Raw genomic sequence first — 461,373 nt, 5'->3', positions numbered from 1 at the left:
TGTAACGCCGGTATCAGCAAAGTCCGCTATGACGGGCAGCTCAGCCATTTTGACCGTCTGTTTAATAATCCGCCGCTGAATGGTGTAACTTACACGTTAGGTGGTGACGACATTCCGATGGAACCGGATGCCAAAGACCCGCGTCGTGAAGTCCTGAAACGCGCTTTCCGGGTAGATAATACCGGTTTGTGGCAACTATTTGTTATCACAAATCGTAAAAACAAATCCAAAGCTATCGAAAACAAGACAGAAAAACTTCGTGGCCTGTTATTTGTTCGTCTGCTGGCGGATGTGCACAACCTGACAGTAACACAACTGGATGCCCTGTTGCGGATGTCCCCTTACAGCTCAATGGACGTTTACAATTTAGATGGCAAAACACGCCAGAAAATGCTCTCTTTTCTGTCCCGGATCACCCAATGGCTGAATACACAAAATATCACTGTTGAACAGCTGATGCTGCTGCTGAGTAAAGAATCTCCGGCGGTACCGACCAAAGAGATGCAGGTCCTGCTGGATCTCCTGCGTAACGGTGGTATTGATAAAACCGATACAGAACTGTATACCACCATGGCACCGGTGATTACTGCGGCTATGCAACTGGACGTCACGGAATCAGGGGAAGCACTGCTGCGCTGGCTGGATAAAAATCATCCCGCAGAGATACCCGCTACCACCGAAGCCCGGGCGCTTATTATCAAAAAAGATCAGACGGCCGGCGACAAGAAAAAACTGGCGGCCTGGTGTCAGGCACTGGCACAGCGTGCATTGGTAATTCACACCTTTGCACTCAGTAATGCCGAACTTCAGACATTGTCACAAGGTGCACCGGCCGGCATCATTACTGACCTGTATAACATCTGTGATTTCCATAACCTGATTAACCGCTGCGGTGAACAGGCCGGTACGGTACTGGATGCACTGCAAAGCAAGACACTGACAGTTAAAATTCTGGCACAGGCACTGAATCTGTCAGAAGATGTGATTACTCAGGCACTGACACAGGCCGGACAAAAACCGGAACTGACCACATGGCCACAGCTGGCGACATTGCCGCCACGGCTGGATTTGGCAGATACCCTGCATATCACCCCGAAAGATATCACCACTCTGCTGACAGTGTCTGAGAATGTGAAAGCTTCTTATGCAGATCTCTCCGCACTGACAGGATTGTTACAGGCCGGTCTGAACGAACAACAGACCAAACAACTGCAAAATCAGTCTGAACCGCGCCGCAGTGAAGCCCTCAGCGGAGAGTACCGCTCTCTGATCATGAATAATCCGGTGGCAAACCGTGATGATATCTGGCGTAATCTGCTGGTGGACGGAAAAGTCAGTGCTGAAATCACCACCACCCTGCTGGCGGATGCCATCGCCGGTATTCAGCTCTATATTAACCGCACCATTGCCGGTGATGAGCCGGGTGCAAACAGTGACGCTCTTGAGCGTCAGTTCTTTAAAGACTGGGATGCCTGTAATAAACGCTACAGTACCTGGGCGGGTGTGTCTCAGTTAGTCTATTACCCTGAAAACTTCGTTGACCCGACCCTCCGTATCGGTCAGACCGGGATGATGAACACCATGCTGGAGCAGCTTTCACAAAGTGAACTCAGCAAAGATACCCTGGAAAACGGCTTCCGCCAGTACCTGACCGCCTTTGAGCAGGTCGCTAACCTGAAAGTGGTCAGCGGTTATCATGATACTGTTAATATTAATCAGGGTAACACCTGGTTTATCGGTACCAGCCAGACTGAGCCGAAAAAATATTACTGGCGTAAAGCGGATCACAGTAAATGTCAGAACGGCCGTTTTGCCGCCAATGCCTGGAGTGACTGGAAAGAAATTACCTGTGCGGTGAATCCGTACGGGGATATGGTGCGTCCGGTGATTTTTCATTCACGTCTTTATCTGTTATGGATTGAAAAACAAGTACAGAAAGATAACACCGGTAAAGATACGGCATCTTTTACTCTGAAGCTGACACATATTAAATATGACGGCAGTTGGGCTTCGCCGTTCAGTTATCATGTGACTGATGACTTCATAACCGGCGGAGAAAAAAATGGTCTGTACTGTGCCGCCAACCAGGAAGATAACTCACTGCTTATTGCCTGCTATAAAAAAATAACAAAAAATAACACAGTCCCGGACGGAACCTTCGGATTCAATATTCTTCCGGATATGAGCCAAGAAAAAGAAAAAGAAGAAGATATAAAAAATATATTAAATAAAGTTTTCTATCAATTAGATACAGAAACTACCGTCAGGGTAAATACCCTTCTGAATAGTAAGTTCGCTTACGAATTTACCCTGGGATCACGAGACGGAAATCCGGCACTGAATCTTATCCTATCCCCTGGTAACTATTTCATCAGGAATGATGATAATAAAAAAACACTGATACTGAATCCTGATGCTTATATTACCATCGATTCCAGGAAAACATTTGATTATATTCCCGAACCTTTGCGGAGAAGATATATTAGTAGACTCATAATTACTGGCGCTACAATTTATAAACCGGAATCAATGGAAATAAAGCCTAACGGTGATAAGATGTCCGGCTCTATTAACAAGCTTGCCGTAGCTGGTATCAAGCCAAAAGAATCGGCAAGTGAGATAGCTCTTTCCATCTGTAATCTTACGCCGGAAGTTAATAGCATTATTCTGACAAGTAACACAACAAAACGGAGTTTCACTCTGGGTCTAAACGAAAAATCAGGGTCATGTTTTATATTTAATAGTACGCTTGAAGAAGAATTAGCGACAAATAGTGAAAACTATGCTATTTATACTGACGCAGCAAATACAGGTACACTCCTCTTGGGCGCCATGAAAGCTCAAGCCAAACCTATCCATGAAAATAATATCGAAATTACGTTTAAACTCAAGGAGAGTGAACTAAAAAAAATAAACGGTCATGACGCCGGGCTCACCCCTCCGACTTACCCGCTTAATTCAGAAAAAATACTGAAATTTCCGTTTGGGGAACAGAAAATAGCTCTTCCCGACAATACAGATATTAATAATCTGGAGATCACAGTAACAGTTAGTTTCAAAAATACAGATGTTCTTGCAGCTACTGCCACTTATAAGTTGGTTATAAAGAATGCTGTTTTAGATCCAAGATCCATATCCCTGTACACCACGCCGGATGGCGCTCAATATATGGAATGGGATGGTTACCGTACCCGGTTAAACACTCTCTTCACCCGCCAGTTAATTGAACGTGCCAATAACGGCATTGACGCAATATTATCCCCTGAAACCCAGTATCTGCCTGAACCGAAACCGGGACAGGGCACCTATGTCACACTGACACTGAACCCGTATAACCCGGATATTCATGGCACTGACCGGGCATTTACGATTTATTACAGCAATGTTGCCACGAACGACGGCAAATTTTCTGTTTACAGCGGCTCACTCAGTATTACCGATACGACAGAAGTAAAATTATTTATTCCGCTGATTAAAAACGCCGCGAGTCAGTCTGCTGATACGAAGTCGGATACTTTATATATTAATGCGAAATACCAGACAGGAACAACAAACCAGATCTGTCTTTACCGCACCGAGGCTGATAAAAATAATCCTGAAGGCTGGACATTGGATAAAAGCGTTAACAAGGGCACCTTCGCCGGCCTGGCAGAAGACGGGGTCTCCGGTTTATTACAATCCGGTGAACCGATGGATTTCAGTGGTGCCAATGCACTCTATTTCTGGGAATTGTTCTATTACACCCCGATGATGGCAGCAACGCGCCTGTTGCAGGAGCAGAACTTTACCGACGCTGACCGCTGGTTAAGCTATATCTGGCGCCCTGATGCAAATGGAGCCGGTGATTGGCGGGTACGTCCGCTGAAAGAAGACACGTCCTGGAATGCCGACCCGCTGGATTCGGTTGATCCCGATGCGGTCGCCCAGAATGATCCGATGCATTACAAAGTCAGCACCCTGATGAAATTACTGGATTTGCTGATTGCCCGTGGTGACAAAGCTTACCGCATACCGGAACGCGATACCCTCAATGAAGCGAAAATGTGGTATATGCAGGCTCTGGGGCTGCTCGGGGATAAACCTGTCAGCATTCTCAACAATGGTTGGGAAAATCCGTCACTAAGTAATGCGGCAGATAAAACTCAGGCAAAACAGTTCCATGACGAAATCAGCCGTATCCGCAGCGGCGGCCTGCTGCCGGATGTCCGCACTGCCAATACCCTGACCGGATTGTTCCGGCCGCAGCAAAACGAAAAACTGCTCGGCTACTGGCAAACGCTGGAAATGCGCCTGTTTAATCTGCGCAATAATCTCTCCATTGATGGTCAGCCATTATCTTTGCCAATCTTTGCCGCACCGGCAGACCCCGCCGCACTGCTCAGTGCCGCCGCCGCAGCATCCGGAGGCAGCAAATCTTTACCGTCTGCTGACATCCCGGCAATGCGCTTCCCGCAGGCGCTGGAAAGTGCCCGCTCGCTGACCGGGCAGCTGATGCAGTTCGGTTCCACCCTCCAGGGGCTGATTGAGCGCCGGGATGCGGAAGCGATGAGTGAACTGCTGCAAAACCAGGCCGGTGAACTGATACTCTCTTCCCTGCGAATGCAGGAACAGGCTCTCACCGAACTGGATGCCGAGAAGAAAACACTGGAACAGAGCCGGGCCGGGGCACAATCCCGCGTTGACAGCTACCGCGTCCTGTATGATGAAAATGTCAGTGCGGAAGAAAAACGGACCATGGATCTGTATTTATCTTCTTCTGTACTGAGTACATCCGTTGACGCACTGAATATGGCTGCCACCGTTGCCGATATGGCTCCGAACATCTTCGGCGTAGCCACGGGGGGCAGCCGCTGGGGCGGTGTCCCGAACGCAATTGGTTCAGGTATGAGCCTGGCGGCGTCTGCCACCAAAACTACTGCCGATAACATCAGCCAGTCTGAAGCATGGCGCCGCCGCCGTCAGGAATGGGAAATCCAGAAAAATAATGCCGAATCTGAAGTAAAACAGATTGATGCACAACTGGAAGCCCTGGCTGTCCGCCGTACCGCAACAGAAATGCAGTACAAACATCTGGAACTCCAGCAGGCACAGACTCAGACACAACTGGAGTTAATGCAGCGTCAATTCAGCAATAAAGCACTTTATAGCTGGCTGCACGGCCGTCTGGCATCCATCTATTACCGCTTCTACGACCTGACAGCAACCCGCTGTATGATGGCGGAAAAAGCTTACGCATGGCAAACCAACGATACTGCAACCCGCTATATCAAGCCGGGTGCATGGCAGAGCAGTAATGCCGGGCTGATGGCCGGGGAATCTTTGTTGCTGAACCTGGCAGAGATGGAGCAGGCATGGCTGAAACGGGATAGTCGCTCACTGGAGGTCACCCGTACTGTTTCTCTGGCAGAAGTGTACCGTACTGACAATGTCATTCTGGCAGTGAAAATTGCTGACCTCCTGAAAGGTAGTGGCAGCGGGAATACACCAGCATCAACCGGGCTTTCAATGACGGAGGATAAACAACTGCATGCCGCGTTCAACCTGCAAAAACTGGGTATTGAGGCAGACTATCCTGCCAGCCTGGGCAATACACGCCGTATCAAACAAATCAGTGTAACCTTACCGGCGCTGGTTGGTCCGTATCAGGATATGCGTGCTATATTCAGTTACGGCGGCAACTCGTTGCCGGCCGGCTGCAAAGCCATCGCACTATCCCACGGTATCAATGATAACGGCCAGTTCCGGCTTGATTTCAATGACGGCTACTGGCTGCCGTTTGAAGGTATTCCGGTGGATGATAATAACAGCCTGACCCTGAGCTTCCCGGATGCAATCGGTGAGAAGCAGAAACCACTGCTGCTCAGTCTGACCGATATCATCATCCATATCCGTTACACCATTTGTTAATTTTTATCCTGGCGACAAGTTGCGGGCATCAGATTGTCATCAATAAAAACAACCCGCAGTGATAAATAACAGCCGGTCATTCAGGCTGTTATTTTTTTATTCGTACTACAGACGGGTGGCTTTCCTGCATGGTGTCCTGCGGGTAAAATCACAAGACATTCTCGCGGTAAAAAAATGCCGGTCAAATCATGACCGGCATACTTTATAACGGGGGAGCTGAATAAATCAGGATTCACACATATCAACACTAAGCGCTGACGGCGGCAGGCCGATTTGCAGGATGACCGGCTCATAATCCTCAGAGCCGCTCCAGTGGCGGGCAATTTTACGCGCCAGCAGGAACCCGGCTGCACCGCCGAGAATCCCCCCGGCGAGAACCGCAGACTGGCTTTCCGCCAGTGCCTGCACCAGACCCGCACCGGCAAATAATCCCAGAAGCGGCGTCAGATATACCAGCATCGCTGAACGCAGCAGACTGCCTTCCGGTATCCCGACCTCCACTTTCTGACCGGTTACCAATGGTTCGCTGACCGGAATTTCGAGCTGGTGCTCTGCTTCCGGTCCCAGTTTATTCAGCAGATAAGAGCCGCATGCTGCCCGGGCTTTACAACTTCCGCATCCGGCAGATGAACCGTAACGCAGCACCGCGCGCCCGTTCTGCCAGCGCACCACGGTTGCCCACTCTTTGACCATATTAACCTCCGCTGAATGTCACACCATCTGCTATCTGCCGGGCCGTTGCCGGCGGCAGTTCGCCGAAGACGGTGATCTCATTATCACCTTTACGTATGGTGTACAGCGTACGCGAACCCTGACGCATTGTCTGTTGATTTTCTGGTGTCTTCACCGCTTTGGCGACATTCACTGAAAAAGAGAACAGGCCGTCGCTGAACATGACGGTTTCAACCCATTCCTGTTCACCCACCTGGCGGCGGTTACGGGTCATCTCTTTAAACCCGTTCGGGAGACGCATCACATCCCAGTCAAATTTGACCTTTTCCGGCTGAGGGATAGCCAGTACCGGCGGCATCGTGACGGACTGTACGGCTTTCAGCGCCTCAGTCACACTACCGTTATCCACGGAAGCGGACACCACACGGAACTGCTCAAGTGAGACATTGTTCTGATCCAGCAGATCCACCTGCAATGGCAGGCCGGTTTCTTCATCCGCGACCACAATATAATTGTAACGTGAATTATCTTTCGAGGTGATACGCACCACCCGGCCCGGGTGATCACCGATATGAATCCGTCCGACATCAATAAAATTATAATAGGCTTTCAGGGCATTGAAGTCCGCGAAAATAATCGACGGCAGATAATCAACAATGTGATTACCGCTCAGGCTGAATGAGTCCAGCCCCGGCTCATAATAGCTGATTTCCTGCCCGCGCTGGACGATTTCCCGCCGGGAGCTGTCCATCTGCATAATCTGGGCGACCGGCTGACCATCCATAACCGCATAGCGGTAACGGACAGGAGTGATACCTTTCGGGGAAATGGTAATAAAAGAGAGTTCATAACTGAGAGTGCGGGAAGCGTTACCCATATTCTGCAGCAACGCCTCAGCACTTTGTTGTGCTGAGGCGGGTGCTGCGAGTAACAGGCTGCCCGTCAGAAAAGCAACGGATAACCAGATTCGTTTCATTACTACTGCTGTGGTTGTGAAGACACGCGACCCTGTTCCGGGGTGGCTGTCTGTTTAACTTCAGGCTGACCATCCGTGTGTACACGGCGATCCAGTTCATACTGCTGGAAAATCGCATTCAGGCGCGCACCGCGTTCCTGATCAAAGCGGGTCTGCGGGGCAAGACCGGCACCATTTTTCAGATCCAGACTGACAGGAGATGCACTGCCCATAAAAGGTACGGTATTAAATGCGGAAGCATCACCGTTTACAACACTCTCTGTGCCGTCCGTATTATAGTGCTGAACACCGACAATCACGGCCAGTGATACACAGGCTGCCATACCGACCTGCGTCAGCTGACTTGCCCACGGTCGCAGTTTTGCCACAAATCCGTAATCACGCCATGTTTTCGGTTCAGGCTGGGACTCAGGGACCGCCTGAGGTGCGATATAAACCGGCTCCTGCGCCAGTGCTTCAGCTACCCGTGACGCAATATCAAAATGCATGACGTCCGGCAGGTCGCCGCGCATCGTATCACGGATAAGATGATAACCGGCCCACTCTGCCTGCAGATCTGCATCCTGTGTCAGTGCGGTAACCAGTTCACTGTCAAGAGTTTCTCCGTCCATCAGTGCGGAAAGTGTCTCTTTTTGCATGCCTACGTTCCCTTCAGTGTGATTTAAGTGCTCACTGATTTTGTATCAGTGGCTGAACTTTATTATCGATGGCTTCACGTGCGCGGAAGATACGGGAACGAACCGTGCCGACCGGGCAGTCCATAATCTCAGCTATTTCTTCATAGCTCAGACCATCGAGCTCACGCAATGTAATCGCCGTTTTCAAATCCTCGGGTAAGGAATCGATCGTGCGGAAAACCACCGCTCTTAATTCTTCAGACAACATTAAGTTCTCAGGGTTCGAAATTTCTTTTAACGCCCCTGAGGATTCAAAATTCTCAGCATCCCCGGCATCCACATCACTGGATGGCGGACGGCGCCCCTGAGCAACCAGGTAATTCTTCGCTGTATTGACCGCAATACGGTACAGCCAGGTATAAAATGCACTGTCACCGCGAAACGACCCGACTGCGCGGTAAGCCTTGATAAAGGATTCCTGCGCCACATCCGGAACATCACTCTGCGGAACATAGCGGGATACCAGACTCGCCACTTTGTGCTGATAACGAACCACCAGCATATTAAAGGCTTTCTGATCCCCTTTCTGTACCCGATCAACCAGCATTTGATCCGTTAACTGCTCGCTCATTCGCAGTGTTATCTCCCGAAGCTCAGCTTCACCATTCTCTTTCCTGTTTCGCTTCACTTCATGATGAGCAAGCGATACTTTGAGTCAGCTAAAATAGCGAAGTTCATTTTTCTTTTAAAAAAATTACAAAAAAGGATCCTTTTTGTGATCCTTATTACACATTTTGCGGATAATTCCTGCGTAATTACCCGCAGACCATTTTTCCGGCGATTAACGTTACAGATTACCACGTTTTTACCGGCAATCCCTCTGATAATCACGTAAAATTGCCTCAGGACAGTGTAAAAATCCTGTAAAATCTGCTTTTGACTGAAAAAACACCGTCATAACCATAACCATGACCATGGCACGATTCAGTATTTCAGATAAAAACCGGTAATAAATGATTTAAAATCAGCACTGTAATTTCCCTCTTCCGTTTTAATACTCATTGCTCTGTGCTGCGCACTGCACGGACGGCGGGATAACGCGATTAATATCCGGTGAAAAGGGGTATCCGGCTTATCTGATACCGCAATCTGTGTATGCAGAAACCAGTTCTGCTCACCGGCGGCAACGATAAAATCCTGCCCGGTGGTGTACGGCAGCACCACACAAAGCAAACCATCCGGCGTGATAAGCTGCGCCGCATGTTGCAGCAACTGAGGGTGATCCAGTGACGTGGTATAGCGGGCGGTTTCCCGGGCACTGTCACGGCAGGCAACCGCCGGGGCGAAATACGGCGGATTGCTGACAATAAGATCATAACGCACCTCCGGGGCGGTACGGATAAACTCACCGATATCCTGATGAAACACGCGCATCCGCGCTTCCCACGGTGATGCCAGAAAGTTCTCTGCGGCCTGAGCTGCGGCGTCAGCATCAATATCCACCGCATCAATCCGCGTATCCGGCTGCGAACGCTGTGCCAGCATCAGCGCCACCAGCCCGCTGCCGGTACCGATATCCAGAATATGGCGGGCGTTTTCGCACGGTGCCCAGCCGCCGAGCAGCACCCCGTCGGTTCCGACTTTCATGGCGCAGCGGTCGTGGGCCACAAAAAATTGTTTGCAGGCAAAACCACGGCGGCGCGCCGGCTGTTTTTCGTCTGTCATCATCACTGAACTGTTTGTCTGTTAAAATAAATAAATCCCGGCGACAGGATACGGACTTCTGCCCGCAGAAGAAAGTCCCGCACACCGGCAACTATTTTTGATGAAGATCCTGTCCAAGCCGTTTATAATCAGCGGTCCAAACAGAGGTATATAATGACTGCAACTACTTTTTCTGAACTCGAACTGAACGATGAACTGCTCCGTGCACTGGATGCCAAGGGCTATGAGCGCCCGACCGTCATCCAGGAAGCCACTATTCCGGCCGCGCTGGATAATCGTGATATTCTGGGTTCAGCCCCGACCGGCACCGGCAAAACTGCCGCTTATCTGCTGCCGGCCATTCAGCACCTGTCCGACTTCCCGCGTAAAAAATCCGGGCCGCCGCGCGTGCTTATCCTGACCCCGACCCGCGAACTGGCCATGCAGGTGGCTGATCAGGCCAGAGAATTCTGTCAGTTCACCCATCACGATGTTGCCACTATCACCGGCGGTGTGGCCTATATGAACCACGCCGAAGTGTTCAGTGAGAACCAGGACATCGTTGTCGCCACCACAGGGCGTCTGCTGCAATATATAAAAGAAGAAAATTTTGACTGCCGTGCGGTTGAGATCCTGATCCTCGACGAAGCTGACCGCATGCTGGACATGGGCTTTGCCAACGATATCGAAACCATCGCTGGTGAAACCCGCTGGCGGACGCAAACCATGCTGTTCTCCGCCACCCTCGAAGGACAGGCTATCCGCGATTTCGCCAAACGTATCCTGAACGAACCGGTTGAGATCGAAGCCGATCCGTCACGCCGTGAACGGAAGAAAATCCAGCAATTCTATCTGCGTGCCGATGACCTGGAGCACAAAAAAGCGCTGCTGGCGCATCTGCTGAAACAGCCTGATGTCACCAAAACCGTGGTATTTGTCCGTAAACGTGAGCGCGTGCGCGAACTGTCTGACTGGCTGCGCACACAGGATATCGTTTCCTGCTATCTCGAAGGCGAAATGGTACAGGCGAAACGCAATGAAGCCATCAGCCGTATGACCGACGGCCGTGCCACTGTGCTTATCGCAACCGATGTGGCCTCCCGCGGGATCGACATCGAAGATATCAGCCATGTCTTTAACTTTGATCTGCCGCGCACTGCGGATGTCTACCTGCACCGTATCGGACGTACCGCCCGTGCCGGACGCAAAGGGGTGGCCATTTCACTTGTCGAATCCCATGACCAGCCGCTGCTCGGCAAAATTATCCGCTATATTGAAGAACCGATCAAAATGCGGGTAATCGATGAGTTACGGCCGAAAACCCGTGCGCCATCGGAGAAAGCGACGCACAAGCCGTCGAAAAAAGTACTCGCCAAGCGCAAAGAGCAAAAAGCCGCTGAGACTGAGAAGAAGAAAAAAACCAAAATCCGCCACCGCGTCAGTAAAAATATCGGAAAACGACGCAAGCCAGGCGCAGAACACGCGGAACAGACTCCTGCGGCCGGCGAACCACAGGAATAAACGGAACTCCTTCTCTCTGATAAAAGAAAACGGACTGTCACAGTCCGTTTTTTTATGCTTACTCCCGGGTCTCATCCATCTGTTCCATCGCAGTAACCACCTGCGACAGGGTGTGTGCTTTCACACCGAGAACCAGCTTCTGCAATGCGGAATGTGCATGCTGCGGCGGATAATAATCCAGCGCTATCCGCTGCCCGAGCGCCTGCGGAAGATCAAGCCCGTCCTGAATATGAGTGAGCCAGTCATGCTCCAGCACATAATGGCGGATAAGTTCATCCCCGCGCTCCCGCGCGGTCAGCAAAGACACCCCCTCTTCCGCCAGCGTATTCTCCGCCAGTCCCGCCGCATTAAAGATAACCGCCGGCTGCTGAAGCACCACCGCACAAAATGAGGCCAGCCCGCCCCCGAGAGAGTGCCCGACAAATAACCACGGACACACCGACTGCGACAAGAGATGTGCTGCCAGTGATACCGCCTCCTGATACTGTCTTGCCGGTAATCCGCGGCCCTGGCGGATGTTGGTCATCATATCTGGCATATCATTACTGCCCGCAAACGCCAGAATACCGGTATTGCGGTAATGATAAATCATACTTTGCAGACCGGACGGGCTGCTTAACTGATCTTCCGTCAGCGAGAGAGAGGCCAGTGTCTGAGTATCAGAACGGCAGACTTCACCGATATCACGCTGACCGGGCCGGTAACTGTCAGAGCACAGCCGCGCCAGTGTTATATCATCGGGGAAACCATCCTGCCGGTGTCCGGCGGATGCAGACAGCAATAAATCCGCTGCGGTGACCTGCTGCCGCTGCAAAAGCGCCTGACAATGCGGCGTGGATGAGAAAGCCAGTAACTGCGAAAAATAGTGTTCGATCAACATAAGTACGCCTCCGTGGACACTGAAGGCTTCACTTAACGCTATTCTCTGACCAGCAACAATATCATTTTTTATCAGTAAGTTACCGGGATTCTTATCCGTCAGACATAAAAAAACCACGCCGGAGCGTGGTTTTCGGAACAAGGACTGTTGCCGGAACGATTACAGGCTGGCAGTAAAAGTACGGGCAATAACGTCGCGCTGCTGTTCAGGAGTCAGTGAGTTGAAACGCACTGCATAACCGGAAACACGGATAGTTAACTGCGGATATTTTTCCGGATGGTTAACAGCATCTTCCAGAGTTTCACGACGCAGAACGTTCACGTTCAGGTGCTGACCACCTTCAACACGGACGGTAGGCTGAACCTGTAAATTCACTTCACGGTACTCGAAAGGACCTAATGCGGAACGGGAAACAACATCACCGTCTGCATATTGTTCTTTTGCACAGATGCAGCGTACTTCGTCTTTGCTGTCATCCAGCAGCCAGAAAGAGTTAACCAGTGCAGCGTTGTCGGATTTAGTAATTTGAATACCAGTAACCATGATGACCTCCGGGTGATTCGTTATCAATTTATTGATTGCCATTTAACTTGGAATATTGGTCTAACCAATGTCTCTGTATCTTATATACCAAGAATACAGGGCCGATTCTTTGATATATATCAATAAAAATCATATCAATTTTTAGCCATCATGATAAAAGGCTGTTTTAAATCAAAATTTCATTTTTGCTGTTTTCAGGTTTTTTTGTAAAAAATCAGTCATTTTCTCCCTGCTGCCGCCGTTATCAGAACCCGGCCCGCAAAAAAATTCCTTCCTGTTTCCTAACAGCGGATAAGTCAGGTAAGCTGACGGCAACTCTTGTAATAAATGAAGGATAACGACACGATGTCTGCATCTCTGACCTGGCATGATGTCATCGGCCATGAAAAAACCCAGCCCTATTTTATTGAAACTCTTCGTGCTGTTGCCCACGAACGAGAAATTGGTAAGACCATTTACCCACCACAGAAAGATGTCTTCAATGCATTCCGCTATACTGAGCTGTCTGATGTGCGGGTGGTGATTCTGGGACAGGACCCGTACCACGGACCAAATCAGGCACACGGCCTCTCTTTTTCTGTTCTGCCGGGCATTCAGCCGCCGCCGTCGCTCGTCAATATGTATAAGGAACTGGAAGCAGACATACCCGGATTTACGCGGCCGGATCACGGCTGTCTCGTCAGCTGGGCGCAACAGGGGGTATTACTGCTGAATACCGTGTTGACTGTTGAGCGCGGCCAGGCGCATTCCCACGCCAAACTTGGCTGGGAAACTTTTACCGATAATGTGATTGCCGCCGTGAATACCCACTGCGACGGTGTCATTTTCCTGCTCTGGGGCGCACATGCCCAGCGGAAAGGTCAGTACATTGATCAGCAAAAGCATGTGATACTGAAAGCACCGCATCCGTCCCCGCTGTCTGCACACCGCGGATTCCTGGGCTGCCGCCACTTTTCAAAAACCAATGCGATACTGACAGAGCGCGGCCAGTCTCCTGTCGACTGGCAGCCGGTGATCCCGGCAGAACTTCAGCCCGGCGCATAATACGGAACAAAATACAGGTACAAAAATGCCGCCCTTGCGGCGGCATGTGATTACTGACAAAACAGGATAAAAATCCTTATTTGGAGACCATCACCATTGCCGGACGTAACAGACGGCCGTTTAAGGTGTAGCCTTTCTGCATCACAGTCACCACATGATTGGATTCATGATCAGCAGCATCCACCATACTGATGGCCTGGTGCACATCCGGATTGAATGGCACTTTCGTCTCTTCAACCACTTCAATACCAAATTTTTTCACCGCATCCAGGAAGGATTTCAGTGTCAGTTCCAGCCCTTCCAGCATATTTTTCTGTGCTTCATCTTCCGGATTCACCGCACTCAGCGCGCGCTCCAGGTTATCAATCACAGGTAATAATTCATTAGAAAAACGTTCTAATGCAAACTTATGGGCTTTTTCAACATCCTGTTCCATACGGCGGCGGTTGTTCTCAATCTCCGCTTTGGCGCGCAGCATGGCTTCACGTTCCGTTTTACGGGACTCTTCCAGTTCATGCTCCAGCTCCGCGATACGGATCTGCGCCGCTGCGGCGGCATCCGCCTGCTCCGCTTCCGGCTGTTCCGCCGCTGTGTTCAGGGTCTCCGCTGCATCTGCAACAGGCTCTTCGTGCGTTTTTTGTTCGTGACTACTCATAAAATCTCCGCGTATTTCGCAATAATCCTGATTCTTGTTTATTATGGGGATCAAACTCAGAGATTCAAGGGATTGGCGATTAAGTGAGGCTAAAACGCACATGCTGACGGACAATACCGTAAAAAATAAATCGTTCCGCTGTATCGGAATTGTCGGCCATCCGCGCCATCCTGAAGCGCTGGCAACACACGAACAACTTTATCACTGGCTGCTGAAGAAAGGCCTGCGCGTAATTGTGGAAAGTGATGTTGCCGCTGAAATGCGGCTGACCGATGCGGTCACCGGCACTCTGCCGGATATCGGGCAGCAGGCCGACCTGGTCATTGTAATCGGCGGCGACGGCAATATGCTGGGGGCCGCCCGTGTCCTCTCCCGCTATGGTGCGGATGTGATAGGCGTGAACCGGGGTAATCTCGGTTTCCTGACTGATCTCGCACCGGACAATGCGCTTCAGCAGCTTGATCGCGTGCTCACCGGGGAATATCACGTCGAAAAACGGTTTCTGCTGGATGCCGGAGTGCTCAGCCCCAACGGCAAACTGCGCCGCAGCACCGCGCTCAACGAAGTGGTACTGCACCCGGGAAAAGTCGCCCATATGATAGATTTTGAAGTCTATATTGATGAGCGCTTTGCATTCTCCCAGCGTTCCGACGGCCTGATCATCACTACACCGACCGGCTCCACCGCCTACTCACTTTCCGCAGGCGGACCGATTCTGACGCCGAATCTGGATGCTATCGCCCTTGTGCCGATGTTCCCGCACACCCTCTCCTCACGGCCGCTGGTGATCAGCAGCCACAGTACCATTACCCTGAAATTCCCGCAGACCAATATTGATTATGAGGTCAGCTGTGACAGTCAGATAGCCTTGCCGATACAGGAAGGGGATGTGGTCAGGATCAAACGCAGCAGTAAAACGCTCGATCTCATACACCCGGTTGACTATAACTATTTCAATACGTTAAGCACAAAACTCGGCTGGTCTAAAAAAATGTTCTGATTTTTTTCATTCCGCCTCTTTACCGGATGCAAATCCTGATTATACTGTATGTAAAAACAGGTATGTGTATATCCACAGGAGAGGCGGCATGTTAACCCAGCTCACCATCAGTCAGTTTGCCATTGTCCGCGAGTTAGAAATCGACTTCCGCGCCGGTATGTCTGCTATTACCGGCGAAACCGGTGCCGGTAAATCCATTGCGATTGATGCACTGGGCTTATGTCTCGGTAACCGTGCCGATGCCAATATGGTGCGCCCCGGCGCCAACCGCGCTGATATCTGCGCCCGCTTCTCCCTGAAAGATACTCCGGCTGCCCGCCTCTGGCTGGAAGAGCATCAGCTGGACGATAATCAGGAGTGCCTGTTACGCCGCACCATCAACAGCGACGGCCGCTCACGGGGTTTTATCAACGGTACTGCCGTACCGCTGTCGCAACTGCGTGAACTCGGTACACGGCTGATCCAGATCCACGGGCAGCATGCCCATCAGCATCTGCTGGACAGCAGCCACCAGAAAATTCTGCTGGATACCTATGCCAATCAGGGCTTACTGCTCGGTGAAATGAAAAAAGCCTGGCAGCAGTGGCATAACGCCTGTCAGGCACTGGCGCTCTGTCAGCAACAGGCGCTGGAACGGGAAGCCCGTCAGCAGCTGGTTGAATACCATCTGAAAGAACTCGGTGAATTTGAACCCCGTGAAGGAGAGTATCCGGAAATTGATACTGAATATAAGCGCCTTGCAAACTCAGGTCAGTTTCTGAGCCTGAGCCAGAGTACATTAAACATTCTCAGTGAAAATGATGAGAACAACATCATCAGTATGCTCAATCATGCCCGCCATGAACTCAGCGAACTGATTTCACTGGATGAAAGCCTGTCTCCGTTACTGACCATGCTGGAAGACGCCGCTATTCAGGTCGACGAAGCCAGTAATGAACTGCGTCACTACAGTAACCGTGTGGATCTGGATCCGAACCGGCTCTATGAACTGGAACAACGCATCTCCCGTTACATCAGTCTCAGCCGCAAACATCACACCACACCGGAAGAGTTATATGTCCTGTATGCTCAGTTGCAGGAAGAGCAGCAAATGCAGCAGGAAAGTGAACAGCACAGTGAAGAACTGAGCCGCGAAGCGGAACAATATTATCAGCAGGCACTGACGATCGCACAGCAACTGCACATGGTCAGGGAACACTATGCCGCAGAACTGAGTGAACTTATCACACAGAGCATGCACCATTTATCTATGCCGCACGGCCGTTTTACCGCAGATGTCATTTTTACCCCGGAACAGCTGAGTATGGACGGTGCCAGCAAAGTTGAATTTAATGTCACCACCAACCCGGGACAGCCTCATCAGGCACTGGCGAAAGTGGCCTCCGGCGGGGAATTATCCCGTATTGCACTGGCAATTCAGGTGATCACCGCGAAAAAAACCGATACACCGGCGCTGATTTTCGATGAAGTAGACGTGGGGATCAGCGGCCCGACTGCCGCCATCGTAGGAAAACTGCTGCGTGAACTGGGTGAATCCACTCAGGTTATGTGTGTGACTCACCTGCCACAGGTTGCGGGCTGCGGACATCAGCACTATTTTGTCAGCAAACACACCAACGGCACGGAAACCGAAACCGCCATGCAACTGCTGGATAAAAAAGCGCGGGTACAGGAACTGGCCCGGTTACTTGCCGGTACTTCAGTCACCAAAAATACCCTCGCCAGCGCAAAAGAATTGCTGGCAGCATGACAAACAAGCTGATTTCATCTAACTTTTATGCGATCCTGCGGTCATAGAAAAATGTAAAGGTTTTCAATTTGATTATTGTCGATTATCATCGTCACAAAGAATCCTAAAGGAATGAAATCACCATGCGTTGTAAATTGCTGATTGCCGCAACGACATCTTTGTTGCTGTTAACTGCCGGATGTTCCACCCTGGAGCGTGTTGTTTACCGCCCGGATATCAACCAGGGTAACTACCTGACACCGGCAGACGTGGCGAAGATCCAGAAAGGGATGACCCAACAGCAAGTCGCCTACACACTCGGTACCCCGATGTTGCGTGACCCGTTCGGAACACAGACCTGGTACTATGTCTTCCGCCGTGAACCTGGCCATGAGCCGGTTAAACAGGAAACACTGACGCTGGTCTTTGACTCCGCCGGCACACTGAGCCAAATCACGAACACCAATTACAAACCGGACGGCGGTGACGAAACAGCAAGTGAAATCGCCAGCGAGACTGTCACTGACTGATTGTCAGCAGTCACGCTGAAACAACGTGTGGTAAGTAACAAAAAACCCGCCGGGACACATCGTGGATCTGCGGGTTTTGTTTATTTCAGCTATCCCGGTTTACTGTTGTATCGTCCCCTGCGGCACATAATCCATTCATTGAATTTATAACGAATAATTATTCATAACCATGATTTATCACTCTCCGCAATTATCCGTATCCGGCCCTGATAATTATAATGATACTCAAGCATTACTTTGCTTATATTTCCGTAAATTAGCGGGAAACAGCGTGCTATTTATGATAGCCACATTAAAAAAATGGATATAAATCATTAGTATAATTAACTTTTCAGAAATATCTCACTGACCGATAGTATCGTGCTAGTATTCACGATTATTTCATTTTCACGCATGTTTAATAAGTAAGGTTAATGGCATGTCTAATCGCTTAAAGCTACAGGACGGAAAAACGCTGACTCTTGCGTCTTTGGGTGGTGCGCTGGAATTTTACGACTTTATCGTATTTCTCACCTTCGCTCCCTTTTTGCAGACACTTTTCTTTCCGAGTGACTCACCGCTGCTTTCGAGCATCATGACCTATCTGACCTACGCGGTCGCTTATTTTGTCCGCCCGCTCAGCGGCGTGGTAATGGCTCACTTCGGCGACCTGATCGGCCGCAAGAAAATGTTTATGCTCTCCCTGTTTCTGATGGCTATCCCGACTCTGCTGATCGGCCTGCTGCCGACCTATGAGCAAATTGGCTATGCCGCACCGGTATTACTGCTGATTATGCGTCTGTTACAGGGGATCGCATTAGGCGGGGAAGTTCCCAGCGCTCATGTCTTTGTCACCGAGCATGTCCCGCAAAATCGTCTCGGCCTGGCAAACAGTATGATTGCCAGCGGTCTGACATTCGGCGTGGTGATCGGCCACTTCGCGGCCTACCTGATTTACACCAACTTCAGCCATGATCAGATCTTAAGTTTTGCATGGCGTTATCCGTTTATCTGCGGTGGTGTTTTAGGTCTGATTGCCGTGTATTTACGCCGCTACCTGCGCGAAACGCCGGTATTTCTGGAAATGAAAAAGCGTAAAGAACTGATTGATATGCCAATCAAAGAGGTGCTGAAAAGCTATAAACCCGCAACCATGATCTCCATTCTTGCCACGTGGCTGCTGACCACCGGTGTGGTTCTGGTCGTTCTGGCGCCGAACCTGATGAAATCCGATATCTTTAAAATCGACCCGGAATTTGTCAGTAAAATCGCCATCCTCGCTACCGTGATGAATATGGTCGGCAGTATTATTGCAGGGATTGTGTCCGACAAACTCGGTATCCGCAAAACCGTGGTGATATACAGCATCCTGCTCGCCGCCACCAGCTACGCCTTCTTTAATTCCCTGAGCAGTGGTGACCACACCACTATCGGCTTCTTATATTCCCTGGCCGCCCTGTTCCTGGGTCTGGTTGCCTGTGTACCGATTATTATTATCAAGCTGTTCCCGGCCAATATCCGCTTAAGCGGCATCGGGTTCTCTTATAACATCGGTAACGCCCTATTCGCCGGGCTGACCACATTTACCGTACCGGTTATCGCCGAACACGTTAACCCGATGTTTATCGCTTACTATATTCTGTTCCTCTGCGCTCTCGGATTGTTTATCAGTTTCTGCCTCGGCAGAAAATCCATGAAGTTTTATGTCTGACAGCTATATCTGATAATAAAGCGCAACAATAAAAAAAACGGGGAAAGTTCCCCGTTTTTTTATATCTCTGCATATCGTTTTACCGTCAAATTCTGAAATATAACGATATACCCATCCCCTGTAGTACCACTTTTCACCTTAATTATTCTCTCAGATATAGTGTCTTGCCTTTCCCCAAAAAGAATGGAACCATCACTGTAAGTTAATATTCTCTCTGATTAAGGATAAACAGTGACACAATCACCGGCTGTTGCAGAAAATACCGCAGCGCTAATCGCATCCTGCTTATTAAAATATCGTCTTAAATCGGCAGTGGTGAATTATTCAGAAGGATCGATGTTTACACTCTTTCGGCTTGCACCTTCCCCCGGGATACGCAGTTCACAAATTTCCGCCCTCATTCCTGAATTATGCCGCTCTCTGAATGTAACCGAAATCCGGTTGATTGATTTTATTCCCGGAACACCTTATATAGGATTGCTTGTAAAAAATGAGTTCCGGAAAATCATCTCCTTCAGCCACTGTTTCAATAAGTGGACAAAAAATATATCGCTGCCTCAACTTTCGGTGATGACGGGAGAAAATATAACCGGAGAGCCTGTCAGTCTGGATTTAACACAATTACCGCACCTGTTGATCGCCGGAACAACCGGTTCAGGCAAATCCATGCTGATGCATTCCCTGATACTGAGTCTGCTGTACCGGACATCTCCTGCGAATGTCCGGCTGGTGCTGTGTGATGCTCACCACCCTGAACTCAGCCTTTACCGTGATACGCCGCATTTACTTTTTCCTGTTCTGTCTGACAGCACTAAAATAACCGAAGCTCTGCATTTTCTGACCACAGAAGCAGAAATACGACGCAAACACTTCTCTGCAATAAATGCCCCTGACCTCCGGCGTTATAATGAAAAAGTCGCACTGGCAGAATCATTCGGAAGACCCATTCCGGATCCATTTGCGCGGCCGGAAGACTATACGACTGAACATCCCTGTTTGGGCCATAAACCCGCCATTGTGATTTGTATCGAAAATGCCGTTCAGTTGATTAATGATCACAGCAATATTGAAGATTTAATATTGCCTCTGCTGCAACAGGGAGCAATGACCGGTATTCATTTATTGCTCACAACACGCAGTCCGCTGCCGACAAAAATAAACCAGCAACTTAAATTTTATATCCCTGCCCGCATTGCAATGACGGTGACTTCCAAAGCGGACTCTCATTTTATTATCGGGCAACATGGCGCTGAAATATTATCCGGAAATGGTGATATGTTGCTTATCACCGCTGACTCCGCAGAGCCTAAGCGCATTCAGGGAGCGTATATCAGCAACAGCGATATACATAATGCCGTTGATTACTGCAAGAAATGGGGGAATGTCAGTTATATTAATACCGGAAAAACAGTTGTACAGGACACCTGTGATTTGGATCCTCTGTTTGACCTGGCTGTTCAGTTTGTCGCAAAAAAACAACAGGTTTCGATATCTGCCATTCAGCGGGAATTCCGCATTGGTTACAATCGCGCAGCCAAAATTGTTGAGGAAATGGAAGAGTCGGGAATCATCAGCGAACCATTTTCAGACGGAAGGCGGGCGATTTTAGTTCCGGGGATTTTGTGATTATATCATTTGTCAAACAGGATAATGTGAGCTTGTGACATGAATAAAAATCTTTATCGCTTGATTGTTGAGTTTCAAAATAATGTCCGGGCTGCTTTAAAGCTCATGTATCGGTCCGGCATTAAAATGCCGTCAAGCCGCTGTGAATGGATTCAATATAGTATACCCGATTCTGGTGAGTTAGATGGTGGCATTAAATATTATAAACATGGCACCGGATGCCTCGTGAAACTAAATTCAGGGTATATAGATTTTGATTTTGGGGAGCGGGGAGAAGCAGGCGGTTTTAATTCCTGGTGGTTAACCTGCTTTGCGGGAAAAAATATAGCAGCTTACGGTTTCAGAAATTATGATGATATTGCTGAGCATCTGAACAAAGCGTTAAGTGACGGAGAACTGATTTGCCCGGATCATGATCTTTGCTATATTGCTAACGTTCCATATACCTACGCTACAGACATAGACTGCAGAGAGCCGGGGGATATGCTTCCATGCCGTAATCACGATCTCATACTCACACTTCAGGTTCATTACTTCGAAACAGCTGAACTCATGTTTAAAAATTACAATAAGCTCAATCAGAAAATGAAAAAAAATGGCCATCTGAGCCTGCGTGAAAAATCTGATACAAGAATTTATCTTTCTGCATGGTTAGGTTTTTTAGGTGTGGTCTGCGAGGGATTTCGAAAATTAAATATACGAGTCTTACTTGATAAAGATCGCCCTGCCAACTTTAAAGACTTATTACCAATTTCGGATAGCATCGGAAAGTTGATGAAAGAAAACTCGGATCCACTTCGTATATTCAGAAATAATATTTTTCATCTCAGGGAAGATACTAAATTTGCTTACCATTTTTTTGATCCGGAAGTTGAACGTCTTTCATGGGCATGTGAGTTACATTTTCTGCTTACAAAGTTTTTCTCTCAGTACAGAGTCTGTTGTGAAGTACATTATGTATTTAATGGGCGAAAAGGTGAGAGCGATTTGATAAAGAAAAAAGCAATACGCCGTAAAAAAAACACCTCTGAATATTGACGGCTTATACCAATGAATTACACTATTTACTTTACCTTAAAACCATATTCCCCTTTCGTTTGAATCCAAATTTCATTATATGTACACGTATTATAGTATTTTTTCTCCGGCAATAAATGACTGTTCAGTGATAGCTGTTTTACTAAGTACCTGTCAGATACCATTTTTGGTGTATCTTCTAAAGCCAGATAGCGATAAGATAAATAAAAATTATGGTATCGTAAGGTTATAACGTGATGTGGACAGTATATATATCAGATAAGCCTCATTCGAAAATTAATTTTCCGATTGGTATGAATCAAGGTGTTTGGGGAGTAAAGGAGGCAAAGAAAGGTACTGTTCAGAATATAAAAAAAGATGATCTGGTTGCCTTTGTCTACTCTATTTCCTGGCTAAAAGCAGAGGGAGCCGCCCCTTCAGGCTTCTCCCGTGTGGGTAAAGAACAGCTGCAAAATTTCCGCGGATTGGTGAAAAAAATTATAATTGGTCAGGTAACAAGAGCCTATTATACTGCTTTTACGAAAGTTTGGCCTGATGAAGAGATTTATCCGCATCGCTTCGACTTCAAAATTATTCAGGATTATGGTGAAGATATCTACTTTGGTACAGAGTTTTTCAATGAAGCATTCGTTGAAGCTGTACGTTATTCTGCCTGTACACAGGGTTCGGTTACTCAGGCTGACACGATAACACTATTGGCAGACATTAACCGTGATGTGGATGAGCAAGCTGATGAAACGTCACCTGCTGTCGTCTCCGGTTATGAAGGTAAGCCCATCATGAGGTTACACCAGTCCCGGGAAAGAGATCCCAAAATCATTAAGCAGAAGAAAGAACAGGTACTTAAGGAAACAGGTAAACTTGAGTGTGAAATCTGCTCAATGGATTTTGAAGAAACATACGGAATACTCGGCCACGGTTTTGCTGAATGTCATCACAAAAGCCCCCTGGCTCTTCGGGACAAAAACGAAGAAACAGATCTTTGTGATCTGGCAATTGTCTGTCCGAATTGCCATCGGATGCTTCACAGAAAACGCCCGTGGCTGACACTTGATGATCTGAAGGCAATTTATGAAAATCAAAAGTCTTGAAGACCTGCAAAAGAGACTGGCTGACTTTGCAGGAGCCAGAAACTGGGATCAATTCCATTCACCAAAGAATCTTTCAATAGCTTTATCTGTTGAAGCCAGCGAATTACTCGAAATATTCCAGTGGCTGACTGAGGAAGAGAGTAAGAATCTCAACTCTGAACAGTTAACAGAGACCGAACAAGAAGTAGCTGATGTTTTGTTATACCTCCTGCAACTTTCAGATAAGTTAAATATCAACATCCTCGAAGCTGCTTATAAAAAACTCGACGCTAACGATAAAAAATACCCTGTTGAAGCCTGTTTTGGTTCTGCAAAGAAGTACACTAAACTTTAGCACCTGAAACCGGGCTTCTGTATAACGCAACTGAGGTGCTGGCTGGTATTGAATATTCTGCTGAAAGTGCCGGGGACGATTCTCCTGACAAAAATCGCTTAGCGATGATAATTTTTAAAGTACATCTGTATTTTGACACAACCCCCCCCGATAACCGGTTATCCGGCTATCGGGAGTCACTTCATTCACGGCGTTTTTTAATTGGAAGCGGAGCTGAATTGCTCCGCTCTGCAGCCTTTAACTAAAATCAAAATGCAGGCGTAATTTTTTACAATGCAAACAGCGGAATAAATATCCCTGAGCATCGCTATCCTTATGTAACAGGCCGGATAGCTCCTCAACAGAAAAACCATATTCCTGAATATCATCTTCCAGAGAAACAAATTCATCCAGCCGGTCTTTTATATCATCCCAGCAAACATACCCGATAAATTCGCAGGGTTCATTACAGTGTGCCAACCACACTTCCTGCTGCCATCCGCGGTAACCGGGTGTACGCTTAACCAATTCATCCAGCATTTCATCCGGATACGGGTTGATGGTATGTGAAAATTCACCATCGTCATCATATTCACAGTCAATTCCTTCCACGCTGGCGCTATCCTGGAATTCACCCTCAAATTTCAGGCTGGCAGAACCATCCGCAATGCACCACGGACACAAAGCATCAATATCAGCGACAGAATAAAACGGGCTTTCATAATAAATATCAGTAGGTTGCTGACAGCAATCACACTTGACTGCCTTATCTGCTGAAAAAGCACCGGTTCCAAGTGGTTCGGGATGGTATTTAAAAACAGGTAATTTTCGGTTGTTTGGTGTCATGAGGAGCCCAGTTCAGGAAGAAATGAAACCATTGTAATCATTCCGGAGGCCATCCGCCATTGTCCACTTCCCCTTATCTGAAACAGCCCTGCTCAGAACCAACACAGCAGGCTAAAGGATAAAGTGACCAAATAATATGCAGTGGACGATAAGTGGACATCAGAAAAGACAAAGGGGCTACGCTTTCGCGTAACGCTGACGGAGTCTGAATTCGTCGCTTAACTAAATGATTTTATAGTGCTAATGTTCAGTTCAACTTTTCAAAAGTGCCTAATAAGGTGCCTAAAAATATTTTGATTGATTTTTAGCCATCGGGGTAAATGGGGCACTTCCTCACTATTGCTTGGTATTTTATCATTTAGCAAAAAAATTGCTACTTTTCTTCCGCAGATTATGTCTTGGCAGTAAAATAAATAGAATAAAATTCTTATATTTTCTTATCTAATAAGGCTTCTGAAAGAAGTCTTTGCTCTAGAGATGAGGTTGATGTAACGTTATGAATTAATGTTGATTTTAATCTGGAGTGTAATTTATGCCTGACCCGTCTATAGCAATATCTGAAGCAAGTGTTGGAATTGACTGGTTTAAGTATCTCTCGCCCTTAGTGAGCATATTGGTATCTTCTATTGTGACTTGGCTCTTTTTCAGAAAGAAAAGAAGTGATGAATACCTAAGTTATCTTGACAAACAACTGGATGATATTCTTAAAATATCAGTAAAATACCCTCACCTTGAGCACGCTGTATTTTGTGACTCATGGGAACGAAGTAAAGCATTAGGTGATGGAGAGCAAGCTACAAAATATATCCAATATGGGATTTATACGACCCTTGTATTTAATTATACTTCCCGCCTTTGTGCTCATTTTAATTATAATGAGAAAAAAATATTAGCTCATACCGATATCAAAGACTGGTTAAGACTCCATAAAAAAGTATGGAAACAACCTCCTAACCATGATAATGAAAATATTGACGGCTATGATCAAAAAGCTGTCGATATGATTAATAAAATGATTGGATAATACAATATAATGAAAAGAAAAGCTCTGATAATTGCTAATGCAGATGGTCTTCCTGGCGTTGATGTTGATGTAACAAACATCAGAACATTCCTTACTTCTATCTCTGGAGGCGGCTGGTTTGACGATGAAATTGAAATACTTAGATCTCCACTTAAATCTAATCTTATAAGTAAGTTATCTGGAGTCCGAGGTTGCTATGATTTTACCATAGTATTCTTTGCTGGTCATGGTGGTAATAATAGAGGTAGAAATTTGTTATTTCTGAATTCTTATAATGAATATATTACTGATAGCGATATTAGCAATCTTTCTGAGCGTCAGATAAATATTATCGATTGCTGCCGTTCTCCAGTTGCTGATTACGAACTTGTCAAATTAAGTGAAAGTTGTGTGGCGGGACTTGAAAGCTACTCTGACGAATATCTTAGTTTAGACGAAGCTAGAGCTAAGTATGAGGAGAGAGTTAAAAAATCCCCTACTCAACAAGTAACATTATATGCTTGTTCAGAAGGTGAATATTCCTCAGATACAAAGAACGGTGGACTTTATACTTCTGCTTTTCTTGAAAAGGCTGCTAATTGCAATAAAAAACAGGCATTTCAGACTGCTTTAGCATGCCATACTGCAATTTCTTCTCAGGTAACTATGCAAGCGCAGAAATTTGGTAATAATCAACACCCTGATTTTTCAGCTCTACGCGTGGTGGAGGATAAGCAGTTGATTATCAGTATTAATCCGATTAGTTTGGTTCATTTATTTTCGTAATAAGTAAAGTGACAGCGTCATTAAATGACGCTGTCACTTTACCACAATAAAAAAGAATACTTATTTATTAAAATATTTTAGCTGTAGTGTTAGTAGTATTGAAGTCCTGTTAGTATTTTTTAAAATTTTTGGCTGTTTTTTTAAAACGTTCGTATTCGCCTATCCACTTCCTCTAAAACATCGCTCCACAAAACCCGTCTGGTATTTCTTTTGCCATATTCCTTTCATTCGGGGTAAATTCCCCACCTGATTTCCCATCAATGTAGATTTGAAATTTTGTCGCTTTCCCTAACTCAGTCATCAAGTTATTCCAAGCATTTGCTGCAAATCGGTACTTAGTGCCATCTGGAACGAAGAAAGACGAACCATCGATCAGAAACTCAATATTGCCTTCAATAGGCTTATCATTTTTATAAACATGAAAACCATGGTCGATAGCCTCTGCATAGTCATCTGGCTCAACAAACGAATTGCAAGCAATGATAATGCTATAACCATTATTGTTCGTTATGCCGTATTCAGTAAAACCTTGGGCAAAGGAAGAAGACCAAACATTTGGTATAGCGTGTGCCCCTGCCGATAAAAATAAAAGTACAAATAATGCAGCTAGCTTTTGCATATCATCACATTCCTTAATAAAAAAAGAAGAAGATGGATACCTTGCCTGTTATCAGCAAGGTATTTGATTTAATTGTTGAACAGTATAATAGGTTAAATTACCACTTACGCTCAAAAGCGGAGGGATCATACTTAGGCCCTGTAATGCTGGGATCTAACTGATACGTTCCTTGCCCATAAGTCTTAGGCTTCCACCTAGGTTTATTTTTACCTGAATACTCTTTTTGCGCTGACCAATACCCTATCGGGAAATGCATAACGATGTTACCACCGACGACTATATCAACTGAAGAATACTGACCATTGTTAATCGTCCCTTTCTGGGTATAGGCATTCGGGCTGCATGTTCCGGTGTCCTTTTGCTGCCATACCTGATCTGTGATCGCCACGATATAAAAATCCCCGAAAGCACAACCGGATGTGGATTTGTTATTCAATACCGCAGCATAGTGCTTAGTTTGCCCGACAATCCGGCAGGTATTATTTTGTCCGCCGCAGACTTGCGATAACGTTTTACCGCTGTCGCCATTGATCTCCCATATCGCTCCTGCTTCTGGATTAGCGGCAACAGCCTGATGAGCCAAACCCAGCCATGGTAGCAATAGGGTGGCAATAATTACTTTCTTCATTTAAATACTCCATAAGCCATTATTGATAACGCCAGTGACTGGCGTGAAGTCAGCCTGCAATGACAGGCTGTATTGCCCTGGTGAGGCACATATTTTTTGCTTTAGTGATTTCTTATCAATGCGTTTTATTAAGCTTCTGCGTTAATACCGGAATAATTTTTTTATACATCCCAATACCCAGTGCAATCCCAATAACGACAGACACGAAGACCAGCAAAGCGCCTACAGAGGCATCGTTGTCATAAAACATCCACAGCAGGTTATTCAGTACCAGGCTGGCGGCACTCAGCCCTGAAAGCAGTGAGATAAGAAAGGCGAGCGGTTTTGGGTTAACTGTTAATTGGAAAGGAATGCCTTTAAAGCCGTAAATAATCCACAGCAATAACTGAGCTAATGACATCGGAATGATAACGGCCAGTGTATATAGCAACAGATATATCAGCGTCATCGGTAGCGCCACTCGTGAGTATCCTAAGATGTTAAAGTACTTGAACAGCAGTATCGTAATACTAAAAATTAATAACATACTGATAATAAAGAAAATACGCTCAATACCCTGCCGTGTGTTGTTGATGGTGTTCATGCTTATCCTGTTTAGCGATGTTGAAATTTAGCGTTTGGAATGTGGGGCATCCCACTCATAGCCGCAGTCACGACACATCCAGCCTTTTCCCCATGGAATGATGTCTTCGGAAGCGCCACAATGAGGACAGAATTGATGGACGCTGTGAGCGGGCAGGCAAATGAAATTGATGATCATAGGTGGCTCCTTTGTGGGGATTGACTTAATGGCACAGCTAACTGTCGTAACAGCCGAAAATGCGGTAATGCAGCAATAAAACTGTTTTGATGGGAGAGATGGAAAATCTCGTCGCGGGGCTTAAAGGTGGCGGACAGCAACTGAACCTGATGGATCTCATCAAGTAAAATGACCTGTATCTGTTGATGGCACTCTGCTATCAGATACCATTGACCTTCACGGTAAATAAACTGATACGGCAGCAGCGGGCTGAAGCGTTGCTCTGGAGTTAACACGACCACTTGCTGGTGGCAGGTGATGGCATAGATAAGCTGATAGAAATTATCGGAGTGTTCAGCAGATGTCCGGTGGGCATGGTGCCAGATAATACAGGGGGCATTTTGCCGCTGTGATAACAGCAATCCAAGCAGGCGGCTGTCCAGTCCCGGAAAGATACGGGTCATTCCGGTCTGCCGGACAAAGGTCAGCACATCCTTATCGCGGTAGGCTTTCAACGTATCAGGATGCAGCCGATAAACACCGTTCTGATACTCAATATCCAGATAGGCCAGCCGTTCCCGAAGGTCCCTTCGCAGGGTACGGTAAGAAACCTCAAATTCCTCAGCCAATGCAGATAACGCCAGACTTTCGCCAGCCATCAACCGGGAAATCAATGACGACAGCCTGACTGCCATCCGGTCATATTTTCGGTGTGCCTGAAGCATAGTGATGCTTTCCTGATCTCAAGAGATAATACAATAAAAGATACGCAGAGTTTAACTTAGGGGGGTGACAGGTTATGTCCGTTGGTAAAAATTTTCTTTTGTAATCAAATAATAAGATCACTAGCGTAACGTATTGATAAACGATAAGATAAAGCTATCCGTCGAAATCAACCAGTGAAAAGCGCTGACACAACCTGTCAAAGGACTGAAATTAATTGGGTTGGCGGGGAGCCAGCTGGGTAAAAAGGGTCTCTGCCATCACCCATAAGGCTTTATTTAACTTGATGTCTCCATCGATGCCATTGACGGCGCGGGTATGCGTGCGCTTACCTCTGGCATTACGACCGGATAGCCCGCCTTTGATCAGGTTTTCCTGCAAACGCTGATACACCGTCCACAAATCGGCAGGTTTATCTTCCCATCGGCGTGGCTGCAATATTTGCTCCCGTGTTACCGGCTGATGCTCTTCACCAAAGCGGTAAGTTAACGCGGCCTGTGCAAAGGCTTGCTGGGCAGGCGGCGGTAACAATAATGACTGCATACTTTCACGTTTTTCAGTCACTAACTCAAAGGTATCCAGAACCTCATAAGCGCCTTCAATCACTTTACCCACCACATCTCCTTTATGAGGAACCCGCACTTCCCCCAATACATCACCGCACACCAAACCGTTCTCACAAACGGCTCTAAAGAGTCCCGGCAACATTTGATAGCTACTTGAGCCATCATGGCTGTTGAGCAAAATAATTTCTGGCACCTGTATGCCTGTAATTTGGTCATAGCGTCGAAGACGCAACATGTGCTTGGTGTGCTCTCGACGACTCACATCACGCACACGGGTCTGGCAAGCAAAGAATGGATAGAAACCTTCCTGTTGAAGGCTGCTCAGCAGCGTGATGGTCGGGATGTAGGTGTAACGGCTGCTTCTGGAGTCGTGTTTCTCTTCTGAGAATACACTGGGGACAGTACGGAGTAATTCTTCAATCGTTAATGGACGATCACGACGAATGCTGTGGGCAGAACCAAAGCGGGAAGCTAATAAGCTCATGATAGACTCCTTGTATCTTAATAATTGGTTAAAATAACTACGATTAGATTTGGCACAGCGTATGCAGCCTGATGACTCCTGGGGTTATAAGCCCGTTAATCAGCGATTGGCGCATACGCTGAGCCACTCATCTGAAACCCGAACAGTTGTCCGTACTCCATAACGCATATGCAAGGATGGGTAATAATGAGTCTGCCAAGTTCACTCTGTGTAGGTATAGATGTTTCCAAAGCAACGCTGGACATTGCCGCCAGCAGCACTATTGAGCAATTTTCTGTTGCCAATGATACTGACGGCTTTGATTTCATCATCGCTGAATTGAGGCAGTACGACGTTGCCCTTGTGCTGATGGCAGCGACTGGAGGGCTTGAAGCTGCCGTAGCCTGTGCGCTTCAGGCCGAAGGTTTTGAGATCGCAGTGGTTAACCCCAGGCAGGCTCGTGACTTTGCCCGCGCGATGGGATATCTGGCGAAGACTGACCGCATTGATGCACGAGTACTTACCCAGATGGCTGAAGTTATTAACCGCCATCCGGAACGGGAGCGCTTTATTCGGGCTTTGCCAGATGTTGAGCGTCAGGTTCTCGCCGCAATGGTAGTACGCAGACGGCAGTTGATCTCTATGCTGGTCGCTGAACGTAACCGGCTGTATCTTGCTCATCCTCAAAGCAGAAAAAGCATTAATATCATCATGAAAGCGTTGGAAGATGAACTTGCGCGGATCGATGAAGATATGAATAACCACATCCAGAACCACTTCAAAGAACTCTCTGAACGGCTGAGTAGAGTTAAAGGTGTTGGCGCTATGACAGTTGCGGCGCTGCTGGCAGAGGTTCCTGAATTGGGGAACCTCTCCAGGCGTGAAATCAGTGCGCTTGTTGGTGTGGCCCCGGTAAACCGGGACTCGGGCACCATGCGAGGACGACGAATCATATTTGGCGGCAGGACTGGCGTACGAACTGCACTGTACATGGCTACGCTTGTGGCAACCCGTTTTAACCCGGTGATAAAGGCGTTTTATACGCGTTTGGTTGCCGCAGGTAAGCCCAAAAAAGTAGCCCTGGTTGCCTGCATGCGCAAACTGCTGACCATCCTGAATGCGATGCTCAGAAAGAACGAAGAATGGAATGAGTTGTACCATCACGTTGCTCCATAATTTTATCGTTCAAGACAGTTGCTGATTAGTCAATTAAATGGAAAATGGCGGCAGATTCAGCATGCTGGAAGACATACTCACGCAACTGATAAAAACGGTCACACATCAGTTCACTCTCAGTCTGAAATGACCAGATGCTGTATAAAATCAGGCTCACTACAATCCCGGCTGCTTCACAGCTGACTTCAGCCTCATTGCCGTTATGCATGTTGAACAGCGTCAGAGTCTCTTCCGAAATATCCGGATAGATAAAGGCACCACCATTGGAGAGCGTGCAATACTCCCACCAGCCGCCGTTATAAGCTTCACAAAACTGTCCCATAGTGGTGAATGTCACCACTTCGAAAGTGGTCCATCCCTTGATTTGCCCGAAGTGATTTAACCAAAAATCAGATCGTTGCTCGTCAGGTACCAAGGTCATGGCGATGGCATGTTCAGTGTTAGTATTCATAGGGTAGATCTCCGAAAATATAGAAAACAAAAAAGCGCCAACCCAATAAAAGGCTGACGCTTAGAGTGATAAGCAAGGGGGATTAATGCACTAAATTAAAAGAAGAAACTCCACAGCGATTTAGCGACAGAAATGAGGGTGTTTTTGACCGTACTGAGTGTATTTTTTACAGCTGTTGGTAAAGGGATAATCTCAATCAGTGAATCGACAATATCACTGACACACTGCCCGAAATCATTACTCGCAGTGGTTTCAACCGATGCAGTTCGGTAAGACGTATTCAGTTGCCTGGCAACACCGCTGCTGGCTTGCACCGGCAACGCCATAATCAGCTGCTCTGCTAACAGGGATAACTGATAATGTTCGGTTGAAGAGACTGTGGTAACTGGATTAGCGGGCTTAAAAATGTTCACGACAGCGACCTGCTTTTGCCGCAAGTTAGCCGCTTGCTTGGGGGATGGATGGTGGTATTTAACATTCCATTCACGGCAGGGTTCTATCTTATCGGCCTGATTCAGCACAAACAGGAAACGTGAGAACTTGTAGCCACATTGCTCGGTGAGAAAGCGGTAACACTGCTCATCCGCAGACCATGCACGATCATCCGCTTTAAGCACCCAGATGATGAGATCTAACTCAGGCAAAATATCACGGTAAAGCTGGTGGTATTCGCGATCCCGTTCAAGGCTTTCACCCACTCCGGGTAAATCAATGAAAGTAATAGCCTGCTTACCCATCGCCATAGTGAAACGCTGGGCTTTTCGGGTACAACCTGACACATCGCTGACTGGAGAGAGTGGTGATTGAAACAACGCGTTAATCAAGCTGGATTTTCCAGCTCCGGTTTTACCCATCAGGCCGATGGTGGGGGAGTAGTTAACAAGTGCGTTAAATCGAAATAAAAAATGTTCTCTTATCCTTTCAGGCAGAAAGGATAAATGAGATACTAATGTCTTCATCATTGTGCCTTAGTTGAGTTAGCTCACAATGATGATATATATCTGAAAAATATTTGTTTTTATTAAAATATCATCAATGATACACACTTGATTCTTTCCTATAAAGGGGCATATTTTATAGTTGATATATTCATTGAGCCAAAGAAAAACCTTTAGCTACCTCATTTCTATAAAACCAGAGAGGAATATACTGATTTTTAACAAAAAAACATCATTACATTTTCTTGGTTTTTCATTTGTTACCCCAATATAAATCTTAAAGGGAATGCATACTTATTCATTTTAATGATGCTATTAGATATACGAGGAAATAATGAGCTTAGAAGACAGATTATCAGCTTGGAAAGGACCATCTAGTGATACAGAGCAAGAAAAACAAGAACGAACGGAGAGAATGATTCGTTACGCTATTCAAGACCATGAACCATTAAATGACTGTGATTTAACAATTTTTACAAAAGGTTCATACGCCAATAATACCAATATTCGATCAGATAGTGATGTTGACATTGCTGTTGAATGTACAGAGTGTATATATTGGGAAGAAGAAAAAAATGGGGTTCGACCATCGAATAGCTCCCCTTATTTAGGGAAGTGGACACCTGAAAAATTACGAATAGAAATCATTAATGCTCTAAAAAGTAAGTTTCCGGGAGGTGTCGATACTACTGGTACTACAGCAATACAAGTAAATTATAGTTCTTCTCGTGTTGATGCGGATGTAGTGCCTTGTTTTAGTTATAAATATTACTTCTCCAATGGTGACTTTAGAAAAGGTACAAAGATATTCAAAAATGGGGGGGGTAGTATTGTTAACTATCCTCGACAACAGCTAGAGTATGGAGTAAATAAAAATAACCGAACTAATTATGCTTATAAGAAAGTTGTTCGAATTTTAAAACGAGTACAAAATTTGATGGCATCCACTGCAACTTTTCGAGACTTACCTTCGTATTTTATTGAAAGTTTAGTTTTCAATTGTCCAGACGAATTGTTTCAATATTTGACATGGACTGAACGAGTAAAGCAGGTCCTTATACATATATGGAAAGAGCTCCAAGGTGACGATGAGCCAAACAGTGGGCGATGGGTTGAAGCAAATGACAGCTTTTATCTTTTTCATTCTAGTCAAAAATGGAACCGAAAAGATGGCAGAGAATTTGCCCACGCTGCATGGAATTATCTGGATTTAACTTAATGAAAAATATAACAATAAAAAGTTTTATTTATGTTCTTGTGGGAATATCAGCTGTTGCATGGATTACACTTGCGTATTTGGGAGGGCTTGATCTATCAAAAATAAAGGATTTTTTAGGTCTAATACCTAAAATAGTTACTATCGATCTATTCTTAATTGGGATATTTGTGAGGTGGGGATGGAAATTAAGATGTTTCAGAGGGTGGTTAGTCCCATTCCCAAATCTTAATGGTACATGGGCTGGCTCTATATACTCTCATTGGAAACATCCAAAAACAGGTGAGCGTCCTGCCCCTATTCCAGTTATGCTTACCATAAATCAGTCTTTTTTTCATATAAGCTGTGTAATGCATACAGGTGAAATGAAGAGTTACTCATATTCAGAAGGTTTTATGATTGACTCAGATAGGCAGATGAAACAACTTGCTTATTCATACTCTAGTAAACCGCGACTGAGTGTGAGTGAAAGAAGTATTCCTCATGACGGAACTGGTGTATTTCAGATCATAGAAAAGCCAAACCTTAAACTAGTGGGACGCTATTGGACAGAAAGGCTTACAACTGGAGAAATTGTACTAAATTTCTATTCTAAGGATATTCTTGATGAAATACCTAATTCACTTGGTGAACATCCTATAACCGAACCTGAAAATAGACGGTAATAATTAACAATTTGAAACGTTTAAGTTATAGAACTACATTATAATGATCAGATGTAGTTCTATATAGAACTGAGCCGGTAACTATCCTTTCTTTATTTTTCTTGCATCATCATAAGGCAAAAATTATTTAATCAATAAGATAGCTCAAATTCATCTCTGGGTGAACCTCAAAGTGTTCTGTGCATAGATGAATGACACCTACGTCCTTAGGATGAGCCTCTATATAGTCAATCTTTCTATTAATCCGAGCACACTGTTCCGCACTAATGTAGAAACGATGTTTATCCAACCAATTTCGGGAGTCATGGTAATTATCTATTGTGGATGCTTCAAACGTTGCAAGATATTTCTCAATTTTTGAGCGAGAAACTAATTTCCTGAGTTGAGGTATAATATCAATAGTTTTATCATCTGAAACTACGATAGCGAGCCTCTTAGGACCATTGGATTGCACGTATCGAATCCCTGAGTTATATCTAGAACCTCTTGAGGGAGTACATTGTTCCGTTGCTTCACCATCCAGAATAATACCTACTGCATGACAGTATCCATCAGGGCTTAGCAATATAGTACCATCAATACAACTAACGCTCTTAAGAAGAGCCTCCGAAAGGGGGACGGGTTTAATTCTAGTACCTTGCTTACTTAATCTGAGAGCTTCATCTTCTGCATCTTCTGCAACCACAATCATACTACCATAGCCTTGATTTATCTGAATAAGCATGAGATTCCATAAGTTTACCCCATCTTTTTTTGTAGATAGAGGAAAAAGTCTTGTATAATTCGCTAGAAATGTGGTCTTATCAAATGGTTCTTGAGGCAATTTTGGTTCAGAATAGTGACTACGAAGCATAGCTTGTTCACCACATCTTAATTCCCAGAGACAATGGTCAATAAATTCAATTATAAATACATCTTGCATACTAGGATCATGTGATTCTTTCAAACGCCCTAATCCGTATATATATTGGCTATTTGCAATAATCCCAATACCAGTGCTCGCCATCTGTAAAACTTTCCGAACCCAACGAGGTTCACGAAAAGAAATTGATTCTTCAAATTTTATCAGAAACTCTATTGCATCATTATCTGGATTGACAAGAATTAATTGACCAACCCCTTTATTTCCTTCATACATAAGAGAAGAAATTAAATTTAATGAAGTAAAGAGATCATTAAACATATATCCTTTTTCAATAGCTCCCCCTGGGGTATACATAAAATTCCGAGCTGCAATCCGTATAATTTCCTCTGGTTTTCTCATGCTGTAAAAGCTATTTCTTCCTGGATCAGGATGTTGTAGTTCTTCTGTAGCTTCATGGAGAACTGCATGTATTGCAGCATGTATGAGACTGCGATGTCCATTTATTTTTGCTCCTTGTTTAAAAGGTAAAGGGGGGTGTTTCTGAAATGTAGTATTGGGGATTTGTATAACAGTGGAAATATAATAACCATCAAGGTTTCTGACTTCTCCACAAAAAGATGTAACATCATTTTTCTTGTCATAAGCATCAAGGGATTTTTGAACGGATTTTCGAACAGAATCACGGCGTATCCATTCAGGCTTATCACGCATACTAGCGTCATCGCCATAAAATAAATTATGTGCATCGTGATCTCGATAAGTAGATTCTACGGAGTCTAGCAATCCTTCAAATAAGGAAAGTCCCCATATCCCATCTTCTGGCTCTATGCATACAGGATTATGATTATTATTGTCAGGGCTTCTAGCACCAACAATAAATACTTCAGCATCTTCTGGCGCACCTAAAATTGCAAGGACACTCCGAACCAATATTTGGATATGAATCCTGTAACTATCTTGATAGCTCCACATAAAAAGATACATACCTTTTCCTGGCATCTTGATCTCCTCTAGCCAAAAAAACAACATCACAAATCATTTTATTGTCTGCTATTCTAACACTTAATGAATTATATTGAGTTAATATGTTGGTATTTGATTGGTTACTTTGAATGAGTGTTACTTGCGGTAGTAGTAACATCCGAAAGGTCTAGTTGTTGGGGGTTTTAACACCCCCATAATGTAAATAATATCAGTATTGGCTAGATCCAAAAGAGCGATATCTTGAGCTGTACTGCTTTGAGTACTCTTTAGCCAAATAGTCAGCACGAGCGATTAGTGAATCATAGTCTGCTTTAAAGGTATATGCGTGCTTGTTTATGCAATACCGGGCATTCTTCGGGTAATGTACTAATGTACCCGTATCGATAACAGGGTCTAATTCGAGCTGTAATGCGCTATACCAGGCGGTTGTTATCATGGTCCGTAGACAGGGCTCTACTAAGTTATAATCTCCTAGGTGGTAGTAAGCGTCTTTATTGAAGATAAGTAAGAGATGGTAGTGGGCATTGTCTGCATCTGCTAATTCGCGTACCCAGATGTACCTGAGTTGGTTAGCGTATACACGCTTACCCTGACTTCTTTTTTTGGCTTCATCATGCTCAAGCTTCGCTTTCAGGGAGGCAAGAAAGCGTGATATTGCTTTGGTCGTATTTGTAAAGCATGTTGGCATGTCACCATAATCAGGGGTAGCAGGGAAATGTAGATCAACACGTATTGCTACAATACGAGAATATTCCTCCAATGCGTAATTTAGTGTTTCCCTAATTCTAGTTTGATATGAATAATTATACTCACGGTTATTTTTAGACATAATAGTTCCTTAGTGGTAATCACGGATTACCACCTTTAAATTAATATTTATGGCCAGAATATTATATTGAGTTACCATATAGTCTATGCAGACAATGATACTTTGCTTAGCTATTTAATAAAGATATTATATATTACCTTTCCAACATATAATTTTTTATTAAAGCATGAGTGCAACAGGCTTGTTGGTTTTAAAGTCACTCTTGAGTTAGTTGTTTATTCAATGATAATTTTATTCCAATAACGTTTAACAGTTGAAATACTAATATCAAGTATTTCGGCCACTTCCTTTTGCTTATATCCCTGTGATTTCAGTTTTTGAATTAAATTGTTATATTTACTTCCATTAGGTCTACCTAGTAAATTACCGTTCCGTATAGCTATGTGACATCTTTTTATTTTCTTTCTGTTATTGAATGATTCATCAATTTTAGACAACATCACTATTGTCTCATGCAAATTTAACTTTATATCAAATATATTTCTATTTGATGATGAAGTAAAAACTACGGGTATCATTAACTCATGACAACGACTAAGGATATCTGCAATTTGGCAGGTACTATTTCCCAGATCTTCTAACTCATCGATCATCAGTAGATCATTTGGTGTTAAAATATAATCAATCAAGTTCATAAGACCTTTGGGATGGTGTATAATTTCCGTTGGTGATTGATACTCAATTATTATATTCTCTTTACTAATTGAGTGATTACATATCATTTCCTGTTGGTAATCTTCAACCCAGCCAGGACTGATCTGGTACGCTTTCCTCACTCGATGGTATGCATAACAGGTCATTTGGCTTACTCCTGTGTCCAGAAAAAAATTTAATGATACTACTATAGTGGATTTATGATGATTATATCGGGACTATGTGTGTTTTTTGGTCTGGTTTTAGTTGTATCTAAAACAGGGATCAGTATGACCTTTTCATTAGTTTTATAAATGGGAATATGAGAGATGTATTCATATTGGAAAAAAATATTTTCCTTATTGATAGCACCTTGCAGTCCAAAAAAAACAACATTATTTATATACAGTGAAAATATCGCGTTAAAGTCAAAATAATACCCATCATACTCGGTATTATTAATTAATAGAGTGTTTGAATAGCCACCTGCTTTTTTACCTTGATAGTCTACTAACCTATCAGTATAAATAAATATTGCTTTTTTTGCTTGAGACCATTCCAGATGGTATTTTAAATTTTCTTGAATGTCATCAATTTCGCCTTTCCCCATCTTGGCATTCTTCAATAAATGTTGATATCTATTCTCACCTGACAAGTTTTTATATAAAATATTTTCTTTCCAAATTAAATAAATGTATTCAGCTAATGGAACAGAAGAGTCATTTGATTGAGGCACTTCGCTATGGTTAAGATGTGAATTAAATAATATTTTTTCTAATTCATTTGCAATACGAGTATGTTGACTAATATTTTCTAATAATGGTGCTATGCCCGTTATTATCTTTGATATTACTGACGACCTAGAACATTGATGAAAATTACAGTATTCATCAACCGTTTCTAGTGCACTAATATTTTTTAAAATAATAGTAATTCGCTTTGACATTTTTATTTTCCTTTCTTTTAAAAAACACTACATTTATCAACTAAATTAATTTAATAAGTTAAGAATATTTAAATATGATTATACGTAATATTAAAAATATACATATTTCATTCATTATTTCTAAGGTGTTATATGCATCTAGGTTAGTTAGTTATTTTATTCAGCAACCATTCATTTAATTCGGACTCAACCCAACCAACAGTCTGTAGTCCTAGCTTTCGTTGTTTGGGAAAACTTGGGTCGTAACGAGGAGACTTGGGATTTCTCCAGTCATAAAGGGTCGACTTTGCTATACCAATTCGTTGTAGCACATCGGGTAAGCGTAGTATTTTGATGCTGCATTGGTTCATTTCTATATGTCTCCATTAGTCACAAAGCTATTTCTTAACTATGATTAGTCTAACGAAGGTCAAAGAGGGGTAATATACAGGAAGCAAAATTATTTTTTTTTGACTAAAAAATAACATTAATGAGGCTTTAAGTGAGTGATTTAGAAGCGTTATTTATTCATGTGCTAGATGCTGTTACTTTGAAACAAGCACAAGTTTATGACACAATTTATATAAAAGGCTGGAATGGCTTGAAGGCCAAATCTACGCGAAATGTACTAAATATGTTAAATATGAAAGATTCTCAAGTTGATAAAAAGGCTAATGAGCTATATGAAAAAATATCAAAAAGAAAGGATCCATTAAGTAGTCATCGTAATTTGCTTTCTTATGATAATTCAGAAGCAATTGATATGAGCAAAGGAGTTAACGCTCATTTTTTAGACAAAGTATTTTGGTCCAGTGTTAACTATCAATTAGCAATTAAGCTTAATGAGAAAAATGATTTGATAGTATCTAAAATTATGGCTATTAAATCATTGTGTAAAAGTCTTGAAATACTAAGTGAAGGATTTGGGCTAGGCGTTTATAGTCATTACTATGACGAATTAAAGTCTTTTAGTAAACAACGTGTTGATGCTGGAAGAAAAGGAGGTACACCTAGTAAGGTGTGTAGTTTTCGAATACGAAAATATGCATGCGAATTACTGTATGAAAATAAGCCCAGAGATGAAAAGTGGAAAAATAAGAGTGTTGCAGCTAGGGGAATAATGGAGGATTTACAGGATTTTATTGAGAAATTAGAGCGTGAAGGTAATAAGATTGGATTGAGATATAATGACTTAGAGAGAACTATAATGACATGGTCTAGAGAAGATAGCGATTTTAAGCATGCAATGGAAGTCACGACGAATGTTAGAAAAACAAGATAATAGTCAAATTTAATTAAAATTATTATTAGCTTTATATTTTTAAATTTATGTTTATAATCATTAGGTTATGCGATATTTAAAAAGGATGCAGACATAAAAATAGATTTAAAATTAGTCTAACATTCGTGCTTAGATAAATATATTTAATTTAATGCGGCCGTGATTTCACAGCGTTATTTATAGAACTAATGAAATCACAGGCTCAACTATTAGGCTAACAGCCTAATACTATTATTTTTTATTGTATAAAAGGCCCCTCTATCAGCCCCCTCAATAAAATCAGCCCACCATTGCATCATAGGGCGTCTTTGCTCTAAATAATCACTGCGGTTATAGGCACGCCTAACTTCGTTCTTATCAACGTGGGCGAGAGCGGCTTCAATCACATCAGGAGGGAAACCTTGCTCATTTAGGGCGGTACTAGCAATTGAGCGTAGGCCGTGAGAAACCAATACACCACCGAATCCAGCGCGTTTTAACGCTGCATTGACGGTTTGGCTGTTCATGGGTTGGGTGGGCTTAATACGGCTAGGAAAGATAAACTCACGATTACCACTGAGTGGTTTCATTAGCTCTAGAATAGCTAAAACAGCATCAGATAATGGAACAGTGTGTTCACGGTTCATCTTCATTCTAGCTGCTGGTATTTTCCATTCTTTGGTTTCAAAGTTGATTTCGTCCCAACGGGCTTCAGCGGCTTCGGCAGGGCGAGATATGGTAAGTAGCTGCAACATAAACAAGCATCGAGTAGATAGGCTAATACTCGCTGTACGCATTGTCTGCATGAGCTTTGGTAACTGATCTGGAGGAATACTTGGCATATTTTTTTTCTTGGGCTTTTCAAACGCTTTACCAATGTTGATGCTTGGAACGGCATCAATTAAGCCAGTATTTTGAGCATAGATCATCACTTCGTTAATGCGCTGGCAAAGGCGGCGAACGGTTTCTAGCGCGCCTCTGGCTTGTACCGGTTGTATTGCTTGAACCAATATATGCGCTTTGATATCAGTAACACTGATGTCACCAATAGCGGGAAATATATCTCGTTCAAGTGAACGCCAAATATCGTTACCGTAGTCTTCTGTTACAGTGGACTTCTTCACTTCCCACCAACGTTCAGCGACAAGTTGAAAGGTATTTGCCTTCGCTTCTAAGCTGTTACGGACTTGCTCTTTATGGTGATCTTGTGGGTCTATTTGTTTAGCGAGGAGTGTTCTTGCTTCAAGGCGATAACTACGAGCATCAGCAAGGCTGACGGCAGGGTAAGAACCAAGGCTCTTTTTAGCTCGCTTTTTAGTGAGAGGGCGAATGTAGCGAAATGACCACAGCTTACTGCCATTGGATTTAACCAATAGTTCTAATCCATCGCCATCATAGAGGACATAATCACTCTGTTTTGGCTTTGCTGCGTCGATCTCTTTTGCGGATAAGGGTTTGGTTTGTCTTGCCATTTTGATGTTCCATTGTTTTTAGGCACCTCAAAAACTATAAAGGTTAACGAGGTGCCTATCAAGGTGCCTAAGATGATTGGATTTAATTAGGTGACATCAGACTGCGCAGGACATAAAAAAGCCCGCAACTCATTGAGTTAGCGGGCTTTTCAGTCTTCTTTGGACGTCCTTAGAAGATAATTTGGTGGAGCTGGCGGGAGTTGAACCCGCGTCCGAAATTTCTACACCTTCGGTACTACATGCTTAGTCTGGTCTTTACATTCGCTTGCCAGCTGCGGACAGACACGTCACTAACAAACTAGCCCGATTCGTTTTAATGCTTTCTCCCCGGGCAGGAAGTCCACACGATCTCTTTTGGGTTTGACCTCTCTTGATCCCCGTCCTAAGAGCGGAGGCTAGGGAGAGAGGGCTCTGAGCAGGTTATTAAGCTGCTAAAGCGTAGTTTTCGTCGTTTGCGACTATTTTTTTGCGGCTTTTATCGTGGCCAACCGCCCCACGGCATGCACCTTGGGTTTCGCAAATCCCGTCGAATCCAGAATCAGCCCCAAGTTGTGAAGCACAGTATATCAGAAAATCAGTACGGAATACCAGTACTTAACGCCCTGCGTGCTTCATAATTCTTGCTTTGTCTAATTTCCACTCACGTTCGCGGATATCATCGCGTTTGTCGTGTTCTTTCTTACCTTTGGCAATACCGATTTTGACTTTGCACCAGGCGTTTTTCCAGTACAGTGACAGCGCGACCACGGTGTGTCCGTCACGGTTAATTTTGCCGTACAGACTGTCCAGTTCACGCTGGTTGAGCAGCAGCTTGCGTGTCCGGGTCGGGTCGCAGACAACGTGGGATGATGCCACGCTGAGCGGTGTGAAGTTGGCACCAAACAGGAAAGCTTCACCGTCACGGAGGATGACGTAGCTGTCCCCCAGGTTGGCTTTACCTGCGCGTAATGATTTGACTTCCCAGCCCTGCAGCGCCAGACCTGCCTCTATCTCTTCTTCGATAAAGTAGTCGTGGCGGGCGCGTTTGTTCAGCGCGATGGTGGCAGAGCCTGGTTTGTGAGCTTTTTTCTTTGTCATAATGTTCACTATTATACGTTATGCACACCCGAAATAAATTGCTTATTTATCCGTCGCACAGTAAATGCTGATATTTTAAGCGCCGTTACGGGTTTTCTGTCCCTGTACGCTGTTTTTAACATGTCAGCGGGATTTGGCAAGTGCTTTTTGTGACAAACATCTTTGTTGTCATTAAGATACATTCTGTCATCAGCACACACCGTATTGTGCATTTATCTCCGCGCCGGAGCACAGTATAATAGGATTTGACAGGCGGCGATAATTTCCGCCGTTTCGTGATTTTTGACCGCAGGATATGTTATGCCGCAAATTAGCCGCTCCGCACTGGTTCCGTTCAGTGTGGAACAGATGTACAACCTTGTGAATGATGTCCGTGCGTATCCGGAGTTTTTACCCGGTTGCGTGGGAAGCCGTATTATCAGCCACGATCAGGATGAAATGACCGCGTCCGTGGATGTGTCCAAAGCCGGTATCAGTAAAACCTTTGTGACCCGTAATCAGCTGACCAGTAATGAGCATATCCGTATGCAGTTAGTGGAAGGCCCGTTCCGTAAACTGATGGGCGGCTGGTCGTTTATTCCGCTGAGCCGGGATGCATGCAAAGTTGAGCTGAATCTGGATTTTGAATTTACCAATAAGCTGGTTGAACTGGCTTTCGGCCGTATATTTAAAGAGCTGGCCGGTAATATGGTGATGGCATTTACCAAACGGGCGAAAGAGGTTTACCGTGTCTGATATTTCCGCTGAAGTCTGTTATGCCCTGCCGGATAAACAGTTTCTGATCCCGGTAAAAATACGTGAAGGTGCCACCGTGGAGGCCGTTATTCTTGCCTCCGGTATTTTGTCGTTACGGGATGATGTGGATTTAACAAAGAATAAAGTCGGGATTTTCAGCCGCCCGGCGAAACTGACCGATATTGTCAGTGATGGTGATCGCGTGGAAATATACCGTCCGCTGATCGCTGACCCGAAAGAAATGCGCCGCAAACGGGCAGAAGACGCCAGCCGCAAAAAGAAAGAAGGCTGATTGCATACCTCCTGGGTAAATCACGCCGGGAGGCAATACAAATACCCGCTGCCACTATATCAGTCAAAGCGGATAATATATTCCGCTGTTCCCGAGAACGCTCCCGGTTCAACCTGACTTTTCAGTTTATAAATGTAGGCGGTTACAGACGCACTTAACTGTTTTTGCATATCGCCGATATACGTCTTATTCTTCGCGGTAATCTGTTCATTATCATGATAAAGCACAAACCCGATAGACGGATTCGTTGAGGCGATAACCGCTTTATCTGCATGCGCGAAACGGGTTGCTCCGCTCAGTGTGATCGAAACGCTTTTGGTGGTTTGAGCATTCGTGCAGCTGACTGAAAGCACATTCGTGGCGTGAATTGTTGTTTTACCCGTTTCTTCGGGAAAATCAGCAAGCTCCAGATTACCGAAATTATAAACTATCTGAGGGGCATCAATGGTACAGGTTTCAACAGTATCAATATTGGCTGATAATTTAAGCCTTGCGACTGTTTCGTACCGGTCATTCTTTATCAACCCGACCTGTGATGAGGATAATCTCAGCGGCTCCGGATTATCTTTTGCCGCATAAACGGAAATAGTGACACGGGGAATGTACATCACGCCATTCCGGTTTTCCGCAGAGAACGGAATACCCTTTGATGAAGAAGGCTGTACGCCGTCCAGACGGACAGAATAAGCATAATCCTTGTTAAGGTAATAGGCAGGCGCCCCGTTTATCATCCTGAAAAAATCAGGGGATGCATCACTGTTCCGCTGCGTCGCTACCAGTAATAACTCCTCATACACACTGTTACTACAGGCGGAAATATCATCAACCTGTAATATATCCGTCGCCATCAACGTACCGGCGCTGATTTTACCCTCAACACGTGCCAGAAGATGTGATTCTGCTGTTTTCAGCACTGCTGTACTTTTACCGCAATCCGCTGCTGCCGCCGGTATTGAAAACATGAGTAATGTCAGCATCAGCCATTTATTTTGACTCTTCAGTATCATGATAACCCCACTAAATGCTAATTACCGGCTGCCTCCGCCGATAGGGTAATATGCCGGTCAGTGACAAGCTGCATCGAAAAGATAAAATCCGTTTACTTTCCGTTTTCCGTCAATGTCGTAAGAAAAACTGCACTGATATTGATTTTCGTCTCCCCAGGTGATCCTGACAGTATCTTTATCTTTTGCCCCGGTGAGATAAAGCCGCCCGTGATTACTGACATACACACGTTCCTGTTCACCGTCACCGCCGGTTTCCGCATACGCACCAAACGGGATCAGCTGGCCATCTTTTCCGCGCAGTGTAACCAGAATTTTTGTTCCGATCGTTGTGGCGTAATCTATTAACACAATGGCACCGCGGGTCGGGTATATTTCTTTTATCGTGGCGCCAATTTCCGCATTTTCCGGAAGCGTCAGGTCATTAATCCGGACACTGTTATTACGGTAAGGAATAAGATTAGACACGATGGCCAGGCCGGAACCGTCCGTTGCCACACCGGGACTATTAAGAATATGGATACCTTCAGCGCCCGGTGTGTATATCAGTCCGTTAGTATTACCGAGCGGTCGTGCCAGTGTAACGCCGTAACCGCTGGCAACCAGGGAACCGTTCAGGCCATAAGAAAGCTGATGATTATCTTTCTTATAAGAATACCCGGCATTCACATCGCCGTACTGCCCTTTATATTTACCGTATGCGCTACCGTAGTAGCCATTTCCCTTGTTGCCATATCCCTGCTGAACGTTCCACGTGAGATTTTTTTCATCCAGAAGGAGGCCGCCGACCCCGGCGTAATTATCAAAGTTACCGTCCTTATTATAAGAGGCCCCGTAGGTTACCCACTGGTCTTTAAAGCGACCCTGTAAGGGAATACTGATATTCAGGGAAATAACATGGTCATTATTACGGTCTGTATCAAAAAGTTCAGATGAATTATTTTTCCGGTTGAGTGAATTTTTATAATAAGCATAGTTGACACTCATCGTTGCCCCGTAAAATACATTGCTATAGCCGATATTATAGGATTCAGTACTTTTTTCTTCATTATTATAATAGGTGTTGTACATCTGACGGGATACCGACGCATTTAATATCCCCAGTCCATCCGGTAAACTCTGGGTCATTGATAAATCAAGCTGACCTTTACGCATCAGATAAGCCGATGTATCCGCCCGTCCGCTGTAATAATCAAACATATCGGTCATGGTGAGATAATCACCACTCATATAGCGATACCCGGCAAAGCTGATACTCGTACCCGTCTCTTCCAGTGACTTGGAGTAGCGGAGACGAAATGCCCTGCCATTCATATCATTAAAAGAATCCGGTTGCGCCCGGGTGAACATAATATCCGTTGCTATCGCACCAACAACCGGAATATTGATACCGATACCGGCGTCATAGGCCTGATAGCGGGATGCAACCTGAACACCACCGAAGATAGTGGTATTACCGGTTAATCCGTAAAATGTATCTGCCTGAACAAATTTTGTTTTATTACCGGTATTCTCTGAAGATCCGTAATCATTCATTCTGTATTGACCAGCTGTAATACTGTATTTATAGCGATCCTTGCGCTGCATGAAATTAAGAGATGAAAAAGGAACAACAGAACGGAACTCACTGCCATCAATGCCTTTACGGACAACGTATAAATTTTCCCCGCTGTTCAGCGGAATAACATCGGTTAATTCATAAGGCCCGGCGGGGACATTAGTCCGGTAAATAACATAACCGTTCTGATATATCTCAATAGTGGAGTCTGTTGTGGCCACGCCACTGATAACAGGAGCATATAAACTGGCATATTGCGGATACATCTGATCATCTGACCATAGTTTTATTCCGCGAAATGCGACGTTATCAAAAATATCAGAATCAGAAAAATTATCGCCAACTAAAAAGTTACTTTTAATTGACCGCAGAGGACGTTCAATATAATTCAGCTGACTTTCCCATTTTTGCTGACCATCCGAACTTCTGTTCCAGGTACTGTTGTTACGGTAACGCCAGCTGCCGAGATTCACACCGGAACGCAGATTCAGATAAAAGGAATCGTCGGTATGATTATTTTTGCTGTCAACAAGATGCAGGCCTGAAAAACTATAATCAGTAAAAACAGAAGGAATACCGTCATCCCACAGTAACTCCTGCCGCGCATCCAGCGCTTTCTGATCAAACGTCACCTGCGGCATACTGAGATATAACCGGTTCTGATTCCCTTTAAATTCAGCATCAGCCCCCTGAATTCCGCTTAAATTGACGCAATTCCCGGATTTATCTAATAATGAATAATATTCCGGTTTTATACCGTAGTCCGCTAACTCTGTATCTGTAAAGCAAGGCCGCAATTTATGGGTATTTTTGTCCGTGTAGAACAAAATTTCCTGTGTATTGACATACTTATCATTCAGATAGACATCAACCCGGTAAGTCCCGGGTATAAAAGATGATTTTTCAAATGCGGTTAAATCGATATTAAGCGCTTTACCAGACGGGCTGGTAAGAAAATCAGGATCAAAATAGTCATCAGCACCTGCCGTGCTGATACCTGATAATGCAGCTATCAGAATTGAACTGTAACACAATGTTCTTTCTGATGATTTCATAATAATATCTCCATGAAAATCCCTATCATGAAAAGAAAATTTTATTTAAAAATCACAAATCAGCCTTAAATAGATTCAGCTTCCCTAAATCATCAATAAATGCATAGTTTACCGTGGATGGTTTTTTATTATTCTTTAACAAAATAAATTCCGATGATTCAGGTTTTATATAGCTTGGTGATTTCAAAACATCATCATTCACCTTAACCTCACTAATATTAATGAAATATTTTGTCGGGTTTTTAAACTCTATTTTTCCGTCAACATACCGGATGCTTACTTTTTTAAAAATATCCACAGGATCTGTAAAAGATAACGATTTTGGTCTGTAAATTATTTTAATTCTGTTGTTAACCGCAAAAGTAAGCTTGTTTATTTTCAGATTTTTATCCGTTGACGGAATAAATTTTACATTCAGCCAATACAGAGATTCGCGATCCGCAGGTGGTTCGCCGACCATCACCACCCGGATGCTGCTCGATGTATTACCCTCAAGCTTGAATAACGGGGGGGTTATTACAATATCATTGGTTTCCTGATCATTTTCATCCAGTACCCAGCTTTGGATAAGATAATTTAACTTATCCTTATTATGTATACTTGTACTACCTTCATTTTTATCGTCACTGATAACAACCCGGGTTGCTCCCAGGTATGTCTCGGCAACACTATGACTTATAAAAATACATGAAAATATAAATATAATTATCTTAATAAATTTAATCATGACCCCACCTGACAATAATTAACAGGGCAGACGAACCTGCCCTGTTATACATATATTTATTAGTTATACGTAATGGTATAATCTACTGCCGCATTAATTGTACCAGGTTGTAACGGATCTGCAGTTCTGAGCAGACGTGGTACATATTTAAATGTTGTTTCACCACCGGTAATCCGTTGTGTTGAGATTTCCGTACCATCTACCTTACGAACCTGATTTGATGACTTGTCATTTAAAACAATAACCAGGCCAGTGGCAGAAGTTGGTGTTACTTTTAAGCCAATCTGGTCTTCAGCACCGGCAACAAGATTCTGAGCCAGTAATGATACGTTTGCATTCTTACCGGTACATTCTGTCAGTTTCAGTTCGAATTCCGGCCCTATACTTGAGTCGCCGGCATTCGCAAATTCACTTGCATCGTGAGTACCCATATTAACATAAATATTTCTGGCACCATTATTCACTTTACAGGTCGATGCATTAATCTTTCCTTTAAAGAAAATGGTACCTGTATTGTCAGCGAATGATGCAGCACTGAATAATAAAGCAAGCGCAGTTGGTAAAACAGCATGTTTCAGTTTCATAATACTTCCTTTTATAGAAATTAACAGTAGTAATTTACAACTCCATTTTTAATTCCGGCTAACCGCCGCAAACTAATCATTAGCTATGCGCATAGGAATATTAACATCAGGCATATATTACCTGATAACATCAAATAACCATTTTTTATATTTATTCAAATTTTATTTTACGTTGTTGATTCTTTCACTCCGGATACAACCCTATTATAAAAGCACTGACCACCTGAGAAAAATGAACACTATCATCTATTTTCCGTTTCAGTCCAGAATAATTTCAGCGGTAATATCAAATCAGTATTCATACTTTGCCATTTAACCAATGTTAAATTAATTTAATGTGGGACACATATAACAAGACAGAATGCTGTTTATTATTAATACATGAGTTTTTATTAAATAAGATACAATTAAACACACTTACCAGGCAGAAATAAACGCGATAATGCCGTGATTAATAAAGCAAAATGCATTACACCATTAGATTTATGACGATAAACAACCCGTAAATCGAACGTGATAATAATTAAAAATCACATAAAAAATTGAAATGAACATTAATAGCCATAAAATAGGAATGGGCTTAATTCATTACATTTAATTTCATCTTGTCCGGATAATAATCGCCGGGATATTCTCTGTATCAGACAGTTTCGTGAACACATTGTAAAATACAGAAAAACCACATCCATTATTAAGATTTATCTCACCCAAAGAAAAATCATCATTAAGTCGTCAGTTCATAATAAATACGTAATTTTTCATCGTAATATCTCCATCTCCGGACCGGTTCTTTTAGCCCTCTTATCTGACAGAAAAAAACAACCTTCATTAATATTTACGGGAAGGCAGGAAAGTGAACCGCAAGACTCAGGAATAATAATCTTTCAGATTGTTCAGCCCCTGTTTTTCCTGAGAAAATGTAATACTGATATCCTGTTCCTCTCTGGTAATTGTCAGAACCCACAGGCTGTCAAAATCATCACGGGCCCAGACAGGCATGTCTGAATAATCTCCGCCGGTTTGCTTCAGAATATCCCTTACCACCTTCACCAGATTGTCATGTTCCCAGACCACAAATACCGTATGCCGGTGATGTGCTTTATCCAGCAATGCATCGCGCAGTGCTTTGGTCTCTTTGGCGTGAAATTCCAGATGAACCGGCAGAGATAAGCGGATAGCCACCGGTGTGATGGTCTGAAGAGAACGCAGAGAGTTACCAAGCTTACTTTGTTTCGGTGCCGCGGCGTACAGCGCATCCGCCCTGCCGTAACGGGAAATAAGAAGATCCGCCAGAGCCAGCGCGCGGTTTAATCCTTTGCCGGTTAACTGGCCGCTGTCATTATCCGGTTTTTCGCCGTGGCGCAGAAAAACCAGTGTCTGTACTGAATGAGTCATCCGGCTGATACCTGATTTACGGAACACGGATTTAAGAAACCGATTGTCCATGACAATCCCTTTTGTTTCCGGAAAGATTCAGTGTAATCGCCCGCCGGCGGTTAGCCTACTTTTTTGCGTAAATTTTTATTTTTCAGAGAAACCGTACTTTCCGTCTTATGTCAGTATGTTACCCCGCCTGTTTTACCGCCGTCTTTCATTCTCAGTCAGTTTGATCCGTGAAAAAGAAAATAACAGGGAAAAACACGGTGACTTCATTTTCGCTTTCCCGCTCAGGCTTTTTATCACGTTGACGGATACACTGTATCGGTGCCATTAATAAGGAAATATAATCGTATTACACAAGGGATATTATTTATGCGTCAAATCACCATCCGTTTAGCCGAGCCGTCGGATGCCGCAGTACTGTTTGATATGCATCAGGATTTTACAGCGTATGCCAATACCTTACAGATGCCGTATACCTCACGGAAGTTCTGGGAACAACGAATGAGTCAGAGTGATCAGTCCGCGACCCGTTTGGTGGCGGTTATCGACAGTGCCGTAGCCGGGTTGCTGGTCATTAATCAGAATAGTAATCCCCGCCGCCGCCATGTGGTGAGTTTTGGTATTACGGTAGATAAAAGCTACCGGCGCCAGGGGGTCGGCAGTGCATTAATGCAGGCGATGATTGATTATTGCGATAACTGGCTGGGTATCCGCCGTATTGAATTAGAGGTATTTGCCAATAATCCTGACGGTCTGTCTTTATATGAAAAATTCGGTTTTCAGCGCGAAGGCATTGCCCGTGATTATGCATTCCGCGACGGACGTTATGTGGATGCGGTCCTGATGAGCAGGATAAACAATCAGCCCAAATAACCGGGTAACCCGGAAAGATTAAAACGGAAATACGTTATGGAACAAAAATGGGTTTGTATTCAGTGCGGGGAAAAAGAGATACCGCAGTACGCGGAATATTGTGATGAGTGCGCGGAAAAACGGATGTCGCGGATCGGCGGCTGGCTGTGGCTGCCGTTAATCACCCTATTTTTATCACTGGGTGCAGGTGGTTACTCGCTGAGTGAGTGGTATGATTTATATCAGCAAAATGCGGGGTTTATTCCTGACCGCGTATTGCAGGTCATGTATATTAATATTGCTTTTACCATACTGACCATGCTGCTGATACTGACAACGCTGTATTATTTCTTCAGGCTCTCCCGTTATCTGCCGAAACTGTTTATTGCCTTTATTCTTTTTGCTATCGCCTCGGAAGCCATTCAGGAAATAGTGCTGGTTAATCTGCTGGATGTTAATGTGGACTTCACTCTCTATTATCCGCTGATAAGATTGGTCATTTACGCTATCATCTGGATCTCGTATTTCCTGGTATCTGAGCGGGTCAAAAGAACCTTTATTCATTAAATTAAAGGAAACAGCATGAATAAGTTTATTTTTCCGGCCATATTATGTGCCGCCACGCTGGTTACACTGCCTGCCAATGCAGGCAAATTGCCGGATAATCCTTATTTATCGACTGCGGTACTCAGTAGTGCGGGCAGTGTCTACAGTTCGGTGATGATAAGCGGTGCAATTTTATCACCGATCATTTTACCGGCTCAGCTGAGTGCGGAGTCTGTGGAAAATAATAAGAAAGAAAAAGTCACGACTATCACCGGTAAAACTGATAAAAATGAAGATGTCGCCCTGCTGGTCGCCACCGAAAAACTGGAGAAAAATCCGGTGAATCCGGGTGATAAGCTGACTCTGGAACCGGCGGAAAAAGGCCCGGGGACTTATCTGAAAAAGGACGGGAAGATTATTTCCCATATGGTGACACAGGACGATCGTGAATTAACCCATCAGGAGAAGATGCCTTAATATGCGACTGCTGAAAACCGTTTTTGCAGCTGCCCTGCTTACTGCGTCCGGCCTTGCATACAGCGGCAGTCAGAACTGTGCGGATAAATCCCCGCCCACCCCGCAGGAAGCCGCACAACGTACCGCGCAAGCCAAAGTACTGAATGACTGGCTGGAGAAACAGGGCGACCGGGTCGTCCTGCTGGTTCGTCAGGGTCAGGCGCTGAGTGACTACGGGCTGAGTTTTTCCCATGCCGGTTATGCCGTACGGGAAAGAAACGGTACCTGGCGGGTGTATCATAATCTCAACACCTGTGGTACCGCACAGTCTGAACTGTGGATCCAGGGGCTTTATCAGTTTATTGATGATGATCTCGCCGGAAATACCATCGCCACCCTGCACTTTCCGCCTGCATTGCAATCCCAGTTGCTGAAAGTTCTGCGTGATCCGGAACTGCGCAAAGCCCTGCATAATCCGGATTACAATATGGTGGCACATCCGTTTGCAACCAACAGCCAGAACTCCAACGGCTGGGTGCTGATGGTGTTTGCCGCCGCCCGCTCTCCGGGCGTGAATTCGGTTTCTGCCGGGGTGAACTGGCTGAAATCAGAATTCTATATCGGCTCTTCCGCCGAGGCCGGCCTGGTCAAACGGGCTCTGGCGGACAGTCTGATGCCGCACATGTCCACTGACGGGCAGCCGGTGACCGGGATTGTCACGTTTAACTCCGGCGACAGCCTGCTCGGGTTTCTCAGCCGTTACGGAAAATTCCGTGTCGAGTGCAGTCACGGCAGCTTCGGCAGTGCCGTTTGTATGGTGCCGCTGCCGGAATAATTACCACACCGCTTATTTTATATCCTGCTGTCATCACTTCCGGTGACAGCATTTTTCGTCGTTTTTTTGTTCACCCTCCCGTTTATATGATTTTCTTCCCCGTTTTTGCCGTCAACCTGTCCGTTATATTAAAATTTCTTTTCCTTTTATTTTCATTAATTTAGTTGCCAATAATTACTTTATCAGGCTAATAATAAATCATAACAAGAGCATGGCCTTTTATTTTAATAATACATTCAGCGGCAACTGCCAACACCACGCAAGACAGGGGAAATACCATGAGCAAACACGAAACGTCATCCGCGCCACCGGCGCATGACCATGATTTTATGTTTACGCCCATACCGATGACACACCGCCGCGAGACCTGGAAACAGGTACTTGTCTGGATAGGCTTCGGTTATGTGGCAACAGGATTATTTATCGGCGGCGCACTGGCCGGTGCCAACGGCGGGCCGGGGATGTCATTCCCGATGGCACTGCTGGCTATCGCCATTGGTATGGGATTGCTGTTTATTCTCACCTCGCTGCTCGGTATCATGGCGCAGCGCACGGGGCTGAGCCTGGCGCTGATCAGCCGGTTTTCTTATGGCCGATTCGGTGCGAACCTGCCGATGATAGCGATGGGACTGCTGACGCTCGGCTGGTTTGCCGCGATCACCGGCATGGTCGGGGATATCTGGGGAACGTTCCTGGGAAATCCCAGCGGGATCATCGTGTTTAACCCGGCAGAACACGGCTATAACGGCGTGCCGATCACCCTGGAAGTCTTTCTTTCCTGTGTCGTCGCCGGTCTGCTGTTTACTTACACCTCATTGCACGGCATGAAAGGGCTGGAAATTATCGCCATTCCGGTTTCCCCGATTATTATGATCATCGCCGTTATCACCGGCTATGCCATGTTACAGGAGGGCGGCGGGTTATCTGTTTTTATCGAAAACTCTAACCGTAATGAGGGGCTGATGTTGTCCACGGCCATCACCATGGTCGTCGGCAGCTGGATTGCCGGGGCGGTGATGGGCGTGGATCTGTTCCGCTTTAATAAAAGTATCTCTGCGGTATTCTGGGGATCGGCCGCCTGTTTTATCTTTACCAATCCGCTGCTCAACGTGGTCGGTTATATCGGCACCATGACGGTCGGAATGCCGAACTATATTACCTGGATGATTGAGAAAAGTTTCCTGCTGGCCCTGCTCGGCGTGATCACCTGGACACTGTCACTGTGGACCACCAATGATGCGGAACTCTACTGTAACTCACTCTATACCGGACCGGTGCTGGATTCCGCGGGTATAAAAGTCAACAAAAACGTCCTTATTCTGACTACCGGGATTATCGGTACTATTCTCGGCGCTATCGGTTTCTATCAGATCTTCTTTGCTGATTTTATTAACTATCTCGGCATTATGGCGCCACCGCTGGCCGGGCCGTTACTGGCGGATTACTACATCACCCGCAGATGCCGCTACGATATCACGCAGATCAACCACCAGCCGAAATACAACTATGCCGGGGTGATCAGTGCGCTGGCCGGGATGGCGTCCGGTCTGATCATGGCACTGAATAATATTCTGTCTGACTGGCCGACCGGTCTGCTGGCATTAGTTCTTACCGTTATTATTTATCTGATATTGCATCCGCTGCTGGCGGCAAAAGCCACCTCACCGGCAACAGGGAGATCATAATGAAAAAAGTCTATCTGAATGAATTCACCACCGAAGAGCTGAAAAATCTGTTTGATAAGGGCGGGATTGACAGCGCCATTACGATTTTCGGCAGCTGCGAGAGCCACGGACCACACCTGCCGCTCGGGCCGGATCTGTTTGTGCCGGAAGCCGTTGCCCGCCGGGCGGCACAGCGGCTGTCCCGCACTATTGTGGTGCCGGGTGTGCCGTTCGGCACCTCTGCACACTATAACGGCACGCCGATGGCGATTAATATCCGCTTTGAAACGGTGATTGCCATTGCGGAAGATATGTTTGAAAGTCTGATTCAGTACGGCATCAAACATATTTTTGTCTTCAATGGTCATGACGGAAACATTCCGTCACTGGATATCGCGCAGCGGAATGTCAAAGCGCGTCATAAAGATGTGGTCTTTGCATTCCTGCCGGCCTGGTGGTCAGTGCTCGGCAGCCGTCTCGGGGAGAATTTCTTCCGTGAATGGAACGGCCTGGGACACGGTGGTGAGGGCGAATCCTCGATTACCGCCGCCGTGTGTCCTGACCTGTGTGACCTGAGCAAAGCCGTGCGCCAGATGCCGGAAGACAGTATCCGCCACGGTGATAACGTGCAGATTATGTGGGATATTACAGAGGTTTCTGTCACCGGTGCCACCGGCGACCCGACTTACGCCAGTATTGAGAAAGGTGAAAAAATGCTGAATGCACTGACCGACCTGGTCGTGGAAAGTATTGAAGCACTGGAAAAAACTAACTGGAATTACGATTTACGCGCTAAGTAAACAGTAAAAAGCCCCGCAATGCGGGGCGTTTTTCAGAGTCCGGCAAATTCAGGGATCGGCGGGCGTCCGTGTGATTCCAGGAAATCCAGCACCCGGCGCGGTGTGACATTCAGGATACGCGCTTCCGGAAACTCTATTTCCCGCAGCATAGTCACTACCCGCTCAAAGTTACCCAGATATCCGGCGTAATGGGAGTCCGATCCCAGCGAAATCCGGCCGCCGTGGTCACGCACCTCTTCGGCAATCGCCCGGCAATTTTTCTCACTGCCCGCCCGTGAGTGCAGAAACGAGGAGTTATTCATCTCCAGTGCCACATTACACTCTTTCGCTGCCTGCACTACTGCCTGAATATCCAGCGGGTATTTCGGGTTTCCGGGGTGGGTGATAATCTGCACTTTTCCGCTGCGGATAGTGGCGATCATGGCTTCAGTATTGGCCGCCTGTCCCTGCGGCGGCAAGACCGGTTCGTGAAAACCGGCGAGAATAATATCCAGCTGCTGCGCCATTTTATCTGAGCAGTCAGTCTCTCCGGCCTGATTTTTAATATTAGCCTCAATGCCGTACAGCAGCCCCGCGCCGTTTATCATACGCGGCAGAACCGGCATATTGGAAAAATGCCACGGATGCGGCCCGTCAGCCATGTCAGGGCCGTGATCGGTAATCGCAAACAGGGTTATGCCTTTTTCCGCGGCTTCCGTAAAATATTCACGCACGGTACTGTAAGCATGAGTACTGGCAACTGTATGGGCATGTAAATCAACCGGATATATCACTCTGCTCTCCTTTTCTGCGGCTAAACGCCTCTTAACCCTATCAGATTCTGAAACGGATCTTCAACCTGACACATCCGTAATCCGCTCTCAATGCTTATCGGCCCCCGGTATAAGCGGGCACCAAGGGATTCAAAATGCGACAGCGCCTGTGTGAGGGAGTCTGTCTGCCAGTACAGTACCGAGCCCCTCTTCCCGTTACTGACTTTGTCATCTGCCTGTACAATTTCGAGGTTAAAACCGGGCAGGCATAACAGGGTGAAATCAAATTCCGGCAGGTAGCGAACCTCTGCCTGAGGAAAAGCCAGCTGATACCAGGCCAGCCCTGCGGCCACATCCGGAACGTGGATTAACACGCTGGCGGGCATCAGGGTTATCATCCGTTATTATCGTTCTGAAGCAGTTGTCCGATCAGTCCGGACAGCGCCGGATGATCTTCATGCCAGACGGTGATCCCGTTTGCCTCAAACAGTGCGGTTGCCACACCGTTACCGGATTTCAGTGAGCCGTCAAATGCACCACTGTAGATTCGGCCGCTGCCGCAGGACGGGCTGTCAGCTTTCAGAATCACATGCGTGATATTCCGCTGTTTCAGATACTCAAGCGCCCGCAGTGCGCCCTGCTTAAAGGCATCAGTGACATCTTCGCCGTCTCTGCCGGTGACCCGGGCGGTACCCGCCCAGACATCACAACCCTCACCGCCGGTGATTTCCGCCGGAGCGCGGGGTACCGGCAGGCCGCCGAGGATTTCCGGGCATACCGGAACGGCCATGCCGCTGTTCTGCAGGGCTTTCAGCGGGGCATATAATTTATGGCTGCCGTCGTAACGGACGGCTTCACCTGCCAGGCAGGCACTGATTGCAATCATCGTGCTCTCTCAGAGGTTACCGGTATAATTCAGATAGTGATAATCAATCACCTGATAGTAAATAATTTATGAAAACGGAACAAGCCGGGCAGATATCTCCTTTTGCCTGAAAAAATGCTAAACTCTGCACGATCACCTATTTAACCGGAGTATACCCCGTTATGCACGCACCATCCCCGTCAGAAAAACCGGTCTTATCCGTTTTTGATTTTGACGGCACACTGACCCGCCGGGACAGCTTTGTTCCCTTCCTGCGTTTTGCGTTCGGGAAACGTGTGTTTTCCCTGCGGATGCTGCGTCTGGTACTGCCGGCGCTGCGTTGCTTTTCACGCAAACTGACCCGTGATGAACTGAAAGAAGTGCTGATCACCACCTTTCTGACCGGTACTGATGCCCGCTGGGTGGAAAAGAAAGCACAGGAATTTTGTGAGCGTTACTGGCATAAGATGATGCGTCCGGAAGGTTTGCAGGCGGTGGCGGCAGAGATTGCATCGGGTGCGGAAGTCACTCTTTGTTCCGCATCACCTGAGCTGGTGCTGCGGCCGTTTACTGAGCGGCTGGGGATCAAACTTATCGGTACTCAGCTGGAAGAGAAAGACGGTATTCTGACCGGGAAAATCAACGGCAATAACTGCCGTTGCGGACAGAAAATTGCCCGGCTGCAACAGGTTTACGGTGATTTATCTGCCTACCATATGCGCGCCTGGGGGGATTCACGCGGGGATTATGAATTGCTGTATGCCGCCGGAGAGCCTCACTGGCGTCATTTTCACCGCAATCCGGCGAAATATGAAAAACGCCGCAAACAGTTTTCATCCCGCTGAAAGCAAAAACGGGCTGTATTATACAGCCCGTCAAAAATAACAGCGGCTGTTATTTTGCCATTTGCTGTTCCATCATTGTCTTAGCCTGCGCTAACGCATCAAGACCCTGCTTACAGGCTGTATCCTGAGCATCCGCAGGTAATTGCATAAACTGTTTTTTAGAATCAGCATACTGCTGTTTCATGGTATCAATCTGGCCTTTCATTGCATCATTTTTGGATAACAGGTCAACATACTCATCAACCTGTTTAAAGTAATCTTCACAGGCGGAAGATAACTGAGCAGAAAATGCAACTGAAGAAAGTGATAATAACCCGGCAGCCATAATTAACTTTTTCATTAAAAATCCCTTTAATCCATTGTTATTGAGCCTGTAATGTAATCATTAACAATTTTGCGGACTATCAGTTTTCTCTTAATTAGCATTACCATAAAGAGGATAATATATACGGTGAAATAGTTTACACATCAATAATAATTAATATCATTGATGATTAGTCATTTTCTCTGTTCAGCCTGAGGAAATAAAATAATTCCGGATCATCGTCATCGAGGTTATCCACCTGACCGCTGAGCACAAACCCCTGACGCAACAACAGCGCCTGCATACCGGTATTCGAGGCATTCACCGAGGTAAACAGTTTTTCTGTCCGGCACTGCTGCTGCAATGCCGCCAGTAATGAGCTGCCGATCCCCAGCCCGCGCAGTGCGGGAGCGACCATCAGTAACTCAATAAATCCGCAGCCGAAAAAGTGATAATGCAGCACGCCATAACCGGCAATTTTCCCTTCATACCGTGTCACAAAACAAACGCTCTGTTCAATCCAGCCGCCGATCGCCTCACGACGCTGCGGCTCCTGTGCCGCAACGGTATCAAGGGCGATCAGCTGCGCAAGATCCTGTTCTGTTGCCGGGACGACAGCCCCGGCCGTTCTGTTATGTGTCATGATGATTTTCAGCTGTTCTCCGCTGCGGTATCTGTTTTTGCCGGTTCCTGCTTTTGTGAAGCCAGCAGTTCCAGCAGCGCATACTGTTTTACTGTCCGCTGTTCTGCTTTTTCTGCCAGAATGGCAGCTCTCGCAGGGTCACTGCTGTTCAGCCGGTTAAACCGCTGCTCCTGATTCATCACTTCCGCCAGTGATTGTGACGGCGGACGGGAATCCAGTACCAGCGGTGCTTTGCCGGTTCCTTCCCTGCGCGGGTCAAACCGGTACAGCGGCCAGAATCCGCTGGCAGTCAGGGCTTTCATCTGATCATAGCTGAATGCAAGGTCATAACCATGCTCCTCACACGGGCTGTAGGCAATAATCAGGGACGGACCGGGATAGGATTCTGCCTCCTGAATCGCTTTTACCGTCTGGTTCATCTGCGCACCAATCGCTATTTGTGCCACATACACGTTACCGTACATCATCATGGATACGCCCAGATCCTTGCGGGATTTGCCTTTACCCTCCTCACCGAATTTGGTGACCGCCCCCATCGGCGTGGCTTTTGACTGCTGGCCGCCGGTGTTGGAGTAGCATTGGGTATCGAGTACCAGTACATTCACATTCTCACCGCTGCTCAGTACATGATCCAGCCCGCCGAAGCCGATATCATAAGCCCAGCCGTCACCGCCAATCAGCCAGACGGATTTCGGCAGCAGATAATGTGCGTCGTCAGACAGCTCACGCGCACGCGGGTCAGGATTATCCGCCAGTAACGTCCGCAGTTCAGTGATGGCCGCGCGTTTCTCATCCGCGGACAGCGCCTCATCCGCCAGCCGTTGCTGTAATTCATCCGGCAACTGAGTGGCAAACGTCATCAGCAGCCGCTGTACCCGTTTTTTATGCTGATCTGCTGTCAGGCGGAATCCCAGACCGAATTCAGCATTATCCTCGAACAGCGAGTTAGCCCAGGCCGGGCCGCGTCCCTCTTTGGTGGTGGTGTACGGCGTGGTCGGCAGGTTACCGCCGTATATAGAAGAACAGCCGGTGGCATTGGCGATCAGTAACTGCTCGCCGTACAGCTGGGTCAGCAGTTTGATATACGGTGTTTCACCGCAGCCCGCACAGGCGCCGGAGAATTCAAACAGCGGAGTGATAAGTTGTGATGTCCGGATATCAATGCGCTCAAGCTGCGATGCCGGGAGATCCGGCAGTTGCAGGAAGAAATCAAAGTTGGCTTTTTCCTCTGCCAGATGTGCCAGCCGCGGCTGCATATTTATCGCGCGGACAGCCGGGTCTTCCCGGTCTTTCGCCGGACAGACCTCATAACAGAGATTACAGCCGGTACAATCCTCCGGGGCGACCTGAAGGACATAATCCATCCCTTTCATATCGCGGGCTTTGACCGGCAGGCGCTGCAATGTGTCCGGCGCGCCGCTGAAATCGGCGGGATCAGCCACTTTGGCACGGATAGCCGCGTGAGGACAGGCCGCGACACAGTAGTTGCACTGGGTACAGAGGGACGGTTTCCAGACGGGGATCATCTCCGCGATATTGCGTTTTTCCCAGCGGGTGGTGCCGGAAGGCCAGGTACCGTCCGGCGGGAATGCCGATACCGGCAGAGCATCGCCGCGTCCGGCCAGCATCATGGCAGTGACAGTTTTGACAAAGTCCGGCGCGTTATCCGGCACGACCGGCGGACGCGGCAGGCTTTGCGGATCGACTGCCTGCAACGGCACGCGATGCAGGGCTTCCGGGGTACGGGCTATCGCCATCAGGTTATCCTGAACGACACTTTCCCCTTTTTTACTGTAGCTGCGGATAATCGCCTGCTGTAAATAAGACTGAATTTCAGCCGCCGGCAGCAGTGCCGTCAGATGGAAAAAGGCCATCTGCATCACCGTGTTAATCCGCGCACCGAGGCGGCATTCACGGGCAATACGGTACGCGTTGATGACATACAACTGAGCCTGTTTCTCTGCCAGAATCGCCTGAACATCCTGCGGAATATGGTGCCAGACCTCATCCGCCGGATACGGACTGTTCAGCAGGAAAATCCCGCCCGGCGCCAGTTTTTCCGCCATTTCATATTTATCGAGGAACTGCCACTGATGACAGGCAATAAAATCCGCCTGCCTGATCAGATACGTGGCGCGGATCGGCTGTTCACTGATGCGCAGATGAGAAACGGTCAGGCCGCCCGCTTTTTTCGAGTCATAAACAAAAAAGCCCTGAGCATAGTTATCCGTATGACTGCCGAGGATCTGAATAGCATTTTTGGCCGCCGAAACGGTACCGTCGCTGCCCAGCCCGTAAAACAGTGCAGTGAGGCGATGTGTGACCGGCAGTTCCGCCGGAACCGGTGTCAGGGAAAGCCCGGTAACATCGTCAATAATCCCGGCAGTAAAGCGCCGTTTCGGCGATGTTAGTGTCAGTTCACGGAAAACCGCCATCACGCAATCCGGATCGAATTCTTTGGATGACAGCCCGTAGCGTCCGCCGATAATGCGCGGCAGTTGTGCCCGCTCACCGTTCTGATACGCTTCGGCAAAGGCAGTCATCACGTCCAGATACAGCGGCTCCGCCTGCGCACCCGCTTCTTTGGTGCGGTCAAGCACAGCAATGTGCTGCACGCTTTCCGGAATAGCATCAAGGAAATGCTGTGCGGAGAACGGCCGGTAGAGATGCACTTCCAGCACGCCGACTTTTTCGCCCTGCGCCATCAGTTTGTCCGCCACTTCCTCTGCCGGGCCAGCGGCCGATCCCATCAGGATAATCAGGCGCTCTGCCTGCGGATGTCCGTAATACGTAAACGGCTGATAATAACGGCCGGTAACATCACCAAACGCCGCCATGGCATCAGTGACATGCTGATAAACCGCGTCATACCACGGATTCGTGGCTTCGCGGGACTGGAAATAGGTGTCCGGATTTGCGGATGTACCGCGTATCACCGGATGTTCCGGCGACAGTGCTCTGTCACGGTGAGCGCGGATCGCCTCCGCAGGGATCAGTTTACTCAGTTCGGCACGGCTGACCGAGATGATCTTGTTCATCTCATGGGAAGTACGGAAACCATCAAAGAAATGAATAAACGGCACGCGGCTGTTCAGCGTGGCTATCTGTGAAATCACAGCAAAGTCCTGAGCCTGCTGGACGCTGTTGGCGCACAGCAGTGCACAGCCGGTCTGACGCACCGCCATCACATCCGAGTGATCACCGAAAATAGAGAGCGCGTGGGTCGCGACTGTCCGCGCCGCCACATGCAGGACAAACGGGATCAGCTGTCCGGCGATTTTATACAGCGACGGGATCATCAGCAGCAATCCCTGGGACGATGTGAACGTGGTCGACAGTGCGCCGGTCTGAAGTGCACCGTGGACAGTGGCGATGGCCCCGCCCTCCGACTGCATTTCCATCATGCGCGGCACGTCGCCCCACAAATTCGGTTCCCCGGTTGCAGACCAGTGATCGGCATATTCAGCCATGCCGGAGCTCGGGGTAATAGGATAGATGGCGATCACTTCATTCAGCTGATACGCCATCCGGGCCACCGCCTGATTCGCATCAGTGGTGATCATGCTATGTATTTTTTTGCTCACAATAAGACCCTGCATTTTTTATTATTTTTTACAACATAGCAGAATAAAAAATGCCGGATTATCGTGATTGTGGTTTGTTATACGTGTGTAAGGCGCGTTTACCGCGCCGCTGTCAGCACATAGTCTTCCGCCTCACAGCGGTATATTTCACTGACCTGCGGACATCCCCGCAGTACCGGAAGCCGGTCATCACTGACACTGAGCCGTATCCCCAGACCACAGGCTTTACCGAGTGACGGCGGGATATCCGTCACCGTAAAAGGCTGCCCGGCTGCCGTGAGATGTTTGCGCATCGCCACCACACCGAGCATATTTTCAAATAAAATCAGATAGTCATTCATGAACGGAGATCCCTGCCGGTACCGCTGCCTGTTTTTGCAACTGACGTATCCCGTAAATGGCCGCGCCGATAGCACCGGCAAATTGTCCGTCCGGATGCGTGATCACCTCAGTCCCCAGATGCTGCGACAACCGCTCACAGAATACCTGACTGCGGCTGACTCCGCCGCTGAACAGCACTGACGGTACAGTGCTCAGCCGCTTGGCAAAACCGGCAGTACGTTGTGCCATTGAATTTACTATTCCCGACAGAATAGACTCCGGCTCCACCCCGGCGGAACGCAGGCTGATCACTTCAGATTCGGCAAAGACCGTACACATGCTGGAGATAGCATGCGGCTCAATCCCGCGGATGGTGTTATCCACCGCGGTGATGTCGGTACCGAGTGTCCGGCTGATCACATCCAGAAAGCGACCGGTCCCGGCGGCACATTTGTCATTCATCAGAAAATCCGTGAGATGCCCCTGCTCATCGAGCCGGATCACTTTACTGTCCTGGCCGCCGATATCAATAACTGTGCGGGTCTGCGGATGCAGCCAGCGCGCCCCGATACCGTGACAGGAGATTTCCGTGACCTGTTTGTCAGCAAAATCCGCCAGTTTGCGGCCATAACCGGTGAGGGTCAGATACGGTTTGGTGTCACATTCACCGCAGAGGGTTTCCCAGGCTTCCAGAATCGCCGATTGCGGCCGGAACGGTGTCGGGATCAGAAAGCGGCGCAGGATCACGCCGCCGTCTTCATCACTGAATAAAACCCCTTTGGTGGCAGTCGAGCCGGAGTCAATACCAATACTCAGCATGACGCCTCCTTATAACATCTCAATAAAGGCGGCAATGCGGGTCGCAAGCTGACCGGTATCAGAAGTGGAATAATCTGTCTCAATAGCCATATACGGAATATCATGTTTTTCGCGGATATGCCGGTTTATCAGCAGCGATTCCACCGCATAGGTGTGACAGGCCTGGAGGATCACATCAATCACCCCGTCCACCTGATAGTCCTGCACCATCTCACTGAGCATATTCAGGCGCTGTGTGTTCGGTGAAATACAGGAACAGCCGATAGCAAGGTATTTTTCGGTCAGGGCGTCATAAACATCGGCCTGCGGATTTTCATCCACACACTGCTCGGTCGCTTTCGCACCGGTGCAGTTTTCATAACCGACAACCCAGCCGCCGTTTTCTTCGATAATCCGCACCACTTTTTCCGCCGCACCGCCAATCGGACAGCCGGTGATCAAAATACGCGGACGCGGGTCAAGCCGTTTACCGGCGGCATATTCCGCCCGTACTTTGGCGGTCAGCGTTTCCAGTTCGCCAATCAGCGCGCGTTTATCAAATTTGAAGGTAGCGCCATACACCACGCTCAGAATTTCACGGCCGGTCATCGCAGGCGGATTGAGCTGCCCGAGGCGGTAGAATTCCGTCAATGCACGGCGTTCGCGGTTACGCAGATCGATAGCATCGCGTATCCCCTGCTCCGTGATTTCACAACCGAACTGTTCTTCCAGCCGTTTCTGAAAACGGATAATTTCCGAACGCCAGAGTGCGACAGATTCCGCACTTTCACTGTTATTCGGTAACTGCATCACATGGACAGGTTTGAATTCCGCCATGTATTCATACATTTTCTTTTTGCCGTCGCAGGTGGTTTCACCGACCACGATGTCAGAAAAATAGAAGTAGGGGCATTTATCGGTTTTACCGAATCCGTAGCTGCTTTTGATCAGGGGACATAAGTTGCGGGGTAAGGTTTTTTCCGCTTCTTCAATCGTTTCATCACTGGTTGAACAGAGAGAGACAACCGCGGCACCGGCGGCCATGGCAATTTCCTGCGGCATAAAGGTGCAATAGGTTCCCACCAGCGGGATACCCTGCTCTTTCAGTTCCATAACAGTGAGAAAGCCCTGTTGGCGGGCATCGGAGAAATCAGAAAAGATCGACGGAAGTTCTGTGACTAATGACATAAGTAGACCTACCATTATCATTATTAAAGTGTGGCGCCAGAGTAGACCTATTAATAATAAGGATAATTGAGGTAAATCATATTCAGGGTGAATATCCCTGACGGAACTAAATTAACGTGATCTTAAATCACAACGCCCGGCAACGGAATTATCTGGCACCCTACGTTGTCAGTCAGTAAGCTTCAGGGTAATCATAAACCTGACTGATATTTTACCCTGAGAGCTTCCCGATGATGATAACCGCCCACCGTACAACCACCGATACGGCTTCCTTTCACCTGACTCTGACGTGCTGTTTATAACTGCCGGATGCTGACGGAGGATATATGTTAACAGGAATGAATCATCTGACCCTGGCGGTCACCGATTTGGATCGCAGCCTGCATTTTTACCATAACATTCTGAAAATGACGCTGCATACCCGCTGGAAATACGGGGCTTACCTGACCTGCGGGGAACTGTGGATCTGTTTATCGGCAGACCCGGAAATCATTCACCGGCCTATTCATCAGGGTTATACCCACTACGCTTTTACCCTTCCTTCCGAACGGTTCCCGGCCTTTCGCGCACTTTTGGCTTCTCATCAGATAACGCTCTGGAAACATAACCGCAGTGAGGGGGATTCCGTCTATTTTCTCGACCCGGACGGTCATCAGCTGGAGGCGCATTCCGGCGGGATAACGCAGCGGCTGAATGCCTGCCGCGAGGCTCCGTATGAAGAGATGATATTTCCGCCACACGGGCAGATAAATGTGTAAGATGGGGAAAACCTTATCTTACGGAGATACTGCTATGTCTGATTATCCTGCCGTTCCCGGTGTGCTGTTTGTCGCCGGTTTTGGTCCGGTGACCCGCGAGCCCGCCCGCAGCAAACACTTTTTTGCAGATACTGTCGGCCTGCCGCTCACTGAATCTGAAGGCGCGCCCGATTACCTGACAGCGGATCACAGTCTGCACGGTGTGAAGCACTTCGCACTCTGGCCGCTCAGCCAGGCAGCTGTCTCCTGTTTCGGGCAGGACACCTGGCCGTCATCACATCCGGTGCCGCAGGCCTGGGTCGAATTTGAAGTGAACGACCTGGCAGCGGCCACGGAATTTTTACAGTCACGGGGCTATCCGCTGCTGGTGGCAAACAGAACCGAGCCGTGGGGGCAGTCCGTCACCCGTCTGCTCAGCCCGGAGGGTTTACTTGTCGGGCTGACTATCACGCCATGGCTGCGGGATAACACCGGCGAATAACCGCCGGTGCCGGGGTTGCCGTTATCCGCTACTGACGCAGACTGACAGCAACCCGGTTAAACGCATTCATCAGGCCGGCAGCGATAGTCAGGTCACTCATTTCCTCATCGGAAAAATGTGCCTTCACACGCTGCCAGACAGCATCATCCGTATTTTGTGCAGATAATAACGTGACGGACTCTGTCCATTCCAGCGCCGCCCGTTCACGATCGCTGAAGCGCTCACTCACACGCCAGCCTGCCAGTGCGTCGAGTTTTTCCTGAGCCGTTCCCCGCTTACGCAGCGCTGCCGAGTGCATTTCCAGACAAAATGCACAGCCGTTAATCTGTGATGTTCTCAGATAAACCAGCTCAACCAGTTCAGATGATAATGAACTGGTTTCCAATGCATTTTTACAGGCAATCAGTCCCGCATACGCCGCCGGACTGAGTTTCGGATAAGATAAACGAAGTAATGACATAACGGACCTGCCTTTGTCAAAAGTGAAAACGTGTCTCCCGGACACCGGGAATAATACCTGGTGATATAACCAGTCATGCCGTTATGTTATGGATAAATTTACAGTATCGTTATCGACATTGTGTGATGCCGGTTAAAACGGTCCCTTAAAAATAAAGAACGCACCGGCAGCAATAAACCCGAAACCGATAAGGTGATTCAGCGTGATACTCTCACCGAGGTAAGCCACTGAGAACACCATAAAAACACACAGAGTGATCACTTCCTGCATCGTTTTCAGTTCAGCCGCACTGTAATACTGATGTCCCAGCCGGTTAGCCGGTACCGCCAGACAATATTCCGCCAGGGCAATCAGCCAGCTGAAAAAAATAACCGCAACAAGCGGTTTACCGGTAAATTTCAGGTGTCCGTACCAGGCAAACATCATAAAAAAATTCGAGATAACAAGCAGAAAAATCGGGAGAAACTTCGCCAGCATGGGGTGTCCGTCAGTAAGAAAATGATATCGGCCGCTATTTTACGCCTGTATCAGATAAACGGATATATGATCCGGATAATAGTTTCAGAAACTGAATTTCTCGTCATCTGCTTATAAAATTTGAATTTTACGCGTATTCAGCCCTTTATTCTTTCCGCTGATTTCCGGAAGATTGAACTGAACTGATTGTGCGGATAACTGCATCCGTTTACACTTAATATTTGTAGAAACCATTATCGTGTTTATGCGTTTATTAACTTTCTTATTATCATCATCGTTCTGCTTATCCGGCTATGCCGCCGGAGGAGCACTGAACGGTTATTACAATTGCGATATTCCATCCGCCAGTTATCAGCGAAAACAGGGCGCGATGCGTGATTTTTACTTTCCGGATAAACAGCGCAAGGCTGTCGTTTTGTTTCACGATGACCGTTTTACGGTGCTTGATACGAAACCAACCCCTTACCACTCTCCGGTGCTGACACCGATTACGCAGTTTGCCACCATGTCAAAGCAGGATTTGCAGGAGATCGGCGAAGATACGCTGGTTTATGCCGGGATCAGTAACGGGCTGGCCTATTTCACCCCGTCAAAACAGCGCTTTGTCTTCGGACTGAACAAACGCGGCGGCGGCAATAACGGCTCTTTTCTGCTGGAACTGCAAAACTGCCGCCGGACAGCACACTGAGCCGCCCGTCAGTCACACACCTGCATTACCGCTTCCCGCAGCCAGCCTAATGCCGGGTCACCCTCACTGCGCTGGTGCCATAACATCTGAAAACTGAGCGGTGCGATAGTCAGCGGCGGTTCAAACACCTGTAATGACGGGCTGAGTATTTCCGGCAGTGCCCGTTGTGCCACTGTCAGGATCAGGTCAGTTCCTTCCGGCAGCTGTGAGGCTATCTGCCAGTAAGGCACAGAAACCGCAATACGCCGCCGGTAATTCAGCAACTGTAACTGCCGGTCAATCTCGTTGGCTTCATACGGTTTCATACTCGCCAGAATATGCGGGTGTGAGAGCCAGTCCGCCATCGGCATCGTGCCGTTGGTGCAGTACTGTTTATCCGCAACACTGACCATGGTATCCGTAAATACGGTCTTCGTCCGCAGAGTGTAATCCGTGGCATTAAACACCCCGAACGCCAGGTCAAGACTGCCTTCCTGTAATTTTCCCTGCATCTCTTCACGGCTGCCCTGCCAGATTTGCAGATCAACCTGCGGAGCCGCATTGCGCAGATAACGGATTAATTTTGCACTGAAAATAGCCGCTCCGTAATCGGACATCGCAATATTAAAACGCCGGTTGCAGTTTTCCGGACGGAAATCCTGTTGTGCTATCAGGTCATCAAGCTGGCCCAGCGCCTGTGTCAGCGGTGCATACAGCGCTTCCGCTTTGCCGGACAGGTGATAGCGCCCCTGCCTGCGGATAAGCAGCGGATCCTGAAATAAATCCCGCAACTGATTCAGCGTATGGCTGACCGCGGGCTGACTGCGGTGCAGCGCCGTCGCCGCCCGGCTGACATGGCGTTCACGCAGCAACGCATGCAGAGTAACCAGCTGATTTAAATCCAGTTTCTTTATATTATTCATCATACGAATAGTGCTCTATAAAATTGTTCATTTCCTGTTCTTCCGGAAATCACCTATGATTGATGTTAATAAAACGTTAACCGGGGAGGTCACTATGTCAACCTTATCATTATCTGCTATTGCATTGATTGTTTGTGCTTTTTTTGCCGGTGCTATTGTACCGGTACAGGCGGTCAGTAATGCGGTATTAGCACGCCATCTGGGTCATCCGTTATGGGCCAGTCTTGTATCATTATTAATCAGTATTATTGTTTTAGCACCGTTATTATTTATTTTTAAAGTTCCTAAGCCGGTACTGAGTGCTGATTTGCTTCATCAGCCGTTCTGGATTTGGCTCGGCGGTATTGCCGGGATGCTGTACCTGACGTCTGCCCTGATCCTGGTACCGAAAATCGGCAGTATTACTTTTTTCGTTATGGTGATTGCCGGTCAGCTGGTCATTTCCGCACTGATTGAACACTTCGGTCTGTTCGGAATGCCAAAGCAGCCGGTTCAGATAGCAAAACTCGCCGGTATCGGTCTGGTGGTGGCAGGTGTCCTGGTGATGCAGTTTGCGGGTGAAAAAAAGCCCCGCGACAGTGACGGCGGGGCAGGAAATGCAACTCAAATCGAACAGACAATAAAAAGATAGGTTTGGTATCCCGGAATATTACTGCACAGCGTCAGCTTCCTTCTCCGCTTCCGGGCGGCGCGAAGGTCGCTGTAATAAGAATACTCCGCTCATAATCAGCACCATCGACAGAATCTCTGTCACGCCAAGCTGCTCATTGGCCGCGAGGAATCCGACAATCAGAGCCACTACCGGCGGAATATAGGTTACAGAGGATGCCACCACTGCCCCCAGGTTCAGGATCAGGTAGTAATATGTCAGATAGGCCACCCCGGTGCCGAGCAATCCCAGCCCGATGATCAGTCCGAGACTGGCAGTGCTGTCCTGCGCAATCGCGGTAATCCCGGTAAACGGCGTGATACAGGCCAGGATCAGCAGCGCAAGACCAATCTGATAAGTCGTCAGTGCCAGCGGGGCTATCTGTTTGCCGGCCAGGAATTTTTTGGCATACACAAATGAAATCCCCACACTCAGTGACCCCATGATCATATAACCCACCCCGGCGAGGCTGATACTCTCTCCGCTGACCTGCCAGGGTTTGGCGATCAGAATCACACCGGCAAAACCGAGCATCAGTCCGCACAGACGCACCAGCGTAATTTTTTCCTGCCGCAGAAAAATTGCCGCAACAATAAACGAGAACAGCGGAATCGCGCCGCTGAGCACACCGGACACGCCGGAGAGCAGCAGTGAAGTGCCGGAGGCAAATGCCCAGTAATAAATCACCGTTGCCAGCAGCGCCATGACCAGAAAATGCCCGGTATATTTCAGGTGTTCGCGGCGCACGGCTTTCTGCATCCACGCCATCACCGCGATCGGTACAAAACCGCATAACACCCGCAAAAAGACAATCTGCACCGGTGAGATCCACTCACTCGCCTGGCGCATAAAAATAAAGTTGGTGCCCCAGATAATCCCGAGGAACGCAAACGCTGCTGCCGTTTTACTGTTCATACTATTGATACCCATTTTTTCTGATGGGGCTATTGTTCTGAATCCGGGGCTGTGCTACAACCGATTTAAATTACCTTATGAAAGAGAAAAACTATTTCATGGATCGTTATCCGCCGATGAAAGCCCTTCTGGCCTTTGAAGCCAGTGTCCGGCTGGGGAGCTTTATCAAAGCCGCAGAGTCTCTGCATGTCACGCCGGGAGCGGTCAGTCAGCAGATAAAAAAGCTGGAGGAGGAATTGGGGGTGATGCTGTTTTTGCGGGAGATCCGCAAACTGATGGTGACAGAGACAGGACAGAAATACTATCGCTTAATTCAGCCTGCGCTGGCACAAATCCGGGCTGCCGGTGAGGCGATCCGCTATGCGGCACATCATACGCTGACCCTTTCCATGCCGCCCGGGCTGGCGTCCAAATGGTTTTCCCCCAGGATGAGTGACTTTGTCCGCACCTTTCCGGGGCTGGATCTCCACCTGAATGCCACGGCGGCACTGATCTCGCTGGAAAAAGATAATGTGGATCTGGCCGTCCGCTATACGGATTTGTCCCGTGCGCAACCGTCCCGGGTACTGTTATCCGATGCTCCCTGCCGTCTGTTCTGTCACCCCGCTTATGCTGAGCAGCAGTCACTTCACCACCCAGCGGATCTGAAAAACGCCGTGCTGCTGCATACCACGCTCTATCCATACTGGGATGCCTGGCTGGAACAGTATGCGGGGATAGCGCCCGGCAGCACACTGCCCGCCGCCGGGTTGCATTTTGATCAGTTTTTACTGGCGATTGATGCGGCGGTACATCAGCAGGGTATTCTGATTGCCAATGATTTTCTGCTGGAACACGAACTGACACAGCAGACGCTTATTCCGCTGTTCCCGGCACTGACACTGCATTCGGGGAAAGGGTTTTATCTGCTGCATAACCGCCACAGCGCTGATCAGGCGATGATCAGCGCCGTCAGTGACTGGTTTTGTCATGCATTTGCTCACACTGCGGAGAATAAATAGTGAGATACCTCACCGGATAACACCGCGCCGCAGTTGTTACACCGGACGCCCGGGTTTACTGAAACCGAACGGGTGATCTTTTATTGTCAGCCACTGCTGCCGGAAAAATAACCTCCGGCAGCCGCAGATTAAACAGCCATTACTGCGGTATTTTCCGGCCCTGCTCCGCGATCCGCTCCATCATCTCCGCCTGACGTTCTGCCAGACCACGGATTTGTTCCTCATAGCATGCGGTAAAGTCCGCAGGCAGCCGGGTAATTTCACCTTCCGCCACCTCAACCAGGGTGCCTGATTTATCCAGACCCCAGATAATATTGCCGTCACCGGCCACTTTCATCAGCGGCAGCACACCGGTGACTTCGTAATCCGCCAGCCGCTCACAGGCCGCCGTGACGGATGCCCACTCCGGCAGATCGGGGGTATCAAATCCGAGCAACACCACACCGCGCCAGAACGTCCATGCAGGCCCCACAGAATAGAGTTCCGCTTCCGGCCAGAACTCTTCCCGTGCCATCACGCACAGACCGTTGGTACGCTGGCAGAATGCAGAGTAATACTCCGGTACCGGCACACCGGTCAGTGCCTCTGCTGCTGCGATAGCCTGCGGTTCCGGTGCCGGGGCGGCAACCACCTGAAAATAGTCGCTGTTGAGATCTTCCAGAATTTCCCATATACGCTGATGAAACTGTTCTGCTGTCATTGTCCTTCTCCCTGCTGATGGCGGATAACGCAGGCATACACACGCTGGTGCCCGCTGTCATCCTGTTCAATATACGCCCCCTGCAATTCCGGCGCGAAGCCCGGAAAGCGATCAGCGGTCTCTTCCAGCGCGAGAAAATAGCGCTGAACCGGGGCTTCCCAGACTTCACCCGGTACCACACACAATACGCCCGGCGGATACGGCAGTGCCCCTTCCGCCGCGATACGTCCGGCAATCTCCGACACCGCGACCCGTTCCGTATTGCCGCGGACAAATTCGGTATGTGCCGCTTTCGGTGACATCCGCACCTCTGGGAAACAGCGGCGGCGGAACATCTCTTTCTGGCGCTGTTTGACGTTGTGTTTCACAAACAGGTCATGCATTTCCTGACACAGCTGCCGCAGTGTATATCCCGCATAACGTGCCGGATACGTACGGCACAGTGACGGTAAAACGGTTTCCAGTGCTGCGTCGCTGTCCAGCAGTTGCTCAAACCGGGCAATCTGCCGGATCAGCCGCTGCATTTTTTCCGGGGTTTCTGCCGGTGTCAGCAAAAACAAGATAGAGTTCAGGTCACATTTTTCCGCGACAATCCGGTTTTCGCGCAGGTAATACGCCAGGATCGTCGCCGGAACGCCGAAATCTTCATATTCCCCGCTGCTGACATCCACCCCCGGTGTGGTCAGCAATAATTTGCAGGGATCGACAAAATACTGATCGTCCGCATAGCCCTCAAAACCGTGCCAGCGCTCTCCCGGCACAAAGTTGAAAAAGCGCCGATCTGAGGCGATCACCTCCGTTTCCGCTTCTGTCCACGGACGGCCGTCCACGGTATCAGGGATAAAGGGCCGGATATGCTGACAGGTTTTCAGCAGCAGTTTACGGGCATCAATCCCGGTTTTGACACATTCCGCCCACAGACGCCTCCCGGATTCACCCTCATGCATTTTTGCATTCACATCCAGAGCGGCAAACAGCGGGTAAAACGGGCTGGTGGACGCATGCATCATAAAAGCATTATTCATCTGCCGGAAGGAAACATAGCGATCCTGCCCTTTGATATGTTTATCTTTTTTGTGGACCTGAGAGGCCTGAGAGAAACCGGCCATCTGTTTGTGAACTGACTGCGTCACCAGAATGCCGGGATCGTTTTCATTCAGTTCAAGCAGCATCGGCGAGCACATCTGCATCACCGGAATAAACTGCTCGTAGCCGACCCAGGCGGAATCAAACAAAATGTAATCACACAGCGGACCGATACTGTCCACCACCTGGCGGGCGTTATACACCGTACCGTCATACGTTCCCAGCTGGATCACCGCCAGCCGGAACGGGCGTTTATCCCCTGCTTTCTCCGGTGCGGCTTCTGCCGCCAGTGCCCGCAGATAGCCCTCATCAAAACAGTGTGCATCAATACCACCGATAAACCCGGACGGGTTACGTGCCGCTTCCAGATAAACCGGCGTGGCACCGGCCTGGATCAGTGCGCCGTGGTGGTTGGATTTGTGATTATTGCGATCGAATAACACCAGATCTCCCGGTGTCAGCAGTGCATTCAGTACCACTTTGTTGGATGAGGATGTGCCGTTGAGAACAAACCAGGTTTTGTCGGCATGAAAAACGTTTGCCGCGTGCTGCTGTGCGGCCAGTGCGGCTCCCTCGTGGATCAGGAGATCCCCCAGTGCGGTGTCCGCATTACAAAGGTCAGCCCGGAACAGAGCATCACCGAAATAATCCGTAAACTGCTGTCCGGCCGGATGACGGCGGAAAAACTCACCGCCCTGGTGCCCGGGACAGGCGAAGGAGATGTTCTGCTGTTCAGTATACTGTTTTAAGCGCCCGAAAAACGGCGGCAGCAGGCTCTCTTCATAGGCCTGCACTGCGCGCAGAAGTGTGTCACAGACTGTGCGGCTGTCATCACGGCTGAGATCGATAACCCCGCTGATACCGTCAGGCAGCGCCGCAGTTTCACCGTCGCGGGTCACCATAAAAACCGGCTGACCGAACCCCTGCTGCCGGATCCGTGCCAGCTGTCCGTTGCCGGCATCCTCCGGTGTCACCAGACACACAGACACCGCAGCGAAATCACATTCACTGAGAAGAACTGTTTCGAACGGGAGATCAGTCATACCGCAGAGCGGCGCGCTGACAGCACATTTTTTCTTGTTCATGACAACCCTGCAAAGTCAGTCCCCGCAGACAATTGCTGTCAGCAGAGTACAGTACGGAGACCGGCGGACAGACCGCCGGAAAAGCGGTCATCATAACATGCAGGGAGTCAGGCGCTACAACAGATTTTCCGGCATAATCCGGCGGATAAGAAAGTCGTTAAACTGCTGATATTCTTCCGGATTAATAACCTGCGGATAACTCAGGATCACCAGTTCGTGCGGCGGGAATTCCGGGCGGTAAGCCGGATGATGGTGAACGTAATCATTAACGGCAAAACCGCAGTGCTGATAAAAACGCAGACGGCGGCGGGCCACCTCATCTGTCAGCGGGTCGATTTCCAGAACAACCCGCTGTTTTTCCTGACAAAAAAGTGACAGCGCACGCTGCCCGACGCCACTGCCGCGCATTTCCGGCGCAATGGCAATGTGCTCAATATAAAACAGCGTGCCAATCTGCCAGCACCCGGTAAATCCGGCAAAGCGGTCATTATCCCTTATCTGATACAGATGATATCCGGGCTGTGAAAACAGTTTATCCCGCCCTGCCCGCGTGCGTTGTTCATGCAGCGGGAAAGCGGATTCATACAGCGGACGAATATCATCAAGAACCGGGTCAGCCGGTGAGGTAACCGGAAGTAATTGCAGCATAAAAAGGTATCCAGCCTGAAAAATAAGAGTTACCTCACACTATCAGCAAAACCGGGGGACAGCAATCATCCCGGCACACCGCTGCTCCTATGGCGTAATGTTCTGATTTGACCGGCTGTTTTCCGCATGCGGAAACCGGGTATCGGCCAGCTGAAAGCGGAAGTCATCGCGATCAATCATGCCGGTGATACTGTCAGCGTCATACAGCGCAAGCGCGAATTCCGCCATTTCCTCACTGGTGTGATAACGCGCAAAAGCACGATCATAATCATAAGAATCCGTATTATTCGCCACCTGACCAAATTCGGTTTGTGTGGCCGCCGGTGCCAGCACTTTTGCCCGCAATTTTGCCCCGCTGCGGATAAGCTCACGCGCCAGTCCTTCCGTATAGGCACTGACAAAAAACTTCGTCGCGCAGTAAGTCACCGCCGAGGGAACAATCGTATATCCGCCCGCCGAACTGATGTTGATCAGCTGCGCGCCTTCCGTATGCTGATACTCCTGCACATACAGGGCGGATAACACCATCAGGGCATTCACATTCAGAGCCAGCATTTTCTCCGCTTCCGCCACCGGCTGATCTGCCACCGGACCGTAATAGCCAAAACCGGCATTATTAATCCATGCAATAATATTCAGTGCGGACAACGAGTGATACAGTGCCGCCGCATTGCCGGGCACTGACAAATCACACACACGGATTTCTGCGGTGATATCCGGGTTCAGTTGCATCAGCTCCGCTTTCAGCGCCAGTAATACCGTTTCACGCCTGGCCACCAGCACCACATTGTTACCCCGGCGCACAAAAGCAGCCGCAATAGCCCGTCCTATTCCGGAACTGGCCCCGGTGATCACCACATAATTCTGACTGTTCATACAAACCTCCTTTGACATTAGTCTGCGGAGCGTAAAAGATAGAGTTCACTCGAGGTCAAGAGGTTTCTTGTATGCATTATTCCATCAGTGCGTTTTCTGCCTTAACCGGTTTCAGTATCCATACCCTGCGGTTTTATGAAAAAGAAGGTATTCTGATCCCGCAGCGCCGGGCAAATAATCACCGCAGTTACTCCGACCGCGATGCAGAGTGGGTCACCTTTATCACACGACTGAAAGAAACCGGGATGCCGCTGAAATCGATTAAACATTATGCGGATTTACGGGCTCAGGGAGAGGAAACGGCGCAGGCACGTATGGATTTACTGCTGGCGCACAGCGGGGTATTACAGCAGCAAATAGCGGTGCTGAACGATCATTTTCAGCACCTGGAGAAAAAAATAGATTACTACCGTGATTTACTCACCACGGCAGTCATCTGAGTGATATCAGTCTGCGGCACTCAGCCGGAATTTTTGTACTGAGCGTTGCAGTCCCTGTGTCTGCAACTCCAGTCCGGCGGCGGTTTCAGAAACACTGCTGACCAGCGAGGCATTCTGCTGGGTAACCGTATCCATCTGAGTAATCGCCGTACCGACCTGTAAGATACCTTTGGTCTGCTCTTCTGACGCGATGGCAATTTCTTTCATGATAGCGGTCACTTCACCGGAAGCGCGGACAATCTCCTCCATCGTTTCCCCGCCGCCGGCCACCTGTTTAATGCCCTGATCGACGCGGGAGACCGCATTGGCTATCAGCCGTTCAATCTCTTTGGCCGCATCCGCACTGTTGCTGGCCAGTGTCCGTACCTCACCGGCCACCACCATAAAGCCGCGTCCGTGAACTCCGGCCCGTGCCGCTTCAATCGACGCATTCAGCGCCAGAATATTGGTCTGGAATGCAATGCTGTTGATCACATTGGTGATCTCCGCGATTTTCCGTGAACTATCAGAAATTTCGTCCATTGTGCGGATAACAGAGGCGATCATCTCATGCCCCTGATGTGCGGTTGAGGAAGTCACTTCCGCCAGTTCGCTGGCATGATGCGCATGATCCGCATTCAGTTTCACCGTCGCGGTGATCTCTTCCATACTGGCGGCGGTTTCTTCCAGCGCGGCAGCCTGCTGCTCAGTACGGGAAGAGAGATCCGTATTACCGCGTGCAATCTCCGAGGCACTTGCGCGCAGGGTATCACTGCCTTCGCGGATGGAACTGACCGCATCCCGCAGGCTGCCCTGCATTTCACTGAGTAACGGGAATAATTTACCGACACAGTTACGTCCGGCAGCATCATTTTCCACCGGCTGACTCAGATCACCTCCGGCAATACGGCGGAAATGCTGACGAACATTGTTCAGCGGACGCTGCATCATGGTGACCAGATAACGATCCGCAAAAATCAGGATCAGCAGACCAAACAGTGCGCCGCTGATAATCACGATCCGTGTGGTCGTCATCAGGCCGTCCACCAGCATGCGGGTCTGTTCAATCTGCGCTTCCGCCACCTGCGTGAACGCCAGACTGACAGTACCGAACTCTTTGCTCAGCTGCGGCGTGACATCGTGGGACTGTTTACGGTAACCCGCCTGATCCCCCTGCTCTGCCAGCTGCATCTGAATTTTGACTCCCTCATCATAGAGCGTCTGCCAGCGGGCGATCACCCTTTCTGACATCTGCACATCCATCGGTCCCGGGGAAATACGTTTCATCTCTGCCAGATGCAGCCCCATGTTCTCCATCGCTTCCGCAGACGGTTTGAAATCCGGTACTTCACCTTCCGCTTTTTTCTGCATCTCACGGTTCAGCCGGGAGATAAAACGAAAATACTGGTCATTTCCCTGATTCAGTACTGTCAGCTGCCGGACTAACTGACGATCGGTCGTATTGCCGTCAGATACTCTCGACAGTGACCAGTCACTGTAAAAACTGACACATCCGAGTGTCAGACACAAAATACCGAGTATCGACAGCATGACGAACCGGATGGATAAGTTTCGAAGTAACTGCATACAGTTTCCTTTAAGGGGCGACAAATGGTATGACGAAGCCATACGAATACAGTTATCGGCAAAAAAACCAAAAGTTATAATTTTTTGTTATTTTTTAAAATTTTGTTGTTTTTCAGATTAATAGCTACGCGATTTTTGCCGTTTCAAGATATTTTTCTGTTTGTATGTCTCAAAATCACATAAAAAAAGACAATTACTGATAAAAAAATACAAACCACCGCACGAAACATACAGATATTTACACTCCTTGCGGATATAAAAGGTAAATTCATTTAATATTATGAAGTTAACTTTTGTATCGCCCGATAACTGAGCGATATCACTCCTGACCGGTAATAAGAAGAATGAACATAGACGGGCTTCGCGGAAGCATTATCCAGAGTCTGGTTTTGTGGATTGAGCAAAATCTGGAATCTGATTTATCGCTGGATATCATTGCTGCACGGGCGGGTTATTCCAAATGGCATTTACAGCGTTTATTTAAAGAGCATACCGGGGTGGTTATCGGCAAATATATCCGTGCCCGCCGCTTATCCTGTGCGGCGAAAGCATTGCGGATCACCAGCAGCAGTATTCTTGATATTTCCGTGAAATACCGTTTTGACTCACAACAAACATTCTGCCGCGCCTTTAAATCACAGTTTAATACCACGCCATCCGCCTACCGCAAAAAAACGGGCTGGGACAGCAACGGGTTTTGTTTCCCGTTACAGGCTGAGAACCGGATTGCTTTTCAGGCTGAACTGACCGAATTACCGGAAATACAATTAGCAGGCTCACACCATTATCACCGGAAAAACCTGTCAGACTGGCAGACAGAAAACCGGCAGTTCCGGCGGGAATTCTGGACGCTGTTTTTTAAGGAAGTGGATATTATCCCGGCAGATTTATATGCTGTACATGCCCCGTATGAATCCACCGCAGACGATATCAGTTATGCCTATACGACCGCAGTTATTCCGTCAGTATTATCACCTGAAGGGCTCCGCAGGGCTTCACTGATCCCGGTGACCTTACCGGGCGGGTCTTATCTGCGAATCACCATTGACCCGGCCACACTGAAAGAGCTGCCCGGTGATTACCACAACATCATTCATGCCGCCTATTCCGGCACACTGGCCGAAATGAACCTGCTCCGCAGACGCGGCCCGGATATTGAGCACTATAAACTGCTGTCCGCAGACCGCCATGACGATTTTATTGCCAATGGCATGCAGTATGTGGAAGAGATTAATTACTACATCCCGGTCATGTTATAACAATGCGTTATGTACGGCTTCCCCGAATACGGAAGCCGGCTGCGGCCCGGAAATACGGGCAAATTCCTGACCATCCTTAAAGATCAGAACAACCGGTAATCCCCATACCGCGTATTTGGCTGCCAGTACCGGAGCCTGCATTACATTGATTTTTCCGGCCCGGACTGCAGCGGGAAAATGTGTTGCAGCCTCATCAAACTGATTCTCACTCCGGCGGCACGGTTCACACCACGGTGCATGAAAACGGATCACCGCAACACCGCTGCCGTGTTCAATACCGGCAAAATTGCTTTCTGTATAGTCCGGTATCATGCATTTTTCCCCTGTCAGAATGAAAATGATGGCTCTCATCAGAGCCTGTTTTTATAACGCAGCCACCGAAAAAACTAAAGTCTTCCGGATAACAGCCGATAATAACCTCTATCTCCATTACATCACATCAGACAACGCCATGATTAACATCATATTTTTATGTATGGCAATATATTCTGTCTTTTTTATCGGATAAATTATTATTCAGCCTAAATTTACTCACAATATGTGTTATTTTGCATTTACACTTTAAACTTGTGAACAGGCATATTGTGGCAATAATTTGTAATATTTCAGTCTCTTCGCATTTAAATCATTATAACACAATGAAGTATAATGATTTTTTTAATTTTACATTATGAAATACATGTTTTTATTGTGTTTATTTTATGTTTACAAACGCACGCAAACCTATAGTTTTAACCATTACAACTCATTTTTTATGTAAACACTTCATTTTTGTTAAAATACCAACCATTAAAATAGAATTTAAATCTATATATTTACAATATATTGGTTTATTAGTTTTAAATAATCATCGTTTGCGTTATTTTTTTACAATGAGACATTTTTGATTAAATATTGAATTGATTTTTTAATCATTAAGTATCAACATGTTACATGTAATTTAATGATAAATAGATAGTATTGCAGAATACAACGTGGTAACTTATACTTATTAAACAAGTAAAAGTAACAAATGAATTTAATATCCTTAATTATCAATGAATTAAAAACAACCTCAAAAATAAAGATATATGTTTTTAAATATTATAAAAATTGTTAATATTTTAAAAAGATTACAACGATCAAAAAATCGTTATTGATAGTCTTTGCCTTTCAATAACCGACCTTTGATCGTTATAACTAACTTTACTTAAAATCTGTAAGCGCTAATACTTAATCGCGAAATGCAACCACACCTTTCTGCCATATTTTATAACGACAGAATCTGTGTCTGTATTATCTGATTAGTTATTCAGAATACCTTGCATATTATTCCCATAAGAAACCCGGTAATTTTTGAGTACGACTCATGATGAATATAAATAAAATTGTTGGAGAACAAATCAGAGCACGCAGAAAAGAACAGGGATTATCCGGTTCAGAATTAGGTGATAAATTAAAATTAAGTCAGCAACAGGTTTCGCGCTATGAGCGCGGGGAATGCAACATTCCGCTTGATATGCTGTTTACTATTTCACTGGTTCTGGAAGTTCCTTTTGTAAAGCTATTCGGTGATCTGGATAAAAACCGGGATTACATATATTAATTTTTATTATTTTTTCATTTTTTCTTTTTTTCATTTCTGATACACACAACACTTAAATTGTGTCTGAAGGTTACATTCTTCAGATGTAGTGGTTTACTATTCTTTTAAGATAGTAAAATTTGAAGATGGCGTTTATTTTTTAGGAATTCAGTATTATGAAATTAAATATCATTGGTGCATCTGTTGTATCCGCTTTATTATTCTCCGCTGCTGCTTCTGCTGCAGATCCGGTTATTGTAAACGGCGGTAATGTTCATTTTACCGGGGAACTGGTTAACGCAGCATGTGCAGTCAGCACCGAAAGCAGCAATCAGACTGTGGAATTAGGTCAGTACCGTACGGCTAAATTAGCCGCTTCAGGCGACATGACTACTCCGGTTCCGTTCAAAATCAAACTGGTTGACTGTGACCCGGCTGTATCTGCAACTGCAGCTGTTGCCTTCGCCGGCCAGAGCATGGATGGTGATGCAACCTTATTAGCAGTAAGTTCAGGTACAAACGCACCGGCTGCACAGAACGTCGGTATTCAGATTTCTGACAGCACCTCTGCGATTTTATCACCAAACGGCAGCAAATTCTCAGCAGCTAAAACACTGAATGAAGGTACTAACGTATTAGATTTCTCTGCCCGTTATGTTGCCAAAGGTGCAACCACTCCGGGTCAGGCAAATGCTGATGCCACTTTCGTTGTTAAATACGAATAATCAATTACTGAACGTAATTAATTAAATAAATAAAAACTTTCTCTGTACAGAATTATTTTCTCTTAATTCTGACGATGGATTGTGCCTGTAACAGGGAGCAGAGAAAGTTTTATATATCACTACCTGTATTATAAGCCACCCCGGAAAATGAAATACCATACTCTATGCGTTATTTCTGACAGAGAATATTAAGAGGTACTTTTGTGATTTCTGATTATTTTAAAAATAGTGCATTGATATTGTTTTTCACACTGATGTCAGGGTTTGCTTATTCAGCATCAAATCAAAACTCAGGAATTGCTCTGGGTGCCACCCGGATTATTTATCCTCAGGATGCCAAACAAACCTCACTGTCTGTGATTAACCACAGCCCGAAAGAACGTTTTCTTATCAACTCATGGGTTGATAATGAAAATGGCAAAGAGAAAGATTTTGTTATCACACCACCGTTATTTGTAATGGAGCCTGCCAGCGAAAATATTCTGCGGATTGTTAACCTGGCTCAGGATTTACCGAAAGACAGAGAATCCATTTTCTGGCTGAACGTAAAAGCCATTCCGTCTGTGGATAAAAACTCGCTGGAAGGAAAAAACGTTCTCCAGCTGGCGATCCTTTCGCGGATTAAATTATTTGTCAGACCGGTGAATTTACCGATCCAGACAGAAGATGCGGCCGAAAAAATTATCATCACGCAGAAAAACGGCGCGATTACGATTGATAACCCGACACCGTATTACACCACTTTCGTCAATCTCATTTTAGACGGGCGTCCGCTTGATAATGTCATGGTTGCACCATTCAGTACCCATCAGATTGCCGGTAAAAGCGGCCGTAAACTGACCTATCAGACAATTAATGATTACGGCGGACTGCGCAAACAGCGCGAAGTGAATCTGAATTAAGGCATTCATTATTTTATTGTTGTCATGCAGGGAACAGGGTGAAATGAGTAACATCAAAAAGGTTTTCACACATACGCCGGTTTATTTTGCTGTGCTTGCGGCCGTGACGTGTTTTTTGCCTGCGGGAACCGCCGGTGCGAAACCTTCCTTTAACGCCGCGTTTTTAACCGACGACCTGTCTGATGCGGATGTCTCTGATTTATCCCGCTTTGAATCGGGTGGTTATCAGCCACCCGGTAATTACCTGGTTGAACTGTCCGTTAATAATGATTTTGTCTCCTCTTCTGAAATCACCTTTACCGAACTGAAAAATAAAGAGGGTGAGCCTTATTTATTCCCCTGCTTAAGTGCGGAGACCATTATGGGTTTCGGAGTGAATATCGCCCGGCCTGAAGAATTAACCGCGCAGGATAAACAGTGCTTCCCGTTTACCGAAAAAATTCCCGGTTCCGAATATCACTTTGATTTTCAGAAACAGCGGCTGATGCTCAGCTTCCCTCAGGCCAGCCTTTCCGGGCAGGCCCGCGGTTATATTCCGCCGGACAGATGGGAATCCGGTATCCCGGCGCTGTTTATGAACTATTTCGCGTCAGGGAATAATAACTCGGATAATACCAGCAGCTACTACGTGAGCATGAACTCAGGGTTTAACCTCGGTGCATGGCAGTTCCGTCAGTCCAGCTCCTGGAATTACAACAAAAGTAAAAATTCCAGCAACAGCCAGTGGCGCAGCCTGATGAACTATGTTCAGCGGCCGATCATTGCCCTGAAAAGTCAGCTGGTTATCGGTGACGGCAACTCGGACGGCAGCGTGTTTGACTCTGCCGGGTTCCGTGGTGTGCGGCTGTTTTCTGTCGATAATATGTATCCGGACAGCCAGCAGGGCTATGCCCCGACCGTACGCGGTATGGCGAAAACAGATGCCAAAGTGGTTATCCGCCAGAACGGTTATGTCATTTATCAGGTATATGTCCCGCCGGGCCCGTTTGTCATTAATGACTTAAACCCGGCCACTTCCAGTGGTGACTTACAGGTTACCATCGAGGAGAAAGACGGCACTCAGCAGCAGTATGTTGTGCCCTACTCCACACTGCCGGTACTCCAGCGTGAGGGCCGCGTGAAATATGATGTGATGGCCGGTGAATTCCGCAGCGGTAACAGTAACCAGGATAAACCGAAGTTTGTCCAGGCGACGCTGCTCGCCGGTCTGACACGGGATATCTCTGTTTATACCGGGACTCAGCTGGCGGACAAATATAAATCTGTACTGGTGGGTGTCGGTCAGAATATCGGCCGTTTTGGTGCGTTCTCCTTCGATATCACCCATGCAAACAGTGAACTGGCGGACGGTTCAAACCACAGCGGGCAGTCATTCCGTTTCCTGTATGCGAAATCCCTGAACACCACCGGAACCACGTTCCAGTTATTAGGTTACCGTTACTCAACCAAAGGCTTCTATACCTTAAATGATGTCGCCTACAAGCAGATGTCCGGGTATGAATATGCCCCGGACGGTGAAGATGGTGATAGCAGCAAACCGATCATTATTAATTACCACAATCTGCTCTATAACAAAAAAGGCCGTTTCCAGGTCAATATTTCGCAGTCATTTGATCAGTACGGTTCGCTCTATTTATCCGGTAACCAGCAATCTTACTGGAACCGCAGCGGTAAGGATGAATGGTATCAGGCCGGATATTCCAACAGCCGGAACGGGATAAACTATTCCGTTTCCCTGAGTACCACCAAGGCTCTGGAACTCAAAGAGCGCGATAACATGCTGTCGGTGAATGTGTCCGTGCCGTTCTCATCATTCTCGTCGCGTAACGCGCGCAGTAATGATGCCTTTAATAACGCGTATGCCACGTTCTCCGCCACCAGTAACTCCGGCGGCCGGGATGCTTACCGCGTTGGTGTGAACGGCACATTGCTGGAAGACAGAAACCTGAGCTATTCCGTATCACAGGGTCATGTCAGCCAGCAGGGCTATAACGGCTCTGCGGGGCTGGATTATCAGGGGACTTACGGTGATTTCGGGATCAGTTATAACTACGATCCGGATCAGAATCAGCTGAACTACCGGGCTTCCGGGGCGGTGCTGCTGCATGAAAACGGATTTACATTCGGCCAGTCAATCAATGACACCACCGTGCTGGTCAAAGCACCGGGTGCCGCTGGTGTGGCGGTGGAAAACTATACCGGTGTGAAAACGGACTGGCGCGGTTACGCCATTATTCCTTATGCCTCCGCCTACCGGAACAACCGTATCGCACTGAATCCGGACTCATTTAATGACAATACGGAAATAAAAAATAACGTACAGAACGTAGTGCCGATCAGCGGTGCGGTCGCCCGTGCCACGTTTGATACCAGTATCGGTATCCGGGCGCTGCTCACCCTGACACACAACGGTAAACCGATCCGCTTCGGCAGTATGGTGCAGGAAACCGGCTCGCAGATCAGCAGCATCGCTGATGATGACGGGCGTGTATATTTAACCGGCCTGCCGCTGACCGGAAAATTACTGGTGCAGTGGGGAAATCAGCCGGGTGACCAGTGTACAACCGACTACGATTTTACCCGTCAGGAAATCAAAGGACCGTTACTGCGGACCGCGCTTGAATGTAAATAGAGAGTTAATGATGAAAAAGAGATATGCAATCCCGTTATTAATGGCATTTTTACCTCTTCCGGCGCTGGCAGTGGTGTGCAGTAATGCCTCCGGCGGGGTCAGTGAAGTGTATTATGATCTGACGGACAGCTTTACATCCGCCAATAACCAGGTGGGTCAGGTAAAAGTATTAACCAAAAACTTCAGTGAACGGGTTGAAGGGATCTGCCCTGTCCACTCCGGTAATAACCGGACAATGCGAAGCTATGTCGCCAATATGCCGGTGGTGGAAACGGAAGGAGCTTATAAATACCTCCAGCTGAATGATTACCTGCGCGGAGCGATGAGTATTATTGACAGCTCCGCCGGTACTTTTTATCCGCCTCAGGACTATGTTCTGATGGGAACACACCCTAACGTTACCAAGGGCAAGCCGTTCGGCATCATGGACAGTAATTTTACGTTCCGTCTGAAAGTTACCCGGCGTTTTGTTGACCAGGTGGTGATCCCGAAAAAAACACTGTTTACCGTATATGTCACCACGGCGAATAACGACCCGTTAAGTACACCGGTTTATACCATCAGCTACAGCGGCGTGATTAATGTGCCGCAGCAATGCAAAGTCGGCGTTAATGATATTGTGGTCATTAACTTCGGTAAAATCGGCTCACAGTTATTCAGCCAGGCCGGTGCCGGAAATAAACCTGCCACGGTGAATAAAAAGCTCGAAAATATCGCAATACAGTGTACCAACGTAGAAGCCAAGGCTTATCTGACACTGCGTATCGAAGCCGAAAAAGTCAGCGGCAATATGATTGTCTCTGATAACCCGGATGTCGGTTTTATGGTTGGTGATAAAGACGGCAACGCATTAACGCCGAATAATATCGGCAGTGTTATTCCGTTCCAGCTTGATGGCGCCGGGTCGGCGCGTACTGCAATTACCGCCTGGCCTGTCAGTGTGACAGGAAATAAACCGAAAGAAGGTGTTTTCCAATCCCGCGGATATTTACGCGTAGACTACGAATAACAGGCACGGCAATGAAAAAAAGAATATCACAGGCTCTGTTTCCCCTGCTGTCCGGCTGGCTGCTGATCCATTCCGCCGCCGCCTATGAACTTGGCCGGGTGAATATTGAGCTGTCCGGTGAAATTGTGGCTTACAGCTGCGGGGTTGAAGTCTCTCAGGCAAATAAAAAAGTGGAGCTGGGACGCTGGGCACTGAAGAATTTCCGTGCCGCCGGAGATAAAACACAATCAATGCCGTTCAGTTTTCAGTTGCAGAACTGCCCGCCCTCTTCTGCTGTCACTTTTGTTTTCAGCGGTAAGAAAGATAAAACGGACAGCTCATTGCTGGCCATAAATGAAGGTGCGAGTGCGGCGGGATCTGTGGCGGTCGAAATTCTAGACAGTCAGAAAAAGCGGATTCCCATGGAGATCAAAAGCCCGAAAATCGCCATGGATATTAACGGTAACGGTCAGGCACAATTTTATGCCAATTATATCGCCACCGCTGACCGCCCGACACCCGGCATTGCCGATGCGGACGCCACTTTTATGATTACCTACGACTAATCAGAATATATTCCCCGGGGTTCCGTCTCTGCAAAACAACCGCAGAGACGGACAACGGATTAAAAATGATACCGGATACCGGCGTACAGCAAATGTAATTTCACATCTGTATTGGTATACCCTGTTGCGGTATTAAGACCGTTATGTGCCGTAATTCTGTTTTCCGCCGAGCCGGCATCCGTATAGGAATAACCGGTATCCAGTGAAATATTGTCATTAATATTCCACGAAATTCCCGCCCCCGCAGACCAGGCCAGATTAGTCACACTTTTTGATGCCCCGGCACTGAGTGCCTGCCCTGCCACATTAGTATCCCAGGAAACCTCATTGCGGATAAATGCCGCACCGGCACCGGCCATCAGATAAGCACTGATCTCATTATTGACCGGAATGTCATAATACACATTCACCATCAGCGTATCCGCTTTCGTTTTCATATACAGCGAAGACTTTGACGGCAGCGGAAAGGTATTATTTTTCTGATTATGCCAGTATCCGGAAACGGAAGGTGAAAAAGACATATTATCATCCTGCTTCCCGTAATGCTGAAATGCGAGTTCAACACGGACAGGCTGATAAGTATCACCGGTGAACTGATACCCGACCGCGATCCCCGGAGAAAAAACTGTCTCCGTTATATTTTTCAGATTTTCTTTTTCAATATTATAGGACAGAGCCCCCGCCGTCATGCCGGAACCCTGTAATGAATTATCCGTTGTTTTTAATAGCCCGGCCCCGGCTTTGGCTGAAATATAAAAACCCGGTTGTGATGCGGAAAATGCGTGTGCGGAAGCCAGAACCAGCAGACCGCCTGTCAGTAATTTACTCTTTATCATTTATAGTGTTCCTGAAAATTAAATATCAGAGATATTCCAGCGTAAAGGTTGCCTGAGAATTTGCAGTGCCCGCACCGACCGGGTTACCGGTGGCAACATATTGTGCATAAAATTCCAGCGGAATATTTGTTGCATCCGGATAAAGCGGATACACGATGGTTTCTGTATTGGGTTTTACAGTATTCTTATTTCTGTCAAGAATAGAAATCCCGAGATTTGTGGCTGTACTGCCGGCATCAAGTTTAAACAGCGTATTATTTACAGAATCCGCCGTACCTGAAAACGTCACTTTTACCCCTGCTGCCAAAGGCCCGCAATCAATCAGGTTTATCGTAAACCGCTTTGGCGGCACGCCCCGCGGCGTTTCCTGAAATTGCTTTACTGCCCACGTTCCCAGGTCAACTGTCTGATTCATTGTGCCCGGCGTAATGGTACAGGCATTGGAAACCAGATTGGCTTTCATAATTAAGTTAATACTGCCGATATCCGAAACAGCAGCAGGACTGAATATGGCCGCCAGTAAAACAGCCAGAATTCCTTTTCTGCGCCCGGCTCCGGAAAATTTATAATTTGTACTTTTCATCATCAGTATCCTCCGGAGAATTACGGGAAATCAATCCGCAAATAAGCCTGCGATGTTACCGGGCCTTCATCAGGCCTGACACCTGTAACACTGGCCGGATACACCCGGATGCGTGCATTCGCCCGTGTATTTCCGTCAAGATAAAAGGGAATAAAACTCGACAGATTATTTGGTGTCAGTTCTTTATCACTGCTGTCAGTAACAATAAACCCGACATCACTGTTGTTGGAAATCACAATATTTCCGGCGACGTTATTCGCCTGCAAACGCATATTCAGGTTTGTTCCGGCAGCAATATTATCGCAGGTCACCGATAACGTGCTTTCCTTCGGATTCACGCCCTGAGCCCTTGCACCCGCCGCTTTAAATGCACCGGTTGACACATTACCAAAATCCACCATTACGGTTTGTCCGGCATTAATTGAGCATGTCTGCGGAACGGTAATATTCAGAGATAAATAAATATTCTGCACTACCTGGGGTGAAGCACAGTTATCCGGCTGGCAAAAACCGAACTGACCAATCAGAATATTTTTTGAATAGGTACCACTGACAATTTTCCTGTCAATGCGGATTCGGCTCTGCCAATCACGGGCAAATATAGTAATGTTCCCGCCATTATTATAATCTACCGGCGTACAGTTTCCGTTACCGTAAACCCGTTCATTAAAAGGCACATAGATTTTCCCGGTGCTTCCGATACAGGGAGAATCCCGCCCCAGTGCCACAGAAATATAATCATCAACCCGTTTGAATTGCCAGTTAGTTGCATGAGACTGCGGTGACGGAATTGTATCACCATTAAATTTCGCCCATTGCATAAGATAACCATTATGTGTTGCCTTCATGTGAACATCAGGCGATGTTATTGTGTTACTGTTAATCTGTGCACCGGTATTATTTTCATTTGATGCCAGATTTTGTTCTATTTTAAGATAGACATCATTACATCCTGAAGTACAGGTTACCGCATAGCTGTTTGCACAAAACAGAAGTAAACCTGATAACATTATTTTACGCATAATTAAAACTCACTTTACCAGATTAATGTTATAAACAGCGGGCACTGATATTGCTGATCGGGGTATTACTTCCGGCCGTTAAATGATATTCAGCCGTGCATTGTGAATCTGCACTATTTCCCCAGACAATATTCAGTTTTCCTGTTTCCGGCAGACCTGACATAAATGCGACACCATCGTCACCGACAATATTGGCTTTACCGGTATGCTCATCAGTAACAATCGCCCCGAACGGCACAGCTTTTCCGTTTTTCTGCAACAGCGTCACCATGGCTTTCAGACCAATACGGGATTTGAAATTCGCTTTCACAATAGCGCCCTGAACCGGAACCACATAATCAACAGCATTATCCAGTTCTGCATTATCCGGCAATGTGGTGATATCCAGCGCAACACGGTTATTCCGGTAAGCGGTGGCATTCGGAATAACGGCATAGCCGCGCCAGTCGGTGAAAACACCGGTTTCATTTTCAACAGACGTATCCTTAACACCCGGCGCTTCAACTAATATATTGGTCTGTCCGAGCGGCTGACTTAAGGTAATACCATTCTGATGTGCCAGAACACCACCACGAACGGTATAAGTCACCTGCTGCCAGTTCTTTCCGTAGTTATAACCGGCTCCCGCCTCACCATAGCCGCCCTGATAATTCACAGACGCACTGCCGGATGCGCTCTCACCTTTATTCGCATATCCCTGCTGAATATTATAATTAAGATTATTGTCCTCAAGTAATGTGCCTGAAATACCCAGCTGCTGAGAGACTTTGTTGTTATCATCTCTTGTCAGCGTATAGGTGGAATAGATATTATTCCGGGATCCGGTAATATCTGCGGCATCCCCGCTGCCAAACCAGCGGCTTAATGGCACTGAAACATTAAATGCTATCCGTTTATCTTTATCCGATAACCCGGCAGATTTATTTTGTGACCAGTTCACACCATAGGTTATATCTTCCCAGTTACCGTTATAACCAAACTGAAGTGACTGATCAGTTTCATTTGTTCCCCAGTATGTCTGGTGGCTGCCGGTAATATAAACTGATCCGTAACCGTCAAACTGCTGACTGATATTAACCTGATACTGCCCCTGTTTGGTATAATAGAGATTATGATAATCAATAATCTCAGCATCTTTATATTCAGCGCCATCCTGGGTTCTGATATTATACCCGCTCATCTGCCTGTAGCTGGTTTCACTTAATGTATAATAACCTTTGGTAGAATAACGGTATCCCATCAGCTGAAAGTTTGTTCCCAGTTCGTTCAGCGATTTGGCATATAAAAAGCGGACGGACTGTCCCTGTTTATGCTCACCATTCGGTAACCGGCTGTTTGCCTGGGTAATATCTGCTGAAATTGCCCCCCATTCCCCCAGGTTTTTCCCGGCCCCCGCAGAGAAAGCCCGGTAATTATCAGATAACTGTGTTCCGCCATAAACGGTCACACCTTCGGATAAACCGTGGCTGATCGTTCCCTGCCAGAAATCCGGACTGTTTTGCATTGATGAACCGGAACGGAATTCCCCGGCTGTTACTTCATATTTTGTCCGGCCTTCACGCTGTAACATCGGTACAGCAGAATACGGCACGGTAAACTGCGTGATTGTGCCGTTATTTTCTTTAACTGTGACATCTAAATTACCGCTGCTGGACGTTGCATACAGATCTTTTATTTCGAACGCACCGGGTGAAACATATGACTGGTATATAACATAGCCATTCTGACGGATCGTGACCTGTGCATTACTGTTGGCAACGCCTCTGACTGTCGGTGCAAAACCCCGCATGCTGTCCGGCAGCATATTATCGTCAGACGCCAGTTTTACCCCTCTGAAACCCACACTGTCGAAAATATCATTTTCCGTAAAGCTGTCACCGATTGTCAGCTGACTTTTCAGCGGAATGATTGCTTTCTGCACATAAGTACGGATGTTATTCCACTGACTGTTATCTGTGCGCCGGTCAGATGTGTAGTTCCAGGTACTGGCGTTTCTCAGTTGCCAGGAGCCAAGGTTAACGCCGCTGTCCAGATTTAAAAAATAGTTATTATATCTCTCATCATTTTTTGTATCTTTACTGTGGCTGCCGGTAAAACCATAGTTCAGTAACAGAGCATTAATACCGTTCTGCCATTCTGACGGCGGAATATATCCGCGGATATTATTGATAAACGACGCCTGCGGGATTTCTATATACAGTTTCTGATCTTCAAAATCAAAACGGGCCTGTGATTTATCATATGTTGATTGAAAATCCACACAACTGTCATTCAGTAATATGGCATTACTGATATCAATATTGTATTTTTTAAACCAGTCAGTGGTTAAACAGGGTATTAAGCCGGTATCATCACTGCCCGGTTTTATTTTTCCGTCTTTTTCAGTACCGACAAATAAGATATCCTGCGTTGCCACATACTCACCGTTGAGAAAAACCTCAACCCGGTAGTCACCCGCAGCCTGTCCCAGACCTTTATCAAAACGGCTCAGATCAGCAACCTCATTACCATTATCAGACAAGAATGCAGGGTTAAAAAACTCACCGGCATAGCTGTTTTTAATAATGGCTATATTGCCTGTTATCATTGCACATGAAAGCATTAACATTATCTTGTTAAATTTAAAGCATGGCAATCCTTTCAGCAGAGTTAACTTCTGCATAAAATGCGCTCCGTATAAAATAAGATAATAATGGTTAATATGAATTAACGCTGATTACCGGTGTATTAGCACCATAGTCATTAATGGTCTGATACGATATCCCGCCGGCAACCGGTTTTTCTGTGTTAATTATTTTTTCAGCGAATGGTGCGATCATAAAACTCTCTATTTTTTGATCAGCCGCTTTCATATTTACCACCGTCAGATAATAGGGTGACGGGTTAGTGACATTTATACCCCCGCTGACCTTATTAAACTTAAGCATTTTATATGCATCACCCACCTTTACCGGCAGACCTTCAGGGCGGACAAACATTTTTATCCTGGCCAGAACGGCTATCTGAAGTACGTTTTTATCTGCTATCTGTTCGCGATCAACGGACGGGATCGCTTTACTGTTCAGCCAGAATAAACTCTCTCTGTCTTTGGGTAAATTTGCGCCTGTATTAATAATTTTTATCGTATTTTCACTTTTTGGTTTACTGACAAATAAAGGAGGTGTAACCGTAAATTCCTTTGTTTTTTGATCAGAGGCATCATCTATCCAGGACTGAATCAAAAACCGGTTTTTATCATCGGTATTCGTGACAGCCAGAGACACCTGTTTTGCCTCCATCGGATAAATAATCCGGGTTGCACCCAGTGCAATTCCGCCTGCCGATGCCACCGCCGGAAAAAGTAATGCGATGATAAAAGAAAACAATATTTTTCTCATATTAAATGCTGGCCTGTACATTATTTAAATCCCCGCAGAGAGTATTTAATTATTATTTATATGTTAAATGAAACCATACTGATGCATTGGCTTTCCCGCCGGTTACCTGCATATCGGTTGATCTGTATCTGGCATTAAAATGTAATACATTTTCACCTTCGTGAAAGTTGATCCATTTTGATGGCATATTGTCTGGAATGATAATATCTCCGTCACTATCCAGAATAGCTATCCCCACACCTTTGGCCGTTTCATCACTATCTTCAAGTTTAATTATTTGCGGATCTTGTTCGTTAATATAACCAAAAACAGAAAGTCCCACTTTGCTGCTTACCGCAGTGCTGCAATTGGTTATTATCAGTTTAAACGGAATATTGCCTGAATAACTGCCGGTTCCCTTAAACTGATTGGTTCTGAATTCACCCATATCAATAACATCATTTTCGCTGTTTGTTGAAAGGGTACATCCGGCTTCCACTAACCCGCCTCTTAAATGCACCATTCCCCCGTCAATAATGGTATGGGTATTATTTCCGGCATAAGCGCCGGCAGAAAAACCGCACAATAAAAATACCGTGCTGATTAATTTATGCATTTATCTCACTCCAATCGGCAAACAGTGACCCGGTCACCCGGGCCACTGATAACGCGCTAACGGGTTCGGCAATAAAAGGCGGTTTTATTGGTACTGCATTGTGAAGGTCGCATCCGCATCCGCGCCGCCCGGTGTTACTGAGGCCTGCGTTGAAATATAGTTTGCGGAGAAATTCAGGACATTGACACCATCAACTAAATTTTGCGCCGTTGAGAAAACAGAACCGTCCGGTTTCAGCACCTGTCCCAGATGGTCTGCGATCTGAATACCAACACCTTTGGCGGCACCGGCTGAACCTCCGCCGATATTACTGGTCTGCAATGCCGTCGGATCATCTGCGGAAGATAATCCGGAAAATGAAACAGATGCCTTGGTTGATACGCTGGTATCACAGTCTTCTAATTTAATAGAAAACGGCACATTACCGGATTTTTTCCCCTTGGCATCAAAAAATGCAGTGCGGTACTGCCCCATATTGACCGTCTGATCAGTAGAGTCAGCGCTGACAGCACATGCCGCGTTCACAATTCGTCCGGTAAAGTGAACAGTGCCGCCGGTAACCGTTGTCGCCGCCATGCTTAACTGACTTGCTGATAATACGGTGAGAGCAACCACAGACATAACTAAACGTTGTTTATTCAACATACGCTTTATTCCTCATTGTTAATTTTATTTACTATTAAAATATTATTATTGACGACAGGCAGGTGACTTAGCCTGCAAAAGAATTATTTGCTCCATATTGTTATATTACCGGCCTTCCTCCTTTGTTTTTAATCGGTGGTATTTACTCATATTCAAATCAGAGTAAAACAATCCCAGTTCATTAAATATCCTGACAACTTCTTCCGGACTCATTTTTAGTGAAGAAAAAAATCGAAAAAGGATAACGATGTTAAAGTTTGTTAATCCGTTCTCATAACGTGATATTTGCTGTTGACTGATATTGAGTGTTGCGGATAATTCCTGTCCGCTTATGCCTAATTCTTTCCTTCTCAGTCGTAACAAAGCCCCCAAATACCGGTTGGCGTCATATTCGACAAAAAATCGCACAGTGTCTAATGATTGCATAAAAATACCTTGTGCTTTAGATAATATAAATTCTGTAAATACTCATGTTAGTAAATGCGATGATGCATTTGTTTATTTACCTGAGACTAATAATACTGAGATTCAAACATTTTAATCCAATAGTTATTTACGCCTTTAACGTTCATTAATGATAGATTTTGCCTATTGAATTGTATTAATCCAATAACTAATAATTATTTAAAATCAATAAAGACATAATTAATCACTACATATCATATAGTTACAAAAACACCCCGCATACAAATTGAAACATTTAGTTACAAGTGTTAAAACTATAAATTTAAGAGATAACAGATTTTACATCCTGAAAAACAGCAATTAACAATTAATTATTTCAATATTGTTTGATCTTGATTTAAATTAGATAAATAAAACCATGCGATAACCGATACGCAACATAAAATATTATTCACACTGATATTTTTCTATCTATTTATTCATAATATGTAATTATATCCTTTATTGTTGTTATTTTGTCCGGGTGAGATTAGATATTGAGTAATATATCTGTTTTTGCGTAAAATATAATCGCGCTTTAATTAAGAATAAGTCTCATCACGCAGATTTATACTTTTTTCTTTTTCACTCAATAGCATCACAATAATTAACCAATATGATTCATATTGTTTTAATAATTAATAATGCTAATACAACGTAAAATTTATCTGCACCGCTAATATGTATTATTCCCATGCCACCATTCCGGGGCCGGGATGTAAACGCACGAATAACCATGTAATAAACATGTGTAATTAACAGGTATGGTATTACGGCACGGTATTGGCAGGTATGGCATTGGCGGACATGACATTGGCTGACATAGTATTCGCTGACATAGTATTCGCTGACATAGTATTCACTGACATAGTTCCCTGCCGGATTTTTTATCGCCAACGGGTAATTTGTGCTTTTTATCAAAGTTGCATCTAAAATACCTTTTAAAATTTGAAAAATATTTTAAGATTATATCTTAATCATTTGTTTGGTTTCAGGAGAGCACAGATGGATCGCATCATTATCCCGACAAACTACATCCATGTCCGGAGCACCCCGCTCTGGACCAAAGAAACAGCACCGAAGTCTATCTGGCAAAGGCATCTCGATAAAGGAACACGTCAGGGCGTTTACCCTAAACTCTCTGTTATGCAGGGCACGATTATTTACTATTCCTATGCGGATGAAACCAGCCCTGAGCCGACCGATACCCTGGTGATCGAAGCCGGACAGTTCGGTGTCTTTCCGCCGGAAACCTGGCACCGGATAGAAGCGGCTACTGACGATACTGTGTTTAATGTCGATTTTTATGTCGCCCCAGAGATTCTGACCGAGGAGTAACACAATCATGAACGACGAAAACAAAGGTTTTTTATTAACACTGAGCAACGAACGTAATCATCTGACAGCGGAAAAACGCTTTCTTAATCCGAAAAAATTATATATTCCTGAGATTGCAGCAGAAGAAATTGCATTGCTGGTCAGTGAATTAGACGGTAAAGAAAAGATTAATGATGCGGCACTGATGGTCACCATGACCAATAGCAATAATGGCGTTTCAGTGGATAAAGACGTGGATTCCGCCGCGGCGCTGGCTGACCCGGAAAATGCAGCGCAAATCGTCAAAGATCTGATTAATATCATCCGCGGCTATGATATGGATGAAGAAACCAATATCTGCGGATGGTAAGCGTTTATCCGCTCTGTGAGGGGAAAGCGGTTTCCCCTCACGAAGAGCGTATTACCCGGCGTGGCGGATATCGTCATACTCTCTGGTTTTATCAAACACACTTTTGGCAAACGGACAAAGCGGAATAATTTTCCGGTTTTCACGGCGCATTTTCTCAACCACTGCCGCGACCAGTTTATTACCGACTTTCTGCCCGCGCAGACTGTCATCGACCATGGTATGGTCAATAATCGCCAGATTATCTCCGGTATACACAAAGGTAATTTCCGCTATCCGGCGTTTACCGTCCTCAGAAAGAATATAAAAACTGGTTTCATCTTCACGAATATCCATCACTTATCTCCTCCGGCTTAAAATAATACTATATGCAAAACCGAGCGGATGAGAATACCGATCAATGCTGCCGGGATCACATAACGAAATAAGCGGACAAACCGCGAACTGATACCGAGAAAAATCCCGATACCCGGTAAATCAAATGTCTGGATCAGTAATCCGGCAGAGGCATTAATCTGACCGGCCGTCACAGCCCCCTGTTGCACCAGGTCAGAAATCACCCCGAAATACGCAGTTCCCCCGGCCACACATTTCACCAGGGCAGGCAGGACAAAGCTGTCCGGAATATGCAGAATATTGAGCACCGGCATCAGAATATGATGCAGCCATTCAATAATCCCGGCGGCCTGCATTAATCCGACAATAGATAATGACAGGATCAGCATCGGAATGGCACCGAGTGCCAGACGGATAGCATCCGCTCCCGCGCTGTTGATCACTGCCAGAATCCCCTGATTATTCTGCTCCGCATCCGGCAGCGGTTCTGAACCGGCAGTCTCTGCCGCTGATAAACGCCGCCCGGTGACATACCAGGTAAACGCTGCCGCACACAATCCTCCGGCAATCGAAATAATAATAGAGGTTGTCCAGTGCAGACCGAACGGCATCAGCGGATAAAACACATTCCCCTGCCCCATGGCAAAACACATCGCCAGCGTTGCGGTCATATGGCGATCAGATACACCCCGTTTATCCATAATCGCGAGTGTCGCCAGCGGCGCGGCAAAACTGACAAAATTTATCTGGATCAGTGCAAATGCACTCATCCCGGTTAAGCCGAAGGGTTTAAGCAGCGGTGCCAGCCAGCGGACAATCACATCCAGTACGCCCCTGACAGAGAGATATTTCATTATGATCAGCATGACGACCATAATCGGTAATAAGGTATAAAGCGCGACATCAACGGATGCTTTACCCGCTGAAATGATAATACTGATAACATCCATGAAATGAATACAGAAAATAACGGAATAGGTTTTCCGGATTATAACCCTGATACTTCAGAAGTAATTCAATTTCTCGGATTATCTCAAATAAAGCAGATAAATATATCCAATCCTGTATTTTCGGATATTTTTTTCAGCCGGACGTCATCCTGCGGGATGAATGACCAAATAATAACCCCGCATGATAGTATGCGGTTACCCGCTGTTCCGATCCGGCTGATTTATCACATTATTCAGAAATATGACCAGAGCAGCGACATTGGCATCACCAATACCAGTGCCGGAAGCAGATTAATCACCGCAAACAGTTTAATACCGCAGATCCGAAGCCCGGTCGCAATTAATAATACTCCGCCCGCCGCAGTGAAATCCGCCATCATTGCCGGTGTGGTAAACGGCATTAATAATACGCCCCCGCCCGCCAGCATAAGCTGAATAATCAGCATCGGCGCAGCAATAACCGACACCGCAATGCCCAGTGAACAGGCAAATATCATCGCTGTGAAAAAGTCCATAAAGGCTTTGGTCAGCAACACGGTCGGGTCACCGGTCATTCCTTCATGCATCGCCCCGAAAATTCCGGTACCGCTGACACAGAACAGAAAAATCAGCACCACATAGTTTTCAATAAAACTTTCCTGCGCTCCGCCCCGCGCCGGAAGCCACATTTTTACTTTACCGGCGACGGTATTGATTTTATTTTCCAGGCAACACAGTTCACCGATAACCGCCCCGAGCAGCACCGACAACACCATCACCGGCATATTGGCACATTTGATAATCAGTAAAACCCCAATCCCGAGTGATGCCAGCCCGAATACTGACGGCATCGATGTCCGGATACGTTCCGGCAGCCGGTGGCTTAACCCCGCGCCGGCAATTCCGCCAATCAGTACCGCGGCGGCATTAATAAAAGGTCCGGTAACCAAAACTGACTCCTGCTGTTTTTATTTGAATCTCATTATTATACGGAACCGGTACAATACTGTACGTGTACCTGCCGGCAAAACAGGCGCAACAAAACAAAAAAATCGTGTATTGACTCTCACGTTACATAAGGCCGCAGCCTGTAAGCCGGACCGGTGCCGGTTACGCCTTCATAGCACGCAGGAAAATCCGGATGACACCGGAGACCGGATAATTTCCGCTTAACGCTATTCCGGCTGAATAACAGAAACAAATATATGGTTTTCTCAAAAGCTATCTGCTGAACCTGGTGGCTTATAACATCATTTGTTCAGGTTTATTTAATTAATCCTGCATATAGTAAAATATACCAATATATTATTTTATATATCGTATTTTTATCTTATCACTATTACTACGTATTGCTACGTGGTTCATTATAAGAACATTCCAGTATTTGGTATTTATAATGTGAGATACCTTATCGCAGATTAAATTTTACATTTTGATATTACAGGGATATTTGTAAATGTACGCAGTAAAAATAAAAGATGTTAATAAAAGTTATTACCTGGGAAAAATTCGTGAAACTGCCCTCAGAGATATTAACATTAATATATCACCACAATGTTTTACTGTTTTGTCCGGAAAATCAGGCAGCGGAAAAACCACATTGCTGAATCTTATCGGCGGGCTGGATACACCGGATAACGGAGAAATTATCATCTCCGGACAAAAAATGAATAATATGAATGATAATCAGAGAAGTACATTCAGACAGCAAAATCTGGGGTTTATTTTTCAGAATTTTAACCTGATCCCTGTATTAACAGCGTATGAAAATATTGAAATTCCGTTGATCCTCCGCCGTATGCCACCGGCACAACGCCGCCGTGAAGTAACACATATGCTGGAATGTATCGGAATGGACAGTAAATTAAATTCATTGCCCAACCAGCTTTCCGGCGGTCAGCGCCAGCGCGTGGCAATTGCGCGGGCACTGATTCATCAGCCGAAACTGGTTCTTGCCGATGAACCGACAGCAAACCTGGACAGTAAAACAAGCGAGTCAGTTTTGCAGTTACTGAGAACATTACAGACAGAATATAAAACATCCGTTGTTTTTTCCTCTCATGACCCGATGGTCATTGAGCAGGCCGATGATATTTTTCTGATCAGTGACGGAATAGTCACCTGCAAGCCGGGAGTCAGCGGCTGATGCAAACATTCAAACTTGCTTTGCGTAATCTTCTCCGTAACCGGCGGCGAACCTGTTCCACATTGTGTGCCATTATTATTGGTGCAATCAGTATTCTGTTATTCGGGGGCTATAATCATTCTATTGAATATAGCCTGAGAACGACCTTTGTCCGTGATATCGGTCATCTTCAGATTCAGCACAGAGATTATTTCAGTGAGGGAATGGCGAATCCTCAAAAATACAGTATTCATAATTACCAGGAAATTATTGATGCCATTTCCGCTGATCCTGAGTTAAGCAAAATGATTAACATCAGTGCGCCCATTCTTCTGATAAATGGTATTGCCAGTAATTATTCTGCCGGAACATCAAGACCGGTTTTAATATACGGAACAGAGTCTGACAGCCAGAAAATATTAGGTCAGTGGGATGAGTACCAATTAGGTAAAGGTATCAATATCCGTAATATTCCGGATAAATCAGTGCCGGATGCAGGATTAACAGGAAAGGGACTAAGCCGCCTGCTGAAACTGAATGAACCGGAAGATACCGTATCCGCAGATAACAGCCGGGAGAATAACGAAGCGGAATCACTGCCGGATGACCTCGCTCAGCTGGTACAGGATACCCGGTCAGAACGTAAACCGGATTCCGGAAAATATATCGAGTTACTGGCGGCATCCGCAGGCGGAGCCCCGAATATCGTGAGGATGAAAGTCACCGGTATTCAGCCGCAGGCAGCCCGTGAACTGGACGATAATTATGTGAATGTGCATTTAAATCAGGCACAGCAGCTTTTATACGGTAACGGCGACCACGGTGTGACAGCCATTGTTCTGCAACTGAACCATTCTGATCAGATGGATGAAGCCAGGGAACGATTACAGCAATTACCGGCACTCACATCTGCGGATGTACCGCTGGCCATACTCGACTTCATGCAGTTACAGCCGCTGTATAACCAGATTCTGGCTATGTTCGGAAAGTTATTCAATTTTCTGCTCGTCATTATTCTCTGTATTACGTTATTTACTATCGGAAATACCATGAGTATGGCGGTACTCGAAAGAACAACTGAAATCGGCACTCTGAGAGCCGTCGGGTTAAAACAGCGTGATATCCGGAATCTTTTTCTTAATGAAGGAATATTGCTGGGGGTTATCGGCTCAGTGGCGGGTGTGGCTTCTGCACTGCTCGTGGCTGCTGTTATCAATATTTCCGGCCTGACATGGCAGCCGCCGGGGGTTATAGCGCCTATTCCTGTCCGGATAAAAATATGGGGAGAATTCGTCATGATAGCCAGTGTGGTGGGAACACTGATGGTGGCCGCCGTCGTATCTTCCTGGTGGCCGTCACGGAGAGCCGCCAATGTCTCAATTGTTGAGGCATTACGATACATATAACCGCCATCATAAATCAGCTAACAGGACGTAACTAAAAATGACAGTTAAAAAAACATGGTTAATATCGCTGTGTGCGTTATGCATATTATCAGTGACAGCCCCGGCAATGGCTGAAATAAATGCTCAGGATATTTTGAAAAAAAGTGACGATGTCCGGAATCCGCCCCGCGCGTTCAGTCTGGTGACGACGCTGATCAGTTATAAAAACGGCCAGCAGCATGAAAAAAGTGAGCTGAAACTGTATTCACGTCCGGATGAAAACGGCGGACAGTATCACAGCTTATTACGTTTTATCAGCCCTCAGCGTGATGCCGGAAAATTAACATTAAAAAGCGGGCGTGACCTGTGGATGTATGATCCTAACAGTAAGGCCAGTGTTCCTATTTCCCCGCAGCAGAGATTATTAGGTCAGGCCTCTAACGGTGATGTGGTGACGGCAAACTGGGCTGCGGATTATAGTGCGTCTCTGGTTGCGGAGGAAACCATCAAAGATGGTGATAAACAGGATCGTGACTGCTATCGTCTTCATTTAACGGCAACAAACCCTGACGCCGCTTATCCTGCCATGGAATTATGGGTAGATAAAACCAGCTTTAAAAGCCATAAAGCCGAATTTTACGCCTTAAACGGAAGTCTGCTGAAAACCACGTATTATCGCCGTTATGATGCGGTATTAGACGGGGAAAGACCGACAGAAGCGGTGATTATTGATGGTATTAATTCACAGCTGGTGACCGTGATCCGCAACCAGCAATTTGAATGGAGTGATGTTCCTGCATCCTGGTTCCAGCGTGATTTTTTACCTCATATCCGGGATAACTGATTCATGCTGAACCGCTCTGCTTGCAGAATTGCCGGTATATTCTGCCTGGCCGGATATAGTCTGTTACGGACCAGTCCGGCCGCCGCCATGGAAGACTCCGTCCTTCAGGCACTGGAAATCGCTGACAATACGGTATTTGAGGAAGTCAAAAGCCATACACTGTCCATGGCGGCTGAAATAGCCGGAACCATCAATGAAGCAGGTAAAAATATTCAGCGCCTGTCACTGGATATGCGTCTGGATACCCCGGTCTTTTCAGATAAGGCCAGGGTTGTCGTATCCAACCGGACTGATGCCCGCTTTTATGGTGCACTGGGCCATAGCGGTAATGTAAATACGCTTCGTGAAGCCTATATCAGCTACAAAGCAGCCTCAGATACCATTGTGGAAACCGGTCGTATCAATACCCGCTACGGGGTTGCTCTGGGGTATAACCCGACTGATTTTCTGGGCAAAAATACCGTACGTTCTGTCGTTTCCGCTGATCCTGAAAGTCTGCGGACAAACAGACTGGGTAACGTCATGATACGCCTCCAGCAAGGCTGGGATAAAGCATCTGTCACCGCTATCATCGCCCCGAAACTGGGAGATAAGCCAAATAATGCCGCTTTCAGCCCGGACTGGGCCGCCGGTAACCCGCGGGATCGCTTGCTGTTATCCGCAAGCTACAAATTCGGGGAAAATTTTAATCCGCAGATTTTATATTTTCAGGAATCCGGACGCTCACCACAGTTCGGCCTGAATATTTCCCGCGTCCTCAGCCGCTCAACACTGGTATACGCCGAGTGGGCCGGCGGGCGGCAGCCGCTGACATGGCAAAATGCATTACCGGACGGTCAGCAGGAAGATAAATGGCGTAATCGCACAGCCGCCGGTATAACCTGGAGTTCTGACAGTAATCTGACACTGCGCTTGGAAGGACATTATGACGGCAGCGCAGATAATGAAAAGGCATCTCAAAAGCTCTCCCGCCTGCCTCCGGCTGCGATCGCACAATCCGGCCTGAGCAGTAATATGCAGGATGTGATGGCATCAAAACGATCGGTATTATTTCAGGCTTACCATAAAGATATTATTGACCAATATGATCTTAATCTGATCCTGCAACGGGATTTGCAGAAAAGTAAAAATATAGGTTTCGCTGAAGTCCGCCATCATATGGGACCGGCAGATGTCGCTTTGCAGTGGCAGAAAACCTATTCACTGAATGAAAAAAAAGGGTATGAAATCACGCCGGAACAGCGCTGGCAGTTATCACTCAACTATTATTTTTAACCCCCGGAACGGGTTCCGGGGCTTTAATCTGATAAGTCTTCATAAATCATCAATATTTTATCGCGGAAATTACAGAGATTCAGAAAGATGACAGCAGACTTCGGCAGAAGGATATTTTGCTGTAAGGCTTGATTTATCAGGGATTAAAAGACTCAGGGGGGATTACATAAAGTGAAGATGGCGGAGGAGGAGAGATTCGAACTCTCGGACGGTTTCCCGTCGGCGGTTTTCAAGACCGCTGCCTTAAGCCGCTCGGCCACCCCTCCGCAATGACGAGCACTATAGTCTCCTCCCGGCGCCTTGTAAAGTCCCGGATAGTCCGAATGACGGAAATTTAGTCATTTCTCAATGTGTTAGCTGATTTTATCATCACAACCGCCGGTTTCTTTCTTCTGATGCTTGGGATACCCGCAGATTTTTGCTACATTTTCATTCTCATTTTCAGCAGGTTCAGATTATGTTTGTGTTTGAAGGGCGTGAAATCGCCACTGATCCCCACGGCTATTTACTCAATGTGCAGGACTGGCAGGAGTCGATGGTGCCGCTGCTGGCTGAACAGGAAGAGATTATCCTGACAGAACAGCACTGGGAAGTTATCCGCTTTGTGCGGGATTTTTATCTGGAATTTAATACCTCACCGGCTATCCGTATGCTGGTAAAAGCGATCACACAGAAGTATGGCGAGGAGCGCGGGAACAGCCGTTATCTGTACCGCCTGTTTCCGAAAGGCCCCGCCAAACAGGCAACAAAACTGGCCGGACTGCCGAAACCGGTGAAGTGTATCTGACAGCCGTTTATTCGTGGCGGACACGAAATACCGCAACTTCCCTGTAATCACAGGGGGTTGCGATAATATCCGTAACTTTCGCCCCCGGCGGCCCGCCCGCTTCCAGCCACGCGGTCATCGCGTCAAGCACACTTTCATCGCCATATGCTTCAATTTCCACGCTGCCGTCCTGACGGTTACGGACAAAACCGGTCACATCGCGGCGTTTTGCCCAATAAAACGTTTGATAGCGAAAACCCACGCCCTGAACGCGTCCGTATACGGCAAAATGTCGTCCTGTCTTCATGATATCGCTCCTTTTTCTGAAAATAGCACTATTTTAATCTGTATCGCTGTCCGCCGGTTGTAATTTTCCCTGCACCCCGATAACCTGAAATTGTCAGCTGTTGCTGATTGCAGTGATAGGAAACAACAATCTGTTAAGGGATTGAATCTGTCATCAGTACCCCCCATATTAGTAACAGAGCAAGTTTCTTCGGAGGTGATTATGATGATTTCAAGTAAGTTCGGTATCGGACAACAAGTCCGCCATAAGCTGCTTGGCTACCTGGGCGTGATTGTTGATATTGATGCTGAATACTCACTGGATCAGCCGGAAGAGGACGATATCGCATCCAATATGAACCTGCGCTCTGCGCCCTGGTACCACGTCGTGATGGAAGACGATAACGGTGAACCTATCCATAGCTATCTGGCAGAAGCCCAGATCACTTATGAGATGGATGAAGACCACCCTGATAACATCACTATGGATGAGCTGGCTGAGTCCATCCGCAACCAGTTACAGTCTCCCCGGTTGCGCAATTAATACACGAAGAGCCCCGCCACTCACATGCCGGGGCTTTATTTTTGCTTATTTTTCCAGCCCCAGACGCGGGATCTCAATTTTCGGACAACGATCCTCAACGAACAGCAGCCCGGCGTTTTCCGCCAGTGTTTTCGCCTCACTGCTGACGATTCCCTGCTGCAGCCACAGCACTTTTGCTTTCACAGCAATCGCTTCCTCTGCAATACCCGGCGCCGCATCTGCATTACGGAAAACATCCACCATATCCACCGGTTCCGGAATATCAGCCAGCGTGGCATAGACCAGCTGACCAATCAGCGTTTTTCCCGCCAGTTTCGGATTCACCGGAATCACCCGGTATCCCTGTCCCAGCAGATATTCCATCACATGATAAACAGGACGATCCGGTTTATCACTCGCACCGGCCACGGCAATCGTTTTTACCTGCTGAAGAATACCGGTCAGAAATGCGTCATTCATATAAGCCTCTTTTGTCATCCTGCACAACAATCTGAGTTATAGCATACTGAATTGAAAATCACCTGTTGGCGGAACCTTTTTTTTCGCTTATGTTATTGAATAACATTTTATTCGCCGGAAAAGAGAGCGTTATGGAATCAACCACCCGAGTACTGACCAGGCATAAAAAAATCGCCCTTGTGGCACATGATCACTATAAATCCAAATTACTGGACTGGGTTAAGCGCAATCAGGCTAAATTAGAGAGCCACGAACTGTTCGCCACCGGAACGACCGGCAAGCTTATCAGCCGTGAAACGGGGCTTGAAATCACCGGTATGCTGAGCGGCCCGATGGGCGGGGATCAGCAGATAGGGTCAATGATTGCGGAAGGGAAAATTGATGTGCTGATTTTCTTCTGGGACCCGCTCAATGCGGTACCGCATGATCCGGATGTAAAAGCTCTGCTGCGTCTGGCGACCGTCTGGAATATCCCGGTGGCGACCAATATGTCCACTGCCGATTTTATTATTCACTCGCCGGATTTCGATAATGATGTGGATATTGTTATTCCGGATTACAACCGCTATTTAAGTGAGCGGACTCAGTAACCGCGCGTTGCGGCGGTGAACCTTCCCCGCCGCATTTTCCCCGTTCAGGGCTTTTTCACCCGGCTGACACCCATATCCGCCAGCTCTTCCGCAAAACAGGACGGCGAGTCCTTGTCATACAGCAGCCAGACCTGTTTTTTCGCCCTCGTCAGTGCCACATACATCAGGCGGCGCTCCTCGGCGTGCATAAATTCCTCTTCCCGCGGCAGCAATCCCTGTTCAATCACCGATTCCCGGGCAGCTGCGGGGAAACCGTCCCGTTCATCCGTCAGCCCGGTAATAATGACATAATCCGCCTGCTGCCCTTTTGAGGCATGCATGGTCATAAAGCGGATAGTCAGATGCGGCCAGCGGGTTGCGGCCAGCGACAGAATGTCCGGTTTCAGATGGTGATAACGCGCCAGAATCAGGATCGTTTCTGCTTCTGTCACATAGCCGCTCATTTTATTCAGCAGTGCTTCCAGCTGGTTGTCCGGCAGTAACAGAACAGCTTTCTTATCCCCTTTCGTCAGGCTGTTGAGCGGTTTATTCAGTTGTTGCGGATTGCGCTGAATAAAGCCGTTGGCGATTTCACCGATACGGCTGTTAAACCGGTATGTGGTATCCAGCGCACACCGGCCGCCATCGCCGAAAACAGTACTGAAATCGGTGGTCAGCGTCAGTTCCGCACCACTGAAACGGTAAATCGCCTGCCAGTCATCACCGACAGCAAATAATGTGGTTTGCGGGTTCTGAGCCCGCAACGCGTGGATCAGTTTTGCCCGCAGCGGAGAGATATCCTGGAATTCATCCACCAGCACTGCTTTCCACGGTGAAATAAACCGCCCTTTCTCAATCAGATTCACCGCCTGATGAATAAGCCCGGAGAAGTCTGTCGCTCCCTCTTCTTTCAGAGCCGTTTTCCAGGCTTTTAAAAACGGAGCCATCAGTTTGATTTGTTTTGTGAATTCTGCAGCGATATCCGGCGGTGCGGATTCAATCATCACTTTCTGGCTGCCGCCGTTCATGCGCATCAGGCTCAGCCAGCGATCAATTCTCGGCACTATGCGGCGGCACAGAGTATCATCTTCCCAGTATTCGCCCTCATCCACCCGCCAGTTCATACTGCCGCTGATAAGTTCACGCCAGCCTTTTGCCTGCGCTTTTTTCTCACGGCACTGAGTCTGCCAGACCGATTTAATCAGTTCATGACGGGCAGCCGTATCGCTTTCCAGCTCACTGATCACCGGCGATTTATTGGATGCCTCGCGGATAATATGCAGCGCGAGGGCATGAAACGTTTTGCTGCGGATATCTTCCGTATGCAGACAGCGCTGAATACGCTCATTCATTTCATCCGCCGCCTGCCGCCCGAAAGCCAGCATCAGAATCTGTTCCGGCAACGCCTGCTGACGGCGCAGCAGCCAGCCCGCCCGCGCCACCAGTACCGATGTTTTGCCGCTCCCTGCACCGGCCAGCACCAGCACGGACGGTTCACCGTTGACCACCGCCTCACTCTGCGAGGTATTCAGCGGGGAGGATTCAATATTGGCAAAGAAATCCGCATACGTTTCAAGGCATTGTTTTGTCCATTCCCGGTTACGCTGACGACGTTTTTCATCTGTATGAGTGAGCCAGTCCAGACAAAACTGATATGACGGCGCGCAGTTATCAAAACCGGTCAGACGGGCACGGGGCAGCGGCAGTGCCGCAAAGGTACGCAGAATACTGTCATGCAGTTTCTGACTTTCCGGCTGTGTCAGCCAGCGATCAGCCTGAATAACCGCGTTAATTTCACTGACCTGTTTATCCAGCACACCTGCGCTGACCACACTCATTTCGTCACTCCAGCGTGACCAGATATCAGTAACATACTGATAAAACGCCTGAGTTTCCTGCCATTGAGTACCATGCAGACGCACAACCTGCTCATCCGGCAGTTCAAACTCCAGTTCGCCCCAGACAATGCCGCGTTTACATTGGATATTGATTAACTCATTGAAAGGAATAACATACCGGTGTTTTGCCCCGCTGACTTCGATACCTGCGTTGAGTAACCGCACGCGGTTGTAAGGATGCCGGGCCAGTGTCTGCCCCATTTGTGTTGATTTTAATTCCATGTGTTCCGCACCGTTACAAGATTGAAATCAATATGTGATAAAACCAGATGTGGTAAAACGTATGCCAGCGCCATACCATTGCCATATTACAGTAAAGATGTCATTAGTTTACTGCCAAATTCCCGTTAAGGGTATTCTGACTCATTGAGGTTATTGTGCTTGCAGCGTTTTCCGGCTTCAGCCGGTATATTTATAACAGTAATTTTCTTTACTATTTCCGCATTCTGATTGCGCTGACCGGTACCACTCTGGTGCCGTGGCTGCTGCACATGCCGCCGAAAGTCACTATCGCCCTGACGCTCGGGATGGTGGCAGCCGCACTGACAGACCTCGATGACCGGCTTGCCGGACGCCTGCGTAATCTGTTTATCACGCTGATCTCTTTCTTTGTCGCCTCTGCGTCAATTGAACTGCTGTATGACCACCATCTCCTGTTTATGGCCGGGCTGGCCGTATCAACCAGCGGATTTATTCTGCTGGGAGCGCTCGGTCAGCGTTACGCCACCATTGCTTTCGGGGCACTGCTGATCGCCATTTACACGATGCTGGGTAAAAACCTGTTTGATGACTGGTATCAGCAACCGCTGTTACTGCTGACAGGGGCGGTCTGGTACAACCTGCTGACCCTGACCGGACATCTGTTTTTTCCTGTCCGCCCCCTTCAGGATAACCTTGCCCGCTATTATATGCAGCTCTCCGGTTATCTGGAGGCAAAAGCCAACCTGTTTGATCCGGATATCGAAGAGGATTACCAGCAATCTGTTTTTGAACTGGCTATGGCAAACAGTGCGCTGACCGACGCCATGCATCAGGCGAAAACCACGCTGTTCTCCCGCCTCAAAGGCGATCGCGGTCAGCGCAGTACCCGCCATGCGCTTCATTATTACTTTGTCGCCCAGGATATTCATGAGCGGGCGAGTTCGTCCCATATTCAGTATCAGAATTTAAGTAACGAACTGCGCTACAGCGATATCATGTTCCGTTTCCAGCGGCTGATGACAATGCAGGGCCACGCCTGCGCTGCGGTGGCGCAGGCCATTTTACAGCGCCGGAAATATCATCATAATCCGCGCTTTGAACGGACGTTCTCTTATCTGGAAAACTCCCTGAATTTGCTGGAACAGCAAAAACCCGGCAACAGCAGTGTCATGGCACTGCGCCATCTGCTGACCAACCTGCGCGGGGTCGATTCCCAGCTTAAAGGCCTGACTGCGGAGCAGACTCAGTTGCCGGCTGAAAAGATGCAGGAAGATGCGCGGCTGTCCAACGAAAACTTACAGGGGCTGCGTGATATCTGGGCACGTGTCCGGCAGAACCTGACACCGCGATCGGCCCTGTTCCGCCATGCCATCCGGATGTCACTGCTGCTGTGTGCCGGTTACGCTATCATTCTGACCTTTGATTTAACCCGCGGTTACTGGATTATGCTGACCAGTCTGTTTGTCTGCCAGCCTAACTACAGCGCCACACGACGCCGCCTGATGCTGCGTATCACCGGGACACTGGCAGGGATACTGATCGGCCTGCCGGTCATGTATTTTGTGCCTTCTTATGAGGGACAGCTTATTCTGATGGTACTGTCCGGACTGATGTTCTTTGTGTTCCGTACCAGTCAGTATGCCCAGGCAACAATATTTATCACCCTGCTGGTGCTGTTCAGTTTCAACCTGCTGGGCGAGGGGTTTGATATCGCGATTCACCGCATTATTGATACCATAATCGGTTGCGGGCTCGCCTGGTTTGCGGTCAGTTATATCTGGCCGGACTGGAAATACCGTCAGCTCCCGCTGGTCATTGACCGTACCATGCAGGCAAACGGCCGCTATCTGGAACAAATACTGCAACAGTATTACAACGGCAAAAGTGACAGCCTGGAATACCGGGTTGCCCGCCGTGATGCGCATATCAGCGACGGGGAATTTGCCTCTGTTGTGGCCAATATATCCTCAGAGCCGAGCAGTTACCGCACATCACAGGATGAAGCATTCCGCCTGCTCTGCCTGAACCATACGCTGCTCAGTTATATTTCCGCTCTCGGTGCCCACCGGACCAAACTCACGGATGACACTATTCTGCGTCTGCTGAACGACGCCATCCGTTATATCGAGACTGCTCTGCAAAAAGGACACAGGGAAGAGTTGCAGGTTCAGGCGATTGCGGATGCACTGGCACAGCGTCTGGATAAATGTACCTGTGATAATCACAGTACCGAGCAACTGGTACTGGAGCAAATCCGTCTGTTACTCGGTCTGACACCGGACATTACCGGGCTTATCCGGCAGATAAATGACAAAGAACGTCCCCTGCCGCCGGCCGCCGGACGGTTCCGCCGCAAAAAAACCATTGCGGCGGATGATGCGCAAAACGGATAATCCCGGCCCGGGGACGGTAACATTCCCCGGGATGGCCATACCGGTTAATTCAGCCTGCCGTGCCAGTGGATAAGATCCTCACGCAGTGCCTTCGGCAATACCGCACTGTGACACCCCTCAATCGCCCCCGCGATGGCGAACAGTAATTTCAGCTCATTCTGCGGCCGGGCTTTGACCTTCAGGAAACTGGCTTTGGCCCCCAGCAGATAGAGGTCATCCACCCGGCGGATACCCGCCTGCCACAAGCGGCGTTCCAGGGCCCTGTCCACATTAGGCAGATCTTTAATCCGTGACGGCAACTGCTGCCGTGACTGTGCATGCGCCCTCGCATGCAGGTAGGTCTGGTAAAAAAGGATCTCACACTGCTGGGGGCGCTGCCATACCGCATCCGGTACACGGTAATAATTAATCCGCATCGGCAGGATCCGCTTGGGATAAGTGAACCGGTCACTCAGCTCCAGCCGGCAGAATAATTCCCGGGTGGCTTCTGTACTTTTCAGCCAGAGCTGACTGTTGGCTATCAGCGCGAAAGTGACCCGGTCGATGGATAATCCCATACACCCGAATTGTGATTTCAGACGTATCCGGCCGAACGGTTGTGTGCTGTGTTGAAGACGATCAAACTGAACATCTGACAATTTCAAATAATCTTTCATATTATCAGTCCTTTGAAAGCAGGTTAAACGTATCGTTGTGTCATTCCCTGACTGAGCTCAGCTGTCGCCACAAAATAAGGAATGTTTCCCCGATTGCCAACGATAAATTCGTATTTGTATCCGGCAAACCTGAATTTTGCGAGTTGTATGGAAAAAATTTACTTGATCTGAGCGAAATTGAATTATACTGTATACATATACAGTATCACTATGTGAGGTTAACTATGCGCCAGCAGGCAACCCGGGAATACTTCCCTGTAACACCGGCATCTGTGTCACCCGCTCCTGCGGGGGAAAGCCGTCAGGACGGAATGGTCAGCGAACTGGTTTATCGCAATAATGATATCGTTCTGACTCATATTCTGCTTCCTTTATTACGTCAGCTTGCCGGGGAGTCCCGCTGGCTGTTATGGCTCTCACCGGGGGCAAAACTTAACCGCAGCTGGTTATCGCAGAACCATCTGCCGGGTGATAAAGTAATGCAGCTGTCCCGTATTCCTGAAATCAACAGTGTTGCCGCGATGGAGAAAGCACTGGCCAGCGGTAATTACAGTGTGGTTCTGGGCTGGCTGCCGGTGCTGACTGAGCAGGAAAATATCCGGTTACAGCGCGCTGCGGAACAGGGCAGTTGTCTCGGTTTTATTATGCGTCCCCGGGAATGGCATCATGCGAATACCCCTGTCGCACGACAACTGAATACCTTACAAATTCATTCTTTCCCTTATCATTGAGGAAAATTAAGAATATTCTCAGTCTTTTTTACAAGCCCGTATCATTTGCTCTGCTTCATTAATAAAATTGCACTATTTCAACGCGTTAAGCCAAATATCCAAAGAAATTGACTATTTTGTATGTTTATGAATCAGTACAGTTTTTTACATTTTTTTAGTCGAATTCTACCGGACAGGCTTGTAACTTTTAAAGTTCGCTGTAGACTTTACACCGTTAAGGTAGTGCTTAAAATTCCCTGTTGGGAGCTATTTGCTAAATAGTGCACATAATCCCTGACTATTTTTAAAAACCAAAGGCAAAAATAAGGCTATTTAAGCCAGAGCCAATTTGGATGATAACGAGGCGTAAAATGAAAAAGACAGCTATCGCAGTAGCAGTGGCAGTGGCAGCTTTCGCAAGCGTTGCGCAGGCAGCTCCAAAAGACAATACCTGGTATGCCGGTGGTAAATTAGGTTGGTCCCAGTATCAGAATACCGGTACCGGTAACGTTTTCGGTGGTGAAAACTTAGGTAATACTGGTCCTACTCATAAAGATCAGCTCGGCGCTGGTGCTTATGTTGGTTTCCAGCACAACCAGTACATGGGCTTTGAATTAGGTTATGACTGGTTAGGTCGTATGCCTTACAAAGGCGACGGTAACAACGGCGCATTCAAAGCACAGGGCGTTCAGCTGACTACCAAACTGAGCTATCCGGTAATGGATGACTTAGACGTTTATACCCGTCTGGGTGCAATGGTATGGCGCGCAGATGCAACAGCATCTCACAACGGTGTTCGTTATAAAGACAACGATACCGGTGTTTCTCCGCTGTTCGCACTGGGTACTGAGTATGCAATCACCCGTGATATCGCAGCTCGTTTAGAGTATCAGTGGATCAACAACATCGGTGATGTTGAATCAACTATGGCACGTCCGGATAACGGCATGCTGAGCGTTGGTGTTGCTTACCGTTTCGGCCAGGATGAAGTTGCTGCACCAGTTGCAGAACCAGCTCCGGTTGTTGCACCAGTTGTTGAGAACAAACGTTTCACTCTGCGTTCAGACGTTCTGTTCAACTTCAACAAATCTACTCTGAAAGCTGAAGGTCAGGAAGCTCTGAACCAGCTGTTCAACGAACTGGCATCAATCGATCCGACTCAGGGCAACGTCCTGGTTATCGGTTACACTGACCGCATCGGTTCACAGAACTACAACCTGCCACTGTCTCAGAAACGTGCACAGAGCGTTGTAGATTACCTGGTAGCTAAAGGCATCCCTGCCGGCAGCATCCGTGCAGAAGGCCGCGGTAAAGAAGATCCTGTCACTGGCAACAAATGTGACAACATCAAACAGCGCGCTGCTCTGATCGAATGTCTGGCACCAGACCGTCGTGTTGAAATCGAAATCCAGGGTGTAACTGAACAAGTTTCTCAGCCTGCTCAGTAAGTTCTGATTCGGTTGCATGATGCGATTCGGTTGCACAATGCAATGAATTATATAAACCCCATCTCCGGATGGGGTTTATTTTTTGTCCGTTCCCAGCAGGCTTTGCAAATCTTCTTTCAGCGATGTCATCTTCGTCGCGTACTTTTCTTTGCGCTCCGCATCTTCCAGTAACTGCACAATCGTTTCCGACAGCGTACTGCCCCGCCGCTGTGATAAGGCAGACAACCGCTGCCAGACCAGAAATTCCAGATCAACCGATTTTTTACGGGTATGCTGCTGTTCAGCATTAAAATGACGCTTGCGCCGCGCACGGATAGTCTGGCTCATTCTGTTCACCAGTGCCGGAGACATATGCTTTTGTATCCAGCCGGTGACTTTCGCCGGATGTGATTCCAGTTTCAGTAACTGCGCCACCACCTCTTCTTCCCGGCTTTTTTCCGTATAACGGGTAATCGCCTCACCTTCACGGTGTTTTTTGACCAGATAAGCCCACTTCCAGCCACATTCAAGATTCTCTAGTTGCTGATATTTCATGATTTTTCTCAGTGACAGGGTAACACTGACATAAGCATAGCAATATTCCCTGTAAAAAACCGCCCCCCTGCACAATTCTTTCCTGTCAGCACGGGTAAAAATAAACGCCGCGAGGATAGCTATCCGGCCTGCTTACGCGCTACAATGTCCCGCTATTTTCGTTACTATTCAAAGGCGGTGCTGATAACCGCACACTGCGGAGAGCACCAGATCCTGCCGCAACAATTAAATCCGACATTATCAAAAAGCAGACAATACCGAGTGAATATTAAACAGTTGACCTGGCAGGCATTACTGCCTGATGAAAACAGTTACCGCACCCTCCTGGAAACCGCATCTGAACTGCCTGCCCGGCAGGCGGATATCGTGCAGCCGCGCTTACAGGAAAGTTTGTCACTTTTCAGTCATCCGGCGGCAAAACGCCGTTTTATGCTGGTGAAAAGTGACGAAAGTGAGTGCTATCTGGATACGATAGCGCAGTTACTGCCGCCGGAAGTCAAAGTCCGGCAGAAACACACCATGGGCGGTGAATACCACTTTGATAATCACAGGTTTGTCTTTACCCCTGCGGATAACGGCCATTTCAGTGCCGTACAGCCGTTCGCTGTCTGTGACTGGACAGAGCCTGAGCAATTGTTCGGCCAGGTCTATACCCATCACCAGCACGTTCAGTTGCAGCCCGGTATTATTCATCAGGTCAATGGCGGCTTTCTGATCATGTCACTGCGCAGTCTGCTCGCACAGCCGCTGATGTGGCTGCGCTTAAAGCAGATGGTCTGCGCACAGCGTTTTGACTGGCTTGCACACTCAGAACAACATCCGCTGCCGTTCCCGGCTGACAGTATGCCGCTCGATCTGCGTGTCATCGTGGTTGGTGACCGCCTGAGCCTGGATGAGTTTATGCTGTCCGAACCGGAACTGAGCGAAGAAGCCCTGTACGGCGAATATGAATTTGATTATCAGCTGGAAGAAACGGATCAGCTGACCACCTGGTGTCAGTTTATCAACGGCCTGCTGAAACAGAATCAGCTGCCGCCGCTCAGTGCTGACGGCTGGTATGAGCTGCTCTGTCAGGGCATGCGTTTTCAGGAAGATAAAAAAGCCCTGCCGCTCGACCTGACATGGCTGACGACTCTGCTGCGCGATGCCGCTACCCTGCTGCCCGCAGAGACCATCACCGCGGAAGCGCTGCGCAAAATTAAAGATAACCGCAGCTGGCGGCACGGCTATCTGGCTGACCGCGGGCTGGATGAAATTCTTCAGGGTCAGGTTTATATCCAGACCCAGGGCAGTACTGTCGGCCAGATCAACGGTTTATCCGTTCTCCAGTATCCGGGACACCCGGACGCGACCGGTGAACCTTCGCGTATCACTTGTGTGGCACATATCGGTGATGGTGAGTTTGTTGATGTCGAACGCAAATCAGAGCTTGGCGGCAATATTCACGCCAAAGGCATGATGATTATGCAGGCTTATCTGATTGCCGAACTCAAACTGGAGCAGCCGTTCCCGTTCTCCACCTCCGTGGTGTTTGAACAATCCTACGGCGAAGTGGATGGTGACAGCGCCTCACTGGCGGAACTGTGTGCATTGATCAGTGCCCTCTCCTGGCAGCCGGTTGACCAGCAGATTGCAGTAACCGGCTCTGTCGATCAGTTCGGGTTTGTGCAGGCCATCGGCGGCGTGAATGAGAAAATCGAAGGCTTCTTCCGTCTGTGTCAGGCCAGAGGGCTGACCGGTAAGCAGGGTGTGATTATCCCGTCCTCAAATGAGCGTCATCTGGTGCTGGCAGATGATGTGGTTAATGCGGTACGCCAGGGTGAATTCCACATATGGACGGCAGCGCATGTCTCACAGGCGGCCTCACACCTGATGAATATGCCGTATTATGAAGAAGAAAGTAATCCGTCCGGAGAACACTTGTTAGCTATAATTCAGGATCGGATTTTCCTGGCAAATAATCAGGATAAACCGAGAAGTTCGTGGTTTTCCCGCTGGTGGAAATAGCACATTTTTTATCTGATCGGACTTGTTCAGCGTACAAGTGTAAGCTATTGTGTAGCCTATCTGTTAAACAAGGCAAAGATTGAGTTATGGTCGCAAAACAAGAATCCTACACAAAGCAAGAACTTGAAGCCTCAGGACGGGGTGAACTCTTTGGTGAAAACGGACCACCACTGCCGTCCGGCAATATGCTGATGATGGATCGCGTCATTAAAATGAGCGAAACCGGTGGTCATTTTGATAAAGGCTATATCGAAGCTGAGCTGGATATCAAACCTGAGCTGTGGTTTTTCGGTTGCCATTTCGTCAACGACCCGGTAATGCCGGGCTGTCTGGGTCTCGATGCCATGTGGCAGTTAGTCGGTTTCTATCTCGGCTGGCTGGGCGGTGAAGGCAAAGGCCGTGCACTGGGCGTGGGTGAAGTGAAATTTACCGGCCAGGTTCTGCCGACCTCGAAAAAGGTCACCTACCGCATCCACCTCAAGCGTGTGATCAACCGTAAGCTGATCATGGGTATCGGTGACGGTGAAGTCTTTGTTGATGATAAACTGATTTACACCGCATCAGAATTGAAAGTGGGTCTTTTCAAAGACACCAGCGCGTTTTAATCTTTCTTTCCGTGGTGTTATCCGTAAAAAACCTCCGCATGCGGAGGTTTGAGATTGCTGACAAAGCAGGATAAAACGTGGTTTTTCCTGCTTTGTGTTATCAGCCGAAAATCAATAAATTGATTTTCCTGGTTTATTTTTACAACCTCTGTCGGTCGTCACCAACCCATGCGGGTTTGTCAACGACCTGAAACTGCATCGTAACCGATGCAGTTTTTTATCCTTCAAACCGGGTTACGCAATGACCGCCCTTTTATCGATGGCCTCGCGCCAGCCTCCCAACCAATGAGAACGTTCGTCAATTTTAAGATACGGGCAACTCTCTTTAGAACGTCCTAAAATACCCGCCTGATAACCTTTGGTTAATGCTCTGGCTAAACGATCACGCTTTTGTCTTTTCATGCCGTTACTTCCCTCATGTTATTCAGTGCTGTAAACAGGTTGATTTTCATTCAACCCATAATAGGAATACGCTTTCGGGGCAGAGTTTGCAAGTAAAGAAGATTCAGGGCATGTCAGTCCCGCTTTGCATAAAAATACACAATAAAAACAGGGCTGTTATTTTACCTGCGTAATCAGATTATTAGTTTTCTGCGGACAGTAAAGGCGGTCAGAAGGATATATCAGGCGGGAGAAAAATCATTTTTGCGATCAGCAGATTAACCGGAGTAATGTGGCCTGTTTCACAAATTTGTCATTTTGATGATAATTCACTCTCTGCACGCCCTGTGCAGAGAGTGAATGACAAATTACTTACGCAGTTCGTCAGCCACAGACTGTGACACCTGTGCCCAGCCCTCACCCAGCGTACGTACCAGCGCCGGATAGCCGTTTTCGGCCTGTTCCAGTACCAGATTAAACGGATGGCGGATCACCGCATCCCCGTGGGTATAAATCCAGCTGCCCGCCACAATCACTTTGCCGTCATAACGGCCGTGGAACCCTGTAACCGTAACGGTCAGGGTATCCGGTTTGGTTTCCAGCGGCTGTACGGAGACCAGCCGGTCCGGCAGTGCCTGACTGAGCTGCGCTGTCATCGCCTCCAGCAACTGCTGTTCCAGCGGCCCGGCCCACAGATTGGTGCTGCCGATGTTGTATTCCACATCACTGGTCTGATAGACAATCCCTGCATTCCCCAGAACATCCCCGAGCGTGATACGCTGAATCCATAACTGCGGATGGCGGTTGTCACTGCCGGTGCTGCGGAAGCCTGTCTGCGTACTGCTGCTGTCAGCAGCCGCCACCGGCAACTGATAATACTGTTTTACCGGGGTGCTGCTGCACCCCGCCAGTACAAAAACGCCCAGAAATGCCAGTGCTTTTGTCAGTTTTTTCATCTTAATTCTTCGCCTTCTTAGGTTGCGGGTCCGCCTGCGGCGCGGCTTCAAAGACCAGTGCGTTGCTCTTATTATTCAGGGTACGCAATACCGGCTGCAACTCACGCAGAACCTGATCCAGGCGCTGCATATCATCCACCAGTTTATTGTACGCCGGTGAGCCCGGCTGGATGCCCTGCATGCTGCGGTTCAGTTCACGCAGTGTTGCCTGCATATCTTTCGGCAGCGCTTTGAACTCTTTACTGCTGAGCAGCACATTCAGCTCAGACAGCGTTTTCTGTGCTTCCGCGATGGTTTTTTCGCTGGCGCGCAGTGTTTCCGTCGCCTGTTTCATCATCGGTTCAATCGGCATACCGTTGATTTTATCCAGCGCTGCCAGCACTTTCTGCTGCAACTGCACCAGACCGCCGCTGGTGGTCGGCAGGACTTCATAATCCGCAACCGTCATCGGCGCTTTCCAGGCCGGTTGATCAGGATAGAAATCCAGGTCGACATACAGTGCCCCGGTCAGTAAATTGCCGGATTTCAGTGAAGCACGCAGACCCTGCTGTAATGCTGTTTCCAGTTCCTGTGCCAGTTTGAAGTTTTTACCCACGTCTTTCTCGAAACGCTCAGGTTCGATATGGATCAGTACAGGGATACGGAAATCCTGATCAAATGACTGTCCCAGCCCTTTCGCATAAAACGGAACCTGTGCCACTGTCCCGAGACGGATTCCCCGGAACTCTACCGGCGCGCCCGGAGACAGGCCGCGTACGGAGTCAGAGAAGAACAGCAGATAACTTTTATACTGGGTATACAGTGAGTTTTGTGTGCTCTTCTGATTATCAAACAGCTTAAACAGGGTTTTCGGATTCACTTCCTCACCCGGCTGCCAGCCTTCCGGTACGTCAAAACTGACACCGCCGCTGAACAGCGTGGAGAGCGAGCCGACCTGGACACTCACGCCCTGTGAGGACATATCAAAGGCAATGCCGCTGTCTTTCCAGAAGCGGGCGTTGGTGGTCACCAGTTTGTCATATGGCGCGTTGATAAAGAGTTCATACTGCATCTCGCGTTCATCAAGATTAAACTCTGCCGTTTCCACGGAACCGACACGGTAGCCGCGGAACAGCACCGCATCACCCGGATTCAGCTGCCCGGCCTGCTGACTGGTTAATATCACGCGGATACCTTTGGCATCCGGAGAGGCCAGCGGCGGTGAGTCGAGCAATTCAAATTCATGACGTTCGCCGCCGGTATTAGCAGGCTGTACCTGAATATAAGCCCCTGACAGCAGTGTGCCCAGTCCGGAAACACCTTCACGGCCGACTGTCGGTTTCACCACCCAGAAAACCGTATCTTTACGCAGAACATCTTTCATTTCGGCATTCAGACGGGCCTTAATAATCACGCGGCTGTAGCTCTGATCCAGCATAACGCTTTCGACCACACCGACATCCACGCTGCGGCTTTTAATTTTGGTTTTACCGGCTTCGACCCCTTCGGCGTTATAGGTGATCAGGGTAATTTCCGGTCCCTGTCCGCGAAAGTGGCTGATAAGAATCCAGGCACCAATCAGTACCGTGACGATGGGAATTATCCAGACCGGTGACCAGCTTTTCAGTTTGCTGACCTTCGCTTCTGTCAAATCATCAGTTTTATCGTTCAACCTGAGGCTCCTTAGCACTCTCCGCCCGTTTTTTTTCAAGCCGATCCCACGTCAGACGCGGGTCGAACATTTCGGCGGCAATCATTGTCAGAATGACCACCATCGCAAATAAAATCACACCAATATCCGGATAGATGCTCATCAGACGCCCCATCCGCACCAGTGCTGCCAGTACGGCTATCACAAACACATCAATCATGGACCAGCGTCCGACAAATTCCACGATTTCATAAATAAAGTGCATCCGGCCGGGATCACGCCAGCCGTGACCTTTGGCATCCAGACACAGCCAGCCGATGGCCAGCATTTTCAGGCTCGGCACCATAATACTGGCGATAAAAATCACCATCGCCACCGGATAAGAACCATCCCCCCACAGGAGAATCACCCCGGCCATAATGGTTGAGCCGAAATCACTGCCGAGCGATTCGGTGATCATGATAGGCAGCAGATTTGCCGGGATATATAAAATCACGGAGGTAAACAGCAGCGCCAGGGTCAATTGTAAGCTGTTTGGCCGCCGGGCATGACCCCGGCTGCTGCAGCGCGGGCACTGATGCATATCTGCCGGCAGAATCGCCTGGCAGGTGCCGCACAACCGCACGCCCTGGCACAATCCGCCTTTTCCGGCTTCCAGCGCAACCGGCAGCGGCGGACGCGGTGCAATGCGCTGCCAGACCCAGTGTTTATCCAGGCACTGGAATGCCCGCACCTGCATCACACAGAACAGACAGTAAGGCAGGAAACTGACACCCAGCCCGATATCCCCGTAAGCCATCAGTTTCACAAAACTGACCAGCACACCGGCAAGAAAAATCTCCGCCATACACCAGGCCCGCAGCCGGAACAGCAACCGTGTGACCGGAATGGCCAGCTGGCGCGGCAGGCGGATACCACTGCACAGTAATGTAATGGCAAACAGGCAGAATGCCGGAACCGCCAGCACAAACCCCATAAAAAACAGTGCCAGTTCGCCGTAGTTATCCCCGAACATCACCGACGGTATCTGATAAAGCGTGATTTCGCTTTCGATACCCGCCACTTTCATCGAGACAAACGGAAACATCCCGGCGAGCACAAACATCACCAGGCCGCTGAGTGCATACATCAGCGGCTGGCGGCGCGGTTCACGCCAGCGGGCGGCCAGGTGTGTATGACAGCGCGGACACTCCGCTTTGGTTCCCCGTTCCAGCTCAGGAATTTCCACTACGAGGTCGCACTGCGGACACAGCACCGTGACTGAATCATGTGAATGATGAGCACACACTGTTTCGTTATTTCTCCAAAATCACAGGCGGGATCAGTTCCCGCTCTGCATTGCTTCCAGCGTCTGCCAGCGCTCAAACGCCTCTTCCAGCGCATGCTCTTTTTCTGCCAGCTGTTTCAGTACGCGGTCTGTTTCATCATGCGGCTGATTAAAGAAATCAGGCGCACTGACCTGACTTTGCAGTTGCTGAATGTCCTCATCGAGGGATTCCAGCAATGACGGTAATTGTTCAAGTTCCCGCTGTAATTTATAACTTAATTTTGCAGATGTATTTGCTTTTTTAATGTTATCTTTACGTTTTTCTTCCGCCGCCTGCGGTTTTACCGCTTTTTCCGCCGGCGCTTTCAGCGACTGAACCTGTGCGCGCTGCTGCTGTGCATCAAAGTAGCCGCCGACATAACGTCCGATATTACCGTCGCCTTCAAAAATCCAGCATTCGGTCACACAGTTATCAACAAACTGACGGTCATGGCTGACCAGCAGAACAGTGCCCTGATAGTTATCCACCAGCTCTTCCAGCAGTTCCAGTGTTTCGACATCAAGGTCGTTGGTCGGTTCATCGAGGATCAGCAGGTTGCTCGGTTTCAGGAACAATCTGGCCAGCAGCAGACGGTTACGCTCCCCGCCGGACAGTGCCCGCACCGGGGTTCTCGCGCGTTTCGGGTGGAACAGGAACTCCTGCAGATAGCCGAGTACATGGCGCGGTTTGCCGTTGACCAGCACTTCCTGTTTACCTTCCGCCAGGTTATCCATCACCGTTTTGTCCGGGTCCAGCGCCGCACGGTGCTGGTCGAAATAGGCGACTTCCAGCTTGGTACCGATATGCACACTGCCGTCGTCCGGCTGTAAATCGCCGAGCATCAGTTTCAGCAGAGTGGTTTTACCACAGCCGTTCGGGCCGACGAGAGCAATTTTATCTCCCCGGTTTACCTGAGCACTGAAATGGCTGACCAGATTCTTACCGTCAATACCATAGCTGATATCATCAATTTCAAAGACGATTTTGCCGGAGCGGGTCGCCTCTTCCACCTGCATTTTCGCTTTGCCCATCACTTCGCGGCGTTCGGCACGTTCATTGCGCAGCGCTTTCAGGGCGCGGACACGTCCTTCATTGCGGGTACGGCGGGCTTTGATACCCTGACGTATCCACACTTCTTCCTGCGCCAGTTTACGGTCGAATTCCGCGTTCTGCATCTCTTCGACGCGCAGCGCTTCCTCTTTGGCCACCAGATAATCATCATAGCTGCCCGGCCAGGAGGCTAATTTTCCGCGATCCAGATCGATAATCCGTGTCGCCATATTGCGGATGAATGAACGGTCATGGGAAATAAAGACGATACTGCCGCTGAAATTTTTCAGAAAGCCTTCCAGCCACTGGATAGTTTCGATATCCAGGTGGTTGGTCGGTTCATCCAGAAACAGCACTTTCGGCCCGCTGACCAGTGCGCGTCCGAGTGCAGCCTTACGCAGCCAGCCGCCGGAAAGTGCGGACAGTTTTTCATCCGCCGGTAATTCCAGATGGGCAATCACATCGGCGATCCGGCTGTCGAGCAGCCATAAGTTTTGTGTGTCCAGGATCTCCTGTAATTCTGCCATTTTTGACAGATTTTTATCACTCGGATCACTTTCCACCAGTTTTGAGATCTGATGATATGCTTTGATATGCTGAGCCTGCTCTGCCACCCCTTCGGCGACAAAGTCAAACACGGTGCCTTCCACGTCACGCGGCGGGTCCTGCTGCAGACGGGCAACAATCAGATCCTGCTCATAAATAACCGTACCATCATCCAGCGGCTGTTCTTTGGTCAGTACCCGCATCAGCGTGGATTTCCCCGCGCCGTTGCGGCCGACCAGACAGACACGCTCATTTTCTTCGATATGCATCTCCGCATTTTCCAGCAGCGGAGCATCACTGAATGCGAGCCAGGCGCCCGCCATATTAATCAACGACATAATTTCTGTTATTCCTCGCCTGCATGGCGGATAAGCCAGCAGTTATGGATCTGACGGTTACGGGCAAAATCCTGTGACTGTGTTTTGGCAGTGATTTCCTGAGCAACCAGCCCCAGTGCATCCATACCGTCCTGATCTAATTTAAAGCCGCGTTTGTTGTTGGAGAACATCAGGGTGCCGCCGCGGCGCAGCATACGTTTCAGATGTTTCATCAGGTCGATGTGATCACGCTGGACATCAAAGGTGTCCTCCATCCGTTTGGAGTTGGAGAACGTCGGCGGATCGATAAAGATCAGATCAAACTGTTCCGGTGTCTGTGCCAGCCAGCTCAGGCAATCTGCCTGAATTAAGCGGTGCTGTCTGCCGCTCAGGCCGTTGCTCTGAAGATTGCGTTCCGCCCACTCCAGATAGGTACGTGACATATCCACGGACGTGGTGGTGCGCGCACCGCCGAGACCGGCGTGAACCGTTGCCGAGCCGGTGTAGGCAAACAGATTGAGGAAGTCTTTGCCTTTGCTCATCTGCCCCAGCATTTTGCGGGCAAGACGGTGATCGAGGAACAGACCGGTATCCAGGTAATCAGTCAGGTTAACCCATAACTGTGCGTTATACTCTTTCACCAGGAAGCTGTTCTGTTTCTCCGCCAGTTTTTCGTACTGCTGTTTGCCTTTCTGGCGCTGACGGGTTTTCAGGATCAGCTTGTGCGCCGGTAACTCCAGCACAGCCAGTGTCGCGCTGATCACATCAAACAGGCGCTGGCGTGCTTTGTTCGGATCAACCGTTTTCGGCGGAGCATATTCCTGCACCACCACATAATCCGCATAACGGTCAACCGCGACATTATACTCAGGCAGGTCCGCATCATACAGGCGATAACAGTCAACGCCTTCCTGCTTCGCCCATTTTGCTAATTTCTTTTCGTTCTTGCGCAGACGGTTAGCGAAATCCGCCCCGATATCCTGCGCTGTTGCCGGTGGTGTTTCACTTAACTGATAGTTTTTCTGCACACAGTCCAGCGGGCCGTTTTTCGCCTTAAATTCACGTTCCGCACGCAATTGCAGGCTGCTGAGAAGCTCCGGTGATGCACTGAATAATGACAGGCGCCAGCCCGGGAAACGGGTTTTTACCACACGACCGAACACGCTGTGCAGGGCAATCAGAGCCGGTTCGCTTTCCAGCCGCTCGCCGTACGGCGGGTTGGAGATAATGGTGCCTTTCGGGCCGTCCGGCAGCGGATTTTCCAGTTTGGTGGCATCTTTCTGCTGGAAAGTGATCAGTTTATCGACACCGGCGCGTCGGGCGTTGGCGCGGGCCATATCCAGCACACGTTTATCAGTATCAGAGCCGAAGAAACGGGCGGTTGCACTGACCAGGCCGGCATTAGCGCGTTCACGCGCTTCGGCACGGACAGATTCCCAGACCGCTCTGTCATGGCTGCCCCAGGCTTCAAAGCCCCAGTGGTGACGATTCAGGCCCGGCGCACAATCGGAGGCAATCATTGCCGCCTCAATCAGCAGGGTTCCTGAGCCGCACATCGGATCAACCATCGGCGTCTCTTTCTGCCAGCCGGAGCGCAGAATAATCGCTGCCGCCAGATTCTCTTTCAGCGGCGCCTGACCGGCGAGTTCGCGGTAACCACGGATATGCAGGGAATCCCCGCTCAGGTCGATCGCCAGCGAGGCTTTTTCCTTATTGAGATAGACATTGATGCGGATATCCGGCTGCTGTTTTGCCACATCCGGACGTGTGCCGGTCTTGCGGGTAAAGCTGTCAACGATAGCATCTTTGACTTTCAGTGCGCCGTACTGGCTGTTACGGATCTCATCATTAGTCCCGTTGAAATGCACAGCAAATGTCTTGTCAGCAGAGAACACCGACGGCCAGTCAATGGATTGCACCGCGAGATAAAGATCCATGTCACTATAGACATTAAACTCATTCAGCGGTAATAAAATACGGGATGCCAGACGACTCCACATCAGACACGTGTACATCGTACGCGGCTGCGCCCGGAAGTGAACGCCACCCTGCGTAATACTGAGATCCTCAGCGCCCAGTGTCGCTAATTCATTTTTTAAGAGTTCTTCGAGCCCGCGGGCGGTGCTGGCAAAATACGCGTTCATCATGGTTTACCGTTGAAATAAAAAATTGGAGCGCATTATAGCGGATCCGGGCGGTAAATCATAAAATTGACGCTCACCTTTTTCCGGATAAACCGGGATGCCATTGTGGTATTACTGATAATAACGAAAAGAACGGATAACAATGACGACAACACCTATCACACTTTCCCGTTTATATACCTTTCCTGTGAAGTCAATGAAGGGCATCCGCCAGTCACAAAGCCATGCCGGGGAAACCGGTCTGAGCTTTGACCGCAATTTTATGGTAACGGATGAAACCGGAAAATTTATCACCGCCCGCCGTTATCCGCAGATGGTGCTGTTTACCCCGGTACTGCTGAGTAACGGGATCTGCCTGCGCAGCCCTGACGGCAGCAGTGCCACTATTTTGTTTGAGGATTTCCGTCCCGATCACCTGCCGTGCGAAGTCTGGGGAAATCATTTCACCTCGCTGCTTGCCCCGGAAAAAATCAATCAGTGGCTGTGTCAGTTCTTTGATATCCCGGTACAGCTGCGCTGGCTCAGCCCGCAGTCCACCCGCCGGGTAAAAAAATTCCCGGATACGGCGGTGTCGTTTGCCGACGGTTATCCTTACCTGGTGGTTAACGAAGCCTCTTTCCGCGAGGTACAGCGCCGCTGCAGTGCCGGTATTAAAATTGAGCAGTTCCGCGGCAACATTATTGTCACCGGTGCAGAAGCATTTGCGGAAGATCGCTGGAAAACCATTCAGGTCGGCGATGTGGTATTTGATCTGAAAAAACCGTGCAGCCGCTGCATTCTCACTACCGTCAGTACCGATAAAGGGATTAAACATCCGGAAATGGAACCGTTCCATACCCTGCAAACCTTCCGGAAGGCCGCAGATAATGATGATGTCGATTTCGGTATGAATGCCATTGCCCGCAATACCGGGGTGATTCAGACGGGTGATACGGTAACCATCCTGGAAACACGGGAACCGCGTCAGTATCAGGAACAGGACGTTGAGAAAGTACAGGCCGCTCCCGCACAGCCTGAAGCTGAGCTTGAACTGACGTTTAACGGAAAATTATATCCGGTGAATAATCAGCATGTCCTGCTGGAACAGCTCGAAGGTCATCAGGTCAGTATCCCTTATTCCTGCCGTGCCGGTGTCTGCGGCTGCTGCAGGGTCACGCTGGTCTCCGGTGAGGTTACGCCGCTGAAAGCAGGAGCGGTAAAAGAGAACGGGGATATTCTGGCGTGCAGTTGTATTCCGAAAACCAATATTACTGTTCGTCATGGATAACCGGCCGTCATGGATAACCGACCGTCACGGATAACCGGCCGTCACAGATAACCGGTAAAAAATACCCCCGGCAGATAAACCACCGGGGGTATTTTTTTGGCGTAATCTGTTTATAACGTCCGGTGACTGAATCGATCACGTATTAATAATAAGGATCATCCGGGAGTTATATAACGTTAACCGATCCTGATAATGATCAATTGCCGTGGCAGGATCAAACTGCTCTGCCCATTAATAAACTCCGTGTTACCGGGGTTCTCGGTAATAAACGATCATTCATGATCTTTATCGGATCACAAAAACACATGTTCCGATCGTGTAATTCAAGTACCGGATCAACCAGCAGACATAAACTGGCACTGTCCCCTGCTTCCGCCACAATAAAGTTACTGCGCTGACGGTTGTTATCCGCCACCACTTCAACCAGCTGCCCCTGCTCCGGTTTCGTCATTGCGCAGAACAATGAAAAATACCAGCTCTTCGGCATTTGCGGCTTTAAAAAACGCGACGCAATTAACGCATTCAGTGTTAATTCAGCACACTGCTGTGCCGGAATATTTAATTTTTTAATCTGTTCTTCAAAGATAAAAAATAACGCGGCATCATCAACAGAAAACGGGCTGTGACACCGGGCATACGGTGCCAGCAGGCGTGGTGCAAAATGGGAGCGGAATACCATTCCGTTGGCAAGATCCAGCATAATACGCTCATGCGTATCATCGTAATACCACTGCCATTGATCGTCAGGTTTTATTTTCATCTGATCACATTCCCGGCTAATACCTGATTAGCGATTCATATTTTCACTACACATTAAATAAAATAATTAAAAATGATTGTTTGCTTTAACGTGCATTGCCTGCCGGTGACAATTTCTCAGGCAACATCTGAAAATATAGAAGAAACAGGGGGAAAAATAAACCCCCTGACAGGAATAATAGTGAAAATTACAGGTAATTTACAATATTTTTAATTAATTTGGGCCCGTGGTAGATAAATCCTGAATAGATTTGGATTAATGATGCACCCGCTTCCATTTTTTCCCGGGCAGCAACGAGAGAATCAATTCCGCCAACACCGATAACCGGTAATTTACCGTTAAGCTCTTTCGATAATAAACGAATAATTTCGGTGCTCTTATTCTGTACCGGACGACCGCTTAATCCGCCGGTTTCATTACAGTGATTTAATCCCTGCACTAATGAGCGATCTAATGTGGTATTCGTGGCAATCACACCATCAATATTATGACGAACCAGGCTGTCAGCAACCTGAATTAATTCTTCTTCTGTTAAATCAGGGGCAATTTTTACCGCGACCGGCACATATTTTCCGTGCTTCTGATGCAACTCCTGCTGCTTTATTTTTATTGCTGACAACAGATCATCCAGCATATCGCCGTATTGCAGTGTCCGTAATCCCGGTGTATTCGGTGATGAGATATTAACAGCGATATACCCGGCGTGGGTATATACTTTATCCATACAAATCAGATAGTCATCTTTACCCTGCTCAACCGGCGTATCTTTATTTTTGCCGATATTAATGCCCAGGATGCCCCCGAAACGGGCCTGTTTAATATTCTCAACCAGGTTATCGACCCCGAGATTATTAAATCCCATCCGGTTAATTAACCCCTCTGCTTCCACAATACGGAACAGACGTGGTTTATCATTCCCCGGCTGTGGTTTTGGTGTGACCGTACCGACCTCAACAAAACCAAAACCCATTGCATCAAACGCTTCGATACATTCACCGTCTTTATCAAGACCGGCGGCTAATCCGAGCGGGTTTTTAAATGAGAGTCCCATGCACTGAACGGGTTTGGTGGCGACATGCTGCTGAATAAGAAAACGGAAAGGAGAGCGGGAAAGACGTTTAAGCTGATGAAAGGTGAATTCGTGAGCGCGTTCCGGATCAAGGCGGAACAGGGCCTTCCTGACTAGCGGATAATACATCTTAAATACCTTTTGCTATAGATATGTGTTTTCGGCACAACACGCCGTACCGGGCAATTTCTCTGTAACAAAATAGGTCGTGAATCATAGCTGAAACAGCGGGAGCCTATCTCAGGCGGCTATAATAGGTGAAATGCGTCCGTTCTGCACGGCTTTTTTACGCAGTAAATGACGCACATTTTCTGTGCGTCATTGATTCTCAGATTACCAGCGGCCGGATGCCCCGCCGCCGCCGCTGCGTCCGCCGCCACCGGATGAGGATCGGCTGCTGCTCCGGCTGCCGCCGCTGTAACCGCCGCCGCTGCTTCCCCCGCCGCGACCACCACGACCACCTCCGCCACCGGATTTAACAATGCCGAGATAGTTGCCGATGCCCATAAACAGACCTAATCCGCCCCCGCACAACAGCGCAAAAATCAGGCTTCCGCCGAACGACAAACCGAAAATAAACCCGAAAAGCGTGCCGAAAGCACCGAAGCCGATGGCCATACGCATTTTCGGTGTTTTCACCACTTTTCCGATCAGCCAGATTGCCCCGCCCAGACAGAGCAGAAACAGGAAAACGACTGCGATAAACATCGTAAAGGTGAGGACGATAACCAGCCAGAACGGCAGAATCTTCAGGAACAGAAACTGACTCCAGCGCGGTAATTCCGTGTAGAGAAAATCTTCCCCGAAATGGATACCGTTTCCGGCCGGGTTATTGAAGCCGCCGGCGTACCAGGTCAGATAAAGAATAATGGCGATCGGGATCGCCGCTTTCAGTTTAAAACGCTTCACCATGCCATACAGGAAAGCCACCCACAAATACGCACTCGCCGCCAGTACCACACCGAGGACAATATCAATCCAGCCGATGGGCTCTGCCTGTTTGGCGATAAAGAATGCCGGAGTGGTGACTGGTGGCAGCGGTTCATTACGGACTTTGGCAATCAGGGCATCGACGGTATCATTAATACCACCGGCATAATTTCCCATTTTAAAATTCGGAATGAAATAATCATTAAGGATACGGTTTGCCGCCGCATCACTGACCGCCCCTTCCAGCCCGTACCCGACCTCAATCCGCATCGCGCGATCATCCGCAGCCACCAGCAATAAAATACCATCATCAATACTGATACGCCCCAGCCGCCACTGGTTAAAGACTTTCTCTGCGTAGCTTTCAATATCACGTGATCCGGTCGTCTTCACGGTCAGTACTGCAATCTGAGCACCGGTCCGTTCCCGCAGGGAATTCAGTTTCTGTTCAATGCCGCTGCGTTCACCGGCAGTAAGCAACCCGGCGGTATCAGTGACCGCGCCCTGCATACGGGGAAATGTCTCCGTCTGAGCAACCGCTGTTACCGCAAAAAGCAACAAAAACAGGGAGAATACTCCCTGCAACCAGCCACTGAACCGGTTTATGTTATTTCTCATCCCGAAATCCTTTCTTTTATATACAGGTCGTCAATTAATCTGAGTTTACCGTATATGGTTAAAAATAACGCTCTGTTACTGTGACAATGTATTGCAGTGCAAAAAAAACACCTCCGGAGAGGTGTTCAGGCCGTTGACAAACCCGCAGGGATTGGCGACGACCGACAGAGGTTGTAAAAATAAACCAGGAAAATCAATTTATTGATTTTCGGCTGATAACACAAAGCAGGAAAAACCACGTTTTATCCTGCTTTGTCAGCAATCTCAACACCTCCTGAGAGGTGTTTTGTCTGTATAAGCTTCAGAGAAGTCGCTGACAGCGGGCAAAAACGAAAAGTCGCTGTAAATACATCCCTGTACGCTCAGGCGCGTCATCCATGACGCGCATGCTTTTCGTTTTTCTGCCCGCTATCGCTCCTTTATCCGCAAAAAATGATCAGTTCTCACCCAGTGCTTTGGTGATTTTCTCAAACAGATCACCGGACAGATTGTCCAGCCCTTTCAGACGCAGCAGTGCATCACGCATTTTGCTCTGACGGTTATCGTCATAACGTTTCAGGCGGATCAGCGGCTCGATCAGACGTGATGCCACCTGCGGGTTACGGCTGTTCAGATCACAGAGGATCTCCGCCAGGAACTCATAACCTTTACCGGACTTATCATGGAACGCTTTCGGGTTATTCATCACAAACGCACCGACCAGTGAACGCACCCGGTTCGGGTTCGCCATGGTAAAGGAACGGTGGCTGAGCAGTGATTTCACATTAGCCAGCACATCCGCATCCGGACGGGTGGCCTGAAGAATAAACCACTTATCCATCACCAGACCATCCCGGTGCCATTTGTTGTCATAATCCGCCAGCAGTTTATCGCGGCACGGCAGCGCCGCTTTCACCGCTGCCGTCAGTGCCGCCAGGGAATCGGTCATATTATCAGCCTGTGTATACTGCTGTGACACAAGCTTATCCGCCTGCGCTGTGTCTTTATCCAGCGCCAGATAGCCCAGGCAGACATTACGCAGATCGCGTTTTGCAATATCCGCATGATCGATTTTGTATGCCCCGGTTTTCATGCTGACATACACCGCATACAGCTCGTCTGCCAGTTCACGGGCAAATGTATCTGCGATAAAGGTCATGACGGCATTGACCGCATCCGGGTCCGCGACCGGGAACCACTCCGCAACCTCGGTTTCTGACGGCAGTGTCAGAATCTGAGCCGCCAGTGCCGGATCAATCTGTTCATCCAGCAGTACCGCGCGGAAAGCATCTGTCACCGCTTCCGGTAACTGTAAGTCTTCACCGGCCTGATAACGGCGGATGTTTTCCTTTATATGTAATGCCAGCAGAGACTGTGCGGCATCCCAGCGGGCAAATTCATTGCGGGCATGCTGCATCAGGAACGCCAGTTGTGCATCCGTATACGGATAATCCACTTTCACCGGCGCGGAGAATTCGCGGAACAGCGACGGCACCGGTTTTTCACTGACATCATCAAACGTGAAGGTTTGTTCATCACGGGTAATATTCAGTACTGAATGAACAGGTTCCCCTTCATGGCGAAGCGGGATCACATCACCATTACTGCCGTACAGTTCAATATCAAACGGAATGTGCAGCGGCTGTTTGTCCTGCTGATCCGGTGTCGGCGGGGTCATCTGGGTCACATGCAGCTGATACTGTTTTTTATCCGCATCATAACTGTCACGTACAGTCACCAGCGGTGTGCCGGACTGGCTGTACCAGCGGCGGAACAGAGTGAGATCGACATTCGATGCATCTTCCATCGCCTGCACAAAATCATCACAGGTCGCGGCACTGCCGTCATGACGGTGGACATAAAGCTGCATCCCGGCCTGGAACTGCTCTTCGCCGAGCAGGGTGTGGATCATGCGGATCACTTCAGAACCCTTCTCATACACGGTCAGTGTATAGAAGTTATTCATCTCAATGACTTTATCCGGACGGATCGGGTGCGCCATCGGACCGGCATCCTCGGCAAACTGCGCCGCGCGCATAACACGGACATTATTGATCCGGTTAACCGGACGCGAGCCGAGGTCAGAACTGAACTCCTGATCACGGAAAACGGTCAGCCCCTCTTTCAGGCTGAGCTGGAACCAGTCACGGCAGGTGATACGGTTACCGGTCCAGTTATGGAAATATTCATGACCGATAACAGATTCAATCCCGAGATAGTCTTTGTCTGTCGCCGTTTCATTCTTCGCCAGCACATATTTGGAGTTAAAGACGTTCAGCCCTTTGTTCTCCATTGCGCCCATATTAAAGAAATCGACAGCCACAATCATATAGATATCGAGGTCATACTCGAAACCAAAGCGCTCCTCGTCCCATTTCATGGCATTTTTCAGGGAGGTCATCGCCCAGCCGGCGCGATCAAGGTTGCCTTTATCGACAAACAGTTCCAGCGCCACATCACGGCCGCTGCGGGTGATAAAGGTATCGCGCAGCACGTCAAAATCACCGGCCACCAGTGCGAACAGATAGCTTGGTTTCGGGAACGGATCTTCCCATTTTACCCAGTGTTTATCCCCGGATTCCCCGGCATCAATCCGGTTACCGTTGGATAACAGATACGGATAGCGGGCTTTATCCGCCGTGATACGGGTGGTGTAACGCGCCAGCACATCCGGACGGTCAAGGTAATACGTAATATGACGGAAACCTTCCGCCTCACACTGCGTGCAGAGTGCGTCACCGGATACATACAGCCCTTCAAGAGCGGTATTTTCCGCCGGGCTGATTTCATTAATGATTTGCAGAGTAAATTGTTCAGGCACATTCTGAATGTGCAGCGAACCGGACGCTTCGCGGTAATCTGACCAGACTTTGCCGTCAATGGTCAGCTGCTTCAGTGTCAGCCCCTCACCGGCAAGAACCAGCTCTGAGGCACTGTCATTCAGGCGCTTCACCTGACTGACGGCAGTCACCACTGTCGTCTGCGGGTCGAGCGCAAAATCAAGATCAATATGGGTAATGGTATAGTCAGGAGCCTGATAGTCCTGACGATACTTCGCCTGCCGCTGTTGTGTCATGGTTTTCTCTTCACTGTTTTATTAAATGATTACAATTACGCTGTTCTTAGGCTCTCATAATTCTGGCGCCGTGGTAAACGAAATTTTAGCAGTTTGTGATACGCCCTTATTTCCCCGCGGTGTGGTACAACCTCAAATATGAATAAAATGTTAACAAATAATGTGATTCCCCGCTGAACATCGCGCACAGGGGAAATAACGTGTTACTATACGCAGATAATAGTAAGCTATAACCTGTTTAGGTTGATTGCTCCGTGAGGATGCTGAAAGCGCCATGAATTCAGAAGCAACCCCAATTATCACATCACTGCTGGATACCGATGCGTATAAGCTGCACATGCAGCAGGCAGTGTTCCATCATTACCGCTCAATTCCGGTCGTCGCGGAATTCCGCTGCCGGAGCAACAAACTGCTGGGACAGTACGCAGATGAACTGCGCCGGCGGGTGGCAATGATGGCAGAGCTGTCAGTCAGTGATGACGAGTACAACTATCTGGCCCGCCTGCCGTTCTTTTCGGCAGATTACCTCGCCTGGTTCCGTCAGTTCCGGTTTGATCCGTCACAGGTGAATATCCGCTGTGACAGCAACGGTCAGCTGGCTATCCGTATCAGCGGCCCGTGGGTGGAAGTTATCCTGTGGGAAGTCCCGCTGCTGGCGCTGATCAGTGAACTCGTTCACCGCCATGAATCACCGCAGGTAACGCCGGAAGATGCCGTTATCCGTCTGCGCGAACTGGTGACACGCTTTTATCAGGATGCGGAACAGGCAGGGATCGACCTCAGCCGCTTTAAACTGATGGACTTCGGCACCCGCCGCCGTTTCTCTTATGATGTCCAGAAAGCGATTGTCACGGAACTGAAGCAGCATTTCCCGTATCTGGTCGGCACCAGTAATTACCTGCTGGCAGAAAAACTCGATCTGGAGCCGGTCGGCACCCAGGCACACGAATGGTTCCAGGCACATCAGCAGATCAGTGCGGAACTGGCCAACAGCCAGCGCGCCGCTCTCCAGACCTGGCTTGATGAATATCCGGATCAGCTGGGTGTTGCGCTGACAGACTGCATCACCATGGATGCCTTCCTGCGCGATTTCGATGTCCCGTTTGCCCGTGCTTATCAGGGTCTGCGCCACGATTCCGGGGATCCGGTTGAATGGGGTGAAAAAGCGATTGCTCACTATGAAAAGCTGGGTATCGACCCGATGAGCAAAACGCTGGTCTTCTCCGATAACCTGGATTTCCGCAAAGCCCTCGCGCTCTATGCCCATTTCTGTGACCGGATCAACTTGGTGTTCGGTATCGGCACCCGCCTGACCTGCAACATCCCGGATGTCGAGCCGCTGAATATTGTTATCAAGCTGGTGGAATGTAACGGGAAACCGGTCGCCAAACTCTCCGACAGCCCCGGCAAAACCATCTGTGAAGATGATGAATTTGTCGATAAACTGCGCCGCGCTTTTGATATTCCCCACGTTCAGCGCGCCTGCTGATCCTCTCTTTTATACAGATCCCCCCGGAGAACAGAAAAAGACGGTTATTTTTTCTGTTTTTCGGGCTGCTGCCCCCCAATTTCTGCTTGTTTCCTGACAGTGAGCAAGTAACATAGTGAGATTGCCCGTTTGACGGCAACTGATGACTATTCTGTTACTCACATCTCAGAAGATGGCGGGTAACGCGTGTAACAGACCTATATATAAGAAGAGAGAGTTTCAACTATGAGCATAGCGCCTGTGGTCGATGTACTGCAAGGCCGTGTACCTGTTGACAGCGAAGTCACAGTACAGGGTTGGGTCCGTACAAGGAGAGATTCAAAAGCCGGGATCTCATTCCTCGCCGTCTACGACGGTTCCTGCTTTAATCCGGTACAGGCCGTCATCGAAAATAATTTACCTAATTATAATGATGAAGTGCTTCATTTAACGGCGGGCTGTTCTGTTGAAGTTACCGGGAAAGTGGTTGCTTCTCCGGGTCAGGGACAAAGTTTTGAAATCCATGCCACACAGGTTCGTGTTGTCGGTATGGTTGATGATCCGGATACCTACCCGATGGCGGCAAAACGCCACTCTGTCGAGTATCTGCGTGAAGTGGCGCACCTGCGTCCGCGCACCAACCTGATTGGCGCGGTTACCCGTGTCCGTCATACTTTATCCCAGGCATTACACCGTTTCTTCGACGAGCAGGGTTTCTTCTGGGTATCCACCCCGCTTATCACTACCTCTGACACCGAAGGTGCCGGTGAAATGTTCCGTGTCTCCACCCTGGATTTCCACAATCTGCCACGCAACGATAAAGGCGAAGTGGATTTCAGTGAAGACTTTTTCGGCCAGGAAGCATTCCTGACCGTATCCGGTCAGCTGAACGGTGAAGCTTATGCCTCTGCGCTGAGCAAAATCTACACCTTCGGCCCGACGTTCCGTGCGGAAAATTCCAACACCAGCCGCCACCTGGCGGAATTCTGGATGGTTGAGCCGGAAGTGGCGTTTGCAAATCTGGATGACGTGGCCGGTCTGGCCGAAGCCATGCTGAAATTTGTCTTCAAAGCCGTTCTGGAAGAACGCCGCGATGATCTCGAATTCTTTGCTGAGCGTATTAATAAAGAAGCCATCGAACGCCTGGAGCGTTTTGTCACTTCCGATTTTGCACAGGTTGATTACACCGACGCGATCAAAATCCTGGAAAACTGCGGCAAAACCTTTGAAAACGACGTGTACTGGGGCGTGGATATGTCCTCTGAACACGAGCGCTACCTGGCGGAAGAGCACTTCAAAGCGCCTGTGGTCGTTAAAAACTACCCGAAAGCCATCAAAGCATTCTATATGCGCGAAAACGAAGATGGCAAAACCGTGGCCGCGATGGACGTCCTGGCACCGGGAATCGGTGAAATTATCGGGGGTTCACAGCGTGAAGAGCGTCTGGACAAACTCGATGCCCGCTTTGATGAACTGGGTATGAACAAAGAAGATTACTGGTGGTACCGTGATCTGCGCCGCTACGGCACTGTGCCGCACGCTGGTTTCGGTCTGGGTTTTGAGCGTCTGGTGTCATATGTGACGGGCGTCTCAAATATCCGTGAAACCATCCCGTTCCCGCGGACCCCGCGCAGCGCCACATTCTGATTTCCATCAAAAATATTGAATGTAAAAAGCCGGCCATCAGGTCGGCTTTTTTTATGCCTGTGGTTCTGACTGTTCAAAAAGTTCCCAGTTATTTACATTTTGAAATACTTTTTTGCCATTTGTTACAGATTCTTCGTTTTTGTAGCACTTTCAGGGTAGATAAAATATTTTACCAATGGAACACTGGTCGCCGACACAGACGACACTAAACTCTCATAAATAGTTCCAAATTTTTTTCAGAACTATTTCTGGCAGTGGCAGGTGTCCGAATAACACCAATGAGGGTAATAATAATGAAACGCAATATTCTTGCAGTGGTTATCCCGGCTCTGTTAGTTGCTGGTGCAGCAAACGCAGCTGAAATCTACAACAAAGACGGCAACAAAGTAGACCTGTACGGTAAAGTTGACGTTCGTCACATGTTCGCTAAGTCTGATGACAACGGCTCTAAAGAAGATGGCGACGATTCACGCGTTCGTTTCGGCATCAAAGGTGAAACTCAGATCACTGACCAGCTGACCGGTTTCGGTCGTTTCGAAAATGAAATCAAAACCAACAACGTTGAAGGCGAGAACCCTAATAAAGTTCGTTTAGCTTACGCTGGTTTCAAATTCGCTGAATTCGGTTCAATCGACTACGGCCGTAACTACGGTGTGGTATATGACACTGCAGCATGGACCGACGTCCTGCCACTGTTCGGTGGCGACACCATGGCACAGACCGACGTATTCATGACCGGTCGTAACCACAACCTGCTGACTTACCGCAACAGCGATATGTTCGGTTACGTTGATGGCCTGAGCTTCGCTCTGCAGTACCAGGGTGCTAACGACGAAAACTCAATCGAAGCACAGAAAGGTGCTAAATCTAACGGCGACGGTTACGGTTTCTCTACCGCTTACGACCTGGGCTGGGGCGTGACTCTGGGTGGTGGTTACTCTAACTCTGCACGTACTATTCCACAGCAGCAAGGCCTGTTCGGTGCTGAAGGTAAACGTGCTGAAGCATGGGATTTCGGTGCTAAATACGACGCTAACAACGTATACCTGGCCGCTCTGTACGGTGAAACCCGTAACATGACCAAATACGGCGAAGCAAACACCATCGCTAACAAAACTCAGAACTTCGAATTAGTAGCACAGTACCAGTTCGACTTCGGTCTGCGTCCATCCATCGCTTACCTGCAGTCTAAAGGTAAAGACCTGGAAAACGGTTCAAAAGGCAGCGAAGACCTGGTTAAATACATCGACCTGGGTGCTTACTACTACTTCAACAAAAACATGTCTGCAGTCATTGATTATAAAATCAACCTGCTGGACAACGACGACTTCACCCGCAGCAACAAAATCAACACCGGTGATGTTGTTGGTTTAGGTCTGACTTACCAGTTCTGATTTAGCTTTACGCTGAATATGAATACCGAAACCCACGGCTTGCCGTGGGTTTTTTGTTATCTGTTTAACGCGTTTTGTGATGCATTTTCATGCAAACCTCAACAGGACGTCACCCACTTCACAAGATCTTCGTCTTTTTTCTGTAAACAGTTGGCAAATGATTTACAGGGAGTTAACCTGATAACCTTGTGACAGTCCTCTTATCCGCACTATCAGATACTATTGGGATCAACAACTATGTTTGAGAATATTACTGCCGCGCCTGCCGACCCGATCTTAGGTCTGGCTGACAGCTTCCGTCAGGACCCACGTGAAAACAAAATCAATTTAGGTATTGGTGTTTATAAAGATGAAACCGGTAAAACACCGGTACTGAGCTGTGTTAAAAAAGCGGAAAAGTATCTGCTGGATAATGAAACCACAAAAAACTACCTGCCTATCACCGGGATACCTGAATTCGGTACGGTGACTCAGGCACTGCTGTTTGGTGATAACAGTGACATTATCACCGCCAAACGCGCCCGTACCGCACAGGCACCGGGTGGTACAGGTGCACTGCGTATCGCGGCTGATTTTATTGCTAAGCAGACCAGCGCAAAACGTGTCTGGATCAGCAACCCGACCTGGCCTAACCACAACGGTATCTTTGCCGGTGCCGGTCTGGAAATCTGCAGTTACAATTACTATGACGCCGAAAATCATGCGCTTGATTTCGATGGCATGCTGGCAAGCCTCGAAGCGGCACAGGCCGGTGATGTGATCCTGCTGCACGGCTGCTGCCATAACCCGACCGGTATTGACCCGACTGCTGAACAATGGGCTCAGTTATCTGTTCTGGTAAAAGAAAAAGGTCTGCTGCCGGTCTTCGACTTTGCTTATCAGGGCTTTGCGGCCGGTCTGGATGAAGATGCTCAGGGGCTGCGTATTTTCGCTGAATCCCATCCTGAGATGCTGGTCGCCAGCTCTTATTCTAAAAACTTCGGCATGTACAATGAGCGTGTTGGTGCCTGTACCCTGGTTGCGGCTGATCCGGATACCGCCGATCGCGCGTTCAGCCAGATCAAAATTGTGATCCGTACCAACTACTCTAACCCGCCGTCACACGGTGGTGCCGTTGTGACAACCGTGTTGTCTGATCCGGAGCTGAAAGAAGAGTGGATTCAGGAACTGACTACCATGCGCGAGCGTATCAAGCGTATGCGTCAGCTCTTTGTGAACACACTTCAGGAAAAAGGCGCGAAGCAGGACTTCAGCTTTATTATCCGCCAGAACGGTATGTTCTCTTTCAGCGGCCTGACCAAAGAACAGGTTGCGCGCCTGCGTGATGAATATGCGGTGTATGCCGTCAGCTCCGGTCGTATCAACGTTGCCGGTCTGACTCTGGAAAATATGGTTCCGCTGTGCGAAGCCATCGTCGCGGTACTGTAATTTCTCAGCAGACATTCTGCTTCTGATAAAGCCCCCGGCTTCCGGCCGGGGGCTTTGTTTTATCTGTTCCTGATAATATAAGGTTGCCTGTGCAGAAAATAATGCGGGTTTTACGCAAGCTGTATAAATATGACAATGGCCGTTATGACGGCAAACGACAGGTTTCTGTTTATGATACACAGACATTATCTGAAAAAGATCAGGCGCTTTTATCGCAATCCGGCTGGCAGGCGAACAATATCGTCAGTTTCAGCAGCCATGATGACATTATCGCCCGTCTGCACAGCCTGAAAAACAACACGGCATTAACCCGGGAACGGTGTATATCCGCATTTATTGCCGGTGTCGGCGGCAGTTATCTTCGGGGACGCTCAGTATTAAGTGCTTTTCATAAGCTGCATACCCTGCCCGCACATGCTTACCTGGAAAAACCACAATATGCCTGTTGCTGGGTTTGCAGTGATCACGATACTGCCAAATACATTAATGACAGCTATTTCCAGTATTGCCTGTATTACGGAAACGCATACAGCAGTACCGCACTGTATGCTTATCTGAATCTGAGTCATCTGCTGACCACAGAGCCGGTCATGCCGACAGAGCAGGATAAAGCGGTATTCAGACAGTTACTGGATATGCTGCACAGCGCACCGGAGGATGAAACGCCCGGCCAGTTCGAAAAGCGGCTTAAAACATCGAAACTGATAGCCGGTGATCGCCATACCCTGCGGGGGATCTTACAGTCACTGGCATTAACAGGTGTGATCCCGAATCAGTTCCTGGCATTGTCTCTCAGTCAATGGACTGACTTCGGTGATATTACTATCGCAGAGAATCAGCTGAAGAATACAAAAGGCCGCTCGGATATGGAAATGCCCTGGGCGGGCTGGAAAGGTAATCTCAGCATTGATACTGAAAAAGCAGCCGCATATTTTGATGACTATCTGAAACCCGGATCATAAAAAATGCCTGACAACGTCAGGCACCTTTCATCTTCACTATGATGTTACTCACCAGACCGGCGGTTCGTCCTGTAAGAACGGATTAGTACGTCGCTCTTCCCCGAGTGTGGACATCGGCCCGTGACCGGGAATAAAGCGGTATTCATCGCCCAGCGGCAGAATTTTATCTTTAATCGAACTGATCAGATCCTGATGGTTACCACGCGGGAAGTCACTGCGGCCGACACCGCCTCTGAACAGCACATCCCCCATTGAAATCAGTTTATCCTGCTTATCAACAAAGACCACGTGGCCGGGAGTATGGCCGGGACAATGCAGCACATCCAGTTCAATATTACCGACAGTGACTTTATCGCCCTCTTCCAGCCACTGATCCGGTGTAAATGCACGGCATGGTTCCACACCAAACATCTGACTCTGCTGAGTCAGCCCGTCGATCCAGAATGCATCTTCCTTTTGCGGGCCGACGATCGGCACATTAAAGTGCTCTGCTACATCAGCGGTTGCGCCGACATGATCAAAATGACCGTGCGTCAGGAGAATTTTTTCCAGTTTAAGGCCGCGTTGTTCAATTTCACGGATAAGACGCGGTGCTTCACCGCCGGGATCGACAATGGCAGCGGCTTTTGTTTCATCGCACCAAATCAGGGTGCAATTCTGCATAAAGCCGGTGACAGGAATAATATGATATTGCATGACACAAAACTCCGGTTAATGCGGGTAATAACAACAGATTACCACGTTCTGACCGGTCCTGTATCCATATGAACAAAATTACTGGACGGATAATATCCCACACCGCCTGCCCGCATTTTCATAGCCGCTTTGCGGACCTGACTTAACTGAATACCCGGAATGCGGAAATCCATCGCCTGGCCGCGGGTGTGATAGCTTTTCTTCGCCACACCGGAGGTGGTTTTACGCAACTGGTTATTAGTCACCAGTGAGCGATACCCGGAAACCAGCTGGATTGGTTTATTAATGTTCATCATGACCTGTAACAGATACATCTGGTCAAACAGGTGCGGATCAATGGTTTTGACTTTATTGCTGCGGTGATCGCGGAACAGTTTGTTCAGGCGGGCCAGTTCAGAGCGGTTATAACGTTTACCGTCAAAAAATTCTGCTTTTAAAAATTCACCGGTATTGAGGTTTTCAAAACGTAAAATCTTCGGCCGGGGTGTAGTCAGGGATGCAAAAGCGTGATTCGGTAATAAAGCCAGCCCCAGCGCCGCCGCACCAAATCCCAGCCATTTACGGCGGTCGTTATCAATTATATCCATTGACGGTAATCACTCTTTATCTGATTAAATATAACATGGCCGGACAGCGATAATTGTGTTCACCGTTCAGACCCGCAGCGGATCGGTTTTGTCTATTTCTGTAAATTTCCGTCAGGTTATTTCAATATTTATGTCGAAATGGGAAAAAACAGCAATAAACAAAACTGACCATCTATTTTTTACCGATTCATACCGCCGGAGTCAAATAAAAAAGCATATTTTTACTCAGAAAGTAAATCCGGACGACATTTATGAACATCAGAGGTGTACATCCGCCATGTCACACGCAGCAAGCCTTTGCCGGGCGATGCTCTGTCATCACTTTCAGTTAATTAATAGTATGGGAGGTACAACGTTATACATGAAATTATTTAAACCGAATAATCATTAATTTTTAATTATATTAATATAAGAAAAAAGCCGCTTATTGATAATAAACAAGCGGCTTAATATGATCAGCTTTTTATCAGGAACGGTGTGATATCCGTTAATTTATCAATACCTTTCAGACTGCTGTCATCGTAGCGGTAAATATCCGCACGATATTGCGGGATATTCTCCGCATTGACCCAGGCAGTCTGATAATAGAGATAAACCGGAATCCGGTTCGGGATAGAGACATAACGGGTACTGCCCGCTTTCAGTGCACCATCCACACGGGTTTCGTTCCAGCCGGCATCACCAAGGAGGATCGCCGCGAGATCTTTGGCTTTATTCACCCGGACACAACCGGAACTGATAGCCCGCATATTTTTATTAAACAGGCTGTGATTCGGTGTATCGTGCAGATAAATTGCCTCTGAGTTCGGCATATTGAATTTATAACGGCCCAGTGAGTTGGACGGCCCCGGTGCCTGTGTGATCCGGTACGGGAAGTTTGACGGTGTAATAATACTCCAGTCAATACTGTACGGGTCGATCACCGACGCATTATTACTCCATCCGTTATAAATGGTATAACCCCGGCTGCTGAAATAGCTCGGATCAGCCCTGCCGCGCGGCACAATATCCTGACGGCTCATGGTCGGCGGTACTGTCCACGGCGGGTTGATCACCACATTATTCAGCGCGCTGGACATAATCGGCGTTTTGCGTTCCGCACGGCCGACAATCGTTCTGGATTCCAGAATCAGGTTATTATCGACATAGAAATACAGTGAAAAATCCGGAATATTCACCAGGATGGCTGTCGGCTGATTGTCAGGCGTGATACGCAGACGCTGAATATTCACCGCCATTATGGCCGCCCGCATCTGTGGTGTTTTATTCAGCCATTCGCGGGTCTGTTTACCGATGACACCATCGGCTTCCAGCCCGTGCTGTAACTGAAACTCCTTAACCGCCGCCACCAGCGTTTTATCATACGCTGCACCGGCGCTCATCATGTCATTGGCTGAGATCAGATTAAAACGGTGCAGGATTTCCCGCAGTGCGCCGACAGATTCATGACTTTCTCCCGGGCGCAGTGTCCGGTTAATCACCATTTCCGGCCACGGCGCGGTGTCGGCCAGTTGCGTCAGCATCGCTTTACGCATCGGCTGATACATCTTATTCGCCGGCAGCAGCGTGTCGGTAAATGCGGCCAGCGTGCCGTTATGTGCCGCCGTATTCAGCCGCGCCAGTGATGGTTCACTGACAGCCGAAAATGTGAACGGACGGGCGCCGTACAGCCATTTATCGCCTTTGGTGCCGACATTGTCCAGGTAATAGAGATAACCCAGCGCAGCATCGGTTAAAATCATATCCCGTGCCAGCGGGGTCAGATCCGGCTGTGCCAGTGCATTCAGCCAGGCGGTAAACTGCGGCTGAAATCCGGCAAGGGCGGCTTCCGCCAGCTGATTTTCCAGAGACAGACGTGCTTTTTCATCGGTCCACAGCGGCTTAAGCTGATGTTCCGCATAAATGTTTGTCAGTGTATCGGTATAAAGTAATGGTGTTGCCGCCGGGACTTCACGGCGGATACTGTCAGCGACATCGTTCAGGGGCAGTGCAGTCACACCGGCCACCAGTTCTGCGGGCTGCGTTTCTGTATTTTCAGGCGATTGTGAAAATACTTTCAGGTTTTCCACTTTGGCATCTGCTTCTGTCAGATGCGTTACCGGAGCTGTTGAAGCCCACGAAACCGGCGTCAGTAACAGTGTTCCTATCATGGCGGAAATGGGAACAACTTTTTTAACTCCCGTCACCATAACATCCCTCTCTTATTTTTTTATTATGTCTGTTCCGGACAATTGTTAATACTTATGATCAGTATAGTAAATACATCGTGTAAATGACTTCCCTGCTGATTTTACCTGTCAGAGAATAATTGAAAATAGGATAACGAAAAAATCGTAGAAAAAAGGCGCAAATACGCCTTTTTAAGATGAATACACTGCACTATTTACATAAACAGCCGTTGCAGGATATCTGAAATACATCTCATTCGCTGTTTTTGCACAGATAAAAAAAGACAAACAACGCCGCATCCCGGCGGCGTTGTTATATGACCGGCAGATGATAATTAATATTCGGAATTAATAACCACTTCTTCGCCGAACTGACCGGCTTTCGGCAGTGGCTGATAAGAGGAATTTGATGCACGTAATACCCGGATCCCCCGGATGTTCAGTTCACGGGCCGCAGCAATATCCGCATCCGCATCACCGTAATAAATTTTCAGTTTGTGATCACGCATCCAGCTGACTTTATTATTCTGCCCTTCCTCATCACCGGCAAAAATAACCGGATTCATTTTATCCGCCGGGATGCGCAGCCCTTCCTGCACGTATTTAGTCACTGTTTCTGTTTTGGTTTTGCTGCGTCCGGTGATGAAATACACGGTGTCGCCACGTTTCAGATGCATTTGCACCAGATCCATACCGGATTTTTTCGGCATGCTGAATTTATCCCACTCATTATTCATTTTTTCCCAGAATTCCGGGTTTTTCAGATAACTGAAATCGTTCGGGGAGTATTCCAGTTTGCCGCGGTAAAAACCCGGGCTTGAAAATAAGACGGTGTCATCAATATCAAAGCCCACCGCCATCGGAGGCTGCCCTTTCAGACTCTCTTCAATCTGTTCAACCGAAATCCAGTGAATGGCATGCTGCTGTGCCAGCTGAGCCGCTGTCACGCCGTCACTGACTTTTTCCGGCATGTATACTTTGGCATCAGCCACACTGTTGAGGCTCAGAGCGAGTGCCAGAGCACTCAGGGTGAGGGTCAGTTTACGCATTGTGTATCCTTAATTTTCTGTGTCGATCACGCGGAGTGAAAATCTAACTATTCCTGTTTCATATTAACGTTATTCAGATCACACTGTGAGGAATCCTGCCGCCTGATAGCATCAGATCCCCGCCTGATTGTTCTGAATTCAGAACATTGTTTATCAATATCCGCTCTACTCAGACTTTCGCTTATGCATTAATTTTAATCCGCACAACAGAGTGTTTCTGATAAACACCCTGTTTAAACAAAAATAATGTTCAAATTATCATAAACGAGGGTCTTAAAATGAGTATTCCGGCTAACTTTAATGGTCAGCGTCCTGTTATTAATCCTGATGATGCACTGATGCTGTTAATCGATCATCAGAGCGGACTGTTCCAGACTGTCGGCGATATGCCGATGACGGAATTACGCGCCAGAGCCGCCGTACTGGCAAAAATGGCAACACTCGCCAATATCCCGGTGATCACCACCGCCTCCGTTCCGCAGGGTCCGAATGGCCCGCTGATCCCGGAAATTCATCAGAATGCGCCGCATGCTCAGTATATTGCGCGTAAAGGTGAAATTAATGCCTGGGATAACCCGGAATTTGTGGCGGCGGTGAAGGCATCGGGTAAAAAACAGTTAATTATTGCCGGTACAATCACCAGCGTTTGTATGGCATTCCCGGCTATCAGTGCCGTGGCTGACGGCTATCAGGTATTTGCGGTGATCGATGCTTCCGGCACCTATACCAAAATGGCACAGGAAATTACGCTGGCACGCGTTGTCCAGGCGGGTGTTGTACCGATGGATACCGCTGCGGTCGCCTCTGAGCTGCAAAAAACCTGGAACCGCGCCGATGCGGCAGAATGGGCACAGGCGTACACGCAGATTTTCCCGGCCTATCAGTTACTGATTGAGAGCTATACCAAAACGCAGGATGTTGTGAATAACAACGAGACTTTAGATTCACAGCGCTGATATAAAAAAACGGATGAGCACATCGTTGTGCTCATCCGCTTCAGAGAAAAACCCGGAGGAAAGAATTAATCCTGCTCTTCTTCCCCGTTTTCCCCGTCGTTCTCATCTTCTGTCACCGGTTCAGGTAATGCCGGCGTTGGTTCCGGCTGGCCGAAGCCGCGCAGTCCCACTACATGTACATGTTCCTGATTGTTGAAGACTTTACGCACCAGTTTGTACGTCGTACCTTTTTCCGGACTGATATTTTCCGGTGCCGCAATGATCAGCTGCATCTGTAAGCGATCACACAGTTCAAACAGCGTGGCGATAGATTTCGCATCCAGACGTGCTGCTTCATCCAGGAACAGCAGACGGCACGGTGAAATATCTTTGCTGCGCAGACGGCGGGATTCTTCTTCCCAGCTCTGCACCACCATCACCAGAATCGACATACCGGTACCAATTGCCTCACCGGTGGATAACGCCCCGCTCTCGGCTTTCAGCCAGCCGTCTGAACCACGGTTGACTTCCACTTCCAGTTCGAGGTAGTTACGGTAATCCAGCAGTTCCTCACCGATGGTCTGTGGCAGACGCTGCCCCATATCCACCTGCGGGTTCAGGCGCTGATAGAGTTTCGCCATCGCTTCCGAGAAGGTCAGACGCTGGCTGGCGAACAAGTCCTGATGCTGCTCGTGCTCTTCGGATAAGACATCCAGCAGGATTGCGTGACTTTCACGGATATTGACATTCAGACGCACACCTTTGACCTGACCGAATGCCACAGCCTGCAACCCTTGGTTGAGCATGCGGATACGGTTCTGTTCACGCTGAATGGTTTTGCGGATGATATTGGCCACACTTTTCGAGCTGATCGCCAGTTTCTGTTCACGGGCGGTCAGTTCGTCAGTCAGACGGGCCAGCTCGATTTCCATCTGTTCGATGGCGTCGATCGGATCATCCGTTTTGATAATATCCTGACGGATACGTTCACGCAGATGGCGGTACACTTCGATAAAGAACTGTACTTTGCGTTCCGGACGCTTCGGATCTTCGGACAGACGCAGCGCATCACGCAGATGCTCGTTATCCGCCACCGCCTGGCGCAGTGCCCCGAGCGCTTTATCCGACATAGAACGCAGTGTATCGGCATCTTCATAGGCCAGTTCACGGCGGTGGAGGCGGCGCTCAACACCACTCTCTTTCACCATCCGCATCACGGCACACCAGCCCGCTTTGGCGGTAACCACCTGTTCACGGATTTGCTGGTAATCGCGCTCCGCTTTACGCAGGCGTTTTTGCAGGTTGTCCATTTCCGATTCTCCGATCCCCAGCTGTTTTTCCAGCTGATTGATACGGGCACGGTTATGGCTGACCTGATTGTACAGTTCATCACGACGTACGCGGGCACGCTCTTCCGCATTGGCATCCGCCTGAACACCAATCTCGCTCATTTCACGCTCAAGTTCGCGCAGCATATCTGATTTGGTTTCATACGAACTGCGCAGTGAGGCCAGTACCTGGTTGAACTCCGCACATTTGGTCTGCTGCTGACGCAGCATTTCACGGCTGCGGGTACGATCAGATTCCGCATGTTCCAGACGCTGGCGCAGTTTGTCGTTGAGATCAGCATTTTCTGTCAGCATGCCGGCAGATTCGCCGTAATTAAAGTGCTGACGGCGCTGTGCGACCTCTTCCAGGGCAAACGCCTGCTGACGTGCCTGCTGCTGAACCTGTTTCGCGTTTTCATAATCGCGGATCAGCGCTTCGTGCTGCTCCGGATCACTCTGGAGAACAGCAACCATCGGCTCCAGCTTGCGCAGTGCCGTGCCGTACTGCTGGATATGGCGGGCAGACTCCTGTGCATCGGTCAGTGCATCGCGGATCTCATCCGCACGATCCGCCAGTGTTTCATCAAGCAGCAGAGCCGTATTCGGGATCAGACGGTTCAGGATGCTCAGGTTTTCTTTGACCTGCGCGTACTGCTGACGGGCAACGGCAGTCTGATCCTCAAACTGCGCCAGTTCCCGCTCCAGCTCATTACGGCGCTGATTCAGTGTGCGGATTTCTGCTTCCGGATCAGCCTCAAAGGCCACAGAGATATTTTTACCGACGAAACGGCTGAATGCCTGGTGGGCACGCTGCATTTTCTGGACATCAAAGGAGAGCGTTGCCAGACGTTCTGCCAGCTCATCCCGTTCATGCTCCAGCACCGCCAGCTGATTTTCCCGCGCCGCACGGCCGAACAGCGGCACTGACGGGAAGCGGGAATAACGCCACTGGCGATCGGTACTGCGCACCAGTACCGCACGTTCCAGCTCTTCGGTGGTAAAGACACTGTCATCAAAGGATTGCGGGTCCCCTTCAATCAGATAGAGATCTTCCGGGCAATCATCAAGCGCATCCAGCATCGGACGTACTGCACTGAGATCAGGTACCACAATCGCATGGCGTGCCGGACCGTACAGGGCGGAGAAATACGGTGCGTCATCAATGGTGATGTCATCATAGATTTCAGACAGCAATATACCGCCGAAACGCTCCGCCAGTCCCAGCATACGGCCGTCTTCCGCACCGCTCGGCTGACTGAGCCGCTCAATATCTTTTTCCAGCTGTGCTTTTTTCAGCGCGATTTCATCACGCTCAACAGTCACTTCGCGCTCACGCTCCAGCAACTGCTGCATATATTCGGTAACATCGTTGGTGCTGGTGAACGTTTCATGTGACTGTTCACACAGTTGTGTCAGTGCTTCCTGTGCCGCCAGCCAGGCCGGCGCTTTGACTGTCAGGGATTGGATCTGCTGCTTCAGCTGTTCTGCCTGCTGGCGCATTTCCATGCGGCGCTCACCGCTTTCACTGACACTGACACTCAGGCTTTCCTGCTGCGCCTCAAGGGTCATCAGCATGTCATCCAGCCCGTCCGCCTCAATCTGCTGCCCGATACGCTTGCAGAAATCATCCAGCGATTTCTGTGCATTGTGCTGACTGTGCAGGCGCTGTTCGAGTTCTGATAACTGCTGACGCAGCGGTTGTACGCGGTCAGCCATCATCTGCTGTGACGGCAGGTCACGCAGTAATTCGCGGGCAGTCTGATAAGCTTCGCTGCGGCTGACTTCACCCACAACGGATTTCACCAGCTCATACGCCTGAGAGAACTGACTGTGTGCAGCCTGTGCCACACTCATTTTCTGCTCAAGCCCTAACAGGGATTCTGTTGCCTGCTCTTCGCGGGCGCGGAAGGTTTCCAGCCATTCATCCAGTGAATCAATATCCAGCTGCGGCAGCTGACACACGGCTTTGGCACGCTCCAGCGCCTGTAATGCCTGCTGATACTGAATGGCGCGGGTCTGCTGAACGTCCAGTGCCTGCTGGTAATCGGCCAGCTGGCTTTTCAGCTCATCCACTTCCTCTTCCGCAACATGGTTGCGTTCTTCATATTCCGCCAGCTGTTCTGCCGCTTCTTCCGCCACTTCAGTCTGTTCTTCCAGACGGAATGTCAGCTCTTCCACATCTGCCTGATAGCGGTCAATTTTTTCCTGCTGGCGCATCGCTGTCTGTACCAGAGACAGGTGATCACTCGCCGCCTGGTAATCGGTTTCCAGATCAGCCGATGATGCCGTCTGTTCTGCCAGTTCGCGGGACATTTCCACCTGGCGGAACTGTTCGCTGATCAGCTGTTTGCGGCTGCCGAGCAGTTCACGGCGCACATTCAGCGCCTGATCAATATGCACACGGCGCTCATTGGCGTGACGCATATAATCCGCTGAAACATACGCGGTCGCTTCGGTGATCAGGTGTTTGAACAGGTCGCGGTCAGACTGGGTAACGCGGATAGCTTCCAGTGTGATACGGTTTTCGCGCAGTGCCCCTTCCATATCCTGGAACGCTTTACGCACTCCGCTGTTCTCCGGCAGTAAATAGTCGCGCAGAGAACGGGTAATGGCACTGGAGATACCGCCGTACAGAGAGGCTTCGATCAGGCGGTAGAATTTGCTGCGGTCACCCGCAGAACGCAGGCGTTTCGGAATAACACCCAGTTCAAACAGAACCGAGTGGTAATCCGTAATCGAGTTAAACTGTTTGAATTGCACACCTTCAATATCCTCGAGGCGTGCTTTCAGATCATTCAGCGGCAGTACCCGCACCTGACGTTCAGCCAGTTGTTCGCTGACAATCTGTGTCGGGGAGTATTGTGTCGGCAATCCCTGAATCATAAAGGATTTGATATCGACTTTTTTATCACGTCCGGCAATCTGCTGAAGACGCACCCCCACCAGCACACGCTGATGGCGGGAGTTCACCACATCCAGCATGGCATAGCACACGCCCGGACGCAGTTTACCGTGCAGACCTTTATCACGGGAACCGGATGTTGCCCCGGCTTCGGTGGTGTTACGGAAGTGCAGCAGGGTTAAATCCGGGATCATAGCGGTAATAAACGCCGCCATGGTGGTGGATTTACCGGCACCGTTACCGCCGGATAAGGTGGTGACCAGCTCATCCAGATCAAAAGTGCGCGCAAAAAAGCCGTTCCAGTTGACTAACGTGAGCGAGCGGAATTTACCACGTTCAATCATTCTTCATCCTCCGCTTCATCCGTCGCGTTGTCATTTTCAGATTCTTCATTATCATCGTCCTGATCCTCAGGGCGCGGATGTTTTTCTTCTTCCGCAAGAGACTGAGCCTCACCGTCACGGATAAGACGCAGTTGTGCCTCACGCGGATCATCCCCGCTGCGGACATCCGCACCGAAGCGGAAAACCGACTCGGCAATCACAAACTGGCTGTTATCCGCAGCAACAAATGTGATCATACCCAGGCGGCGCAGACGGTTCAGCGCACCACGGGTTTTTTCCAGTAATTTTTGTTTGTCCAGGTCAGACCCGGTGGAGCGGTTATTCACCACTTTCAGCAATTTGGCTTCATCCGCCAGTGACAGCAGTTCCTCATAGAGTTCTGCTGTGGAGAAAATACCCTGGTTGGCCAGGCGCTCCGGGCTGAGATACAGATAGCACAACACTTTCCCGACCAGCATTTCCAGTTCGGATAAGACAGAGCGCGGGATCAGCGTAGTGGAACGCGGACGCAGATAGAAGAACCCTTCCGGTGCACGGACCAGTTCCACATTATAGCGGGCGTAAAAACCTTCCAGTTCATCCTGGAAATCCATCAGAAAGGCGTGATTATCCAGATCATCCACACCGATATGGCGGCCGGCGCGTAACTGGCTGTCAAGTTCCGGAAAAAGGTTGTTGGCAAGTGCCTGAGCCAGCTTTGCTGACATAAATTGTTCAATATGTGTCGATGACATGTGCCTGCACCTTTGCTCCGTATTCATTAATTGCTGACCATTCCGCCGGGATGCCCGAGAAGTCGGCATCGGCGACCCCGAGGCGGACGGCCTGATCCACGATAATCCGTGCCACATCAAACTGACGGCTCCGCGGATATTTCGCGAGGTAATCACGCAGAACCGCACCCAGATCCAGCGGTTTCGCCTGTGCTTTATACACCGCCAGCGCGCTTTCCATCATGGCCGCCAGTTCCTCGTTGACCTCGCTGAACTCTTCATATTCCAGATCCGGCGGTAATTCCCCGGTCACTTCGTCATCACGCAGTGCCATCTCCTCATCACGCATATCCAGCAGGCGATCCGCATTGGCGACATTCAGTGCCCACGGCGAATCAAAATAGTGCTGAACAGAGTGGCGCAGACGCTGCGAGAAAATACGGTTTTTATCCATATCGATGGCGGTACGGATAAATTTATGGACATGGCGGTCATAGCCGATCCATAAATCGATAGACTGCTGGCCCCAGCTGATAATACGGTCAAGCTTGGCCTGCAAATCAAAAATCAGTTTATCCACCAGCTCAGATCCGGTGGTGGTATTCATATTGGCATCCTGGATGCGCAGCAGGTTTGCCTGCAATTTGTCACCGGCGGCTTCGAGGGTATCCTGCAATTCCCGCAGCGTCAGAGAGGTTTCGGATAACAGTTGCTCACAGTTGGCAATCGCCGCCTGCCAGTCCTGGTTCAGGAGTTTGGCGATATCGTCTTTCACGCCGTTTTGCTGTTCATCCATAATGCGCTGCGACATATCAATACTGTCGAAAATTTCCGCCACTGAATATTTCAGCGGGGCAAACACATTACGGTGCCAGTGATATTCATCTCCGCCCTCTTCAGCGGCATCTGCCGCGCGGCTCAGTTCACCGGCCACAATGGAAAGCTGCATGGATAAACGCAGTGAGGAAAATTCACGCTGACGGATATAATAATCACTGATGCCGATCCCGAGCGGGGTCAGACGATAAATCGCATTACCTTCAAATAAATCGCTGGTAAAACGGTTAAATATTTTCTGGCGTACCATATCATTGATGGCATTGTTTGCACGCACCGCGACAGATTCGGTGGTCTGTTCAAAGCCTTTGCAGACTTCACGGAAGGCATCCACCAGTTCCCCTTCGCTCATTTCACCGTCGATGCGCTCACTGTTGAGCACGGCAACAGACAGTAAAAAAGCCAGCCGTTCCGGCGGCAGTGCGATAGAGAAATCATTCTTTCGCGCCCATGCCACGAGCTCCGGGACTGTTTGGGTAAACTCACTCATTGTCCATCCTTCTGATCGGTTTTCGTGCCATAACGTGAATATAGCGGCCTAAGCTGATATAAGGCTCCTGACGGCAATAGCGTTGCTCCAGTGCCAGCAGCGCCGGGAAATCACGGTTTTGTAACTGGCGGCTCTGCAGATAATCATGGAAAACCCGCACACCGGTTTTTGCCTCAATAGTCAGACAGCAATCATCCAGCCACTGATAAACCTGTTCCGGCACAAGGGGATTCTGCGGCGATAACGAACGCTTGCGGCGGCGCTGAATTTCCGGAGTTGCCAGATGAAAATTGCCTAATATCGCATTTCGCATCACAAGTCCGTTCGCATTGTAAAACATTAACGATAATGCACCACCGCCCGCTATTATAGCGGTCAGTGCTTCAATTGCACCTTTTTGATCTGTGATCCACTCCAAAACGGCATGAAATAATACCAGATCAAACGCCCCCTCAGTGTGAAGTGCGATATCCTGTGCCGCACAATGAATAAAGGACATATTTTCTGCCACGCCATCATCCAGCGCGGCCTGTTGTGCACGGGCAATCATCTCTTCTGACAGGTCGCACAATACCACCTGATGCCCCAGCGCAGCCAGACGGCGGGAGAAAAAGCCGTCACCGCCGCCCGCATCGAGAATGCGCAGCGGACCCTGCTTCAGCCGTGTCAGTAAGGCGTCCAGATCCTGCCAGACCACCGCTTCGCGGATTTGCCCTTTTGTTGTGCCATAGATATTGCGGGTGAATTTTTCCGCGATATCGTCAAAATTACGATCAACCATGAAAACCTGTATCAGTTCCGGGGGATATTTCGGGTCAGTTTGCGGCGGTTTCCCGCGCGATCCGGCTATCTTCAATTGTATTGCCGGGCAGAGCAGTGCAATATGCAAAGTCGGTAACTATTGTGTCACAGACGTGTTTAATGTCACCCGATTTGTGCAGGCTCCTGCCGTTAACCGGTGATAAATCAATCATATTTAAGGTGCGCTCATGCTGTTTGCCCTGAAAAAATACCTCGGCGGTTTTTTGTTGCCGCTGCCGTTTATGCTCCTGCTGATGCTTGCCGGATTATTGCTGCTGTGGTTTTCCCGCCGGCAGAAAACCGGCAAAACCCTGATCACCGTGAGCTGGCTCGGGCTGGTGCTGCTCAGCCTGCAACCGGTGGCAGATGCTCTGCTGCTGACAGCAGAAAAACCGTATGATAAACGCTATGAGCTCATCACCCCGGCGGAGGTTCAGCAACAGGATCTGCGCTATATCGTGGTACTCGGCGGCGGATTTACCTATAACCCGGAATGGGCGCCATCCGCCAATCTGATCAGCAACAGCCTGCCGCGCGTGGCGGAAGGTGTGCGCCTCGCACTGCGCTACCCGCAGGCAACGCTGATTTTCACCGGCGGGCCGGGTGCAAACAGTATCAGCAGCGCGGAAGTCGCGGCAGAGGTTGCACAGTCACTGGGAATTCCGGCTGAACGCACACTGCCGCTGGTACTGCCGAAAGATACCGAAGAAGAAGCAGAAGAAGTGGAAAAAATTGTGGGTAACGCGCCGTTCCTGCTGGTGACTTCCGCCAGTCATATGACCCGCGCCAAAGCCTTCTTTGAGGCACGCGGCCTGCATCCGGTTCCGGCTCCGGCCAATCAGCTGGCGATCACCACACCGCTTCACAGCTGGGAAAAGACGATTCCATCCGCGTATTATTTATCACACAGCGAACGGGTCTGGTATGAGGGGCTCGGGCGTCTCTGGCAGGCGGTGAAAAAGACAGATAACAGTGAAGAACAGGAATAGCAGATAGTACAGGCAGATAGTACAGACAGCAAAAACGCGGGAAATCCCGCGTTTTTGCATTTATAACGGACAGCTAACCGCCATATCTCTCAGCGGGCGGCAAACAATCTGCGCACGGTTTCAAGATCTTCCGGGGTATCAACACCGGTACCCGGCGCTTCTGATGCCTCCGCGACATGGATCTTTTCGCCGTACCAGAGCACACGCAGCTGCTCGAGCATCTCGATTTTCTCCAGCGGGCTGGTTTCCCACTGAATATAACGACGGATAAACCCGGCACGGTAAGCGTAAATGCCGATATGACGCAGGAAATTATCACCTGCACTGTCACGGCTGTGCATAAAGCGCTCGCGATCCCACGGAATAGTGGCGCGGGAGAAATAGAGTGCATAACCCTGTTTATCCATCACCACTTTAACCGCATTCGGGTTAAACGCTTCTTCCGCGGTGGTGATTTTTACCGCCAGGGTAGCCATACCGGCTTCGCTGGCTGCCAGATTTTCAGCAACCTGCGCAATAATACTGTCAGGGATTAACGGTTCATCGCCCTGGACATTCACGATAATCTCATCATCAGCAAACTGATAGTGATCAATCACTTCCGCCAGGCGCTCTGTCCCGGACTGATGATCTTCGCGCGTCATACAGGCTTCGCCGCCCTCTGCGATTACGGCATCAAATACGGCCTGAGTATCTGTGGCGACAATGACTCTTGCGGCACCGGAACGTTTTGCCTGCTCCATCACACGGACAATCATCGGCTTGCCGCAGATATCGGCCAGCGGCTTACCGGGCAGACGCGTGGACGCATAGCGCGCGGGAATGATAACGGTAAACATGGAGATTATCCTTCTGAGGCCGGTAATTCGCGGGCTTCATTCTCTAATAAGACAGGGATATCGTCGCGGACGGGATAGGCCAGACGGCAGCCTTTGCAGATGAGTTCAAGATTTTGCTTGTCGTAGCTGAGTTTGCCGTGGCAAACCGGGCAGGCCACGATTTCGAGTAAACGGTGATCCATACGTCCCCCAATGAGATAAAAACGTTGGCTCAGAATAACATAAGCCCGGTCTCACCGTTAACTCTGTTGTTGCGATATCACTGAGATAATCGCGTTTTTTACTGCTTACAGCGCGATCACATCGTTCGCTGCAATACCATAACTGCCGCGGGTCAGTGAAAATTCCACTTCCTGCCCTTCGCACAGTAATTTGTTACGGGAATTGGCTATCCCGTTACGGGTTACCCAAATATCGTCACCGCCGTTAACCGGGGAGATGAAACCGTAACCTTCTTTCGCGTCATACCATTTAACGCGGCCAAGTTGTAATTGTTTAGACATAGTATTAACTCCTTTTATATCACCGGTAATGGAATACACCCCATCACGGGTTATGTCTGCTCCGGCCGGGTAACACGGGTACTCTCTTTGCGAACAGCCACCCGGTAACGAGCAAAACATTATAGTTATTATTTTTTATCCTGATTTGCAGCCGGTCAGACACCTTCTGCAAAACATACCGTTTATCCGCGGGATCCGGTCATCCGCACCACAAGATTAACAAGGTGGTGTGAAAAAATTATGACAGTGGGATCAGAATTATGAGTGACACGCGGATTGGTTGCACAGTGAGATATGAAATACATCACAGAAATACAACTTTTTGATTAAGCCACATTCAGATAAAAAGCACAAGCCCCTTTATGCATTTTTTATGAGGAATATGACTTTCTCCAGAATTAAATTGGCGGATTCTGCAGAAACCGCGGCGCTGACCGGTAAATACCACCAGTCAGTTTCAGAAAAGGCAAAACATTTCACTGCATCTTTCTCTGTCATCAGCAGTGACTGACCCGGTTTTATTAGTGCGGAAAGCTGCTCCGGGCTGTAAGACTGGTGATCAGGAAACGCAACACAGTGTACCGGCGTCACACCCAGTGAATTCAGAGTGGCAAAAAAGCGCGGCGGGTGTCCGATACCGGCCATTGCCACACACTCACCGAACTCCGTCACCGGTTTACGTGTCCCGTCTGACAGATTAACGGCCTCACCCGGCACCAGCTGCATCACGGTTTCACCGGGTTGTGCCGTACCACCGTTGACGATCACCGCATCCACCTGTTTCAGACGTCCGGCCCGTTCCCGCATCGGCCCGGCGGGCAGCCACCAGCCGTTACCGAAACGGCGTTCGCCGTCAATCACCACGATTTCCATATCGCGTTCCAGTGCGTAATGCTGCAAACCATCATCAGTGATAATCACATCCACCGGCGAGTGCTGCAAAATAGCGTCCACTGCGGCGGCACGATCCGGGGCAACCGCAACCGGCACACCGGTACGGCGGGCAATCAGCACCGGCTCATCACCGGCCTGTGCCGTCGTGGTTTCTCCGGTGATAAGCAGCGGATAATGATCCGATTTACCGCCGTAACCGCGGGAAACCACCCCGGGACGATAGCCCCGGGCCAGCAGTTGCTCTGTCAGCCAGATAACCACCGGGGTTTTGCCGTTACCACCGGCGGTCAGATTACCGACCACCACCACCGGTACCGGCATCCGGCGGGATTTTTTCAGCCCGCAGCGGAATAACCAGCGCCGCAGACCACTCACCGCGCCATACAGAAATGAGAGCGGTAAAAGCAGCAGGTAAAGCTTTGAGCGGCCGGACCAAATTTTTTCGATCATCAGCAGAGCCGCTTAGTGACCAAACTGCATATTATAGAGCTGCGCATAGATCCCCGGCTGTTTCACCAGTTCATCATGCGTACCGCGCTCCTGCACTTCACCGTCCTGCACCACGAGGATCTCATCGGCTTTCTCAATCGTGGATAAGCGGTGAGCGATCACCAGACAGGTACGGTTTTTTTGTAACTCATCCAGCGCGGCCTGAATCGCACGTTCAGATTCGGTATCCAGTGCCGACGTTGCTTCGTCGAGTATCAGGATCGGTGCATCGCGCAGCAGTGCACGGGCAATCGCAATACGCTGACGCTGACCACCGGAAAGCAGAACGCCGTTTTCACCGATTTCAGTATCCAGCCCCTTATCCATTTTGTTGATAAAGTCCATGGCGTACGCCATTTCAGCGGCTTTTTCAATCTGTTCGCGGGTGTACTTCCCTTCTGTGGCATACGCGATGTTGTTCGCAACCGTATCATTGAAGAGGTGTACATTCTGCGATACCAGCGCCACCTGACTGCGCAGTGATGCCAGTGTGTAGTCGCGGATATCATTGCCGTCGATCGTAATATGTCCGCTTTCGATTTCATAGAAACGGGTGATCAGATTAGCAATAGTGGATTTCCCGGAGCCGGAGCGGCCGACCAGTGCCACGGTTTTGCCTGACGGGATAGTAAACGACACATTTTTCAGCGCCGGGTTCTCTTTCCCCTGATAACGGAACGTCACATTCTCAAACGCCACATCACCTTTGGCATCTTTCAGTACTTTAGTACCGGTATCCTTTTCCTGCTCCATATCGAGCAGAACAAACAGTGTCTGACACGCAGCCATCCCGCGCTGAAATTGAGCATTCACGTTAGTGAGGGATTTCAGCGGACGCATCAGGGCAATCATTGAGGAGAAGACCAGCGTGATGGAACCGGGTGTCAGTGCATCTTTAATTTCAGGGAAACTGGCGGCAAACAGGACAAATGCCAGCGCAAATGAAGCGATAACCTGGATAATCGGATCAGCAACAGAAGAGGCGGTAACCAGTTTCATTCCCTGGCGGCGCATATGGTTACTGACTTTATCAAAGCGATCATTTTCCACTTTCTGACCGCCGAAAATCAGGACTTCTTTATGGCCTTTCAGCATCTGCTCGGCACTGGCGGTAACCTGCCCCATGCCGCTCTGCATGTTTTTGCTGATCTCACGGAAACGTACAGACACTCTGCGGATAACAAAGGCCACGATCGGGGCGATGACAATCAGAATCAGTGACAACTGCCAGCTGTTAAAAAACATAATGCCGAACAGCGCGATAATATACGAGCCTTCACGGACAACAGTTACCAGTGCGCCGGAGGAAGAGGAAGCCACCTGTTCAGAATCGTAAGTGATACGGGAAAGCAGTGTCCCGGTGGATTGCTGATCAAAGAAAGAAACCGGCATCCCCATCATATGGCGGAACAGGTTACGGCGCATGGTCATAACCACTTTACCGGAAACCCAGGAGAGGCAGTAGCTGGAGACAAAACTGGAGATACCGCGCAGCAGCATCAGCCCCAGGATAATCAGCGGCATAATACGGAGAAAATCACTCTCGGCTTTACCGAAACCGTCATCAAGCAACGGTTTCAGCAGCGACAGCATAAACGCATCACCGCCCGCATTGATGACTAACGCAATAGCCGCCACGATGATACCTGTTTTAAACGGAGCGATTGTCGGCCATAACCGGCGGAATGTTTGCCGGGTTGAAATATCAATATCTTTCATTATTGCGTTTACCAATACCAAAAATTAGCTGCCTATATTACCCGTTTACCGCCTGATCTCCAAACCATGCGCTGAACCAGCGGGCAGAGAAGTGAAAACGGTATGTCACAACGGATATCTTTCCGGCAAAAAAACGGACCGTAATCTGGCCGCTGTGCGCAGTGTCATGCCACTGCACGCCGAGATGATGATAACGACGGCGTACTTTATCAGAAGGCAGACGCCACGGGCTATAGCGTGCAACAGAAACCAGTGCGAAAGCGGGATTTACCGCACGAATAAAAAATTCTGATGATGACGTTTTACTGCCATGGTGCGGAACTTGCAGGACTGTGGCCGGCAGTTCACCGTTATACTTCATCAGCTGTTTTTCTGCTTGTCTTTCAATGTCACCGGTCAGCAAAACCTGATATTTCCCGTCACTGATGCGGATAACACAGGAACCGTCATTTTTACTCAGCTGATATTTCTCATCCGGCCATAACACCTCAAAGTACAATGACTGCCATACCCAGCGCTCCCCGCGGCGGCAGGGTGTATCTGCCTGCGGAATGTTGCCTTTGACCACGGCGGCAGGATAAGCGCGGCGTAGTGAATCCAGACCGCCGGTGTGATCGCGGTGATCATGGCTGATAATAATCCGGTCAGGAACCAGCCGGTGATAACGCAGATAAGGCAGCACCGTGCGCAGCCCGTCATCCCGGGATCCGAAACGGTTGCCGGTGTCATACAGCACAGCTCTGCCATCCTTTATGACAACCGCCGCCAGTCCGTGCCCGATATCCAGCAATGTGACCGACCATTCCGGCGGCGATGTTTTCCGCAGATACAGACAACAACTGAGCACCATCCCCGGCAACAACAGCGGATGCTGACGCCACATATCCAGCCGGATGATATAAACAGCAATCCACATAAGCGGCATCCATATCAGGGCGATGTGTCCGGTAACCAGCCAGCCCTGCGCCAGAAACGGCAGCGGCCATAATGCCAGTGCCAGAGAATAATCCGCCAGCTGCAGTGCAGGCGTTGTCAGTAATCCGGCAAACAGTAACGGCACGGTCAGAAAAGAGATCACCGGTACAACCCACAGGTTACTGAGGAACGACAACACATTGACACCACCGAAGAAAAATCCCTGAACCGGCAGCAACAGCAGAAACAATCCGCTCTGATAAGAGAGAAACAGCCGGATATTGCGCCGCAGACGGGTAAAGCGTGTTCCAGGGATAACAGCAGGCCGGCGGGATAAAACGCCGGTATGATGCCAGAACAGTAATGCGGCCACCGCCGTATAAGACAACCAGAATCCGGCGGACAGAATCGTCAGCGGATCAGCCAGCAACAGCAGTGCGGCGCTTATCACAACAAACTGATACGCCGGCAGATGGTAATACCGCCAGCGCAGCAGGTGCCACAACAACAGCGCAGCCAGCGCGCGGCAGGCGGGAACGGCAAATCCGGCCAGCCAGACATAGACAATGGCGGCACAGACTGACAGCACCACCGGAATACCATATGACATGACACGCTGCGGTAACAGCAGTAACAGTAACCGCCCGGCCCACCAGCCCCATAATGCTGCCAGTCCGATATGCAGCCCGGAGATGGCCACCACGTGCGCCACACCGGTTTCCTGCACCAGTCTGCGCTGCTCCGGTGTGATGCCGCGTCGTTCACCAAACAGGAGCGCCGCCATCAGCCCGCTGTGCGGCAGGTTATCCATCCGGGGAAGATATCGCGCGATCATCCTCTGGCGCAGATTGCAGCCGGAAGATAATTTTTCGCTGCGCCCGGGCGTCAGGGAAAACAGAACCCGTTCGGACAGTAAATATTGCTGCCGGTTTGATTGTCCTTCATTTAACTGACCATGTACCGGCCGTAATACAGGGCGGTATATGCGCCACATCTCTCCGGCACACACCGGTTTAAATGCCCCTTTTATTTTTATATTAATAAAAGCCGTATCATTATAGATTTTATTATTTATATTAATAATACGACCCCTGACTGAATAATAATCAGATGGATTGATCATAATATCGCGGGTTATGATATCAATATATTCCGGTTGTTCTGCAGAAAAGAGTGACAGCGTATTACTGAGATGAATATTAACTGCTAAGAAAGTTCCTGCAACAATACGAATAAAAAAACTCAGCCGCGTCCGGATAAGAAACAATACGCAGACACAGCCGGATAACAAAAGATTTTCTGCCGGTGACAACAGGCGTGGTATCAGCAGTAACGGCAGGTTTCCGGCCACTACCGCTGCCGCAACCAGCCACAGTGACAGCGGGCGGGGAAACAGATATTTCAGCACAACCATGACTTGCATATTACTTATCCGGAAGGTAAACAGACCGGTATTATGTAATTAATGGTATTGCGTTTTATTACGATAAAAGAAAAATGAGAGTTGTCACGAATTTATATTTCAATCATACAAATAATCAATTATTTTATGCGAGTTAACTCACAATTATTTGTTTCATTATAAAGACAGTCCACTTTTTAATAGTATTTTATGATGAACTGAATATTATAGCTCCGGCAGCCTGTTATTAAATACATTAAACATTGCCAACACCAGAACCTTATAAAACTCTATATTATTAATAAATCATTAACATTTTTACAATAATAATATTCTGATTTTTTTTTGTAAAAAAAATGACGCCGGCGGCGTCATTTTTATTATCTCTGTCAAGAATCAAGCATAGATATTTGCGCGGTCGCGTAACTCTTTGCCCGGTTTGAAGTGAGGAACGTGTTTACCTTCCAGTTCCACCTGTTCGCCGGTTTTCGGGTTACGACCTACCCGCGGTGCACGGTAGTGCAGAGAAAAACTGCCGAATCCACGGATTTCAATACGTTCGCCGTCAGCAAGCGTATTTGCCATATGCTCAAGGATCTCTTTTACTGCCTCTTCAACAACTTTAGCCGGAAGATGAGATTGTTGGCCTGCCAGCTTCTCAATCAGTTCAGATTTGGTCATATAACCTCCTGGACTACCCTGATTATCATAAAAGCAGACCGCTTGCGCGGCCTGCCGCTGCTTAATTACTCGCCTTTAGCTGCTTTGAAAGCTTCTGCCATTGCGTTGTTAGAGAAACCAGCTTCTTCCTGTTTGTTTACAGTAGCGATAGCGTCTTTTTCATCCGCTTCGTCTTTTGCACGTACAGACAGGTTGATTACACGGTTTTTACGATCAACACCGGTGTATTTAGCTTCAACTTCATCACCAACACTCAGAACCAGAGTAGCATCTTCAACGCGGTCGCGTGAAGCTTCTGATGCACGCAGGTAACCTTCAACGCCATCCATCAGCTCAACAGTTGCGCCTTTAGCGTCTACTGCAGTTACTTTACCGGTGACGATAGCACCTTTCTTGGTAACAGCGGTGTAGTTGTTGAACGGATCTTCAGCTAACTGCTTAACGCCCAGAGAGATACGCTCGCGCTCTGCATCAACCTGCAGAACAACAGCTGCGATTTCGTCGCCTTTTTTGTATTCACGTACTGCTTCTTCGCCTGCAACGTTCCAGGAGATGTCAGACAGGTGAACCAGACCGTCGATGCCGCCATCTAAACCAATGAAGATACCGAAGTCAGTGATTGACTTGATTTTACCTTCAACGCGGTCACCTTTATTGTGAGTTTCCGCGAACTGCTGCCATGGGTTAGATTTGCACTGTTTCAGGCCGAGGGAGATACGACGACGTTCTTCGTCGATGTCCAGAACCATAACTTCAACAACGTCGCCCACATTAACAACTTTAGATGGGTGGATGTTTTTGTTGGTCCAGTCCATTTCAGAAACGTGTACCAGACCTTCAACGCCTTCTTCGATTTCAACGAAGCAGCCGTAGTCAGTCAGGTTGGTCACGCGACCGGTCAGACGGGTGTTCTCAGGGTAACGCTTAGCGATTGCGACCCAAGGATCTTCGCCCAGCTGTTTCAGGCCCAGAGATACGCGGGTACGTTCACGGTCGAATTTCAGCACTTTAACAGTGATTTCGTCGCCGACATTCACGATTTCGCTTGGATGTTTAACACGTTTCCACGCCATATCAGTGATATGCAGCAGACCATCAACGCCGCCCAGATCAACGAATGCACCGTAGTCAGTGAGGTTCTTAACGATACCTTTAACTTCCATGCCTTCCTGCAGGTTTTCCAGCAGCTGATCGCGCTCTGCGCTGTTTTCTGATTCGATAACTGCACGACGGGAAACAACCACGTTGTTGCGTTTCTGATCCAGCTTGATTACTTTGAACTCAAGCTCTTTGCCTTCCAGATGCGTGGTGTCACGAACAGGACGCACGTCAACCAGTGAACCCGGCAGGAACGCACGGATGCCGTTCAGTTCGACAGTGAAACCGCCTTTCACTTTACCGTTGATAACACCGGTAACAGTTTCAGCTTCTTCGTATGCTTTTTCCAGCATCAGCCATGCTTCGTGGCGTTTTGCTTTCTCGCGGGACAGAACAGTTTCACCGAAACCGTCTTCTACTGCGTCCAGAGCAACATCAACTTCGTCGCCAACCTGGATTTCCAGCTCGCCCTGAGCATTTTTGAACTGTTCTACCGGAATAGCAGATTCTGATTTCAGACCTGCGTCAACCAGAACAACGTCTTTATCGATAGCAACAACGGTACCACGGACGATAGCGCCCGGACGAGTTTCGATAGCCTGCAGGGATTCTTCAAAGAGTTGAGCAAAAGATTCAGTCATGTTTGATCTTCAAGTGTTTAAGTATTAACGTCCATTTAGCATCCGGCCGAATGGGGTTGTTTCACATACCTTGCAACATTCCTTGTCACAAAGGGGTGGCAGAAAACTGCTTCTTTGCCTTGTTCTCTGCCGGTAAAAAACTTCAACTTAACATTATAAACAAAAACGAATACAGAAACCTACTAAAAAACACGTTTTCAGTCAGATTTCCCGCAAATTTTGTTTATCATTCCGCCGTTTCTGCCAGTTTTGCCTTCGTATAACGGAGGGCTTCGGCAATAACGTCGTCAATTGACATGGTTGTTGAGTCCAGAATCAGCGCATCGCCGGCAGCGACCAGCGGAGCAACCGCACGGTTGCGGTCGCGGTAATCGCGCTCTTCTATCTCAGCAAGAAGGCGGTCAAAATTAACACTAAAGCCTTTATCCTGCAACTGCTTCATCCGGCGGTGGGCGCGCTCCTGCGCACTGGCATCGAGGAAAATTTTCACCGGTGCATCCGGGAACACGACAGTACCCATGTCACGGCCGTCGGCAATCAGGCCCGGTGCCACACGGAATGCACGCTGACGGCGCAGCAGAGCTTCACGGACACGCGGGAATGCCGCGATTTGTGAGGCAGTCATGCCCACCTCTTCCTGACGGATACCCCGGCTGACATCCTCACCTTCCAGAATAATCTCAAGGCCGGATTCTTTTGCCAGGAATTTCACATCCAGATTGGCAGCCAGCGGAACCAGTGCATCTTCTGAGGTGATATCCACATGATGATGCAGTGCCGCCAGCGCCAGAACGCGGTAAATTGCGCCGGAGTCCAGTAAGTGCCATCCCATTTCGTTTGCCAGTGCGTGACAAAGTGTCCCTTTGCCCGCGCCGCTCGGGCCGTCAATGGTGATAACCGGAACATATACTGCCATGCGCGCTCTCCTGTCGCAGTCCGGCGGCCGTCACAACGGCCGCCTGAAAAAAGATGCCGGTATTATACGCATCTGTGACAACAGAGGAAACGTCCTGTGCGCGGAACAGCGCTTTTTTATTCTGACAGCGCCGCCAGTTCACTGAAGTAGCCGGGGAAGGTTTTTGCCGTGCAGCCCGGATCGAGAATCGTGACCGGGGTGTCTGACAGTGCCACCAGCGAGAAACACATGGCGATCCGGTGATCGTTATAGGTTTCAATTTCCGCGTGCTGAAGTTTTGCCGGCGGGGTCACCTGAATGTAATCATGCCCCTCTTCCACCTGTGCACCGACTTTGCGCAGTTCCGCCGCCATCGCACTGAGGCGGTCTGTCTCTTTCACCCGCCAGTTATAGATATTGCGGATAGTGGTTGTCCCCTCCGCAAACAGCGCGGTGGTGGCAATAGTCATCGCCGCATCCGGAATGGCGTTCATGTCCATATCGATACCGTGCAGGATATCACGGGTGCATTCGATGTACGTGTCCGCAAACGTGACCTTCGCGCCCATCTTTTCCAGCACTGACGCAAATTGTGTGTCGCCCTGCAAACTGTTGCGCCCGATACCGGTAACCCGCACCGTGCCGCCTTTAATCGCCGCCGCCGCAAGGAAATAAGAGGCAGATGAGGCATCCCCCTCCACCAGGTACTGCCCCGGGGACTGATACTGCTGTTTTCCTTTGATCAGGAAACGGCGGTAATCTTCATTCACCACCGTAATACCAAACACGGACATCATCGCCAGTGTGATATCAATATACGGTTTGGACACCAGCTCACCGGTGATGGTGATTTCCGTGTCATTCTCTGCCGGTGGTGCAGCCATCAGCAGCGCGGTCAGGAACTGGCTGGATACCGAACCGTTCACACTGATACGGCCGCCGGTAAAGCCGCCGCGGATACGCAGCGGCGGGTAACCGTCATTTTCCGGGAAATCAATCTGTGCGCCGCCCTGACGCAGCGCATCAGTCAGATGGCCGATCGGACGCTCTTTCATCCGCGGTTCGCCGGTCAGCGTAATGTCATTATCGCCCAGACACAGTGCTGCCGTCAGCGGGCGCATCGCCGTCCCGGCATTGCCCAGGAACAATTCAATACCTTTAAATCCGCTGATCGGTTTGCCCTGACCTTCCACGATGCATTCGGTTTTGTCGTCAGAAAGCTGATAACGTATCCCCAGTTCCCGCAGTGCACTGAGCATATGGCGGATATCATCACTGTCGAGCAGGTTGATAAGGCGTGTGGTGCCCGCTGCCTGTGCCGCCAGCAGCAGTGCCCGGTTAGAGACACTCTTGGAGCCGGGCAGGTTAATCGTTCCGTTAATGCGGGCGATGGGTTGTAACGTCAGGGAATCCATACGAAATTATTCTCCGGTGTATAACATAAAAACGAAAAACGGGGCCGGATATCAATCCGGTCCCGGAAAAGTGTCTGCAAAAAATCAGCTGTGACGGCTTTCAAACTCCGCCATAAATTCAGCCAGTGCGCGCACGCCTTCATACGGCATTGCGTTATAAATGGAAGCGCGCATACCGCCGGCCACTTTATGCCCTTTCAGGGAAACCAGCCCTGCGGCCTGTGCTTCGGCGAGGAATTTGCTGTCCAGTGACGGATCGGACATCTGGAACGGTACGTTCATCAGTGAACGGTTGGCTGCCGCCACGCGGTTAATGTAGAAATCACTGTGATCTACTGCTGAATAGAGCAGTTGTGCTTTGTCATAGTTGATCCGGGCAATTTCCTGTAATCCGCCCTGCTCAATCAGCCACTTAAAGACCATACCGGAGAGATACCAGGCAAAGGTCGGCGGCGTGTTGAACATGGAATCGCATCCGCTCAGAACGGTATAATCGAGGATGGACGGGGTTTCTCTGCGTGCTTTGCCCAGCAGATCCTCACGGATAATCACCAGGGTCAGCCCCGCCGGGCCGATATTTTTCTGTGCACCCGCATAAATCACCCCGAAACGGCTGACATCCAGCGGTTTTGACAGGATAGCGGACGAGTAATCTGCGATCACGATTTTATCGCCGAAGTCCGGCTCTTCGTGAATAGCAATACCATCAATAGTTTCGTTCGGGCAGTAGTGCACATAGGCTGCGTCATCACTGAGCTGCCATTCGCTCATCGGCTTCACACCGATACCGTCTTCCGATTCGGTTCTGACGTTAATAATGTTCGGTGTGCAATATTTTTTTGCTTCTTCTGCCGCACATTCCGCCCAGTATCCGCCCACCACATAATCCGCTTTGGTTTTCTCACCCAGCAGGTTCATCGGCAGTGCGGCAAAATGGCCGCGTGCACCACCGTGACAGAACAGTACTTTATAGTTATCCGGCACAGCGAGGATCTGACGCAGATTATTTTCCGCTTCCTTCGCCACGGACATAAATTCTTTGCTGCGGTGGCTGATTTCCATGACTGAGGTGCCGAGCCCGCGCCAGTTGCACAGTTCCTGCTCAGCACGGCGCAGTACTTCAACCGGCAGCATAGCCGGACCGGCACTAAAATTGTATACCTGACTCATTGACCTCACCCTATCTGTAAATTAACGCCCTGTATATCCATCATATGAATACGCCCTGTCTCTCGGTTTTATCACTCCCCATCCTTCGCTGCAACGCTTATTGCATGATGGGCGGCAAACCCTTTTTATCGCCCGGCAGAATATCTGACTGCCTCTGACCATCAGATTGGGATATTATATAATGTATTGCCGGAGATACATGACGCACGGCGGAAATACAGCGGAATAACGCGGTGGTAACTTTACATTCACAAAGGTAGCCGCTGACACGAAAAATCCGTATTATGTGCGCCTTTCTTCCCCGGTATTCCTGAGTCCGCATGCAGCGGGCCGTTACAGCAATTGTGGATCCCATGACGCAAACACATACTTTTATTCCCGGCAAAGATGCCGCCCTTGAAGATTCCATCAGCCGCTTTCAGCAGAAATTACAACAGCTGGGTTTCAATATTGAAGAAGCCTCGTGGCTCAACCCGGTGCCGAACGTCTGGTCCGTGCATATCCGTGATACTGACTGCCCGCTCTGTTTTACCAACGGTAAAGGGGCCACGAAAAAAGCCGCACTGGCCTCCGCGCTGGGCGAGTATTTTGAGCGTCTGTCCACCAACTACTTTTTTGCCGATTTCTGGCTGGGTGAAACCATTGCCAACGGGGAATTTGTTCACTATCCGGATGAGAAATGGTTCCCGCTGACAGACGATGATTCTCTGCCGGAAGGTATTCTCGATCAGTATCTGCGCGACTATTATGATCCGGAAAATGATTTGCAGGGCAGTCAGTTAATTGATCTGCAATCGTCCAATGAAGAGCGCGGTATCTGCGCCCTGCCGTTTACCCGTCAGTCTGACGGCAAAACGGTCTATATTCCGATGAATATCGTCGCCAACCTGTATGTGTCCAACGGCATGTCTGCCGGGAACACCCGCAATGAAGCACGGGTTCAGGGGTTATCGGAAGTCTTTGAACGTTATGTGAAAAACCGCATTATTGCTGAGCGCATCAGCTTACCGGCAATCCCGGAAGCGGTGCTGGCGCGTTATCCTCAGGTTGTTGAGTCAATCCGCACCCTGGAAAATGAAGGTTTCCCGATCTTCTGTTTTGATGCCTCTCTCGGCGGTCAGTACCCGGTGATCTGCGTGGTACTGTTTAACCCGGCCAACGGCACTTGCTTTGCCTCTTTCGGCGCTCATCCTGATTTCGGTGTTGCACTGGAGCGGACTGTCACTGAGCTGTTACAGGGACGCAGCCTGAAAGACCTGGATGTCTTCACTCCGCCGACATTTGATGATGAGGAAGTGGCGGATCAGACCAACCTGGAAACACATTTTATCGATTCAAGCGGCCTGATCAGCTGGGATCTGTTTAAACAGGATGCGGATTATGATTTCGCAGACTGGCAGTTCCGCGGTACCACAGAAGAAGAATTTGCCACACTGATGGCGCAGTTCGCGGCATCCGGCCACGAAGTGTATATCGCCGATTATGAACATCTGGGTGTGTATGCCTGCCGTATCCTGGTACCGGGGATGTCCGATATTTATCCGGCGGAAGATTTGCATATGGCCAATAACGCCATGGGTATTCACCTGCGTGAAACGATCCTCGCCCTGCCGGAAAGCCGTTACAGCCCGGAAGATTATCTCTCTCTGCTGGCACAGCTGGATGAGGAAGGTCATGACGATTTCACCCGTGTCCGTGAGTTACTGGGCATTGCCGCCGGTAAAGATAACGGCTGGTCCACCCTGCGTATCGGTGAGCTGAAATCCATGCTGGCTCTGGCGGGTGGTGATACTGATCAGGCGCTGGCCTGGGTCGAGTGGACACAGGACTTCAACGCCAGTGTCCTCAGTGCTGCGCGGGCAAACTATTACCGCTGTCTGCATACTCTGTTATTACTGACGCAGGAGCCGGATCGTGACGCAGAACAATACCTTCCTGCGTTTGCGCGCATGTACGGTCAGGAAACACTGGACGCGGCCTTAAATGCCCTGAACGGCAAAAACTGTTTCTTCGGATTATGTGCATCTGATAATAACTTAACCGCATTTCCTGCTCATCAGGCACTGCTGGCAGCTTATGAAAAACTGCAAAAAGCAAAAGCGCATTTTTGGCCAAACGATAAAAATGCAATTTAATCGTCGTAAATAGCAATAAACGTAAATATTAGGTTAATTTGTTCGTTTTAAGTAACACAAAAACGACAAGTTAACCTGATTTTTTACTTTAATTAAATAAAAAATAAAAAATAAAAATATATTACAATTTTTAAAAAATTGTTTTTCCTTTATATACATCAACTTATGTTGGTTTTTCAACTTTTTCAGGGATATTTGACGATTCTCTTGAACGCCTTTATGATCCACATCAAGTTTAATTTTTTCACCCTTTGCTACTATCATTGCGTGCTATAATTATTTGGAATCAAGAGACAGTTAGCATTATGAAAACTGACGCACTTTTTAATTTATTATCTCCTGCCGCTATGGCACATGTTGCAGACGATGTGGGTGTCTATAAAGCAACGAAATCCCCTCACATCACATACTTATCTGCATTTATGGCAGGAATTTTCATCTCAGTAGGTTTTGTCTTTTATATTACAGCCACCACCGGTACCGCAGGCATAGTGCCTTTTGGTATCGCAAAACTTATCGGTGGTTTATGTTTCTCGCTCGGTCTGATGCTGGTTGTGGTTTGCGGGGCTGACTTATTCACCTCCACCGTATTAACCAGCGTGGCAAAAGCCACCGGGCGCATCACCTGGGGACAGATGTTTGCAAACTGGACCCGCGTGTATTTCGGTAACCTGGTCGGCGCCCTCTTCTTTGTCGCCCTCATCTGGTACGCCGGACAATCAATGGCAGCCAACGGGCTGTGGGGATTAAATATCCTGCAAACAGCGGATCATAAGCTTCATCACACCTTTATTGAAGCCGTCTGTCTCGGGATTCTGGCAAACTTAATGGTTTGTCTGGCGGTATGGATGAGCTACGCAGGCCGTAGTCTGACCGATAAACTTTTAGCTTTAGTCTTACCTATCGGTATGTTTGTTGCCAGCGGATTTGAGCACAGTATCGCCAATATGTTTATGATCCCGATGGGGATTGTGATTAAAAATTTTGCACCTCCTGAATTCTGGACTATGGTTGGTTCGTCGCCTGAACAGTTTCCGTCCCTGACAGTTTCTGATTTTGTGATTAACAACCTGATTCCGGTCACCATCGGTAACATCATTGGTGGTGCAGTTTTAGTAGGTCTGACTTATTGGCTGATTCATTTACGCGGTGACCAGAAGCATTAATCTCTGTTTATCACGACTGAATTTCTAAGTTCCATTGTTAAAAGGTAAAGTATCATGTCAGAATTAAATGAAAAATTCGCTTCAGCATGGCAAGGCTTTAATCTGGGTGACTGGTCACAGGAAGTTAACGTCCGTGACTTTATCCAGAAAAACTACACCCCATATGAAGGCGATGAGTCTTTCTTAGCAGGCGCTACAGATGCAACAACCGCACTGTGGACTACTGTCATGGAAGGCATCAAAATCGAAAACAGCACCCATGCTCCTGTCGATTTTGACACTGATCTGCCGTCTACTATCACTTCTCACGATGCCGGTTACATCAACAAAGATTTAGAAAAAGTTGTTGGTCTGCAGACTGAAAAACCTCTGAAACGTGCAATGCTGCCGTTCGGTGGTATCCGTATGATCGAAGGTTCATGCAAAGCTTACGGCCGCGAAATGAACCCGGAAATCGAAAAAATCTTCACCGATTACCGTAAAACTCACAACCAGGGTGTGTTCGACGTTTATACTCCGGACATCATCCGCTGCCGTAAATCCGGTGTTCTGACCGGTCTGCCTGACGCATACGGCCGTGGTCGTATCATCGGTGACTACCGTCGTGTTGCACTGTACGGTATCGACTTCCTGATGAAAGACAAATTCGCACAGTTCACTTCTCTGCAGGCTAAATTAGAAAGCGGTGAAGATCTGCGTGAAACTATCCAGCTGCGTGAAGAAATCGCAGAACAGCACCGTGCATTAGGCCAGATGAAAGAAATGGCTGCCAAATATGGTCTGGATATCTCCCGTCCTGCTGCTAACGCTCAGGAAGCTGCACAGTGGACTTACTTCGGCTACCTGGCTGCTGTTAAGTCTCAGAACGGTGCTGCAATGTCCTTTGGCCGTGTTTCTACTTTCCTGGATGTTTACATTCAGCGTGACCTGGAACAAGGCAAAATCACTGAAGTTGAAGCTCAGGAAATCGTTGACCACCTGATCATGAAACTGCGTATGGTCCGCTTCCTGCGTACCCCTGAGTATGATGAACTGTTCTCCGGTGACCCAATCTGGGCAACAGAATCTCTGGCAGGTATGGGTACCGACGGCCGTACTCTGGTAACCAAAAACAGCTTCCGTTTCCTGAACACCCTGTACACCATGGGTCCTTCACCGGAACCAAACATGACCATCCTGTGGTCTGAAAAACTGCCTCTGAACTTCAAACGTTATGCAGCTAAAGTGTCTATCGATACCTCTTCTGTACAGTATGAGAACGATGACCTGATGCGTCCTGACTTTGATAACGATGACTACGCAATCGCATGCTGCGTGAGCCCGATGATCGTCGGTAAACAAATGCAGTTCTTCGGTGCCCGTGCAAACATGGCTAAAACCCTGCTGTATGCAATCAACGGCGGTGTTGACGAAAAACTGAAAATCCAGGTTGGTCCTAAACACGAACCAATTCACTCAGATGTTCTGGATTACGACGTTGTTATGGCTCGTCTGGACGAGTTCATGGACTGGCTGGCAACTAACTATGTAACTGCACTGAACTGCATCCACTATATGCACGACAAGTACAGCTACGAAGCAGCTCTGATGGCTCTGCATGACCGTGACGTATATCGTACTATGGCATGTGGTATCGCAGGTCTGTCTGTTGCAGCTGACTCCCTGTCTGCTATCAAATATGCGAAAGTAAGCCCGATTATTGACGAAAGCGGCCTGGCCATTGACTTCAAAATCGAAGGTGAATATCCGCAGTTCGGTAACAACGACTCCCGTGTTGATGACATCGCATGTGACATCGTTGAACGTTTCATGAAGAAAATTCAGAAACACCACATGTACCGTAACGCAGTACCTACACAGTCAATTCTGACCATCACTTCTAACGTTGTGTATGGTAAGAAAACCGGTAACACTCCTGACGGCCGTCGCGCAGGCGCTCCGTTCGGACCAGGTGCTAACCCTATGCACGGCCGTGACCAGAAAGGTGCTGTTGCCTCTCTGACTTCCGTTGCCAAACTGCCGTTTGCTTACGCGAAAGATGGTATTTCTTACACCTTCTCTATCGTACCAAACGCGTTAGGTAAAGATGACGATGTTCGTCGTACTAACCTGGCAGGCCTGATGGATGGTTACTTCCACCACGAATCAAGCATCGAAGGTGGTCAGCATCTGAACGTGAACGTAATGAACCGCGAAATGCTGTTAGAAGCAATGGAAAATCCTGAGAAATATCCTCAGCTGACTATCCGTGTTTCTGGTTACGCAGTTCGTTTCAACTCACTGACTAAAGAACAGCAGAAAGACGTTATTACCCGTACATTCACAAAATCCATGTAATTTGTGCGGTAACCATTTGCTGTCTTATTAAAATAACTTAAACTAAAAGGCCCCTCTGTTTCGGGGCCTTTATTATAACTGGTCAGTTTTGGAGTAATCCTGTCATGTCAGTATTAGGTCGTATTCACTCATTTGAATCCTGCGGGACCGTCGATGGTCCGGGTATTCGTTTTATCGTCTTTTTCCAGGGCTGTCTGATGCGTTGCCTGTATTGCCATAACCGCGATACATGGGATCTGCATGACGGTCAGGAAGTCACTGTCGACGAGTTAATGAAAGAAGCGGTCACTTACCGTCACTTTATGAATGCATCCGGCGGTGGTGTGACAGCATCCGGTGGTGAAGCGATACTGCAGGCTGAATTCGTGCGTGACTGGTTCCGTGAGTGTAAAAAAGAAGGTATTCACACCTGCCTGGATACCAATGGTTTTGTCCGCCGTTATGACCCGGTCATCGATGAGCTGATGGAAGTGACGGATTTGGTTATGCTGGATTTAAAACAACTCGATGACAGCATCCACCAGAATTTAGTCGGTGTGTCCAATCACCGTACATTACAGTTCGCCCGTTATCTCGCTGAACGGAATCAGAAAACCTGGGTACGTTATGTTGTCGTGCCGGGCTGGTCTGATGATGAGCATTCCGCCCACCTTCTCGGTGATTTCACCAAAGATATGAAGAATATCGAGAAGATTGAACTGCTGCCTTACCATGAGTTAGGAAAGCATAAGTGGACGGCAATGAATGAAGAATACAAACTTGATGGTGTTAAGCCACCGTCAAAAGAGACCATGGAAAAAGTGAAATCCATCCTGGAAAGCTATGGTCATAAAGTGATGTATTAAGTTATCTCACTGTTATTGCTGACAGCACACTCCGGTGTGCTGTTTTTATTTGCGCCGCCGGTAACCGGGTTCACTCTGCTTCACTGAATATTGTTTTCAGCAGCTCAGGATTATTCAGTGTGAAAAGATGCAAACGTCCTGATTCTGATAATGCAGAGCGGATAAAGAAACGGGTTAACGCAACGCCCTCGTCAGCCACTGAGTGAAGCGACGGGTCGGAAATCACGTTTCTGATCCATGACGGATAACCGATGCCGTTTGCTTTTGTGAACTTTTCAATAAAGCTGAAATTAGCCAGCGGAAAGAGCGACGGAACGATCCGGATATCATGACCGGCGGTCTGTTTAAGATGAGAAATGGCATCACTGTTCAGACAAAACTGGCAAATAAACTCCCGGATACCAAACCCGGCTTTTTCCTTAATCCAATACCGCTCTTCTGCCGGTGATACCGTTTCTTTATGAAAGTCCGGATAAATCGCCGCTCTTATTTCCGCCTCTCTGAAATTCTCACGGCAATACCGTATCAGGTCAATTGCATAGTTAAATGATTTTTCCGCACCGGGAATATGTTTATCCCCCCTGATAAGAAAGAAACTGCTTATCCCCGCATTTATATATCTGCTGAGAATACAGTCAAGCTCACACTCATCTTTATTATTTATCGCAATATGCGGAATGATTTTTTTGCCTGTATATTGTTTCAGTACCATACAGGTATCAAATGTCGCCGCCTGAGGCATCATACCAATTTCTGTATTTACCGTATAAAATAACGGATTAAGTGTCTCTGTAAATTCAATTAATGATTTTAATAATTCAACTCTATTATTATTTTCTGAAACAGCATTAATTTCAAAACTTATTCCATTCATCATTCCGCGATTGTCCCTTTCTGTAAAAATACCGTAAAACAGAAATATATTCTGTCACCCCGCCTGGTTGTAACCATTTCTTACATATTTTCTGCCGGTTTTCCACCCTTCTTTTTTAAACCACGTTATTTTCCGTAATGCTATCTGAAGAGTGAATGGTCTTTTTTCCGGAAATTTCACTGTTGCAATAGTGCTCCTGAACAACTCGTTTATCCTTTGTTTCAGTTATCAAGCAACATCAAGGACTGAAAATAAACAATAAATCAGAGTTTAAATCTGATAAATGCCGTAATTTTAGTTTATTAATTCACAAGACGCATCATTTCACAGTACCCGGGGTAATTTAATCCGCAATCTAAACAAAAACTAAAGCACATCGCCGCTCAAATAGATCTGATCAATAAAGCTCAATACAATTATTACGAGTTAAACGAAAGGCATGATATGCACATCGTGACACCTTAATTAAATAACCGACTGATAATCAAATTTACTTTAAATACTACCGAGGTTTTCAATGAGCGTTAAAAAAACTCTGTTAATTGCATCTGTCGTTGCAACTTCATTTTCCGGTAATGTCTTTGCCGCAGAGAATGTCAATACAACCGGTATGATCCACTTTAAAGGCCAGTTTATTGATTCCACCTGCCAGGTGGAAACCAATAATGAGAATAAAACCGAAGGCACTGTGCAGTTAGGTACCTGGATGACGCAGGCATTCTCAAAGAGCGGTGAAAAAACAGAGGCCACCCCGTTCACTATCGGCCTGAGCGGATGCCCGGCAACACTGGGTAAAGCCCGCGTTACGTTCGGCGGCACAGAGCATGCAGATAATGCCGACCTGTATAAAGTCGATAACGCAACCGGCGTCGGCATCGGTATTACCGGCAGTGCCACCAGCGAAACCTTTTACCGCCCGAACACCGAAGCCGACGGTATTACGCTGGGTAAAGATAACAGAGGCCAGAAAACCTATTACGCCCGTTATATGACAACCGCAGATACAGTAACACCCGGCACCGCAAATGCTGATGTTACCGTTACCGTCCAGTACAACCAGTAATTACTTTTGAAGGGGGCGCCTGCTCCCTCTTTTTACCGGAGTTCATTATGAAAAAATCACTGATTACGTTATTTCTTCTGAGCACCGCAGTTTCTGCGGCTAATGCAAGCGTTGTTCTGGGCGGAACCCGCGTTATTTATGAAGGTAATAAAAAAGAAGCCTCCATTACCATCAGAAACGATGAAAAAACACCTTATCTTGTTCAGTCATGGATAAATAACTTCGATGATAATAATACGGCTAAACCACCTTTTTCCGTGACACCGCCGCTGTTCAGAATTGAGCCGGAATCAGCGAATACCGTACGGGTTGTATTAACGTCACCGGGACTTCCGGAAGACAGAGAATCTGTTTACTGGCTGAATGTAAAATCTATTCCGCCGTCAGATCCTGCGGCGACAAATAATCTGACTATTTCAGTCAATAACAAAATAAAGCTGATTTACCGCCCGGCCGGATTACCGTCCGCAGATGCAGCTACTGCCTATACACAGCTGCATTTTGAAAAGAAAGACAATGTATTACAGGCCACAAACCCGACACCTTATTATGTGTCATTTGGTGAATTAAAAGCCGGCAATCAGGAAATTGAGCATTCCGGAATGGTACCGCCGAAAGGAACCGCATCATGGAATATAAATGGTATTCAGGTAAACAGTGTGACCTGGAATGCCGTTAATGATTACGGGTCAATAACAGAAAATAAAACTCAGTCATTAAATTAATCGCCGGATAGTTATTTATTATTCATCACGCCACAGAGATTAAAACAATGAAGTTCACCTGTGAAATGCCTTATCGGAATGCTGATAATGCCGGATACCGTTTTCGGTTAAACAGAATTGCTGTTACCGTTACCGCGCTGGTTTTCAGTGCCGGCAGCAGTATTTCTTTTGCCGGAGACTATTTCAGCGTTAATTCACTCAGCATGACTGAAGGGCAGAATATCGCAGATCTTCAGAGTCTGGATCAATTTGCGGCACCGGGCGGACAATTGCCGGGCGATTATCATGTGGATATTATTGTTAACGGTGTTGTTACTGATGCCCGCACAATTACCTTTACCAAAAATAGCAACAACAATGGCCTGACACCGGTTCTGACCAAAGCCGATCTGGCATTATGGGGCATTAATACTGAGGCTCTCCCTGAGCTGGCCGCACTGCCGCCGGAGCAGGAAATCACCGCTGTCAGCCGCTATATTCCGGATGCATCGGTTACACCGGAAATTAACCATCAGCGTCTGCTGATCTCTGTTCCGCAGATAGCCATGAATAATACCGTTGCCGGTGGTATTCCCGAAGCACAATGGGAAAACGGGGTCACCGCATTTATCCTGAATTACTATTACAGCGGTTCAAATAATCACAATAACCATACTCCGGATACCGATGCCCATTATCTTAATTTACGCAGCGGCCTGAATCTCGGGGCATGGCGCATAAACAATTATTCAGCGTATTCAGTCAGCGCCGGTGAAAAGAAATGGCAGAATATTGATACCAGCCTGGAACGTGGTATCAACTTCATAAAATCACGGCTGATTATCGGCGATTCATCCACCCCCGGCGATATTTTTGACGGCTTTCAGTTCCGCGGATTACAACTGCAAAGTGATGAATCCATGATGCCCGATGCCATGAAAGGCTTTGCCCCCGTGATTCGTGGTATTGCTCAGTCAAATGCAGAAGTGACCGTCAGACAGAACGGTTATGTTATCTATCAGACGTATGTTGCACCGGGTGCATTTGAAATAAACGATCTCCACCCGACAGGCACCAACGGTGATTTAACCCTGGTTATCAAAGAAGCTGACGGTACAGAACGTACCAGTATCGTACCTTTCTCGTCCGTTGCCATTATGCAGCGTGAGGGACAGTTACGTTATTCCCTGACCGGCGGTAAATTCAGAGCTGCGGGTGACGGCAAAGAGCCGGATTTTTTTCAGGGTACCCTGATTTATGGCCTGCCGAAAGGCGTCACCGCCTATACCGGCACAATTCTGGCGGATAACTATCAGTCCCTGGCTGCCGGAGCGGGTATCAATATGGGGAATTTCGGGGCGTTTTCCGCCGATGTCACCCATGCCGGCACCCGTCAGTTACGCGGCAGTGAATCCCGTGACAGCGGCCGCTCTTACCGTGTTCAGTATTCAAAGAATATGATGACCACAGGCACATCCGTTACCCTGGCAAATTACCGCTATTCCACAGACGGTTACTATTCCTTTGAAGAGGCCAATAAGAACCGCGCAGAGCTGTACCGTGACAGTAAAAAGAACCGCTTACAGGTAACAATCAGCCAGTCGCTGGATGAATACGGCAGCGTTTACCTGAGTGCCTATCAGCAGGATTACCGGAACCGTGCCGGTAAAGAGCGTTCAGCCGGTGCCGGATACAACAACAGCTATGAGGGGATCAGTTATAACCTCAGCTACAGCTATTCAGATAATGCTTATCAGCATAAAGCAGATAACCAATTTTCATTTTCCGTAAGTATTCCGTTAACTACGGCAGCAGGCAGTAATGCCAGCTTTAATACCTCAGTAACAACAGATAACAGCGGACGCAGCGATATGATGGCAGGTATCAGCGGCAACTTATCCGGCGATAACCGTTTCAGTTATTCCGTACAGCAATCCTATGCCAATAAAGGTACCGGCGCGGGCGGTAATGCCTCAGCCTCTTACCGGGGCAGTTACGGTGTCGCCAATGCCGGGTACAGCTATGACAAAAACTCACAGCGTCTGAATTACGGCTTAACCGGAGCAGTTATCGCTCATCCTTACGGCGTCACATTATCACAGCCGGTCTATGACGCATTTGCCATCGCCCGTGCACCGGGTGCGGAAAATGTCGCCGTGACCAACCGCAGCGGTGTATCTACTGACCGGCGCGGCTATGCGATCGTACCTTACCTGAATGCCTATACAAAAAATGAAATCGCCCTGGATGTCAGCAGTCTGCCGGCCAATGTGGAACTGAAATCAAACACTGTCAGTGTTGTGCCGACCAAAGGTGCTGCCGTCGTAATCAATTATCAGACACATGTGGGCTACCGCATCCTCTTTACGGTCACCAAAGACGGTTCACCGGTACCGTTTGGTGCGGTTGCATCGTCAGAGCAGAATGACGGCAACGACAACAGCACCGGTATTGCTGATGAGAACGGTGATGTCTACCTCAGCGGTATGCCGGAAAAAGGCCGGATAAATATTCAGTGGGGCAACAGCCCGGACAAACAGTGCCGTGCCGCCTATCAGCTGACCCAATCACAGACTGAGCAGCATCTGCCGGTTGTCCCTGTTACCTGTCATTGAGAGATATAACGATGAACTATACAAAATACTTATTTTCCGGTCTGTGTGCAGGGTTGCTTTCCTTTCAGGCTGGTGCCTATTACGACATTGCTCATATGGTCAGTGTCACCATTGACAGCCCCGCACAACAACAGCCCGTCGGAACAATGCTCGGTAACTGGCAGGATTTAAGTTCATCAATAAATTGTGATTCGGGCATAGCGCCGGATACTTACCGCTTCAGCAATAACGGCTATACCACAACCGGCGTGACACTGTCTGACGACGGAAAACGCTATCCGGTGTTTAAGACATACCTTGAAGGTGTCGGCGTGGCACTCGCTGTACGTGAAAAAGGCACATCAGCCTGGCATCCTGTCACTGAAAACCAGACAAGCGTTTCACTGAATAAATCAGACAGTAATATAGTATTTGAAGTAAAAGGCATTTATGTGAAGACCCAAAAAACATTAGTGCCGACAAAAGTTTCACAGGAGGTCAGTCTGGTGAAGATCTCCTGTATGTTTTACAACTCATCCGTAAGCATGCCGATAGAATTATCCGTACGCAGTAACGGAGCCACACAGAAAGCAGAAACCTGTAATGTCACCAATAAAACCCAGTCGGTTGATCTCGGTACTCATGAGCTGACGGCGGTCAGAAAATTAAAAGTGGGTCAGAATTTTGGCCATGCCCGTGCCGGGCTTACCGTGAAATGTGACGCGGGGATGAATGTCTATTTTACACTCGGTGACCACCTGCATTCCGGAAACATCAATACTGATACCCTCTTTCTTGAAAATCACAATACCAATCCGGGATTTGCGGTACAGATATTCGAACCGGAAAAATCAGAGCCCTATAAATTAGGTGGTGATAAAAAAACCGGTTCGGCACATCAGTATCCGTTTTATAAAACCGGCAACAGTACCTAAGAGACCATCACAAAATATCTGGATTTTAAATATGTAAAATTATCGGAAGATGTCAAAGCCACTGAAGGGAATGCGCAGGCAACAATTACTCTTATCTATAAATAACAGGTAAAAATAATGAAAATAATACGCTCTGTTTTTTTATACCTGCTGTTTTTATCGTCATATTCCGCGGCGGATACGAATGTAAAAGTGAATTACAGCGGTTCCATTAAAATACCGGCATGTGATATTACAACCCATAATACCAATGTTGAGCTGGGAACGTGGTTATTAACCGGTAACGGCAGTAATTTTCCCGCCGGCAGCACCACTGACTGGACTGAATTTGAACTTATTTTTAACTGCCACAGCAGTATGAGCCGGATCGCCGGTTCACTTCAGGGAGCAGCTGCGTCAGATAACAGATCATTTGAATTAGATAAGATCACCGGTGCAGCCACCGGCATGGCAATCCAGATTGAGTATTTTTCCGTACAAACTAACCGCTGGGAGCCGGCTGACGCCAATAAAATCAATCAGTTTCTTGCCATGAAACAGACTCAGGCCGGGACAAACAATCTGAAATTCCGGGCCCGTTATAAGCAGTTGGCCGCAAAGGCCACGACCGGAAAAGCAAATGCATCCGTGACATTCGTTGTGGAAAATAAATAAGGAATGAGTGATGTCAGCAATAATTAAACAATCAGCCTGTCTTTTTGCGGTTCTGTGTCTGTCTTTCAATGCCGCAGCTTATGACGCAATTTATAAGATCTCAGGTCGTATTCAGCCCGGCACCTGCACGCTGCTATCCTCTTCCGTCGTTAATGTGAAGCTGAATGATGTTTATCTGAGTAATACCGGACTGGGAAGCAAACCTGATTCAGTCAGTGATAAGGTTGACTGGAATATTGTTCTGGAATGCCCGTCAGATATTCCTGTGATAATTAATCCGGCCGGTACCACGGTATCCGGAAAAAGCAACTTACTGGCAATTGCTCCGGCAACAGATGCCGCATCAGGAGTCGGTATTGAAACGGAATATAAAGCGGCTGACGGCGTATGGCGGGTATTAGAACTGAATAAAACAAACACGATTGTCAGCACAGTGAAGAATGACGGTATCCTGACCTTAAATTTCAGAGGGTATTATCGCCAGACTGCCGCCGAAATTGCGCCCGGAACGGCAAATGCGACATTAGATCTGAATATTGTGTATAAATAACCACCGGTTTATCAGATACAGAAAATAGAGTCAGCCCTTGATCTAATTTATTTTTATCTCCGGTTGTTTTCTGACACTTTTTTCCTGCCAGTTTTTTATCCTGAACGTTTTGATCACAATGGATAATTAACACATGTTCAGAATCACAGGCTCACCTTCCTTATCCGCATCTGTCAGTACGCCGGATATACCATCTCCCCGGCCTTCCGGTACCACAGCCGCATTCCCCGGGCTGATAACAGAACGGCAGGCTGTTATTTCTCAGACCGGCATTGCCACAGAACATCTTGCCCCGCTTCAGGCATTAGCTGAAGAACAGCAACTGGTGATCAGCTTCCGTCCGGTCGAGACAACCGCAACCGGTCTTATCAGTGCCGGTTATCCGACAAAGAATTTTACTATCAAGGGGAAAAGCGCCAACTGGGGACCAATGGCCGGATTTATTCCGGTTAATCAGTTTTACAGCAAACTATGCGGTGAGAAACATAAAACTGAACTGATGGACAAAAAGGTTGCAGAATGCCTGCGGGATGGTCACGCCAGCGAAAATATTCTGCAAATAACCGATTCACGTATTAACGAACTGGTTCATATGGGATTACTTACCCGCCATCAGCCGGATAAAAACGGATTTATCACGCTCGAAGCTAAGTCGCCTCATGGTCACCCGCATCTGTTCACCGCCAAACCGGCCGCAGATGATACCTATGCCATTTATGTACAGAAAGATGATACACAAGTACGTGTTCTCTGTTCCCCGCAGCTAAATAAACCACTGACGGCCGACTATGACCTGATGATTGTTGCACCCCGCACTGAAGATTTCGGCAGTCTGGACATTCCGCATAACCCGGATGTCAGCGCAGACGCATTTGCGAAAAAACGATCTTATCTGTTGCGCCGCGGGTCGACAAAAGAGATTATCCACCAAGAATTACTGGAGAGAGAAGATCCCCGCCTCGGTAATAACACACCGAGAATCGCCGCTCTGATCCCGCTGATTAATTCGGCTTTATTTTGTGAGGACGGCAGAGAAGTCGTACATCACAGTATGGATGCCACTAACCCTTTTTCCGAGATGAGTGCTAATTTCCCTGTTACCTTTTTCCTGCCGGAGCCACTGGGCGAGTTACCGCAAATACTGCTGGCAGAAGATATTAATGGCCTGCGGACCGTGATCCGAACGCTTGAACATAGTGGTTTTATGGTACCGCATAACCCGCTGTGGGGTAATGAGATCCCGTCATTGCGCCGGGAAAGCTTTGAAGCTGCCAGAAAGGTGTTTAATACATTGTGATTGTTTGCCGGCATAAAAAATCCCGCTGGTTTTCACCGGCGGGATTTTTATCAGATCAGTGACAACTCACCGGCAATCAGCCGATATGTGTCAGACCTCTCATATACGGACGCAGTACTTCCGGAATTTCGATACGGCCATCAGCCAGCTGATAGTTTTCCATGATAGCCACCAGGGTACGGCCTACAGCCAGACCGGAGCCGTTCAGGGTATGAACCAGCTGTGGTTTTTTATCATCTTTACCGCGGAAGCGTGCCTGCATACGACGCGCCTGGAAATCCCAGCAGTTAGAGCAGGATGAGATTTCACGGTAAGTGTTCTGCGCCGGAACCCAGACTTCGAGGTCATAGGTTTTACGGGAACCGAAGCCCATATCACCGGTGCACAGCAGCACTTTACGGTATGGCAGGTTCAGCAGCTGTAAGACTTTCTCGGCGTGACCGGTCAGTTCTTCCAGCGCTTCCATGGATTTTTCCGGGTGAACAATCTGAACCAGCTCAACTTTATCAAACTGGTGCATACGGATCAGACCGCGGGTATCACGGCCATAAGAACCGGCTTCGGAGCGGAAGCACGGGGTATGTGCAGTCATACGCAGCGGCAAATCAGCCTCATCCAGGATCTCGTCACGGACCAGGTTGGTGACAGGCACTTCTGCTGTCGGGATCAGCGCATAGCTGCTGGTTTCCGCTTCTTCTTCCAGTGGTTTGGTATGGAACAGATCACCGGCAAATTTCGGTAACTGCCCCGTGCCATACAGCGTATCCTGATTGACCAGATACGGAACATAAATTTCCTGATAACCGTGCTGTTCCGTGTGCAGATCCAGCATGAACTGTGCGATAGCGCGATGCAGGCGGGCAATCTGGCCTTTCATCACAACAAAACGCGCACCGGTCAGTTTGACGGCAGCCGGGAAATCCAGACCATCGGTCATTTCACCCAGTGAAACGTGATCGCGCACTTCGAAATCATACTGCTTAGGTGTACCCCAGCGGCTGACTTCAGGGTTATCGCTGTCATCTTTACCAAACGGCACTTCGTCTGCCGGCAGGTTAGGAATATTCAGAGCAATGGTGCGTAACTCAGCCTGCACTTCATCCAGCGCAGATTTGGCAGCATCCAGTTTATCCCCTAACAGATTCACTTCACTGCGCACTGCTTCAATGTCTTCACCGCGGGCTTTCGCTTCACCAATGGACTTCGATCGGGAGTTGCGTTCAGCCTGCAGAGTTTCAGTTTCAACTTGTAAAACCTTGCGGCGCTCTTCGAGAGTGCGCAGCGTGTCCACATCCAGGGTAAAACCCCTGCGAGCCAGTTTTTCGGCAACCGCGTCCAGCTCATTACGCAGTAAATTTGGATCGAGCATGCTATTCCTGTGCTTGTTGTTATAACGTGAGTGTCAGTAACGGAGATGCAACCGGCGAAAAGTGTTTTCCTGCTTTCCGGCAGTGCGGCTGTTATTAACGCAACTGTGAAACGTCTTAATCCGCCCGGAAACCCGCACTGTATGCAGGATGAACATTCTGAGTGTTTTAAGCCATTTACCTATTCTTACATTTCACACCTTACCGCAACAGCGGCATTAACGGTAGCGTTTTATCGGGCTATTTTGATCCTGCTCAGCAAGCCAGGCGAGTTTCTCGCCGATTTTGCCTTCCATCCCCCGGTTTGCCGGAAAATAGTAGCGGGTATCACGCATTTCAGGCGGAAAATAGACCTCTCCGGCGGCATACGCGTTCGTTTCATCATGCGCGTAACGGTACTCTTTGCCGAGCCCCATTTCTTTCATCAGTTTGGTCGGCGCATTACGCAGATGTTCCGGCACATCGTAATCCCGCCCTTCTTTTGCGTCACGCATGGCGGCTTTGAATGCGGTATAAACGGCGTTGCTTTTCGGTGCGCAGGCAAGATAAACAATCGCCTGGGCTATCGCCCGTTCACCTTCTGCCGGTCCCACGCGGGTAAAGCAGTCCCAGGCCGAAATCGCGACCTGCATAGCGCGCGGATCGGCATTACCGACATCTTCCGATGCTATCGCCAGCAGACGGCGGGCAACATAGAGCGGATCACCACCTGCGGTGATAATCCGGGCGTACCAGTAAAGTGCCGCATCCGGTGCCGAGCCGCGCACTGATTTGTGCAGCGCGGAGATCAGGTCGTAGTAGCGGTCGCCTTTGTTATCAAAACGGGCACTGCGCTCACCGCTGACTTCTTTCAGCAGTTCAGTGGTCAGCACACGTTTGCCGTCAGCCCCGGTTTCGGCCATATCCGCCATCATTTCCAGCACATTCAGCGAACGTCGGGCATCTCCGGCGACCAGTTCGGCCAGCAGTTTGCGGGTTTCATCCGGCAGGACGATATTTTGTCCGCCCAGGCCGCGTTCAGTATCATTCAGCGCCTGAATCAGAACCGCTTCGATATCGTCCGGAGACAGGGATTTAAGCAGATAAACACGGGCGCGGGATAACAGTGCGGAGTTGAGCTCAAACGACGGGTTTTCGGTGGTGGCACCGATAAAGGTGACCGTACCGTCCTCAATATGCGGCAGAAACGCGTCCTGCTGACTTTTATTGAAGCGGTGCACTTCATCAACAAACAGAATGGTACGGCGCCCCAGATTACGGTTCTGACGCGCCCGCTCGATGGCCTCGCGGATCTCTTTGATCCCCGAAGTCACCGCTGACAGGCGTTCAATATCCGCATCCGCATAGTGACCAATCACTTCCGCCAGGGTGGTTTTTCCGGTGCCGGGCGGGCCCCACAGGATCATGGAGTGGAGCTGCCCGGCGCGGATAGCCCGCGGCAGTGGTTTGCCCTCTGCCAGCAGGTGAGTTTGTCCGATGTACTGTTCCAGCGTCCCCGGCCGCATTCTGGCGGCCAGAGGCTGATAATCGTTTTGCGAGAAATCGAGAGAAAAGTTAGTCACTGACGCCTCATTGACGCTGATCGTCCAGCGTAACCCCCTTCGGCGGTGTAAAGGTGAATTTATTCATATTCACATCAGTACTCTGCTGACCTTTGAGCTGATAGCTGCTTTTCTGGCCATCCTGCTCAACGGCGGCAAACTGCTGAATAATACCGTCCGGAGTTACAGTGATAGTAAATAATTTCAGATTGCCGTTGTTGGTTTTCGGTTTCAGCTCAAAGCTGTCACCACGCTGACTCACCATGTACTGCTGCCAGTCTGCCGGATCATTGCGGGTGATCAGCATAAACGGCGTATTTTGTGTGGCATCTTTCAGCCAGGTGGCGGTGACCTGCTCAACAAACGGGTTATAGAACCACAGTGTTTTGCCGTCAGAAACCAGTACGCTTTCATCCGGGGCGCTCATCTGCCAGTTAAACAGGTTCGGGCGTTTTACCCATAAATCCCCTGTTCCTTCCTGAACCAGTGCGCCGTCAGCATCAGTGACGGTCTGCGCGAAATTCGCATGGAAGCTGTTCACTTTTCCCAGACGCGACTGAAGGTCACTGCGGGTATCTGCATGTGCTGCACTGACTGCGGCACCTGCCAGCAGGCAGGCTGTGATAAACACCTTTTTCATGTATGCATTCCTGATGATGCGTTCGGATAAATCAGACGCCGCCTTTTCAGGCAGCGGTGTCATTAAAAGTTATTTGAGGACGGTGCCAGGACTTCACGGTTGCCGTTATGGCCCGGTTCACTGACAATGCCCTGTTCTTCCATTTCTTCCACAATCCGTGCCGCCCGGTTATAACCGATCCGGAACTGACGCTGGACACCGGAAATGGACACCCGCTGTTTTTCTGTGACGAATTGTACCGCCTGATCGAACAGCGGATCCAGATCTTCCCCGCTGACAGAACTGCCGCCTTCGCCGTCCTCACCGCCACGGGTGATGTTATCGATATATTCCGGACGCCCGCGGGCTTTCCAGTCATTCACCACATCATGGACTTCCTGGTCACGGACAAACGCGCCGTGAACACGCAGCGGCGCATTAGCCCCCTGCGGCAGATAGAGCATATCCCCGTTCCCCAGCAGCGATTCCGCACCGCCCTGGTCGAGGATAGTCCGGGAGTCAATTTTACTGGATACAGTAAAGGCAATACGGGTCGGGATGTTGGCTTTAATCAGGCCGGTGATCACATCCACAGACGGACGCTGCGTCGCCAGTACCAGGTGGATACCTGCTGCACGAGCTTTCTGCGCCAGGCGGGCAATGTGTTCTTCCACTTTTTTACCGGCGGTCATCATCAGGTCAGCAAATTCATCCACCATGACCACGATATACGGCTCTTTTTTCAGAACCGGGTGCGTCATTTCCATGCTGTCTGTCGGTTTCCAGAACGGATCCGGAATCGGCCGTCCCATGGATTCCGCCATCAGAATTTTTTCGTTATAACCCGCGAGGTTACGCACCCCGAGCGCTGACATCAGTTTATAGCGCCGCTCCATTTCCGCCACACACCAGCCGAGAGCATTGGCGGCGTCTTTCATGTCGGTTACCACCTGGGTCAGCAGGTGCGGAATGCCCTCATAAACAGAAAGTTCCAGCATTTTCGGGTCGATCATGATAAAGCGGACGTCTTCCGGTTTCGCTTTATACAGGATACTGATAATCATGGCGTTTACGCCGACTGATTTACCGGAGCCCGTTGTACCGGCAACCAGCAGATGCGGCATTTTACCCAGATCCGCCACCACCGGCTGACCGGAGATATCTTTCCCCAGCACCACCGAGAGCGGCGACGGCGTGTCGCGGAACTCGTCACAATCCAGCACTTCACGCAGATAGACGGTCTGACGTTTTTCGTTCGGCAGTTCCAGGCCCACATACGGTTTGCCCGGGATCACTTCCACCACACGAACCGCAACAGTGGAGAGTGAACGCGCAAGGTCACGGGACAGGTTAGAAATACGCGAGGCTTTCACGCCCGGTGCCAGATCCAGTTCAAAACGGGTGATCACCGGCCCCGGTTCATAACCGACCACGCGGGCTTTGATACGGAAATCATTCAGACGCGCTTCGATCAGGCGTGCAGTCTGTTCCATAGCGAATTCATCCACCGGCTCAATGGTATCCGGCGGTGAGGCCAGTAAATCAAGAGACGGCATCGGCGTGGTGGATTTCGGCAGCGGCTGATCATTGCGGATCAGGAACGGATGGAACAGGCTCTCTTCCATCTGTTTTTGTAACTGTGTTTCCTGTGAACTGACCGGTGCCGGATTCTGCTGCGGTGCGGCAACAGGCTCAGCGCTCTGTACCGGCGTCTGTGGTGCCTGATAAACCGGAGCCGGTTCAGCAACAGGCGCGGTGACCGGTGTCGGGATAAACAGCGGCTCTGCCGGTTCCGGGTCGACCAGATCGTCCACCGGGGAGAATGCCTTCAGTTCGGCCAGGTCTGATAAAATTGCATCAGCCTGCCCACTGTAACGTTGTTGCTGCATCTGCATAAACTGAGCCTGAAGGCGCTCAGATTCCTGCGCGTCCTCATCGTCTTCTGCTGTCACAGTGTGAACATCCGCCACCGGTGATACGGAGGCAAAAGAGTGATGATTAACCGGAGTCTGATAGGCAGACGACGCAGGGATAAAGGCAGAGGAGGTTCCCGCGGTGACTTCCGGGGCAGTTACTGCCTGCGCCGGCTCTGCTGCCGGCGACATATCCGTATCATCATCACCATAGCGGCTGCGCTGCTGCGTCATAAACTCATCACGCAGACGCGCCTGTAATACGTCGTCTTCATCCGGCTCTGTCTGTGCTGCCGGTTGTTCCGGCTGATGCTGCTGCGCAAATTCATCCTGCTCACGGCGCAGACGCTCAAGTTCCGCATCACGCTGAGACGGAATACGGATGCCGTAAAGTTCACGCCGGGTCGGAAGACGCACCGGGTTCGGACGCGGCAGTTCAGGGCCCAGCCCCTGTTTGACCTGTGCCGCACCAAAAGCTGCCGCTGCGGCAGCAGCGGAACTCAGATGCGCGCTGCTGTTATCATCCAAATCCGCAGAACCGGGTAAACCGAACGTAAAGACCGGTTCAGTGCGGCCGCTTTCTGCGTACGGGTTTTCCCATTGCGGCGGTGCCGGTTCAGGTTCAGGCTGAACATCCGGCACGTGAATCGGCGTATTCGGATCAAACGTTGTCCGGTAAGCGTCCGGAACATCAAAACGGTAGTGTTCAGCGTCATCCGCAGCAGACTCAGTGTGTTCCTGTCTTTCAGGTTCCGCTGTTGCCGGTGCCTGTGCGGGGATATGCTGTACTGCAGGCACCACCGGTTCATTCACGGTTTCCGGGAATGCAGAAACAGGGTATTCCGGTGTCAGCAGCGGGTCTGTGTTTTCAGCGGGATCATCATAATGAGTCTGCTTAGCCAGTTCCGCCGCATTCGGCGCGGAAAACAACACATCATCCTCATCATCGTATTCACGGTACTGTGCTGTCTGAGTCTGTGCATCACTGTCAGGCGCAACGGCAGTCAGTGCCGCTGCGGCAGCCGCTGTTTGCGGTACGCTGCTGTGCGCTTTTTGCTCATCAGCGTCTTCGTCATCATCGTATTCGTCATCATCCTCATATTCACGGTCGTCGTAATATTGATCGTCATACTGGTCGTCATAACGGTCACGGGAATGATTGGTGAGGAAGGTAATCGGTGAAAGAACGGCCGCGCCGGTTTTTTCGGCGATAGTGATCCACGACCAGCCGGTCAGCAGCATCAGGCCAACCGCCCACAGGCTGAGCAGCGCGAGTGTCGCACCGAGTGCATTAAACCACGGCATCAGCGCCGAACTGAATAAACTGCCTATCACCCCGCCCGCAGCAAAGTTCTGCATATCATCCACATTCAGGGAGGCGAGAGCACAGGATGAGAGGATAAGGGTCAGCCCCCCGATGATACGCATCGAGAGTGAGAAAAAGTCTACGTAATCTTTATTTTCATTACTGCGGAAGGCCGACCAGCACCCCAGAATCATCAGCGGGGGAACGGTGTAAGCCAGTATGCCAAAGGCGGAAAAAAGAATATCCGCAAACCAGGCACCGATACTGCCGGCCAGATTTTTCACCGGCTCATGCCAGTTTGTCTGGGACCAGCTCGGGTCTGACGGATTAAACGATAAAAGGGCAACCAGCAGAAAGACGGCGCACAACCCGATCACAATAAGGACGGCTTCCAGCAACCGGCGGCCGCTGCTGATTTTTCTGAATTTAATGTGTTTGTCTTCTGTATATTCCTGGCTCATCTCATTTCCTGACGCAACGTCCGGTTTTTCCTGTCAGTAAAACGGAACAACGCTGAGGGTAGCTCAGCGTTGAAACTGTATGCATAAACAGGAGTGTACCTGATTTATCCCGTTTTGCACATGACGCAGGAAACAAATTAACGGGTCTTGATGACCAGACGGTTACTTTGTTTGACCTCTTCCATCACCACATAGGTGCGGGTGTCATTCACGCCCGGCAGGCGCAGAAGAGTTTCACCCAGCAGCTTGCGGTAAGCGGACATGTCCGGCACACGAGTTTTCAACAGGTAGTCAAAATCACCGGAAACCAGGTGACATTCCTGAATCTCTTCCAGCTTCTGAACTGCAGTGTTGAATTGCTCAAAGACATCCGGAGCGCCGCGGTTAAGGGTAATTTCCACGAATACCAGCAGGGATGCATCCAGATAGTGCGGATTCAGCAGTGCGGTATACCCGGTGATAAAGCCCTGACGCTCTAAACGACGGACACGTTCCAGACACGGAGTCGGTGACAGACCCACACGTTTGGAGAGTTCGACGTTAGAGATACGGCCATCTTTCTGCAATTCGTTAAGAATATTCCTGTCGATTCTGTCAAGATCTTTACCCGGACGCTTTTTGTTATCAATCATCTCGTTATCTCTCTTATTTACTATTTTCCCACACCCATAACACTTCCCTTACCTGACAGAACAAAATCAGCATCGGAAAACATGTTTTCAGGCTAATCTTTGCATTTCTGATTATAAGAATACGCAACCGGCGCCAGTTTACCGGAACATTCAGATTATTATCGCTGTAGTCGTAAGCTGAAATTACCACGCTTCGTCATCAGGACAAACACATCGCCGGTGTAACAGGATGTATTAACCTGACGGATAAAAATCTCTTACACTGATGTTTTCGCAAATGCGCAGCCGATTGTCAAAGCAAATGAACAAAAATCAGAACAACCTGTTGAAGAAAATGGCAGAAAAACGTTTCGCTGACAAATACAGCGTGCTTTTGGTGTGATATTCAAACAACTTAGGAATCTTCTGAATAATCATTTTTTCGTACAATAACCTGAAAACCGACTCATTTCCGGCTCATTTCGATTTTGTGCTCTGCCGTTTTTATTCCTTTTTTTAACCCCACGTTTCTCCTACAATCCTGTACACGCTTTTTTGCCATTTTGTTAATGAGGTGTTCATGAACGCAACCCGACACAGTAAATTAATTATTCTGGGTTCCGGCCCTGCCGGATATACCGCTGCCGTTTATGCGGCACGGGCGAATTTAAAACCGGTGCTGATTACCGGGGTGGAAGTCGGCGGTCAGTTAACCACCACGACTGATGTGGAAAACTGGCCGGGAGACCCGGAAGGTCTGACCGGACCGGGTCTGATGGAACGTATGCAGGCGCATGCTGAAAAATTTGAGACTGAAATCATCAACGATTACATCACGGAAGTGGATTTCAGCAAACGTCCGTTTACCCTGACCGGGGAAAATACCTACACCTGTGACGCACTGATTATCGCCACAGGCGCATCCGCCCGTTATATCGGCCTGCCGTCAGAAGACGCTTTCAAAGGCCGTGGTGTGTCTGCCTGCGCCACCTGTGACGGCTTTTTCTACCGTAACCAGAAAGTGGCGGTTGTCGGCGGCGGAAACACCGCTGTGGAAGAGGCGCTGTATCTCTCCAATATCGCGTCAGAAGTGCACCTGATCCACCGCCGTGACAGCTTCCGTGCGGAAAAAATCCTGATCAGCCGTCTGATGGACAAAGTTCAGAACGGCAATATCGTTCTGCACACTGACCGCACACTCGATGAAGTGCTCGGTGATCAGATGGGCGTGACCGCTGTCCGTCTGCGTGATACCCAAAGTGATGCAACGGAAGAGCTGCCGGTGATGGGCTGCTTTATCGCTATCGGCCACAGCCCGAATACCGGTATTTTTGAAGGACATCTGGATCTGGAAAACGGCTATATCCGTGTTCAGTCCGGCACACACGGCAATGCCACTCAGACATCTGTGCCGGGTGTGTTTGCCGCCGGTGACGTGATGGATCATGTCTACCGCCAGGCGATTACCTCCGCGGGAACCGGGTGCATGGCCGCACTGGATGCCGAGCGCTATCTTGACAGCCTCGCTGACAAATAATCCTGCATTATCAGGGCGCTATATCTGTAGCGCCTTTTCGTGTACCATGGCATTATCCTGCTGATTTCAGCCAAATTTTTACTTATCACCTGCATACAGAAAAAATGGATAAATCAAGACAGTCAGAACTCGTCCGCTGGTTAAAGCATCAGGCGGCACCGGCACGGCGATGGTTGCGCCTCTCGATGTTGCTGGGTGTACTCAGCGGTTTACTGATTATCGGCCAGGCCTGGTGCCTCGCTGTTCTCCTTCAGTCCCTCATCATGGAGCATACGCCCCGCGAACAGCTCCTCACTCCGTTCACTGTACTAATCATACTGTTTATTGCCCGCGCAGTTGTCGCTGCGATCCGCGAACGGGTCGGGTTTATCTGCGGGCAGGTGGTAAGACGTGAGATCCGCCGTACTGTGCTGGATAAACTGGAACAACTCGGCCCGGTCCGGGTAAAAGGCAAACCGGCGGGCAGCTGGGCGACCATTATTCTCGAACAAATTGATGATATGCAGGATTACTATTCCCGCTATCTGCCGCAGATGACGCTGTCCGCCATCATTCCGCTGATGATTCTGATCACCCTGTTCCCGATCAACTGGGTTGCAGCGCTGATTCTGCTGGTAACGGCACCGCTGATCCCCGTCTTTATGGCACTGGTCGGCTTAGGGGCCGCCGATGCCAACCGCCGTAACTTCCTGGCACTGAGCCGTCTGAGCGGCGATTTTCTCGACCGCCTGCGCGGGCTGGAAACCATCCGCTTTTTCCACCGCGGCCGTGAGGAAGTGAAACAGATTGATGACGCTACCGAAGATTTCCGTTCGCGTACCATGGAAGTGCTGCGCATGGCGTTCCTCTCCTCTGCTGTGCTGGAGTTTTTCGCCGCGATCTCAATTGCGGTGGTTGCGGTCTATTTTGGTTTCTCCTATCTCGGCGAACTGAATTTCGGCAGTTACGGCGTGGGCGTCACGCTGTTTGCCGGGTTTATCGCCCTGATCCTGGCGCCGGAGTTTTTCCAGCCGCTGCGCGACCTCGGCACCTACTACCACGCCAAAGCACAGGCCGTCGGAGCCGCGGAGTCGCTGGTAACCCTGTTATCTGCGGAGAATAACGCGGATGAATTACCGGGCACCGAACCGCTGGCACCGGCAGAGCAGATTTCTGTCACGGCAACCGATCTGGTGATTTTTGCCCCGTCCGGGGAAAAACTGGCCGGGCCGCTGACCTTCACCCTGAATGCCGGACAGCGTATCGCGCTTGTCGGCCAGAGCGGTGCAGGGAAAAGCTCATTGCTCAATCTGCTGCTCGGTTTTCTGCCGTATGAAGGCAGTATCCGGATTAATCAGCAGGAACTGCGTGACATCCGCCCGGAAAGCTGGCGGGCGCAACTGAGCTGGGTGGGACAAAACCCGCATCTGCCGGAACAAACCATTCTGGACAATATCCGCCTGAGCCGTCCGGATGCCGCTCAGGACGAAATTAATGCGGTGATGGAAAAAGCCTATGTGACCGACTTTATCGGTTCCCTGCCTGACGGTGTGAATACCGTGGTCGGGGATAATGCCGCCCGGCTCTCTGTCGGCCAGGCACAACGGATTGCCGTGGCGCGTGCCCTGCTCAATCCGTGTCATCTGCTGCTGCTGGATGAGCCGTCCGCCAGCCTGGACGCGCACAGTGAGGAGCGTGTGATGCATGCCCTGAATGATGCCGCCCGTCAGCAGACAACCCTGCTGGTGACGCATCTGCTGGAAGAGACCCGTGACTACGATGAAGTCTGGGTGATGGATAAAGGTCTGATTACTGAACAGGGAAGCTATGCCGCCCTGCAACAGCAGCAGGGTGCCTTTGCACAGCTGTTGTCACACCGGACGGGGGATCTGTAATTATGCGTGTTTTACTGCCGTTTTTAGCCCTCTACCGCCGCCACTGGTTCCTGCTGACGCTCGGGATACTGCTGGCGATTGCCACCCTGCTCGCCAGTATCGGCCTGCTGACGCTGTCCGGCTGGTTCCTGGCCGGAACGGCGATTGCCGGTGTGCCGGGGATTGCCTTTTTTAACTATATGCTGCCTGCCGCCGGGGTACGCGGCGCGGCTATCTCCCGTACTGCCGGACGCTATGCGGAACGGCTGGTCAGCCACAATGCCACGTTCCGTGTGCTGAAACACCTGCGGGTGTTTGCCTTTGAGAAAATCCTGCCGCTGACACCGGGCGGCATCGCCCGATTCCGTCAGGGAGAACTGCTCAACCGGCTGGTCGGGGATGTGGAAACGCTGGATCATCTCTATCTGCGGGTCATTTCTCCGATTGTTGCCGCGCTGGTAGTGATTGCGGTACTGACATTCGGGCTGGGTTTTCTCGATCTGACTCTCGCATATGCGCTGGGCGGGTTTATGACCTTCCTGCTGTTTGCCCTGCCGGTGGTGTTCTACTCTGCCGGTAAGCCAATCGGTATACAGCTGACGACACTGCGGGCGCAATACCGTACCCTGCTGACCAGTGCATTGCAGGGACAGGCAGAACTGACTATTTTTGGCGCACAGCCCCGTTTCCGTGATCAGCTTGCTGAAACAGAACAACGCTGGCTGATACAGCAGCAGCGCCAGGCCGGGCTGACAGGGCTTTCCCAGGCGGTGATTATTCTGGCAACCGGGTTTGCTGTTGCACTGATGCTGTGGATGGCCTCCGGGGTCAGCTGGCCGTACCGTGAGGGCGGAGCCATTATCGCCCTGTTTGTATTCTGCGCGCTGGCGGCATTTGAAGCATTAGGCCCGGTGGCGGTCGCGTTCCAGCATCTCGGCCAGGTAATGACCTCTGCTGAGCGCGTCTCGCAGATTGTTGACACCAAACCGGAAGTCACCTTCCCGGCCACCGGTCCGGCGGCATCCGCACAGGTCAGTGTCAGCCTCAGCGGCGTTGGTTTTACCTATCCGGGACAACCGCTGCCGGTGCTGAAAGATATCTCCCTGACTCTCCGCGCCGGGGAACATCTCGCTCTGCTCGGCAAAACCGGCTGCGGGAAATCCACCCTGTTGCAGTTGCTGACCCGTGCATGGGATGTCAGTGAGGGTGAAATCCGCCTGAATGACCAGCCGATTGCCGCTTATGATGAAAATACACTCCGGTCGCTGATGGCCGTGGTTCCGCAACGTATTCATGTGTTCAATAACACACTGCGCGGCAATCTGCGGATCGGGGATAATGAAGCAACGGATGCGCAGCTGAATGCGGTACTGGCTCAGGTCGGACTGGAAAACCTGCTGGATAACGACCAGGGACTGAATGCCTGGATCGGTGAAGGCGGGCGTCAGCTCTCCGGCGGTGAGCAGCGTCGTCTCGGGATCGCCCGTGCCCTGCTCCACAATGCGCCGTTCCTGCTGCTCGATGAACCGACAGAAGGGCTTGATGCGGATACTGAGCAGCATATTCTCGCTCTGCTGCGGGAAATCGGCCGCGACCGGACGATGCTTATTATCACCCACCGTTTACAGGGCCTGGAACACATGGACACGCTGTGCGTGATGGATGGCGGGCAGATAGCCGAACAAGGCACTCACGACGCGCTGCTGGCGCGCAGAGGCCGTTATTATCAGTTTGTGAACCGTATGCCGGCCATGACCGGGGGATCCGATGCCATTCTATCAGCTGAATGAGGAACTTCTCTTTCCGCCGGTTGAGCACGCGCTGACCGATCCGGACGGATTGCTGGCCACCGGCGGGGATCTCTCCCCCGCCCGGTTGCTGCTGGCATACCGGGAAGGTATTTTTCCGTGGTATTCGCCCGGTGAGCCCATTTTGTGGTGGTCACCGGACCCGCGTGCGGTATTGTACCCGGAAGAGCTGCATGTCAGCCGTTCACTGCACAAAATTCTGAAAAAACACCCTTACCGGGTCACGCTCAATCATGCCTTTGAGCAGGTCATCCGCGCCTGTACAGAGCGGGATGAAGGTACCTGGATAGGTGAGGATATTGTTGCCGCTTATATCCGGCTGCATCAGGCAGGACGTGCTCATTCTGCCGAAGTGTGGGATGATGGCGCGCTGGTCGGCGGGCTGTATGGTCTGAACACCGGATCGCTGTTCTGCGGAGAGTCGATGTTCAGCCGTGTCAGCAACGGGTCAAAAATTGCTTTTATGACATTTTTCGCCCATTTTACCGGCCACGGCGGCGCGATGTTTGATTGTCAGATACTGAATCATTACACCGGATCACTGGGTGCGCGGGAGATCCCGCGGCAGACGTTTATCCGTCAGCTGTATCAGCTGCGCGATAATCATTTACCGCAGTCATGCTGGCAGCCGCAGACATTAGCACGTCCGGTGCCGTCACAACTGCCGCCTTTTTTATAAAATCGCTGCAAAGCAACAGGAAATGGTATGTTTCAGCCCGTTTTATGTTTCAGACACGGTGCTTAAAAAATATCATTCCTTTACATAATCCCGGTTTTTCGGCATTATCTTGCGGTTTGAAAATACTGGTTATTAACATTAGAGGATTAGATGGCCAAAGAAGACAATATTGAAATGCAAGGCACTGTGTTAGATACACTGCCGAACACGATGTTCCGTGTGGAACTGGAAAACGGACACGTTGTGACTGCACATATCTCCGGTAAAATGCGTAAAAACTATATCCGCATCCTGACAGGCGACAAGGTTACAGTAGAACTGACCCCATATGACCTGAGCAAAGGCCGTATCGTCTTCCGTAGCCGCTGATCCCTGCAGGCCACGCCTCATAAAAAGACACCACAGGCAACGCACCGAAGTGCGCGTCCTGTGGTGATCGTTTTTATGTCTGTACTGTTTGTCTCAGTACTGTTCTGCCATCAGGCTACCGGGTCACCGGATTTCTCTTTCAGGGCACTGAAACGGTAAGTCAGATCATCTTTCTTCTTATCAAGATCGATAATCACCGAGCCGCCGTTCACCAGCTCACCGAACAGTAATTCGTTTGCCAGCGGTTTTTTCAGTTTATCCTGGATCACACGGGCCATCGGACGTGCGCCCATTGCCGGGTCATATCCTTTTTCTGCCAGCCATGAGCGGGCACGGGCAGACACTTCAATGGAAACGCCTTTCGCATCCAGCTGCGCCTGGAGTTCAACAATAAATTTGTCGACCACCTGGGCGATAATCGGCTGCGACAGTGCATTAAACCAGACAATGCCGTCCAGACGGTTACGGAACTCCGGTGTGAAGACCCGCTTGATTTCCGCCATCGCGTCAGTGCTGTTGTCCTGCTCGGTAAAGCCGATGGCTTTACGCTGGGTTTCACGCACACCGGCGTTGGTGGTCATCACCAGGATCACATTACGGAAATCCGCTTTGCGCCCGTTGTTGTCCGTCAGCGTCCCGTTATCCATCACCTGTAACAACAGGTTAAAGACATCCGGATGCGCTTTTTCGATTTCATCCAGCAGAACCACCGAATACGGATGCTTGATAACCGCATCTGTCAGCAGCCCGCCCTGATCAAACCCGACATATCCCGGAGGCGCACCAATCAGACGACTGACGGTATGACGCTCCATGTACTCGGACATATCAAAACGCAGCAGCTTGATCCCCATCGCTTTGGATAACTGTACGGTCACTTCAGTTTTACCGACCCCGGTCGGCCCGGCCAGCAGGAACGCACCAATCGGTTTATGCTCGTTACCCAGCCCCGCACGGCTCATTTTGATGGATTCCGCCAGAGCATCAATCGCCGGGTCCTGGCCGAAGACCAGCATTTTCAGGCGGCTGTCGAGGTTGCGCAGCAGATCTTTATCACTGCTGGACACGGTTTTTTCCGGGATACGCGCAATCCGCGCCACAATCGCCTCGATTTCGCCGACACCGATGGTTTTCTTACGGCGGCTCAGCGGCATCAGACGGGTTCTTGCCCCGGCTTCATCGATAACATCAATCGCTTTATCCGGCAGATGGCGGTCAGTGATGTATTTCACTGATAAATCCACCGCCGCCTGAACGGCTTTCGCGGTGTAACGCACATCGTGGTGCGCTTCATATTTGGCTTTCAGACCGTTGATGATGCGTACGGTTTCATCAGCCGTCGGTTCGTTGATATCAATTTTCTGGAAACGGCGGGTCAGCGCTTTATCTTTATCAAAGATATTGCTGAATTCCTGATAAGTCGTGGAGCCTATCACCCGGATTTTCCCGTTGGATAATAACGGTTTAATCAGGTTAGCCGCATCCACCTGTCCGCCCGATGCCGCACCGGCACCAATGATGGTGTGGATCTCATCAATAAACAGGATGCTTTTTTCGTTTTTCTCCAGCACTTTCAGCAGCGCTTTAAAGCGTTTCTCGAAATCACCGCGGTATTTGGTACCTGCCAGCAGTGAGCCGATATCCAGAGAGAAAATGGTATAGCCTTTGATGACTTCCGGTACGTCATCCTGTTCGATACGCCAGGCGAGCCCTTCCGCAATCGCGGTTTTACCCACGCCGGACTCCCCGACAAACAGCGGGTTGTTCTTGCGGCGGCGGCACAGCACCTGAATCGTGCGCTCCAGCTCTGCCTGACGGCCGATCAGCGGATCAATCTGGCCTTTACGTGCCAGTTCGTTAAGGTTGGAGGTGAAGTTATCCAGGCTGTCCTCTCCGCTGCCGCTCTCTTCGGCGGCAGACTGGGACGGCTCATCAAAAGACGGGCCGCTGTCATTATCATCCTCACCTTTGGTGGTGCCGTGAGAGATGAAATTAACAATATCCAGACGACTGACATCATGCTTGCGCAGCAGATACGCCCCCTGGGACTCCTGCTCACTGAAGATGGCCACCAGCACATTTGCGCCGTTGACTTCATTACGGCCGGATGACTGGACATGGAAGACGGCGCGCTGCAAAACACGCTGGAAACTGAGTGTCGGCTGGGTTTCGCGATCGTCCCCTTCCGGCAGCAGCGGCGTGGTCTGTTCAATAAAATTTTCGAGTTCCTGACGCAGAACAGCCAGGTTAACACGGCAGGCTTCCAGCGCCTCACGGGCTGATTTGTTACCTAACAACGCCAGCAGCAGGTGCTCTACGGTCATAAATTCATGCCGGTTGTCCCTTGCTTTGGCAAAGGCGATATTCAGACTGAGCTCTAATTCTTGATTGAGCATAGGCACCTCCATTCTGAGAAATAAAGTGTATTCTTATACCTTCTCGAGTGTACACAGCAACGGATGATCGTTATCTTTCGCGTACGTATTGACCAATATTGTTTTCATTTCCGCAATTTCAGCGGTAAATACCCCGCAGATCCCTTTTCCCTGGTAATGGATGTCGAGCATAATCTGCGTCGCACGATCAACATTATAAGAAAAGAACTTTTGCAAAACTTCAACCACAAAGTCCATAGGGGTATAGTCGTCGTTGTTTAAAACCACCTTATACATTGAAGGCGGCTGTATCTTCTGCAGCTCTTTTTCCCTGAGCGTGACATCCGTTTGTGATTCAGATTGATAGTGACTCATTGCTATTCCGGTTATAGAAAACGTACGCCGCAGCAGGCGTATCAATACTCAGCGTTATTTTTATCAGACTTTACAGACCCATACTGTTTTGCCGTCAACAAAGGCTTGACGTCACCCTCTAATTCAATAGAGTATAAATAATGTACAAGGCAACCAGTATATCTGCGTAATACTGATACTTCATTATGAGTATTATGGATCATATGGCGCATTGTGCAGCATTTTTCAATCGTTTGACAGATGAGGGTGATAACAGTATGGAAACAGGTACTGTTAAGTGGTTCAACAACGCCAAGGGTTTCGGGTTTATCTGTCCGTCGGACGGTGGTGACGATATTTTTGTCCACTATTCGACGATACAGATGGACGGCTACCGCACGCTGAAAGCGGGTCAGAAAGTGAATTATGACACCATTCAGGGACCAAAAGGGCATCACGTCAGTGTGATTATTCCGGTTACTGAAGATGACGACACCGCAGCGCCGTAACACTGTATTTTACAAAATCATGTATTTTACAAAATTATGCGGATCGTCGCGGTAATGTCAATCGTCATTCCGCGACGTATTCGTATTTTCAGCCGGTGTGCGGCTATTCCCGCGCCAGTGCATCGATAGGATTAAGTTTAGCCGCATTCCTGGCCGGCAGGAAACCAAAGATAACCCCAATCGCGGTTGAACAAAGCACCGCACTGACAATCGCCGCAGGCCGGAAGACAAATTCCCAGTCCGGCAGTGCCATTTGGGCTGCAAAAGCAATGGAGTAAGAGAGCCCCAGACCGATGGCGCCGCCCATCAGACATACCAGCACCGCCTCGATCAGAAACTGCTGCATCACATCCCCCGCCCGTGCACCGACCGCCATACGGATGCCGATTTCGCGGGTACGCTCTGTCACGCTCACCAGCATGATATTCATCACACCAATCCCCCCGACCACCAGTGAGATTACCGCCACCAGCGTCAGGAAAAGCTGCATCGTGGTTGTGGTTTTATCCACGGTTTTCACAATGCTGTCGAGGTTATACGTGAAGGTATCCTGTTTGCCGTGGCGCAGTGTCATCAGCCGGACCAGCTGCTCTTCCGTATTATTGGTGTTGTAACCGTCACGGATACGCACGGAGATCATATCCAGATAATTACGCTGCATCAGCCGCCCGGTCAGGGTGGTGTACGGCATCCAGACCTGTAAGGTTTGCGAGTTACCGAACATGGACTTGCGATCCGCAATCACGCCGACCACCGTTGCGGGCATATTACCCACCAGCAGCGTTTCCCCGACCACATTCTTCTGATGAGGAAAGAGTTTGCGTTTGGTATTCATGTCGATGATAACAACCTGAGAGCGGCGTTCATACATCTCAGGCGGGAATGCACGCCCTTCGCCGAAACGCATATCATACACCGTGAAAAAGTCCGGCCCGATCCCGGTGATGCGGGCCGCGGAGTCGATATTTCCGCGGCGCAGACGCGCATTACTCCCGATTTCCGCAGAAGCCGCATAGACATACGGCTGCCGGCGGATCACATCCACATCGCCGGGTTTGAGGGATTGCAGATCCTGTCCCGGATCACTGCCGAAGTCTTTGCCGGGATAGATAAAAATGGTGTTGGTGCCGATGGATTTGATATCAGACAGCACGAGGGCTTTGGCGGCATCACCAATCACCAGAATGGTCACCACGGAGGCAATCCCGATAATAATGCCCAGCATCGTGAGCAGTGTCCGCATCTTGTTGACGACCATCGCCCGCCACGCCATCAGTAGCGCTTCATTAAAGCGGCCGAAGAAACGGCTGAACGCACTGCTTTTCAGGCGGGGTTTTGCCGCCGGGGTTTTCGCCTGCGGATTGATTGCCGCCCCGCTGTCACTGAGAATATGCCCGTCTTTGATTTCAATAATCCGCGCTGCCTGTGCGGCAATGACCGGATCATGGGTGACAATAATCACCGTATGCCCCTGTTCACAGAGCTGGTGGAGGATCGCCATCACTTCTTTGCCCGACTGGCTGTCGAGCGCGCCGGTCGGTTCATCCGCGAGGATCACTTCACCGCCGTTCATCAGCGCGCGGGCAATACTGACACGCTGCTGCTGCCCGCCGGAAAGCTGTCCCGGCCGGTAAATCAGCCGCTCGCCCAGCCCAAGACGCTGCAACAACTCTGCTGCCCGTTCGCGGCGCTCGCGGGCGCTCAGTCCGGCATAAATGGCCGGCATTTCCACATTCTGTTCCGCACTGAGGTGGGAGAGCAGATGATAGCGCTGGAAAATAAAGCCGAAATGCTCACGGCGCAGTGCCGCCAGTTCATCGCCGCTCAGTTCTGCCGTGTTCTTTCCGGCGACAAAATACTGGCCGTCACTCGGCGTGTCCAGACAGCCGAGGATATTCATCAGCGTGGATTTCCCCGAGCCGGACTGACCGACAATCGCCACCATTTCACCGGCACTGATCGTCAGTGAGACATCATCCAGTACCGTGACACTGCTGTCACCGGAAGGATAACGGCGGTAAATATTCCGCAGTTCTAATAATGCGCTCATGAATTATCCTGCTGTGGTGTCATCAATGCCGGTCACCACTTTCTCATGCTCCGACAGACCTTTTACCACCTCAGCTTCCACATCATTACGGGTGCCGAGTGTCACCTGCCGGGTTTCCGGCTGACCATTCACCAGTACCTGTACTTCATATTCGGTCGGGGAAATCTCTTTACCCAGCGCCGCCAGCGGAATTTTCAGTACATTTTCACGGTTTTCCAGTGCAATGGTCACCTGGGCAGTCATGTCCAGTTTCAGCACGTGCTGCGGATTGGGTACTTCAAAGCGCGCATAATAGAAAATGGCGTCATTGATTTTCTGCGGTTTCGGCAGGATATCGGTGATCACACCGCTGAAGGATTTATCCGGCGCACCCAGTACACTGAACGTCGCTTTCTGGCCGGGTTTCAGATAAACCACATCCGCCTCTGACACTTCGGCTTTCACCAGCATCGTATCGAGATCCGCCAGGGAGAGAATAGTCGGCGCCTGCTGCATGGCGATCACTGTCTGCCCCTGTAATGTTTTCAGCTCTGTCACCACACCGTCCATCGGTGCACGGATATTGGTGTACTGCAAATCATTACGGGCGGTATCCAGAGTGGCCTGATTACGTGCCAGCTGGGCTTTACTGGTATCAATCGCTGCGCGCTGCACTTCCATATTGCGCCGTGCCTCATCCACATCCTGCTTTGAGATAACCTGTGTTTTTGACAGTGCCAGCCGCCGCTGATACGTCGCCTGTGCAAAGGCATACTCCGCCTCTGCCTGCTTCAGCCGTGCTCTGATTTCACTGACCGTCTGCTCCGCCTCAATCACCACGTTCTGTGCTTTGACCGGGTCGATAACGGCCAGCAGATCCCCCTTCTTAACAAAATCTCCCTCTTTGACATTCAGGGTCTGCAACTGTCCGTTGACCTGCGCCCCGACATCCACCTTCTGCAAGGCATCCAGTTTGCCGGTGGCCATCACTTTTTTTTCCAGTGTCCCGCGCTGCACATCCTCCGTCATATAACTGACCGGTGCATCTTCACGGTTAAAAAACCAGAAACCGCCGGCGATCAGAATGATCAGAATGCCGGCGGTCAGTTTTTTTTTCTTTGAAACTGCTCTCATGAATTCCTGTTTCCTCAGTTAGCCCGCCCTCTGGCGAGCCATGCCACGCGGGAGAACATCCGGCGCAGCAACAGCGGGATAGAGTCCACACCCCTGCTTGCGGCATTATTGGCAATCGCAATCGCCAGATCCGGTTTCGAGGTGCGGTGAATCGCTTTGGTAATCACCCGGCGGGCCGGCATTTTAATATTCTCCGGGATATCCGCAACCTTGTGATACAGGCGGCTGAACCCCTCACGATATAAAAAATGCTCCATGTCCGGCGCGGGCAGACGGGTCAGTCTGTCCTGCTCAACATCATTGAGCCCCGATGAGAAGTGTGCGGCGGTAGCCGCGTATTTCTTACCGGCTTCATCGCCGTCAACCAGCGTATGCCATTCTATACCCATTTTGTTGGCAAACTTTAACAAAGGTTTAAGACCGCACTGGGCAAACTCAATCACCTTGATCCCTTCTGTCTCAAAGTAGTAATTACACTGTTTTGCCAGGTCGTTCATCAGCCAGATTTCCGTTTCCCCCTCCACCAGCAGCCAGCAGCGGGCAAACAGTGCGGACGGACGGTTAAAGCGGATATGGAATGAGATACGCCGCAGTTCTTCCGGCGACAGATGATTTTCCCCCAGCCGGTAAGCGGCGACACGGGTGGATTCCCGCACCAGGCGGCAGATATCATGAATAGGCACCAGCGAAAGCAGCTCACCGGAGTTGGTGGTGGTAATGCGCTGTAAAGAAAACAGATTGAGCAGCCCCCACGCCACCGACAGCATAATCGGATGCAGCCGGGTTTCCGGATCTTCCACGATGATGATCGGCCGGGCATACGGATCGAGTTTCAGCCCGCTGTTGGACTGAAGCAGCGCGGCAAACATACCGAGGATAATCAGCCGCACATTACGCTGATTGGGACCGGCCACCACGCGGTTAATTCCTTCCAGCGCCTGCCATGCCCGCTGGCGCGGCTCAATATTCAGCCGCCGCGCCTTACGGCGATCCAGCAGATACTCCCCCTGTTCGGCAAAGTAGTGGCTGAGCAGCTGTTTCATGGCTTCCAGGCCATCCTGCAAATCATCATTGGAGAGTGTCTGCGGATTGCTGACCAGAGCGCGGGTCAGATCCGCCATCCGGTTATTAAAGGTTTCTGTCTGCATGCGGAGATCACACTCCTCCTCCTCACATTCAGGTATTCCTTTTCTCAGGCCATGCATAAAACGGGCATCACGCAGGCGCAGCACCGGATAAAGACGGATAATTTCACGGATAAAGGTATCTGTTTTTTCCGGCAGAAGCGGCTCACCGGCTTCATCCAGAAACGTGCGCTGGCTGGTAATCGTGTTGTCATCCGCCAGATCGGCACTGACACGGTAGTTGATCCGCTGATATTCATCCCCGTTGCTGCGCCACAGCGGCGCCAGTTCACGGAAACGGCGGGAGCGGTAACGTCCGGGCCGCGTTTCACGGAAGATCAGAACAATCTGTAAGTGACGGACAGGTCCTGATTCACTGTCAGCGGCGTGATAAAAGTCGCTCAGGATAAATTTTGCATTCAGTGCCTGCGGTGACAGTGTCAGAGTCAGGGCATCCAGCAGACTGGATTTCCCCCACGCGTTTTCACCAATCAGTACCGTATTGCCGGTCAATGGTAATGACAGCCGGTTTATACCGCGAAAACCCAGAATTTCCACTCTTTCCAGAATCATAGTTCCCTCACTGTTTGCCGGATACCGCCTGTGTTATGACAATAATGATCACAATAAAGTATTATCACAATGTAATAAATAAAAACGGTTTTGACTTATACTAAACATGAAAACAGAGGGATACGTAGCAATTCTGGTGGGAATGCCGCTATAATCGTCTGCTTTTTAATCAGACACTAACACGAACACAAGAAAGACGGCATTATTTTACGGAAACAACACACATGTACTCAGGGTTATTAATTATTCTCGCACCGCTTATTGCGGGTTATCTCATCCCGGTCAGCAACACGGCACTGAAAAAAATCATCGGCCGCGGTCTGAGCGCGATGGTGTATGTGATACTGTTTCTGATGGGGATCAGTCTGGCGCTGGTGGAAAACCTCGGCGCCAATCTGCTGGTGATAGTGCAGTACACGCTGACATTCTCGGTGGTGGTACTCGGCTGTAACCTTGCCGGATTGTTTTTATACGGCAAAAAATACCCGTGGCAGGTCCCGGCTCACAAACAGCAAAAACCGCCTTCCCGCCTGCATATGGTGCTGGAGTCACTGCAACTGTGCGGTGTGCTGCTGGCTGGCTTTGCCACCGGGTTATTCGGCTGGTCATTTCTCTCTTTTGCCGGTGCCGCCAGTGAATATGCCCTGATTTTTCTGCTGTTCCTGGTCGGTATCCAGCTGCGCAACAGCGGTATGACGCTGCGCCAGATCCTGATTAACCGCCGCGGTATGCTGGTTTCCCTGATTGTGGCAGCCACCTCACTGCTCGGCGGCGCGCTCGCGGCACTGATTGCCGGGCTGCCGGTCAAAACCGGGATGGCGCTCTCCTCCGGCTTCGGCTGGTATTCGCTGTCCGGTATTCTGCTGACCGACGCATTCGGTCCGGTACTCGGCAGTGTCGGCTTCTTTAACGACCTGGCGCGGGAAATTGCCGCGATTATGCTGATCCCGCTGCTGATCAACCGCCACCGTGCAGCCGCTCTCGGCCTCGGCGGCGCCACCACGATGGACTTTACCCTGCCGGTATTGCAGCGCAGCGGCGGTGTATCGATTGTCCCGGCCGCGATTGTGCACGGCTTTGTCCTCAGTCTGTTTGCACCGGTACTGATAGCCCTGTTTACCTGAAGAGTGAAAATGTATGCCACAACAACGGATTTTGCCTCAGCGGATTTTAGTACTGGGCGCCAGCGGTTATGTCGGACAGAATCTTATCCCGCAACTGATCGCCGCCGGTCATCAGGTCACCGCCGCCGCCCGCCGGGTGGAGTGGATGCAGGCGCAGGGCTGGGAAAATACCCGCTGCTGCTATGCGGATCTGTATGATAAATCTACCCTGGAAACCCTTTTTCAGGATATTGATGTGGTGTACTACCTCGTCCACAGCATGACGGATGAGGCGGACTTACTGGCGCGCGAGCGTCTGGCAGCGGAAAACGTGCAGGCGGTGCTGAATAACTCTGCTGTACGGGAAGTGATTTACCTGAGCGCGATGCAGCACAGAGACAGCGACTCCCCGCATCTCGCCGCCCGCAGGCTGACCGGCGAAATTCTTGCGGACAGCCGTGTGCCGGTCACCGAGATCCGCGCGGCAATTATTGTCGGTCCCGGCTCGGCAGCTTTTGAAATCATGCGGGACATGGTGTACAACCTGCCCATCCTCACCCCGCCGCGCTGGGCGCGCTCAAAATCCTCGCCGGTGGCGCTGGAAAACCTGCTGAATTATCTGACCGGTCTGCTCGCGCATCCTGCTGACGGCAACCGCCGCTTTGATGCCACAGGGCCGGATTACCTCAGCTATCTGGAGATGTTCCGGCATTTTATTACCATCAGCGGTAAAAAACGGCTGATGATCCCGCTGCCTATTCCGCTGCGGCTGATTTCAGTTCACTTTCTGCGGCTTATCACCACGGTGCCGGAAGGCATCGCCAAAGAGCTGATTATGGGGCTGAAATATGATCTGCAGGGCGACGGAAAGCCGCTTCAGGCACTGATCCCGCAGACGCTGCTCAGTTTTGATGATGCCGTACGCAAGACCCTGAAGGATGAAGCGGATGCCGTCGATAATGAGGACTGGGGTTATGACCCCGAAGTCCGCGCCCGCTGGCGGCCGGGTTTCGGCTTCTATCCCAAGCAGGCCGGTTTTACCCTGAACACCTCCGCCTCCGCTGATGCGCTGTGGCATGTCGTGCAGCAAATCGGCGGTAAAGACGGTTATTTCTACGCCAATATTCTGTGGTCTGTCCGCGCACGGCTGGATGACCTGTGCGGCAATAAAATCACTTACGGCCGCCCGGATCGCGATACCCTCGAACCCGGGGATAAAATCGACGGCTGGAAAGTGATCACCGTTAAACCCCGGCAGCAACTCTCTCTCCTGTTCGGCATGAAAGCTCCGGGACTGGGACGGCTGACGTTTACCATCCGCGACCACGGCCACCAGCGGACGCTGGATGTCCGCGCCTGGTGGCATCCTGCCGGATTCAGCGGGCTGCTCTACTGGTTCGCTATGATGCCCGCTCATTTATTCATCTTTAAAGGCATGGCGAAAACTATCGTCAAACGGGCGGCAGCATACGCCCTCTCAGCATCAGAGAAGACATAATCACTCAGTAAAAGTTATTAGTTTGCTTTTTTAGTAGTTTTTTATGCAGAAATAATTGCATATTTATTCTTACGGCGTTAATATTCACTCAACGTCACTGAGTATGCAGAATTACAGCATGAGTATTCAATTAAAAAACATCAATTGCTTTTACGGACAGCATCAGGCGCTGTTTGATATCAACCTGGAATGTGGTGCAGGTGAAACCATGGTACTGCTCGGGCCGAGCGGTGCCGGTAAAAGTTCGCTGCTGCGGGCACTGAATCTGCTTGAAATGCCGCGTTCCGGTGAACTGACCATTGCGGATCACCATTTTAATTTTGCCACCACGCCATCTGCCGGTGAGATCCGTGCACTGCGCCAGAATGTCGGGATGGTATTCCAGCAGTATAACCTGTGGCCGCATCTGACCGTCATGGATAACCTGACAGAAGCACCGGTCCGGGTACTGGGTCTGACCAGAGAAGCCGCTCAGGCAAAAGCGGAAAAGCTGCTGGCGCGTCTGCGTCTGACTGATTTTGCAAACCGCTTCCCGCTGCATTTATCCGGCGGACAGCAGCAGCGTGTGGCGATTGCCCGCGCCCTGATGATGGAACCGCAGGTGCTGTTATTCGATGAACCGACCGCAGCACTGGACCCGGAGATTACCTCTCAGGTCGTCGATATTATTAAAGAACTGTCGCAGACCGGGATTACCCAGGTGATTGTGACTCACGAAGTGGATATCGCCCGTAAAACCGCCAGTAAAGTGGTGTATATGGAAAACGGCCGTATCGTTGAACAGGGCGGCGCGCAATGCTTTACCACGCCGCAGACAGAGGCATTTGCCGGTTATCTGTCACACTGATTATTTTCTGCCACTGAACACTAAAATAGGATGTTGCTATGAAAAAACTGGTTATTGCCGTATTAATCGGCGCGTTTGCTTTCTCCGCAGCGGCGGCAGAAAAAGAAAAAATCCGTTTCGCAACAGAAGCGAGTTATGCCCCGTTTGAAACCGTGAATGAGAAAAACGAAATCGTCGGTTTTGATGTGGATCTGGCTCAGGCGATGTGTGCCAAAATCGACGCGGAATGCACCTTTACCAACCAGGCCTTTGACAGCCTGATCCCGAGCCTGAAATACAAGCGTTTTGATGCGCTGATGGCCGGTATCGACGTAACACCGGAGCGTCAGAAGCAGGTTGATTTCACCAATACTTATTATGATAACTCTGCTGTTTTCGTTGCAGTCGCGGGCAAATTTGATAGCATTGACAGCCTCAAAGGGAAACAGATTGGCATCCAGAACGGTACTACGCATCAGAAATACCTGATGGAACAGTTTAAGGACATGAAAATTGTTCCTTATGAAAGCTACCAGAATGCGGTACTGGATCTGAAAGGCGGACGTATTGACGCTGTCTTCGGTGACACAGCTGTTATCAATGAATGGCTGAAGAGCAATGACAATCTGAAAACCGTGGGTGAGCGTGTCACCGATCCGGAATATTTCGGCACCGGCCTGGCTATTGCGGTCCGTAAGGGCAACAGTGAGCTGAAAGACAAACTCAACAAGGCGCTTGGTGAGGTCAAAGCGGACGGTACTTACGATACCCTCTATAAGAAATGGTTTGAGTAATAACATAAAAAATTAATGAACGATTTTCTTTCTTTAACAAGTGCCGCCGGGGTAACCGTCGGCCTTGCTGTTTCTGCACTCCTGATTGGTCTTGTGCTCGCGATGCTGTTTACCCTCTGGGAAAACGTACGCTGGAAACCTGTCGCCTTTGCCGGAACCTGTCTGGTCACACTCATCCGTGGTTTACCTGAGCTGCTGGTGGTTCTGTTTGTGTATTACGGTACTCAGGAAGTAATTATCCGGCTGAGTGACGGTATCGATCTGGGCTTCTTTACCCTGACGCTTGAGATCGATAACGGCCCGTATGTGCCGATCTTCAGCGGTATCACCGCCCTTTCCCTGCTCTATGCCGCCTATGCGTCACAGACCCTGCGCGGTGCGCTGAAAGCCGTCCCGGACGGTCAGCGCGAAGCCGGTCAGGCACTAGGACTGAGCCGTACCACTATTTTCCTCCGCTTTATCATGCCGCAGATGTGGCGTCATGCTCTGCCGGGCCTGGGTAACCAGTGGCTGGTTCTGCTGAAAGATACCGCGCTGGTGTATCTGATTGGTATTAATGAACTGATGCTGCAGACACAAAGCATTGCCCGCCGTACTGAAGAGCCTTTCACCTGGTACAGCATCGTGGCGCTTATCTATCTCGCCATTACGCTGGTCAGTCAGTACATCCTCAAACGTATCGAATTACGTACCACACGTTTTGAACGGAGCGGCCAGTGAGCATATTTGATTATATTATTGCTGTATTACCGGGCCTGCCGGTCAGTCTGTCACTGACCTTTGCCGCCCTGGTTACGGCGTTTCTGCTGTCAGTACTGTTTACACTGATACTCTCTCTCAAACCCCGGATTCTGACTCAGCTGGTCAAAGGGTATATCACCCTGTTTACCGGGACACCGCTGCTGGTCCAGTTTTTCCTGATTTATTTCGGGCCGGCGCAGTTTGAGGGATTAAAAGCGTATCCGCATCTGTGGGAACTGATGTCCTCCCCGTGGCTCTGCGCTATGGTGACTCTGGCACTGAACAGTGCCGCCTATTCAACACTGCTGTTCTACGGCGCGGTGAAAGCGATCCCTCAGGGTCAGTGGCAATCCTGCCAGGCGCTGGGGATGTCACAGAAACAGACGATGCGGATTATCCTGCCGTATGCCTTTAAACGTGCATTATCATCCTATTCCAACGAAGTGGTGCTGATCTTCAAAAGTACCTCGCTGGCCACGACGATTTCATTACTTGAAGTGATGGGTTACAGCCGCCGCCTGTTTGGTCAGGATTATGACCTGAATGTCTTTATTGCCGCCGGGATTATCTATCTGGTTGTCAACAGCCTGCTGACGCTGGCGATGCGTCTGATTGAACGCCGGGCGCTGGCATTCGAACACCGCAACTGATCCGCCCATAAAAAAACGGGGCTGACGTCTGAACGCAGCCCCGTTTTTTTATTCCGGCGATTTATTTTCTGGCCAGCAGTACCAGCACTTCATAATGTGCGGTATGCGGGAACATATCAAATAACTGCACGCGCTGCGGCTGATACTGTGTGAGATGCGCCAGATCCTGCGCCAGGCTCTGTGCATTGCAGCTGGAATAGATAATCGTGTCCGGCGCCATGGTGTTCAGGTAATCACACAGGGCTTTCCCGATCCCTCTGCGCGGCGGATTAACCAGTACCAGTTCCGGCACGGCAGATTTAGCGAGAGCAAACTGCGCGGAATCCAGTGCCTGAAACGTGACATTCTCCAGCCCCATTTTTTCCGCTGAACGGGTGGCGCAGGCGATGGCCTCCGGACTGATTTCAATCCCGGTCAGTTGGGTGGATTTATCCGCACAGTGCAGACCGAATCCCCCCGCGCCGCAAAACAGATCCCATAAGCGGGTGATACCCCGCTCACGCACCCATTGCCCGGCAGTATGATACAGCTGTGCGGCAACATCCGGATTGGTCTGGAAAAAACTGTGCGGACGGATATAGAGCGGAATACCGTTGAAGGTTTCTTCCAGTACCTCATCCGGGGTAAAGATAATTTCCTGCTCCCCTTCCAGAATCGCCATTGCGACCGGCTGGATATTAGCGGAAATCACCGATAACTGCGGTAATTGTGCCTGCAGAAACGGCAGTGCAGCCTGTAACTGCGCCACTTTTTTCTCCGAACGCAGCACAAAGCGCAGCATCATTTTACCGGTGGCACGGCTTTCGGTCAGCAGCAGGAATTTCAGCTCACCGCGGCGGCGTTCCACATTGTAGGGCGTGAGTCCGGCGCGAGCGATAAAGGGTTTCAGCGCAGCAAATACCGGTGCAAAACGGGGCGGATAAAGCGGGCAGTCCGATAAATCCACCGGTTCGTTATCCGTGACAATCCCGAATACCGGGCGCTCAACACTGCCGCTGACCACCATCTTCGCTTTATTTCTGAACGCGGTTTCCGCACTGCGGACCGGCGGCAGCCATGTTTGTACCGCGAACGGGGATAACAGAGCACGGAGATCCTGCTCTTTATCATCAATCTGCTGGATATAGGGTTTTTCAAGCCACTGACAGGAACGGCAGCGGCCGGATGAATACTGGGGGCAATGCATGACAGGTGTCCCGGATATCGAAAGTGGTACGGATAATCAGTGGATCACCGGAGAAGGAACGGAATCAGCGCGGAAACTTTCTTCATCTTCCGGCTCCGCATCATTCGGATCAAACAGCATATTGTTACTGAACAGCTCAAATACCACCGCACCAACCTGTTCTTCCATCAGTTGCAGGGAGAGAGAGAACTGCTCAAACGTCAGCCCGGCACTGAGCGGCAGCGAGTAACAGACCACCAGTTTCGGCATGGTGGAATCCTGAATATCCATAAACGTTTTGACCAGCAGCGAACTGGCGTTGATCTGGCTCAGGTTGGCAATCAGCGGGACAATCGCGGTCGGGCGGACTTCCGCCAGCGCCGAGAACACCAGCATATCGTCAAGGATATCAATTTTGGCATCAAACACACCGTCCACATTTTGCATATGCGGCAGATGCAGTGCCTGGCAGGAATCACACTCAAAACAGGAGAGTTGCAGCTGATCCAGCCATGTGCGTAATATCGTGAGATCGGGAATGATCATGAACCTGAAGCCTTTTAACCGGAAAAACAAAAGTACAGCGGGGAAAAATGTCACCCGCAGACCAATAACGGATCTTAGCTGAAAAACGTGAAGGGGAATAACGTTTTATTGCTTTTTTTCATTTTTATTCTGCCGGGTCTTTTTAGCGGCTCCGCTTTTGCTGTCAATCCCGACGGACGGCATCGCGCTGATTGCCCGCCAGACAATATTGATTGCCGCCGGTACCAGACACCCCAGGCCGGCAAACGCCATTATCATCAGTGCATTTTTACTGCTCATAAACCCCGGCAGCGCGATAAAATCATTCACTGCCAGATAAACCAGCAGCAGTAATATCACACCGATAACTTCACAGATAATCACCGGGCGCGGCATGTCTCCTAATGAACGCATTTGTCGCGGCTGTTTATTTGTCATTTTATCCTCTGCGATTGTGCTTTGCTTTCCGCACTGCGGACACACTCTGAACCATTGATGCGGACTACCGCACAAATCGTCACAACATTCTTTCCTAACCGCTATGATACAGGCATAATTTATCTCATTAAAGCACCACTTCCGGTGTTACTGATGAATGAAGGAGCTTTTCATGTATACCGTTATTTTTGGCCGTCCGGGTTGCCCTTATTGCGTTCGTGCGAAAGAACTCGCAGAAAAACTGAAAAATGAACGTGATGACTTCGATTACCGCTATATTGATATTCACGCTGAAGGTATCAGCAAAGAAGATTTATCTGTCACTGTCGGTAAACCGGTCGAAACTGTTCCTCAGATTTTTATCGATGAAAAGCACATCGGCGGCTGCACTGATTTCGAAGCTTACGCAAAAGCCAACCTCGGCCTGTTCAGCTAAGCTATACTGCCGTTTCCCGCCCGGGAAACGGCTTGTTTTTCTTCTTCTATCCTGCTGATTTTCAACATCAAAAAATTATTTTCATTTTTTTGAATCTTTTTCCGAACTTTCCTGCCGGGACGCAGTCTGAATAAGTGCCACTGCTTTTCTTTGAATATCCCCAAGATTGAGGAAGCCCGATAGTCACCAATTTGGTTTTAACTATCGGGTTTTTTATTGCCTGCTGTTTATCCCGCCTGTTATTGCTTCAGATTTTGTCAATTTTTTGCAATGTTACGTAATAGCACGATTAACCAAGATATTTTTACTTTACCTTGATGCACAAGACGGCTACCCTGACCCGTCATTTTATTGCCGGATATACACAGGTGTGTTTTTAAGGAGTCCGATGTGCTGGAAAATCTGAATCATTCGCTTTTTCTCCTGATCAATGCCACGCCGGAAACATCTCATGCCATGATAATTGCAGCCACTTTCGCGGCAAAATATCTGGTTCTGCTGTTTCCGGTCGTTGCCGCAGGACTCTGGTTGCGGGGAACACCGGAGAATATGGTCCGCCAGCGCCGTGCAGTCTCCAAAAGTGCCATTGCCCTGCTGATTGGCTTCGCCGCCTCCTGGATTATCGGCACACTCTGGCCGCACGCCCGCCCGTTTGCCGAACCGTTCGGACATAGTTTTCTGGAACACGCACCAACCGCCTCGTTCCCGAGCAATCACGGTATTATTGTATTTACCTTCGCGCTGGGCTGCCTGTTCTGGTGTAATGTCCGCGCAGGATTGCTGCTGATGATCCCGGCGCTGATTGTCGTCTGGTCGCGGGTTTTCCTCGGCGTTCACTGGCCGGTGGATATGCTGGGTGCCTTTATCACCGTGCTGATTGCCTGTGCACTGACAGAGCTGCTCTGGAATCTGTTCGGCCCGGCACTGCAAAACCGGTTGCAGACGCTCTACCGCCTCTGTTTTGCCATGCCTATCCGCAAAGGCTGGGTGCAGGAATAACGGTACAAACATAAATCCGATAATACCGGCCGGTGTGCCGGTATGAGATTGCTGACAGTGTTATTTTTGTTCACAGAATATTACCCTGCCATTTATTTAACATTTCAGTTCAGTCTGACATCAGTATCACCCCGGCCACTTAATTCGCGATTCAAATAATTATTTTAATCATCCGGGATATACAGTGTGTCTATTATATCATCCTCTGTTTTACACTACCTGGTTCCCTGCATACTTCCCGAATCAAAACAAACTCAATGACAGATTAATTTTTGTTTAAAAACAACAAATAACAAGATTTTCAAATAATTCTCATCCGGTAATAATCCCGCTTATCCTTATTTTGTAATAATACGATATTGTTCAGCGCATATACTAATTAACACCTGAACCAATAAATTTATTTAAATAAAAAACAGATAAAAATGGCATTATTGCAGAATATCTGACCTCCTATGCCGTTTCGGCATGCCCCATTCTGCAAAAACGGATTAACAACATTATTAAATGTTGCAACACGACCGGTTTTAATGTTATTTATAGCAAATGAGATGAAGATCACAGTGTTTTTCACTAATAAATAGTACATTTTCACTACAAAAAGACAGTCACCAATCTCAGATTCTTTTGAATATGAATTAATGCAGAGGCTTTTATTTATCCGTTACAGATATCAGGCCTCTGCTGTTTATTATTTTTACCGGCAAGCAATTACCGGTAATTTTCCCGTTTTATTTATTTTTATCCGGTTGCGTACATAGACCCTGCTTCAGAAACACATTTTGTGCACAGCTCACCGTGCATTTTTTCGCTGTTATTGTTGCAAATTTTGGAGACATCTATGGAAACAACACAACCACAGGTCGTGGTCAGTCAGACTGATACCCGTAATGATTACCGCAAATGGCGTAAATCCGATACCGTCTGGATGCTCGGACTGTACGGTACGGCCATTGGTGCCGGTATCCTGTTTCTGCCGATTAATGCCGGTATCGGCGGGCTGCTCCCGCTGATCATTATGGCCCTGCTGGCCTTCCCGATGACCTTTTTCGCGCACCGTGGCATGTGCCGCTTTATATTGTCCGGTAAAAATCCGGGTGAAGATATTACCGAAGTGGTTGAAGAGCATTTCGGTGCCAAAGCAGGGAACCTGATCACCCTGCTCTATTTCTTTGCGATTTACCCGATCCTGCTGGTTTACAGTGTGGCTATCACCAACACCGTGGAAAGCTTTATTGTTAACCAGATGCATATGACAGCTCCGCCGCGCATTATTCTGTCACTGGTACTGATTATCGGGATTATGTGTATTATCCGCTTCGGTGAAGCCGCGATTGTCAAAGCAATGAGCGTGCTGGTATTCCCGTTTGTGGCCGTTCTGATGGTATTGGCGCTGTATCTTATCCCGCACTGGAATACGGCGATATTTGATACGCTCTCTTTCAGCAATCATTCTGCCGGTGATACAGGTCGTGGTCTGATGGTGACGTTGTGGCTGGCGATTCCGGTGATGGTATTCTCCTTTAACCATTCCCCGATTATTTCAGCATTCAGTGTCGCGAAACGTCAGGAATACGGCGAAAATGCGGAGAAAAAATGCTCGCGTATTCTGGCATGCGCCCACATTATGATGGTACTGACCGTGATGTTCTTTGTGTTCAGTTGTGTACTGAGCCTGTCACCAGTCAATTTACAGGAAGCAAAAGATCAGAATATCTCCATTCTGTCCTACCTGGCGAACTACTTCCATAATCCGATGATTGCGTATATCGCACCATTAGTTGCGTTTATTGCTATCACCAACGCATTCCTGGGACACTACATGGGTGCCCGTGAAGGCTTTAACGGTCTGGTCAACAAAGCATTACGTGCCAGAGGCAAAAGTATTGCACCGTCCAAGCTGAATAAACTGACTGCCCTGTTTATGCTGGTAACCTCCTGGATTGTTGCCACACTGGACCCGAGCATTCTGGGAATGATTGAAACCCTGGGCGGTCCGATTATCGCCATGCTGCTGTTTATCATGCCGATGTACGCTATCCGCAAAGTGCCTGCGATGCGTAAATATGCCGGTCACCTGAGTAATCTGTTTGTGGTTGTTATCGGTCTTATCGCCATTTCTGCGGTGTTCTACAATCTGTATCAGCTGTTTTTTGGTTAATAAATACATGACTGTTGCCCCCTCCGGCGGGTAACAGCAGTAACAATCATCAGCCGGATCCCCGCACGGTTGGTCTGATGAAAGCAGGCAAACCAACACCATGAAGTATGAGTCAGAGAATACCGGCCCGCACGCCGGTATTTTTTTATCCGCGTTTAATTGCTCCCGCCGTTGCTGATCTTTTTTAAACCACATTTTTCACTGCTGACAGTATTATTTTTGTTCGCAGAATATTATTCTGCTATTTATTTAACATTTCTGTTCTGTCTGACACCGGTATCACTCTGGTTACTTAATTCGTGATTAAAATAATTATTTTAATCATCCGGGATATCCCCGGCCATCATTATATAATGCCATATTTTATACTGTCCGCTCACCCGCACACGGCCAGTATTATCACAGACTGAATCAGTGAATATTTTTACAATAAAAAACAACAGCATAAAAACAAAAACCCTAGTATCAAAGTGGTTTTTATCCTGTGAAAATATACTTTTTACTATTTTAAAATAATGAGATAGTGTGCAGATGATATATTTATTAATATATGAATAAATTAATTTAATTAAATAGAACACAGACAAAAATGACATTATTACGAAACAGGTCATTTCCTATGCCGTTTCGGCATACTCTATTCCGTAAACACGGATTAACAATTTTATCAAATCTTGCAACAGAGCCTGTTTTACTGAGATTTATAGCATTTGAGACTGCGATCACGGTGTTTTCCACTGAAAAACAGTATATTTTCACCATCAGAAAGAGAGTTATCAATTTCAGGTACTTTTGAATATGAATTAATGCAGAGACCTTTATTTATCCATTACAGATATCAGGTCGCTGCTGTTTATTATTTTTACCGGTAAGCAATTACGGGTGACTTTTTAGCTTTACTTATTTTTTATCTGGTTACGTACATAGACCCTATTTCAGAGACGAATAAATGCACAGGTCAGCGTGCTAAATTTTAATTGTTGTTATTGTTGTACATTTTGGAGACTTCTATGGATACAACACAACCGCAGGTTGTGGTCAGCAAGACTGACACCAGCAATGATTATCGCAAATGGCGTAAATCCGATACCGTCTGGATGCTCGGACTGTACGGAACAGCTATCGGTGCGGGCGTACTGTTTCTGCCGATTAACGCCGGTATCGGCGGGCTGATCCCGCTTATCATTATGGCCGTGCTGGCCTTCCCGATGACCTTTTTTGCACACCGCGGTATGTGCCGCTTCGTGCTGTCCGGTAAAAATCCGGGCGAAGATATTACTGAAGTGGTTGAAGAGCATTTCGGCGCCAAAGCCGGCGGCCTTATCACCCTGCTCTATTTCTTCGCTATCTATCCGATCCTGCTGGTCTACAGTGTGGCTATCACCAACACCGTGGAAAGCTTTATCATTCACCAGATGCATATGACGGCACCGCCGCGCATTATTCTGTCACTGGTACTGATTATCGGGATTATGTGTATTATCCGCTTCGGTGAAGCCGCGATTGTCAAAGCAATGAGCGTGCTGGTATTCCCGTTTGTGGCGGTTCTGATGGTGCTGGCGCTGTATCTGATCCCGCACTGGAGCACTGATGTCTTCAAAACTCTCACTTTCGACAGCAATACGGTCAGTGTAACCGGTCACGGTCTGCTGATAACGCTGTGGCTGGCGATTCCGGTGATGGTGTTCTCCTTTAACCATTCCCCGATTATCTCTGCCTTTGCTGTCGCCAAGCGTGAAGAGTACGGTGAGAATGCTGAGAAAAAATGCTCCCGCATTCTGGCATACGCTCACATTATGATGGTACTGACCGTGATGTTCTTTGTGTTCAGCTGTGTGCTGAGCCTCTCCCCGCAGAATCTGCAGGAAGCAAAAGATCAGAACATCTCCATTCTGTCTTACCTGGCAAACCACTTCCAGAACCCGATGATCGCGTATATCGCACCATTCATCGCGTTTATTGCTATCACCAAATCATTCCTGGGTCACTACCTCGGTGCCCGTGAAGGTTTTAACGGTCTGGTTAACAAAGCATTACGCGCCAAAGGTAAAAGCATTGCGCCGTCTAAACTGAATAAACTGACTGCCCTGTTTATGCTGGTAACCACCTGGATTGTTGCCACATTAGACCCGAGCATTCTGGGAATGATTGAAACCCTGGGCGGCCCGATCATCGCTATGCTGCTGTTTATCATGCCGATGTACGCTATCCGCAAAGTGCCTGCGATGCGTAAATATGCCGGTCACCTGAGTAATCTGTTTGTGGTTGTGATGGGTCTCATTGCAATTTCAGCGGTGTTCTACAATCTGTATCAGCTGTTTTTTGGTTAAAAAATAAATGACTGTTGCCCTCTCCGGCGGGCAACAGCAACAACAATAATCAGCCGGAACTGAAAAGTAACGGCTTCGTGAATTTTCACGACACTATTAATCCACGCCTTAACATAGGGGGCGAGCAATATGGTCAGTGTATTTGACATCTTCAAAATTGGTATTGGTCCGTCGAGTTCCCACACGGTCGGTCCGATGAAAGCAGGCAAACAGTTCGCTGATGACCTTATCGCGGCCGGACTGCTGGAAAAAACCACCCGCATTCAGGTTGATGTGTACGGCTCTCTGTCTCTGACAGGGAAAGGTCACGCAACAGATATCGCTATCATTATGGGTCTTGCGGGTAATCTGCCGGATTCTGTTGATATTGATGCGATACCGGGCTTTATCAGGGATGTTGAAGAACGTGAACGCCTTTTGCTGGCAAACCAACGCCATGAAGTGGATTTCCCGCGCAATAACGGGATGAATTTCCATAAAGAAAACCTGCCGCTGCATGAAAACGGCATGTCAATCAGCGCATTCAGCGGTGATGAATTACTGTACAAGAAAACCTATTACTCCGTCGGCGGCGGCTTTATCGTGGACGAGGAGCATTTTGGTCAGGCTGCGGACAGCGAAACCAAAGTGCCTTATCCGTATCAGTATGCCGCTGATCTGCAAAAGCACTGTAACGAAACCGGGCTGTCTCTGTCTGCGCTGGTGATGCAGAACGAACTGGCTCTGCGCAGTAAAGAAGAGCTTTCCGCTCACCTCGCGGCAGTCTGGGATGTGATGAAGGCCGGTATTGAGCGCGGTGTGAACACCGAAGGTCTGCTGCCGGGACCGCTGCGTGTACCACGCCGTGCCGCGGCACTGCGCCGTCAGCTGGTTACCAGTGATAACACCTCTACTGACCCGATGCAGGTTGTCGACTGGATCAATATGTTCGCCCTCGCGGTTAACGAAGAAAACGCCGCCGGCGGCCGTGTGGTTACCGCACCGACCAACGGTGCCTGCGGGATCATCCCTGCGGTGCTGTCGTATTACGATAAATTCATCCGTCCTGTGAATGAAAATGCGTATATCCGTTATTTCCTGGTATCCAGCGTGATCGGTTCACTGTACAAAATGAATGCGTCTATCTCCGGTGCGGAAGTGGGTTGTCAGGGTGAAGTCGGTGTCGCCTGTTCCATGGCTGCTGCCGGTCTGACCGAACTGCTGGGCGGCAGCCCGATGCAGGTCTTTATCGCAGCGGAAATCGCGATGGAGCATAACCTCGGCCTGACATGTGACCCGGTTGCCGGGCAGGTGCAGGTGCCGTGCATCGAGCGTAACGCCATTGCTGCTGTTCAGTCTGTCAACGCCGCCCGTATGGCGCTGCGCCGTGTCAGTGAACCGCGCGTTTGCCTCGATAAAGTTATCGAAACCATGTATGAAACCGGTAAAGATATGAATGCCAAATACCGCGAAACCTCACAGGGCGGTCTGGCAATCAAAGTGATCCCGTGTGACTGATTAGTCTCCGTTTCATAACTGCAAAAACCCCCGCAATACAGATTGCGGGGGTTTTTCATATCAGGACATCAGCAGCAGGGTTTTGGGTCTGAAGCCGAACAATCCGGCCACCAGCGTGTCAGGGTAGTGCTGAACCGCAATATTGTACTGAATCACTGCCTCGTTAAATGCCCGGATACCGGGATTCAGTGCGTCCTCCACATCACAGACCGCCAGCTGAATACGGACAAACTGCGGCTCTGCAATCAGTACCGGGAAGGTCTCTGTCAGCGTCATAATATGATAAAAAACACTGCTGATATCATTTGCGGCACTGACACTCTCATCCAGTGTCGCCGCCTCTGTATAGCGCGGATACGCATCCTGCCAGGAATAAAACAGCGTTGCATCCTGAATACCCGCTTTTTCCGTCATATCCACCAGCTGGCCTATCCTCTCCGCCCGCTGACGTAACATGCCGTCAACCGCCGCATACGCCTCAGTGAGTGGTGCCTGAAGGTCGTTAATCCGGAGATAGACCCGCCGGACCCATACGATTCCGGCCACCGCAATGACCAGCGCGATAAACACAATTGTCCCCATATCTTTAATCCTTTATTGACCGGTGTGTAAAAATACCGGTCCTTTTTTATAAAAAAATCCGATATCAGGATGTAATATCGGATCTTATACGGATTTCAACAGGGTAATTCAGCAGACAGCATGACAAATTACCGCCTGAAAGGGGAATAACCTTATTAGGATAGCGGTAATTGCGCCATTTCCTCACCAAAATCCATCATCTGCACCGCATTAAAGCCAAAACGCTGATAAAAGTGTTTCGCGTATTCGTTCTCCGGCTCATAACTTAACCGCAACCAGGGCAGAGGCTGCTCCCGGGTGTTATTCATCGCGGTAATTTTTTCCAGCAGCGCCGTAAATGCCGCTTTTCCCAGCCCTTTTCCCTGAAATTTTGCATCCAGCATAAAGCGCCAGATCCAGAACATACCGTCATCATCATCAATGCCGTACATGGCAAAGCCAATCATAACGTCATCGTCATAAATCACATCGGCACTGAAATTATTGACAAACTGAAGCTGTGCCAGCGAATACACATTGGATGCCACAAAATCTTCCTGATCCTCCCGCACCTCTAAATCAATACAGGCTTCCCAGTTATCTTTACTCACCGGACATAAACGAATCATCGCCTCTCCTGTTGTTCCCGGTTTTTATCTGCCGGAACAGTATTACCGGGCTGATAAAAAATAGCCGCTCCGTATGGTGCATTCCGTGTTTTTCTTCCTTAATTCAGATTAAATCCCGCGCTTCACCGGATTGTCCGCTGCACCACTCTCTTTTATGCTTCCGTATATCCGCAGCCTGTCTGCATCTGTCATAATCGGAGCCACAATGAGCCGCCTTTTGCTGTTAAAATCATCTGTTAACGGACAACAATCCCAAACCAGCCAACTGATCACCCATTTTTATGATGCATGGAAAACCCGTTTCTCTGAGAACGATATTACCGTCAGGGATCTGGTGGCTGATGCTCTGCCTGTCCTGGATGAGCAGCTCTACTCCGCTTATTACGCGGTACCACCGGAACAAATGACCACTGAGCAAAAAGCAGCAATTGCCGTTTCTGATGCACTGATTGCCGAGATAAAAGCACACGATGTTATCGTTATGGCCGCGCCGATGTATAACTTCACCATTCCCGGGCAGTTGAAAAACTATTTTGATTTATTAATCCGTGCCGGGCTGACCTTCAGTTATACCCCGCAGGGCAGAACCGGGCTGGTAACCAGTAAAAAAGCTGTCATTCTGAGCAGCAGTGGCGGTATTTATGAAAATGGCGTGAATGATTTCGGAGTGCCGTATCTGAAAGTAATACTGGATTTTATCGGCATACAGGATGTGGATGTGATCGGTGTTGATGGTGTGGCACAGGCACCGGATGCGGTTGCAGAAAAACAGGCGGCGGCCGGTGATGCCATCACACAGTTTGTCCGGAATTACCAGTAACAAGCAGGAAAACCTGCCGGTCAGATAACCGGCAGGCTGTTGTGATTAACCGAAGACGGAATGCCACAGTCCGGCAAAGAAGCGGACAATATAATCCCAGATACGGCCGAAGAAACCGGCTTCCTCAACCTGCTGCTGAACCACCAGCGGACGCTGTTCAACCACTTTGTCATCGAGGATAAAGTTAATTTTTCCGACCACCTGATTTTTCGCCAGCGGTGCTTCCAGGGTGGTGCTGTCCAGCTCGAAAGTTGCTTTCAGATCTTTGAGTTTGCCTTTCGGGATGGTGACATAAATGTCTTTTTCCGCACCCAGCGGCACTTCTGAGATATCCCCGAACCAGACGCGCTCGGTGGTCAGCGGTGTATCGGCTTTCACCGGTGCCACGGTTTCAAAGAAACGGAAGCCCCAGGAGAGGATTTTTTCGCTTTCGGCAAAACGGACGCGATCACTCGGTGCACCAAGCACCACGGAGATCAGACGCATCGGGCCGTCAGTCGCGGAAGCCACCAGGTTATGCCCCGCTCCGCTGGTGTGACCGGTTTTTACACCATCCACATTCAGATTGGTGCTCCACAACAGACGGTTGCGGTTCGGCTGGCGGATCTTATTGAAGGTAAATTCTTTTTCTTTATGGATAACATATTCATCCGGCACATCGGTGATCAGCGCCTGGGTCAGCAGCGCCATATCTTTGGCGGTACTGTACTGCCCTTCGGAATCCAGTCCGTGAACGGTTTTAAAATGGGTATTTGTCAGGCCAATTTGTTTGGCGTAACTGTTCATCTGGGAAACAAACGTTTCCTGACTGCCTGCCACATATTCCGCCAGCGCAATACTGGCGTCATTGCCGGACTGTATAACCATCCCTTTGTTAAGGTCGATTAATTTTACGCGATCATCGGGCTTGAGGAACATCAGGGAAGAGCCTTTCAGCACCGGGTTACCCGTGGCCCAGGCATTGATACCGACAGTCACGATGTCATCCGGTGTTACTTTTCCGGCTTTAATGGCCTGTCCGACCACATAACTGCTCATAATTTTTGTCAGTGACGCCGGGTCAAGGCGCTCATCCGCATTGGCGGATGCCAGGATTTTCCCGCTGTTGTAGTCCATCAGCACATACGCTTTTGCATCCACCTGCGGTGCAACCGGTGTTTCCTCCGCAAACGCGTGCCCGATGCTTAAAAATCCGAAAGCAAGCCCGCCGATTAAACCGGTTACCCGTGAACTGATTACTGTCTGCATTACTCTTCCCTCTTTAAACCCGGTACATCGTGACAAAAATAAGAGTGATAACTCTGTGATAATGAATACTATATTCATTTCATGAATGGTAAGCCAATGACACTTTAACGCGATTCTTCCTGTTACGGGCATTTCGTGTAAAAATTTACACTTCATGACATAAAATAACCGACAATACGCACACGTCATCGCATTTCTATCAACAGGAGTCACTATGATAACCGTCTGGGGCAGAAAAAACTCGTCTAACGTCAAGAAAGTCTTATGGTGTCTGACTGAGCTGGGGCTGACTTATCAGCAGAAAGATGCGGGCGGGCCGTTCGGCGGCCTCGATACCCCCGAATACCTCACCATGAACCCGAATAAAACCATCCCGACGTATCAGGACGGTGAGTTTATTCTCTGGGAATCCAATGCCATTCTCAGCTATCTGGCGGATAAATATGATGACGGCACACTGCTGCCGCATAATGCGGAATTCCGCGCGCGGGCAGCGCAGTGGATGTACTGGTCAGACGGCAGCCTGTTCCCGTATATCAAAGCGATGATGGGACTGCTGGTCAGAACCCCGGCAGAGCAGCGTGACCCGGCACGTGTTGCGGAACTGAAACAGTCGCTGAATAACCTGATTGCCATGCTCAACGACGACCTTGCACAGCGTGATTATATCGCCGGTGATACGTTCAGTATCGCAGATATGGCACTGGCACCGCTGCTCTATCCGTGGCGGGAAGTGTGTCACGACAGACCGGACTTCCCGCACATTGAGCGCTGGTTTGCACGGATTGAAACCCGTCCGGCGTACCGCGATATCGTGGCACTGCCGGTCAGTTAATACTTACTCCGTCATCGGCATCCGGCCGGGATCAGGGTACTGATACTCAAACCCCAGTTCCCGGCAGATGCGGCTGCCGTCAATCTCTTTCCCCTCAGAGATATCTTCTTCTCTGAAGACCGGCGGCAGTAAATTAATCTGACGGGACATATCCGGATAAAATTCAGCCCGTGACGGGTGCTGCGGCGCACACAGGTTATACAGATGGCCGCCGTGCGGGCGCTGGATAAGCAGGCGGATCGCCGCGATCACATCATCCTGATGTACCAGATTGACCGGCTGATTCGCCCCTTTCACCGCTGTTTTTCCGGCCAGGAAACGCCCCGCATGACGGGATTCCCCCACCAGCCCGGCCAGACGCAGAATATCCGCTGACACGCCCGGCAACTCATTCAGCCAGTGTTCAATCTCTGCGATTGCTTTGGCCGATTCTGTCACCGGATCGACCGGCGAATTCTCCGTCAGCTTCCCGGTCTGATTACCGTAAACGGCGGTTGAACCGGTAAAAATCACCCGTGACACGCCGCGCGCCGCCGCCAGATCCACCAGGTTCTGCACCGCTTTCACATACAGGTAACCGCCGCCCGCGGTTCTGGATGCAGGCAGCGTGATCACCAGAATATCTGTCTGCAAAAATTCATCCAGATCATCAGCATCACACTCTGGTTCCGGCGTCAGATTCAGCATATAACACTCAATACCGCACATCCTTGCCGCCTCTGTGCCGTCCGGCGTGGTTTTGGTGCCCTTAACGCGGATACCGATATCCGCAAGATGCAGTGCCAGCGGCATTCCCAGCCAGCCCAGCCCCGCGATAGAAACTGTTTTCATCGTGATCGACCTCTCTGTGTGGCTTATTTTTCTTTTTATTTCAGTAAATTATCTTAATTTTTGTTTTCTTTGCAAAAAAGGGGTTGCAAAGTCCGGGTGAGTTCTATAGGTTGAAAGACAAGCAATTTATATACATTGAATTTATAAATATCGTTATCACCATCATGACAACATTATCCGTGATAGCAACAAGCAGATAAACAACGAGAGATTATCATGACACGCATCCAGTTCAGCCATCACCACCACCATCACCCTGACTAGTCTTTCAGGCGATTGGTGCCGGAAGACGTCCAGAGCTTCCGGTGGCATGCGTGTAATAGAGAACCCCCGGAAGAATCTTTTTTCCGGGGGTTTTTTTATACCTAAAAAATTATAAAATTAAAGGATAATCAAAATGTTAGATAAAACGCGCTTACGGATAGCCATTCAGAAGTCAGGTCGCTTAAGTGAAGATTCCCGCGAATTACTCGCGCGCTGCGGCATAAAAATCAACTTACAACAGCAGCGCCTGATTGCCTACGCAGAGAATATGCCGATCGATATCCTGCGGGTGCGTGATGACGATATTCCGGGGCTGGTGATGGACGGTGTGGTTGACCTCGGTATTATCGGCGAAAACGTGCTGGAAGAAGAATTATTAAGCCGTCAGGCACAGGGACAAAACCCGCGCTACTTCACTCTGCGCCGCCTGGATTTCGGCTCCTGCCGCCTCTCGCTGGCCGCTCCGGTGGATTTCAGCTACAACGGTGCGGAGTGTCTGCAGGACAGCCGTATCGCCACCTCTTACCCGTTCCTGCTCAAGCGCTACCTTGATCAGAAAGGTATCCGTTTTAAATCCTGTCTGCTCAACGGCTCGGTGGAAGTGGCACCGCGTGCCGGGCTGGCCGATGCCATCTGTGACCTGGTCTCCACCGGCGCCACACTGGAAGCCAACGGTCTGCGCGAAGTGGAAGTGATTTACCGCTCCAAAGCCTGTCTGATTCAGCGCGACGGTGAAATGCCGCCGGCCAAACAACAGCTTATCGACAGAATGATGACCCGTATCCAGGGCGTGATCCAGGCGCGTGAATCCAAATACATCATGATGCACGCCCCGTCTGAGCGCCTGGATGAAGTGATCGCCCTGCTGCCGGGTGCGGAACGTCCTACCCTGCTGCCGCTGGCCGGTGAGCCGGATCTGGTGGCAATGCACATGGTCAGCAGCGAAACCCTGTTCTGGGAAACCATGGAAAAACTGAAAGCCCTGGGTTGCAGCTCCATTCTGGTTCTGCCGATTGAAAAAATGATGGAGTGATGACAATGACCGCAATGACCTTTAATACTCTGATCCGCTGGGAAAACCTTGATGCACAACAGCAGGCGGATGCCCTGATGCGTCCGGCGATGGCTGCATCCGGTGATATCAGCCGTGTGGTCAGTGACATCATCCGTGATGTGCGCGAAAACGGCGATAACGCCCTGCGTGCCCTGAGTGCGCGCTTTGACAAAACACAGGTAACAACGCTGCAAATCAGCGCCGCAGAGATTGCCGCTGCCGCTGACCGCCTGCCGGACTCACTGAAGTCCGCGATGGCGACAGCAAAAGCGAATATCACCCGCTTTCACGAAGCGCAGATCCCGGATGTGATTGATGTGGAAACACAGCCCGGCGTCAGCTGCCAGCTGGTCACCCGTCCGGTGGACAGTGTCGGATTGTATATCCCGGGCGGTACCGCACCGCTGATTTCCACTGTCCTGATGCTGGCCGTCCCGGCAAATATTGCCGGTTGCCGTCAGATTATTCTTTGCTCACCGCCGCCGATCGCGGATGAAATTTTATATGCCGCGCAACTTTGCGGTGTGGAAACGATTTATCAGGTTGGTGGTGCTCAGGCGATTGCCGCAATGGCATTCGGTACAGAGACCATCCCCGCCACTGACAAAATTTTCGGGCCGGGCAATGCTTATGTGACAGAAGCAAAACGTCAGGTCAGCCAGACTATCGGCGGCGCAGCGATTGATATGCCGGCCGGGCCTTCTGAAGTGCTGGTGATCGCTGACAGCGGTGCAAACCCGGCCTTTGTGGCTGCTGATCTGCTCTCCCAGGCGGAACACGGCCCGGATTCTCAGGTGGTGCTGGTCACCCCGGATGAAGAGATGGCACAACGTGTGGTGGCAGAAACCAACTCTCAGCTTGAATTATTATCACGCAAAGAGATTGCCCGTCAGGCGCTGTCCGCCAGCCGCATCATTATCGCCCGCGACCTGGACACCTGTGTGGCCATCAGTAATCAGTACGGCCCGGAACACTTAATTATCCAGACCCGTGACCCGGACGCCCTGCTGCCCGCGATTAACAGTGCCGGTTCTGTCTTCCTCGGTGACTGGTCGCCGGAATCCGCCGGAGATTATGCTTCAGGGACTAACCACGTCCTGCCGACTTACGGCTACACCTCAACATACTCCAGCCTCGGACTGGCGGATTTTATGAAACGGATGACCGTACAGAAACTGACCCCGGCCGGGTTATCCGGGCTGGCAGACGCGATTGAAACCCTGGCGGCGGCGGAACTGCTTACCGCGCACAAAAATGCCGTGACACTGCGGATGAATGCCCTGAAAGCAGAGGAGAATAACGGATGAACAAACCATTCAGCGCGATGGCACTGGCCCGCGAAAATGTGCAGTTACTGACGCCGTATCAGTCGGCACGCCGCCTCGGCGGTAACGGGGATGTCTGGCTGAACGCCAACGAATACCCGCAGGCACCGGATTTTACCTTTACGGATCGCAATCTGAACCGCTATCCGGAGTGTCAGCCTGCCAATGTGATCAACCGTTATGCAGCTTACGCCGGTGTCAGTCCGGAGCAGGTTATCGCGGGGCGCGGCGCGGATGAAAGCATTGAATTACTGATCCGCGCTTTCTGTGAGCCGGGAAAAGATGCCGTACTGTTCTGCCCGCCGACCTACGGTATGTACAGCGTCAGCGCAGAAACGTTTGGTGTCGCACAGAAAGTGGTGCCGGCTCTGGATGGCTGGCAATTAGATCTCGACAGCATTGCCACCAGCCTTGATAACGTCAAAGTGCTGTATGTCTGCCACCCGAACAACCCGACCGGTAACCCGATCCGTGAACAGGATCTGCGTTATCTGTTTGATATTGTCGATAACCGTGCACTGATTGTGGTCGATGAAGCCTATATTGAGTTTTGTCCGGAATTCAGTGTGGCATCGTGGCTGAGAGAATACCCGAACCTGGTGATCCTGCGCACACTCTCAAAAGCATTTGCACTCGCCGGGCTGCGCTGCGGCTTCACACTGGCCTCTGCGGAGATTATTAATGTACTGATGAAAGTGATCGCGCCCTATCCGCTGTCATCGCCGGTGGCCGCCATTGCCGCCGAAGCGCTGCTGCCGGAGGGCATTGCCGTCATGCAGGCACGCGTCAGCGAAATCCGCAGCAACCGGCAGATGCTGTGCGATGAGCTGGCCAAACTGCCGCTGACGGAAACCGTTTTCCCGAGTGAAACCAACTACATTCTGGTGCGTTTCCGTGATGCGGAGCGGGTTTTCCGCAGTCTGTGGGATGAGGGAATTATTTTACGTGACCAGCGTAAACAACGCGGACTGGAAAACTGCCTGCGTATTACTGTCGGCACCCGGGCAGAATGCCTGCGGGTGATCGCCGCCATCGCCGCGCTTGAAATGCCATAATCTGAGGACAACGGATATCATGACACAGAACGTTTTATTTATTGACCGCGACGGAACCCTGATCACCGAACCCCCGGTGGATTTCCAGGTGGACAGATTAGACAAACTGGCCTTTGAGCCGGATGTGATTCCCGCGCTGCTGAAACTGAAAGATGCCGGATACCGCTTTGTGATGGTCACCAACCAGGACGGACTCGGTACTGACAGCTTCCCGCAGGCCGACTTCGAGGCTCCGCACCAGCTGATGATGCAGGTTTTTACCTCTCAGGGTATTACCTTTGATGAAGTTCTGATTTGCCCGCACAAACCGGCGGATAACTGCAATTGCCGTAAACCGAAAACCACCCTGGTGGAGAAATATCTGCTGCCGGGTGTGATCGACACGCAAAACAGCTATGTGATCGGCGATCGTGAAACCGATATTCAGCTTGCACAAAACATGGGCATTACCGGTCTGCGTTACGGACAGCCGGGCGCTGACTGGAACAGCATCGCAGAGCAACTGACCCGCCGTGACCGCTACAGCCGCGTGGAGCGAAAAACCAAAGAAACCGATATTCTCACTGAGGTGTGGCTCGACCGCGAGGGCGGCAGTACCATCAGCACCGGCGTCGGCTTTTTTGACCACATGCTGGATCAGATAGCCACCCACGGCGGTTTTCGTCTCAATATTCAGGTCAGCGGTGATCTGGTGATTGATGATCACCACTCCGTCGAAGATACCGGGCTGGCACTGGGTGAAGCCCTGAGACTGGCACTCGGCGACAAACGCGGCATCACCCGTTTCGGCTTTACCCTGCCGATGGATGAATGCCTTGCCCGCTGTGCACTGGATATTTCCGGCCGCCCGCACCTGGAATACAAAGCCGATTTTAAATATCAGCGTGTCGGTGACCTCAGCACCGAGATGATCGAGCACTTCTTCCGCTCGCTCTCCTACACGATGGGCTGCACATTACACCTGAAAACCAAAGGGAAGAACGATCACCACAGAGCCGAAAGCCTGTTTAAAGTGTTCGGACGGACACTGCGCCAGGCCATCCGCGTGGAAGGTAATGTTCTGCCGAGTTCAAAAGGGGTGTTGTGATGCGCATAGTGATCACCGATACCGGCTGCGCCAATATCGCCTCCGTCCGCTACGCGGTGGAGCGTCTGGGTTATCAGCCGCTGGTCACCGCCGACCCTGACCTTATCCGTCAGGCAGATAAAGTGTTTCTGCCGGGGGTCGGCACCGCAGGTGCGGCGATGGAAAAGCTGACAGAGCGCGGACTGGTAAGCACCATCCGTTCCCTGAGCCAGCCGGTGCTGGGGATTTGTCTCGGCATGCAGCTGCTCGGTACCACCAGCGAAGAGGGTAATATTGAGCTGCTCGGCCTGATTGATACCCCCGTACAAAAAATGATGCCGGACGGTCTGCCGGTGCCGCATATGGGCTGGAATACCGTTGAATTTACTGCCGATCTGCCGCTGTTCCGTGATATCGCACCGCAGAGCTATTTTTACTTTGTCCACAGTTACGCCTGTCCGGTCAGTGACGCCACGGCGGCCACCACCACGTACGGTGAGGCTTTCAGCAGTGTTCTCTGCCGCGATAATTTTTACGGCGTACAGTTCCACCCGGAGCGTTCAGGTAAAACCGGCATCACTCTGATTAAAAATTTTCTGGAGATGAAATCGTCATGATCATTCCCGCACTGGATTTAATTGACGGACAGGTAGTGCGCCTTCACCAGGGCGATTATGCAAAACAGCGCGATTACGGCGCTGATCCGCTCAGCCGTTTGCAGGCCTATGAGCGCGAAGGGGCGGAACTGCTGCACCTTGTGGATTTAACGGGCGCCAAAGATCCGGCCAAACGCCAGATCGCATTGCTGAAAACCTTACTGGCAGGTGTCAGCGTACCGGTACAGATCGGCGGCGGTATCCGCACTGAAGAAGATGTGGCCGCTCTGATTGAAGCCGGCGCTGCCCGTGTGGTGGTCGGCTCCACGGCGATCAAATCCCCGGAAGAAGTAAAACGCTGGTTTGCCCGCTGGGGTGCGGAACGCATTGTCCTTGCACTGGATGTGCGTATCGGTGCAGACGGCAAAAAACGGGTTGCGGTCAGCGGCTGGCAGGAAGATTCAGAACAGACCATCGAAGACGTGATCCGCGATTTTGCCTCTGCCGGGCTGCGCCACGTGTTATGTACTGATATCTCGAAAGACGGTACCCTGGCGGGCTCTAATGTGGCGCTCTACCGGGAAATCTGTGCGGCATTCCCGGAGATTGCTTTCCAGGCGTCCGGCGGTATCGGCGGGCTGAGTGATATCGCCCCGCTCCCTGCCACCGGCGTGGCGGGTGTGATCGTCGGCCGGGCTCTGCTCGACGGCAAAATGACATTACCGGAGGCTATCGCATGCTGGCAAAACGCATAATTCCCTGCCTGGACGTCCGCGACGGACAGGTTGTCAAAGGGGTGCAGTTCCGTAATCACGAAATCATCGGTGATATTGTTCCCCTCGCCCGCCGTTATGCTGAAGAAGGCGCGGATGAACTGGTATTTTATGATATCACGGCGTCCTCTGACGGCCGTGTGGTGGATAAAAGCTGGGTCGCCAAAGTCGCGGAAGTGATTGATATTCCGTTCTGCGTTGCCGGTGGTATCCGCAGCACAGAAGATGCGGCGGCGATCCTCAGTTTCGGGGCGGATAAAATCTCCGTAAACTCGCCGGCGCTGAGTGATCCGTCACTGATCACCCGGCTGGCTGACCGCTTCGGCGTGCAGTGTATTGTCATCGGAATCGATACCTGGCACGATGCTGAAACCGGTAACTATCAGGTCTATCAGTTTACCGGTGATGAAAAACGCACTATCGCCACCTCCCGTAACACCCTCGACTGGGTGCAGGAAGTGCAGCAGCGCGGTGCCGGGGAAATCGTCCTCAATATGATGAACCAGGACGGTGTGCGTAACGGTTATGACTTAGAACAGCTGAAAAAAGTGCGGGAGGTGTGTCAGGTACCGCTGATTGCCTCGGGTGGTGCCGGTCATCCGGATCACTTCCGCGATGCGTTTTTACAGGCCGGTGTTGACGGCGCGCTTGCCGCCTCCGTCTTCCACAAACAAATTATTAATATCGGCGAACTGAAACGCGGACTTGCCCGCGACGGGATCGTTGTCAGAATACAGGAGTAACACACAATGCTCACGGAACAGGAAATTGCACAACTGGACTGGCAGAAAACCGGCGGCCTGCTGCCGGTTATTGTTCAGCACGCTGTCTCCGGCGATGTGCTGATGCTGGGCTACATGAACCGCGACGCACTGGACAAAACGATCAGCGAAAAACGCGTGACGTTTTATTCCCGCACCAAACAGCGGCTGTGGACCAAAGGGGAATCCTCCGGGCATTTTCTGAATCTGACCGACCTGTTTAAAGACTGTGATAATGACACGCTGCTCGCCCTGGTTTTACCGGTCGGCCCGACCTGTCATCAGGGTACCAACAGCTGTTTTGCACCGGCACAAACTGCCCAGGGTTTCCTGTATGAACTGGAATCTGTGATTAAATCCCGCAAAAACGCCGATCCGGACAGTTCTTACACCGCGCAACTCTATGCCGCCGGGACCAAACGGATCGCACAAAAAGTAGGTGAAGAAGGTGTGGAAACCGCACTGGCAGCGACTGTCCGCGATAAGGCGGAACTGACCTCTGAATCCGCCGATCTGCTCTATCACCTGCTGGTCCTGCTTCAGGATGCTGATCTGGATTTAGCCACCGTAATCGCAAAACTCCGCTCCCGTCACCGTTAATCCGAAAGCCGGGCAAATCCTTTTTTGCCCGCTGTTTTTGTTGCCGTAACATTCTATAATGGTCAGGATATTGGCAACAAATGCAGAGACTGTGAGTGATATGAACCCGATTTTTGAGAAACTGACCGCCCGGCTGGATGAACATAATGCCCGCTACCGCGTAGTGCACCATGCCTCCGCCGGGAAAACCGAAGAAGTCGCCAGAGTGCGCGGCACACACCACGGTCAGGGTGCCAAAGCACTGGTTTGTCATGTCAAAGGAAACGGTGTCCGTCAGTATGTCCTCGCGATTCTGCCTTCTGATCAGCAGGCGGATTTACAGGCACTGGCAAAAAAAACCGGCGGTACCCGTGCCTCTCTCGCCAGCCCGGCAGAGACGGCTGAACTGACACAATGTGTGTTCGGTGCTATCCCGCCGTTCAGTTTCCACCCCGATCTCCGTCTCGTTGCCGATCCGATGTTATTTGAGCGTTTCAGCGAACTGGCTTTTAATGCCGGCAGCCTGGAATGTTCGATCATTCTGAACACAAAGGACTACCAGCGGATTGCCGATCCTGAAACAGTATCGTTTGTCCGCCGTGAACTCTGATTTTTGCTTGGGAAGGCGCTTATGCAGGACGAACTCTTAGACTCTCTTTATTATCTGCTGTTACTCAGCCTGCTGCTGTATATGTCGCGACACCGCTGGCGCCGCTGGTTCAGAACACAGAAATCCCGCAGGCGTTTTGTCTCCTCTCCCGAGGAGGATGAGCAATCTCTGCGTCAGCAGCTGAGTGCGCCGTATCTTAACGGCAGTCAGTTTCATAAAACGGATCACTTTTTTGCGGTCAGCGCGCTGCTGCGCGAAGTGCTGATACATTATGAAGAAAAACAGATCCGGCTGAATGACAGCCTGTTCAGCCGGGAAGACAGTTATGAATTTACCTGTTTCGGCACACCGCTGCCGGCCCCGGCAACCGCCACGCTGGCAGAACGGCTGGCACTGCGGGATGATTTTCAGTATACCGCCGGTGAGTTACTCAGCCGCTACTGCATTACCTCCCCGGCCGGAAAACCGCTGAATCATCAAATCGGTCTGTGGATTGATATGCTCCAGTCTCTGCTGGATAGTGAGCTGGTTCTGCTGCTGGAAGAGAATAATCAGAAAGACCGGGACTGCCCGTCACTCCGGTTATCCGCAGAACAGGTTCACCACTGGCTTGATGAAATTAATGACACCATGACGCAAATCGCATCCCGGGTGTTGCAGGCACATACCCGCAGCAATATTGTGATGTAAAAAAGACCCGCTGCGCGGGTCTCAGATTGCTGACAAAGCAGGATAAAACGTGGTTTTTTCTGCTTTGTGTTATCGGCCGGAAGTGTTTATGAGCCAGGCCGCGTTTTCCGGATTATTAATGAGTTCAAAGATATCGGTATTAAAGCCACTGAATACGTCGGGAAAAATGGTAATGTTTATATCCGTCTGTCCGGTCATGCAGGCGTAAGAGCTTTCCTGAATGCAACGCGGTATTTAGCTGATAATCCGAAAATATTGTATATGGGCATGGGGACTCAAGGCCAGAATGCTGTTTCTGCAGGATCTACCCGGTTTTCTATTGTGTATTCTCTGGCTTACCGTGTCGCTGAACTGATATTTAAGGATGAATATACGCTGACGGATTTTTTTGTGAATGTGACGATGGATATGGCAAAGCTTGCGGTAAGTATGAAAGTAGGCGGAGTCGTAGTTGGTTACTTTGTGACGGCAGGGTATATCGCCAGCGGTAGTGTTATTGTTATATCTCTGAGAATATTTTTTGCAGGTCTTGTTATTTCTTATGGTTTATATAAACTTGATGATTAATTTGGAATAAGTGAATCTATTATCAGAGAGCTGAGAAAGCAGCGAAAACCACGATCTGATGGTGAAGGCCGATACCATGCTGATAATTTTTTCATGAACTTTGGCAGGAACAGTCGTGGATGAAATTAAACCAGTAAAAATGTATTTTGTTGCAACTATACTGCTTTTTTTTGTTGCACTTGGCGCATATGGTTCTATAACAAGTTATATTGAATACTTTCTTAAAAGTGAGACTGTGTCATTTTCATTTCAGGTTGGTGTTATTATTTTTGGCATTCCTTTTCTTGCCCGGGGTGCATATTTCCTTTTTATTTGCGGTTATCGTAAAACAAAACAAAAAGCAAATAATAAAATAAATAACGCATGTGTCGCGATAATGATATTTGGTATTGTTTTTAGTTTTATTTTTTCATTTTATGTTGAGTATGATTTAACATCACGCGGCTATGTAAAATGTTATAAAAAATCTATGTTAGCGCCAACTGAATATGTTATTTCAAAGGATATGTGCAAATAGCACATATCCTTTAACTTATCGTTGTCTGTTAAATCATTTCACTGTTAATGCTGTATGTTGAGGTGCTGGCTTTTGTATGTTCTCTTGAGATAGAGATATATCTCATTTTGACGCGCTGATAGGGGTCTTCGCTGCCCTCACTGATTAAGTTCGCATGAACATCATCAACATCAACCAGTGATACGCCGGTAAGTTTATATGTGGCGCAGACCTCAAGCTGTCCGTGCTGACTTGTCCGGTAGCATTTGAAGGTTGCTTCCAGAATCTCATTATTATCGACACAGGAGTAAAGCAGAGGAAATGCTTTATCTATCGGTTTCGTGAATATCAGCTCTTTATAGGCGGCATTTTGCGCCCGGAACGCCCCTGCGCTTAAATTAAGTATCAGAATTTCATTTTCATGTCCGGCCTGATAACGGTTACCTATTGAATCAACAGATGAACATCCTGCAGAAATCAGTCCCTGAATTTTACCGGTTAACGTCAAATAAATCGGATGTGCCATAACAACGTCCTTAGTCAGAAAACATGAACTTAACCTTAAGTTAAATTTCCTGTCAAGGCGAAGCCAATATGTCCGTCTTGTCACTGTATTCATCCGGTGTCCGGATTGCTGTTATTATGTTAGTCAACAGCCTGAAGACCCGCATGCAGCGGGTCTTCTGATCTTTTTTCTGCGGCGATCAGCGCAGAGCCAGTTTCAGTGCCTCTTCTTTCAGATCCAGTTCCTGCACCAGCCGTGTATAGGTGTGCTCACTGATATTCTTACTCTTACGCAGCTGTTTCAGCGCATCCCGCTCCGCCTGAAGGGCGTTCAGTGACATCCGCCGTTCCACACGGATGACATTCAGCCAGTCAAATCCGGCGGTCTGATCATCACTGTTACTGTCAAGATGACGGCCGTAGATCTCCAGCAGGTGAGTTCCCACTTCTGTCCGCAGTGTCATTTCATCAATGTCTTCCAGCGGCTCCGCCATCTGCACCCGCAGATTGTTCATCGCAGCTTCATTCAGGGTGAAACGGGCATTCAGCTCTTCATTATCATGCGGTAAGTCAGTATTCAGCCCTTTCGTCAGTACCGGCAGAGCAACCGCGGCAATCACCAGTGAAAACAGAATAACCCCCATCGCCAGGAAGATAGCCAGATCCCGGTGCGGGAACGGTGAACCATCATTCATCAGCATCGGCAGAGTCAGAATACCGGCGAGCGTAATCGCCCCGCGCACACCGGCTGTTGCCATAATCGCCATCAGGCGCAGATGCGGCATATCGGACTGTTTACCTTTGCGGCGCTGGCGGAAAACCGTCAGTGTCATAGCAATCCATACCCAGGCAAAACGCAGAACCGCCAGACCGAAGGTGATAATCACCACATACAGCAGTAATACCCACGGCGCAGAAGCCCCGGCATCCGCCGCCACCTGCGGCACTGCACGCCACATTCCGGGTAATTGTTCCCCCAGCAGAATAAAGATCATTCCGTTCAGTGCGACCTGCACGGTATCCCAGACCGCTTTGCTCTGCATGCGGGTTGCGGACTGCATACGGCCGACAATACGCTCATAGTGCATCGCAATACCGGCAGCCACCGCGGCCAGAATACCGGAGACTCCCAGGTGCTCCGCCGCCAGATAAGAGACAAACGGGATCAGCAGGCTGATCATAATCTGGATTGCCGGGTCTTCCCCGGTACGCTGCACCAGGAACTGGTTCACTTTCCCGATAAACATGGCAATCAGCAAACCGACCATAATGCCGCCCAGCGCCACCACCATAAACTTCCCGGCAGCTGACGGCAGAGAGAATGTCCCGGTCAGTGCAGCGGTTACCGCAAAACTGAAACACACCAGACCGCTGGCATCATTAAAGAGGGACTCCCCTTCCAGAATATGTGCCATACGGGACGGCAGCGGTGCATTGACCGTCATTGCCGCCACAGACACCGGGTCAGTCGGTGACAGAATCGCCGCCAGTGCAAAGGCAACTGCAAGGGAAACCGCCGGGATCAGCCAGTGGATAAACAGCCCCATACCGACAACCGTGAAGAACACCAGACCGATAGCCAGCGAGAAAATAGGTTTGATATCACTGAACAGCGCTTCCTTCGGAATACGCCAGCCGTCAAGAAACAGCAGCGGCGGGATAAAAAGGAACAGGAACAGGTGCGGCTCAAACGCCACATCAAAACCAAAAAGTGATAACCCTGCCCCAATAGCAATCTGGATGAAAGGTAACGGGATTTTATCCCGCAGCAGGCGGGAGATAAACACGCTGGCAATCACGGCCAGCAGAAAAACGAGGATCAGTGTAACGACAGACATAGGCGGTTTTTTATCCTTACAGAAATCTGATACATAACCACAATTCAGGGTTTGCAGGGTATACGATTGACAGTAAAAATAAAGCAGAGAAAGCGGGGAATGTAAAATTATTGTGTGTCAAAATCTGATCACCTGCGCTTCCTGAACATCCTCATTGCATAATTAACGCATAAGATAAGTAAAACCATCATTTTAACAACATGTTAGCTATTATCTTTTGTCATAAAAAAATAAATATTCTTTTTTAAAAAATGATTATTCATTCCGGATAATTAAAATAACCGGAATGGCCGGTAACAAATATCAGATAAATTAACTATTCAGTAATGACGATTAAAACCCTGCTGCAAAAACATCAGAAAATCCGGCAATGAAAAACAAACCTTCCGGTCTTATCCGGAAACATATTGTTATTATTTTATTTAAACGCAGGCAATCAATTGCGTGTTAAATATTGGTTATTAATACTTAGCTATATTCTAAATAAACAAAATAAGACGTGGTATTAGTACATGTATAGTTAACATTAACTGGTGTTATTTTTTCAGCAATCTTTTGTTATCAATGAGTTACGTATTATCACATTCCCGTGAGCATAAAGTTTTCTCGCCGATCCGCATCTATGTTTGTTTTGTAGCGCCACTATAGACTCAATTCAGTCATTTAAACCATTTGAAGCGATTCAGTCAGGATTTAAACTCTATAACAATGCACTTTTTTAGATAAAAAAATTACCAATTGGAAACTTGCGCCAGATCAATTTTAAGGGTGTAAGGGAGTGTGTTAGAGTATTTCCAAGTTAAGTTACTTACCCAAAAATATAACCAAATTCATTATTACGACGACGAGAAAGAATTCCATGAAAAAGATTAATTTAATTACTGCTATCCTGTTTACTGCTATTTCCGCAGGCGCTGTTGCCGCTGATGGTAAAATTACATTTAAAGGTGAAGTGGTAAAACAAAGCTGTGTAGTTGAAGGTGCAAATAAAGATAAAACAGTAACATTACCAAAAGTCAGTGCAAACGCATTACAGAATGTCGGTGATACCACCGGTACTACTCCGTTCACAATCGAATTATCCAAGTGTGCGGCGGCAGAGAGTGTGACTGACGTGGGTTTAAGTTTTGTCGGCCCTAACATTGATCTGACAACAAAAACACTGAATACCAAAGGTATTGGTGCAACAACTGCCAAAAATGTCAATATTGCGCTGTATAACCAGAATGACCAGTTTATTAAACTGGGTATGGATAAAGACAACCAGAATGTCGGTTTTACCAAATTAGCGGAAGGTAATGTTCAGTTAAACTATATTGCTAAGTATTATGCCGTAGGTGCTTCTGAGCCGGGTGTAGTAGAATCTAACGTTGATTTCGAAATTATTTATAAATAATCTTATATTATAAAATATAATGGAAATAGGGTGATGAATTTGTTCTAATCACCCTGTTTCCTTTTCTTTATTCCACTCATCAAAATAAGAGTATATAAGAGCGAATATGATTAAAAAGATGATAGCTGTCTTTCTGTCGTTGGTGGCTATTCCGGCAAGCGCTGCTATTGTGGTGACCGGAACCCGTTTTGTATATCCTTCCGATGATAAAGAAATATCCGTTAATATTGAAAACAGCGGTGAAAAAACAGCGCTGAGTCAGGTCTGGCTGACAACCGGTTTTTCCGAAAAACGTTCCGGTAAAGAGGTCACCAAAGCGGATATTGAAGATACCCCTTTTGTCGTTCTGCCGCCGTTATTTAAAATTAAACCGGGAAATGTGCAGACCGTCCGTATTCTGTATACCGGTGAACCGCTTCCTGCTGATCGTGAAACAATTTTTACCCTTAATATTCTGGATGTTCCGCCGAAAAGCAAAGCCGTTGAAAATAACCTGCAGATTTCTGTCTTATCAAAATTCAAACTCTTTTACCGCCCTTCTGCAATTGCCGGCGATTACAGCTCCGCCGCTGATAAAACGGACTGGACAATAACAAAACAAGGCGCGGATATCTGGCTGTCCGCCAAAAATAACAGTGCATTTTATATCACACCGGACAAAGCAAAAGTCATTGTTAATCAACAGGAATATGATGTTCAGCCCGGGCTTGCCATGATGGCGCCTTTCGGCGGCACCACACAGGCAAAAATAAACCGGTTAACGGCAGTTCCGTCATCCGCTGTCATTAAATTCAGCTATGTCAATGATTCCGGCGGCAGTTCAGACGCCGAAAAAACCGTAAATTAAGGTTGCCCGAAGAAACATATGCAATGGCCTGTTTATCTCTCTGCTATTATTTTTTCCGCCACACTGCCGTTTAGTGTGGCCTTTGCTGATGACGACGACGATTACGAATTTAACCCGGCCTTTATTAAAAATTATGCCGTCAGCGGAGATGTCGATTTACGCCGCCTGACCACCGATAATGACCAGATGCCGGGATTATACCGTACTGATGTTTATGTCAATGATCAGAATACCGGGAAATTCCTGATTAAGCTGGAGAATAATAAGTCCGGAAAATTGCAGGTCTGTTTAACTCCGGAATTGGTTAATTCAATGGGATTAATCAATTCTCTCGTTGATACCTTTCATGAACAGACAGAAAAACAGGATGAAAACGACTGCTTTTATTTATCTGATCTGATCCCTGAATCCGCATTTGAATTTATTTTCAGTAAACAACAACTGCATCTTTCTGTCCCGCAGCGGGATTTACTGAAACCGGTTCCGCCGGAAAGTAATCCGCTTAACTGGGATGAAGGTAAGTCTGTTATATTTACCAATTATTTTTATAATCGCTATACCACCCGCTCAGAAGGCTATTCCAATACCACCGATTCATTAACGCTTAATTCCGGCATTAATATTTCCAAATGGCGTTTCCGTAATGACAGTCAGATAAATAATGATAAATATACGGCGGTCATGACCTGGCTTGAACGGGATATTGATTCGATAAAAAGCAAACTGACACTCGGGGATTTTTATTCCGGTTCTGTTTTTTCCAACGGCAGTTCATTACGGGGTGTTCGTTTACGTAATGATAACAGCATGTTATCAAGCCGGGAAACCGGATATGCCCCGGTGATTCAGGGGATCGCCAAGACTCAGGCACAGGTAAAAGTGTATCTTGCGGATTCCGGAACAGAAATTTACAACACGGTTGTACCGGCCGGGCCGTTCGAAATCAGTGATCTCCTGCCGGTCTATTATTCCGGGGATCTGCTGGTCGATATTATTGAAGCCGACGGCAGCGTTCAGAAAATGCAGATTCCGGTGCAGAGCGGTTTATCCTTTACCCGTCCCGGTAAACTCGATTTCGATATCGGCGTGGGCAAACTGCGCTACCGTAATACCGTATTCGGTGACCCGGTAACCGATGCCTCATTACGTTATGGTGTCAGCAACCGGATTTCTGCCTCACTGGGAACGGTATTCAGTAACGATTATCTGTCCGGCGCCGCCGGAATGACCATCAATACCCCGGTGGGCGCCTTTAACGGCGAAGTGATCCACGCCAAAGCGACACTGAAAAATAATGATAAAACCCTTGAAGGGAATTCTTATAAACTCAGTTACAGCAAAACATTTCCGTCAACGGAAACCTATATCAACCTCTCTTCCATTCAGTTTGATACCAAAAACTATGTCAGCGTTTATAACGCGATGCAGATGAATCACGGCTATTTTCAGTATGATGAACAACAGCAGAATAATGCCTATAAACTGAAAACCCAGTACACCCTGTCGATGAGTCAGCGCCTGCCGTATAACGCAGGCAGTGTCAGTGTCAGCGGTTCAACGGCAGATTACTGGAACAGCAGCAAAACCAGTAAGCAATATACTATGTCTTATACCACGAGCGTGTATAGCGCAGGGGTGATCGCCTCTCTCCGGAAAACCGATAATCAGTATAACAACGACACGCTCTTTTCATTATCGCTGAGCATTCCGCTGTCTGCCGGAAATAACACCTATCTGACCGCCAATTATCTCAATGCCGGCGATAACCGGAATATCGGTGCCGGTGTCAGCGGCAGTCTCAGTGACGATCTTGATTACTCATTATCCGCCGGACAGGATCAATATGAAGATGAAACCAGCCGTTACGCCACTGCCGGCGGCCGTTATAAAACCGGTATTGCGGATTTCTCGGCGGATTACAGCCATTATCCTGACTCAAAAACATTAAATGTAAGCGCCTCTGGTGCGATTGTCGGCCACAGCGGCGGATTGCTTTTTGCCAACAGGCTGGGTAACTCCTTTGCCATTATAAAAGCGGAAGGCATTGAAAATGCGCAGGTGCTGGGAGCAGATACGCACACAAACAGCGCCGGTTATGCCATTCAGCCTAACCTCGTGCCTTACCGCAAAAATCTGGTCGGTATCGAAACCCGTGACCTGGGGCAGAATTACACCGTGGAAGAATCAAAACGCACGATTATTCCGCGTTCCGGCAGTGCAATATTTGTCGAACTCGATACCCGTATCGGTGCTCCGGTGGTACTGAAAACCCGGGATTCTCAGGGAAATATGTTACCGCTGGGTGCAACCGTGTACGGACCGGATAACGAGCCGCTGACGTTTGTCGGCCAGGGCGGAAAAATCTTCCTGAATCTGAATGAAAAAATGACAACGATCCGCGTGGATACCAGTGCCGCCGACGGGCAGCAATGTGTGATTGATCTGACTGAGATTAATCACAAATACCTGATGAATGATAAAGTGTCGGTCGTGACAGCGACCTGCGGGATAATTAATGATGAGAATTAAATCACTGCTTTTTTTCTTCGCCATGATAGTCAGCACGCAGGTGTCCGCTTTCAGTACAGTAACGGACATCAAAGGCCACGTTGCCCCCGTCTGGCGGGGTGCAAAAGATATCAAAGCCACGATAGGTGTCTTTAACTCCGGCAGCTACCGCTTTGGGGAACCTATCCGGAATACCAGCGGACAGCTGATTGAAACTGAGTATGTCCCGCATTTTCACTTAAGTTATTCATCCCCCCGCTTCCGCTGCACCCGGGGTGAAACCTATCGTGCTGCTGTCACAACTGAAGGTATCGGAATTATTCTGGGCGAAAAAGACGGATATGCCGTGCTTAAATCCAATATACCCGGCGTGGGTTACCGGCTGGATATCGGCGGGGAAATTTCCGGAAACTATGTTAACCCCTCAATTACCCGTTACAGTAAAATAGGCGTAAATGGGTCAACCGATATCGATCTTCCCTGCACATCACAAAGCCAGTTTGCACTGGGTGTCAAAGTCACGCTGGTCAGAACCGATGAACAACCGGATGACAGCCAGGGGCTTACGTTTTTACCGGTACATATAGCATCACCTTATCCGGTGGCTATTTCAGTTTATGACCCGGCAGGAAACCTGGTGCTGGACGGAAGATGGTCAATTCCGCTGAAAAAAACCAGTAACATCGCGGTTAAATACCTGAAAGAGTCCTGTCAGTACCGCTTTTCCAACCGCGAGCAGATTATCAGCCTCGGTAAAGTGTCTTCCGGTCAGTTTTCCGGTCCCGGCAGTACCGCCTACGGGCAAAACGGCCCGCAAACCGTGGATGTGTATATCGACTGCGGCGGCACTAACTTTATTCAGAATATCCGTGCCTCTGTTTTTGAAGGCGCCGGCGGTAATGAAGCCTCCGCCGCGCTGCGCCGTCAGGGAGTGCTGCTGAATAATCTGACCGGACAGAATGCCGCAAAGGGCGTCGGGGTTCAGGTACTGATCGATAATAATGCCAGGCCGCTCGGTACCGATATGCCGGCCTATATTGATGATGAAACTCAGTGGGATGTGGTAAAAGGCGGCGGAATTATCAAAGGTGTCTATCATTTTGCGGTCAGCGGACGTTATTATCAGACAGAGCCTCAGATTCGTGAGGGACTGATTCAGACTACTGCCGGATTTACCCTGATTTATCGCTGATGGCTGAATATATTTTTTATCAGGGTTCTGAATAGTCCGCCGATATTGATCATAATATATGACTGCAACGGATATCTTATTAATGAAAAAAATACTGCTGGCCGGTGTGATTGCCGCCTGCTCTGCCTCTGCTTATGCTGTCCCTGATACCTGGTCAATGGGGACTGCTCAGGGATTTACTGAATACAGTATCAGTAACGGAGCCGGTAATGCCGTCATTATCGCCTGCAACGAAGGTGCGGGGGAAGGCTATGACAACAGCGTGTCTGTTTACAGCAATGACCAGAGCCTTGACGGTGACATCTCTTTCCTGATTGATGATGAAGCCTATTATATTCCTGAAAACACCACGACCCGCAGTGGTGCTAATGCCTGGGTCAGTTTCACCTCAGCCATTACCCGGGCATCTGAATTTGAAGTGTATGTGAATAACAAACCGGCCGGGAAGTTTAAGCCCCGCGCCAAAAACAGTCAGAAAATCTTCTTTGATTTTGAATGTGCCCCGGTTGAATAACCAGCACGATATGATGATAACGCCGCTGTTTCCGGCGGCGTTATTATTTAACAGTTAGTCGTCACTGTCTTCCGGATTTTCCGGCAGCGTGATTTTCACACGGTTAATCCGGTGATTCTGAATTTCCAGCGGTTCAAACAGACAACCGTCAATACTGATCTGCTCACCCACTTTCGGCAGGCGCTGTAAATGTTCCATCAGCAATCCGGCCACAGTTTCATATTCCCGTTTTTCGTCCAGTGTCAGCGGAATATAATTGATCAGATCTTCCAGCGGCATAAAACCGTTGGTTATCCAGCTGTTATCATCCGTAAACTGAATATCATGACGGGCATCATTTTCAATACCGCTGACCGGCAGATTTCCGGCGATGGTTTCCATCACGTCCGTCAGTGTCACCACTCCTTCAACATAACCGAACTCATCCGCCACAAAAGCAAAGTGAGTCTGCGCCTGGCGGAACTGCTCCAGCGCTTTCAGTAATGACAACTGCTCCGGGAACACCAGCGGCTGTTTGATCAGCGCGTGCAGATCCAGCGTGTCCTGCTGTAAACGCTGATGCAGCAAATCAATCACATGCACCACCCCCAGCAGTTCATCATCATCCCCCGAGCCTTTAATCACCACCCGGGTATGCGGGTTTTTGGTCAGCAATGCGGCGATTTCATCACTGGTGGCATCAATCCGCAGCATTTCCACATCATGACGCGAGGTCATAATACTGTTGACGTTACGCTGAGACAGCCCCAGTACGCGGACAATCATCTGCCGCTCTTCCGGATCAAAAATATCCTGATTATCCGAAATCAAATCCGCAGTGCGGTTATCCAGCTCCGATGATTCACGTTTACCGCTCAGAATACGCAGTACTGCTTCCGCTGTACGCTGACGCAGGGAATTCCGCCCGCGCAGAAACTTACGGCGGTTAAACATCGCCACCTGATTGAGCATTTCAATCATGATGGAGAAACCGATCGCCGCGTAGAGGTAACCTTTCGGAATGTGATAGCCGAACCCTTCCGCCACCAGGCTGAAACCGATCATCAGCAGGAAGCTGAGACACAGGATAACGATGGTCGGGTGTTCATTGACAAAGCGGGTCAGCGGACGGCTGCCCCAGATCATCAGCAGCATTGCAATAACCACCGCAGTGACCATAACACCGATATGATCCACCATCCCGACTGCCGTGATCACGGAATCCAGAGAGAAGACCGCATCCAGCACGATAATCTGTGCCACCACCGCCCAGAATTTCGAGGTTTTCCGCTGCTGTCCGTCGTTATGCTCACCGCCTTCCAGCCGCTCGTTAAGCTCCATCGTGGCTTTGAAAAGCAGGAACAGTCCCCCGATCAGCATAATTAAGTCACGCGCACTGAATGCATGCCCGAACATCGTGAACATCGGTTTGGTCAGCGTGATAAGCCAGGAGAGACTGAACAGCAGAATAATACGCATGATCAGCGCACACAGCAGACCGGTTATACGGGCTTTGTCACGCAGCGCAGGCGGAAGTTTATCGGCAAGAATGGCAATGAAAACGAGGTTATCAATACCAAGAACAATTTCGAGTACGATTAATGTGGCCAGGCCGGCCCAAATCGACGGATCAGCGATCCATTCCATACGGTTAGTTTTACCTTTTATTCACACAGCTTATGCTGCACACGAAATAATGCGGATTGTCCGGCCAAATAGCAATAAAAAATTCCGCACTTTGCCGCTGTTCCTGTTGTGCGCAATGACGATACCGTTTGCATCAATCGCTACCACGCGGGCTTTACATGCGTTAAACTGTGACGAAATTAACAGTCAGCTAACGAAATCGTCGTTAGTCACGGGTCAATTCCTGAAGGAGTCTTCATGTCCAAACAACAAATTGGTGTTGTCGGTATGGCCGTTATGGGCCGTAACCTCGCACTGAATATCGAAAGCCGCGGTTATTCTGTTTCTGTTTTTAACCGCTCTTCTGATAAAACTGACGAAGTGATTGCTGAAAACCCGGGGAAAAAACTGGTTCCCAGCTACAGCATTGAAGAGTTTGTTGACTCCCTGGAAAAACCCCGCCGTATCCTGCTGATGGTCAAAGCCGGTGAAGCCACCGATAAAACCATCGCATCCCTCACCCCGCATCTCGATAAAGGTGACATTCTGATCGACGGTGGTAATACCTTCTTTCAGGACACCATCCGCCGTAATAAAGAACTGTCTGCACAGGACTTTAACTTTATCGGCACCGGTGTTTCCGGTGGTGAGGAAGGTGCGCTGAAAGGGCCATCCATTATGCCGGGCGGACAAAAAGAAGCTTACGAACTGGTTGCCCCGATCCTGAAACAGATTGCCGCGCAGGCTGACGGTGAGCCGTGTGTCACTTATATCGGTGCTGACGGTGCCGGTCATTATGTCAAAATGGTGCACAACGGTATCGAATACGGCGATATGCAGCTGATTGCCGAAGCATATTCTGTGATGAAAAATGCCCTCGGTATCAGCAATGATGAACTGGCATCGGTATTCAGCGAGTGGAATAACGGCGAACTGAGCAGCTACCTGATTGATATCACAAAAGATATCTTCCGCAAAAAAGATGAAGACGGCAACTATCTGGTCGATGTGATCCTCGATGAAGCAGCTAACAAAGGCACCGGTAAATGGACCAGCCAGAGCGCACTCGACCTCGGTGTGCCGCTGACGCTGATCACTGAATCCGTGTTTGCCCGTTATATCTCCTTCCTGAAAGACCAGCGCGTTGCGGCATCCAAAGTGCTGAAAGGACCAAAAACAGCAGCATTCAGCGGCGATAAAGCAGAATTTATTGAGAAAGTCCGCCGTGCCCTGTATCTGGGGAAAATCGTCTCTTACGCACAAGGCTTCTCACAGCTGCGCGTTGCTTCTGACGAATATAACTGGGATCTGAACTACGGCGAAATTGCGAAAATCTTCCGCGCCGGTTGTATCATCCGCGCCCAGTTCCTGCAGAAGATCACTGACGCTTATGCGGAAAACCCGGCACTGGCTAACCTGCTGCTGGCCCCTTACTTCACACAGATTGCCGATGAGTATCAGCAGGCGCTGCGTGACGTGGTCTGCTACGGTGTTCAGCACGGTATTCCGACACCAACCTTCTCTGCCGCTATCGCCTATTATGACAGCTACCGCAGTGCGGTACTGCCGGCGAACCTGATCCAGGCACAGCGTGACTATTTCGGTGCACATACTTATAAACGTACCGACAAAGACGGCGTGTTCCACACGGAATGGTTAGATAATAACTAATTCCTGATCTTTATTATGATCTGAAAAACCGCACAGACCAGACCGGTCTGCGCGGTTTTTAACTATCAGAGGTTCGGTATGACTGAATTAAAACAACAGGATAATAATCCGTGGGGAAAGGTCATTCTGCCCGCCAAACAGACCTTCCGGCTGTCTGCTATGCTGCTTACCCTGCTGTTAGTGCTGCTCAATACCGGCATTTATTTTTATCAGGAACTTTATGTCTCACCGCTGCCGTCGCGGGAAAGTAATCTTTTACTGTTTGGTGCCAATGTTTATCAACTGTCACTGACCGGTGACTGGTGGCGTTATCCGATCAGTATGATCCTTCACGCCGATATATTTCATCTGGTACTCAATTGCCTGGCGCTGTTTGTTATTGGTATTAACTGCGAAGCGCTGTTCGGTAAATTCAGAATGCTGGTTATTTATGTGGTTTCCGGTATCAGTGCCTCATTATTCAGCGCCCTTTGGCAATCAACAGAATTTAATACAGAACAATCATTTTATTTATACGCACACACGGTGTATATCACCGTCAGTGTCGGTGCATCCGGCGCCATTATGGGCATTGCAGCCGCAACAGTGATATTTCTGATTAAAGAGGGATTTAACCCGGCGCTGCCGGCAGATGTCCGCGCATTGTACTCACGTAACCGGTTGTCTGTCGGTGCTATGATCGTGCTGACACTGGTTAACGGAATGCAGGCGGGGACTGACAATATCGCGCACCTCAGCGGTGCGGCTACCGGCGTGGTACTGGCGCTGGCATACCTGGTATTTACGGCGAAAACCCCGGCAGGTAAGCGGATTTATTCACTCTGTATCTCAGTATCGGTAATTTTACTGCTTGTTTTTGTTATCAGAGCGGTTTCGTTTTCCGATAATCCGCGCCTGATAAATGAACGGGCATTTATATTACAGGAAATGAATAATGAATCTTCCGCCGGATTGACGGCGGAATAATTCAGAACTGTGAACAGAAACAAATTTAAAATATATGCGGCGAAAAGAGAGTGAAATGATTGATTCTGGTCACATTAATCTCACCGTTAAATCGCTATGGTGATTAAACGATTAATGACATAAGCAGGTGATGATATGGATTATTGGTTTGTATCGTACAAAGTGCGCGCCCGTAACGGAGACACTTTACAGGGACATCAGATCACAGAAACTGAAGCCGGTGTGTCACCCCGGGATGCATTAGAAGAAGCCACTCAGAAAATCGCCGACGAGTCACAGGCCGACCTGCGTTCAGTCCGCATTATTGCATTTAACCGCGTGTAATTAACTCCCCCTTATAAAGCGAAACCCCGTCAGATACGGGGTTTTTTTACTGCTTTTATACCGCCACTTTTTCGATATTGACCTTATCGCCGATTGCTAATCGCCCGAGAGCCGTTTTCAGCAGTGTATCAGTGAAAAGATAAAAACCGACATGGCTGTTATCAATTGCCGCCACCGTCAGACAGCAGCCGTTATACGACACGGAATCACCAATCGTCAGTCCCGGTAATAATTCTGCAGGAAACTGCACAATATGAATCAGATGATCATTGTTTTCTTCAATTTTTAAAATCAGTGCCGTGCCCTGCACAACCCCGGTAAAAATCTTATCCAAAGCCAACCTCACACTTTCCGTATTGATACAAAAAAGCCGCAGCGGATAACCGGTGCGGCTTATCGCGTTTTACAGTGTAACCGGCACCAGGAACTCAGTGGCGGCAATCACGACCAGCAGGCCGACGAGCACCGGAACCGATGTCCGTTTCACCACTTCAAATGGTGAAATTTTCGCCATACCGGCAACCGCAACCACCACACCGGAAACCGGTGACATCGTACGGCCCAGGTTGGACGCCTGTAACATCGGGATCACCAGGTAGGCCGGGTTGATACCCATCTGCTGTGCCAGACGCGGGATCAGCTCGACAAATGCGTAGAATGGTGCGTTACCGGAACCGGTGGTCATCGCCGCCAGCATAGTAATAATCACCAGTGCAATCATCATCACGATAGCACCTGAACCGAAAGACTGCGCCAGGTCGATAAGACCGGAAATAAAGCCGACGGTGCTCAGACCCTGGGCGAACACACCTGCCGCAACCAGCAGCATAACCACGGTTGCAAAGGCATCCGCCATACCGCGGTAGCAGACATCCAGTCCTGCATACACTTTTTTGCCGTCAAAACCACGGACAAATTCAATAATGGCAGAAAGAATAATACAGCCGACAATAATCGTGATGATATGTAATTCAGGCAGCACGATGTGACTCAGGAAACCAATGCTGAACGGCTTACCATCAAACAGCAGAACACCGATGATCGGCATAAACGGCAGAATGGCGTAGAACTTAGGTGCATTGGTGGTAATTTCTTTGACATCCAGGATTTCAGATTTGATATCTTCTTTGCGATCCAGGAAACGCTGCCAGAAATAGTGGGCAATCGCCATAGACACAATCGCCACGATAGAAATCGGCAGTGTCAGGCTGAAAGCGAACTCTTTCAGCGGAATCATAGAGGCTTCCGCCGCAATCACCACGTCACCGGAGGTCGGTGCCAGGATAATCGCCGCCGGAGACGCACAGATAGCCGCAGCCGCACCACGGCTGATCCCCACGTTCACCATGACCGGGAACAGGGTTGCCATCAGTAACACGCCCAGACCGGTAGCCGAAGATACCGCCAGAGACATCAGACAGGCAATAAAGTAGGCAACAATCATCAGCAGATACGGGGAGTTCACGACCTTCAGCGGTTTGGAGACCATTTTGATCACCACATCGTTGGCACCGATATGGGTCATATAAGCCGCAAAACCGCACAGTACCATGATCATCATACCGAGGTCGCCGCCGCGGTTCATCAGCAGGTACTTCACATACTCAATAATGTTTGTCGGTCCCCAGCCGGTGGAGGTGGCGGCGGACGGCAGGATATTTTTTCCCATCATGACACTGATGATCAGAAGCAGTAAGCCCCCGACCATCAGCACCCCTGTTGCTGAATACCCTTTAATAATATAGCGCCCGACGCCGACGGCGACGACAGCACCAATGAGAAGGTCTAACATTTCTGCTCCTGTCTGGTATTTTTATTTATAAAAATGATTAATGCACTGTGCCGAAAACCGGAGTGAGATTAAATGATATGTGTCAATGAACCTTGGTTATTACCCGTATCATTTATGTATTCCGGCCTTCTGCATTAAAAAAGCAGTGACAATATAAATTATCGTCACTGCTCTGTTTGTATAAATTGTCCGCGAATTTATAACCGGTTAATTAAGGATTCCACAGCGTTGAGATCCCGCCCGGTTTTTTCATTCAGCAACTCTCCGGCTGCCTGTTTTACCCGCTGCTGTAACTGATTACGCAGCAGGGTTTCCACTTCAAATTTATACTGAATATTATCCCAGTCACCGAACAGCACAACCGGAATACGGATGGATTGCAGCCAGGTCACCAGATCGTTGGTTTTCCCCCAGCCTTTTAAGATCTGAACACCCAGGTTCACATCCAGATTCTGTTTCACCAGATTGGTCCGCCCGCTGCCGGTAATATTAAAGGCATCGGATACCGCCAGAATTTTACTGATTTTTACTTCGCCGTTATTCAGCGTACCGATAGCTTCCAGTTTTTTCGCTTCGGTCATGGCATCCATGGATTGCGGCTGAGCCACTTTGTCAGTTGCCTGGGAAAGTGACTGCTGGATCAGATACGGAATATTCAGACCAAGCAGCTTAACATCAGTAATTGTCAGTGCCACATCACCGCGCCAGTTATTTAATACCGCGTCCTGGTCATAACCGGTGCCGCGCAGATCACCGTCAAAGCTCAGACGACCGGTGAATTTTTCCGGCATTTTAAACGCCGTCAGCAGTGGTTTTACATCAATATTCTGCAGCAATGGTTTAATACGCAGCTGCGCCGGGACCTTTTCGGAATAAATCGTCATCGGCAGTGAGAAACGGCCGCCGAATACGTTACCGGTCATTTTGGAAATTTCAGTGATACTGCCACGGTTCTCTGCTTTCACCGTCAGCTGGCCGATCTCCATCCCCTGATAAATCAGGGAATCCACATTCAGCGCCAGCGTGGCATTGAAGTGATTCATAAAGGTCAGGTCATATTTATCCGCGTTACTGCCGGTCGTGATCACCGCCGGTTTGGTGGCAACCGGTTTTTCCCCGTTTTCTGAATGCACGGCACGCTCATAACCGAGCAGGTTATCCAGATTCAGTTTTGAGGAGGCCAGCTGGATATCATAACGCGGGGTTTCACCAAGCGCCGCTTCGATTGTGCCGCTGAGCTGGCTTTCGTTCGCGCTCAGTTTCAGGTTTTCCAGAATCAGGGACTGAGGCGCCTGACCGACGGCTTCGTGCCAGGTATAGGTCGTCGTACCGTTACCGTTGATGCCGTTGGCATACAGACCGGCACCGGACAGGCGGTAATTCAGACGGTTAATATTGCCGCTGACCTGTACCGGATACTGGGAAAGGTCGATATCAGAACTCAGGCTGAAAGAGAGCTCCTGCTGATTACGCAGAATATTGCTGTTCAGCGCTATCACATAGCGTTCAGGGGTATTGCGTTCGAGAGAGAAGTTAATGTCACGCATGTTAATCTGCGTACCGTCCTGAGCCTGCCAGACCAGCAGACTGTTGGCAATACGGATGCGATCCACATCAAACGACCATTTATTTCCCTGCTCAACCGGTACCGGTCTGGCTTTCTGGTTACCCGGGGCCACAGGGACGCTTTTCTTCTCCTGTGATTCGGTTTCAGGCAGGATTTTCAGCAGTGCGCCGTCAAGCATCACTTCACGGACAGATAACTGGTGTGATAACAGCGGCCAGAGCTCAACATCAAGACGCATATTTTCTGCCGTCACCACCGGTTCAGCGGCATCCGGTGCGGTCAGTGTCATTTTACCGGTGATGATGCTCAGTTTCGGCCAGACATGCCAGCGCATATCATCTTTCATTACCAGTTCGTAACCGGTGTCTTCCTTCACCTTGTTAACGATATAATCGCGAAAATCATTCGGGTTCACCAGCAGGATTAAGGCCGCAAGGCCCGCCGCCACAACGACAAGCAGAATAATCAGCGTGGTGAAAAATCGTTTCATAATCCCTGTTCCTTTCCCATTCTCTGTTGAACCCGCTGACGGACAGTTCTCTGTCCGCCGTTTAATCTTCGCTGATACGGCTGCCCACAGCTCCCTGCTGATTTTTATATTTCGCATCGCTGCGGCGGTTATACGGCCGGTCAGCGGAGCCGGATAACGGCTCAAAACTCAGGGCGCCGATCACCATGCCCGGACGTAATGCCAGAGGTAACTTACCTGAGTTATAAAATTCCAGCACGATTTGCCCGTGCCAGCCCGGATCGATCCGGTGTGCGGTGACGTGCACCATCAGACCGAGACGTGCCAGTGATGAACGCCCGTCCAGCCAGCCGACCATGTTATCCGGCAGCGTGACAGATTCCAGTGTTACCGCCAGTGCCAGTTCTCCCGGATGCAGGTAAAACACTTCATCTTCTGTCAGGGTGATTTCATCACTCATGACATTTTCCAGCGCCGCATTCACTTCTTCTTTCGGGCCGCTGAGATCAATATACGCTGCCGTATGGCCCCGGAATACCCGGAACTGATGTCCGAGACGGACATCCGCAGTCGCCCCGTTAATCCGCTCAACCGGCGGACGCGGGGAAATGGTCAGTCTGCCGTCATCAAGCCACTGAATAATGTCACGGTCACAAAGTCGCATGGTATCATCCTTCTTAAACTCAGCGTTTATCACCGGCGGATAAACGCGGGTTAATTCGTTGTCGGCGGCTTACTCGCAGAACTGACTGATTTTAGCTTTCAGAATATCAATCGCCACGCGGTTTTTACCGCCCCGCGGCACTATGATATCAGCATATTGTTTTGTTGGTTCAATAAATTGCAGGTACATCGGACGTACGGTTTTATTGTACTGTGCAATAACGGAATCCAGCGTGCGTCCGCGCTCATTCACATCGCGGCGGATGCGGCGCATCAGGCAGATATCCAGCGGGGTATCGACGAAAATGGAGAAGTCCATCTGTTCGCGCAGACGTTTGTCTGTCAGCAGCAGAATCCCCTCAAGAATAATTACCCGTTTCGGGCTGAACAGAACAGATTCCGGCTTGCGGGTATGTTCTGCATAATCATACTGTGGTAACTGAATAGACTTACCTGATTTCAGTGCTTTCAGATGCTGTAACAGCAGTTCGTGATCCATAGAGCCCGGATGGTCATAGTTGACCTTGATGCGCTCTTCCATCGGCACATCGCTCTGATCTTTGTAGTAGCAGTCTTCCGGAATCACACCGATATTGTGATCGCCCACCTGAGCACGTAACTCATGATAAAGCGTATTGGCAATCAGACTTTTTCCTGACGCGGATGCGCCGGTGATACCGATGATAGTGCACTGCTGCTGTGCTGTGTCAGCCATAATAGAAATAACCCGGTTTGAAAATAGGAGAGAAAAAAACCGAAACGATCTGCTGCGGCCTTTTTTGGTGCTTATCCGGCCGGGAGTAACAAAACGTGTCTGCCCGGCGCTGAATTATAGGGAGTAACGGCGCGAGATTCCAGCAGAATCGGGCATCCGGCCTCATTATTTCGGGGTAACCGCTCTTACTGCTGCCATAAAAAAAGACCGGCACATTACTGTGCGGGCCTTTTTTACTTTCCGGATGCGCCGGAGCAGACATAAACCCCGCTTATACTGCGCGGAAAGCGATTTCTGTCGGGATCTTATCCCCTTCCCAGAACATTTCTGCCGTCACATTGACCGCGATCTCACGGTAGATATCCGCAAACTCACCGTCCGGGTCACGCATCACTGTCGGCTGGCCGCGGTCGAGGTCTTCACGCAGCGAAATATGCAGCGGCACCTGTCCCAGCAGTTTAGTGTGATAGCGTTCCGCCAGTTTCTCTGCCCCGCCGGTGCCGAAAATCGGCTCGACATGACCGCAGTTACTGCAGATGTGGGCACTCATGTTCTCCACAATGCCCAGAACCGGTACGTTCACTTTCTTGAACATGACGATACCTTTCATCGCATCCACCAGCGCGATATCCTGCGGAGTGGTCACCACCACCGCACCGGTGACAGGAATGTTCTGCGAGAGTGTCAGCTGGATATCCCCGGTGCCCGGCGGCATATCGATGACCAGATAATCCAGATCCGGCCACAGGGTGTCCTGTAACATCTGCATCAGGGCTTTACTGGCCATCGGGCCGCGCCAGACCATGGCGTTATCATCAGTGACCAGATAACCGATAGAGTTGGAAGCCAGACCGTAGGCCATGATCGGAGCCATATGCTGGCCGTCCGGTGAAGTCGGACGCTCTTTGGTGGTACCCAGCATGTTCGGGATGGACGGGCCGTAAATATCCGCATCGAGGATACCGACTTTTGCCCCTTCCGCTGCCAGTGCCAGCGCGAGGTTCACCGCGGTGCTGGATTTACCCACACCGCCTTTGCCCGAGCTGACCGCCAGAATATTGCGGACACCGTTAATGCCCGGCAGATCATTGGCGCGGCGCAGTGTCGCGATATCATGGCGCAGTTTCCAGTCCACCGCCGCCGCACCGGTCACTTTACGTAATTCTTTGGTTTTTGCTTCAATCAGTGCTTCAAACGGACGCTTCCAGACAAACGGCATCACCAGCTCAACATGCAGCACATCATCCAGCATCGCGCAGTGATTCAGCGCTTTGATGGCAATCAGATTGCGTTTGAGTGTCGGATGCTCAAATGTCGCCAGTACCTGTGCGACCTGTTCGTTCAGCAATTCAGGGTTCATCTCCCCGGGGGATTTCGCATTCATCCCGGCTCCTTAGATTTATCATTTTTATTGCCTGTAACTATCGGCATCAATGATAGCAGAAGCCAACTGATTAATTTAGTCATTCCGCGCAAACCCGCACAAAACAAATCCCCTGCAACCGGCAGGGTTATCACCGGATACTCACCGCAGAAAAAAGTCCGGAAAACCACACACAAAGCCGGATTACTGCTGGCAGGGGTGGACGGGATCGGTTAACATCAAAGACCCTTTATTATTTGAGGAAGTGAAATACTCTATGTCTCAGATCGCTAATAAAATTTTGGTAACCTGTGCGTTACCATATGCAAACGGTTCAATCCATCTCGGTCATATGCTGGAACATATCCAGGCTGATATTTGGGTCCGTTTTCAGCGAATGCGCGGCAAAGAGGTTCACTTCATCTGCGCCGACGATGCTCACGGCACACCGATTATGCTCAAGGCACAGCAGCAGGGGATCTCCCCTGAAGAAATGATCGCCAAAATGAGCGTCGAGCATCAGAAAGATTTTGCCGATTTCGCCATCAGCTTTGATAACTACCACTCCACGCACAGCGAAGAGAACCGGGTATTATCAGAGAATATCTATCTGGCGCTGAAAAAGAACGGCCATATTGAAACCCGGACCATTTCCCAGCTGTACGATCCGGAAAAAGGCATGTTCCTGCCGGACCGCTTTGTGAAAGGCACCTGCCCGAAATGTAAAGCGGAAGACCAGTACGGTGATAACTGTGAAGTGTGCAGCGCAACCTACAGCCCGACCGAGCTGATTAACCCGCGCTCCGTGGTTTCCGGTGCCACACCGGTACTGCGTGAGAGTGAGCACTACTTCTTTGATCTGCCGGCTTTCGCTGACATGTTACAGGCATGGACCCGCAGCGGCGCGCTCCAGGAGCAGGTCGCCAACAAAATGCAGGAGTGGTTTGATTCCGGTCTGCAACAGTGGGATATCAGCCGTGATGCACCGTATTTCGGATTTGAAATTCCGGGCGCACCGGGTAAATACTTCTATGTCTGGCTGGATGCACCTATCGGTTACATGGGCTCATTTAAAAACCTGTGTGACAAGCGCGGCAATCTCGATTTCGATGAGTTCTGGAAAAAAGATTCTGATGCGGATCTGTACCACTTTATCGGTAAAGATATCGTGTACTTCCACAGCCTGTTCTGGCCGGCCATGCTGGAAGGCAGCGGTTACCGCAAGCCGACCAACCTGTTTGTCCACGGCTATGTGACCGTTAACGGCGCGAAGATGTCCAAATCACGCGGCACCTTTATTCAGGCGCGTACTTACCTGAATCACCTGGATGCTGACAGCCTGCGTTACTACTATGCGGCGAAACTCTCTTCACGCATTGATGATATCGACCTTAACCTGGAAGATTTCGTACAGCGCGTTAACAGTGACATCGTCAACAAAGTGGTTAACCTGGCATCCCGTACGGCGGGCTTTATCAAAAAACGCTTTAACGGCCGCCTGAGCGCAACACTGGCTGAACCTGAGTTATATCAGCAGTTTATTGATGCTGAGAAAACCATCAGCGAAGAGTATACCGGCCGTGAATTCGGCAAAGCTATCCGCGAAATCATGGCGCTGGCCGATGTGGCCAACCGTTATATTGATGAGAAAGCACCGTGGGTCGTGGCGAAACAGGAAGGTAAAGATGACGAACTGCACGCTATCTGTACCGTGGGAATCAACCTGTTCCGTGCACTGATGACCTACCTGAAACCGGTTATGCCGGAACTGGCGGCACGCAGTGAAGCGTTCCTGAATCAGGAACTGACACTGGACGGCATTGCAAAACCGCTGCTGGATCATCAGATTGCGGACTTCAAAGCGCTGTTCAGCCGTATTGAAATGGCAAAAGTGGATGCGATGATTGAAGCCTCCAAAGAAGATATCAAAGCCATGTCCGCCAAACCGGTCAGCGGCCCGCTGGCAGATGAGCCGATTGCGGATACCATCAGTTTTGATGATTTTGCCAAAGTGGATATGCGTATCGCACAGATAGTGTCTGCTGATTTCGTTGACGGCTCTGACAAACTGCTGAAACTGGTATTGGATCTCGGCGGCGAAACCCGTCAGGTCTTCTCCGGTATCCGTCAGGCTTATCCGGACCCGAAAGCGCTGGAAGGCCGCCTGACGGTGATGGTTGCCAACCTGGCGCCGCGAAAAATGCGGTTCGGGATCTCTGAAGGCATGGTCATGGCCGCAGGTCCCGGCGGAAAAGATATTTTCCTGCTCAGCCCGGATTCCGGTGCACAGCCGGGCCAGCAGGTGAAGTAAGTTCTTCTCTGTTCAATAAACTGAAAAAAACCTGCGCTTTGGTGCAGGTTTTTTTATGTGACCGGTAGCACAAATAAAAAGTTAATTGTATGATGAATGAGTTCATCCAAGAAGGAACATTATCATGAAACCAAAACAGATAGCGGAAACCGGCTGGCGCTATCTCCGGGCATTTCTGATCCTGTATCTGTGCCTGTTTGCCGGCAATATTATCGCGGTGTTACTGCCGTTTTCCGTCCCGGGCAGCATCGTGGGCATGCTGCTGCTTTTTGTGCTGCTCGCACTGCAGATTGTTCCGGCGCACTGGGTTCAGCCCGGCTGCACCTTATTAATGAAAAACATGACAATGTTATTTCTGCCGATCGGTATCGGTGTGATGAACTATTACGATACCCTCAGCGCCCAGCTGCTTCCGATCCTGGTTGCCTGTGTCGTCAGTACTTTTATTGCCATGTGTGCTGTTGCACTGAGTTCTGAATTTATTCACCGCCGTCATGTGCCGGTTCCGGAACAACAGGAAGCCGATGCGGTTGCCGCAGTAACTGAAAAAACCGAACAACAAGAGAAACGCAAATGTTAACGCATATCTGGTGGTCGCTCCCGCTTACCATCGGCGTCTATTTTCTCGCCAGAGCTATCTATATTAAATTTAAGCTGCCGGTATTAAACCCGCTGCTGATATCCATCGTGATTATCATTCCGCTGCTGATATTCACCGGAATCTCATACAACCACTATTTCGAGGGCAGCCGTATCCTTAACGACCTGCTGCAACCCGCGGTGGTGGCGCTGGCGTTTCCGCTGTATGAGCAATTGCATCAAATCCGTGCACAGTGGAAATCCATTATCACTATCTGCTTTGCCGGGAGTGTGATTGCGATGGTCACCGGCACCGCCATTGCCTTTATGATGGGTGCAACGCCGGAAATCGCCGCCTCTATTCTGCCGAAATCAGTCACTACCCCGATTGCGATCGCTGTTTCTGACTCCATCGGCGGTGTCGCGGCAATCAGTGCAGTCTGTGTGATTTTCGTCGGGATACTCGGCGCTATCTTCGGCCATACCCTGTTCAAACGACTGAAAGTCACCACGAAAGCCTCACGCGGCCTGGCAATGGGGACAGCCTCTCACGCCCTCGGTACTGCCCGCTGTACGGAAGACGATTATGTGGAAGGTGCTTACAGCTCACTGGCATTAATGACCTGCGGGATTATTACTTCTCTGATGGCGCCGTTTATCTTTCCGGTTCTGCTGGCTGTGTTCGGATAACCTGAAAATTTGAGTTCCATCTCGCAAATTCAGCATTTGTTTCATTCGTTTCATAATGAACGTGATAAAAATCACGTTCATTATGTGCAACTCCCCGCTAAAATGATCTTATTGATAATGGAGGTCATTTTATGCAAAACCGCTTTCATGCAGCCCTGAACACACTCCCTTCCCCGTTACAGACACTGCTGACAGATATTGTGTGCGCTGATACATTCCCCGGATATTTATCTGCCAAACAGGTCACTGCACTCTGCAACGCCGCAGGTACTGATGAGGATGCACTCGCGCTGGCCATGTTGCCGCTGGCGGCAGCCTGTGCTGTGACACCGGTATCCCGGTTTAATGTGGGTGCGGTTGCACACGGACTGAGCGGAAACCTCTATTTCGGTGCCAATATGGAGTTCTGCCATGTGCCGTTACAGCAAACGGTACACGCGGAACAGAGCGCGATCACCCACGCCTGGCTGCGCGGCGAAAACGGTTTGCGCAAAGTCACCGTCAATTACACACCGTGCGGCCATTGCCGTCAGTTTATGAATGAACTGAACAGCGGCACAGAACTGCTGATTCAGTTACCGGAACTGGCCGCTATGCCGCTGAAAACCCTGCTGCCGCATGCTTTCGGCCCGGTGGATCTGGGGATTGAAACCCGTCTGTTTGACCAGGTGCATCATGGTTATCATTTCCTTGCCACCAATGCGGTGGTCGGAAAAGCGCTCGAGGCAGCTAACCGCAGCCATGCGCCGTACTCTCATTCCCACAGCGGGGTGGCTCTTCAGGACAGCCGCGGACGCATCTACAGCGGTGCTTATATTGAAAATGCCGCCTTTAACCCGGGGCTGCCGCCGTTACAGGCCGCATTGATCTTTATGAATATGGCGGGCGGCGACCTGCACGATATCCACCGTGCTGTACTGGTAGAAGGCAGTAATGCCACACTGTCGCAATGGGAAAGCACCTCTGCCACACTGAATGCCCTGGGCTGTCAGGATATCGCTCTGTTCAGTTATTGATCCTCTCCCTCTGAGGTTGGTGCTCACCGGTTCCGGGCATCAACCTTTACGTGATTACTCAATATAAATCTATCCCGCCTCTCACTTTCACACATCGGTATCACTAATTTCGTAACAATTACTGTACATATTTTTCAGATAACTTAGGATCAGTGCGTCCTGTCTTAAAAATGTCAATTGGCAAAGAGTAGTCATACATGGAACTGGAATACGAAAGCAAACGTGCATTATATATCCCGTATGCGGGCCCTATCCTGTTAGAGTTCCCGCTGCTGAACAAGGGAAGCGCCTTCTCCGAAGAAGAGCGCAGTAATTTCAACCTCCACGGCCTGCTGCCTGAAGCGGTGGAGACCATCGAAGAGCAGACTGAACGCGCCTATCGTCAGTATTCTGATTTTAAAAACGATACGGATAAACATATCTACCTGCGTAACATTCAGGATACGAATGAAACGCTGTTCTACCGTCTGCTCAATGCTCACCTCAAAGAAATGATGCCTATCATTTACACCCCGACAGTCGGGGCGGCCTGTGAGCATTTCTCAGACAGTTACCGCCGTGCGCGCGGGCTGTTTATCTCTTATCCGAACCGCGCTTACATTGATGACATGCTGCAGAATGCCACCAAGCAGAATGTAAAAGTCATCGTGGTGACCGATGGTGAGCGGATCCTCGGTCTGGGTGACCAGGGGATCGGCGGGATGGGTATCCCGATTGGTAAACTCTCCCTGTATACTGCCTGCGGCGGTATCAGCCCGGCGTATACCCTGCCTATCGTGCTGGATGTCGGTACCAATAATCAGCAGCGCCTGAACGACCCGCTCTATATGGGCTGGCGTCATCCGCGGATTACCGGCGAAGAGTATGATGAATTTGTTGATGAATTTATCAATGCCGTTAAACGCCGCTGGCCGGATGTATTATTACAGTTTGAAGATTTCGCCCAGAAAAATGCGATGCCGCTGCTGGAACGCTACCGCGATCAGCTGTGCTGCTTCAATGATGATATTCAGGGAACCGCGTCAGTCACCCTCGGCAGCCTGATCGCCGCCAGCCGTGCTGCGGGCGGACAGCTGAAAGATCAGACCGTTGCTTTCCTGGGAGCAGGCTCTGCCGGATGTGGTATCGCTGAGCAGATCATCGCGCAGATGAAATCCGAAGGTCTGAGTGAAGAGCAGGCGCGTGCCCGTATCTTTATGGTGGACAGATTCGGTCTGCTGACCGATAAACTGCCGAACCTGCTGAACTTCCAGAGCAAACTGATCACCAAAAGTGACATTATTGCGGACTGGGATGTGCAGAATGATGCCATTTCGCTGGAAGATGTGGTCCGTAACGCCAAACCGACGGTGCTTATCGGGGTTTCCGGTCAGCCGGGGCTGTTTACGGAAGAGATTATCCGTGAAATGCACAAAAACTGTGAGCGTCCGGTGGTCATGCCGCTGTCTAACCCGACCTCCCGCGTGGAAGCGCGTCCGGAAGATATTATCGCCTGGACAGACGGCCATGCACTGGTTGCGACCGGCAGTCCGTTCAATCCGGTGATTTATAAGGATAAAACCTATCCTATCTCTCAGTGCAACAACTCCTTTATCTTCCCGGGGATTGGTCTGGGAGTGCTGGCTGCCGGTGCCAAACGTGTGACTGACGGTATGATGATGACCGCAAGCCGCGCACTGGCCGATTGTTCGCCGATGGTTATCAACGGCGAAGGTTCGTTACTGCCGGATATCGAAGATATCAAAAAAGTGTCCCGTATCATCGCCAAACAGGTTGCCAAGGAAGCCCAGATCCAGGGTGTTGCCACCGTCACCTCTGACGGCGCTCTCGATGAAGCTATCGAACGCAACTTCTGGCATCCGGAATATCGTGTTTACCGCCGGACATCTTTCTGACGAATAGCCGGTGAACTGTCACTGAAAACCCGCCTCTGTGCGGGTTTTATTCTTTTTTTCACCCTTGCCAGCCTTTCCCCGCTCAAGTAATCTTAGCCTTATGGTAACTATATAGTGATAAAGGTCTCAGGAATAATGGGAAAAGCCCGGATATGGAAACGGATCATTCTGTGGCTGCTGGCAGGTATTATCCTGGCGGCAGTGGTGGCTATTGCGGCAGATCGCTGGATAAGCTGGAAAACCGCGCCCTATATTTATGAAAATATCAATGACCTGCCGCCGGCTGAAGTCGGTATGGTACTCGGTACAGCCAAGTACTACAGAAACGGGACAATTAATCAGTATTACCTCTATCGTATTCAGGGTGCGGTCAATGCGTATAACAGCGGCAAGGTGAAATATCTGCTGCTGAGCGGTGACAACGCGCAGCACAGCTACAATGAGCCGAGTACGATGCGGAAAGACCTGGTGAATGCCGGGATACCGGCCAGTAAAATTGTGCTCGATTTTGCCGGATTCCGTACGCTGGATTCAGTGGTACGCACAAGAAAAGTCTTTGATACCGATGGGTTTACCATTATTACCCAGCGTTTTCATTGCGAACGGGCACTGTATATCGCGATGGAGAAAGGAATAGAGGCACGCTGTTATGCCGTTTCTTCTCCGAAGAATATGTTTACTGTCCGGGCGCGGGAAGTGATTGCCCGGCTGGGAGCGCTCGCCGATTTATATATTCTCAACCGTGAGCCGCGTTTCCTCGGTCCGCAGGAGTCTATCCCGGCGCCGCAGACGCTGCCTGCAAATGTGCCGTCATACCCGGCAGTGACCCCGGAAGAGCTGAATGTGCTTTATCCGGAGCCGCCAGCCACCGCAGAAAAACCGGCAGAAACCGGAACCGGACAACCGGCACCGGCTGAACCGTAGTATCACTTCAGCGGGCAGCCAGTTTACCGGCTGCTTTCCGCCATAACCACTCCGCCGGTCCCTGAGAAAAATAACGCAGCCACAGGGTGGAGAATAAAATGTTAATCATCCACATCAGCGGCACAAACGCCAGCAGCGTCAGGCGATCAAACTGACCGAAATAACCGAAGTACTCAAACACTATCACCCCGCACACCGATTGCAGCAGATAACTGCTCAGGGCTGTACGCCCCACCCGCTGTAAACAGGATGAAACCGGTTTTAACTGCGGCTGCAAACCGTAAAACAGTGCGATAAGCCCGGTGGCCTGCACCGGCTGTAAAATATCGGCGAGCGGATACCCGACAGTGCCTAACCAGAAGACGCTCCAGCCGTTCAGGTATTCCATCCACACAACAACAGCCTGTAACAGCAGTGACGGGATCAGCAGCAATGCCGCCAGCCGCCGGTAGTGAGACAGCGGAAATGCCCCTTTCAGCCAGCCATTTTTCATCAGCACGGCTCCCAGCAACATCATCGCCAGTAATTGCCAGCCATACTGAACCACCATCATCATCAGCATGCCGCTGATGGTGCTGATTCTGTCCAGCATACCTGCAATGCCACCAGTGTTGGCGATCAGCACTTCATAATCCAGCATTTCCTGCGACGGCTGCCAGTACAGCAGTTTCAGCTCACCGTCTTCCGATAACAGGAAAAACAATAAAAACAATCCGGTCAGGACCAGCACCGGTACCAGCTTCAGCCACCAGCGGGAGGAAACATTATGGATGATCCAGCAGGCGGCCACGCCGGTCAGGCTGTACATCAGCAGGATATCCCCGCTCCAGAGCAGCGCCGTATGCAGCAGACCGATAACCCCCAGCACCAGCAACCGCCCCATATTCCATGACTGACTGTAGCGGCTGAGCATCATCAGTGTCGCACCAAACAGCAGCGCAAACATACCGAGGAATTTACCCTGCACCAGTACGCTCAGTACCGCCCAGGTCGTGACATCCGTTCCTGACGCTGACGGAATATAGACCGGGTTCAGATAGGCTGCGGACGGCAGGGCGAACCCGCTGATGTTGAGGATAAAAATACCGAGAACGGCCAGCCCCCGCACCATATCGAGAACATCAATACGTGCAGAGGCGGGAGTGGCAGACAATGTCATCGGTTAAATATGACGGGCTGCGCGCAGGAATTCCTGGCGGGTGTTCTGGCTGGATTTAAATAATCCGCCCAGTGAGGTGGTGGTGGTGGTACTGGTCGCATCACGGATACCGCGGGCTTTGACACAATAATGCACCGCGTCAATGGATACCGCCACATTGGTGGTTCCGAGCAGCGTCTGAAGTGCCAGTAAAATCTGCTGTGTCAGACGCTCCTGCACCTGCGGACGCTGAGCAAAAAACTGCACAATCCGGTTAATCTTCGATAACCCGATAACCGTGTCTTTCGGGATATACGCCACCGTGGCTTTACCGTCGATAGTGACAAAGTGATGTTCACAGGTGCTGGTCAGCGTGATATCACGGACCGTCACCATCTCATCCACTTTCATTTTATTTTCAATCAGGGTGATTTTCGGGAAATTGTGATAATCCAGTCCTGAAAAAATTTCATCCACATACATCTTCGCGATACGTTTCGGGGTATCTGCCAGACTGTCGTCGCTCAGGTCAAGATTAAGCAGCTTCATAATTTCTGTCATATGCGCTTCAATCTGAACCTTACGGGTTTCCGGCGGCAGTGTCTGCTCCCGTAATGGTGTCTCCAGCCCGCGTGCGATCAGCGCGGCGTGGACAAGTTCTGCTTCCCGGCTTAATGATGACATACCTTCTCCGACTATTTTTCAGGTGACTCCCGGTGCTGTGTTGCACCCGGCGGCCGGTCAATACCCGCCGCCCTGCTATTTTAGAGCAATACGCCGTTTTGTTAATCCATTTTGTGGTTTTGGTGATGAAAAGTTTGCACCGGAAATCCCTGTTAATACTACGGATATCAGCCGAAAAGAAAATAACGAAAACATTTACCGGAAAAATGCCGGATAACAGATGTGTTATATAACCTCATAACGGAGACGGGAAATATCCTTATGATCAGCAAAAACAATTTCTTCGCTGCTCCGGGTAATATTTGAAATCATTGCAGCACTGACATCAAATGCAATACCGGCGAAAATCACGCCTGCAGAAATAAATCCTGCACCTGAAACAGACAATAATTGTTCCTGATTTAATTCTTTCATAATTAACCTCTCAATTATTCAAATATAAAATACAGTATCTTTTTTGTCAGAACATAGAATCCCACATAAATCACCGGTGTAAGAAAGACATCAGTCATCACATTATCCGGCCTGACAATGCGAAGTGATGAGTGCGTGACCATCAGTGGCGTCAGTACCATACTGACATTCATGGACAGCAAGCGTGTATCTTTCAGATCATTAATTACCTTCTTAAGAATATTCTTCTTTCTCATCAGGAATGATTACCGGTTATTTTTCATTATGATGACTTTATGCCCTGAAAATTAAATAAAGCATAAACCGGTTAAGTGATAAAACCGTTTTTTTAGTTCTCTGTTTTTTATTTTTAATTAATTAAAAAGATAACAGGATTAATAAATAATAAACCTGTTATCCATGAGATAATTATTCGTTTATATCACTGCGATCACGGAACACCAGCAATCCACCGATAATCAGTGCCGCAAAGGCGACCCACAGTGCCGGTTCCAGTTTACCGGTAAAATATGCGGAAACCGAGGATACCAGCGGGCCGCCGAGCTGTCCGACCGCATACCAGGTGGTCAGCAGCCCGGCCATATAGCGGCCGTGCTCCGGAGCCAGTTCGCGCCCGCACTGGAATGCCAGCTGCACGGCCGCCATCAGGCCGCCGCCGACCAGAAAGGCACTGACTGCCAGACCACTGATTCCGGGCATCACTTCCGCCGCCAGAATACCCGCTGCCTGTGCCCAGAGGGTGATTGCCAGCCGCCGCTGCGGCGTGAAAAAATGCCGCGCGGCAATCGCGGCAGCGATACCGGCAACAGCTGCGATACCAAATACCGGCCAGACAAACTGAGCAAACAGGCTGCCGGGAAAACGTGCCGCTGCCATCTGCGATAAAAACGTGGCGGGCAGGATATAGCCGAACCCGGCCAGCGCATAGCTCCACAATAAACGACGGATTTTCGGCGTCATCACCGGCTTGCTGTGCGGGGAGGCGCCGGTACTCAGTTCTCCCGGACGCGGCAGATAGCGGCTGACATACAGGCTGAACACCAGCGCCGCTGCACCATAGATCCACCAGCCCTGCGAGGCGGTCAGTGATAAACCCTGAATACCGATGGCCGCCAGCCCGCACAACAGAATCCCGGTACCGGTTCCGCCGTAAACCGCAACACTCAGTGCCGGACGATTGAGTTTTGCCAGTGCGTCATTGGTCCAGGCAGCGGCGAGTACCAGTGTCCAGCCGCTCGCCCAGCCGATAAAAAAGCGAGCGATACTGTGCAGCACCGCGCCGGAAATCACCGCTGACAGCAGTGTGATAATCACCGCGCCCCATAACCCGGTCCACAGCCGCAGCTCAATGCCGCGTTTTGCCCGCATGGCATCAAAGGACCCGGCAAGATAACCGAGGTAATTCCAGGCAGCGACAATACCGGCGGTTGTCAGATCAAGCTGATGCTCGTCAATCATCAGCGGCACCTGCGGGGTAAAGGCAAAGCGCCCTATTCCCATGGCGACCACCAGCGCAAGAAAACCACTGACTGCAATATGAAGCGCCGTTGTCTGACGGGCGGAGTGAGATGTCGTCATATGAAATACAATATGTTAATAATTTGTAATATCGTTATACCAAAAGAAGACTTTAAAATGCAATAATCACTTCCGAAATCATATCTGTAGCTCACGCTTTTGTGCCATATCATTCAACTTGACCAGTAAGTCTGCCATAATGTCTTTCTCTTTATTATCCGTTTTATCTGCGCCCTGCGGGCACCGGGAGTGAAACAGCATCATGGCTAATCCGACAGAAAGTCACACCTCTTCGTTAATCTCTTTACAGGAAGCACTGGATAAGCTGCTCGCGACCCCGGCCGCGATCACCGGTACGGAAACGATCGCGCTGACGGATGCTGCCGGGCGGATCACTGCCGCACCCGTTATTTCGCCGATCAATGTACCGCCATTTGATAATTCCGCAATGGATGGTTACGGGCTGCGCCTGGCGGATTGGGACGGAAAAACCCCGCTGCCGGTGGCTGGCCGGGCACTGGCCGGTGTACCGTTTAACGGCGCATTACCGGCAGGACAATGTGTCCGTATTATGACCGGCGCCCCGGTACCGGCGGGTGTGGATACCGTGGTGATGCAGGAAGAAGCAGAAGTGTCAGATGCCGGTATCACCTTTACTGCCGGCATTACCGCCGGGCAGAATATCCGCCGCATCGGTGAGGATATCGCGCAGCACAGCGAAGTTTTACCGGCAGGCACCAAACTGGCTGCTGCCCAGCTTCCGCTGATCGCCTCTCTTGGTCTGGCGGAGTTATCCGTGGTACGCAAACTGAAAGTGGCGGTGTTCTCCACCGGCGATGAATTGCAGGCTGTCGGCCAACCGCTGGGTGACGGACAGATTTATGATACTAACCGGTTTGCGGTTCGTCTGATGCTGGAAAAACTCGGTTGTGACGTAATTGACCTCGGTGTGATCCCGGATAACCCGGAGATTCTGCGCGCCACCTTTGAAAAGGCCGATGCACTGGCCGATCTGGTGATCAGCAGCGGCGGCGTGTCTGTCGGGGAAGCGGATTACACCAAACAGATCCTCGATGAGATCGGTAAAATTAATTTCTGGAAACTGGCGATCAAACCGGGCAAGCCGTTTGCTTTCGGTAAGCTGAACAACGCCTGGTTCTGCGGCCTGCCGGGTAACCCGGTTTCCACCACCGTAACGTTCTATGAGCTGGTGCAGCCGCTGATTGCCCGTCTGTCCGGTTTCAGTCAGTGGCAGCCGCCGATGCGCTTTAAAGCCGTCGCCACCACGCCGCTGAAGAAATCTGCCGGTCGTCTGGACTTCCAGCGCGGTATTGCCGGGGTGAATGAACAGGGTCAGATGGTGGTCAGAACCACCGGCGATCAGGGCTCACATATTTTCAGTTCTTTCAGCCTCGCTAACTGCTTTATTGTGCTGGAGCGTGAACGCGGTGCGGTTGCCGCCGGTGACACCGTTGAAATCGAATTTTTTAATCATTTACTGAAGAATGACTGATGGCGACTGAACCCGGACATATTGAACTCAGTGATGAAGAAGCGCTGCGTTATAACCGTCAGATAGTACTGCGCGGCTTTGATTTTGATGGTCAGGAAGCCCTGAAAGCCGGGCGGGTGCTGATCACCGGTCTCGGCGGGCTGGGCTGTGCGGCGGCGCAGTATCTCGCTGCCGCAGGGGTTGGTCATCTTACGCTGCTGGATTTTGATACCGTCTCGCTCTCCAATTTGCAGCGTCAGATCCTGCATACTGATGCCCGCATCGGGATGGCAAAAACAGAATCCGCCGCCATTGCGCTGAAAGCAGTCAATCCGCACTGTCATACCGAAACGGTCACCAAACAGCTGGATGATGATGAGCTGGCCGCCCTGATTCAGTCTCATCATGTGGTGCTGGATTGTACCGATAATGTGGCTGTCCGCGAACAGCTTAACCGCGCGTGTCATCAGATGAAGATCCCGCTGGTATCCGGTGCCGCTATCCGTATGGAAGGACAGATTTCTGTCTTTACCTGGCAGGAGGGCGAACCCTGTTACCGCTGCCTGAGCCGGTTATTCGGGGAGAACAGTCTGACCTGTGTGGAAGCGGGTGTAATGGCACCGCTGGTCGGCACCATCGGCACCCTGGAGGCGATGGAGTGCATCAAACTGCTCACCGGCTACGGGCAGGTGAGCAGCGGAAAAGTGGTGCTGTTTGATGCCATGCGCATGCAGTTCCGCACCATTAATCTTAAGCCTGATCCTCAGTGCGAAGTGTGCGGCTGTAACGGATAGTCTCCGGTTTATCCAGATGGATCTGTGTGACGGCAGGCTGTGTTTCGGCTATCACACGGCCGTCACGGACAGAGTAACGCACCGGTACCTGACGGCGGACAGCATCAAACCCGTTTTCCGCCGGCAGGATCAGCAGGCTGGCACGTTTGCCTTCCGCCACACCGTAATCCTGTAAATTCAGGGTGCGCGCGCTGTATTCCGTGATCAGTTTCAGCCCGTCATTAATCTGACCATATCCCATCAGCTGACAGACATGCAGCCCCATATGCAACACCTGGAGCATATTGGCGGTGCCCAGCGGATACCACGGGTCAAACACGTCATCGTGACCGAAGCAGACATTAATATCTGCCGCCAGCATCTCTTTGACACGGGTGATCCCGCGGCGCTTCGGATACGTATCAAAACGCCCCTGTAAGTGAATGTTCACCAGCGGATTCGCCACAAAGTTAATGCCTGACATTTTCAGCAGACGGAACAGACGGGAGGTATAGGCCCCGTTATAAGAGTGCATCGCCGTCGTGTGGCTTGCGGTAACGCGCGCGCCCATTCCTTCGCGGTGTGCCAGCGCGGCAACCGTTTCAACAAAACGCGACTGCTCATCGTCGATTTCATCACAATGCACATCGATCAGACGATCATATTTCTGAGCCAGCGCAAAGGTTTTGTGCAGGGATTCCACACCGTATTCACGGGTAAATTCAAAGTGAGGGATAGCACCGGCCACATCCGCGCCCAGGCGCAGTGCCTCTTCCAGCAGTGCCTCACCGTCCGGGTAGGACATAATCCCTTCCTGCGGGAACGCGACAATCTGTAAGTCCACCCACGGCGCAACTTCCTGCTTCACTTCCAGCATCGCTTTCAGTGCGGTCAGTGTGGCATCGGAGACATCAACGTGTGTACGGACATGCTGAATACCGTTGGCAATCTGCCATTTCAGGGTCTGCCAGGCACGGGTTTTCACATCGTCATGTGTCAGCAGCGCTTTGCGTTCTGCCCAGCGTTCGATACCTTCAAACAGCGTACCGGACTGGTTCCACGCCGGTTCCCCGGCAGTCTGAGTGGTATCAAGATGAATATGCGGTTCGACGAACGGTGCCGTGACCAGACCGCCTTCGGCGTCCAGGCTCTCCGGCGGCACTTCACCGGCAGGCTGCTGCACAATCGCGGTAATGCGCTGATGATCAATGTCGATACGCCACAGACCATCACGATCCGGCAGACGGGCATTAAAAATATGTTTTACGGTTTGATTAAGCACGGGTCATCTCCGGGTTGGTTGTGCGACGGCGGTTAAGTAACGGATTGAGGACAGCATAGCTTAATGCACCGCCGAGAACTGCGTTCACCGGCACAATCCCCGGCAGCCAGTGTCCGGCAATCACACCTGCCGCCACCGCCAGCAGTGCGCTGACATTCACATCACGCATTTTACTGCGGTCAAAGGTTTCATAACGGTGACGGTACATCAGATAATCCGCGATGATAATTCCCCCGATTGGCGGAATAGCGGCGGATAAGAAGGTCAGCCAGCCGACAAAATTATTATAGAGCCACAGGGCGCACAGTGTGCCGATAAGCCCGTTGATGATAGATAAGGTTTTGCTGGAAAGCCCGGTGATATTGGCAAACCCCAGGCCGGACGCATAGAGCGCGTTATCATTGGTGGTCCAGATATTCAGCCCGAGCACAATAATTGCCGGTAATAACAGCCCCTGGGCAATCATCACATCAGAGATATCCGCCATACCGAGAGACGCCGCCCCGGCAGCACCAAAGATAAACATCAGTGAGTTACCGAGGAAGAAAGCGATAATCGCCACCAGCACCGCAATTTTCGGTTTGCGGCCGAAGCGGACAAAATCCGCCGTCAGCGTGCCCGCACTGACAAATGAACCGACCACCATGGCAAGCGCCAGATTAAAATCAATCGGCTGAGCCGGAATCACTTCACGCAGTGCACTCATCCCGCCCATACCGGTTACCGCGAGGTAAACCGAGTAACTGCCGAGAATGGCAATCGCCGGTACCGCAATCACAGAAAGTACGGTCAGTGCCGAGATGCCGAAGAAAACCGTCACCGTCATCAGCACCCCGGAGATACCGATCAGCCAGTTGATATCCCACCCTGTCGCTTTACCGACCGGAATGGCAAACATGGCCACACCGACACCGAACCAGCCGACTTGTGTGCCGCCGAGTAAGAATGAAGGGAGCCAGGAGCCTTTGATACCGAAGGAGTAACGCGCGAGAAGGTGAGTTGTTAAGCCGGTTTTGGAACCAATGAAACCAAGAAAAGCGGTGTAGACACCAAGAAGAAGATTACCGATAAGAACTGCGAGGAAGAAATCATTAAAACTGAGACCGGTACCGAGAGCACCTCCGGTCCACATACTGGCGGAAAAGAAGGTTAAACCCAGCATTACAAAGGTTAATGCCAGCCCGCCTTTCCGCGCGGATATGGGCACAGGCCCATGACTGTAATTTTTATCCCCGGACACAATTGCCTCCTGTTGCTTTTCTCAGGCCAAAAAAATCTGACGAATTCTATAGCCGCAAAAAACAAAAGCAAACGATTTCGTTCACACTTAAAGAGAATTAACGCATACATGACATTCCGGCTGAAAATTATCCTGACGCAAAAAACAACAGGGAAAAAACCGGAAATAATACCTGATTACCGCACCTGTTATTGTCTGCCGGAACACCGGTATCAGTTACCGGAGAATGAACATGATATGATTAATATCTGCCTGAAGATGTTTTTATAAATGAAAAAACCGATAAAAATCAATTTATTACTTTTTTATTACCGGATACCACAGAATGTAACGGTAAGCCTTACATTACATCAGGGATATAACGCTGAATCTCACAATAACTTATTTCGGTTCCGGAATACCGGTTGTGTCCCCGGATATTCCCGGGTGGATGACGTTATTTTTTTACCGGCCTTTTCCGGTCTGTTATCACTTTATCGTTACTTATCGTTTTTTATCCGTCCGGCAGTGAAAAAAAAGCAGCAAGCGGATAAATCACTATCCCTGCCTGAAAATAAACAGCACCGGTAATTACGTTATTCTGCTTAATGTATCAATTTCTATATTAACTTATTAATAAAAATCAATATCCAAATGATTTTATTATAAAAAACAACTTCCTCTGCGGTTTTCACTGCCCCGCTAAGTTCCCCGGAAAACGATCACCGGTAAGGATGTTTTATCCTTATAGTTACCTGGTCATCATTTTGCGGAATTTCCGGGAAAATACGCTATATTCATTGTCATTATCCTGTTCAACTTTTATTGCCAAATACAGATAACTCATATATTGTACGCCGCCTGCATTTACCCCAGCGTGTGGTGATGGCCCGTTTATCACTGACGTTTCAGTAAAGTGCGCACGATGCAGACGCAAGGTGCGAGGTTTATTGAAAATAAATGCAGACTGACCGTCACCTGCTGACGGCCGGAAAATAAGTGCTGTGCCGGGACGCCATGTCCGCGGCATGTTTCAGGCTATTGGGAAGGGCTGTAAAAATGCAACAGAATACTGTGCAGATGAAACGCGTATTAAATACCCCCGCGTTGGTTTTCTTCGGGCTCGCCTATATGGTGCCCCTTGGTATCTTCACGACTTACGGACAGGTCACCGTCCTCAGTGAAGGTCATTTACCGGTTGCTTATATTATTACTCTGACAGCCGTCCTGTTTACCGCACTCAGCTATTGTAAAATGACCAGCACACTGCCGCTGGCCGGCTCTGCGTATTCTTATGTCCAGAAAATCTTCGGCGGAAATACCGGGTTTCTGGTCGGCTGGGCGCAATTGCTGGATTATCTGTTTCTGCCTATTATCAACTATATCGCCATCGGTATTTTTGTGCATGAAGCCCTGCCGTCGGTGCCGATGGAGCTGATTATTGTCTCCACGATTGTGATTGTTTCCCTGCTGAATATTCTCGGGATAAAACTGGTCACGTCGATGAATATGCTGATTATTGTGATGCAGCTGATCTTTATCGCACTGTTCCTGTACTTCAGCTTCAGTTCGGCGTTCACCCTGGATAAAGAGGCGCTGCTCGCCCCGCTGACGGTGATGTCTGATCAGGTATCCGGGCTGTTTGCCGGAGCTGCGGTACTGTGTCTCGCGTTCCTCGGGTTTGATGCCATCTCCACCATGGCGGAAGAGACCAAAGATGCCAAACGCGCGCTGCCGAAAGCGATTCTCTATACCGTGTTTATCGCCGGTACGTTATTCATCGTTATCTCTTACGGCGCACATCTGAGCTATCCGGCGTGGCGTGATTTCCTGCCGAACACCGACATCGCCAGTATTCAGGTGATGGAAAAAGTCGGCGGCGCACTGATGGCGTCCTCCTTTATCACGGCTTATGTGATCGGCGTGTTTGCCTCCGCGATGACATCCCAGGCCAGTATTGTGCGGATTTTCTATGCCATGGGCCGTGAAGGGGTGCTGCCGCGCTCTGTGTTTGCCCGTCTGCATGCCAGATTCAACACTCCGGTGCTGTCGATCCTGTTTGTCGCCCTCGCCTCTCTGATGGCACTGGTGCTCTCCCTGAGCCTGGTGGCGTCCATGATAAGCTTCGGCGCACTGATTGCATTTACCTTTGTAAACCTGTGTGTTATCAAACACTTTATTATTGACCGGAAGGAACCGCTGACAGCTGCCGTGATCCTGCGCTGCCTGGTGGTACCGGCGATCGGGGTTCTGCTGACCCTGTGGCTGTGGACCAGTCTGGATGCCCAGGCACTGACTGTCGGCCTGATCTGGCTGGGGATCGGTGTGGTATACCTCGGTGTGATCACCCGGTTCTTTACCCGCCGTCCGCCGTCAATTACAGAAGAAGAAACTCACTTAATTATCAATTAACTCTGTTGATGAGGACTGGAGAGCATAATGAAAATGACTGCCGCTGATATTATTTATCACAACGGTTACATCTATACTGCGGATGCGGAAAACCGCGTCGCCGGAGCCATCGCCATTGCTGATGGCCGTATTCTTGCCTGTGGTGATAATGATGACATGGCAGCATTCCGTGGTGAGCATACACAGTTTATCGACCTCGACGGCAAAATGATGATGCCGGGAATTATTGATGGTCATATGCACCCGTTCTGGGGTGGTATTCAGCTGTTCGGCTGCCATCTGAATTATGAATCCCTGACCATTGATGAGATCCTCGCCCGCGTACAGGCGCATCTGGATAACGATCCGCGTACCGGCGAAAACGACTGGCTGAAAGTCACCGCCTGGCTGCGTCAGGGGATGTTACCGGCCGGTATTGATATGTACCGCGAAGATATGGACAAACTCAATACCCGCCGCCCTGTCGTGCTGTTCTCCAATGACTGCCATACCCTGCTCGCCAACAGCCGTGCGCTGGAACTGTTCGGTATCACCAAAGAGACCCCGGCACCGAGTGACGGTAAAATCGGCAAACATGATGACGGTGAACTGAACGGTATTCTCGAGGATGCCCCGGCCATGCGTGCGGCTGACAGCATTCCGTCCATTCAGGCCGACCGCGCGCCGGATGTTGCGCGCCTGGTACAAAAAGTCCTCAATGAACAGGGCGTCACCATGGTGATGGATGCCCGCGTGGCAGAATTGCAGCTGGATGCGTTCCGTACATTGCAGGAACAGGGTGAACTGACACTGCGTATTCAGGCTGCCCGTGAAATCACTCCGGATGATGCGCCGGATGTGGCCTCTGTTCCGCAGGCCGTGAAAAACGCGGTTGCTTTTGCAGAGCGCTATCATCAGCCGGAATGGGGCCCTGAGCCGGGCATTGCGGTGAAAAACATCAAAATGTTTGTCGATGGTGTGCTTCAGTTCCCGACAATGACCGCCTCCCTGCTGAAACCGTACCGCATCAATCACGGCACCCCGGCACAACCGGACTGGCGTGAGACAGATAACTACGGCGATCTCTACTTCACCTCAGACGTCATTGATGCTTTGCTCGAACGTATTGCAGCGGCCGGGTATGATCCGCATCTGCACACCGTCGGAGAAGGCGCGGTTGATATGGTGCTCAACGGTATCGAAAAAATGCGTGCCGCACATCCCGGGAAAGATATCCGTCCGGGACTGGCTCACAATGAGCTGGTGGATGCCAAAGATTACGCGCGCTTCGCCCGGCTCGGCACCATCGCCTGCCTCTCTTTCCAGTGGGCGGCACCGACTGCGGAACTGGCGGAATTCACCCGCAATATGATCGGTGAAACCCGTTATCAGCAGCTGGAGCCTATCGCCAAGTTTATTGATACCGGGGCGGTGGTCGCGTTCGGCAGTGACTGGCCGATTGATGATTTTGATGAATGGTATGATCTGAAAGTGGCGGCTACCCGCCGTGGTCATCCGGTTAACGGCCAGCCTGCACAGCGTCTGGATACTGACCGCGACCTGACCATCACGGAAGTACTGCGTGCCGCCACTATCGATTCTGCTTATGCCCAGCACCGGGAAGATATTCTCGGCTCACTGGAACCGGGCAAACTGGCGGATATGATTGTGCTGGATCGCAATGTGTTCCAGATCCCTGCGGATGATATCGCCAACGTGAAAGTGCTGCGCACGATTGTCGGCGGTAAAACCGTTCATCTGACCAACTGACCGTAACCGGCCGTCTGAAAAACTGAAACCTCATCCATGATGAGGTTTTTTTTATGTCAGTGCTTAATTGCCAGCGTGTGGATCACCGGCTGATAACCTTCGCGCTCATATAACCGCAGTGCGCCGGTGTTTTCCGGCAGCACCGATAACTCCAGATGTGTATGTCCCTGCTCTTTTGACCAGGTTTTGACAGCATCCAGCAGTTTTTTACCGGTGCCCTGCCCGCGTACTGCCGGATCAACCACAATATCAAAGATATAACCGAAACGGCGCGGCACCACGCAGGTGTAAGGCGAGGTATCCTGTGTCTGAGCAAAGGCAAATCCGGCGATACCGTCTTCCGTTTCCGCGACCAGCAGACAAAATGTCTCATCTGCAACGGCATTTTCGATAAATCCGCGATCCTGCTGCGCCGGACGCCAGCGATCAGGCTGATATTCCGCCATCAGAACAAATAACTGCTGATAAAGCTCAGCAATACGATCGGTATCATTCAGTGTTGCGGGGCGGATTATCATGGTGTTCTCCTGTTAATCGTAGGTTTTGACCGCCGGCGCCTCATAATCACGGAAACGGCGGATAAGCGCGTTACCGTCAGTTTCGGTGATCGCCATATGGCGGTATTTTTCCTGCATAAACTGTTCATCGGTCATTTTGTTGATCAGTGACAGCAGCGGATCATAATAGTTATTGATGTTCATCAGCCCGACCGGCTTCTGATGCAGCCCGATCTGGCTCCAGGTAAAGACTTCCGCAAACTCTTCCAGAGTGCCGAAGCCGCCCGGCAGCGCGACAAATCCGTCTGCCAGTTCAATCATTTTGCTTTTGCGTTCATGCATGGTGCTGACACGGTGAAGTTCGGTCAGATTTTTATGGGCAATTTCACGCCCCTCCAGCAAGGCCGGGATCACCCCGATAGCCTGTCCGCCCTCGCGCAGCACGGTATCCGCCACCGTTCCCATGATCCCCACACTGGCACCGCCGTAAACCAGGGTAATCCCCTGCTCAACCAAAACCCGGGCAAATTTCACGGCTTCATGGCGGTAAATCTCTGATGCACCCGCTGCTGACCCGCAATAGACTGCTATTCGTTTAATATCCCGCATATCTGCCCTGTCCTTATCGTGATGAATTGAAAAACCGGGAGCCAGTATACGCAAGCGGTCTGAAGATAGCACTCGTCAGATTTTGCTATGTTATCCCGCAACCTCTGCCGGCGGATTAATATCCTCTTAAATCAGTAATTGCTATCCGTCATCAGCCCCGCTAAGATTGCATAACGAGTTCTGCCTTTTGCATGTAATTCCACATAACTGACTGTCTTACCGCATTTTTATTGCTCCCGAGGTTCTTAATGTCCGCGTCTCCCCGCCAGCAAAATGGTTCTCCGTGGTTACCGATCGGCTTATTGCTGCTGTCGATGATCTCTATTCAGAGCGGTGCCTCACTGGCGAAAACCCTGTTCCCGGTTATCGGTGCGCCGGGGGTGACAGCCCTGCGTCTGCTGCTGGGTACGGCTATTCTGCTGGTGATTTTTAAGCCCTGGCGGCTGCGTTTTACCCGTGCGTCACTGCTGCCGATGCTGGGATACGGCCTGTCTCTCGGGGTGATGAACTATCTGTTCTATCTGGCACTGACCACAATCCCGCTCGGGATCGCGGTGGCACTGGAATTTACCGGGCCGCTGGCCGTGGCCATGTTCGGTGCACGGAAAATAACGGATTATCTCTGGATTATTCTGGTGATCGCCGGTCTGGCCTTTTTGCTGCCGCTCGGTGAGCAGATCGGGGATCTTGAGCAGCTGGACCCGATCGGGATGCTGTATGCCCTGGGTGCCGGTGCTGGCTGGGCGCTCTATATTATTTTCGGCCAGCGGGCCGGACGCTTTTACGGCGCAGCCACAGTTTCCGTCGGCTCGCTTATCGCCGCGCTGATCTTCTTCCCGGTCGGGGCATATCACAGTGATCTCAGTGTGATGTTCAGCTGGGCGGTACTGCCGGTTGGTGTGGCAGTGGCAATCTTATCAACCGCCTTTCCGTATTCGCTGGAGATGGTGGCACTGACCCGCCTGCCGACACGGACATTCGGCATCCTGATGAGTCTGGAGCCGGTCATTGGTGCGATGGTCGGGATTATTTTCCTGCATGAGCATCTGTCATTCGCACAATGGCTGGCGCTGAGCTGCATTGTGGTAGCCTCCATGGGCGCGGCTCTGACCATCAAACCGAAGTCAAAAATCAAATCTGTTGAGTAATCACCTGCCATACTGAAACCGGCCTTGCGCCGGTTTGCCTATCGATTCTATAGATTTAATCGAATTTAACTATTATCTGTGCTGCCCTATAGTAACCCCATCGAAACAGAAATGTTTAACTGAATAATGTTTAACGGAATAAATAAGGGGAACAATAATGAGCACCGCAAAATTAGTGAAAACCACCGCTTCTCACTTAGTGTACACCCGTAACGATGTTACTGATGATATTAAACAAGAAACCATTGATGAACTGAATCATCAGGTTCTGCAGTTTATCGACCTGTCTCTGATGACCAAACAGGCGCACTGGAATCTGCGCGGCCGCAACTTCATTGCCATACATGAAATGCTGGACGGCTTCCGCGACAGCCTGAACAGCCACCTCGATACCTTTGCCGAACGCGCTGTTCAGCTCGGTGGTGTGGCACTCGGTACCTCACAGGCTATCAGTAAGGCCACCGCTTTACCGGCTTATCCGACCGACATCCACAGCGTGCAGGATCACCTGAAAGCACTGGCCGACCGTTATGCGATTGTCGCCAACGATATCCGCCGTGCCGTCAGCCGCGTTGAAGATGAAAATACCGCAGATATGTTTACTGCCGCCTCCCGCGACCTTGACCAGTACCTGTGGTTTATCGAAGCCAATATCGAATAATGATCAGAAATACAGCACCGTAACCAGCGGGTTGCGGGCTGAAATAAACATCTCATGTGTGAGTATGTGTCGTAAAAATAAAAACAGTAAGACCTTGTGAGTCAATCCTACCCTTTATACCGCCTCCGGGCGGTATTTTTTTGCTTTATTATTTTCTGCTCACGCATTTCATTTGGTTTATAATTCCAAAATATTTGGTAATATCCCGGTTCCCTCTGAATTCAGAATAGAAATTAACTCAATACTGAACAATTCAGTTATTTAATTACAATAAGAAAGATAATGAGAAGAAGAGGGCTTCACAGAGATATATTTTATAACTAAGAATAATGGCTTATATTAAATCAAATTAATAGCTGCTAAATAAATATCCGTTTTTGTATTACTCATAATAAATCATATTCACCGGATACAATCCTGCTTAAGTAACACTACAAACTGACCATCAGAAACCGCTATACCGGCACCAGCCCTTATCAGCATTGCTATTAATTCAGCAACCTTACGGGATAACTCCCGATAACGTATATATACCTATTATTCAGAGGTGAATTTTTCCGAATTTACAACACCTGCCTATTTATTGTTTTATGCTGATTAAAACCGGCTTGCCGGATTTAAGAAAATATTCTTAATAAGGGGCTTCACAATGAAACTGACTATCCGTCAATTATCTACTCTGCTGCTGTGTATCCCTCTTATCACTGCTCTTGTCTGGTTTTTACTTCCCGGTAAGTCTGCCATTACCCATTATGACACTGCAACCGTACAATTTGGAGATATTGAAGATATTGTATTAACGACCGGTAAATTAGATGCATCTGAACGGATTAATGTGGGCGCCCAGGTTACTGGTCAGGTGAAACTGCTGGCAGTTAAAGTCGGTGATTCCGTTACTAAAGGTCAACTGATCGCGGATATTGATGATTTGCAGCAGCGTAATAATTTGCATATAGCAGAAGCACGTTACAGTGAAAACATAGCAACCCGGGCCTCGAAAGAGGCTCAGTTCAAACTGGCCGAATCCAGATATAAACGTCAGCGTAATATGCTGCTGGAAAATGCGGCATCCCGGGATGAATTTGAATACGCAGAGGCGCAACTCATCTCAGCCCGAACCGAAATTAAACTACTGCAGTCACAGATTTTTCAGGCTCAGACAGATGTTGAAAAAGCAAAACAGGAACTGAGCTACACCAGGGTCACTGCACCAATAGACGGTACTGTCATTGCAGTAACCACCAAACAGGGTCAGACCGTCAATGCTGCCCAAAGCGCCCCGACTATCGTCAAAATTGCAAAATTGGATGTGATGACTATCCGGATAAAAATATCTGAGGCTGATATTACCCGCGTATACCCGGGCCAGAAGGCAAGGTTTACCATTTTATCTGAGCCTGAGCACCACTATAACGCCGTTCTGAGAATGGTGGAACCTGCCGCCGATTCAATATTGGAAGAAGAGAATTCAGGAAACAACAGCGCAGGCGGAAATGCATCTGTTTATTTCAGCGGCCTGCTTGATGTGCCTAATCCGGGTAATCACCTGAAGCTGGCCATGACGGCACAGGTATCCCTGCTTGTCGAAGAAAAAAAGCATGTTCTGCTAATCCCGGTAACGACAGTGACTCAGGAACCGGACGGCACTAAGACAGTGCAGGTACTGAATAAAGAGGGAATTCCGGAAAAACGGACAATAACCACCGGTAGTTCAGATAGTGCAAATACTCAGATTTTAAGTGGATTACAGGAAGGGGAGCAGGTTGTTATTCCTGAGAACAATCTCTTGCAGACAGGAGATCCTGACTATTGAGCACACTGATTGAAGTACAGAATGTTACCCGCCGCTATACCAATGGCGGGCAAACGCTGACCGTACTGAACACAGTATCACTGTCTATTTCCGCCGGAGAATTTGTCGCCATCACAGGGGCTTCCGGGTCAGGAAAGTCGACACTGATGAATATCATGGGCTGCCTTGATACCCCTGATAATGGCCATTACCTTCTTGATGGCCGGGATACGGCTCGTATGTCTCCTGATGAACTGGCCGCATTGCGCAGGGAACATATCGGATTTGTTTTTCAGCGCTACCATCTGATGAGCGATATGACGGCTGCAGCTAATGTGGAAGTTCCTGCAATTTATGCCGGTATCCGGCGTCATGAGCGCCGGGAAAAAGCACTGAACCTGCTGATGCGGCTGGGGCTGACAGGACGTGAACACCATAAACCCGGTGAGTTATCAGGCGGACAGCAGCAACGGGTTTGTATCGCCAGAGCGCTGATGAATGGCGGTGAAATTATTTTGGCTGATGAACCGACCGGCGCACTTGATTCGGTATCCGGCCGGGAGGTACTGGCTACATTATCGGAGCTGAATCAGCGTGGCCATACCATCATTATGGTAACGCATGACTCTCAGGTAGCGAAGCATGCGGGGCGGATTATCGAACTGCAGGATGGTGCTGTTTTATCGGACAGCGGACCGGCTACCTCTGCCGGCACGCCGTTCTTACCGAAAGCAATGCCTCCGGCCGGCTTCTGGCAGCGTACGGCCGACCGTATCAGGGCGTCCTTCCTGATGGCTCTGAAGTCAATGAACTCGCACCGTCTGCGCACAGCACTGACTATGTCCGGTATTATTTTCGGTATTGCTGCCGTCGTCACCGTAGTTGCTCTGGGCGAAGGTGCGAAACAAAAAACACTGGAAAATATCCGGAGCCTGGGCGCAAATTTGATCACTATTTTCCCCGGACAGGATTTTTACATCAGCAGGGAAGAACGGGGGAGATTAGTTCCGGCTGATTACAGGATGCTGACCAAACTGCCTGATGTGGACAGTGTATCACCGGAAATTGATGACCAGCAGAAAGTTCAGGTCAAAGGAAAATCACTGGACGCCAATGTAAACGGTGTCGGGTCAGACTATTTCCATATGAACAATTTTACCCTTATCCGGGGGCGGATTTTCCGGGACAGTGACAGACCTTTGCAGGAAGGTATTATCGACCAGAAAAGTGAAAACATATTATTTGGTGACAGTAACGAATCCCCTCTGGGAAAAATCATTATTGTCGGCCGGGTTCCGATCAAAATCGTAGGCGTGGTAAACAACACCCGGGATTATGGTTCCGTCAATATCTGGGTTCCCTATCGTACTATGATGTACCGGGTAACAGGAAAGCTTTCATTCACCAGAATTATTGTGCATATCAGAGAAAGCTCGGATAGTAATACAGCTGCAAATAATGTCCGTAATGCGCTGATCAGGCAGCACGGTAAAAAAGATTTTATAATGTGGAATCAGGATAAGTACCGCCGTTCGGCACAAAACACATCATTTATTCTTAATCTGATGATCTTATCAATCGCAGCTGTTGCATTGATGATTGGCAGCCTTGGCGTAATGAATATTATGCTGGTTTCTGTGACTGAACGTACTCATGAAATAGGTATCAGAATGGCTGTCGGCGCACGCCGGCGGGATATTATGCAACAATTTATGCTGGAAGCAGTGCTTATCTGCCTGGGCGGCGGTGTACTCGGTATTGCATTATCGCTGATAACCAGCATGCTGTTTTCACAACCCGGCAATACACTGGTGGCTGTTTACTCCTGGGAAGTGGCAGGCATTGCATTCGTTTGCTCAACAATTATCGGTATGATTTTTGGCTGGCTTCCGGCCGGTAAAGCGGCCCGGATGAACCCTGTTGCAGCATTAGCCGGTGAATAGCCGGTAAGGGTGATAATCATGAATAAATCATTTTTGTATCTTAGTGTGTTACTGGCTTCCGGTTGCGGTACATTGATTAAAAGTGAATATATCCCCCCGGCTATCACCTACCCTGCCCACTGGAAACAGGCAGGAGCAGATGCTGCAGGGGAGACTGCAATATTTGACTGGCACAGTTTTGCCGGACAACAACTGGAACAATGGTTAACCCTGGTTGAAGAAAAAAACAGCAGTGTGGCTCTTGCGATTCTGCGGGTTTATCAGGCGGAGTTACGGGCAGAACAGGCCGGACTGGCACTTACCCCGTCATTTTCTGTTTCTGCCTCAACCGGATTGACAGCAGACAAAGCGTTATCCGGCTCTTATGACCGGAGCCGGAATGATGAGGCACGCGCAATGGCGAGAGTCAGTTACGAACCGGATTTATGGGGAAAACTGGCCCGTCAGCAGGATGTTGCTGAATGGCAGCGGCAGGCATCAGAGGAAGATCTGGCGTTAGCCCGGCTGATATTACTCCGCAGGGCGGCTGAAAATTACTGGACTCTTGCCCTGCTCGGCCAGCAGATTGAAGTCAGTAAATTAAGCCTGGACTATACAAAGGAAATACTCCGGCAGGCGCAGGTACGTTACCGGGCGGGAAGTATTTCCGGACTGGATGTCATCAGCGCACAGCAAAGTGTTCTGAGTCAGGAAAATGCGCTGCGGACACTGCATCAACTCCGGCAGCAGGCACTTAACGAACAATCTGTATTGCTCGGTGCCCCCCCCGGTCAGACAGTGGTTATTCCTTCACGTTTGTCAGATACACCACTTCCGCAGGTGCGGCCGGATATTCCTGTTTCAGTACTGAGCCGCCGGCCGGATATCCGCTCTGCTGAACTCGGTCTGCGCAGTGCACTGGCAGAAGTCGATATCCGCCGGGCAGATTATTATCCTTCATTCAGCCTGACGGGTAATCTGGGCGGCAGCAGTAATCAGTTGCTCGAGTTTCTGCGTAACCCGCTGGCATCGCTGGGTGCAGCTCTGACACTGACGCCTCTTGATTTTCACAAAAGAGATCTTGATATCCGTCTGGCACGTAATAATTACGAGCAACAGACTGTAAAGTTCCGGCAGGAACTGTATAACGCGATGGCTTCTCTGGATAATGCATTGACCCGGCGGCAACTTCTGATTACAGAGGAAGTTCATCTGCGGGAGACTCTGGAACTGGCAAAAAAATCCGAACAAATAAATGCAGTCCGCTACCGCAACGGGGCCGTTATGATCACCGACTGGCTCAGTGCTCAGGAGAACCGCCGCCGGGCAGAGCTGAATATAGCGCAAAACCGCTATAATCAGCTGAGTACAATGATGGTTATCTGGCTGGAAACCGGCGGGGACCCGGCAAATAAAACAATCAATAAACTGACATCAACACCCGATAATTAATATTTATCTTCATTAATTACCGGGTTAACTTTTAAGCCATTATTTTTCACTATATGCCGGCAGAATATGCCCGGAGATTTACGGCTCAGGGTAAATCTCATTGAAACAAATCACCGCCCGGATTTTTTCCGGTATTACACGCCGGTGGTATCTGCTGACGCATATACAAAATCACGAAAGAATACGTATTTCAAAAATAAAAAAAACTCATAAAATTAAATGGGATAGGAGGAATACGCCAATACGTAATTATGACAGATAAACATTCTGGTAATAACACCTATTTGTATATTCCTTTTCGCATAACGGGGAACCAGAATGAAATTATATCTGTTATTGATCATGTATTTTATCAGTGCCTTTTCTTTTGCTGACGGTGTCAGTCCGGACAGCACCCGGTATATTTATCCGGAAGATGCGCATGATATTACGGCCCTGATAAGTAATGAATCCGCCAATGCGGCATTTGTTCAGTACTGGCTTGACCCCGGTGATTCTGAAGAACTGACCGCAAAATTGCCTGTCACACCGTTTGAGCTGACGCCGCCAATCTCGCGTATTAATCCCGGCTCAAGTCAGACACTGCGCATCCGGCTGATGGATAAAAGCACAATACCGGCCGACAGAGAAAGCCTGTGGTGGCTGAATGTTCTGGATATTCCGCCGGTCAGTAAAACGCCTTCAGCGGAAGCAAAAGATTCCGTGCAACTGGCTGTTCGTTCCCGGCTTAAAATGTTTTACCGCCCCGCCGGGTTAAGTGACAGAAATACCGCCACACAGCAGGTTACATTTCAGTCCGGCAGTCATTCAATACGGGTCAATAATAATTCACCGTATCACATTACCATTACGGAAATAACGCTGGCGGATAAAAAGCAAATACTGCATAAATCCTTTATGCTGCAACCGAAAAGCCGTTCGGAAATTGCAGTAAAAAGAGCGGTTACACGTGGTGACCATCTGACTGTCAGTAATATCAATGATTATGGCGGTAATGAGACCTTTACCGCCACGGCAGAATAACCGTTATCCGTTTATATTATTTTTCCGGTTCAATATCCGGCCGTATAATCGGAAACACCGGTAATGCATTAAGCAGCCTGCTGCCATAACGTTTGGTCAGCAGGCGCTGGTCATAAATCACCACATCACCGTGACACTGATGACTGCGGATCAGCCGTCCGACCTGCTGGATCAGGGTAAATGACGCGCCCGGCAGGCTCTGGACTTCAAACGGATAACGGTTCAGGGATTTCAGCCAGTCGTTCTCCGTGATAATCACCGGGTTGGTGACCGGCGGAAACGCGATTTTATGGATATGAACCTGCGTCAGGTAATCGCCTTTCAGATCAAGCCCCTCCGCAAAAGAGTGCAGGCCAATCAGTACACTGGTCTGTCCGTCCCGTATCCGCTGACAGTGGGTTTCCACCAGCCGGTAACGGGGCTGATCGCCCTGCACCAGCAGTTGCAGCCGCAAGTCCGTCACATGGGTAAGAAAAAGATCCATCGCCCGCTGACTGTTAAACAGTACCAGCATACCGCGGTGTTCACCGGATGCCAGCTGTGAGCGGAAGTAACGCGCCATTTCACCGATATGTGCGGCTTCATCCGCCGGCGTCGGCTCATAGTGCATTTTCGGGATCACCAGACGCCCCTGACGGCAGTGATCAAACGGGGAACCGAGTGCCACAAAGCGGTCATCCGCCTTTTCACTCAGTCCGGTCATTTCCTGTAACCGGCTGAAACTGTTGAGTGAACGCAGTGTCGCTGAGGTCACCACGATATTCGGCACATTGCGCCATAACAGATGCCCGAGCTGTTCGCTGACGCGGATACCCGCGCAGTGGAACCAGAGGTGAGACTGATTCTTTTCATAGCGGCGGCTGAGCCATTTTGAAACCGGCGCATGTGAGATTTCAGAGAGTGCCGCCAGACGCCATAGTTTGGCACTGCTTTCCAGTGCGCCGAGAAACTTACCGGCGGTGAGGATGGCCTTGTGCAGCCGGACAATATCCTGCTTTGCTGTCTGTTCGTTCAGGTCACTGAGAATCCCCTCCACCATGCTGTGCAGGGCGTCCGTCTGTTTCGACAGCTGCTGAGCGGCTGCAGTCAGCGGTTCCGGCAGTTCCCCGAGCGGAAACAGATAGTGCGGATCTGCTGCCTGCTCCGGCAGCAGCGCCTGTGTATACATTGCCACATCACGGTACACGTCCGACATCGCTTCCAGATGTTTTTGCAGACGCGCGCTGTCCGCCAGTTTCGGCGGTTTTACCGGACGAAACTGTTGCAGATACTGAGTGACAAAGCGGGAAAGGTTATCCAGTTGTGCCTGAAGTGATACCAGGGTGATATCCCCCTCCACTTCCAGGGAGTCACGGGCCACATCGGCAATATGGTGCCCCTCATCCAGCACCAGCAGCAGTTTTTTGCTTTCCGGCAGAACAGATTCATTTTCCATTGCCGCCATCACCAGCGCATGGTTGGCAACCACCACATCCACACTTTCAATTTCACGCCGCGCGAGGAAAAACGGACAGCGCGAATAATACTGGCAGTTGCGGCCGAGGCAGCTGAGTTTGTCGGTGCTGATTTTACGCCACAGACTGTCCGGAATGGATGTTTTATGGTGGTCGCGCAGGCCGTCCCAGCCGAAAGAGGTAAAATCATTCTGCAGCTGCCGCACCGTGTCACGTTCAGACGCCGTTGCCACATCGGCTTTATCTTCCAGCAGCAGCATCAGGTCTATCTGTTCGCCTTCCGCCGCACCGATCACCGCCATATTGCGCGGACAGACATAGCGTCCGCGCCCGAATGCACCGGTAAAACGCAGATCAGGGATAATTTTTGCCAGCAGCGGCAGATCTTTGCTGTAGATCTGATCCTGTAATGCGACGTTAGCGGTGCTGATCACCAGCAGTTTTTGCTGCTCACGCGCCACCGCAATCCCGGGGATCAGGTAAGAGAGGGTTTTCCCTACTCCGGTCGGGGCTTCAATCACCAGATGCCGTCCCTCATCCCCCGCCATGGTCCGGGCGACTTCCGCTATCATCTCCCGCTGCGGCGCGCGCGGAACAAAGCCGTCAATCTGCTCCGGCAGGGCTTTGTACCAGGCGCTGATTTGTTGTTTGACGGTGGCGGAAAGGGGCATCAGAAAAACCTATGGATAAATAAACAGGGCGCTATTGTTTCACACTACAGAAAAAAAATCAGCATGTCCGGGCCGTTACCGCTCATTTTCTGCATACGGTTCTTTCAATAGTTTGTTACAATTAATCAACATCACTCCGGATTTATCCGGCAGACAGGCTATATCAGATAAGATCAGAATACATCTATGAAGAAATTATTGATTATTTTCATTTTTATTTTTGCTTTCGGCTCTCTCGGCGGCGTTTTTCTTGCCGGAATGAACATGTATAATCGTTCGGTTGCCCCTGAGACTCCATCCACGGCGCAGGAAACGACCACCGGAGAAACCCGGTAATACTCTGCGTCCTGCTAACGAGGTTATTGCGATGTACCGAGACTATTTTGTGACAGCAGACTGGCTGCACACGCGCCTGAATGACGAAAATCTTGTCGTGCTCGATGTCAGCAAAGCACCACCCGTTCAGCCCGCAGATTGCCATCAGTTGTGGCTTGAGCGCCATATTCCGGGCGCACACTATTTTGATCAGGATAAAGTCGCTGATCGCGCCTCCCCGCTGCCGCATATGCTGCCGTCACCGGAAGTGTTCGCGCAGGCCGCCGGTGAGCTGGGGATTGATAATGACACCATGGTGATTATTTATGATCAGGGTAACCTGTTCTCCGCCCCGCGCGCCTGGTGGACACTGAAAACCTTCGGTGTGAAAAATCTGCGTATTTTACAGGGCGGACTGCACGCCTGGATCAATGCCGGTTATAACACCGAAAGCGGTGAGATCCCGCTGCCGCAGGCAAAAATGTTTGTTCCTGAGTTTCAGCGCCATAATGCCGTGAATAAAGATGATGTGCTGCTGGCGATTACCGACCCGGAAATTCAGATTGTTGATGCCCGCTCTGCCGACCGTTTTCAGGCACTGGCTCCGGACCCGCGTCCCGGCGTGCGTTCCGGCCATATTCCGGGCAGTTGCAATGTGCCGTGGAATACGCTGGTGGAAAACGGGATCTTCAAATCCCCGACACAAATTCAGCAACTGTTCCGTGATGCGGGTGTGGATTTAAGCAAATACCTTGTGGTGTCCTGCGGCTCCGGCATGACCGCTGCGGTGCTGCTGCTGGCGCTGACACTTACCGGCCATCAGAATGTCCGTCTGTATGACGGTTCATGGGCGGAATGGGGCGGTTCAGATACCCTGCCGATCGAACCATAAAAAAATGCCGGAGCACATCAGTGACTCCGGCATTTTTTAATCTGTTATATGGCTGTCAGCCCGCAAACTTCCCGGCAAGAAACAGCACAACCATCGCACCGATAACGGCCACAACAAAACTACCGAAATTAAACCCGTCAACCCGGCCTTTGCCGAAGAAAACACTGATATATCCCCCGACAACAGCACCGACGACCCCTAATACAATGGTCATAATAAATCCGATACTGTAGGTTCCGGGCATAATCCACTTCGCCAGCACACCTGCAATCAAACCAAAAATAATCCAGGAAAGAAAATTCATTACTGCCTCCTGCTGTATTAACGGGTTAAGAAAAAATCCTGTTCACCTGTCAATTAAAGTGTCATATGACAAAAAAAGCAAATTTTATGCGCTCTGAGCCCGGGAAATCGCCTGTGCAATCGATGCGGAATCTTTCAGCGGACGGATAACAGCAAAGAGCTCATCCGCTTCCTGCGGATACGCTTTATGCAGATAGCTGAACCACTGTTTGATACGCGCCACATGATACAGCCCGGTATCACCCTGTTTTTCCAGCTGCGTATAACGGTGCAGTAATGCCACAACATCCGGCCACGGCATAAAAGGCGCATTGTGTTTGACCACCCGGCTCAGGTTGGGCACATTGAGCGCCCCGCGTCCGAGCATTACGGCATCACATCCGGTGACAGCCAGACATTGCAGAGCACTCTGCCGGTCGCGGATCTCACCGTTGGCAATCACCGGAATGGGCAGCCGCTGACGGATAGCGGCAATCGCCGGCCAGTCAATCAGATCCGCGCGATAGCCCGCCTCTTTGGTGCGCCCGTGCACGGTGATCTCGGTCGCTCCGCCCTGTGCCACCGCATCAGCGATTTCAAACTGATGGGCATTGCTGCTCCAGCCGAGCCGCACTTTCACAGATACCGGCAGATACGCGGGAACCGCCTCACGGATAGCTTTGGTGCCCTGATAAATCAGTTCCGGGTCTTTCAGCAGCGTTGCCCCGCCGCCGCTGCCGTTCACGGTTTTGGACGGACAGCCGCAGTTGAGATCTACCCCGTGCGAGCCGAGCTCCGCCGCCCGTGCGGCATTTTCCGCCAGCCACTGCGGGAACTGCCCCAGCAGCTGAACCCGCACCGGTGTTCCGGATTCTGTCAGGCCGCCGTGTTCCAGCTCCGGGCAAAGACGGAAAAACAGTTTCTCCGGCAGCAGCATATCCACCACGCGGACAAACTCGGTAATGCAGAGATCATAATCATTCACCGCCGTCAGCAGATGGCGGACAAGGGGGTCAAGGACCCCCTGCATCGGTGCTAAAAGGACACGCATGATATATTAATTTTATTTTTAATCCGCTTTATAGCGCCGTAACGTAATGTAATTAAGGTCACTACACGTAATAATTGGTTTTCCGGTTGAGGCATAAATACAAGTGCCTATAACAATTGCATGACAACCTTCCAATATGTCGAAATCACCTTCCACTCTAAAACGTTTTCTGAATTCATCAATTGCATTTTCAGGCAGCTTAATACTCAAACCTTTTCTGATATCTCCCGCATTTAACCAAACTTTACCATCATTTGATTGCCTGACATCACTGATAAATCCCCAATAAATTCGCCTTTTACCATCGTATAGAGGAGATTCATTTTCATTTATTGAACTTCGATGAACGACATCAGAAAAATTAACGAATAGTTCAGAACCACTTTCCGGTAGTCCTTCCAGACCATCACTTGTCATCGAAAAACATTTATCTGCGTAGAATCCTCCGCCTGATTTTACTAATCTGAGTAACATTTGTTTTAACGATGCTTGCTCCGGATATTTTTGACCATCATTCGCAGAATGTCCGCTAACAAATTTCTGTCCTGAAACATTGCCTTCAGAGGTTACGCCAGCAGAAGATATATCAACTCCCTCATTTCTGGTTGTTCCTAAAGATAAAACTATTCCATTTGCATCATCTGTTCCCGGTATCTTCCTGTCACTGTCACTGTCACCTTCGCCAACCGCTTCGTATTGTGTACCGTATTGACAGCCGTTTTCGGCATGATGCGCACAAAAATGAGGAGACTCATTCCCGTAACTTGCTTTTCTGTACCAAGCGTCACCATGACACCCGGGGCATAACAAGTTACCTTTTCTATCCTGAATATCGCTATCAGACAAATTAGAGAATGAGTTAGCATCCCATTCTTTGTGATCGAAAGTACAATACGCCTTATCCATCCCATACCTCGTCATCAGATAAATTAAGCTTATATAATAACAACTCTTAAAAATATATAAGCATTATTTATGTGATAAGGATCGGTTTACAGATATATAAAGACACCCGGAAGTATAAAATAATACAAAAGGAGGTTACCCTCCCCCTGCATCGGTGCTAAAAGGACACGCATGAGCCGGTACCGTTATTTGCCCCGGTTACCCCACGGGCTGCCGGAGTCGCTGTTACCGGAACGCGGTTTGTGCTGGCGCGGACGCGGCGGACGTTTGTCGCCGCCACCGCTGTTACCGCGGCCTTCGGTGCCGCGTCCCTGTCCGCCCTGGCGTCCGCCGCCGGAACGGCCGTTACCGCCGCGGCCCTGCTTCGCTTTCTGGATAGGTTCGGCTTTGATCGACGGGTCCGGATCGTAGCCCGGTTCAGCCATCCGTTCGATTTGTTTTTTCAGCAGTTTTTCAATGTCGCGTAATAAATCATGCTCATCGACACATACCAGTGATAATGCCAGGCCGGTAGCTTCCGCACGCCCGGTACGGCCGATACGGTGAACATAATCTTCCGCCACATTCGGCAGTTCATAGTTCACGACATACGGCAGCTGTTCGATATCCAGGCCGCGTGCCGCGATATCTGTCGCGACCAGTGCGCGTATCGCACCGCTTTTGAAATCCGCCAGTGCACGGGTACGTGCGCCCTGGGATTTGTTGCCATGAATAGCCGCCGCTTTAATACCGCTGCCGTTAAGGAATTCCGCCAGGCGGTTGGCACCGTGTTTGGTGCGGGTGAAAATCAGCACCTGCTCCCAGTTATCACGGCCAATCAGGTGTGCCAGCAGTTCGGCTTTGCGTTTTTTATCCACCAGGTGAACAAACTGTGAGACCTGCTGCGAGGCGCTGTTGCGCGGGGAAACTTCCACCGTCACCGGATTATTCAGGATGGTATTCGCCAGTGATTTGATACCGTTGGAGAATGTTGCGGAAAACAGCAGATTCTGACGTTTTACCGGTAATTTTTTGATAACACGACGGATATCATGGATAAAGCCCATATCCAGCATGCGGTCAGCTTCATCCAGCACCAGAATTTCAACTTTGGATAAATCCACCGCATTCTGATGTTCCAGATCCAGCAGACGCCCCGGGGTGGCAATCAGGATATCCACGCCGCTGCGCAGTTTCATCATCTGCGGATTGATGCTCACTCCGCCGAAGACAACCAGAGAGCGGGTACGCAGGTGACGGCTGTACTCACGGACGTTTTCGCCGATCTGTGCTGCCAGTTCGCGGGTCGGGGACAGGATCAGCGCGCGTACCGGACGCCCGCCGCCTTTGCGCGGATTATCCTGTAAATATTGCAGGATAGGTAAGGTAAAACCGGCGGTTTTTCCTGTACCGGTTTGTGCGCTGGCTAATAAGTCATGTCCGGCAAGCACCTGAGGAATGGCCTGCATCTGAATCGGGGTCGGCTGCTCGTAGCCCATCTCTGCGACGGCCTTCTGAATTTCCGGGCATAATGGTAATGATGAAAAACTCATGAATTGTTAAGACTCCGCCCCGGTCTGTTGTCTGCGGGGCCTGCTGATAATTGAATGTCGAAAATTAATCCGTCACTCCGGAAGAAATATCGATAAAATACGTCTGTGATCAATCCGTTGCTTACTGCTCATTTACAACAGATACTGATGAGCATACAGTTAATCATATGATTGATCTCTCGTTTATGCCGACACACCTATAAGGATATACGCCATGTCAGTCAATACGACTAATACGCCGCGAGGCGAACAAGCCAAACTCGCTTTACTGGAAGCCGCTATTGAGATTTTCGGACTGAACGGCCCAAATAGTGCCACTACTCGCCAGATTGCACAACGTGCGGATCAAAATATCGCAGCTATTGCTTATTATTTCGGCTCAAAAGACGGGTTGTATCTGGCCGTGGCACAGCATATTGCCGACATTATCCGTGATGAATTCCGTCCTGTCATTGAAGAAATTGATTTGTTTCTGGCAAACGGTACGGACGGGCAGGATGAATCCCGCTGTTTGCAACTGATTGAGCAGAGTTTTCTCGCCTACAATGAACTGGTACTGAAGAAGGGTAATATTAATATCAGCCGGATTATGTCACGTGAGCAATTAATTCCGACCAAAGCTTACACGCTTATCCATGAACAGGCGCTGTCTGTTATTTTTACCCGCCAGGCCAGACTGGTCGCCCGCTATACCGGCCTGCCGGACGGGCATATCAACACATTGATCCATACTCACGCCCTGATGGGTGAAATATTGTCTTTCCGTCTGGCACGGGAAAATCTGCTGCGCCAGACCGGCTGGGACAATATCGGTCCGAAAGAATATGACATGATCAATAATGTGCTGCGTGAACATATCCGCCTGCTGCTCAGCGGATTACAGCAGCATTACCGGAACTGATACACCACTGTCTCTGATAACTCACTGGAAACCAATTCATGAAACCAATGAAAAAAACCGGGATATTTATCATTATTCTCATTCTGCTGGCGGGTGCCGGCGGATGGTACTGGTGGGAGTCCCGCCCGTCGGGGCCCGCCCTGCTGTATGGTAATGTGGATATCCGGACGGTGAATCTTGGTTTTCGTGTCGGCGGCAAACTGCAATCCCTGAATGCGGATGAAGGTGCAGCTGTGCAGCCCGGAGAGTTACTCGGTATGCTGGATGATACACCGTACCGCCACGCCCTGCTGAAAGCAGAGGGGGTACGGGACAGTGCGCAGGCTGCATTATTACTGATGGAAACCGGCTACCGTCCGGAAGAAATCGCGCAGGCAAAAGCGGATGTTGCCCGCAATACCGCGGCGGCAGAATTCGCCCGTCAGTTTTATCAGCGCCAGGCCGGGCTGATGAAAAGCCGTGCCATCTCCGCCAATGACCTGGAAAATGCCCGCAATCAGCGCAATCAGGCCGATGCGGCACTGAAAGCCTCACAGGATAAACTCAATCAGCTGGAAAACGGTTACCGCAAAGAAGAGATTGCCGAAGCACGCGGACAACTGAAACAGGCTGAAGCCGCGGTGGAGCAGGCGAAACTTGATCTGGCCGATACCCGGCTGACCGCACCGGCAGAAGGAACTATTCTGACCCGCGCCATCGAGCCCGGCACGATTCTGCCGGCAGGCAGCACGGTGTTCACGCTGACACTGACCAATCCGGTGTGGGTGCGGGCGTATGTCAGTGAAAATGAACTGGGACAGGCACAACCCGGACGCAAAGTCCTGCTGGAAACCGACAGCCGCCCGGGCAAACCGTATCACGGTCATGTGGGATTTGTTTCCCCGACCGCCGAATTTACCCCGAAATCCGTTGAAACCCCGGCGCTGAGGACCGATCTGGTCTACCGTCTGCGTATTGTCGTGACTGATGCCGACCCGCTGCTGCGTCAGGGGATGCCGGTCACCATCCGCTTTGATAACGAAGAGCCGCAGTCGTAAGGAGAGACGATGTCAGACATCACTATCTCCCTCAGTGCGGTCGAAAAGCACTTTCCCGGCCTTGATAATCCGGCTGTTGACCGGCTGACCACCACGATTCAGGGCGGTGGTGTGACCGGGCTTGCAGGACCTGACGGTGCCGGAAAAACCACACTGATCCGCATGCTGGCCGGGCTGCTGAAACCGGACAGCGGAGAGATCCGCGTCGCCGGGTTTGATCCGATTGAGGACAGTGTCGCTTTGCGCGCACAGCTCGGTTATATGCCGCAGAAATTCGGGCTGTATGAAGATCTGTCGGTGATGGAAAACCTCCGTTTATATGCCGAACTGCGCGGCCTGCCACACCATGAACAACAGGCGGTTTTTGACCGCCTGCTGACCTTTACCGATCTGACCCGTTTTACCGGCCGTATGGCGGGCAAACTCTCCGGCGGTATGAAACAGAAGCTGGGTCTGGCCTGCACACTGCTCGGGCAGCCGCAGGTGCTGCTGCTCGATGAGCCGGGTGTGGGGGTCGATCCTATCGCCCGCCGCGAGTTGTGGCGGATGGTGCACTCCCTCGCCGATGACGGCATGCTGATCCTCTGGAGTACCTCTTATCTGGATGAAGCGGAACAGTGCCGTGATGTGCTGCTGCTCAATCAGGGAAAAGTGATTTATGAAGGCAAACCGGCACAACTGACAGAAACCATGGAGGGCCGCTCTTTCCTGCTGTCCGCAGAACCCGGTGAGCGCCGCCGTATCTTACAGGAAGCATTGATTCAGCCACAGGTGACAGATGGTGTTATTCAGGGGCGTTATGTCCGGCTGATTGTGAAACCACAGGCGGATACCCGCGCCCTGCTCAGTGCGCTGAATTCCCCGGATGCGGAACTGCTGCCCGCCAAACCGCGTTTTGAGGATGCGTTTATTGATCTGCTCGGCGGCGGCCCGTCACACCGCTCGCAGCTGGCACAGATTATGCCGCAGATCCCGGCGGCACCGGATGAAACCGTAATTGAAGCCGTCAGTCTGACCAAAAAATTCGGTGATTTTGCTGCAACCGATCATGTGGATTTTCAGGTTAAGCGCGGGGAGATTTTCGGCCTGCTCGGCCCGAACGGTGCGGGCAAATCCACCACGTTCAAAATGATGTGCGGCCTGATGATCCCGAGCAGCGGCCGCGCCCTGGTGCTGGGGCTGGATCTGAAAACCAGCTCAGCCAAAGCCCGCAGCCGCCTGGGTTATATGGCACAAAAATTTTCCCTCTACGGTAATCTGACCGTCGCCCAGAATCTGACATTTTTCTCCGGTGTTTACGGGCTGCGCGGCAAAGCACAACAGCAGAAAATCGACGATATGGTGAATGCCTTTAATTTCACCCCGATCCTGCGCCAGACCACCGAAGATTTACCGCTCGGTTTCAAACAGCGGCTGGCGCTGGCCTGCGCCCTGATGCATGAGCCGGATATTCTTTTTCTCGACGAACCGACTTCCGGGGTTGACCCGCTGACCCGCCGCGAGTTCTGGCTGCATATTAACGGCATGGTGGATAAAGGCGTAACCGTGATGGTGACCACTCACTTTATGGATGAGGCGGAATATTGTGACCGTATCGGGCTGGTCTATCACGGTAAAATCATTGCCGCCGGTACGCCGGATGAACTTAAAGCCTCTGTCGCGGATGACACCCATCCTGACCCATCGATGGAAGATGCCTTTATCGGGCTGGTCGAGGAGTATGACAAAAAAAGCGCACAGGAGGCCGCATCATGAGCGCACCTTCCGGTTTTTCATGGCGTCGTCTGCGGGCGCTGTGCATCAAAGAGAGCAAACAGATTGTCCGCGACCCGTCGAGTGCTCTGATCGCGATTGTGATCCCGCTGATTTTATTATTTATTTTCGGCTACGGCATCAATCTGGACTCATCAAAACTGCGCCTCGGGATTCTGGTTAATCAGCAGAGTGAACCGGCGCGGGAGCTGATCAGCACGTTTACCGGTTCTCCGTTTATTGATGCCACTCTCAGCGATAACCGCCATGAATTAATCGATAAACTTCAGGCGGGACATATCCGCGGTATTGTGGTGATCCCGGCCGATTTTGACAAACGCCTTGCCCGTCAGGGTGATATCGCACCGATACAGGTGATTACGGACGGCAGCGAGCCTAATACCGCCAATTTTGTGCAGGGCTATGCCAGCGGTATCTGGCAAATCTGGCAGCAGCAGCGCGCACAGGATAAGGGGATCAGCAGTGAACTGCTCATTGATGTCCGGCTGCGCTACTGGTTTAACCCGGCCGCTGTCAGCCAGCATTTTATTATCCCGGGCGCTATCAGCATCATTATTACCGTGGTCGGTGCGATCCTCACCTCACTGGTGGTGGCGCGGGAATGGGAGCGCGGTACCATGGAAGCGCTGCTTTCCACACAGGTGACCAAAACGGAACTGCTGCTCTCCAAACTGCTGCCCTATCAGGTGCTCGGCAGTTTTGTGATGGTGCTCTGTATGGTGGTGACGGTGTATGTGCTGGATGTGCCGTATCGCGGTTCGCTGTGGCTGCTGGCACTGGTGACTTCCCTTTATCTTGCCACTGCACTCGGCATGGGGCTGCTGATTTCCACGGTAACCCGCAATCAGTTTAATGCCGCGATGATCTCCCTGAACGCCGCATTTCTGCCCGCGATTATGCTGTCCGGATTTGTGTTTGAAATCGACAGTATGCCGGTGGCGATACAGGTGGTGACCTATGTGATCCCGGCGCGCTACTTTGTGGAAAGCCTGCAAACCCTGTTTCTGGCGGGCAATATTATGCCGGTGATTATCAGCAATCTGGTGCTGCTGATCCTGTCAGCGATTGTGTTTATCGGCCTGACCGCCCTGAAAACCCGCCGCCGGCTTGATTAAGGAGAAGCGCATGTTCCACCGGATATTCACCTTAATTATTAAAGAGCTGCAATTGCTTCTGCGGGAACGGCAGACCCGTACGATCCTGATCGTACCGGTAATTTTTCAGATGATTTTGTTCCCGCTGGCGGCAACGCTGGAAGTCACCAACGCGACTATCGCGATTTACGATGAGGACAAAGGCCCCGCATCCATTGAACTGACCCAGCAATTTGCCAAAGCCAGTGCCTTTTCAGACGTACTGCTGATTCAGAACCGGCAGGAGGTGCAGGATGTGATTGATAACCGCAAAGCGCTGCTGCTGGTACATTTCCCGCAGAATTTCAGTGCGCAGCTTGCCGGACACAAACCGGCACAGCTGCAAATTCTGCTCGACGGGAGGAATTCCAACAGTGCGCAGATAGCCGCCAATTATGTTCAGCAGATCACCGCGCATTATCAGCAGGAACAGATGCCGCAGGCGGTCACCAGTGAGCTGGTGGTGCGCAACTGGTATAACCCGAATCTGGATTACAAATGGTTTATCGTGCCCTCGCTGGTGGCACTGATCACCACCATCGGCGTGATGATTGTGACCTCACTCTCTGTTGCCCGTGAACGGGAACAGGGCACGCTGGATCAGCTGCTGGTTTCTCCGCTGACCACCGGTGAGATTTTTGTCGGCAAGGCTGTTCCCGCGCTGATTGTGGCCACGGTTCAGGCCAGTATCGTGCTGGTGATCGGTATTTTCGCTTACCACATCCCTTTCTCCGGCTCACTGCTCCTGTTTTATTTCACCATGGTGATCTACGGGCTGTCGCTGGTCGGGTTCGGCCTGTTAATCTCCGCCCTTTCCGCCACTCAGCAGCAAGCCTTTATCGGCGTGTTTGTCTTTATGATGCCCGCCGTGCTGCTGTCCGGTTATATTGCTCCGGTGGAGAATATGCCGGTCTGGTTACAGCATATTACCTGGGTCAATCCTATCCGCCATTTCAATGAAATCACCAAACAGATTTACCTCAAAGATGCGGATTTCAGTGTTATCCGCCAGAGCCTCTGGCCGCTTCTGGTGATCGCGGTCACCACCGGCTCGGCTGCCTATGCGTTGTTCCGGCGCAAGATTGCGTGATAACGTCCGGTAAAAAGGAATATTAACTATTGTGATACCCGATACACGCCTTGCCACAGCGCTGATAGCGGAACAATTCCCGCAGTGGGCACATCTGCCGGTGACACCGGTCGCGACCAGCGGCTGGGATAACCGGACATTTCATCTGGGTGAGAAGATGCTGATCCGCCTGCCGTCTTCACCGGATTATGCCGGTCAGGTGCTGAAAGAACAGCAGTGGTTGCCGCGTCTGGCAACAGGGCTGAAGATTCAGATCCCGGTCCCGCTCGGTACGGGTAAACCATCAGAAAGATTTCCGCTGCCATGGTCTGTGTACCGCTGGATCCCGGGAGAAACGGTTGCGGCACACCCGCCGGCAGATAAAGCCGTGTTTGCCCGTGACCTCGCAGATTTTCTGACGGCATTTCAGAGTATGGATGCAACTGACGGCCCGGCAGCCGGTGCGCAGAATTTTCACCGTGGCGGTAACTTAGCAGTTTATGACAATGAAACCCGTCAGGCGCTGGCGAATCTGAAAGATAAAACCTGTATTCCGCTGTTTCTGCGGGTATGGGAAAACGCCCTGCAATCTCCGCGGACGACTGAACCTGTCCGGGTTCACGGTGATATCAGTGCGGGAAATCTTCTCACTGCTGACGGCCGTCTGAGTGCCGTGATTGACTTCGGGCAACTTGGTACCGGTGACCCGGCCAGTGATCTGGTAATCGCCCGGACCTTCTTTGACAGCGAAAGCCGTAACGTCTTCTTTAAACGGCTGCAATGTGACGCCGGAACCCGTGCAAGAGCAATGGCCTGGGCGCTGTGGAAGGCACTGATTGTCAGTGCAGCCCCGCAGAATACCAATGTGACGGAGGCCGGCCAGGCAGCCCGGACGCTGGAACAGATTATTGCGGATGCCGGGCAGTAAACGCAAAAAAGGCCGTTGACAAACCCGCAGGGGTTGGCAACGACCGACAGAGGTTGTAAAAATAAACCAGGAAAATCAATTTATTGATTTTCGGCTGATAACACAAAGCAGGAAAAACCACGTTTTATCCTGCTTTGTCAGCAATCTCAGGCCGGTTTTCACCGGCCTTTCATTTTTACACGTTATTCTGTCTGTGATTAGCGGCGGTCGCCCAGCAGGCGCAGCAGCATCAGGAACAGGTTGATGAAGTCCAGGTACAGAGACAGCGCACCCACGATCGCATAGCGGCGCATGGTGTCTTTGTTGTTGCTGTCAATCTGCTCACCCAGTTCACGCAGTTTCTGCGTGTCATACGCGGTCAGACCGGCAAACACAATCACACCGATATAGGTGATGATCAGTGTCATACCTTCGCTTTTCAGCCAGATATTGACCAGTGACGCGATGATAATACCAATCAGCCCCATAAACAGGAAGTTACCCATCCCGGACAGACTGCGTTTGGTGGTGTAGCCGTAGATACTCAGCGCACCGAACATCCCTGCCGTGATAAAGAAGGTGCTGACGATAGACGCTTCGGTATACACGATAAAGATACTGGCGAGTGTCAGACCCGTCAGTGCGGAATACAGCATAAACAGCCCGGTCGCCACAGAAGCACTCAGGCGCTCAACCATACCGGAGATAACCCAGACCAGTGCCAGCTGAGCAATAATCAGACCGAAAAAGGTGATTTTGCTGGAGAAAACAAAGCTCATAATCGCCATGGAGTTAGACGAATACCAGGCGACAAAAGCAGTCAGCAGCAGACCGCATGCCATCCAGCCGTAAACCTGGGCCATATAAGCCTGAATACCGGAGCCCGCCTGTGAAACTATCGAGCCGTTAGAACGAGGAAATCGGTCCATGATGGATAACCCTTTCATCTGTATCAAATTGTTTATCGGATGATAAACGACCAAGGCCTATAGATTATCACATAAAAAGGGTGTTGCCAGCAGGCAAACTGTCAGGAATTCTCCCCTTTTCTTTACAAACAGGGAATATTTTTAACCTGATATGCAGGCGCCGGAAAAAATCCGGCGATCAGGCGGGGATTGGCGGTAAATTACCAGCGATCTGCGGCTTTTTGGTCGCTTTCTCTGGCATCCACCCAGCGGGTGCCACCCTCAGGTAATGTCTCTTTTTTCCAGAACGGGGCGCGGGTTTTTAAGTAATCCATCAGGAATTCAGCCGCTTCAAATGCCATACCGCGATGCGCGGCACTGACACCGACAAATACGATTTCATCATTCGGGTATAAACTGCCGACCCGGTGGATCAGCGTCACGCGCTGTAATTCCCAGCGTCCGCGCGCCTGTGTGACTATATCTGTCAGGGCTTTTTCAGTCATGCCCGGATAATGCTCCAGCGTCAGCGCCGCCACATTATCACCCAGGTTATGATTGCGGACTTTGCCGGTAAAGGTCACCACCGCGCCGTCATCCGCGCAACCGGCCAGCCACTGATACTCCTCACCGACACTGAAATTGTCCGTCTGAACAGCAATCCGGGTATTATTCATAGCTCAGCCTCCGGTGACCGGCGGGAAGAATGCGACCTCGTCACCGTCTGTCAGCGGCTGCGACAGCGGTACAAAAGACTGATTTACCGCACACAGCAGTTTGCCGGATTCCAGCGCCAGCGCCCAGCGATCACCACGCTCACATAACGCCGCCCGTAAATCTTCCGCTGTGGCGTAATCACACGGCAGAGAGAGTTCGTCAGTGTTTACCAGCTCGCGCACCTGCGCAAAAAACAGTACCTTAATCATGCGTCCGCCTTAAAATGTCCTGATTTCCCGCCGCTTTTTTCCAGTAAACGCACCGGCCCGATGACCATGTCTTTCTGCACCGCTTTGCACATATCATAAATCGTCAGCGCAGCCACAGAAGCGGCGGTCAGAGCTTCCATCTCCACCCCTGTTTTACCGGTCAGACGGCAGCAGGATTCAATACGCACACGGGACGTTTCCGGCTCGGCACTCAGCTGAACTTCGACTTTGCTCAGCATCAGCGGATGACACAGCAGGATCAGATCCCAGGTCCGTTTGGCGGCCTGAATACCGGCGATACGGGCTGTCGCAAAGACATCCCCTTTGTGATGGTTGCCGTCAATAATCATCTGTAAGGTTTTGGCATCCATGGTGATAAAGGCTTCGGCGCGCGCTTCGCGGACCGTTTCCTGTTTTCCGGACACATCCACCATGTTGGCTTCGCCCGCCGCATTAATATGGGTGAGTTGAGACATGTAAACTCCTGATATGACCGGCGGATCAGCCGCCGATAACGGATAAATTCGGGGTAATACCGCTGTCCCCCTGATGGAGGAAATGGGTTTCGCGTTTGTGCTGCAATGCCCGCTGAAGCCGTGCTTTCAGTTCGGCGTCGTGTCCGTCTTCTGCCAGCAGGTCACGCAGCGTGATCCCCTGCTCACCGAACAGGCACAGATGCAGGTTACCGACCGCAGACACCCGCAGGCGGTTACAGCTCTGACAGAAGTCTTTTTCATACGGCATGATCAGGCCGATTTCGCCCTGATAATCCGGATGACTGAACACCTGCGCCGGGCCGTCACTGCGGGCACGCGCCACCTGCTGCCAGCCTGCCTGTAACAGACGGGCACGGATAACATTGCCGGAGATATGAAAACGGCGGAACACATCACTGCCGTCGCCGGTTTCCATCAGTTCAATAAAACGCAGCTGAATCGGGCGGTCTTTGATCCAGTTCAGAAACGCGGGCAGATGGATGTCATTGACATTCTTCATCAGCACCACATTCACTTTGACCTTCTCAAAACCGGCCTCAAACGCGGCATCGATACCGTTCATCACCTGCATGAATTTATCCTGCCCGGTGATAGCGTGAAACTGGCGCGGGTCGAGACTGTCAACACTGACATTCACGGCGCTCAGCCCGGCGTCACGCCAGTCGCGGATATCCCGTGCCATGCGGTAACCGTTGGTGGTCACGGCGATGGTGCGGATATTCTCATTTTCGCGGATAGCGGCAACAATATCGGTAAAATCGCGGCGCATCGTCGGCTCTCCGCCGGTCAGACGGATTTTTTCCGTGCCCAGCTGAGCAAACGCGCGGGTCACCCGGCGGATTTCACCGAGCGAAAGAAAGGATTTGTGTCCGTTTGGTTTATAACCATCAGGCAGACAATAGTTGCAACGGAAATTGCAAACGTCTGTCACGGAGAGGCGCAGATAATAAAACTTGCGCGCAAAGGGATCTGTCAGTTGTTCAGTCATAACACCTTTCCAAATACGGGAGATGCGGACATTTCTATCCTGCACCCTGGTGACACTCTGGAGTGCCACGGCCAGCTCACCCTATTTCCGGTTCTGACTGAAACGTAGGTGTGAAGGCTAGGAGTTAATCGTTGTCATTAATACTGTTAATAACCACGCTAAGTGAATTGATTCTAGCGTCGCCCTGCGGGAATTACCATGACAAATACGTTATATATCTTATTATACAACGAGTTACCGGGACTCCGGAGAAAAAGACTTACACGCGGGATAACGAAAATTTCACACCATTTTTCAATTAATTAGCAAATAAATTATAGGTTGCCGAACAAATAACAACCAACAAACCGCCGGAAATACGGCGGTTTGCCGGGAAAATTATTTACCACTTTCTTGATCTGACACCCGTATATCCGGCCCGGTCAGTCCAGTGTAAGGTGATAGAAAATAACGGATTTATAATTCATCATCAGTGTCTCCTGCGGACGGAACCCGTGACGCTCTGCCAGCCGGGCAGACGGTTTATTCTCAGGAGCGATAATACACACGCATTCATTAATGCCGCGCACCTCTTTCAGCCAGGTCAGTATGGCTCCCAATGCTTCACCGGCATAGCCCTTGCCGTGCGCCCGCTCTGCAAATACCCAGCCCGCTTCCGGATAGCGGCTGATGTCTTTTTCCATTTCACGGTAAAAATCCGCAAAACCGATATCGCCGATATACTCTCCGGTACTTTTTTCCCTGACCGCCCAGTAACCATACCCCAGCAGTGGCCACAATCCGAGATACGCCAGCATCCGCATCCAGCTGTCGCGGGGCGTGGAAATTTGCCCGGCCATGATATGATGCGTTACCGCGGTATCTGACCACATGTCAGCGACTGCCGCGTGATCCTCTCTGCGGTGAGCGCTCAGGATCAGGCGTTCGGTTTCCAGCACCGGAATGGTGCACGTCAGGTCATTCATGATGTTCTTCCTGTCATTTATTGATTTTAGTTATTGATGTTTATTTATGATGCTTTCAGTCATCACATCCACTCATACCATGACTTTCCTGCGCCTGCCACCACCGAATTACGCGTAATAGTACGCAGCAAAAAGATAATTTATCTTTATGATTGAGCAGAGTTTGATAAATCTCAGTATCGTGACGCGAAAAATTGGTTTTTATGATAGATTAGCGCGCAAATAAATATGAAAACTCAGGGAATGCATAAACACTATGGGAAACCGCACACTCACGTCGCTGGAACATGTTGTTGCTTTAGGCGGAGGCCACGGGCTGGGACGGGTGATGTCCTGCCTGAACGGTCTGGGATCGCGGCTGACCGGCGTGGTCACCACCACGGATAACGGCGGCTCCACCGGCCGGATCCGCCGGGCGGAGGGCGGCATTGCCTGGGGGGATATGCGCAACTGCCTCAATCAGATGATCACCGAGCCGTCGATTGCCTCCACCATGTTTGAATACCGTTTCAGCGGCAATGGTGAGCTGGCGGGCCATAACCTGGGGAATCTGATGCTCAAGGCGCTGGATCATATGAGTGTGCGCCCGCTGGATGCGATCAATCTGATCCGCAATATGCTGAAAGTGAAAGCGAAGTTAATCCCGATGTCGGAAACGCCGGTTGATCTGATGGCTATCGACAGCGACGGCCACGAGGTGTACGGCGAAGTCAATGTGGATCAGCTGACCTGCCCGCCGCAGGAGTTACAGCTCTCACCGCCGGTGAAAACCACCAAAGAAGCGCTGGACGCTATCTGCCGTGCAGAGCTGATCATTATCGGTCCCGGCAGTTTCTTCACCAGCCTGATGCCGCTGATGCTGCTGCCCGATTTCACCAAAGCCATTAATTTCAATCAGGCGCCGATGATCTACATTGAAAATCTCGGCAAAGAGCTGAGCCCGGCGGCCGCGTCACTCAGCCTGAGTGAAAAAATAGCCGTGCTGGAAAAACGCATCGGCCGCAAACGGATAGATGCAGTGGTATGCGCACCGCATATCAATACCGGCGACCTCGGCGACCGTCTGATTGTCAGAGAGGTCCTGGAGGCACAGGATGTCCCGTACCGCCATGACCGCAACCTGCTGCTGAGTGCGCTGGATAAAACAATCGGCCTGCTGCCCTGATACGGTCAGGAGTTGGCAATAAACTGCTCACGCAGCCCCTGTAATTCATCCCGTACCGCTGCCGCCTGTTCAAATTCCAGATCCTGTGCGTGGCGGTACATCTGCGCTTCCAGTTCCTGAATCTTAACTTCCAGCTCTTTCGGCGACATACGCTGGTAATCGCTGCTTTTCGCGGCCGCTTTTCCTTTGCCTTTGTTTTTCGCTCCCGCAGACGGCTGGCCGATTTTCAGGATATCGCCAATCTTTTTGTTCAGCCCTTTCGGCACAATACCGTGTGCTTCGTTAAACGCCATCTGCTTCTCTCTGCGGCGTTCGGTTTCCTCAATCGCTTTCGCCATTGAGGCCGTAATTTTATCACCGTAGAGAATCGCTTTACCGTGCAGGTTACGGGCGGCACGGCCGATGGTCTGGATCAGTGAACGCTCGGAACGCAGAAAACCTTCTTTGTCCGAATCCAGGATAGCCACCAGCGATACTTCCGGCATGTCCAGCCCCTCACGCAGTAAGTTGATGCCCACCAGCACATCAAACTCCCCGAGGCGCAGGTCACGGATAATCTCCACGCGCTCCACTGTATCGATATCCGAGTGCAGATAACGCACCCGCTCACCGTGTTCTTCCAGATATTCAGTAAGATCTTCCGCCATCCGTTTGGTCAGTGTGGTGACCAGCACTCGCTCATTTTTCTGCGCGCGGATGCGGATTTCAGACAGCAGATCATCCACCTGGGTGGTCACCGGCCGTACTTCCACTTCCGGATCGAGCAGCCCGGTCGGCCGCACAACCTGTTCAACCACATCAGAGCCGGATTTCTCCGTTTCATATTTACCCGGCGTGGCAGACACATAAATGCTCTGCGGGGCGAGGGATTCAAATTCCTCGAAACGCAGCGGGCGGTTATCCAGTGCGGACGGCAGACGGAAGCCGTATTCCACCAGGGTTTCTTTGCGTGAACGGTCACCTTTGTACATCCCGCCGATTTGCGGAATCGTGACGTGGGATTCATCGATCACCAGCAGACCATCTGCCGGCAGGTAATCAAACAGGGTCGGCGGGGATTCGCCGGATTTACGTCCGGAGAGATAGCGCGAGTAGTTTTCGATCCCCGAGCAGTAACCCAGTTCATTCATCATCTCCAGATCAAACTGGGTGCGCTGAGCAAGGCGCTGCTCTTCCACCAGCTTGTTATTGTCGATCAGGAATTTGCGCCGCTCCGCCAGCTCGGTTTTAATCCCTTCCATCGCCTCAATAATGCGCTCACGCGGCGTCACATAGTGGGTTTTCGGGTAAACGGTAAAACGCGGCACCTGATAATGGATGTGCCCGGTCAGCGGGTCAAACAGTGACAGACGCTCCACTTCATCATCAAACAATTCCACGCGCAGCGCGTAATCATCCGATTCCGCCGGGAAAATATCCACCACTTCACCGCGCACACGGAATGTACCGCGCTGAAAAGCCTGGTCGTTGCGGGTGTACTGGAGATCGGAAAGCCGGTGCAGGATCGAACGCTGATCGATGATCATCCCTTCCGTCAGATGCAGCATCATTTTCAGGTAACTGTCCGGATCACCCAGACCGTAGATAGCGGAAACCGATGCCACCACTACCACATCCCGCCGTTCCAGCAGGGCTTTGGTGGCAGAGAGCCGCATCTGCTCAATATGTTCGTTAACCGAGGCATCCTTTTCGATAAAGGTGTCTGAGCTCGGCACATAGGCTTCCGGCTGGTAATAGTCATAGTAGGAGACAAAATATTCCACCGCGTTTTCGGGGAAGAAATCTTTAATCTCACTGTAGAGCTGCGCGGCAAGGGTTTTGTTAGGCGCCATAATCATGGTCGGACGGTTCAGCGTGGCGATAACATTGGCAATGGTGAACGTTTTCCCCGAGCCGGTTACCCCCAGCAGCGTCTGATGCGCCAGCCCGTCTTCCAGGCCCTCAACCAGTTTTGCAATAGCCTGCGGCTGGTCACCGGCCGGTTTAAAGTCAGAATGCAGTTTAAATAGTTTGCTCATGGGCCCCCCTGCGCGAATAGGGTCACTATGATACTGGATAAAAAACCAGCTTCAACCCCCGGCAGAAAAAATCCGTTATTTTGTGATTTTTTGCTTGCAAAACCGGGGAAAATTTTATTGCCTTTCCACAGTTATCCCCAAAAAAAAGCACTTGCAATTTTAAATTATGCTGAAATCTGATGCGCCTCTGACCAATTGCTATTTTCCACGCCGGAGGACTCTTGATTTTATTTATCTATTTGTTATTTATAAATAAATCATAAAAGCCCGATTTTACAACAATGTCAGTGAAAGCCCCGTATCTGCAAGGATGGCGTGAGTTTTCTAAAGTTAATACACAAGGTTATCCACAGGAATAGTGGATAACTTAATAAAGTCGTTTGCCGGTGCATGGTTGCGTGACATTGTGCAGCCATAAAATTGTCACTTTCAGCACAAAGAGAAAAAATAATTCAGGATTTTTTCCTGATAAAAAACACCCGGCCGGAAGATTTGCCGTGATCCCGGCACGATCCTGCCGGGAGCAGGATCAGTGTGCGGAAACCGGCAGAGAAAGATAACCGGATAAGTCCTGATTCAGCGGATCCGGCAGATGGGGAAGCACACCCGGGCACGGTGCCGGGATCAGATTGCTGAGTGTCGCCAGATACGCCTGCTGCCGCAGTCCCGGCGGCGTGACCTCATCGGGCTTCACACCACGGCCGGGGGCAGGATCAGTGTGCGGAAACCGGCAGAGAAAGATAACCGGATAAGTCCTGATTCAGCGGATCCGGCAGATGGGGAAGCACACCCAGACACGGTGCCGGGATCAGATTACTGAGTGTCGCCAGATACGCCTGCTGCCGCAGTCCCGGCGGCGTGACCTCATTAGCCACCCAGCCCGCCAGCGGCAGCCCGGCCTGCTGTATCGCCATCACCGTCAGCAGAGCGTGATTAATACAGCCGAGCTTCACACCAACAACCAGGATCACCGGCATCCCCATGTGTGCAGCCCAGTCCGCATAGGTTTGTGTGGCCGACAGCGGGGTAAACCATCCGCCCGCTCCCTCGGTCAGCACCCAGTCAGCCTGCTGATTCAGCGCATGCAGCCCGTCAGTCATCACTTCAAATTCCAGCGGGGTTTGTGTCAGTTCGCTGACGATGTGCGGTGAGGTCGGCTCGGCAAAGGTATACGGATTGATCTGTGCGTAGCTGACCGGCGGCACCGTATGCCGCCACAGTGCCAGTGCATCGCTGTTACGCAGGCCGTCCTCTGTCATCTCACTGCCCGAGGCCACCGGTTTATATCCGGCACAACGGAAACCGGCGTTGCGGGCGGTCTGCAACAGGGCGCAACTGACCACGGTTTTACCGGCATCCGTATCGGTGCCGGTTAAAAACCAGTTATTTTTCAACATGAATGACTCCGTACTGAATAAGATAGCTGAGCGGAAACCGCCCGTCTTCGGCGGGATAATGATCTGCCAGCTGAATGAGTTTATTGCGTGTCATCAGCCCGGCAGCACGCCCCTGATGAACATGGGTGGCGCCGATCCCCTTAAGGGAGTGCAGCAGCGCGGGCAGTGAGTCGAAAGAGAGCCGGTAACAGACCTCTGACAACACGTGCCGGTAAGGCTGACAGGCAGCAGAAACGTCCTCCCGGCTGAGAAAACCGTTGGCGTGACGGTTGCTGTCCACCCGGGCAAACGCCTGATTCAGTTCATCCAGCGACCCGCTGAGTAACGTGGAGAACGCCACCACACCACCGGGCCGGGTCACCCGTACCAGTCCGGCCAGAGCAGCCGCCAGGGAATCACACCATTGCACCGCCAGATTGCTGAAACAGAAATCAAACTGACTATCCGCAAAAGGCAGTTGTTCGATATCCCCCTGCACATAGCGGGTCGCCCGCTGCTGTTCCGCTGCATGCGCCAGCATTGCCGGAGAGAGATCAAAGGCCGTCACACTGCGGCATTCTGCTTTCCATTGTTCACTGAAGAACCCGGTACCGCATCCGGCATCCAGCCCCTGCAGTTCAGACACGATTTGCCCGGAAAGTGCCTGAGTGGTCAGCTGACGCAGATGATGGCCGGTTTTCTGCTGAAGATGTGCAACTGAGTCATATTGCTCTGCGGCACGCCCGAAAGCGGCAGCAACGGCAGCTTTATTCACCGGGGCGGTAGTGACGGCAGAATGCATCCAGCGCCTCCGTAAGCTGTGTGATATCGTCGCGGTGATGTGCACTGGTCAGCGTGATACGCAGACGGGCGGTTTTCGGCGGCACGGTCGGCGGGCGGATCGCTTTCACCCACAGGCCGCGCTCCTGTAAATAGTGCGACAGCGCCAGCGCAGTACGGTTATCCCCTGCGATCAGCGGCTGGATCGCCGAGGCGGACGGCAGTAATTGCAGCGGCAGATGCGCCACCTGCTGACGGAAAAGACGGATATTCTCCGCCAGTTTGTCACGCAGTCCGTCACCATTGCGGATTGCCTGTACCGCAGCCTGAATGGCACACGCCTGCGCGGCCGGGAATGTGGTGCTGTAGATAAGATGACGGGCATATTGCGTCAGGTAATCCGCCGTCTGTGCATCGCACAGCACTGCCGCACCGCTGACTCCGGCCGCTTTGCCGAAGGTGACAATCTGAATATCCGGGTGTATTCCCGCCGCATCACAGCTGCCCCGCCCCTCACGGCCGCAGACACCGATGCCGTGCGCATCATCCGCCATCAGCCGGGCGTTATGCTGCCGGGTGAGCGGCAGGATCGCCGCCAGCGGCGCGGCATCACCGTCCATACTGAAGATCCCCTCGGTAACCACCAGGGTTTTGCCGGTGCTGTTTTCAGTCCGGCTCAGACGAGTGCTCAGATGAGCAGTATCGTTATGATGATAACGGCTGAATTCAGCAGGTGAATGCATCGCCGCTTCCATAATGGAGGCGTGAGCGAGTTTATCGCAGATAAGATGATCACCGCGCTGCATCAGTGCCGTGATCACCGCCTGATTAGCACTGAAACCGGAAACAAATAAGATCGCGCGATCAAACCCGAGCCACTCTGCCAGCATCTGTTCCAGATCCCGGTGAGCCGACGTGTAACCGGTGACATGACCGGAGCCGCCACTGCCCACGCCGTATTGTTCAGTGCCGTCACACCAGGCGCGGATCACCGCCGGATGGCGGCTGAGGCCGAGATAATCATTGCCGGAGAAATTCACGGCGCGTCTGCCGTTAATCAGGAGAGTACGCCCGTCCGCGCCGTCATTGGCGTCACGGCGGCGCACAGCATCCTGTTCCTGCGCCTGTTTCAGGCGCTCAGAGAGAAAAGTCTGCCACATGGTCCGGCTCACAGGGCTGCGTTATAGAATTTTTCGTCATCGCTGTGGCTGATGGCATCCAGTAAATAATCTGTCTGCTCATTATCACCCTGAGTAACGTGGATCGCCTCGCGTTTGATACCCAGTTTTTTAAACAGAGCGATATCGGTATTTTCTTCCGGGTTAGTGGTGGTGAGCAGTTTGCAGCCGTAAAAAATGGAGTTCGCACCTGCCATAAAGCAAAGCGCCTGGGTCTGTTCATTCATCATTTCACGCCCGGCAGAGAGGCGCACATGAGACGCTGGCATCATAATGCGGGCCACCGCAATGGTACGGACGAAATCAAACGGATCGACTTCCTCATTATCCTCAAACGGCGTGCCTTTGATTTTCGCCAGCATGTTGATCGGTACACTTTCCGGGGCTTTCGGCAGATTCGCCAGCTGTACCAGCATCGCCGCACGGTCACGCACCGCTTCACCCAGCCCTAAAATTCCGCCGGAACACACTTTGATCCCCGCATCACGCACATTATCGAGGGTATCGAGTCTGTCCTGATAGGTCCGGGTGGTCACAATCGAGCCGTAAAATTCCGGCGAAGTGTCGAGGTTGTGGTTGTAGTAATCCAGACCGGCTTTGGCAAGACGTTCCGCCTGTGAACTGTTCAGCATGCCGAGTGTCATGCAGGTTTCCATACCCAGCGCCCGTACTTCTTTCACCATGGTTTCCAGATACGGCATATCACGCTCATGCGGATTCTTCCACGCCGCCCCCATACAGAACCGGGTCGAACCGGCCGCCCGCGCCTTACGCGCTGTCTCCACCACCTGCTGAACTTCCATCAGACGCTCTTTTTCCAGCCCGGTCTTGTATCGCGCACTCTGTGCACAGTATTTACAATCTTCCGGACACGCACCGGTTTTGATAGAAAGCAGCGTGCTGATTTGCACCTGCTGCGGGTCAAAATGCTGGCGATGTATGGTCTGAGCTTCAAACAAAAGTTCAAAAAAAGGTTTTTCAAACAATGCGTTGGCTTCTTTTAATGTCCACTGACGACCTTGACTCATAACTGTAACTCCCGATAAAAAAGTGTTGCCAGTTTAAATATCAGCATTATCATGTCAACTTTATTTGCATTGAAATGGTTTACATTATGGCTTTTTCAGGGAATATTTCAGATCACACCTTTTCGGCTGATGATGCGGATTTTGATCGCCGCCACATCTGGCATCCTTATACATCAATGACTCAGCCGCTTCCGGTCTATCCGGTCGTCTCCGCTCAGGGGGCGGTTCTGACACTCGCTGACGGCCGCGAACTGGTTGACGGTATGTCCTCCTGGTGGGCGGCCATTCACGGCTACAATCATCCGGTACTGAATGCCGCAGTCACAAAGCAGCTGTCGCAGATGTCACATGTGATGTTCGGCGGCATCACTCATCCGTCAGCTGTTGCGCTGTGCCGCCGCCTGGTGACAATCAGCCCCGCCCCGCTGGAGTGTGTGTTTCTTGCCGATTCCGGCTCCGTGGCGGTGGAAGTGGCACTGAAAATGGCGCTGCAGTACTGGCAGGCCCGCGGTGAGAAGCGTCACCGGATAATCACGCCGCGTCACGGCTACCACGGCGATACATTCGGTGCGATGTCAGTGTGTGATCCGCAAAACTCCATGCACTCTCTCTGGCAGGGCTATCTGCCGGATCACCTGTTTACGGATGCGCCGCAGTGCGGATTTGATGAGGAATGGCGGCCGGATGATCTCCGCTCCGTGGAAACGCTGCTGGAACAACATCACAACGAGGTCGCAGCCGTGATCCTGGAACCGGTTGTTCAGGGTGCAGGCGGGATGCGCTTTTACCATCCTGAATATCTGAAAGGGGTAAGATCACTGTGTGATCACTACAATGTCCTGCTGATTTGCGATGAGATCGCTACCGGATTCGGTCGTACCGGTAAATTATTTGCCTGCGAACACGCAGAAATATCACCGGATATTATGTGTCTCGGAAAAGCGATTACCGGCGGTTATATGACCCTCTCGGCCACGCTCACCACCCGTCATATTGCGGACACCATCAGTCAGGGGGACGCAGGCTGCTTTATGCACGGCCCGACCTTTATGGGGAACCCGCTGGCCTGTGCCACCGCCGTGGCCAGTATTGATCTGCTGTTATCCGGAGACTGGGCGGCGCGCGTTAAAAATATCGAAACACAACTGAAAATTGCCCTGCTGCCGCTGAAATCCCGCCGCAGCGTCCGGGATGCCCGGGTGCTCGGCACCATTGGTGTTATTGAAACGGAAGAGCCGGTGAATATGGCAGAATTGCAGCGCCGTTTTGTTGACGCAGGCGTATGGATACGCCCGTTCGGACGACTGATTTATATTATGCCGCCGTACATTATTACCGGTGCTCAACTGGAAAAACTGACACAGGCGATCGATAAGGTGACGGCGTAAATCCCGGCTGATTTGATCACTCCGCCGTTCAGGTTAACAGCGGGTAACGGGCGAAGGAAACGAAAAGCATGCGCGTCATGGATGACGCGCCTGAGCGCACACGGACGTGTTTACCGCGACTTTTCGTTTTTGCCCGTTACCCGCCGGACTCCGGAGTAACAGAAAACTACCTGAGCACTGTTACTTCAGCGTCAGCACCGCCACCCACATCGGCCCCTGTCCTGCCGGATAGCGGTTGATAAAGTGCAGTTCGCCGGTAATCGCATCAATACGGGAAACCGCAACATGATGAGAAAGCTGTCCGGTTGAGATCAGAAAACGCCCGCTGTTATCCACCGCAAAACCGCGCGGCTGAGTTTCTGTCGGATAACGTCCTGCCAGTTGCAGATGGCCGCCGTCATCAGACACCCGGTAGTGATTAATCACACTTGATGCCCGCTCGCAGGCATAGAGGTGATGCCCGTCCGGTGTGATATGAATATCGGCCGCCCAGCGGCGCCCTGAATAATCATCCGCCATCATATCGACAGACTGAATTTCACGGACTTTCACCCATTCGCGGTAAACATTGATGGTCGCATTTAATTCATTCAGGCAATACGCCACATGTTTTGCCGGATGAAACGCCATATGGCGCGGCCCGGCACCGGCAGCAACGCTCAGCATATCGGCATGGCGTTCAGTTAAGTGCCCGTCGTTACCGATAGTATAAGCACGGATACGATCTTCCCCGAGGCACGGCACAAACAGTGTGCGGCCATCCTGTGCAATATTGGCGGAATGTGGATTTTTTAATCCCTCAATCACCTGTACAGCACGGGCAGGAAGGCCGTTATCGCGGATCGGCAGCACCGCCAGATTACCCTGATGATAAGACGCGGCATACAGTGTACGCCCGGCATTATCAAGGGTGATATACGCGGCAGTGCCCGGGAGCGGCGTCAGACCGGTTTGCGTCAGCTTGCCGTCTGCGGCAATTTCATACGTGACCACCGCATTGCCCGGTTTTACCGCAGCATAAAGATGACGGCCATCCGGCGCGGTGATCAGCGGCTGCACCTGATCAGGCGTTGATACTGTCTGTAACAGTGACATCTCACCGCGTTCATTCATCTGCCAGACATGAATCTGATGACTTTCCGTACTGGCAACATAAACCACCTGCTTCATTCGCGCTCCTTAATATCATCACTTACCCGTTTGATTTTTAACAGGTAATGTAAGCATTTCTGTATAATAATACCGCACTTAGCGTTTATCGCGAAACAATTAACATGCTATATTACCAGTTATCGCCGCCCGGAATCATTCAGGATGCCGTCAGGGTGCAATAATATTCCCTGATGCCCGCTGTTATTCCGGTTCTGACACTCATACAAGGGGCTTCCTGTTATGTCTTACCGCGTCCTCGCATTTGATCTCGATGGTACACTTCTCGATCCGGATAAACATATTTTACAGGAGTCGCTGGATGCCATCCGCGAAGCCCGCCGTGCCGGGGTACAGGTGCTGATTGTCACCGGCCGTCATCACGTTGCTATCCATCCGTTTTATCAGATATTGCAGCTGGATACACCGGCTATCTGCTGTAACGGCACCTATCTGTACGACTATCCGGGGAAAAAAGTACTTTCCGCCGATCCGATGAGTATCAGTGAATCCCGTCAGTTGCTGGAACGTCTGGCACAGACGGATATCGAACATCTGATGTATATCTCTGATGCCATGCTGTATCACACTGACAGCAGCACCATTGAGCGGACACTGAACTGGTCTGCGTCCCTGCCCGAACACCAGCGCCCGGTGATGCGTAAAGTGGATAACTTCCTTGATGAAGTTGAGCGCGCTGACACTATCTGGAAATTCGCCACCTGCTCAGACGATCTGAACAAACTGCGCGAATTTACCGATGCCGTGGAAGCGGATATGGGATTGTCCTGCGAGTGGTCGTGGGTAAACCAGGTGGATATCGCCCGCAAAGGTAACAGCAAAGGCCGCCGTTTGCAGGAATGGGTGGAATCTCAGGGAATGTCGATGAAAGATGTGATGGCATTTGGTGATAACCACAATGATATCAGCATGCTTTCTTCTGCCGGCCTCGGAGTGGCAATGGGCAATGCGGCAGACGAAGTCAAAGCACATGCCGACCTGATTATCCCGGATAATACACAACCGGGTATTGCACAGGCGATCCGCCGTCATATTCTCAGCTGATAAATGCCGTTTATATGGCTGAATAAGTAATTATTCAGCCATATACCTCCTCCAACCCCCGGGTCTGAGCCATCAGACAGAGTTGAACATCGCTGTTTCATCTTGTACTCTGAACTGAATGACCAGGGAGCACGGAGAGCATGGAGCGCGCATGGGATATAAATATGACCCGGTACGGAAAACCGTCATTTCATCAGACACACCGTATAGTTTTGAAAAACGGCCCGATTATGATGAATTAAATCATCAGGCAACATTGCTGAAAATAAAATCAATACTGAGTGATACAACCGATGATGCGAATGTCGCTGCGCTGATTACGATTGAGGAAGCTGAGTATGTTTTAAAAAATACAAATACGTCAAATCCCTTTCAGTCAGCAAAAGAGACTTTATTTGGTATCGGTGATTTCGTTTCCAATTATTCGGGAAGCGTTTACGAATCAGGCCGGATTTTCCGGATTATTAATGAGTTTAAAGACCTCGGTATTAAAGCAACAGAATATACCGGTAAAAATGGTAAGGTTTATATCCGGTTATCCGGCCATGCCGGAGTAAGAGCTTTCCTGAACGCGACCCGGTATTTAGCCGATAATCCGAAAATACTGTATATGGGCGTCGGTACTCAGGGGCAAAATGCCGTTTCAGTCGGCGCCACCCGGTTTTCAATTGTGTATTCTCTCGCTTACCGTGTGGTCGAACTGATATTTAAAGATGAATATACGCTGACGAATTTTTTTGTGAATGTGACGATGGATATGGCAAAGCTGGCTGTAAGTATGAAGCTGGGTGCTATGGCTGTCGGTGGGTTGATGACAGCCACAGGTTTTTCAGGTGCTAGTGTTATAGCCATATCAATAGGCATATTTTTCGTTGGTCTTGGTATAGGAATTATTTTATATACTCTTGATGATTATTTCGGAATAAGTGAATCTATTATCAGAGAGCTGAAAAAAAATAGCAAACCAAGATCCGATGGAGATGGTCGATACCATGCTCATAATTTTTTCACCAACTTCAATAGGTACACCCGTGGATGAAATCAAACCAGTTAAAATGTATTTTATTTCATTAGTTTTTTTTATTATTTCAATTTTTGGATTATATATATCAATAATGGCCTATAGAAGTTATTTTCTGATGGGTAACATTGTTAGTTTTTCATTCCCCTATGCATCTTTTATATTAGGTTGGCCTTTACTTCTTAGCTTCTCATTTATTATATTTATGTGTGGATATCAAAAAAAAACGCAACATGTAAAACAGAAACTCTCTGGTTTATTTAGTGTTATTGCTATATCAGGAATTATTTTTAGTTTTATTTTTTCATTTTATGTCGAGTATAATTTAACGTCACGCGGCTATGTAAAATGTTATAAAAAATCCATACTGGCACCAACTGAATATGTTATATCAAAGGATATGTGCCGTGAATGAGATAAAACCTGTCAAAATGTATCTTGCTTCTGCTATTTTGATTTTTTTGTAGTAATTGGCGTATATGGTTCAGCAAGTAGTTATGTTGAGTACTTTTTAAAAACTGATATTATTTCATTTTTATTTGTAGTAGGTTTTATTATTTTTTGCTTTCCCTTTCTCTCGTGGTTATCATATTTAATATTCATGGTGGCGCATCAAAAAAGAAAACTAAAAGTAAATAATAAAATAACTAATTACCTTGCGGTAATAGCAATGTTTGGTATTGTTTTTAGTTTTTTTTCTCATTTTATGTTGAGTATGACTTAACATCGAATGGCTATGTCAAATGCCATAAAACATCAATCCATGCACCAACTAAATATGTTATTTCAAAGGATATGTGCAAATAGCCCATACCCTTTATCGCTGTATCTTAAACCAACTCGCTGTTAATGCTGTATGTTGATGTACTCGCTTTTACATGTTCTCTTGAGATAGATACATATCTCATTTTGACACGCTGGTAAGGGTCTTCGCCGCTGTCACTGATTAAGTTCGCGTGAACATCATCGACATCAACCAGTGATACACCGGTAAGTTTATATATGGCGTAAACTTCAAGCTGTCCGTGCTGACTTGTTCTGTAGCATTTAAAGGTTGCTTCCAGAACCTCATTATTATCAATAGAAGAGAAAAGCAGAGGAAATGCTTTATCCATTGGTTTTGTGAATACAAGTTCTTTATAGGCCGCATTTTGTGCCCGGAATGCACCGACTGTTAAATTCAGTACCTGTATGTCATCTTCATGTCCGGCCTGATAGCGGTTTCCTATCGAATCAACTGATGAACATCCCGCAGAAATCAGCCCCTGATTCTTACCTCTTAACATCAAATAGATCGGATGTGCCATAAAAGTCCCTTTAATGAAAAATCGGATAGTTATCAACACAGGACGTTAGCATATATTAACGTTTTGAGACACAAAACGATGACAATAATTTAACACAACAAGACATCTTTACGATGAAACCACATTGAGTATCTGCCCGAAAATCCACCGTCATATTCTCAGTTGATAAATACAATTTTATAAAAATAAAAAACGCCCCTTAATAAGAGGCATTTTTTCGTATTTATGTTTCTGCCGATCTTAACATATAAAGCAGTTATTTATACTTATCAAAACTCCAGTTATTTTTTGGTTTTTCTGCCGGGTTCTGATTCGGGAATTTATCATTTTCAACAATCAGCAGTAATTTAGAGCCGTCATAAGTATAACCACCCTCCGCATACTGATACGGAAAACTTTCTGTCGCCACCACTTTATATCCCATACTGAGCAGCTCCGGGATGCGCATTCCGCCCTGTGAGCCGTCAGTGGTACCGATACACCAGACTTTTAAGTTTTCGATTTCAACATCTTTCACTTTTTTCAGATAGGTGTAACACATCACCTGATTTGCGGCCAGCGCCTGACCGCCGGAGAAAATACCCAGTAATAAAAAGAGAAGTGCTTTTTTCATTGTATCCCTCTGACTCAGTGGTTTTTATGCAATAACGCACGTCTTACACTTATTTCCGTGTGCGGAGAATATTATATGATAATTCGGGGTCGGTGATGAACCGGCGATAATATATATCGCCGGTGCAGCGGAAGGGCAATCAGAATAATATGAATGCCCCTTTTATTAATGAAAAGTACGTATATTCAGACAGGTTATAATTCGCGGCTCAGTGACACACTTTTTACCTGTGCATACACCCATTGTCCGCGTTTAAGCTGTAAATCATCCCGCGCCCAGCCGGTAATCCGCGCCCAGAGGAAATGATTGCCGACCGCCAGTCTCACATCGGTCTGACCGTTGTCACCATCATACATTTCCGTGATTTTTGCCCGTAATATATTGCGGATACTGCTGCTTTTCGGTTTTTCCAGCGCGATTGACACATCATCCGCACTAACCCGTACCCGCACCGGCGTGTCACGCTCACCGGCGATACGCGGCACCCACAGCACCTGGTCACCGATAGCGGCAGCAGTCATCGCATAGCGGTCATGGTGCTCAAGCACCGTAACACTTAATACACTTGAGAGGCTTTCCTGTGTGAGCCACGGACGCAGCGCCGCGCCTGCCCACACCTCTTCCAGCGGCCCTTGTGCCAGAATACGGCCTTTCTCCAGAATCACCACATCTTCCGCCAGCCGCAGGATTTCATCCAGACTGTGACTGACATAAAGGATCGGAATACTGATATCCTGCGCCATCTTTTCCAGATACGGCAACAGTTCGCGTTTGCGCGGCAGATCCAGAGACGCCAGCGGTTCATCCATCAGCAGAATATCCGGTGCGGTCAGCAATGCACGGCCAATCGCCACCCGTTGTTTTTCCCCGCCGGAGAGGGTTATCGGCAGGCGGTTCAGCAGATGCCCGATACCCAGCAGTTCCACAATGCTATCAAACTGATCTTCCATTTCCCGCGCCATGCCATAGCGCAGATTGCCTCTTATCCGGTAATGAGGAAACAGACGCGCATCCTGGAAGACATAGCCGATTTTGCGTTTTTCCGGCGGCAGACAGATACGTTTTTCAATATTAACCAGTGTGTGACCGTTAAGCTCAATCCGCCCTTTCTGCGGCTTTGTCAGCCCGCCGATCACATTAATAAAGGAGGTTTTCCCGGCCCCTGAGAGCCCGAAGACCGCGGTAATACGATCACTGGCCAGTTCGGTGTTGATGACCATCGATAAATCACCGAGCTGCTGTTCGAAATCAAGCACTAACATACGGTGACCCCCAGACGTTTACGCCCCCAGCGGGTCAGCCATTCCGAGGCCAGCAGTGAGGCCAGTGCCAGAATAATAGCGATAATACAAAGCCGTGCCGCGTCCATTTCCGCCCCCGGTGTTTCAAGCAGGGAGTACATGGCCAGCGGGATAGTCCGGGTTTCCCCCGGGATATTAGAGACAAAGGTGATTGTCGCGCCGAATTCGCCCAGTGAGCGGGCAAATGCCAGCACGGTGCCGACAATAATTCCCGGCAGAGACAACGGCAGTGTGATGGTGAAAAAGACTCGCAACGGAGAAGCACCAAGTGTCCTTGCTGCCTGCTCCAGCCGCATATCCACCGCCTCCAGTGCCAGGCGGATCGCCCGCACCATCAGCGGAAATGCCACCACCGCAGCAGCCAGCGCGGCACCGCGCCAGCTGAAGGTAAAACTGAAGCCGAACCAGTTATAGAGCCACTCACCGATAATACCTTTGCGGCCCATGCTGATCAGCAGCAGATAACCCACTACCACCGGTGGTAACACCAGCGGTAAGTGGATAAGACTGTCCAGCAGCGACTTGCCCGGAAAACGGCAGCGCACCAGTACCCATGCCATCAGTATGCCGAACGGCAGACTGACTGCCACGGCGACCGTTGATACTTTCAGGCTGAGGATGACCGCCTGCCATTCATACTCATTCAACATCGCTGTCTGTTAGTCCTTACTTATTATAGAGGGCTGAAACCGTAACGTTTGAAGATTTCTTTTGCTTCCGGTGTCTGCAGATAATCATAGAAACCTTTAACATCGGCATTATTGCGATCTTTCAGGATAGCAATCGGGTATTCAACCGGTTTATGGGTATCCGCCGGGAAAATACCGACCACTTTCACTTTATCACTGGCAACCGCGTCAGAGCCGTACACGATACCCAGCGGCGCTTCGCCGCGCTCCACCAGCGCCATGCCGCTGCGCACATTATTAGTACGGGCCAGCATCGGATCAACCACTTTCCAGGCGCCCAGGTTTTCCAGGGCTTCCTGTGCATAAATACCGACCGGCACATGATCAGGATCGCCGACAGCCAGACGGCCGCCATCCAGTAATTTAACCCAGTCAGTCTGCTTATTAATATCGACTTTATCAATCTTGCTGTCTTTCGCGGCAATCAGCACCAGCTCATTACCCAGCAGGGTTTTACGGGTGTCATTGATGATCAGATTTTTTTCCTGAGCATAATCCATCCATTTCTGGTCAGCAGAGATAAAGATATCTGCCGGAGCGCCATTTTCAATCTGACGGGCCAGCGTGGAAGAAGAGGCATAAGACGCAACAACCTCCCCCTTTTTCTCCTGCTTATATTTTGCCGAGATTTCATCAACGGCATTTGTCAGCGATGCCGCCGCAAATACGGTCACTTTTTCAGCGGCCCATGCCTGACCCATGACAGCAGCAGAGATAACAACACCGGCCAATAACTTACTGAACTGTTTTTTCATTTTTTCCACCAGGATAGATTAGGATTAACCGTTGTATATAACAAGATACAGCGAAAAATGAAAGGAGGTTTATCCCACTATCGTCAGTTAAGCGGAAAACACTATAAAATGGGGGAATTACATCGGGAGTGAGCGGGAAAACAAAAACAAAGGCGGATCACCTGCACAGGCAGGTGATCCTGAATACAGGATAATCAGTGCTGTTTTTCGTGGCGATCGCCTTTTGAAATCAGGTTGAAAATTTCACCTAATCCCCAGATCAGAGCCGCCAGGCCTGCCATGACAACAGGAACCATTAACAGTGCAAAACCTAAACTTTTAATTAACTCAAACATAGCACTTCATCTCTTTATATCAGGCGAAAGAATATTCAGCATGACAATAATAGCGTCATATTGCCTGCTATTCTATATAAATCACGCAGCCGAAAGCATAGCGATTCGTGCGGTCAGGTCTGCATAAAATAAACAACAGCCACAATCACTGCCGCCAGGATAAGAAAACCGACCACCTTTCCGGCACCGCCCGGTTTTTCCACAATATCACCACTGCGCGGTGAGACCGGCGCGGACGAAGATTGTGCCGGTGTTTCACCCTCATCATCTTCGCGGTAAAGCTCCTGAATATAGAGAAACATCGTTTTCATAAACTGACTGTTCAGTGGCAGGGTCTGACCATCCTCACCAATGATGCACAGTGTAAAATCAATTTTTCTGCTCAGTCCCAGTAAAAAAGCACCCGGCAGCCAGGTATACTCCCGCTCACCGCAAGCGATCTCTTCCGCAACTTTTGCCGGAGCTTCATGACCGCCGTCATCACGCATATAAACAAGCAGCAACGGCTCTTCATCATCTTCGCCCTGCGTGAACGCCAGACCAATTTGTCCGCCACTTTCCTGATCCTGAGATTCAGCCCAGAATGCCTGCTCTGCCAGCATGCGGGCAAATGCTTCTGTTTCAGTACCTTCCCCTTCCGGTTCCGGGGAATCGTTGACTGCCTGATGAAGACGGAATAATACATTCTGCATGAAATAATCTCTGGCTGATAATTAATAGCTATACCATACCTGTTTTTATCCGGCTCACAAATTATTAAGTGAAATGTAACCGCCATATTGGCAGATGAAAAAAAACCGCAGTTTGCTACACTAACCGGAAAGTAACGCCGCACCGGGCGGAGAAACTGCGCCGGTGATTCTGTCTGATTAATATACGGGGTATTTTCCGTTGGATATTTTATTAACACTGAAATCAGAAGGTCATTTATTTGCCGATCCGCGGCGGATTTCCTTACTCAAACAGGTCAAAGCTACGGGCTCCATCAGCCAGGGGGCAAAACTTGCCGGTATCAGCTATAAAAGCGCGTGGGATGCCATCAATGAAATGAACCAGCTTGCCGAGGAAACTATAGTTGACCGGGCGACCGGCGGCAAAGGCGGCGGCGGCGCAACACTGACGCGCTATGGTGAGCGCTTACTTCAGCTTTATGATTTGCTGGCACAAATCCAGCAGAAAGCGTTTGATGTCCTCAAAGAGGATTCACTGCCGCTCGACAGCCTGCTGGCAGCTATCTCCCGCTTCTCATTACAGACCAGTGCCCGTAACCAGTTCTTCGGTACTATCATGTCGCGCAACCATACCCACGTGCAGCAGCATGTTAACGTTCTGCTGGCAGATAAAAAAACGGAACTGGCTGTCGCACTGACCGAGCAAAGCGCCAACCGGCTGGGGTTATCCATAGGTAAAGAAGTACTCACTCTGATTAAAGCGCCGTGGGTGAAAATCAGTAAATCCGCAGAAAACAGCGCTGATTATGACAACTGCCTGAGCGGACGCATCTGTTCCGTAGCCAGAGGTGCGGAAAACAGTGAGGTGATGGTGACGCTGACCGGCGGCGCACAGTTATGCGCAACGGTGGATAATCAGGATGCTGATAATCAGCAGCTGAAAGACGGTGATGAGGTCACCGCGCTGTTTAATGCAGACCAGGTAATTATTGCGACATTGTGCTGATAATAAAAGACGCAAATAAAAGCCGCCGCGGACTGAACCGGCGGCGGCTTTTCGTGAGTAACTGCTTACTTCGCTGTTAAATCAACCTGATAAACCGCAAAGCCCACATCATCAGTGCCAACCCGCGTCATCGGATAACGTGCATTTTCTTTAATAAACTGCGTGGCTTTTTCACCCGGGGAGGTTTCAAAGCGGATATCCAATTTTTTATCCGTTTTCACCGGCACAAATGTCCAGTTCTGCTCTGCCCGGGCCGATACCCCGCCTTTCTCTTTGGTTTCTGCCGCAATATAACCTGCCAGCACACTGCGGTTTTCATCCGGAGAGGCAAACGCAATATGTTTATCGCCGGTACCGGCAAATTTTCCGCCGTAAGCACGGTAGTTATTGGTGGCAACCAGGAAGACCGCTTTCGGATCAATCGGTTTACCCTGATAAGTCACATTTTTGATGCGGTTGGCCTGCGGATTGATGGTCTGGCAGTCCACATCATATTTTGCCGGTTGGGTCAGGTCTATCTGGTAATTGACCCCGGAAATAGTATCAAAATTATAGGTTCTGAAACCATCCCAGTTAACCAGGCTCTGCGGTGCCTCAGACTGCGGGTCAATCTGATTAAACATCCCGGCGGAGCACTCCAGCCATTCGGTGACTTCCGCACCGGTCGCTTTTACCACCACCAGCGTATTCGGGTAGAGATAGAGATCGGCCGCGTTACGGAACGTCATATCCCCTTTTTCCACCTCGACAAAATCTGCCGGGGCATTTTTGCGTCCGCCCACTTTAAACGGCGCGGCGGCTGATAATACCGGCAAATCCGCCAGATCCGGATCACCCTGAATAAAGCGGCGGGTATAATCTGTCTGCGCGTTATTAACAATCTGCACTGTCGGGTCGCTCTGCAACAGGGCGAGATAGCTGTACATGTTATCCGGTGATTTACCAATCAGTTTACCGACAAAGGCCCGGGTCGCATTGTGCTGCTCATCAATCACGGAAGCCAGCTTGTCATCCCGCGCCACCAGCGGCTTTTTATTAACCTTGTCATAAACCGGACGTGCCTGTGATTTGGCATCCGTCACTTTCCATGCGCCGTCATCATTGTTCAGTACCAGATCCACCACACCGAGGTGATCACCCCACTGGCCCGGCATCACCGCCGGAATACCGTTAACGGTCCCCAGCTCAATATTAACGCCTTTGATATCCGCGAAATCTTTACCCGGAAATACGCCGTGCGAGTGGCCGAACATAATGGCATTAATCCCCGGGACTTCACTGAGATAATACACCGAGTTCTCTGCCATCGCTTTATACGGCTCCTGAGAAAAACCAGAGTGCGGAATAGCGACAATTAAATCAGCACCTTCTGCTTCCATTTGCGGTACAAATTTTTTCGCGGTTTCCGTAATATCATTAACGCGGACTTTTCCTTCCAGATTGGCTTTATCCCAGATAAGGATCTGCGGCGGTACAAAACCAATATAGCCGATTTTAATTACATGCTCTTTACCGTCACGATCTTTTACCGGGGTATCGACGATAATATAAGGCGTAAACAGATTCTTACCGGTTTTTTCATCAATAATATTGGCGTTTACATACGGGAAATCCGCGCCGGCAATAGCTTTTTGCAGATAATCCAGGCCAAAGTTAAATTCATGGTTACCAAAATTACCAACGGTATAGCCCATGGTATTCATTAACTTGTGTGCCGGATGCGCCTCACCGTCATTCAGTCCTTTGCTGACCATATAATCGGCCAGCGGGCTGCCCTGAATTAAATCCCCGTTATCCACTAATACCGCATTGGTGACTTCGCCTTTTGCCGCTTTAATTAACGCGGCGGTGCGGACTAAACCGAACTGATCTGTCGGTTTATCTTTGAAATAATCAAAATCAATTAAGTTACTGTGAATATCCGAGGTTTCCATCACCCGCAGATCGACTGTCGCGGCATTGACCGTTCCGCTGATCAGTAATGCCAGTACCGAATATTTTAATCCTGTTCTCACCATAACACCCTCTTCCGTTTAATGTTCTGCTGCTGTTATTTTGTCTGTTTTCACACCATTTGCGTCCAGTAATTCCTGCATGGTGTAGTACTTATCATCAATACTGTAGGATATCAGCCCGTTCATGGATGACATGGAATTATGATGACTGTATTTAAACGGAATAACCACGTCGCCCTGTTTATTAATCACGCCCCAGTGATCATTTTTTCTCACCAGCGCATAACCGTTATCAAAATCACGGGCTTCCTGATAATCAGGAGCAACCACTTCATTTCCTTTTACGTCAACAAACCCATATAAATTATCTCTCTCTGCCTTTATCATCTCATTACTGATTTCACCGGCTTTATCATAGCCTTTTAATGTCAGGCGGATTGTTGCATCCTCATTGAGAAAATAAATTTTTTTATCTTTTGTTGCTATGTCATCCATAAAAACACGGCTGATGACTCTGACTGTATTATCTCCGCCTTTTTCCAACCAGTACTTAGATACAGGAAGGATCTCCTCACCTTTATCATTCAGAACATGTGTCCCTTTGTTGTCTTCATAATAGAAAAACTCAAAACTGCCATAATAGCTGTTAACGATGTCCGCTTCCGTATTTTTACCGGAAATGACTATCGGATCAGCATAATTAACATTAAATATCAGGATGTTATTACCATCGGAGACAACAAACGCATCATCAGATAAACTGTATACGCGATTAGCGTGCATAATATAATCCAGCTTTTTATTTACTGCATCCAGTTTATGAATCTGATAGTACGTTGATTCATACTCTTCGCCGTCATTTTCATCTTTTTTACTCTCAGTATGGCGGGTAAAGAAATAACCGTTCCCCACACTGTACACACCCTCTTTACCATGATTAATCATCTCATTACCGTTTTGATCAATAATATAAAAGGTTTGTGTCTTCTCATCTTCAATGACCGGATAGAGGCTGGTATAACCAGGTGTCAGTATAATATTTTGTTCTTCACGCTCCTGCTTATTTGCAGCGTATACGGTCACCGATTCCGGCGTACCATGGTAGATACATTCCACCAGGTAAGTTGCAGGCTCGTTGGTTTCTTGTTCAAGGCGTTCATAATAGCCGGCAACTCGTTTTATTAACTCGTCTTTATTTTTACCGTATTTTTCAGCCGCTTTTCCTGTGCCATTAATAAATCGCTCTATTTTTTCAATATGGCCGATTTCCCCTCTTGAACAGGCAGATGCTGATAATATTTTACCCTTTTTATCCGTAACGTTTTCGCTGACAATATTCAGTTCACCATCCAGCGAATATTTCAGGTAATTTTTATCTTTTTTTACCAGCGTTAATTTATAGTTACCTTGTGAAATCTCCGGTTTATCCGGGGTGAGATGATAACGGCTAAGGTCACTGATGTAGCGAAATGTCACATTGGCATCAATACTTTTTACGGTTTTCTGTGTGTTTAATTTTATATTATTATCTGCTTTGGTAACTTTTATATCGCTTATTTCTTCACTACCATCCATGTAGGTAATTTTTTTAATTTTCACCACAAGTTGTTTTTCTGCCGGCATGACAGGAATGTCAAAATAAAAAGTAGAATAGCCATGTTCTATATTCTGAACAAACGTTATTTCTTTAAGTGCTTTATTAAATTTGTTTTTATATTCCTCTGGTGTAAGAACAGAAAATACATTTTCGTATTCTTCATCTTCAGATGACACCGTCTTCCGCTGGCTATAGAGGTCATCTTTTCCTCCTATCCCGAGAATAAAATCAAACTGCTCTTTCTGTGCCTGTATTTTTGTTACCGCTTCTTCCGGCGTCAGGTCATTAAACTCTTTTGTTATATAGTCCAGAGTTTTCTGTGACGGCTCCGGTAATTTCTCCTCATACCCGAAAAACCAGTATGCCATTCCCGCCGCAATAACCAACAGTGCGGGGATTGCAATCATCTTTTTTTTCATCAGCACATCCCTTCCATATAATTTCCATAATTCCGTAATAGCGTTAATAAAAAGTATAACAAAAACAGCAGACTGAATAATGACGTTTCTGTGAAGCAGATCTTCTTTTCATGATACGGAATGTAACACCGGAGCCATATCTTGACATCGCTGCCGGTTCCGCTTATTTCTGGGGAATAATTAAACTAATAATAAGGCTGTTCACTATGGCACATCTGCATATCACACAAGGGATTTTCCGGTTAAGCGCGGATAAACAGCTGTCTGTTCCGTCATTACAGCTGGACACCGGGCAGCATCATGCCTTTATCGGCACCAACGGCAGCGGAAAATCTGCCCTTGCCCGCGCACTGATACAGGATCTGCCGCTGCTTTCCGGGGAGATGAGCACCACTTTCCGCCGTCCGGTTCTGGTCGCGTTTGAAAAATTGCAGGCGCTGATTGATGAAGAATGGAACCTCAATAATACCGACCTGATTAACGGCGATGACACCGATAACGGCCGTACCACCGCCGATATTATTCAGGCGGAATACCGGGATAATGAACGCTGTCTGCAACTGGCGGCGCAGTTCGGTATTTCTGATCGCCTGTCACGCCGTTTTAAATACCTTTCCACCGGCGAAACCCGCAAAGCCCTGCTGTGTCAGGCACTGATGACAGAGCCTGATCTGCTGGTACTGGATGAGCCTTATGACGGACTGGATGCTGACTCCCGCCGCATGCTCAGTGAGATGCTGGCAGAACTTGCGGCAGACGGACTGACTGTTATCCTGATCCTCAACCGTTTCAGTGATATTCCGGACTTTATCACCCGCGCCGGGCTGCTGGCAGAATGTGTGCTGGCACCGGCGGACACCTTGTCCGCGCTGTTACAGGCACAACTGGCCCGCAGTGAGCAGACAGAACATCTGACACTGCCGGAGCGGGATGACCCGGCCGCAGAACGCCTTGCCCCGGATATTCCGCGGGTGATCCTCAATCACGGTTGCGTCAGTTATAACGACAAACCTATTCTGCATGATCTGACCTGGCGGGTGCTGCCCGGCGAGCACTGGCAAATCACCGGCGAAAACGGCGCGGGCAAATCCACACTGCTCAGTCTTATCACCGGTGACCATCCGCAGGGCTACAGTAACGACCTGACGCTGTTCGGCCGCCGCCGCGGCAGTGGTGAAACCGTGTGGGATATCAAACGGCATATCGGGTATGTCAGCAACAGCATCCACCTCAGTTACCGTGTGAATATCAGCGTGCGTAACACGCTGATTTCCGGTTTTTTTGATTCTGTCGGGCTCTATCAGAAACCCTCCGACCGGCAGATAAAACTGGCGGATGAATGGCTGGCACTGCTCGGCCTGAAAGCTTACCGCGACGCGCCGTTTCACAGCCTGTCATGGGGACAGCAGCGGCTGATACTGATTGCCAGAGCGCTGGTGAAACATCCTGCGCTTCTGATCCTTGATGAGCCGTTACAGGGGCTGGATACACTCAACCGCCTGCTGGTACTGCGTTTTATCGATATTATGATAAGCCGCGGTGATACGCAGTTGCTGTTTGTCAGTCATCACAGTGAAGATACCCCGGCCTGTATCAACCGGCGTCTGGCGTTTATTCCTGATAACGGTAGTTATCGTTACGAAATCAATGAGTTGTAACCGGATTATCAAACGGCTGTTTTACTTTTTTATTTCACCGGAAACAGCCGTTATTTTCTGAATGTATTCAGTTTGTTATTAAGAATAATCTTATTATCCATTATTATCTGCCCGCTTTTTTTACTGGTGCATCGCGCACTTCTCTTTTACCCTGCGTCCTCCTTTTCTGATTTTCTGATTTTCTGACACGATCCCATGACCTGGCTTTTACTTGCATTATCTCTGCTGTTGTTACAATTTCACCGGACGCTGTCACTGGCAGTGCTTCTGACCGCCACCATCAGTGCCCTGTTTACCGGCGTGATGGACTGGCGTGCCCTGCTCACACTGTGGTTTGTGATCCTGCTGGCTGTTGCCCGGCCTTATACCGCACCGCGCTCATGGCCGCGCGCGCTGGTGACACTCATGGTGCTCACCGTTGCACTGGGACTGGCTTTTCATCTGCTGCCGGGATTTCATAACCTGCGCTGGATGCCGCCGGAAGCCGCCGGGCCGCACAGTCCGCCGTATTCATTCTGGCTGAATGCTGATAAAGCCCTGCTTCCGTTTGTTCTGCTGATTATCATTCCGCAGTTATTCGTCACCGCCCCGCTGCGTCCGGCCAGCCGTCTGCGCTGGCTGCTGCTGGTTCTTGCTGTCCCTGCCTTACTGTTACTGGCAACGGCCCTTGGAGGGCTGGGATTTGAGCCGCATCTGCCTGAGTGGCTGCCGGTGTTTATCATGACGAATCTGCTGTTTGTTTCGCTGGCGGAGGAAGCCCTGTTCCGCGGGACTATCCAGCAGGTACTTTCCCGTTATCTGCCGCCGTATGCCGCCCTGCTGATCACCGCCGCAGTTTTCGGACTGGCGCATCTTGCCGGGGGACCGCTGCTGGTAGTATTTGCCGGTCTGGCAGGTGTTATCTACGGGCTTGCCTGGATGTGGAGCGGCCGGTTGTGGGTCGCAACCGCGTTTCACTTCGGTCTGAACCTTTGTCATCTGCTGTTTTTTACCTGGCCGTTTAAGGTGGCGTAAAAAACTGTTTTTTTCTGTGTATCAGACTTTGCATAAACATTTATAGCGGAATCGATTCAGTTTTAGTGTACACTATCCGGTAAACAGGACGGAATTGATACCTTCCGCTCAGGCCCCGGCAGAAATACCTGTGCGGAAAGTTTGCCGAAAGGCGCCGGTGACCAATATAATGGGCAATGTGCCGGGTCTGTTTCAATTCTGAAACCCCCTATCTGAAACACAACAGGAGTTTACGCTATGGCAGTAACTAAACTGGTGCTTGTACGTCACGGTGAAAGTGAGTGGAACAAAGAGAACCGCTTTACCGGCTGGACTGATGTTGAGTTATCTGAAAAAGGCCGTGCTGAAGCACAAGAGGCTGGTCAGTTACTCAAAAAAGAAGGCTTCTCTTTTGATTTCGCCTATACCTCTGTACTGAAACGCGCTATTCACACGCTGTGGAATATCCTGGATCAGGTAAACCAGCAGTGGCTGCCGGTTGAAAAAAGCTGGAAACTGAACGAGCGTCATTACGGTGCGCTCCAGGGTCTGGATAAAGCAGAAACCGCAGCAAAATACGGTGACGAGCAGGTCAAACTGTGGCGCCGTGGTTTTGCTGTCACCCCGCCGGCACTGGAAAAAAGTGATGAGCGTTTCCCGGGCCACGACCCGCGTTATGCAAAACTGGCTGAAAGTGAACTGCCTGCAACAGAAAGCCTGGCGATCACCATCGACCGCGTTGTTCCTTACTGGACTGATGTTATCAAACCACGCGTTGCCTCCGGCGAGAAAGTGATCATCGCCGCACACGGTAACTCCCTGCGTGCACTGGTAAAATACCTGGATAACATGGGTGAGGATGAGATCCTCGAACTGAATATCCCGACCGCTGTGCCGCTGGTGTATGAGTTTGATGAAAACATGAAACCACTGCGCCGCTACTACCTGGGTGACCAGGATGCGATTGCTGCCAAAGCCGCTGCGGTTGCCAACCAGGGTAAAGCGAAGTAATCCGCTTTTTCCGGTGAAAAAAACCCTGACATTGTCAGGGTTGAGATTGCTGACAAAGCAGGATAAAACGTGGTTTTTCCTGCTTTGTGTTATCAGCTGCGGCGGGCTTTTACCGCATCGGAAAGCTGACGCAGCAGTGTCTCCGTATCTTCCCAGCCGATGCAGGCATCTGTCACGCTCTTGCCGTACACTAATGGTGCATCGCCTTCCAGATTCTGATTTCCTTCCTCAAGATGACTTTCCACCATCACGCCCATAATGGCTTTTTCACCACCGGCGATCTGCTGTGCCACATCGGTACTCACATCCATCTGACGCTTGTACTGTTTGCTGCTGTTGGCGTGGCTGAAATCTATCATGATGCGTGGTGCCAGACCGGCCTGTGCCAGCCCGTCTTTTACCGCGCTGACATCTTCCGCGCTGTAGTTCGGCTTTTTACCGCCGCGCAGAATGATATGGCAATCACCGTTACCGGTCGTATTCACAATGGCCGAGTGTCCCCACTTGGTCACGGACAGAAAACAGTGCGGTGATCCCGCAGCATTAATAGCGTCGATCGCCACTTTGATGGTACCGTCTGTGCCGTTTTTAAATCCGACCGGGCAGGACAACCCGGAGGCCAGCTCGCGGTGTACCTGGGATTCGGTAGTACGTGCGCCGATAGCGCCCCAGCTCATCAGATCCGCCAGATACTGCGGTGTGATCATATCCAGGAACTCGCCGGCAGCCGGCAGACCTTTATCATTGATATCCAGCAGCAGTTTACGCGCAATACGCAGACCATCATTGATAGCGAAGGAGTGGTCAAGGTGCGGGTCGTTAATCAGCCCTTTCCAGCCGACCGTGGTGCGCGGTTTTTCAAAATAGACGCGCATAACGATTTCCAGCTCACCTTTCAGTGTGTTGCGCAGTGCCAGCAGGCGATCAGCATATTCAACCGCTGCTTTCGGATCGTGAATTGAGCACGGCCCGATAACAACCAGCAGGCGGTCATCCCGGCCTTCCAGGATTTCGTGGATTGCATGACGGGTGCGGCGAACGGTGTCTGCGGCAGTTTCAGTCGCGGGAAACGACTCTAATAACGCCACTGGTGGTAATAATTCCCGAATTTCTTTTATTTTTACATCATCGTTCTGATAGTTCATAACCCGTCTCTTCCGGTGTCCTGTTTCGTTATTGTCGTTATTTTAATCTAACTGCTTGTCAACAAGCTGTAAACAATTAGCTGTCACCGGAATTGAAATTAATTTTTCGCCCCGAAAATATTCACATCAGCAGGACAAATTGTTATGAATCAGATGGAAAACAGCGGCTTCATCAGCCGCTGCCTGTGAGAGGGGTGTTTATGCCGTTAATCCCGTTTTAATACGTTTAATCACGGTAAACAGGAGGACAATCACCAGACCGGCAACGAGACCAAACAACAGATTAGCAACCGGCGGTGTCATAAAATGCAGTACGCCGCCAAATGCCGGTACCAGCGCACTCTGCTGAGCCAGGTTCTCAATCAGATTATAGATAAGCGGAATACCGTGTGTCAGGATACCGCCACCGACCATAAACATGGCGGCAGTCCCCACCACTGACAAGGTTTTCATTAGATACGGCGTGGCGTGGATCAGGCCGTCACCCAGCTTTTTCAGCAGCGCGGCTGATTTCTTTTGCAGGTAAAATCCCAGGTCATCAAGTTTGACAATACCGGCCACCAGACCGTATACCCCGATAGTCATAACCACTGCAATCAGTGACAGCACCACCAGCTGATTAATAAAGGGAGATGTGGCAACAATTCCGAGTGTGATCGCAATAATTTCCGCTGATAATACAAAATCAGTGCGGATAGCCCCTTTGACTTTGCGCTTTTCAAACGCGGCCAGTTCTTCCGGCGTCTGAAGATCTTCCGCCGGTGCCGTTTCACCGGATTCTCCGTCTGTTTTATGCAGAAATTTATGTGCCAGTTTTTCAGCACCTTCAAAACAGAGAAACGCCCCGCCGACCATCAGCAGCGGAGTGACCGCCCAGGGGGCAAAGGCATTGATCAGCAGTGCCAGCGGCACCAGAATCAGCTTATTGAGAAAAGAGCCTTTCGCCACCGCCCAGACCACAGGGATCTCACGTTCTGCACGAACCCCGGCCACCTGCTGCGCATTCAGCGCCAGGTCATCCCCCAGCACCCCGGACGTCTTTTTGGCGGCCATTTTGGTCATCACAGAGACATCATCCAGTACAGTTGCGATATCATCGAGTAGTGCGAGTAAGCTGCCACCGGCCACAGGAATTTCCTTTTGTTGCTGATTAATGAGAATCTGATTGTTATCAGACTCTCATTATAATCACCGGACTATTGTACGGAAAATAGTTTTACGACTGCTTCGCTGCTTTTATCCACATCCGCGAGCCGTTGAGTGCCACACCCAGCAGAATGATATATTCCAGTGACAGCGCATACACACCCTGGAGGGCATAGATAACAATACTGATGATATTAATCACCACCCACAGCAGCCAGTTTTCCACCAGCTTACGGGTCATCAGAATCATCGCCACCACAGACAGCACGGTCATTGCCGCATCCCAGAACGGGAAGGCATCAGGCAGCAATACCGGCATCGCCAGATCAGCCCCTGCGACATTCAGTATACTGACCATACTCTGCGCCAGCCACGTAAAGACCGGGTCGATAAAACGTGCCAGCAGTAAAATCGCCGCCAGTGAGACAGCGGCAATCACTGCGGTCTGCCGCAGCGGCATCCAGCGGATTTTCAGCTCCGCTTCTGCTTTCTCATTTTGTCTGGTCCAGGCATACCAGCCGTAGATATTGGCCGCGAAAAAGAAAATCTGCAGCAGAAGATTGGCATAAAGCTGAATCTGAAAGAAAATCACCGCAAACAGCGTGACATTAATCAGACCAAACAGATAGTTGATTGTTTTTTCCAGACTTGCCAGCCAGATACACAACAACCCGGCGGTCGCCCCCACAGCTTCAATCCAGGACAGAGCATAGGACCCCTCTTTCCAGTAAGGGATCACCACGAGAATATTATTGATATCAAAAAATTCCATTCCGCCACCCGCGCTAAGTAAATTTACCGAAGTTCACAGATAATTATCTGCCGCATGTTTATTGTAGTGTGTTTCACTCTGCCGTTTTCAGTGAAATCATCCCATGGTAACAAATTTTGTTTAATACACTAAACATAATAACGTTTTTTTAACCTGAGCACTCCCGCTATTTTTGATTATGACGTACTATCTGGCCAGTTATTAATTATATGAATGAGATGTGAAATGGAATCAATTGAGCAAATTATAAACACTATAATCTCTTTTGCCCTATTAGATCCCCGTATTGATGCGGTCATTATCACCGGCCCTGCGGCGCGTCAGAACCAGACAGAGCGTTTTTCTGATATTAATACCGAACTGATTGGCAGCAACCCTGATGAACTGTTTCACGACAGCCGCTGGCTGAACCGGTTTGGTGTGCCGCTGATTATCCGTAAAGCGCTTTCCCATGAAAGCGATGGTGTCCGCCGGCCATGTTGTCAGGTGCTGTATGAGAAAGGCCGTAAAGCCGGTTTTATGCTGGCAGGACGTGAGCGTATTACACGGATGGCTGAACACGGGCTGGATAACATCTATCAGCGGGGTTATGCCGTTTTGCTGGATAAAACCGGTGTGACTGCCGGATTACCGGAGTATGCCGATCCTGCGTCTTTACTTACCCCGCCGGATCAGCAGACATTCCTGGAAAACTGGCAAAATTTCTGGCTGGAGGCATCACAAGTGCCGGTTTATTATCTGCGTAATGAAACCTGGACAGCCCGTCTGCGCGATGTCGCCATGAAACAGTGGCTGATCACCCTGCTGGAGTGGCATGTACTGCTCCGCAGCGACGGCACACAGGATGTCTGGTATGCCGGACGCCACCTGAGCACCTGGCTGCCACCGGCCCTGTACGGCCGTTTTATGGCGACACTTGATAACCGTGATCGTGTCCGTGCCGCACGGGCTTACATGGCGATGCTGACGCTCTACCGCGATGTGGCGATCCGCGTAATTGATGCACAGAAATTTGATATTGATATAACGTTGGCAGATAAAATTATTGCACTGGTCACTGACCGGTTAAATACCGCTGATTTGCTGACGCAGGAAAATAAATCGTAACCGGCAGATAATCTCCGGTATGAGACCGGGGAGAATAAAACTCAGAGGGAAAGATACGATGGTGGGTCGTACAGGATTCGAACCTGTGACCAATTGATTAAAAGTCAACTGCTCTACCAACTGAGCTAACGACCCATCGTAATACTGCATACTGCGGAGGATGTCTGAAATGGTGGGTCGTACAGGATTCGAACCTGTGACCAATTGATTAAAAGTCAACTGCTCTACCAACTGAGCTAACGACCCGTTTCAGATTTCGGGCAAAAGAGAATGGTGGGTCGTACAGGATTCGAACCTGTGACCAATTGATTAAAAGTCAACTGCTCTACCAACTGAGCTAACGACCCGTACTCTCTTGCCAACGGCACGATATAATACTGATTTATCCGGCCGGTGCAACGATTTTTTCAAATTAACTTATTCAAACGCTTATAATTCACTCACTTAGCCCCGGTTTGGCAAAAAAACCACCGGTCGGGGCTATACTCTGAGCAAAAAAATAAACCGGCTGTTATAAACCAGCCAGTTTTTTCTCAGCCAGTTTTGCACCGGAAGACCCCGGGTATTTCGCAACAACCTGCTGATAAATCGCTTTCGCTTTCGCTTTATCCCCTTTCTCCTGCATGATCAGCCCGACTTTATAGAAGGACTCTCCTGCTTTCTGGGATTTCGGCCAGTTTTTTACCACAGAAGCAAAATACGCCGCAGCGTCATCTTTTTTGCCTTTGTTGTAGTTCAGCTGACCTAACCAGTAATTGGCATTAGGAAGATAACCGGACTTCGGATAGCTTTGGATAAAACTCTGAAATGCGCTGATTGCACCATCGTAATCTTTGGTGTTCATCGCCAGGTTTACTGCAGCGTTATAGTCATCTTTCTCATTGCCCTTACCTGCAGTGGCCGGCGCAGATGTATTATCCGCAGAACCCGTACTGCCGGATGCTGCGGACGTATTATCTGTTGATGCGCTGCCGCCGCCGCTGAGCGAATCCAACTGTGAGAAAAGTTCGCGCTGGCGTTCTGTCAATTGATTCAGCTGGTACTGACTTTCCTGGATTTGCCCGCGCAGCATATCGATATCGCGCTGGTTATCCATGACTTGTTGCTGAAGTTGGGTTAATAGCTGACCATGAGCGTTAGAAATACGCTCGAGCTGCGTAAGGCGGTCATCAGTGGAGCCTGAGCCGATATTGATGATGGGTGCCTGAGCAATAGCGGCCCAGGGGGCCGCTACACCTATCAATAACGACAGACTCACCATCAGGCGTCTGAAGTTACTTTTCATGTATATCTCTTAGTATACGATGACTGCACGACGGTTTTTAGCGTAGTCAGCTTCGGTGTGACCCAGAACTGCCGGCTTCTCTTTACCGTAAGAAACGATAGAGATTTGTTCGCCGTTCACGCCTTTACCCTGCAGGTACATTTTAGCTGCGTTAGCACGACGCTCGCCCAGCGCGATGTTGTACTCAGGAGTACCACGTTCGTCAGCATGACCTTCTACAGTCACTTTGTAAGACGGGTTGTTACGCAGGAATGCAGCGTGTGCATCCAGCATTTGCTGGAATTCAGGAGAGATATCGTATTTGTCGAAACCGAAGTATACGATATTGTTGTTCTGAAGTTCCTGCAGCTGCTGACGTGCCAGTTCTTCCGCAGACATACCAGCGTTTGCGCCATTGTCGACAGTGCCCGCATCAGTCTGGTCGTTTTTGTTAGAACTACACGCAGCAACAGCCAGAACAGGTAAAGCTAACATCAGCCCTTTAAGCACTTTGTTAAGTTGCATCTCTTTGATCCTTTTATAATTTGCCATACATATTTTTAATGCATCACAGATACGGCGACCAGGCAGGGAATTTTACCTGTCCGTCAGTCGCCGGAAGACGCGCTTTGAAACGCCCGTCGGTCGAAACCAGCTGCAATATAGTTCCCATACCTTGTGAGGAGCTATAAATAACCATAGTGCCGTTAGGTGCGATACTTGGCGTTTCATCTAGGAACGTATCCGTTAAAATCTGGAAATTGTTCGCTACTAGATCTTGTTTGGCGATATGCTGTTTCCCGCCGCCTGAACTGACCATTACCAGGAAACTGCCGTCAGCACTGACGTCACCATTCTGGTTCTGAGTCCCATCCCACGTCAGGCGCTCAGGCGCACCGCCATTAATCCCAACCTTATAGATCTGCGGACGACCAGCCTGGTCAGACGTGAACGCTAACGTCTGGCTGTCCGGGAACCATGCAGGTTCGGTGTTATTACTGCGACCATCTGTTACCTGACGCATCTGGCCTGAGCCGAGATCCATCACATACAGATTCAGACTACCGGTTTTTGATAACGCAAATGCCAGTTTGGTTCCGTCCGGTGAAAATGCCGGTGCACCATTGTGACGCGGGAATGAGGCAACCTGGCGTACCTGGCCGCTGGACAGGTTCTGGATAACCAGAGCTGAGCTTCCGCTCTCAAAAGTAACATAAGCCAGTTTCTCACCATCCGGTGACCACGCCGGGGACATCAGCGGCTCCGGTGAACGGTGAACGGTGAACTGGTTATAGCCGTCATAGTCAGACACACGCAGCTCGTGACGATAGTCACCGCTGTTCTTAACCACCACATAAGCGATACGTGTGCGGAATGCACCACGGATACCGGTTAATTTTTCAAAAACTTCATCACTGGCAGTGTGTGCGGCATAGCGCAGCCACTGTTTGGTGACTTTAAACTGGTTCTGTGCGAGTACGCTGCCCGGAGCACCTGAGGTGTCCACCAGCTGATAACTCACCAGATAATTGCCGTCAGCACCCGGCTGAACCTGGCCGACAACAACTGCATCAATACCTAACGCGGTCCAGGATTCAGGAACCACTTCAGACGCGGTGCCCGGTAACTGCGGCATACGGTTAGGATCGATAGGATTAAATTTTCCGCTGTTACGCAGATCCGCTGCAATAATTGCACCGACTTCTTCCGGCACAGTACCGCCGCCGGCGACCTGGAAAGGCACGATTCCGATAGGACGTGCTGAATCAACGCCCTGAGTAATCTCGATACGAACTTCAGCCTGAGCAACCGTCGCCCACAGCATCAGAAAACCGAGCATGTATTTCACTGCCTGCTTCATTCTCTCTCCCTCGTTGCACCAATGCCCGCATCAAACCCATATTTTAACAAACGTTCATAACCAAAACCAGATACCCTGTTAAAAACTATCACAGGATATAACAGGTTACTGACGCTGTTTTGCCATTTATTCCGGTTTAAAGTCCAGTTTAGTATTTTTAAACTGCTGCCAGACCGATTTACTCGGCGGAGCAGGAATACGAGCCTGTTTGGCCGCCGCGAGAGCTGCCTGACATAAACCGTCATCACCACCGACCGCATTCACACTGATAAGTGTTCCCTTATCAGTGATATTAATTTCCAGCGTACAGGTTTTACCGCGGTACATATCCGCATTATAAAACTTCGCCTGAATCGCTAACCGGACCTGCGCGATATAACCGTTCATATCGCCATCCGAATTTGTTCCGCTTTTCTTGCCACCGCCCTGACCAGCCGCGGATGCACCGCCGCTTTCTGTGCCCGGTGCGTTGGATGCCAGTCCGCCGAGGAGATCATCCACTTCACTGGCCTGTTTTTTCGCTGCGGCTTTGGCTGCTTTTTCAGCTTTAGCGGCTTCTGCTTTGGCGGCTTCTGCTTTAGCTGCTTCGGCCTTGGCGGCCTTTTCCTGAGCCGCTTTTTCTGCTTTGGCTTTTTCTTCTTCAGCGGCTTTCTGTGCGGCGGCTTTTTCGTCAGCCTGTTTCTTCGCCAGCGCCTGCTCTTTAATCACTTTTTCTTTTTCAGCCTGAGCTTTGGCTGCGGCTTCTTCCGCCAGCTTCTGCTCTTCTTTGGCTTTCTTCACGGCTTCCTGAGCTTGTTTTTGCTGCTCTTCAGCCTGTTTTTTCTGATCTTCAACTTTTTGTTCGGTTTTCAGGCGCTCTTCTTCGATAGCTTTTAAGCGCTCCTGCTCACGCAGTTCTTTCTGACGTAATTCTTCTTCCTGCTGCTTCGCTTTTTTCTCGCGCTGCGCCTGAGCCTGTTTTGCATTGGCCTGCTGCTGTTGCTGCTGGTTAAAGTTCTCAACCATGGCGTTCGGATCAACCATAATCGCATCGATCACCTGACCGCCTTCACCACCGCCGGTCAGCCCTGATTTGGTTACAAACGATCCCCAGATCACAAGCGCAATCAGCAAAAGATGCAACACCACAGAGGTGATGACAGAACGATTTAATTTATCTTTACGCTCTTTCAGCTTTCCCACGCTTAATTCCCTAACCTTCTGAGTGAAAACATCTGCATAACAAACCTTACATCGGCTTCGTCATCAGGCCCACAGATTTCACTCCGGCCTGTTTCAGAATATTCAGGCCATTAATAATCTCTTCGTAAGGCACATCTTTGGCACCGCCGACCAGGAAAATAGTCTTCGGATCTTCAGCCAGATACTGTTTTGCCGCAGCAATGATCTGCTCTTCCGGCAGCAGTTCCAGACGATCCTGCTTCACCACCAGGGTGTAACGGCCGACACCGGAGACTTCCAGAATCACCGGCGGATTATCATTAGTGGAAACGGACTGAGAATCGGAGGCATCCGGCAGATCCACTTCCACGCTCTGACTGATGATCGGCGCTGTTGCCATGAAGATCAGCAGCAACACGAGTAACACGTCCAGTAAAGGAACGATGTTAATTTCGGATTTCAGCTCCCGCCGGCGTCCGCGATGACGTGCCATGATAATCTCCTGCCTTATTTCTTATCAGCAGTAGCAAAGGCCTGACGGTGTAAAATCGCCAGAAATTCTTCGCTGAAGTTGTCGTAGTTCTGTTCTAATTTATTCACGCGCTGATTAAGACGGTTGTATGCCATAACAGCAGGAATCGCCGCAAACAGACCGATTGCCGTTGCAATCAGAGCTTCCGCGATACCCGGCGCCACCATCTGTAACGTTGCCTGTTTTACCGCACCCAGTGCGATAAAGGCATGCATGATCCCCCAGACAGTACCGAACAGACCGATGTACGGGCTGATCGAACCGACAGTTCCGAGGAACGGAATATGGTTTTCCAGGCTTTCCATCTCACGGTTCATGGAGATGCGCATAGCACGTGCCGCGCCGGTTTCCACCGCCTGCGGAGAGTGTACGTTCGCCTGATGCAGGCGGGCAAATTCCTTGAAACCGGAGTAGAAAATCTGCTCTGTGCCGCTCAGTTCATCACGGCGCGCCTGGCTTTCTTTATACAGGCGGGACAGTTCGATTCCTGACCAGAATTTGTCTTCAAACGCTTCTGCTTCACGGGTGGCGGCATTCAGAACTTTGGTGCGCTGAATAATAATGGCCCACGAGGCAACAGAAAAGCCCAGCAATACCAGCATGATAAATTGCACGAGGTAACTTGCTTTCAGGAATAAATCCCAGATATTCATGTCAGTCACTGCTTAAACTCCGCGACAATAGACTCAGGAAGCGCTACCGGCTTCATTAAAGAAATATTCACGCAGGCGACCAGTACCTCTGCGCGACATAAAAGAGTTCCGTTTTTATGCATAAGTGTCTGCGTAAATGTCAGAGACGCACGACGGATGTCCGTGATCTCACTGCGTACCTCTAACAGATCGTCTAACCTTGCCGGATGGTGGTAATCGATAGTTAATTTGCGGACCACAAAGCCGAGCTGCTCTTCCAGCAGACGCTGCTGGTGAAAGCCCCGTTCCCGTAACATTTCGGTTCTGGCACGCTCAAGAAATGCCAGATACTGCCCGTGGTATACCACACCACCAGCATCGGTATCTTCGTAATAAACCCGTATTGGCCAACTGAACATTGAATATCCCGCAACTTACCTTTATCAGACAACATGCTTTGCAAACTATACGTGAAGAGCAAACGTATTGAAAATGCTTAGTTCGTAAAGATAAGAAAAGCCCGTTTGTCCGCGCGCTAATCATACTCGCCTTTATCCAACACGCAAGCCCCTGAAGGGCTCGGGATGAAAAAATATTTTGTTACGTATTACAATACCTTAGAGGCGTTATTTTTTGCTTCTAAAGCTATCATTAAACACTTATTAAAAGACATTTTTCCTCATGAATATGCAAAAATCCGGAATTATCCGGATTTTTGTGCTACCGATTTATTTACAGCATACTCTAACTTATTGTAATTCCATAAATTAAATCGCCTTATCTTTATTTTATGAAAACAGGTTTTCCATCCGTGTTTACCGGCTGAAAACCCGCTTTTACTTCTCTGTGGTGTTTTCTGCGGATAATGGCGTTTCATGTAAATAATGCCACAGCCAGTTATTGTTATCTCCCCGGCGCAGAATAACCAGTGAGCGCCGCGATGTGGTGCTTCCGGCAAAGTGCTGCGTCTCCTGATAACGCACTGATATGGTATTTTCTGTCAGGCTGACACAGTGGTAATCTGCTGTCTCAATCGGTGCTCCCTGCCTCTTACCCTGTATACGGGTAAACATCTCTGTCACCGCCGCGAGGTCGATTACCGCCCCGCTGATCCCGGTCATAGAAAACTCAGGTGTGAAGTGGGTCAGCAGTTCAGACAGTGCCGACTGTCCTTCTGCCCCGGAAACCGTAAATGTCTTAAAAATCAGGTCATGAACACGATGAATTTCGTTACAGGCCTGCTGAAACATACTGTTAGTCACGGATAATCTCCTTTGCGGGTTTAAGTGATGTGCGGTACTGCGGGCGGAACAGAAAAATCAGCGGGATAAGCCCGGCCAGTGCGCCCCCCAGAAATGTCAGCGCAAATGCCTGTCCCGGGAAAATGGTGTTCAGCGTCTGATATAACGTCATCATGACAGCCGCCCCGATGCTGAACACCACCTGACGGTTAATATTCCAGATCACACTGGCTTTATTCAGTTGCGCCCCCTGAAAGTCATACAACGCGGTAGTTTGTGCACAATTTGCCGCAATACCACCACCGGTGCCGGTCAGCAGATAAATCAGGCCGATCAGATACAGCGGCGTATGACTGTCAGTCAGTGCGAACAGTGCGATACCACCGCTGTGCAGCAGCAGGCTGATAATAAACAGTCGTCCGGCGCCGATCCGGTTATACACCGCACCGCTGATCAGCATCGCCACCATCGCACCTGCCGCATACAGCAGCATAAACGACCCGGTAACCGCTGTTGTCAGGCCGAGAACCGTGGTCAGATAAAAAATGGCAAGGATATTCGCACCGGTAAATACACCGGGCACCGCGTAATACACGGCGACAGAGAGCCACAACCGGGTATTTTTCAGCAGGGATAAATCAATAATAGCCTGAGGTGTCTGCCGGTAGTGACGGTAGTATCCCAGGGCACTGAGCAGCATCAGCGCACCAAGTGCCAGCGCTCCGGCAATATTGTGATATTCCCCGTATAAAGAGAGGGCTATCAGGAGTGACGCCAGTGTCAGGCTGACCAGAAGCAGTCCTTTGAGATCCGGTGCGTCTCCGGCGTTTGTTTTCGGTTCACGTATCCAGCACCAGGCCAGCAGTGCGGTAAAGAGTGCCACCGGCGCGTTGACGTAAAAAACAGGCCGCCATCCGGCCAGATCAACAATAATTCCCCCTGCCATCGGGGAAAGTGCCGGCGCAATCAGCGCAATCATCATAATAATGGTGGAGATTTTGCTTCGCTCACGCCCCTGAAAATACTGAAAGGTCAGTGACTGCCCGGCCGGGATAAGCAATCCGCCCGCCACGCCCTGTAAAAAGCGCCAGAAAATCAGCGAAGCAAAAGATTCCGCACAGCCTGCCAGCACGGCGGCCGCCGCAAACAGCAGCATAGAGGCCGTCATCAGTTCCCTGATCCCGAAACGCGACGCCAGCCGCGGGCTGATCGGGATAATCAGTGTCAGCCCGAGAATATAACTGTTTGCCACCCAGGTCACTGACAGGGATGTAACCTGCATGGCCTCTGCAATCGCAGGCAGTGTGATGGCGGACATAAAGATATTGATGCAATCAATAAAAAAGCCCAGTAAAAAAATCAGGGCGATACGGTAACGATAAGTCATGGTTTCCTCCGGCCAGCAGTGTAAAAGCAGTTGACCACAGGCGTCTATGCATCAAAATAGACAATACTGTTTGAGAAAACGAAACAATCCTATGCTGACATCCGTTGAGAAGATCAATACCTTTATCTATGTTGTGGATACCGGTTCCTTTACCCGGGCTGCCGCACGCCTGAATCTGAGCAAATCGGTGGTCAGCCTGCATATCAAAGCGCTGGAATCCGAACTCAGCACCACGCTGCTGCACCGGACCACCCGGCAATTTACCCTGACAGAATCCGGTCAGGCGCTGTATCAGCAATTCAAACCGTTGTTACAGCAGTTTGACAGTGCGATGGATGCGGTCAGAACAGGGACGATGCAACCTCAGGGCCCGCTGAGTTTCAGTGCCGCCGCCGAATTCGGCGGTCAGTTTCTGCTTCCGCAGTTACCCGCCTTTATACAACGCTATCCGCTGATCAGGGCGGATTACCGTGTCGATCACAGTCTGAGTGATTTGATTGCCCTGAAACTGGATGTGGTCTTCCGGCTGGGCACGCTGAGTGACAGCGGTCTGCGGTTCCGCAAACTGGCTGATTTTCCGGTCTGTTATGTGGCAACGCCTGAATTTATCCGGCAGCACCGGATAACGGAAAACAGCGATCCCGCCGCCCTGCCCTTTATCGCCAACAGTAATCTCACCGCCCGTTTCAGCCGTCGTCCGCATCTTCCTGCCCCGGATAACCGGGTGTTTATCTCTAACTCAATTCAGGCGATCCGTACTATGACACTGGCACATCAGGGTTACAGCCTGCTGCCGGTCTGGTATATCCGGGAGCAACTGACTGAGGAGAAACTTGTTCCGGTATTCACACACCAGCCGGTACCGGATCAGAGCATTAATATGGTGTTTCCGCCCGCAGCGCATCTGCCGCAGAAGACCAGGGTATTTATTGATTATTTTGCCCGCTTTTTTGCCGGTAATACCGCATTACTGCGCTATCCGTGAACCGGGGCGAAAACAGAAAAGAAAAAAGCCGTTCAGATGAACGGCTTGTTGTCATAAACGCTTTTATTATAAACGTTCATATCAGCTGAAAAAATGATAAAGGCCGTAACCCAGAATCACCACCGCGGGAAGCGGATGGAAAATAATCTTCCAGATTGTGCGCTCCGGACGGAATGCCGTACCGAAAATTGCACCGCTGCATACTGCCCAGATCATCAGCAGTCCCTGCCAGATCTGTAATGAACTGGTGTTTGCCGCAAAACGCGACGGGTCCCAGATCACACACAATGCCAGCCCCAACGCCATTACAAGGACAAGGGCCCGTAAGGGACCCTTATCCAGTAGTTGGTAAGACTTATTCAGCATCAGTCTTACTCGCCTGACGCGGCTTTATCTTCGTGATGCTCAATAGCCAGTGCTGCAATAACAGCAATGCTGCAGGCCAGGAGCGTTCCGAGGATCCATGCAAAATACCACATATTCGTCTGCTCCTTAGTACAAGCTATGTTTGTTATCTTCGATGAAGGACTTATCAAGACGCCCTGCCATCTTCACGTAACACCAGATGGTGTACAGGAGAACTGTCGGAACGAAGATAATCGCAACAACCGTCATTACCTGAAGTGTAAACAGGCTGGAAGTCGCATCCCACATGGTCAGACTGACGTTCGGGTCGATGCTTGAAGGCATAACGAACGGGAACATCGCTGTACCGCAGGTCAGGATCACACCGGCAATTGTCAGTGCAGAGAACAGGAATGCCCATGCACCTTTATCCATTGCAGTGAACATCACAACCAGCAGCGGAGACGCCAGACCAATAGCAGGCAGGATCCACAGGATCGGATAAGCATTGAAGTTTGCCATCCATGCGCCTGCTTCCTGTACCACTTCTTTGGTCACCGGGTTAGAAGCACCGAAGTGATCAATGTCAGACACGACACGGAAGCCTTCAATACCGCCCCACATCAGCCATGCACCGGCAACTGCGAACAGAACAAATGTCAGCAGAGCAGTAACACTGGTGGCTTTACGCACACGCGCATGCAGATCACCGGTGGTACGCATCTGCAGGTAAGTCCCGCCGTGCGCCACGATCATCATCAGGCTGATTAAACCGGCTAACAGACCGTACGGGTTCAGCAGACCGAAGAAACTCCCTGCATAAGACACCTGCAGCTGAGAGTTAACTTCTACCGGCACACCTTGTAACAGGTTACCGAATGCCACACCGATCACTAATGACGGTACGAAACTGCCGATAAAGATACCCCAGTCCCACATACCACGCCATTTTGGTGATTCCAGTTTTGAACGGTAGTCAAAACCGACCGGACGGAAGAATAATGCCGCCAGTACCAGAATCATAGCGATATAGAAACCGGAGAATGCCGCCGCATAGACCATCGGCCATGCTGCGAACAGTGCACCACCTGCGGTGATAAGCCATACCTGGTTACCATCCCAGTGCGGTGCGATTGCGTTAATCATGATACGGCGTTCAGTATCACTTCTGCCGATAACACGCAGCAGAACACCAACGCCCATATCAAAGCCATCAGTTACAGTGAAGCCAATCAGCAGTACGCCAATCAGGATCCACCATACAAACCGTAATATTTCATAATCAAACATAAGTGGGCTCCTGTTTACTTAGCGTCTTGTGCCGGGGACGTTTCGAAATGATAACGGCCGGTTTTTAAGCTGCTTGGACCAAGACGTGCAAATTTGAACATCAGGAACATTTCAGCAATCAGGAATAAGGTATACAGGCCGCAAATCAGCGCCATAGAGAACAGAATGTCTCCGGCTGCCAGATGTGACGTTGCATATGCTGTCGGTAATACTTCACCGACTGCCCATGGCTGACGGCCATATTCAGCAACGAACCAGCCCGCTTCAACACCAATCCACGGTAACGGCAGGCTGAGGAAAGCAGCACGCAGCAGCCATTTTGATTTGCCGATACGGTTGCGCAGTACACTCAGGAATGACAGACCCAGAACGATCAGCATCAGACCACCGGCTGCCACCATCAGGCGGAATGCCCAGAACAGCGGTGCAACACGCGGGATAGAGTCTTTGGTTGCTGCCTGAATCTGCTCTTCAGTTGCCTGACCGACGTTGTCGGTATAGCGCTTCAGCAGTAAGCCGTAACCAAGGTCTTGTTTGCTCTGATTAAAGGCATCACGAATTGCCGGGTCGGTATTACCGCCACGCAGCTGCTGTAACAGATCATACGCCACCATACCGTTACGGATACGGGCTTCGTGCTGCACCATCAGGTCGCGCAGGCCGAGAACCGGAGTATCGATAGAACGGGTGGTGATAATCCCCATCAGGTACGGAATTTCAATCGCAAAACTGTTTTCCATTTTTTCCTGATTCGGGAACGCAATCACGTTAAATGATGCAGGTGCAGGCTGAGTATGCCATTCACCTTCAATCGCGGCGAGTTTGGTTTTCTGTACGTCACCCATTTCATAACCGGATTCATCACCCAGCACGATAACGGATAACACAGCAGCGATACCAAAGCTTGCTGCAATCGCAAAAGAGCGTTTTGCAAATGCGATATCACGGCCTTTCATCAGATACCACGCACTGATAGACAGTACGAAGATCGCACCGGTACAGTAACCGGCCGCTACTGTATGCACAAATTTAACCTGTGCAACCGGGTTGAGAACCAGTTCGGAGAAGCTCAGCATCTCCATACGCATGGTTTCAAAGTTGAAGTCAGCAGCAATCGGGTTTTGCATCCAGCCGTTTGCCACCAGAATCCACAGTGCAGAGAAGTTGGAACCGAGCGCAACGAGCCAGGTCACCATCAGGTGCTGTTTCTTGCTGAGACGATCCCAGCCGAAGAAGAACAGACCCACGAAGGTGGACTCGAGGAAGAATGCCATCAGACCTTCGATTGCCAGAGGCGCACCGAAGATATCACCGACATAGTGAGAGTAGTATGACCAGTTTGTCCCGAACTGGAACTCCATAGTCAGACCGGTAGCAACACCCAGAGCGAAGTTAATACCAAATAACTTACCCCAGAACTTCGTCATATCTTTATAGATTTGTTTACCGGACAGGACGTATACCGTTTCCATGATCGCTAACATGAAGGACATCCCTAATGTTAGCGGTACAAATAAGAAGTGGTACATCGCTGTTAAGGCAAACTGTAATCGCGACAGTTCGACAATATCAAACATCTTGACTCCTTGCTCCTAGCAGGAAGACACCGACATGCGGCAACCCAAGCTTTCCTGAAGAAAGAAAGCAACATAACTACCAGCAATAAATGCCTCTAAATGCAATAACAAATTAGTAACAAAAAAACACCTAAATAGACACCCTAATAATAGTACGCTTATATTTGCACACAATAAACTGCTTTTGCGTGATTCAGATTGGAATTCTGAGGATATATCAAATAATGCACAGCGCAGTCATTTTCGGCTATTTTGATCTGCCACAATTTAAACAAATCACCGAAATAATGCCAGTGCAATAGATTGATTTACGTCAATTTTTCCTCATCGTGTTAATTAAAATCGCATATATGGTAATTGAGTTGCTTTATTGTTAATGTAATGTGCACACAAACACAACCAAACAGAAAAATACCAATAATATATGCTCTTTTCATTAACGTTTTATTTTCATCAGCATTTCTGGTTAATTTCATGAGCCCGATAATTCAATTATAAATAAATTATCACTAAAACTGTTATTGTCTGTTTGTATTAACACAGAGCAATAATCATTTCCGGCTTAAAAATTAAGTATAAATCAAGATGATAAAAACGCCCTTTTATACCTGAGACTTTTTGCTGTGTAAACGATACAGCAAGCGTTTTGGCTTAATTCAGAAAATTGATTAAAAGGACAGCAATGGAGGGAACAGCTGCGTAAAAATACGCAATATGACAGATACAGCTGAATTGTGTTTAGATCAAAAAACAGCCGGAAGCAGCATCAGGCCTGCCCCGGCTGTATAAAAATGCCCGGAATTATTTACCCAGGATCGCTTTTACCGCATCACCGATGTCAGCCAGACTGCGGACAGTCTTCACACCGGCAGCTTCGAGTGCTGCAAATTTCTCATCCGCAGTACCTTTTCCGCCCGCGATAATCGCCCCCGCATGACCCATACGCTTGCCTTTCGGTGCAGTCACACCTGCGATATAAGCCACAACCGGTTTGGTGACATGATCTTTGATGAAGGCTGCCGCTTCTTCTTCCGCGCTGCCGCCGATTTCACCGATCATCACAATCGCTTCTGTCTGCGGGTCGTTCTGGAACATACGCAGGATATCGATAAAGTTAGAGCCCGGAATCGGGTCACCGCCGATCCCCACACAGGTGGATTGTCCCAGACCGGCATCAGTGGTCTGTTTCACCGCTTCATAGGTCAGCGTACCTGAACGGGAAACGATCCCCACTTTACCCGGCAGATGGATATGTCCCGGCATAATCCCGATTTTGCATTCACCCGGGGTGATAACGCCCGGACAGTTAGGACCGATCATCCGCACACCGGCTTCATCCAGCTTCACCTTGACTGTCAGCATATCCAGAGTCGGGATGCCTTCAGTGATGGTGATAATCAGCTTGATGCCCGCATCGATCGCTTCCAGGATGGAATCCTTGCAGAACGGTGCCGGAACATAAATAACAGAGGCGGTAGCACCGGTGGCTTCCACCGCGTCACGCACGGTGTTAAAGACCGGTAAACCTAAATGTGTTGTACCGCCTTTGCCCGGTGTCACACCGCCGACCATTTTGGTACCGTACGCAATCGCCTGTTCAGAGTGGAAAGTCCCCTGGCTACCTGTGAATCCCTGACAGATAACTTTGGTGTTCTTATCGATTAAAATAGACATTATTTCGCTCCCACTGCTGCAACAACACGTTTCGCAGCATCCGTCAGGCTGGTTGCCGCAATAATATTCAGACCACTTTTCGCCAGTTTTTCCGCACCCAGTTCCGCGTTGTTCCCTTCCAGGCGCACAACCACCGGCACACTGACGCCGACTTCCTCAACCGCACCGATAATCCCGTCTGCAATCAGGTCACAACGGACGATCCCGCCGAAGATATTGACGAATACGGCTTTAACATTTTCATCGGACAGAATGATTTTAAAGGCTTCTGTAACGCGTTCTTTGGTTGCGCCGCCGCCGACATCCAGGAAGTTTGCCGGCTCACCGCCATGCAGCTTGACGATATCCATGGTGCCCATCGCCAGACCGGCACCGTTCACCATACAACCGATATTGCCGTCCAGCGCCACATAGTTCAGTTCCCATTGCGCAGCCTGTGCTTCGCGGGCATCTTCCTGTGACGGGTCATGCATTTCACGCAGTTCCGGCTGACGGTACAGGGCGTTGCCGTCAATACCTAATTTACCGTCGAGGCAGATAAGTTCGTCCTGAGTGGTGATAACCAGCGGGTTGATTTCCGCCATCGCCAGATCACGCTCCAGGAACATGGTTGCCAGTCCCATAAAGATTTTGGTGAACTGACTGACTAATTTACCGGTTAAGCCCAGTTTAAACGCCAGCTCACGCCCCTGATACGGCATCGGGCCGGTCAGCGGGTCAATCACGGCTTTGTGAATCAGTTCCGGTGTTTCATGTGCCACTTTTTCAATTTCGACACCACCTTCGGTGGAGGCCATAAAGACCACACGGCGTGAACCGCGATCCACCACGGCACCCAGATACAGCTCTTTGGCGATATCTGTTGCCCCTTCCACCAGCACCTGATGTACAGGCTGTCCCTGTGCATCTGTCTGATAGGTCACCAGACGCTTGCCTAACCACTGTTCGGCAAACGCACGAATTTCATCTTTGCTCTTAACCAGTTTCACACCGCCCGCTTTCCCGCGGCCGCCTGCATGAACCTGGCATTTGACGACCCACGGGCCGCTGCCGATTTTGGATGCTGCTTCTTCCGCTTCACGGGGTGTGGAGCAGGCATAGCCTGCCGGTGCAGGTAAACCATACCGGGTGAAGAGTTGTTTTGCCTGATACTCGTGTAAATTCATGATGTTCTATCCATAATTTGTCTGATGAGAGCGGGCTCTCTTATTGTTGTTGCCTGGATAGCGCCGGTTTCCCGGCGCAGGGACACAGATTCACTGTCGCGAGTTCAGCCGGGCGGTTTTAGCGCGATGCCGCCCGGATGAGCCAAACTAAAAAACAAAAAGCATTACACGTCGAGCAGTAAACGTGCCGGATCTTCTAACATCTCTTTAATGGTCACGAGGAACCCGACAGATTCACGTCCATCAATCAGACGGTGGTCATAAGAGAGTGCCAGGTACATCATCGGCAGGATCACCACCTGACCATTTACCGCCATCGGACGCTCTTTAATTGCATGCATCCCCAGAATCGCACTCTGCGGCGGGTTAATGATAGGCGTGGACATCAGTGACCCGAACACACCACCGTTAGTAATCGTGAAATTACCACCAGTCAGATCTTCGACTGTCAGTTTGCCTTCCTGACCTTTGACAGCCAGCTCTTTGATGCGTTTTTCAATTTCAGCCATGCTCAGCGCATCCGCATCACGCAGAACCGGAGTCACCAGACCGCGCGGCGTGGAGACCGCAATACTGATATCGAAATAGTTGTGATACACCACATCGGTGCCGTCGATAGAGGCGTTCACTTCCGGATAACGTTTCAGTGCCTCAACCACCGCTTTCACATAGAAAGACATGAAACCGAGGCGCACACCGTGACGTTTTTCAAATGATTCGCCGTACTGTTTGCGCATATCCATCACCGGCTTCATGCTCACCTCGTTAAAGGTGGTCAGCATTGCGGTGTTGTTTTTCGCTTCCAGCAGACGCTCTGCCACACGCTTGCGCAGACGGGTCATCGGTACACGTTTTTCACTGCGGTGCGGTAAACCGGCCTGAGAAACCGGCTCCGCAGCCGCTTTCACCGGTGCTTTCGGCTGCTGTGCCAGATGTTTCTCAACATCCTCACGGGTCAGACGTCCGCCGACACCACTGCCGGCAATATCGGCTGCTTTCAGGCCGTGTTCTGCGATCAGGCGGCGGACAGCCGGGCTCAGCGCATCATTGCTTTCTTCATCCAGGCCGGCATTCTGACGCTGCGCCGGTGTGGACTGCACTTTTTCTTTTACTTCCGCAGGCAGACCGGTGCTGTCACCCAGACGGATACGTCCGAGCAGCTGTTTTGAGAGGACAGTCGCCCCCTCTTCTTCCAGCACGGCTTCCAGAACACCGGAATCGCTGGCAGGCACTTCCAGCACAACTTTGTCTGTTTCGATTTCTACCAGCACTTCATCACGTTCGACGCTGTCACCCGGTTTTTTGTGCCAGGTTGCCACAGTGGCATCGGCAACAGACTCAGGGAGGTCAGGAACCAGAATTTCTATGCTACTCATTGCTTTTCCTTAATTTATTCAACGTTCAGTGCATCATTAACCAGCTCTTGTTGTTGCTGCTGGTGAACAGACGTATAACCCACGGCCGGAGAGGCAGATGCCGGACGACCCGCATAGCGCAGTGACGCTCCTGCCGGGACCGCATCACGGAAATTGTGCTGGCAGCAATACCAGGCGCCCTGGTTGAGCGGCTCTTCCTGACACCAGACAAAATCTTTCACATGGCTGAATGGTGCGAGAATCGCATGAATATCTTCATGCGGGAACGGATAGAGCTGTTCAATACGGATAATCGCCACATCTGTCTGATTATTCTTGCGGCGCTGCTCCAGTAAATCGTAGTAAACCTTACCGGAACACAGCACAACACGCTTCACATCTGCCGGATTCAGATCATCCGCTTCACCGATAACGGCTTCAAAACGGCCCTCAGCCAGCTCTTCCAGAGAAGAGACCGCCAGCGGATGACGCAGCAGTGATTTCGGTGACATTACAATCAGCGGACGGCGCATTCCGCGCAGTGCCTGACGGCGCAGCATATGGTAAACCTGTGCCGGGGTTGACGGAACACAGACCTGCATGTTCTGTTCCGCGCAAAGCTGGAGATAACGTTCCAGACGGGCGCTGGAGTGCTCAGGACCCTGGCCTTCATAGCCATGCGGCAGTAACATTACCAGCCCGCACATACGGCCCCATTTCTGTTCGCCGGAGCTGATGAACTGATCAATCACCACCTGCGCCACGTTGGCAAAGTCACCGAACTGCGCTTCCCAGATAGTCAGACCGCGCGGATCTGTCGTTGCATAGCCGTATTCAAAGGCCAGTACCGCTTCCTCAGACAGGACGGAGTCCCACACATTGAAGCGACCCTGGGCGTTATGGACATTCATCAGCGGCACATAGCAGGAGCCGTTGCTCTGGTTATGGATAACCGCGTGACGATGGAAGAAAGTACCGCGTCCCGCATCCTCACCGGACAGACGCACCGGAACACCTTCATCCACCAGTGTTGCGTAGGCCAGATTTTCCGCCGCACCCCAGTCGAGCAGTTTGTTGCCTTCCGCCATTTCCGCACGGTCGGTATAGATTTTTTCGACACGCGGGTGCATATGCACTTCTTCCGGAACAGTACTGATACGGCGCGCCAGATCACTGAGGCGTTTCAGTTCCACTTTATTGGCGTAGCTGTCGTTCCAGTTATGATTCAGGTACGGTTCCCAGGTGAGTGCCGCTTTACCGATTTCACGCCACTCTTCCACCACGCAGTCACCGCGATCCATCGCATCACGGTACATATTGACCATTTCAGTCACATCACCGGCGGCCACCACCCCTTCGGCAATCAGTTTATCGCCGTAGATTTTGCGTGGTGTCGGATGCTGTTTGATTTTCTGATACATCATCGGCTGGGTTGCACTCGGCTCATCCGCCTCGTTATGGCCGTGACGGCGGTAGCAGACCAGATCAATCATCACATCGCGGTTAAAGGTATTACGGAAATCCAGCGCCAGGCGGGTCACAAAAGCCACCGCTTCCGGATCATCCGCATTGACGTGGAAGATCGGTGCCTGAACCATCTTCATGATGTCAGTACAATATTCCGTTGACCGGGTATCTTTCGGGTTGGAGGTGGTGAAACCAATCTGGTTATTGATAACAATGCGGACAGTCCCGCCCACTTCATAACCCCGCGCCTGAGACATATTCAGGGTTTCCTGAACAATCCCCTGACCGGTTACCGCTGAGTCACCGTGGATAGTGATCGGCAGAACCATTTTGCTCAGGTTTTCCGGCAGACGGTCACGGCGGGCACGGACGGAGCCGATCACCACCGGGCTGACGATCTCAAGGTGAGACGGGTTAAAGGCAAGCGCCAGATGCACCTGAGCGCCTTCTGTCACGAAATCGGACGAGAAGCCCTGGTGATATTTCACGTCACCGGTGCCAAGATGATCTTTATGTTTACCGGCAAATTCATCAAACAGATCCGCCGGTTTTTTACCGAACAGGTTAACCAGTACGTTCAGACGACCGCGGTGTGCCATGCCCAGCACCACTTCGCGGGTGTCCTGTTTACCGGCATGACGAATCAGGTCTTTCAGCATCGGAATGAGGGAATCGCCCCCTTCCAGTGAGAAACGTTTTGCGCCCGGGAATTTCGCGCCGAGATAACGCTCCAGCCCTTCGGCTGCGGTCAGATCCGCCAGGAAACGCCGTTTTTCATCAGCACTGAACAGTTTACTGACGTCAACGGATTCCAGACGTTGCTGGAGCCAGCGTTTCTCTTCGGTATTGGTGATGTGCATATACTCGGCACCGATGGAGCCGCAGTAAATACGTTTTAATGCGTCAAACAGCTCGCTCAGCTGCATGGTTTCGCGGCCGATGGCAAAAGAACCGACGTTGAACGTTTCATCAAAATCAGCTTTGGTCAGATTATGGAACGCCGGGTCCAGATCCGGAACCGGTTCCTGTTTCCACAGGCCGAGCGGGTCAAGATTAGCGCTCTGGTGGCCACGGAAGCGGAATGCGTTGATAAGCTGCAGGACTTTGACCTGCTTGGAGTCCATCGCCGGATCGCTGACGGAGGTATGGTAGCGTGTTGAATCTTTGGCCAGACGACGAAAATAGTCGCGTGTCTGTGAATGAGGTTGTTCTGTAATATCCGCTTTCGGCAGTGAGTCGAAAATCTCCCGCCAACTTTCATCGACGGAGGCCGGATCGTTCAGATAGTCTTCATAGATATCTTCTATGTAGGCCTGGTTTTCTCCAGCCAGAAAGCTGGAATCCAGCCAGTCCTTCAGTGCGCCGTTCTGCATTATGATCCCTTAAGCTTAGAGCTTTATCCCCGTTGTCTTTCCGGCTGCGGTGTTCCGGCTGCGTGTCCGTCCGGAAAACAGAATAACGCTGTTCTGCGGATTACCCCGTCTGCCGCTGCCTGCAACCTGAATGAGGCCGGGTTTAGTTTTCGCCGTGATAACTAATACCGCGATACATTGCGGTGCGTAAAGGATTCCCGGGTGGTGCTTGTGCATCTTATGTTCTGTGTATCCCTGAGGAACCTTTAGCAACGGAATAACCGTTGCTGAAAATCCCTGTGCTGTCTATAACCATACTTACATTTGAACCAAAAAACTCACATCTTAATCACAATTAACTACATTTATTGTCGCTTCTAACACTTACTGCGATAGATTATGCCTATTGTTACGGGTTGGTAAAAGATGCCTGCCTTGCAGGCATCTTATTATTATCAATCGTTTAAGCAGAATAAAGTCAATTATGCACTGCGTTTCAGTAACATTGATTTAATATGACCAATTGCTTTTGTCGGATTCAGCCCTTTAGGACAGACACTGACGCAGTTCATAATGCCGTGACAGCGGAATACGCTGAAAGCATCACTGATGTCGTCAAGGCGGGATTCTGTCTCGGTATCACGGCTGTCTGTCAGGAAGCGGTACGCCGCTAATAAACCGGCCGGGCCGATAAATTTATCCGGGTTCCACCAGAAAGACGGGCAGGACGTCGAGCAGCAGGCACACAGGATACATTCGTACAGACCATCGAGCTTTTCACGCTGCGCAGGTGACTGTAAATGCTCACGCGCCGGCGGGTTTTTGTTGTCGTTGATCAGATACGGACGGATTTTTTCATACTGCGCGTAGAACTGCCCCATATCCACGACCAGATCCCGCACCACCGGTAAACCCGGCAGCGGGCGGATCACCACCTTTTTGCCGCCTTTCGTCAGTGCCGACAGCGGTGTGATACAGGCCAGACCGTTTTTGCCGTTCATATTAATACCGTCAGACCCGCACACCCCTTCACGACAGGAACGGCGGAATGACAGGCTAGGGTCCTGCTCTTTCAGCTGGATCAATGCATCCAGCACCATCATGTCCCGGCCTTCTTCCACATCCAGCTGATAGTTCTGCATGTGAGGTGCGTTATCCACATCCGGGTTATAGCGATAAACTGAAAATTCAACTTTCATAGTATTCTCTCCGCAAATGCCTCATCACCACACATCAGTAAGTACGAATCTTCGGCGGGAAAGGTTCACGCAGCTTAGGCTGCATGTTCACCGCACGACGTGTCATGGTTTCAGATTGCGGCAGGTACAGGGAATGACACAGCCAGTTCGCATCATCGCGATCCGGGTAGTCAAAACGACTGTGCGCACCACGGCTTTCAGTACGGAAGTTGGCGGCCATTGCAGTGGAATACGCCGTTTCCATCAGGTTATCCAGTTCCAGGCATTCAATACGCTGAGTGTTGAATTCTGATGAGGTGTCATCCAGGCGCGCATACTGCAGGCGCTCTTTAATGGCTTTCAGCTCTTCCAGTCCTTTTGCCATCGCATCCCCTTCACGGAATACCGAGAAGTTATGCTGCATGCAGGATTGCAGAGCCTTGCGGATAGTCACCGGATCTTCACCACTGCGGGTGTTGTTCCAGCGGTTCAGACGCGCCAGCGCCGCATCAACATCCGATTCACCGGCATCGCGCATTGCGCCCTGCTCCAGAATGGACTCTTTCAGGTGCAGACCGGCTGAACGGCCGAAGACCACCAGGTCAAGCAGCGAGTTACCGCCGAGGCGGTTTGCGCCGTGAACAGATACACAGGCAATTTCACCGACAGCAAACAGGCCCGGAACCAGCACATCCTCGCCCTGCTCATTCATGCTCACAACCTGACCGGTCACTTTGGTCGGGATACCGCCCATCATATAGTGGCAGGTCGGGATAACCGGGATCGGTTCTTTGACCGGGTCAACGTGAGCGAATGTCCGTGACAGCTCCAGAATACCCGGCAGACGGGATTCCAGCACCTCTTTACCCAGATGGTCGAGTTTCAGTTTCGCATGCGGTCCCCACGGGCCGTCACAACCACGGCCTTCGCGGATTTCGATCATAATGGAACGGGCAACCACGTCGCGCCCGGCAAGGTCTTTGGCGTTCGGTGCGTAGCGCTCCATAAAGCGTTCGCCATCTTTATTGAGCAGATAACCACCCTCACCACGGCAGCCTTCTGTGACCAGAACCCCCGCACCGGCAATCCCGGTCGGGTGGAACTGCCACATTTCCATATCCTGCAACGGAATACCGGCACGAACGGCCATGCCGACACCATCACCGGTGTTGATATGGGCGTTAGTGGTGGACTGATAGATGCGCCCTGCACCACCGGTTGCCAGAATAGTGGCTTTGGCTTTGAAATAGACCACTTCACCGGTTTCGATACAGATAGCGGTGGTGCCCATAATGGCGCCGTCCTGGTTTTTCACCAGGTCGAGGGCATACCATTCGGAGAAAATCGTGGTGTGATTTTTCAGGTTCTGCTGATACAGCGTATGCAGCAGTGCATGACCGGTACGGTCAGCTGCAGCGGCAGTACGTGCAGCCTGCTCGCCCCCGAAATCTTTGGATTGTCCGCCGAACGGGCGCTGATAAATGCTGCCGTCATCCAGTCGGGAAAACGGTAATCCCATGTGTTCCAGTTCCAGCACCGCTTCCGGGCCGGTTTTACACATGTATTCAATCGCGTCCTGGTCACCGATGTAATCCGACCCTTTTACAGTATCGTACATATGCCATTCCCAGTTATCCGGATGGGTATTCCCCAGCGCCACCGTGATACCACCCTGGGCGGATACGGTATGAGAGCGTGTCGGAAACACTTTGGATAACAGGGCACAGGACAGGCCGGACTGAGAAATCTGGAGTGCCGCGCGCATACCTGCGCCGCCTGCACCGATAACAACTGCGTCAAACTCTCTGACAGGTAAGCTCATTTAGACACCCCACACAATGATTGAACCGTAAATGACATAAGCGGCCAGTGCAATAATCACAATAAATTGCAGCAGCAGACGCAGGCTCAGGCACTTGACGTAATCCGTCAGCACCTGCCATAACCCGACCCAGGCGTGGGCGAGAATGGCTATCAATGTCAGCGTGGTGAACACCTGAGTGAATGAAGAGGCAAAGAAGCCACGCCAGACGTCATAAGTGATGTCTGAAGTAAAGGCTACAAAGCCGATGAGGTAGAGTACATAAAGTGTAATCACAATCGCACTGGCACGCAGAATTAACCAATCCTGAATACCGTTACGGCCGAGCGTGGTCGCACTGATTTTTGAATTATTCACCATACCAGAACCCCCGCCAACACGGCTAAAATCACAGTCAGAACCATGGAAATCTTCGCGGATGAAATACCGGCAGCCAGTGTTTCATCAACAAATCCGAAATCCATTAACATGTGACGGATACCGCCACAGATGTGATAAGCCAATGCAGTGAGGATGCCCCAGAGGATAAACTTCGCGAAGAAACCGCTCATGATATCAGCAGCCTGCGCAAACCCTTCCGGTGAGGACAGCGACAATCCTAACAGCCACAGCAGAATCGCTACAGCAACAAAGGTAATGACGCCTGAGACACGGTGTAAAATTGAAGCGATTGCAGGGATCGGAAAGTGGATCGTCTGCAAGTCTAAATTGACAGGTCGTTGTTTTTTCACAATTTTGCCCACACAGCTCTTTATTATTTTTCCTTCCTCCGGACCCGGGCGGAAATCAGACAGCGCTGGGGAAATAAGAACAATCCTTAAGTAAAATCCACATCCGTATTGTTTTACAAAAGTAATGATTCAGTTACGCTGGGTGCTCCTGCTTCAGGGAATTCCGGAGACCTTGGGGCAGTATATGGACTTCACAATATGATTACAATTCCCATACAAAATGTTTGGTCAGATTTAGCCAGAACAGTGAATAAGATCACGGTTCACACAATAAAAACGACCATTATTATTACTTGTGACATTTTGACAACAATTGAATTACATTATGTGGTTAAATACAAAAATTAAACTGACGATTACCGGCAAGAAAGACTTCCCGTAAGTGCAAACTTATGCAAAAGTGTAACTTGCAAAAAATGCACAATATCTTGCTGTACAACATAACTTTTATCGCAACACAAAGTTTCACTAACAATCTGATAACACATTAGTGCGCCGTACCGGATAACGTAACACCAGGTACGGTATCCATTCAGGTAACGCACCCGTGGTTATCACAAAAGATTGCAAAACAAATAATAAATGCGCTAAGGAGACCTACATGTCTAATATAAAGGCGGAGCTGACACTAAACGGCGTCAGGGTTACTGATCTGGATATCCTGAGCCCGACTCTCGGCCAGCCCGTAGTCGATGTCCGGACGCTCGGCGGAAAAGGCTACTACACCTTTGACCCAGGCTTCACCTCCACTGCGTCCTGTGAATCCAAAATCACGTATATCGACGGTGATGAAGGTATCCTGTTACATCGCGGCTTCCCTATCGAAGAGCTGGCGATGAAATCTGATTATCTGGAAGTGTGTTATATCCTGCTCTACGGCGAAGCGCCCGGCCAGAAAGAGTATGACGAGTTTAAAGAAACCGTAAAACGCCACACCATGATCCACGAGCAAATTACCCGCTTATTTAACGGGTTCCGCCGTGACTCTCACCCGATGGCCGTCCTCTGCGGCGTAACCGGTGCACTGGCAGCGTTCTACCATGACTCGCTGGATGTGAATAATCCGCGCCACCGCGAAATTGCGGCCTACCGTCTGCTCTCCAAAATGCCGACCGTGGCGGCAATGTGTTACAAATACTCTGTCGGACAGCCTTTTGTCTATCCGAAGAACAATCTTTCCTACGCCGGTAACTTCCTGCGTATGATGTTTGCCACTCCGTGTGAAGAATATGTGGTAAATCCGGTACTGGAACGTGCAATGGACAGAATCCTGATCCTGCACGCCGATCACGAACAGAACGCATCCACCTCAACCGTGCGGACCGCAGGTTCTTCCGGTGCCAACCCGTTCGCCTGTATCGCAGCCGGTATTGCCTCCCTGTGGGGACCTGCTCACGGCGGCGCGAACGAAGCCTGCCTGCGTATGCTGGAAGAGATCCAGACCGTTGAACACATCCCGGCCTTTATTGAGCGCGCGAAAGATAAAAATGACTCTTTCCGTCTGATGGGCTTTGGCCACCGCGTGTACAAAAACCATGACCCGCGCGCCAAAGTGATGCGTGAAACCTGCCACGAAGTGCTCAACGAGCTGGGCCTGAATGACAGTCTGCTGGAAGTGGCGATGGAGCTGGAGCGTATCGCGCTGAACGACCCGTATTTCATCGAGAAGAAACTCTACCCGAACGTGGATTTCTACTCCGGTATCATCCTGAAAGCACTGGGTATTCCGTCAAATATGTTCACCGTGATCTTTGCTATCGGCCGCACTATCGGCTGGATCGCACACTGGAGCGAAATGCACGACGACGGCCTCAAAATTGCCCGTCCGCGCCAGCTTTATACCGGTTACACTGAACGTTCGTTTGAAACCAAAGTCACTAAACGTTGTTCATAGTATTAATACCGCATCCGTCCTTATAAAACCCTCTCCGGAGGGTTTTTTTATGCATTTTTATCCACGTCTTATTCATTTCCCCATATATTCACCGGGGGTTTTTCCTGTCATCTTGCGGAAGAACGAGACAAAGGCGCTGTCACTGGCAAATCCGAGTGCCTGTGCAATATCACTGCTGCGGTATTTTTTCGCCAAAAGTTCAACAGATTTAATTAGTCGCCACTGCTGCCGCCATTGCTGATAACTCATGCCGGTTTCCCGGCGGAAAATCCGTGTGATCGTTTTTTCCCCCGCACCACAGCGCGATGCCAGTTCATTCAGCGGCGGCGGCAAAATCTGCGGATCAAGCGTTTTCAGCCGCCGGTCAGACGGCAGCGGTAACTGCATATCTTCGCGTCCGGCCAGCGCCATCTCATCCATAAATACCGGTAACAGATGCTGTAACCGTGGTTGTGTCCAGTCACTGTCAAACGGCAGCCCGGCAAACAAAAACAGGATCTCGCGCAGCAGCGGCGATACCCCGGAAATGACACAGGTTGCCGGCAGGCAGGCGCTGAGCTGCGCATCCGGATACAGCGACCGGTAACCGACAGCCTCAAACATCTGCACACGATGCAGCATCCGCGGCGGGATCCACGCCACCCGCGTCGGCGGCAGCACTGATAACGTATCAGTCAGAGTGATCTGAATCGCCCCGCGTTCAGTAAACAGCAATTGTCCGCGCTGATGACGGTGAAAGCCGGAATCATGCTGTGCGGCCATCTCTGCGGCAATACCAATCAGCGGTGCGGAATAGCTGTCTGCATCAAATTCATCACTTTGTTTCAGCCACGCCATGTTGTCCCTTTTGATAAACAGAATGTCCGGATTATTATAATAAGACATCCTCTCTTTTGCTAATCTTCGTCCCGTTCATTTCAGTTACAGAAAAGGGGACAAAAATGACAATACAAAAACCGACATTAACGCTCGCCGTTGCGCTGATGATGTTCCCGCAGATAGTGGAAACCATTTACAGCCCGGCGCTGACAGATATTGCACAAGGCTTTGGTGTCAGTGCGGCACAGGCAGGGCAGACACTGTCACTGTACTTTTTTGCCTTTGCTTTTGGCGTGATCACCTGGGGACGCTTATGTGATATTGCAGGCCGCAGACGCACCATGCTGAGCGGGCTCACACTTTACGCGGCCGCATCCTGCGGTGCGGTTATCACGAAGGATTTCAGTGTATTACTGATCCTGCGGATGTTGTCTGCTTTCGGGGCGGCGGTCGGCTCAGTCGGCACACAAACCATCATGCGTGATTGTTACAGAGGCGATGAGCTGGCAAAGGTGTTCTCTGTTATGGGGATCGCACTGGCTGTCAGTCCGGCGCTGGGTATGTTCAGCGGCGCGGCACTGACCGGTTTTGCCGGTTATCAGGGCGTCTTTACCGGGCTTGCGGTACTGGCCGTTGTTTTACTGGTCTGGACTGCACTCCGGCTGCCGGAAACAGCACCGGTTCATATTACCGCCATCTCTCTGCCGGAAACAGCAGGACAGATGCTGAGAGACGGATTTATCCTGCGTAATGTGCTGCTGATTGCCTTTCTGAATATCAGTCTGTTCAGTTATTACCAGTTAGCACCGTTTTATTTCAGTGAACTGGGATTAACACAACAGGAATTCGGTTACAGCGGATTATTGCTGGCTCTCGGTGTTGCAGCCGGATCACTGATTAACCGGCGGTTACTCAAACGCGGATGGCACACCCATTCACTGATCCGTCTGGCGGCTGTGATCGGGATTATCAGTGCCTCTTCGGTCTGGCTGTTATCTGACTCGGTCCTGTTCGTACTGCCGGTCACCGGAGTTGTTGTTTCCTACGGGCTGGCCATTCCGAATATTCTGGCCGGTGTGTTACAGGATTACCGCGATCGCCTCGGTACCGCAGGCGCCCTGCTGGGTCTGATGTATTACCTGCTGATTGGCGGCGGACTGGCGCTGGCCGGATTGAGCCAGAATCTCGGTATGTCACTGTTTATCTGCGCCGCGGGAACACTTATCTGTGCACCGCGCAACGCACGGCAAAGTACACAAACCGCGCAGTAAGACATGATAACCATATAGTAAAAGCCGGTCAGATGACCGGCTTTCTTCTTGTTACGTGTTATGCCGGATTCGGAATATCCACAAATATCACGTCGAGACCGTGTTCAGCCTGTAACCACTCACCCAGTGCACGAATTCCGCCGCGTTCGGTAGCATGGTGGCCCGCTGCAAAGAAGTGCATTCCGCATTCACGGGCGATATGAATTGTCTGCTCTGATACCTCGCCGGTCACAAAACCATCCAGACCGGCATCAGCTGCTGCCTGAATAAAGCTCTGACCACCACCGGTACACCAGCCCAGTTTTTTAATCTGAGCAGGCGCATTATCCCCGCAATGCAGAATCTCCCGATCCAGCCCCTGCTGTAAACGCTGTGCCAGTTCCTCACCGCTGACCGGCTGCGCAAACTCTCCGCAGGGAAGTAACGGGTCGACCTGTCCGGTCACCGTAACCCCCATCAGCTCTGCCAGTTTCGCGTTATTACCCAGTTCCGGATGCGCATCCAGCGGCAGATGATAACCGTATAAATTCATATCATTACACAGCAGTGTTTTGATCCGGCGCTGTTTCATTCCGCGGATACTGACCGGCTCGTTTTTCCAGAAATAACCGTGATGCACCAGCACTGCATCCGCATTCAGTCTTACCGCTTCATCCAGCAATGCCTGACAGGCGGTGACGCCGGTTACCACCCGCTGAACCTGTTCACGTCCTTCAACCTGTAAACCGTTCGGGGCATAATCCTGAAATTCCTGTACTGCCAGTTTTTCATTAATAATCTGTTCTAATTCAATGTGATTCATACTTTTTTCCTGTCCGTGCGGATACGCTTTACCATACCTTTCCGGCCTGCCAATAGCAATTTACAGACAAAAAAAACGCCCCGCGATAATATCGCCGGGCGCCTCTTTTGCTGCCGGATGCCGGTATCAGTGATGCTGTGTACTGCTGATCGCATTCTCTGAACGTGCCAGCCAGACCGGCTTATCGCTCGTCTTGGTCCACACGCGGTACAGATAACTCCAGAAGCGGGCGCGATCCCGGTAAAACAACATGAACGGGAACGCCAGGATACCTAAAGAGACTGCACCGGCACGGCGCAAGAGAACCTTATGCAACGGATATTCCTGAAATGTTGACATTGAGACCCTCCTTAATAACGGATTATCGCAAAATGGCAATAATCACCGAATGTATTTCACTTTCATATTAACCCGGCTGGTGAAACTTTACCACTCATCTGACCACTTAAACCCGGCACAATGCGCACAAAACGCCCTTTTCCCGGTAATTAAATTACGTAATTGTTATTTTTTATCATTTTGTTAACATATTTATCATTAAAAAATTAAGCTACCACAGTGATGAAAATACCTTATGATATTCCTGTTGCTAATTGATAATGGGAATTATTTATTATGAGTGCCTGGCTGGTTTATGCCCTGCTGTCTGCCATCAGTGCCGCAATGGTTGCTGTCTTCGGGAAAATGGGATTGCAGCATCTGGATGCCAATACCGCAACCGCGATCCGTGCCGTGATTATGGCGCTGTTTCTGGTCGGCGTGGTGGTGGTTCAGGGAAAACTTAATCTTATCAGTGAGATAATCGAAAATCGTAAAGCGCTGTTCTTTATTGCACTGAGCGGTATTGCCGGTGCCCTTTCCTGGCTTTTTTACTTTATGGCGATAAAAAACGGGCAGGTTTCACAGGTTGCCCCGATTGATAAACTGAGTGTGGTTTTTGCCGTGATTTTTGCCGTGATTCTGTTCGGCGAAAAAATTTCTCTGATTGCCGCAGGCGGTGTCGCTCTGATCACGCTTGGCGCACTGATGGTTGCTCTCGGATAAAACCGGTAAAAAAAACGCGGAGGGGAAGATCCGCTCCGCGTCGCTTTTTCCGGGAATGCGTCAGTCTGCAATCACCTGGTTAACTATCTCAATCGCTTCTTTTTCTATCTGTGCCAGATGTTCCGGGCCACGGAAACTTTCACAGTAGATTTTATAGGCATCTTCCGTACCGGAAGGACGCGCGGCAAACCATCCCTGCTCACTCATCACTTTCAGACCGCCGATCGATGCACCGTTCCCCGGAGCTGTGGTCAGGCGTGCCGTGATCGGATCACCGGCCAGAGTATCTGCGGTTACCATTTCCGGGGACAGTTTCGATAAGCGGGATTTCTCCGCATGACTCGCCGCAGCCTGAATCCGGCTGTAGCACGGCGACCCGAATTTCTCTGCCAGCTCATCATAATGCTGCTGCGGGTTTTTACCGGTCACGGCAGTCAGTTCCGCGGCCAGCAGGCAGAGGATAATACCGTCTTTATCGGTTGACCACGGCGTGCCGTCAAAACGCAGGAAAGAAGCACCGGCGCTCTCTTCACCGCCGAAGCCCAGTGTGCCGTTATACAGTCCGTCAACAAACCACTTAAACCCGACAGGAACTTCTGCCAGATCGCGCTGCAAATCAGCCACCACGCGATCAATCATTGCGCTGGACACCAGCGTCTTACCGACACCAACAGACGCAGGCCAGTCCGGGCGGTGCTGAAATAAATAGTTAATCGCAACTGCCAGATAATGGTTCGGATTCATCAGCCCTTTCGGCGTCACAATACCGTGGCGGTCGTAATCGGGGTCATTGGCGAAAGCCAGTGAAAAGCGGTCACGCATACTGAGCAGCCCGGCCATTGCCCATTTCGAGGAGCAATCCATGCGGATCACACCGTCATGGTCCAGCGGCATAAAGCGGAATGTCTGATCCACCTGTTCATTGACCAGCTCAATATCGAGGTCATAAAAATCACGGATGCGTTTCCAGTACTCAATCCCGGCACCACCCAGCGGGTCCACACCGATTTTGAGTTTCGCGTTACGGATAGCATCCATATTGATCACATCACTGAGCGAGCTGACATACGGCTCAATCAGGTTGACTGCACTCACCAGCGGACTGCGCAGCGCCTCACACACCGGCATTTGTTTTACCTGTGCCATATGACCGGCCAGCAGGTCGTTAGCGCGTTTTTCGATAACAGAGGTGAGGTCAGTATCCGCCGGGCCGCCGGTCGGCGGATTATATTTGATGCCGCCGTCTTCCGGCGGATTGTGTGACGGTGTGATTACAATGCCGTCAGCTTTATCCGTATGTGCCCGGTTGTAAGTCAGGATGGCATGTGACACCGCCGGTGTCGGGGTGAAACCATTATTTTCCTGAATAATAACGCGGACATTATTGGCAGCCAGTACAGACAATACAGTCTGAAACGCAGCTTCAGACAGCGCGTGCGTATCTTTGCCCACATAGCACGGCCCGGTAATACCCTGCTGCTGACGGATTTCGGCAATAGCCTGAGTGACCGCCAGAATATGTGCTTCGTTAAAACTGCCGCGCGCCGCGCTGCCGCGGTGGCCGGAAGTCCCGAATTTGACCTGCTGTGCCGGGTCCGCCGCATCAGGTGCAAGGGTATAATACTGAGAGGTCAGCTGCGCCACGTTGATTAAATCGGATTGCTGCGCAGGCTGACCAGCCCGCGGGTGCGTATGAGCCACTGTGTCATTCTCCCCTGATTACGCCGTCACCGGCAGATAAATACCCCTTACAGGGTATTGCAGACTTTCTCGACAGTATTTGCCGGGAAGCCCATTCCCTGCATAATCTGTTCTACCATGCTCTGTTTGCGCTGAGTATTGGTGTTGGTGATAACCCAGAACGGTGTGCCCGGAATGTGGCGCGGTTTGCTGGTTTTACCGCTGGCCAGCAGCGTGTGTTCATCACCGGCAAAATATACGCGGGTGCGGCCGTGGAGCTCATCCGTGCTTTTACTGAACCCGTCCGGATCAATGTTATACAGTGCGGATAACACCAGCATAAAACGATCGATCGTTTTCTTTTTCTCTGAATAGGTGTCAGATAACAGCAGCTCGCGCATGACGCGGACCGGGTCCTGAGAAACGGTTTTCACCGGACGGGCGGTAACCTGCGGGATGTTATTATCTGCGCTGTCCGTTACAGCAGGTGCGCAGGTGGCATCCGGCGTCTGCGGGCCTAAATTAAGCATACGGCGTAAAATTACCGATGCGCTTTCGCCAATGTGCTGTGTGTGGCTGGCAATATAACTATAAAGTTCTTCATCTACATCGATTGTTTTCATTTCTACCCGGTTCTTTTATTCGTTAACGCGAAACACGTTATTATAAGATAGAAAAACGCAAAACAAAACAAGTAAAATTTCAATAACTTAAACTAAAAACCACCGCAGTTTGCCACATCCGGCATTTAAAAAATAAATCAGTAAGTTATCGTTTCCTGACGCATAATCCGGTGCAGAAACATTTGCTTAACATGTTGGTTTCCGGAGGCGGCCGTGTCATCATAGCTGCCTGTTTTGCTCTGCGGATCGGTTGTTAATATGAAATTACCTGCATTACTTCATCATGAAATATTCACGCCTGAAATATCACATCACACCACACCCATTATACTTATCCATGGTCTGTTCGGTGATCTGCATAATCTCGGGGTGCTTGGCCGTGAACTGCGGAAAACGCATACCGTGGTACAGATTGATGTCCGTAACCACGGTGATTCACCACGTGCGCAATCCATGACTTACGGGGAAATGGCGCAGGATGTGCTTGATCTTATCCGTGCCCTGAATATTGAAAAAGCGATTGTGATTGGCCACTCCATGGGCGGAAAAATTGCCATGGCGCTGGCGGCACTGGCACCGGATATCACTGAAAAGCTGATTGTTATTGATATGGCACCGGTAGCTTACGGCGTACGCCGTCACGATGAGATTATCGCGGCACTGGAAGATGTCACCGCTGCCGGTGTCAGCACCCGGACAGACGCCGCCGCAATTATGGCGCAGCGCATCCGTGAAGATGGCGTCATCCCGTTTCTGCTGAAATCCTTTAAACAGGGAGAGTGGAAATTCAATCTGCCGGTGATCAAAGCGCAGTATGAATCCATCATCGGCTGGGAAACCCTGCCCCCGCAACAGGTTCCGCTGCTGCTTATCCCGGGCGGTAATTCATCCTATGTGAAACCGGAATACCGCGACGCGATTATGGCGCAGTTCCCGCAGGCAACCGCACATGTGATTGCCGGATGCGGACACTGGGTACATGCCGAAAAACCGGACGCGGTTCTGCGCGCCATCGACCGTTTCCTGGATAAAGCCTGATACCGGTGCCGCCGTCACGGCGGCGTTTATTCACTGACGGAAACTCAGTATCAGATTGTCAGTGTCACTCTCCTGCCACCAGGCCACAACAGAACGTACCTGCTGTCTGACATCCTGTCCCGGCAAATCAACGCAGATATCCAGCAGGCAGCAGCCCGATAAAATCAGACAAAAATACTGAAGCGGGCCGCTTAATACGGCCAGTATCTGTTTTACTTTTTTGCCGGACAGACGCTTTTTGTGTGACATACGCGATGATAGTGCTGGTTCTGAGATACGTTCCATGTACGCGTCCTCTGTTATTCCCTTGCCGAAAATACATACTACGTAATGCCCGCCGTCAAAAACACTCCGTTATCCTGATGGGAACGATCTCTTTTTTCTAATATATTCATAATGATAATTGCAATCAAAAAACCATCAATCCGCCATATCATCCGCGATAACACTGCCGCCGTGCGGTGCGATGTTAATCAATCTGTACAAAATCCGCGGCAACAGACCGCGAAGCGGTGGCGGTATGCGGGATGGCGGTGTATCATTGCGCGTTTATCATTGTAATCCGCATTTTCGTAGTAAAATTATGGCCAAAGAACAAACGGATCGTACCACGCTGGATTTGTTCGCTGATGAACGCCGGCCCGGACGCCCGAAAACAAACCCGCTCTCCCGTGATGAGCAGTTGCGGATTAACAAACGCAATCAGCTGCGGCGTGACAAAGTTAACGGATTACGCCGTGTTGAGCTCAAACTGAATGCGGATATTGTCGATGCCCTGAACCAGCTGGCATACGAAGAAAACGTGAACCGGGGAGAACTTATCGAGCAAATTCTGCTTGATTATCTTCAGCGTTCAGATTTATGCACCAAATTGTGAGACGACACACCACACAAATTTGACAGACTTCAAATACTGTTTTCGTCAGAATAGTATTTATAAAGATGAAATAGTTATAATTTCTGCTTGTTGTCGCTGCGGCGTCCTTTTTGCAGGTACAGAGATTTTCGGTTGAGAGGCTTATTTATGGCAATCGCAGGTATATTTTTCGGTAGTGACACCGGTAACACAGAAAATATCGCTAAAATGATTCAGAAATCACTCGGCGATGATGTCGCAGAAGTCAGGGATGTTGCCAAGTGCAGCAAAGAGGACATCGAAGGGTTTGATTTCCTGCTGCTGGGTATCCCGACCTGGTATTACGGCGAAGCACAGTGTGACTGGGATGATTTTTTCCCGACGCTGGAAGAAATTGATTTCAGCGGTAAAATTGTGGCGATCTTCGGTTGTGGTGACCAGGAGGATTACGCAGAGTATTTCTGTGACGCCATGGGTACCATCCGTGACATCATTGAGCCGCGCGGCGCCACCATCGTGGGTCACTGGCCGACAGAAGGCTACCACTTTGAAGAGTCAAAAGGACTGGCAGATGACAGTCACTTTATCGGCCTTGCGATTGATGAAGATCGCCAGCCTGAGCTGACGAACGAACGCGTGGCAAAATGGGTTGAGCAGATCCGCGAAGAAATGAGTCTCGACGAGATTCTGGCAATTTAAGGGTTACCCCGTAAATTGCGAATGATAATTCTGCTTATTTATGTAATGATATTATTATCCGGTCCGGCATCGGTCAGGCGAATCGCACCTGACGCCTTTTGATAGCCGGGCATTGTGTTCAGCCGTTGAGCGTTCCCCTGAAGTGCGCTCACCAGCGACAATATAGGACTAAATCCGCATGACCGATAACAATAAAGCATTGAAAAATGCAGGACTGAAAGTCACACTTCCCCGCCTGAAGATTCTGGAAGTGTTACAGGATCCGGAGTGCCATCACGTCAGTGCGGAAGATCTCTACAAAAAACTGATCGATATCGGTGAAGAGATTGGACTCGCAACTGTCTACCGCGTTCTGAATCAGTTTGATGATGCCGGTATCGTCACCCGCCATAATTTTGAAGGCGGTAAATCCGTATTCGAACTGACCCAGCAACACCACCACGATCACCTGATCTGCCTGGATTGCGGTAAAGTCATTGAGTTCAGTGATGAATCCATTGAGACACGTCAGAAAAATATCGCGGAACGCCATGGTATTAAACTCACCAACCACAGCCTGTACCTGTACGGCCACTGTGCGGATGGCGACTGCCGTTCTGATGATGGTATCCACGACGAGAAAAAATAATTCTCTCCGGTAACCGAATTGTATGAAAGGTGCATAATGCACCTTTTTTATTGTGTTTTTTCCGTCAGACACAAACAAAAAAGCCGTTCGCATGAACGGCTTTTTTTATATCAGTAACAATGTGTTATCTGTTATTTACTTTCCATTTTTGCCCAGGTATCACGCAGGCCGACAGTCCGGTTAAAGACTAATTTATCCGCTGAGGATAATTTGGCATCGGCACAGAAATACCCTTCACGCTCAAACTGATACGGCTTGCTGCTGTCTGCGGCGACCAGTGACGGCTCCACAAAGCCCTGACGGATCACCAGAGAATCCGGGTTGAGTGTTGCCAGGAAGTCATCTTCCGCACCCGGGTTAGGCACACTGAACAGACGATCATACAGACGGATTTCCGCCGGTACCGCGTGTTTCACGCTGACCCAGTGAATAACACCTTTCACTTTACGGCCGTCAGCCGGATCTTTGTTCAGGGTTTCCGGATCATAAGTACAGTAGATAGTGGTGATATTGCCTTCGCTGTCTTTATCCGCACGTTCCGCTTTAATCACAAACGCGTTACGCAGACGCACTTCTTTATTCAGCACCAGACGCTTGTACTGTTTGTTGGCTTCTTCACGGAAGTCAGCACGGTCAATCCAGATTTCACGGCTGAACGGCACTTCACGGCTGCCCATTTCCGGTTTGTTCGGATGATTCGGCATGGTCACCATCACATCGCCTTCCGGCATGTTTTCGATCACGACTTTCACCGGATCAATAACGGCCATCGCACGCGGTGCGCTTTCGTTCAGATCGTCACGGATACAGGATTCCAGCGCCGCCATTTCGACGTTGTTATCCTGTTTGGTAACGCCGATACGGCGGCAGAATTCACGGATAGAGGCAGCAGTATAACCACGGCGGCGCAGACCGGAAATGGTCAGCATGCGCGGGTCGTCCCAGCCCTCAACAAATTTCTCGGTCACCAGCTGATTCAGCTTACGCTTGGACATCACGGTGTATTCGAGATTCAGACGTGAGAATTCATACTGACGCGGATGACAATCGATGGTGATGTTATCCAGAACCCAGTCATACAGACGGCGGTTATCCTGGAATTCCAGGGTACAAAGTGAATGAGTGATCCCTTCCAGCGCATCAGAAATACAGTGCGTGAAATCGTACATCGGATAGATGCACCATTTATCACCGGACTGATGGTGTGTGGCAAATTTAATACGGTAAATAACCGGGTCACGCATCACCATAAAGGAGGATGCCATATCAATTTTGGCACGCAGACACGCTTTCCCTTCCTCAAAGCCGCCGTCACGCATTTTTTCAAACAGCGCGAGGTTCTCTTCCGGGGTGCGGTCACGGTACGGGCTGTTTTTGCCCGGCTCTTTCAGGGTACCGCGGTACTGGCGGATTTCTTCCGGACTTAATTCGCAGACATACGCCAGGCCTTTGTTGATCAGCTCAACAGCGTAGTTATACAGCGTGTCGAAATAGTCAGAGGAATAACAGACTTTGCCGCTCCACTGAAAACCGAGCCATTTGACATCGTTTTCAATGGAATTGACGTATTCCACGTCTTCTTTCACCGGGTTGGTATCATCAAAACGCAGATTGCATTGCCCCTGATAGTCTTGTGCAATGCCGAAATTCAGGCAGATTGATTTTGCATGACCAATATGCAGGTATCCGTTCGGCTCAGGCGGGAAGCGCGTGTGAACCGTGGTATGTTTTCCGGAAGCCAGGTCTTCGTCAATAATCTGACGAATAAAGTTTGTCGGGCGGGCATCAGCCTCGTTCATTGTCATAATTCCTCAATGCAATATGCGCGTTAATAACCCCATATCATCCGATATGATGCGCTCATATACAACCACTTGATCACGGAAATATCAGCAGGACAGGTGCCTTCGCGCAAAAAACAGATAAAAAAACGGGAAGCAGATGCCTCCCGTTATTATCATAACTGCAATCACTTATTTAATGACGTGATACAACTCAGATTCGTTTGCCTTAACCAGACCTTTGGCAACAATCTCCACGCGATCATAATCGTCGATATTACTGATGATTACCGGGCTTATCATCGATTTGGCGTGTTCGTTCAGATAAGCCAGATCCAGTTTCAGTACCGCATCACCGGCCGCAACCTGTGCACCCTCTTCAATCAGGCGGGTAAAGCCATTACCGTTCAGATTCACGGTATCAATACCCATGTGAACAATAATCTCCGCACCATTATCCGTTTCCAGGCAGAACGCATGGTTGGTATCGAAAATTTTCACCACGGTACCTGCTGCCGGCGCATATACGGTGTCACTTTCCGGTTTGATAGCGATACCGTCACCGACAACACGACTTGCAAATGCTTCATCCGGTACAGCAGATAAATCAACCACTTCACCGTCGAATGGTGCCACCAGCGTCAGTACCACGTTACCGTCGCCCTGCGCTTTGGCTTTAACCGCCTCCGGGGCGGCTGCGGCTGCCTGAGCCGGAGCCACCGGGCCCTCTTTCAGCACATCACGCATCGCGTTGGCAATCAGTTCGGCACGGGTACCGACAATCACCTGCACACTCTCTTTGTTCAGACGGATAACACCGGAAGCACCGATGTTTTTCGCATAAGCATCATTCACCTGCGCAGAATCTTTCACGGTCAGACGCAGACGGGTGATACAGGCATCAATACCGGTCAGGTTATCTGATCCGCCGACAGCCGCGATATACTGACGCGCTTCGCTGCTGATGGATTTTTTCTCATCTTTATTGCTGCTGACATTCTCGCTGTAACCATCAACGGTATCGTTGGTTGCCATCGCCGCTTCGCGGCCCGGGGTTAACAGGTTGAATTTGGTGATAACAAAGCGGAACACCACATAGTACAGGGCAAAGAAAACCAGCCCCTGTAAAATCAGCATATACCAGTTAGTCGCCAGCGGGTTGCGTGAGGACAACGCCATATCCACCAGCCCCGCACTGAAGCCGAAACCGGAGATCCACTGCATGGTTGCAGCGATAAACAGAGAGATACCGGTCAGGAAAGCATGAATGACATACAGCACCGGTGCCACAAACATAAAGGAGAATTCAATCGGTTCGGTGATACCGGTGAAGAACGCGGCAAAGGCACCGGCGATCATAATACCGGCCACTTTTGCTTTATTTTCCGGTTTGGCGCAGTGATAAATCGCCAGCGCAGCACCCGGAATACCAAACATCATGATCGGGAAGAAACCGGCCTGATAACGGCCTGTGATACCCGCAACCGCTGTGCCTGCATCAATAGATTGCTGACCGGCCAGGAAGTTAGGAATATCGTTGATATCCGCCACGTTAAACCAGAATACAGAGTTCAGTGCGTGGTGCAGACCGACAGGGATCAGGAGACGGTTAAAGAAGCCGTAAATCCCCGCGCCCCATGCGCCCAGGTCTTTAATGCTCTTACCGAAGGAAACCAGTGCATCATAAATGACCGGCCAGACATACATCAGCACCGCAGCAACCAGAATCATCACAAATGATGCCAGGATCGGCACCAGACGACGGCCGCTGAAGAATGACAGAGCCATCGGCAGTTCAACACCGCTGTAGCGGTTATACAGTTCAGCAGAAATAACACCGACCAGAATACCGATAAACTGGTTGTTGATCTTACTGAATGCCGCCGGAACAGCTTCCGGCGGGATACCCTGAATCATACCGACTGTCGCGGTGGAACACAGAGTGGTGACCACCATAAAGCTGACAAAACCGGTCAGTGCTGCCGCACCGTCTTTGTCTTTTGACATCCCGTACGCGATACCGATAGCGAACAGCATTGACATGTTATCAATGATCGCCGCACCGGATTTAATCAGGAACGCGGCAACCACGTTGTCCGCACCCCAGCCCGTCGGGTCGATCCAGTAGCCGACCCCCATCAGAATTGCCGCAGCCGGTAATGTGGCGACAGGCACCATCAGTGCCCGGCCAATCCGCTGCAGATAGTTCAGTATACCCACTCACTCCCCCTTGCCGCCCTGACGAACGGCCTTTTTGTTTTACTGCATTATTATCACAGTCATGACTGACTGCCTTATTGTGTACAACCGGATTATTTAACAACCGGCCTGATTACCCGCCGGATTGTGTAACACTTATTTTACTGCCAACTATACGTACCAGTCTAAAAAGTTTATTTTGCATCGCAAATTAAATAGCTGTGATTTGTGATTATTGTCACCAATATTCATCACCGGCTGGTTAAAATGCTGGCAGTCACACAAAACTTATTTTAAGATAAAAAATATCTTTTCCGGCGGCTGTATTCTCCCCCGTGACTAATAAATCCCGGGTATTCATGTTATAGATGAGAAGGGAATAATCTTCCTGAGACAACACAGCAGGTACCGGGCCGATAATCCGGTATAACTTAATGAGGTAGAATTGATATGCGTTTAATCCCTCTTGCGAAAGCGCAGGATGTCGGTCAGTGGTCCGCACAGTACATCGCTGACAAAATCAATGCGTTCCGCCCTTCGGCAGAGCGCCCGTTTGTTCTGGGACTGCCGACCGGCGGCACCCCTCTGGCGACCTACAAGGCGCTGATTGCCCTGCATCAGGCCGGAAAAGTCAGCTTCCGTCATGTGGTAACCTTTAATATGGATGAGTACATCGGCCTGCCGGAATCACATCCGCAGAGCTATCACTCATTTATGCATGAAAACTTTTTTAACCACATTGATATCCCGGCAGAAAACATCAATTTGCTGAATGGCAATGCCCCGGATACTGATGCGGAATGTGAACGCTATGAAGCGAAAATAAAAGCGTACGGCGGCGTACAGCTGTTTATGGGCGGCGTCGGTAATGACGGTCATATCGCGTTCAACGAACCGGGCTCATCACTGACCTCTCGCACCCGTGTCAAAACACTGACCCCGGAAACCCGTATCGCCAACTCCCGTTTCTTTGATAATGACATTAATAAAGTGCCTAAGTATGCACTCACTGTGGGTGTCGGTACCCTGATGGATGCCAAAGAGCTGCTGATCCTTGCCACCGGCCATAACAAGGCAATGGCGGTACAGCAGGCGGTTGAAGGCTCAGTGAATCATATGTGGACGATTACCTGTGTCCAGATCCATCCGAAAGCCATTGTGGTATGTGATGAACCGGCCACACTTGAGCTGAAAGTGAAAACCCTGAAGTATTTCTGTCATCTTGAATCTGACATTATCGAACAATTTTCTGCTGAATAACCGATGCTGACCGCCCTTTATCCGGGCGGTTTTTGTTGTGTTGTCTTATCTTTAAATAAGTATTCTCTCCCCCAGGAGGCGTTATGTACGCATTAACCAATGCCATTATTTATACCGGTCACGATCGTCTGGAAAACCACGCGGTCATTATTGACGGCGAATTAATCCGCAGCGTGTGTCCGGTCAGTGAGTTACCGGACGGAATTGATACCCGTGATCTGGGCGGTGCCATCCTCTCCCCGGGATTTATTGATTTGCAGGTCAACGGCTGCGGCGGCGTACAGTTTAATGACAATGAGGACGATATCACTGTCCGCACCCTGGACATTATGCAGAAAGCCAATGAGCGTACCGGCTGCACCAGCTTCCTGCCGACACTGATCACCAGCCCCGATTCGCTGATGAAACTGAGTGTCAGCACCATGCGCGACTATCTGAAAACACATAAAAACCAGGCGCTGGGGCTGCATCTTGAAGGGCCGTATATCAACCCGGTGAAAAAAGGCACGCACAACCCGGCTTATATCCGCAAACCGGATGCCGCGATGATCGATTTCCTGTGTGACAACGCAGATGTGATAACCAAACTCACCCTGGCACCGGAAATGGTTGAGCCCGCTGTTATCCGCAAACTGACGGATGCCGGCATTGTGGTTTCATCCGGGCACTCCAATGCGAGCTATGAAGAGTCCCGTGCCGGATTTGAAAACGGAATTACCCTCTCCACTCACCTGTTTAATGCGATGCCGTATATTTCCGGCCGCCAGCCCGGACTGATCGGTGCGATTTATGATACCTCTGAAATATATGCCGGGATTATTGCTGACGGCCTGCATGTCTCCTGGCCGAATATCCGCAACAGTAAAGCCCTCAAGCGCGACAAGCTGATTCTGGTCACCGATGCCACCGCGCCGGCAGGACTTGATCCGCAAACCAGCGAGCTGGATCATTTTATCTTTGCCGGCAAAACGATATATTATCGTGATGGTTTATGTGTGGACGAAAACGGCACTCTGAGTGGTTCTTCGCTCACCATGATCCGCGCAGTGGCAAACTGTGTTCAGCATGTCGGTATCCCGCTGGATGAAACCCTGCGCATGGCCACACTCTATCCGGCACGGGCAATTGGTGTTCAGGACAGACTGGGAAGTATTAAATCCGGCAGTATTGCCAACCTGACCGCCTTCACCGCTGATTTTTCTGTCTGTATGACAATCGTTAACGGGAATGTGGTTCATTTATCATGAGTAAAAGATGCCGATGGGTAACGGAATTCCGCAGATAGGTAATATTGATTTAGTCAAACAGCTGAACGGGGCGGTAGTTTACCGCCTGATAGACCGTTCCGGCCCGATTTCACGTATTCAGATTGCCGAACAAAGCCAGCTGGCCCCCGCCAGCGTCACCAAAATTACCCGTCAGCTTCTTGAGCGCGGCCTGATAAAAGAGGTGGATCAGCAGGCATCCACCGGCGGACGCCGCGCTATCTCCATTATTTCCGAGCACCGCGCTTTCCAGACCATCGGCGTGCGTCTCGGCCGCCATGACGCCACCATCGCACTGTTTGATCTCAGCGGACGTGCCATTGCAGAGGAAACCAGTCCCCTGGAAGCCACCTCTCAGGCGGATGCGGAAGCAAAACTTATCGCACTGATCGATAATTTCAGGCAGGCGCAACAGCGCCGTATCCGTGAGCTGATCGCCATTGCGGTGATTTTGCCGGGGCTGGTCGACCCTGATCTCGGCATTGTCCGCTATATGCCGCATATTACCGTCAGTGACTGGCCGCTGACCGAAAATCTCCATCAGCATTTTAACCTGCCCTGCTACGCCGGGCATGATATCCGCAGCCTCGCGCTGGCTGAACACTATTTCGGTGCCACCCGCGACTGCGCGGATTCTCTGCTGGTACGTATTCACCGCGGAGCCGGGGCGGGGATCATTATCAACAATCAGATCCTGCTTAACCGGCGCGGTAATCTCGGTGAAATAGGCCATATTCAGATTGATCCGCTCGGCGGGCGCTGTCATTGCGGAAACTTCGGTTGTCTGGAAACCGTCGCATCGGATGCCGCTATTGAAACACGGGTAAAACATCAGCTGGAACAAGGGTTTGAAAGCGAATTAACACCGGATAACTGCTCCATTCGTGCTATCTGCCGGGCAGCAAACCGGGGCGATGCTCTTGCGGCTGAAGTGATAAAACAGGTCGGCAATTCTCTCGGAAAAGCCATTGCTATCACAATAAACCTGTTTAACCCGCAAAAAGTCGTGATTGCCGGTGAGATAACCGCTGCTGAAAATGTCCTTCTGCCCGCACTGCAAAGCTGCATAAATACGCAGTCACTGAAAAATTTCCGCGAGGATCTGCCGGTCGTGATTTCACAGCTGCCGCCAAACTCCGCTATCGGTGCATTTGCCCTGATAAAACGGGCCATGCTGTACGGTGAATTGCTGCTGCATGTTCTCGAAAACAAACCGGATGCGGAAGAATAATCTGCTGCCTGATAAATGCATCAACTCTGTGATTTTATCCTGTTTTTTGTTCTGTTTATCTTCAAAGTGATTATTATGCAGGCAAACAAACGGATTTCATCAAAATATCTGCAAAAAGCAGTTGACGCTTTTGGCTGTAATCCGCATAATGCGCCCCGCAACGCCGATGAAGGTCACGCAAAAAAAAGATGGCTACGTAGCTCAGTTGGTTAGAGCACAACACTCATAATGTTGGGGTCACAGGTTCGAATCCCGTCGTAGCCACCATCTTTTTTGCGGGAGTGGCGAAATTGGTAGACGCACCAGATTTAGGTTCTGGCGCCGCAAGGTGTGCGAGTTCAAGTCTCGCCTCCCGCACCATTTCTCGTGACATTCGTTGTTGCTTATTGTATTTCCGGATGGGGTATCGCCAAGCGGTAAGGCACCAGGTTTTGATCCTGGCATTCCCAGGTTCGAATCCTGGTACCCCAGCCATCTTCCACTCAGTGGAAAAATGAAGTATGATAAGCCTCGTTTTTCAGGTGGGGTATCGCCAAGCGGTAAGGCACCAGGTTTTGATCCTGGCATGCCCAGGTTCGAATCCTGGTACCCCAGCCATATTCTGAAAAACGGCTTTGTTAAAGCAGTAAAAGATGGCTACGTAGCTCAGTTGGTTAGAGCACAACACTCATAATGTTGGGGTCACAGGTTCGAATCCCGTCGTAGCCACCATCTTTTGCAATAAGTATATTTTGGGGTATCGCCAAGCGGTAAGGCACTGGATTCTGATTCCAGCATTCCCAGGTTCGAATCCTGGTACCCCAGCCAAATTCTGAAAGCCCGTCTCTGACGGGCTTTTTGCTTTTCTGAATCCGGATAAAGATTTCATTTGTACTCAATGTACAACGCGCGACAGCGGGCAAAAACAACGAAAAGCATGCGCGTCAGGGATGACGCGCCTGAGCGCACACGGACGTGTTTACAGCGGCTTTTCGTTTTTGCCTGCTGTCCGCCATCCCCGGGAGCCGAAGAGAATCTCCCGCCCTGCCTGAATCAGCAATCAAACTCCCAGTGCATATTTCAGCGCCAGCTTTTTCAGCGGTGTTGCACGTTGTGCCACTGTCAGCGCCAGATTACGCAGCGGCTGTAACACAGGCAGAGTATTACTGAAGGTCAGATAAAAGGCATCCATCCCGGCCTGCATCAGCAGGTTATCCGGACGACGGCGGCGCTCATACCGTTTAAGAACGGATTCGCTGCCCCAGTCCTCACAGCACTCACGCGCTGCAATCAGGGTATTCAGTAATGTATCCGCATCGCGGTAACCGAGGTTTACCCCCTGCCCGGCCAGCGGATTGATGGTATGCGCCGCATCGCCGATCAGTGCCAGCCCGTCCTGCACATAGTGTGCGGCATGATGCCGCACCAGCGGGAAAGAGCCGCAGGCAAGTGGCGTGACATCGCCGAGACGTTCAGGGAATGACGTACAGATTTCCGTTTTCAGCTGTTCAGGCGGCAGTTTACTGAGCTGGCGTATCCGCGCCGGTGAGTCATACCAGACCAGCGAAGCATAAGAATCAAACAACGGCAGAAACGCACGCGGGCCGGACGGGAAAAACTGCTGCCAGGTGATATCCTGCTGTTCACGTCCGGTATCCACGGTGATCAGCATACAGGACTGGCGATACTGCCAGCCGCGGCTGCCGATACCGGCCAGAGTTCTGACCTGTGATTTCGCACCGTCCGCGCCGATCACCAGCCGGGTTTTTATCACATCACCGTTATCAAACGACAGTAACCACTCCCCGTCACCTTTTATCATAGTCTGCAACCGTGCCGGACACAGACAGGTGATCAGCTCATGAGCCGTGATTTTTTCCCATAATGCCCGTTGCAGTACCGGGTTTTCCACCATATACCCCAGCTCAGGTAACCCGAGGCTGTCTGCGGTAAAGGTCACTTCCGAGCCCGGTTCCTCATACGTTTCCAGTGTGCGGTACGGCACACAGCGCATTTCACGGACACGCTCCCACACACCGAGGCTATCCAGTAACTCAACAGATGCGCGGCTGACAGCGGAAATCCGCACATCAGGGCGGCTCTGAGCATCGAACGGTGCCGGTGCCTGTAATTCGGCCACCGTGACGCGGAAACCGGCCTGAGCCAGTCCCAGGGCGGTGGCTGCACCAATCATTCCCCCGCCGATAACGGTGACTTCAGAATGTGTTAACGGGTTATCCATGACATACCTATTCTAATACGTTGATTTTTTGTTCAATTGCCGTAAATTCACCGGGAAAGGTGAAGATCCGTGCTGCCGGGTCTGGTCACTGGTGTGTCAAATGACTACAATATCGACCATTGGTTACATCAAAAACTGATTGAATACACACAATGCTTTTCCGTGTTGCGGGTATTGTTTCACTGAAAACAGCGGATTGAGAAAATGTCGACGAGTAAAAAACTGTACATAAAAACCTGGGGCTGTCAGATGAATGAGTACGATTCATCCAAAATGGCTGACCTGCTGGAAAGCACCCACGGCTACACTTTAACAGACAATGCCGATGAAGCCGATATTCTCCTGCTTAATACCTGTTCTATCCGTGAAAAAGCGCAGGAAAAAGTCTTTCACCAGCTCGGCCGCTGGAAAAACCTCAAGGATGTGAATCCGGACATTATTATCGGTGTCGGGGGCTGTGTGGCCTCCCAGGAAGGGGATTTTATCCGCCGCCGCGCACCAGCCGTGGACATTGTCTTCGGCCCGCAGACACTGCACCGCCTGCCGGAGATGATTAACAAACTCCGGGGCGACCGCAGCCCGATTGTGGACATCAGCTTCCCGGAAATCGAGAAATTTGACCGCCTGCCGGAACCGCGTGCAGAAGGCCCGTCCGCCTTTGTCTCCATCATGGAAGGCTGCAATAAATACTGTACGTTCTGCGTGGTGCCGTATACCCGTGGTGAGGAAGTCAGCCGTCCGTGTGATGATGTGCTGTTTGAAATCGCACAGTTAGCCGCTCAGGGCGTGCGTGAAGTGAACCTGCTCGGCCAGAACGTGAATGCTTACCGCGGCCCGGCGTTTGACGGCAGCATCTGCAGTTTTGCCGAGCTGATCCGTCTGGTGGCCGCCATTGACGGTATCGACCGCATCCGCTTCACCACCAGCCACCCGATTGAATTCACCGATGATATTATCGCTGTTTATGAAGATACCCCGGAACTGGTCAGCTTCCTGCACCTGCCGGTACAGAGCGGCTCAGACCGTATTCTGACCCAGATGAAGCGTGCTCATACCGCGCTGGAATACAAATCCATTATCCGCAAACTGCGCAAAGCACGTCCGGATATCCTGATAAGCTCTGACTTTATCGTCGGCTTCCCGGGAGAAACCAATGACGACTTCGAAAAAACCATGCAGCTGATTGCCGATGTGAATTTCGATATGAGCTTCAGTTTTATCTACTCCCCGCGTCCGGGAACCCCGGCGGCTGACCTGCCGGATGACGTGACCGAAGACGAGAAAAAACAGCGCCTGTACCTGTTACAGCAGCGGATTAACCAGCAGGCGATGAGCTACAGCCGTCAGATGCTCGGCACCACTCAGCGCATTCTGGTAGAGGGCCCGTCCCGCAAAGACGTTATGGAGTTATCCGGACGCACCGAAAATAACCGCGTGGTGAACTTTGAGGGCACCCCGGACATGATCGGCAAGTTTGTGGATGTCGAAATTACCGATGTCTATACCAACTCACTGCGCGGCAGCGTGATCCGGACAGAAGATCGGATGAACCTGCGTGTTCACGAAACCCCGGAATCCGTCATTGCCCGCACCCGTAAAGAAGACGAACTGGGTGTCGGCATCTACCAGCCAACCGTACACTAACTAAAACCCGTCACGCGCAGATCTCTCTGCGCGTGAGCATACACAGAGAGATTCAGTGACAGAAACCTATACATCACCTTCACAGGTAGCAACACAGGAAATTTTCCTCGAACCCGCCGAAAATCAGCGTCTGCAAAGCCTCTGCGGTCCCTTCGACGATAACATCAAACTGCTCGAGCGCCGCCTCGGCACCGAAATCAGCCGCCGCGACAACCGCTTCCGGCTGACCGGCAAACCGCACTGTGTCAAAGCCGCAGCGGCGATCCTGCGCCAGCTCTATGTGGAAACCGCACCGGTACGCGGCGTGATCCGCGATATCGACCCGGAACAAGTTCACCTCGCCGTGGCAGAGAGCCGTGTTCTGGAACAGAGCGACGAACATGTGCCGGATTACGGCAAGTCCGTCAATATCAAAACCAAACGTGGTGTGGTTAAACCGCGTACGCCAAACCAGGCGCAGTATATCGCCCACATTCTCGATCACGATATCACCTTTGGTATCGGCCCTGCCGGGACCGGGAAGACCTATCTGGCCGTGGCTGCCGCTGTTGATGCCCTGGAGCGTCAGGAAATCCGCCGCATTCTGCTGACCCGCCCTGCCGTTGAGGCCGGTGAGAAGCTCGGATTCCTGCCCGGCGATCTCAGCCAGAAAGTCGATCCGTATCTGCGTCCGCTGTATGACGCGCTGTTTGAAATGCTCGGCTTTGAGAAAGTGGAAAAGCTGATTGAGCGCAACGTGATTGAAGTCGCACCGCTGGCCTATATGCGCGGCCGGACACTGAACGACGCCTTTATCATTCTCGATGAAAGCCAGAACACCACCATCGAACAGATGAAAATGTTTCTGACCCGTATCGGTTTCAACTCCAAAGCGGTCATCACCGGGGATATCACCCAGATCGACCTGCCGAACGGCAACAAATCCGGTCTGCGTCACGCCATTGAGGTGCTGGCGGATGTACCGGAGCTGAGCTTTAACTTCTTCCACAGTGAAGATGTGGTACGGCATCCTATCGTGGCAAAAGTGGTGATTGCCTATGAAGCGTGGGAAGCCGCAGAACAGAAACGCAAACAAATGCTGAAGCAGCAGCGTGATGCCGAACGTGCGCAGGCGCAGCAGGAACAATCCCATGAGTAATCCGGTTCTTGATTTACAAATCGTCTGTGAAAACACAAACAATCTGCCTTCTGAGGCACAGTTTCAGCGCTGGATTGACGGCGTGCTGCCGATGTTTCAGGAAGAGAGTGAAGTGACTATCCGCCTGGTGGATGAAGCAGAAAGCCATGAGCTGAATCTGACTTACCGCGGCATGGACAAACCGACCAACGTGCTCTCTTTCCCGTTCGAAGCACCGCCGGAAATTGAACTGCCGCTGCTGGGTGATTTGATTATCTGCCGCCAGGTGGTGGAACGCGAAGCCGCCGAACAGGAAAAAACCGAAGAGGAGCACTGGGCACACATGGTTGTCCACGGATGCCTGCATTTGCTGGGTTATGACCACATCGAAGACGATGAAGCGGAAGAAATGGAAGGTCTTGAAACGGAAATCTTAAAAAAATTAGGCTATTCTGATCCGTATATCACAGAAAAAGCGTAGTCAGCGATGCCGTTTTTATGCTACATAATACGGCATCTTTCATTAAATCGGGGAATGTAAAAAAACCGCCATGAGCGACGACCATCCATCGGGTAGTGATACACCGAACCAGAAAAAGGGTTTCTTTTCTCTGCTGCGCCAGCAACTGTTCCACGGCGAGCCAAAAAGCCGTGAAGACCTCGTTGAGGTTATCCGTGATTCCGAACAAAATGCACTGATCGATCCTGACACCCGCGACATGCTCGAAGGGGTGATGGATATTTCCGATCAGCGTGTCCGTGACATCATGATCCCGCGGTCACAAATTGTGACACTCAAGCGCAATCAGACACTCGACGAGTGCCTGGATGTCATTATTGACTCTGCCCACTCCCGCTTTCCGGTGATCAGCGAAGATAAAGATCACATTGAAGGCCTGCTGATGGCAAAAGATTTACTGCCGTTTATGCGCAGTGATTCCGAAGAGTTCAGTATTGATAAAGTCCTGCGCCAGGCGGTTGTTGTGCCGGAAAGTAAGCGTGTTGACCGTCTGCTTAAAGAGTTCCGCTCCCAGCGCTACCACATGGCGATTGTGATCGATGAATTCGGCGGCGTATCCGGACTTGTCACTATCGAAGACATTCTGGAATTAATCGTCGGTGAAATTGAGGATGAATATGATGATGAGGATGACGTGGATATCCGTCAGCTCAGTCTGCACTCCTATTCTGTCCGCGCCCTCACCCAGATAGAAGATTTTAACGACGCATTCGGCACCCGCTTCAGCGATGAAGAGGTGGATACTGTCGGCGGGCTGGTGATGCAGGCCTTCGGCCATCTGCCGACCCGGGGTGAAACCATTGAGATTGACAACTATCAGTTCAAAGTTGCGATGGCGGACAGTCGTAAAATTATCCAGTTACATGTTAAGATTCCGGACGATGCTCCTATCCCGTCTTTGGATGAAGATAATCTGACATGATGAAATCACCTCAGGGTTTACGCCAGTGGCCGCGTCTGCTGCTGGCACTGATTTTCGGGGCCGGCGGAACGCTGGCCTTTTCGCCTTTTGATCTCTGGTTTTTCGCGCTGCCCGCGCTCACAGCGCTGCTGCTGCTGACACTGAACCGGACCGGCAAACAGGCATGTGCTATCGGTTTCGCCTGGGGGCTGGGGTTATTCGGCAGCGGCGTAAACTGGGTATATGTCAGTATCGCGGATTTCGGCGGTATGCCGGAAGTTGCCAACCTGTTTCTTGTCGTATTGCTGGCTGCCTATCTGGCGCTCTATCCGATGCTGTTTGCCGGTCTGCTGGCCAAATGCTTTCCGCATGCCACCGTCTGGCGTCTGGTGATTGCCGCTCCGGCACTCTGGCAGCTCACTGAATTTTTACGCGGCTGGGTGCTGACCGGCTTCCCGTGGCTGGAGTTCGGCTACACTCAGATTGACGGCCCGATGCGTGCACTCGCACCGCTCCTGGGCGTCAATGCCATCACTTTCCTGCTGATGGTGATAAGCGGCCTGATTGCCCTGACGCTCTCACGACGCCGAGCCTGGCCGCTGGTTCCCGCACTGGTGCTGTTGTTTGCGCCGTGGCTTGCACGTAACTACCAATGGTATCAGATGAATAATGACCCGACTCAGGTCGCACTGGTGCAGGGAAATATCGCGCAGTCCCTGAAATGGGAACCGGGCATGCTGGATAAAACGCTGGGTATCTATCTTCAGGAGAGCCGTCCTTACTTCCGCCCTGACACGCTGATTATCTGGCCTGAATCTGCCATTCCTGATTTTGCCGCCAGTCAGTCCGCGTTCCTGGATCAGCTCAACGGCCTGCTGACACTCAGCGGTGCACAGCTTATTACCGGTGTGGTGGATGCCGTTCCTAAAGCAGACGGCAAAGAATACGATGTTTACAACACACTGATTGTGCTGGGTAATAAGAGCGAATACGACAGCCGGGACAAAAACCGCTATTACAAACATCACTTAGTGCCGTTCGGGGAATTTGTCCCGCTGGCAGATTTGCTGCGCCCGCTGGCGCCGTTCTTTAATCTGCCGATGTCCGCTTTCAGCCGCGGGGATTATGTCCAGCCACCGCTGACCGCCGGAAAAATGACGCTGACCGCCGAGATCTGCTATGAAGTGATCCTGGGTGAGCAGGTACGCCGCAATATGACCGATAAAACCGGCGTACTGCTGACCGCCTCCAATGATGCCTGGTTCGGCCGTTCCATCGGTCCGTGGCAGCATTTCCAGATGGCACGGATGCGTGCGCTGGAGCTGGGACGCCCGCTGCTGCGCGCCACCAATAACGGCATCACCGCGATTATTGCGCCGGACGGTTCAGTCACCGCGCAGTTACCGCAGTTCACACAGGCCACTCTGAGTGCCACCATTACCTCGGCATCCGGTTTTACACCGTATTACCGCATGGGAACATGGCCGGTCTGGGGTGCCACCGTTATCTTCCTCGGTCTGGCACTGATAAAACGCAGAAAGACCACCGAGCGCGGTTTGCATTTTCGCTGATACGAAGCACTTACGCAGATAAAAAAATCCCGCCGTGATTACTCACCGGCGGGATTTTTCATTTCAGACGGATTATTTCGCCAGCCACAACCGGGCCATCATACCCAACTGGCTGGTCCAGCCGCTGGTGTAGCTGACTATCTCCCCTTTGTGATAAATCACAAAGGTTGGCGTGACATTCACACCCCAGAGCTGTGAGATACGCCCATCCGGGTCGTTAATCACCGGAAAATGGTAACCTTTTGCCGCCATCCCTTTCGCCAGCCGGTCATCGTCACCGGAGCGGATAGCAACCGTCACCACATTGTAACCGGACTCAGACAGATCGCTGACTGATGGCGAGGTCAGTTTGCAGATCCCGCACCAGGATGCCCAGAAGTAGACCAGTAACGGTTTTTCCGCACTCATCTGCGCAATGGACACCGGTGTGCCGTCAGTCAGTGTCAGTGAAGGCACCGTGTTTAAATCCGGTGCCTCCGGTTTGCGCCAGTAGTCCATCGCCTGTGACGCAATAAATAAAATCACCAGCAGCAGGAGAAATTCCTTTCCCCATCTGCGCAGTAACCGCATTATTTAACCTTAGCCAGCTGTTCCTTAATGACAGATTCCAGCTGTGCATCATCCACGGCACCCGGCAGCATCACATCACCAATCAGCGTAGCAGGGGTTCCCTGAACACCTAATTGCTCTGCCAGCATCATATTCATACGCATGGTATTCATACTGTTGTCAGTGACTTTCACATCATCCGCTTTCGCAGTTTTCAGCGCGCTGTTGATATCATCCTGAGTCAGTGCGGTTTTCTTCTGCATCAGACGGCTGTGCAGTGGTGCAAAGGCTTCCGGCTTGGTTTCCCATACAGAGAGTGCCGCGCGGCTGGCGTTCAGGGAGCTTTCCCCTTTGAACGGCAGCAGTTTGAAGACAACCGCCACGTCAGGATATTTTTTCACCACTGCTTCCAGCTGCGGATCAAAACGTTTGCAGTACGGACAGTTATAATCGGTGAAAGACACAATGGTCAGTTTCGGCGATTTTGAGCCGATACGCGGTGTATATTTATCATTGAACAGCGCGTCAGCATTGGCTTTCACGGCATCTTTCATCTGTGCGCTCTGTTTTTCGGTCTGTTTCTGCTGAAGCGCCATAATCGCCTCTTCCAGAATTTCCGGGTTTTTAACCAGCGTGTCACGAACCAATACGCGCACCTGCGCTTCCTGGTCAGCGGTGAGAGCGGCCGCGTGAACTGTGGCTGTAAAGATAAGCGGAGCAATCATTAAAGCCGCGAGTGTTTTTTTCATGGTTCAATTCCTTGTGACTGATTTAACAGATGTAAGAGAGTTTCTTTATCCAGTAATGGTGACAATATTTCACCTTCAGGTAAAGCAGGGCCGTAAATCTGGTTAAACGGTACCGCCAGATGCCCGCGCTTTTGTAAAAACGCATTAATATCCGGCGACGGTTTTGTCCAGTCCCCGCGCAGTGCGACAACATCCGGTTCACGGAGGGCATCCTGAACATCATCGCGTAATAATACATTGTATTTGTTTGCTTTGCAGGTCACACACCATTCAGCGGTTACGTCCACAAAGACCCGTTTCCCCTGCGAAAGTGCGGTGGTCACCGCCTCTTCCGTCAGTGGCTGCCACTCCACCTGATCACTGACCAGGCTCTGCTGCCGGTCATCCGTCATATTGATACCGGCCCAGACACCACCCGCTATCAGCAGCGCCACCAGTGCAGCTGCGCCCCGCTTAATGCCGGCGCGGCGGAAAGCCAGCAGCGCCAATACCAGCAGCACAACCCCCACCATCACCGCAGCCGTTTCCGGCCCGGTGTGCGGGATAAGCAGACTAATCAGCCACAGCGCCGTAATAAACATCATGGCACCCAGTACCAGACGCAGGCCGTTCATCCAGCGGCCGGGCTTCGGCAGTGCTTTTGCGATCCCCGGAAACGCGGCAATCAGCAGCCACGGCAGGCTCATTCCGATCCCCAGTGCGGTAAATATCATCCACAACTGAGAATACGGCGCCACCAGGGCAAATGCGACCGCCGTACCGAGAAACGGTGCGGTACAGGGCGTCGCCAGCAGGGTGGCGAACATACCTTCCATAAAGTGGCCGCGCATTCCTTTACCGCCTGCAGTCGCCAGTTTTGTGGTTGCGTTACTGCTCAGGCGGATGGAAAAGACACCGAATAAATTGGCGCTGAACAGTAATGTCACCACCACCATAAAACCGAGGAACCACGGATTCTGGAACTGAATTCCCCAGCCGACAGCACTTTGTGTCAGACGCAGTACCGACACCAGTGCCGCGAGGATCCAGAAAGAGACCATAATACCGGAGGAGGAAACCAGAAACTGTGTGCGGATCATCCGCCGTTCGCGGTTTTCCACATACAGCACAGCGCCGAGTTTCATGGCCAGCACCGGCAGAACACACGGCATAACATTGAGGATGAGTCCGCCGATCAGGGCAAACAGCAACAGCATAATAAAGGATGTATCACTGCCGGATGTCGCGGCGATATCCGGACCGCTGCCGATCACTGTTGTCAGTGCCTGTGCCGCCGGGCCGTCAGTTACCACTACTGACAGCGGTTTTCCGTTCAGATCGGACGGCACTTCCCCCCAGTCATCCGTTACGTTAACGGTAGCCGTGAGGTTATCGCCGGAAAGGGTAAATGACGGGGCGGCAAAAATGGTTTCCTTATCGGCATTAAAGAACAACTGCGGCTGCTGCCAGCCTCCCGGACGGTGCAGCGCCATTGTCAGTGTTCCGCCGTTCACACGGCTGCTGCCGATGGTGATATCACCGCCGGTCTGCGGAACCTGCTGCATGGCCATCGCATACTGCCGGTCAAAATCGTCCGGTGCCGGTTCTGAGGTGTCCAGTGAGACCGGATAATCGGTCAGGATACAGACATTACTGCATGTGGATAAGGTCAGCGTTCCGCTGAGTAACGGCAGTGCCTGATCCGCAGTGACTTCCAGCGGAAATACCACACTGCCGCCGTAACCCTGGGTGGAAAGCCCTGCGACGTCAAAACGCTGAGGTGCGGGCCAGAACCACTGTGTGGCAGCCGTTTTTTCCTGCCATGTCAGTTCAGGCGCAACGCCCCCTTCCCCCGGTGACTGCCAGTAGGTTTTCCAGCCCGGTTGTAATTCAACAGCCAGCAGCAGACGTAACTTTCCGTCCTGCCATTGATCTGATGTGACTCTGACACGGGCATGATCATTGTGCGGCATCTCAGTCCAGCCGGTATCAGCTGCATGCACAGAAGTCAGCGCGGACAAAAACAGCACAAACGCTGTTAATACAAAACGCATAATATTTTTCATCTCCGAATTAAGCAAAAAACCCGACAATATAAAGATTGCCGGTTGCTAATCCCTCATGACACAAAAATGGAGATGCCTGCGCAGCCGCATCGGCGGGATATGCTGACGCCATGAGCGCGAACGGTAACGAACAGGGACAATAACCGCCGTCATGACGAAGAAAAGAAGAGCGAAAAAGAGAGGTTCGGCCGGAAACTGCGGCACCGTACTCAGCGATTTGGCGCTGATATCACAGGTGCTGCCGGGCTGAGTACTCCCGGTTTCCGTATCACTGAACGACGCCGGGGTGATAAGATCAGCAGACGTGCTCAGACTGATGCGCGGTGCACCAGACATCCGTTGTGTCAGACACAACATGATAAAGAAGAATGTGAAAAACAGCAGCAGATAACCCTGCCTGCGTTGCTTCAGCATAGCCCGCTCCCCGATAGTTACCGCCTATCTTACACAGCCTGTGATTTCAGACAACCGGATAACCATAACTTTACACAGTCAGCCGGAATAAAATGTTAACACGGTACAGCCGGATTGTTACAACCGCAGATTATGGCACGACTGCATTTCACTGCCGTAAAAGCCCCTCACCTGACAGTAAAAAACACTATTAACAGGTTAATAAAACAATAAAAACCAGCATATAAAACTACACCACACCAAAATACCCTGATTTAATGTGAATGCGCGTTTCACGTGTAACTTGCACATCTTTATCGGACAGAGTGAGAGGGATCTCCCGATTTAAAACAAATTAACTTCCATTTATTAACAATAGTGTTCTATTTTTAACAATACAAACACAAGAGCAACACACGTCCTTATACCGTTCCCGAAAAGGAGTTGTTTATGCGCAAGTTAGTTTTGTCTGTACTGGTCACCGGAGCCGCGCTTGCCAGTGCGGCAGTTTCTGCTGAAGAGCTGACCGGTACACTGAAAAAAATCAATGATAACGGCGTGATTATCGTCGGTCACCGCGAGTCCTCCGTCCCTTTCTCTTATTATGATAACCAGCAAAACGTGGTCGGGTATTCCCAGGATTACTCCAACCATATTGTTGATGCCGTGAAAAAGACGCTGAACAAGCCGGATTTACAGGTCAAGCTGATCCCGGTCACTTCTCAGAACCGTATCCCGCTGTTACAGAACGGCACTTTCGATTTTGAGTGCGGCTCCACCACCAACAATCTCGCCCGCCAGCAGCAGGCAGCCTTCTCCAACACCATTTTTGTGGTCGGTACCCGTCTGCTGACCGGTAAAGATTCCGGTGTTAAAGACTTTGCCGATCTCGCCGGGAAAAACGTAGTGGTTACTTCGGGTACCACCTCTGAAATGCTGCTCAACAAACTCAATGATGAGAAGCAGATGAAGATGCGCATTATCAGCGCCAAAGATCACGGGGATGCCTTCCGTACTCTGGAGTCCGGCCGTGCTGTCGCCTTTATGATGGATGATGCCCTGCTGGCCGGTGAACGCGCCAAAGCGAAAAAACCGGATAACTGGGTGATCGTCGGCACACCGCAATCCGAAGAAGCCTACGGTTGTATGCTGCGCAAAGATGATCCGCAGTTTAAAGCCCTGATCGATAAAACAGTTTCTGATGCACAAACCTCCGGTGACGCTGAAGAATCCTATAACCGCTGGTTCAAACAGCCGATTCCGCCTAAGAACCTCAACCTGAACTTTGAATTGTCCGGTGAAATGAAAGGCCTGTTCAAAGCACCGAACGACAAAGCCTTTGAATAACCTCTGCGGCGGCTGACAGCCGGACAGGCTGCGCCGCCCGGACTGAGGATATAACTAAGACCGCCGCGCCCGCGTTCACCACTGACGCGGGCGCGGACGATAAGCCGCAGTCCGCAGCATGTAAATACTCTATCTGTCCGGTAACCACTGGTTATCCGTCTTATACAGGGAGTTCGTTCTTTTACCGGGAGCCGCGCTATGTCAGCTAACTGGGACTGGGGGATATTTTTTCAGCCCGCCCCCTTCGGCAACACCACTTACCTCGGCTGGATTCTGTCCGGCCTGAAGGTCACGGTAATGCTGTCAATCTGTGCCTGGATTATCGCCTTTCTGGTGGGATCTCTGTTCGGTATCCTCCGTACGGTGCCGAATAAATTTCTTTCCTCTCTCGGCACCATTTATGTGGAAATTTTCCGTAATGTGCCGCTGATCGTCCAGTTTTTCACCTGGTATCTGGTGATCCCTGAATTCCTGCCGCCGTCTCTGCGCGACTGGTTTAAAATGGATCTCGACCCGAATATCCAGTTCTTTATTTCCTCCACCCTCTGTCTGGGACTGTTTACCGCAGCCCGTATGACCGAACAGGTTCGTGCCGCCATTCAGTCACTGCCGCGCGGCCAGAAAGCGGCCGGGCTGGCGATGGGGCTGACACTGCCGCAGACTTACCGTTATGTCCTGTTGCCGAATGCTTACCGCGTGATTATTCCGCCGATGACATCCGAAATGCTCAACCTGGTGAAAAACTCCGCGATTGCCTCCACCATCGGGCTGGTCGATATGGCCGCTCAGGCCGGTAAATTGCTGGATTATTCCGCCAGAGCCTATGAGTCCTTTACAGCGATAACCCTCGCTTATGTCGGCATTAACGTCATTATTATGCTGGCCATGCATTTACTGGAAAAACGGGTGCGTCTGCCCGGGACAGGAGGCCGCTGATGTATGAATTTGACTGGAGTTCGGTGATGCCGGGCATGCCGTTTCTGTTAGACGGACTGGTTATTACGGCGAAAATCACCATTACGGCGATTGTTATCGGCATCCTGTGGGGTACCATTCTGGCGATGATGCGTCTGTCATCCATCAAAATCGTGAGCTGGCTGGCTGCACTCTATGTGAACGCCTTCCGTTCCGTTCCGCTGGTGATGGTGCTGTTGTGGTTTTATCTGATTGTGCCTAACTTAGTCCAAAATGTTCTTGGTATATCACCAAAAACAGATATCCGTCTGATCTCAGCTATGGTAGCGTTTTCCCTGTTTGAAGCTGCGTATTATGCTGAAATTATCCGCGCCGGTATCCAGAGTGTGTCACGGGGACAAACATCCGCCTCACTCGCCCTGGGTATGACCAAAATGCAGACCATGCGTCTGGTGGTTCTGCCGCAGGCATTCCGCGCGATGATCCCGCTGCTGCTGACCCAGGGTATTGTCCTGTTCCAGGATACCTCGCTGGTGTATGTGCTCAGCCTGACCGATTTCTTCCGCACCGCCAGCAATATCGGCGAGCGCGACGGAACGCAAATCGAGATGGTGCTGTTTGCGGGTGCGGTTTATTTTGTTATCAGCTTTGCGGCGTCAATGCTGGTTAATTATCTCAAGAGAAGGACTGTGTCATGATCTCCCTGAAAAATATCTCCAAATGGTACGGTCAGTTCCGTGTCTTAACCGACTGCTCGACCGACGTCAAAAAAGGGGAAGTGGTTGTGGTGTGCGGCCCGTCCGGCTCCGGTAAATCCACACTGATAAAAACCGTTAACGGCCTGGAACCGGTACAGGAAGGCGAAATTTTCGTCAATGATATACAGGTGAATAATAAACGTACCGATCTGGCAAAACTGCGCTCTAAAGTCGGCATGGTATTCCAGCACTTTGAGCTGTTTCCGCACCTCTCCATCGTGGAAAACCTGACTCTGGCACAGGTAAAAGTGCTGGGCCGCAGTAAAACCGCCGCCAGAGAAAAGGGACTGAAACTGCTGGAGCGGGTGGGATTATCCGGCCACGCGGATAAGTTTCCGTCCCAGTTATCCGGCGGACAGCAGCAGCGTGTGGCTATCGCCCGCGCCCTGTGTATGGATCCTGTCGCGATGCTGTTCGACGAACCGACCTCTGCCCTCGACCCGGAAATGATCAACGAAGTGCTGGATGTTATGGTTGAACTGGCACACGAAGGCATGACGATGATGGTGGTGACCCACGAAATGGGCTTTGCCCGTAAAGTGGCCGATCGCGTGATTTTCATGGACGAAGGAAAAATCATCGAGGACAGTAAAAAAGAGGATTTCTTTGCCAATCCGAAATCCGATCGCGCCAAAGATTTTCTGGCCAAAATTCTGCACTGATGTTCTGACCGGCCGGTTACAGACCGGCCTTTCTTCTTCTCTTTATCATTCCCCTGCTTTTTTCATCCCTTTACGACCTTAACTGTTGTTCCCTCAGGGGCATATCGGCTATGCTTACGGGTCAGATATTAACAAAACCATATATTATTATGCTGTCCGTCCGGTCTGGTCGTCAGTCCGTGTCCGGCAGTTCATCACCACAGGAATACCGGTGCCATGCAAGAACAATATCGTCCCGAAGACATAGAGCAACAAGTCCAGAGTCACTGGCAGGAAAAACAAACATTTAAAGTGACTGAAGATAACAGTAAAGAAAAATACTACTGCCTGTCTATGCTGCCATACCCTTCAGGACGACTACACATGGGCCACGTGCGTAACTACACCCTGGGTGATGTGATGTCACGTTACCAGCGTATGCTGGGTAAAAACGTCTTACAGCCAATCGGCTGGGATGCGTTCGGTCTGCCTGCGGAAGGCGCGGCGGTGAAAAACAACACCGCACCGGCACCGTGGACCTATGCCAATATCGAATACATGAAACAGCAGCTGAAAAAGCTGGGTTTCGCGTACGACTGGGATCGCGAAGTCACCACCTGTACGCCGGAATATTACCGCTGGGAACAGTGGTTCTTCACCAAACTGTATGAAAAAGGTCTGGCGTATAAAAAAACCTCCGCAGTGAACTGGTGTCCGCATGACCTGACCGTTCTCGCGAACGAGCAGGTTATCGATGGCTGCTGCTGGCGTTGTGATACCCCGGTTGAGCGCAAAGAGATCCCGCAATGGTTTATCAAAATCACCGCTTATGCCGAAGAGCTGCTCAATGACCTCGATACGCTGGAAGACTGGCCGGAGCAGGTCAAAACCATGCAGCGCAACTGGATCGGCCGTTCCGAGGGTGTGGAAATCACCTTTGATGTTGCTGACAGCACCGAAAAACTGAGTGTCTACACCACCCGCCCGGATACCTTTATGGGTGTTACTTATCTGGCAGTGGCGGCGGGTCATCCGCTGGCACAGCAGGCGGCACAGAACAATCCTGAGCTGAAAACCTTTATCGATGAGTGCCGTAACACCAAAGTGGCAGAAGCTGAAATGGCCACGATGGAGAAAAAAGGCGTGGCAACGGGAATGTTTGCTATTCACCCGCTGACCGGCGAAAAAATCCAGGTCTGGGCTGCCAACTTCGTTCTGATGGAATACGGCACCGGTGCTGTTATGGCAGTTCCGGCACACGACCAGCGTGACTGGGAATTTGCCACCAAATACGATTTACCGATCAAACCTGTCATTCTGAATGAAGACGGTTCTGAGCCGGATATCAGTGAAGCGGCAATGACCGGCAAAAATACACTGTTCAATTCCGGTGAGTTCGACGGACTGGATTATACCGCCGGTTTCAATGCCATTGCTGACAAACTGGTGGCACTCGGCGTTGGCGAACGCAAAGTGAATTACCGTCTGCGCGACTGGGGTGTTTCCCGTCAGCGTTACTGGGGCGCACCGATCCCGATGGCAACCCTGGAAGACGGCACCGTGGTACCGGTTCCGGAAGATCAGTTACCGGTTATCCTGCCGGAAGATGTGGTCATGGACGGTATCACCAGCCCGATTAAAGCCGATCCGGAGTGGGCAAAAACCACCATCAACGGACAACCTGCCCTGCGTGAAACCGATACCTTCGATACCTTTATGGAATCCTCCTGGTATTATGCGCGCTACTGCTGCCCGGACTACGACAAAGGCATGCTGGACCCGGCTGCGGCCAACTACTGGCTGCCGGTCGATCAGTATATCGGCGGTATCGAACACGCCATTATGCACCTGATGTATTTCCGCTTCTTCCACAAACTGATGCGTGATGCAGGCCTGGTGAACTCAAATGAGCCGGCAAAAAATCTGCTGTGTCAGGGTATGGTACTGGCCGATTCTTTCTACTACACCGATACCGATGGTCACCGCGTGTGGGTTTCCCCGGAAGAAGCCATTCTTGAGCGTGATGATAAAAACCGTATCATCAAGGCAACAGATAAAGAAGGCCGTGAGCTGGTTCACACCGGCATGAGCAAAATGTCAAAATCGAAGAACAACGGCGTTGATCCGCAGATTATGGTGGAAAAATACGGCGCGGATACCGTTCGTCTGTTTATGATGTTTGCGGCACCACCGGAACTGACCCTGGAATGGCAGGAATCCGGCGTGGAAGGTGCAAACCGCTTTATCCGCCGTGTATGGCGTCTGGTGTATGAGCATGTTCAGAAAGGCAAAACCGCACCGCTGGATATCAGCAGCCTGACGCCGGCACAAAAAGATCTGCGCCGTTCCCTGCACAAAACGATTGCCAAAGTCAGCGATGATGCCGGCCGCCGTAAGCAGTTCAACACCGCCATCGCCGCGATTATGGAACTGCTCAACGAGTTACAGCGTGCACCTCAGGAAACAGAACAGGATCGCGCACTGATGCAGGAAGCACTGGATGCCGTTATCCGTATGCTGTCCCCGATTATCCCTCACGCCGGTTTCACCCTGTGGAAAGCACTGGGTCATGAAACCGATGTGGATGATGCACAGTGGCCGGTCGCCAGTGAAGAAGCAATGGTTGACGATACCAAACTGATTGTTATCCAGATCAACGGTAAAGTCCGCGGCCGTATTACGGTTGCCGCAGATGCGGAACAGGATGCGGTCATGGCGCTGGCGTCAGAAGAAGCGAATGTCGCGAAATACCTCGAAGGTGTGAGCGTTCGCAAAGTTATTTATGTGCCGGGTAAATTACTGAACCTGGTCGTCGGTTAATTAAGGAGATATCGTGCGACATCGCATTATCACGCTGTTGCTCGGGCTTGCGGTGCTGGTCACCGCAGGCTGCGGCTTCCATCTGCGCGGCACCACACAAATTCCGCCTGAACTGCAGAAAATGCAGATCAGTACCGGCGATCCGTATGGCGAACAGACCCGTGCTATCCGTCAGCAACTGCAGCTGAATAACGTACAGATTATTGAGAGCGGTGATGCCTCCGTCCCGGTACTGAAAATCACCGGTTCTTCCGAAGGTAAGGAAGAGACGGTATCCATTTTCCAGGACGGTAAAGCGGCTGAAAAAGAACTGGTTTATTTCCTGAATGCCCAGGTGATTATGCCGAACGGTTCGGTGTATCCGATCAATGTCCGCGTTGAGCGCTCATTCTTTGATAACCCGCTGGAAGCACTGGCAAAAGATGCGGAAAAAGATATGGTCCGCCAGGAAATGCGTGAACAGGCGGCAGCCCGTCTGGTCCGTAAACTGCTGATTATCCAGCCTTCAGAACAGCATAAGCAGGCTGAAAATGCCGAAGCGGCTGAGATTGTCGCACCGAAGGCATGATAAAAGTTTCACCAGAGCAACTCATCACGCAGCTCCGTTCGGGGCTGCGTGAACGTTACCTCCTCTGGGGGAACGAACCCTTATTACTCCAGGAATCCCGGGATGCCATCCGCCATGCGGCGCAGGAACAGGGATTTGACGAGCACTTTACCTTTTCACTTGAACAACATACTGACTGGGATGCGATTTTTTCTGTCTGCCGGTCACTCAGTCTGTTTGCCGGACGGCAGACACTCTCGCTGTATCTGCCGGAAAACGGTCCCAACGCCGCAATGGGCGAACAGCTTCTCCGGCTCGCCGGATTACTGCATCCTGATATTCTGCTGATCCTGCGCGGTCATAAACTGACCAAAGCCCAGGAAAACAGCGCCTGGTTTAAAGCGCTGGCACAGGATGGCGTGTATATCGCCTGTATGACGCCGGATCTGAACCGGTTGCCGCAATGGGTCACCGCCCGGGCCGCACTGTTACAGCTTCAGCCGGATGAACAGGCTGTCCGCCTGCTCTGCTATTGCTACGAGGGCAATCTGCTGGCGCTGTCACAGGCTTTATCCCGCCTTGCCCTGATTTATCCGGACGGAAAACTCACCCTGCCCCGCGTGGAAGCGGCCGTTAATGATGCGGCACATTTTACCCCGTATCACTGGGTGGACGCCCTGCTGGCAGGGAAAAGTAAGCGCGCCTGTCATATTCTGACTCAGCTTCTGGCTGAGGATAACGAGCCGGTGATCCTGCTGCGCACCGCACAGCGCGAAGTGATGCAACTGCTGACGTTACAGCGGGAAAGCCGTCATCAGCCGCTGCGCACACTGTTTGACAAGCACCGTATCTGGCAGAACCGCAGGGGAATGATAACAGATGCCCTGGGGCGCCTTGATGCGCATACCCTGCAGGTGGCGATATCCCTGATCACCCGTATTGAAATCCGTCTCAAGCAGGATTACGGACAATCCGTCAGTGATGAATTACTGACACTGACACTGCTTCTGAGCGGTAAAGCACAGACAGGACAGATCCTCTATGACGAACAACGCGGATAACCGGATTCTGGCGCTGTACGGCGGCACATTTGACCCGATCCACCAGGCGCACATCAATACCGTGAAAGCCATGGCGGCGGAAGCCGGTCTGGAACAGGTTATTTTACTGCCGAATAATGTCCCGCCGCACCGCCCGCAGCCAAAAGCGAATGCACAACAGCGGCTGATGATGGCACAACTGGCTGTTAACGGTGATCTGCTGTTCCGGGTGGATGACCGCGAACTGCACCGTGACGCACTCTCCTATACCGTGGAAACACTGCGTCAGTACCGGTCAGAAATTGGTTCGCGGCGGCCGCTGGCCTTTATCATTGGTCAGGATTCTCTGCTGTCGATTGATACCTGGCATGAATGGGACAAGATTCTGACCCTGTGCCATATACTGGTCTGCAAACGGCCGGGGTACACCCTGGATTTTCCGTCTGAACGTCTCGCTGACTGGTTTGTTCAGCACCTGATCACCACACCGGACAGCCTTCACAAAAGACCGTCCGGCTATATTTTCCTGGCTGATACACCCCTGTTTCCGATTTCCGCCACCAATATCCGTGAACGGCTGAAAAACGGCGAAGACTGTCGTGATCAGCTGGCGCCCGCCGTTCAGGACTATATTCTGGAACAGGGACTTTACCGCTGACTCACCCTGCCTGCCGGGTTTTGGCAATCACAATCTCACGGATGCACACATCCTGCGGTTGCTGATAAGCAAACTGAATACAATCCGCGATTTTTTCCGGGTCCAGACCTGACTGAATCTCTTTTTTCCAGGTCTGGTAATTCTGCTTAATTTCCTCATTGGTGGTATGACTTAATAACGGCGTTTCCACCACCCCCGGCGCAATAGTAATTAAACGGACATTTGCGGATGCCACTTCTTCGCGGATATTTTCCGTAATAGCATGAACCGCAAATTTGGTACCGCAATACACGGAATGGCTGGGAAATGTTTTTCGTCCGGCAATCGAACTGATATTAATAATAGTACCTTCCTGACGTTCAACCATATCGTGCAATACAATATTAATTCCGGTCAGAACACCATTAATATTCACATCCACCATTTGCTGCCATTCCGCATAATCCTGATCATACGGATTATCCAGCAGCATGACGCCCGCACAGTTAATTAATAAATCCGTTTTGCCGTACAGGCTTTCTGCTTCGGCTATTGCTGCCTTCATGGCAGTAAGATCCGTCACATCCACACTGCGGCACAGACTGTCCGGCAGATGAAACCCTTCTGTAATCTGACTGCGTCGTGCCAGTAATAATACCGGATGCCCTGCCTGACTCATTCGTTTTGCCACAGATTCACCAATACCGGAACTGGCACCGGTAATAACCACTAATTTTTTCATTGCATTTACCTTGAGAATATAAATAAAGTTGCATGATTTTATGCCTTGCATTACATATATCAAGAAGGCAGATTAATTTCACAAAGTAACCTGAAGGTAACTAATGGACGATAAAATAAAGAAAATTGTAGTGGTCAGTGAAATAGAAGTTACGCTGTCGGTTATCGGCGGGAAATATAAACCATTAATATTAAATTTATTATCTGAAAAAACCGTTCAGCGCTTTGGTGAAATACGGGCTTATATTGTCAATATTTCACAAAAAACATTAACCAATCAATTACGCGAGATGGAAGCAGATGGTTTACTTACCCGGACGGTCTTTGCCGAAGTGCCGCCCCGCGTGGAATACACAATTACAGATAAAGGCCGCTCACTGATCCCGATTCTGATGCTGATGTGTGACTGGGGCTATGAAAACATGGGCGATCGCTACACACTGCTGCGCCCGGAGTGTGACTGAGCCGGTGCTGCCGCCTGTAATATTGCCTGATCGCATAAATAATCTATCTGATAATGACGGGCAGTGGTGAGTAACAGATGCTTCACCCCCTCCGCCGGACAGGCACCGGTGCGGTAAGCCTCAATTGCCGCACTCATCTGCTGCTTTTCTGCCGGACTCAGCAGGCGTTTAAAATAGCCCTGCATATGCATCAGCGCATTGGTCATGTTGGCACGGGTCGCGGGCTGTGAAAATGCGGTCAGCAGTTCCCGCTGCCAGACCGCGGCAGTTTCCGCCAGTTCGTCCGGCGATAATGTTCCCGCCTGTGACAACAATCGCCCGCTGCTTTTGTATATGCGTGGTGAATAGGCCATCAGCGCATATTTATAACGGCTATGCTCACGGATCAGCCTGCCCGCACTGAGCGGCGGATTCAGTACCTGCGCGAGCGCCTGCTGTACTGTCTGCCGCCATACTATTTCCTCCGGTTCTTCTTCCGGCTGCCGCTGATATGTCATATTTTCCGCCTTTTCATCTTTTATTGAGTGACTATAGTACAACACACACTGTTTCTGTTTTTCCTGCCCGTACATTTCCTTATATTTCTTTAATCTTTACTGCTTTGTATTCCCCCTGTTCGCTGTTATTCTTGCGGTGCCGGCGGCAACACAGGGCGAACCTCGCAAAATTACCCTGTGTAACGTAAAATAGCGATGATCCCCGGCACACAGCAACCCCGCGCCTGAACTGCATGGCGGTACTACTGACGGGGATGTGTTTCTGTTATCCATTAATCCGGAATAAGGTGAACCTTTTGCAAGGCACAGAATTACTTGAGTTTATTATTGATAAACTCGAAGACTCAAAAGCGCAGGATATTATTACTATTGATGTACGCGGTAAATCCAGTATTACCGATCACATGATTATCTGTACCGGCACATCAAGCCGTCATCTGGCATCCGTGGCCGATAACCTCGTAACAGACTGCCGTCAGGCAGGTATGATGCCGCTCGGCGTGGAAGGTCAGGGAATTTCTGACTGGATTGTTGTCGATCTCGGTGAAGCTATCGTGCATGTCATGCAGGACGAAAGCCGCCGTATGTATGAATTAGAGAAACTCTGGAGCTGAGTGTTGAAGTTACAGCTCATTGCCGTCGGCACCAAAATGCCTGACTGGGTCGAAACCGGATTTCAGGATTATCTCCATCGCTTTCCGAAAGATATGCCGTTTGAACTGACAGAGATTCCGGCCGGAAAACGGGGGAAAAACGCGGATATTAAGCGTATCCTGGAAAAAGAAGGCGAATTAATGCTGGCGGCAGCGGGCAAAGGTAACCGGATTGTCACACTGGATATTCCCGGCGCACGCTGGGATACTCCGCAGCTGGCCGGTCAGCTGGAACGCTGGAAGCAGGACGGACGCAATATCAGCCTGCTTATCGGCGGCCCGGAAGGCCTTTCGCCTGCCTGTAAAGCTGCAGCAGAACAGAGCTGGTCACTCTCCCCGCTGACCCTGCCGCACCCGCTGGTGCGTGTGCTGGTCGCAGAGAGCCTGTACCGCGCCTGGAGTATTACTGCCAATCATCCGTATCACAGGGAATAACCGCAGTGCCCGGTCTGAATCCGCCTGACGGCGATAAGAAAAAACATAAGCAACGGATGGATTTCCGCGATTACAGTGCGGAATCCGCCCTGTTCATCCGCCGTGCGGTGGTTGCGTTTATCGGTATTGTTATTTTATCTGCCGTACTGGTGGTGAATCTCTATCATCTCCAGATTAACCGCCATGAAGATTATCAGACCCGCTCCAATGATAACCGGATAAAACTGGTTCCTATTCCGCCGAGCCGGGGCATGATTTATGACCGCAGAGGCACTCTGCTGGCGGAAAACAGAACGATTTATCAGCTCGAAATCATACCGGAGAAAGTCACTGACCTGCCGGATGTACTGAATGAGCTGCGCGAAATCGTTGACCTGTCCGACGAAGACATCGCAAATTATGAAAAAGAGCGCCGCCGTTCGCGCCGCTTTACCTCTATTCCGCTGAAAACCCCGCTCAGTCAGATTCAGGTGGCGCGGTTTTCGGTTAATCAGTACCGTTTCCCGGGACTGGAAATCAAAGGTTATCAGCGCCGCTTCTACCCTTACGGGTCCGCCCTGACCCATGTCATTGGTTATGTGGCCAAAATTAACGACAAAGATGTCGAACGTCTGGATAAAGACGGGATTTTACCGAACTATGCTGCCACCCATGACATCGGTAAGCTGGGTATTGAGCGCTATTATGAATCCGTCCTGCACGGCAAAACCGGCTATGAGGAAGTGGAAGTCAACAGCCGCGGCCGGGTGATCCGCCAGTTACACGAGCAGGCACCGCAGGCCGGGAAAGATATCTATCTGACGATAGATCTTGAATTACAGATGTATATCGAAAAACTGCTGACCACCAGCCGGGCAGCTGTCGTGGTCAGTGATCCGCGCAACGGCGAAATCCTGGCGCTGGTGTCTAACCCGAGTTATGACCCGAACCTGTTTGTGAACGGCATTTCCGGCCCGGATTACCGCGGGTTGCTCAATAATCCGGATCGTCCGCTGATTAACCGTACGACTCAGGGACTCTATCCGCCGGCATCCACGGTGAAACCGTTTATCTCGGTGGCGGCTCTCAGTGAAAAAGTGATCACCCGCAACACCACCATTTTTGACCCGGGCTGGTGGCAGTTACCGGGTTCGGAAAAACGTTACCGCGACTGGAAACGCTATGGTCACGGCAATCTGAACGTGGTGAAATCGATTATTGAATCTGCGGATACCTTCTTCTATCAGGTGGCGTATGACATGGGGATCGACCGTCTGTCCGCCTGGATGACCCGCTTCGGTTACGGCGAATATTCCGGTATTGATCTGATAGAAGAATACAACGGTGTGATGCCGACCCGCGAATGGAAACAGCGGCGCTACAAGAAGCAATGGTATCAGGGTGATACCATCCCGGTCGGGATCGGCCAGGGATACTGGACATCAACACCCATCCAGATGTCAAAAGCGCTTAATACCCTGATAAATGATGGTGTGGTAAAAACGCCGCATCTGCTGCTCGGTACCAAAGAGGGTGACGGCATGCTGCCGTATGAGCAGAAAGACTATATTACCATTGGTGATATTCATTCCGGTTACTGGGAGCTGGCAAAATCCGGAATGTACGGCGTGGCTAACGCGCCGAACGGCACCGGCCGTAAATTCTTTGCCGGAACACCATACAAAGCCGCCGCCAAGTCGGGGACAGCACAGGTGTTCAGCTATGAAACCTATAACGCCAGCAAACTGGCGGAACGTCTGCGCGACCATAAATTAATGATTGCCTACGCACCTTACGATAACCCGACGGTGGCAGTGACCATCATTCTGGAAAACGGCGGTGCAGGCCCGGCAGTAGGTACCCTGGTCCGTCAGATCCTTGATCATGTCCTGCTGGGTGATAACAACACGGTGCTGCCTGATGCCCCACCATCGCCGCCCGGCAGTGAAACTGAGTAATACCCATGACTGATAATCCGCGCAAAGTATCTCTGATGACCCGCATGCACATCGACTTCCCGTTGCTGGTGCTGCTGCTGATCCTGCTGGTTTACAGTGCGTTTGTACTGTGGAGTGCCAGCGGGCTGGACACGGAAATGATGGAGCGCCGCCTCGGGCAGATTTTCTCCGGTATCATTATTATGCTGATCATGGCGCAGATCCCGCCGCGGGTGTATGAAACCTGGGCGCCGCATCTTTATATTGTCTGTGTCATCCTGCTGGTCTTTGTCGATGTGTTCGGGCAGATCAGTAAAGGCGCACAGCGCTGGCTTGATCTGGGAATTGTCCGTTTCCAGCCGTCTGAGATTGCCAAAATTGCGGTTCCGCTGATGGTGGCGCGGTTTATGAACCGCGACCAGTGCCCGCCGACACTGAAAAATACGGCTATCGCCCTGCTGCTGGTGGTGGTACCGACATTACTCGTGGCCGCACAACCCGATCTCGGGACATCCATCCTGGTGGCGGCTTCCGGTATTTTTGTGCTGTTTCTGGCCGGTATGAGCTGGCGCCTTATCGGAATAGCCCTCCTGCTGCTTGCCGCCTTTATTCCGCTGCTCTGGTTTTTCCTGATGCACGATTACCAGCGCGGCCGCGTGATGATGCTGCTCGATCCGGAAACCGACCCGCTCGGTGCCGGTTATCATATTATTCAGTCAAAAATTGCCATCGGCTCCGGCGGGCTGGCCGGAAAAGGCTGGATGCTGGGCACCCAGTCCCAGCTGGAATTCCTGCCGGAACGTCATACTGACTTTATCTTTGCGGTCCTCGCGGAAGAGCTGGGGCTGGTCGGCGTGATCTTTTTACTGGTACTCTATCTGCTGATCATTATGCGCGGGCTGATGATTGCCGCCCGTGCCCAGAATACGTTCGGGCGGGTGATGGTCGGTGGCCTGATGCTCATCTTCTTTGTCTATGTGTTTGTGAATATCGGTATGGTCAGCGGGATACTGCCGGTGGTTGGTGTACCGCTGCCGATGATGAGTTACGGCGGCTCCGCTCTGATTGTATTAATGGCAGGGTTTGGTATTGTCATGTCAATTCATACACACCGTAAGATGCTGTCAAAAAGCTTATAATACATTACGAGGTTTTCATGCGTTTACAATGGATTGCGGTCACAGCAATGGCCGCCCTGCTGGCAGGCTGCCCGTCAGTGCAACAGCCGGTTAAACAGACACCGCCGCCGGGACCGGCAAAAGAGATTCTCGGCGCCGTACCGGCCTATGAGCCGCTGCATCCGGGCGCGAATAATGATTATGTCCGTAATGGTCAGCAATATCAGATTGTCCGTGATCCGGAAAACTTCAGTCAGCAGGGTTATGCCTGGATTTACGGCCAGGCGCAGAACGGCAACCGGACAGCCACCGGCGAAATCGTCAACAGCGCCGAACTGACCGCCTCCCACCCGACTTTGCCAATCCCGGGCTATGCACGTGTGACTAATATGGCAAATAACCGCATGATGGTGGTACGGATAAACGATCGCGGCCCGTATATGCCGGGCAAACAAATCGGACTTTCCCGTGCAGTGGCAGATCGCCTGAACCTGCTGCCGAACACAAAAATTAAAATTGACCCGATTGTGGTCGCGGAAGACGGCTCTCTGAGCGGAACCGGGACTGTCGGCACCGTTGTCGCCAAACAGAGCTATGCCCTGCCGGGCCGCCCTGAGCTGGGAAAAACCAGTGCACTGGGTACACCGGTAACCAACACCACCCCGGTCGTGCCGATCAACAGCCGTCCGGTTATGGCACAACCGCAGCCTGAATCCGCACTTATCCCGGTCGTGAAACAGCCCGCAGCACCGGCAGATGCACAAACTGAAAACACAGACACTCCCGCACCGCAACCGGTCACGGTGAGTGGTTACCGTGTCCAGGTGGGTGCGGTAGCCAGTGAGGAACGCGCATCACAATGGCAGAAAGAGCTCAGCGGCAAACTTGGCGTACCCGGTATGACAGAAACCGCAGGCGATATTTACCGTGTTCAGCTGGGGCCGTTTGCCAGCCGTGAACAGGCCGCAGAGGTTCAGGGACGCCTTCAGCAGCAGCTGAATATGAATTCATTTATCCTGGCACCGTAAAACAGGCTGTGATAACACTACGCGCTGTCATGGCACTTTGCTATGATAGCGTTTCTTTTTCACCGGCATCATCAATGTTGTTTTAACACTCATGAAATACGCAACGACTTATCAACACCGCGCCGGGCGGCTGGCCGCATTCGGTCTGACCCTGGCATTGAGCGCCGCAGCTTCTGCCGCTGATGTTCCGAATCTGAATACCACAATCCCGGCCGTACCGGATATTGAAGCGGAATCCTATATTCTGATGGATTACCACTCCGGAAAAATACTGGCTGAGAAAAATGCCGATATCCGTCGTGATCCCGCCAGCCTGACCAAAATGATGACCAGCTATGTCATCGGACAGGCGATGAATGCCGGAAAATTCACACCGGAAACCATGGTCACTATCGGGGAAAATGCCTGGGCGACCGGTAACCCGGTGTTCCGCGGCTCCTCACTGATGTTCCTCAAACCGGGCGAACGCGTCAGCGTATCTGACCTGAGCCGCGGCATTAACCTGCAATCCGGTAATGATGCCTGTGTGGCGATGGCAGAATTTGTTGCCGGCGACCAGGAAACCTTTGTCAGCCAGATGAATGCTTATGTGTCACAACTCGGCCTGAAAAATACCCATTTTAAAACCGTTCACGGGCTGGATTCCGAAGGTCAGTACAGTACTGCCCGGGATATGGCTCTGATTGGTCAGGCCATGATCCGTGATGTGCCGAATGAATACGCAATCTATAAAGAGCGCTCATTCACCTATAATAATATTACCCAGCAAAACCGTAACGACCTGCTGGGTGACAAAAGCCTGAATGCGGACGGAATTAAAACCGGCCACACCAGCGGCGCGGGCTATAACCTGGTAGCGTCAGCCACTGAAGGGGATATGCGTCTTATTTCCGTTGTGATGGGCACCAAATCAGCCAAAGCCCGTAATGCGGAAAGCAAAAAACTGCTTACGTGGGGTTTCCGTTTCTTTGAAACCGTCAAACCGATGCAGAAAGATAACCCGCTGGTCTCGGAAATCGTCTGGTTCGGGGATAAAGACAAAGTGCAGTTAGGCGTGGAAAATGATGTCTATATCACTATCCCGCGCGGCCGCCTGAAAGATCTGAAAGCCGGTTTTGTTCTGACCAATCCGGAACTGCACGCTCCGCTGGCCAAAAACCAGGTGGTCGGTACGATTAACTTCCAGCTCGACAACCAGATTATTGAAACCCGGCCGCTGGTCGTCACTGAAGCGGTACCGGAAGGTAACTTCTTCAGTCGTCTGATCGACTATATCCGCCTGCTGTTTCACCGCTGGTTTGGCTGAAGACTTGAAATCAGATGAACTATCCCCATATTTAATTCATCTGAAGTTTTGCTTTATTAAGGAGCACCCATGAAAACCAAACTTGATGAACTGTTAGAGTTCCCCTGCTCATTTACCTACAAAGTGATGGGTGCCGCTGAACCGGAATTAGTGAATGATGTTCTGGAAGTGATTCAGCGCCACGCGCCGGGTGACTACAGTCCGTCAATCAAACCGAGCAGCAAAGGAACCTATCATTCCGTTTCTGTGACGATTGATGCGACACACATTGAGCAGATCGAGAATCTGTACGAAGAATTAGGCGCGTTAGAACGTGTCAGAATGGTGCTGTAATACCGTTATTTCTTCATCATTTCAGGCCGCCTTTCAGGGCGGCCTTTTTTTTATCCTGCTGAACATTTTATGCCCGTCACTGGTACGTATTTGCCGTGCGCGTTATACTGCTGACCCGGCATACCGAACTGAAGATATCATTTTGCAAAATAACACCATCATTTTACGCCAGCTGGGCCTGCGGCCTTATCATCCTGTTTCCGAAGCCATGCACCAATTTACTGAGCAGCGTACTGCGGATACCGGCAACGAGATCTGGCTGGTCGAACATGAGCGCGTTTTTACCCAGGGACAGGCCGGTAAAGCAGAACACGTCCTGGCACCCGGCGATATCCCGGTGATCCAATCTGATCGCGGCGGCCAGGTGACGTACCACGGCCCGGGACAGCAGGTCATGTATGTGATGATTGACCTTAAGCGTGACAAAATCGGTGTGCGCGAACTGGTATCCGCTCTGGAAAATGCCGTGGTTGAAACCCTGAAACAGTGGAATATTGATGCTTATCCGCGCCCGGACGCCCCCGGCGTTTATGTGGCGGGTAACAAAATCTGTTCACTCGGTCTGCGTATCCGTAACGGCCGCTCATTCCACGGGCTGGCGCTCAATATCAATATGGATCTTGAACCTTTTCACCGCATTAATCCCTGTGGTTATGCCGGTCTTGCCATGACGCAAATGGCTGATTTTGTTCCCGGTATTACCCTTGCGGATGTTCAGCCTGTGCTGACCGCACAATTCTGCCGGCAATTAGGATTCCAACTTGCCGCAGAATAGTGATATAATTTTTTTAACATTTTTAAAAAGATTTTTAAAAGATTGATGATATTGTTACATTCAGCAGACAGGCCGTCACCACGGCGCTCATCAATCACAATCCGATGAATCTAACCGGAAATGACATAAACATGAGTAAACCAATTCAGATGGAGCGCGGTATCAAGTACCGCGACGCCGATAAAATGGCGCTTATCCCGGTCAAAAACCTGGTATCAGAGACGACCGAACGATTACGCAAACCAAGCTGGATGAAAATCAAACTTCCGGCCGATTCCCATAAAATCAAGGGGATCAAAGATGCAATGCGCCGTAACGGCCTGCATTCTGTCTGTGAGGAAGCCTCCTGCCCGAACCTGAGCGAATGCTTTAACCACGGTACCGCCACGTTTATGATCCTCGGGGCTATCTGTACCCGCCGCTGCCCGTTCTGTGACGTTGCCCACGGCCGCCCGAATGCGCCGGATGCCAACGAGCCGCAGAAACTGGGTCAGACCATCAAAGATATGGGACTGCGCTATGTGGTGATCACCTCTGTTGACCGTGATGACCTGCGTGACGGCGGCGCTCAGCACTTTGCTGACTGTATCACCGCTATCCGCGATCACAGCCCGGCCATTAAAATTGAAACTCTGGTGCCGGACTTCCGCGGCCGTATGGATAAAGCACTGGAAATCCTGACCGCCACCCCGCCGGATGTTTTCAACCACAACCTGGAAAACGTACCGCGTGTTTACCGCCAGGTGCGCCCGGGCGCGAACTATGACTGGTCACTGAAACTGCTGGAACGCTTTAAAGAAGCGCATCCGGAGATCCCGACCAAATCCGGTCTGATGGTCGGTTTAGGCGAAACCAATGACGAGATCCTGGATGTTATGCGCGACCTGCGCCGTCACGGCGTCACCATGCTGACGCTGGGCCAGTATCTCCAGCCGAGCCGCCACCACCTGCCGGTTCAGCGTTATGTCAGCCCGGAAGAGTTTGAGGAAATGAAAGCCGAAGCCATGGCGATGGGCTTCACCCACGCTGCCTGCGGCCCGTTTGTCCGCTCTTCTTACCATGCTGATTTGCAGGCCAAAGGCGAAGAAGTTAAATAATTTCCCGCCGTTCTGTGAATACCGGAAACCGCCGCTGAAAAACGGCGGTTTTTTTATGCCGCTCCGGTGATGACGCCGGTAACGGGCAAAACGAAAAGTCGCTGTAAACACATCCTTTGCGCCCGGATCGCGCCATCCATGGCGCTTACGCTTTTCGTTCGCCTGCCCGTTACCGGTGTTTTACCTGACCGGAAAACAGCTCAATGATATATGTCTTTTGTGCTCTGCCTCTCTGCCGCTATTCCCACTGCTACTGATACTGATTATGATGCGTGCCATAACACATTAATAATGAGTAAATTATGCAACGTAGTGGCGTTTTATGTCTGACCGCACTGGCTCCCGCCGTCTGGGGCAGTACTTACCTGGTGACAACCGAAATGCTGCCTGCCGGCTACCCGATGACTGTCGCTATGCTGCGCGCTTTACCGGCCGGTCTGCTGCTGATGCTGTTTATCCGTCAGTTGCCGAAAGGGATCTGGTGGGGGCGGATTTTCGTGCTCGGCGCGCTGAATTTCGCCGTGTTCTGGTGGCTGCTGTTTGTATCCGCCTATCGTCTGCCGGGCGGCGTGGCTGCGACGGTCGGCGCTATTCAGCCGCTGATAGTGCTGCTGCTCTCCCGTATGGTGCTGGGAAATGTGCTGAAACCGCTGGCGGTGATCGGCGCACTGTGCGGGATAGGCGGGGTGGCACTGCTGTTACTGACGCCGCAGGCAAAACTTGACACCATCGGTATTATTGCCGGGTTAGCCGGTGCCTTCTCCATGGCCGCCGGTACGGTACTGAGCCGCCGCTGGCAGCCGGATGTCTCACCGCTGACCTTTACCACGTGGCAGCTCACTGCAGGCGGATTACTCCTGCTCCCGGTCTCTCTGCTGCTCGAACCGGCACTGCCGCCGCTGACACTGCTCAATATCAGCGGATTGCTGTATCTGGGGCTGATTGGTGCAGCACTGACGTATCTGTTCTGGTTTCGCGGACTGGCGATCCTCGGGCCGGATTCAGTCGCATCGCTCGGTTTTCTCAGCCCGCTGACTGCCGTATTGCTGGGCTGGTTTGTGCTGGATCAGCAACTGAGCCTGTTACAGTGTGCCGGTGTTGTGGTGGTTATCGGCAGTGTCTGGCTCAGTCAGGTAGCTAACCGGCGCTGATATAAAAAAAACCCGTTACTATGGTGAGTAACGGGTTTTCGTCACGGTAATGTCGAATTAAAATAACGGCTACGGTATAGCGAGTTACAACTTAAATCGAGACAACGTTTGCAGCAGACGGGCCTTTTGCGCCATCAACGATTTCAAATTCCACTTTCTGGCCTTCTGCCAGTGTTTTGAAACCATCATTCAGAATTGCAGAGAAGTGAACAAACACATCTTTGCTGCCGTCTTCCGGAGTGATAAAACCGAAACCTTTTGCTTCGTTAAACCACTTCACGTTACCTTTGCGCTTTGACATTCAAAAAAACCTTTTTACGAGTGATAGTACTTCATCAGTACCCGGCCAGTCATCATCAGACTGTATTGATCCTGCCGGGCAATCTGGTTCGATACTAAACTACCCGTCGGATAATGGTATTCTGAGTGATATTTCGCTGATATACCAGAGGATTTGTCCTGGTTATTTCAGAGGACAATTGTATTTATCCCTCAGATGATCCCTTCATGGCGCAGCAGCCACTGCTTGATATCCAACCCGCTGCTGTAGCCGCCCATTGAGCCGTCGTGGGCGATCACCCGGTGGCACGGAATAATCAGACAAATCGGATTACGCCCGTTTGCCATACCGACCGCACGGCAATAATTAGCCGATCCCAGTTTTAATGCCAGATCTTTATAAGACCAGGTAACCGCAAACGGAATCGTTGATAACTGCGCCCACACCCTGGTCTGGAATTCAGTACCGTGCGGATTGAGTTTTACACTGAAATCCTGTCGTTTCCCGGCGAAATATTCATCCAGCTCATGAATGCACTGTCTGATATGCGGATTATCACTGTCTGTCTGCTCCGGTGCAGTATCATCAAATCCCAGTTCAGTGATCCCCTGCTCATCCGCACTGATAATGATAAAACGGCGCGGAAATCCGGTTGGAGCCTTTATATAAGTCGTCGCCATACGTTTGCCCTTTGTGCTGGTTTTGCTATAGCAAAACCTAATTATGATAAAGAGACAAACATCATTTACGTCATTCATCTCACAACAGAGAAAATAACGAGGCAAATGAATTCATGCAAGTCAGTTCACCGGAAAATGATATCCCGGCGGACTGATTTATGACGAATGATGAGACAGCTGATTATTTCAGCCAGTCGGCGACGGCCTCATACGTGCCGCGAAAGAGGATGCGATCGGCTTTTTTACTCAGCTGATAGCGGTACATCGGGTCATAATATTCTTCCAGAAGCGGGCACAGCCACGAGAAATGCACTTCGGTATTGCCGCTGCGCCATTGCTCCGCGAGGGCACTATCGAGCAGTGCGGTCAGTTCCGCGGCACGCTGTGTGCCGAGCCGCCGCCGGATAGCAGACAGCCCGTGATGCAGATACTCGCTGTATGCCTCACGTCCCTTCTCTTCACCGTATGCGGTGGTGAAATCACAGGTCATGCGGTCAAAATACTCTTCTTTCAGGCGTTCCAGACGGCGCTCAAACGGATCTTCCACCACCACCAGCGACGCCTGTGCCATTTGTGCCCGCAGCGGCTCCGGCAGACCGTTAGCCCCGATAGCGCGGCCCTCATCTTCCAGCACCCAGCGGGTACCGGCTTCTTCTTTTTTTATCATCGCGGCAGCGAGATGGTTTTCAAATGTCGCTTGGGCAAACTGCGCCTCCAGTGTGCGGCCGAAAGACGATCCCCGGTGATGCGCCAGCCCTTCAAGGTCAATACCGTCAGCCAGTTCGCCCACCAGTGTGGTTTTACCGCTGCCGGTGCAGCCGCCGATCAGGATCACCGGACGTGCCACCAGCTCTTCCGTCACCTGAATGACCGCCTGGCGCAATGCTTTGTAACCCCCGGTGATCAGCGGGTATTCCGTCCCGGCCTCCCGCAGCCACTGCTGCACGATATGTGAACGCTGCCCTCCGCGGGCACAGCAGAGATACCCCTGCGGATATTCTGCACAGGCCGCCAGCCAGGCCGTCATCCGCTGCTCACGGCTTTCACCGCTGACCAGCTGATGCCCCAGCGCAAGCGCCTTTTCAGATCCCTGCTGCTTATAGCAGGTGCCGACAGCCGCCCGCTCCTCATCATTCATCAGCGGCAGGTTATGTGAAGCAGGCATCGCTCCCTGACTGAATTCGACCGGTGCGCGGACATCAATCAGCGGAGTATCAGAAGCAAGAAGTGTGCGGATGGTTCGGGAAGACGGGGCTAATTCCATAATAAATGTGTGATTTCAGTTCAGGTGCCAATAGATTCAGCTGTCTGTAAAAGACAGTTCAGATTTTTTTATTGTACGCCTGCCCGCGGCATTTGTCGCTGCGGATTTTCCGCCGCCGCATACTCACCGTGCGGACAGTTCATCGCGCATTTACTCACATCCGGATTAATAATAGTGATAATCATTCAAATTATAAAAACACCATATATAGTGTGGTTGATATATTTAAAATCTACATATAGTATTCGAGACACAGCTAACCCACGATATCTGCTCATAACGGGCAGCCATAACCACGGGATACCACCATGACAGTGACTATCTACAGCAAACCCGACTGCGTACAGTGCAATGCCACCTATCAGATGCTGACACGAAAAAATATTCCGTTCAGTGTCATCGATATCACTCAGGATGAACAGGCGTATCAGCATGTCCGCACACTGGGCTATCAGCAGGTGCCGGTGGTGATCGCCGGTCAGGAACACTGGGCCGGGTTCCGTCCCGACAAACTTGCCGCCCTCTGAGCAGCATATCCCCGGAGGCACCATGACCACACAGGCACTGATTTATTTTTCCACCCGTTCAGAAACCTGTCACCGGTTCACTGAAAAGCTGGGAATTCCGGCCACCCGGCTGCCGGAAGACGGGAATCTGGCCGCCACACAACCCTTTGTGCTGCTGGTGCCGACCTACGGCGGCGGCCATCACAATGGTGCGGTACCGCGTCCGGTGATCCATTTTCTGAACCGCCCTGAGAACCGGGCATTGCTGCGCGGCGTGATTGCCGCCGGTAATACCAATTTTGGCCGCGCTTATGCCATTGCCGGTGACATTATCTCCGCCAAATGTCAGGTGCCGTTTTTATACCGCTTTGAACTGCTCGGCACGCAGGCGGATGTGGATAACGTCCGCCGCGGCTTACACCATTTCTGGCAGCAGCAGGCCGCTGAATCCGCCTGCTGAATGCTGCTTATCTGATACCGGAATAACACGATGACCACTGAATACACGGATTACCACGCCCTGAATGCCATGCTCAATCTGTATGATACAGAGGGAAAAATCCAGTTTGATAAAGATGTGACGGCCGCACACCACTACTTCCGTCAGCATGTTAATCAGAACACCGTGTTTTTCCATAATCTGCGGGAAAAGCTCGATTTTCTGATTAATGAAAACTATTACGAAGCTGATGTTATCGGACAATATGATTTTGAATTTATTAAAAATCTGTTCCGGCAGGCATACAGTAAAAAATTCCGCTTTGCGACTTTCCTCGGTGCCCTGAAATATTATACCGGCTATACCCTGAAAACCTTTGACGGCCAGCGTTATCTGGAGCGGTTTGAAGATCGCGTCTGCATGGTGGCGCTGACGCTGGCACGGGGAGATACGAAACTGGCAGAACATCTGCTGGAAGAGATCATCAGCGGACGTTTCCAGCCCGCCACCCCGACGTTCCTCAACTGCGGCAAAAAACAGCGCGGGGAGTTTGTCTCCTGCTTCCTGCTGCGCATTGAAGATAATATGGAATCCATCGGGCGCAGTGTGAACTCGGCGCTGCAACTCTCGAAGCGCGGCGGCGGTGTGGCGTTTCTGCTGACCAACCTGCGCGAATCCGGCGCGCCGATCAAACTGATTGAAAACCAGTCCAGCGGCGTGGTGCCGGTGATGAAGATGCTGGAGGATGCCTTTTCTTACGCCAATCAGCTGGGCGCGCGTCAGGGGGCCGGAGCCGTGTATCTGCATGCGCACCATCCTGATATCCTCACGTTTCTCGATACCAAACGGGAAAATGCGGATGAAAAAATCCGTATCAAAACGCTGTCCCTCGGTGTGGTTATCCCGGATATCACCTTTGAGCTGGCCAAAAACAACGAGCCGATGTATCTCTTCTCTCCGTACGATGTTGCACGGGTGTACGGCAAACCGATGTCAGAGCTGAGTATCACAGAGCACTATGCTGACATGGTCAACAATAAAGCCATCCGTAAGCGCAAAATCAATGCCCGTGAATTTTTCCGTATCCTGGCGGAGATCCAGTTTGAGTCCGGTTATCCTTACATCATGTTTGAGGATAATGTGAACCGGGCCAACCCGGTCGCCGGTTACATTAATATGAGCAATCTCTGCTCGGAGATCCTCCAGGTCAACAGCGCCAGTGAATACAACGACGACCTGAGCTACCGCCACACCGGCCGTGATATCAGCTGTAACCTCGGCTCGCTGAATATTGCGAAAATGATGGATTCCCCGGATTTCGCCCGCTCCGTTGACATCGCCGTACGCGGACTGACGTCGGTATCGGATATGAGTGAAATACGCAGTGTGCCGTCCATTGATCACGGCAACCGCGGCTCTCATGCTATCGGGCTCGGGCAGATGAACCTGCACGGCTATCTGGCGCGGGAGCATATCCATTATGGTTCGGAAGAAGGTATTGATTTCACCAATATCTATTTCTTAACCATCGCCTACTATGCCCTGAAAGCCTCAAACCAGCTGGCGATTGAACGGCAGCAGACATTCCGTAATTTTGAACAGTCCGCCTATGCCAGCGGGGAATACTTCAGCAAATACATTACGCAGAAATGGGAACCGGCGACAGAAAAAGTCCGCGCCCTGTTTGCGGATGCCGGAATTACCGTCCCGTCGCAGGCTGACTGGCAGCAGCTGAAAGAGAGTGTCATGGCGCACGGGTTGTACAACCAGAATTTACAGGCTGTTGCGCCGACCGGATCGATTTCCTATATCAATCACGCGACCTCCTCCATTCATCCGATTGTAGCCCGCATTGAGATCCGCAAAGAAGGTAAGCTTGGCCGCGTCTATTATCCTGCGGCGTATATGACCAACGATAACCTTGAGTATTACCGCGATGCCTATGAAATCGGGCCGGAAAAGATCATCGATACTTACGCTGCCGCCACACAGCATGTTGATCAGGGCTTGTCTCTCACCCTGTTTTTCAGTGACGAGGCATCCACCCGCGATATCAACCGTGCACAGATTTACGCCTGGCGCAAAGGGATAAAAACCCTCTATTACGTGCGCCTGCGCCAGTCCGCGCTGGAAGGCACCGAAGTGGCGGGCTGTGTTTCCTGCGCCGTATAACCTGTTTTTTAAGAGATATCATATGACCACATTAAGCCGCATTTCCGCGATCAACTGGAACCGGATTGAGGATGACAAAGACCTTGAAGTCTGGAACCGTCTGACCAGCAATTTCTGGCTGCCGGAAAAAGTCCCGCTCTCCAATGACATTCCGTCATGGCAGACGCTGACCCCGGCAGAGAAGCAGCTGACTATCCGGGTCTTCACCGGGCTGACCCTGCTGGATACCATTCAGAATACAGTTGGTGCCCCTGCCCTTATCCCGGATGCCCTGACACCGCATGAAGAAGCCGTACTCTCCAACATCAGCTTTATGGAGGCGGTGCATGCCCGCTCTTACAGCTCGGTTTTCTCCACGCTCTGCTCCACACAGGAGATTGATGACGCCTACCGCTGGAGTGAGGAGGAACCGACACTGCAAAACAAAGCGGCGATTATTCTCGGTTACTATCGTGACCCGCACCCGCTGAAAAAGAAAGTCGCCAGTGTGTTTCTGGAATCCTTCTTATTCTATTCCGGCTTTTATTTGCCGATGTACTGGTCAAGCCGTGCCAAACTGACGAATACCGCCGATCTTATCCGCCTGATTATCCGTGATGAGGCAGTACACGGCTATTATATCGGTTATAAATTCCAGCGTTCATTACAGAATTATGACGAACAAACCCGTAAAGAAATAAAGGAATTTACGTTCAGTCTGTTATTTGATTTATACGAAAATGAAGTCAGTTATACACGGAAATTATATGACGGTGCAGGGTGGTCTGAGGATGTGATTAAATTCCTGCATTACAACGCAAATAAAGCACTGATGAATTTAGGCTATGAAGCGCTGTTTCCGGAGAGTGTGACGGATGTCAGTCCGGCAATATTATCGGCGCTGTCACCGGATGCCAACGAGAATCACGATTTCTTTTCCGGCTCCGGCTCTTCTTATGTGATCGGCAAAGCGGTGAATACCGAAGATGAGGACTGGGATTTTTAAATCAATAATTTCCGTTTAAGTGTCATGTGAAAAACACCGATTTTATTAATGCACTGATATTGCAGCATATTTATATCAGTGCATTTTTTGCTCATAAAACAACCTGAATTATCAATTTTTCCGGAGCTATTTTCCGGTTATTGGGGTATTTTTATCGAGTTATTTTTAAACTTAACCTAAATATCCATTATCACGACATTAATTACATATCATTATTAATAAGTATGTTTAATGTGGCGTGATTTTTTTTCACTGTTTTCGGGAGAAACATCACAACTTACTGACACCGGTATTATGCAGCGAAATATCATCATATTCTCTTTTCAGGTATTCCGGATAAAAAGCGGCTAAAACAAGCGCCTGGTTAACTTTCCGGGGATATCCCTGTCTTATTTCCCGCAAATCATTCATATATTAATAAATCGGCATATTTACCGGATATCAGTGATTTTGCACTAAAAATATATCCGCTGTTTTTGATTAATTCTCATAAACAAGGGGTTGTCAGCATTATCTCGTATGCTAGGGTAAATAACGTTTTTTTTCAGGGAGAGGATTCACATTTACCCATTTCACATCCACGTTATTCTGAATGGATATACTGCATGGCAATAAAACTCGAAGTTAAAAATCTCTATAAAATATTCGGTGAGCACCCGAAACAGGCATTTGAATTATTAGAACAGGGCCTGGACAAAGAACATATCTTTGAAAAGACCGGTGCTACCGTCGGCGTACAGGACGCCAATCTGGCCATTGAAGAAGGCGAAATATTCGTCATCATGGGACTGAGCGGTTCAGGGAAATCCACCTTAGTTCGTCTTCTCAATCGCCTGATAGAACCGACCCGCGGCCAGGTGCTGATCGACGGCGAAGATATCGCTGTTATCTCCGATCAGGCACTGCGCGAGGTGCGGCGCAAAAAAATCAGTATGGTGTTCCAGTCCTTTGCTCTGATGCCGCATATGTCGGTTATCGATAATACCGCATTCGGCCTTGAACTGGCCGGGATGAGCAAAACAGAACGTAATGAACGCGCACTGGATGCTCTGAAACAGGTCAACCTGGAACAGTGGGCAAATTCCTATCCGGATGAGCTGTCCGGCGGGATGCGTCAGCGGATCGGGCTTGCCCGCGCGCTGGCAAATGACCCGGATATCCTGCTGATGGATGAGGCGTTCTCCGCCCTTGACCCGCTTATCCGCACCGAAATGCAGGATGAGCTGCTGAGTCTCCAGGGGGATAAACAGCGTACCATCGTCTTTATTTCCCATGACCTCGACGAAGCTATGCGTATCGGCGACCGTATTGCCATTATGCAGGGCGGTGTTGTGGTGCAGGTCGGCACACCGGATGAGATCCTCAATAATCCGGCCAATGATTATGTCCGCACGTTCTTCCGCGGCGTGGATATCAGTCATGTGTTCAGCGCCAAAGATATTGCCCGCCGCCGCGCGGATGCGCTGCTGCATGTGGCACCGGGATTCGGCCCGCGTTCGGCACTGAAAGTTCTCAATGATGATGATCGTGAGTACGGCTATCTGATTGAACGCGGACAAAAATTTGCCGGTATTGTTTCTGTTGCCTCTCTGGAGGCGGCACTGAAAGCGAAAAAACCTATCACAGATGCCATTCTGAGCGAGCCGCAGGCGGTCAGCGCCGACACGCCGCTGAATGAGCTGCTGACCGTTGTCGCGCAGTCACCGTGTGCAGTTCCGGTGGTCGGCAACAACAACCGCTATGCCGGGGTTATCTCAAAAGGGATGCTGCTGCAGGCTTTAGATAAGGAGACGCCGAATGAGCCGGAATAATCAACAGGATACAGAACTTGATCCATGGGCGGCAACGTCAGAACAGGATACTTCATCAGCACAAACAACCCCGGATGCCGCAGACAGCAGTGATCCGTGGGGAAGTGCCGCCGATACCGGCGGTGCGGATGCTGACCCGTGGGGCGGCGCGGCTGACAGCGGCAGCGACTGGCTGGATGCTGCACCGGCTGATACCGGCCCCGCCTTTGACTGGGCAAACCCGTTTGACCACTCGCTGATCCCGTTTGACAGCTGGGTAACCGATGCCATTAACTGGATTGTGCTGCACTTCCGCCCGGTTTTTCAGGGTATCCGTGTACCGATCGACTTTGTGCTCACGACCTTTGAACAGGGACTAACCGCTATTCCCGCGCCGATCGCGATTCTTATTTTTGCCCTGCTCGCCTGGCAGATGAGCGGTAAAGGACTGGGGATTGCCACTGTGGTATCACTGACCTTTATCGGTGCCATCGGGGCATGGAACGAGGCAATGGTGACATTATCATTGGTTCTGACCGCCCTGATGTTCTGTATTATCATCGGTTTACCAACGGGTATTGCCCTGGCGCGGCATGAACGCGCTGCAAAATTTATCCGTCCGCTGCTTGATGCCATGCAGACAACACCGGCCTTCGTCTATCTGGTGCCGATTGTGATGCTGTTCGGTATCGGTAACGTACCGGGCGTGGTGGTAACGATTATCTTCGCCCTGCCGCCGGTGATCCGCCTGACTATCCTCGGTATCCGTCAGGTGCCCGCCGATCTGGTGGAAGCGGCAGAGTCCTTTGGTGCCAATCCGCGCCAGATGCTGTTTAAAGTGCAGTTACCGCTGGCGATGCCGACCATCATGGCCGGGATCAACCAGACGCTGATGCTGGCACTGTCCATGGTGGTTATCGCCTCCATGATCGCCGTCGGTGGTCTGGGGCAGATGGTACTGCGCGGTATCGGCCGTCTGGATATGGGGCTGGCGTCAGTCGGTGGTGCCGGAATTGTTATTCTCGCCATTATTCTTGACCGCCTGACACAATCACTCGGGAAAGATTCCCGCAGCAAAGCCGGCCGCCGGTGGTATCACACCGGCCCTGCCGGGCTTATCACCCGTCCGTTCCGCCGCGCGCCGTAATCCGCGGCAGCGACAGGGAGTTTTTGCTCCCGCTCATTATCACCCTGCCGCTGTTATCCCGGCGGCAGGCACAACAAGAGGGAAAACGATGCGTAAGACAGCAATCGCAGCAATCGCCTTATCGGCACTCATTGGTACTCAGGCTTTCGCGGACACCGCACAGCCGGGCAAAGGGGTCAAAGTGCTGCCTGTACAAAGCACCATTACTGAAGAAACCTTTCAGACCCTTATCGTCAACAAAGCACTGGAAGAACTCGGCTATGATGTGCAGCCTATTCAGGAAGTGGATTACAACGTGGCCTATGCATCAATCGCCAACGGTGATGCCACCTTTATGGCAGTGAGCTGGGTACCGCTGCACAACTCCCAGTACAAAGCCGCCGGGGGCGACGACAAATTCTACCGCAAAGGGGATTATGTCGTGAATGCCGCCCAGGGGTATCTGATTGATAAAAAGACCGCTGAAAAATACCACATCACCAACATTGAGCAGCTGAAAGATCCGGAAATTGCCAAACTGTTTGACAGTAACGGCAACGGTAAAGCGGATCTGACCGGCTGTAACCCGGGCTGGGGCTGTGAGGCCGCCATCAACAACCACATGAAAGCCTATAAGCTGACAGATACGGTTGAGCACAACCAGGGGAACTATGCCGCGATGATGGCAGACACCATCACCCGTTATAAAGAGGGCAAACCGGTTCTCTACTATACCTGGACACCGTACTGGATCAGTGATGTCCTGAAACCGGGCCGTGATGTTGTCTGGCTGGAAGTACCGTTCTCCTCCATGCCTGACGGTGAGAAGATCGATACCAAACTGCCGAACGGCAAAAACTACGGCTTCCCGCCAAGCACCATGCATATTGCAGCCAACAAAGCCTGGGCTGAACAGAACCCGGCTGCCGCTGAGCTGTTTGCCGTCATGAAACTGCCGGTTTCGGCAATTAACGCCCAGAACCTGCGCATGCATAACGGCGAAAATTCACAGGCGGATATTGAACGTCACGCCAATGCCTGGATTAAAGCCAATCAGGCTAAGTTCGACGGCTGGATTGAACAGGCACGAAAAGCCGCTGATAAATAACCGGATCTGAAAAATCCTCCCGGCGGCCATAGCAATATGGCCGCTGAGATTGCTGACAAAGCAGGATAAAACGTGGTTTTTCCTGCTTTGTGTTATCAGCCGAAAATCAATAAATTGATTTTCCTGGTTTATTGTTACAACCTCTGGCGGTCGTCGCCCCCCCTGCGGGTTTGTCAACGGCCCGGGCGGCCATAGCAATATGGCCGCTTTTTTTCCTCAACAAAACGTGATGAATCTCACAAAACCGATACCCTTTCCGGTCTGCTTTCTATATAGTACCGCTCCGTAGTACCCGTAATCATTTCATACTCAGTCAATCTTATAATAATCATGAAAAAGAAAACCATTGATGCGGTTCTGACACCTCAGCTTATCTGCCTGATGGCAATAGCAACCGGGTTGTTAGTCGCAAGTAACTATTATGCACAGCCTTTACTGGAGACGATTGCCGCACAATTCGGCGTGACTGCCGGTATGGCAGGCTTTATCGTCACAACCGCGCAGCTCAGCTATGCCGCCGGTCTGATGTTTCTGGTGCCGCTCGGGGATAAATTTGAGCGCCGCAACCTGATCGTCACCATGACACTGCTGTCTGCTATCGGGCTGGTCATCTCCGCCCTGTCACAGACGCTCTGGCAGTTACTGCTGGGTACCGCACTGGCCGGGATGTTCTCCGTGGTGGCGCAGATTCTTATCCCGCTGGCGGCGACTATCGCCAAACCGCAGCATCGCGGCAAAGCGGTCGGGATCATTATGAGCGGCCTGCTGCTCGGCATTCTGCTGGCACGGACCGTGGCTGGTGTGCTCGCGGAATTCGGCGGCTGGCGGACAGTCTACTGGGCAGCCTCCGGACAGCTCGTTCTGCTGGCGCTGATCCTGTATCTGCGTCTGCCGCAGTACAAACAGGTGTCTGATCTGAAATACGGTCAGTTACTGGCCTCCATTGTGACACTGTTTATCCGCACCCCGGTTCTGCGTGTCCGCGCCGCACTCGGTGCCATTGTCTTTGCCGCATTCGGTCTGCTCTGGACCTCAATGGCCTTCCTGCTGGCATCGGATCCGTTTAACTATTCCGAAAGCACTATCGGGCTGTTCGGCCTCGCCGGTGCTGCCGGAGCCCTGATGGCCGGTCCCGCCGGACGTTTTGCCGATAAAGGCAAAGGCCGTCTGACCACCAGCGCCGGTCTGCTGCTTCTGCTGCTCTCCTGGATACCGCTGGCGCTGAGCGGATATTCTGTCGCTGCTTTTGTGGCCGGTGTGGTGATCCTTGATCTCGCCGTGCAGGCTGTTCATGTCACCAATCAGAGTACCCTCTACCGGATGATGCCGGAGGCACGCAGTCGCCTGACCGCAGGTTATATGACCTGTTATTTCTGCGGCGGTGCATTCGGTTCACTGCTTTCCGGCTATGCATACAGTCACTACGGCTGGGATGGCGTCTGTTACAGCGGTGCCGCCGTCAGTGCCCTGGGCCTGGTGATCTGGCTTGCCGGGAAGAAGTATGATGTCCCGCAATCCGGCGAAACAGCCACGCATCAGCAGCCCTCACACACCTGATTCCTCCGTAAAAAGCACCTTCCGGTGCTTTTTACACTCAAAAATCAAACGAAAATCGCATAATAATCTACCACCCGTGGATTATCCCTTCATAAAAAGTTACAAATAACACTGTTAATCAAAGAAAATAATTTTTGACCACGTAAAATAGATACTACAGCAATAATCACTGACATAACGGCTAATGAAAGTCATTTGATATTCTTCATTATCATGGTTCACTAATAAAAATTGACGTAATTTATGAAGCAAAAATTACGCATAATCAGAGTCAGCCACCCGGTAATGAAAATGTAAGTGATTTGCTAAATAATAAGTGATATCTGTGACTAACATTCATAAAATTTATGAATCAGTTGGCATTATCAGAAGAAATGTAGTGATATTAACCTGCTATAATTGTTAAATTAATCTTTTGGCCGGCCATCCCGCCGGGTCATAGCCGGGTTAACATACCAACAGAAACTAATAAGGTATCTCAATAATGGAAAGTTCATTTACACCGACAGAAGAGTTGCTTAACAGCCGGATCACACAACAGAATAATCTGGGTGCGGATCTGCCGTATCAGGAAATTTTACTGACCCGGCTTTCAATGCACGTTCAGAGTAAATTATTAGAAAAACGTAACAATATGCTGAAATCTCAGGGGATAAATGAAACATTATTCATGGCCCTGATGATTCTGGATACTAAAGAATCTCACAGCATTCAGCCTTCAGAACTCAGTGCAGCACTCGGCTCCTCCCGCACCAATGCGACCCGTATCGCGGATGAACTGGAGAAAAACGGCTGGATTGAGCGCAAAGAGAGCCACAATGACCGCCGCTGCCTGCATCTGCACCTGACAGAAAAAGGTTCCGATTTTCTGCACAGCCTGCTTCCGCCTCAGCATGATGCATTACGTCATATCTGGTCAGCGCTGGACAATAATGAGCAGAAAGACCTGGAAAAACTGATGCGAAAATTACTTATTCAGCTCGATAAGAGCGACAACTAAATAACCTTTTATTGTTTAAGGTTAATGAATAAGAGCTTTTCTCAATAAGTATGTGTAAAAAAACCTTTTCTGTTGGCCCGGATCCTTTATTCTTCACAGGCTGACATTTCTGACATCAATTGATGTGCTGACCATCCCGGCTTGCAGTTGTCGTTAACCACAGTGACGACAATAGCAAGCCTGTCTTTGTTGCGGTTATGTCATACAACACCTTAAAAAAAGAACAAGACCCGGAGATAACTGATGAGTGTCAGTGAGGAAACTCAGGCTGCACAGCCCCCTGCCCGTAACAAAAAACGACAACGCCGTAATGCGCTGATGTTGCTGACGTTACTGTTTGTATTACTGGGGGCGGCTTACACCGTTTACTGGTTTATGGTACTCCGCCACCATGAATCAACTGATAACGCCTATGTGACCGGTAATCAGGTCATTGTGATGTCACAGGTATCCGGCAGTGTCACCACTGTCAGTGTGGATAATACCGACTACGTGACCGCCGGCACACTGCTGGTTCAGCTCGACAAGCGGGATGCCGGACTGGCGCTGGAAAAAGCACAGGTCGCGCTGGCAAACAGTGTCCGCCAGACACATCAGCAGATGATCAACAGCCGCCAGTTACTGGCCGGTATTGAAGTCCGCCGTTCAGAACTGACCCGTCTGCAAAATGACCTCCGCCGCCGGGAAGTGCTGGGTGCGCAAAATCTGATTGGCAAAGAAGAACTTCAGCATGCCCGCGAAGCAGTAGTCAGCGCCAAAGCACAACTGGATGTCGCCACTGAGCAGTTTAATGCCAATAAAGCCGTTATTCTCGATACCCCGCTGGGCGAACAGCCGGCAGTGAAACAGGCCGCCACTGAAGTGCGCAATGCCTGGCTGGCACTGGAGCGGACCGATATCCGCAGTCCGGTGGACGGCTATGTCTCCCGCCGCAGTGTGCAGGTCGGCGCACAGATCACGCCAGCCACCCCGCTGATGGCGGTCGTACCGGCAACCGGCATGTGGATTGACGCCAACTTTAAAGAAACACAGCTCAGTGCTATGCGTATCGGACAGCCGGCTGAAGTGATCACCGATTTCTACGGCGATAAAGTGGTCTTCACCGGTACCGTTACCGGACTGGATATGGGTACCGGCAGCGCGTTCTCACTGCTTCCGGCACAGAATGCCAGCGGTAACTGGATTAAGGTTGTTCAGCGTCTGCCGGTGCGTATCGCACTGGACCCGGCACAGCTGGAGCAATACCCGCTGCGTATCGGTCTTTCCGGTGATGTCACCGTGGACACTCAGAATACTGACGGCCCGGTGCTGTCAAAAAGTGTGCGCACCGATCCGGCCTATCATACCAATGCCCTGAGCATTGATATGCAACCGGCTGATCAGATGATCTCAGAGATAATCAGCCGCAATGCCGGTCAGTAAGGAGTCAGGGTTATGCAGGCGCCACTGACCGGAGCAAAACTGGCCTGGATGACGATCGCCCTGTCACTGGCGACCTTTATGCAGGTGCTCGACTCCACCATCGCCAACGTGGCGATCCCGACGATCGCCGGTAACCTCGGTTCTTCTAACTCTCAGGGAACCTGGGTGATTACCTCATTCGGGGTGGCGAATGCTATCTCCATTCCGATCACCGGCTGGCTGGCCAAACGGATCGGCGAAGTCCGTCTGTTTATGTGGTCGACGGCATTATTTGCCATCTCTTCCTGGTTATGCGGTATTTCCAACAGCCTGGGCATGCTGATCTTTTTCCGCGTGATCCAGGGTCTGGTGGCCGGGCCGCTGATCCCGTTATCACAAAGTCTGCTGCTCAATAACTATCCCCCGGCAAAACGCACCATGGCGCTGGCACTCTGGTCGGTGACAATTGTTATCGCCCCGATCTGCGGGCCGATCCTCGGCGGTTATATCAGTGACAACTATCACTGGGGCTGGATTTTCTTTATTAACGTGCCGTTCGGGATTGTGATCATGATGCTGACCGCAAAAACCCTGGAAGGCCGGGAAACCAAAACAGAAATTCGTCCGATCGATACCGTCGGGCTGATCCTGCTGGTGGTCGGGGTCGGCTGCTTACAGATTATGCTCGACCAGGGCAAAGAGCTGGACTGGTTTAACTCAACGGAGATTATTGTCCTGACCGTGATTGCGGTGATCGCCATCGCCTTCCTGATCGTCTGGGAGCTGACGGATGAGCACCCCGTGGTGGATTTATCACTGTTTAAAAGCCGGAACTTCACGATAGGCTGCCTCAGTCTCAGTCTTGCCTATATGCTCTATTTCGGCACCATTGTTCTGCTGCCGCAGCTGTTACAGGGGGTATTCGGCTACACTGCCACCTGGGCAGGACTGGCCTCCGCGCCGGTCGGTATTCTGCCGCTGCTGATCACGCCGCTTATCGGCAAATATGCGCATAAAGTGGATTACCGTATCATCGTGACATTCAGTTTCATTATGTATACCGTCTGTTTCTACTGGCGTGCCTATACATTTGAACCGGGCATGGACTTTGCTGCCGCTGCCTGGCCGCAGTTTGTACAGGGGCTGGCAATTGCCTGTTTCTTTATGCCACTGACCACCATTACCCTCTCCGGCCTGCCGCCGGAAAAAATGGCGTCGGCATCCAGTCTGTCAAACTTTACGCGGACGCTGGCAGGCGCTATCGGGACATCCATCACCACCACACTGTGGACGCAGCGGGAATCGATGCATCACGCCAATTTTGCCGAACATATCAACCCGTTCAGCCCGGATACACAGCAGATGTATCACACGCTGGGTGAAATGGGGATGTCGCAGCAGCAATCGTCGGCTTATATTGCAAAAGTGATCACCGACCAGGGGTTGATTATCTCTGCCAATGAGATTTTCTGGCTTTCAGCCGGTGTCTTCCTGGTACTGATGCTGCTGGTCTGGTTTGCCAGACCTCCGTTTACTGCCGGCGGCGGTGGCGGCGGTGGTGGCGGCGCCCATTAAGAAAAAAGAAAGGCACTTCGGTGCCTTTGAGATTGCTGACAAAGCAGGATAAAACGTGGTTTTTCCTGCTTTGTGTTATCAGCCGAAAATCAATAAATTGATTTTCCTGGTTTATTTTTACAACCTCTGCCGGTCGTCGCCAACCCCTGCGGGTTTGTCAACGGCCTGAAAGGCACTTCGGTGCCTTTCTTTTTATTTCCAACTTAAATAATAAGATGGGATATATTCATTTTATGATTTATTAAACAATAATAAAACACAACTTTATTAACAGAATAATCACTTGCTCTTAAAATCATTAAATTGCTATTCTTATTTCACCGCAGAAAAAGACATTTTTGGTTGCGGTATTAATATCACGGATGATTATTTATATAACATTCACAAGGGAGTGTGACCATGATTTAGCATCATTAATACGATTTGCCATAATTTTTATTTTTAATGCATATTTTTGCACCATGCTCCGGCATGGTTTTTTTATAATATTAATATCTGTTATTAATAGCAGTCATTCCGCTACAGCCGGTATGATTGGCGCGCTGACAGACAGGTGAAAAACTGCAGGATATCCATGAGCGCATTGTTAGATAAATTCATAAATCTCTGTAATATTCCGAAGTGGGATATTCATAACTATCTTCCCGGTAATAAACATAAAAATCAGGATACAATAATTACGAATTATCATCTGATAAAATTTGATGGTCATTATTATTTTCGCCATGATACCACGAGAGATATTTATTTGTGTTTACAGGGCGATGTTTACTTTTATATTCGTTCTGAATATCCTGATCAGGTTCACTGTGTACTGCCGTTATCACCAACGAATAATCTTCATCATCATATTTCAGAAAAAGAATTCATGAATGTTATTAATAATAACAGCGATATTCTGATGGCGGGAAAACTGTCCCTGGATGACGGACGGATTAAAAGCTGGCGGCCTTTTGATACCTTTACCGCTGATACAGGAAGGTACTACCGGGCACTGGACTCTGATGCCATCAAAAGCCTGCTGACACTGCATCTGATCGATTAAAAAACCCGGCAAATGCCGGGTTTGAATCAATCACTGTCAGAAATATATCAGCTGACTTTATTCTGCTGCCACCAGCGCGCCAGGATAATCCCGGTTGCAACTGATACGTTCAGGCTTTCAACATTTCCCGTGCCGCCGACTGACAGGCGCATATCCCCGCCTTCCCAGACCGCGTCACTCAGGCCGTCGCTCTCTTCACCCAGAACCAGTACCATTTTTGCAGGCAGTGTGGCTTTCGCCAGATCAGTGCTGCCTTTATGGCTGGAGGTGGTGACGATGGCGTAACCTTTTTTACGGAATAAATCCAGCGTGTCGGTCAGACCATCCGCATCAATCCCGGCCAGATGCTCAGCGCCGCCTTCCGCAGTGCGGACAGCCGCACCGGATTCCAGTACCGATGCATCCTGGAGGATCACGCCGTTGACACCGAAGTGAGCACAACTGCGCATAATACCGCCGAGGTTATGCGGGTTACCGACGTTTTCCAGCGCCAGCACGCAATCCTGCTCACCGGCAGTTTCCAGATAGGTTTCCGCACTCACACCGCCGCGTTTTTTAATCAGGAAACAAACGCCGCCGTGATGTTCTGTACCGGACGCTTTTGCCAGCTCTTCTTCATCCACCACATGATAGGCTTTGCGGTTGGCCGCCAGCCATTTCAGAGCATCGCGGAAACGCGGTGTGACGGACTGAACAAACCAGGCCCGCACAATGCGCTCAGGGCGGCTGCGGAACATTGCCTGACAGGCGTTTTCCCCGTAAATACGGGTCTCTTCCTGGCGCTGACGGCGCAGCTGGGCAGGGTCAATCTGGCTTTTGCCGCTGATACCACCGTGATCAGGAAGCAGTGCTTCTCCGTCTTCTGACGGCTGGCGGGACACCGTTTTCCACGGTGAACGGCCGTCATCGGAATAACTGCCCTGACCTCTGCGCTCGCCGCGATCACCACGGTCACTGCGGTCACTTCGTTCGCCACGGTTGCTGCGTTCATTACGCTCCCCGCGCGGGCCGCGGCTGTTACGGTCGCCGCGATCCGATCCCCGGCCGCCGCGTCTGTCTGATTTTTTCTGATCGTCCGGTTTATCCTCACTGCGGACATACATCACTTTTACTTTGCCGTTTTTACCATTTAAAGAGTCGTTCATGTGTTTCTCCCACGCCATTTCCGGGGGCGAAGATTACCCGATATCGTCCGGACCTGCCGGTTACTGTCACCGGCCGCCCCCGCCGGAGGCACTGAACTCAGGCGCCCCCGCGAAAAATCATGCTATTGTGCAGCGTTAACAGTACAATGCATACTGTTTTTTGTGAAACCAGCCGATAAAAATGAAGACCAATTCTGTTTACCAGTTACGCCAGCGGCGTCTTGCACAATCCACCCGTGTTTTCCGCGCCCGCGGATGCCGTGTAGTCCGTTGTAATTACTGTTTATTACCCGAAAAAAACTGTTTGTGCGATACCATACAAACCCGGGATGCACGCAGCCAGTTCTGCCTGCTGATGTATGATACAGAGCCGCTGAAACCCAGCAATACCGGAAAGCTGATTGCCGATGTCCTGCCGGATACGCAGGCATTTCTGTGGTCGCGTACCGAACCGGACGAGGCTCTGCTCACGCTCCTGAAAGATGACACCCGTCAGCCGTACCTGATTTTCCCGCAGGCGTATGCCACACCGCCGCGTCAGGTGTTCAGTGATGTACCGGAAAAGACAAAACCGCCGCTGTTTATTCTGCTCGACGGCACCTGGCCGGAAGCCCGGAAAATGTTCCGCAAAAGCCCGTATCTGGACGAAATCCCGCTGCTCTCCATCAATGATCTGGCTCAGAAAGATTATCTGCTGCGGGTCGCCGCCCGGGAAGATCAGCACTGCACCGCCGAAGTGGCTGCCGCCGCACTGATGATGGCCGGGGATACCGCAGCCGGAAAACAGCTGCTGGATCACTTCACCTGCTTCCGCCGTCAGTATTTGAAGGGTAAGTCACATCTTCCTGTAGCACAAATCAGAGCAGAGGAGCTGCTTTTAGGCTAAATTAAAGCACACGGGAATCCGGTCTGAGGAGAACACCATGAGTCAGCGCGGCCTTGAAGCATTACTCCGGCCTCAATCCATTGCGGTTATCGGTGCATCCGAAAAACCCGGACGGGCGGGTTCCCGGATGATGAGCAATCTGCTCAGCGGCGGTTTTGCCGGGCCGGTTCTGCCGGTCACACCATCACGCCGTTCCGTGCAGGGAGTGCTGGCATATCCGTCTGTTGCTGCTCTGCCGCTGGTGCCGGATCTGGCCATTATCTGCACCCACCCCAAACGCAATAACGGCCTGCTGAATGAACTCGGTGAGCTCGGCTGCCGGGCGGTGATTATTCTCTCTGCTCCTGCGTCACAAACCGCTGAACTGAAACAGACCTGCCAGCACTATAATATCCGCCTGCTCGGCCCGAACAGCCTGGGATTACTTGCGCCCTGGCAGGGACTGAATGCCAGCTTTTCCCCGGTACCGGTCCTCAAAGGTAAACTGGCATTTATCTCCCAGTCTGCCGCCGTTTCCAATACCGTGCTGGACTGGGCACAACAACGGGAAACCGGGTTTTCTTACTTTATTTCACTCGGCAGCAGTGCAGATATTGATATCGACGATATGCTGGATTTTCTTGCCCGTGACAGCAAAACCAGCGCCATTCTGCTCTATCTCGAACATATTCATGATGCGCGGCGTTTTATGTCCGCCGCCCGGAGTGCCTCACGCAACAAGCCGATTCTGGTGGTCAAAAGCGGCCGGACCCAACGTGCGCAGTTGCTGACCGGTGAGACGCCAAGTCTGGATATCGCCTATGATGCGGCGATCCAGCGCGCCGGTCTGCTGCGGGTACAGGATACCCACGAAATGTTTTCCGCCGTGGAAACCCTGACCTTTATGAAGCCGCTGCGCGGCGAACGCCTGGCCATTATGAGCAACGGTGCGGCACCGGCAGCCATGGCACTGGATGAACTCTTCCGCCGCCGCGGTAAAATTGCCGGTCTCAGCGACGAAAGCAGTGCCGCACTCGCGGCGGTGCTGCCGGATGATTTTGTGATCAGTAATCCGCTGGATCTGCGCGATGATGCCACGGTGGATCGCTATATCGCCACCCTGAATATCCTGCTCGACAGCCACGATCATGATGCTCTGCTGATCCTGCATTCCCCCAGCGCTGTTGCGCCGGGCAAAGAAGCCGCCGCCCGGATTATTGCCGCTGTCGCACAGCATCCGCGCAGCCGCTGGCTGACAATATTCACCAACTGGAGCGGCGAATACTCCTCGCAGGAAGCGCGCCGCCTGTTCGGTGAGGCCGGTATCCCCACTTACCGGACACCGGAGGGGGCGGTGACGGCGTTTATGCATATGGTGGAATTCCGCCGCAACCAGAAACAACTGGCGGAAACACCCGCCCTGTCTGAAGGACTTACCGCTAACCGGCAGCAGGCACATCACTGCATTGACAGCGCTCTGAGCCGTCAGCACACCATACTTGATACGTATGAAGTCGAACCGGTGCTGGATGCCTACGGGCTGAATATTCTGCCGACCTGGATTGCGCATTCTGCGGAAGATGCCGTTACTATCGCCGAAACACTGGGGTATCCGGTGGCACTGAAACTGCGCTCACCGGATATCGTGCATAAATCCGATGTGCAGGGTGTAATGCTTTATCTGCGGGATAAACAGGAAGTCGCCACCTCGGCAGCCGCCATTATTGATCGCGTGACACAGAATTTTCCCGATGCCCGGATAGACGGCCTGATTGTTCAGTCGATGGCTAACCGGGCCGGCGCACAGGAACTGCGGATTGCCGTTGAACAGGATGCGGTTTTCGGCCCGGTGATTATGCTGGGGGATGCCAGCCGCCCGTGGCATGACGAATCCCCGGCAGCCGTTGCCCTGCCGCCGCTCAATATGGCGCTCGCCCGTTATCTGGTCATTCAGGCCATTCAAAATAACAAGCTGGCTGCCGGCAGTGCGCTTAATCAGCTGGATATCGCGGGACTGAGCCGGGTACTGGTACAGGTTTCCAATCTGATTACCGATTGCCCGCAGGTCGTTAAGCTCGATTTACACCCGCTGCTCGCGTCCGGCTCCGGCTTTACTATTCTGGATGCCACCATGACGCTGGCACCTGCTTCCGGTGACAGCCGTCAGCGCCCGGCTATCCGCCCGTACCCGGCAGAGCTGGAAGAGAATTTCCGGTTAAAAGACGGCGCTGAAGTACATGTCCGCCCTATCCTGCCGGAAGATGAACCGTTACTGAAAGCCTTTATTGACCGGGTCACCAAAGAAGATCTTTATTACCGTTATTTCAGCGAAATCAGCGAATTTACCCACGACGACCTGGCAAAAATGACTCAGATTGATTATGACCGTGAAATGGCCTTTGTGGCGGTGGACAGCAGCGGTCAGATTATCGGGGTGACCCGTGCAATGTCCGATCCGGATAACCGGGAAGCTGAATTTGCCGTGCTGGTGCGGTCAGATATGAAAGGCAATACGCTGGGTTATCAGCTGATGCACAAACTGCTCGCCTACACAAAATCGCGCGGCATCCTCCTGCTGACGGCCATCACCATGCCGGAGAACCGCAATATGATCCGGCTGGCTAAAAAACTCGGTTTTACCGTTGAAACACAGTTTGAGGACGGTATCGTCAACCTGACGCTTCATCTGAATTCCGAAATGGCCGCAGCGCAATAGCCAAAAACGAACAACGTGATAGATGACACAGACTTAGCGCTCACTTAAGCAGAAAGTGAATTGCTGCGCACAATCAGACAAACTGGTGATATAATCTTTTGATCTGTTCATCTTTTCATTACCGGCCCGGTTTTGGTTATTCTGTCACCGCCGCCTATAACTAAAGAGATAATTCGCACTGTGATGTTGTCAAAATTCAAATCCGCGAAACACCAACAGCACCTTGCACAACTGCCGAAGTTAGCACAGTCAGCGGATGATGTTGAAACGCTGTTCCATACCCGCGACTTTAAAGGGCGTCTGTTAGCAGAAATCGCCGGTGCAAAAAAAACCATTTATATTTCTGCGTTATATATTGAGCATGATGATGCAGGCCGGGATTTCCTGGATGCGTTATATGCCGCCAAACAGGCCAATCCGGAACTGGATATTAAAGTCTTTGTTGACTGGCACCGTGCACAGCGCGGGCGTATCGGCGCAGAAGCGAATGCCACCAACGCCGACTGGTATCATTCCGTCGCGGCATCTCACCCTGATTTGCTTATCCCGATCTTCGGGGTGCCGGTAAATACCCGCGAAGCACTGGGTGTGTTGCATCTGAAAGGCTTTATTATTGACGACACCGTCATTTACAGCGGTGCCAGCGTCAATAATGTCTATCTGTATCAGCATGATAAATACCGTTATGACCGTTACCACTTCCTGCGCAATCCGGAACTGGCTGCGGCGATGAAGCTGTTTATTGATGAAATGCTGCTGCCGGAACAGGCAGTGCAGAAACTGGATACCGAAACCCGCGTAAAAACACCGGAGATCAAAAACCAGATCCGTGATTTCCGCATGAAACTGCGCCAGGCCGCATACCATTTCACACCTCAGGCACTTCCTGATGATCAGCTGGCCGTTACGCCGCTGATTGGCCTCGGCAAAAAGAACCGCCTCAATAACACCATTGAGCATCTGATGTGTTCCGCGCAGGAAAAAGTGGTTATCTGCACGCCGTATTTCAACCTGCCGTCAACGCTGGTGCGTATTATCAGCCGCCTGCTGCGGGACGGGAAAAAAGTTGAAATTATTATCGGTGACAAAACCGCAAATGATTTCTATATCCCGCCGGAAGAGCCGTTCAAAATCATCGGTGGTCTGCCTTATCTCTATGAAATCAACCTGCGCCGCTTTATGCAGCGTTTCCGCCGGTTCTCAGATAATGAGCAACTGACCATTCGTCTGTGGAAAGATGATGACAACACCTATCACCTGAAAGGGATGTGGGTGGATGATCAGTGGCAGCTCATCACCGGTAACAACCTGAACCCGCGCGCCTGGGGACTGGATCTGGAAAATGCGATCCTTATCCGTGATCCGAAACAGGAACTGCATGCGCAGCGTCAGGAAGAGCTGGCCAATATCCGCACTAATACAACCATTATCCGCAGCTACAGCGAGCTGGATAATATCCGTGACTATCCGGTCAAAATCAAAAAACTGCTGCGCCGCCTGCGCCGCGTCCGTCTTGACCGTCTGATCAGCCGGATCCTCTGATACACACCTCCCGGCTCCGGCCGGGATTTTTTTATCTCATCTGCGGAGTGTGGTTATGTCCGTGACATTGCGTACCGGTTTAATCGTGTCTTTCAGCCTGCTGCTGAATTCAGGTTGCTCGATGCATCTTGCCAATGACAGCTGGACCGGCCGCGATAAAGCGCAGCATTTTGCTTTTTCAGCCGCAACAGCGATTGCCGCTAATGCTTACGGCGATCACCAGAACTGGCAGCACCGGCACAGCGCACAATTCGGTATCGGATTTTCTGTCGCACTGGGTGCGGCCAAAGAATTTTACGACAGCCGCCCCGGCGGCACCGGCTGGAGTGTGAAAGATTTTGTCTGGGATATCGCCGGTGCTGTTGCCGGTTACAGTCTGTACCAATCGCTGAAATAAAAATCCGATGACCGGACAGTGTTAATTTTGTGAACAATATCACACACAAAATGATTTGTTACCTTTTGCCTTTAAGCAGTAACATCTCCCCTGAAAATTTAAATAATTAATAACCTTTCGATTTAAATCGTGTTATTTATTTCTATTTGTTTTTTAATGGTGCAAATTAAATTTAATTCAACGTAAAAAACACAGATGTGAAAATAATACTTTCATCATTAAAACAACAAGAAAAATAATGATCAAAATAAAAAATCCGGAATGAAAATAATATGTCTACGTGCAAACACCTATATTAAAAATAAAATAATAACGTATTCACAATGTTAGATGACAGCAATAAGAATCCACTTATTTCCTTCGTAGTAAAAACCCCGTAATTGCCTGATAATTATAACCATCATCCTTTTTCATTTTACCTATATTCCGAACACAGGCTACTATTATGACATTCAAACTTTCACAAATTACCGTATTGGTAGTTAGTGCGCTTTCCGTATCTGCGGGAATGGCGGCTACAGATATTGATATCGTTGGCAATAAGACATCCGGTGGTACCGGGTCTTATCAGACAGAGTTTACCGGTGATTCCCTGACTAATTTAGCTGTTGAATACACCGGCTCAATCAAAGACAGTAATGTAACGTCTGTTTTTACCGGTGCCGAATCAGGAACCCGCCACGTAACCAAAACAACTGACGAACATAACATCGACCATTATCATTATACCTACAGTTATTACTACTCTCCGGTCAATGTAAATGTTATGGATATCGTTAATTCTTCTGCTGATATCAACGGGCAGGCCGATAAATTAAAAGTCAGCGGGAAATCGGTTGTTAACATAACCAGTACTAATGCTTATGCAAAATATAGTGGTGCCTCAGTGCCGCATATTTCCGTACCGGGGCATAATGAAACATACGGCGATAATATAAATAAAAAAGAAGCAGTTATTACCCTAGCTACATCGAATGGTACTTACAGTGATAATTCAGAACAGGTTCTGGATGGCTCTACGATGGGCAAAACAGAAACAGTTGGTGCTGCGACAATTACCACCAAAGGAACGTTTATTGACGACGGGCGTCTGGACCCGGCAGATCACGGCGAGTATTTAGTATCTGACAGTGACACGTTCACAGATAACGCAACCCAGACCGTTAATAACAAATCACTATCCCGTAACGCTAAATTTACCGGTGCCAGCCAGCAGTATCTGAACGGCGCCAGTGACTCCCGCAAAGCTATTGCTCTTGATTCCACCTTTACCGGTGATAAAACGACAGGTCAGAAAGCCGGACAAACTGTCAATAATCACGGTCTGGCGATTGATTCAAAATTTGACTATGCCGACCAGACTATCAATACCGGTGGTGTTGCCAAAGGTAACACCATCAAAGATGGTGATCAGGTTGTCAAAGGCACAGCAGAAAAAAACAGTATCACTAATGGTAATCAGACCATTGGTGCCGGCGGCAATGCCACCACAAACAGTATTGATAACACCAATGGCACTCACGGCCTTCAGTTAGTCAGTGGTACAGCAACTGACAATACCCTGAAAAACGCCGGTCAGGTCATTGAAAAAGAGGGTTCCGCAAAAAATAACGTTATCGATAATGCCGGTGCTGATCACGGCATCCAGGTAGTACGCGGTAAAGCGATTGATAATACGCTGACCAACACCGATCAGCGTGTTGAGAAAGACGGCCGGGCCTCCGTTAAAAACGATATCACTGACGGCAGCCAGCTTGTGGACGGTTTTGCTGAAAACAATACCATCACTAATAAAGCCGGTAATCGCGGTAAGCAGGTTATTAACGGCACAGCCAATAACAATACGCTGACCGAAACGGATCAACTTGTCGGTAAAAACGGTATTGCCGGGGTTAAAAACAGCATCACCAACGGCAGCCAGGTTGTGGAGGGTTTTGCCGAAAACAATACCATCACTAACAAAGACGGTAATCGCGGTAAGCAGGTTATTAACGGCACAGCCAATAATAATGCTCTGACCGAAACGGATCAATTTGTCGGTAAAAACGGTATCGCCGGAATTAAAAACAACATCACCAACGGCAGCCAGATTGTGGAAGGCTTTGCTGAATACAATACCATCACCAATCAGGCAGATAAACGTGGTGAGCAGGTTATCAGCGGTACTGCTGATAATAACAAACTGACTAATACCAATCAGACAGTTAAAAAAGACGGCCTGGCCGGAGTTAAAAATGACATCACTGATGGTAATCAGTATGTCGGCGGTACTGCCGTTAATAACACCATCAACAATACTGATGCCAAAAAACCGGGCGAACAGATTGTCAGTGGTACAGCAACCACTAACGAGCTGAACAATGTCAGTCAGGTGATTAAGAAAGGCGGCCTTGCCACCGATAATACCCTGACCGGCAATTCTCACTTAACCGTTGAAAATGGCGGTGAAGCGAAAAATAATACCCTCAACGGCGACATCAATATGATTGTTGAGGCGAACGGTAAAGCCACCGGTAAAACTATCTTTAACGGTAAAAACCATCTGGATCTGTATGCTGCCACCACTAATGGTGCGTACGCGGAAGATCTTGCTCTTAGCCAGACCAAAGGCAAAAGCACGGTCACTGTTTATGAAGGTACTCAGGAGCACGATGCCGTCACTATCGGTACCTTAAACGGTAAAGCGGCGGTGAATTTTGACCACCGGACCAACCCGGCAGGTCATACTCAGATGAATATCAATAATCTGGGTAACAATGATCCGGCTCAGTATGATAACACCACGTTAGACTTCACCCTGAACAGTAATATCCTCAATGGTAATTCTGATTTTATCAATACGGATAATGCGTATGGTCAGCACTATGTCACCATCATTGAGCGGGATACCGGTAAAGAAGCGGTTCTGAACCGTCCTCAGTCCGCCGATTTTGCCTATGTGAAAAACGTGGCCGGTGACAGCAATGCTGTCTTTGGCATGAAAGATGCTGACGGGAAAATTCTGGATCTGATGGATGCCGGTACTTATATCCACAATATTCAGACCCGTACCGGTGCCGGTAATGACACCACATGGTCATTCACTGCGACAAATCGCCTGACACCAAGCGCCCGTGCGGTACTTGCACTGTCCTCCGCACCGCAGCTGATGTACAACAACGAAGTTGATCATCTGCGCGCCCGTCTGCACATGCTGCGTAACAGTGACAGTGTTGAGAACGGCCTCTGGATGCAGGGTATCGGCAATAATACCAAAGTGGATAAAGATCAGGTTCAGTACAAACTGAAACACGCCGGTCTGGAGCTGGGCGCGGATTATCAGTTAGCGTTAAACAGTGACAGTAAACTGGTTCTGGGCGGATTCACCGGGTTTGATAAAGGTGATGTTAAAAATGAATGGGCCGGTACCAGCGATATCGACAGCTACACCTTCGGTGCCTATGCCACTTACCTGAATACCAATGGCTGGTATGCCGATGCATTACTGAAATATAACCATTTTGATAATAAACTGAAGACAACGTCCACCAACGGTTATGATGTCAGCAGCGATAATTATTCCACCTCTGTCTGGGGGATGGCGCTGGAAACCGGTTATTCCTTTACCTTCAGTAACCAGACGTTTATTACGCCGTACGGTCAGTTAGCCTACAACCAGATGGGTAGTAAAAACATCACACTGAGCAATGAAATGGAAGCTGAAATCAAAAATCAGCGTTCATTCACCAGTGAACTGGGTGTGAATGCCGGTAAAGATTTCAGTTTCAATAACGGCCTGATGTTCTCCCCGTACGTAAAAGCAGCGTGGAATCATCAGTATGAGAACGGAAATGAAGTTGAATTTAACCGTTACAACACCATTAACAGTGATCTATCCGGCAGCACCGGTAAATTCGGTGCCGGTTTCAATGCCCGCTATAGCAACATGAATATTTTCATGGAATTACAGCATATTGCCGGTGATGCAGTTTACTCGCCAATCAACGGACAGATCGGTATCCGCTATAACTTCTGATGCATTGTCAGAACCTGAAAAAAGCTGCCTTATGGCAGCTTTTTTCATCTGGTTAATGATACATTTACAGTAAATAATAAATGCCCTGAAAAATATATTACCCTCAGAAATAATATATCATTCACTTTACAGATAATGCAGGAAGAAAAAATCAAATATAATCAAGATAGCCTTGCTGAATAATATCGTTCAATTTCTTTATACGATAACGAATATTTGAACGCAACCAACTGTCCTGTGTCCATTCATTATCAACCGTTTCCTGGCCAAACAAATGCGATGCAATTTCCCGCTGAGAATAACCTTTGTTCAGGCTATCCATAATTCTTAGTAATAACTTATTATCCTCAGAGAGCGATGAACATTTAGATTTATTATCAAGCACCTCATTGATAATGTCTACATTCTTTTTTTTACTGTTCAACTCTAGTGATATATATATATATCTATTGAATATATCCTCAGTATCACTTCCGGGATTAACAAAAAACTGGAAGTAACCATGATTATTGAAGACCTTAATACAGTATATTCCATTATTTAAAATGATGGTTCTGTAATCGATATTCTCTTTTTTTAAGATATTTTCTATTGATAAATTACCCTCATGACTCAGCAATACCCTGAATGAGCGTCTGCTGAGCCCTTCTGCCCAGAAAACATCATCTGCTGCACACTCAGGGTCTACATACCTTAATAAACCCCATTTTGTTTCCGCATTCATATCTGCGGCGGTTTGTCTTTGAGGGCCGTCGTGGTGATGTATCCCGGATGTATTACAGTGTAATTCCCAGTCTTCAGTATACTCAGGAATTCTGCGCAGAAACTCCCATGCAATGTCGATACTTCCTTTGATACTCATAACAATACCTCTGCTGACCTGATACTATCTGAATATAAAGATGATTGTATTTTTTTAACTAAATTGTTAAAAACAAAATTAATATATGTAGCTATATCAATCAACCAGAAACAACAATATTCTATTTTTATGTTAAAATCATGCCGAAGTATAAGAACATGAAATGACAATTAGCATCACAACACTGAATAAACTTATGAAAAAGATGGATTATCAATGATATTGCCATGTTTTTATTTATACTTACACTCCCTTATTTTAAGACAAATCCTTGTATTTCACACTTCTGTAAAACTCAATAACATTAAGATTTGTCCTCGTAAATCATACAAGGTGATAATTATAATTTTAAATTTATCCCTTTTTCAAAAACAGACTCCGATATTAGGATAAAATAAAACAGGGCGTTAATAGCTTCGGGGTGTGATAATGAATATAAATGATCACGATATTTACGGTGTGGAATTCGACCCGCTTTTCAGTGAGATTGAAGCTATTCTTACTCAGTCTGAAGAGTCAGCAAATCCGTTGGCAGGAGAAGATGAACTTCCGCAAATTAACTGGATTACTATTTCAGAAAAAACCAGTGAGTTATTGTATCAGTATAAAGATCTGCGTGTCCTGCTGTGGTCATTACGGGCAAATCTGTATATTGACGGAATTTCATCATTATTCAGCGGAATAAAAAATCTGAGTGAACTGGTTGAAAATAACAGTGAATCATTATATCCGAAATCAGAGGATGGCAATATCCGCAGCGGTCATGCTGCGGCGCTGGGATGGTTATCTGCATCACAATGTATTTCAGAACTGAAGCAGACAAAAATCACCACTGACCATCATTATACCCTGAATGATATCGCCTCCATCGACAGCGGTGAAATACGGGATAATTATGCCACATCGCTGAGTGCATTATTAACATCTCTGACAAACAGTGATGAGATTAATATCAGTAATATTTCCGGGCATTTTTCCTCGGTTATACAGTCGCTTGATAAAATTGAAGAGTATGCCAACCAATATACTGACGGTTATATTCTCGATTGCAGCGTACTGAAACAATTCCTGACGCGCTGTATCAGTACCCTTAATCATCTGACCGCGTTCTCTGATGCAGATAATCATGAAGAACCGCAGGCGTTACTCCCTGACGGCAATCATCCGGATACCCCGGTAACCGCATCACCAGGCGGGCCGGTCAGAATTACGGATATTACATTACGTTCCCGTCAGGAAGTCTTAATTATGCTGGACTGCATACTTGATTATTTTCAGCGTTATGAACCCAGCCACCCGGTTCCGATATTTATCCAGCGATCCAAACAAATGATTGGAATGGATTTCGCCTCAATCGTTGAAAAACTCCTTCCGGAGTCAGTCAGCACATTACAACAATTTACCGGAAAGTAATATTTCCATTATTGCAATGAGGATTGTGAGATGGCCAAAGATATCAGCTCTCAGAAATTTATCGGCAGAAATAATGCACCGCGTGTGCAGATTGAGTATGACGTCGAAATTTACGGTTCGCAAAAGAAAGTTGAACTTCCGTTTGTTACCGGCGTTATGACTGATTTATCAGGACATCGCGCCGCTCCGCTGCCATCGGTGGAAGAACGTCAGTTCCTCACCTTTGACCAGGATAATTTTGACTCCAGGATGCGGGCAATTCGTCCCCGCCTTGCCTTCTATGTCGAAAATATGCTCGGCGACAATCCTGAAGAGCTGATGGATATTGAGCTGGAATTTGAATCGATGGAAGACTTCGAGCCGGGTGCGATTGCTGCCCGGGTCCCGCAGATGCAGAAACTGCTGGAAGCACGGGCACATCTGACGGATCTGATCACCTATATGGACGGAAAATCCAGTGCCGAAGATGTAATCCGGCAATTACTGGAACAGCCCGACTTCTTAATCCGCCTGGCAAATGATGCGAAAGGCACCGTCGCTTCTGCCGAAGCCGATATTACTGATGTGAACGGGGAGAATGACGAATGAGTGAGCAATTAGCACGGAGTACGGGCGCAACAGAACAGTCGGTACTGACTGCCTCCGGTGAACAGAGTGAATTAGATATTCTGTTACAGCGTTCATTCAGACCCAGCACCACAGAAGCGTCTGTCGCCGTCCGCAGTGCCATCAACACCCTGGCGGAATACGCCAATTTCGGCAAAGTAAAAGTCAGCCGGGATGTGGTGCTGACCATTGAATCCATGGTCGCGGAGATTGATGATAAATTATCTGCGCAAATGAACCGGATACTTCACAACAAAGAGTATCAGAAACTGGAATCCTCCTGGCGCGGACTCAGCTATCTTGTTGATAATACGGATGTCAGTGAAACACTGAAGATCCGTGTATTAAATATCAGCAAAGATGAGCTGTCCAAAACGCTCCGCCGCTACCGGGGTTCCGCCTGGGATCAGAGCCCGATCTTTAAAGCGGTATATGAACAGGAATACGGCCAGTTTGGTGGTGAGCCGTTCGGCTGCATGATCGGCGACTTTGAATTTGATCACAGCAACAAAAGTGTCTCCCTGCTGACAGAAATTTCCAAAATTGCCGCCGCAGCGCACTGCCCGTTTATTACCTCCGCCGCGCCATCCATCATGCAGATGAATAACTGGCAGGAGCTGGGGAACCCGCGTGATATCGGCAAGATTTTTACCACACCGGAATATGCGACATGGCGGCGTCTGCGTGACAGCAATGACTCCCGTTATCTGGTGATGACGATGCCGCGTTTTCTCTCCCGCCTGCCATATGGTGAGAAAACCAATCCGATTGAAGATTTCGCCTTCGAGGAAGTCGTGAATCCGTATGATGTCAATGACTTCAGCTGGACCAACGCGGCCTATGCCATGGGGGTGAATATCAACCGAGCCTTTGCGGAGTACGGCTGGTGCTCACGTATCCGCGGGATTGAATCGGGTGGTTCGGTGGAAGAATTACCGGCTTATGCATTCCCGTCAGACGAAGGCGGTTATGAACTGACCTGTCCGACGGAAATTGCCATTTCCGATCGCCGGGAAAATGAATTATCCAATGCCGGATTTTTACCGCTGGTTTACCGCAAACATTCTGACTTTGCTGCCTTTATCGGTTCCTGCACACTGCACAAACCGGTGATTTATGAAGATCCGGATGCCACTGCGAATGCGAAATTATCCGCCCGTCTGCCTTATATTTTTGCCACCTGCCGGTTTGCACATTACCTCAAATGTATTGTGCGCGACAAAATCGGTTCTTTCCGCTCACGGGATGATATGCAGGTCTGGCTGAATGACTGGCTGATGAAATATGTTGACGGCGATCCGACTATTTCCACGGAAGCCACAAAAGCAAAACGTCCGTTAGCCGCTGCCGAAGTGCATGTGGAAGATGTTGAAGATGATCCGGGTTTTTATAAAGCACATTTTTATTTACGCCCGCATTATCAGCTGGAAGGAATGACCGTGTCATTGCGCCTGGTTTCTAAATTACCTTCCAGTAAAGAAAATAATAAATAAAAGATTTATTGCTGAGCATGAATACGTATTTTTACCATCAGGAGATACATTCTCAGGGACGAGAAAATGATATCTATATTTCATATCAGAAATATATTTAATTGTCGTAATATCAATTCAGGAGTGAATTAAATGACAGCATTAGTCGATTATTTTTTAAAAATTGAAGGTGTTGAGGGTGAATCTCCGGATCAGCAATATGGCGGCTGGATCCAGCTTCAGGCCTGGCAATGGTCCGAAGAAAACGCCGGCCGCTGGGGTTTCGGCAGTGGCGGCGGTTCCGGTAAAGTGGAAATGAAAGACTTTGAATTCCGCATGGTCAGTAACAAAGCATCACCAAAACTGTTTCTGATGTGTGCGACCGGGGAACATATTCCGCAGGCAAAACTGGTATGCCGTAAATCCGGCAACGGTCAGCAGGATTTTATGACTGTTACCTTCAGTAATTGTCTGGTTTCAACCTTTAAAACGGTCGGTAATATGCCTCTTGACCCGCAGACTAAAGTGGATACAGATACCGTACTGCCGACAGATGTTATCAGTCTGAACTTTGCCCGCATTGAAGTGGAATATAAAGAGCAGAAAAATGATGGTTCCATGGGTGCCATTATTAAAGCAGGTTATGACCTGAAGGCAAACGCCCGTATTTAACCGGCTGTAATACAGGAAAACTATGTCGCGATTATTATTTATCTGTAAGACGGATAAATAATGTATTGCGGTATGGTTTTCCCTTTACGGAAAAATAAAACATGAAATCATCCGCTCCGATGTTATTTGATAAATTAAGTCTGAACAGACGAAGAATACATTTACCGCAGTGGCGTGATGTTTTATTACGCGATATTGAATTGTTATTAAATGATGCCGCACACAGCGCCTCATTAGCATTAGATAAAAAAACATACTGTATTAATTCAGTGATTAATTACGGGCTGCCGACACTCAGTGCAAAAGTCCCGGTAAATACAGACCCGATTGTGCTGGCAAAAAAGATACAGCAAATCATTGCAACATTTGAACCGAGACTGGACCCGCGCTCAATCCGGGTCACACCGTTTGTGAATAAGAATGAAACCTGGACCCTGGCACTGCTTTTCGACATTTATGCCAAAACCAATTTGCCGGGTGAAGATCTTACCGTGAATTTACGTATCGCCCTGGATTATTCATACGGCAGTGTCCGCGTCATCTGATCCGGCACACTGACTTTAACGACAGGATACCCTTATGCTGAGTGACCGTTTTCTGACATTGTACAACGAGGAATTGCGTTTCCTGCGGGAGGAAGGGCTGCTGTTCGCCAAAGCCAATCCCCAGGTGGCGCAGCATCTCGGCATGATGCCGGACGGCGTTCTCGATCCTTTCGTTGAACGCCTGCTGGAAGGTACGGCTTTTCTCAGCGCGCGTGTGCATGAGCGGCTCAATAATGAACAGCCGGAAGTGGCTATTCAGATGATAAACCGCCTCGCGCCTTACTGGTTTACCCCGCAGCCCTCCATCGCCACTGTCGCTGTGGAACCGGATCTGACGTCCCCGCAGTGGCATTCGGATGTCACACTGCCGCGGGGCAGTAAACTGACGCTTCACGATACCGCTCCCGGCCACCGAAATGCGACCTTTACCACCGGCCGTGATCTGAATATTCAGCCGCTGGTGATTGCACATGCCGAATGTGCCACCACCCCGTCAGCACAACTGCCGCAGTCCGTGCTGCAATGCATGCAGGATGGCAGAGCACATATCTCCCTGACCATGAACACACAGGGGGTTGTGTCATTATCTGAACTGAATTTTTCGCCGATGACACTGACATTTGCAGGCGATATCGTGCATGCCAACCAGCTGCTGACCGCTATTCAGAGTGATACGCTGAGAGTGATCCTGTGGTGCAGACAGGATAATAACGCACCGCAGATGCATCTGCTGGAGCCGGGAAATATCCGCCAGGCCGGATTACAGGCGGAAGATGCACTGTTACCGGCGGTCAGCGGGGAATTGCCGGGCAGCCGCCTGCTGCGGGAATACTTTGCCGCCCCGTCCCGCTTTTTCAGTATTGAACTGCACGGCCTGATGCCGTTTTTACAGGCGGGCGACAAATGCACGGAATTCAATATGATTTTTGTGCTGAATAAAACGCCGGTCAAGTTAACCGGTAATGTCAGCAAGGATGATTTCCGTCTGTTTTCCACCCCGGTGATTAATTTATCGCGCCGCCGGTGCAGCCCGGTGCTGGTCAACGGCGAGCATACCGAATATCCGGTTATTGTCGATAAACTCAACCCCGGTCTGTATGAAATCCATCATCTGTTACAGGTGGACGGCCTGCTGGCGGATAAAGGCTATGTGCCCTTCTCCCCGCTGCACGGCTATGCCCGCTTTGACGAGCCGCCGGTTTCCGCCGGTTACAGCCTGCGCCGTGTCCGCCGGGTGACAGAAGACAAATATGACAGTGCACCGGCCATGCCGAAAGACAGCCTGTTTATCTCGCTCTCCGCCGGTCCCGATAATTTTTCGCCGGACAGTGTCCGTTCCCTGAGCATTGAAGCACTGGTATGTGATCGTCATCTTGATCCTTCCCGTCTGCAACAGCCGGTTTTTCGTCCGGATACCGCGCTGCCGGTAGGTCCGGTTGAAATTCTGCGCACACCGTCCCGCCCGCAGGGCGTACCGTGCAGCACACAGGCGTGGAAAGTGCTCCAGTTGCTCTCTGTCAACCCGCTGCGCTACGCCCTGCCGGATTTTCCGGATAACAGCCAGCTGCTCAGAGAATGGCTTTCCCTGTTCTGTCCGCCGGATGACAGCCGTCAGCAGCGCCGGATCGACAGTCTGCGGCACGCCGTTATTGCACACCGCTTTGAATGTAACCCGCTGCCCGGCCCGCTGGCCTGGAGCCGGGGCGCGGAAATCACAATCGATTTGCGGGGTAATCATCACAGTGACCGCGGTGCGTGGCTGTTTGCCCGCATTCTTCATCATGCTCTCGCGGAGTATTGCGAACTGGGACAGACGCTGAGGATGCAGCTGAATGTTGATAGTGAACCACTTGCACAATGGGAGCCGATTGATGGCAGATAAAACACCGCTCCGTATCAACGGGCTCAGTGCCAGACAGGATTTCGCTGAAGTATTGCGCCGCATTGAACGGGTCAGCCCGGATCTCGCGGCAAACGGTGTGGTGCGCGGAAGCAGCCCCGCCCGGCTGCGGATAATCCAGACCGCCGATACCGGATTTGCCCCGCGTGAGGTAGCCGATATCCGCCAGTCTGCCAATCCGGTCACCAATGCCGCGGAAATTACTGTCTGGTGCCGCCATTTCGGGATGTTCGCCCCTTACGGTCCGCTGCCGATTCACATTACCGAGCATGCCCGTACCGAATTACTGGCGCGCCGCAGCCATGCTTTTCAGGACTTTTCATCGCTGCTCAGCCAGCGTCTGGCGCTGTTTTCCTACCGGGCACAGACTCAGCTGCATGTCGCGGCCGGACATGACAAAAACAATAAAAATGCATTCCAGCAGCGGATGAACCAGGTGACCGGCATTTCACCGCAGCTCTCTGCCGGTGAGCATGTTCACCGGCTCCGGCAGGCGTTTCCCGGCTGCTATCTGCCCGGGCGCAGTATCCTGAAAAACTTACAGTCACTGCTGACACACTATTTTGCCGTTCCCGTCACTGTTCAGGCCCGGCAGGGTATGTGGATTGATGATCCGCAGAATGCCGCCAGCCAGCGGATGGGACGCCTCGGCAAAACGCGCGCCGGAAAACGTTTTTTTGATGTCGAACACAGCCTGTCTGTACAGATAGGCCCGGTGGGCAGTCAGCAATATCACCTGTTCCAGCGCGGCAGTGAACGACTGAAAGTGCTGGTGGCGGTCTGCAACGATTTTGTCGCACACCGCCGTGTACTGGATGTGAAACTGCTGATCCGGACATCCCCTGATATGGCCGGTCACACCGGCAGCGGAAAACTGGGCCGCAGCGGCTGGCTGAAACCGGACGGCACAATCCGGATTCAGTCCCTGTATACAACCGCAGCCTGATGCAATTAACCCGATATGCAATGAAAGGATGAGTGTTATGCCCCTGATTGAAATTGATAATGAAAAGCTCAACGGGATCGATGCTTTCCCGCTCAGCTTTACCGCGCAGGAACATCTTTCGCAGGATCCGGTTTACCGCCTGACGTTTCAGGTCCCGGATCCTGATCTGGATATCGGGGAACTGCTCGGTGAAAAAACCCTTATCTCTGTTGAACAGCCGGATCAGAGCCGCCGCACCTTCACTGCCCGCGTGGTCGCGGGGGGTGATGAGGGGCAGCATCAGGATCAGTATGTTTATCAGCTGGAACTGCGCAGCTGGTTATGGTTTCTGATGCAGAACCGCAACTGCCGTATCTTCCAGCACCGCAACGTACTCACTATTATCGAGGAGATATTTACCCGTTACAGTGTGGCGGATTACCGCATTGAAACGGAGGGAACCTATCCGGATAAAGAGTATTGCGTCCAGTTCGGTGAAAGCGATTTCAGTTTTGTCAGCCGCCTGATGGAAGATGCCGGGCTTTGGTATTACATCGACCACAGTGATAACCGGGATGTCATGGTGATCACCGACCACCAGCAGTTCAAACCGCTGAGTGACGGCTATGATTCTCTGAGCTTCCTGCCGGACAGTGAAGAGCACCGCGCTATCCGTGAAGGTATCCAGCGCATCCGCCGCAACCGCCGTATCCACGCCAGTGAGGTGGTATTGCGTGATTTCGACTTCCTTAAGCCGCGCCACTCCCTCCAGACTCAGGCGGAAGAGAAACGTCCTCATTTACAGGGTATTCCGCTGGAATGGTATGACTATGCCGCCGGTTACGATGACGTGCAGCAGGGCGAAGTGATTGCCCGCAAACGCCTGGAGGCATTCCGCTGTGAAAACCAGATCCTGCAGGGCGAAAGCAATGCCACCGGGCTGAAACCGGGACATACTTTTGAACTGAATCAGCACCCGGATTCAACCCGCAACCGTGGATTTAAAGTGCTCGGCTGTGATTATACGTTTATCCAGGACGGCCCGGACAGCAGCAGCACCGGACGGCGGGTTTCCTGTCGTTTCCGCGCACTGAACGACGATGAGGTTTACCGTCCGCTCTGCCGGACACCCCGCCCGCAAATTCCGGGGATTCAGAGCGCGACAGTGGTCGGTGCACCGGACTCCGAGGTTCATACCGATAAATATGCCCGTATCCGCGTGCATTTCCACTGGGATCGTTACAAAACCACGGAAGAGGACAGCTCCTGCTGGATCCGGGTGATCCAGGCCTGGGCCGGTAAAGGCTGGGGTGTCCTGGCGATGCCCCGTGTCGGCCAGGAAGTGCTGGTAACCTATATTGACGGCGATCTGGACAGACCGATGGTGACCGGGATTGTCTATAACGGCGAAAACCCGCCGCCGTATCAGTTACCGGAGCATATCAACTATTCCGGCCTGGTCTCCCGTTCGCTGCGCCACGGTATGCCGCAACACGCCAGCCAGATCACCTTTGATGACAAACGCTACAATGAGCGGGTGATGATCCATGCCGAGCGTGATATGCAGCACACCGTTGAGCGTAACTCTGCTGCCACCACCGGCCAGGATCGCTATGAAGTGGTAAAACGCACGGCGACAGACTGGTTTAAAAATCATGTCTCCTATAAGGACGTTAATTTCTCATTTACCGGATTTAATTTCAGTGCCACCGGTACCAATATCAGCCTGACCGGTCTGAGTATCAGTATGACCGGCGCCAGCATCGGACTCACCGGTGTCAGCACCTCCTTTACCGGAGTGAGTACTTCCTTTACCGGAATCAGCACGTCGTTTACCGGGCAATCCACATCATTCACCGGCAGCAGTGACTCCTCAACCGGCGTCAGTAATTCCCGGACCGGAAGCAGTACCTCGTTTACCGGTACCAGCAGTTCCATGACCGGCAGCTCACACAGCCTCACCGGCTTCAGCACCAGTATGACCGGCTGTTCCGCCTCCAAAACCGGTCAAAGCTACAGTGCCACCGGCTCAAGCCTTTCCCATACCGGCACCAGTGTCAGTACCACCGGCAGCAGCACCTCAAGCACCGGTGTCAGTGTCAGTACCACCGGCAGCAGTACCAGTGTCACCGGTGTCAGTGTCAGCACCACCGGCAGCAGCACCAGTGTCACCGGAAGCAGTGTAACTGCAGTCGGCTCTTCCGTATCCGCGACAGGAAGCAGTGTCGGAGTGAAAGGCAGTGATGTCTCTGCCACCGGCAGCTCCGTCAGTACCACCGGCAGTGATATTTCAGCAAAAGGCTCCAGTATGTCCGTCACCGGATTTTCTTTCAGCTATACCGGCGCCAGTTACTCCGATACCGGGATTGACCTGAAAACGGTCGGTATGCAGAGCAAAAATTAAAAGGAAGCATGATGCGTATTATTCGTCCTCAGCAACTTGCTGTACTCAGAAACAGCTACCAGATTGGCAGGGAATGCCGGTCCGGTATCAGTGTGATCGCGGGCAGTTATTTATCCGCCCCTGATCACTTTGTCACTGAAGCACAGATTTGGCAGGCATGGAAGTCTGCCCCCCTTTCCTTTCGGATGTTGGACACCGCTGAGCCGAAACCGCATGCCGAATATATCCTTGCCGGTCATGCCGGAACCGGGCAGACACTCACGGCACTGGATGTTGCCGTCCGGGTCGGCTCACTCAGCCGGGCCTGGCGTCTTGAGGGGGAGCCGTTTACCCGGGTTGCGATGGATCACACCGAAGCGCCGGGCGGCAGCGACTGCAAAGAAAACCCGCTGGGCAAAAACGCCCGCAGCGGTACACGCCCGGTGCTGAGAGAGGCCCGCGCCGACGGAGCCGCAGACCCTTATATCAACCTGGCCGCACCTTCACCGGTGCCGCCGGATTTTCATGTCCGCCGCAGACACATTGATGCCGTCGCTCACGTGATGACCGACAAACAGTATATGGAAAGCTGGTTTCCCGGGCTGCCGCCGGCCATTGACTATCGTTATTTTCAGATGGCACCGCCGCAGCAGCAGCTTTCCGCCTCTCAGTGGCCGCGCCATGTACCGTTTGAACTGCACGGCTTCAGGCCGGATAACGCGGTGATTTCCGGTACATTCCCTGCTGTCCGTGCCAGAGCATTTGCGATCGGTAAAGATGCGGCAACCGCAGAAGAGATAATCCTGGAGAAAAAGACCCTGTGGCTGCTGCCGGATGATGACCTTTGTCTGACGATTTTCACCGGCAGTATTCCGCTGCCCCACCTGTTTGCCACCCCGGCTGTCACACTGCTGGCCGCGCTGGACACCGATGGGGCGGAACGACCGCTGACGCATTATCAGGATGTGTATCAGCGCCGCAGCCGGACCGATACCGCCAATTTTGAATTTCTCCGCGACCGGGAACTGATGCCGGAAAACAGTCATTTCAATGTGATCCGCGATATGGCGGAACACCCGGATTCTCTGCGCTACAATGCCCGCCCGCTGACAAAGCAGGATACCGATACGTTTTACCGGGACGTGGAAAAAGCAATCGCACTGCATGAAGAGAATCAGCAACAATACTTCGCCCCGCCGCCGGAGCAGAACGCTGCCGTGCCGGTCAGTGATACGCTGCGCCGGAAAACAGTACAGCCTGCACCGGATTGCGGGGCGTTAACCGAACACCGGGACTTTATCTCACTCTCGTTTGCCAACACAACATTACAGGGAAAAACCTTTAAACACTGCCATTTTAATCAGTGTGATTTCAGTGAATCACAGCTGGCGCAATGCCACTTTGAACACTGCCGGTTTACATCATGTCTGTTTACCGGGGCGGTGATAACAGATTCACAACTGACCGGCGGCCGCTTTCAGCTCAGTAATCTGAGCGGGAGTACATTTACCGGCACACGCTGGGAAAACCTCACACTGGATGACTGCCTGCTGGAAAAAGGGGTATTCACCCGCTGCACCTGGGCGAAATGTCTGATCAATGACACACAGATCATCCGCAGCGGATTCACAGAGTGTGATATCAGCGGCGTGATGCTGTCCCGGTCCGGACTGACACATTCCTGTTTCCGGCAGAGCACGCTGACATCCTGGATCGCCGATAAAACAGAGGCTGACGGCGTACAGTTTACCGGGTGCAGTCTGACAAAAAGCTCACTGATCGGCGGAAACTGGAAAACATGTACATTTACTGACACCACACTGGAGAGTGTGACATCCGGTCAGTACACCGATTTTTCCGGCAGCAGCTTTACCGGCTGTCATCTGAACAAAACCGGTTTCAACAGTGCCGGATTAAATCACTGCCGCTTTTCCGGATGTGAGCTGATCGAAACCTGCGCCGACGACAGCAACCTGACCGGCGCGGTTTTCAGTCACTGCGACATGGCCGGAATACGCCTGAAAGATGCAGTAATGATCCATGCCTCACTGACCAAAAGCAGTCTTCAGCAGGCCATGCTCTATAACGCCGATCTCCGTGACAGTACTTTCCGGCAGTGTAATTTCGCCGGGGCAAACCTGGCCATGATGAACGGTAATTCCGGCACTCACTTTGATTTATGCCTGATGGACGGCGCGCATCTGTTACCGCGCCGCTTCCGGCTCACCGCCTGACAGGAGATCTGAATGAACGAAACCGCAAAACAGATTATGGATTTGCAGGCTGTGAAACTGATCCGCGATAAGCATTTCAGTCAGTTACAGCTGAAAGATGACACCATGACACATCTGCATTTTACAGACTGCCGCTTTGATCATCTCAGCACGGAGAATGTTCAGGCGCATCAGCTCTGTTTTCTGCGCTGTAAATTCGCTGCCGTGTCACTGAGTAAGAGCCTGTTAAATTCCTGCACTTTTATTGAGTGTGAGATAGACACTATCACACTGACAGAGTGCGGCCTGCTCAGTGTCTCTTTGCAGCAGACCACCATACAGTCACTGAATGCCGGAAAATGCCTCGCGGAACGCTGCATGATTTCCGGCGGTAAGGTCAGTGAGAGTGTCTGGAAAGAGGTTTCCCTGAGTTACTGGTCGGCGAATGACTGTGAGATCAGTAACTGGCATACCGAAGGCGGCCTCGTGCAGGACAGCAACTGGTTCGGCTGCACCCTGACACAATTCCGCTGTACCGGTGCGCAGATTACCCGCCTGGTTGCCGGTAACAGCAAACTGACCGATTGTCAGTTTACCGGCAATGAATGCGACATCCTGGTCTGGCAGAACTGCCGGCTGACACGGACTGACCTGCGGAAACTGAATCTCACCTCCGCCGGGTTTGCCAAATCCCGGCTGGAACAGTGCCGCCTCGACGGCAGTAATCTGCACTATGCACAGTTTAATGAAGGATCACTGCACGACTGCACACTGACCGGCACGCAGCTGACCTGTGCCCAGTTTACTGATACTGAACTGCATCAGTGTGACCTGAGCGGCGCACAACTGATTTCAGCCGTTCTGGTACGGGCCGTGCTCACTCACTGCATTCTGGATGATACGAAATTAACCCGCACCGATATGCGTTTCTGTCAGCTGAAACAAACTCCGCTGCACAGCGCGGCCGTGCAGAAAGTACGCCTGCACGGTGCGGAAACCGGTCTGACTGACCGCGGGCAGAAAGCAGATGAACCGCTGCTGACATCCATTGATTTATGGTACGCCCGGCATCAGCCCGGCCTGAAAGATGACACCGGATCCCCCCGTTTAACCCCAGGAGCCAGCCGTTATGTTTGACACAATACATCATACTGATACACCGGTCTTATCCGGCAGACCGCTTTTTTCCGCCCCGGAAACTCCGGTTATCGCCGCCACACGGCTTATTGCCGGCGAAAACGGAGAGCTGCTGCTGCAGTCACATCCGTATTCCGCCGTGACTACCGCGGCCGGGTGCCTGATTGCCCCGGAGAAAGGCGATCTGGTCTGCGCCATGGTACAGGGAGACTGCGCCTATGTGCTGTCAGTTCTGGAGCGGCATGCCGCCACTGCACCACTGATACTCGGCACGCAGGACACACCTCTGCATATCCGTGCACCGTCTCTGGCGCTGGAAGCATCAGAGAGCATCACAATGAAAACGTCCCGCTTTTCCCTGGTATCACACACCTCAAAGTGGGTCGCACAAACACTGCGGCAGATTGCCGGTTCTCTGTTTATCAGTGCGGAAAATGCCCACAAAAAGGTTGAAAACCTTGATGCCACCGAAGCCGGTCACATTGCCCAGCATGCCGAAAAAAGCATGGTTCTGGACAATGAAATCGGCGCTATCACATCACGTGCCGTCCTTCGTATTGATGGCGGCCAGGTACATATGGGGTGACCACATGACAGCAGCAAACACACGGGCAGGCGGTATCAGTTTCTCCGGATGCGAGCCGATGATCCCGATCCCGGGACCCAATATCGCCCCGAACGCCACAGGCATACCCAATGTCTTCAATTATTTCTGCTGCGGCGGTAACGAGCAGAATCTGATGTCGATACGGGCATCAACCATTTCCACCGGCATTGTTATCGGTGCCACCGGAGCAAACTCAGCGCAGATGATGCCCGTTCAGGGCTCAGGCAAATATTTTATTCAGGGCTGCCCGGCGACCCGGCTGGGCGATACGAGTATGACGAATAACTGCAACGCGCCCGGCACCCAGATTGCGCCGAGCCAGACGAAGTATTTTATCAATGCCTGATTACCGCAGATGGCTGCGCTGCCTGCTGACAGTGCCGGGTATTGCACTTATCAGCAGTTGCAGTCTGATTTGGCCGGACACACCGGAACCGCTGCCCGCGGACAGAACCGTCAGTCTGCGGATTGATGCGGCGGCCCGGGTTAACACCGACAGAGCAGGTAACACACTGCCTGTCCGGATTTGTGTCTTTGAAATCAGCAGGGATGACTGGCAGCCGCCCGGTCTCTACCGGAATGCCCCCTGTGATGAAGCTGCACCGGACCCGGTCATGATCCGTCAGATGCAGCATATTTTAACCCCCGGTGAATCCCGCCGGTATTCCTTTGCGATCCCGCGGGAAGCAACACGCTGGCTGCTTGTGGCCGCGGAGTTTCACATCCCCGGAAAAAATAAAAATACTGTTCTGATCAATACGGAAGTTAATAAAAATTCAAATGTTGTTGTCGTGGTCAGGGAGCGCAGTCTGACACAGATGAAAGTACCTGTTTCAGATAAGCCCTGACACCACGCTTGAGGACGGAACTGAGGACATAATTATGTTGTTAAAACAGCGTGTTGCCTGGGTTGAAGGAATGCTGATGGAACCTCAGCATTTTCAGCAGCAGGAGCGGTATTTCGAACATTACACGGATATGCGTATCCGCAGCACAGATGCTCTGGCCTGGGGTTTCCGTCAGATACATCTCGACACCGGATTACTCGATCAGGGAAAAATCGCCCTGACCCGTGCCCGCGGCGTTTTTCCTGACGGCACCCCGTTTGATCTCGGCAGTGACAACCCGCTGCCGGTGCCGTTTGATCCGGGACCGGACTGTCAGGGACACATTATTTGTCTCTCTGTCCTGATGGATATGCCGGGAAATACCTTTATCGATCTGTCACAAAGCAAAGGACAGAGCCGCTTCAGTGTGATTAACGCCGATGTCCGCGACCGCAACGCCGGTCTGGCCTCAGAGGGCACACCGCAGATGGCCACACTCCAGCTCGGGGATCTCTGTACACGGCTGAATATCCGGAGTGCAATCAGCGATGCGGAATCCCTGCTGCCTGTAGCCCGGATCACCGAAAAAACCCGCGACGGCCGCCTGATACTGGATGATAAATTCCTGCCGCCGATGCTGGATTTCCGCGCCTGCGGCTGGCTGAAAAGTGCCGTTACCGAACTGCTCGGTCTGATGGTACAGCGGCTGGAGAGTGTTTACCGTCCGGATGTGCCGCTGACCACCGGCGGGCTGACTGAACTACTGGAACTTTTGCTGTTACAGACACTGAGTGAATACCATCTGCGTCTTGCTCATCTGCTGTCACTGCCTCAGGTTCATCCTGAACGGATGTTTTTCACGCTGCTGGGTCTGCTCGGCCGCCTGAGCATCATTCCGGGCAAAGAGAATACGTCGCTGCACCAGGATTTCCATTATTCACACAATGAGCCGCAGGATGCCTATTTCAGGCTGTTTGCCGCACTGCGCCGTGCCCTGTCACTGGTGATTGAAGCACCGGCCATCGCCCTGCCGTTTATCGAGCGCGGCGACAATATCTATCTGTACCAGAATGATCCGCAGTTACGTCTGGAAAAACTGATCTTTATCGTCAGTGCGGAGTTGCCGGGCGATACCATGAGAAGTCATTTCCCTGCCCAGACAAAACTGGCGCCGGTGGAAAAAATTGTCCAGCTCATCGATTTGCAATTGCCGGGCGTACGCATCACTCCGATGTCATCACCGCCGCGCCACATCCCGTATTACCCGAACAGTGTTTACTTTGAGGTGGATAATGCGGATCCGATGTACAGAGATATGCTGGCCGGCAGTGCCGCGGCACTGAGTATTGTCGGTGATTTCCCGGGATTACGTTTTGAGGCATGGGGCTTGCGCCAGGGGAGAGTAGGATGAATGAATTCGAACGCCAGATCAGGAGTGCCATATCAGCGGCCCGTACAGGAGTGAAACAGGCCGAGCACTCATTAACTAACCCGATATGGCAGGCCAAAAGCACTGCCGCCTCCATCGGCGGCATCATTCCGGCCGGGATGCGGGGGATGGGCAACGCGCAGCCTCAGGATGACGACCAGCCGGAATTCACGGCGGCTAATGAAGATCCGCCGGTATCATCCGTGAACCGGACGCAGGGAAAACATAACCCGCTTCCGCCGATGCGCCCCTCACAGCAGCGGGAGCATCAGCAGAGTTCCCGCACGACCGGACAAAACACGTCACTGTTCGGTCTCTGGCATAACCCGTATGTTTCCGCCGCGATGCCGCTGCTGTTGCAGATTGAGTGGTTCCGTAATGAACCAGAGACCGATTTTGTCTGTGCCCGCCTGCAAATTGTCAGAAAACTGGAGTTTTTCCGCAAAGATCTGCGTAAACAGGGTTTTCCGCCGGAGGAGATCGATCACCTCTCTTATCTTATCTGCACCTATGCGGACGGTCTTTTTACCGACATGGTGAAAGAGGAAATGACGGGGCTGAGCCTGCTGGTGGAATTTCATAAAGATGCCTGGGGCGGTGAGAACTGCTTTGAGCATCTGAAAGAATACATCAGCAATCCGCAGGACAACCGTGATGTGCTTGAGTTCTATTATCTGATCCTGTCCATGGGATTTGAGGGAAAATACCGGATGCTGGAACGCGGAGCGGTATTACTGATGGATCTGCGCAATCACCTCAGCGGCCTGCTCTATTCACAGAATACCACCCTGTTCTTATCCGATGTCCGGGCGGAGAAAGTTAAGCCGCCGAAACGCCGGTTTATCACCGCATTACGTATCCTTATCACCGGGCTTATCCTGGCCGTTATCGCCTACGGTATTTCCGCCTGGTATCTTCATGAGCAGGCACGCCAGATCCGTAATGATATTCTGGCGTGGGTTCCGCCGGAGCCGCGCAAAATTAATATCATGGAAACCCTGCCGAACCCGCTGACACAAATATTAAGCGAGGGCTGGCTGGAAGTCCGTAAAGACCCGCGCGGCTGGCTGCTGATCTTCACTTCTGACGGTGCTTTCCTGACCGGTAAATCTGAACTGACGGAAGATTTCCTCAGCAAACGCAACATCGAACGTCTGGGTGCCGCCCTCACGCCGTGGCCGGGGGACCTGGAAGTCATCGGTCATACCGATGCCACCCCGTTCCGCAAAACCTCCGCCAATAACAACCTGAAACTGTCGGAAGCCCGTGCCGTGGTTGTCGCCGATATTCTGCGGACCAATACCATGATTAATCAGACCCATAACCGCGAAATTACCGCGACAGGCCGGGGTGAAAGCGATCCAATCGCCGATAACACCACAGATGAAGGCCGCAAACGTAACCGCCGCGTTGATATCTTATGGAAAATCGGCAAACGCGATGCGGAACAGGCCATGCAGGGCTATCAGGACGGTGATGTTCCGGCGGTGCTGAACAACACCCCTGCACCGTCAGCAGGTAATTATGATAACAACACTTCAGCGGAACCGCCTGTGCTCCCGGCCTGGATGAAGTAACGGTATACAAGGACGTATTATGATCAGACGATTTATTATCCTTATCATCGCATTGATTCTCAGCTACATCATCTGGTGGGTCGGACCGATGATTGCCATCGGCAACTTCTACCCGCTCGCGCGGGTGCTGGTACGCCAGATCATTATCGGTATTATTCTTTTCTGGGCGTTATGGCCGTTTGTGGCTTTCCTGTTCAGCCGCCTGTTCCGGTTTCTCCGTACCCCGATGCCGAAACCGAAAAAGAAGATTATTCAGCTTGATCGGGTTACAGCCCGTTTTACCGATGCCATCCGGACGCTGCAATTTATTGCACTGGCCGGTAAAAAAACCCGCAGTGAGCGGATGAAAATCCATCTCAGCCGTGAATACATCAATAACAAACCCTGGTTTGTGGTGATGGGGCCTGCCGGATGCGGCAAAACCTCCGTGATTTATGACAGCGGCGAACAGTTCCTGCTTTCCGAGCAATACGGATTATCCCGCACAACCGATGTCGGCCCGACAGTGGATTGTAACTGGTGGCTGACAGAGCGGGCTGTGTATATTGATACCGCCGGGGAATGGGTGCAGATGCACGGACAGAGCGATGACGCCGGGAATGCGCGTCAGAAATTGTACGCCCTTATCCGTAAACACCGCCGCTATCCCGGCATCGACGGGATTATTTTGTGTGCGGATATCGGCACACTGCTGTATGCCCCGCTGACAGAGCGGAAATCACTGGCAGATACACTGCGTATCCGCATCCTCGAAATGGCCGCTCTTTTTCAGTCTGATATTCCGGTCTATCTCCTGCTGAATAATATTGACCATCTGCCCGGCGGTGAGGCATTTCTGAATATCGCCGATGACGACCTGCTCGCAGGCGGTCTGGGGATCAAACTGCAATGTACTGACGATCACCGTAATAATTTCATTCATGATGAAAATACCTATCACCAGTTTCAGATCCGGGTCAGCAACTATATTCTTGAAACCCTGCACAATGTGCCGGATGACGGATTACGCCACCAGCTGCTGCTGTTTATTGAATCGCTCGGCGCACTGCAAAAGCCGCTGTTTTCCTTCCTTGAACAGATTTTTCCGGCCTCGGCCACCGGCTACACCGGATGCCTGCGGCAGCTGTGGATGGGCAGTACCATTCCGCTGATAGCCCGCGAGAGCCTGTATAACGCAGAGGCGGACGGACTGTTTGATGAGCGTCAGTCCGGCGGAATGTACCTCCCGGCGCTGACTCAGGCCATCACCGAGCGGGGCGTGCTGCACAGTGCCCGCTACCGTCCGCTGCGTAACAAGCTGTTTTCCGCCGCCCGCTATTTCGCAGTAACCGCCGGTCTGCTGGCTGCGGTGATGCTGCTCTCCTCCCGCTATTTCTGGGAATCGGATTTTATCGCCTATGCCAGCGCCCGCTTTGAGGAAACCAAGCGGATCGTCCGCGATATTCCGGTGACCAGCCAGTTTAATGATGACCTGATCGCCGCTTATGAACAGCTCGGTTATATCAACACGCAGTTTCTGGAAAGTTCACCGCCGCTGCTGACACCGTATTTCGAGCACAAACTGCTGAGCAGTGCGATGGAAAAGACATACCGCCGTCATCTCTACAAGATTTTCTGGCCTGCTGTGGAAAATTATATCGCCAACGAACTGAAACAGAGTGCGTTCAGCGGTAATACCGATGCCTACGACACCCTCAAGGTCTATCTGATGATGGTTTATCCCTCATACCGGGAGCCGGAGGCACTGGAAAACTGGTTTATGATCCGCTGGGAAAACTACGCGGTCCAGGGCTATACCGAAAACGATCGCCGTCTGTTCCGCTATCATCTGCATGAGTTATTCAGTGACACCTCCTCCACGGCACCGGTGGCTAAAATGAATGCAGAGCTGGTACGTATTGCCCGTGTCAATGCCATGAAAACCCCGATCCATCTGCGGGTGGTTAACCGTATCAAAGACAAACCGCTGCCTGCCGGTATTCAGAATATCTCGCTGGCAGATGCCGCAGGTCCCAGCGTGTCGCTGATGCTGCGCCGAAAAAGCACCAATACCGTGACAGATACCGCCGTTTCCGGTTTTTACACCAAAGCCGGTTACCGGGATGTCTTCCTGCCGCAGTTACAGGATGCGGCCACAGATATGATCAGCGAAGAAAACTGGGTGCTCAGTGACAACACTGAAAAACGCGGTGATATCGGTACACAGGAAGCGATTCAGACATTATCCAATGAAGCGCTGAAAGCCTACCTGTCTGAATATGCCAATCAGTGGGACAGTTTCCTGAAAGATATCCGTGTCCGGCCAATCAGTGACCTCGATGATGCGGCGCAACTCGCCCGTCAGTTTACCGAGCCGTCTTCGCCGCTGACCGGTCTGGTTCAGTTTGCTATCGATGAAACCACACTGAGCCGCGAAAATCAGCAGGATGCCACCGGATGGTTTGCCCGCCAGGAAAACAAACTGACTCAGACCCGCCGGTCACTGCTGGACGGAGTCAGTAATGATCGCGCTGCCGGAAGCACGCCGGAGAAAAGCCTGGAAGCGCGGTTTGAAGCGCTGCACCGTCTGCGTCAGGCCGAAACAGCCGGCGCCAATGATCCGCTGTTCTCGGCTTTTGATCAGGTTTACAACAAACTGGCCACCCTCTCCGCCTCACTGCGGGCCGGTCAGATCCTGCCGCAAAACGGTGAAATCAACCGGTTACGCGATGATATGCTGCGTCAGCCGGAACCGGTGCGCAGTGTCATGATGGATCTGCTTTCAACAGGCGAAAAACAGAGCCTGCAAAAGAGCAAAGAAAACCTCAGCCGCGGTGCGTCATCCATTGCTTCTGATTCCTGCCGGACCACGATCAGCGGCCGCTATCCGTTTAACCGGGGCGCACGGGAAGAAGTCGGGATCGGTGATTTCACACGTATGTTCGGACGCGGCGGGGCAATCCAGAGTTTCTTTGATGAAAACCTGGCGGCCTATGTGAATACCGGTGCAACCCCCTGGCAAATCCACCCCGGCAGCCGCGGTGTGGTTTCCGCCAGAACGGTGGCATCATTTGAAAATGCCGCCCGCATCCGGGATTCCTTCTTTGATCCGTCAGGTTCGATGTCAATGTCCATGATTATCCGCCCGATCTCATTATCCCCTTCAGTTCTTGAAGCTGTGCTGGATATTGACGGACAGATAATCCGCTACAGCCACGGCTATCAGGAGCCGGTCAAAATTAACTGGCCGGGCCCCAAAGGCGGCATTTATACGCGCCTGACATTCAAAACACAGGACGGACAGGTGGAAACGGTCAGCTTTGACGGTCCGTGGGCACTCTTCCGGATGTATGACGCCGGTAACCCGGCACAACTGAGCAGCAACAGCCGCCAGCTCACTATGGCAATGGGTCAGGTGAAAGGATTCTTTATTGTCGAGCTCAATTCAACAATGAAGGATTATCCGTTGTGGTCACGGGCATTAAAACAATTTTCCTGCCCGGGTAATATCTGATAAACGAAAAGGACAGTCATTATGTTAGATCCGAAAAATGTACAGTCAGTACTGAAATTCAGTACTGAATCAGGAAATGATTCTGCTTCAGAATTACAGAAACCCTTTATGGACGGGGTTAAAAATATGAAGATGTCCGGTTCGGATGCCTCCCGTTCCATTCTGAAAAACGTCAATCAATCCTGTGACCAGATGATGAAGGAAATGGGAAAAATGTTTGACGGCCTTCAGGATAATCTGGATGCACATCAGAAAATGCAGCAGGCAGAACGGCCGAAAGACTTCGACACGGCCATGAAAGATTTGCGGTCAACACTCTCCGCCGGCTTCCCGGAAGAGATGAAAAGCATGTTTGATAAAATGCCGAAGATATAATCCGGACAAAAAAATACCGGGATTTTCCCGGTATTTTTTTACTGTGATAAGAAGCAATCAGAATAAATATTTAAAACGGACACGGGCGCCGTAACGGTCGTTATCTTTACTGTCAACGATCGTCATATCATCCTTCCCGTTAATATGAGAGTAGTATGCACCGAGGTATGTTTTAAAGTTATCCATTCCCAATATATCCGGTAATTCATACGACATGAACACTGTGTGAATATTATATTTTCCAGGATATAAAATATCATATTTGCTGTCATCAGCTGAGTTTACGACCTGGTAGGATTTAATATCATTATGAGCATATATATACCCCAGCTGGAACTTGCGCCATAACACGTTAGTTCCGGCAGAGAAGTCATTTTCATTCTTCGCATCCAGATACGCAGTACTGACGTTAACGACCATGCCATTTTCCGGATCATCTTTCAGTGTATCCCACTTCATCGTCAGGCCATAACCGGTACGGCGTGACTGATCCTCAAACTTTCCGTCCGCATTATTAAAGCCGTAAGCATTGCTGATCACGTTAGCATCCACCGCCCCCGCAATCGTAACGTTATCATAATTCCATGCCACTACCGGACGGACATAAATCACATTCTTTTTGTTCTGTAATTTACGGCCATGGTATTCCTGATCTTTAAAGACGCGGCTGCCATCCTCAACCAGTGTATTCACCTCAAAATACCAGTTATCATAATTACTGCTAAGGTTCATAGCACCGCCGCTGTTACTCCGTCCGCGCCCTTCTTTCATCATATAGATATAGCCGAATCCGTCAGCATAGAGATCATTGGCGCTGTTACCCGAATGTTCGACAAATGTATCCTGATTCAGCGGGAACATATCATAAGCCTCATAACGGCCGATTTTATATTTCCATTTGTTTTCTTTACCAAAATAGAATACCGCATCATCAAGCCCGATATTTCCGGACATATTGGCTAACGGCTGAACACTGAAACCGGCATAATTACCGTTATCCAGTTTACGTTGCCCGTCAAGGCCGATTAAGATCCGCCCGTTAATATCCCAGCGTTCTTTATCACCGAAATCATCCGCTCCGCGTCCGGCCTGAGTCTGCATAGATGTAATCTGCCCTTTGCGGCTGGCGGCATCAATATTAAACTCCACATCACCGTATAATTTCAGTGTTCCTTTTTCATTATCGGCGCTGACAATATTACTGAAACCGGATGTATTCTCCCGGCCGGTATTTCCTGCCGGAGCCGTATTCCGGGCCATTAAATTTTCCAGACGTTCTGCTTTTTTTTCTGCTGCCACTGCTCTTGCTTCAGCTTCAGACGCTCTTTTTTCAAGACTGTTCAGACGTGCCTCAATATCACTTAATGATGTTTCAGCACCGGCAGAAAAAGAAATAGCAAATCCTGTCAGCAATGCTAATTGAGTTAACTTCATTATATCTACCTCTGTTCACAAAGATCGGATGGCAGCAGCATACGAATATGCTGCGCCTTTATCAGAAATATTATTATCGGTAATTTAATTATTGTTTTATTTTTAATACAGATTCAGGTGTAATTTCTTCAAATGAAGAAATAATAAGATCAGCTCCGGTTAACAGTGAACGATCTGCTGTTACACCGACTGAGAAAATACCCGCTCTGTTCAGTGCGGTAATACCCGACTCCGCATCCTCAAAGCCGATGGCATCCTGCGGAAGAACATCAACAGATGATGCAGCTTTCAGAAATATTTCAGGGTCCGGTTTTCCTTTACTCAATAGTGCAGGGTCGACAATAGCGTTAAAATAATTATCAATATTTAATTTTTTTAAAATAACCGGTGCGTTGCGGGATGCAGAAGCAACCGCACACGGTATATTAAGATTGTTTGCCCGGATAATAAAATCCTTAACACCGGGAAGAATATCCTTTTCAGATAACTCCCCGAGTAACTTCACATAATACTCATTTTTTTTATCTGCCAGTAATATCTTTTCTTCATGACTGTACATATCAGACTGATGACCATAATCTAATATTTTTTCTAATGACTCCATCCGGCTGATACCTTTGAGTTTCTCATTAAACTCATCACTGATATCAAAACCTGCTTTATTGGCAATATATCGCCAGGCGATATAATGATATTTTGCCGTATCAACAATCACGCCGTCCAAATCAAATAAAAATCCTGATTTCATGATGTGTATTCCTTCACATAAGTATATGAAAACGGCATACCTGCTGTAATCTGATGTTTTTCATTATGAATATCGATAAAGACCGTTTGGTCGGCGGTGACTGATACCGATTTCTGTGAGATCAAAAAGCAGTAATGAACACCACGATGCTGCAAATTAAAATTGATACGATTCCATTCAGCCGGTAATGACGGTGAAACGGATAAATGATCACCCCGGATATCCACACCTGCATAGGACATCACTGCTGTATTGATAGTTGCGGCCATCACCCCGGTATGAATACCTTCTGCGGTGGTTCCGCCCTGAATATCGCCATAATCAGACCGCAACGCCTGCTGATATAATTCCCGCGACAAATCATGTAATCCGGTATTGCAGGCCAATTGGGCATGCACTACTCTGGAGAGAGTTGAACCGTGAGAAGTTCGTTTTAAATAATAATGAAGATTTGTTTGTGCATAATCACGATCTAAGTGGTAGCCCATATTATTCAATATTCCGGTAACATCATCACGGGAGAAATTATTGAATATCATTAACGCATCAGCCTGTTTTGCCACCTTATAGTCATCAGCACTTTTACCTTCAGCACGCAGTATTCTGTCCATCCGGTAAATATTGCCGTATTTATTCTGATAGTGTTCCCAGTCGATCTCTTTCAGGGAAAAATACCCGTCAAACTGCGCAATCACATCATCTTCAATCACCAGCGATAAACATTTACCTGTGTGGCTGATTTTCCGGATAAATGCAGTATCCTCCTCAGTGGTATTAAATTCCGGAGACAATTCAGTCAGAACGGAAAATAACCAGGAGATCATTAAATTGGTATACGCATTATCTTTAAGCCCGGCGGCGCTGCTGCCACTGATATGCTCATGAAATTCATCCGGCCCCATCACACCGCTGACAGAATAACGCCCGGTTGATTCATTATATTCGGCTTTACTCAGCCAGAAGCGGGCAATGTCTGTCAGCATTTCCATGCCATACAACCGCATAAATTCCGCGTCACCGGTCGTTTTCCAGTACAGCCAGATGTTATACGCAACGGCCAGAGAAACATGACGCTGGAGGTGGCTGTAATCCGGGTCCCAGTGACCGTTCAGCGGATTCAGATGGACGGATTGTGTCTGCTCACTGCCGTCCAGACCGGACTGCCACGGATACATTGCCCCCTGACAGCCGCTGTCCTGTGCAATTTTCCGCGCCGCCGGTAACCGGTTATAGCGGTACATCAGCAGCTGACGGGCCGTCTGCGGAAAATGCATGATATAGAAAGGCAGAATAAAGATTTCATCCCAGAAAATATGCCCCCGGTATGCCTCTCCGTGTAATCCGCGGGCCGTTACCGACACATCGAGTTTATATTTTCCGTTACTGTAAGGTGAGCACGATGACAACAGATGACAAATATGTAAACGCAATAACTTCTGCGCCATTAAATCACCGTCAATGACAATATCAGCTTTATCCCATAAATTTTTCCATGCCTGTCCGGAGGCTTCAGCCTGAACGGAAAAATCAGCCAGTGTTGTTTTATCCGCATCCGCCCAGCTATCCGGAAAAACAGAAGAGAGACGGATATTAATACTTTTCTCAAGACGGTATGTTTTGCCTTTCTGTGCATGGCAGGAAATAAACTGCTGCACTTTACCGGTGTTTTCTTTTATCTGAATATCACTGTCAGTAAAAAAATTACCACGTATTTTTGTGGTCACGCCGATACCGATACCGGATTGCAGTGTCCGTGCATTTAATTGCGCATAGCTGCCTTCTGCCCCGCGGGATAATACCCGGTAGTGGTGTGACGTCAGGCTCCGGTAACGTTCAACACCATAATTACGGGTCGTACCGTCAATACAGGTAACAACCGTAATCTCAGCATCAAAATTCAGGGGGGTGAAGCTGTATTCAACCGCAAACCGCTCCGGACAGGACATATCCGCCAGCATCCGGCTGTTAATCTGAATAAGATGTTTGCGGGAATCCTCCGCAATCCAGGTCTGATCCAGAATGCCGTTTTTTAAACACAGGTTCCGGTACAGCATTTTATTGCGGCAATTTTCCGGTGACAGCCATTCACCGTCACCGATCTTTATCCGGACAGAGCGGGCGTCAGGAACATTAACGAAATCCTCATTGGATACCGTCTTTCCGGCAATATCTGACTCTGCCTGATTATAACAACCGGCCAGATAGGTTGCCGGATAGGTTGCATCACCCGCCTGCATATCCGGCAATGTACCACGCACACCTAAATATCCGTTTGCCGTGGTTAATAATGATTCAGCCGCATATTCTTCTTTACCCGCAGTGAACCCGGAATAATCAATATTCCAGCAGAGCTGCTCATATTTTTGTTTTAATGCCTGCGCCAGTTTATCTTCTGTGAATACAGCCTTTCCCTGCTGTGCAACAAAAGGGGCATTAAAGATTTCGGAAAATGATTTTTCCAGATCAATAATGACATGCCCGGCCAGTTCAGCACAGAATGAGGGATAATCCGGTAACCGTTCTCCCGTAATGACACCACCTTTAATACCGGGAAAATCCCGTCTGATCTCCGTTAAAATATCCAGACATGCTTTAACGGATATGTCACTCCAGCGGAATGCATAATCATATTTATCGCTGCCGGAAAAAATGTCAGCACCACTTTCTTTTACAGACACAGTCAGATAACACATATTAAATTCACTTTATTAATTTACAGAGAAGTTACCAGGGTGCCTTTGCGCTGCTGATAACGATACATCATCATTGTTAATAAGATTGGAACAACAATGGCGACTATCATGGCAACAAGGTAAATACCCCAGAAAGCAGGCTGAATAGACAAGATTCCCGGAATACCACCGACACCGATACCATTGGATAACACATGGGCAAAACCGCAAATTAACCCCGCCAGTGCGGCACCAATCATGGCGCACAGCATCGGGAAACGGTAACGCAGGTTCACGCCGTACATCGCCGGTTCAGTCACCCCCAGATAGGCAGATATAGCCGCCGGAATCGTTATTTCCCGTTCATCCTTTTTACGGCTCATAATAATGATGCCGACAACCGCAGAGGCCTGGGCAATATTCGATAATGCGATGATAGGCCAGATAGGTGTTCCGCCGATGCTTTGTGTCAGCTGCATATCAATCGCCAATGTGGTGTGGTGCAATCCGGTGATTACCAGAGGCGAATAGAAAAAACCAAATATCATCGAGCCGAGTAACGCAAAATCACCCAGCATTAAATAACGGACGCCATCCGAAATAAGATTACCGGCAGCACGTCCGAACGGCCCCAGAATGGCATGAGCCACCACGACAGAAACCAGAATGCTGATGATAGGTACGACCACCAGGGTTAAATATTCAGGGATACGGCGGCGTAATTTCACTTCAAACCAGCCGAGGAATAAACCCGCCAGAATAGACGGTATCACCTGAGCCTGATAACCCACTTTCTGGATAGAAAATAAACCGAAATCCCAGACATCCGGTGTCTGACTGCCGATGCCATAAGCATTCATCAGCTGAGGTGATACTAATGTAATACCCAGCACAATACCCAGGATCGGAGAGCCACCCATTTTTTTGGTTGCTGACCAGCAGATAGCCACCGGCAGAAAATGGAATATTGCCTCACACGGTAACCACAGGAAATCATATATTGGCTTAAGCCAGGAATAATACTCCGTCAGTGGTTTATCATCCCGGACAGGCATTTCACCGATGACATTTCTCAATCCCAGTAATAAGCCACCACAAATCAACGCCGGCAGCAGCGGAACAAAGATTTCCGCCAGATTGGCAATCAGTCGTTCCCAGAACTTCATATTTTTCCTGGCAGCGACTTTTGTTTTTTCTTTATCTGATTCAGATATATTGAGTTTTTCAATCAGACCCCGGTAATAGTCACCGACATTCATACCGATAATGATCTGAAACTGACCTGCATTATTAAAACATCCCTTAACCCCGGGGATTTGCTTAATAGATTCAATATCAGCCAGTTCAGGATCATTTAAAACAAAGCGTAAGCGTGTCAGACAGTGAGAAACTGTACTGATATTCTCCTTTCCGCCGGTAAATTTGATGATCTTATCCAGTTCATCACTGTGAACATTAATTTCCATATCCCCATCCCCGTATAAAACGTCTGTGTTTTAAAATACGTTCAGTATGGAAATGACTCAATGGGAACGATCCCATTACGGGACGAACGTCACACTAAAGTTTATTTAACTCAATAAAATCAATAGGTAAATGAAGGTGATGGGATCAGGTGGGTTTTGGGTGAAAAGTTGCCATTAACCATATCAATCAATAAGTTGACTGATGTCTGACCGGTTTCACGAATACCCAGGCGACATGTTTTCACATCAGGAAAAAGGAAGGTTAATAAGTCATTTCGCCCGATACAGGCAACAAAAATAGTATTAATCTGATGATGTACGAGATATTTTTTAACACCAAACGCCAGTGATTCTGTCGCGCATAATATGGCCTGAGGACGTTTCAGTACGATATTTTCCGCAAGCAGATATCCGCTTTCGTAGTTTAATTCGCCCAATGCTGAGTCCGCTGTTATCTTATATTTATCGCAATAATGCTTATAAGTCTGATGGCGTAATAATCCGGTTGTTTCATCCTGTTCATTAACGCCAATATAGCTGACAGCTGTAAAGTTCTTCTCTTTGTACAGATAATCCATTAAATGATTAACTGTTCCGGTATCATCATTACAGACACAGGTATAGCCTTCGAAAGAACGGGCAATAACAACGATATTCTGTTGCCAGGAGACTAATTGTTCTTTATCCAGCCCGGTAAAAGCAAACAGAATAACACCATCTACCTTCCGTCTTTCCAGCATGGACAAATGCTCATCAACCTTTTCAGGATCAAACTGGCTTTCCAGAATAATAGGGTCAATATTATTTTTATATAACACAGGCAGCATCGCGCGGATTGCCTGGTTCTCAGAATAAGAATCAAGCCGGGTGACAATAATCCCGAATGTCCGGCCTGTTAACCCCCGCATCGCCCGTGCTGATTTTGATGGCGTAAAGTTATTCTGTTCAATTACCGCCAGTATTTTACGACGGGTTTCTTCATTGACATTCTGTTCGTTATTAATCACACGGGAGACAGTGGACTTGCCGACATTACAGATAGCAGCAATATCTTTGATGGTGAGTTTTTTCACAGCGTTGCTCCCGTTGATTCATTTCGATCTGGTTATCAGAACAGATGCCGGGTGAATCCCGTAATCCGATACCGGGTATTATACGCATTTAAATGTGAAATTACTGATTGTTATAATTCCTCATCCGGAAAATAAGCACACATTGCGTTATTTTTCTTTCGCCCAAACGCAAAAAAGCCACCCAAAGGGTGGCTTCTTCACTTAATAATAACCTGGCGGTTCCCTACTCTCACATGGGGAGACCCCACACTACCATCGGCGCTACGGCGTTTCACTTCTGAGTTCGGCATGGGGTCAGGTGGGACCACCGCGCTACGGCCGCCAGGCAAATTCATTTAATCCAAAACAAGCTTTTCATAATGAATGACTCTGTTGTCTCTTCACTATGCTGAAAAATTTCTTCGTCTCTCAACTCAAAACACCTTCGGTGTTGTCAGGTTAAGCCTCTCGGTTCATTAGTACTGGTTAGCTCAATACATCGCTGCACTTACACACCCAGCCTATCAACGTCTTAGTCTCAAACGT

At 50.0% G+C, this 461,373-nt stretch carries 420 protein-coding genes, 10 tRNA genes, 2 rRNA genes, 1 other RNA gene, 1 pseudogene, 1 riboswitch and 1 other annotated feature (1 of these 436 only partly in view); of the genes and pseudogenes, 223 read left to right on the top strand and 211 right to left on the bottom strand.

What is annotated here, in order from left to right; translation table 11 throughout:
* On the top strand, positions 1-5,907 hold the 3' portion of the coding sequence (locus AAZR23_RS02170; RefSeq protein ID WP_434690259.1) for a neuraminidase-like domain-containing protein. Its footprint begins 1,509 nt before the window's first position; 5,907 of the gene's 7,416 nt are visible here — the last part of the coding sequence; the start codon falls outside the window, past its left edge; its stop codon occupies positions 5,905-5,907.
* Between the two features lie 225 nt (positions 5,908-6,132).
* Here AAZR23_RS02170 and rseC read toward each other — a convergent pair whose 3' ends face one another.
* The 5 genes from rseC to AAZR23_RS02145 form a co-directional block, all read right to left on the bottom strand.
* Positions 6,133-6,600 (bottom strand): SoxR-reducing system protein RseC, encoded by a 468-nt coding sequence (gene rseC, locus AAZR23_RS02165; protein WP_046892569.1) that lies wholly within the window; start codon positions 6,598-6,600, stop codon positions 6,133-6,135.
* 1 nt (position 6,601) lies between these two features.
* Positions 6,602-7,555: a sigma-E factor regulatory protein RseB gene (rseB, locus tag AAZR23_RS02160; RefSeq protein ID WP_046892570.1), complete on the bottom strand. Its 954-nt coding sequence runs from the start codon at positions 7,553-7,555 to the stop codon at positions 6,602-6,604.
* Between the two features lie 2 nt (positions 7,556-7,557).
* Positions 7,558-8,193 carry an anti-sigma-E factor RseA gene (rseA, locus tag AAZR23_RS02155; RefSeq protein WP_052927269.1) on the bottom strand — a complete coding sequence of 212 codons (636 nt, stop codon included), beginning with the start codon at positions 8,191-8,193 and terminating at the stop codon, positions 7,558-7,560.
* Positions 8,194-8,224: 31 nt separating this feature from the next.
* Entirely contained in the window at positions 8,225-8,803 is a 579-nt protein-coding gene (rpoE, locus tag AAZR23_RS02150) for an RNA polymerase sigma factor RpoE (protein ID WP_004236997.1), read from the bottom strand.
* Between the two features lie 353 nt (positions 8,804-9,156).
* Positions 9,157-9,900 carry a tRNA1(Val) (adenine(37)-N6)-methyltransferase gene (locus AAZR23_RS02145; protein WP_434690254.1) on the bottom strand — a complete coding sequence of 248 codons (744 nt, stop codon included), beginning with the start codon at positions 9,898-9,900 and terminating at the stop codon, positions 9,157-9,159.
* A gap of 150 nt (positions 9,901-10,050) precedes the next feature.
* On the opposite strand from AAZR23_RS02145, the gene srmB reads away from it, so the two are divergent.
* Positions 10,051-11,397: an ATP-dependent RNA helicase SrmB gene (gene srmB / locus AAZR23_RS02140; RefSeq protein ID WP_046892574.1), complete on the top strand. Its 1,347-nt coding sequence runs from the start codon at positions 10,051-10,053 to the stop codon at positions 11,395-11,397.
* A 58-nt stretch (positions 11,398-11,455) separates the two neighbouring features.
* Here srmB and AAZR23_RS02135 read toward each other — a convergent pair whose 3' ends face one another.
* The gene (locus tag AAZR23_RS02135) at positions 11,456-12,277 is read right to left on the bottom strand and encodes a hypothetical protein (RefSeq protein ID WP_434690251.1); all 822 of its coding nucleotides are present in this window, start codon (positions 12,275-12,277) and stop codon (positions 11,456-11,458) included.
* Between the two features lie 159 nt (positions 12,278-12,436).
* Positions 12,437-12,820, bottom strand: coding sequence for an autonomous glycyl radical cofactor GrcA (gene grcA / locus AAZR23_RS02130; RefSeq protein WP_046892575.1), 384 nt, complete (start codon positions 12,818-12,820; stop codon positions 12,437-12,439).
* A gap of 345 nt (positions 12,821-13,165) precedes the next feature.
* Here grcA and ung point away from each other — a divergent pair, with 345 nt between their 5' ends.
* Complete coding sequence (ung, locus tag AAZR23_RS02125) at positions 13,166-13,864, top strand: uracil-DNA glycosylase (RefSeq protein ID WP_166707403.1); 699 nt, start codon at positions 13,166-13,168, stop codon at positions 13,862-13,864.
* Positions 13,865-13,940: 76 nt separating this feature from the next.
* Here the strand turns inward: ung and grpE are convergent, their stop codons facing one another.
* A complete protein-coding gene (gene grpE, locus AAZR23_RS02120; protein ID WP_107678325.1) occupies positions 13,941-14,519 on the bottom strand; it encodes a nucleotide exchange factor GrpE in 579 nt (192 codons plus the stop codon).
* A gap of 100 nt (positions 14,520-14,619) precedes the next feature.
* Here grpE and nadK point away from each other — a divergent pair, with 100 nt between their 5' ends.
* From nadK to AAZR23_RS02080, 8 genes are all read left to right on the top strand, one after another.
* Positions 14,620-15,519, top strand: a complete 900-nt coding sequence (gene nadK / locus AAZR23_RS02115; protein WP_046892578.1) for an NAD(+) kinase — start codon at positions 14,620-14,622, stop codon at positions 15,517-15,519.
* An 88-nt stretch (positions 15,520-15,607) separates the two neighbouring features.
* Positions 15,608-17,269, top strand: coding sequence for a DNA repair protein RecN (gene recN / locus AAZR23_RS02110; protein WP_166707402.1), 1,662 nt, complete (start codon positions 15,608-15,610; stop codon positions 17,267-17,269).
* Positions 17,270-17,391: 122 nt separating this feature from the next.
* Complete coding sequence (gene bamE / locus AAZR23_RS02105; RefSeq protein WP_004241898.1) at positions 17,392-17,778, top strand: outer membrane protein assembly factor BamE; 387 nt, start codon at positions 17,392-17,394, stop codon at positions 17,776-17,778.
* A gap of 418 nt (positions 17,779-18,196) precedes the next feature.
* Entirely contained in the window at positions 18,197-19,468 is a 1,272-nt protein-coding gene (locus AAZR23_RS02100) for an MFS transporter (RefSeq protein ID WP_166707401.1), read from the top strand.
* Positions 19,469-19,699: 231 nt separating this feature from the next.
* Complete coding sequence (locus AAZR23_RS02095; protein ID WP_434690243.1) at positions 19,700-21,094, top strand: DNA translocase FtsK; 1,395 nt, start codon at positions 19,700-19,702, stop codon at positions 21,092-21,094.
* A 39-nt stretch (positions 21,095-21,133) separates the two neighbouring features.
* Positions 21,134-22,132: a DUF6896 domain-containing protein gene (locus tag AAZR23_RS02090; protein ID WP_434690241.1), complete on the top strand. Its 999-nt coding sequence runs from the start codon at positions 21,134-21,136 to the stop codon at positions 22,130-22,132.
* 236 nt (positions 22,133-22,368) lie between these two features.
* Positions 22,369-23,223, top strand: a complete 855-nt coding sequence (locus AAZR23_RS02085) for an HNH endonuclease (RefSeq protein ID WP_434692362.1) — start codon at positions 22,369-22,371, stop codon at positions 23,221-23,223.
* Positions 23,204-23,557 (top strand): nucleotide pyrophosphohydrolase, encoded by a 354-nt coding sequence (locus AAZR23_RS02080; RefSeq protein WP_072870711.1) that lies wholly within the window; start codon positions 23,204-23,206, stop codon positions 23,555-23,557. The genes AAZR23_RS02085 and AAZR23_RS02080 overlap by 20 nt, the downstream gene beginning before the upstream one ends.
* A gap of 237 nt (positions 23,558-23,794) precedes the next feature.
* On the opposite strand, the gene cbrC is transcribed toward AAZR23_RS02080, so the two are convergent.
* Positions 23,795-24,382, bottom strand: coding sequence for a PF03691 family colicin E2 tolerance protein CbrC (gene cbrC / locus AAZR23_RS02075; RefSeq protein WP_434690239.1), 588 nt, complete (start codon positions 24,380-24,382; stop codon positions 23,795-23,797).
* 532 nt (positions 24,383-24,914) lie between these two features.
* Here cbrC and AAZR23_RS02070 point away from each other — a divergent pair.
* Both AAZR23_RS02070 and AAZR23_RS02065 read left to right on the top strand, forming a co-directional pair.
* Positions 24,915-25,406 (top strand): hypothetical protein, encoded by a 492-nt coding sequence (locus AAZR23_RS02070; protein ID WP_434690236.1) that lies wholly within the window; start codon positions 24,915-24,917, stop codon positions 25,404-25,406.
* 9 nt (positions 25,407-25,415) lie between these two features.
* Positions 25,416-26,171 carry a caspase family protein gene (locus AAZR23_RS02065; protein WP_434690233.1) on the top strand — a complete coding sequence of 252 codons (756 nt, stop codon included), beginning with the start codon at positions 25,416-25,418 and terminating at the stop codon, positions 26,169-26,171.
* Between the two features lie 172 nt (positions 26,172-26,343).
* On the opposite strand, the gene AAZR23_RS02060 is transcribed toward AAZR23_RS02065, so the two are convergent.
* From AAZR23_RS02060 to AAZR23_RS02040, 5 genes are all read right to left on the bottom strand, one after another.
* Positions 26,344-26,790: a hypothetical protein gene (locus AAZR23_RS02060; RefSeq protein WP_434690230.1), complete on the bottom strand. Its 447-nt coding sequence runs from the start codon at positions 26,788-26,790 to the stop codon at positions 26,344-26,346.
* Positions 26,791-26,887: 97 nt separating this feature from the next.
* On the bottom strand, positions 26,888-27,418 hold the full coding sequence (locus AAZR23_RS02055) for a hypothetical protein (protein WP_434690227.1): 531 nt from the start codon (positions 27,416-27,418) through the stop codon (positions 26,888-26,890).
* 115 nt (positions 27,419-27,533) lie between these two features.
* Entirely contained in the window at positions 27,534-28,001 is a 468-nt protein-coding gene (locus AAZR23_RS02050) for a hypothetical protein (RefSeq protein ID WP_434690225.1), read from the bottom strand.
* Between the two features lie 173 nt (positions 28,002-28,174).
* Positions 28,175-28,882 (bottom strand): WYL domain-containing protein, encoded by a 708-nt coding sequence (locus AAZR23_RS02045; RefSeq protein WP_434690223.1) that lies wholly within the window; start codon positions 28,880-28,882, stop codon positions 28,175-28,177.
* A 211-nt stretch (positions 28,883-29,093) separates the two neighbouring features.
* Positions 29,094-29,930 (bottom strand): DUF932 domain-containing protein, encoded by an 837-nt coding sequence (locus AAZR23_RS02040; RefSeq protein WP_434690220.1) that lies wholly within the window; start codon positions 29,928-29,930, stop codon positions 29,094-29,096.
* 186 nt (positions 29,931-30,116) lie between these two features.
* On the opposite strand from AAZR23_RS02040, the gene AAZR23_RS02035 reads away from it, so the two are divergent.
* Positions 30,117-31,085 carry an IS110 family transposase gene (locus tag AAZR23_RS02035; protein WP_434690217.1) on the top strand — a complete coding sequence of 323 codons (969 nt, stop codon included), beginning with the start codon at positions 30,117-30,119 and terminating at the stop codon, positions 31,083-31,085.
* Between the two features lie 25 nt (positions 31,086-31,110).
* On the opposite strand, the gene AAZR23_RS02030 is transcribed toward AAZR23_RS02035, so the two are convergent.
* On the bottom strand, positions 31,111-31,536 hold the full coding sequence (locus AAZR23_RS02030) for an antirestriction protein (protein WP_434690214.1): 426 nt from the start codon (positions 31,534-31,536) through the stop codon (positions 31,111-31,113).
* A gap of 95 nt (positions 31,537-31,631) precedes the next feature.
* Entirely contained in the window at positions 31,632-32,495 is an 864-nt protein-coding gene (locus AAZR23_RS02025; protein WP_434692359.1) for a GTPase family protein, read from the bottom strand.
* A gap of 313 nt (positions 32,496-32,808) precedes the next feature.
* Between AAZR23_RS02025 and AAZR23_RS02020 the strand changes: the two genes are divergently transcribed.
* Together AAZR23_RS02020 and AAZR23_RS02015 are read left to right on the top strand one after the other, a co-directional pair.
* Positions 32,809-33,693, top strand: coding sequence for a nucleotidyltransferase domain-containing protein (locus AAZR23_RS02020; RefSeq protein WP_434690211.1), 885 nt, complete (start codon positions 32,809-32,811; stop codon positions 33,691-33,693).
* Positions 33,693-34,355, top strand: coding sequence for a hypothetical protein (locus tag AAZR23_RS02015; protein ID WP_434690208.1), 663 nt, complete (start codon positions 33,693-33,695; stop codon positions 34,353-34,355). The genes AAZR23_RS02020 and AAZR23_RS02015 overlap by 1 nt, the downstream gene beginning before the upstream one ends.
* 127 nt (positions 34,356-34,482) lie before the next feature.
* On the opposite strand, the gene AAZR23_RS02010 is transcribed toward AAZR23_RS02015, so the two are convergent.
* The 5 genes from AAZR23_RS02010 to AAZR23_RS01990 form a co-directional block, all read right to left on the bottom strand.
* Positions 34,483-36,219, bottom strand: coding sequence for a hypothetical protein (locus AAZR23_RS02010; protein ID WP_434690206.1), 1,737 nt, complete (start codon positions 36,217-36,219; stop codon positions 34,483-34,485).
* A 193-nt stretch (positions 36,220-36,412) separates the two neighbouring features.
* Complete coding sequence (locus tag AAZR23_RS02005; RefSeq protein ID WP_434690205.1) at positions 36,413-37,033, bottom strand: inovirus Gp2 family protein; 621 nt, start codon at positions 37,031-37,033, stop codon at positions 36,413-36,415.
* Between the two features lie 215 nt (positions 37,034-37,248).
* Positions 37,249-37,833, bottom strand: coding sequence for a helix-turn-helix domain-containing protein (locus tag AAZR23_RS02000; RefSeq protein ID WP_434690202.1), 585 nt, complete (start codon positions 37,831-37,833; stop codon positions 37,249-37,251).
* Positions 37,834-37,874: 41 nt separating this feature from the next.
* Positions 37,875-38,612, bottom strand: coding sequence for a hypothetical protein (locus AAZR23_RS01995; protein ID WP_434690201.1), 738 nt, complete (start codon positions 38,610-38,612; stop codon positions 37,875-37,877).
* 143 nt (positions 38,613-38,755) lie between these two features.
* On the bottom strand, positions 38,756-38,962 hold the full coding sequence (locus AAZR23_RS01990) for a helix-turn-helix transcriptional regulator (RefSeq protein WP_434690199.1): 207 nt from the start codon (positions 38,960-38,962) through the stop codon (positions 38,756-38,758).
* Positions 38,963-39,093: 131 nt separating this feature from the next.
* Here AAZR23_RS01990 and AAZR23_RS01985 point away from each other — a divergent pair, with 131 nt between their 5' ends.
* Complete coding sequence (locus tag AAZR23_RS01985) at positions 39,094-39,873, top strand: hypothetical protein (protein WP_434690196.1); 780 nt, start codon at positions 39,094-39,096, stop codon at positions 39,871-39,873.
* Between the two features lie 209 nt (positions 39,874-40,082).
* On the opposite strand, the gene AAZR23_RS01980 is transcribed toward AAZR23_RS01985, so the two are convergent.
* The 3 genes from AAZR23_RS01980 to smpB form a co-directional block, all read right to left on the bottom strand.
* A complete protein-coding gene (locus tag AAZR23_RS01980; RefSeq protein ID WP_434690194.1) occupies positions 40,083-41,324 on the bottom strand; it encodes an integrase domain-containing protein in 1,242 nt (413 codons plus the stop codon).
* A gap of 182 nt (positions 41,325-41,506) precedes the next feature.
* Positions 41,507-41,870, bottom strand: a transfer-messenger RNA (tmRNA) gene (ssrA, locus tag AAZR23_RS01975).
* 48 nt (positions 41,871-41,918) lie between these two features.
* Positions 41,919-42,401, bottom strand: a complete 483-nt coding sequence (gene smpB, locus AAZR23_RS01970) for an SsrA-binding protein SmpB (RefSeq protein ID WP_025153347.1) — start codon at positions 42,399-42,401, stop codon at positions 41,919-41,921.
* 300 nt (positions 42,402-42,701) lie between these two features.
* Between smpB and AAZR23_RS01965 the strand changes: the two genes are divergently transcribed.
* Both AAZR23_RS01965 and AAZR23_RS01960 read left to right on the top strand, forming a co-directional pair.
* Positions 42,702-43,136, top strand: coding sequence for a type II toxin-antitoxin system RatA family toxin (locus AAZR23_RS01965; protein ID WP_166707396.1), 435 nt, complete (start codon positions 42,702-42,704; stop codon positions 43,134-43,136).
* Complete coding sequence (locus tag AAZR23_RS01960; protein WP_218427882.1) at positions 43,129-43,428, top strand: RnfH family protein; 300 nt, start codon at positions 43,129-43,131, stop codon at positions 43,426-43,428. Before AAZR23_RS01965 ends, AAZR23_RS01960 begins: the two co-directional genes overlap by 8 nt.
* Before the next feature lie 59 nt (positions 43,429-43,487).
* Here the strand turns inward: AAZR23_RS01960 and AAZR23_RS01955 are convergent, their stop codons facing one another.
* The 5 genes from AAZR23_RS01955 to AAZR23_RS01935 form a co-directional block, all read right to left on the bottom strand.
* Positions 43,488-44,435 (bottom strand): fimbrial protein, encoded by a 948-nt coding sequence (locus AAZR23_RS01955; RefSeq protein ID WP_434690190.1) that lies wholly within the window; start codon positions 44,433-44,435, stop codon positions 43,488-43,490.
* Between the two features lie 57 nt (positions 44,436-44,492).
* The gene (locus AAZR23_RS01950) at positions 44,493-47,045 is read right to left on the bottom strand and encodes a fimbria/pilus outer membrane usher protein (protein ID WP_434690188.1); all 2,553 of its coding nucleotides are present in this window, start codon (positions 47,043-47,045) and stop codon (positions 44,493-44,495) included.
* A 52-nt stretch (positions 47,046-47,097) separates the two neighbouring features.
* On the bottom strand, positions 47,098-47,772 hold the full coding sequence (locus tag AAZR23_RS01945) for a fimbrial biogenesis chaperone (protein WP_434690185.1): 675 nt from the start codon (positions 47,770-47,772) through the stop codon (positions 47,098-47,100).
* 59 nt (positions 47,773-47,831) lie between these two features.
* Complete coding sequence (locus AAZR23_RS01940; RefSeq protein WP_218427874.1) at positions 47,832-48,356, bottom strand: fimbrial protein; 525 nt, start codon at positions 48,354-48,356, stop codon at positions 47,832-47,834.
* A gap of 867 nt (positions 48,357-49,223) precedes the next feature.
* Positions 49,224-49,751, bottom strand: coding sequence for a histidine phosphatase family protein (locus AAZR23_RS01935; protein WP_434690182.1), 528 nt, complete (start codon positions 49,749-49,751; stop codon positions 49,224-49,226).
* Positions 49,752-50,108: 357 nt separating this feature from the next.
* Between AAZR23_RS01935 and AAZR23_RS01930 the strand changes: the two genes are divergently transcribed.
* The 6 genes from AAZR23_RS01930 to AAZR23_RS01905 all read left to right on the top strand — a co-directional run bounded on the left by AAZR23_RS01930 (position 50,109) and on the right by AAZR23_RS01905 (position 54,892).
* Positions 50,109-50,612 carry a GNAT family N-acetyltransferase gene (locus tag AAZR23_RS01930; protein WP_107678450.1) on the top strand — a complete coding sequence of 168 codons (504 nt, stop codon included), beginning with the start codon at positions 50,109-50,111 and terminating at the stop codon, positions 50,610-50,612.
* A 36-nt stretch (positions 50,613-50,648) separates the two neighbouring features.
* Entirely contained in the window at positions 50,649-51,158 is a 510-nt protein-coding gene (locus tag AAZR23_RS01925; protein WP_107678307.1) for a DUF2569 domain-containing protein, read from the top strand.
* A gap of 15 nt (positions 51,159-51,173) precedes the next feature.
* Positions 51,174-51,614 carry an STM0539 family protein gene (locus tag AAZR23_RS01920; RefSeq protein WP_434690179.1) on the top strand — a complete coding sequence of 147 codons (441 nt, stop codon included), beginning with the start codon at positions 51,174-51,176 and terminating at the stop codon, positions 51,612-51,614.
* A 1-nt stretch (position 51,615) separates the two neighbouring features.
* On the top strand, positions 51,616-52,428 hold the full coding sequence (locus tag AAZR23_RS01915; RefSeq protein WP_434690177.1) for a DUF2145 domain-containing protein: 813 nt from the start codon (positions 51,616-51,618) through the stop codon (positions 52,426-52,428).
* 278 nt (positions 52,429-52,706) lie between these two features.
* Positions 52,707-54,113, top strand: coding sequence for a purine-cytosine permease family protein (locus AAZR23_RS01910; protein ID WP_046892595.1), 1,407 nt, complete (start codon positions 52,707-52,709; stop codon positions 54,111-54,113).
* Positions 54,113-54,892, top strand: a complete 780-nt coding sequence (locus AAZR23_RS01905; protein WP_218427867.1) for a creatininase family protein — start codon at positions 54,113-54,115, stop codon at positions 54,890-54,892. Before AAZR23_RS01910 ends, AAZR23_RS01905 begins: the two co-directional genes overlap by 1 nt.
* Positions 54,893-54,924: 32 nt before the next feature.
* Here AAZR23_RS01905 and AAZR23_RS01900 read toward each other — a convergent pair whose 3' ends face one another.
* Genes AAZR23_RS01900 through AAZR23_RS01890 form a run of 3 tightly spaced genes read right to left on the bottom strand, consistent with a single transcriptional unit; the run spans position 54,925 to position 56,530 of the window.
* Positions 54,925-55,662 (bottom strand): phosphatase, encoded by a 738-nt coding sequence (locus AAZR23_RS01900; protein ID WP_434692357.1) that lies wholly within the window; start codon positions 55,660-55,662, stop codon positions 54,925-54,927.
* Between the two features lie 23 nt (positions 55,663-55,685).
* Positions 55,686-56,030, bottom strand: a complete 345-nt coding sequence (locus AAZR23_RS01895; protein WP_434690173.1) for a glyoxalase/bleomycin resistance/dioxygenase family protein — start codon at positions 56,028-56,030, stop codon at positions 55,686-55,688.
* Positions 56,031-56,038: 8 nt separating this feature from the next.
* A complete protein-coding gene (locus AAZR23_RS01890; protein WP_434690170.1) occupies positions 56,039-56,530 on the bottom strand; it encodes a DUF523 domain-containing protein in 492 nt (163 codons plus the stop codon).
* Between the two features lie 161 nt (positions 56,531-56,691).
* Between AAZR23_RS01890 and AAZR23_RS01885 the strand changes: the two genes are divergently transcribed.
* The gene (locus AAZR23_RS01885) at positions 56,692-57,354 is read left to right on the top strand and encodes an HAD family hydrolase (RefSeq protein ID WP_434690168.1); all 663 of its coding nucleotides are present in this window, start codon (positions 56,692-56,694) and stop codon (positions 57,352-57,354) included.
* A gap of 49 nt (positions 57,355-57,403) precedes the next feature.
* Here the strand turns inward: AAZR23_RS01885 and AAZR23_RS01880 are convergent, their stop codons facing one another.
* The 6 genes from AAZR23_RS01880 to AAZR23_RS01855 all read right to left on the bottom strand — a co-directional run bounded on the left by AAZR23_RS01880 (position 57,404) and on the right by AAZR23_RS01855 (position 64,192).
* Positions 57,404-57,694, bottom strand: a complete 291-nt coding sequence (locus AAZR23_RS01880) for a DUF5339 domain-containing protein (protein ID WP_046892599.1) — start codon at positions 57,692-57,694, stop codon at positions 57,404-57,406.
* A gap of 154 nt (positions 57,695-57,848) precedes the next feature.
* A complete protein-coding gene (locus tag AAZR23_RS01875) occupies positions 57,849-58,301 on the bottom strand; it encodes a GNAT family N-acetyltransferase (RefSeq protein ID WP_434690165.1) in 453 nt (150 codons plus the stop codon).
* A gap of 8 nt (positions 58,302-58,309) precedes the next feature.
* On the bottom strand, positions 58,310-61,864 hold the full coding sequence (nifJ, locus tag AAZR23_RS01870; RefSeq protein WP_434692355.1) for a pyruvate:ferredoxin (flavodoxin) oxidoreductase: 3,555 nt from the start codon (positions 61,862-61,864) through the stop codon (positions 58,310-58,312).
* Positions 61,865-61,983: 119 nt separating this feature from the next.
* Entirely contained in the window at positions 61,984-62,226 is a 243-nt protein-coding gene (locus AAZR23_RS01865; protein ID WP_434690162.1) for a putative Se/S carrier-like protein, read from the bottom strand.
* Positions 62,219-63,025 (bottom strand): acyl-CoA dehydratase activase, encoded by an 807-nt coding sequence (locus AAZR23_RS01860; protein ID WP_434690160.1) that lies wholly within the window; start codon positions 63,023-63,025, stop codon positions 62,219-62,221. Before AAZR23_RS01860 ends, AAZR23_RS01865 begins: the two co-directional genes overlap by 8 nt.
* Before the next feature lie 9 nt (positions 63,026-63,034).
* Positions 63,035-64,192, bottom strand: a complete 1,158-nt coding sequence (locus AAZR23_RS01855) for a double-cubane-cluster-containing anaerobic reductase (RefSeq protein WP_218427860.1) — start codon at positions 64,190-64,192, stop codon at positions 63,035-63,037.
* Positions 64,193-64,518: 326 nt separating this feature from the next.
* On the opposite strand from AAZR23_RS01855, the gene fosA13 reads away from it, so the two are divergent.
* Positions 64,519-64,950 (top strand): FosA13 family fosfomycin resistance glutathione transferase, encoded by a 432-nt coding sequence (gene fosA13 / locus AAZR23_RS01850; RefSeq protein ID WP_434690157.1) that lies wholly within the window; start codon positions 64,519-64,521, stop codon positions 64,948-64,950.
* A 34-nt stretch (positions 64,951-64,984) separates the two neighbouring features.
* Positions 64,985-65,431: a VOC family protein gene (locus AAZR23_RS01845; protein ID WP_218427856.1), complete on the top strand. Its 447-nt coding sequence runs from the start codon at positions 64,985-64,987 to the stop codon at positions 65,429-65,431.
* Between the two features lie 28 nt (positions 65,432-65,459).
* On the opposite strand, the gene AAZR23_RS01840 is transcribed toward AAZR23_RS01845, so the two are convergent.
* Together AAZR23_RS01840 and AAZR23_RS01835 are read right to left on the bottom strand one after the other, a co-directional pair.
* Positions 65,460-65,891, bottom strand: a complete 432-nt coding sequence (locus AAZR23_RS01840) for a carboxymuconolactone decarboxylase family protein (RefSeq protein WP_166707381.1) — start codon at positions 65,889-65,891, stop codon at positions 65,460-65,462.
* Between the two features lie 132 nt (positions 65,892-66,023).
* Positions 66,024-66,368, bottom strand: coding sequence for a DMT family protein (locus AAZR23_RS01835; protein ID WP_434690154.1), 345 nt, complete (start codon positions 66,366-66,368; stop codon positions 66,024-66,026).
* Positions 66,369-66,612: 244 nt separating this feature from the next.
* On the opposite strand from AAZR23_RS01835, the gene AAZR23_RS01830 reads away from it, so the two are divergent.
* The gene (locus AAZR23_RS01830) at positions 66,613-67,056 is read left to right on the top strand and encodes a hypothetical protein (RefSeq protein WP_434690152.1); all 444 of its coding nucleotides are present in this window, start codon (positions 66,613-66,615) and stop codon (positions 67,054-67,056) included.
* 8 nt (positions 67,057-67,064) lie between these two features.
* Here AAZR23_RS01830 and AAZR23_RS01825 read toward each other — a convergent pair whose 3' ends face one another.
* Complete coding sequence (locus AAZR23_RS01825; RefSeq protein WP_243846739.1) at positions 67,065-67,961, bottom strand: LysR family transcriptional regulator; 897 nt, start codon at positions 67,959-67,961, stop codon at positions 67,065-67,067.
* Positions 67,962-68,052: 91 nt separating this feature from the next.
* On the opposite strand from AAZR23_RS01825, the gene AAZR23_RS01820 reads away from it, so the two are divergent.
* Entirely contained in the window at positions 68,053-68,589 is a 537-nt protein-coding gene (locus tag AAZR23_RS01820) for a DMT family transporter (RefSeq protein ID WP_046892709.1), read from the top strand.
* Between the two features lie 18 nt (positions 68,590-68,607).
* Here AAZR23_RS01820 and AAZR23_RS01815 read toward each other — a convergent pair whose 3' ends face one another.
* Positions 68,608-69,522 carry a DMT family transporter gene (locus tag AAZR23_RS01815; protein ID WP_166707378.1) on the bottom strand — a complete coding sequence of 305 codons (915 nt, stop codon included), beginning with the start codon at positions 69,520-69,522 and terminating at the stop codon, positions 68,608-68,610.
* 98 nt (positions 69,523-69,620) lie between these two features.
* Between AAZR23_RS01815 and AAZR23_RS01810 the strand changes: the two genes are divergently transcribed.
* On the top strand, positions 69,621-70,523 hold the full coding sequence (locus tag AAZR23_RS01810) for a LysR substrate-binding domain-containing protein (protein WP_434690149.1): 903 nt from the start codon (positions 69,621-69,623) through the stop codon (positions 70,521-70,523).
* A 139-nt stretch (positions 70,524-70,662) separates the two neighbouring features.
* Here the strand turns inward: AAZR23_RS01810 and AAZR23_RS01805 are convergent, their stop codons facing one another.
* The 4 genes from AAZR23_RS01805 to AAZR23_RS01790 all read right to left on the bottom strand — a co-directional run bounded on the left by AAZR23_RS01805 (position 70,663) and on the right by AAZR23_RS01790 (position 74,918).
* The gene (locus AAZR23_RS01805) at positions 70,663-71,223 is read right to left on the bottom strand and encodes an SMI1/KNR4 family protein (RefSeq protein ID WP_434690146.1); all 561 of its coding nucleotides are present in this window, start codon (positions 71,221-71,223) and stop codon (positions 70,663-70,665) included.
* Positions 71,220-73,394, bottom strand: a complete 2,175-nt coding sequence (gene speC / locus AAZR23_RS01800) for an ornithine decarboxylase (RefSeq protein WP_434690144.1) — start codon at positions 73,392-73,394, stop codon at positions 71,220-71,222. Before speC ends, AAZR23_RS01805 begins: the two co-directional genes overlap by 4 nt.
* A gap of 114 nt (positions 73,395-73,508) precedes the next feature.
* Positions 73,509-74,042, bottom strand: coding sequence for a GNAT family N-acetyltransferase (locus AAZR23_RS01795; RefSeq protein WP_046892613.1), 534 nt, complete (start codon positions 74,040-74,042; stop codon positions 73,509-73,511).
* Between the two features lie 87 nt (positions 74,043-74,129).
* Positions 74,130-74,918 carry an SDR family NAD(P)-dependent oxidoreductase gene (locus AAZR23_RS01790; protein ID WP_166707373.1) on the bottom strand — a complete coding sequence of 263 codons (789 nt, stop codon included), beginning with the start codon at positions 74,916-74,918 and terminating at the stop codon, positions 74,130-74,132.
* A gap of 71 nt (positions 74,919-74,989) precedes the next feature.
* Between AAZR23_RS01790 and AAZR23_RS01785 the strand changes: the two genes are divergently transcribed.
* Positions 74,990-75,358 carry a MerR family transcriptional regulator gene (locus AAZR23_RS01785; protein ID WP_166707372.1) on the top strand — a complete coding sequence of 123 codons (369 nt, stop codon included), beginning with the start codon at positions 74,990-74,992 and terminating at the stop codon, positions 75,356-75,358.
* Positions 75,359-75,364: 6 nt separating this feature from the next.
* Here AAZR23_RS01785 and AAZR23_RS01780 read toward each other — a convergent pair whose 3' ends face one another.
* A complete protein-coding gene (locus tag AAZR23_RS01780) occupies positions 75,365-76,924 on the bottom strand; it encodes a methyl-accepting chemotaxis protein (protein WP_434690139.1) in 1,560 nt (519 codons plus the stop codon).
* A gap of 344 nt (positions 76,925-77,268) precedes the next feature.
* On the opposite strand from AAZR23_RS01780, the gene AAZR23_RS01775 reads away from it, so the two are divergent.
* The gene (locus AAZR23_RS01775) at positions 77,269-78,183 is read left to right on the top strand and encodes an effector binding domain-containing protein (RefSeq protein WP_434690136.1); all 915 of its coding nucleotides are present in this window, start codon (positions 77,269-77,271) and stop codon (positions 78,181-78,183) included.
* Here the strand turns inward: AAZR23_RS01775 and AAZR23_RS01770 are convergent.
* Positions 78,178-78,495: a thioredoxin family protein gene (locus AAZR23_RS01770; protein WP_218427841.1), complete on the bottom strand. Its 318-nt coding sequence runs from the start codon at positions 78,493-78,495 to the stop codon at positions 78,178-78,180. The genes AAZR23_RS01775 and AAZR23_RS01770 overlap by 6 nt on opposite strands.
* 1,036 nt (positions 78,496-79,531) lie before the next feature.
* On the opposite strand from AAZR23_RS01770, the gene AAZR23_RS01765 reads away from it, so the two are divergent.
* From AAZR23_RS01765 to sfmF, 6 genes are all read left to right on the top strand, one after another.
* A complete protein-coding gene (locus AAZR23_RS01765) occupies positions 79,532-79,768 on the top strand; it encodes a helix-turn-helix domain-containing protein (RefSeq protein ID WP_166707368.1) in 237 nt (78 codons plus the stop codon).
* A 155-nt stretch (positions 79,769-79,923) separates the two neighbouring features.
* Positions 79,924-80,472, top strand: a complete 549-nt coding sequence (fimA, locus tag AAZR23_RS01760) for a type 1 fimbrial major subunit FimA (RefSeq protein ID WP_218427839.1) — start codon at positions 79,924-79,926, stop codon at positions 80,470-80,472.
* Positions 80,473-80,726: 254 nt separating this feature from the next.
* Positions 80,727-81,374, top strand: coding sequence for a fimbria/pilus periplasmic chaperone (locus AAZR23_RS01755; protein ID WP_317418783.1), 648 nt, complete (start codon positions 80,727-80,729; stop codon positions 81,372-81,374).
* A gap of 43 nt (positions 81,375-81,417) precedes the next feature.
* Positions 81,418-84,006, top strand: coding sequence for an outer membrane usher protein FimD (fimD, locus tag AAZR23_RS01750; RefSeq protein ID WP_434690131.1), 2,589 nt, complete (start codon positions 81,418-81,420; stop codon positions 84,004-84,006).
* A 7-nt stretch (positions 84,007-84,013) separates the two neighbouring features.
* A complete protein-coding gene (locus AAZR23_RS01745; RefSeq protein ID WP_166707365.1) occupies positions 84,014-85,015 on the top strand; it encodes a fimbrial protein in 1,002 nt (333 codons plus the stop codon).
* An 11-nt stretch (positions 85,016-85,026) separates the two neighbouring features.
* Complete coding sequence (gene sfmF, locus AAZR23_RS01740) at positions 85,027-85,560, top strand: fimbria assembly protein (protein ID WP_434690128.1); 534 nt, start codon at positions 85,027-85,029, stop codon at positions 85,558-85,560.
* A 59-nt stretch (positions 85,561-85,619) separates the two neighbouring features.
* Here sfmF and AAZR23_RS01735 read toward each other — a convergent pair whose 3' ends face one another.
* The 8 genes from AAZR23_RS01735 to AAZR23_RS01700 form a co-directional block, all read right to left on the bottom strand.
* Positions 85,620-86,396 carry an outer membrane protein gene (locus tag AAZR23_RS01735; RefSeq protein ID WP_218427837.1) on the bottom strand — a complete coding sequence of 259 codons (777 nt, stop codon included), beginning with the start codon at positions 86,394-86,396 and terminating at the stop codon, positions 85,620-85,622.
* 25 nt (positions 86,397-86,421) lie between these two features.
* Entirely contained in the window at positions 86,422-86,982 is a 561-nt protein-coding gene (locus tag AAZR23_RS01730; RefSeq protein WP_434690124.1) for a fimbrial protein, read from the bottom strand.
* Between the two features lie 17 nt (positions 86,983-86,999).
* On the bottom strand, positions 87,000-87,827 hold the full coding sequence (locus AAZR23_RS01725) for a fimbrial protein (protein WP_243846734.1): 828 nt from the start codon (positions 87,825-87,827) through the stop codon (positions 87,000-87,002).
* A 202-nt stretch (positions 87,828-88,029) separates the two neighbouring features.
* Positions 88,030-90,663 (bottom strand): fimbrial biogenesis usher protein, encoded by a 2,634-nt coding sequence (locus AAZR23_RS01720; RefSeq protein ID WP_434690120.1) that lies wholly within the window; start codon positions 90,661-90,663, stop codon positions 88,030-88,032.
* A 34-nt stretch (positions 90,664-90,697) separates the two neighbouring features.
* A complete protein-coding gene (locus AAZR23_RS01715) occupies positions 90,698-91,378 on the bottom strand; it encodes a fimbria/pilus periplasmic chaperone (protein WP_434690117.1) in 681 nt (226 codons plus the stop codon).
* Positions 91,379-91,430: 52 nt separating this feature from the next.
* Entirely contained in the window at positions 91,431-91,973 is a 543-nt protein-coding gene (locus AAZR23_RS01710) for a fimbrial protein (RefSeq protein WP_434690115.1), read from the bottom strand.
* An 84-nt stretch (positions 91,974-92,057) separates the two neighbouring features.
* Positions 92,058-92,618 (bottom strand): type 1 fimbrial major subunit FimA, encoded by a 561-nt coding sequence (fimA, locus tag AAZR23_RS01705; protein ID WP_434690113.1) that lies wholly within the window; start codon positions 92,616-92,618, stop codon positions 92,058-92,060.
* A gap of 105 nt (positions 92,619-92,723) precedes the next feature.
* Positions 92,724-93,044 carry a helix-turn-helix domain-containing protein gene (locus tag AAZR23_RS01700; RefSeq protein WP_052926138.1) on the bottom strand — a complete coding sequence of 107 codons (321 nt, stop codon included), beginning with the start codon at positions 93,042-93,044 and terminating at the stop codon, positions 92,724-92,726.
* A 1,023-nt stretch (positions 93,045-94,067) separates the two neighbouring features.
* Between AAZR23_RS01700 and AAZR23_RS01695 the strand changes: the two genes are divergently transcribed.
* Together AAZR23_RS01695 and AAZR23_RS01690 are read left to right on the top strand one after the other, a co-directional pair.
* Complete coding sequence (locus AAZR23_RS01695; protein ID WP_052926139.1) at positions 94,068-94,400, top strand: DUF1971 domain-containing protein; 333 nt, start codon at positions 94,068-94,070, stop codon at positions 94,398-94,400.
* A gap of 7 nt (positions 94,401-94,407) precedes the next feature.
* Complete coding sequence (locus tag AAZR23_RS01690) at positions 94,408-94,749, top strand: DUF1869 domain-containing protein (RefSeq protein WP_046892630.1); 342 nt, start codon at positions 94,408-94,410, stop codon at positions 94,747-94,749.
* A 51-nt stretch (positions 94,750-94,800) separates the two neighbouring features.
* On the opposite strand, the gene AAZR23_RS01685 is transcribed toward AAZR23_RS01690, so the two are convergent.
* From AAZR23_RS01685 to AAZR23_RS01675, 3 genes are all read right to left on the bottom strand, one after another.
* Positions 94,801-95,082 (bottom strand): GNAT family N-acetyltransferase, encoded by a 282-nt coding sequence (locus tag AAZR23_RS01685; protein WP_052926140.1) that lies wholly within the window; start codon positions 95,080-95,082, stop codon positions 94,801-94,803.
* A gap of 17 nt (positions 95,083-95,099) precedes the next feature.
* Entirely contained in the window at positions 95,100-96,032 is a 933-nt protein-coding gene (locus AAZR23_RS01680) for a nucleoside recognition family protein (RefSeq protein ID WP_434690110.1), read from the bottom strand.
* Positions 96,033-96,265: 233 nt separating this feature from the next.
* Entirely contained in the window at positions 96,266-96,961 is a 696-nt protein-coding gene (locus tag AAZR23_RS01675; protein ID WP_046892633.1) for a DUF554 domain-containing protein, read from the bottom strand.
* A gap of 506 nt (positions 96,962-97,467) precedes the next feature.
* Between AAZR23_RS01675 and AAZR23_RS01670 the strand changes: the two genes are divergently transcribed.
* From AAZR23_RS01670 to AAZR23_RS01655, 4 genes are all read left to right on the top strand, one after another.
* On the top strand, positions 97,468-98,157 hold the full coding sequence (locus AAZR23_RS01670) for an ABC transporter ATP-binding protein (RefSeq protein ID WP_166707355.1): 690 nt from the start codon (positions 97,468-97,470) through the stop codon (positions 98,155-98,157).
* Complete coding sequence (locus AAZR23_RS01665; RefSeq protein WP_218427829.1) at positions 98,157-99,542, top strand: ABC transporter permease; 1,386 nt, start codon at positions 98,157-98,159, stop codon at positions 99,540-99,542. Before AAZR23_RS01670 ends, AAZR23_RS01665 begins: the two co-directional genes overlap by 1 nt.
* Before the next feature lie 133 nt (positions 99,543-99,675).
* Positions 99,676-100,365: an outer membrane lipoprotein-sorting protein gene (locus AAZR23_RS01660; RefSeq protein ID WP_243846731.1), complete on the top strand. Its 690-nt coding sequence runs from the start codon at positions 99,676-99,678 to the stop codon at positions 100,363-100,365.
* Between the two features lie 3 nt (positions 100,366-100,368).
* Positions 100,369-101,640 carry a hypothetical protein gene (locus AAZR23_RS01655; protein WP_243846729.1) on the top strand — a complete coding sequence of 424 codons (1,272 nt, stop codon included), beginning with the start codon at positions 100,369-100,371 and terminating at the stop codon, positions 101,638-101,640.
* Between the two features lie 178 nt (positions 101,641-101,818).
* Here the strand turns inward: AAZR23_RS01655 and AAZR23_RS01650 are convergent.
* Positions 101,819-101,906 (bottom strand) — tRNA-Ser (locus tag AAZR23_RS01650).
* A 191-nt stretch (positions 101,907-102,097) separates the two neighbouring features.
* Here AAZR23_RS01650 and AAZR23_RS01645 point away from each other — a divergent pair.
* Positions 102,098-102,427, top strand: coding sequence for a TusE/DsrC/DsvC family sulfur relay protein (locus AAZR23_RS01645; RefSeq protein ID WP_046892641.1), 330 nt, complete (start codon positions 102,098-102,100; stop codon positions 102,425-102,427).
* 7 nt (positions 102,428-102,434) lie between these two features.
* Here AAZR23_RS01645 and AAZR23_RS01640 read toward each other — a convergent pair whose 3' ends face one another.
* A complete protein-coding gene (locus AAZR23_RS01640; RefSeq protein ID WP_434690105.1) occupies positions 102,435-102,713 on the bottom strand; it encodes an acylphosphatase in 279 nt (92 codons plus the stop codon).
* A 201-nt stretch (positions 102,714-102,914) separates the two neighbouring features.
* Between AAZR23_RS01640 and hspQ the strand changes: the two genes are divergently transcribed.
* Positions 102,915-103,235, top strand: coding sequence for a heat shock protein HspQ (gene hspQ / locus AAZR23_RS01635; protein ID WP_004235876.1), 321 nt, complete (start codon positions 102,915-102,917; stop codon positions 103,233-103,235).
* Between the two features lie 45 nt (positions 103,236-103,280).
* On the opposite strand, the gene AAZR23_RS01630 is transcribed toward hspQ, so the two are convergent.
* Positions 103,281-103,694, bottom strand: coding sequence for a CoA-binding protein (locus AAZR23_RS01630; protein WP_107678261.1), 414 nt, complete (start codon positions 103,692-103,694; stop codon positions 103,281-103,283).
* A gap of 131 nt (positions 103,695-103,825) precedes the next feature.
* On the opposite strand from AAZR23_RS01630, the gene AAZR23_RS01625 reads away from it, so the two are divergent.
* Positions 103,826-104,284, top strand: coding sequence for a methylglyoxal synthase (locus tag AAZR23_RS01625; protein ID WP_046892717.1), 459 nt, complete (start codon positions 103,826-103,828; stop codon positions 104,282-104,284).
* A gap of 44 nt (positions 104,285-104,328) precedes the next feature.
* Here AAZR23_RS01625 and helD read toward each other — a convergent pair whose 3' ends face one another.
* Positions 104,329-106,383, bottom strand: a complete 2,055-nt coding sequence (gene helD / locus AAZR23_RS01620) for a DNA helicase IV (protein ID WP_434690101.1) — start codon at positions 106,381-106,383, stop codon at positions 104,329-104,331.
* Between the two features lie 155 nt (positions 106,384-106,538).
* Between helD and yccS the strand changes: the two genes are divergently transcribed.
* Positions 106,539-108,755 carry a YccS family putative transporter gene (gene yccS / locus AAZR23_RS01615; protein WP_218427825.1) on the top strand — a complete coding sequence of 739 codons (2,217 nt, stop codon included), beginning with the start codon at positions 106,539-106,541 and terminating at the stop codon, positions 108,753-108,755.
* A gap of 44 nt (positions 108,756-108,799) precedes the next feature.
* On the opposite strand, the gene AAZR23_RS01610 is transcribed toward yccS, so the two are convergent.
* Positions 108,800-109,411 (bottom strand): TfoX/Sxy family DNA transformation protein, encoded by a 612-nt coding sequence (locus tag AAZR23_RS01610; protein WP_166707349.1) that lies wholly within the window; start codon positions 109,409-109,411, stop codon positions 108,800-108,802.
* Between the two features lie 224 nt (positions 109,412-109,635).
* Between AAZR23_RS01610 and sulA the strand changes: the two genes are divergently transcribed.
* Both sulA and ompA read left to right on the top strand, forming a co-directional pair.
* Positions 109,636-110,142 carry an SOS-induced cell division inhibitor SulA gene (gene sulA / locus AAZR23_RS01605; RefSeq protein ID WP_166708934.1) on the top strand — a complete coding sequence of 169 codons (507 nt, stop codon included), beginning with the start codon at positions 109,636-109,638 and terminating at the stop codon, positions 110,140-110,142.
* A gap of 350 nt (positions 110,143-110,492) precedes the next feature.
* On the top strand, positions 110,493-111,569 hold the full coding sequence (gene ompA, locus AAZR23_RS01600; RefSeq protein WP_046893876.1) for a porin OmpA: 1,077 nt from the start codon (positions 110,493-110,495) through the stop codon (positions 111,567-111,569).
* 75 nt (positions 111,570-111,644) lie between these two features.
* On the opposite strand, the gene matP is transcribed toward ompA, so the two are convergent.
* Positions 111,645-112,103 carry a macrodomain Ter protein MatP gene (gene matP, locus AAZR23_RS01595; protein ID WP_046893875.1) on the bottom strand — a complete coding sequence of 153 codons (459 nt, stop codon included), beginning with the start codon at positions 112,101-112,103 and terminating at the stop codon, positions 111,645-111,647.
* 261 nt (positions 112,104-112,364) lie between these two features.
* Here matP and AAZR23_RS01590 point away from each other — a divergent pair, with 261 nt between their 5' ends.
* Both AAZR23_RS01590 and fabA read left to right on the top strand, forming a co-directional pair.
* Complete coding sequence (locus tag AAZR23_RS01590) at positions 112,365-114,110, top strand: AAA family ATPase (RefSeq protein ID WP_046893907.1); 1,746 nt, start codon at positions 112,365-112,367, stop codon at positions 114,108-114,110.
* 86 nt (positions 114,111-114,196) lie between these two features.
* Entirely contained in the window at positions 114,197-114,715 is a 519-nt protein-coding gene (gene fabA / locus AAZR23_RS01585; RefSeq protein WP_107678256.1) for a bifunctional 3-hydroxydecanoyl-ACP dehydratase/trans-2-decenoyl-ACP isomerase, read from the top strand.
* A gap of 234 nt (positions 114,716-114,949) precedes the next feature.
* Here the strand turns inward: fabA and rmf are convergent, their stop codons facing one another.
* The 6 genes from rmf to rlmKL form a co-directional block, all read right to left on the bottom strand.
* Positions 114,950-115,117: a ribosome modulation factor gene (gene rmf, locus AAZR23_RS01580; RefSeq protein ID WP_015422581.1), complete on the bottom strand. Its 168-nt coding sequence runs from the start codon at positions 115,115-115,117 to the stop codon at positions 114,950-114,952.
* 347 nt (positions 115,118-115,464) lie between these two features.
* The gene (pqiC, locus tag AAZR23_RS01575; protein ID WP_052926148.1) at positions 115,465-116,052 is read right to left on the bottom strand and encodes a membrane integrity-associated transporter subunit PqiC; all 588 of its coding nucleotides are present in this window, start codon (positions 116,050-116,052) and stop codon (positions 115,465-115,467) included.
* Between the two features lies 1 nt (position 116,053).
* Positions 116,054-117,703, bottom strand: coding sequence for an intermembrane transport protein PqiB (pqiB, locus tag AAZR23_RS01570; RefSeq protein ID WP_052926149.1), 1,650 nt, complete (start codon positions 117,701-117,703; stop codon positions 116,054-116,056).
* Positions 117,693-118,970, bottom strand: coding sequence for a membrane integrity-associated transporter subunit PqiA (gene pqiA / locus AAZR23_RS01565; protein WP_166707345.1), 1,278 nt, complete (start codon positions 118,968-118,970; stop codon positions 117,693-117,695). The genes pqiB and pqiA overlap by 11 nt, the downstream gene beginning before the upstream one ends.
* A gap of 33 nt (positions 118,971-119,003) precedes the next feature.
* Positions 119,004-120,923: an ABC transporter ATP-binding protein gene (locus AAZR23_RS01560; RefSeq protein ID WP_112550350.1), complete on the bottom strand. Its 1,920-nt coding sequence runs from the start codon at positions 120,921-120,923 to the stop codon at positions 119,004-119,006.
* An 8-nt stretch (positions 120,924-120,931) separates the two neighbouring features.
* Complete coding sequence (gene rlmKL / locus AAZR23_RS01555) at positions 120,932-123,046, bottom strand: bifunctional 23S rRNA (guanine(2069)-N(7))-methyltransferase RlmK/23S rRNA (guanine(2445)-N(2))-methyltransferase RlmL (protein WP_434692351.1); 2,115 nt, start codon at positions 123,044-123,046, stop codon at positions 120,932-120,934.
* Positions 123,047-123,242: 196 nt separating this feature from the next.
* On the opposite strand from rlmKL, the gene AAZR23_RS01550 reads away from it, so the two are divergent.
* Complete coding sequence (locus AAZR23_RS01550) at positions 123,243-124,313, top strand: MOSC domain-containing protein (protein ID WP_434692348.1); 1,071 nt, start codon at positions 123,243-123,245, stop codon at positions 124,311-124,313.
* A gap of 214 nt (positions 124,314-124,527) precedes the next feature.
* Here AAZR23_RS01550 and AAZR23_RS01545 read toward each other — a convergent pair whose 3' ends face one another.
* The 4 genes from AAZR23_RS01545 to pepN form a co-directional block, all read right to left on the bottom strand.
* The gene (locus tag AAZR23_RS01545) at positions 124,528-125,073 is read right to left on the bottom strand and encodes a cell division protein ZapC (RefSeq protein ID WP_046893867.1); all 546 of its coding nucleotides are present in this window, start codon (positions 125,071-125,073) and stop codon (positions 124,528-124,530) included.
* 187 nt (positions 125,074-125,260) lie between these two features.
* Positions 125,261-126,271, bottom strand: coding sequence for a quinone-dependent dihydroorotate dehydrogenase (pyrD, locus tag AAZR23_RS01540; RefSeq protein WP_046893866.1), 1,011 nt, complete (start codon positions 126,269-126,271; stop codon positions 125,261-125,263).
* Between the two features lie 204 nt (positions 126,272-126,475).
* Entirely contained in the window at positions 126,476-127,690 is a 1,215-nt protein-coding gene (locus AAZR23_RS01535) for a TPM domain-containing protein (protein WP_166707342.1), read from the bottom strand.
* A gap of 436 nt (positions 127,691-128,126) precedes the next feature.
* Positions 128,127-130,745, bottom strand: a complete 2,619-nt coding sequence (gene pepN, locus AAZR23_RS01530) for an aminopeptidase N (protein WP_434690088.1) — start codon at positions 130,743-130,745, stop codon at positions 128,127-128,129.
* Between the two features lie 274 nt (positions 130,746-131,019).
* Here pepN and pncB point away from each other — a divergent pair, with 274 nt between their 5' ends.
* From pncB to AAZR23_RS01505, 5 genes are all read left to right on the top strand, one after another.
* Positions 131,020-132,234, top strand: a complete 1,215-nt coding sequence (gene pncB / locus AAZR23_RS01525; protein ID WP_052926155.1) for a nicotinate phosphoribosyltransferase — start codon at positions 131,020-131,022, stop codon at positions 132,232-132,234.
* 225 nt (positions 132,235-132,459) lie between these two features.
* Positions 132,460-133,860 carry an asparagine--tRNA ligase gene (asnS, locus tag AAZR23_RS01520; RefSeq protein WP_046893862.1) on the top strand — a complete coding sequence of 467 codons (1,401 nt, stop codon included), beginning with the start codon at positions 132,460-132,462 and terminating at the stop codon, positions 133,858-133,860.
* A gap of 293 nt (positions 133,861-134,153) precedes the next feature.
* The gene (locus AAZR23_RS01515) at positions 134,154-135,254 is read left to right on the top strand and encodes a porin (RefSeq protein WP_166707339.1); all 1,101 of its coding nucleotides are present in this window, start codon (positions 134,154-134,156) and stop codon (positions 135,252-135,254) included.
* A gap of 237 nt (positions 135,255-135,491) precedes the next feature.
* Complete coding sequence (locus AAZR23_RS01510; protein ID WP_214095460.1) at positions 135,492-136,682, top strand: amino acid aminotransferase; 1,191 nt, start codon at positions 135,492-135,494, stop codon at positions 136,680-136,682.
* An 89-nt stretch (positions 136,683-136,771) separates the two neighbouring features.
* Positions 136,772-137,644, top strand: coding sequence for a hypothetical protein (locus AAZR23_RS01505; RefSeq protein WP_434690083.1), 873 nt, complete (start codon positions 136,772-136,774; stop codon positions 137,642-137,644).
* Positions 137,645-137,692: 48 nt separating this feature from the next.
* Here AAZR23_RS01505 and AAZR23_RS01500 read toward each other — a convergent pair whose 3' ends face one another.
* The 4 genes from AAZR23_RS01500 to aphA all read right to left on the bottom strand — a co-directional run bounded on the left by AAZR23_RS01500 (position 137,693) and on the right by aphA (position 142,144).
* The gene (locus AAZR23_RS01500; protein WP_166707336.1) at positions 137,693-138,340 is read right to left on the bottom strand and encodes an MBL fold metallo-hydrolase; all 648 of its coding nucleotides are present in this window, start codon (positions 138,338-138,340) and stop codon (positions 137,693-137,695) included.
* A gap of 38 nt (positions 138,341-138,378) precedes the next feature.
* Entirely contained in the window at positions 138,379-138,927 is a 549-nt protein-coding gene (locus AAZR23_RS01495; protein WP_046893857.1) for a YcbK family protein, read from the bottom strand.
* 455 nt (positions 138,928-139,382) lie between these two features.
* Positions 139,383-141,116: a L,D-transpeptidase gene (gene ldtD, locus AAZR23_RS01490; RefSeq protein ID WP_434690079.1), complete on the bottom strand. Its 1,734-nt coding sequence runs from the start codon at positions 141,114-141,116 to the stop codon at positions 139,383-139,385.
* Positions 141,117-141,430: 314 nt separating this feature from the next.
* Positions 141,431-142,144: an acid phosphatase AphA gene (gene aphA, locus AAZR23_RS01485; protein WP_046893856.1), complete on the bottom strand. Its 714-nt coding sequence runs from the start codon at positions 142,142-142,144 to the stop codon at positions 141,431-141,433.
* A gap of 278 nt (positions 142,145-142,422) precedes the next feature.
* Here aphA and AAZR23_RS01480 point away from each other — a divergent pair, with 278 nt between their 5' ends.
* Complete coding sequence (locus AAZR23_RS01480; RefSeq protein ID WP_434690076.1) at positions 142,423-143,100, top strand: hydrolase; 678 nt, start codon at positions 142,423-142,425, stop codon at positions 143,098-143,100.
* 65 nt (positions 143,101-143,165) lie between these two features.
* Here AAZR23_RS01480 and mukB read toward each other — a convergent pair whose 3' ends face one another.
* From mukB to cmoM, 4 genes are read right to left on the bottom strand one after another with little or no spacing between them, the layout of a single operon-like run.
* On the bottom strand, positions 143,166-147,653 hold the full coding sequence (gene mukB / locus AAZR23_RS01475) for a chromosome partition protein MukB (protein ID WP_434690073.1): 4,488 nt from the start codon (positions 147,651-147,653) through the stop codon (positions 143,166-143,168).
* Complete coding sequence (gene mukE / locus AAZR23_RS01470; protein WP_046893853.1) at positions 147,650-148,387, bottom strand: chromosome partition protein MukE; 738 nt, start codon at positions 148,385-148,387, stop codon at positions 147,650-147,652. Before mukE ends, mukB begins: the two co-directional genes overlap by 4 nt.
* Positions 148,368-149,693, bottom strand: a complete 1,326-nt coding sequence (gene mukF / locus AAZR23_RS01465) for a chromosome partition protein MukF (RefSeq protein WP_046893852.1) — start codon at positions 149,691-149,693, stop codon at positions 148,368-148,370. The genes mukE and mukF overlap by 20 nt, the downstream gene beginning before the upstream one ends.
* Positions 149,686-150,474 carry a tRNA uridine 5-oxyacetic acid(34) methyltransferase CmoM gene (cmoM, locus tag AAZR23_RS01460; protein WP_434690069.1) on the bottom strand — a complete coding sequence of 263 codons (789 nt, stop codon included), beginning with the start codon at positions 150,472-150,474 and terminating at the stop codon, positions 149,686-149,688. Before cmoM ends, mukF begins: the two co-directional genes overlap by 8 nt.
* Before the next feature lie 208 nt (positions 150,475-150,682).
* On the opposite strand from cmoM, the gene elyC reads away from it, so the two are divergent.
* Positions 150,683-151,483 (top strand): envelope biogenesis factor ElyC, encoded by an 801-nt coding sequence (elyC, locus tag AAZR23_RS01455; protein ID WP_434690066.1) that lies wholly within the window; start codon positions 150,683-150,685, stop codon positions 151,481-151,483.
* 89 nt (positions 151,484-151,572) lie between these two features.
* Here the strand turns inward: elyC and kdsB are convergent, their stop codons facing one another.
* The 11 genes from kdsB to serC form a co-directional block, all read right to left on the bottom strand.
* Positions 151,573-152,322, bottom strand: a complete 750-nt coding sequence (gene kdsB / locus AAZR23_RS01450; RefSeq protein ID WP_046893848.1) for a 3-deoxy-manno-octulosonate cytidylyltransferase — start codon at positions 152,320-152,322, stop codon at positions 151,573-151,575.
* A 5-nt stretch (positions 152,323-152,327) separates the two neighbouring features.
* Positions 152,328-152,504, bottom strand: a complete 177-nt coding sequence (locus tag AAZR23_RS01445) for a Trm112 family protein (protein WP_072056875.1) — start codon at positions 152,502-152,504, stop codon at positions 152,328-152,330.
* Positions 152,505-152,609: 105 nt separating this feature from the next.
* A complete protein-coding gene (locus AAZR23_RS01440; protein ID WP_004241772.1) occupies positions 152,610-152,825 on the bottom strand; it encodes a cold-shock protein in 216 nt (71 codons plus the stop codon).
* 360 nt (positions 152,826-153,185) lie between these two features.
* Entirely contained in the window at positions 153,186-154,169 is a 984-nt protein-coding gene (lpxK, locus tag AAZR23_RS01435) for a tetraacyldisaccharide 4'-kinase (RefSeq protein ID WP_434690063.1), read from the bottom strand.
* A gap of 12 nt (positions 154,170-154,181) precedes the next feature.
* Positions 154,182-155,927 (bottom strand): lipid A ABC transporter ATP-binding protein/permease MsbA, encoded by a 1,746-nt coding sequence (gene msbA, locus AAZR23_RS01430; protein ID WP_208323143.1) that lies wholly within the window; start codon positions 155,925-155,927, stop codon positions 154,182-154,184.
* 37 nt (positions 155,928-155,964) lie between these two features.
* Positions 155,965-158,265: a DNA internalization-related competence protein ComEC/Rec2 gene (locus tag AAZR23_RS01425; RefSeq protein WP_434690061.1), complete on the bottom strand. Its 2,301-nt coding sequence runs from the start codon at positions 158,263-158,265 to the stop codon at positions 155,965-155,967.
* Between the two features lie 375 nt (positions 158,266-158,640).
* Positions 158,641-158,925, bottom strand: a complete 285-nt coding sequence (ihfB, locus tag AAZR23_RS01420; protein WP_004235823.1) for an integration host factor subunit beta — start codon at positions 158,923-158,925, stop codon at positions 158,641-158,643.
* A 65-nt stretch (positions 158,926-158,990) separates the two neighbouring features.
* Positions 158,991-160,664, bottom strand: coding sequence for a 30S ribosomal protein S1 (gene rpsA, locus AAZR23_RS01415; RefSeq protein WP_004235822.1), 1,674 nt, complete (start codon positions 160,662-160,664; stop codon positions 158,991-158,993).
* A gap of 226 nt (positions 160,665-160,890) precedes the next feature.
* The gene (gene cmk / locus AAZR23_RS01410) at positions 160,891-161,580 is read right to left on the bottom strand and encodes a (d)CMP kinase (RefSeq protein ID WP_046893844.1); all 690 of its coding nucleotides are present in this window, start codon (positions 161,578-161,580) and stop codon (positions 160,891-160,893) included.
* Between the two features lie 116 nt (positions 161,581-161,696).
* Complete coding sequence (gene aroA / locus AAZR23_RS01405) at positions 161,697-162,974, bottom strand: 3-phosphoshikimate 1-carboxyvinyltransferase (RefSeq protein ID WP_434690057.1); 1,278 nt, start codon at positions 162,972-162,974, stop codon at positions 161,697-161,699.
* Positions 162,975-163,058: 84 nt separating this feature from the next.
* Positions 163,059-164,144: a 3-phosphoserine/phosphohydroxythreonine transaminase gene (serC, locus tag AAZR23_RS01400; RefSeq protein WP_046893842.1), complete on the bottom strand. Its 1,086-nt coding sequence runs from the start codon at positions 164,142-164,144 to the stop codon at positions 163,059-163,061.
* Positions 164,145-164,497: 353 nt separating this feature from the next.
* On the opposite strand from serC, the gene ycaO reads away from it, so the two are divergent.
* The 4 genes from ycaO (at position 164,498) to pflA (ending at position 170,627) form a co-directional block, all read left to right on the top strand.
* Positions 164,498-166,279, top strand: coding sequence for a 30S ribosomal protein S12 methylthiotransferase accessory factor YcaO (gene ycaO, locus AAZR23_RS01395; RefSeq protein ID WP_166707327.1), 1,782 nt, complete (start codon positions 164,498-164,500; stop codon positions 166,277-166,279).
* A gap of 305 nt (positions 166,280-166,584) precedes the next feature.
* On the top strand, positions 166,585-167,445 hold the full coding sequence (gene focA, locus AAZR23_RS01390) for a formate transporter FocA (protein WP_046893841.1): 861 nt from the start codon (positions 166,585-166,587) through the stop codon (positions 167,443-167,445).
* A 54-nt stretch (positions 167,446-167,499) separates the two neighbouring features.
* A complete protein-coding gene (gene pflB, locus AAZR23_RS01385) occupies positions 167,500-169,782 on the top strand; it encodes a formate C-acetyltransferase (RefSeq protein WP_166707326.1) in 2,283 nt (760 codons plus the stop codon).
* A 104-nt stretch (positions 169,783-169,886) separates the two neighbouring features.
* Positions 169,887-170,627, top strand: a complete 741-nt coding sequence (gene pflA / locus AAZR23_RS01380; protein WP_004235814.1) for a pyruvate formate lyase 1-activating protein — start codon at positions 169,887-169,889, stop codon at positions 170,625-170,627.
* Positions 170,628-170,697: 70 nt separating this feature from the next.
* On the opposite strand, the gene AAZR23_RS01375 is transcribed toward pflA, so the two are convergent.
* Positions 170,698-171,501 (bottom strand): methylenetetrahydrofolate reductase, encoded by an 804-nt coding sequence (locus AAZR23_RS01375; protein WP_243846982.1) that lies wholly within the window; start codon positions 171,499-171,501, stop codon positions 170,698-170,700.
* Between the two features lie 517 nt (positions 171,502-172,018).
* Here AAZR23_RS01375 and AAZR23_RS01370 point away from each other — a divergent pair.
* The 7 genes from AAZR23_RS01370 (at position 172,019) to AAZR23_RS01340 (ending at position 179,298) form a co-directional block, all read left to right on the top strand.
* On the top strand, positions 172,019-172,564 hold the full coding sequence (locus tag AAZR23_RS01370; protein WP_046893838.1) for a fimbrial protein: 546 nt from the start codon (positions 172,019-172,021) through the stop codon (positions 172,562-172,564).
* A 47-nt stretch (positions 172,565-172,611) separates the two neighbouring features.
* A complete protein-coding gene (locus tag AAZR23_RS01365) occupies positions 172,612-173,289 on the top strand; it encodes a fimbrial biogenesis chaperone (RefSeq protein ID WP_434690051.1) in 678 nt (225 codons plus the stop codon).
* 65 nt (positions 173,290-173,354) lie between these two features.
* Complete coding sequence (locus tag AAZR23_RS01360; RefSeq protein WP_434690049.1) at positions 173,355-175,883, top strand: fimbria/pilus outer membrane usher protein; 2,529 nt, start codon at positions 173,355-173,357, stop codon at positions 175,881-175,883.
* An 11-nt stretch (positions 175,884-175,894) separates the two neighbouring features.
* Entirely contained in the window at positions 175,895-176,797 is a 903-nt protein-coding gene (locus AAZR23_RS01355) for a hypothetical protein (protein WP_434690047.1), read from the top strand.
* 117 nt (positions 176,798-176,914) lie between these two features.
* Positions 176,915-177,451 (top strand): fimbrial protein, encoded by a 537-nt coding sequence (locus tag AAZR23_RS01350; RefSeq protein WP_434690045.1) that lies wholly within the window; start codon positions 176,915-176,917, stop codon positions 177,449-177,451.
* Positions 177,452-177,461: 10 nt separating this feature from the next.
* On the top strand, positions 177,462-178,001 hold the full coding sequence (locus AAZR23_RS01345) for a fimbrial protein (RefSeq protein WP_434690044.1): 540 nt from the start codon (positions 177,462-177,464) through the stop codon (positions 177,999-178,001).
* A 133-nt stretch (positions 178,002-178,134) separates the two neighbouring features.
* Positions 178,135-179,298 carry a CyaA/EF/ExoY family adenylyl cyclase toxin gene (locus AAZR23_RS01340; RefSeq protein WP_434690042.1) on the top strand — a complete coding sequence of 388 codons (1,164 nt, stop codon included), beginning with the start codon at positions 178,135-178,137 and terminating at the stop codon, positions 179,296-179,298.
* A gap of 76 nt (positions 179,299-179,374) precedes the next feature.
* On the opposite strand, the gene serS is transcribed toward AAZR23_RS01340, so the two are convergent.
* The 5 genes from serS to lrp all read right to left on the bottom strand — a co-directional run bounded on the left by serS (position 179,375) and on the right by lrp (position 187,137).
* Positions 179,375-180,667 (bottom strand): serine--tRNA ligase, encoded by a 1,293-nt coding sequence (gene serS, locus AAZR23_RS01335; RefSeq protein ID WP_434690040.1) that lies wholly within the window; start codon positions 180,665-180,667, stop codon positions 179,375-179,377.
* Between the two features lie 216 nt (positions 180,668-180,883).
* Positions 180,884-182,227 carry a replication-associated recombination protein A gene (locus tag AAZR23_RS01330; RefSeq protein WP_434690038.1) on the bottom strand — a complete coding sequence of 448 codons (1,344 nt, stop codon included), beginning with the start codon at positions 182,225-182,227 and terminating at the stop codon, positions 180,884-180,886.
* A gap of 7 nt (positions 182,228-182,234) precedes the next feature.
* Entirely contained in the window at positions 182,235-182,846 is a 612-nt protein-coding gene (gene lolA, locus AAZR23_RS01325; protein WP_046893830.1) for an outer membrane lipoprotein chaperone LolA, read from the bottom strand.
* 62 nt (positions 182,847-182,908) lie between these two features.
* Positions 182,909-186,505, bottom strand: coding sequence for a DNA translocase FtsK 4TM domain-containing protein (locus AAZR23_RS01320; RefSeq protein ID WP_434690034.1), 3,597 nt, complete (start codon positions 186,503-186,505; stop codon positions 182,909-182,911).
* Between the two features lie 137 nt (positions 186,506-186,642).
* Positions 186,643-187,137: a leucine-responsive transcriptional regulator Lrp gene (gene lrp / locus AAZR23_RS01315; protein WP_004235807.1), complete on the bottom strand. Its 495-nt coding sequence runs from the start codon at positions 187,135-187,137 to the stop codon at positions 186,643-186,645.
* A 559-nt stretch (positions 187,138-187,696) separates the two neighbouring features.
* Here lrp and trxB point away from each other — a divergent pair.
* The 5 genes from trxB (at position 187,697) to infA (ending at position 193,362) form a co-directional block, all read left to right on the top strand.
* Entirely contained in the window at positions 187,697-188,653 is a 957-nt protein-coding gene (trxB, locus tag AAZR23_RS01310; protein WP_166707316.1) for a thioredoxin-disulfide reductase, read from the top strand.
* Positions 188,654-188,757: 104 nt separating this feature from the next.
* Positions 188,758-190,527, top strand: a complete 1,770-nt coding sequence (gene cydD, locus AAZR23_RS01305; protein WP_264997306.1) for a heme ABC transporter permease/ATP-binding protein CydD — start codon at positions 188,758-188,760, stop codon at positions 190,525-190,527.
* A 2-nt stretch (positions 190,528-190,529) separates the two neighbouring features.
* Entirely contained in the window at positions 190,530-192,296 is a 1,767-nt protein-coding gene (cydC, locus tag AAZR23_RS01300) for a heme ABC transporter ATP-binding protein/permease CydC (protein ID WP_434690029.1), read from the top strand.
* Positions 192,274-192,993 carry a leucyl/phenylalanyl-tRNA--protein transferase gene (gene aat / locus AAZR23_RS01295; RefSeq protein ID WP_166707313.1) on the top strand — a complete coding sequence of 240 codons (720 nt, stop codon included), beginning with the start codon at positions 192,274-192,276 and terminating at the stop codon, positions 192,991-192,993. Before cydC ends, aat begins: the two co-directional genes overlap by 23 nt.
* A gap of 150 nt (positions 192,994-193,143) precedes the next feature.
* On the top strand, positions 193,144-193,362 hold the full coding sequence (infA, locus tag AAZR23_RS01290) for a translation initiation factor IF-1 (RefSeq protein WP_002211347.1): 219 nt from the start codon (positions 193,144-193,146) through the stop codon (positions 193,360-193,362).
* Positions 193,363-193,472: 110 nt separating this feature from the next.
* Here infA and clpA read toward each other — a convergent pair whose 3' ends face one another.
* The gene (clpA, locus tag AAZR23_RS01285) at positions 193,473-195,758 is read right to left on the bottom strand and encodes an ATP-dependent Clp protease ATP-binding subunit ClpA (RefSeq protein ID WP_166707312.1); all 2,286 of its coding nucleotides are present in this window, start codon (positions 195,756-195,758) and stop codon (positions 193,473-193,475) included.
* A gap of 33 nt (positions 195,759-195,791) precedes the next feature.
* A complete protein-coding gene (gene clpS, locus AAZR23_RS01280) occupies positions 195,792-196,112 on the bottom strand; it encodes an ATP-dependent Clp protease adapter ClpS (protein WP_046893824.1) in 321 nt (106 codons plus the stop codon).
* 257 nt (positions 196,113-196,369) lie between these two features.
* Between clpS and cspD the strand changes: the two genes are divergently transcribed.
* Positions 196,370-196,600 (top strand): cold shock domain-containing protein CspD, encoded by a 231-nt coding sequence (gene cspD / locus AAZR23_RS01275; protein ID WP_046893902.1) that lies wholly within the window; start codon positions 196,370-196,372, stop codon positions 196,598-196,600.
* Positions 196,601-196,703: 103 nt separating this feature from the next.
* On the opposite strand, the gene macB is transcribed toward cspD, so the two are convergent.
* Genes macB through AAZR23_RS01260 form a run of 3 tightly spaced genes read right to left on the bottom strand, consistent with a single transcriptional unit; the run spans position 196,704 to position 201,460 of the window.
* Positions 196,704-198,650, bottom strand: a complete 1,947-nt coding sequence (gene macB / locus AAZR23_RS01270; protein ID WP_434690026.1) for a macrolide ABC transporter ATP-binding protein/permease MacB — start codon at positions 198,648-198,650, stop codon at positions 196,704-196,706.
* A 3-nt stretch (positions 198,651-198,653) separates the two neighbouring features.
* On the bottom strand, positions 198,654-199,763 hold the full coding sequence (gene macA / locus AAZR23_RS01265; RefSeq protein WP_434690024.1) for a macrolide transporter subunit MacA: 1,110 nt from the start codon (positions 199,761-199,763) through the stop codon (positions 198,654-198,656).
* A 14-nt stretch (positions 199,764-199,777) separates the two neighbouring features.
* Positions 199,778-201,460, bottom strand: a complete 1,683-nt coding sequence (locus AAZR23_RS01260) for an ATP-dependent nuclease (protein WP_230059187.1) — start codon at positions 201,458-201,460, stop codon at positions 199,778-199,780.
* Between the two features lie 224 nt (positions 201,461-201,684).
* On the opposite strand from AAZR23_RS01260, the gene AAZR23_RS01255 reads away from it, so the two are divergent.
* From AAZR23_RS01255 to artM, 6 genes are all read left to right on the top strand, one after another.
* A complete protein-coding gene (locus AAZR23_RS01255; RefSeq protein ID WP_166707308.1) occupies positions 201,685-202,584 on the top strand; it encodes a lysine exporter LysO family protein in 900 nt (299 codons plus the stop codon).
* A gap of 13 nt (positions 202,585-202,597) precedes the next feature.
* The gene (locus AAZR23_RS01250) at positions 202,598-204,061 is read left to right on the top strand and encodes a DUF2867 domain-containing protein (protein ID WP_434690020.1); all 1,464 of its coding nucleotides are present in this window, start codon (positions 202,598-202,600) and stop codon (positions 204,059-204,061) included.
* A 118-nt stretch (positions 204,062-204,179) separates the two neighbouring features.
* On the top strand, positions 204,180-204,908 hold the full coding sequence (gene artP, locus AAZR23_RS01245) for an arginine ABC transporter ATP-binding protein ArtP (protein WP_052926287.1): 729 nt from the start codon (positions 204,180-204,182) through the stop codon (positions 204,906-204,908).
* 38 nt (positions 204,909-204,946) lie between these two features.
* Positions 204,947-205,681: an arginine ABC transporter substrate-binding protein gene (gene artJ / locus AAZR23_RS01240; RefSeq protein WP_434690017.1), complete on the top strand. Its 735-nt coding sequence runs from the start codon at positions 204,947-204,949 to the stop codon at positions 205,679-205,681.
* 15 nt (positions 205,682-205,696) lie between these two features.
* Positions 205,697-206,401: an arginine ABC transporter permease ArtQ gene (gene artQ, locus AAZR23_RS01235; RefSeq protein WP_046893818.1), complete on the top strand. Its 705-nt coding sequence runs from the start codon at positions 205,697-205,699 to the stop codon at positions 206,399-206,401.
* Positions 206,402-206,403: 2 nt separating this feature from the next.
* On the top strand, positions 206,404-207,072 hold the full coding sequence (gene artM, locus AAZR23_RS01230; protein WP_166708930.1) for an arginine ABC transporter permease ArtM: 669 nt from the start codon (positions 206,404-206,406) through the stop codon (positions 207,070-207,072).
* A 61-nt stretch (positions 207,073-207,133) separates the two neighbouring features.
* On the opposite strand, the gene rlmC is transcribed toward artM, so the two are convergent.
* The 3 genes from rlmC to AAZR23_RS01215 all read right to left on the bottom strand — a co-directional run bounded on the left by rlmC (position 207,134) and on the right by AAZR23_RS01215 (position 209,200).
* Complete coding sequence (rlmC, locus tag AAZR23_RS01225; protein WP_434690014.1) at positions 207,134-208,258, bottom strand: 23S rRNA (uracil(747)-C(5))-methyltransferase RlmC; 1,125 nt, start codon at positions 208,256-208,258, stop codon at positions 207,134-207,136.
* A 36-nt stretch (positions 208,259-208,294) separates the two neighbouring features.
* Complete coding sequence (locus tag AAZR23_RS01220; RefSeq protein WP_046893816.1) at positions 208,295-208,783, bottom strand: YbjN domain-containing protein; 489 nt, start codon at positions 208,781-208,783, stop codon at positions 208,295-208,297.
* Positions 208,784-208,888: 105 nt separating this feature from the next.
* Positions 208,889-209,200, bottom strand: a complete 312-nt coding sequence (locus AAZR23_RS01215) for a YbjC family protein (protein WP_052926178.1) — start codon at positions 209,198-209,200, stop codon at positions 208,889-208,891.
* A gap of 172 nt (positions 209,201-209,372) precedes the next feature.
* Between AAZR23_RS01215 and AAZR23_RS01210 the strand changes: the two genes are divergently transcribed.
* From AAZR23_RS01210 to AAZR23_RS01190, 5 genes are all read left to right on the top strand, one after another.
* The gene (locus AAZR23_RS01210) at positions 209,373-209,636 is read left to right on the top strand and encodes a GrxA family glutaredoxin (protein WP_004235784.1); all 264 of its coding nucleotides are present in this window, start codon (positions 209,373-209,375) and stop codon (positions 209,634-209,636) included.
* Positions 209,637-210,026: 390 nt separating this feature from the next.
* Complete coding sequence (ybjG, locus tag AAZR23_RS01205) at positions 210,027-210,635, top strand: undecaprenyl-diphosphate phosphatase (RefSeq protein ID WP_434690010.1); 609 nt, start codon at positions 210,027-210,029, stop codon at positions 210,633-210,635.
* An 841-nt stretch (positions 210,636-211,476) separates the two neighbouring features.
* A complete protein-coding gene (locus AAZR23_RS01200) occupies positions 211,477-212,796 on the top strand; it encodes an HAAAP family serine/threonine permease (protein WP_434690007.1) in 1,320 nt (439 codons plus the stop codon).
* A 1,010-nt stretch (positions 212,797-213,806) separates the two neighbouring features.
* Positions 213,807-215,126 carry an HAAAP family serine/threonine permease gene (locus tag AAZR23_RS01195; protein WP_218427788.1) on the top strand — a complete coding sequence of 440 codons (1,320 nt, stop codon included), beginning with the start codon at positions 213,807-213,809 and terminating at the stop codon, positions 215,124-215,126.
* Between the two features lie 129 nt (positions 215,127-215,255).
* Positions 215,256-216,623, top strand: a complete 1,368-nt coding sequence (locus tag AAZR23_RS01190) for an L-serine ammonia-lyase (RefSeq protein WP_434690005.1) — start codon at positions 215,256-215,258, stop codon at positions 216,621-216,623.
* 60 nt (positions 216,624-216,683) lie between these two features.
* Here the strand turns inward: AAZR23_RS01190 and AAZR23_RS01185 are convergent, their stop codons facing one another.
* A complete protein-coding gene (locus AAZR23_RS01185) occupies positions 216,684-217,205 on the bottom strand; it encodes a LemA family protein (RefSeq protein WP_434690002.1) in 522 nt (173 codons plus the stop codon).
* A gap of 155 nt (positions 217,206-217,360) precedes the next feature.
* Positions 217,361-217,813, bottom strand: a complete 453-nt coding sequence (locus AAZR23_RS01180; RefSeq protein ID WP_054425154.1) for a GNAT family N-acetyltransferase — start codon at positions 217,811-217,813, stop codon at positions 217,361-217,363.
* A gap of 205 nt (positions 217,814-218,018) precedes the next feature.
* On the opposite strand from AAZR23_RS01180, the gene AAZR23_RS01175 reads away from it, so the two are divergent.
* Positions 218,019-218,633, top strand: a complete 615-nt coding sequence (locus AAZR23_RS01175) for an FMN-dependent NADH-azoreductase (RefSeq protein ID WP_434690000.1) — start codon at positions 218,019-218,021, stop codon at positions 218,631-218,633.
* 45 nt (positions 218,634-218,678) lie between these two features.
* On the opposite strand, the gene AAZR23_RS01170 is transcribed toward AAZR23_RS01175, so the two are convergent.
* Positions 218,679-219,881 carry a serine hydrolase gene (locus tag AAZR23_RS01170; RefSeq protein WP_004235775.1) on the bottom strand — a complete coding sequence of 401 codons (1,203 nt, stop codon included), beginning with the start codon at positions 219,879-219,881 and terminating at the stop codon, positions 218,679-218,681.
* Between the two features lie 214 nt (positions 219,882-220,095).
* Between AAZR23_RS01170 and AAZR23_RS01165 the strand changes: the two genes are divergently transcribed.
* Entirely contained in the window at positions 220,096-220,716 is a 621-nt protein-coding gene (locus AAZR23_RS01165; protein ID WP_046893807.1) for a glutathione S-transferase family protein, read from the top strand.
* 3 nt (positions 220,717-220,719) lie between these two features.
* Here the strand turns inward: AAZR23_RS01165 and AAZR23_RS01160 are convergent, their stop codons facing one another.
* A complete protein-coding gene (locus AAZR23_RS01160) occupies positions 220,720-221,547 on the bottom strand; it encodes an SDR family oxidoreductase (protein WP_052926183.1) in 828 nt (275 codons plus the stop codon).
* 216 nt (positions 221,548-221,763) lie between these two features.
* Here AAZR23_RS01160 and hisL point away from each other — a divergent pair, with 216 nt between their 5' ends.
* The 13 genes from hisL (at position 221,764) to AAZR23_RS01095 (ending at position 231,404) form a co-directional block, all read left to right on the top strand.
* On the top strand, positions 221,764-221,811 hold the full coding sequence (gene hisL / locus AAZR23_RS01155; protein WP_101495319.1) for a his operon leader peptide: 48 nt from the start codon (positions 221,764-221,766) through the stop codon (positions 221,809-221,811).
* Positions 221,787-221,910, top strand: a sequence feature (His leader region). It overlaps the preceding gene by 25 nt.
* Positions 221,911-221,944: 34 nt before the next feature.
* Positions 221,945-222,844 carry an ATP phosphoribosyltransferase gene (hisG, locus tag AAZR23_RS01150; RefSeq protein ID WP_046893805.1) on the top strand — a complete coding sequence of 300 codons (900 nt, stop codon included), beginning with the start codon at positions 221,945-221,947 and terminating at the stop codon, positions 222,842-222,844.
* 5 nt (positions 222,845-222,849) lie between these two features.
* Entirely contained in the window at positions 222,850-224,172 is a 1,323-nt protein-coding gene (hisD, locus tag AAZR23_RS01145) for a histidinol dehydrogenase (protein WP_208323298.1), read from the top strand.
* Positions 224,169-225,245, top strand: a complete 1,077-nt coding sequence (hisC, locus tag AAZR23_RS01140; protein ID WP_166707297.1) for a histidinol-phosphate transaminase — start codon at positions 224,169-224,171, stop codon at positions 225,243-225,245. The genes hisD and hisC overlap by 4 nt, the downstream gene beginning before the upstream one ends.
* 19 nt (positions 225,246-225,264) lie before the next feature.
* The gene (gene hisB, locus AAZR23_RS01135; RefSeq protein WP_434689996.1) at positions 225,265-226,332 is read left to right on the top strand and encodes a bifunctional histidinol-phosphatase/imidazoleglycerol-phosphate dehydratase HisB; all 1,068 of its coding nucleotides are present in this window, start codon (positions 225,265-225,267) and stop codon (positions 226,330-226,332) included.
* Positions 226,332-226,928: an imidazole glycerol phosphate synthase subunit HisH gene (gene hisH / locus AAZR23_RS01130; protein WP_434689993.1), complete on the top strand. Its 597-nt coding sequence runs from the start codon at positions 226,332-226,334 to the stop codon at positions 226,926-226,928. Before hisB ends, hisH begins: the two co-directional genes overlap by 1 nt.
* Positions 226,925-227,662: a 1-(5-phosphoribosyl)-5-[(5-phosphoribosylamino)methylideneamino]imidazole-4-carboxamide isomerase gene (gene hisA, locus AAZR23_RS01125; protein WP_046893801.1), complete on the top strand. Its 738-nt coding sequence runs from the start codon at positions 226,925-226,927 to the stop codon at positions 227,660-227,662. The genes hisH and hisA overlap by 4 nt, the downstream gene beginning before the upstream one ends.
* On the top strand, positions 227,644-228,423 hold the full coding sequence (hisF, locus tag AAZR23_RS01120) for an imidazole glycerol phosphate synthase subunit HisF (protein ID WP_054425498.1): 780 nt from the start codon (positions 227,644-227,646) through the stop codon (positions 228,421-228,423). Before hisA ends, hisF begins: the two co-directional genes overlap by 19 nt.
* Positions 228,424-228,429: 6 nt before the next feature.
* Complete coding sequence (gene hisIE, locus AAZR23_RS01115; protein WP_052926186.1) at positions 228,430-229,041, top strand: bifunctional phosphoribosyl-AMP cyclohydrolase/phosphoribosyl-ATP diphosphatase HisIE; 612 nt, start codon at positions 228,430-228,432, stop codon at positions 229,039-229,041.
* 100 nt (positions 229,042-229,141) lie between these two features.
* Complete coding sequence (locus AAZR23_RS01110; protein WP_032098885.1) at positions 229,142-229,630, top strand: YbaK/prolyl-tRNA synthetase associated domain-containing protein; 489 nt, start codon at positions 229,142-229,144, stop codon at positions 229,628-229,630.
* A 21-nt stretch (positions 229,631-229,651) separates the two neighbouring features.
* Complete coding sequence (locus tag AAZR23_RS01105; RefSeq protein ID WP_046893798.1) at positions 229,652-230,320, top strand: hypothetical protein; 669 nt, start codon at positions 229,652-229,654, stop codon at positions 230,318-230,320.
* A 66-nt stretch (positions 230,321-230,386) separates the two neighbouring features.
* Positions 230,387-230,887 (top strand): hypothetical protein, encoded by a 501-nt coding sequence (locus AAZR23_RS01100; RefSeq protein ID WP_434689990.1) that lies wholly within the window; start codon positions 230,387-230,389, stop codon positions 230,885-230,887.
* A gap of 115 nt (positions 230,888-231,002) precedes the next feature.
* The gene (locus AAZR23_RS01095; RefSeq protein ID WP_434689989.1) at positions 231,003-231,404 is read left to right on the top strand and encodes a DUF1240 domain-containing protein; all 402 of its coding nucleotides are present in this window, start codon (positions 231,003-231,005) and stop codon (positions 231,402-231,404) included.
* Positions 231,405-231,432: 28 nt separating this feature from the next.
* Here AAZR23_RS01095 and tssD (AAZR23_RS01090) read toward each other — a convergent pair whose 3' ends face one another.
* Together tssD (AAZR23_RS01090) and AAZR23_RS01085 are read right to left on the bottom strand one after the other, a co-directional pair.
* The gene (tssD, locus tag AAZR23_RS01090; RefSeq protein ID WP_218427770.1) at positions 231,433-231,909 is read right to left on the bottom strand and encodes a type VI secretion system tube protein TssD; all 477 of its coding nucleotides are present in this window, start codon (positions 231,907-231,909) and stop codon (positions 231,433-231,435) included.
* A gap of 178 nt (positions 231,910-232,087) precedes the next feature.
* The gene (locus tag AAZR23_RS01085; RefSeq protein WP_107678189.1) at positions 232,088-233,725 is read right to left on the bottom strand and encodes a Na+/H+ antiporter; all 1,638 of its coding nucleotides are present in this window, start codon (positions 233,723-233,725) and stop codon (positions 232,088-232,090) included.
* Between the two features lie 859 nt (positions 233,726-234,584).
* On the opposite strand from AAZR23_RS01085, the gene AAZR23_RS01080 reads away from it, so the two are divergent.
* From AAZR23_RS01080 to AAZR23_RS01060, 5 genes are all read left to right on the top strand, one after another.
* Complete coding sequence (locus AAZR23_RS01080; RefSeq protein WP_046893796.1) at positions 234,585-235,121, top strand: fimbrial protein; 537 nt, start codon at positions 234,585-234,587, stop codon at positions 235,119-235,121.
* Between the two features lie 118 nt (positions 235,122-235,239).
* Complete coding sequence (locus AAZR23_RS01075; RefSeq protein ID WP_166707291.1) at positions 235,240-235,968, top strand: fimbrial biogenesis chaperone; 729 nt, start codon at positions 235,240-235,242, stop codon at positions 235,966-235,968.
* A gap of 18 nt (positions 235,969-235,986) precedes the next feature.
* On the top strand, positions 235,987-238,497 hold the full coding sequence (locus AAZR23_RS01070) for a fimbria/pilus outer membrane usher protein (RefSeq protein WP_434689984.1): 2,511 nt from the start codon (positions 235,987-235,989) through the stop codon (positions 238,495-238,497).
* Positions 238,484-239,668, top strand: a complete 1,185-nt coding sequence (locus AAZR23_RS01065) for a fimbrial protein (RefSeq protein WP_166707289.1) — start codon at positions 238,484-238,486, stop codon at positions 239,666-239,668. The genes AAZR23_RS01070 and AAZR23_RS01065 overlap by 14 nt, the downstream gene beginning before the upstream one ends.
* Before the next feature lie 82 nt (positions 239,669-239,750).
* Complete coding sequence (locus AAZR23_RS01060; RefSeq protein ID WP_434689981.1) at positions 239,751-240,182, top strand: hypothetical protein; 432 nt, start codon at positions 239,751-239,753, stop codon at positions 240,180-240,182.
* A gap of 54 nt (positions 240,183-240,236) precedes the next feature.
* On the opposite strand, the gene AAZR23_RS01055 is transcribed toward AAZR23_RS01060, so the two are convergent.
* Positions 240,237-241,808 (bottom strand): TerC family protein, encoded by a 1,572-nt coding sequence (locus AAZR23_RS01055; RefSeq protein WP_434689978.1) that lies wholly within the window; start codon positions 241,806-241,808, stop codon positions 240,237-240,239.
* Between the two features lie 237 nt (positions 241,809-242,045).
* Between AAZR23_RS01055 and gndA the strand changes: the two genes are divergently transcribed.
* From gndA to AAZR23_RS01040, 3 genes are all read left to right on the top strand, one after another.
* On the top strand, positions 242,046-243,458 hold the full coding sequence (gndA, locus tag AAZR23_RS01050; protein ID WP_434689976.1) for an NADP-dependent phosphogluconate dehydrogenase: 1,413 nt from the start codon (positions 242,046-242,048) through the stop codon (positions 243,456-243,458).
* A 78-nt stretch (positions 243,459-243,536) separates the two neighbouring features.
* Positions 243,537-244,424: a rhomboid family intramembrane serine protease gene (locus AAZR23_RS01045; protein ID WP_166707286.1), complete on the top strand. Its 888-nt coding sequence runs from the start codon at positions 243,537-243,539 to the stop codon at positions 244,422-244,424.
* Between the two features lie 135 nt (positions 244,425-244,559).
* On the top strand, positions 244,560-244,748 hold the full coding sequence (locus tag AAZR23_RS01040) for a hypothetical protein (protein WP_046893789.1): 189 nt from the start codon (positions 244,560-244,562) through the stop codon (positions 244,746-244,748).
* Between the two features lie 55 nt (positions 244,749-244,803).
* On the opposite strand, the gene AAZR23_RS01035 is transcribed toward AAZR23_RS01040, so the two are convergent.
* From AAZR23_RS01035 to apbC, 6 genes are all read right to left on the bottom strand, one after another.
* Complete coding sequence (locus AAZR23_RS01035) at positions 244,804-245,082, bottom strand: riboflavin synthase (protein WP_218427761.1); 279 nt, start codon at positions 245,080-245,082, stop codon at positions 244,804-244,806.
* Between the two features lie 69 nt (positions 245,083-245,151).
* Entirely contained in the window at positions 245,152-246,540 is a 1,389-nt protein-coding gene (gene dcuC / locus AAZR23_RS01030; protein WP_046893788.1) for an anaerobic C4-dicarboxylate transporter DcuC, read from the bottom strand.
* 197 nt (positions 246,541-246,737) lie between these two features.
* A complete protein-coding gene (gene asmA, locus AAZR23_RS01025; RefSeq protein WP_218427757.1) occupies positions 246,738-248,597 on the bottom strand; it encodes an outer membrane assembly protein AsmA in 1,860 nt (619 codons plus the stop codon).
* A gap of 61 nt (positions 248,598-248,658) precedes the next feature.
* Entirely contained in the window at positions 248,659-249,240 is a 582-nt protein-coding gene (dcd, locus tag AAZR23_RS01020; protein WP_046893786.1) for a dCTP deaminase, read from the bottom strand.
* Positions 249,241-249,309: 69 nt separating this feature from the next.
* Positions 249,310-249,954 carry a uridine kinase gene (gene udk / locus AAZR23_RS01015; RefSeq protein ID WP_025153374.1) on the bottom strand — a complete coding sequence of 215 codons (645 nt, stop codon included), beginning with the start codon at positions 249,952-249,954 and terminating at the stop codon, positions 249,310-249,312.
* Between the two features lie 271 nt (positions 249,955-250,225).
* Entirely contained in the window at positions 250,226-251,338 is a 1,113-nt protein-coding gene (apbC, locus tag AAZR23_RS01010) for an iron-sulfur cluster carrier protein ApbC (RefSeq protein WP_046893783.1), read from the bottom strand.
* 256 nt (positions 251,339-251,594) lie between these two features.
* On the opposite strand from apbC, the gene metG reads away from it, so the two are divergent.
* From metG to sanA, 6 genes are all read left to right on the top strand, one after another.
* On the top strand, positions 251,595-253,628 hold the full coding sequence (gene metG / locus AAZR23_RS01005) for a methionine--tRNA ligase (protein WP_434689971.1): 2,034 nt from the start codon (positions 251,595-251,597) through the stop codon (positions 253,626-253,628).
* Positions 253,629-253,752: 124 nt separating this feature from the next.
* Positions 253,753-254,208, top strand: a complete 456-nt coding sequence (locus AAZR23_RS01000) for a CidA/LrgA family protein (protein WP_107678175.1) — start codon at positions 253,753-253,755, stop codon at positions 254,206-254,208.
* Positions 254,202-254,897, top strand: coding sequence for a CidB/LrgB family autolysis modulator (locus tag AAZR23_RS00995; protein ID WP_434689968.1), 696 nt, complete (start codon positions 254,202-254,204; stop codon positions 254,895-254,897). The genes AAZR23_RS01000 and AAZR23_RS00995 overlap by 7 nt, the downstream gene beginning before the upstream one ends.
* Positions 254,898-255,028: 131 nt before the next feature.
* Positions 255,029-255,913, top strand: a complete 885-nt coding sequence (gene cdd / locus AAZR23_RS00990) for a cytidine deaminase (RefSeq protein WP_046893778.1) — start codon at positions 255,029-255,031, stop codon at positions 255,911-255,913.
* A 197-nt stretch (positions 255,914-256,110) separates the two neighbouring features.
* Entirely contained in the window at positions 256,111-257,808 is a 1,698-nt protein-coding gene (locus AAZR23_RS00985) for an NAD-dependent malic enzyme (RefSeq protein ID WP_218427753.1), read from the top strand.
* Positions 257,809-257,958: 150 nt separating this feature from the next.
* Positions 257,959-258,732 (top strand): outer membrane permeability protein SanA, encoded by a 774-nt coding sequence (gene sanA, locus AAZR23_RS00980; protein WP_434692344.1) that lies wholly within the window; start codon positions 257,959-257,961, stop codon positions 258,730-258,732.
* Positions 258,733-258,739: 7 nt separating this feature from the next.
* Here the strand turns inward: sanA and yeiB are convergent, their stop codons facing one another.
* From yeiB to AAZR23_RS00955, 5 genes are all read right to left on the bottom strand, one after another.
* Positions 258,740-259,891: a DUF418 domain-containing protein YeiB gene (gene yeiB / locus AAZR23_RS00975; protein ID WP_434689964.1), complete on the bottom strand. Its 1,152-nt coding sequence runs from the start codon at positions 259,889-259,891 to the stop codon at positions 258,740-258,742.
* 3 nt (positions 259,892-259,894) lie between these two features.
* Positions 259,895-260,554: a GTP cyclohydrolase I FolE gene (gene folE / locus AAZR23_RS00970; RefSeq protein ID WP_004235735.1), complete on the bottom strand. Its 660-nt coding sequence runs from the start codon at positions 260,552-260,554 to the stop codon at positions 259,895-259,897.
* A gap of 225 nt (positions 260,555-260,779) precedes the next feature.
* Entirely contained in the window at positions 260,780-260,968 is a 189-nt protein-coding gene (locus AAZR23_RS00965) for a hypothetical protein (RefSeq protein WP_166707281.1), read from the bottom strand.
* A 14-nt stretch (positions 260,969-260,982) separates the two neighbouring features.
* Entirely contained in the window at positions 260,983-261,204 is a 222-nt protein-coding gene (locus AAZR23_RS00960) for a hypothetical protein (RefSeq protein ID WP_054425481.1), read from the bottom strand.
* Between the two features lie 172 nt (positions 261,205-261,376).
* On the bottom strand, positions 261,377-262,546 hold the full coding sequence (locus AAZR23_RS00955; RefSeq protein WP_054425480.1) for a YbfB/YjiJ family MFS transporter: 1,170 nt from the start codon (positions 262,544-262,546) through the stop codon (positions 261,377-261,379).
* A 202-nt stretch (positions 262,547-262,748) separates the two neighbouring features.
* On the opposite strand from AAZR23_RS00955, the gene moeA reads away from it, so the two are divergent.
* The gene (moeA, locus tag AAZR23_RS00950) at positions 262,749-263,999 is read left to right on the top strand and encodes a molybdopterin molybdotransferase MoeA (RefSeq protein ID WP_046893772.1); all 1,251 of its coding nucleotides are present in this window, start codon (positions 262,749-262,751) and stop codon (positions 263,997-263,999) included.
* Positions 263,999-264,772, top strand: coding sequence for a molybdopterin-synthase adenylyltransferase MoeB (gene moeB, locus AAZR23_RS00945; protein WP_046893771.1), 774 nt, complete (start codon positions 263,999-264,001; stop codon positions 264,770-264,772). The genes moeA and moeB overlap by 1 nt, the downstream gene beginning before the upstream one ends.
* Here the strand turns inward: moeB and codA are convergent.
* Positions 264,729-266,033, bottom strand: coding sequence for a cytosine/isoguanine deaminase (gene codA / locus AAZR23_RS00940; RefSeq protein ID WP_166707277.1), 1,305 nt, complete (start codon positions 266,031-266,033; stop codon positions 264,729-264,731). The two genes, moeB and codA, sit on opposite strands and share 44 nt — an antisense overlap.
* Positions 266,026-267,273: a cytosine permease gene (gene codB, locus AAZR23_RS00935; protein WP_166707276.1), complete on the bottom strand. Its 1,248-nt coding sequence runs from the start codon at positions 267,271-267,273 to the stop codon at positions 266,026-266,028. The genes codA and codB overlap by 8 nt, the downstream gene beginning before the upstream one ends.
* 1,038 nt (positions 267,274-268,311) lie before the next feature.
* Here codB and AAZR23_RS00930 point away from each other — a divergent pair.
* Positions 268,312-269,664 (top strand): APC family permease, encoded by a 1,353-nt coding sequence (locus AAZR23_RS00930; protein ID WP_046893767.1) that lies wholly within the window; start codon positions 268,312-268,314, stop codon positions 269,662-269,664.
* A gap of 27 nt (positions 269,665-269,691) precedes the next feature.
* Complete coding sequence (locus tag AAZR23_RS00925) at positions 269,692-271,413, top strand: amidohydrolase (RefSeq protein ID WP_434689957.1); 1,722 nt, start codon at positions 269,692-269,694, stop codon at positions 271,411-271,413.
* 56 nt (positions 271,414-271,469) lie between these two features.
* On the opposite strand, the gene AAZR23_RS00920 is transcribed toward AAZR23_RS00925, so the two are convergent.
* Together AAZR23_RS00920 and AAZR23_RS00915 are read right to left on the bottom strand one after the other, a co-directional pair.
* Positions 271,470-271,931: a GNAT family N-acetyltransferase gene (locus AAZR23_RS00920; RefSeq protein WP_052926206.1), complete on the bottom strand. Its 462-nt coding sequence runs from the start codon at positions 271,929-271,931 to the stop codon at positions 271,470-271,472.
* A 12-nt stretch (positions 271,932-271,943) separates the two neighbouring features.
* Positions 271,944-272,519: a TIGR00730 family Rossman fold protein gene (locus AAZR23_RS00915; protein ID WP_052926207.1), complete on the bottom strand. Its 576-nt coding sequence runs from the start codon at positions 272,517-272,519 to the stop codon at positions 271,944-271,946.
* Between the two features lie 248 nt (positions 272,520-272,767).
* Here AAZR23_RS00915 and rhtA point away from each other — a divergent pair, with 248 nt between their 5' ends.
* From rhtA to AAZR23_RS00885, 6 genes are all read left to right on the top strand, one after another.
* A complete protein-coding gene (gene rhtA / locus AAZR23_RS00910; protein ID WP_046893763.1) occupies positions 272,768-273,667 on the top strand; it encodes a threonine/homoserine exporter RhtA in 900 nt (299 codons plus the stop codon).
* Between the two features lie 157 nt (positions 273,668-273,824).
* Positions 273,825-274,328, top strand: coding sequence for a DNA starvation/stationary phase protection protein Dps (dps, locus tag AAZR23_RS00905; RefSeq protein ID WP_046893762.1), 504 nt, complete (start codon positions 273,825-273,827; stop codon positions 274,326-274,328).
* 649 nt (positions 274,329-274,977) lie between these two features.
* Positions 274,978-276,141, top strand: coding sequence for an efflux RND transporter periplasmic adaptor subunit (locus tag AAZR23_RS00900; RefSeq protein ID WP_434689952.1), 1,164 nt, complete (start codon positions 274,978-274,980; stop codon positions 276,139-276,141).
* Entirely contained in the window at positions 276,138-278,063 is a 1,926-nt protein-coding gene (locus AAZR23_RS00895; RefSeq protein WP_434689949.1) for an ABC transporter permease, read from the top strand. The genes AAZR23_RS00900 and AAZR23_RS00895 overlap by 4 nt, the downstream gene beginning before the upstream one ends.
* A gap of 18 nt (positions 278,064-278,081) precedes the next feature.
* Positions 278,082-279,494 (top strand): TolC family protein, encoded by a 1,413-nt coding sequence (locus AAZR23_RS00890; protein WP_434689946.1) that lies wholly within the window; start codon positions 278,082-278,084, stop codon positions 279,492-279,494.
* A 318-nt stretch (positions 279,495-279,812) separates the two neighbouring features.
* Complete coding sequence (locus tag AAZR23_RS00885; protein WP_434689943.1) at positions 279,813-280,517, top strand: fimbrial biogenesis chaperone; 705 nt, start codon at positions 279,813-279,815, stop codon at positions 280,515-280,517.
* Positions 280,518-280,533: 16 nt separating this feature from the next.
* On the opposite strand, the gene dinG is transcribed toward AAZR23_RS00885, so the two are convergent.
* On the bottom strand, positions 280,534-282,642 hold the full coding sequence (gene dinG / locus AAZR23_RS00880) for an ATP-dependent DNA helicase DinG (RefSeq protein ID WP_218427735.1): 2,109 nt from the start codon (positions 282,640-282,642) through the stop codon (positions 280,534-280,536).
* Between the two features lie 186 nt (positions 282,643-282,828).
* Between dinG and AAZR23_RS00875 the strand changes: the two genes are divergently transcribed.
* Positions 282,829-282,978: a hypothetical protein gene (locus tag AAZR23_RS00875; RefSeq protein WP_004235712.1), complete on the top strand. Its 150-nt coding sequence runs from the start codon at positions 282,829-282,831 to the stop codon at positions 282,976-282,978.
* A gap of 31 nt (positions 282,979-283,009) precedes the next feature.
* Positions 283,010-283,849 (top strand): 3-mercaptopyruvate sulfurtransferase, encoded by an 840-nt coding sequence (gene sseA / locus AAZR23_RS00870; protein WP_434689940.1) that lies wholly within the window; start codon positions 283,010-283,012, stop codon positions 283,847-283,849.
* A 55-nt stretch (positions 283,850-283,904) separates the two neighbouring features.
* Here the strand turns inward: sseA and AAZR23_RS00865 are convergent, their stop codons facing one another.
* The 4 genes from AAZR23_RS00865 to rhlE all read right to left on the bottom strand — a co-directional run bounded on the left by AAZR23_RS00865 (position 283,905) and on the right by rhlE (position 287,620).
* The gene (locus tag AAZR23_RS00865) at positions 283,905-284,153 is read right to left on the bottom strand and encodes a GlsB/YeaQ/YmgE family stress response membrane protein (protein WP_046893757.1); all 249 of its coding nucleotides are present in this window, start codon (positions 284,151-284,153) and stop codon (positions 283,905-283,907) included.
* 84 nt (positions 284,154-284,237) lie between these two features.
* Entirely contained in the window at positions 284,238-285,182 is a 945-nt protein-coding gene (gene dusC / locus AAZR23_RS00860; RefSeq protein WP_434689937.1) for a tRNA dihydrouridine(16) synthase DusC, read from the bottom strand.
* A gap of 18 nt (positions 285,183-285,200) precedes the next feature.
* A complete protein-coding gene (locus AAZR23_RS00855) occupies positions 285,201-286,088 on the bottom strand; it encodes a hypothetical protein (protein ID WP_434689935.1) in 888 nt (295 codons plus the stop codon).
* A gap of 185 nt (positions 286,089-286,273) precedes the next feature.
* Positions 286,274-287,620 (bottom strand): ATP-dependent RNA helicase RhlE, encoded by a 1,347-nt coding sequence (gene rhlE, locus AAZR23_RS00850; RefSeq protein WP_434689932.1) that lies wholly within the window; start codon positions 287,618-287,620, stop codon positions 286,274-286,276.
* Positions 287,621-287,834: 214 nt separating this feature from the next.
* Between rhlE and cecR the strand changes: the two genes are divergently transcribed.
* From cecR to AAZR23_RS00820, 6 genes are read left to right on the top strand one after another with little or no spacing between them, the layout of a single operon-like run.
* Positions 287,835-288,521 (top strand): transcriptional regulator CecR, encoded by a 687-nt coding sequence (gene cecR / locus AAZR23_RS00845; protein ID WP_166707264.1) that lies wholly within the window; start codon positions 287,835-287,837, stop codon positions 288,519-288,521.
* A gap of 38 nt (positions 288,522-288,559) precedes the next feature.
* Complete coding sequence (gene hlyD, locus AAZR23_RS00840; RefSeq protein ID WP_107678151.1) at positions 288,560-289,558, top strand: secretion protein HlyD; 999 nt, start codon at positions 288,560-288,562, stop codon at positions 289,556-289,558.
* Between the two features lie 9 nt (positions 289,559-289,567).
* On the top strand, positions 289,568-291,313 hold the full coding sequence (locus tag AAZR23_RS00835) for an ATP-binding cassette domain-containing protein (protein ID WP_434689927.1): 1,746 nt from the start codon (positions 289,568-289,570) through the stop codon (positions 291,311-291,313).
* Complete coding sequence (locus AAZR23_RS00830) at positions 291,310-292,446, top strand: ABC transporter permease (protein WP_434689924.1); 1,137 nt, start codon at positions 291,310-291,312, stop codon at positions 292,444-292,446. Before AAZR23_RS00835 ends, AAZR23_RS00830 begins: the two co-directional genes overlap by 4 nt.
* A gap of 10 nt (positions 292,447-292,456) precedes the next feature.
* Positions 292,457-293,554 carry an ABC transporter permease gene (locus AAZR23_RS00825; protein ID WP_182104836.1) on the top strand — a complete coding sequence of 366 codons (1,098 nt, stop codon included), beginning with the start codon at positions 292,457-292,459 and terminating at the stop codon, positions 293,552-293,554.
* Positions 293,555-293,585: 31 nt separating this feature from the next.
* Positions 293,586-294,461: an aminoglycoside phosphotransferase family protein gene (locus AAZR23_RS00820; protein ID WP_434689920.1), complete on the top strand. Its 876-nt coding sequence runs from the start codon at positions 293,586-293,588 to the stop codon at positions 294,459-294,461.
* Positions 294,462-294,658: 197 nt separating this feature from the next.
* Here the strand turns inward: AAZR23_RS00820 and AAZR23_RS00815 are convergent, their stop codons facing one another.
* The 6 genes from AAZR23_RS00815 to AAZR23_RS00790 all read right to left on the bottom strand — a co-directional run bounded on the left by AAZR23_RS00815 (position 294,659) and on the right by AAZR23_RS00790 (position 298,724).
* Complete coding sequence (locus AAZR23_RS00815; RefSeq protein WP_046893747.1) at positions 294,659-295,369, bottom strand: Bax inhibitor-1/YccA family protein; 711 nt, start codon at positions 295,367-295,369, stop codon at positions 294,659-294,661.
* Positions 295,370-295,569: 200 nt separating this feature from the next.
* The gene (gene moaE, locus AAZR23_RS00810) at positions 295,570-296,025 is read right to left on the bottom strand and encodes a molybdopterin synthase catalytic subunit MoaE (protein ID WP_054425568.1); all 456 of its coding nucleotides are present in this window, start codon (positions 296,023-296,025) and stop codon (positions 295,570-295,572) included.
* Positions 296,026-296,028: 3 nt separating this feature from the next.
* Positions 296,029-296,274: a molybdopterin synthase sulfur carrier subunit gene (moaD, locus tag AAZR23_RS00805; RefSeq protein ID WP_143970566.1), complete on the bottom strand. Its 246-nt coding sequence runs from the start codon at positions 296,272-296,274 to the stop codon at positions 296,029-296,031.
* Positions 296,271-296,750, bottom strand: a complete 480-nt coding sequence (gene moaC, locus AAZR23_RS00800) for a cyclic pyranopterin monophosphate synthase MoaC (RefSeq protein ID WP_434689915.1) — start codon at positions 296,748-296,750, stop codon at positions 296,271-296,273. The genes moaD and moaC overlap by 4 nt, the downstream gene beginning before the upstream one ends.
* A gap of 25 nt (positions 296,751-296,775) precedes the next feature.
* Entirely contained in the window at positions 296,776-297,759 is a 984-nt protein-coding gene (gene moaA, locus AAZR23_RS00795; protein WP_166707261.1) for a GTP 3',8-cyclase MoaA, read from the bottom strand.
* Positions 297,747-297,895, bottom strand: a riboswitch (molybdenum cofactor riboswitch). It overlaps the preceding gene by 13 nt.
* A 286-nt stretch (positions 297,896-298,181) precedes the next feature.
* Positions 298,182-298,724: a GNAT family N-acetyltransferase gene (locus AAZR23_RS00790; protein WP_166707260.1), complete on the bottom strand. Its 543-nt coding sequence runs from the start codon at positions 298,722-298,724 to the stop codon at positions 298,182-298,184.
* 256 nt (positions 298,725-298,980) lie between these two features.
* Here AAZR23_RS00790 and AAZR23_RS00785 point away from each other — a divergent pair, with 256 nt between their 5' ends.
* Entirely contained in the window at positions 298,981-299,889 is a 909-nt protein-coding gene (locus tag AAZR23_RS00785; RefSeq protein WP_046893742.1) for a gluconeogenesis factor YvcK family protein, read from the top strand.
* A 5-nt stretch (positions 299,890-299,894) separates the two neighbouring features.
* On the opposite strand, the gene uvrB is transcribed toward AAZR23_RS00785, so the two are convergent.
* Positions 299,895-301,907, bottom strand: a complete 2,013-nt coding sequence (uvrB, locus tag AAZR23_RS00780; RefSeq protein ID WP_434689911.1) for an excinuclease ABC subunit UvrB — start codon at positions 301,905-301,907, stop codon at positions 299,895-299,897.
* 27 nt (positions 301,908-301,934) lie between these two features.
* Between uvrB and AAZR23_RS00775 the strand changes: the two genes are divergently transcribed.
* Positions 301,935-302,087, top strand: coding sequence for a hypothetical protein (locus AAZR23_RS00775; protein WP_155402962.1), 153 nt, complete (start codon positions 301,935-301,937; stop codon positions 302,085-302,087).
* 349 nt (positions 302,088-302,436) lie between these two features.
* On the opposite strand, the gene AAZR23_RS00770 is transcribed toward AAZR23_RS00775, so the two are convergent.
* Genes AAZR23_RS00770 through bioB form a run of 5 tightly spaced genes read right to left on the bottom strand, consistent with a single transcriptional unit; the run spans position 302,437 to position 306,269 of the window.
* A complete protein-coding gene (locus AAZR23_RS00770; protein WP_434689907.1) occupies positions 302,437-302,601 on the bottom strand; it encodes a hypothetical protein in 165 nt (54 codons plus the stop codon).
* Positions 302,602-302,620: 19 nt separating this feature from the next.
* Positions 302,621-303,304, bottom strand: coding sequence for a dethiobiotin synthase (gene bioD / locus AAZR23_RS00765; protein ID WP_283623510.1), 684 nt, complete (start codon positions 303,302-303,304; stop codon positions 302,621-302,623).
* Positions 303,291-304,085: a malonyl-ACP O-methyltransferase BioC gene (gene bioC, locus AAZR23_RS00760; RefSeq protein ID WP_434689905.1), complete on the bottom strand. Its 795-nt coding sequence runs from the start codon at positions 304,083-304,085 to the stop codon at positions 303,291-303,293. The genes bioD and bioC overlap by 14 nt, the downstream gene beginning before the upstream one ends.
* Positions 304,051-305,223, bottom strand: a complete 1,173-nt coding sequence (gene bioF, locus AAZR23_RS00755; RefSeq protein ID WP_434689903.1) for an 8-amino-7-oxononanoate synthase — start codon at positions 305,221-305,223, stop codon at positions 304,051-304,053. The genes bioC and bioF overlap by 35 nt, the downstream gene beginning before the upstream one ends.
* Positions 305,224-305,231: 8 nt before the next feature.
* A complete protein-coding gene (gene bioB, locus AAZR23_RS00750) occupies positions 305,232-306,269 on the bottom strand; it encodes a biotin synthase BioB (protein WP_054425559.1) in 1,038 nt (345 codons plus the stop codon).
* Between the two features lie 86 nt (positions 306,270-306,355).
* On the opposite strand from bioB, the gene bioA reads away from it, so the two are divergent.
* Positions 306,356-307,657 (top strand): adenosylmethionine--8-amino-7-oxononanoate transaminase, encoded by a 1,302-nt coding sequence (gene bioA / locus AAZR23_RS00745; RefSeq protein ID WP_434689900.1) that lies wholly within the window; start codon positions 306,356-306,358, stop codon positions 307,655-307,657.
* Positions 307,658-307,837: 180 nt separating this feature from the next.
* On the opposite strand, the gene pgl is transcribed toward bioA, so the two are convergent.
* Positions 307,838-308,827 (bottom strand): 6-phosphogluconolactonase, encoded by a 990-nt coding sequence (gene pgl / locus AAZR23_RS00740; RefSeq protein ID WP_434689898.1) that lies wholly within the window; start codon positions 308,825-308,827, stop codon positions 307,838-307,840.
* Between the two features lie 222 nt (positions 308,828-309,049).
* On the opposite strand from pgl, the gene AAZR23_RS00735 reads away from it, so the two are divergent.
* The 4 genes and pseudogenes from AAZR23_RS00735 to AAZR23_RS00720 all read left to right on the top strand — a co-directional run bounded on the left by AAZR23_RS00735 (position 309,050) and on the right by AAZR23_RS00720 (position 311,699).
* On the top strand, positions 309,050-309,871 hold the full coding sequence (locus tag AAZR23_RS00735; protein WP_434689896.1) for a pyridoxal phosphatase: 822 nt from the start codon (positions 309,050-309,052) through the stop codon (positions 309,869-309,871).
* A gap of 151 nt (positions 309,872-310,022) precedes the next feature.
* Positions 310,023-310,910 (top strand): hypothetical protein, encoded by an 888-nt coding sequence (locus AAZR23_RS00730; protein ID WP_434689893.1) that lies wholly within the window; start codon positions 310,023-310,025, stop codon positions 310,908-310,910.
* Positions 310,903-311,307, top strand: a complete 405-nt coding sequence (locus AAZR23_RS00725) for a DUF1240 domain-containing protein (RefSeq protein WP_434689890.1) — start codon at positions 310,903-310,905, stop codon at positions 311,305-311,307. Before AAZR23_RS00730 ends, AAZR23_RS00725 begins: the two co-directional genes overlap by 8 nt.
* Positions 311,308-311,361: 54 nt before the next feature.
* Positions 311,362-311,699, top strand: a pseudogene (locus AAZR23_RS00720) (DUF1240 domain-containing protein).
* Between the two features lie 23 nt (positions 311,700-311,722).
* On the opposite strand, the gene tssD (AAZR23_RS00715) reads toward AAZR23_RS00720, so the two are convergent.
* The 7 genes from tssD (AAZR23_RS00715) to AAZR23_RS00685 form a co-directional block, all read right to left on the bottom strand.
* Complete coding sequence (tssD, locus tag AAZR23_RS00715; protein WP_166707250.1) at positions 311,723-312,199, bottom strand: type VI secretion system tube protein TssD; 477 nt, start codon at positions 312,197-312,199, stop codon at positions 311,723-311,725.
* Positions 312,200-312,455: 256 nt separating this feature from the next.
* Positions 312,456-312,812 carry a hypothetical protein gene (locus AAZR23_RS00710; protein WP_046893734.1) on the bottom strand — a complete coding sequence of 119 codons (357 nt, stop codon included), beginning with the start codon at positions 312,810-312,812 and terminating at the stop codon, positions 312,456-312,458.
* A 194-nt stretch (positions 312,813-313,006) separates the two neighbouring features.
* Positions 313,007-314,074, bottom strand: coding sequence for a molybdenum ABC transporter ATP-binding protein ModC (gene modC, locus AAZR23_RS00705; RefSeq protein WP_434689887.1), 1,068 nt, complete (start codon positions 314,072-314,074; stop codon positions 313,007-313,009).
* Positions 314,068-314,763: a molybdate ABC transporter permease subunit gene (gene modB, locus AAZR23_RS00700; protein WP_166707248.1), complete on the bottom strand. Its 696-nt coding sequence runs from the start codon at positions 314,761-314,763 to the stop codon at positions 314,068-314,070. The genes modC and modB overlap by 7 nt, the downstream gene beginning before the upstream one ends.
* A gap of 23 nt (positions 314,764-314,786) precedes the next feature.
* Complete coding sequence (gene modA, locus AAZR23_RS00695; protein WP_032099091.1) at positions 314,787-315,557, bottom strand: molybdate ABC transporter substrate-binding protein; 771 nt, start codon at positions 315,555-315,557, stop codon at positions 314,787-314,789.
* A gap of 194 nt (positions 315,558-315,751) precedes the next feature.
* Entirely contained in the window at positions 315,752-315,892 is a 141-nt protein-coding gene (locus AAZR23_RS00690; protein ID WP_107678135.1) for an AcrZ family multidrug efflux pump-associated protein, read from the bottom strand.
* Between the two features lie 113 nt (positions 315,893-316,005).
* Complete coding sequence (locus AAZR23_RS00685; RefSeq protein ID WP_434689882.1) at positions 316,006-316,584, bottom strand: hypothetical protein; 579 nt, start codon at positions 316,582-316,584, stop codon at positions 316,006-316,008.
* A 199-nt stretch (positions 316,585-316,783) separates the two neighbouring features.
* On the opposite strand from AAZR23_RS00685, the gene modE reads away from it, so the two are divergent.
* Positions 316,784-317,569 (top strand): molybdenum-dependent transcriptional regulator, encoded by a 786-nt coding sequence (gene modE, locus AAZR23_RS00680; protein WP_218427708.1) that lies wholly within the window; start codon positions 316,784-316,786, stop codon positions 317,567-317,569.
* A 65-nt stretch (positions 317,570-317,634) separates the two neighbouring features.
* Here the strand turns inward: modE and AAZR23_RS00675 are convergent, their stop codons facing one another.
* Both AAZR23_RS00675 and AAZR23_RS00670 read right to left on the bottom strand, forming a co-directional pair.
* Complete coding sequence (locus AAZR23_RS00675) at positions 317,635-319,587, bottom strand: bifunctional 2',3'-cyclic-nucleotide 2'-phosphodiesterase/3'-nucleotidase (RefSeq protein ID WP_434689878.1); 1,953 nt, start codon at positions 319,585-319,587, stop codon at positions 317,635-317,637.
* 15 nt (positions 319,588-319,602) lie between these two features.
* Positions 319,603-321,540 carry a WG repeat-containing protein gene (locus AAZR23_RS00670; protein WP_434689875.1) on the bottom strand — a complete coding sequence of 646 codons (1,938 nt, stop codon included), beginning with the start codon at positions 321,538-321,540 and terminating at the stop codon, positions 319,603-319,605.
* A gap of 206 nt (positions 321,541-321,746) precedes the next feature.
* Between AAZR23_RS00670 and modF the strand changes: the two genes are divergently transcribed.
* From modF to gpmA, 3 genes are all read left to right on the top strand, one after another.
* The gene (gene modF / locus AAZR23_RS00665) at positions 321,747-323,198 is read left to right on the top strand and encodes a molybdate ABC transporter ATP-binding protein ModF (protein WP_434689873.1); all 1,452 of its coding nucleotides are present in this window, start codon (positions 321,747-321,749) and stop codon (positions 323,196-323,198) included.
* Between the two features lie 195 nt (positions 323,199-323,393).
* Positions 323,394-324,212, top strand: coding sequence for a lysostaphin resistance A-like protein (locus AAZR23_RS00660; protein ID WP_434689871.1), 819 nt, complete (start codon positions 323,394-323,396; stop codon positions 324,210-324,212).
* Between the two features lie 237 nt (positions 324,213-324,449).
* Positions 324,450-325,202, top strand: a complete 753-nt coding sequence (gene gpmA, locus AAZR23_RS00655) for a 2,3-diphosphoglycerate-dependent phosphoglycerate mutase (protein WP_046893725.1) — start codon at positions 324,450-324,452, stop codon at positions 325,200-325,202.
* A 92-nt stretch (positions 325,203-325,294) separates the two neighbouring features.
* Here gpmA and aroG read toward each other — a convergent pair whose 3' ends face one another.
* From aroG to pnuC, 3 genes are all read right to left on the bottom strand, one after another.
* A complete protein-coding gene (gene aroG, locus AAZR23_RS00650) occupies positions 325,295-326,347 on the bottom strand; it encodes a 3-deoxy-7-phosphoheptulonate synthase AroG (RefSeq protein WP_369449940.1) in 1,053 nt (350 codons plus the stop codon).
* Between the two features lie 198 nt (positions 326,348-326,545).
* Positions 326,546-327,475: a DUF808 domain-containing protein gene (locus AAZR23_RS00645; RefSeq protein ID WP_349416159.1), complete on the bottom strand. Its 930-nt coding sequence runs from the start codon at positions 327,473-327,475 to the stop codon at positions 326,546-326,548.
* Positions 327,476-327,563: 88 nt separating this feature from the next.
* Entirely contained in the window at positions 327,564-328,265 is a 702-nt protein-coding gene (pnuC, locus tag AAZR23_RS00640; RefSeq protein WP_218427696.1) for a nicotinamide riboside transporter PnuC, read from the bottom strand.
* Positions 328,266-328,490: 225 nt separating this feature from the next.
* Here pnuC and AAZR23_RS00635 point away from each other — a divergent pair, with 225 nt between their 5' ends.
* Positions 328,491-329,372 carry an aminoglycoside 6-adenylyltransferase gene (locus AAZR23_RS00635; RefSeq protein ID WP_434689865.1) on the top strand — a complete coding sequence of 294 codons (882 nt, stop codon included), beginning with the start codon at positions 328,491-328,493 and terminating at the stop codon, positions 329,370-329,372.
* A 59-nt stretch (positions 329,373-329,431) separates the two neighbouring features.
* Here the strand turns inward: AAZR23_RS00635 and AAZR23_RS00630 are convergent.
* From AAZR23_RS00630 to AAZR23_RS00575, 12 genes are all read right to left on the bottom strand, one after another.
* A tRNA-Lys gene (locus AAZR23_RS00630) sits at positions 329,432-329,507 on the bottom strand.
* 35 nt (positions 329,508-329,542) lie between these two features.
* Positions 329,543-329,618, bottom strand: a tRNA-Lys gene (locus AAZR23_RS00625).
* 25 nt (positions 329,619-329,643) lie between these two features.
* Positions 329,644-329,719, bottom strand: a tRNA-Lys gene (locus AAZR23_RS00620).
* A gap of 164 nt (positions 329,720-329,883) precedes the next feature.
* On the bottom strand, positions 329,884-330,657 hold the full coding sequence (cpoB, locus tag AAZR23_RS00615; RefSeq protein WP_046893719.1) for a cell division protein CpoB: 774 nt from the start codon (positions 330,655-330,657) through the stop codon (positions 329,884-329,886).
* A 9-nt stretch (positions 330,658-330,666) separates the two neighbouring features.
* A complete protein-coding gene (pal, locus tag AAZR23_RS00610) occupies positions 330,667-331,161 on the bottom strand; it encodes a peptidoglycan-associated lipoprotein Pal (RefSeq protein WP_025153442.1) in 495 nt (164 codons plus the stop codon).
* A gap of 43 nt (positions 331,162-331,204) precedes the next feature.
* Positions 331,205-332,497, bottom strand: coding sequence for a Tol-Pal system beta propeller repeat protein TolB (gene tolB, locus AAZR23_RS00605; protein WP_046893718.1), 1,293 nt, complete (start codon positions 332,495-332,497; stop codon positions 331,205-331,207).
* Positions 332,498-332,623: 126 nt separating this feature from the next.
* Positions 332,624-333,679: a cell envelope integrity protein TolA gene (gene tolA, locus AAZR23_RS00600; RefSeq protein ID WP_434689861.1), complete on the bottom strand. Its 1,056-nt coding sequence runs from the start codon at positions 333,677-333,679 to the stop codon at positions 332,624-332,626.
* 46 nt (positions 333,680-333,725) lie between these two features.
* Positions 333,726-334,151, bottom strand: a complete 426-nt coding sequence (gene tolR / locus AAZR23_RS00595; protein WP_004235659.1) for a colicin uptake protein TolR — start codon at positions 334,149-334,151, stop codon at positions 333,726-333,728.
* A gap of 14 nt (positions 334,152-334,165) precedes the next feature.
* The gene (tolQ, locus tag AAZR23_RS00590; protein WP_107680555.1) at positions 334,166-334,852 is read right to left on the bottom strand and encodes a Tol-Pal system protein TolQ; all 687 of its coding nucleotides are present in this window, start codon (positions 334,850-334,852) and stop codon (positions 334,166-334,168) included.
* The gene (gene ybgC / locus AAZR23_RS00585; RefSeq protein WP_045138323.1) at positions 334,849-335,241 is read right to left on the bottom strand and encodes a tol-pal system-associated acyl-CoA thioesterase; all 393 of its coding nucleotides are present in this window, start codon (positions 335,239-335,241) and stop codon (positions 334,849-334,851) included. Before ybgC ends, tolQ begins: the two co-directional genes overlap by 4 nt.
* A gap of 417 nt (positions 335,242-335,658) precedes the next feature.
* Positions 335,659-336,084, bottom strand: a complete 426-nt coding sequence (locus AAZR23_RS00580) for a hypothetical protein (protein ID WP_434689857.1) — start codon at positions 336,082-336,084, stop codon at positions 335,659-335,661.
* Positions 336,077-337,450, bottom strand: a complete 1,374-nt coding sequence (locus tag AAZR23_RS00575) for an MFS transporter (RefSeq protein WP_434689854.1) — start codon at positions 337,448-337,450, stop codon at positions 336,077-336,079. Before AAZR23_RS00575 ends, AAZR23_RS00580 begins: the two co-directional genes overlap by 8 nt.
* A gap of 91 nt (positions 337,451-337,541) precedes the next feature.
* Between AAZR23_RS00575 and AAZR23_RS00570 the strand changes: the two genes are divergently transcribed.
* Positions 337,542-338,435, top strand: coding sequence for a LysR family transcriptional regulator (locus AAZR23_RS00570; RefSeq protein WP_052926235.1), 894 nt, complete (start codon positions 337,542-337,544; stop codon positions 338,433-338,435).
* Between the two features lie 81 nt (positions 338,436-338,516).
* Here the strand turns inward: AAZR23_RS00570 and ybgE are convergent, their stop codons facing one another.
* From ybgE to sdhC, 12 genes are all read right to left on the bottom strand, one after another.
* The gene (gene ybgE / locus AAZR23_RS00565) at positions 338,517-338,801 is read right to left on the bottom strand and encodes a cyd operon protein YbgE (RefSeq protein WP_046893714.1); all 285 of its coding nucleotides are present in this window, start codon (positions 338,799-338,801) and stop codon (positions 338,517-338,519) included.
* A gap of 5 nt (positions 338,802-338,806) precedes the next feature.
* Positions 338,807-338,914: a cytochrome bd-I oxidase subunit CydX gene (gene cydX, locus AAZR23_RS00560; RefSeq protein WP_004235652.1), complete on the bottom strand. Its 108-nt coding sequence runs from the start codon at positions 338,912-338,914 to the stop codon at positions 338,807-338,809.
* A 13-nt stretch (positions 338,915-338,927) separates the two neighbouring features.
* A complete protein-coding gene (gene cydB, locus AAZR23_RS00555) occupies positions 338,928-340,070 on the bottom strand; it encodes a cytochrome d ubiquinol oxidase subunit II (RefSeq protein WP_166707235.1) in 1,143 nt (380 codons plus the stop codon).
* A 14-nt stretch (positions 340,071-340,084) separates the two neighbouring features.
* Positions 340,085-341,647, bottom strand: coding sequence for a cytochrome ubiquinol oxidase subunit I (cydA, locus tag AAZR23_RS00550; RefSeq protein ID WP_046893712.1), 1,563 nt, complete (start codon positions 341,645-341,647; stop codon positions 340,085-340,087).
* A gap of 801 nt (positions 341,648-342,448) precedes the next feature.
* Entirely contained in the window at positions 342,449-343,321 is an 873-nt protein-coding gene (gene sucD / locus AAZR23_RS00545; protein WP_052926236.1) for a succinate--CoA ligase subunit alpha, read from the bottom strand.
* Positions 343,321-344,487, bottom strand: a complete 1,167-nt coding sequence (gene sucC, locus AAZR23_RS00540) for an ADP-forming succinate--CoA ligase subunit beta (protein ID WP_046893710.1) — start codon at positions 344,485-344,487, stop codon at positions 343,321-343,323. Before sucC ends, sucD begins: the two co-directional genes overlap by 1 nt.
* 164 nt (positions 344,488-344,651) lie before the next feature.
* The gene (odhB, locus tag AAZR23_RS00535; protein ID WP_046893709.1) at positions 344,652-345,863 is read right to left on the bottom strand and encodes a 2-oxoglutarate dehydrogenase complex dihydrolipoyllysine-residue succinyltransferase; all 1,212 of its coding nucleotides are present in this window, start codon (positions 345,861-345,863) and stop codon (positions 344,652-344,654) included.
* Positions 345,864-345,877: 14 nt separating this feature from the next.
* On the bottom strand, positions 345,878-348,682 hold the full coding sequence (gene sucA, locus AAZR23_RS00530) for a 2-oxoglutarate dehydrogenase E1 component (protein ID WP_166707234.1): 2,805 nt from the start codon (positions 348,680-348,682) through the stop codon (positions 345,878-345,880).
* A gap of 461 nt (positions 348,683-349,143) precedes the next feature.
* The gene (locus AAZR23_RS00525) at positions 349,144-349,860 is read right to left on the bottom strand and encodes a succinate dehydrogenase iron-sulfur subunit (RefSeq protein ID WP_046893707.1); all 717 of its coding nucleotides are present in this window, start codon (positions 349,858-349,860) and stop codon (positions 349,144-349,146) included.
* A 34-nt stretch (positions 349,861-349,894) separates the two neighbouring features.
* Positions 349,895-351,661, bottom strand: coding sequence for a succinate dehydrogenase flavoprotein subunit (sdhA, locus tag AAZR23_RS00520; protein ID WP_046893706.1), 1,767 nt, complete (start codon positions 351,659-351,661; stop codon positions 349,895-349,897).
* Positions 351,662-352,021 carry a succinate dehydrogenase membrane anchor subunit gene (gene sdhD / locus AAZR23_RS00515; protein WP_046893705.1) on the bottom strand — a complete coding sequence of 120 codons (360 nt, stop codon included), beginning with the start codon at positions 352,019-352,021 and terminating at the stop codon, positions 351,662-351,664.
* Positions 352,015-352,404, bottom strand: coding sequence for a succinate dehydrogenase cytochrome b556 subunit (gene sdhC, locus AAZR23_RS00510; RefSeq protein WP_046893704.1), 390 nt, complete (start codon positions 352,402-352,404; stop codon positions 352,015-352,017). Before sdhC ends, sdhD begins: the two co-directional genes overlap by 7 nt.
* 589 nt (positions 352,405-352,993) lie before the next feature.
* Between sdhC and AAZR23_RS00505 the strand changes: the two genes are divergently transcribed.
* On the top strand, positions 352,994-354,286 hold the full coding sequence (locus AAZR23_RS00505) for a citrate synthase (protein ID WP_166707233.1): 1,293 nt from the start codon (positions 352,994-352,996) through the stop codon (positions 354,284-354,286).
* A gap of 72 nt (positions 354,287-354,358) precedes the next feature.
* Here AAZR23_RS00505 and AAZR23_RS00500 read toward each other — a convergent pair whose 3' ends face one another.
* Positions 354,359-355,123 (bottom strand): AraC family transcriptional regulator, encoded by a 765-nt coding sequence (locus AAZR23_RS00500; RefSeq protein ID WP_166707232.1) that lies wholly within the window; start codon positions 355,121-355,123, stop codon positions 354,359-354,361.
* 104 nt (positions 355,124-355,227) lie between these two features.
* Between AAZR23_RS00500 and AAZR23_RS00495 the strand changes: the two genes are divergently transcribed.
* Positions 355,228-356,376, top strand: coding sequence for a multidrug effflux MFS transporter (locus tag AAZR23_RS00495; protein ID WP_434689843.1), 1,149 nt, complete (start codon positions 355,228-355,230; stop codon positions 356,374-356,376).
* 58 nt (positions 356,377-356,434) lie between these two features.
* Here the strand turns inward: AAZR23_RS00495 and AAZR23_RS00490 are convergent, their stop codons facing one another.
* Positions 356,435-357,178, bottom strand: a complete 744-nt coding sequence (locus AAZR23_RS00490; protein ID WP_166707230.1) for a type 2 GTP cyclohydrolase I — start codon at positions 357,176-357,178, stop codon at positions 356,435-356,437.
* Positions 357,179-357,304: 126 nt separating this feature from the next.
* Positions 357,305-357,517: a YbfA family protein gene (locus tag AAZR23_RS00485; RefSeq protein ID WP_046893701.1), complete on the bottom strand. Its 213-nt coding sequence runs from the start codon at positions 357,515-357,517 to the stop codon at positions 357,305-357,307.
* A gap of 276 nt (positions 357,518-357,793) precedes the next feature.
* Between AAZR23_RS00485 and AAZR23_RS00480 the strand changes: the two genes are divergently transcribed.
* The gene (locus tag AAZR23_RS00480; RefSeq protein ID WP_314047681.1) at positions 357,794-358,222 is read left to right on the top strand and encodes an EamA family transporter; all 429 of its coding nucleotides are present in this window, start codon (positions 357,794-357,796) and stop codon (positions 358,220-358,222) included.
* 60 nt (positions 358,223-358,282) lie between these two features.
* Here AAZR23_RS00480 and pgm read toward each other — a convergent pair whose 3' ends face one another.
* Positions 358,283-359,923: a phosphoglucomutase (alpha-D-glucose-1,6-bisphosphate-dependent) gene (gene pgm, locus AAZR23_RS00475; protein ID WP_046893700.1), complete on the bottom strand. Its 1,641-nt coding sequence runs from the start codon at positions 359,921-359,923 to the stop codon at positions 358,283-358,285.
* A gap of 47 nt (positions 359,924-359,970) precedes the next feature.
* A complete protein-coding gene (gene seqA / locus AAZR23_RS00470) occupies positions 359,971-360,525 on the bottom strand; it encodes a replication initiation negative regulator SeqA (protein ID WP_166707227.1) in 555 nt (184 codons plus the stop codon).
* 258 nt (positions 360,526-360,783) lie between these two features.
* On the opposite strand from seqA, the gene ybfF reads away from it, so the two are divergent.
* Positions 360,784-361,563: an esterase gene (gene ybfF, locus AAZR23_RS00465; RefSeq protein ID WP_434689837.1), complete on the top strand. Its 780-nt coding sequence runs from the start codon at positions 360,784-360,786 to the stop codon at positions 361,561-361,563.
* Between the two features lie 30 nt (positions 361,564-361,593).
* On the opposite strand, the gene AAZR23_RS00460 is transcribed toward ybfF, so the two are convergent.
* Positions 361,594-361,848, bottom strand: coding sequence for a hypothetical protein (locus AAZR23_RS00460; RefSeq protein WP_052926243.1), 255 nt, complete (start codon positions 361,846-361,848; stop codon positions 361,594-361,596).
* Between the two features lie 298 nt (positions 361,849-362,146).
* On the opposite strand from AAZR23_RS00460, the gene ybfE reads away from it, so the two are divergent.
* The 3 genes from ybfE to fur all read left to right on the top strand — a co-directional run bounded on the left by ybfE (position 362,147) and on the right by fur (position 363,746).
* Complete coding sequence (gene ybfE / locus AAZR23_RS00455) at positions 362,147-362,440, top strand: LexA regulated protein (RefSeq protein ID WP_004235627.1); 294 nt, start codon at positions 362,147-362,149, stop codon at positions 362,438-362,440.
* Between the two features lie 147 nt (positions 362,441-362,587).
* Positions 362,588-363,118: a flavodoxin FldA gene (gene fldA / locus AAZR23_RS00450; protein ID WP_046893696.1), complete on the top strand. Its 531-nt coding sequence runs from the start codon at positions 362,588-362,590 to the stop codon at positions 363,116-363,118.
* Positions 363,119-363,296: 178 nt separating this feature from the next.
* Complete coding sequence (gene fur, locus AAZR23_RS00445; protein WP_046893695.1) at positions 363,297-363,746, top strand: ferric iron uptake transcriptional regulator; 450 nt, start codon at positions 363,297-363,299, stop codon at positions 363,744-363,746.
* Positions 363,747-363,877: 131 nt separating this feature from the next.
* On the opposite strand, the gene glnS is transcribed toward fur, so the two are convergent.
* Together glnS and nagE are read right to left on the bottom strand one after the other, a co-directional pair.
* Positions 363,878-365,545, bottom strand: coding sequence for a glutamine--tRNA ligase (gene glnS / locus AAZR23_RS00440; RefSeq protein ID WP_046893694.1), 1,668 nt, complete (start codon positions 365,543-365,545; stop codon positions 363,878-363,880).
* Between the two features lie 174 nt (positions 365,546-365,719).
* Positions 365,720-367,747, bottom strand: coding sequence for an N-acetylglucosamine-specific PTS transporter subunit IIBC (nagE, locus tag AAZR23_RS00435; RefSeq protein ID WP_052926245.1), 2,028 nt, complete (start codon positions 367,745-367,747; stop codon positions 365,720-365,722).
* Between the two features lie 429 nt (positions 367,748-368,176).
* On the opposite strand from nagE, the gene nagB reads away from it, so the two are divergent.
* From nagB to AAZR23_RS00390, 9 genes are all read left to right on the top strand, one after another.
* On the top strand, positions 368,177-368,986 hold the full coding sequence (gene nagB / locus AAZR23_RS00430) for a glucosamine-6-phosphate deaminase (protein ID WP_046893692.1): 810 nt from the start codon (positions 368,177-368,179) through the stop codon (positions 368,984-368,986).
* 83 nt (positions 368,987-369,069) lie between these two features.
* Positions 369,070-370,233, top strand: a complete 1,164-nt coding sequence (gene nagA, locus AAZR23_RS00425) for an N-acetylglucosamine-6-phosphate deacetylase (RefSeq protein ID WP_046893691.1) — start codon at positions 369,070-369,072, stop codon at positions 370,231-370,233.
* A gap of 13 nt (positions 370,234-370,246) precedes the next feature.
* A complete protein-coding gene (gene nagC / locus AAZR23_RS00420) occupies positions 370,247-371,482 on the top strand; it encodes a DNA-binding transcriptional regulator NagC (RefSeq protein WP_166708926.1) in 1,236 nt (411 codons plus the stop codon).
* Positions 371,483-371,672: 190 nt separating this feature from the next.
* A tRNA-Met gene (locus AAZR23_RS00415) sits at positions 371,673-371,749 on the top strand.
* A gap of 8 nt (positions 371,750-371,757) precedes the next feature.
* A tRNA-Leu gene (locus AAZR23_RS00410) sits at positions 371,758-371,842 on the top strand.
* Between the two features lie 39 nt (positions 371,843-371,881).
* Positions 371,882-371,956, top strand: a tRNA-Gln gene (locus AAZR23_RS00405).
* Between the two features lie 48 nt (positions 371,957-372,004).
* Positions 372,005-372,079: transfer RNA gene (locus AAZR23_RS00400), tRNA-Gln, on the top strand.
* Between the two features lie 37 nt (positions 372,080-372,116).
* Positions 372,117-372,193, top strand: a tRNA-Met gene (locus AAZR23_RS00395).
* Between the two features lie 21 nt (positions 372,194-372,214).
* Positions 372,215-372,289 (top strand) — tRNA-Gln (locus AAZR23_RS00390).
* A gap of 232 nt (positions 372,290-372,521) precedes the next feature.
* Here the strand turns inward: AAZR23_RS00390 and ubiF are convergent.
* Positions 372,522-373,703 (bottom strand): 3-demethoxyubiquinol 3-hydroxylase, encoded by a 1,182-nt coding sequence (gene ubiF, locus AAZR23_RS00385; protein ID WP_434689829.1) that lies wholly within the window; start codon positions 373,701-373,703, stop codon positions 372,522-372,524.
* Between the two features lie 204 nt (positions 373,704-373,907).
* Here ubiF and miaB point away from each other — a divergent pair, with 204 nt between their 5' ends.
* The 5 genes from miaB to lnt all read left to right on the top strand — a co-directional run bounded on the left by miaB (position 373,908) and on the right by lnt (position 379,456).
* Positions 373,908-375,347 carry a tRNA (N6-isopentenyl adenosine(37)-C2)-methylthiotransferase MiaB gene (gene miaB / locus AAZR23_RS00380; protein ID WP_218427677.1) on the top strand — a complete coding sequence of 480 codons (1,440 nt, stop codon included), beginning with the start codon at positions 373,908-373,910 and terminating at the stop codon, positions 375,345-375,347.
* Positions 375,348-375,402: 55 nt separating this feature from the next.
* Positions 375,403-376,485: a PhoH family protein gene (locus tag AAZR23_RS00375; protein WP_046893687.1), complete on the top strand. Its 1,083-nt coding sequence runs from the start codon at positions 375,403-375,405 to the stop codon at positions 376,483-376,485.
* On the top strand, positions 376,478-376,945 hold the full coding sequence (ybeY, locus tag AAZR23_RS00370; RefSeq protein ID WP_434689825.1) for an rRNA maturation RNase YbeY: 468 nt from the start codon (positions 376,478-376,480) through the stop codon (positions 376,943-376,945). The genes AAZR23_RS00375 and ybeY overlap by 8 nt, the downstream gene beginning before the upstream one ends.
* 70 nt (positions 376,946-377,015) lie before the next feature.
* Entirely contained in the window at positions 377,016-377,906 is an 891-nt protein-coding gene (corC, locus tag AAZR23_RS00365; protein ID WP_004235612.1) for a CNNM family magnesium/cobalt transport protein CorC, read from the top strand.
* Positions 377,903-379,456: an apolipoprotein N-acyltransferase gene (gene lnt, locus AAZR23_RS00360; protein WP_166707220.1), complete on the top strand. Its 1,554-nt coding sequence runs from the start codon at positions 377,903-377,905 to the stop codon at positions 379,454-379,456. The genes corC and lnt overlap by 4 nt, the downstream gene beginning before the upstream one ends.
* A 72-nt stretch (positions 379,457-379,528) precedes the next feature.
* On the opposite strand, the gene AAZR23_RS00355 is transcribed toward lnt, so the two are convergent.
* From AAZR23_RS00355 to AAZR23_RS00340, 4 genes are read right to left on the bottom strand one after another with little or no spacing between them, the layout of a single operon-like run.
* Entirely contained in the window at positions 379,529-380,026 is a 498-nt protein-coding gene (locus AAZR23_RS00355) for a protein disulfide oxidoreductase (protein WP_046893684.1), read from the bottom strand.
* Complete coding sequence (locus AAZR23_RS00350; protein ID WP_434689821.1) at positions 380,026-380,754, bottom strand: DsbA family protein; 729 nt, start codon at positions 380,752-380,754, stop codon at positions 380,026-380,028. The genes AAZR23_RS00355 and AAZR23_RS00350 overlap by 1 nt, the downstream gene beginning before the upstream one ends.
* Positions 380,751-382,787: a protein-disulfide reductase DsbD family protein gene (locus tag AAZR23_RS00345; RefSeq protein ID WP_434689818.1), complete on the bottom strand. Its 2,037-nt coding sequence runs from the start codon at positions 382,785-382,787 to the stop codon at positions 380,751-380,753. The genes AAZR23_RS00350 and AAZR23_RS00345 overlap by 4 nt, the downstream gene beginning before the upstream one ends.
* A gap of 57 nt (positions 382,788-382,844) precedes the next feature.
* On the bottom strand, positions 382,845-383,213 hold the full coding sequence (locus AAZR23_RS00340; protein ID WP_046893682.1) for a hypothetical protein: 369 nt from the start codon (positions 383,211-383,213) through the stop codon (positions 382,845-382,847).
* A 423-nt stretch (positions 383,214-383,636) separates the two neighbouring features.
* On the opposite strand from AAZR23_RS00340, the gene AAZR23_RS00335 reads away from it, so the two are divergent.
* From AAZR23_RS00335 to nadD, 8 genes are all read left to right on the top strand, one after another.
* Positions 383,637-384,539 (top strand): glutamate/aspartate ABC transporter substrate-binding protein, encoded by a 903-nt coding sequence (locus AAZR23_RS00335; protein ID WP_166707218.1) that lies wholly within the window; start codon positions 383,637-383,639, stop codon positions 384,537-384,539.
* A gap of 198 nt (positions 384,540-384,737) precedes the next feature.
* Positions 384,738-385,475 carry an amino acid ABC transporter permease gene (locus tag AAZR23_RS00330; protein ID WP_046893680.1) on the top strand — a complete coding sequence of 246 codons (738 nt, stop codon included), beginning with the start codon at positions 384,738-384,740 and terminating at the stop codon, positions 385,473-385,475.
* A complete protein-coding gene (gene gltK / locus AAZR23_RS00325; protein ID WP_046893679.1) occupies positions 385,475-386,152 on the top strand; it encodes a glutamate/aspartate ABC transporter permease GltK in 678 nt (225 codons plus the stop codon). Before AAZR23_RS00330 ends, gltK begins: the two co-directional genes overlap by 1 nt.
* Positions 386,149-386,874, top strand: a complete 726-nt coding sequence (locus AAZR23_RS00320) for an amino acid ABC transporter ATP-binding protein (protein WP_166707217.1) — start codon at positions 386,149-386,151, stop codon at positions 386,872-386,874. Before gltK ends, AAZR23_RS00320 begins: the two co-directional genes overlap by 4 nt.
* A 216-nt stretch (positions 386,875-387,090) precedes the next feature.
* Positions 387,091-389,673: a leucine--tRNA ligase gene (leuS, locus tag AAZR23_RS00315; protein ID WP_218427668.1), complete on the top strand. Its 2,583-nt coding sequence runs from the start codon at positions 387,091-387,093 to the stop codon at positions 389,671-389,673.
* Positions 389,674-389,686: 13 nt separating this feature from the next.
* Positions 389,687-390,241, top strand: a complete 555-nt coding sequence (gene lptE, locus AAZR23_RS00310) for an LPS assembly lipoprotein LptE (protein ID WP_107680533.1) — start codon at positions 389,687-389,689, stop codon at positions 390,239-390,241.
* Positions 390,238-391,281, top strand: a complete 1,044-nt coding sequence (holA, locus tag AAZR23_RS00305) for a DNA polymerase III subunit delta (protein WP_052926254.1) — start codon at positions 390,238-390,240, stop codon at positions 391,279-391,281. Before lptE ends, holA begins: the two co-directional genes overlap by 4 nt.
* Complete coding sequence (gene nadD / locus AAZR23_RS00300) at positions 391,262-391,918, top strand: nicotinate-nucleotide adenylyltransferase (RefSeq protein ID WP_434689814.1); 657 nt, start codon at positions 391,262-391,264, stop codon at positions 391,916-391,918. The genes holA and nadD overlap by 20 nt, the downstream gene beginning before the upstream one ends.
* Before the next feature lies 1 nt (position 391,919).
* Here nadD and AAZR23_RS00295 read toward each other — a convergent pair whose 3' ends face one another.
* Complete coding sequence (locus tag AAZR23_RS00295) at positions 391,920-392,639, bottom strand: SDR family oxidoreductase (RefSeq protein WP_052926256.1); 720 nt, start codon at positions 392,637-392,639, stop codon at positions 391,920-391,922.
* 103 nt (positions 392,640-392,742) lie between these two features.
* Between AAZR23_RS00295 and AAZR23_RS00290 the strand changes: the two genes are divergently transcribed.
* A complete protein-coding gene (locus AAZR23_RS00290; protein ID WP_046893672.1) occupies positions 392,743-393,102 on the top strand; it encodes a winged helix-turn-helix transcriptional regulator in 360 nt (119 codons plus the stop codon).
* Here AAZR23_RS00290 and AAZR23_RS00285 read toward each other — a convergent pair.
* Positions 393,072-393,599 carry a DUF1722 domain-containing protein gene (locus AAZR23_RS00285; RefSeq protein WP_434689811.1) on the bottom strand — a complete coding sequence of 176 codons (528 nt, stop codon included), beginning with the start codon at positions 393,597-393,599 and terminating at the stop codon, positions 393,072-393,074. The genes AAZR23_RS00290 and AAZR23_RS00285 overlap by 31 nt on opposite strands.
* Before the next feature lie 287 nt (positions 393,600-393,886).
* Between AAZR23_RS00285 and rsfS the strand changes: the two genes are divergently transcribed.
* The 10 genes from rsfS to AAZR23_RS00235 all read left to right on the top strand — a co-directional run bounded on the left by rsfS (position 393,887) and on the right by AAZR23_RS00235 (position 403,411).
* Positions 393,887-394,213, top strand: coding sequence for a ribosome silencing factor (rsfS, locus tag AAZR23_RS00280; RefSeq protein ID WP_004240847.1), 327 nt, complete (start codon positions 393,887-393,889; stop codon positions 394,211-394,213).
* 3 nt (positions 394,214-394,216) lie between these two features.
* Positions 394,217-394,687 carry a 23S rRNA (pseudouridine(1915)-N(3))-methyltransferase RlmH gene (gene rlmH, locus AAZR23_RS00275; protein ID WP_004235593.1) on the top strand — a complete coding sequence of 157 codons (471 nt, stop codon included), beginning with the start codon at positions 394,217-394,219 and terminating at the stop codon, positions 394,685-394,687.
* Between the two features lie 56 nt (positions 394,688-394,743).
* The gene (mrdA, locus tag AAZR23_RS00270) at positions 394,744-396,624 is read left to right on the top strand and encodes a peptidoglycan DD-transpeptidase MrdA (RefSeq protein WP_166708925.1); all 1,881 of its coding nucleotides are present in this window, start codon (positions 394,744-394,746) and stop codon (positions 396,622-396,624) included.
* 5 nt (positions 396,625-396,629) lie between these two features.
* Positions 396,630-397,742, top strand: a complete 1,113-nt coding sequence (mrdB, locus tag AAZR23_RS00265; RefSeq protein ID WP_052926296.1) for a peptidoglycan glycosyltransferase MrdB — start codon at positions 396,630-396,632, stop codon at positions 397,740-397,742.
* A 17-nt stretch (positions 397,743-397,759) separates the two neighbouring features.
* Positions 397,760-398,749 (top strand): endolytic peptidoglycan transglycosylase RlpA, encoded by a 990-nt coding sequence (gene rlpA / locus AAZR23_RS00260; protein WP_046893670.1) that lies wholly within the window; start codon positions 397,760-397,762, stop codon positions 398,747-398,749.
* Positions 398,750-398,840: 91 nt separating this feature from the next.
* Positions 398,841-400,055, top strand: a complete 1,215-nt coding sequence (gene dacA, locus AAZR23_RS00255; protein WP_046893669.1) for a D-alanyl-D-alanine carboxypeptidase DacA — start codon at positions 398,841-398,843, stop codon at positions 400,053-400,055.
* Between the two features lie 69 nt (positions 400,056-400,124).
* Complete coding sequence (ybeD, locus tag AAZR23_RS00250) at positions 400,125-400,388, top strand: DUF493 family protein YbeD (protein ID WP_046893668.1); 264 nt, start codon at positions 400,125-400,127, stop codon at positions 400,386-400,388.
* A gap of 142 nt (positions 400,389-400,530) precedes the next feature.
* On the top strand, positions 400,531-401,163 hold the full coding sequence (gene lipB, locus AAZR23_RS00245; protein WP_046893667.1) for a lipoyl(octanoyl) transferase LipB: 633 nt from the start codon (positions 400,531-400,533) through the stop codon (positions 401,161-401,163).
* A 131-nt stretch (positions 401,164-401,294) separates the two neighbouring features.
* Complete coding sequence (lipA, locus tag AAZR23_RS00240; protein WP_107680377.1) at positions 401,295-402,260, top strand: lipoyl synthase; 966 nt, start codon at positions 401,295-401,297, stop codon at positions 402,258-402,260.
* Between the two features lie 302 nt (positions 402,261-402,562).
* A complete protein-coding gene (locus AAZR23_RS00235; protein ID WP_434689805.1) occupies positions 402,563-403,411 on the top strand; it encodes an EamA family transporter in 849 nt (282 codons plus the stop codon).
* A gap of 91 nt (positions 403,412-403,502) precedes the next feature.
* Here the strand turns inward: AAZR23_RS00235 and cspE are convergent, their stop codons facing one another.
* The 3 genes from cspE to mnmH form a co-directional block, all read right to left on the bottom strand.
* Positions 403,503-403,712 carry a transcription antiterminator/RNA stability regulator CspE gene (gene cspE / locus AAZR23_RS00230; RefSeq protein ID WP_004235583.1) on the bottom strand — a complete coding sequence of 70 codons (210 nt, stop codon included), beginning with the start codon at positions 403,710-403,712 and terminating at the stop codon, positions 403,503-403,505.
* 191 nt (positions 403,713-403,903) lie between these two features.
* Positions 403,904-404,371, bottom strand: coding sequence for a methylated-DNA--[protein]-cysteine S-methyltransferase (locus AAZR23_RS00225; protein ID WP_218427661.1), 468 nt, complete (start codon positions 404,369-404,371; stop codon positions 403,904-403,906).
* Positions 404,372-404,552: 181 nt separating this feature from the next.
* Complete coding sequence (gene mnmH, locus AAZR23_RS00220; RefSeq protein WP_434689802.1) at positions 404,553-405,635, bottom strand: tRNA 2-selenouridine(34) synthase MnmH; 1,083 nt, start codon at positions 405,633-405,635, stop codon at positions 404,553-404,555.
* Positions 405,636-405,943: 308 nt separating this feature from the next.
* On the opposite strand from mnmH, the gene nrdH reads away from it, so the two are divergent.
* From nrdH to AAZR23_RS00160, 12 genes are all read left to right on the top strand, one after another.
* Positions 405,944-406,162: a glutaredoxin-like protein NrdH gene (nrdH, locus tag AAZR23_RS00215; RefSeq protein WP_046893662.1), complete on the top strand. Its 219-nt coding sequence runs from the start codon at positions 405,944-405,946 to the stop codon at positions 406,160-406,162.
* Positions 406,163-406,184: 22 nt separating this feature from the next.
* Entirely contained in the window at positions 406,185-406,601 is a 417-nt protein-coding gene (gene nrdI / locus AAZR23_RS00210) for a class Ib ribonucleoside-diphosphate reductase assembly flavoprotein NrdI (RefSeq protein ID WP_052926261.1), read from the top strand.
* A 30-nt stretch (positions 406,602-406,631) separates the two neighbouring features.
* Positions 406,632-408,752 carry a class 1b ribonucleoside-diphosphate reductase subunit alpha gene (nrdE, locus tag AAZR23_RS00205; protein WP_214095507.1) on the top strand — a complete coding sequence of 707 codons (2,121 nt, stop codon included), beginning with the start codon at positions 406,632-406,634 and terminating at the stop codon, positions 408,750-408,752.
* Between the two features lie 22 nt (positions 408,753-408,774).
* Positions 408,775-409,737, top strand: coding sequence for a class 1b ribonucleoside-diphosphate reductase subunit beta (nrdF, locus tag AAZR23_RS00200; RefSeq protein ID WP_004235573.1), 963 nt, complete (start codon positions 408,775-408,777; stop codon positions 409,735-409,737).
* A gap of 605 nt (positions 409,738-410,342) precedes the next feature.
* Entirely contained in the window at positions 410,343-411,548 is a 1,206-nt protein-coding gene (gene proV / locus AAZR23_RS00195; protein ID WP_434689797.1) for a glycine betaine/L-proline ABC transporter ATP-binding protein ProV, read from the top strand.
* Positions 411,535-412,674: a glycine betaine/L-proline ABC transporter permease ProW gene (gene proW / locus AAZR23_RS00190; protein ID WP_218427657.1), complete on the top strand. Its 1,140-nt coding sequence runs from the start codon at positions 411,535-411,537 to the stop codon at positions 412,672-412,674. The genes proV and proW overlap by 14 nt, the downstream gene beginning before the upstream one ends.
* Before the next feature lie 88 nt (positions 412,675-412,762).
* On the top strand, positions 412,763-413,761 hold the full coding sequence (proX, locus tag AAZR23_RS00185; RefSeq protein ID WP_046893657.1) for a glycine betaine/L-proline ABC transporter substrate-binding protein ProX: 999 nt from the start codon (positions 412,763-412,765) through the stop codon (positions 413,759-413,761).
* A 330-nt stretch (positions 413,762-414,091) separates the two neighbouring features.
* Positions 414,092-415,318 carry an MFS transporter gene (locus AAZR23_RS00180; RefSeq protein ID WP_434689793.1) on the top strand — a complete coding sequence of 409 codons (1,227 nt, stop codon included), beginning with the start codon at positions 414,092-414,094 and terminating at the stop codon, positions 415,316-415,318.
* Positions 415,319-415,802: 484 nt separating this feature from the next.
* On the top strand, positions 415,803-416,318 hold the full coding sequence (gene mprA, locus AAZR23_RS00175; RefSeq protein WP_107680386.1) for a transcriptional repressor MprA: 516 nt from the start codon (positions 415,803-415,805) through the stop codon (positions 416,316-416,318).
* Positions 416,319-416,561: 243 nt separating this feature from the next.
* Entirely contained in the window at positions 416,562-417,740 is a 1,179-nt protein-coding gene (gene emrA / locus AAZR23_RS00170; RefSeq protein WP_434689790.1) for a multidrug efflux MFS transporter periplasmic adaptor subunit EmrA, read from the top strand.
* Positions 417,741-417,752: 12 nt separating this feature from the next.
* Positions 417,753-419,294, top strand: a complete 1,542-nt coding sequence (gene emrB / locus AAZR23_RS00165) for a multidrug efflux MFS transporter permease subunit EmrB (RefSeq protein ID WP_434689787.1) — start codon at positions 417,753-417,755, stop codon at positions 419,292-419,294.
* Positions 419,295-420,162: 868 nt separating this feature from the next.
* The gene (locus AAZR23_RS00160; protein WP_166707204.1) at positions 420,163-420,339 is read left to right on the top strand and encodes a hypothetical protein; all 177 of its coding nucleotides are present in this window, start codon (positions 420,163-420,165) and stop codon (positions 420,337-420,339) included.
* Positions 420,340-420,386: 47 nt separating this feature from the next.
* Here the strand turns inward: AAZR23_RS00160 and AAZR23_RS00155 are convergent, their stop codons facing one another.
* Entirely contained in the window at positions 420,387-421,484 is a 1,098-nt protein-coding gene (locus AAZR23_RS00155; protein ID WP_434689783.1) for a tRNA/rRNA methyltransferase, read from the bottom strand.
* Positions 421,485-421,665: 181 nt separating this feature from the next.
* Here AAZR23_RS00155 and AAZR23_RS00150 point away from each other — a divergent pair, with 181 nt between their 5' ends.
* From AAZR23_RS00150 to AAZR23_RS00130, 5 genes are all read left to right on the top strand, one after another.
* Entirely contained in the window at positions 421,666-422,370 is a 705-nt protein-coding gene (locus tag AAZR23_RS00150; protein ID WP_107680391.1) for a tRNA-uridine aminocarboxypropyltransferase, read from the top strand.
* 37 nt (positions 422,371-422,407) lie between these two features.
* Positions 422,408-425,065 carry a bifunctional acetate--CoA ligase family protein/GNAT family N-acetyltransferase gene (locus AAZR23_RS00145; protein WP_046893649.1) on the top strand — a complete coding sequence of 886 codons (2,658 nt, stop codon included), beginning with the start codon at positions 422,408-422,410 and terminating at the stop codon, positions 425,063-425,065.
* Between the two features lie 183 nt (positions 425,066-425,248).
* Positions 425,249-426,607, top strand: a complete 1,359-nt coding sequence (gene pssA, locus AAZR23_RS00140) for a CDP-diacylglycerol--serine O-phosphatidyltransferase (RefSeq protein ID WP_046893648.1) — start codon at positions 425,249-425,251, stop codon at positions 426,605-426,607.
* Between the two features lie 55 nt (positions 426,608-426,662).
* Complete coding sequence (locus AAZR23_RS00135; protein ID WP_107680394.1) at positions 426,663-427,004, top strand: YfiM family lipoprotein; 342 nt, start codon at positions 426,663-426,665, stop codon at positions 427,002-427,004.
* 445 nt (positions 427,005-427,449) lie between these two features.
* The gene (locus tag AAZR23_RS00130; protein WP_434689779.1) at positions 427,450-431,019 is read left to right on the top strand and encodes an autotransporter outer membrane beta-barrel domain-containing protein; all 3,570 of its coding nucleotides are present in this window, start codon (positions 427,450-427,452) and stop codon (positions 431,017-431,019) included.
* 151 nt (positions 431,020-431,170) lie between these two features.
* Here the strand turns inward: AAZR23_RS00130 and AAZR23_RS00125 are convergent, their stop codons facing one another.
* Complete coding sequence (locus AAZR23_RS00125; RefSeq protein ID WP_166707198.1) at positions 431,171-431,881, bottom strand: DNA -binding domain-containing protein; 711 nt, start codon at positions 431,879-431,881, stop codon at positions 431,171-431,173.
* A gap of 429 nt (positions 431,882-432,310) precedes the next feature.
* On the opposite strand from AAZR23_RS00125, the gene AAZR23_RS00120 reads away from it, so the two are divergent.
* The 17 genes from AAZR23_RS00120 (at position 432,311) to AAZR23_RS00040 (ending at position 453,455) form a co-directional block, all read left to right on the top strand.
* Entirely contained in the window at positions 432,311-433,294 is a 984-nt protein-coding gene (locus AAZR23_RS00120; RefSeq protein WP_434689777.1) for an ImpA family type VI secretion system protein, read from the top strand.
* Between the two features lie 30 nt (positions 433,295-433,324).
* Positions 433,325-433,882 carry a type VI secretion system contractile sheath small subunit gene (gene tssB, locus AAZR23_RS00115; protein ID WP_107680398.1) on the top strand — a complete coding sequence of 186 codons (558 nt, stop codon included), beginning with the start codon at positions 433,325-433,327 and terminating at the stop codon, positions 433,880-433,882.
* Complete coding sequence (gene tssC / locus AAZR23_RS00110; protein WP_046893642.1) at positions 433,879-435,393, top strand: type VI secretion system contractile sheath large subunit; 1,515 nt, start codon at positions 433,879-433,881, stop codon at positions 435,391-435,393. Before tssB ends, tssC begins: the two co-directional genes overlap by 4 nt.
* A 132-nt stretch (positions 435,394-435,525) precedes the next feature.
* The gene (locus AAZR23_RS00105) at positions 435,526-436,044 is read left to right on the top strand and encodes an Hcp family type VI secretion system effector (protein ID WP_046893641.1); all 519 of its coding nucleotides are present in this window, start codon (positions 435,526-435,528) and stop codon (positions 436,042-436,044) included.
* Positions 436,045-436,145: 101 nt separating this feature from the next.
* The gene (locus AAZR23_RS00100; RefSeq protein ID WP_046893640.1) at positions 436,146-436,589 is read left to right on the top strand and encodes a type VI secretion system baseplate subunit TssE; all 444 of its coding nucleotides are present in this window, start codon (positions 436,146-436,148) and stop codon (positions 436,587-436,589) included.
* Positions 436,590-436,623: 34 nt separating this feature from the next.
* Entirely contained in the window at positions 436,624-438,471 is a 1,848-nt protein-coding gene (gene tssF, locus AAZR23_RS00095; RefSeq protein ID WP_434689772.1) for a type VI secretion system baseplate subunit TssF, read from the top strand.
* Positions 438,461-439,435 carry a type VI secretion system baseplate subunit TssG gene (gene tssG, locus AAZR23_RS00090; RefSeq protein ID WP_052926273.1) on the top strand — a complete coding sequence of 325 codons (975 nt, stop codon included), beginning with the start codon at positions 438,461-438,463 and terminating at the stop codon, positions 439,433-439,435. The genes tssF and tssG overlap by 11 nt, the downstream gene beginning before the upstream one ends.
* 37 nt (positions 439,436-439,472) lie before the next feature.
* Complete coding sequence (gene vgrG / locus AAZR23_RS00085) at positions 439,473-441,818, top strand: type VI secretion system tip protein VgrG (protein WP_166707195.1); 2,346 nt, start codon at positions 439,473-439,475, stop codon at positions 441,816-441,818.
* An 8-nt stretch (positions 441,819-441,826) separates the two neighbouring features.
* Positions 441,827-444,031, top strand: coding sequence for a DUF2169 family type VI secretion system accessory protein (locus AAZR23_RS00080; RefSeq protein ID WP_434689767.1), 2,205 nt, complete (start codon positions 441,827-441,829; stop codon positions 444,029-444,031).
* Between the two features lie 12 nt (positions 444,032-444,043).
* Positions 444,044-445,147, top strand: a complete 1,104-nt coding sequence (locus tag AAZR23_RS00075) for a pentapeptide repeat-containing protein (protein ID WP_434689764.1) — start codon at positions 444,044-444,046, stop codon at positions 445,145-445,147.
* A complete protein-coding gene (locus AAZR23_RS00070; protein WP_218427639.1) occupies positions 445,140-445,733 on the top strand; it encodes a DUF3540 domain-containing protein in 594 nt (197 codons plus the stop codon). Before AAZR23_RS00075 ends, AAZR23_RS00070 begins: the two co-directional genes overlap by 8 nt.
* Before the next feature lie 4 nt (positions 445,734-445,737).
* Positions 445,738-446,100, top strand: coding sequence for a PAAR-like domain-containing protein (locus tag AAZR23_RS00065; protein ID WP_046893634.1), 363 nt, complete (start codon positions 445,738-445,740; stop codon positions 446,098-446,100).
* Complete coding sequence (gene tssJ / locus AAZR23_RS00060) at positions 446,093-446,602, top strand: type VI secretion system lipoprotein TssJ (RefSeq protein WP_264998245.1); 510 nt, start codon at positions 446,093-446,095, stop codon at positions 446,600-446,602. The genes AAZR23_RS00065 and tssJ overlap by 8 nt, the downstream gene beginning before the upstream one ends.
* A gap of 34 nt (positions 446,603-446,636) precedes the next feature.
* Positions 446,637-447,992 (top strand): type VI secretion system baseplate subunit TssK, encoded by a 1,356-nt coding sequence (gene tssK, locus AAZR23_RS00055; protein ID WP_107680407.1) that lies wholly within the window; start codon positions 446,637-446,639, stop codon positions 447,990-447,992.
* Entirely contained in the window at positions 447,989-449,587 is a 1,599-nt protein-coding gene (gene icmH / locus AAZR23_RS00050) for a type IVB secretion system protein IcmH/DotU (protein ID WP_434689759.1), read from the top strand. Before tssK ends, icmH begins: the two co-directional genes overlap by 4 nt.
* Positions 449,588-449,606: 19 nt before the next feature.
* Positions 449,607-453,080: a type VI secretion system membrane subunit TssM gene (gene tssM, locus AAZR23_RS00045; protein ID WP_434689756.1), complete on the top strand. Its 3,474-nt coding sequence runs from the start codon at positions 449,607-449,609 to the stop codon at positions 453,078-453,080.
* A gap of 21 nt (positions 453,081-453,101) precedes the next feature.
* The gene (locus tag AAZR23_RS00040) at positions 453,102-453,455 is read left to right on the top strand and encodes a DUF6277 family protein (RefSeq protein ID WP_046893631.1); all 354 of its coding nucleotides are present in this window, start codon (positions 453,102-453,104) and stop codon (positions 453,453-453,455) included.
* A 57-nt stretch (positions 453,456-453,512) separates the two neighbouring features.
* Here AAZR23_RS00040 and AAZR23_RS00035 read toward each other — a convergent pair whose 3' ends face one another.
* The 7 genes from AAZR23_RS00035 to AAZR23_RS00005 all read right to left on the bottom strand — a co-directional run.
* Positions 453,513-454,889 carry a carbohydrate porin gene (locus AAZR23_RS00035; RefSeq protein ID WP_434689751.1) on the bottom strand — a complete coding sequence of 459 codons (1,377 nt, stop codon included), beginning with the start codon at positions 454,887-454,889 and terminating at the stop codon, positions 453,513-453,515.
* A gap of 88 nt (positions 454,890-454,977) precedes the next feature.
* On the bottom strand, positions 454,978-455,637 hold the full coding sequence (pgmB, locus tag AAZR23_RS00030; protein ID WP_434689749.1) for a beta-phosphoglucomutase: 660 nt from the start codon (positions 455,635-455,637) through the stop codon (positions 454,978-454,980).
* Positions 455,634-458,330 carry a glycoside hydrolase family 65 protein gene (locus AAZR23_RS00025; RefSeq protein WP_434689746.1) on the bottom strand — a complete coding sequence of 899 codons (2,697 nt, stop codon included), beginning with the start codon at positions 458,328-458,330 and terminating at the stop codon, positions 455,634-455,636. The genes pgmB and AAZR23_RS00025 overlap by 4 nt, the downstream gene beginning before the upstream one ends.
* A 20-nt stretch (positions 458,331-458,350) precedes the next feature.
* A complete protein-coding gene (treB, locus tag AAZR23_RS00020) occupies positions 458,351-459,775 on the bottom strand; it encodes a PTS trehalose transporter subunit IIBC (protein ID WP_434689743.1) in 1,425 nt (474 codons plus the stop codon).
* Positions 459,776-459,894: 119 nt separating this feature from the next.
* On the bottom strand, positions 459,895-460,848 hold the full coding sequence (treR, locus tag AAZR23_RS00015; protein ID WP_247717321.1) for a trehalose operon repressor TreR: 954 nt from the start codon (positions 460,846-460,848) through the stop codon (positions 459,895-459,897).
* A 210-nt stretch (positions 460,849-461,058) separates the two neighbouring features.
* Positions 461,059-461,174: ribosomal RNA gene (gene rrf / locus AAZR23_RS00010) — 5S ribosomal RNA — on the bottom strand.
* A gap of 108 nt (positions 461,175-461,282) precedes the next feature.
* A 23S ribosomal RNA gene (locus tag AAZR23_RS00005) occupies positions 461,283-461,373 on the bottom strand; the annotation flags it as partial.

Origin of the sequence: Morganella sp. Je.2.23 (genome assembly GCF_051129855.1) — a bacterium.
In the GTDB taxonomy this organism is placed as follows: domain Bacteria; phylum Pseudomonadota; class Gammaproteobacteria; order Enterobacterales; family Enterobacteriaceae; genus Morganella; species Morganella sibonii.
The sequence above is the reverse complement of the archived record's forward strand: the minus strand, read 5'-3'. Positions and strand labels throughout refer to the sequence as shown.

Excerpts from the sequence above, each read along its gene's own strand:
- rseC (WP_046892569.1), bottom strand. The coding sequence starts at position 6,600 with ATGGTCAAAGAGTGGGCAACCGTGGTGCGCTGGCAGAACGGGCGCGCG.
- rseB (WP_046892570.1), bottom strand. The coding sequence starts at position 7,555 with ATGAAACGAATCTGGTTATCCGTTGCTTTTCTGACGGGCAGCCTGTTA.
- rseA (WP_052927269.1), bottom strand. The coding sequence starts at position 8,193 with ATGCAAAAAGAGACACTTTCCGCACTGATGGACGGAGAAACTCTTGAC.
- rpoE (WP_004236997.1), bottom strand. The coding sequence starts at position 8,803 with ATGAGCGAGCAGTTAACGGATCAAATGCTGGTTGATCGGGTACAGAAA.
- AAZR23_RS02145 (WP_434690254.1), bottom strand. The coding sequence starts at position 9,900 with ATGATGACAGACGAAAAACAGCCGGCGCGCCGCCGTGGTTTTGCCTGC.
- srmB (WP_046892574.1), top strand. The coding sequence starts at position 10,051 with ATGACTGCAACTACTTTTTCTGAACTCGAACTGAACGATGAACTGCTC.
- AAZR23_RS02135 (WP_434690251.1), bottom strand. The coding sequence starts at position 12,277 with ATGTTGATCGAACACTATTTTTCGCAGTTACTGGCTTTCTCATCCACG.
- grcA (WP_046892575.1), bottom strand. The coding sequence starts at position 12,820 with ATGGTTACTGGTATTCAAATTACTAAATCCGACAACGCTGCACTGGTT.
- ung (WP_166707403.1), top strand. The coding sequence starts at position 13,166 with ATGTCTGCATCTCTGACCTGGCATGATGTCATCGGCCATGAAAAAACC.
- grpE (WP_107678325.1), bottom strand. The coding sequence starts at position 14,519 with ATGAGTAGTCACGAACAAAAAACGCACGAAGAGCCTGTTGCAGATGCA.
- nadK (WP_046892578.1), top strand. The coding sequence starts at position 14,620 with ATGCTGACGGACAATACCGTAAAAAATAAATCGTTCCGCTGTATCGGA.
- recN (WP_166707402.1), top strand. The coding sequence starts at position 15,608 with ATGTTAACCCAGCTCACCATCAGTCAGTTTGCCATTGTCCGCGAGTTA.
- bamE (WP_004241898.1), top strand. The coding sequence starts at position 17,392 with ATGCGTTGTAAATTGCTGATTGCCGCAACGACATCTTTGTTGCTGTTA.
- AAZR23_RS02100 (WP_166707401.1), top strand. The coding sequence starts at position 18,197 with ATGTCTAATCGCTTAAAGCTACAGGACGGAAAAACGCTGACTCTTGCG.
- AAZR23_RS02090 (WP_434690241.1), top strand. The coding sequence starts at position 21,134 with ATGAATAAAAATCTTTATCGCTTGATTGTTGAGTTTCAAAATAATGTC.
- AAZR23_RS02085 (WP_434692362.1), top strand. The coding sequence starts at position 22,369 with ATGTGGACAGTATATATATCAGATAAGCCTCATTCGAAAATTAATTTT.
- AAZR23_RS02080 (WP_072870711.1), top strand. The coding sequence starts at position 23,204 with ATGAAAATCAAAAGTCTTGAAGACCTGCAAAAGAGACTGGCTGACTTT.
- cbrC (WP_434690239.1), bottom strand. The coding sequence starts at position 24,382 with ATGACACCAAACAACCGAAAATTACCTGTTTTTAAATACCATCCCGAA.
- AAZR23_RS02070 (WP_434690236.1), top strand. The coding sequence starts at position 24,915 with ATGCCTGACCCGTCTATAGCAATATCTGAAGCAAGTGTTGGAATTGAC.
- AAZR23_RS02065 (WP_434690233.1), top strand. The coding sequence starts at position 25,416 with ATGAAAAGAAAAGCTCTGATAATTGCTAATGCAGATGGTCTTCCTGGC.
- AAZR23_RS02060 (WP_434690230.1), bottom strand. The coding sequence starts at position 26,790 with ATGCAAAAGCTAGCTGCATTATTTGTACTTTTATTTTTATCGGCAGGG.
- AAZR23_RS02055 (WP_434690227.1), bottom strand. The coding sequence starts at position 27,418 with ATGAAGAAAGTAATTATTGCCACCCTATTGCTACCATGGCTGGGTTTG.
- AAZR23_RS02050 (WP_434690225.1), bottom strand. The coding sequence starts at position 28,001 with ATGAACACCATCAACAACACACGGCAGGGTATTGAGCGTATTTTCTTT.
- AAZR23_RS02045 (WP_434690223.1), bottom strand. The coding sequence starts at position 28,882 with ATGCTTCAGGCACACCGAAAATATGACCGGATGGCAGTCAGGCTGTCG.
- AAZR23_RS02040 (WP_434690220.1), bottom strand. The coding sequence starts at position 29,930 with ATGAGCTTATTAGCTTCCCGCTTTGGTTCTGCCCACAGCATTCGTCGT.
- AAZR23_RS02035 (WP_434690217.1), top strand. The coding sequence starts at position 30,117 with ATGAGTCTGCCAAGTTCACTCTGTGTAGGTATAGATGTTTCCAAAGCA.
- AAZR23_RS02030 (WP_434690214.1), bottom strand. The coding sequence starts at position 31,536 with ATGAATACTAACACTGAACATGCCATCGCCATGACCTTGGTACCTGAC.
- AAZR23_RS02025 (WP_434692359.1), bottom strand. The coding sequence starts at position 32,495 with ATGAAGACATTAGTATCTCATTTATCCTTTCTGCCTGAAAGGATAAGA.
- AAZR23_RS02020 (WP_434690211.1), top strand. The coding sequence starts at position 32,809 with ATGAGCTTAGAAGACAGATTATCAGCTTGGAAAGGACCATCTAGTGAT.
- AAZR23_RS02015 (WP_434690208.1), top strand. The coding sequence starts at position 33,693 with ATGAAAAATATAACAATAAAAAGTTTTATTTATGTTCTTGTGGGAATA.
- AAZR23_RS02010 (WP_434690206.1), bottom strand. The coding sequence starts at position 36,219 with ATGCCAGGAAAAGGTATGTATCTTTTTATGTGGAGCTATCAAGATAGT.
- AAZR23_RS02005 (WP_434690205.1), bottom strand. The coding sequence starts at position 37,033 with ATGTCTAAAAATAACCGTGAGTATAATTATTCATATCAAACTAGAATT.
- AAZR23_RS02000 (WP_434690202.1), bottom strand. The coding sequence starts at position 37,833 with ATGACCTGTTATGCATACCATCGAGTGAGGAAAGCGTACCAGATCAGT.
- AAZR23_RS01995 (WP_434690201.1), bottom strand. The coding sequence starts at position 38,612 with ATGTCAAAGCGAATTACTATTATTTTAAAAAATATTAGTGCACTAGAA.
- AAZR23_RS01990 (WP_434690199.1), bottom strand. The coding sequence starts at position 38,962 with ATGAACCAATGCAGCATCAAAATACTACGCTTACCCGATGTGCTACAA.
- AAZR23_RS01980 (WP_434690194.1), bottom strand. The coding sequence starts at position 41,324 with ATGGCAAGACAAACCAAACCCTTATCCGCAAAAGAGATCGACGCAGCA.
- smpB (WP_025153347.1), bottom strand. The coding sequence starts at position 42,401 with ATGACAAAGAAAAAAGCTCACAAACCAGGCTCTGCCACCATCGCGCTG.
- AAZR23_RS01965 (WP_166707396.1), top strand. The coding sequence starts at position 42,702 with ATGCCGCAAATTAGCCGCTCCGCACTGGTTCCGTTCAGTGTGGAACAG.
- AAZR23_RS01955 (WP_434690190.1), bottom strand. The coding sequence starts at position 44,435 with ATGATACTGAAGAGTCAAAATAAATGGCTGATGCTGACATTACTCATG.
- AAZR23_RS01950 (WP_434690188.1), bottom strand. The coding sequence starts at position 47,045 with ATGAAATCATCAGAAAGAACATTGTGTTACAGTTCAATTCTGATAGCT.
- AAZR23_RS01945 (WP_434690185.1), bottom strand. The coding sequence starts at position 47,772 with ATGATTAAATTTATTAAGATAATTATATTTATATTTTCATGTATTTTT.
- AAZR23_RS01940 (WP_218427874.1), bottom strand. The coding sequence starts at position 48,356 with ATGAAACTGAAACATGCTGTTTTACCAACTGCGCTTGCTTTATTATTC.
- AAZR23_RS01935 (WP_434690182.1), bottom strand. The coding sequence starts at position 49,751 with ATGACTCATTCAGTACAGACACTGGTTTTTCTGCGCCACGGCGAAAAA.
- AAZR23_RS01930 (WP_107678450.1), top strand. The coding sequence starts at position 50,109 with ATGCGTCAAATCACCATCCGTTTAGCCGAGCCGTCGGATGCCGCAGTA.
- AAZR23_RS01925 (WP_107678307.1), top strand. The coding sequence starts at position 50,649 with ATGGAACAAAAATGGGTTTGTATTCAGTGCGGGGAAAAAGAGATACCG.
- AAZR23_RS01920 (WP_434690179.1), top strand. The coding sequence starts at position 51,174 with ATGAATAAGTTTATTTTTCCGGCCATATTATGTGCCGCCACGCTGGTT.
- AAZR23_RS01915 (WP_434690177.1), top strand. The coding sequence starts at position 51,616 with ATGCGACTGCTGAAAACCGTTTTTGCAGCTGCCCTGCTTACTGCGTCC.
- AAZR23_RS01910 (WP_046892595.1), top strand. The coding sequence starts at position 52,707 with ATGAGCAAACACGAAACGTCATCCGCGCCACCGGCGCATGACCATGAT.
- AAZR23_RS01905 (WP_218427867.1), top strand. The coding sequence starts at position 54,113 with ATGAAAAAAGTCTATCTGAATGAATTCACCACCGAAGAGCTGAAAAAT.
- AAZR23_RS01895 (WP_434690173.1), bottom strand. The coding sequence starts at position 56,030 with ATGCCCGCCAGCGTGTTAATCCACGTTCCGGATGTGGCCGCAGGGCTG.
- AAZR23_RS01890 (WP_434690170.1), bottom strand. The coding sequence starts at position 56,530 with ATGATTGCAATCAGTGCCTGCCTGGCAGGTGAAGCCGTCCGTTACGAC.
- AAZR23_RS01885 (WP_434690168.1), top strand. The coding sequence starts at position 56,692 with ATGCACGCACCATCCCCGTCAGAAAAACCGGTCTTATCCGTTTTTGAT.
- AAZR23_RS01880 (WP_046892599.1), bottom strand. The coding sequence starts at position 57,694 with ATGAAAAAGTTAATTATGGCTGCCGGGTTATTATCACTTTCTTCAGTT.
- AAZR23_RS01875 (WP_434690165.1), bottom strand. The coding sequence starts at position 58,301 with ATGACACATAACAGAACGGCCGGGGCTGTCGTCCCGGCAACAGAACAG.
- nifJ (WP_434692355.1), bottom strand. The coding sequence starts at position 61,864 with ATGATCACCACTGATGCGAATCAGGCGGTGGCCCGGATGGCGTATCAG.
- AAZR23_RS01865 (WP_434690162.1), bottom strand. The coding sequence starts at position 62,226 with ATGAATGACTATCTGATTTTATTTGAAAATATGCTCGGTGTGGTGGCG.
- AAZR23_RS01860 (WP_434690160.1), bottom strand. The coding sequence starts at position 63,025 with ATGCTGAGTATTGGTATTGACTCCGGCTCGACTGCCACCAAAGGGGTT.
- AAZR23_RS01855 (WP_218427860.1), bottom strand. The coding sequence starts at position 64,192 with ATGTCATTAGTCACAGAACTTCCGTCGATCTTTTCTGATTTCTCCGAT.
- fosA13 (WP_434690157.1), top strand. The coding sequence starts at position 64,519 with ATGTTAACAGGAATGAATCATCTGACCCTGGCGGTCACCGATTTGGAT.
- AAZR23_RS01845 (WP_218427856.1), top strand. The coding sequence starts at position 64,985 with ATGTCTGATTATCCTGCCGTTCCCGGTGTGCTGTTTGTCGCCGGTTTT.
- AAZR23_RS01840 (WP_166707381.1), bottom strand. The coding sequence starts at position 65,891 with ATGTCATTACTTCGTTTATCTTATCCGAAACTCAGTCCGGCGGCGTAT.
- AAZR23_RS01835 (WP_434690154.1), bottom strand. The coding sequence starts at position 66,368 with ATGCTGGCGAAGTTTCTCCCGATTTTTCTGCTTGTTATCTCGAATTTT.
- AAZR23_RS01830 (WP_434690152.1), top strand. The coding sequence starts at position 66,613 with ATGCGTTTATTAACTTTCTTATTATCATCATCGTTCTGCTTATCCGGC.
- AAZR23_RS01825 (WP_243846739.1), bottom strand. The coding sequence starts at position 67,961 with ATGATGAATAATATAAAGAAACTGGATTTAAATCAGCTGGTTACTCTG.
- AAZR23_RS01820 (WP_046892709.1), top strand. The coding sequence starts at position 68,053 with ATGTCAACCTTATCATTATCTGCTATTGCATTGATTGTTTGTGCTTTT.
- AAZR23_RS01815 (WP_166707378.1), bottom strand. The coding sequence starts at position 69,522 with ATGAACAGTAAAACGGCAGCAGCGTTTGCGTTCCTCGGGATTATCTGG.
- AAZR23_RS01810 (WP_434690149.1), top strand. The coding sequence starts at position 69,621 with ATGGATCGTTATCCGCCGATGAAAGCCCTTCTGGCCTTTGAAGCCAGT.
- AAZR23_RS01805 (WP_434690146.1), bottom strand. The coding sequence starts at position 71,223 with ATGACAGCAGAACAGTTTCATCAGCGTATATGGGAAATTCTGGAAGAT.
- speC (WP_434690144.1), bottom strand. The coding sequence starts at position 73,394 with ATGAACAAGAAAAAATGTGCTGTCAGCGCGCCGCTCTGCGGTATGACT.
- AAZR23_RS01795 (WP_046892613.1), bottom strand. The coding sequence starts at position 74,042 with ATGCTGCAATTACTTCCGGTTACCTCACCGGCTGACCCGGTTCTTGAT.
- AAZR23_RS01790 (WP_166707373.1), bottom strand. The coding sequence starts at position 74,918 with ATGAACAGTCAGAATTATGTGGTGATCACCGGGGCCAGTTCCGGAATA.
- AAZR23_RS01785 (WP_166707372.1), top strand. The coding sequence starts at position 74,990 with ATGCATTATTCCATCAGTGCGTTTTCTGCCTTAACCGGTTTCAGTATC.
- AAZR23_RS01780 (WP_434690139.1), bottom strand. The coding sequence starts at position 76,924 with ATGCAGTTACTTCGAAACTTATCCATCCGGTTCGTCATGCTGTCGATA.
- AAZR23_RS01775 (WP_434690136.1), top strand. The coding sequence starts at position 77,269 with ATGAACATAGACGGGCTTCGCGGAAGCATTATCCAGAGTCTGGTTTTG.
- AAZR23_RS01770 (WP_218427841.1), bottom strand. The coding sequence starts at position 78,495 with ATGATACCGGACTATACAGAAAGCAATTTTGCCGGTATTGAACACGGC.
- AAZR23_RS01765 (WP_166707368.1), top strand. The coding sequence starts at position 79,532 with ATGATGAATATAAATAAAATTGTTGGAGAACAAATCAGAGCACGCAGA.
- fimA (WP_218427839.1), top strand. The coding sequence starts at position 79,924 with ATGAAATTAAATATCATTGGTGCATCTGTTGTATCCGCTTTATTATTC.
- AAZR23_RS01755 (WP_317418783.1), top strand. The coding sequence starts at position 80,727 with ATGTCAGGGTTTGCTTATTCAGCATCAAATCAAAACTCAGGAATTGCT.
- fimD (WP_434690131.1), top strand. The coding sequence starts at position 81,418 with ATGAGTAACATCAAAAAGGTTTTCACACATACGCCGGTTTATTTTGCT.
- AAZR23_RS01745 (WP_166707365.1), top strand. The coding sequence starts at position 84,014 with ATGATGAAAAAGAGATATGCAATCCCGTTATTAATGGCATTTTTACCT.
- sfmF (WP_434690128.1), top strand. The coding sequence starts at position 85,027 with ATGAAAAAAAGAATATCACAGGCTCTGTTTCCCCTGCTGTCCGGCTGG.
- AAZR23_RS01735 (WP_218427837.1), bottom strand. The coding sequence starts at position 86,396 with ATGATAAAGAGTAAATTACTGACAGGCGGTCTGCTGGTTCTGGCTTCC.
- AAZR23_RS01730 (WP_434690124.1), bottom strand. The coding sequence starts at position 86,982 with ATGATGAAAAGTACAAATTATAAATTTTCCGGAGCCGGGCGCAGAAAA.
- AAZR23_RS01725 (WP_243846734.1), bottom strand. The coding sequence starts at position 87,827 with ATGAAGGCAACACATAATGGTTATCTTATGCAATGGGCGAAATTTAAT.
- AAZR23_RS01720 (WP_434690120.1), bottom strand. The coding sequence starts at position 90,663 with ATGCAGAAGTTAACTCTGCTGAAAGGATTGCCATGCTTTAAATTTAAC.
- AAZR23_RS01715 (WP_434690117.1), bottom strand. The coding sequence starts at position 91,378 with ATGAGAAAAATATTGTTTTCTTTTATCATCGCATTACTTTTTCCGGCG.
- AAZR23_RS01710 (WP_434690115.1), bottom strand. The coding sequence starts at position 91,973 with ATGCATAAATTAATCAGCACGGTATTTTTATTGTGCGGTTTTTCTGCC.
- fimA (WP_434690113.1), bottom strand. The coding sequence starts at position 92,618 with ATGTTGAATAAACAACGTTTAGTTATGTCTGTGGTTGCTCTCACCGTA.
- AAZR23_RS01700 (WP_052926138.1), bottom strand. The coding sequence starts at position 93,044 with ATGCAATCATTAGACACTGTGCGATTTTTTGTCGAATATGACGCCAAC.
- AAZR23_RS01695 (WP_052926139.1), top strand. The coding sequence starts at position 94,068 with ATGGATCGCATCATTATCCCGACAAACTACATCCATGTCCGGAGCACC.
- AAZR23_RS01690 (WP_046892630.1), top strand. The coding sequence starts at position 94,408 with ATGAACGACGAAAACAAAGGTTTTTTATTAACACTGAGCAACGAACGT.
- AAZR23_RS01685 (WP_052926140.1), bottom strand. The coding sequence starts at position 95,082 with ATGGATATTCGTGAAGATGAAACCAGTTTTTATATTCTTTCTGAGGAC.
- AAZR23_RS01680 (WP_434690110.1), bottom strand. The coding sequence starts at position 96,032 with ATGGATGTTATCAGTATTATCATTTCAGCGGGTAAAGCATCCGTTGAT.
- AAZR23_RS01670 (WP_166707355.1), top strand. The coding sequence starts at position 97,468 with ATGTACGCAGTAAAAATAAAAGATGTTAATAAAAGTTATTACCTGGGA.
- AAZR23_RS01665 (WP_218427829.1), top strand. The coding sequence starts at position 98,157 with ATGCAAACATTCAAACTTGCTTTGCGTAATCTTCTCCGTAACCGGCGG.
- AAZR23_RS01655 (WP_243846729.1), top strand. The coding sequence starts at position 100,369 with ATGCTGAACCGCTCTGCTTGCAGAATTGCCGGTATATTCTGCCTGGCC.
- AAZR23_RS01645 (WP_046892641.1), top strand. The coding sequence starts at position 102,098 with ATGTTTGTGTTTGAAGGGCGTGAAATCGCCACTGATCCCCACGGCTAT.
- AAZR23_RS01640 (WP_434690105.1), bottom strand. The coding sequence starts at position 102,713 with ATGAAGACAGGACGACATTTTGCCGTATACGGACGCGTTCAGGGCGTG.
- hspQ (WP_004235876.1), top strand. The coding sequence starts at position 102,915 with ATGATGATTTCAAGTAAGTTCGGTATCGGACAACAAGTCCGCCATAAG.
- AAZR23_RS01630 (WP_107678261.1), bottom strand. The coding sequence starts at position 103,694 with ATGAATGACGCATTTCTGACCGGTATTCTTCAGCAGGTAAAAACGATT.
- AAZR23_RS01625 (WP_046892717.1), top strand. The coding sequence starts at position 103,826 with ATGGAATCAACCACCCGAGTACTGACCAGGCATAAAAAAATCGCCCTT.
- helD (WP_434690101.1), bottom strand. The coding sequence starts at position 106,383 with ATGGAATTAAAATCAACACAAATGGGGCAGACACTGGCCCGGCATCCT.
- AAZR23_RS01610 (WP_166707349.1), bottom strand. The coding sequence starts at position 109,411 with ATGAAAGATTATTTGAAATTGTCAGATGTTCAGTTTGATCGTCTTCAA.
- sulA (WP_166708934.1), top strand. The coding sequence starts at position 109,636 with ATGCGCCAGCAGGCAACCCGGGAATACTTCCCTGTAACACCGGCATCT.
- ompA (WP_046893876.1), top strand. The coding sequence starts at position 110,493 with ATGAAAAAGACAGCTATCGCAGTAGCAGTGGCAGTGGCAGCTTTCGCA.
- matP (WP_046893875.1), bottom strand. The coding sequence starts at position 112,103 with ATGAAATATCAGCAACTAGAGAATCTTGAATGTGGCTGGAAGTGGGCT.
- fabA (WP_107678256.1), top strand. The coding sequence starts at position 114,197 with ATGGTCGCAAAACAAGAATCCTACACAAAGCAAGAACTTGAAGCCTCA.
- rmf (WP_015422581.1), bottom strand. The coding sequence starts at position 115,117 with ATGAAAAGACAAAAGCGTGATCGTTTAGCCAGAGCATTAACCAAAGGT.
- pqiC (WP_052926148.1), bottom strand. The coding sequence starts at position 116,052 with ATGAAAAAACTGACAAAAGCACTGGCATTTCTGGGCGTTTTTGTACTG.
- AAZR23_RS01560 (WP_112550350.1), bottom strand. The coding sequence starts at position 120,923 with ATGTCGTTGATTAATATGGCGGGCGCCTGGCTCGCATTCAGTGATGCT.
- rlmKL (WP_434692351.1), bottom strand. The coding sequence starts at position 123,046 with ATGAACGCGTATTTTGCCAGCACCGCCCGCGGGCTCGAAGAACTCTTA.
- AAZR23_RS01550 (WP_434692348.1), top strand. The coding sequence starts at position 123,243 with ATGAAGGGCATCCGCCAGTCACAAAGCCATGCCGGGGAAACCGGTCTG.
- AAZR23_RS01545 (WP_046893867.1), bottom strand. The coding sequence starts at position 125,073 with ATGAAAATAAAACCTGACGATCAATGGCAGTGGTATTACGATGATACG.
- pyrD (WP_046893866.1), bottom strand. The coding sequence starts at position 126,271 with ATGTATTATCCGCTAGTCAGGAAGGCCCTGTTCCGCCTTGATCCGGAA.
- AAZR23_RS01535 (WP_166707342.1), bottom strand. The coding sequence starts at position 127,690 with ATGAGAAATAACATAAACCGGTTCAGTGGCTGGTTGCAGGGAGTATTC.
- pepN (WP_434690088.1), bottom strand. The coding sequence starts at position 130,745 with ATGACACAACAGCGGCAGGCGAAGTATCGTCAGGACTATCAGGCTCCT.
- pncB (WP_052926155.1), top strand. The coding sequence starts at position 131,020 with ATGAATTCAGAAGCAACCCCAATTATCACATCACTGCTGGATACCGAT.
- asnS (WP_046893862.1), top strand. The coding sequence starts at position 132,460 with ATGAGCATAGCGCCTGTGGTCGATGTACTGCAAGGCCGTGTACCTGTT.
- AAZR23_RS01515 (WP_166707339.1), top strand. The coding sequence starts at position 134,154 with ATGAAACGCAATATTCTTGCAGTGGTTATCCCGGCTCTGTTAGTTGCT.
- AAZR23_RS01510 (WP_214095460.1), top strand. The coding sequence starts at position 135,492 with ATGTTTGAGAATATTACTGCCGCGCCTGCCGACCCGATCTTAGGTCTG.
- AAZR23_RS01500 (WP_166707336.1), bottom strand. The coding sequence starts at position 138,340 with ATGCAATATCATATTATTCCTGTCACCGGCTTTATGCAGAATTGCACC.
- AAZR23_RS01495 (WP_046893857.1), bottom strand. The coding sequence starts at position 138,927 with ATGGATATAATTGATAACGACCGCCGTAAATGGCTGGGATTTGGTGCG.
- ldtD (WP_434690079.1), bottom strand. The coding sequence starts at position 141,116 with ATGGTGACGGGAGTTAAAAAAGTTGTTCCCATTTCCGCCATGATAGGA.
- aphA (WP_046893856.1), bottom strand. The coding sequence starts at position 142,144 with ATGCGTAAACTGACCCTCACCCTGAGTGCTCTGGCACTCGCTCTGAGC.
- AAZR23_RS01480 (WP_434690076.1), top strand. The coding sequence starts at position 142,423 with ATGAGTATTCCGGCTAACTTTAATGGTCAGCGTCCTGTTATTAATCCT.
- mukB (WP_434690073.1), bottom strand. The coding sequence starts at position 147,653 with ATGATTGAACGTGGTAAATTCCGCTCGCTCACGTTAGTCAACTGGAAC.
- mukE (WP_046893853.1), bottom strand. The coding sequence starts at position 148,387 with ATGTCATCGACACATATTGAACAATTTATGTCAGCAAAGCTGGCTCAG.
- mukF (WP_046893852.1), bottom strand. The coding sequence starts at position 149,693 with ATGAGTGAGTTTACCCAAACAGTCCCGGAGCTCGTGGCATGGGCGCGA.
- cmoM (WP_434690069.1), bottom strand. The coding sequence starts at position 150,474 with ATGGTTGATCGTAATTTTGACGATATCGCGGAAAAATTCACCCGCAAT.
- elyC (WP_434690066.1), top strand. The coding sequence starts at position 150,683 with ATGCTGTTTGCCCTGAAAAAATACCTCGGCGGTTTTTTGTTGCCGCTG.
- kdsB (WP_046893848.1), bottom strand. The coding sequence starts at position 152,322 with ATGTTTACCGTTATCATTCCCGCGCGCTATGCGTCCACGCGTCTGCCC.
- AAZR23_RS01445 (WP_072056875.1), bottom strand. The coding sequence starts at position 152,504 with ATGGATCACCGTTTACTCGAAATCGTGGCCTGCCCGGTTTGCCACGGC.
- AAZR23_RS01440 (WP_004241772.1), bottom strand. The coding sequence starts at position 152,825 with ATGTCTAAACAATTACAACTTGGCCGCGTTAAATGGTATGACGCGAAA.
- lpxK (WP_434690063.1), bottom strand. The coding sequence starts at position 154,169 with ATGATCGAAAAAATTTGGTCCGGCCGCTCAAAGCTTTACCTGCTGCTT.
- msbA (WP_208323143.1), bottom strand. The coding sequence starts at position 155,927 with ATGAAAGATATTGATATTTCAACCCGGCAAACATTCCGCCGGTTATGG.
- AAZR23_RS01425 (WP_434690061.1), bottom strand. The coding sequence starts at position 158,265 with ATGCAAGTCATGGTTGTGCTGAAATATCTGTTTCCCCGCCCGCTGTCA.
- ihfB (WP_004235823.1), bottom strand. The coding sequence starts at position 158,925 with ATGACCAAATCTGAACTGATTGAGAAGCTGGCAGGCCAACAATCTCAT.
- rpsA (WP_004235822.1), bottom strand. The coding sequence starts at position 160,664 with ATGACTGAATCTTTTGCTCAACTCTTTGAAGAATCCCTGCAGGCTATC.
- cmk (WP_046893844.1), bottom strand. The coding sequence starts at position 161,580 with ATGGCAGTATATGTTCCGGTTATCACCATTGACGGCCCGAGCGGCGCG.
- aroA (WP_434690057.1), bottom strand. The coding sequence starts at position 162,974 with ATGGATTCCCTGACGTTACAACCCATCGCCCGCATTAACGGAACGATT.
- serC (WP_046893842.1), bottom strand. The coding sequence starts at position 164,144 with ATGAGTCAGGTATACAATTTTAGTGCCGGTCCGGCTATGCTGCCGGTT.
- ycaO (WP_166707327.1), top strand. The coding sequence starts at position 164,498 with ATGACGCAAACACATACTTTTATTCCCGGCAAAGATGCCGCCCTTGAA.
- focA (WP_046893841.1), top strand. The coding sequence starts at position 166,585 with ATGAAAACTGACGCACTTTTTAATTTATTATCTCCTGCCGCTATGGCA.
- pflB (WP_166707326.1), top strand. The coding sequence starts at position 167,500 with ATGTCAGAATTAAATGAAAAATTCGCTTCAGCATGGCAAGGCTTTAAT.
- pflA (WP_004235814.1), top strand. The coding sequence starts at position 169,887 with ATGTCAGTATTAGGTCGTATTCACTCATTTGAATCCTGCGGGACCGTC.
- AAZR23_RS01375 (WP_243846982.1), bottom strand. The coding sequence starts at position 171,501 with ATGAATGGAATAAGTTTTGAAATTAATGCTGTTTCAGAAAATAATAAT.
- AAZR23_RS01370 (WP_046893838.1), top strand. The coding sequence starts at position 172,019 with ATGAGCGTTAAAAAAACTCTGTTAATTGCATCTGTCGTTGCAACTTCA.
- AAZR23_RS01365 (WP_434690051.1), top strand. The coding sequence starts at position 172,612 with ATGAAAAAATCACTGATTACGTTATTTCTTCTGAGCACCGCAGTTTCT.
- AAZR23_RS01360 (WP_434690049.1), top strand. The coding sequence starts at position 173,355 with ATGCCTTATCGGAATGCTGATAATGCCGGATACCGTTTTCGGTTAAAC.
- AAZR23_RS01355 (WP_434690047.1), top strand. The coding sequence starts at position 175,895 with ATGAACTATACAAAATACTTATTTTCCGGTCTGTGTGCAGGGTTGCTT.
- AAZR23_RS01350 (WP_434690045.1), top strand. The coding sequence starts at position 176,915 with ATGAAAATAATACGCTCTGTTTTTTTATACCTGCTGTTTTTATCGTCA.
- AAZR23_RS01345 (WP_434690044.1), top strand. The coding sequence starts at position 177,462 with ATGTCAGCAATAATTAAACAATCAGCCTGTCTTTTTGCGGTTCTGTGT.
- AAZR23_RS01340 (WP_434690042.1), top strand. The coding sequence starts at position 178,135 with ATGTTCAGAATCACAGGCTCACCTTCCTTATCCGCATCTGTCAGTACG.
- serS (WP_434690040.1), bottom strand. The coding sequence starts at position 180,667 with ATGCTCGATCCAAATTTACTGCGTAATGAGCTGGACGCGGTTGCCGAA.
- lolA (WP_046893830.1), bottom strand. The coding sequence starts at position 182,846 with ATGAAAAAGGTGTTTATCACAGCCTGCCTGCTGGCAGGTGCCGCAGTC.
- AAZR23_RS01320 (WP_434690034.1), bottom strand. The coding sequence starts at position 186,505 with ATGAGCCAGGAATATACAGAAGACAAACACATTAAATTCAGAAAAATC.
- lrp (WP_004235807.1), bottom strand. The coding sequence starts at position 187,137 with ATGATTGATAACAAAAAGCGTCCGGGTAAAGATCTTGACAGAATCGAC.
- trxB (WP_166707316.1), top strand. The coding sequence starts at position 187,697 with ATGAACGCAACCCGACACAGTAAATTAATTATTCTGGGTTCCGGCCCT.
- cydD (WP_264997306.1), top strand. The coding sequence starts at position 188,758 with ATGGATAAATCAAGACAGTCAGAACTCGTCCGCTGGTTAAAGCATCAG.
- cydC (WP_434690029.1), top strand. The coding sequence starts at position 190,530 with ATGCGTGTTTTACTGCCGTTTTTAGCCCTCTACCGCCGCCACTGGTTC.
- aat (WP_166707313.1), top strand. The coding sequence starts at position 192,274 with ATGCCATTCTATCAGCTGAATGAGGAACTTCTCTTTCCGCCGGTTGAG.
- infA (WP_002211347.1), top strand. The coding sequence starts at position 193,144 with ATGGCCAAAGAAGACAATATTGAAATGCAAGGCACTGTGTTAGATACA.
- clpA (WP_166707312.1), bottom strand. The coding sequence starts at position 195,758 with ATGCTCAATCAAGAATTAGAGCTCAGTCTGAATATCGCCTTTGCCAAA.
- clpS (WP_046893824.1), bottom strand. The coding sequence starts at position 196,112 with ATGAGTCACTATCAATCTGAATCACAAACGGATGTCACGCTCAGGGAA.
- cspD (WP_046893902.1), top strand. The coding sequence starts at position 196,370 with ATGGAAACAGGTACTGTTAAGTGGTTCAACAACGCCAAGGGTTTCGGG.
- macB (WP_434690026.1), bottom strand. The coding sequence starts at position 198,650 with ATGAGCGCATTATTAGAACTGCGGAATATTTACCGCCGTTATCCTTCC.
- macA (WP_434690024.1), bottom strand. The coding sequence starts at position 199,763 with ATGAGAGCAGTTTCAAAGAAAAAAAAACTGACCGCCGGCATTCTGATC.
- AAZR23_RS01260 (WP_230059187.1), bottom strand. The coding sequence starts at position 201,460 with ATGATTCTGGAAAGAGTGGAAATTCTGGGTTTTCGCGGTATAAACCGG.
- AAZR23_RS01255 (WP_166707308.1), top strand. The coding sequence starts at position 201,685 with ATGTACTCAGGGTTATTAATTATTCTCGCACCGCTTATTGCGGGTTAT.
- AAZR23_RS01250 (WP_434690020.1), top strand. The coding sequence starts at position 202,598 with ATGCCACAACAACGGATTTTGCCTCAGCGGATTTTAGTACTGGGCGCC.
- artP (WP_052926287.1), top strand. The coding sequence starts at position 204,180 with ATGAGTATTCAATTAAAAAACATCAATTGCTTTTACGGACAGCATCAG.
- artJ (WP_434690017.1), top strand. The coding sequence starts at position 204,947 with ATGAAAAAACTGGTTATTGCCGTATTAATCGGCGCGTTTGCTTTCTCC.
- artQ (WP_046893818.1), top strand. The coding sequence starts at position 205,697 with ATGAACGATTTTCTTTCTTTAACAAGTGCCGCCGGGGTAACCGTCGGC.
- rlmC (WP_434690014.1), bottom strand. The coding sequence starts at position 208,258 with ATGCATTGCCCCCAGTATTCATCCGGCCGCTGCCGTTCCTGTCAGTGG.
- AAZR23_RS01220 (WP_046893816.1), bottom strand. The coding sequence starts at position 208,783 with ATGATCATTCCCGATCTCACGATATTACGCACATGGCTGGATCAGCTG.
- AAZR23_RS01215 (WP_052926178.1), bottom strand. The coding sequence starts at position 209,200 with ATGACAAATAAACAGCCGCGACAAATGCGTTCATTAGGAGACATGCCG.
- AAZR23_RS01210 (WP_004235784.1), top strand. The coding sequence starts at position 209,373 with ATGTATACCGTTATTTTTGGCCGTCCGGGTTGCCCTTATTGCGTTCGT.
- AAZR23_RS01200 (WP_434690007.1), top strand. The coding sequence starts at position 211,477 with ATGGAAACAACACAACCACAGGTCGTGGTCAGTCAGACTGATACCCGT.
- AAZR23_RS01195 (WP_218427788.1), top strand. The coding sequence starts at position 213,807 with ATGGATACAACACAACCGCAGGTTGTGGTCAGCAAGACTGACACCAGC.
- AAZR23_RS01190 (WP_434690005.1), top strand. The coding sequence starts at position 215,256 with ATGGTCAGTGTATTTGACATCTTCAAAATTGGTATTGGTCCGTCGAGT.
- AAZR23_RS01185 (WP_434690002.1), bottom strand. The coding sequence starts at position 217,205 with ATGGGGACAATTGTGTTTATCGCGCTGGTCATTGCGGTGGCCGGAATC.
- AAZR23_RS01180 (WP_054425154.1), bottom strand. The coding sequence starts at position 217,813 with ATGATTCGTTTATGTCCGGTGAGTAAAGATAACTGGGAAGCCTGTATT.
- AAZR23_RS01175 (WP_434690000.1), top strand. The coding sequence starts at position 218,019 with ATGAGCCGCCTTTTGCTGTTAAAATCATCTGTTAACGGACAACAATCC.
- AAZR23_RS01170 (WP_004235775.1), bottom strand. The coding sequence starts at position 219,881 with ATGCAGACAGTAATCAGTTCACGGGTAACCGGTTTAATCGGCGGGCTT.
- AAZR23_RS01165 (WP_046893807.1), top strand. The coding sequence starts at position 220,096 with ATGATAACCGTCTGGGGCAGAAAAAACTCGTCTAACGTCAAGAAAGTC.
- AAZR23_RS01160 (WP_052926183.1), bottom strand. The coding sequence starts at position 221,547 with ATGAAAACAGTTTCTATCGCGGGGCTGGGCTGGCTGGGAATGCCGCTG.
- hisG (WP_046893805.1), top strand. The coding sequence starts at position 221,945 with ATGTTAGATAAAACGCGCTTACGGATAGCCATTCAGAAGTCAGGTCGC.
- hisD (WP_208323298.1), top strand. The coding sequence starts at position 222,850 with ATGACCGCAATGACCTTTAATACTCTGATCCGCTGGGAAAACCTTGAT.
- hisC (WP_166707297.1), top strand. The coding sequence starts at position 224,169 with ATGAACAAACCATTCAGCGCGATGGCACTGGCCCGCGAAAATGTGCAG.
- hisB (WP_434689996.1), top strand. The coding sequence starts at position 225,265 with ATGACACAGAACGTTTTATTTATTGACCGCGACGGAACCCTGATCACC.
- hisH (WP_434689993.1), top strand. The coding sequence starts at position 226,332 with ATGCGCATAGTGATCACCGATACCGGCTGCGCCAATATCGCCTCCGTC.
- hisA (WP_046893801.1), top strand. The coding sequence starts at position 226,925 with ATGATCATTCCCGCACTGGATTTAATTGACGGACAGGTAGTGCGCCTT.
- hisF (WP_054425498.1), top strand. The coding sequence starts at position 227,644 with ATGCTGGCAAAACGCATAATTCCCTGCCTGGACGTCCGCGACGGACAG.
- hisIE (WP_052926186.1), top strand. The coding sequence starts at position 228,430 with ATGCTCACGGAACAGGAAATTGCACAACTGGACTGGCAGAAAACCGGC.
- AAZR23_RS01110 (WP_032098885.1), top strand. The coding sequence starts at position 229,142 with ATGAACCCGATTTTTGAGAAACTGACCGCCCGGCTGGATGAACATAAT.
- AAZR23_RS01105 (WP_046893798.1), top strand. The coding sequence starts at position 229,652 with ATGCAGGACGAACTCTTAGACTCTCTTTATTATCTGCTGTTACTCAGC.
- tssD (WP_218427770.1), bottom strand. The coding sequence starts at position 231,909 with ATGGCACATCCGATTTATTTGACGTTAACCGGTAAAATTCAGGGACTG.
- AAZR23_RS01085 (WP_107678189.1), bottom strand. The coding sequence starts at position 233,725 with ATGTCTGTCGTTACACTGATCCTCGTTTTTCTGCTGGCCGTGATTGCC.
- AAZR23_RS01080 (WP_046893796.1), top strand. The coding sequence starts at position 234,585 with ATGAAAAAGATTAATTTAATTACTGCTATCCTGTTTACTGCTATTTCC.
- AAZR23_RS01075 (WP_166707291.1), top strand. The coding sequence starts at position 235,240 with ATGATAGCTGTCTTTCTGTCGTTGGTGGCTATTCCGGCAAGCGCTGCT.
- AAZR23_RS01070 (WP_434689984.1), top strand. The coding sequence starts at position 235,987 with ATGCAATGGCCTGTTTATCTCTCTGCTATTATTTTTTCCGCCACACTG.
- AAZR23_RS01065 (WP_166707289.1), top strand. The coding sequence starts at position 238,484 with ATGATGAGAATTAAATCACTGCTTTTTTTCTTCGCCATGATAGTCAGC.
- AAZR23_RS01060 (WP_434689981.1), top strand. The coding sequence starts at position 239,751 with ATGAAAAAAATACTGCTGGCCGGTGTGATTGCCGCCTGCTCTGCCTCT.
- AAZR23_RS01055 (WP_434689978.1), bottom strand. The coding sequence starts at position 241,808 with ATGGAATGGATCGCTGATCCGTCGATTTGGGCCGGCCTGGCCACATTA.
- gndA (WP_434689976.1), top strand. The coding sequence starts at position 242,046 with ATGTCCAAACAACAAATTGGTGTTGTCGGTATGGCCGTTATGGGCCGT.
- AAZR23_RS01045 (WP_166707286.1), top strand. The coding sequence starts at position 243,537 with ATGACTGAATTAAAACAACAGGATAATAATCCGTGGGGAAAGGTCATT.
- AAZR23_RS01040 (WP_046893789.1), top strand. The coding sequence starts at position 244,560 with ATGGATTATTGGTTTGTATCGTACAAAGTGCGCGCCCGTAACGGAGAC.
- dcuC (WP_046893788.1), bottom strand. The coding sequence starts at position 246,540 with ATGTTAGACCTTCTCATTGGTGCTGTCGTCGCCGTCGGCGTCGGGCGC.
- asmA (WP_218427757.1), bottom strand. The coding sequence starts at position 248,597 with ATGAAACGATTTTTCACCACGCTGATTATTCTGCTTGTCGTTGTGGCG.
- dcd (WP_046893786.1), bottom strand. The coding sequence starts at position 249,240 with ATGCGACTTTGTGACCGTGACATTATTCAGTGGCTTGATGACGGCAGA.
- udk (WP_025153374.1), bottom strand. The coding sequence starts at position 249,954 with ATGGCTGACACAGCACAGCAGCAGTGCACTATCATCGGTATCACCGGC.
- apbC (WP_046893783.1), bottom strand. The coding sequence starts at position 251,338 with ATGAATGCGAAATCCCCCGGGGAGATGAACCCTGAATTGCTGAACGAA.
- metG (WP_434689971.1), top strand. The coding sequence starts at position 251,595 with ATGTCTCAGATCGCTAATAAAATTTTGGTAACCTGTGCGTTACCATAT.
- AAZR23_RS01000 (WP_107678175.1), top strand. The coding sequence starts at position 253,753 with ATGAAACCAAAACAGATAGCGGAAACCGGCTGGCGCTATCTCCGGGCA.
- AAZR23_RS00995 (WP_434689968.1), top strand. The coding sequence starts at position 254,202 with ATGTTAACGCATATCTGGTGGTCGCTCCCGCTTACCATCGGCGTCTAT.
- cdd (WP_046893778.1), top strand. The coding sequence starts at position 255,029 with ATGCAAAACCGCTTTCATGCAGCCCTGAACACACTCCCTTCCCCGTTA.
- AAZR23_RS00985 (WP_218427753.1), top strand. The coding sequence starts at position 256,111 with ATGGAACTGGAATACGAAAGCAAACGTGCATTATATATCCCGTATGCG.
- yeiB (WP_434689964.1), bottom strand. The coding sequence starts at position 259,891 with ATGACATTGTCTGCCACTCCCGCCTCTGCACGTATTGATGTTCTCGAT.
- folE (WP_004235735.1), bottom strand. The coding sequence starts at position 260,554 with ATGTCATCATTAAGCCGGGAAGCAGAACTTGTCCACGCCGCGCTGATC.
- AAZR23_RS00965 (WP_166707281.1), bottom strand. The coding sequence starts at position 260,968 with ATGAAAGAATTAAATCAGGAACAATTATTGTCTGTTTCAGGTGCAGGA.
- AAZR23_RS00960 (WP_054425481.1), bottom strand. The coding sequence starts at position 261,204 with ATGAGAAAGAAGAATATTCTTAAGAAGGTAATTAATGATCTGAAAGAT.
- AAZR23_RS00955 (WP_054425480.1), bottom strand. The coding sequence starts at position 262,546 with ATGACGACATCTCACTCCGCCCGTCAGACAACGGCGCTTCATATTGCA.
- moeA (WP_046893772.1), top strand. The coding sequence starts at position 262,749 with ATGGCTAATCCGACAGAAAGTCACACCTCTTCGTTAATCTCTTTACAG.
- moeB (WP_046893771.1), top strand. The coding sequence starts at position 263,999 with ATGGCGACTGAACCCGGACATATTGAACTCAGTGATGAAGAAGCGCTG.
- AAZR23_RS00930 (WP_046893767.1), top strand. The coding sequence starts at position 268,312 with ATGCAACAGAATACTGTGCAGATGAAACGCGTATTAAATACCCCCGCG.
- AAZR23_RS00925 (WP_434689957.1), top strand. The coding sequence starts at position 269,692 with ATGAAAATGACTGCCGCTGATATTATTTATCACAACGGTTACATCTAT.
- AAZR23_RS00920 (WP_052926206.1), bottom strand. The coding sequence starts at position 271,931 with ATGATAATCCGCCCCGCAACACTGAATGATACCGATCGTATTGCTGAG.
- AAZR23_RS00915 (WP_052926207.1), bottom strand. The coding sequence starts at position 272,519 with ATGCGGGATATTAAACGAATAGCAGTCTATTGCGGGTCAGCAGCGGGT.
- rhtA (WP_046893763.1), top strand. The coding sequence starts at position 272,768 with ATGTCCGCGTCTCCCCGCCAGCAAAATGGTTCTCCGTGGTTACCGATC.
- dps (WP_046893762.1), top strand. The coding sequence starts at position 273,825 with ATGAGCACCGCAAAATTAGTGAAAACCACCGCTTCTCACTTAGTGTAC.
- AAZR23_RS00900 (WP_434689952.1), top strand. The coding sequence starts at position 274,978 with ATGAAACTGACTATCCGTCAATTATCTACTCTGCTGCTGTGTATCCCT.
- AAZR23_RS00890 (WP_434689946.1), top strand. The coding sequence starts at position 278,082 with ATGAATAAATCATTTTTGTATCTTAGTGTGTTACTGGCTTCCGGTTGC.
- AAZR23_RS00885 (WP_434689943.1), top strand. The coding sequence starts at position 279,813 with ATGAAATTATATCTGTTATTGATCATGTATTTTATCAGTGCCTTTTCT.
- dinG (WP_218427735.1), bottom strand. The coding sequence starts at position 282,642 with ATGCCCCTTTCCGCCACCGTCAAACAACAAATCAGCGCCTGGTACAAA.
- AAZR23_RS00875 (WP_004235712.1), top strand. The coding sequence starts at position 282,829 with ATGAAGAAATTATTGATTATTTTCATTTTTATTTTTGCTTTCGGCTCT.
- sseA (WP_434689940.1), top strand. The coding sequence starts at position 283,010 with ATGTACCGAGACTATTTTGTGACAGCAGACTGGCTGCACACGCGCCTG.
- AAZR23_RS00865 (WP_046893757.1), bottom strand. The coding sequence starts at position 284,153 with ATGAATTTTCTTTCCTGGATTATTTTTGGTTTGATTGCAGGTGTGCTG.
- dusC (WP_434689937.1), bottom strand. The coding sequence starts at position 285,182 with ATGCGTGTCCTTTTAGCACCGATGCAGGGGGTCCTTGACCCCCTTGTC.
- AAZR23_RS00855 (WP_434689935.1), bottom strand. The coding sequence starts at position 286,088 with ATGGATAAGGCGTATTGTACTTTCGATCACAAAGAATGGGATGCTAAC.
- rhlE (WP_434689932.1), bottom strand. The coding sequence starts at position 287,620 with ATGAGTTTTTCATCATTACCATTATGCCCGGAAATTCAGAAGGCCGTC.
- cecR (WP_166707264.1), top strand. The coding sequence starts at position 287,835 with ATGTCAGTCAATACGACTAATACGCCGCGAGGCGAACAAGCCAAACTC.
- hlyD (WP_107678151.1), top strand. The coding sequence starts at position 288,560 with ATGAAACCAATGAAAAAAACCGGGATATTTATCATTATTCTCATTCTG.
- AAZR23_RS00835 (WP_434689927.1), top strand. The coding sequence starts at position 289,568 with ATGTCAGACATCACTATCTCCCTCAGTGCGGTCGAAAAGCACTTTCCC.
- AAZR23_RS00830 (WP_434689924.1), top strand. The coding sequence starts at position 291,310 with ATGAGCGCACCTTCCGGTTTTTCATGGCGTCGTCTGCGGGCGCTGTGC.
- AAZR23_RS00825 (WP_182104836.1), top strand. The coding sequence starts at position 292,457 with ATGTTCCACCGGATATTCACCTTAATTATTAAAGAGCTGCAATTGCTT.
- AAZR23_RS00815 (WP_046893747.1), bottom strand. The coding sequence starts at position 295,369 with ATGGACCGATTTCCTCGTTCTAACGGCTCGATAGTTTCACAGGCGGGC.
- moaE (WP_054425568.1), bottom strand. The coding sequence starts at position 296,025 with ATGAATAATACCCGGATTGCTGTTCAGACGGACAATTTCAGTGTCGGT.
- moaD (WP_143970566.1), bottom strand. The coding sequence starts at position 296,274 with ATGATTAAGGTACTGTTTTTTGCGCAGGTGCGCGAGCTGGTAAACACT.
- moaC (WP_434689915.1), bottom strand. The coding sequence starts at position 296,750 with ATGTCTCAACTCACCCATATTAATGCGGCGGGCGAAGCCAACATGGTG.
- moaA (WP_166707261.1), bottom strand. The coding sequence starts at position 297,759 with ATGACTGAACAACTGACAGATCCCTTTGCGCGCAAGTTTTATTATCTG.
- AAZR23_RS00790 (WP_166707260.1), bottom strand. The coding sequence starts at position 298,724 with ATGAATGACCTGACGTGCACCATTCCGGTGCTGGAAACCGAACGCCTG.
- AAZR23_RS00785 (WP_046893742.1), top strand. The coding sequence starts at position 298,981 with ATGGGAAACCGCACACTCACGTCGCTGGAACATGTTGTTGCTTTAGGC.
- uvrB (WP_434689911.1), bottom strand. The coding sequence starts at position 301,907 with ATGAGCAAACTATTTAAACTGCATTCTGACTTTAAACCGGCCGGTGAC.
- AAZR23_RS00775 (WP_155402962.1), top strand. The coding sequence starts at position 301,935 with ATGATACTGGATAAAAAACCAGCTTCAACCCCCGGCAGAAAAAATCCG.
- bioD (WP_283623510.1), bottom strand. The coding sequence starts at position 303,304 with ATGTTGAAAAATAACTGGTTTTTAACCGGCACCGATACGGATGCCGGT.
- bioC (WP_434689905.1), bottom strand. The coding sequence starts at position 304,085 with ATGCATTCTGCCGTCACTACCGCCCCGGTGAATAAAGCTGCCGTTGCT.
- bioF (WP_434689903.1), bottom strand. The coding sequence starts at position 305,223 with ATGTGGCAGACTTTTCTCTCTGAGCGCCTGAAACAGGCGCAGGAACAG.
- bioB (WP_054425559.1), bottom strand. The coding sequence starts at position 306,269 with ATGAGTCAAGGTCGTCAGTGGACATTAAAAGAAGCCAACGCATTGTTT.
- bioA (WP_434689900.1), top strand. The coding sequence starts at position 306,356 with ATGGCTTTTTCAGGGAATATTTCAGATCACACCTTTTCGGCTGATGAT.
- pgl (WP_434689898.1), bottom strand. The coding sequence starts at position 308,827 with ATGAAGCAGGTGGTTTATGTTGCCAGTACGGAAAGTCATCAGATTCAT.
- AAZR23_RS00735 (WP_434689896.1), top strand. The coding sequence starts at position 309,050 with ATGTCTTACCGCGTCCTCGCATTTGATCTCGATGGTACACTTCTCGAT.
- AAZR23_RS00730 (WP_434689893.1), top strand. The coding sequence starts at position 310,023 with ATGGGATATAAATATGACCCGGTACGGAAAACCGTCATTTCATCAGAC.
- tssD (WP_166707250.1), bottom strand. The coding sequence starts at position 312,199 with ATGGCACATCCGATCTATTTGATGTTAAGAGGTAAGAATCAGGGGCTG.
- AAZR23_RS00710 (WP_046893734.1), bottom strand. The coding sequence starts at position 312,812 with ATGAAAAAAGCACTTCTCTTTTTATTACTGGGTATTTTCTCCGGCGGT.
- modC (WP_434689887.1), bottom strand. The coding sequence starts at position 314,074 with ATGTTAGTGCTTGATTTCGAACAGCAGCTCGGTGATTTATCGATGGTC.
- modB (WP_166707248.1), bottom strand. The coding sequence starts at position 314,763 with ATGTTGAATGAGTATGAATGGCAGGCGGTCATCCTCAGCCTGAAAGTA.
- modA (WP_032099091.1), bottom strand. The coding sequence starts at position 315,557 with ATGAAAAAACAGTTCAGTAAGTTATTGGCCGGTGTTGTTATCTCTGCT.
- AAZR23_RS00690 (WP_107678135.1), bottom strand. The coding sequence starts at position 315,892 with ATGTTTGAGTTAATTAAAAGTTTAGGTTTTGCACTGTTAATGGTTCCT.
- AAZR23_RS00685 (WP_434689882.1), bottom strand. The coding sequence starts at position 316,584 with ATGCAGAATGTATTATTCCGTCTTCATCAGGCAGTCAACGATTCCCCG.
- AAZR23_RS00675 (WP_434689878.1), bottom strand. The coding sequence starts at position 319,587 with ATGGTGAGAACAGGATTAAAATATTCGGTACTGGCATTACTGATCAGC.
- AAZR23_RS00670 (WP_434689875.1), bottom strand. The coding sequence starts at position 321,540 with ATGAAAAAAAAGATGATTGCAATCCCCGCACTGTTGGTTATTGCGGCG.
- modF (WP_434689873.1), top strand. The coding sequence starts at position 321,747 with ATGGCACATCTGCATATCACACAAGGGATTTTCCGGTTAAGCGCGGAT.
- AAZR23_RS00660 (WP_434689871.1), top strand. The coding sequence starts at position 323,394 with ATGACCTGGCTTTTACTTGCATTATCTCTGCTGTTGTTACAATTTCAC.
- gpmA (WP_046893725.1), top strand. The coding sequence starts at position 324,450 with ATGGCAGTAACTAAACTGGTGCTTGTACGTCACGGTGAAAGTGAGTGG.
- aroG (WP_369449940.1), bottom strand. The coding sequence starts at position 326,347 with ATGAACTATCAGAACGATGATGTAAAAATAAAAGAAATTCGGGAATTA.
- pnuC (WP_218427696.1), bottom strand. The coding sequence starts at position 328,265 with ATGGAATTTTTTGATATCAATAATATTCTCGTGGTGATCCCTTACTGG.
- AAZR23_RS00635 (WP_434689865.1), top strand. The coding sequence starts at position 328,491 with ATGGAATCAATTGAGCAAATTATAAACACTATAATCTCTTTTGCCCTA.
- cpoB (WP_046893719.1), bottom strand. The coding sequence starts at position 330,657 with ATGAAAAGTAACTTCAGACGCCTGATGGTGAGTCTGTCGTTATTGATA.
- pal (WP_025153442.1), bottom strand. The coding sequence starts at position 331,161 with ATGCAACTTAACAAAGTGCTTAAAGGGCTGATGTTAGCTTTACCTGTT.
- tolB (WP_046893718.1), bottom strand. The coding sequence starts at position 332,497 with ATGAAGCAGGCAGTGAAATACATGCTCGGTTTTCTGATGCTGTGGGCG.
- tolR (WP_004235659.1), bottom strand. The coding sequence starts at position 334,151 with ATGGCACGTCATCGCGGACGCCGGCGGGAGCTGAAATCCGAAATTAAC.
- ybgC (WP_045138323.1), bottom strand. The coding sequence starts at position 335,241 with ATGTTCAGTTGGCCAATACGGGTTTATTACGAAGATACCGATGCTGGT.
- AAZR23_RS00575 (WP_434689854.1), bottom strand. The coding sequence starts at position 337,450 with ATGACTTATCGTTACCGTATCGCCCTGATTTTTTTACTGGGCTTTTTT.
- AAZR23_RS00570 (WP_052926235.1), top strand. The coding sequence starts at position 337,542 with ATGCTGACATCCGTTGAGAAGATCAATACCTTTATCTATGTTGTGGAT.
- ybgE (WP_046893714.1), bottom strand. The coding sequence starts at position 338,801 with ATGCTGAATAAGTCTTACCAACTACTGGATAAGGGTCCCTTACGGGCC.
- cydX (WP_004235652.1), bottom strand. The coding sequence starts at position 338,914 with ATGTGGTATTTTGCATGGATCCTCGGAACGCTCCTGGCCTGCAGCATT.
- cydB (WP_166707235.1), bottom strand. The coding sequence starts at position 340,070 with ATGTTTGATTATGAAATATTACGGTTTGTATGGTGGATCCTGATTGGC.
- cydA (WP_046893712.1), bottom strand. The coding sequence starts at position 341,647 with ATGTTTGATATTGTCGAACTGTCGCGATTACAGTTTGCCTTAACAGCG.
- sucD (WP_052926236.1), bottom strand. The coding sequence starts at position 343,321 with ATGTCTATTTTAATCGATAAGAACACCAAAGTTATCTGTCAGGGATTC.
- sucC (WP_046893710.1), bottom strand. The coding sequence starts at position 344,487 with ATGAATTTACACGAGTATCAGGCAAAACAACTCTTCACCCGGTATGGT.
- odhB (WP_046893709.1), bottom strand. The coding sequence starts at position 345,863 with ATGAGTAGCATAGAAATTCTGGTTCCTGACCTCCCTGAGTCTGTTGCC.
- sucA (WP_166707234.1), bottom strand. The coding sequence starts at position 348,682 with ATGCAGAACGGCGCACTGAAGGACTGGCTGGATTCCAGCTTTCTGGCT.
- AAZR23_RS00525 (WP_046893707.1), bottom strand. The coding sequence starts at position 349,860 with ATGAAAGTTGAATTTTCAGTTTATCGCTATAACCCGGATGTGGATAAC.
- sdhA (WP_046893706.1), bottom strand. The coding sequence starts at position 351,661 with ATGAGCTTACCTGTCAGAGAGTTTGACGCAGTTGTTATCGGTGCAGGC.
- sdhD (WP_046893705.1), bottom strand. The coding sequence starts at position 352,021 with ATGGTGAATAATTCAAAAATCAGTGCGACCACGCTCGGCCGTAACGGT.
- AAZR23_RS00505 (WP_166707233.1), top strand. The coding sequence starts at position 352,994 with ATGTCTAATATAAAGGCGGAGCTGACACTAAACGGCGTCAGGGTTACT.
- AAZR23_RS00500 (WP_166707232.1), bottom strand. The coding sequence starts at position 355,123 with ATGGCGTGGCTGAAACAAAGTGATGAATTTGATGCAGACAGCTATTCC.
- AAZR23_RS00495 (WP_434689843.1), top strand. The coding sequence starts at position 355,228 with ATGACAATACAAAAACCGACATTAACGCTCGCCGTTGCGCTGATGATG.
- AAZR23_RS00490 (WP_166707230.1), bottom strand. The coding sequence starts at position 357,178 with ATGAATCACATTGAATTAGAACAGATTATTAATGAAAAACTGGCAGTA.
- AAZR23_RS00485 (WP_046893701.1), bottom strand. The coding sequence starts at position 357,517 with ATGTCAACATTTCAGGAATATCCGTTGCATAAGGTTCTCTTGCGCCGT.
- AAZR23_RS00480 (WP_314047681.1), top strand. The coding sequence starts at position 357,794 with ATGAGTGCCTGGCTGGTTTATGCCCTGCTGTCTGCCATCAGTGCCGCA.
- seqA (WP_166707227.1), bottom strand. The coding sequence starts at position 360,525 with ATGAAAACAATCGATGTAGATGAAGAACTTTATAGTTATATTGCCAGC.
- ybfF (WP_434689837.1), top strand. The coding sequence starts at position 360,784 with ATGAAATTACCTGCATTACTTCATCATGAAATATTCACGCCTGAAATA.
- AAZR23_RS00460 (WP_052926243.1), bottom strand. The coding sequence starts at position 361,848 with ATGGAACGTATCTCAGAACCAGCACTATCATCGCGTATGTCACACAAA.
- ybfE (WP_004235627.1), top strand. The coding sequence starts at position 362,147 with ATGGCCAAAGAACAAACGGATCGTACCACGCTGGATTTGTTCGCTGAT.
- fldA (WP_046893696.1), top strand. The coding sequence starts at position 362,588 with ATGGCAATCGCAGGTATATTTTTCGGTAGTGACACCGGTAACACAGAA.
- fur (WP_046893695.1), top strand. The coding sequence starts at position 363,297 with ATGACCGATAACAATAAAGCATTGAAAAATGCAGGACTGAAAGTCACA.
- glnS (WP_046893694.1), bottom strand. The coding sequence starts at position 365,545 with ATGAACGAGGCTGATGCCCGCCCGACAAACTTTATTCGTCAGATTATT.
- nagB (WP_046893692.1), top strand. The coding sequence starts at position 368,177 with ATGCGTTTAATCCCTCTTGCGAAAGCGCAGGATGTCGGTCAGTGGTCC.
- nagA (WP_046893691.1), top strand. The coding sequence starts at position 369,070 with ATGTACGCATTAACCAATGCCATTATTTATACCGGTCACGATCGTCTG.
- nagC (WP_166708926.1), top strand. The coding sequence starts at position 370,247 with ATGGGTAACGGAATTCCGCAGATAGGTAATATTGATTTAGTCAAACAG.
- ubiF (WP_434689829.1), bottom strand. The coding sequence starts at position 373,703 with ATGGATAACCCGTTAACACATTCTGAAGTCACCGTTATCGGCGGGGGA.
- miaB (WP_218427677.1), top strand. The coding sequence starts at position 373,908 with ATGTCGACGAGTAAAAAACTGTACATAAAAACCTGGGGCTGTCAGATG.
- ybeY (WP_434689825.1), top strand. The coding sequence starts at position 376,478 with ATGAGTAATCCGGTTCTTGATTTACAAATCGTCTGTGAAAACACAAAC.
- corC (WP_004235612.1), top strand. The coding sequence starts at position 377,016 with ATGAGCGACGACCATCCATCGGGTAGTGATACACCGAACCAGAAAAAG.
- lnt (WP_166707220.1), top strand. The coding sequence starts at position 377,903 with ATGATGAAATCACCTCAGGGTTTACGCCAGTGGCCGCGTCTGCTGCTG.
- AAZR23_RS00355 (WP_046893684.1), bottom strand. The coding sequence starts at position 380,026 with ATGCGGTTACTGCGCAGATGGGGAAAGGAATTTCTCCTGCTGCTGGTG.
- AAZR23_RS00350 (WP_434689821.1), bottom strand. The coding sequence starts at position 380,754 with ATGAAAAAAACACTCGCGGCTTTAATGATTGCTCCGCTTATCTTTACA.
- AAZR23_RS00345 (WP_434689818.1), bottom strand. The coding sequence starts at position 382,787 with ATGCGTTTTGTATTAACAGCGTTTGTGCTGTTTTTGTCCGCGCTGACT.
- AAZR23_RS00340 (WP_046893682.1), bottom strand. The coding sequence starts at position 383,213 with ATGCTGAAGCAACGCAGGCAGGGTTATCTGCTGCTGTTTTTCACATTC.
- AAZR23_RS00330 (WP_046893680.1), top strand. The coding sequence starts at position 384,738 with ATGTCAGCTAACTGGGACTGGGGGATATTTTTTCAGCCCGCCCCCTTC.
- gltK (WP_046893679.1), top strand. The coding sequence starts at position 385,475 with ATGTATGAATTTGACTGGAGTTCGGTGATGCCGGGCATGCCGTTTCTG.
- AAZR23_RS00320 (WP_166707217.1), top strand. The coding sequence starts at position 386,149 with ATGATCTCCCTGAAAAATATCTCCAAATGGTACGGTCAGTTCCGTGTC.
- leuS (WP_218427668.1), top strand. The coding sequence starts at position 387,091 with ATGCAAGAACAATATCGTCCCGAAGACATAGAGCAACAAGTCCAGAGT.
- holA (WP_052926254.1), top strand. The coding sequence starts at position 390,238 with ATGATAAAAGTTTCACCAGAGCAACTCATCACGCAGCTCCGTTCGGGG.
- nadD (WP_434689814.1), top strand. The coding sequence starts at position 391,262 with ATGACGAACAACGCGGATAACCGGATTCTGGCGCTGTACGGCGGCACA.
- AAZR23_RS00295 (WP_052926256.1), bottom strand. The coding sequence starts at position 392,639 with ATGAAAAAATTAGTGGTTATTACCGGTGCCAGTTCCGGTATTGGTGAA.
- AAZR23_RS00290 (WP_046893672.1), top strand. The coding sequence starts at position 392,743 with ATGGACGATAAAATAAAGAAAATTGTAGTGGTCAGTGAAATAGAAGTT.
- AAZR23_RS00285 (WP_434689811.1), bottom strand. The coding sequence starts at position 393,599 with ATGACATATCAGCGGCAGCCGGAAGAAGAACCGGAGGAAATAGTATGG.
- mrdA (WP_166708925.1), top strand. The coding sequence starts at position 394,744 with ATGGATTTCCGCGATTACAGTGCGGAATCCGCCCTGTTCATCCGCCGT.
- mrdB (WP_052926296.1), top strand. The coding sequence starts at position 396,630 with ATGACTGATAATCCGCGCAAAGTATCTCTGATGACCCGCATGCACATC.
- rlpA (WP_046893670.1), top strand. The coding sequence starts at position 397,760 with ATGCGTTTACAATGGATTGCGGTCACAGCAATGGCCGCCCTGCTGGCA.
- dacA (WP_046893669.1), top strand. The coding sequence starts at position 398,841 with ATGAAATACGCAACGACTTATCAACACCGCGCCGGGCGGCTGGCCGCA.
- ybeD (WP_046893668.1), top strand. The coding sequence starts at position 400,125 with ATGAAAACCAAACTTGATGAACTGTTAGAGTTCCCCTGCTCATTTACC.
- lipA (WP_107680377.1), top strand. The coding sequence starts at position 401,295 with ATGAGTAAACCAATTCAGATGGAGCGCGGTATCAAGTACCGCGACGCC.
- AAZR23_RS00235 (WP_434689805.1), top strand. The coding sequence starts at position 402,563 with ATGCAACGTAGTGGCGTTTTATGTCTGACCGCACTGGCTCCCGCCGTC.
- cspE (WP_004235583.1), bottom strand. The coding sequence starts at position 403,712 with ATGTCAAAGCGCAAAGGTAACGTGAAGTGGTTTAACGAAGCAAAAGGT.
- AAZR23_RS00225 (WP_218427661.1), bottom strand. The coding sequence starts at position 404,371 with ATGGCGACGACTTATATAAAGGCTCCAACCGGATTTCCGCGCCGTTTT.
- mnmH (WP_434689802.1), bottom strand. The coding sequence starts at position 405,635 with ATGGAATTAGCCCCGTCTTCCCGAACCATCCGCACACTTCTTGCTTCT.
- nrdH (WP_046893662.1), top strand. The coding sequence starts at position 405,944 with ATGACAGTGACTATCTACAGCAAACCCGACTGCGTACAGTGCAATGCC.
- nrdI (WP_052926261.1), top strand. The coding sequence starts at position 406,185 with ATGACCACACAGGCACTGATTTATTTTTCCACCCGTTCAGAAACCTGT.
- nrdE (WP_214095507.1), top strand. The coding sequence starts at position 406,632 with ATGACCACTGAATACACGGATTACCACGCCCTGAATGCCATGCTCAAT.
- nrdF (WP_004235573.1), top strand. The coding sequence starts at position 408,775 with ATGACCACATTAAGCCGCATTTCCGCGATCAACTGGAACCGGATTGAG.
- proV (WP_434689797.1), top strand. The coding sequence starts at position 410,343 with ATGGCAATAAAACTCGAAGTTAAAAATCTCTATAAAATATTCGGTGAG.
- proW (WP_218427657.1), top strand. The coding sequence starts at position 411,535 with ATGAGCCGGAATAATCAACAGGATACAGAACTTGATCCATGGGCGGCA.
- proX (WP_046893657.1), top strand. The coding sequence starts at position 412,763 with ATGCGTAAGACAGCAATCGCAGCAATCGCCTTATCGGCACTCATTGGT.
- AAZR23_RS00180 (WP_434689793.1), top strand. The coding sequence starts at position 414,092 with ATGAAAAAGAAAACCATTGATGCGGTTCTGACACCTCAGCTTATCTGC.
- mprA (WP_107680386.1), top strand. The coding sequence starts at position 415,803 with ATGGAAAGTTCATTTACACCGACAGAAGAGTTGCTTAACAGCCGGATC.
- emrA (WP_434689790.1), top strand. The coding sequence starts at position 416,562 with ATGAGTGTCAGTGAGGAAACTCAGGCTGCACAGCCCCCTGCCCGTAAC.
- emrB (WP_434689787.1), top strand. The coding sequence starts at position 417,753 with ATGCAGGCGCCACTGACCGGAGCAAAACTGGCCTGGATGACGATCGCC.
- AAZR23_RS00160 (WP_166707204.1), top strand. The coding sequence starts at position 420,163 with ATGAATGTTATTAATAATAACAGCGATATTCTGATGGCGGGAAAACTG.
- AAZR23_RS00155 (WP_434689783.1), bottom strand. The coding sequence starts at position 421,484 with ATGAACGACTCTTTAAATGGTAAAAACGGCAAAGTAAAAGTGATGTAT.
- AAZR23_RS00150 (WP_107680391.1), top strand. The coding sequence starts at position 421,666 with ATGAAGACCAATTCTGTTTACCAGTTACGCCAGCGGCGTCTTGCACAA.
- AAZR23_RS00145 (WP_046893649.1), top strand. The coding sequence starts at position 422,408 with ATGAGTCAGCGCGGCCTTGAAGCATTACTCCGGCCTCAATCCATTGCG.
- pssA (WP_046893648.1), top strand. The coding sequence starts at position 425,249 with ATGTTGTCAAAATTCAAATCCGCGAAACACCAACAGCACCTTGCACAA.
- AAZR23_RS00135 (WP_107680394.1), top strand. The coding sequence starts at position 426,663 with ATGTCCGTGACATTGCGTACCGGTTTAATCGTGTCTTTCAGCCTGCTG.
- AAZR23_RS00130 (WP_434689779.1), top strand. The coding sequence starts at position 427,450 with ATGACATTCAAACTTTCACAAATTACCGTATTGGTAGTTAGTGCGCTT.
- AAZR23_RS00125 (WP_166707198.1), bottom strand. The coding sequence starts at position 431,881 with ATGAGTATCAAAGGAAGTATCGACATTGCATGGGAGTTTCTGCGCAGA.
- AAZR23_RS00120 (WP_434689777.1), top strand. The coding sequence starts at position 432,311 with ATGAATATAAATGATCACGATATTTACGGTGTGGAATTCGACCCGCTT.
- tssB (WP_107680398.1), top strand. The coding sequence starts at position 433,325 with ATGGCCAAAGATATCAGCTCTCAGAAATTTATCGGCAGAAATAATGCA.
- tssC (WP_046893642.1), top strand. The coding sequence starts at position 433,879 with ATGAGTGAGCAATTAGCACGGAGTACGGGCGCAACAGAACAGTCGGTA.
- AAZR23_RS00105 (WP_046893641.1), top strand. The coding sequence starts at position 435,526 with ATGACAGCATTAGTCGATTATTTTTTAAAAATTGAAGGTGTTGAGGGT.
- AAZR23_RS00100 (WP_046893640.1), top strand. The coding sequence starts at position 436,146 with ATGAAATCATCCGCTCCGATGTTATTTGATAAATTAAGTCTGAACAGA.
- tssF (WP_434689772.1), top strand. The coding sequence starts at position 436,624 with ATGCTGAGTGACCGTTTTCTGACATTGTACAACGAGGAATTGCGTTTC.
- tssG (WP_052926273.1), top strand. The coding sequence starts at position 438,461 with ATGGCAGATAAAACACCGCTCCGTATCAACGGGCTCAGTGCCAGACAG.
- vgrG (WP_166707195.1), top strand. The coding sequence starts at position 439,473 with ATGCCCCTGATTGAAATTGATAATGAAAAGCTCAACGGGATCGATGCT.
- AAZR23_RS00080 (WP_434689767.1), top strand. The coding sequence starts at position 441,827 with ATGATGCGTATTATTCGTCCTCAGCAACTTGCTGTACTCAGAAACAGC.
- AAZR23_RS00075 (WP_434689764.1), top strand. The coding sequence starts at position 444,044 with ATGAACGAAACCGCAAAACAGATTATGGATTTGCAGGCTGTGAAACTG.
- AAZR23_RS00070 (WP_218427639.1), top strand. The coding sequence starts at position 445,140 with ATGTTTGACACAATACATCATACTGATACACCGGTCTTATCCGGCAGA.
- AAZR23_RS00065 (WP_046893634.1), top strand. The coding sequence starts at position 445,738 with ATGACAGCAGCAAACACACGGGCAGGCGGTATCAGTTTCTCCGGATGC.
- tssJ (WP_264998245.1), top strand. The coding sequence starts at position 446,093 with ATGCCTGATTACCGCAGATGGCTGCGCTGCCTGCTGACAGTGCCGGGT.
- tssK (WP_107680407.1), top strand. The coding sequence starts at position 446,637 with ATGTTGTTAAAACAGCGTGTTGCCTGGGTTGAAGGAATGCTGATGGAA.
- icmH (WP_434689759.1), top strand. The coding sequence starts at position 447,989 with ATGAATGAATTCGAACGCCAGATCAGGAGTGCCATATCAGCGGCCCGT.
- tssM (WP_434689756.1), top strand. The coding sequence starts at position 449,607 with ATGATCAGACGATTTATTATCCTTATCATCGCATTGATTCTCAGCTAC.
- AAZR23_RS00040 (WP_046893631.1), top strand. The coding sequence starts at position 453,102 with ATGTTAGATCCGAAAAATGTACAGTCAGTACTGAAATTCAGTACTGAA.
- AAZR23_RS00035 (WP_434689751.1), bottom strand. The coding sequence starts at position 454,889 with ATGAAGTTAACTCAATTAGCATTGCTGACAGGATTTGCTATTTCTTTT.
- pgmB (WP_434689749.1), bottom strand. The coding sequence starts at position 455,637 with ATGAAATCAGGATTTTTATTTGATTTGGACGGCGTGATTGTTGATACG.
- AAZR23_RS00025 (WP_434689746.1), bottom strand. The coding sequence starts at position 458,330 with ATGTGTTATCTGACTGTGTCTGTAAAAGAAAGTGGTGCTGACATTTTT.
- treB (WP_434689743.1), bottom strand. The coding sequence starts at position 459,775 with ATGGAAATTAATGTTCACAGTGATGAACTGGATAAGATCATCAAATTT.